General features: G+C 61.0%; 329 protein-coding genes, 5 tRNA genes, 7 pseudogenes and 1 riboswitch (1 of these 342 cut by a window edge). Of the genes and pseudogenes, 175 read left to right on the top strand and 166 right to left on the bottom strand.

What is annotated here, in order from left to right:
- Positions 1 to 47: 47 nt before the first annotated feature.
- Positions 48 to 1379 (bottom strand): IS110 family transposase, encoded by a 1332-nt coding sequence (locus ASE80_RS21505; RefSeq protein WP_056860707.1) that lies wholly within the window; start codon positions 1377 to 1379, stop codon positions 48 to 50.
- A gap of 368 nt (positions 1380 to 1747) precedes the next feature.
- Positions 1748 to 2410, bottom strand: coding sequence for a GMP/IMP nucleotidase (yrfG, locus tag ASE80_RS21500; protein ID WP_056860706.1), 663 nt, complete (start codon positions 2408 to 2410; stop codon positions 1748 to 1750).
- 87 nt (positions 2411 to 2497) lie between these two features.
- Here yrfG and nudE point away from each other — a divergent pair, with 87 nt between their 5' ends.
- Together nudE and cysQ are read left to right on the top strand one after the other, a co-directional pair.
- Entirely contained in the window at positions 2498 to 3064 is a 567-nt protein-coding gene (gene nudE / locus ASE80_RS21495; protein WP_017135384.1) for an ADP compounds hydrolase NudE, read from the top strand.
- The gene (cysQ, locus tag ASE80_RS21490; RefSeq protein ID WP_056860705.1) at positions 3061 to 3897 is read left to right on the top strand and encodes a 3'(2'),5'-bisphosphate nucleotidase CysQ; all 837 of its coding nucleotides are present in this window, start codon (positions 3061 to 3063) and stop codon (positions 3895 to 3897) included. Before nudE ends, cysQ begins: the two co-directional genes overlap by 4 nt.
- 131 nt (positions 3898 to 4028) lie before the next feature.
- On the opposite strand, the gene ASE80_RS21485 is transcribed toward cysQ, so the two are convergent.
- From ASE80_RS21485 to rfbB, 5 genes are all read right to left on the bottom strand, one after another.
- Positions 4029 to 4484, bottom strand: coding sequence for a thioesterase domain-containing protein (locus tag ASE80_RS21485; RefSeq protein ID WP_056860704.1), 456 nt, complete (start codon positions 4482 to 4484; stop codon positions 4029 to 4031).
- Between the two features lie 17 nt (positions 4485 to 4501).
- A complete protein-coding gene (locus ASE80_RS21480; RefSeq protein WP_056860703.1) occupies positions 4502 to 5887 on the bottom strand; it encodes a sigma-54-dependent transcriptional regulator in 1386 nt (461 codons plus the stop codon).
- Positions 5884 to 7692, bottom strand: coding sequence for a sensor histidine kinase (locus ASE80_RS21475; RefSeq protein WP_056860702.1), 1809 nt, complete (start codon positions 7690 to 7692; stop codon positions 5884 to 5886). The genes ASE80_RS21480 and ASE80_RS21475 overlap by 4 nt, the downstream gene beginning before the upstream one ends.
- Positions 7693 to 7757: 65 nt before the next feature.
- Positions 7758 to 8303, bottom strand: a complete 546-nt coding sequence (gene rfbC / locus ASE80_RS21470) for a dTDP-4-dehydrorhamnose 3,5-epimerase (protein ID WP_056860701.1) — start codon at positions 8301 to 8303, stop codon at positions 7758 to 7760.
- A gap of 41 nt (positions 8304 to 8344) precedes the next feature.
- On the bottom strand, positions 8345 to 9427 hold the full coding sequence (gene rfbB / locus ASE80_RS21465) for a dTDP-glucose 4,6-dehydratase (RefSeq protein WP_056860700.1): 1083 nt from the start codon (positions 9425 to 9427) through the stop codon (positions 8345 to 8347).
- Positions 9428 to 9782: 355 nt separating this feature from the next.
- Here rfbB and aguA point away from each other — a divergent pair, with 355 nt between their 5' ends.
- From aguA to ASE80_RS21440, 5 genes are all read left to right on the top strand, one after another.
- Entirely contained in the window at positions 9783 to 10889 is a 1107-nt protein-coding gene (gene aguA / locus ASE80_RS21460; RefSeq protein WP_056860699.1) for an agmatine deiminase, read from the top strand.
- A gap of 234 nt (positions 10890 to 11123) precedes the next feature.
- Positions 11124 to 11342, top strand: a complete 219-nt coding sequence (locus tag ASE80_RS21455; RefSeq protein WP_056860698.1) for a hypothetical protein — start codon at positions 11124 to 11126, stop codon at positions 11340 to 11342.
- Between the two features lie 634 nt (positions 11343 to 11976).
- Positions 11977 to 13263: an OprD family porin gene (locus ASE80_RS21450; protein ID WP_056860697.1), complete on the top strand. Its 1287-nt coding sequence runs from the start codon at positions 11977 to 11979 to the stop codon at positions 13261 to 13263.
- Between the two features lie 338 nt (positions 13264 to 13601).
- The gene (locus ASE80_RS21445) at positions 13602 to 13823 is read left to right on the top strand and encodes a tautomerase family protein (protein WP_056860696.1); all 222 of its coding nucleotides are present in this window, start codon (positions 13602 to 13604) and stop codon (positions 13821 to 13823) included.
- Positions 13820 to 14521, top strand: a complete 702-nt coding sequence (locus ASE80_RS21440; protein ID WP_056860695.1) for an SDR family NAD(P)-dependent oxidoreductase — start codon at positions 13820 to 13822, stop codon at positions 14519 to 14521. The genes ASE80_RS21445 and ASE80_RS21440 overlap by 4 nt, the downstream gene beginning before the upstream one ends.
- An 18-nt stretch (positions 14522 to 14539) precedes the next feature.
- Here the strand turns inward: ASE80_RS21440 and ASE80_RS21435 are convergent, their stop codons facing one another.
- Entirely contained in the window at positions 14540 to 15424 is an 885-nt protein-coding gene (locus ASE80_RS21435; protein ID WP_236708860.1) for an AraC family transcriptional regulator, read from the bottom strand.
- A gap of 124 nt (positions 15425 to 15548) precedes the next feature.
- Between ASE80_RS21435 and ASE80_RS21430 the strand changes: the two genes are divergently transcribed.
- The gene (locus ASE80_RS21430; protein WP_056860693.1) at positions 15549 to 16034 is read left to right on the top strand and encodes a hypothetical protein; all 486 of its coding nucleotides are present in this window, start codon (positions 15549 to 15551) and stop codon (positions 16032 to 16034) included.
- 210 nt (positions 16035 to 16244) lie between these two features.
- Here ASE80_RS21430 and ASE80_RS21425 read toward each other — a convergent pair whose 3' ends face one another.
- Entirely contained in the window at positions 16245 to 16529 is a 285-nt protein-coding gene (locus ASE80_RS21425; RefSeq protein ID WP_056860692.1) for a DUF3077 domain-containing protein, read from the bottom strand.
- Positions 16530 to 17394: 865 nt separating this feature from the next.
- Here ASE80_RS21425 and ASE80_RS21420 point away from each other — a divergent pair.
- The gene (locus ASE80_RS21420) at positions 17395 to 20628 is read left to right on the top strand and encodes an RNA-directed DNA polymerase (RefSeq protein ID WP_056860691.1); all 3234 of its coding nucleotides are present in this window, start codon (positions 17395 to 17397) and stop codon (positions 20626 to 20628) included.
- A 232-nt stretch (positions 20629 to 20860) separates the two neighbouring features.
- Here ASE80_RS21420 and ASE80_RS21415 read toward each other — a convergent pair whose 3' ends face one another.
- From ASE80_RS21415 to ASE80_RS21395, 5 genes and pseudogenes are all read right to left on the bottom strand, one after another.
- Complete coding sequence (locus ASE80_RS21415) at positions 20861 to 22147, bottom strand: hypothetical protein (RefSeq protein ID WP_056860690.1); 1287 nt, start codon at positions 22145 to 22147, stop codon at positions 20861 to 20863.
- A gap of 90 nt (positions 22148 to 22237) precedes the next feature.
- Positions 22238 to 22555: pseudogene (locus tag ASE80_RS31960) on the bottom strand (integrase domain-containing protein); the annotation flags it as partial.
- Positions 22556 to 23460: 905 nt separating this feature from the next.
- Positions 23461 to 24783 carry a tyrosine-type recombinase/integrase gene (locus ASE80_RS21405; protein WP_056860688.1) on the bottom strand — a complete coding sequence of 441 codons (1323 nt, stop codon included), beginning with the start codon at positions 24781 to 24783 and terminating at the stop codon, positions 23461 to 23463.
- A 172-nt stretch (positions 24784 to 24955) separates the two neighbouring features.
- Positions 24956 to 25031 (bottom strand) — tRNA-Thr (locus ASE80_RS21400).
- Between the two features lie 127 nt (positions 25032 to 25158).
- Complete coding sequence (locus ASE80_RS21395) at positions 25159 to 25392, bottom strand: DUF2790 domain-containing protein (RefSeq protein ID WP_056860718.1); 234 nt, start codon at positions 25390 to 25392, stop codon at positions 25159 to 25161.
- 341 nt (positions 25393 to 25733) lie between these two features.
- On the opposite strand from ASE80_RS21395, the gene bcsQ (ASE80_RS21390) reads away from it, so the two are divergent.
- Positions 25734 to 26681, top strand: a complete 948-nt coding sequence (gene bcsQ / locus ASE80_RS21390) for a cellulose biosynthesis protein BcsQ (RefSeq protein WP_236708859.1) — start codon at positions 25734 to 25736, stop codon at positions 26679 to 26681.
- Positions 26682 to 26848: 167 nt separating this feature from the next.
- A complete protein-coding gene (gene bcsQ, locus ASE80_RS21385; protein WP_056860687.1) occupies positions 26849 to 27748 on the top strand; it encodes a cellulose biosynthesis protein BcsQ in 900 nt (299 codons plus the stop codon).
- Between the two features lie 241 nt (positions 27749 to 27989).
- Here the strand turns inward: bcsQ (ASE80_RS21385) and ASE80_RS21380 are convergent, their stop codons facing one another.
- From ASE80_RS21380 to ASE80_RS21360, 5 genes are all read right to left on the bottom strand, one after another.
- Positions 27990 to 29177 (bottom strand): methyltransferase, encoded by a 1188-nt coding sequence (locus ASE80_RS21380; protein WP_056860686.1) that lies wholly within the window; start codon positions 29175 to 29177, stop codon positions 27990 to 27992.
- Positions 29158 to 29847: an ABC transporter permease gene (locus ASE80_RS21375; protein WP_026013808.1), complete on the bottom strand. Its 690-nt coding sequence runs from the start codon at positions 29845 to 29847 to the stop codon at positions 29158 to 29160. The genes ASE80_RS21380 and ASE80_RS21375 overlap by 20 nt, the downstream gene beginning before the upstream one ends.
- Positions 29848 to 29885: 38 nt before the next feature.
- Positions 29886 to 30581, bottom strand: a complete 696-nt coding sequence (locus tag ASE80_RS21370) for an ABC transporter permease (protein WP_056860685.1) — start codon at positions 30579 to 30581, stop codon at positions 29886 to 29888.
- Positions 30582 to 30662: 81 nt separating this feature from the next.
- Positions 30663 to 31415, bottom strand: coding sequence for an ABC transporter substrate-binding protein (locus ASE80_RS21365; RefSeq protein WP_056860684.1), 753 nt, complete (start codon positions 31413 to 31415; stop codon positions 30663 to 30665).
- A 13-nt stretch (positions 31416 to 31428) separates the two neighbouring features.
- Positions 31429 to 32202 carry an ABC transporter ATP-binding protein gene (locus tag ASE80_RS21360; RefSeq protein ID WP_017138656.1) on the bottom strand — a complete coding sequence of 258 codons (774 nt, stop codon included), beginning with the start codon at positions 32200 to 32202 and terminating at the stop codon, positions 31429 to 31431.
- 554 nt (positions 32203 to 32756) lie between these two features.
- Between ASE80_RS21360 and gabP the strand changes: the two genes are divergently transcribed.
- The gene (gene gabP, locus ASE80_RS21355; protein ID WP_056860683.1) at positions 32757 to 34148 is read left to right on the top strand and encodes a GABA permease; all 1392 of its coding nucleotides are present in this window, start codon (positions 32757 to 32759) and stop codon (positions 34146 to 34148) included.
- 552 nt (positions 34149 to 34700) lie between these two features.
- Here gabP and ASE80_RS21350 read toward each other — a convergent pair.
- The 3 genes from ASE80_RS21350 to ASE80_RS21340 all read right to left on the bottom strand — a co-directional run bounded on the left by ASE80_RS21350 (position 34701) and on the right by ASE80_RS21340 (position 37290).
- The gene (locus tag ASE80_RS21350; protein WP_056860682.1) at positions 34701 to 35114 is read right to left on the bottom strand and encodes a hypothetical protein; all 414 of its coding nucleotides are present in this window, start codon (positions 35112 to 35114) and stop codon (positions 34701 to 34703) included.
- A gap of 21 nt (positions 35115 to 35135) precedes the next feature.
- On the bottom strand, positions 35136 to 36233 hold the full coding sequence (locus ASE80_RS21345; protein ID WP_081321559.1) for a PDDEXK nuclease domain-containing protein: 1098 nt from the start codon (positions 36231 to 36233) through the stop codon (positions 35136 to 35138).
- A 109-nt stretch (positions 36234 to 36342) separates the two neighbouring features.
- Positions 36343 to 37290 (bottom strand): alpha/beta hydrolase family protein, encoded by a 948-nt coding sequence (locus ASE80_RS21340; protein ID WP_056860681.1) that lies wholly within the window; start codon positions 37288 to 37290, stop codon positions 36343 to 36345.
- A gap of 181 nt (positions 37291 to 37471) precedes the next feature.
- Between ASE80_RS21340 and relB the strand changes: the two genes are divergently transcribed.
- The 4 genes from relB to ASE80_RS21320 all read left to right on the top strand — a co-directional run bounded on the left by relB (position 37472) and on the right by ASE80_RS21320 (position 40664).
- Complete coding sequence (relB, locus tag ASE80_RS21335; protein WP_056860716.1) at positions 37472 to 37663, top strand: type II toxin-antitoxin system RelB family antitoxin; 192 nt, start codon at positions 37472 to 37474, stop codon at positions 37661 to 37663.
- Positions 37653 to 37922, top strand: a complete 270-nt coding sequence (locus ASE80_RS21330; protein ID WP_056860680.1) for a type II toxin-antitoxin system RelE/ParE family toxin — start codon at positions 37653 to 37655, stop codon at positions 37920 to 37922. The genes relB and ASE80_RS21330 overlap by 11 nt, the downstream gene beginning before the upstream one ends.
- Positions 37923 to 38002: 80 nt before the next feature.
- Positions 38003 to 38968, top strand: a complete 966-nt coding sequence (locus tag ASE80_RS21325; RefSeq protein WP_056860679.1) for an arsenic resistance protein — start codon at positions 38003 to 38005, stop codon at positions 38966 to 38968.
- An 88-nt stretch (positions 38969 to 39056) separates the two neighbouring features.
- Positions 39057 to 40664: an ArnT family glycosyltransferase gene (locus tag ASE80_RS21320; RefSeq protein ID WP_056860678.1), complete on the top strand. Its 1608-nt coding sequence runs from the start codon at positions 39057 to 39059 to the stop codon at positions 40662 to 40664.
- An 8-nt stretch (positions 40665 to 40672) separates the two neighbouring features.
- Here ASE80_RS21320 and ASE80_RS21315 read toward each other — a convergent pair whose 3' ends face one another.
- From ASE80_RS21315 to ASE80_RS21295, 5 genes are all read right to left on the bottom strand, one after another.
- Entirely contained in the window at positions 40673 to 41347 is a 675-nt protein-coding gene (locus ASE80_RS21315) for a hypothetical protein (RefSeq protein WP_056860677.1), read from the bottom strand.
- Between the two features lie 166 nt (positions 41348 to 41513).
- Positions 41514 to 41589 (bottom strand) — tRNA-Phe (locus tag ASE80_RS21310).
- A gap of 103 nt (positions 41590 to 41692) precedes the next feature.
- Positions 41693 to 41965 carry an oxidative damage protection protein gene (locus ASE80_RS21305; protein ID WP_056860676.1) on the bottom strand — a complete coding sequence of 91 codons (273 nt, stop codon included), beginning with the start codon at positions 41963 to 41965 and terminating at the stop codon, positions 41693 to 41695.
- Entirely contained in the window at positions 41962 to 43029 is a 1068-nt protein-coding gene (gene mutY, locus ASE80_RS21300; protein ID WP_056860675.1) for an A/G-specific adenine glycosylase, read from the bottom strand. The genes ASE80_RS21305 and mutY overlap by 4 nt, the downstream gene beginning before the upstream one ends.
- Positions 43026 to 45242 carry an AsmA family protein gene (locus tag ASE80_RS21295; RefSeq protein WP_056860674.1) on the bottom strand — a complete coding sequence of 739 codons (2217 nt, stop codon included), beginning with the start codon at positions 45240 to 45242 and terminating at the stop codon, positions 43026 to 43028. Before ASE80_RS21295 ends, mutY begins: the two co-directional genes overlap by 4 nt.
- A 326-nt stretch (positions 45243 to 45568) precedes the next feature.
- Here ASE80_RS21295 and ASE80_RS21290 point away from each other — a divergent pair, with 326 nt between their 5' ends.
- From ASE80_RS21290 to ASE80_RS21260, 7 genes are all read left to right on the top strand, one after another.
- Positions 45569 to 47230 carry an OFA family MFS transporter gene (locus tag ASE80_RS21290; RefSeq protein ID WP_056860673.1) on the top strand — a complete coding sequence of 554 codons (1662 nt, stop codon included), beginning with the start codon at positions 45569 to 45571 and terminating at the stop codon, positions 47228 to 47230.
- A gap of 308 nt (positions 47231 to 47538) precedes the next feature.
- On the top strand, positions 47539 to 48132 hold the full coding sequence (hisB, locus tag ASE80_RS21285; protein WP_017138645.1) for an imidazoleglycerol-phosphate dehydratase HisB: 594 nt from the start codon (positions 47539 to 47541) through the stop codon (positions 48130 to 48132).
- Entirely contained in the window at positions 48132 to 48770 is a 639-nt protein-coding gene (gene hisH / locus ASE80_RS21280; protein WP_056860672.1) for an imidazole glycerol phosphate synthase subunit HisH, read from the top strand. Before hisB ends, hisH begins: the two co-directional genes overlap by 1 nt.
- A complete protein-coding gene (locus ASE80_RS21275; RefSeq protein ID WP_056860671.1) occupies positions 48770 to 49027 on the top strand; it encodes a DUF2164 domain-containing protein in 258 nt (85 codons plus the stop codon). The genes hisH and ASE80_RS21275 overlap by 1 nt, the downstream gene beginning before the upstream one ends.
- A gap of 39 nt (positions 49028 to 49066) precedes the next feature.
- Entirely contained in the window at positions 49067 to 49804 is a 738-nt protein-coding gene (gene hisA / locus ASE80_RS21270) for a 1-(5-phosphoribosyl)-5-[(5-phosphoribosylamino)methylideneamino]imidazole-4-carboxamide isomerase (protein WP_008435688.1), read from the top strand.
- A 9-nt stretch (positions 49805 to 49813) separates the two neighbouring features.
- Positions 49814 to 50584: an imidazole glycerol phosphate synthase subunit HisF gene (gene hisF / locus ASE80_RS21265; RefSeq protein ID WP_017138643.1), complete on the top strand. Its 771-nt coding sequence runs from the start codon at positions 49814 to 49816 to the stop codon at positions 50582 to 50584.
- 66 nt (positions 50585 to 50650) lie between these two features.
- Positions 50651 to 51406 carry a substrate-binding periplasmic protein gene (locus ASE80_RS21260; protein WP_056860670.1) on the top strand — a complete coding sequence of 252 codons (756 nt, stop codon included), beginning with the start codon at positions 50651 to 50653 and terminating at the stop codon, positions 51404 to 51406.
- Here the strand turns inward: ASE80_RS21260 and ASE80_RS21255 are convergent.
- From ASE80_RS21255 to ASE80_RS21240, 4 genes are all read right to left on the bottom strand, one after another.
- Positions 51359 to 52648: a Vps62-related protein gene (locus tag ASE80_RS21255; protein ID WP_056860669.1), complete on the bottom strand. Its 1290-nt coding sequence runs from the start codon at positions 52646 to 52648 to the stop codon at positions 51359 to 51361. The two genes, ASE80_RS21260 and ASE80_RS21255, sit on opposite strands and share 48 nt — an antisense overlap.
- Positions 52649 to 52711: 63 nt before the next feature.
- Positions 52712 to 53497 carry a divergent polysaccharide deacetylase family protein gene (locus tag ASE80_RS21250; protein ID WP_056860668.1) on the bottom strand — a complete coding sequence of 262 codons (786 nt, stop codon included), beginning with the start codon at positions 53495 to 53497 and terminating at the stop codon, positions 52712 to 52714.
- A gap of 1 nt (position 53498) precedes the next feature.
- Positions 53499 to 54806 (bottom strand): S41 family peptidase, encoded by a 1308-nt coding sequence (locus tag ASE80_RS21245; protein ID WP_056860667.1) that lies wholly within the window; start codon positions 54804 to 54806, stop codon positions 53499 to 53501.
- Positions 54807 to 54836: 30 nt separating this feature from the next.
- The gene (locus tag ASE80_RS21240) at positions 54837 to 56132 is read right to left on the bottom strand and encodes a murein hydrolase activator EnvC family protein (protein WP_056860666.1); all 1296 of its coding nucleotides are present in this window, start codon (positions 56130 to 56132) and stop codon (positions 54837 to 54839) included.
- Positions 56133 to 56375: 243 nt separating this feature from the next.
- Here ASE80_RS21240 and ASE80_RS21235 point away from each other — a divergent pair, with 243 nt between their 5' ends.
- Positions 56376 to 56888 carry a PBECR2 nuclease fold domain-containing protein gene (locus ASE80_RS21235; RefSeq protein ID WP_056860665.1) on the top strand — a complete coding sequence of 171 codons (513 nt, stop codon included), beginning with the start codon at positions 56376 to 56378 and terminating at the stop codon, positions 56886 to 56888.
- A gap of 216 nt (positions 56889 to 57104) precedes the next feature.
- Here ASE80_RS21235 and gpmI read toward each other — a convergent pair whose 3' ends face one another.
- Positions 57105 to 58631: a 2,3-bisphosphoglycerate-independent phosphoglycerate mutase gene (gene gpmI / locus ASE80_RS21230; protein ID WP_056860664.1), complete on the bottom strand. Its 1527-nt coding sequence runs from the start codon at positions 58629 to 58631 to the stop codon at positions 57105 to 57107.
- Positions 58632 to 58782: 151 nt separating this feature from the next.
- On the opposite strand from gpmI, the gene ASE80_RS21225 reads away from it, so the two are divergent.
- Genes ASE80_RS21225 through secB form a run of 3 tightly spaced genes read left to right on the top strand, consistent with a single transcriptional unit; the run spans position 58783 to position 59974 of the window.
- Positions 58783 to 59196: a rhodanese-like domain-containing protein gene (locus ASE80_RS21225; RefSeq protein ID WP_017138635.1), complete on the top strand. Its 414-nt coding sequence runs from the start codon at positions 58783 to 58785 to the stop codon at positions 59194 to 59196.
- A gap of 1 nt (position 59197) precedes the next feature.
- A complete protein-coding gene (grxC, locus tag ASE80_RS21220) occupies positions 59198 to 59452 on the top strand; it encodes a glutaredoxin 3 (RefSeq protein ID WP_056860663.1) in 255 nt (84 codons plus the stop codon).
- Between the two features lie 42 nt (positions 59453 to 59494).
- Positions 59495 to 59974: a protein-export chaperone SecB gene (gene secB, locus ASE80_RS21215; RefSeq protein ID WP_012721755.1), complete on the top strand. Its 480-nt coding sequence runs from the start codon at positions 59495 to 59497 to the stop codon at positions 59972 to 59974.
- 149 nt (positions 59975 to 60123) lie between these two features.
- On the opposite strand, the gene ASE80_RS21210 is transcribed toward secB, so the two are convergent.
- Complete coding sequence (locus ASE80_RS21210) at positions 60124 to 60579, bottom strand: tRNA (cytidine(34)-2'-O)-methyltransferase (RefSeq protein WP_003171120.1); 456 nt, start codon at positions 60577 to 60579, stop codon at positions 60124 to 60126.
- Between ASE80_RS21210 and ASE80_RS21205 the strand changes: the two genes are divergently transcribed.
- Positions 60578 to 61018 carry a hypothetical protein gene (locus ASE80_RS21205; RefSeq protein WP_056860662.1) on the top strand — a complete coding sequence of 147 codons (441 nt, stop codon included), beginning with the start codon at positions 60578 to 60580 and terminating at the stop codon, positions 61016 to 61018. The genes ASE80_RS21210 and ASE80_RS21205 overlap by 2 nt on opposite strands.
- 539 nt (positions 61019 to 61557) lie before the next feature.
- On the opposite strand, the gene ntrC is transcribed toward ASE80_RS21205, so the two are convergent.
- The 3 genes from ntrC to ASE80_RS21190 all read right to left on the bottom strand — a co-directional run bounded on the left by ntrC (position 61558) and on the right by ASE80_RS21190 (position 65085).
- Positions 61558 to 62994 carry a nitrogen regulation protein NR(I) gene (gene ntrC, locus ASE80_RS21200; RefSeq protein WP_017138632.1) on the bottom strand — a complete coding sequence of 479 codons (1437 nt, stop codon included), beginning with the start codon at positions 62992 to 62994 and terminating at the stop codon, positions 61558 to 61560.
- On the bottom strand, positions 62991 to 64076 hold the full coding sequence (glnL, locus tag ASE80_RS21195) for a nitrogen regulation protein NR(II) (protein WP_056860661.1): 1086 nt from the start codon (positions 64074 to 64076) through the stop codon (positions 62991 to 62993). Before glnL ends, ntrC begins: the two co-directional genes overlap by 4 nt.
- Before the next feature lie 373 nt (positions 64077 to 64449).
- The gene (locus tag ASE80_RS21190) at positions 64450 to 65085 is read right to left on the bottom strand and encodes a chorismate mutase (RefSeq protein WP_371920496.1); all 636 of its coding nucleotides are present in this window, start codon (positions 65083 to 65085) and stop codon (positions 64450 to 64452) included.
- A 326-nt stretch (positions 65086 to 65411) separates the two neighbouring features.
- On the opposite strand from ASE80_RS21190, the gene ASE80_RS21185 reads away from it, so the two are divergent.
- Entirely contained in the window at positions 65412 to 65657 is a 246-nt protein-coding gene (locus ASE80_RS21185; RefSeq protein WP_056860659.1) for a DUF6124 family protein, read from the top strand.
- A gap of 69 nt (positions 65658 to 65726) precedes the next feature.
- Here ASE80_RS21185 and glnA read toward each other — a convergent pair whose 3' ends face one another.
- Positions 65727 to 67133, bottom strand: a complete 1407-nt coding sequence (glnA, locus tag ASE80_RS21180) for a glutamate--ammonia ligase (protein WP_056860658.1) — start codon at positions 67131 to 67133, stop codon at positions 65727 to 65729.
- A gap of 334 nt (positions 67134 to 67467) precedes the next feature.
- Between glnA and thiI the strand changes: the two genes are divergently transcribed.
- Positions 67468 to 68922, top strand: a complete 1455-nt coding sequence (gene thiI / locus ASE80_RS21175) for a tRNA uracil 4-sulfurtransferase ThiI (RefSeq protein ID WP_056860657.1) — start codon at positions 67468 to 67470, stop codon at positions 68920 to 68922.
- 139 nt (positions 68923 to 69061) lie between these two features.
- Positions 69062 to 70882: a translational GTPase TypA gene (typA, locus tag ASE80_RS21170; RefSeq protein WP_003217997.1), complete on the top strand. Its 1821-nt coding sequence runs from the start codon at positions 69062 to 69064 to the stop codon at positions 70880 to 70882.
- A 339-nt stretch (positions 70883 to 71221) separates the two neighbouring features.
- On the opposite strand, the gene ASE80_RS21165 is transcribed toward typA, so the two are convergent.
- A complete protein-coding gene (locus tag ASE80_RS21165; RefSeq protein WP_017138625.1) occupies positions 71222 to 71656 on the bottom strand; it encodes a YkgJ family cysteine cluster protein in 435 nt (144 codons plus the stop codon).
- 236 nt (positions 71657 to 71892) lie between these two features.
- On the opposite strand from ASE80_RS21165, the gene ASE80_RS21160 reads away from it, so the two are divergent.
- From ASE80_RS21160 to ASE80_RS21135, 6 genes are all read left to right on the top strand, one after another.
- The gene (locus tag ASE80_RS21160) at positions 71893 to 74343 is read left to right on the top strand and encodes a glycogen/starch/alpha-glucan phosphorylase (RefSeq protein ID WP_017138624.1); all 2451 of its coding nucleotides are present in this window, start codon (positions 71893 to 71895) and stop codon (positions 74341 to 74343) included.
- A 170-nt stretch (positions 74344 to 74513) separates the two neighbouring features.
- The gene (locus tag ASE80_RS21155) at positions 74514 to 78038 is read left to right on the top strand and encodes a DUF2339 domain-containing protein (RefSeq protein ID WP_056860656.1); all 3525 of its coding nucleotides are present in this window, start codon (positions 74514 to 74516) and stop codon (positions 78036 to 78038) included.
- Positions 78038 to 79381, top strand: coding sequence for a DUF3999 domain-containing protein (locus ASE80_RS21150; protein WP_056860715.1), 1344 nt, complete (start codon positions 78038 to 78040; stop codon positions 79379 to 79381). Before ASE80_RS21155 ends, ASE80_RS21150 begins: the two co-directional genes overlap by 1 nt.
- A gap of 96 nt (positions 79382 to 79477) precedes the next feature.
- Positions 79478 to 80488, top strand: a complete 1011-nt coding sequence (locus ASE80_RS21145) for a class 1 fructose-bisphosphatase (protein ID WP_003237460.1) — start codon at positions 79478 to 79480, stop codon at positions 80486 to 80488.
- 176 nt (positions 80489 to 80664) lie between these two features.
- Positions 80665 to 80919, top strand: a complete 255-nt coding sequence (locus ASE80_RS21140; RefSeq protein ID WP_017849914.1) for a hypothetical protein — start codon at positions 80665 to 80667, stop codon at positions 80917 to 80919.
- A 30-nt stretch (positions 80920 to 80949) separates the two neighbouring features.
- Positions 80950 to 81519, top strand: coding sequence for a lipocalin family protein (locus tag ASE80_RS21135; protein WP_017138620.1), 570 nt, complete (start codon positions 80950 to 80952; stop codon positions 81517 to 81519).
- 160 nt (positions 81520 to 81679) lie between these two features.
- Here the strand turns inward: ASE80_RS21135 and ASE80_RS21130 are convergent, their stop codons facing one another.
- Positions 81680 to 83044 (bottom strand): formimidoylglutamate deiminase, encoded by a 1365-nt coding sequence (locus tag ASE80_RS21130; protein WP_056860655.1) that lies wholly within the window; start codon positions 83042 to 83044, stop codon positions 81680 to 81682.
- Positions 83045 to 83191: 147 nt separating this feature from the next.
- Between ASE80_RS21130 and hutC the strand changes: the two genes are divergently transcribed.
- The 22 genes and pseudogenes from hutC (at position 83192) to ASE80_RS21020 (ending at position 109896) form a co-directional block, all read left to right on the top strand.
- The gene (hutC, locus tag ASE80_RS21125; protein WP_017738808.1) at positions 83192 to 83902 is read left to right on the top strand and encodes a histidine utilization repressor; all 711 of its coding nucleotides are present in this window, start codon (positions 83192 to 83194) and stop codon (positions 83900 to 83902) included.
- Positions 83899 to 84459 carry a HutD/Ves family protein gene (locus ASE80_RS21120; RefSeq protein ID WP_056860654.1) on the top strand — a complete coding sequence of 187 codons (561 nt, stop codon included), beginning with the start codon at positions 83899 to 83901 and terminating at the stop codon, positions 84457 to 84459. The genes hutC and ASE80_RS21120 overlap by 4 nt, the downstream gene beginning before the upstream one ends.
- A gap of 402 nt (positions 84460 to 84861) precedes the next feature.
- The gene (gene hutU / locus ASE80_RS21115) at positions 84862 to 86547 is read left to right on the top strand and encodes a urocanate hydratase (RefSeq protein WP_236708858.1); all 1686 of its coding nucleotides are present in this window, start codon (positions 84862 to 84864) and stop codon (positions 86545 to 86547) included.
- Positions 86548 to 86738: 191 nt separating this feature from the next.
- The gene (locus ASE80_RS21110; RefSeq protein WP_056860652.1) at positions 86739 to 88184 is read left to right on the top strand and encodes a purine-cytosine permease family protein; all 1446 of its coding nucleotides are present in this window, start codon (positions 86739 to 86741) and stop codon (positions 88182 to 88184) included.
- Between the two features lie 69 nt (positions 88185 to 88253).
- A complete protein-coding gene (locus ASE80_RS21105; protein WP_056860651.1) occupies positions 88254 to 89219 on the top strand; it encodes an ABC transporter substrate-binding protein in 966 nt (321 codons plus the stop codon).
- A gap of 72 nt (positions 89220 to 89291) precedes the next feature.
- Positions 89292 to 90143: an ABC transporter permease gene (locus ASE80_RS21100; RefSeq protein ID WP_017138613.1), complete on the top strand. Its 852-nt coding sequence runs from the start codon at positions 89292 to 89294 to the stop codon at positions 90141 to 90143.
- Positions 90140 to 90964, top strand: a complete 825-nt coding sequence (locus ASE80_RS21095; RefSeq protein WP_056860650.1) for a quaternary amine ABC transporter ATP-binding protein — start codon at positions 90140 to 90142, stop codon at positions 90962 to 90964. The genes ASE80_RS21100 and ASE80_RS21095 overlap by 4 nt, the downstream gene beginning before the upstream one ends.
- A 131-nt stretch (positions 90965 to 91095) precedes the next feature.
- Positions 91096 to 92619, top strand: a complete 1524-nt coding sequence (locus ASE80_RS21090; RefSeq protein ID WP_056860649.1) for an HAL/PAL/TAL family ammonia-lyase — start codon at positions 91096 to 91098, stop codon at positions 92617 to 92619.
- A gap of 18 nt (positions 92620 to 92637) precedes the next feature.
- Positions 92638 to 94176, top strand: coding sequence for a histidine ammonia-lyase (gene hutH / locus ASE80_RS21085; RefSeq protein WP_111452784.1), 1539 nt, complete (start codon positions 92638 to 92640; stop codon positions 94174 to 94176).
- A 220-nt stretch (positions 94177 to 94396) separates the two neighbouring features.
- A complete protein-coding gene (locus ASE80_RS21080) occupies positions 94397 to 95806 on the top strand; it encodes an amino acid permease (protein ID WP_056860648.1) in 1410 nt (469 codons plus the stop codon).
- Between the two features lie 15 nt (positions 95807 to 95821).
- A complete protein-coding gene (gene hutI, locus ASE80_RS21075; protein WP_056860647.1) occupies positions 95822 to 97027 on the top strand; it encodes an imidazolonepropionase in 1206 nt (401 codons plus the stop codon).
- An 11-nt stretch (positions 97028 to 97038) separates the two neighbouring features.
- A complete protein-coding gene (hutG, locus tag ASE80_RS21070) occupies positions 97039 to 97839 on the top strand; it encodes an N-formylglutamate deformylase (RefSeq protein WP_056860646.1) in 801 nt (266 codons plus the stop codon).
- Positions 97840 to 98055: 216 nt separating this feature from the next.
- Positions 98056 to 98991: a choline ABC transporter substrate-binding protein gene (locus ASE80_RS21065; RefSeq protein ID WP_056860645.1), complete on the top strand. Its 936-nt coding sequence runs from the start codon at positions 98056 to 98058 to the stop codon at positions 98989 to 98991.
- A 76-nt stretch (positions 98992 to 99067) separates the two neighbouring features.
- On the top strand, positions 99068 to 99997 hold the full coding sequence (locus tag ASE80_RS21060) for an alpha/beta hydrolase (protein WP_056860644.1): 930 nt from the start codon (positions 99068 to 99070) through the stop codon (positions 99995 to 99997).
- A gap of 104 nt (positions 99998 to 100101) precedes the next feature.
- On the top strand, positions 100102 to 101073 hold the full coding sequence (pip, locus tag ASE80_RS21055; protein WP_056860643.1) for a prolyl aminopeptidase: 972 nt from the start codon (positions 100102 to 100104) through the stop codon (positions 101071 to 101073).
- Positions 101070 to 101507 carry a D-aminoacyl-tRNA deacylase gene (gene dtd, locus ASE80_RS21050; RefSeq protein WP_056860642.1) on the top strand — a complete coding sequence of 146 codons (438 nt, stop codon included), beginning with the start codon at positions 101070 to 101072 and terminating at the stop codon, positions 101505 to 101507. Before pip ends, dtd begins: the two co-directional genes overlap by 4 nt.
- A 323-nt stretch (positions 101508 to 101830) precedes the next feature.
- Positions 101831 to 103519, top strand: a complete 1689-nt coding sequence (locus ASE80_RS21045) for a glucan biosynthesis protein G (protein WP_177336533.1) — start codon at positions 101831 to 101833, stop codon at positions 103517 to 103519.
- Positions 103512 to 106156 (top strand): annotated as a pseudogene (gene mdoH, locus ASE80_RS21040) (glucans biosynthesis glucosyltransferase MdoH). Before ASE80_RS21045 ends, mdoH begins: the two are co-directional and overlap by 8 nt.
- Positions 106157 to 106267: 111 nt before the next feature.
- Positions 106268 to 107068 (top strand): transporter substrate-binding domain-containing protein, encoded by an 801-nt coding sequence (locus ASE80_RS21035; RefSeq protein ID WP_056860640.1) that lies wholly within the window; start codon positions 106268 to 106270, stop codon positions 107066 to 107068.
- Between the two features lie 220 nt (positions 107069 to 107288).
- Positions 107289 to 108086: a transporter substrate-binding domain-containing protein gene (locus ASE80_RS21030; protein WP_056860639.1), complete on the top strand. Its 798-nt coding sequence runs from the start codon at positions 107289 to 107291 to the stop codon at positions 108084 to 108086.
- 123 nt (positions 108087 to 108209) lie between these two features.
- The gene (locus ASE80_RS21025; RefSeq protein ID WP_017138598.1) at positions 108210 to 109169 is read left to right on the top strand and encodes an amino acid ABC transporter permease; all 960 of its coding nucleotides are present in this window, start codon (positions 108210 to 108212) and stop codon (positions 109167 to 109169) included.
- Positions 109162 to 109896: an amino acid ABC transporter ATP-binding protein gene (locus ASE80_RS21020; protein WP_017138597.1), complete on the top strand. Its 735-nt coding sequence runs from the start codon at positions 109162 to 109164 to the stop codon at positions 109894 to 109896. Before ASE80_RS21025 ends, ASE80_RS21020 begins: the two co-directional genes overlap by 8 nt.
- A 67-nt stretch (positions 109897 to 109963) precedes the next feature.
- Here the strand turns inward: ASE80_RS21020 and ASE80_RS21015 are convergent, their stop codons facing one another.
- The 12 genes and pseudogenes from ASE80_RS21015 to ubiE form a co-directional block, all read right to left on the bottom strand.
- The gene (locus tag ASE80_RS21015; RefSeq protein WP_056860638.1) at positions 109964 to 111871 is read right to left on the bottom strand and encodes a methyl-accepting chemotaxis protein; all 1908 of its coding nucleotides are present in this window, start codon (positions 111869 to 111871) and stop codon (positions 109964 to 109966) included.
- Positions 111872 to 112008: 137 nt separating this feature from the next.
- Positions 112009 to 112722, bottom strand: coding sequence for a methyl-accepting chemotaxis protein (locus tag ASE80_RS31955; protein WP_375233569.1), 714 nt, complete (start codon positions 112720 to 112722; stop codon positions 112009 to 112011).
- A 144-nt stretch (positions 112723 to 112866) separates the two neighbouring features.
- A pseudogene (locus tag ASE80_RS31950) lies at positions 112867 to 113925 on the bottom strand (methyl-accepting chemotaxis protein); the annotation flags it as partial.
- Positions 113926 to 114117: 192 nt separating this feature from the next.
- Positions 114118 to 114825 (bottom strand): 16S rRNA (uracil(1498)-N(3))-methyltransferase, encoded by a 708-nt coding sequence (locus ASE80_RS21005; protein WP_056860636.1) that lies wholly within the window; start codon positions 114823 to 114825, stop codon positions 114118 to 114120.
- Positions 114822 to 115613 (bottom strand): twin-arginine translocase subunit TatC, encoded by a 792-nt coding sequence (tatC, locus tag ASE80_RS21000; protein ID WP_056860635.1) that lies wholly within the window; start codon positions 115611 to 115613, stop codon positions 114822 to 114824. Before tatC ends, ASE80_RS21005 begins: the two co-directional genes overlap by 4 nt.
- Entirely contained in the window at positions 115610 to 116011 is a 402-nt protein-coding gene (tatB, locus tag ASE80_RS20995) for a Sec-independent protein translocase protein TatB (protein ID WP_056860634.1), read from the bottom strand. The genes tatC and tatB overlap by 4 nt, the downstream gene beginning before the upstream one ends.
- A 10-nt stretch (positions 116012 to 116021) precedes the next feature.
- The gene (locus ASE80_RS20990; RefSeq protein ID WP_056860633.1) at positions 116022 to 116300 is read right to left on the bottom strand and encodes a twin-arginine translocase TatA/TatE family subunit; all 279 of its coding nucleotides are present in this window, start codon (positions 116298 to 116300) and stop codon (positions 116022 to 116024) included.
- Between the two features lie 25 nt (positions 116301 to 116325).
- On the bottom strand, positions 116326 to 116658 hold the full coding sequence (locus tag ASE80_RS20985; RefSeq protein ID WP_017138590.1) for a phosphoribosyl-ATP diphosphatase: 333 nt from the start codon (positions 116656 to 116658) through the stop codon (positions 116326 to 116328).
- A 2-nt stretch (positions 116659 to 116660) separates the two neighbouring features.
- A complete protein-coding gene (gene hisI, locus ASE80_RS20980) occupies positions 116661 to 117053 on the bottom strand; it encodes a phosphoribosyl-AMP cyclohydrolase (RefSeq protein ID WP_056860632.1) in 393 nt (130 codons plus the stop codon).
- A gap of 41 nt (positions 117054 to 117094) precedes the next feature.
- Complete coding sequence (gene ubiB / locus ASE80_RS20975) at positions 117095 to 118699, bottom strand: ubiquinone biosynthesis regulatory protein kinase UbiB (protein WP_056860631.1); 1605 nt, start codon at positions 118697 to 118699, stop codon at positions 117095 to 117097.
- Positions 118696 to 119319: a ubiquinone biosynthesis accessory factor UbiJ gene (locus ASE80_RS20970; RefSeq protein ID WP_017138587.1), complete on the bottom strand. Its 624-nt coding sequence runs from the start codon at positions 119317 to 119319 to the stop codon at positions 118696 to 118698. The genes ubiB and ASE80_RS20970 overlap by 4 nt, the downstream gene beginning before the upstream one ends.
- Positions 119319 to 120089 (bottom strand): bifunctional demethylmenaquinone methyltransferase/2-methoxy-6-polyprenyl-1,4-benzoquinol methylase UbiE, encoded by a 771-nt coding sequence (gene ubiE, locus ASE80_RS20965; RefSeq protein WP_056860630.1) that lies wholly within the window; start codon positions 120087 to 120089, stop codon positions 119319 to 119321. The genes ASE80_RS20970 and ubiE overlap by 1 nt, the downstream gene beginning before the upstream one ends.
- A 145-nt stretch (positions 120090 to 120234) precedes the next feature.
- Between ubiE and ASE80_RS20960 the strand changes: the two genes are divergently transcribed.
- From ASE80_RS20960 to ASE80_RS20950, 3 genes are all read left to right on the top strand, one after another.
- The gene (locus ASE80_RS20960; RefSeq protein WP_017138585.1) at positions 120235 to 120510 is read left to right on the top strand and encodes a polyhydroxyalkanoic acid system family protein; all 276 of its coding nucleotides are present in this window, start codon (positions 120235 to 120237) and stop codon (positions 120508 to 120510) included.
- A 105-nt stretch (positions 120511 to 120615) separates the two neighbouring features.
- On the top strand, positions 120616 to 121038 hold the full coding sequence (locus ASE80_RS20955) for a phasin family protein (RefSeq protein ID WP_056860629.1): 423 nt from the start codon (positions 120616 to 120618) through the stop codon (positions 121036 to 121038).
- Positions 121039 to 121050: 12 nt separating this feature from the next.
- A complete protein-coding gene (locus ASE80_RS20950; protein ID WP_056860628.1) occupies positions 121051 to 122022 on the top strand; it encodes a phasin family protein in 972 nt (323 codons plus the stop codon).
- Positions 122023 to 122195: 173 nt separating this feature from the next.
- On the opposite strand, the gene ASE80_RS20945 is transcribed toward ASE80_RS20950, so the two are convergent.
- From ASE80_RS20945 to ASE80_RS20900, 10 genes are all read right to left on the bottom strand, one after another.
- Complete coding sequence (locus ASE80_RS20945; protein WP_056860627.1) at positions 122196 to 122816, bottom strand: TetR/AcrR family transcriptional regulator; 621 nt, start codon at positions 122814 to 122816, stop codon at positions 122196 to 122198.
- Positions 122817 to 122843: 27 nt separating this feature from the next.
- Positions 122844 to 124526: a class II poly(R)-hydroxyalkanoic acid synthase gene (gene phaC, locus ASE80_RS20940; protein ID WP_056860626.1), complete on the bottom strand. Its 1683-nt coding sequence runs from the start codon at positions 124524 to 124526 to the stop codon at positions 122844 to 122846.
- A gap of 88 nt (positions 124527 to 124614) precedes the next feature.
- Positions 124615 to 125460: a poly(3-hydroxyalkanoate) depolymerase gene (phaZ, locus tag ASE80_RS20935; RefSeq protein WP_056860625.1), complete on the bottom strand. Its 846-nt coding sequence runs from the start codon at positions 125458 to 125460 to the stop codon at positions 124615 to 124617.
- 175 nt (positions 125461 to 125635) lie between these two features.
- On the bottom strand, positions 125636 to 127315 hold the full coding sequence (phaC, locus tag ASE80_RS20930; protein ID WP_056860624.1) for a class II poly(R)-hydroxyalkanoic acid synthase: 1680 nt from the start codon (positions 127313 to 127315) through the stop codon (positions 125636 to 125638).
- A 249-nt stretch (positions 127316 to 127564) separates the two neighbouring features.
- Complete coding sequence (locus tag ASE80_RS20925) at positions 127565 to 127942, bottom strand: gamma-butyrobetaine hydroxylase-like domain-containing protein (protein ID WP_056860623.1); 378 nt, start codon at positions 127940 to 127942, stop codon at positions 127565 to 127567.
- Between the two features lie 148 nt (positions 127943 to 128090).
- Positions 128091 to 129428, bottom strand: a complete 1338-nt coding sequence (gene hslU, locus ASE80_RS20920) for an ATP-dependent protease ATPase subunit HslU (protein ID WP_017138578.1) — start codon at positions 129426 to 129428, stop codon at positions 128091 to 128093.
- Between the two features lie 36 nt (positions 129429 to 129464).
- A complete protein-coding gene (hslV, locus tag ASE80_RS20915) occupies positions 129465 to 129995 on the bottom strand; it encodes an ATP-dependent protease subunit HslV (RefSeq protein ID WP_010563201.1) in 531 nt (176 codons plus the stop codon).
- 258 nt (positions 129996 to 130253) lie between these two features.
- Entirely contained in the window at positions 130254 to 130955 is a 702-nt protein-coding gene (locus tag ASE80_RS20910) for an SPOR domain-containing protein (RefSeq protein ID WP_056860622.1), read from the bottom strand.
- Position 130956: 1 nt separating this feature from the next.
- Positions 130957 to 132693, bottom strand: coding sequence for an arginine--tRNA ligase (gene argS, locus ASE80_RS20905; protein ID WP_056860621.1), 1737 nt, complete (start codon positions 132691 to 132693; stop codon positions 130957 to 130959).
- A 204-nt stretch (positions 132694 to 132897) separates the two neighbouring features.
- A complete protein-coding gene (locus ASE80_RS20900) occupies positions 132898 to 135117 on the bottom strand; it encodes a primosomal protein N' (RefSeq protein ID WP_056860620.1) in 2220 nt (739 codons plus the stop codon).
- Positions 135118 to 135345: 228 nt separating this feature from the next.
- Between ASE80_RS20900 and rpmE the strand changes: the two genes are divergently transcribed.
- On the top strand, positions 135346 to 135573 hold the full coding sequence (gene rpmE, locus ASE80_RS20895; RefSeq protein WP_017138574.1) for a 50S ribosomal protein L31: 228 nt from the start codon (positions 135346 to 135348) through the stop codon (positions 135571 to 135573).
- A gap of 287 nt (positions 135574 to 135860) precedes the next feature.
- Positions 135861 to 137129: a malic enzyme-like NAD(P)-binding protein gene (locus ASE80_RS20890; RefSeq protein WP_056860619.1), complete on the top strand. Its 1269-nt coding sequence runs from the start codon at positions 135861 to 135863 to the stop codon at positions 137127 to 137129.
- 212 nt (positions 137130 to 137341) lie between these two features.
- Here the strand turns inward: ASE80_RS20890 and ASE80_RS20885 are convergent, their stop codons facing one another.
- The gene (locus ASE80_RS20885; RefSeq protein ID WP_371920498.1) at positions 137342 to 139804 is read right to left on the bottom strand and encodes a penicillin-binding protein 1A; all 2463 of its coding nucleotides are present in this window, start codon (positions 139802 to 139804) and stop codon (positions 137342 to 137344) included.
- Between the two features lie 219 nt (positions 139805 to 140023).
- Here ASE80_RS20885 and pilM point away from each other — a divergent pair, with 219 nt between their 5' ends.
- The 10 genes from pilM (at position 140024) to hemE (ending at position 154492) form a co-directional block, all read left to right on the top strand.
- On the top strand, positions 140024 to 140680 hold the full coding sequence (pilM, locus tag ASE80_RS20880; protein ID WP_056860617.1) for a type IV pilus biogenesis protein PilM: 657 nt from the start codon (positions 140024 to 140026) through the stop codon (positions 140678 to 140680).
- On the top strand, positions 140677 to 141228 hold the full coding sequence (locus ASE80_RS20875) for a PilN domain-containing protein (protein ID WP_056860616.1): 552 nt from the start codon (positions 140677 to 140679) through the stop codon (positions 141226 to 141228). Before pilM ends, ASE80_RS20875 begins: the two co-directional genes overlap by 4 nt.
- Entirely contained in the window at positions 141225 to 142226 is a 1002-nt protein-coding gene (locus tag ASE80_RS20870; RefSeq protein WP_056860615.1) for a pilus assembly protein PilP, read from the top strand. The genes ASE80_RS20875 and ASE80_RS20870 overlap by 4 nt, the downstream gene beginning before the upstream one ends.
- Before the next feature lie 69 nt (positions 142227 to 142295).
- A complete protein-coding gene (locus ASE80_RS20865) occupies positions 142296 to 143624 on the top strand; it encodes a type IV pilus secretin PilQ (RefSeq protein ID WP_056860614.1) in 1329 nt (442 codons plus the stop codon).
- A 4-nt stretch (positions 143625 to 143628) separates the two neighbouring features.
- Positions 143629 to 144147 (top strand): shikimate kinase AroK, encoded by a 519-nt coding sequence (aroK, locus tag ASE80_RS20860; protein ID WP_017138567.1) that lies wholly within the window; start codon positions 143629 to 143631, stop codon positions 144145 to 144147.
- Between the two features lie 123 nt (positions 144148 to 144270).
- Positions 144271 to 145371: a 3-dehydroquinate synthase gene (gene aroB / locus ASE80_RS20855; RefSeq protein WP_056860613.1), complete on the top strand. Its 1101-nt coding sequence runs from the start codon at positions 144271 to 144273 to the stop codon at positions 145369 to 145371.
- 10 nt (positions 145372 to 145381) lie between these two features.
- Complete coding sequence (locus ASE80_RS20850) at positions 145382 to 146950, top strand: SPOR domain-containing protein (protein WP_056860612.1); 1569 nt, start codon at positions 145382 to 145384, stop codon at positions 146948 to 146950.
- Positions 146951 to 147299: 349 nt separating this feature from the next.
- Entirely contained in the window at positions 147300 to 151745 is a 4446-nt protein-coding gene (gltB, locus tag ASE80_RS20840) for a glutamate synthase large subunit (protein WP_056860611.1), read from the top strand.
- Between the two features lie 32 nt (positions 151746 to 151777).
- Positions 151778 to 153196 carry an FAD-dependent oxidoreductase gene (locus tag ASE80_RS20835; RefSeq protein ID WP_003187920.1) on the top strand — a complete coding sequence of 473 codons (1419 nt, stop codon included), beginning with the start codon at positions 151778 to 151780 and terminating at the stop codon, positions 153194 to 153196.
- A 228-nt stretch (positions 153197 to 153424) separates the two neighbouring features.
- A complete protein-coding gene (gene hemE / locus ASE80_RS20830) occupies positions 153425 to 154492 on the top strand; it encodes a uroporphyrinogen decarboxylase (RefSeq protein WP_034117349.1) in 1068 nt (355 codons plus the stop codon).
- 102 nt (positions 154493 to 154594) lie between these two features.
- Here hemE and ASE80_RS20825 read toward each other — a convergent pair whose 3' ends face one another.
- Entirely contained in the window at positions 154595 to 155821 is a 1227-nt protein-coding gene (locus ASE80_RS20825) for an MFS transporter (protein ID WP_371920499.1), read from the bottom strand.
- 172 nt (positions 155822 to 155993) lie between these two features.
- Here ASE80_RS20825 and ASE80_RS20820 point away from each other — a divergent pair, with 172 nt between their 5' ends.
- Positions 155994 to 156887 (top strand): LysR family transcriptional regulator, encoded by an 894-nt coding sequence (locus ASE80_RS20820; protein WP_056860609.1) that lies wholly within the window; start codon positions 155994 to 155996, stop codon positions 156885 to 156887.
- An 87-nt stretch (positions 156888 to 156974) separates the two neighbouring features.
- Positions 156975 to 157370: a type II toxin-antitoxin system PemK/MazF family toxin gene (locus ASE80_RS20815; RefSeq protein ID WP_056860608.1), complete on the top strand. Its 396-nt coding sequence runs from the start codon at positions 156975 to 156977 to the stop codon at positions 157368 to 157370.
- Positions 157371 to 157574: 204 nt separating this feature from the next.
- Here ASE80_RS20815 and ASE80_RS20810 read toward each other — a convergent pair whose 3' ends face one another.
- The 20 genes from ASE80_RS20810 to ASE80_RS20715 all read right to left on the bottom strand — a co-directional run bounded on the left by ASE80_RS20810 (position 157575) and on the right by ASE80_RS20715 (position 175116).
- A complete protein-coding gene (locus ASE80_RS20810) occupies positions 157575 to 157994 on the bottom strand; it encodes a hypothetical protein (RefSeq protein ID WP_056860607.1) in 420 nt (139 codons plus the stop codon).
- Between the two features lie 27 nt (positions 157995 to 158021).
- Positions 158022 to 159248, bottom strand: a complete 1227-nt coding sequence (locus ASE80_RS20805) for a beta-ketoacyl-ACP synthase (RefSeq protein ID WP_017138557.1) — start codon at positions 159246 to 159248, stop codon at positions 158022 to 158024.
- Positions 159248 to 159976, bottom strand: a complete 729-nt coding sequence (gene fabG, locus ASE80_RS20800; protein ID WP_056860606.1) for a 3-oxoacyl-ACP reductase FabG — start codon at positions 159974 to 159976, stop codon at positions 159248 to 159250. The genes ASE80_RS20805 and fabG overlap by 1 nt, the downstream gene beginning before the upstream one ends.
- Complete coding sequence (locus tag ASE80_RS20795) at positions 159973 to 160434, bottom strand: ApeP family dehydratase (RefSeq protein WP_056860605.1); 462 nt, start codon at positions 160432 to 160434, stop codon at positions 159973 to 159975. Before ASE80_RS20795 ends, fabG begins: the two co-directional genes overlap by 4 nt.
- Positions 160431 to 161597 carry a beta-ketoacyl-[acyl-carrier-protein] synthase family protein gene (locus tag ASE80_RS20790; protein ID WP_056860604.1) on the bottom strand — a complete coding sequence of 389 codons (1167 nt, stop codon included), beginning with the start codon at positions 161595 to 161597 and terminating at the stop codon, positions 160431 to 160433. The genes ASE80_RS20795 and ASE80_RS20790 overlap by 4 nt, the downstream gene beginning before the upstream one ends.
- On the bottom strand, positions 161594 to 162076 hold the full coding sequence (locus tag ASE80_RS20785; protein ID WP_056860603.1) for a hypothetical protein: 483 nt from the start codon (positions 162074 to 162076) through the stop codon (positions 161594 to 161596). The genes ASE80_RS20790 and ASE80_RS20785 overlap by 4 nt, the downstream gene beginning before the upstream one ends.
- Positions 162073 to 162807: a class I SAM-dependent methyltransferase gene (locus ASE80_RS20780; protein ID WP_056860602.1), complete on the bottom strand. Its 735-nt coding sequence runs from the start codon at positions 162805 to 162807 to the stop codon at positions 162073 to 162075. Before ASE80_RS20780 ends, ASE80_RS20785 begins: the two co-directional genes overlap by 4 nt.
- Positions 162804 to 164051, bottom strand: coding sequence for an NAD(P)/FAD-dependent oxidoreductase (locus tag ASE80_RS20775; RefSeq protein ID WP_082463661.1), 1248 nt, complete (start codon positions 164049 to 164051; stop codon positions 162804 to 162806). The genes ASE80_RS20780 and ASE80_RS20775 overlap by 4 nt, the downstream gene beginning before the upstream one ends.
- A gap of 33 nt (positions 164052 to 164084) precedes the next feature.
- Entirely contained in the window at positions 164085 to 166397 is a 2313-nt protein-coding gene (locus ASE80_RS20770; RefSeq protein WP_056860600.1) for an MMPL family transporter, read from the bottom strand.
- Complete coding sequence (locus ASE80_RS20765) at positions 166387 to 167085, bottom strand: outer membrane lipoprotein carrier protein LolA (RefSeq protein WP_236708857.1); 699 nt, start codon at positions 167083 to 167085, stop codon at positions 166387 to 166389. The genes ASE80_RS20770 and ASE80_RS20765 overlap by 11 nt, the downstream gene beginning before the upstream one ends.
- Positions 167082 to 167507, bottom strand: a complete 426-nt coding sequence (locus ASE80_RS20760; protein ID WP_056860598.1) for an acyl-CoA thioesterase — start codon at positions 167505 to 167507, stop codon at positions 167082 to 167084. Before ASE80_RS20760 ends, ASE80_RS20765 begins: the two co-directional genes overlap by 4 nt.
- Positions 167500 to 169041, bottom strand: a complete 1542-nt coding sequence (locus ASE80_RS20755) for an HAL/PAL/TAL family ammonia-lyase (RefSeq protein WP_056860597.1) — start codon at positions 169039 to 169041, stop codon at positions 167500 to 167502. The genes ASE80_RS20760 and ASE80_RS20755 overlap by 8 nt, the downstream gene beginning before the upstream one ends.
- Positions 169025 to 169960 carry an LpxL/LpxP family acyltransferase gene (locus ASE80_RS20750; RefSeq protein ID WP_056860596.1) on the bottom strand — a complete coding sequence of 312 codons (936 nt, stop codon included), beginning with the start codon at positions 169958 to 169960 and terminating at the stop codon, positions 169025 to 169027. Before ASE80_RS20750 ends, ASE80_RS20755 begins: the two co-directional genes overlap by 17 nt.
- Positions 169957 to 170691: a glycosyltransferase family 2 protein gene (locus ASE80_RS20745; protein ID WP_056860595.1), complete on the bottom strand. Its 735-nt coding sequence runs from the start codon at positions 170689 to 170691 to the stop codon at positions 169957 to 169959. The genes ASE80_RS20750 and ASE80_RS20745 overlap by 4 nt, the downstream gene beginning before the upstream one ends.
- Positions 170692 to 170888: 197 nt before the next feature.
- A complete protein-coding gene (locus ASE80_RS20740) occupies positions 170889 to 172559 on the bottom strand; it encodes an acyl-CoA synthetase family protein (RefSeq protein WP_056860594.1) in 1671 nt (556 codons plus the stop codon).
- Positions 172556 to 173101, bottom strand: a complete 546-nt coding sequence (locus ASE80_RS20735; RefSeq protein ID WP_056860593.1) for a hypothetical protein — start codon at positions 173099 to 173101, stop codon at positions 172556 to 172558. The genes ASE80_RS20740 and ASE80_RS20735 overlap by 4 nt, the downstream gene beginning before the upstream one ends.
- Entirely contained in the window at positions 173098 to 173352 is a 255-nt protein-coding gene (locus ASE80_RS20730) for an acyl carrier protein (RefSeq protein WP_003187949.1), read from the bottom strand. Before ASE80_RS20730 ends, ASE80_RS20735 begins: the two co-directional genes overlap by 4 nt.
- A 9-nt stretch (positions 173353 to 173361) precedes the next feature.
- Positions 173362 to 173631, bottom strand: coding sequence for a phosphopantetheine-binding protein (locus ASE80_RS20725; RefSeq protein ID WP_056860592.1), 270 nt, complete (start codon positions 173629 to 173631; stop codon positions 173362 to 173364).
- On the bottom strand, positions 173609 to 174421 hold the full coding sequence (locus tag ASE80_RS20720) for a lysophospholipid acyltransferase family protein (RefSeq protein ID WP_056860591.1): 813 nt from the start codon (positions 174419 to 174421) through the stop codon (positions 173609 to 173611). The genes ASE80_RS20725 and ASE80_RS20720 overlap by 23 nt, the downstream gene beginning before the upstream one ends.
- A complete protein-coding gene (locus ASE80_RS20715) occupies positions 174397 to 175116 on the bottom strand; it encodes a beta-ketoacyl synthase chain length factor (protein ID WP_056860590.1) in 720 nt (239 codons plus the stop codon). The genes ASE80_RS20720 and ASE80_RS20715 overlap by 25 nt, the downstream gene beginning before the upstream one ends.
- A gap of 317 nt (positions 175117 to 175433) precedes the next feature.
- Between ASE80_RS20715 and ASE80_RS20710 the strand changes: the two genes are divergently transcribed.
- A complete protein-coding gene (locus ASE80_RS20710; protein WP_056860589.1) occupies positions 175434 to 176204 on the top strand; it encodes a ParA family protein in 771 nt (256 codons plus the stop codon).
- A gap of 492 nt (positions 176205 to 176696) precedes the next feature.
- Positions 176697 to 176921: a DUF6124 family protein gene (locus ASE80_RS20705; RefSeq protein WP_056860588.1), complete on the top strand. Its 225-nt coding sequence runs from the start codon at positions 176697 to 176699 to the stop codon at positions 176919 to 176921.
- 125 nt (positions 176922 to 177046) lie between these two features.
- Here ASE80_RS20705 and trxC read toward each other — a convergent pair whose 3' ends face one another.
- Complete coding sequence (gene trxC, locus ASE80_RS20700) at positions 177047 to 177481, bottom strand: thioredoxin TrxC (protein WP_056860587.1); 435 nt, start codon at positions 177479 to 177481, stop codon at positions 177047 to 177049.
- An 82-nt stretch (positions 177482 to 177563) separates the two neighbouring features.
- Between trxC and ASE80_RS20695 the strand changes: the two genes are divergently transcribed.
- Positions 177564 to 177965, top strand: coding sequence for a helix-turn-helix domain-containing protein (locus ASE80_RS20695; RefSeq protein WP_056860586.1), 402 nt, complete (start codon positions 177564 to 177566; stop codon positions 177963 to 177965).
- A 140-nt stretch (positions 177966 to 178105) separates the two neighbouring features.
- Here ASE80_RS20695 and selO read toward each other — a convergent pair whose 3' ends face one another.
- The 5 genes and pseudogenes from selO to ASE80_RS31940 form a co-directional block, all read right to left on the bottom strand.
- Positions 178106 to 179569 (bottom strand): protein adenylyltransferase SelO, encoded by a 1464-nt coding sequence (gene selO / locus ASE80_RS20690; RefSeq protein ID WP_056860585.1) that lies wholly within the window; start codon positions 179567 to 179569, stop codon positions 178106 to 178108.
- 48 nt (positions 179570 to 179617) lie between these two features.
- A complete protein-coding gene (gene mscK / locus ASE80_RS20685; RefSeq protein WP_056860584.1) occupies positions 179618 to 182956 on the bottom strand; it encodes a mechanosensitive channel MscK in 3339 nt (1112 codons plus the stop codon).
- Between the two features lie 56 nt (positions 182957 to 183012).
- Positions 183013 to 184755 carry a potassium/proton antiporter gene (locus ASE80_RS20680; protein WP_056860583.1) on the bottom strand — a complete coding sequence of 581 codons (1743 nt, stop codon included), beginning with the start codon at positions 184753 to 184755 and terminating at the stop codon, positions 183013 to 183015.
- Positions 184756 to 185016: 261 nt separating this feature from the next.
- Positions 185017 to 185616 (bottom strand): annotated as a pseudogene (locus tag ASE80_RS31945) (methyl-accepting chemotaxis protein); the annotation flags it as partial.
- Positions 185617 to 185919: 303 nt separating this feature from the next.
- Positions 185920 to 186576 (bottom strand): annotated as a pseudogene (locus ASE80_RS31940) (MCP four helix bundle domain-containing protein); the annotation flags it as partial.
- A gap of 343 nt (positions 186577 to 186919) precedes the next feature.
- Between ASE80_RS31940 and ASE80_RS20670 the strand changes: the two are divergent.
- The gene (locus tag ASE80_RS20670) at positions 186920 to 187150 is read left to right on the top strand and encodes a hypothetical protein (RefSeq protein ID WP_017138532.1); all 231 of its coding nucleotides are present in this window, start codon (positions 186920 to 186922) and stop codon (positions 187148 to 187150) included.
- Positions 187147 to 187440 carry a cell division protein ZapA gene (locus ASE80_RS20665; RefSeq protein ID WP_017138531.1) on the top strand — a complete coding sequence of 98 codons (294 nt, stop codon included), beginning with the start codon at positions 187147 to 187149 and terminating at the stop codon, positions 187438 to 187440. The genes ASE80_RS20670 and ASE80_RS20665 overlap by 4 nt, the downstream gene beginning before the upstream one ends.
- Here the strand turns inward: ASE80_RS20665 and ASE80_RS20660 are convergent.
- Together ASE80_RS20660 and putA are read right to left on the bottom strand one after the other, a co-directional pair.
- Positions 187437 to 189239: an acyl-CoA dehydrogenase gene (locus ASE80_RS20660; RefSeq protein ID WP_056860581.1), complete on the bottom strand. Its 1803-nt coding sequence runs from the start codon at positions 189237 to 189239 to the stop codon at positions 187437 to 187439. The two genes, ASE80_RS20665 and ASE80_RS20660, sit on opposite strands and share 4 nt — an antisense overlap.
- A gap of 210 nt (positions 189240 to 189449) precedes the next feature.
- A complete protein-coding gene (gene putA, locus ASE80_RS20655; RefSeq protein ID WP_056860580.1) occupies positions 189450 to 193403 on the bottom strand; it encodes a trifunctional transcriptional regulator/proline dehydrogenase/L-glutamate gamma-semialdehyde dehydrogenase in 3954 nt (1317 codons plus the stop codon).
- A 460-nt stretch (positions 193404 to 193863) separates the two neighbouring features.
- Here putA and putP point away from each other — a divergent pair, with 460 nt between their 5' ends.
- Positions 193864 to 195348 carry a sodium/proline symporter PutP gene (gene putP, locus ASE80_RS20650; protein WP_056860579.1) on the top strand — a complete coding sequence of 495 codons (1485 nt, stop codon included), beginning with the start codon at positions 193864 to 193866 and terminating at the stop codon, positions 195346 to 195348.
- 139 nt (positions 195349 to 195487) lie between these two features.
- Here putP and ASE80_RS20645 read toward each other — a convergent pair whose 3' ends face one another.
- Positions 195488 to 195976 carry a DUF2165 family protein gene (locus ASE80_RS20645; RefSeq protein ID WP_056860578.1) on the bottom strand — a complete coding sequence of 163 codons (489 nt, stop codon included), beginning with the start codon at positions 195974 to 195976 and terminating at the stop codon, positions 195488 to 195490.
- A 185-nt stretch (positions 195977 to 196161) separates the two neighbouring features.
- On the opposite strand from ASE80_RS20645, the gene ASE80_RS20640 reads away from it, so the two are divergent.
- Positions 196162 to 198174 carry a type VI secretion system Vgr family protein gene (locus tag ASE80_RS20640; protein ID WP_056860577.1) on the top strand — a complete coding sequence of 671 codons (2013 nt, stop codon included), beginning with the start codon at positions 196162 to 196164 and terminating at the stop codon, positions 198172 to 198174.
- Between the two features lie 15 nt (positions 198175 to 198189).
- Complete coding sequence (locus ASE80_RS20635) at positions 198190 to 198915, top strand: DUF4123 domain-containing protein (protein WP_056860576.1); 726 nt, start codon at positions 198190 to 198192, stop codon at positions 198913 to 198915.
- On the opposite strand, the gene ASE80_RS20630 is transcribed toward ASE80_RS20635, so the two are convergent.
- Positions 198901 to 200178: an O-acetylhomoserine aminocarboxypropyltransferase/cysteine synthase family protein gene (locus ASE80_RS20630; RefSeq protein WP_056860575.1), complete on the bottom strand. Its 1278-nt coding sequence runs from the start codon at positions 200176 to 200178 to the stop codon at positions 198901 to 198903. The two genes, ASE80_RS20635 and ASE80_RS20630, sit on opposite strands and share 15 nt — an antisense overlap.
- Positions 200179 to 200430: 252 nt before the next feature.
- On the opposite strand from ASE80_RS20630, the gene ASE80_RS20625 reads away from it, so the two are divergent.
- Positions 200431 to 201267: a 23S rRNA (adenine(2030)-N(6))-methyltransferase RlmJ gene (locus ASE80_RS20625; protein WP_024073023.1), complete on the top strand. Its 837-nt coding sequence runs from the start codon at positions 200431 to 200433 to the stop codon at positions 201265 to 201267.
- Positions 201268 to 201405: 138 nt separating this feature from the next.
- Here the strand turns inward: ASE80_RS20625 and msrA are convergent, their stop codons facing one another.
- From msrA to aceE, 4 genes are all read right to left on the bottom strand, one after another.
- A complete protein-coding gene (msrA, locus tag ASE80_RS20620) occupies positions 201406 to 202053 on the bottom strand; it encodes a peptide-methionine (S)-S-oxide reductase MsrA (protein ID WP_056860574.1) in 648 nt (215 codons plus the stop codon).
- Positions 202054 to 202125: 72 nt separating this feature from the next.
- Positions 202126 to 204819: a putative bifunctional diguanylate cyclase/phosphodiesterase gene (locus ASE80_RS20615; RefSeq protein WP_056860573.1), complete on the bottom strand. Its 2694-nt coding sequence runs from the start codon at positions 204817 to 204819 to the stop codon at positions 202126 to 202128.
- Positions 204820 to 205125: 306 nt separating this feature from the next.
- The gene (gene aceF, locus ASE80_RS20610) at positions 205126 to 206778 is read right to left on the bottom strand and encodes a dihydrolipoyllysine-residue acetyltransferase (RefSeq protein WP_056860572.1); all 1653 of its coding nucleotides are present in this window, start codon (positions 206776 to 206778) and stop codon (positions 205126 to 205128) included.
- Between the two features lie 11 nt (positions 206779 to 206789).
- A complete protein-coding gene (gene aceE, locus ASE80_RS20605; RefSeq protein WP_056860571.1) occupies positions 206790 to 209435 on the bottom strand; it encodes a pyruvate dehydrogenase (acetyl-transferring), homodimeric type in 2646 nt (881 codons plus the stop codon).
- Positions 209436 to 209818: 383 nt separating this feature from the next.
- Here aceE and glnE point away from each other — a divergent pair, with 383 nt between their 5' ends.
- From glnE to ASE80_RS20565, 8 genes are all read left to right on the top strand, one after another.
- Positions 209819 to 212758, top strand: a complete 2940-nt coding sequence (gene glnE / locus ASE80_RS20600) for a bifunctional [glutamate--ammonia ligase]-adenylyl-L-tyrosine phosphorylase/[glutamate--ammonia-ligase] adenylyltransferase (RefSeq protein WP_056860570.1) — start codon at positions 209819 to 209821, stop codon at positions 212756 to 212758.
- A 198-nt stretch (positions 212759 to 212956) separates the two neighbouring features.
- On the top strand, positions 212957 to 213991 hold the full coding sequence (gene waaF, locus ASE80_RS20595) for a lipopolysaccharide heptosyltransferase II (protein WP_056860569.1): 1035 nt from the start codon (positions 212957 to 212959) through the stop codon (positions 213989 to 213991).
- Between the two features lies 1 nt (position 213992).
- Positions 213993 to 215054, top strand: coding sequence for a lipopolysaccharide heptosyltransferase I (gene waaC / locus ASE80_RS20590; RefSeq protein ID WP_056860568.1), 1062 nt, complete (start codon positions 213993 to 213995; stop codon positions 215052 to 215054).
- Positions 215054 to 216178: a glycosyltransferase family 4 protein gene (locus tag ASE80_RS20585; protein ID WP_056860567.1), complete on the top strand. Its 1125-nt coding sequence runs from the start codon at positions 215054 to 215056 to the stop codon at positions 216176 to 216178. Before waaC ends, ASE80_RS20585 begins: the two co-directional genes overlap by 1 nt.
- Positions 216175 to 216981, top strand: a complete 807-nt coding sequence (gene rfaP, locus ASE80_RS20580) for a lipopolysaccharide core heptose(I) kinase RfaP (RefSeq protein WP_017138513.1) — start codon at positions 216175 to 216177, stop codon at positions 216979 to 216981. The genes ASE80_RS20585 and rfaP overlap by 4 nt, the downstream gene beginning before the upstream one ends.
- Positions 216981 to 217715: a lipopolysaccharide kinase InaA family protein gene (locus ASE80_RS20575; protein ID WP_056860566.1), complete on the top strand. Its 735-nt coding sequence runs from the start codon at positions 216981 to 216983 to the stop codon at positions 217713 to 217715. Before rfaP ends, ASE80_RS20575 begins: the two co-directional genes overlap by 1 nt.
- On the top strand, positions 217712 to 218464 hold the full coding sequence (locus ASE80_RS20570) for a lipopolysaccharide kinase InaA family protein (protein WP_056860565.1): 753 nt from the start codon (positions 217712 to 217714) through the stop codon (positions 218462 to 218464). Before ASE80_RS20575 ends, ASE80_RS20570 begins: the two co-directional genes overlap by 4 nt.
- Positions 218464 to 219903, top strand: a complete 1440-nt coding sequence (locus ASE80_RS20565) for a lipopolysaccharide kinase InaA family protein (protein ID WP_056860564.1) — start codon at positions 218464 to 218466, stop codon at positions 219901 to 219903. Before ASE80_RS20570 ends, ASE80_RS20565 begins: the two co-directional genes overlap by 1 nt.
- 198 nt (positions 219904 to 220101) lie before the next feature.
- On the opposite strand, the gene ASE80_RS20560 is transcribed toward ASE80_RS20565, so the two are convergent.
- Positions 220102 to 222201, bottom strand: coding sequence for a TonB-dependent receptor family protein (locus ASE80_RS20560; protein ID WP_056860563.1), 2100 nt, complete (start codon positions 222199 to 222201; stop codon positions 220102 to 220104).
- Between the two features lie 176 nt (positions 222202 to 222377).
- On the opposite strand from ASE80_RS20560, the gene ASE80_RS20555 reads away from it, so the two are divergent.
- The 8 genes from ASE80_RS20555 to ASE80_RS20520 all read left to right on the top strand — a co-directional run bounded on the left by ASE80_RS20555 (position 222378) and on the right by ASE80_RS20520 (position 231065).
- Positions 222378 to 222713, top strand: a complete 336-nt coding sequence (locus ASE80_RS20555; RefSeq protein ID WP_056860562.1) for a YceK/YidQ family lipoprotein — start codon at positions 222378 to 222380, stop codon at positions 222711 to 222713.
- A gap of 197 nt (positions 222714 to 222910) precedes the next feature.
- Positions 222911 to 224668, top strand: coding sequence for a carbamoyltransferase family protein (locus tag ASE80_RS20550; protein ID WP_017138507.1), 1758 nt, complete (start codon positions 222911 to 222913; stop codon positions 224666 to 224668).
- Positions 224652 to 225782 (top strand): glycosyltransferase, encoded by a 1131-nt coding sequence (locus ASE80_RS20545; RefSeq protein WP_056860561.1) that lies wholly within the window; start codon positions 224652 to 224654, stop codon positions 225780 to 225782. The genes ASE80_RS20550 and ASE80_RS20545 overlap by 17 nt, the downstream gene beginning before the upstream one ends.
- Entirely contained in the window at positions 225782 to 226678 is an 897-nt protein-coding gene (locus ASE80_RS20540; protein WP_056860560.1) for an antimicrobial resistance protein Mig-14, read from the top strand. The genes ASE80_RS20545 and ASE80_RS20540 overlap by 1 nt, the downstream gene beginning before the upstream one ends.
- Complete coding sequence (locus ASE80_RS20535; RefSeq protein WP_056860559.1) at positions 226675 to 228090, top strand: PIG-L deacetylase family protein; 1416 nt, start codon at positions 226675 to 226677, stop codon at positions 228088 to 228090. Before ASE80_RS20540 ends, ASE80_RS20535 begins: the two co-directional genes overlap by 4 nt.
- Positions 228091 to 228148: 58 nt before the next feature.
- Complete coding sequence (locus tag ASE80_RS20530) at positions 228149 to 229033, top strand: DUF6625 family protein (protein ID WP_056860558.1); 885 nt, start codon at positions 228149 to 228151, stop codon at positions 229031 to 229033.
- A complete protein-coding gene (locus tag ASE80_RS20525; protein WP_056860557.1) occupies positions 229030 to 230184 on the top strand; it encodes a glycosyltransferase family 4 protein in 1155 nt (384 codons plus the stop codon). Before ASE80_RS20530 ends, ASE80_RS20525 begins: the two co-directional genes overlap by 4 nt.
- Positions 230181 to 231065 carry a glycosyltransferase gene (locus tag ASE80_RS20520; protein ID WP_056860556.1) on the top strand — a complete coding sequence of 295 codons (885 nt, stop codon included), beginning with the start codon at positions 230181 to 230183 and terminating at the stop codon, positions 231063 to 231065. The genes ASE80_RS20525 and ASE80_RS20520 overlap by 4 nt, the downstream gene beginning before the upstream one ends.
- Positions 231066 to 231239: 174 nt before the next feature.
- Here ASE80_RS20520 and ASE80_RS20515 read toward each other — a convergent pair whose 3' ends face one another.
- Positions 231240 to 233102, bottom strand: coding sequence for an O-antigen ligase family protein (locus ASE80_RS20515; RefSeq protein WP_056860555.1), 1863 nt, complete (start codon positions 233100 to 233102; stop codon positions 231240 to 231242).
- A gap of 159 nt (positions 233103 to 233261) precedes the next feature.
- On the opposite strand from ASE80_RS20515, the gene msbA reads away from it, so the two are divergent.
- The 3 genes from msbA (at position 233262) to ASE80_RS20500 (ending at position 237637) form a co-directional block, all read left to right on the top strand.
- On the top strand, positions 233262 to 235067 hold the full coding sequence (gene msbA, locus ASE80_RS20510; protein ID WP_056860554.1) for a lipid A export permease/ATP-binding protein MsbA: 1806 nt from the start codon (positions 233262 to 233264) through the stop codon (positions 235065 to 235067).
- Positions 235068 to 235284: 217 nt separating this feature from the next.
- Positions 235285 to 236709, top strand: coding sequence for a bifunctional D-glycero-beta-D-manno-heptose-7-phosphate kinase/D-glycero-beta-D-manno-heptose 1-phosphate adenylyltransferase HldE (hldE, locus tag ASE80_RS20505; RefSeq protein ID WP_017138498.1), 1425 nt, complete (start codon positions 235285 to 235287; stop codon positions 236707 to 236709).
- Positions 236702 to 237637 carry an NAD-dependent epimerase/dehydratase family protein gene (locus tag ASE80_RS20500; RefSeq protein WP_056860553.1) on the top strand — a complete coding sequence of 312 codons (936 nt, stop codon included), beginning with the start codon at positions 236702 to 236704 and terminating at the stop codon, positions 237635 to 237637. The genes hldE and ASE80_RS20500 overlap by 8 nt, the downstream gene beginning before the upstream one ends.
- A gap of 141 nt (positions 237638 to 237778) precedes the next feature.
- Here the strand turns inward: ASE80_RS20500 and ASE80_RS20495 are convergent, their stop codons facing one another.
- The 4 genes from ASE80_RS20495 to ASE80_RS20480 are packed head-to-tail and all read right to left on the bottom strand — an operon-like array spanning position 237779 to position 241155.
- Positions 237779 to 238738: a hypothetical protein gene (locus ASE80_RS20495; protein WP_056860552.1), complete on the bottom strand. Its 960-nt coding sequence runs from the start codon at positions 238736 to 238738 to the stop codon at positions 237779 to 237781.
- Positions 238739 to 238779: 41 nt separating this feature from the next.
- Positions 238780 to 239592: an aldo/keto reductase gene (locus ASE80_RS20490; RefSeq protein WP_056860551.1), complete on the bottom strand. Its 813-nt coding sequence runs from the start codon at positions 239590 to 239592 to the stop codon at positions 238780 to 238782.
- Positions 239589 to 240764, bottom strand: coding sequence for an NAD(P)/FAD-dependent oxidoreductase (locus ASE80_RS20485; protein WP_056860550.1), 1176 nt, complete (start codon positions 240762 to 240764; stop codon positions 239589 to 239591). Before ASE80_RS20485 ends, ASE80_RS20490 begins: the two co-directional genes overlap by 4 nt.
- Before the next feature lie 55 nt (positions 240765 to 240819).
- Positions 240820 to 241155, bottom strand: a complete 336-nt coding sequence (locus ASE80_RS20480; protein WP_017138493.1) for a DMT family transporter — start codon at positions 241153 to 241155, stop codon at positions 240820 to 240822.
- Between the two features lie 104 nt (positions 241156 to 241259).
- Between ASE80_RS20480 and ASE80_RS20475 the strand changes: the two genes are divergently transcribed.
- Positions 241260 to 242150, top strand: a complete 891-nt coding sequence (locus ASE80_RS20475; protein ID WP_056860549.1) for a LysR family transcriptional regulator — start codon at positions 241260 to 241262, stop codon at positions 242148 to 242150.
- 23 nt (positions 242151 to 242173) lie between these two features.
- Positions 242174 to 243451, top strand: coding sequence for a lipid IV(A) 3-deoxy-D-manno-octulosonic acid transferase (gene waaA, locus ASE80_RS20470; protein WP_056860548.1), 1278 nt, complete (start codon positions 242174 to 242176; stop codon positions 243449 to 243451).
- Positions 243452 to 243571: 120 nt separating this feature from the next.
- On the opposite strand, the gene ASE80_RS20465 is transcribed toward waaA, so the two are convergent.
- Positions 243572 to 245011, bottom strand: coding sequence for a TolC family outer membrane protein (locus tag ASE80_RS20465; protein WP_056860547.1), 1440 nt, complete (start codon positions 245009 to 245011; stop codon positions 243572 to 243574).
- 196 nt (positions 245012 to 245207) lie between these two features.
- A riboswitch (TPP riboswitch) is annotated at positions 245208 to 245313 on the top strand.
- Between the two features lie 147 nt (positions 245314 to 245460).
- Between ASE80_RS20465 and thiC the strand changes: the two genes are divergently transcribed.
- Both thiC and cytX read left to right on the top strand, forming a co-directional pair.
- Positions 245461 to 247353: a phosphomethylpyrimidine synthase ThiC gene (gene thiC, locus ASE80_RS20460; RefSeq protein WP_056860546.1), complete on the top strand. Its 1893-nt coding sequence runs from the start codon at positions 245461 to 245463 to the stop codon at positions 247351 to 247353.
- A 136-nt stretch (positions 247354 to 247489) separates the two neighbouring features.
- Positions 247490 to 248779, top strand: a complete 1290-nt coding sequence (cytX, locus tag ASE80_RS20455) for a putative hydroxymethylpyrimidine transporter CytX (RefSeq protein ID WP_056860545.1) — start codon at positions 247490 to 247492, stop codon at positions 248777 to 248779.
- On the opposite strand, the gene ASE80_RS20450 is transcribed toward cytX, so the two are convergent.
- A complete protein-coding gene (locus ASE80_RS20450; protein ID WP_056860544.1) occupies positions 248748 to 249494 on the bottom strand; it encodes an RsiV family protein in 747 nt (248 codons plus the stop codon). The two genes, cytX and ASE80_RS20450, sit on opposite strands and share 32 nt — an antisense overlap.
- A 194-nt stretch (positions 249495 to 249688) precedes the next feature.
- Between ASE80_RS20450 and ASE80_RS20445 the strand changes: the two genes are divergently transcribed.
- From ASE80_RS20445 to ASE80_RS20405, 9 genes are all read left to right on the top strand, one after another.
- Positions 249689 to 250306 (top strand): NUDIX domain-containing protein, encoded by a 618-nt coding sequence (locus ASE80_RS20445; RefSeq protein ID WP_017138486.1) that lies wholly within the window; start codon positions 249689 to 249691, stop codon positions 250304 to 250306.
- Positions 250297 to 250746, top strand: coding sequence for a DUF1249 domain-containing protein (locus ASE80_RS20440; protein ID WP_017138485.1), 450 nt, complete (start codon positions 250297 to 250299; stop codon positions 250744 to 250746). Before ASE80_RS20445 ends, ASE80_RS20440 begins: the two co-directional genes overlap by 10 nt.
- Positions 250747 to 250832: 86 nt before the next feature.
- Positions 250833 to 251648, top strand: a complete 816-nt coding sequence (gene cpdA / locus ASE80_RS20435) for a 3',5'-cyclic-AMP phosphodiesterase (protein ID WP_056860543.1) — start codon at positions 250833 to 250835, stop codon at positions 251646 to 251648.
- A 178-nt stretch (positions 251649 to 251826) separates the two neighbouring features.
- Positions 251827 to 252435: a YqiA/YcfP family alpha/beta fold hydrolase gene (locus ASE80_RS20430; protein WP_056860542.1), complete on the top strand. Its 609-nt coding sequence runs from the start codon at positions 251827 to 251829 to the stop codon at positions 252433 to 252435.
- A 44-nt stretch (positions 252436 to 252479) separates the two neighbouring features.
- A complete protein-coding gene (parE, locus tag ASE80_RS20425) occupies positions 252480 to 254384 on the top strand; it encodes a DNA topoisomerase IV subunit B (RefSeq protein ID WP_056860541.1) in 1905 nt (634 codons plus the stop codon).
- Positions 254384 to 255379 (top strand): esterase-like activity of phytase family protein, encoded by a 996-nt coding sequence (locus ASE80_RS20420; protein WP_056860540.1) that lies wholly within the window; start codon positions 254384 to 254386, stop codon positions 255377 to 255379. Before parE ends, ASE80_RS20420 begins: the two co-directional genes overlap by 1 nt.
- Entirely contained in the window at positions 255376 to 255897 is a 522-nt protein-coding gene (locus ASE80_RS20415; RefSeq protein ID WP_056860539.1) for a retropepsin-like aspartic protease family protein, read from the top strand. The genes ASE80_RS20420 and ASE80_RS20415 overlap by 4 nt, the downstream gene beginning before the upstream one ends.
- A 10-nt stretch (positions 255898 to 255907) precedes the next feature.
- Positions 255908 to 258172 (top strand): DNA topoisomerase IV subunit A, encoded by a 2265-nt coding sequence (gene parC / locus ASE80_RS20410; RefSeq protein ID WP_056860538.1) that lies wholly within the window; start codon positions 255908 to 255910, stop codon positions 258170 to 258172.
- Positions 258173 to 258348: 176 nt separating this feature from the next.
- On the top strand, positions 258349 to 259056 hold the full coding sequence (locus ASE80_RS20405; protein WP_026013799.1) for a PqiC family protein: 708 nt from the start codon (positions 258349 to 258351) through the stop codon (positions 259054 to 259056).
- A 172-nt stretch (positions 259057 to 259228) separates the two neighbouring features.
- Here the strand turns inward: ASE80_RS20405 and ASE80_RS20400 are convergent, their stop codons facing one another.
- Positions 259229 to 260761 carry an AhpA/YtjB family protein gene (locus ASE80_RS20400; RefSeq protein ID WP_056860537.1) on the bottom strand — a complete coding sequence of 511 codons (1533 nt, stop codon included), beginning with the start codon at positions 260759 to 260761 and terminating at the stop codon, positions 259229 to 259231.
- A 133-nt stretch (positions 260762 to 260894) separates the two neighbouring features.
- Here ASE80_RS20400 and serB point away from each other — a divergent pair, with 133 nt between their 5' ends.
- Positions 260895 to 262109: a phosphoserine phosphatase SerB gene (gene serB, locus ASE80_RS20395; RefSeq protein WP_017138476.1), complete on the top strand. Its 1215-nt coding sequence runs from the start codon at positions 260895 to 260897 to the stop codon at positions 262107 to 262109.
- A 136-nt stretch (positions 262110 to 262245) separates the two neighbouring features.
- Here the strand turns inward: serB and asd are convergent, their stop codons facing one another.
- Genes asd through ASE80_RS20380 form a run of 3 tightly spaced genes read right to left on the bottom strand, consistent with a single transcriptional unit; the run spans position 262246 to position 265530 of the window.
- Positions 262246 to 263106, bottom strand: coding sequence for an archaetidylserine decarboxylase (gene asd / locus ASE80_RS20390; RefSeq protein WP_056860536.1), 861 nt, complete (start codon positions 263104 to 263106; stop codon positions 262246 to 262248).
- A 15-nt stretch (positions 263107 to 263121) separates the two neighbouring features.
- A complete protein-coding gene (gene rhdA, locus ASE80_RS20385; protein WP_056860535.1) occupies positions 263122 to 263937 on the bottom strand; it encodes a thiosulfate sulfurtransferase in 816 nt (271 codons plus the stop codon).
- 57 nt (positions 263938 to 263994) lie between these two features.
- Positions 263995 to 265530, bottom strand: coding sequence for an HDOD domain-containing protein (locus tag ASE80_RS20380; protein ID WP_056860534.1), 1536 nt, complete (start codon positions 265528 to 265530; stop codon positions 263995 to 263997).
- A gap of 166 nt (positions 265531 to 265696) precedes the next feature.
- On the opposite strand from ASE80_RS20380, the gene motA reads away from it, so the two are divergent.
- The gene (motA, locus tag ASE80_RS20375; protein ID WP_017138472.1) at positions 265697 to 266548 is read left to right on the top strand and encodes a flagellar motor stator protein MotA; all 852 of its coding nucleotides are present in this window, start codon (positions 265697 to 265699) and stop codon (positions 266546 to 266548) included.
- A gap of 3 nt (positions 266549 to 266551) precedes the next feature.
- Positions 266552 to 267577 (top strand): flagellar motor protein MotB, encoded by a 1026-nt coding sequence (gene motB, locus ASE80_RS20370; RefSeq protein ID WP_017138471.1) that lies wholly within the window; start codon positions 266552 to 266554, stop codon positions 267575 to 267577.
- 49 nt (positions 267578 to 267626) lie between these two features.
- Here motB and rsgA read toward each other — a convergent pair whose 3' ends face one another.
- Entirely contained in the window at positions 267627 to 268658 is a 1032-nt protein-coding gene (gene rsgA, locus ASE80_RS20365; RefSeq protein WP_003171340.1) for a small ribosomal subunit biogenesis GTPase RsgA, read from the bottom strand.
- Between the two features lie 107 nt (positions 268659 to 268765).
- Between rsgA and orn the strand changes: the two genes are divergently transcribed.
- Together orn and ASE80_RS20355 are read left to right on the top strand one after the other, a co-directional pair.
- The gene (orn, locus tag ASE80_RS20360) at positions 268766 to 269308 is read left to right on the top strand and encodes an oligoribonuclease (RefSeq protein WP_056860533.1); all 543 of its coding nucleotides are present in this window, start codon (positions 268766 to 268768) and stop codon (positions 269306 to 269308) included.
- Positions 269309 to 269723: 415 nt separating this feature from the next.
- On the top strand, positions 269724 to 270341 hold the full coding sequence (locus ASE80_RS20355) for a trimeric intracellular cation channel family protein (protein ID WP_170039141.1): 618 nt from the start codon (positions 269724 to 269726) through the stop codon (positions 270339 to 270341).
- On the opposite strand, the gene queG is transcribed toward ASE80_RS20355, so the two are convergent.
- Complete coding sequence (gene queG, locus ASE80_RS20350) at positions 270338 to 271402, bottom strand: tRNA epoxyqueuosine(34) reductase QueG (RefSeq protein ID WP_056860531.1); 1065 nt, start codon at positions 271400 to 271402, stop codon at positions 270338 to 270340. The genes ASE80_RS20355 and queG overlap by 4 nt on opposite strands.
- Positions 271403 to 271465: 63 nt before the next feature.
- Between queG and ASE80_RS20345 the strand changes: the two genes are divergently transcribed.
- From ASE80_RS20345 to ASE80_RS20290, 12 genes are all read left to right on the top strand, one after another.
- Positions 271466 to 272326, top strand: coding sequence for an NAD(P)H-hydrate dehydratase (locus ASE80_RS20345; RefSeq protein WP_056860530.1), 861 nt, complete (start codon positions 271466 to 271468; stop codon positions 272324 to 272326).
- Positions 272314 to 272784 (top strand): tRNA (adenosine(37)-N6)-threonylcarbamoyltransferase complex ATPase subunit type 1 TsaE, encoded by a 471-nt coding sequence (tsaE, locus tag ASE80_RS20340; protein WP_017138466.1) that lies wholly within the window; start codon positions 272314 to 272316, stop codon positions 272782 to 272784. The genes ASE80_RS20345 and tsaE overlap by 13 nt, the downstream gene beginning before the upstream one ends.
- Positions 272785 to 272801: 17 nt before the next feature.
- Positions 272802 to 274223 (top strand): N-acetylmuramoyl-L-alanine amidase, encoded by a 1422-nt coding sequence (locus ASE80_RS20335; RefSeq protein WP_056860529.1) that lies wholly within the window; start codon positions 272802 to 272804, stop codon positions 274221 to 274223.
- Positions 274223 to 276136, top strand: coding sequence for a DNA mismatch repair endonuclease MutL (gene mutL, locus ASE80_RS20330; RefSeq protein WP_056860528.1), 1914 nt, complete (start codon positions 274223 to 274225; stop codon positions 276134 to 276136). The genes ASE80_RS20335 and mutL overlap by 1 nt, the downstream gene beginning before the upstream one ends.
- On the top strand, positions 276136 to 277107 hold the full coding sequence (gene miaA, locus ASE80_RS20325; RefSeq protein ID WP_056860527.1) for a tRNA (adenosine(37)-N6)-dimethylallyltransferase MiaA: 972 nt from the start codon (positions 276136 to 276138) through the stop codon (positions 277105 to 277107). Before mutL ends, miaA begins: the two co-directional genes overlap by 1 nt.
- A 93-nt stretch (positions 277108 to 277200) precedes the next feature.
- Complete coding sequence (gene hfq, locus ASE80_RS20320; RefSeq protein WP_003188059.1) at positions 277201 to 277461, top strand: RNA chaperone Hfq; 261 nt, start codon at positions 277201 to 277203, stop codon at positions 277459 to 277461.
- Between the two features lie 12 nt (positions 277462 to 277473).
- A complete protein-coding gene (gene hflX, locus ASE80_RS20315; protein WP_017138462.1) occupies positions 277474 to 278775 on the top strand; it encodes a ribosome rescue GTPase HflX in 1302 nt (433 codons plus the stop codon).
- 96 nt (positions 278776 to 278871) lie between these two features.
- Positions 278872 to 280050, top strand: a complete 1179-nt coding sequence (gene hflK / locus ASE80_RS20310) for an FtsH protease activity modulator HflK (RefSeq protein ID WP_017138461.1) — start codon at positions 278872 to 278874, stop codon at positions 280048 to 280050.
- Positions 280050 to 280916, top strand: a complete 867-nt coding sequence (gene hflC, locus ASE80_RS20305) for a protease modulator HflC (protein WP_017138460.1) — start codon at positions 280050 to 280052, stop codon at positions 280914 to 280916. The genes hflK and hflC overlap by 1 nt, the downstream gene beginning before the upstream one ends.
- Positions 280917 to 281208: 292 nt before the next feature.
- The gene (locus ASE80_RS20300; protein ID WP_017138459.1) at positions 281209 to 282396 is read left to right on the top strand and encodes an ATP phosphoribosyltransferase regulatory subunit; all 1188 of its coding nucleotides are present in this window, start codon (positions 281209 to 281211) and stop codon (positions 282394 to 282396) included.
- Positions 282397 to 282450: 54 nt separating this feature from the next.
- Positions 282451 to 283740 (top strand): adenylosuccinate synthase, encoded by a 1290-nt coding sequence (locus ASE80_RS20295; protein WP_056860526.1) that lies wholly within the window; start codon positions 282451 to 282453, stop codon positions 283738 to 283740.
- 139 nt (positions 283741 to 283879) lie between these two features.
- Positions 283880 to 285814 (top strand): methyl-accepting chemotaxis protein, encoded by a 1935-nt coding sequence (locus ASE80_RS20290; RefSeq protein WP_056860525.1) that lies wholly within the window; start codon positions 283880 to 283882, stop codon positions 285812 to 285814.
- Positions 285815 to 285922: 108 nt separating this feature from the next.
- Here ASE80_RS20290 and ASE80_RS20285 read toward each other — a convergent pair whose 3' ends face one another.
- From ASE80_RS20285 to ASE80_RS20265, 5 genes are all read right to left on the bottom strand, one after another.
- Positions 285923 to 287476 carry an ABC transporter permease gene (locus tag ASE80_RS20285; RefSeq protein ID WP_056860524.1) on the bottom strand — a complete coding sequence of 518 codons (1554 nt, stop codon included), beginning with the start codon at positions 287474 to 287476 and terminating at the stop codon, positions 285923 to 285925.
- Positions 287476 to 288501 (bottom strand): iron ABC transporter substrate-binding protein, encoded by a 1026-nt coding sequence (locus ASE80_RS20280; protein WP_056860523.1) that lies wholly within the window; start codon positions 288499 to 288501, stop codon positions 287476 to 287478. The genes ASE80_RS20285 and ASE80_RS20280 overlap by 1 nt, the downstream gene beginning before the upstream one ends.
- Before the next feature lie 144 nt (positions 288502 to 288645).
- Positions 288646 to 288732: transfer RNA gene (locus ASE80_RS20275), tRNA-Leu, on the bottom strand.
- An 83-nt stretch (positions 288733 to 288815) separates the two neighbouring features.
- Positions 288816 to 288902 (bottom strand) — tRNA-Leu (locus ASE80_RS20270).
- Positions 288903 to 289126: 224 nt separating this feature from the next.
- A tRNA-Leu gene (locus ASE80_RS20265) sits at positions 289127 to 289213 on the bottom strand.
- Between the two features lie 224 nt (positions 289214 to 289437).
- Here ASE80_RS20265 and rnr point away from each other — a divergent pair.
- The 13 genes from rnr to ASE80_RS20200 all read left to right on the top strand — a co-directional run bounded on the left by rnr (position 289438) and on the right by ASE80_RS20200 (position 307831).
- The gene (gene rnr, locus ASE80_RS20260) at positions 289438 to 292074 is read left to right on the top strand and encodes a ribonuclease R (protein WP_056860522.1); all 2637 of its coding nucleotides are present in this window, start codon (positions 289438 to 289440) and stop codon (positions 292072 to 292074) included.
- Positions 292071 to 292826 (top strand): 23S rRNA (guanosine(2251)-2'-O)-methyltransferase RlmB, encoded by a 756-nt coding sequence (rlmB, locus tag ASE80_RS20255; protein WP_056860521.1) that lies wholly within the window; start codon positions 292071 to 292073, stop codon positions 292824 to 292826. The genes rnr and rlmB overlap by 4 nt, the downstream gene beginning before the upstream one ends.
- A gap of 313 nt (positions 292827 to 293139) precedes the next feature.
- Positions 293140 to 293562, top strand: a complete 423-nt coding sequence (gene rpsF, locus ASE80_RS20250) for a 30S ribosomal protein S6 (protein ID WP_003217491.1) — start codon at positions 293140 to 293142, stop codon at positions 293560 to 293562.
- 28 nt (positions 293563 to 293590) lie between these two features.
- Positions 293591 to 293821, top strand: a complete 231-nt coding sequence (gene rpsR, locus ASE80_RS20245; protein WP_002551829.1) for a 30S ribosomal protein S18 — start codon at positions 293591 to 293593, stop codon at positions 293819 to 293821.
- Between the two features lie 36 nt (positions 293822 to 293857).
- Complete coding sequence (locus ASE80_RS20240; protein ID WP_056860520.1) at positions 293858 to 294751, top strand: hypothetical protein; 894 nt, start codon at positions 293858 to 293860, stop codon at positions 294749 to 294751.
- A gap of 18 nt (positions 294752 to 294769) precedes the next feature.
- Positions 294770 to 295216: a 50S ribosomal protein L9 gene (gene rplI / locus ASE80_RS20235; RefSeq protein ID WP_003171376.1), complete on the top strand. Its 447-nt coding sequence runs from the start codon at positions 294770 to 294772 to the stop codon at positions 295214 to 295216.
- A 110-nt stretch (positions 295217 to 295326) separates the two neighbouring features.
- Positions 295327 to 296724, top strand: a complete 1398-nt coding sequence (dnaB, locus tag ASE80_RS20230) for a replicative DNA helicase (RefSeq protein WP_017138451.1) — start codon at positions 295327 to 295329, stop codon at positions 296722 to 296724.
- Positions 296725 to 296914: 190 nt separating this feature from the next.
- Complete coding sequence (locus ASE80_RS20225) at positions 296915 to 299218, top strand: YgiQ family radical SAM protein (RefSeq protein WP_017138450.1); 2304 nt, start codon at positions 296915 to 296917, stop codon at positions 299216 to 299218.
- Positions 299219 to 299438: 220 nt separating this feature from the next.
- Entirely contained in the window at positions 299439 to 300371 is a 933-nt protein-coding gene (locus ASE80_RS20220; RefSeq protein ID WP_056860519.1) for a hypothetical protein, read from the top strand.
- Entirely contained in the window at positions 300368 to 300817 is a 450-nt protein-coding gene (locus ASE80_RS20215) for a hypothetical protein (RefSeq protein ID WP_056860518.1), read from the top strand. Before ASE80_RS20220 ends, ASE80_RS20215 begins: the two co-directional genes overlap by 4 nt.
- Before the next feature lie 187 nt (positions 300818 to 301004).
- A complete protein-coding gene (locus ASE80_RS20210; RefSeq protein WP_056860517.1) occupies positions 301005 to 304295 on the top strand; it encodes a transglutaminase family protein in 3291 nt (1096 codons plus the stop codon).
- Positions 304296 to 304454: 159 nt separating this feature from the next.
- Entirely contained in the window at positions 304455 to 306941 is a 2487-nt protein-coding gene (locus tag ASE80_RS20205) for a circularly permuted type 2 ATP-grasp protein (RefSeq protein ID WP_056860516.1), read from the top strand.
- Positions 306941 to 307831: a transglutaminase family protein gene (locus ASE80_RS20200; RefSeq protein ID WP_056860515.1), complete on the top strand. Its 891-nt coding sequence runs from the start codon at positions 306941 to 306943 to the stop codon at positions 307829 to 307831. Before ASE80_RS20205 ends, ASE80_RS20200 begins: the two co-directional genes overlap by 1 nt.
- 46 nt (positions 307832 to 307877) lie before the next feature.
- On the opposite strand, the gene ASE80_RS20195 is transcribed toward ASE80_RS20200, so the two are convergent.
- Positions 307878 to 308060: a hypothetical protein gene (locus ASE80_RS20195; protein ID WP_056860514.1), complete on the bottom strand. Its 183-nt coding sequence runs from the start codon at positions 308058 to 308060 to the stop codon at positions 307878 to 307880.
- A gap of 333 nt (positions 308061 to 308393) precedes the next feature.
- On the opposite strand from ASE80_RS20195, the gene azu reads away from it, so the two are divergent.
- Complete coding sequence (gene azu, locus ASE80_RS20190; RefSeq protein ID WP_056860513.1) at positions 308394 to 308840, top strand: azurin; 447 nt, start codon at positions 308394 to 308396, stop codon at positions 308838 to 308840.
- 135 nt (positions 308841 to 308975) lie between these two features.
- Here the strand turns inward: azu and nadE are convergent, their stop codons facing one another.
- The 3 genes from nadE to ASE80_RS20175 form a co-directional block, all read right to left on the bottom strand.
- Entirely contained in the window at positions 308976 to 309803 is an 828-nt protein-coding gene (gene nadE / locus ASE80_RS20185) for an ammonia-dependent NAD(+) synthetase (protein ID WP_017138442.1), read from the bottom strand.
- Between the two features lie 3 nt (positions 309804 to 309806).
- On the bottom strand, positions 309807 to 311021 hold the full coding sequence (gene pncB, locus ASE80_RS20180) for a nicotinate phosphoribosyltransferase (protein ID WP_017138441.1): 1215 nt from the start codon (positions 311019 to 311021) through the stop codon (positions 309807 to 309809).
- Between the two features lie 214 nt (positions 311022 to 311235).
- Complete coding sequence (locus ASE80_RS20175; protein ID WP_056860512.1) at positions 311236 to 312123, bottom strand: LysR family transcriptional regulator; 888 nt, start codon at positions 312121 to 312123, stop codon at positions 311236 to 311238.
- Positions 312124 to 312276: 153 nt separating this feature from the next.
- On the opposite strand from ASE80_RS20175, the gene amaB reads away from it, so the two are divergent.
- From amaB to ASE80_RS20130, 9 genes are all read left to right on the top strand, one after another.
- Complete coding sequence (gene amaB / locus ASE80_RS20170; protein ID WP_056860511.1) at positions 312277 to 313767, top strand: L-piperidine-6-carboxylate dehydrogenase; 1491 nt, start codon at positions 312277 to 312279, stop codon at positions 313765 to 313767.
- Positions 313768 to 313922: 155 nt separating this feature from the next.
- Positions 313923 to 315206: an L-pipecolate oxidase gene (gene amaA, locus ASE80_RS20165; protein WP_056860510.1), complete on the top strand. Its 1284-nt coding sequence runs from the start codon at positions 313923 to 313925 to the stop codon at positions 315204 to 315206.
- Positions 315207 to 315580: 374 nt separating this feature from the next.
- Complete coding sequence (locus tag ASE80_RS20160) at positions 315581 to 316717, top strand: branched-chain amino acid ABC transporter substrate-binding protein (protein ID WP_056860509.1); 1137 nt, start codon at positions 315581 to 315583, stop codon at positions 316715 to 316717.
- A gap of 201 nt (positions 316718 to 316918) precedes the next feature.
- Positions 316919 to 317833 (top strand): ABC transporter permease subunit, encoded by a 915-nt coding sequence (locus ASE80_RS20155; RefSeq protein WP_017136076.1) that lies wholly within the window; start codon positions 316919 to 316921, stop codon positions 317831 to 317833.
- A gap of 2 nt (positions 317834 to 317835) precedes the next feature.
- On the top strand, positions 317836 to 319113 hold the full coding sequence (livM, locus tag ASE80_RS20150; protein ID WP_056860508.1) for a high-affinity branched-chain amino acid ABC transporter permease LivM: 1278 nt from the start codon (positions 317836 to 317838) through the stop codon (positions 319111 to 319113).
- Complete coding sequence (locus ASE80_RS20145) at positions 319110 to 319985, top strand: ABC transporter ATP-binding protein (RefSeq protein WP_017136078.1); 876 nt, start codon at positions 319110 to 319112, stop codon at positions 319983 to 319985. The genes livM and ASE80_RS20145 overlap by 4 nt, the downstream gene beginning before the upstream one ends.
- Complete coding sequence (locus tag ASE80_RS20140; protein WP_017136079.1) at positions 319982 to 320698, top strand: ABC transporter ATP-binding protein; 717 nt, start codon at positions 319982 to 319984, stop codon at positions 320696 to 320698. Before ASE80_RS20145 ends, ASE80_RS20140 begins: the two co-directional genes overlap by 4 nt.
- 801 nt (positions 320699 to 321499) lie before the next feature.
- A complete protein-coding gene (locus ASE80_RS20135; RefSeq protein ID WP_056860507.1) occupies positions 321500 to 322264 on the top strand; it encodes an SDR family oxidoreductase in 765 nt (254 codons plus the stop codon).
- 197 nt (positions 322265 to 322461) lie between these two features.
- Positions 322462 to 323367 carry a cation diffusion facilitator family transporter gene (locus tag ASE80_RS20130; protein WP_056860506.1) on the top strand — a complete coding sequence of 302 codons (906 nt, stop codon included), beginning with the start codon at positions 322462 to 322464 and terminating at the stop codon, positions 323365 to 323367.
- A 344-nt stretch (positions 323368 to 323711) separates the two neighbouring features.
- On the opposite strand, the gene ASE80_RS20125 is transcribed toward ASE80_RS20130, so the two are convergent.
- The 5 genes from ASE80_RS20125 to ureE form a co-directional block, all read right to left on the bottom strand.
- Positions 323712 to 324821, bottom strand: coding sequence for an AGE family epimerase/isomerase (locus ASE80_RS20125; RefSeq protein WP_056860505.1), 1110 nt, complete (start codon positions 324819 to 324821; stop codon positions 323712 to 323714).
- Positions 324822 to 324991: 170 nt separating this feature from the next.
- Complete coding sequence (locus tag ASE80_RS20120) at positions 324992 to 325564, bottom strand: HupE/UreJ family protein (RefSeq protein ID WP_056860504.1); 573 nt, start codon at positions 325562 to 325564, stop codon at positions 324992 to 324994.
- 24 nt (positions 325565 to 325588) lie between these two features.
- Entirely contained in the window at positions 325589 to 326203 is a 615-nt protein-coding gene (gene ureG, locus ASE80_RS20115) for an urease accessory protein UreG (RefSeq protein ID WP_017737493.1), read from the bottom strand.
- A gap of 9 nt (positions 326204 to 326212) precedes the next feature.
- Positions 326213 to 326887, bottom strand: coding sequence for an urease accessory protein UreF (locus ASE80_RS20110; RefSeq protein WP_056860503.1), 675 nt, complete (start codon positions 326885 to 326887; stop codon positions 326213 to 326215).
- Positions 326884 to 327384 carry an urease accessory protein UreE gene (gene ureE, locus ASE80_RS20105; RefSeq protein ID WP_017136794.1) on the bottom strand — a complete coding sequence of 167 codons (501 nt, stop codon included), beginning with the start codon at positions 327382 to 327384 and terminating at the stop codon, positions 326884 to 326886. Before ureE ends, ASE80_RS20110 begins: the two co-directional genes overlap by 4 nt.
- A gap of 339 nt (positions 327385 to 327723) precedes the next feature.
- Between ureE and ASE80_RS20100 the strand changes: the two genes are divergently transcribed.
- Complete coding sequence (locus ASE80_RS20100; RefSeq protein WP_056860502.1) at positions 327724 to 328212, top strand: C40 family peptidase; 489 nt, start codon at positions 327724 to 327726, stop codon at positions 328210 to 328212.
- Positions 328213 to 328218: 6 nt separating this feature from the next.
- On the opposite strand, the gene ASE80_RS20095 is transcribed toward ASE80_RS20100, so the two are convergent.
- Both ASE80_RS20095 and ASE80_RS20090 read right to left on the bottom strand, forming a co-directional pair.
- Positions 328219 to 328851, bottom strand: a complete 633-nt coding sequence (locus tag ASE80_RS20095; RefSeq protein WP_056860501.1) for a TetR family transcriptional regulator — start codon at positions 328849 to 328851, stop codon at positions 328219 to 328221.
- Between the two features lie 154 nt (positions 328852 to 329005).
- On the bottom strand, positions 329006 to 329416 hold the full coding sequence (locus ASE80_RS20090) for a hypothetical protein (protein ID WP_056860500.1): 411 nt from the start codon (positions 329414 to 329416) through the stop codon (positions 329006 to 329008).
- 346 nt (positions 329417 to 329762) lie between these two features.
- On the opposite strand from ASE80_RS20090, the gene ASE80_RS20085 reads away from it, so the two are divergent.
- Together ASE80_RS20085 and ASE80_RS30850 are read left to right on the top strand one after the other, a co-directional pair.
- Positions 329763 to 331829 carry an AsmA family protein gene (locus ASE80_RS20085; protein ID WP_056860499.1) on the top strand — a complete coding sequence of 689 codons (2067 nt, stop codon included), beginning with the start codon at positions 329763 to 329765 and terminating at the stop codon, positions 331827 to 331829.
- Positions 331830 to 332028: 199 nt separating this feature from the next.
- Positions 332029 to 332217, top strand: a pseudogene (locus ASE80_RS30850) (hypothetical protein); the annotation flags it as partial.
- A 336-nt stretch (positions 332218 to 332553) separates the two neighbouring features.
- Here the strand turns inward: ASE80_RS30850 and ASE80_RS20080 are convergent.
- On the bottom strand, positions 332554 to 333084 hold the full coding sequence (locus ASE80_RS20080; protein WP_056860498.1) for a ferritin-like domain-containing protein: 531 nt from the start codon (positions 333082 to 333084) through the stop codon (positions 332554 to 332556).
- Between the two features lie 200 nt (positions 333085 to 333284).
- On the opposite strand from ASE80_RS20080, the gene ASE80_RS20075 reads away from it, so the two are divergent.
- Complete coding sequence (locus ASE80_RS20075; RefSeq protein WP_056860497.1) at positions 333285 to 334175, top strand: esterase/lipase family protein; 891 nt, start codon at positions 333285 to 333287, stop codon at positions 334173 to 334175.
- Between the two features lie 113 nt (positions 334176 to 334288).
- On the opposite strand, the gene ASE80_RS20070 is transcribed toward ASE80_RS20075, so the two are convergent.
- Positions 334289 to 335176, bottom strand: a complete 888-nt coding sequence (locus ASE80_RS20070) for a DMT family transporter (protein WP_056860496.1) — start codon at positions 335174 to 335176, stop codon at positions 334289 to 334291.
- Positions 335177 to 335273: 97 nt separating this feature from the next.
- On the opposite strand from ASE80_RS20070, the gene ASE80_RS20065 reads away from it, so the two are divergent.
- The 4 genes from ASE80_RS20065 to ASE80_RS20050 all read left to right on the top strand — a co-directional run bounded on the left by ASE80_RS20065 (position 335274) and on the right by ASE80_RS20050 (position 338264).
- Positions 335274 to 336062 (top strand): AraC family transcriptional regulator, encoded by a 789-nt coding sequence (locus ASE80_RS20065; RefSeq protein ID WP_056860495.1) that lies wholly within the window; start codon positions 335274 to 335276, stop codon positions 336060 to 336062.
- Between the two features lie 72 nt (positions 336063 to 336134).
- On the top strand, positions 336135 to 336437 hold the full coding sequence (locus ASE80_RS20060) for a PsiF family protein (RefSeq protein WP_056860494.1): 303 nt from the start codon (positions 336135 to 336137) through the stop codon (positions 336435 to 336437).
- Positions 336438 to 336628: 191 nt separating this feature from the next.
- Positions 336629 to 337642: an AI-2E family transporter gene (locus ASE80_RS20055; protein ID WP_056860493.1), complete on the top strand. Its 1014-nt coding sequence runs from the start codon at positions 336629 to 336631 to the stop codon at positions 337640 to 337642.
- Positions 337643 to 337685: 43 nt separating this feature from the next.
- Entirely contained in the window at positions 337686 to 338264 is a 579-nt protein-coding gene (locus ASE80_RS20050; RefSeq protein ID WP_056860492.1) for a hypothetical protein, read from the top strand.
- A 266-nt stretch (positions 338265 to 338530) separates the two neighbouring features.
- On the opposite strand, the gene ASE80_RS20045 is transcribed toward ASE80_RS20050, so the two are convergent.
- Positions 338531 to 339799 carry an Hsp70 family protein gene (locus tag ASE80_RS20045; RefSeq protein ID WP_056860491.1) on the bottom strand — a complete coding sequence of 423 codons (1269 nt, stop codon included), beginning with the start codon at positions 339797 to 339799 and terminating at the stop codon, positions 338531 to 338533.
- 177 nt (positions 339800 to 339976) lie between these two features.
- Here ASE80_RS20045 and ASE80_RS20040 point away from each other — a divergent pair, with 177 nt between their 5' ends.
- Entirely contained in the window at positions 339977 to 346957 is a 6981-nt protein-coding gene (locus ASE80_RS20040; RefSeq protein WP_056860490.1) for an NEL-type E3 ubiquitin ligase domain-containing protein, read from the top strand.
- Positions 346958 to 347117: 160 nt separating this feature from the next.
- Positions 347118 to 348056: a DnaJ C-terminal domain-containing protein gene (locus tag ASE80_RS20035; protein ID WP_056860489.1), complete on the top strand. Its 939-nt coding sequence runs from the start codon at positions 347118 to 347120 to the stop codon at positions 348054 to 348056.
- An 82-nt stretch (positions 348057 to 348138) separates the two neighbouring features.
- Here the strand turns inward: ASE80_RS20035 and ureC are convergent, their stop codons facing one another.
- The 11 genes from ureC to urtA form a co-directional block, all read right to left on the bottom strand.
- Positions 348139 to 349839 carry an urease subunit alpha gene (ureC, locus tag ASE80_RS20030; protein ID WP_056860488.1) on the bottom strand — a complete coding sequence of 567 codons (1701 nt, stop codon included), beginning with the start codon at positions 349837 to 349839 and terminating at the stop codon, positions 348139 to 348141.
- A gap of 124 nt (positions 349840 to 349963) precedes the next feature.
- Positions 349964 to 350272 carry an urease subunit beta gene (locus tag ASE80_RS20025; RefSeq protein WP_056860487.1) on the bottom strand — a complete coding sequence of 103 codons (309 nt, stop codon included), beginning with the start codon at positions 350270 to 350272 and terminating at the stop codon, positions 349964 to 349966.
- Complete coding sequence (locus tag ASE80_RS20020; RefSeq protein ID WP_056860486.1) at positions 350269 to 350802, bottom strand: GNAT family N-acetyltransferase; 534 nt, start codon at positions 350800 to 350802, stop codon at positions 350269 to 350271. The genes ASE80_RS20025 and ASE80_RS20020 overlap by 4 nt, the downstream gene beginning before the upstream one ends.
- A 5-nt stretch (positions 350803 to 350807) precedes the next feature.
- Positions 350808 to 351320, bottom strand: a complete 513-nt coding sequence (locus ASE80_RS20015; protein ID WP_056860485.1) for a GNAT family N-acetyltransferase — start codon at positions 351318 to 351320, stop codon at positions 350808 to 350810.
- Positions 351321 to 351329: 9 nt separating this feature from the next.
- Entirely contained in the window at positions 351330 to 351632 is a 303-nt protein-coding gene (gene ureA, locus ASE80_RS20010) for an urease subunit gamma (protein WP_032878149.1), read from the bottom strand.
- A gap of 159 nt (positions 351633 to 351791) precedes the next feature.
- Positions 351792 to 352631, bottom strand: coding sequence for an urease accessory protein UreD (locus tag ASE80_RS20005; RefSeq protein WP_056860484.1), 840 nt, complete (start codon positions 352629 to 352631; stop codon positions 351792 to 351794).
- 31 nt (positions 352632 to 352662) lie between these two features.
- Entirely contained in the window at positions 352663 to 353361 is a 699-nt protein-coding gene (gene urtE, locus ASE80_RS20000) for an urea ABC transporter ATP-binding subunit UrtE (protein WP_056860483.1), read from the bottom strand.
- 139 nt (positions 353362 to 353500) lie between these two features.
- Entirely contained in the window at positions 353501 to 354334 is an 834-nt protein-coding gene (urtD, locus tag ASE80_RS19995) for an urea ABC transporter ATP-binding protein UrtD (RefSeq protein ID WP_162238858.1), read from the bottom strand.
- Positions 354331 to 355398: an urea ABC transporter permease subunit UrtC gene (urtC, locus tag ASE80_RS19990; protein ID WP_056860481.1), complete on the bottom strand. Its 1068-nt coding sequence runs from the start codon at positions 355396 to 355398 to the stop codon at positions 354331 to 354333. Before urtC ends, urtD begins: the two co-directional genes overlap by 4 nt.
- Positions 355398 to 356900 carry an urea ABC transporter permease subunit UrtB gene (gene urtB / locus ASE80_RS19985; RefSeq protein WP_056860480.1) on the bottom strand — a complete coding sequence of 501 codons (1503 nt, stop codon included), beginning with the start codon at positions 356898 to 356900 and terminating at the stop codon, positions 355398 to 355400. The genes urtC and urtB overlap by 1 nt, the downstream gene beginning before the upstream one ends.
- Before the next feature lie 126 nt (positions 356901 to 357026).
- Positions 357027 to 358292, bottom strand: coding sequence for an urea ABC transporter substrate-binding protein (urtA, locus tag ASE80_RS19980; protein ID WP_056860479.1), 1266 nt, complete (start codon positions 358290 to 358292; stop codon positions 357027 to 357029).
- A 382-nt stretch (positions 358293 to 358674) separates the two neighbouring features.
- Here urtA and ASE80_RS19975 point away from each other — a divergent pair, with 382 nt between their 5' ends.
- A complete protein-coding gene (locus ASE80_RS19975) occupies positions 358675 to 364539 on the top strand; it encodes a DUF4329 domain-containing protein (protein WP_056860478.1) in 5865 nt (1954 codons plus the stop codon).
- 2 nt (positions 364540 to 364541) lie between these two features.
- Here the strand turns inward: ASE80_RS19975 and ASE80_RS19970 are convergent, their stop codons facing one another.
- From ASE80_RS19970 to ASE80_RS31555, 10 genes are all read right to left on the bottom strand, one after another.
- On the bottom strand, positions 364542 to 365552 hold the full coding sequence (locus ASE80_RS19970) for a FecCD family ABC transporter permease (RefSeq protein WP_056860477.1): 1011 nt from the start codon (positions 365550 to 365552) through the stop codon (positions 364542 to 364544).
- Complete coding sequence (locus ASE80_RS19965; protein ID WP_056860476.1) at positions 365549 to 366496, bottom strand: ABC transporter substrate-binding protein; 948 nt, start codon at positions 366494 to 366496, stop codon at positions 365549 to 365551. Before ASE80_RS19965 ends, ASE80_RS19970 begins: the two co-directional genes overlap by 4 nt.
- Positions 366493 to 367281, bottom strand: coding sequence for an ABC transporter ATP-binding protein (locus tag ASE80_RS19960; protein ID WP_056860475.1), 789 nt, complete (start codon positions 367279 to 367281; stop codon positions 366493 to 366495). Before ASE80_RS19960 ends, ASE80_RS19965 begins: the two co-directional genes overlap by 4 nt.
- A 121-nt stretch (positions 367282 to 367402) precedes the next feature.
- The gene (locus ASE80_RS19955; RefSeq protein WP_056860474.1) at positions 367403 to 369511 is read right to left on the bottom strand and encodes a TonB-dependent receptor; all 2109 of its coding nucleotides are present in this window, start codon (positions 369509 to 369511) and stop codon (positions 367403 to 367405) included.
- A 153-nt stretch (positions 369512 to 369664) separates the two neighbouring features.
- Positions 369665 to 371047 (bottom strand): PepSY-associated TM helix domain-containing protein, encoded by a 1383-nt coding sequence (locus ASE80_RS19950; protein WP_056860712.1) that lies wholly within the window; start codon positions 371045 to 371047, stop codon positions 369665 to 369667.
- Positions 371048 to 371168: 121 nt separating this feature from the next.
- The gene (locus ASE80_RS19945; RefSeq protein WP_056860473.1) at positions 371169 to 373229 is read right to left on the bottom strand and encodes a TonB-dependent copper receptor; all 2061 of its coding nucleotides are present in this window, start codon (positions 373227 to 373229) and stop codon (positions 371169 to 371171) included.
- A gap of 93 nt (positions 373230 to 373322) precedes the next feature.
- Complete coding sequence (locus ASE80_RS19940) at positions 373323 to 373733, bottom strand: DUF2946 domain-containing protein (protein WP_056860472.1); 411 nt, start codon at positions 373731 to 373733, stop codon at positions 373323 to 373325.
- A 10-nt stretch (positions 373734 to 373743) separates the two neighbouring features.
- Positions 373744 to 374226: a copper chaperone PCu(A)C gene (locus tag ASE80_RS19935; RefSeq protein ID WP_056860471.1), complete on the bottom strand. Its 483-nt coding sequence runs from the start codon at positions 374224 to 374226 to the stop codon at positions 373744 to 373746.
- Between the two features lie 46 nt (positions 374227 to 374272).
- Positions 374273 to 374668 carry a DUF2946 domain-containing protein gene (locus ASE80_RS19930; protein ID WP_056860470.1) on the bottom strand — a complete coding sequence of 132 codons (396 nt, stop codon included), beginning with the start codon at positions 374666 to 374668 and terminating at the stop codon, positions 374273 to 374275.
- A gap of 275 nt (positions 374669 to 374943) precedes the next feature.
- Positions 374944 to 375300, bottom strand: coding sequence for a hypothetical protein (locus tag ASE80_RS31555; protein ID WP_236708856.1), 357 nt, complete (start codon positions 375298 to 375300; stop codon positions 374944 to 374946).
- Positions 375301 to 375753: 453 nt separating this feature from the next.
- Between ASE80_RS31555 and ASE80_RS19920 the strand changes: the two genes are divergently transcribed.
- Positions 375754 to 376002 carry a DUF6124 family protein gene (locus tag ASE80_RS19920; protein ID WP_056860468.1) on the top strand — a complete coding sequence of 83 codons (249 nt, stop codon included), beginning with the start codon at positions 375754 to 375756 and terminating at the stop codon, positions 376000 to 376002.
- Positions 376003 to 376121: 119 nt separating this feature from the next.
- Here ASE80_RS19920 and ASE80_RS19915 read toward each other — a convergent pair whose 3' ends face one another.
- Both ASE80_RS19915 and ASE80_RS19910 read right to left on the bottom strand, forming a co-directional pair.
- Complete coding sequence (locus ASE80_RS19915; protein ID WP_056860467.1) at positions 376122 to 376841, bottom strand: cobalt-precorrin-6A reductase; 720 nt, start codon at positions 376839 to 376841, stop codon at positions 376122 to 376124.
- Entirely contained in the window at positions 376838 to 378043 is a 1206-nt protein-coding gene (locus tag ASE80_RS19910; protein ID WP_056860466.1) for a bifunctional cobalt-precorrin-7 (C(5))-methyltransferase/cobalt-precorrin-6B (C(15))-methyltransferase, read from the bottom strand. The genes ASE80_RS19915 and ASE80_RS19910 overlap by 4 nt, the downstream gene beginning before the upstream one ends.
- 38 nt (positions 378044 to 378081) lie before the next feature.
- Between ASE80_RS19910 and cobG the strand changes: the two genes are divergently transcribed.
- From cobG to ASE80_RS19885, 5 genes are all read left to right on the top strand, one after another.
- Positions 378082 to 379428: a precorrin-3B synthase gene (gene cobG, locus ASE80_RS19905; RefSeq protein WP_056860465.1), complete on the top strand. Its 1347-nt coding sequence runs from the start codon at positions 378082 to 378084 to the stop codon at positions 379426 to 379428.
- The gene (locus tag ASE80_RS19900) at positions 379421 to 380047 is read left to right on the top strand and encodes a precorrin-8X methylmutase (RefSeq protein WP_017136756.1); all 627 of its coding nucleotides are present in this window, start codon (positions 379421 to 379423) and stop codon (positions 380045 to 380047) included. The genes cobG and ASE80_RS19900 overlap by 8 nt, the downstream gene beginning before the upstream one ends.
- On the top strand, positions 380047 to 380778 hold the full coding sequence (locus tag ASE80_RS19895; protein WP_056860464.1) for a precorrin-2 C(20)-methyltransferase: 732 nt from the start codon (positions 380047 to 380049) through the stop codon (positions 380776 to 380778). The genes ASE80_RS19900 and ASE80_RS19895 overlap by 1 nt, the downstream gene beginning before the upstream one ends.
- On the top strand, positions 380778 to 382415 hold the full coding sequence (gene cobJ / locus ASE80_RS19890; protein WP_056860463.1) for a precorrin-3B C(17)-methyltransferase: 1638 nt from the start codon (positions 380778 to 380780) through the stop codon (positions 382413 to 382415). Before ASE80_RS19895 ends, cobJ begins: the two co-directional genes overlap by 1 nt.
- A 238-nt stretch (positions 382416 to 382653) precedes the next feature.
- Positions 382654 to 383430: a hypothetical protein gene (locus ASE80_RS19885; protein WP_056860462.1), complete on the top strand. Its 777-nt coding sequence runs from the start codon at positions 382654 to 382656 to the stop codon at positions 383428 to 383430.
- Here ASE80_RS19885 and ASE80_RS19880 read toward each other — a convergent pair.
- From ASE80_RS19880 to ASE80_RS19820, 13 genes and pseudogenes are all read right to left on the bottom strand, one after another.
- The gene (locus tag ASE80_RS19880; RefSeq protein ID WP_017136752.1) at positions 383427 to 384023 is read right to left on the bottom strand and encodes a MarC family protein; all 597 of its coding nucleotides are present in this window, start codon (positions 384021 to 384023) and stop codon (positions 383427 to 383429) included. The genes ASE80_RS19885 and ASE80_RS19880 overlap by 4 nt on opposite strands.
- 163 nt (positions 384024 to 384186) lie before the next feature.
- Positions 384187 to 386958 (bottom strand): hybrid sensor histidine kinase/response regulator, encoded by a 2772-nt coding sequence (locus tag ASE80_RS19875; protein ID WP_056860461.1) that lies wholly within the window; start codon positions 386956 to 386958, stop codon positions 384187 to 384189.
- A 115-nt stretch (positions 386959 to 387073) separates the two neighbouring features.
- A complete protein-coding gene (gene purD, locus ASE80_RS19870) occupies positions 387074 to 388366 on the bottom strand; it encodes a phosphoribosylamine--glycine ligase (RefSeq protein ID WP_017136750.1) in 1293 nt (430 codons plus the stop codon).
- A gap of 125 nt (positions 388367 to 388491) precedes the next feature.
- Entirely contained in the window at positions 388492 to 390099 is a 1608-nt protein-coding gene (purH, locus tag ASE80_RS19865; RefSeq protein WP_056860460.1) for a bifunctional phosphoribosylaminoimidazolecarboxamide formyltransferase/IMP cyclohydrolase, read from the bottom strand.
- Positions 390100 to 390180: 81 nt separating this feature from the next.
- A complete protein-coding gene (gene fis / locus ASE80_RS19860) occupies positions 390181 to 390501 on the bottom strand; it encodes a DNA-binding transcriptional regulator Fis (RefSeq protein WP_003221275.1) in 321 nt (106 codons plus the stop codon).
- A complete protein-coding gene (dusB, locus tag ASE80_RS19855) occupies positions 390498 to 391511 on the bottom strand; it encodes a tRNA dihydrouridine synthase DusB (RefSeq protein WP_056860459.1) in 1014 nt (337 codons plus the stop codon). The genes fis and dusB overlap by 4 nt, the downstream gene beginning before the upstream one ends.
- 185 nt (positions 391512 to 391696) lie before the next feature.
- Positions 391697 to 392893 carry a DUF3426 domain-containing protein gene (locus ASE80_RS19850; protein ID WP_056860458.1) on the bottom strand — a complete coding sequence of 399 codons (1197 nt, stop codon included), beginning with the start codon at positions 392891 to 392893 and terminating at the stop codon, positions 391697 to 391699.
- 30 nt (positions 392894 to 392923) lie between these two features.
- Positions 392924 to 393802, bottom strand: coding sequence for a 50S ribosomal protein L11 methyltransferase (gene prmA, locus ASE80_RS19845; RefSeq protein WP_056860457.1), 879 nt, complete (start codon positions 393800 to 393802; stop codon positions 392924 to 392926).
- Between the two features lie 320 nt (positions 393803 to 394122).
- Entirely contained in the window at positions 394123 to 395484 is a 1362-nt protein-coding gene (gene accC, locus ASE80_RS19840; protein ID WP_053254132.1) for an acetyl-CoA carboxylase biotin carboxylase subunit, read from the bottom strand.
- Positions 395485 to 395501: 17 nt separating this feature from the next.
- Complete coding sequence (accB, locus tag ASE80_RS19835) at positions 395502 to 395963, bottom strand: acetyl-CoA carboxylase biotin carboxyl carrier protein (protein ID WP_017136744.1); 462 nt, start codon at positions 395961 to 395963, stop codon at positions 395502 to 395504.
- Between the two features lie 24 nt (positions 395964 to 395987).
- The gene (aroQ, locus tag ASE80_RS19830; protein ID WP_056860456.1) at positions 395988 to 396443 is read right to left on the bottom strand and encodes a type II 3-dehydroquinate dehydratase; all 456 of its coding nucleotides are present in this window, start codon (positions 396441 to 396443) and stop codon (positions 395988 to 395990) included.
- 272 nt (positions 396444 to 396715) lie between these two features.
- Positions 396716 to 397231, bottom strand: a pseudogene (locus tag ASE80_RS31935) (methyl-accepting chemotaxis protein); the annotation flags it as partial.
- Positions 397232 to 398730: 1499 nt separating this feature from the next.
- Positions 398731 to 400401 (bottom strand): response regulator, encoded by a 1671-nt coding sequence (locus tag ASE80_RS19820; protein ID WP_056860454.1) that lies wholly within the window; start codon positions 400399 to 400401, stop codon positions 398731 to 398733.
- 389 nt (positions 400402 to 400790) lie between these two features.
- On the opposite strand from ASE80_RS19820, the gene ASE80_RS19815 reads away from it, so the two are divergent.
- A protein-coding gene (locus ASE80_RS19815; RefSeq protein ID WP_371850841.1) for a DUF2333 family protein crosses the window boundary here: on the top strand, positions 400791 to 401590 show its 5' portion. It continues 178 nt past the right edge of the window; 800 of the gene's 978 nt are visible here — the first part of the coding sequence; it begins with the start codon at positions 400791 to 400793; the stop codon falls past the right edge of the window.

Below are 401590 nucleotides of genomic sequence, written 5' to 3'. Positions count from 1 at the left end.
CAGCTCTTATCAAACAAAAAATAACTCATTGTTTTTGCTATTAAAAATCAAGCCGCTTCAATCAGCTGCAACCCCAACTTTCGCGCCTTGCGTTCCAGGGCGCGCAGTTGTCGGTCTCGGCTACGTTCCTCAAATTCCTCCATTCCTTTCTCAACATAAGGCTGACCTTTGGTCAGCATCGCGTAGATCAGCCGTGCCAGTTGATGAGCTGTCGCCTTGATGGCACAACAGGTGTCCATCCGGGTCAGGCGCGCTCGGTGACTGGCACCGATAAAACTTTTATCGTTGCGTGCAATAGAGGCAGCTTGCTTCAGCGCTTGCGCAGCTCGATTAATCACTTTCACCGTCTTTCCAGGAAGGGGTTTTCCTCCCGAAATTCTCGTCGGCGGTGCAAGGCCTAACCACGAACAGAAGTGCTGCGAAGTCGGAAAGCGTGATAAATCCGCCCCCAATTCACTGGCCAAAACCAAAGCCGTGTCGATTCCGATGGTCGGGATTGCGGTTAAATCCACCCCCATGACCTTGTTCAGCGCGCGATGCAAAATCAGTTGCTGCTCATTCGAGCGATGCGGGTTGCGCAGTGTTTTGCTGGGCGGGACAACATCCGCCTGAAGAACTGGAAGTCGTTCCAGTGCGTGTGCAATGGCTTGATCGCACTCGCCAATCTGTTTTTCCAGAAAATCATAAGCTGCCAACTCCTGACCCAGAGCATGCAAATGCTCGGCTCGCCAATTACCTCGTAAGCTGCGGGCGACAGTAGCCTGGTCGGCTTTGACACGCTTGTCTCTGAGCATGGCGAGTACTTCGGGGTCCCGTTCGCCTTTAACGATTGCTCGCAAAATGCTCATGCCCGTCACCCCGGCAATGTTGCTGATGACCTGACCCAGCTGGATGTTCATTTGGACCAGCGCCTTTTGCATCCGATTAAGCGCTTTGGCTTGGTCACGAACCTTATTGCCACGCTGACGGACCAGTGAGCGCAGTGAGCACACTTCGTCCGAGGGCCGAAAAGCGCCTCTCAACAGGCCGTGCGTCATGAGCTGAAGAATCCACTGGCAATCCAGTACATCGGACTTTCGCCCGGTGATTTGCCGAGTCGCGCGGGAGTTAACGAGATAGACCTCAAAGCCTCGTCTATCCAATATTTCGAAAAGCGGGATCCAATAAACGCCGGTCGCCTCCATCGCCACCATCTTGACGCCCATGGACTCAAACCAATCGGCCATGGCGTGCAAATCGTCGGTGAAGGTTGAAAACCTTTTAACCGGGTCATCGCATTTCGTTGGATCAACAGCGGCCAAATGCTCACCGCCGCCAACATCAACGGCGCCACAGTCAGGGTGGATAACTTCAAAACGTTTTTGGTTCTTGCGCGTCATGACAATTCCTCGCAGGATTGAATGACGCGGGCGGGGTACACGGTGGCGAGCGGATTCACTCTCTTATACGTGGTCACAGCTAGCTGTGCCGACAATGACTCCACGCCGATACCGTGCAGGCCACTCTCCCACTCGGGTGCTGTCACACCAGTGCTGGTTACGGCCTTTGCCCCGCCCGCGTTCTTCAACCTTACGATGAACCAGTTTGATGCGCGACAGCGCTACATCGAAGAGGTGGCGGGGCCTCCCACATTTCACCAGTGCTGGTTACGGCCTTTGCCCCGCCCGCGTTCTTCAACCTTACGATGAACCAGTTTGATGCGCGACAGCGCTACATCGAAGAGGTGGCGGGGCCTCCCACATTTACATCAGAGCCCTGCAATGAGATCTCTGTAATCATCGACTGCCGCAAACTCCCCTGTGTCCTTTGGCCCCTTCTTGCTGTCCGGCTCTTTGACCGCCAGCAAATGCCCCACGCCAAACTCGCGTGCACTGCGCAGGATCGGCAAGGTGTCATCGATAAACAGGCTGCGGGCCGGGTCGAACTGGATGTCGGCTTGCAAGGCATCCCAGAATTGCGGGTTTTCCTTGGCGAAACCGTAGTCGTGGGAACTGATCAATCGTTCGAAATACGGCGCCAGTTCAATGCGTTCCAACTTCAATGACAGCGAATCACGATGGGCGTTGGTGATCAAAATCACACGCTTGCCGGCCTGTTTGATCGCCGCCAGAAAGGTGTCCGCGTCCGGGCGCAGGGCGATCAGGTGCGCGGTTTCCAGTTTGAGTTCGCGCACCGGAATGTTCAGCTCGGCACTCCAGAAATCCAGGCAATACCATTGCAACTGTCCGGCGTTACGCTCGAACAGCGGTTGCAACTCCATGTCGGCCATGGCCCGGCTCACGCCGTGCAATTCTGCATAGCGCTGGGGCAGGTGCTCCATCCAGAAGTGGTTGTCGAAGTGCAGGTCGAGCAAGGTGCCGTCCATGTCCAGCAGGACGGTGTCGATGGCGTGCCAGGGCAAAGAGGGCATGGGGCGTTCTCATGTAAGTAAAGATATCCGACACAGACAATCGGAAAAGCCACGGTATAGTAACCCGATCACGCCAAGGAGCCGCTTATGCGCCAGAAACCCACCGTCCTCGCCCGCGAAATAGTCGCCAGTAGCCGTTTGTTCCGCGTGGAGGAAGTGCAATTGCGCTTTTCCAATGGCGTTGAACGGACCTACGAGCGCCTGGTAGGCCGCGGTGCCGGTTACGGCGCGGTGATGATCGTGGCGATGATCGATGCCGACCACGCGTTGCTGGTGGAAGAGTACTGCGGCGGCACCGACGAATATGAATTGTCGTTGCCCAAGGGTTTGATCGAACCTGGCGAGGACGTACTGGCGGCGGCCAACCGCGAGCTCAAGGAGGAGGCCGGTTATGGCGCGCGCCAGTTGGAGCACATTACCGAGCTGTCCTTGTCGCCTGGTTATATGAGCCAGAAGATTCAGGTGGTACTGGCCACCGAGCTGTATGAAGAACGCCTGGAAGGCGATGAACCTGAACCGATGCGCGTGGAGCGCGTCAACCTGCGCGAGCTGTCGATGCTGGCGCAAAACGAGCAGTTCAGTGAAGGCCGTGCATTGGCGGCCCTGTATTTGGTACGAGACCTGTTGACCCAGCGTGGAGCTTTTGTCGCATGAGCGAACTGTTTTTAGGCCATCCGTTTATTGCCCCTGTGATCGAGCTGGCGCGCCAGGCGGGGGAAGTCATCCTGCCGTATTGGCGTGCGGACGTGGCGGTCACCTCCAAGGCGGATGATTCGCCGGTGACGGCGGCCGACCTGGCGGCTCACCACCTGATCCTGGCGGGCCTTACCGCCCTGGACCCGAGCATCCCGGTGCTGTCCGAGGAAGACGCCGATATCGACCAGAACGTGCGCGCCGGCTGGCAGCGCTGGTGGTTGGTGGACCCGCTGGACGGCACCAAGGAATTTATTTCCGGCAGCGAAGAATTTACCGTCAACATTGCGTTGATCGAGCAAGGCCGCGTGGTGTTTGGCGTGGTGTCGATGCCCACCAGTGGCCGTTGCTACTTCGGTGGCGCGGGCCTCGGCGCGTGGCGCTCGGATGTGAGTGAGGCGCCCAAGCAGATCCAGGTACGCCAGACCCCGGCTGCAGGCGAGGCGTTTACCGTGGTCGCCAGCCGCCGCCATAGCAGCCCGGAGCAGGAACGCCTGCTCAGTGGCTTGAGCGAAGGCTTGGGTGAGCTGAAGCTGGCGAATATCGGCAGCTCGCTGAAATTCTGCCTGCTGGCCGAAGGCAGTGCCGATTGCTACCCGCGCCTGGCGCCGACGTCGCAGTGGGACACTGCCGCAGCCCAGGGTGTGCTGGAAGGAGCGGGTGGTGAAGTGTTGGAGTTGAGTGGCGCGCCGTTCAGCTATCCGGCGCGGGCTTCGTTGTTAAACCCGTTCTTTTTGGCGTTGCCGGCCAAGGCAGCGTGGCGCGAAAGGTTACTGACTTTGGCCAGATCTTAAAACCACAGCAAATCAAAATGTGGGAGCGGGCTTGCTCGCGAATACGGTGTATCAGACACATATACAGTGACTGGCACTCCGCTTTCGCGAGCAAGCCCGCTCCCACATTTGGTTTTGTGTTGTGCAGGCAGTTAGCGGTGCAGGACGTACTGGCCAGTGAAGGCTACCGCTCGTTCCTCACTGCCCTCATTCACAATCCACGTCTCCAGCGCCAACCGCGCTCGGCCATGGCGCTGGTACGTCGCCACAAAGCGCTTCCACACCTTGTCTTCCGGCGCCGCGCAAATGGCGATCGCATCCTGAGTCACCGGCAGCGGATAACTGATCTGCCCTTCCTGAATCACGATATGCCCGTCTTCAACACCTTCTTCACGCAGTTTCAGGTGCAGCCAACCCCAACCCGCCAATACGGCGCCGCAATAGAGGCTGCCGCCGAACATGGTGCTCTTGTGGTTGATATTGGCCTGCAAGGGCAGGTGCAACTGCAGTTGGCTGTGTTGCCAGTCGAGCACCTTGAGGCCCATTTCCCGGGTGAGGGGAATGTCGTGGTGAAGGATCGATTCCAGGTAGCGGCTGTCGCGGTTCATGGCGGTCTCTTGGCGGGTCATTCGTCGTCGGCGCTGTGGCTGGCGCTGTCGGCGAAGTTCAGGCCGTGCTTGCGCAGTTTGTCGTGCAGGGTTTTGCGCGGGATGCCCAGGGCTTCGGCGAGGCTGCGCACCGAGCTGTGGGGGCGGGTCAGCTCGGCGGCGATCAGGCTTTTTTCGAACTGCTCGACCTGATCGCTCAAACCGCCAGAGGTTGACGTCAGCACGCCCGTGGCGGGGTTGTCTGCCGTGGCATCGAGTGCCAGCTCCAGCCCCAGGGCAAAGCGCTCGGCTGCATTTTGCAGTTCACGCACATTGCCCGGCCAGCTGTGGCGTAACAGCAGGGCACGTTGGCCCGGTTGCAGTTCGTGCAACGGCAGGCCGTGGCGGCTGCTGGCTTCGTCGGCAAAATGCTGGAACAACATCAGTGCATCTTCACCGCGCTCGCGCAGCGGCGGAATGCGCAGCGGCGCCACGTTGAGACGGTAATACAAGTCGGCCCTGAAGCGTCCCTGGTCGGCGGCCTGGCGCAGGTCTTCCTTGGTGGCGGCGATGATGCGGATATCCAGCGGGATCAGCTGATTGCCACCCAAACGCTCGACCACACGCTCCTGCAACAAACGCAGCAGTTTGACCTGCACGTCCAGGCTCATGCTTTCGATTTCATCGAGGAACAACGTGCCGCCATTGGCGAACTCGAACTTGCCGATGCGGCGTTTCTGCGCGCCGGTAAAGGCGCCGGGCTCGTGGCCGAACAGCTCACTCTCCACCACCGATTCCGCCAGGGCGCCGGCGTTGATCGCCACAAACGGCCCGCTGCGGCGGCTCGACAGGTCGTGCAGGGCGCGGGCCACCACCTCTTTGCCGGCGCCGGTTTCACCGAGGATCAACACGTCGGCGCGGGTCGCCGCCAGGGCGCCGATCTGTTCACGCAGGCGCAGCATCTGCGGCGAATGCCCGACCAGGCGCGTGCTCAGTTGCTGGCGATCACTGAGGGCCAGGCGCAGGCTGCGGTTGTCCAGCACCAGGCGGCGCAGGGCCAGTGCGCGGCGCACGCTGTCGAGCAGGGCATCGCTGGCGAAGGGTTTTTCGAGGAAGTCATAGGCCCCGGCGCGCATGGCTTGCACCGCCAGCGGCACATCGCCGTGGCCGGTTATCAGCAGCACCGGCAGGTCCGGGTCCTGGCCGTGCAGTTCGGCCAGCAGCTCCAGGCCGTCCATGCCGGGCATGCGGATATCGCTGACCACCACGCCCGGCCAATCGCGAGACAGGCGCGCCGTGAGGCCGGTGGCTTCGCCCAGGGTCAGGACTTTCAGCCCGGCCAGGTCCAGGGTCTGGCACAGGGCCTGACGCAAGTGTGGATCGTCGTCGATCAACACCACCTGGATCTGGTTATCGATACTCATACACTGCGGTCCTCGGACGGTTGCAGACTCACGCCCGGCGAGCCGGCACGCAATTTCAGGGTTAACAGTGCGCCGCCTTCCTTGTGGTTGGCGAACAGCAATTCGCCGCCAAAGGCACGCATCAACGTCTCACAGATCGCCAGGCCCAGCCCCAAGCCCTGGGTGCGGGTCTTGGTGGTGTAGAACGGCTCGCTGGCGCGGCCCAGGGCTTCCATGCAAAAACCTGGGCCGTTGTCGCGAATGTACAGGTTGACGCCCTGTTCGGTGGTTTGGGCACTCAGCCACAATTTGCGCGGCGGGCCTTTTTCGGTGAGGGCGTCGAGGGCGTTGGCCAGCAGGTTGCCGAGCACCTGGCGCAGGCGGGTTTCGCCGGCTTGCACCCACAAGGTCGCCTCGGGTAAATCGCGGATCAATTCGACTTCCATCGAGCGCCGCCGTTTGGCCAGTAACGCCAGGGCATCGTCGAGCGCCGGTTGCAGGGCCACGCTTTCCGGGGCGTGGCGGTCGCGGCGGGCGAAGGCGCGCAGGTGTGCGATGATCGAGGCCATGCGCCCGGTCAGTTCGCTGATCAGCTTGAGGTTGCCACGGGCGTCGTTGGTGCGTTCGTGGTCGAGCAGGATCTCGGCGTTTTCCGCGTAGCTGCGGATCGCCGCCAGCGGCTGGTTGAGTTCGTGGCTGATACTCGCCGACATGGTGCCCAGCGCCGACAGCTTACCGGCCTGCACCAGGTCATCCTGGGCGCGCACCAGTTCCTGCTGGGCGTGTTCACGCTCCAGCACTTCCTGTTTGAGGCGGCGGTTAAGGCCTTCGAGGTCGCTGGTGCGTTCGATCACACGCGCTTCCAACTCGCGGCGGGCCTTGGCTTCGAAGGCGATGCGCTCCAGGTAATGGCGACGGCGCTGCATCATCAGACCCAGCAGCAACATCAGCACCAGCAGCGTCGCGCCGCCCACGGCCACCACGGTGCGCACCGGGCGATTGATCAGCGAGCGCGGTGCAAGGATTTCCACGGTCCAGCCGGTTTCGGCGATGGCCGTGGATTGGCGCAGCCACGCCGTGGTGCTCAGCGCCAGCGGCTGCGGGTCGCGGGTTGGGTAGGGCTGGATGGCGATGATTGCCTGGTGCTCTTCTTCCGTGAGCGGCCGGGTCGCCCGGAAGCGCCATTGCGGGCGCGAGGTGAGGATGACCACGCCGTTGTGGTCGGTCACCAGCAGTTGCTCAGGGGTTTTGCCCCACAGGCTTTCGGTGTGGTCCAGGTCGACCTTGACCACCAGCACGCCGATTATTTTGGCGCCGTCGCGCACGGCGGCGGCGAAGAAGTAGCCGCGTTTGGCCGAGGTGGTGCCCAGGCCGAAAAACCGCCCCAGACGCCCGGCCATGGCTTCGCTGAAATAGGGCCGGAACGAGAAATTGCGGTCGACAAAACTGTCCTGCTTGTCCCAGTTGGAGGCGGCGAGGGTCTTGCCGGTGGTGTCCATCAGGTACATCACTTCCACCCCGGCCTGGGCGGCGACGTCCTCGAGCAGCAGGTTGGCGTTGGTCAGGTTGGCGCTGACCTGGGGCGCATCCAGCGCGGTGCGCAGGGCCGGCAAGTCACCGAGGATCTGCGGCAGCACTTCATAGCGGTGCAGGGTGCCGAGCAGGTTGGCGACATACAGGTCGAGGGTTTGGCGGTTCTGCCCGGCCAGTTCGCTGCGGTAATAGCGCTCGGCCAGATGCTCCAGCGGCCACAGCAGCGGTGCCAGGCACAACGCCAGTAAGGCGAGGCTGCGCCAGCGAGGTCTACGCGGGAGGGGTGGAGTCATGGGAGTCATGCGCCTGTGGGGACAGGCGCATTATGCCTAGGGCCGGCGTGCAAGGCACTCGCCGGTCATGCAAACAGATCGGCGTCTGCCAGGGCCTTGCCGATCTGATCCTTGGCGGACAAGGTTGGTGTGCCCTCAAACTGCCAGTCAATCTTGAGTGCCGGGTCGTCCCAGCGAATACAACGCTCAGCCGAAGGCGTGTAGTAGTCAGTGGTCTTGTAGAGGAACTCGGCGTAGTCGCTGAGCACTACAAACCCATGGGCAAACCCCTCTGGAACCCACAGTTGGCGGTTGTTTTCAGCGGACAGGCGCACGCTGGTCCACTGGCCGAAAGTGGGCGAACTGCGGCGAATATCCACCGCCACGTCCAAAACCTCACCGGCGGTCACCCGTACGAGTTTGCCCTGGGTGTTTTCTATCTGGTAGTGCAAGCCGCGCAGCACGCCCTTTTGCGAGCGAGAGTGGTTGTCCTGCACAAACTCCAGCTGCAGGCCAGTGGCTTGGGCAAACGCCTTGGCGTTGAAACTCTCATAAAAAAAGCCACGCTCATCGCCAAATACCTTCGGCTCAAGGATCAATACGTCGGGCAGCTTGGTCGCGATTACATTCATTGGTTTCCCTCGCCGGGTGAACGGGTCGTGTGATCAAAACCTTATGCGATCAGGTCTTTTGGGTCGGTATTGCCCAGGCGCTCGCCTTGATAGCTGCCATCCTGGACCCTGCGGCACCAGTCCAGGTTATCGAGGTACCACTGCACGGTTTTGCGCAGGCCGGTTTCAAAGGTTTCTTCCGGGACCCAGCCCAGCTCGTGTTCGATCTTGCTCGCGTCGATCGCGTAGCGCTGGTCGTGGCCCGGGCGGTCTTTGACGAAGGTGATCAGGTCGGTGAATTTCTCCACACCGGCCGGGCGCTGTGGCGCCAGTTCTTCGAGCAGGCCGCAGATGCCGCGTACCACGTCGATGTTCTTTTGCTCGTTGTGACCGCCGATGTTGTAGGTCTCGCCGACCACGCCTTCGGTGACCACTTTCAACAAGGCGCGGGCATGGTCTTCGACGAACAGCCAGTCGCGCACTTGCAACCCGTCGCCGTAGACCGGCAGTGGCTTGCCGGCGAGGGCGTTGAGGATCACCAGCGGAATCAACTTCTCGGGGAAGTGGAACGGCCCGTAGTTGTTCGAGCAGTTGGTCAGCAGCACCGGCAGGCCATAGGTGCGCTGCCAGGCGCGCACCAGGTGGTCGGAGGCAGCTTTACTGGCCGAATACGGCGAGCTGGGTGCGTAAGGCGTGGTTTCGGTGAACAAGTCGTCCACGCCGTGGAGGTCGCCGTACACTTCGTCGGTGGAAATATGGTGGAAACGGAACGCGCTCTTGGCCGGTTCCTCCAGGGTCTGCCAATAGGCGCGGGTGGCTTCCAGCAGGCTGTAGGTGCCGACGATGTTGGTCTGGATAAAGTCCGAGGGGCCATCAATGGAGCGGTCGACGTGCGACTCGGCGGCCAGGTGCATGATGGCCTGCGGCTCAAAGCGCGCCAGCACGGCGCTGACGGCGGCCTGGTCGATGATATCGGCCTGCACGAACTCATAGCGGCTGTTGGCGGCGATGCTGGTGAGTGACTCCAGGTTGCCGGCGTAGGTGAGTTTGTCCAGGTTGAGCACTTCGTGCTCGGTATTTTGAATCAGGTGTCGAACCAGGGCAGAACCGATGAAGCCGGCGCCGCCGGTGATGAGAATGCGCATTCAGAGAGCCTTTTTTCCAGGACAGACATATAAGCCAGAGCATAGCTTGAGTTGCGCAACGGGGCGGCGCAAGCATACTCGGTTGAAGAAGGGTTGCCTTGATCGCCTGCGCGAGTTGGGTTTCCATGCTGCCGACCGGTGACTACCTCAACATTCTCAGAATCAAGCCGCCGGTGGTGACGTCTAAACGCAGCGTGGATTTCTTTTTCGAAGGTGCTCAATGAGCAACTGTAGGTTGTCGATTGTTATCGACTAGCGGCTGTCATATTTGTCATTCATGATCTTTTATCACTTTTAAAGCCGATTTTTATCCGTTATAAAGTCGGCCTTCACCCCATTCGGAGTCTTGAACGCCATGACCACCCTGCACAGCACACCTCGCGCCGATGGCTTCTACATGCCTGCCGAATGGGCGCCGCAAACCCAAACCTGGATGATCTGGCCCGAGCGCCCGGACAACTGGCGCCTGGGCGGCAAGCCGGCGCAGGCCGCTCACGTGGCGGTGGCCAAGGCCATTGCACGCTTTGAGCCGGTGACCGTCGCGGTGTCTGCCGGCCAGTACGAGAACGCCCGTGCGCGCCTGGATGTGCCCAATATCCGCGTGGTCGAAATGTCCAACGACGACGCCTGGGTGCGCGACACCGGCCCGACCTTTGTGATTAATAACAGTGGCGAAGTGCGCGGCGTGAACTGGGATTTCAACGCCTGGGGCGGCTTTGACGGCGGCCTGTATGCGCCGTGGAACCGCGATTCGCAGGTGGGCGGCAAGATCCTCGAGCTCGAGCGCGTGCCGCGCTACCGCACCGAAGGCTTCGTGCTGGAAGGCGGTTCGATTCATGTCGACGGCGAAGGCACCGTGATCACCACCGAAGAGTGCCTGTTGAACCGCAATCGCAACCCGCATCTGGACCGCGCCGCCATCGAAGCGGTGCTGCGTGACCATTTGGCGGTGGATAAAGTCATCTGGTTGCCCGATGGATTGTTCAACGACGAAACCGACGGCCATGTGGATAACTTCTGCTGCTACGTGCGCCCCGGCGAAGTGTTGCTGGCCTGGACCGATGACCCGCAAGACCCTAACTTTGCGCGCTGCCACGCCGCCATGGCCGTGCTGCAAAGCAGCACAGACGCTAAAGGCCGCCCGTTCACAGTGCATAAAATGCCGATCCCAGGCCCGTTGTACGCGACCGAAGAGGAATGCGCCGGTGTCGACCCGGTCGACGGCTCCCAGGAACGTAATCCGACTGTGCGTTTGGCCGGTTCCTACGTGAACTTCCTGATCGTCAACGGCGGCATCATCGCGCCGAGCTTCGACGACCCGCTGGACAGCCAGGCCAAAGAGATCCTGCAGAACCTGTTCCCGCAGCACGAAGTGGTGATGGTGCCGGGCCGTGAACTGTTACTGGGCGGCGGCAATATCCATTGCCTGACCCAACAACAGCCGGCACCGCACAAAAATTGAGTGCGGTTGTAACAGCGTTTGAGTGAACGACGAGCGCTACCCGTTTAAAGCGCTTACAGCAAGCCCGCAGCCTGGCTAGGTTGCGGGCTTTTTTGTGCCCGAATGCCTATAAACACGGGACATTGGCATAGCTCTTGTATCGGTGTTGCCACAGTGGCCCAAGGTGATGACTGCACAGTTCTGTCACAAACCTTGAGTAAGTTAGCCGCTCACGCAGTAGGAGAGAGCGCTGGAATGAATGCCGATATCAACCTGATCTACACGCGCCCGTTCCACCCGACGCGGGTTAGCGGTGATGCGATCCATGCGCTGGCGCTTTGGTTGAAGGCAAACGGCTCGCGTCAGGTGAGGCAGCAACAGCCTGACGTGCGCAGCGTGATGAGTGAACGCTACCCGGCGGGGTTGTTCAGTGAGGATGAGTTGCAGGCGCTGTGTGAACTGCTGAAAAACTGAAGCCCACCAGCTCCCACAGGTGATGATCGTTCCCACGCTCTGCGTGGGAACGCAGGCCCAGGACGCTCTGCGTCCCGCCTCTGAGGTCGTGACGCAGAGCGTCACAGGAGGCATTCCCACGCAAAGCGTGGGAACGATCTGAAAAACTGAAGCCCACTGAGATCCATTGTGGGGGCTGGCTTGCCTGCGATGGCATTCTGTCAGCCAGCGACTCTCCAGCAGGTATACCGCTTTCGCAGGCAAGCCAGCTCCCACATTGACCGCCTGAAACTTATAAGTTGTAGGTGTCTGTAGCCCGCAGGCTCCCAAACATACCCTCGGCTAAAATGTTACATAATGTGTTTTCTTGACGAATCAGACGATTTTTCAGGCTAGAGCGAAGGCCTTGGAATGCACCGCTTAGAATTATTTCGCCTAAATACAGACGATTCACGAAATTGACACATAGTTCAACCCGCGCATAGGATTGCGCCCAACGCCTGTGGCTCACCGCCATGACTCATCCAATAAAAAAAGGCCCGCGGCAGTTCAGTCGTCCGCGGGCCTTCTTTTTTCTGGATAACGTCGACACCAGAAAGCGACACGGAGCCTGGTGTCACAGCGCGTACTCAACCAGTAATAAGGAATATAAGAAATGTTGAAGCAACGGATGAGTCTGATCGCTCTGGGGATTTTGAGCGCATCGACAGCAATGGCTAACGACCAGGAGCAATCCAAGGGTTTCGTGGACGACAGCCACCTGAACATCGCAGCACGTAACGCCTATATCAGCCGTGACTACAAAAACGGCAAGCAAGACAAAGCCGAATGGGGCCAGGGCTTCATCGGCAAGTTCGAATCCGGCTTCACCCAAGGCACCGTCGGTGTGGGTGTGGACGTGATCGGCCAATACGCCATTCGCCTGGACGGCGGTAAGGGTCGCAGCGGCGCTGGCGGTATCGACTTCTTCAAGCAAGGCGACAGCGGCGAAGCAGCCAACGACCTGGCCAAGGGCGGCGCTGCCGTCAAGTTCCGTGTCTCTAACACTGTACTCAAGTACGGTGACCAGATGCCGGCTGTGCCTGTGTTGCAGTACGACAACTCCCGTCTGTTGTCGGAAACCTACACCGGTACGTCGATCGTTTCCAAAGAGATCGCCGGCCTGCAACTGGACGCTGGTCACTTCACCAAGGAAGCTCGCAAGAGCGCCGAAGGTTCCGACAGTGGCGCGCTGAAAAGCATCGACTACATCGGTGGTAGCTACAAATTCACCGAGAGCCTGTCGGCCGCGTTGTACGCCTCCAACATGCAGGACGTGCTGAAGAAGCAATACGTCAACGTCAACTACGTGCTGGCCCTGCCAGAGAAGCAATCGTTGACCTTTGACTTCAACGGCTACAAAACCAAGCTGGACCGCAGCTTCGCCCTGGAAAACCAAGGTGATGCGGACGCCCGCGACAACAAAATCTGGAGCCTGGGCGCTACCTGGGCTGTTGGCCCGCACAGCTTCACCCTCGCTCACCAGCGCAGCACCGGCGACACCGGCTACCTGTACGGCGGCTACCGCAACGCTGGCGGTATCGGCGACGGCGGCAATACCATCCTGCTGGCCAACTCCTACTGGTCCGACTTCAACGGCAAGGACGAGCGCTCCTGGCAAGCAGGCTACGGCCTGGACTTCAGCGCCTTCGGCGTGCCTGGCCTGACCTACAACATCGCATACGTGCGCGGCACCAACATTGACGACGGTTCCAACCGTGGCAGTGGCACCGAGCGTGAAATCTTCAACCAGTTCAAATATGTCGTTCAAAGCGGCCCAGCCAAAGACCTGAGCCTGCGCGCTCGTGCGTCGTGGTTGCGCGTCTCCAGCAACGCCAGCAACTACAACGTAGGCGGTAACGAAATCCGTCTGTTCGCCGACTACCCGATCAACGTTTTCTAATTGATCGCACGTCGCGCCTGATGCCAGGCGATAAAAAACCCCGACTGGTTCGGGGTTTTTTTATGCCTTTGGATCAGCGCCGGTGATCGTTCCCACGCTCTGCGTGGGAACGCCTCTGGGGACGCTCCGCGTCCCGCCGTCAACGATCAAGGGTGGTTTTTTATCAGTTTTGCGGACGGCAGCGAGTGGCGTCCAATCGCGTAGATGTACCGTGAGAACTTGTTACACCACATCACTAATGTAGTACTCAAACCCCCATTTATCTCGCCTCAGCGCACGCCTAAATTGACCCCACTGCCCGCCCATCACCCCGATGGCCGACCACTAGAGTCACCACCATGCCCTTCGTCAGCCTGCGCATCACCCGTGACGGCGTGACCCCTGAGCAAAAAGCCCAGGTCATCGCCGAGTTCACCGAAACCCTCGAACGCGTGCTCAACAAGCGCCCGGACCTGACCCACATCGTCATCGAAGAAATCGACACCGATAACTGGGGCTACGCCGGCATCACCACCACCGAATACCGCACATCCCAAGCCCTTACCGGAGAAACAAAATGAGCAAAGTCGTGATCATCACCGGCGCCTCCCAGGGCATCGGCGCCGCCGTGGTCCAAGCCTACCGCGCCCTCGATTACCGCGTGGTTGCCACCTCGCGTTCGATCCAGCCGTCCACCGACCCGAACATCCTCACCGTGCCCGGCGACATCGCCGACCCGGCCACCGCCCAGCGCGTCATCCGCGAAACCCTGGCCACCTTCGGACGCGTCGACAGCCTGATCAACAACGCCGGCATCTTCATCGCCAAACCTTTCACCGCCTACACCCAGGACGATTACGCCAACGTGCTGGCGGTGAACCTCAACGGCTTTTTCTACATCACCCAACTGGCCATCGCCGAGATGGAAAAACACGGCGCCGGCCACGTCGTCAATGTCACCACCAGCCTGGTCGACCACGCCATCGACGGCGTGCCTTCGGTACTTGCCAGCCTCACCAAAGGCGGGCTGAATGCCGCGACCAAATCCCTGGCGATTGAATACGCCAAACGCGGCATTCGGGTAAACGCGGTAAGCCCGGGCATCATCAAGACGCCGATGCATGGCGAAGATTCCCACGCAGCATTGGGGCAACTGCACCCGGTGGGGCGCATGGGCGAAGTGAGTGATATCGCCCAGGCGATCACCTACCTGGAGAGCGCAGGGTTTGTTACCGGCGAGATCCTGCATGTGGACGGCGGGCAAAGCGCCGGGCACTGATGCACCACAACGCCCGGCCTAACCTGGCCGGGCGTTATCGTCCCGTGGCGAGCGCCCGAAAAAAGCTTTATACGCACGGCTGAACGCGGCCTCGGACTCATAGCCAATCGCAAAACCCACCTCGCCGATACGACCTTCCTGCTTGGCGAGCATGCTTTTGGCCAAAGTCAGCCGCCATTCATTCTGATACCGCAACGGTGAGCGCCCCACCAACGCGCTGAACCGCTCGCAGAAATTGGAACGCGACATGCCGGCCACCTCCGCCAGCGCATCAATGCGCCACTGCTGCCCCGGCGCTGCATGAATAGCCCTTAGCGCCCGCGCGATACGCGCATCCGACAACCCGCCCAACCATCCCGACGCAGCCCCTTGCTGCACCCAAGTGCGCAGGATGCGGATCACCACCAAATCAATCAGGCGTGAAATCATCAACGCCCCGCCCGGCTGAGTGTCATGGGCCTCAAGCAACATGAAATGCAGGATGCCTTCGGCCCAGGCGGCAGCTTCGGTTTGCCGAATATGAATAAGCCGGGGCAGGGCAAACAGCATCGCCTGGAAACTGCTCGCGTCGAACCAGAACCGACACACCACCACACTGGCCGGCCCATTGCACGCCGTCAGCGTGATGCCCGTGGGGTCGTGAGGCAGCAACAGCACATCGCCCTGTTGCAGCGTCATCGGCGCGTGGCCGCCGCCCTCCAGTTGTAACCGGCCTTGCTGGAGCACACAGATATGCGCGCTGTTTTCATCCAGCTCGAGCGGCTGCTGGTCGGCCAGCGCAGAGGAATACACCCGATCCCCCGTCAGACGAATCTGAGCCAGCACCTGCGACAACAGATCGCCTTTGGCCAGCCCCTCCAACTGCATTTCCGGATGAATGATCAAATTATCGAGGGGATTCATCATGTCTGCCCGGCCACGCCTTCACTAAGCTGATCCCCAGATCATAGCGCGCCGCCGCCATCGCGATGAACGTTTCCAGCGCGGCCCGTTTATGCACATCATCCACCCACACGGGACACACACCATGTTCGGAATCTCCCCCCTCGGCTGGCTCCACACCCTCGGCAGCCTGCCCGCCATCCCACTGGCCGCCTACATGTTCATCCGCCACGGCCGCATCGTGCCCCGCTCAACACCCGGCAAGTTCTACCTGGCATCAATGCTGATCGGCGCCTTCAGCGTATTCCTGGTCGCCAAACAGCCCGTGAGCAACATCATCGGCATCATCACCCTTGCCCTGCTCGCGGCCGGATATGCAGTAGGGCACCTAGCGTGGCTGGGCCGCGCACGCGCATACCTGGAAACCATCTTCCTGAGCCTGACCGCATTTTTCCTGATGGTACCCACCGTATCCGAAACACTGCGCCGCGTGCCGGACGGGCACCCGTTCGTGACAGACCTGCAATCCCCCATACTGCTCGGCGCACAAGGCAGCCTCGCGCTGGCGCTGGTTATTGGCGTGACTGCGCAGATGATCTACCTGCGTAAAAAAGGCGGCCAATTCGCCTAAAAGCGCTTCCTACCAAGCCAATTACAACCAACAACACAAACCCTGTGGCGAGCGGGCTTGCCCCGCGTTGGACTGCGCAGCAGTCCCATTCCCGGCGGCTGCTTCACACCCAACTTATGCGAAGCCCGCCCACTACAGCTGAAAGGGCCAGCTCTAATGTGGAAGCCGGGCTTGCCCGCGATAGCGCCCGCCCGGCCACCCCATTACTTCTTATTGCTCAGCATTACAGGGCGACGCCAACACCTTCACCACATCATCAATCACCGCCTTGCTCATCTCCTGCAAATAATGCGACGCCCAGGCATAACGGTCCGTCTCCTTCGTCATCGCCGCATCCTCTGCGAGCAACTTGGCGACGTGGAGCAAGTCGGAAACGTGGTGCAAGGCGTCATGCAGGGAAACGCCGCTGTTGACGCGGAACAGAGGTTGGTCGGAGTGAAAGGAGAAAGGGGTGACGCCGAGGGTGGTGAGTGCGGGTGGATTTGTTGCGGTCATTGGTGGAACTCCCATATTGAGTGAGAGCAACACGTTCGTTGTGAAAACGAATGCGTGGCGCTGTTGGCGCCTGCATCAAATCGGGTTCTCAGGCCCGGTCGCTGGGTGGTGGCGACGGGGGGGAGGTTAGCGTGGTGAGGGGTGGGGAGCAATCGGGAAAATTGATTGGTTGTTTTTTTGGTCGGTTGAGGCGGCTCGAATAGGTGGTTGGGGGAATTATTGGTTTTATGAGGGCGGCATAATTATTGGCTAGCCATAATTATGAATAAAACCTGGGAGGCGGGGTGAGGGTGGCTTTTGGTGGTCCGGTGGGTTTGGAGAATACGTCTCCCGGGACTGACGTTGAGCTGAGCAAGGCGTCATAGAAATCGAGATTTGGACTGAGGCAAGCAGCCCGAGATTTTAAGTGTGGACGCTTTTTTGGGCATTTCGGCCAAAACGGTGATCTGACTTTTTGGGGTTTCCCAAACCGCAGAAACCACAAAGCCCCGCATTGCGGGGCTTTGAGATATGGTGCGGCACCAGGAGTCGAAATAATAAGCAAGTATCTGATTATTCGAAATATTTTCTCTATGCACCTTAAATGCTACCGCTAATAATACCCTTATGACCTCTAAACTTGGCAATGTACTCAGCGCTACACCCATGCTTTTTGGCTGAGATTTATTAAGCGCTGGGGTTCCGCTTCGTTTATCTATGTAAGCTGGGCGAAGAAAGAATTTTACCCACTCTGTATAGCTTTCGATATTTTGATGAAGTTTAAGGGTTTTCGGGTTTTATCTGCACAAATTTGTGAACTTGTTTAGGGTGGTGGCTCTGCATTACACTTAGTGCATCAAAATTACCGTTTTGCAAGGAAGAACGTATGGGGTATACGGCGGTTTTTAAAGGTTGGGGTAGTCTGACAATTGATGATTTAATTGTTGCCTATAGAAAAGCAAAAGCTGATTGTTTTTTCGAGAATACATTTCCAGCTGCGATTAAATTTGCTGAGTACGAGCAAGATTTATTGGGCAATCTGAATGCCTTGTTGGAAAGGTTAAGTGGCAAAGTTGGTTTTGTTAATGACCATAAAATGCTAGGTGAATATCGTCTTCTTCCTAAAAAGCTAACCATTGAACCTAAAAAGAATGGGTCTAAGGGACATATTCATTTTTCTTGTCCCATAAGAGCATTTGATCATATCAAAAGTAATAATCATCTGGTCCCGGAATTTCGAATTGTGGGCGATTTTCCAGTGGATGCGCATGTGGTCTCTGCTCTTTGGATAAACATGATTGGCCACAAGTTCGATGCTTGCCTAGGTCCAGATTGCTATGGGGCGCGTTTAAAGCGTGTGAGGAATGATGAAAGTCTAGATAAAAATGCGCATAAACCTTTTCATTTGCGTGCGATTGGTTCATTTTCTCCATACTTTCAGCCCTACCAAAAGTGGCGTAATGATGGGTTAAGAGCAATCCGCTACGAGCTTGAAAAAGATCGGGACGTGATTGCTGTGTCTCTCGATCTGAAAAGCTACTATCATTTTGTAGACCCACTCGCAGTCGCTGCTCCCGCGCTACAAAAAAAATTAGGCGTAGACCTTTCAAAGGATGAGCAGCAGTTTACAAAGGAGCTTGCGCGGTTTTTATCGAGCTGGTCAAAGGGGGCGCAAAAATTTAGCGAAAGGTTGGTGCAAGAAGCTGTGGAGATACCAGGTGGTCTGGTGATTGGTTTGACAGCAACTCGCATAATATCCAATGTTTTGTTGAGTCATTGGGATAGATTGATTCGAGAGGCCGTCGCTCCTATCCATTATGGTAGATACGTCGACGATATGTTTATCGTATTGCATGATACAGGGAACATCACCAGCGCCAAAGAGTTTATGTTGTTTCTGCAGAACCGATTAGGTGACGACTGCATTTTTCAAGAGTCGGATGGCGCAGAAGAAACAAGGAGTAAAGATGATAGACTGTGGGAGATTCAGCAAGGGGAGGAATTGCAGAAGAAAACTAAGATCAAGCTGCAGGCAGAAAAGCAGAAGTTATTTGTCTTGCATGGTCGAGCTGGCTTAGATTTGTTGGATAGCATAGAAAAAGAAATTTACGAGCTATCCAGCGAACATCGATTAATGCCCTCACCAGATCAACTAGAGGACTCTACAGCGGCTCGAGTGCTTTCAGCTGCAGGTAGTTTAGGTGACCAGGCAGACACTCTACGTAAAGCGGATGGATTAACAATCCGGCGACTTAGTTGGTCTTTGCAATTGCGCCATGTAGAGACCTTGGCGAGAGACTTGCCCCAGAATGAGTGGGTGAGACAGCGTGAGGAATTTTATCAGTTCGCACACAATCATATCGTACGACCTGAGAGTATATTCGCGCACTTTACCTACTTGCCTAGGCTTCTTGGTTTTGCTATCAGTCTGAATGAGTGGGAACACGCCGAACAGATTGTAGTGCGTGCATTTTCCGCTATTGACCAGTTGGCGGTGCATGTTACGCCGGGTAAAGAAATTGGCTTGAATGGCGCCAAAGCAAAAGCAGGGAAAGAGCTTTGGCGATACGTAAAGGGTACGCTTGCTTGGATGTTCGTCGACGCGGCTGCTCGTTATTATGATCCTAAAAAGCTGTTGAATCAGAATCGTCCTAAGAAAGAAGCACGCTTAGCTGAATTGTTTTTGCAAGTAATCATTGAAGCTTTGACTGATTTTGAAGATATATTGGATTTTCGAATTGGTTCAGAAGATTTCTATAAGAAAGCGCCTTTAATTGCTATGGCGGATCTCGCTAAAGAACCTTATAAAAGGATTCTAAGTATTCGCTCAGTCCAAGACTTGTTTGTGGAACACCCAGAGAATGATGAGAAGCGAATTTGTAGTTGCTTGGAAAGCTCGGAGTTGCTTGATGTTGATGCGCTAAAGTTGTTTCTAAGGTCAACCCGACGGTCTCGGCTCCATAAGGTAAGCGCAGTAGCGCGTAAAAATGAGAGTTTAATGCCTTATCTCTTCCCAACAAGGCCACTCACCCCAGCTGAGATCGCGGAGCTTGCTCCAGAGTGTGTAGGATTACCGGGAAATACTCGTAAGGTATTTACAGAAAGTCCGGCGGCTATTTGGGCGCAATATGTACAGGCTCTTAGAGGTGTTTGGATAAAGCCTACTTTGCTAGCCTTAGAGCAAGAGCACGGACGGAACGAAGCAAAGGGTGTAGGGAGTTATTTGTATATAGGTACTAAGCGTAAGTCAAAAATTATAGTAGCATTAACAAATATTAAAACAGATGAGACTGCTTGGGCGGCAACGGCTTGTGATAAGCCAAATCTCTCGTTGGAACGATACAGTCGAATAGCTGAGCTTGTTAATCAAGCGATTCAGCTCACCCCTAAGCCTGACTATGTTCTTTTCCCAGAGCTTTCTGTACCGTTGAGGTGGGTTGACAGTATAGCTGGTAGGCTTAGCGCTGTTGGAATTAGTCTGGTGGCCGGTACTGAGTACCGACATTTTTCAAAAAACAAAGTAATTAGTGAAGCATGTTTGGTTCTGGCAGATGACCGACTCGGTTTCCCTGCTTCCGTTATAATCAGACAACCCAAACTTCAGCCTGCAGTAGGTGAGGATCAGTCGCTTACTGCAATTTATGGCAAGTACTGGGCGTACGGGAAGTTGACAAAAACTTCAAATAAGCCGATATACATCCATAATGGAGCCTGTTTTGGTGTTATGGTGTGTTCGGAGTTGCAGAATAGTAAGGCGAGAGTGGACTTTCAAGGTGAAATTGACGCCCTTATGGTTCTGAGTTGGAATAAGGATCTAGAGACTTTTTCGGCGCTTATCGAGTCAGCAGCTCTCGATATACATGCTTATACGATTTTAGCGAATAATAGGAAGTATGGAGATAGCCGTGTGAGAGCGCCTGCCAAAGAATCATATATGCGGGAGTTGGCTCGTGTACGGGGTGGCGATAATGACTTTATTATTGCGGCAACTTTGGATATAGACGCGCTTCGAGCGTTTCAAAGTCGGGCGAAGCGATGGCCTCAGGACGATGATTTATTCAAGCCGCTTCCAGAGGGGTTCGAACTTAGCCATCGGCGAAGGAAGTTGCCCCCAAAGTGAGAAGATTTATGGGGGGAGCTAGCGTCAATTGCTTTTAGCGGCATTAGCCGCTAGCTGCCTGCTGGGCTTGCCAGCGTGTGAACCGGACAATTTTAAACCGGAGACATCGTTCACAGGGTATTAACCGTGGTCAGGAGGTCCTGATCATATCCACCTTGGAGTGCTTTTTTACCGCGCCTTCCTCTATTGGCGGCTCTGGTCACCGCTATTCCGTAACGCATTGGATTGGACGCTATTTGCCCGTCAGCGTGTTCTCCAGCACAGAAGCCACTTGTTCCGTCTGGGCATGCACCGCAAGCCGCATTTGATTCCAGGTGCTTTTAGCTGTCGCAAAATCAGATATCTTCAGCAGGCACTGACTCGCTATCGAAATCTCCTCTTCGCAGGTGAAGATCCCGGACGCCAGCCTTCCAGGTAGGTCCATGGTGGAATCCTCTTCTGAGTTTTCCCGCCACCCCATTACGCGATCCATCATTGAGATCATTTCAAGCAATCTGGTATTGGGCGCCACCAAGTTGTGATGCGCCTCAACTGGGGTATTTTCTGCAATTCCCTGAGCCAGTAGGGTGATCCAATCCTCAAGAAACCGTCTCATTAGCGCCATCTGGTCGAATGCCGCTTGAGCGATCTCGCCCAGGTTCTCGCATGAGCGAATAAAACAGTGCCGTGCTTGAGCTGCTTGTGGCCCCGACTCATGCAGGAACGCCGCGGGTTGTTGGGGGACGGCGAACTGCTGCGTCCATGCTGCTGCCCAGTCGTTTGGCGAAATGACGTAATTTGTAAAGTCGAGGCTTGCGGGCAGATCCTCGATGGTGAGCAAGCCGCTCTCTACGGACGCAATCATCGATTCCATAGCCGCCTCCATTACGTGGCGCGCCCGGCTCACCAAAAAGCTCGTTTTGAGTGTCTTGGCGGAATAGCCGTCCAATTCGAAATGCAGATCAGCATAAACACTCGAGATGCCTGGATCCGCCGCAACAGCTGGATCAAACAAGTAATCGCCAAGGCCGCTGCGCAGCCATTCTGAGCTGCCTTCCGTGTGCTTATGGATATCAGCAGGTAAGCATTTTCGAACGCGGCCCCATGTGCAGGTAACCCCGACGTCATGCAAAACCCGTGCGACAAATTGCGAGCAAACAATGCCTTTCTGATGGCTGAACGTCTCCGGCTTCTCACCCAACGCCAATACCGAATAACGCAGGCCAAAATAGTAGTTCGCTTGGGCAAGCAGCTTCGCGCGCAAGTCTTCATCGAGTTCCCGAAGCCTTGCTACCGATGACCTTTCAAGATCATAGGTCTCACGTATTTCGCGCCAAGCACGGATTTCAACGCCCTCGTTGGGAACCGCATGGATAACGCGATAGGGGCTAATTACCAGGGCGACGTGCGTGTACAGAGCTGGGCTGACCCGGGCTATCGATTGATAGCCGAGGTTGAAAGGGCGGGTTTTAGATTTGCCCGATAGCAGCAGGATATCGCCTGGGGCGGCTGTCCAGGGTTGCGGCGTAGGTTGGTTCATAGGGTTGCAGGTCCTCCGTGACTGGTTCTGGTGACGCTAATCCAGGTGGTGGCATTTTGTCTATAAATCGGCAAGGAGTTGGGGCTGCGGCAACACTGCTATGGTCCTGTTAACACTGGATAGCCGGTTTTGCGCAGTGCTGATAGCAAGACCGCCACGCTCGACCAAACAACGAAGGTGCGCCACGTAATTCGTCAAGACCTGCCGTTCAATCTTCCGTGTATCGTTGACGCCGGGGCCTTCCTCGGAGCGGCACCATTTCACGAATACCAACCATCGATCACAGTGCGCTCTTACTGTTCCATAGTGGCCGCCGCCGAACATATCTTTTAGCGCCTGTGGCCCTGCGTAGCTCAATTGCCTGCCGTAGTCGAAATTACGGCCATCGCGCCTACCCACTAATGCCATGTCGGTTACCTCATCTACTTGTCTCGTTCCTCGCCCCACGTCATCCCGCCAAGAATGTTGAGTGTTATCAGGGATCAAGGCCCCTGCGGCTTGTGGGGGTGTCCACTAACGCGGGACTGGCGGCTCCTTACGACCGGGAGCTTGGGCATCTCATGATCTGGCCTCCTGAACACTTCCGAGGAAGTGGGCGGGTGGAGGCTGCACTGGCTGACGAGACCGGCGCCGCAAGACCCTGAGTCGGGTGAAGGCAGTGATGCGATGACAGGGGCATGCCTGACTGTCAGTCAGGTGCAGTCCATTCCTTGGGCTGCGGCACCATCATCTGCATCGCTGTTGCTGGTGACTTCGGTGTTTGTCACGCCGATTGTCACGAGGGGGAATGCCGCAAAGCCTTGTACGAGTTGGGCTGCAGCAGCGGTAGGAGTGCCCGTCTCTTTCCGGAAGAAAGAGACGGGCGCAGGTTGGCGCAGTGAAATGGCCAAGCGGATAGGTTGCTGCAGGGCCGCTATGCAAGGGGATGAGTTGCCGCAGTGGGCACACTGGTAAAAGTAGGCATCCATCACATCGCTGTGACCGTGCGAGCCGCCGGACGCTAATCGCACTTTGGGGGAACCACCACCGTGTGGCGTAGCCTTAAAGGTTCTGGCTACCTGGGTTGCTGTCGACGACAGCGCTTTGCCCGATCTTTTCTACGCCTGTGGATAATTCGGGTCAAGACTCCAATTTTCGGGAGTTCTGCGGCTGTGGATGAAATTATCCACCGGTGGAAATCAGTGGTTTTCCACAGACAGTTGTGTGGGCTTTAGATTTTTTAAGTGAGGACCATCCAAGCAGGGCGGCTTTGCAGCCCTGTTTGGATGGACCCGCGTGGACAAGCGGATCGCTGAGATATGAAGACCAAGCGCTTACTCAGTTGCGCCACGTTTTGCTTTAAGGCGAGTGACGTTCGCTCCTGTCTGGCTCGCGAATTCGTGTGGAGTGACATGCTCCTGCCCATTGGCCTCCAGGTACCGGCTCCACCAGTTCATGATCAGCCTGCGCTCGTCAATAAACTCGGCCTTGTGGATGTAAGCGGCACGGACGTTGTTGCGCTCCTTGTGGCTCATCTGCCGTTCAATGGCTGTCTCCGACCACAATCCTGACTCGATCAGTGCACTGCAGGCCATCGAACGAAACCCATGCCCGCAGATATCGGTTTTGGTGTCGTATCCCATCGTCCGAAGCGCGTTGTTCACGGTATTTTCGGACATGGGCTTCCAGGGTTTGGCATCCCCTGCGAAGACCAATGCGAATTTGCCTGTGAGTGCATGGATTTTTTCGAGTAGCGCCACTGCTTGCGGCGATAAGGGTACTAAATGGATATCCCCTGCCATCTTCGTACCCCTTGTGGAAAAGGGTACTCCCTCCAACGCTGGTCGAGTGTCCGGTATCTCCCAGGTGCCGCGCTTGAGGTCGAACTCGCTCCAGCGTGCGAAACGCAGCTCGCTGGATCGTACAAACACATGCAGCGACAGCATCACCGTCAGACGGGTAAGTGCCCGGCCTTTATAGGTGTCGATCCGTTCCTGCAGTTCCGGCAGTCGCGATAAGGGTAGAGCGGGGCGATGCACCACCCGCGGGGCTTTGATCGAGCCTTCGAGATCGTAAGCAGGGTTTATGGTGATAAGCCGGAGGCGCTTTGCCTCGCGCATGATGCTCTGCAGGTAGTTTTGTACCCTTAAAGCAACGTCGATCGTTCCGCGCTTCTTGATCGCTTCCAAGGGCTGCATGAGGTCATGGGTGTCGAGGTCGACAATGGCGCGGCCGCCGATCAGCGGGAACACGTGGGTTTTGAGGCGGCTCATCACAGTCTTGGAATGGCCTGGTGCCCACTTGGCCGACATTTCCGTATGCCAGTCGAGCGCAACGCTTTCAAAGGTTCTGCCTTTGATCACGGCTTCCGCCTTGGCTTGGTGCTTGGTCTCTATGGGATCAATACCATCCGCCAGCATTCGCTTGACGTCCAAGCGCTTGCGGCGAGCATCGGCAAGGCCAATGACGGGGTAGTTGCCGAACGAGGTCAGTCCTTCCCGTCCGTCAGGTTTGACGTAACGGAGCCGCCAGCCTTTGCGGCCATTGGGTTGGACTAGGAGATAGAGGCCATCGCCGTCGAAAAGCTTGTAGGCGCGGTCTGTAGGTTTTGCCAAGCGGCAAGCTGCGTCGGAGAGCGGAGCTGTGGTGCGCGACATAAGGGTACTCCCTTTTATCGAAGTGACCTGTATCCCAAACTCTACCCCTAAAACGGTTGGAATCCACCAGTTTCTGACGGAAACCGATGGAACGCCAAAACGAAAAAACCCGCCAGAAGGCGGGTTTTTCGGGGGTTCCAGAGATTTTGAAAGCATTCTTTGGAACCTTGTATGGTGCCGGCACCAGGAGTCGAACCCGGGACCTACTGATTACAAGTCAGTTGCTCTACCAACTGAGCTATACCGGCGTGTTAGGGCGACGATTATAGCGATTGCCAAGCTTCTGTAAACCCCTGAATTCTGACTATTTTTGCAGATACCAAGGTTTTTTTACGCTTGCTGCTTTTTCCTACCCTCGACAGCCTCAAATCCGACTCAATTGCCGTCGCCACACTGGTCCGTAAATTTCATGTACGCCAACACCTGCGTCTCGCCTTTGGCGTCCAGGTAGGTCATGCGCGCGTTGACCACGCCGCATCCCGAGCGGGTGTCTTCGGTGGTCGACAGTACGCGCTGAATATCCGGCTTATGGCTTGCCTCGGCATGCGCGGTGAAGGTCAAGCCAAACAGGCTGGCGGCGATTAGGGTTTTCCAGTGGTTGGTGTTCATGGTGATGGCCTCGCAGGTGCAATGGTGGGGTGAGGCCATTGAATGCCGGGGAGGTATCCGGGCTGTGTCGCGCAGTGCGGGTTTTGTTTCGTTGTGTATGGCGTGAGGATCTATGTACTTGTTGATACGAACGGCGAGCTGCATTGGTTGAAAAACACACAGTGATCGCCTAGTGCGTTGTTTTATAGATGTATATCTTCTGGCGAAAGCAGAGCCATAAAAATGGCGCCATGCCGCTCATCTGAAAGGTTTTGGATACAAACACCAGAATACTGACACCATCACTGTGATATCACACAATGCGGCCCAATTATCATTGGCCCGACAGGGAGGAGCAGCCGGTGGGGCGTGCAGATCACATCACCAAGCTATACGCCGCGCTGGCTGAGCCTTGTTTGCGTGAGTCGCAGGTGGCGGTGCCTTTTCAGCAGTTGTTGGATCAGCTGAATCAGGGCGCCGCGCCCTATCGTCATGAGGCGGTAGAGGGGCCGCATGGCGTGGTGTATACGGATGCGGTGGCACCCAAGGTCGTGGTGGTGGTTTCCGCCACTGGCGGTGTGGGGCGCAGCACGTTGGCGGCTGCGCTTGCCAGTGGTTTGCAGCGCCAGGGCCACCCGGCGCTGGCGTTGGAGCTGGACCCGCAAAACGCGCTGCGCCATCACTTGTGCCCAGGCTTTGATGTGCCCGGCCTGGGCGCTACCAGCCTGCTTAATCAAACCTGGCAGGCGTTGCCCAAGCGCGGGTTTGCCGGCTGCCAGCTGGTGACTTTTGGCGAGACCGATGCTGTGCAGCAGCAAAGCCTTAATCGCTGGCTCGGCCAGGACCAGGCATTTCTCGCCAAGCGCCTGGCCGGGCTGGGGCTCAATGCGAGTGACACGGTGGTGATCGATGTGCCGGCGGGTAATACGGTGTACTTGAGCCAGTCGCTGTCGGTGGCCGATGTGGTGCTGGTGGTGGTGCAGCCGGATGCCGCGTCGTTTCGCCGTTTGGCCAAGATGGATGAGGTGCTCGCGCCGTACCTTGCGGGGGAGGCGCCACCTCAGCGGTTTTACGTAATCAACCAGGTCGACGCTGGCCAGTCTTTTAGCCAGGACATGGCCGGAGTGTTCAAGCTGCGCTTGGGCGATGCCGTACTCGGCACCGTCCAGCGTGACGTTTCGTTCAGCGAGGCGCAGGCCTATGGGCGCGACCCGTTTGACCCTGCGTTGAACAGCGGCGGCTCCCAGGATGTGAGTGCGTTATGCCGGGCGTTGAGCGTTCGCATGCATTTATCGAGCAGTGGTCATTAAATTGACCATTTACCGCTTGTCTAAAAAATGATCAGCTAAAACAGCAAAATAATGACACTTTCCCGCGTCTGTCACAGAATGCTTCACTAAGACGCCCATAATAAGACCTGCGGTAAGTGCCTGCTTGCCGACCTTCACGTCTTTAGCTGCGTCGTGAGGAGCTGCCCATGAGCCTTAGCGAAGAGCTGTTGACGTTGTTCGGCAAGAACGTCAGCCATGATGCCAACGGTATTAATGCACGCATGCACTTTTTTGGCAGTGTGCCCGCAAACGAAAACACCCTTCCCCAATCGACTCATCTCGCAGCGCTGCGCCCCAAAGTGGTGGCGTTGGTGTCGATCAATGGCGGCGTCGGCCGCAGCACCCTGGCCACGGCGTTGAGCAGCGGTTTGCAGCGCCATGGCGAGTCAGTGGTGGCGCTGGACCTGGACCCGCAGAATGCCCTGCACCATCACTTTGGCGTCAGTGGCACCTTGCCGGGTATCGGCCGTACCAGCCTGGCGCATGGGCAGTGGAGCCCGCTGCAGCAGCTTGGCTTTGCCGGTTGCCAAGTGATTACCTTTGGCGATATCGACATCGAGCAACAGGAAAACCTCGAGCGCTGGCTCAAGCACGAACCCAGCTGGTTGGCGCAACGCCTGGCGGCGCTGGGCTTGAGCGAGCGGCAGACGGTGATCATCGATACGCCCGCCGGTAACAACGTGTACTTCCATCAAGCACTTAACGTGGCCGATGTGGTGCTGGTTATTGCCCAGGCGGATGCCGCGTGCCTGGGCACCCTTGATCATCTGGATGGATTGCTCGCGCCGCACCTGGAGGGTGAACGCCCGCCGGTGGTGCATGTGGTGGTCAATCAAGTGGATGAGAGCAACGCCTTTAGCCTGGATATGCTGGAGGCGTTCAAACAGCGCCTGGGCAAAGCGCCGTTGGAGGTGCATCGCGATATGGCGATCAACGAAGCGCTGGCGTTCGCGGCCGATCCGTTGGACAGCGCCACAAAGCGGCTGGCCGGCGACGATATCAACGAGATTTGCCGCGTGCTGAAAGCACCGAAAAGAACCGCATAAATCGCGCTTTATGCACTTAGCGCCAAATGCTTATGCACAATCGGTTGGTTTCGCCTGTCACGAAACAGCCACTTTGTGGAGCCGTTCTCAACACGCTGCAACTGCCTGTTTTGTGTGCGTTTTATTTTATGAACAAAAAATGACCAGGGTGGGTTTTGGTCTGTAGCGCTGATAGCTACAGGCTCTGTAAAGAATTCATCAACAGAGTTATCCACAGGGCGCGTGTAGGAAGTTTCGCCCCTTAATCGCGCTCCGCCAGCACCATCAAGTTGCGCGGCGTTAGCGTGGGTTCGCAGAAGGTGCCTATCTCAACCTTGTAGCCCTGTTCTTTCAGGAACAGCGCCCGATCCAGGACCAGCCACAGTTCCAGCGGCCGCCGAAACAATCCCCTGACCAACTCGAGGTTGCGCACCTCGGCCAGGCGCCGCCAGCCGTGTGCTTCCAGCGCCGCCCAATCCTGTTCACCTGTGGATAAATTCTTGAGGCGCGCCAGTTCCTGGCAGTAATCAGCGAAGGGCTTATCCAGCCAGCTGGCGGGCAGAGATGGCGTGGGCAGGTATTCATCGCGGCCACGCAGTTGGCGTTGCAACTGGTCGAAACCCAGGCGCCGGGCCATGGACGTGTCCCGTTGCTGGCGCACGCGATTGCCGGCGGTGACGGTTTCGCTCAGGGGTAACCCCAGGTCATCGACCGAAAGCTGTAGTTGCGAGGCACGCCCGGCGGTCGACAAGGCTTGATAGCGCTCGGCGCCGATGCGGTTATAGCAGCAAGGTGCCAGCGCCAGGCGTTTGCAGCCCGCCGCACTGGCTACGTGCAACAGCCGCACATGCAGATCGCCGCAGGCATGCAAGGCGACGGGCGTGTGCTCGGCGTTGAGCGCCACATCGGCCATCACGTCTTGCAGGCGATGGGTCACGGCCAGGCCGTGATGGTCGCTCAAAGCCTGGCCCGAGGCGATCAGCGCCGGGTCGTATTCAAGGCAGGTCAGTTGTTGGCCGGGTTGCAGCAAGCGGCGGCCGAGGTGGCCTTTGCCGGCGCACCAGTCCAGCCAATGCTTGGGTGTTGCAGCAAAATTCAGCGCGGTGCCGAACGCCTCGATTTGCTGCCATTTGCGCCCGGGCACATCCACGTTCAGGCGATGGCGGGCAGGCTCCAGGGTGTGTGCGGGTAACTTATCCACAGCGCTGAGCTGCGCGGCCTGAAATGCCAGCTGTGGAAAAGGCGCGGGCGCCGGCAGTTCATACGGGTGGTTGTGACAGGCTTCGGCATCGGCCAGCGAGCGCTGGCGCAGCCATTGGGCCAGCTCGGGGTGCTGGTGTTCCCAGGGTAAGTGCAGGTGCGTAAAGGGCCGTGGTCGCCACAGCCCTTGGTGCTCGATTAGAAACGCATCCAGCGCCGCGAAGCGTGCTTCAACGTCCCTGGCAAGCATCGACGCGCAGCCAGCGTTCGAGCAGTTTGAAGCCGCGCACCAGGATGTAGGCCATCAGCAGGTAGAACAGCCCGGCCGCGAAGAAGATCTCCACAGGTAAATAGGTGCGGGCGATGATGGTGCGCGCCATGCCGGTCAGTTCCAGCAGGGTGACGGTGCTGGCCAGGGCGCTGGCCTTGAGCATCAGGATTACTTCGTTGCTGTACGCTGGCAGGCCGATGCGCGAGGCACGCGGCAGGATGATGTAAAACAGCGTCTTGGGTTTGGACATGCCCAGGGCGCGCGCCGCTTCGATCTCACCCGGCGGGATGGCCTGGATAGCGCCGCGCAGGATCTCGGCGATATACGCGGCGGTGTGCAAGGTCATCGTGGCCGTGGCACACCAGAACGGATCGCGCAGGTAGGGCCACATGAAGCTCTCACGCACCGCGTCGAACTGCGCCAGGCCGTAATAGACCAGGAACAACTGCACCAGCAGCGGTGTGCCACGGAAGAAGAAAATGTAGGCGTAGGGCAGGGCGCTCACGTACCAGCGGCGCGAAGAGCGCGCGATACCCAGCGGAATCGCCAGCAGCAAACCGGCGATCACGGCGATAGCCACCAGTTCCAGGGTCAGGGTTGCACCCTGGGCCAGTTTGGGCAGCCACTTGATGATCACGGCCCAGTTCAGGCCCAGGTCGAAGTGCGACAGCCAGCTGTAGTCACCGCTCATTGGGTGCTCCTTGCAAAGCCGCGGGCGGCGCGTTTTTCCAGGAAGTGCATGCCGGTCATGGCCAGCACGGTGAGGCCCAGGTACATAAAGGCTGCCACCATAAAGAAGGTGAACGGCTGCTTGGTCACGGTCACGCCGATCTGTGCGTGACGCATGATTTCTTCAAGGCCGATCACCGACACCAGCGCGGTGTCTTTCATCAGGATCATGAACAGATTGCCCAGGCCCGGCAGGGCGATGCGCCACATCTGCGGCATGATCAAGCGGGTGAAAATTCGAAACTTCGACAGGCCCAGCGCCACACCGGCTTCGCGGTGGCCCTTGGGAATGGCGAGAATCGCACCGCGGAACACTTCCGTGGCGTACGCGCCAAAGCACAGGCCCAGGGCGATAACCCCGGCGGCAAAGGCGCTGAGGGAAAGGTCGGGGTTACCCAAAAACTCGCCCAGGGCACGCATCAGGTTGACGGTGCCGAAGTAAATCAGCAGCACCCACAACAGCTCGGGAATGCCCCGGACGATGGTCGAGTAAGCGCCGCCCAGCCATTGCAACGGCTTATACGGTGAAGTCTTGGCCAAGGCGCCGGCAAGGCCGAGCACCAGCCCCAGGCACAGGGCCGTGAGCGCCAGTTTGACGGTCATCAGCGCGCCAGCGGCAAGCGCCGGGCCGAATCCGTAGAGATCGAAATTCATGGTGTTTTCATATCGCGGCAGGCATTGCTGAAAGCCGGCGCGCTACTAACCAATAGAAGCGCGCCGGTCAGGCCGTTCAGATCATTCGATGCTGAACGGGAAGTACTTGTCGTTGATCTTCTTGTAGGTGCCGTCTGCCTTGATCTCTGCCAGGGCTTTGTTCAGGCGCTCGCGCAGCGGGTCGCCCTTGCGTACGGCGATACCGATCTTGTCGCTTTCTACCACAGGGTCGCCTTTGAATTCATAAGGCTTGCCGGCATCGCTCTTGAGCCATTCGTACTGCACGTACTTGTCGGCCAGGATGCCGTCGAGGCGGCCGGAAGTCAGGTCGAGGTAGGCGTTTTCCTGGGTGTCGTAAAGGCTGGTCTTGGTGTCCGGCAGCTTGTCTTCCAGGTAAGTGCCGGCCAGTGTCGCGCGCTGCGCACCGATGGTCTTGCCCTTCAGGTAATCCGCGTCGGGCTTGAAGTCGGTTGTGGCTTTGGGTGCGATGAATTGCAGCTTGTTGGAGTAGTACGGGTCGGTGAAGTCGACGGCTTGCTTGCGCTCATCGGTGATCGACAGCGAAGAAATCAGGAAGTCGAACTTCTTGGCGTTCAGGGCCGGGATGATGCCGTCCCAGTCGGACACATACACGTCGCACTTCTCGACTTTCATCTTGGCGCACAGGGCATCACCGATGTCTTTGTCGAAGCCCACAACGTTGCCGCTGGCGTCTTTATTGTTGAAGGGCGGGTAGGCCGCTTCGATCCCCATGGTCAAGGTCTCTGCCATGGCCGTGGCGCTGAACGCCATCGAAACGGCCGCGGCCAGAAGGAATTTTTTATAGTTCTGCATGCATGTTGCTCCGTTAGCGGTTGCTGGACATGAATTGTTTGCAGCGCGCCGAAAGCGGGTTTTCAAACACCTGCTGTGGCGATCCTTGCTCTTCTACCAGGCCCTGGTGCAGGAACACCACTTCACTGGAAACCTGACGGGCAAAGCCCATTTCATGGGTGACCAGTAGCATGGTGCGGCCTTCTTCGGCCAGCGCGCGGATCACATTAAGTACTTCCTGGACCATTTCCGGGTCAAGCGCCGATGTCGGCTCGTCGAACAGGATGACCTTGGGCTGCATCGCCAGGGTGCGTGCAATCGCTGCCCGTTGTTGCTGGCCGCCGGACAGTTGCGCCGGGTACGCGTGGCGCTTGTCACTGATGCCGACCTTGGCCAGCAGGGCTTCGGCCACTTCTATCGCTTCGGCTTTGCTCTGGCCGAGCACACGGCGGGGTGCCTCGATGATGTTGTCGAGGATGCTCATGTGCGGCCACAGGTTAAAGTTTTGAAACACAAAACCGATTTCGCTGCGCAGGCGGTTGATCTGTTTGCCGTCGGCGGCCATCAGCTCGCCGTTTTTCGCGGCCTTGAGCTTGAGCTCTTCACCGGCCACCAGGATCTGGCCCTGATGCGGGTTTTCCAGCAGGTTGATGCAACGCAAAAAGGTGGACTTGCCGGAACCGGAGGAACCCAGGATCGAGATCACGTCGCCGTCGCGGGCGGTCAGCGAGATACCTTTAAGTACCTCCAGCTCACCATAGCGTTTATGCAAGTTGCGGATTTCAAGCGCGGGCGCGGCCTCAGCCATGTGCGGTCCTCATTGTGTTCAGTGCATTCTTGCTGTTGGGCCGCCTTCCTGGCGAGGCGCCAAGCTAGCATAGCGTTCGGATGGCAGCCAACAGCGCTGCGGACGGTTAACGGGTGGTCTGCGGCAGGGTGTCGCATCGGCACAGCAGCGTGTCGCGCTATCAACAACCTACAGACGTTTGAACCCGATAAATCCACAGGCTTCACGTAAAAAAGGGCGCGATGGTGCCAGCTTTGGCCGGGTGTTGGAAGGGTTAACCGGGCAAACGGTCCTTATCAGCCCTTTTATGGAGCGTCACGTACTTTTTGTGTGTGTTTTTGGTGCGTATTTTCGTGTCGCAGTTGGGTCGCACGGTAACGCTATAGCGCAATGCCATAGTTCTCAACGACTTGCGTGAGCTAATGAATTGTCCTACAGCCCGCGTCAATCGTGGCTCTGTAATATTTTGGCGCAAATCTTGCGTAAAAAATAAAGAACGCCCCGTTGGTTTCTTTTCACGAGAAGGATCGCAGGCCGGGCGGACCGTTTTCGCAATTCCTCGCAAAGGTGTGTCAATGAGTAGTACGCAAAGCTCCAATGACCTCGAACAGGGGCTCAAACCGCGTCACGTCACCATGCTGTCGATTGCCGGCGTTATTGGTGCCGGTTTGTTTGTCGGCTCCGGCCACGCGATTGCAGCCGCCGGCCCGGCCGTACTGCTGGCGTACGCCGCTGCGGGCACGCTGGTGGTGTTGGTGATGCGCATGCTCGCCGAAATGGCCGTGGCCTCGCCGGACACCGGTTCGTTCTCCACCTATGCCGACCGCGCAATCGGTCACTGGGCCGGTTTCACCATCGGCTGGCTGTACTGGTGGTTCTGGGTGTTGGTGATTCCACTGGAAGCCAACGCCGCTGCGACCATCCTGAATGCCTGGTTCCCCGATGTGGCGATCTGGGCGTTTACCCTGATCATCACCTTGCTGCTCACGGCTACCAACCTGTTCAGCGTGAAGAACTACGGCGAGTTCGAGTTCTGGTTTGCGCTGATCAAAGTCGTGGCGATTGTGGCGTTTGTGATCCTTGGCCTTGCGGCAATTTTCGGCTTCCTGCCGACCAGCCAGGTCAGCGGTGTTTCGCACCTGTTTGACACCCAAGGCTTCATGCCTAACGGCATGGGTGCGGTATTGGCAGCGATCCTGACCACCATGTTCTCGTTCATGGGCACCGAGATCGTCACCATCGCAGCGGCCGAATCGAAGAACCCTGGCCAGCAAATCACCAAGGCCACCAACTCGGTGATCTGGCGGATTGGTTTGTTCTACCTGCTGTCGATCTTCATCGTCGTGTCCCTGGTGCCATGGAATGATCCGACCCTGGCGGCGGTAGGTTCCTACCAGACCGTGCTTGAGCGCATGGGCATCCCGAATGCCAAGCTTATCGTTGACCTGGTGGTATTGGTTGCCGTGACCAGCTGCCTCAACTCGGCGCTGTATACTGCCTCGCGCATGCTGTTCTCCCTGGGCCGTCGCGGTGATGCACCGGCCGTGGCCAAGCGCACCAACAAAAGCGGTACGCCTTACTGGGCAGTGTTGCTGTCGACCGGCGCTGCGTTCCTGGCGGTATTCGCCAACTACGTGGCCCCGGCTGCAGTGTTCGAATTCCTGCTGGCCAGTTCCGGCGCCATTGCGCTGCTGGTGTACCTGGTGATCGCCGTGTCGCAACTGCGCATGCGCCAGAAACGCACGGCAGCGGGTGAGAAGATTGTGTTCAAGATGTGGCTGTTCCCCGGCCTGACCTACGCGGTGATGGTGTTCATCGTCGGTACGCTGACCATCATGCTGTTCCAGGAAGCCCACCGCGTCGAGATCATCGCGACCGGCATTCTGAGCTTGCTGGTGGTGTTGGCGGGGCTGTTTGTGGCGAGCCGTCGCAAGGCGCAGAAGGTAGGCGCAGCGGTGCTCAATTGATGTGATGAACTGCGGTGCCAGAAGCGCCGCAGTTAAAAAAAGTGTGGGAGCGGGCTTGCTCGCGAAAGCGGTGTTTCAGTCGCCAGATGTGCTGGCTGATCCACCGCCTTCGCGGGCAAGCCCGCTCCCACATTTGTTTTGTGTCAGCCAGCTGAATCAGCCATAAACACTGAACTCTGTGGGAGCCGGGCTTGCCCGCGATGACGGGCTGGCAGTCAATAAATTCCTCGCCTGACACACCGCATTCGCGAGCAAGCCCGCTCCCACAGTTGTTTTGTGTCAGTCAGCTGAGTTGGCCAGAAACACTGAACCCTGTGGGAGCCGGGCTTGCCCGCGATGACGGGCTGGCAGTCAATAAATTCCTCGCCTGACACACCGCCATCGCGGGCAAGCCCGCTCCCACAGTTGTTTTGTGTCGGTCAGCTGAATTGGCCATAAACACTGAACTCTGTGGGAGCCGGGCTTGCCCGCGATGACGTGCTGGCAGTCAATAAATTCCTCGCCTGACACACCGCCATCGCGGGCAAGCCCGCTCCCACATTTTGTTGTGTATCAGTCCTGGGAGTTGGTCAGCGCCTGGGATGCCGCCACGTAATCGGCCTGGAACTGCGGGGATTCAATCCACGCCAGCGCCGCGGCTTCATCCTCGGTATCCGTTGCCCACTGGCGATATTCGATCAGCGCCGCCAGGATAAAATCTGTCGCGTCTTCTTCGCCTTCCTGCTCCAGCACCACGGCCAGCAGTGGGTGCGCCAGGAATGCCGCACACAGCGCCTGCTGGCTGGTCTCGCCAGCGACGCGCATCTCCACAAACAGCTCGGTCAAATCCACCGACTCAAGGTCAATGCGGCTGTCGTCGCCAGCGAACGCATCCGGCTTGGTCGCGACGGCGCGCTGGGTGCGGTTTTGCTTGGCCTTGGCCTTGGCCCGGTGGGCACGTTTTTGCTGCTTGTTCGGCGAGGCCATGGGCTCAACGTCCTTGGGTACTTAATCGGTGTGGGGTATTGAAGCGCAGGTTGGGGGAAATCCCAAGAGCTTCTGTGATGCTTCGCCTGTGAGCGTGCGTTCTGTCAGTAACTCCAGTTCGGCACGTAGCTCCTCCTCGCTAGGTAGCACTAGTTTGTACTTACTGGCGAATAACTGTTCGTGGCCTTCGAGTACGGAGTAACGCACAACAGAGGCATCTTTGTGTGAGCAAAGAATAATTCCCACTGTGGGGCCGTCTTCGGGGCTGCGTTTCAAGTCGTCGTACATGCGCACATACATGTCCATCTGTCCGATGTCCTGATGAGTCAGCTCTCCGCGTTTTATATCGAAAATTACAAAGCACTTGAGCAGGTAGTTGTAGAACACTAAGTCAAGGTAGTAGTCCTTGCTTTCGGTGCTGATTCTTTGCTGGCGGGCGACAAAGGCGAATCCTTTACCTAGCTCAAGCAGAAAGCTTTGCAGCTGTTTAATCAGCGCATGCTCGATATCGCTTTCCAAGAGCAGCCCAGGGTTGGGCAGCCCTAGGAACTCCAGAAGTACGGGGTCGCGAACAAACTCTCTTGGGCTTTGTTTCAGGCAGTTAATTTTGGCAGCTGCTTCTTCTTTGACTGCGCTGCGATCTTGACTGGCGAGTAAGCGTTCATAGTAAAGCGTGCCGATTTGGCGCTCCAGGGCTCGAGTGGTCCAGTTTTGGGTGGCGGACTCGTTCATGTACCACTCTCTTGCATTCGCGTTTTCGACTCGCAGTAGAGTGCGGTAGTGAGTCCAGCTTAATTCGCGACGCAGTGCGTCGTATTTTGGGAATACAAGAAAAAAGCCCCGCATGTGTCGAAGGTTTGTTGCATCAAACCCTTTTCCATAGCGGCCGGTCAGCTCGCTGGCCAGAGTTCGCAGCAGTTTTTTGCCATATTTGGCGCGAGTACTTCCTTGCTGTTCAAATTCGACAATGTGGCGCCCGATTTGCCAGCAGGTCAGCACCTGAATGGCATCCACGGAACGTAGAGCTTGTTGGCGCGCCGCATGGATGAGTTTGATCAGGTTGGCGAGCAAAGGACTCAGCTGCGGATCATCGGCGCAAGGTGCTGGCGGTATTTTCATGAGTTCTTCGCAGTCGTTGGGCGAAGAAGAATCTCAGGTAAAGCCGCCAGAAACACTTCGATGGAAAGGTGCGATGGCGTAGGAAATACGGAGCTTTTGAGTAGGTTGTTTAACCCGTCACCTGCCGACCTGGAGTATTGGCGGTCAGCTCGCCTTTCTGCAGCCATTCCAGCGCAATCGGCCACAACCGGTCCTGATATTCACTGCGAAAAAAAGCGAAATGCCCGACGGCTTTTTCACCGATGTCATCGGGCGCGATTCGCAGGTGAGTGCGCGCGCTGTTTTCAAAATAGCCCAGCAGTCGCTCAATAGCCGCCACAGTCCCAAAAGGGTCGTCGGTGATGCTAATGGCCAGCAACTGCGCATTCACACGGGCAAATGGCAGTTCACCCAGGCCGCGCCCGCTGGGGCGCGTTTCATAGCGCGGTGTCGGCATGCTCCAGTCGCGCACCACGCCTGCCGGTGTGTCTTCCAGCCAGCCCATGCGCTTGCCGGGAAAATAGCCGTACAGGGCCGTCACCAGCGGCATCACCACATGCCATTTGGCAAACATGCGCCAGCGCCCGCTCGCCGCGTAATCGCGCCAGTACGCAAACTGTGCGCCGACCGTCACGATGCGCCGAATCACCGCGCCGCAAGCACCGAGCCCTGCCGCGCACCCACCGAAACTGTGGCCGACCACATCAATCGGCTGCCCCGGAAACTCCCGCTGTGCGCGCTGCAGCATCGCCTCGAAATCCAGTACGCCCCAGTCCGACCACGACGCCTTGAAGCCTCGCAACGCGCCGCTGCGGGATTCGCCGATGCCACGGTAGTCGTAGGTGATCACGTCGAAACCGTTGGCAAACAGGTAGTCGGCGAAGCGTGAATAGTGGCGGCAGCGGACCGAGGTGGCGGCGTTGATGATGACGACCGGGCGTTCGAAGTCGGTGCGCGGGTGGCGCCAGGTGAAGCCCCCAATCAGGTAACCGTCGGCAGCGAGCTCCTTGAAGGGATCGCTGTGGCCTGGTTTGGAGTTGATCGCAGCCATTCGCAAAGAGGCGTCATTCAAGTTCATCGTTTATCGGCCCGTGCCTGTTTTTATTTTTTTAGTAACAGTTGTTCAGTTTGCCAGCACTTGTGCCCTCTCTGACAGGGCTACTAATGTTCGGCACTTACTGATAACGCCACACATCCGAGAGGAACGACAGCAAACCATGGACCGTTTAGACTGGCAGGTACCCATTACGGAGGTCTCTATGAGCATTCCCCTTTCTCCCATCGTTTCGGAATTTGAAACCGAGGAGCAGGCTGCCAGTTATGACCTTTGGTTCCGCGCCAAAGTGCAGGCTTCGATTGATGACCCACGCCCAAGTATTCCGCATGACGAGGTCATGGCTGAAATGCGAGCTTTGATTGAGTTGAAGCGAAAAGAGCGTGATGCGAGTTGAGTGGCGGCCTGAGGCGCGGGCTGAACTCAGAGCAATTTTGAATTATATCGTTGAGCACAATGTTGCGGCGGCCAGTCTTCTGAACGAAGCCATTGAGGCTGCGACAACTGCGCTTCTTCAGCATCCTTACCTGTACCGCTTGGGGAGGGTCTCGGGCACACGAGAAATTGTTGTGCATCCCAATTATCTGGTGATTTATCGCATTACAGATTGGATTGAGATACTGACGGTGCTCCATGCTCGCCAGGAATACCCCTGATACGCGCCCAACTTTTACCACTCGACCTCCTGCCAGTAGATGCCTAGGCTTGCACCTTTGCAATCGACTCGAGTGTCCTAATGACCCGCGACACCCTCGAACACAACCAAATCCCGATCTACTTCGCCGCCGTGCTCCTGGCGGCCGCATTTGGCGTGTTCGCCCCCTTGTCAGCCCAAGGCCTCGGTGTGTTGGTCACGCCTGCCATTGCAGTGCTGATGTATGCCATGTTCCTGCAAATTCCGTTTCTGGACTTGCGCCAGGGCTTGGGCAACAAACGCTTCATCGGCGCATTGCTGCTGGCCAATTTCATTCTGGTGCCCTTGCTGGTGTGGGCATTGACCCGAGGCCTGGTGGAGCGCCCGGCGTTGCTGGTGGGCGCGTTGCTGGTGTTGCTCACGCCGTGTATCGATTACGTGGTGGTGTTCACCCATATCGGCAAGGGTGACTCGCGGCTGATGCTGGCGGCGACGCCGGTGCTGTTGTTGCTGCAACTGGTGCTGCTGCCGGTGTACCTGGGTTTTATGCTGGGCGCGCAGTCCGCCGTGGTGGTGGCGGTGGGGCCGTTTGTCGAGGCGTTCCTGTTGCTGATTGTGCTGCCGATGGTCCTGGCGGTGTTGACCACCTCCCTGGCGCGGCGCTCAAGCACTATCAATCTTTGGAACAACGCCTGGGCCTGGATGCCAGTGCCGGCAATGGCGCTGGTGTTGTTTGTGGTCATCGGTTCGCAGATTACTTCGGTGGTGCGCGATATCGCGTTGTTGCTGCCGGTGATTCCGGTGTACCTCGGCTTCCTGTTGCTGGCGCCGCTGATGGGCGCGCTGGCTGCGCGGCTGTTTGCGTTGCCTGCGGTTACCGCGCGGGCGGTGACGTTCAGTGCTTCGACACGCAACTCGTTGGTGGTGCTGCCACTGGCGTTGGCGCTGCCTGAAGATGTGCGCGGTCTGGCCGCAACGGCGGTGATTGTGCAAACCCTGCTTGAACTGGTGGGCGAGTTGCTCTACATCCGGCTGATTCCCGCGCTGGTGTGGCGCGTCGGTCGATAAGTCCATAAATACTCGGATTTGTTCAGGCGTTATTCAGGGGCGGAGTCGGCACCATGGAGTCGGCGTTCCCCACCTGAAAGGACATTCGATGGACCACCGCAGCCGTTATCGCCTGGAGTCGCTGGGCCTGTTTCTGATTGCTTTATTACTGTTCACCTTGGGCATCTGGGACGAGCAACCCCAAGGCTTTGACGGGCGCTGGGCGTTGTTCATGCAGGAAATGTTTCGCCATGGCGCGAGTCTTTTCCCTACCACCTACGGTCAGCCGTATCCGGACTATCCCGGCACTGCGACCTTCTTCAGCTTTGTATTTGCCCGCTTGTTCGGTGCGCCGAACCACCTGGCCAACGTGCTGCCGACGGCCCTCGCTGCGGCGGGCATGATCGCCCTGGTCTATCGCCTGCTGGCGCCGTTCAGTCGGCCTTGGGCATTGCTGACGGTGCTGCTCACGCTGCTCACCACCCAACTGCTCGACAAGTCGCGCTCGGTCTGCCTGGACTTGATGGTCGCGCTGTTATGCGTAGGCAGCTTCTACCTGCTGCACACGGGGGAGCGTCTCGGGTCACGGCTTCGACAGTTGGCGGTGTTCCCGTTGTTTGTGCTGGCCTTCGCGATTCGTGGGCCTTTGGGCCTTATCGAAGTCTGCGGCGTGGTGTGCGTTTACTGGGCGCTGGGCCGGCCGGGTGAGCGGGTCAAGCAGGTGCTGATTCATGGTTTTGTCGGGCTGGCGTTGCTCGGGGCCTGCTGGTGGGCGTTGATGAAGCTGGCGCGGGTCAGCGGTGGCGATGCCTTTGCCGACGAGGTGTTCAGGATGCAAGTCAGTGGGCGCCTCGACGAGTCCGGCGAGCCGTTCTACTTCTACTTCAAGCTGAGTTTGTACCGCTATTTCCCGGTGGTGCCATTGGCGTTGGCGGCGATGATCGCGCTGCGGCATCGCTGGTCTGAGCGCTGGGCCAACGAAGACGTGCAAATGGTGGTGCGGCTGGCGGCCTGTGGCCTGATGATCTTGCTCGGGCTGTCGGTGCCGCACTTCAAGCGCGCCTACTACATTCTGCCGATGGTGCCGATGTTTGCCGCTGTCGCGGCCTATGGGCTGCTCCAGGCGCAAAACTGGTTCGTCGGCGTGCGCCGCTGCTACGAATGGCTTGTCGTGGCGCTACCGGCGTTGTGCGTGGTGGTGTTGTTTATCTGCCGGCACACCTGGCAGAAGCACGGTTACTGGCCCGACGTGTCGCTGCCGCCGTTGATCGGTGTGTGGGTCGTGCTGCAAGTGGCGGCGCTGATTGCCTGGCGTCGCCCGTTGCGCCTGGTGTGGCTGAGTGTGATCGCATTGGCGGCGCAATGGGTGCTGCTGGTGGTGGTGATCGATCCGGCCAAGGACCTGCAATACGACACCCGCAAGTTTGTCAGCCAGGTCGAGGCACTGCGCGCGTCGCAGCCGGGGCCATTGGTGTTTGTCGACCTTGGCCGCGACACCTGGGCTATCCGCTACATGATGAACCTGACGCACGATGAGCAACCGCTGTTCGTCGCCGGTAACGAGCCCGAAAAGCTCGCCACCCTGCCGCGTCCATCCTGGGTGCTGGTGCCGCGCAAAGAAGCAGCGCTGCTCAAGGGCACGCCGATGGAGCAGCAGGCGCCGAACTTCGAAGGGCGGCTTAACGATAACCCGCTGATGGTGTTTCTACTGAAGTAGGCAGGCGCCTACTTGCACTGGTAGCCCTCGGGCATCGTCACGGTGTAGTTGCGCTGCACGCGGTCCTGGAAGTTCAGGTTCTGCAGGCCCTGTTCGACCAGGAAGGCTTCGATCTTGGCGGCCTGGCAGTCTTCGTTGTAGGACATCACCCGCAACACGTACACCGCGCGCCGGCTTGCTTCGTCACGCGCGGTGGCGGTGAAGGTGGTGAGCGTGGTGTAGCCGGTGCGCTCCGAAGTGCCCACCGGGCCGTAGGTGGTGTTCGGCTTGCTGGTGCAGGTCAACTGGTCGGCTTTCTTTTTGTTCTTCTTGCACTCGGTGGTGGTGCTGGTGGGCACCTGGCCGTAGTCGGTGGCGGTGTAGCGGTAAGTGACCTGCTTGCTGTCGACATCCAGGACGATGGTCATTTTGATCGGCCCATGGTTCTTGGGCAGGCTGGCATCGGTATACACCTCGCGAAAGCCCTGGTCCTTCATGGCGCTGACCATGTCCCGCAGGTAGTAGCGGGCATTGAGCGTGTTTTGCGCACTGCCGCCCACGGACGTGGTCACCAGCACCAGCGCCTGTCGATCAAAGTGATAGTCCGGATCCGGTGTTGCGTTGATCGAGACATCCATTTGTGTGGCGCAGCCACTGAGCAACGCTGTCAGCAGCAACAGCGCGCAGAACAAGTACCGGTTCATCAAATAACTACCTTGCAACAGAAAATTCAGTAACAGCTAAACGATCGAGCAGCGGGATAAATAACCCTCGGGTGTGGATCGGGCGGGGCATTGGCCCGCGGCCACTAAATCGCAGGCAATAAAAAACCCCAAGGAATCATCTTCGCTTGGGGTTTTTCGGTATTATTGGTGCCCAGAGACGGAATCGAACCGCCGACACGGGGATTTTCAATCCCCTGCTCTACCGACTGAGCTATCTGGGCAACGGGGCGCATTAAACGGGTTTTTCAGGGGGTCGTCAAGCAAGTTTTCAAAAAATATTTAATTATTACCGTCGCTTACGTGCCGACCCCGGTTTTTGATCAATTATTGAGCAGGCGGCACGTAGCCGTCGGCCTTGGCGTAATCCTCGCCGGAAAAGAACTTGTCCATTTCGCCCGCCAGGTATTTACGGTCTTCGGCGTTCATCATGTTCAGGCGTTTTTCGTTGATCAGCAGGGTCTGGTGTTTCAGCCAGTCGCCCCAGGCCTGGGCAGAGATATGTTCGAAAATATCCTGGCCCTTGGCGCCTGGGTACGGAGGACGTTCCAGGCCTGGCAGTTCTTCTTTGTACTTGCGGCACATTACGGTGCGGGTCATGACGAAACTCCTGCGTTCAATACGTCGGCCGCGCGCTTCAGCAGTTTTTTCACCGGGGCGGCAAGGCCCAGGCGCGGCGGGGTGGCGAGGTTATACCAGAGCCAGTCGGCCTCGGCCACGTGATGGGCGGATTCCTCGACCTGCACCAGCCAGGGTTCGATGGCCAGCTGGAAGTGGCTGAAGGTGTGGATCAGCCCCGGCAGCGCCTGTTGTTCGCCCAGTGCCAGCGCGTGCTGGTTGGCGAGGTGTTCCAGGTCTTCCAGGTCGTCAAGTTCCGGCAAGCTCCACAAACCGCCCCACAGGCCCGTGGACGGGCGACGGTAAAGCAGAATCGCGCCCTCGGCGTTGGCCAGCAGTGGCATCAGCGTGCGCTTTTGCGGGATGGTCTTGCGCGGCTTGGGGATCGGGTAACGCGTCTCCAGGCCGAGCATGTGGGCTTCGCAGCCTTTTTCCAGCGGGCACAGCAGGCAGCTGGGCTTGCTGCGCGTGCAGAGCGTGGCGCCCATGTCCATCATGGCCTGGGTGTAGGCGTTGACGCGATCGTGGGGTGTAAAGCGCTCAGCGGTGGCCCAGAGCTGTTTCGCGACCTTGGGTTCGCCGGGGTAGCCTTCTTGCGCGGTAAAGCGCGCCAGCACGCGTTTGACATTGCCGTCGAGGATCGGCGCGCGCAGGCCCATGCTCAAGCTGGCGATGGCGCCGGCAGTGGACAGGCCAATGCCGGGCAGCTCAGTGAGTTTTTCCACATCCTTGGGAAATTCGCCGCCGTATTCCGCGACCACGATTTTGGCAGTCTTTTGCAGGTTACGTGCACGGGTGTAATAACCCAGGCCCGTCCACAGGTGCAGCACTTCATCTTCCGGCGCGGCGGCCAGGGCTTCGACCGTCGGCAAGGAAGCCATGAAGCGGTCGAAGTAGTTGAGCACCGTGCTCACCTGGGTTTGTTGCAACATGATCTCCGAGACCCACACCCGGTAAGGCGTGATGCCCTGTTGCCAGGGCAGGTCATGGCGACCGTGGCGGTCGTACCAGTCCAGCACCGCCTGTGAAAACTGCTCGTTTCTCATCGTTTGAACAGGCCTTTAAGGGCGTCTTTAAGCTGCGGATTAACCTTGTCGAGCTTCTCTTCGATCTTATCGCTGAGCTTGTTGCCGGCGGCTTTGATGGCGACCTGGGTCAAGCCGTCCTTGTCCAGGCGGCAGGCCTTGGCGCCCAGTTCCAGCGGGCCACGGCAGCGCAGCGGCACTTCGATGTTCTGGAAGTTGGCGCCCACCTGGCAGGCCGGGTCCGGCACGTCGCGCTGGTCGCCTTCGACGATGATGCCGACGCGATAGTCCATGCCCAGCACGCGCAGGTCGACGTCACCGTTACCGTTGACCGCCAGGCCCGGGATGCGCACTTTGAGGTCGGGGTTACTCGCCACGCCGTTACGCAAGTTAAGCGTGCCGCGCAGTTCCTGGAACGGCGTGTCCTTGCCTTGTGGCGTGGCGCTGAGGGTCTTGCGGTTGAGCAAGGCAATGCCGGTGCACAGTTGCTGTTCAATGTTGGCATTGAGCAGCGCGCCGTTAGTGATCACAAAGCTGGCGGTACCGTTGAGGCTGTCGATCAGCGCCTTTTGGCTGTTGCCACGGCCGCTGAGGTTGCTGTCGAGTGTGACCTGGCCTTTGACCGGCGGGTTTTGCCCCTGAGCTTGCAGGATACGTTCAACCGGTACTTGCTTGATGTGGGTTTGCAGCGCCAGCACCGGGATGTCCTGGCGCACATCGAGTGTGCCGTTGGCCTGGAAGGTGCCGTTGTAGAGGCCGCCGCTCAAGGTGTCGAGCTTGAGCTGGCCATCGGCGCCGGAGGCTTTGAGCGCTGCATTCTGGATCGGCAGCTTGCTTAAGGTCAGTTGCCCAAAGGCCAGGTCGGCGTTGACGTCCAGGGCGCGCAGGCGGGTCAGTGGCAGCAGCTTGTCGGTGCTCCACGCGCCTTTGGTCGGGGCTTCCGGCAAGGGTGTGGTGCCGCCGGCAGCCATGGCGCCGGCTTCGCTGTTCTGCACTTCGGCCTGGCGGGCGGCGGTTGCGCCTTTGGCCGATTCGGACTTGGCCGGCAGGTAGTTGTCGGCGTTGAAGGTGTCGCCCTGGAGCTGCACGCGCAGGGCTTGCCTGGCGAAGTCATCCACGGCGATACGACCGGTGAAGGTGCTGCCGTCGAGTTTCAGGTTCAGGTCTTCCAGCGCCACGCTGGTCGGGGTGCCCTTGAGGCGGCTGACCAGCTCGACTTTGCTCAGGCTGCCGTCAGCCATGGGCGGCAGCGGGTGGCCGACGCTGTCGAGGAACTTGACCAGGTCAAACTGGGCAATCGACAGTGCGCCGCTGACTTGCGGGGTTTTGTTCAGGTCATTGACCTTCAGTTCGCCCAAGGCCCGCAGTTGGTTGGCGGAGAGCTTGAGGTTGGTCCATTCGGCGATGTTGGCCGCCAGGTCCACCAGCAATTGGCCCTGGGTGGAGAAGGTCACGGTCTTGCCTTGCAGCGGCTCGCCGGTGGCTTCGCCGCTGAGTTTCATGTCTTCGAACTGGTAGCGCTGCAGGGCACGCTGGATGCGCAGGTTGCCGTTCAGTTCGGTTTTGACCCGCATCAGTGGCTGGTTGCTGCCCAGGAAGGCGGTGAGCTTGAGTGGAATGCTCGCGCCTTCGTGCACGGCGCCGGCGCTCAGTTGGATACTTTCGGCGCTGAACTGTTTGCCGGTCTGCTCATCGTTGTATTCAACGCGGGCGTTGTTGATGGTCAGGCTGTCGATGTCCAGGCGGATCGGCTTGGGCGGCTTTTCCGGTTCGGGCTCGGCCGGGGCTTGCGTTGGGGCAGGGGCGCTGGCGGTTTCGGTCGCATCCGGCACGTTCTTGCCGATGTCTTCCCAGTTGCCGTGGCCTTGCTTGTCGCGGTTAAGGCGCAGGTTGAGGCCTTCGACACGCACATCGCTCATCTGCACTTCGCGGCGCAGCAGCGGCAGCACGCGCACCGACAGGCCGAGCATCTGCAAGTCGGCGAACGGTTGGGTCGGGTTGGTCATGGTCGCCACGCTGGCTTCATGCAACTCAAGGCCCAGCCAGGGGAACAGGCTCCAGCCGATATCGCCATTGAGCGTCAGCTCGATGTGGGCCTTGTCGCGGGCAATCTGGCGAATCTCGTCTTTGTAGTCGTTGGGATCGAAGAGGTGGGTCAGGGCAAAGCCCAGGGCCACAATGATCAGCAACAGCCCGAGGAGTACCAGACCCAGGATTTTGCCGAACGCTTTCATGGGCGAGTCCTTGTATGTCGATTTCAAAATTTAGCCGCAGAGTATAACGCCCGAAGGCCTGCGTCAGTTCACGCATCGTTACATTGTATCTAGCACCGGCAAAATCGGATTTTGCTGTCAAACAAATCAGTTTGAGTAAAAAAGGTGATGTCAGTTTGGTTTTTCTGTCATCCACTGGTGCTAATCTTCGCGGGTTCGTCTGTCGTCTGCGACACAAGGTCGCGCTTAAAAGGAGCTTTACTCAACAACAACGGCCAACGCTCTGCGTGCAAGGTCGAGGGAGAGAGTGCCTGACGGACACATACTAATAACTGGGGGAAACACCAATGAGCACTAGCACTGCGGCCGGTAGTACTGCCGCAAAGCCCGCGTTCCTGTCCAAGGAACGCATTATCGCCAAGCCCGGCTTCAACCGCTGGCTGGTTCCACCGGCCGCCCTGGCCATCCACCTCTGCATCGGCATGGCCTACGGGTTCTCGGTGTTCTGGCTGCCGCTGTCCAAGGCACTAGGTATCACCGCACCGGTCGCCTGCGCGCCGGACATGAGCTTTATCGCGCAAGTCTTCTCGTCCCAGTGCGACTGGCCCATCTCCATGCTGGGCTGGATCTACACCCTGTTCTTCATCTTCCTGGGCTGCTCGGCGGCCATCTGGGGTGGCTGGCTGGAACATGCCGGGCCACGTAAAGCCGGTGTTGTCTCGGCCTTGTGCTGGTGCGGCGGCCTGTTGATCTCGGCGCTGGGGATTTATACCCACCAGATCTGGCTGATGTGGATCGGCTCCGGTGTGATTGGTGGTATCGGCCTGGGCCTGGGCTACATCTCGCCGGTGTCGACCCTGATCAAGTGGTTCCCGGACAAGCGCGGCATGGCTACCGGCATGGCGATCATGGGCTTCGGCGGTGGCGCGATGGTGGGTGCACCGTTGGCCGCAGCGCTGATGGGCCATTTCGCTTCGCCAACCAGCGTGGGCGTGTGGCAGAGCTTTGTGGTCATGGCCGTCATCTACTTCGTGTTCATGATTGGTGGCGCACTCTCATACCGCGTGCCGCCGACCGGCTGGAAGCCTGAGGGCTGGACCGCTCCGGCGAAAAAAGCCAGCAACGCGATGATCACCCACCGCCACGTGCACGTGAACGTAGCGTGGAAAACCCCGCAATTCCGCCTGGTATGGCTGGTGCTGTGCCTGAACGTGTCCGCCGGTATCGGCATCCTCGGCATGGCGTCGCCGCTGTTGCAGGAAGTGTTCGGTGGCAAGTTGCTGGGTGTGGATGTGCCGTTTGGCCAGCTGGACGCAGGTCAACTGGCTTCCATTGCGGCCATCGCTGCTGGTTTCACCGGTCTGTTGAGCCTGTTCAACATCGGTGGCCGGTTCTTCTGGGCGTCGTTCTCCGACTACCTGGGTCGTAAAAACACCTACTTCGTGTTCTTCGCCCTGGGCTTTGCCCTGTACGCGCTGATCCCGAACCTGGGGCACCTGGGCAACGTGGCGCTGTTTGTGGCGGCGTTCTGCATCATCCTGTCGATGTACGGCGGCGGTTTTGCGACTGTGCCTGCGTACCTGGCCGACCTGTTCGGCACCCAAATGGTCGGCGCGATCCACGGTCGCCTGTTGACCGCATGGGCGGCGGCGGGCGTGCTTGGCCCGGTGCTGGTGAACTACTTGCGTGAGTATCAGCTGAGCATCGGCGTTCCGCGCGCTGCGGCCTACGACATCACCTTGTACATCCTTGCAGGCCTGTTGGTGCTGGGTTTCCTCTGCAACCTGCTGGTGCGGCCGGTGGCCGACAAGTACTTCATGACCGACGCCGAGCTGGCTGCCGAACAGGCGCTGGGCCATGACAAAGGCGCCGATGCCAGCACTTCGCTGGAGTGGAAAGCGGCCCCTGGTACTGTGCCGATGGCGATTGCTGCCTGGCTGGTGGTAGGTATTCCGTTGGCGTGGGGTGTGTGGGTGACCCTGCAGAAGACGGCGGTGTTGTTCCACTAATACCGCAATCCCCTGTAGGAACAGGACTTGTGTGGGAGCTGGCTTGCCTGCGATAGCATCACCACGGTGTAACTGAAATACCGAGGTGTCTGCATCGCAGGCAAGCCAGCTCCCACACAAGCCAGTTCCCACACTGGATCTCTACTTGTTTCAAGACAGCGGCGGGGCGCACCATCCTGGAGCGCCTGCTTGTATGCACATGTCTATCCCCGACACTCCATCAGTCTTATCCCCTTCGATGTTTCTGTTTAGCGCCCGCACCCCTATAATGGCTGCCTTTTTCGCCCAATGATTTTGCGGAGCTGGTGATGGCCGAACGTAAGGTATCCGTCGAGCGCGACACTCTGGAAACCCAGATCAAAGCCTCGATCAACCTGGATGGCACCGGAAAGGCCCGATTTGATATCGGTGTACCTTTTCTTGAGCACATGCTGGACCAGATCGCCCGCCACGGGCTGATCGACCTGGATATCGTCAGCAAGGGCGACCTGCATATCGACGACCACCACACGGTCGAAGACGTAGGCATCACCCTCGGCCAGGCATTTGCCAAGGCCATCGGCGACAAAAAAGGCATCCGTCGCTACGGCCATGCCTATGTCCCGCTGGACGAAGCGCTGTCGCGTGTGGTCATCGACTTCTCCGGCCGCCCAGGCCTGCAGATGCATGTGCCGTACACCCGCGCCACCGTGGGTGGCTTCGATGTCGACCTGTTCCAGGAATTTTTCCAGGGCTTCGTCAACCACGCACTCGTCAGCCTGCACATCGACAACCTGCGCGGCACCAACACCCACCACCAGATCGAAACCGTGTTCAAGGCTTTCGGCCGCGCACTGCGCATGGCCGTAGAGCTGGATGACCGCATGGCCGGGCAAATGCCGTCGACCAAGGGCGTTCTGTAATGCAGACGGTCGCGGTTATCGATTACGGCATGGGTAACCTGCACTCGGTGGCCAAGGCGCTCGAGCACGTAGGCGCCGGCAAGGTGCTGATCACCAGCGATGCCAACGTGATTCGCGAAGCCGACCGCGTGGTGTTCCCCGGTGTCGGCGCGATTCGCGATTGCATGGCCGAGATCCGCCGCCTGGGCTTTGACAGCCTGGTGCGCGAAGTCAGCCAGGACCGCCCGTTCCTCGGCATCTGCGTGGGCATGCAAGCCTTGCTCGACAGCAGTGAAGAGAACGGCGGCGTCGACTGCATCGGCCTGTTCCCTGGCCAGGTGAAGTTCTTCGGTAAAGACCTGCACGAAGACGGCGAGCACTTGAAGGTGCCGCATATGGGTTGGAACGAAGTCAGCCAGACCGTCGAGCACCCGCTGTGGCACGACATTCCGGACCTGGCGCGTTTCTACTTTGTGCACAGCTACTACATCAATGCCGGTAACCCGCGCCACGTGGTGGGTGGCGGGCATTACGGCGTCGATCTTGCCGCAGCGTTGGCCGACGGTTCGCGCTTTGCCGTGCAGTTCCACCCGGAGAAGAGCCATACCCATGGCCTGCAATTGCTGCAGAACTTCGCCGCGTGGGATGGTCGCTGGTAATGGCCAAGAAGCCCAAGCCGCCGATCTTGAACCTCACGCCCGAACAGGAGCTTGAGGCGACCGACAAGATCAAGCGTTTCATGGAGGACCGTTTCGAGCTCAAGTTGGGCTCGTTCGAGGTCGCCGAGATTCTTGAGCTGTTCACCACCGAAGTGGCGCCGCACTATTACAACAGGGCGATTTTCGACACGCAGACGCTCCTTAAAGAAAGGTTCGAAAGCATCGAAAGCGACCTGTGGTCGCTTGAGAAACCCTGATTTCCCAAGCATTGCTGAATATCGAATAAGGTTTGCCAGATGCTGATTATCCCCGCTATCGATCTCAAGGACGGCGCTTGTGTACGCCTGCGCCAAGGCCGCATGGAAGACTCCACCGTGTTCTCCGATGACCCGGTGAGCATGGCTGCCAAATGGGTAGAAGGTGGCTGCCGTCGTCTGCATCTGGTGGACTTGAACGGCGCCTTCGAAGGCCAGCCAGTCAATGGCGAAGTGGTGACCGCCATCGCCAAGCGCTACCCGAACTTGCCGATCCAGATCGGCGGCGGCATTCGCTCCCTGGAAACCATCGAGCACTACGTCAAGGCTGGCGTGAGCTACGTGATCATCGGCACCAAAGCGGTGAAAGACCCGGCGTTTGTGGCAGAAGCCTGCCGTGCGTTTCCGGGCAAGGTCATCGTGGGGCTGGATGCCAAAGACGGCTTCGTCGCCACCGATGGCTGGGCTGAAATCAGCACCGTGCAGGTCATCGACTTGGCCAAGCAGTTCGAAGCCGACGGCGTGTCCGCCATCGTTTATACCGACATCGCCAAAGACGGCATGATGCAGGGCTGCAACGTGCCGTTCACCGCTGCGCTGGCCGCCGCGACCAGGATCCCGGTGATCGCCTCCGGTGGCATTCACAACCTGGGTGACATCAAGTCGCTGCTGGACGCCAAGGCGCCCGGCATCATCGGCGCCATCACCGGCCGCGCGATCTACGAAGGTACTTTGGACGTCGCCGAAGCCCAGGCTTACTGCGACGCCTACAACGGCTGAGGACTGACCATGGCGCTGGCCAAACGCATCATCCCTTGCCTGGACGTCGACAACGGTCGCGTGGTCAAGGGCGTCAAGTTCGAGAACATCCGCGACGCCGGCGACCCGGTGGAAATCGCCCGTCGCTATGATGAGCAAGGTGCCGACGAGATTACCTTTCTCGACATCACCGCCAGCGTCGACGGCCGCGACACCACGTTGCATACCGTCGAGCGCATGGCCAGCCAGGTGTTTATCCCGCTGACCGTGGGCGGTGGCGTGCGCACCGTGCAAGACATCCGCAACCTGCTCAATGCCGGTGCGGACAAGGTCTCGATCAACACCGCTGCCGTGTTCAACCCGGAGTTCGTCGGCGAAGCCGCGCAGCACTTCGGCTCGCAATGCATCGTGGTCGCTATCGACGCCAAGAAGGTCTCCGGCCCGGGCGAAACCCCGCGCTGGGAGATCTTCACCCACGGCGGTCGCAAGCCCACCGGCCTGGACGCGGTGGAATGGGCGATGAAGATGGAAGCCCTGGGCGCCGGTGAAATCCTGCTGACCAGCATGGACCAGGACGGCATGAAAAACGGTTTTGACCTGGGCGTGACCCGCGCCATCAGCGATGCGCTGGGCATCCCGGTGATCGCCTCCGGCGGTGTTGGCAACCTGCAGCACCTGGCCGACGGCGTGATCGAAGGTCACGCCAGCGCGGTGCTGGCGGCGAGCATTTTCCACTTTGGCGAATACACCGTGCCCGAGGCCAAAGCCTATATGGCCGCGCGCGGTATCGTCGTTCGCTAAACGCTGCTGGACACCCTGGCAGGCGCGGGGCACTCTCTGCGCTTGCCATGGATTCCGGTAGCCTTCATGTTCAAGACCCTTCTGCTTGCTCTCGCCAGTACGTCCATTCTGTTGACGGGCTTGGCTCACGCCGAAGAACCGTCCGACGCCTCCCTGGTGTTGCTGACGGAAAACTTCCCGCCTTACAACATGGCGAAAAACGGCAAGAACTTTGCCAAGGAAGAAAACATCGAGGGCATCGCCGTCGATATCGTGCGCGAGACGTTCAAGCGTGCGGGCATTTCCTACAACCTGACTCTGCGTTTTCCTTGGGAGCGCATCTACAAGCTCGCCCTGGAAAAGCCCGGTTATGGCGTCTTTGTGACGGCGCGTTTGCCGGACCGCGAAGCCCTGTTCAAATGGGTCGGCCCCATCGGCCCGGATGATTGGGTAATGCTGGCCAGGGCCGACAGCAAGATTGAGCTGACAGACCTTGAACAGGCCCATCGATACAAGGTCGGCGCCTACAAAGGTGACGCCATAGCCGAGACCCTGGAAAAGCAGGGCCTTAAGCCCATCGTTGCGCTGCGTGACCAGGACAACGCGCAAAAACTGGTGGATGGCCAGATCGACCTGTGGGCCACCGGCGATCCGGCGGGCCGTTATCTGGCTCGCCAGGTGGGGGTGACCCAACTGAAAACCGTGCTGCGCTTCAACAGTGCCCAGTTGTACCTGGCGCTGAATAAAGACGTGCCGGATGAGGTGGTGGCCAAGCTTCAGGCAGCGCTCGACCAGTTACGGGATGAGGGTGGGGTCGATCAGATCATGGCCCGTTACCTCTAGCTCAGGCTGCGTTTGGGGCGTTTGCGCCGCTGGCGGTGGTTCGTCAGGCAGCGGCTCGGCGTTTGGATAATCGCTCAGGTAGATGTTGTCACCATTGGTATAGCTGGCGGTGCTTGAAACCTGGCTGCCGTCCTGTCGCAGCAGGCGGTATTCGCTTTGTAGAAGGTAAGCTGCAACGGCTTTCTTTGGCGGAACGTAGGTGATGATCTCCAGCGACGAAGCCTGGTCCCAGCCTTTGGCCGAACGTTGCGTGTGGGTGAAGTCGCGATCCAGGTGCGCCGAAAAATTCAACTCGAAAACCTGTTCGCCGACTGGCCACTCTTTGCCCAGGTCGATGCTGGTGTTGGCCGCCAGAGCCTTGGCAGTCCCACCTGTTTCACCTTTTGCAGCCGTCCACATGAACGGCTGACGGGTCGCTTCGATGTTGTGCCCAAAACCTACACAAAGGTGGCGGTCGGCGCGCTCCAGGCGATAGGTCGGCGACGACTGAAACTGTTCAACCACGGTCAATTCCGGGTCTTTGACACAGAACCAGGGCAGCTCGCACGCCTGGGGCGTGTGGGCGGTTTCATCAGGCTCCGGGCGTTCGTACCCGCTGAGGGTCGGCGGTGGCAGGTCGTGCAGCTGCGCTGTCAATGTCAGGCGCAGCGAATAGGCCTCAAGGCTTGGCCTGGCATAGTTGCCAGTGCCGATGAAAGTGCCGGGGGCCAGGTATATTTCGCCGGCGGGTGCATCGGGAGGTGTCACCGACCAGAGGCTCAAATCGCTGGCGGCGCCGCTGCCTTTATCGTCCCAGATCAATTCGCCCGCTTGAGCGGCCATCACCAGGTCTGCTCGCACGCACCGCACGGCATGGCGTGAGGGTTTGTCGTAGTCCACGCCGTATACCAGCCCCATCGCCACATAGCCTTCTGGTGGCAGTGGGCGCCAGATAGATGCATTGCTCAGCGCTCCGGTGCCTTCATCTTGCCACACCAATTGATAATCGACGGGCGCACGCAGGGCCGTGCCGTCGACCTTGTTCGCGTCGCTGACCACGGCGACAACGTTGGCGTGGTTGATATTGCGATAGTGGTTCACCGCGATATCACCCAAGGTAAAAAACGGGCTCAGGGCATCGGAGGCGGTGCTCGGCCGCCAGAGGCCGACGGCTTTGTGCGCGCCCGACCCTTTGTCGTTCCACAGCGGCAGAAACTCGCTGGTAAAGCTGATGAGCAGGTCATTGAATTGCAGAGGCTTCATGGAGGGCTCTCCAGTTGATGAGAGCATCAACTATCGAGCAGGGCACTCGGTGCCGAGCGGTAACTATCTACGCGCCGGAAGATAGGTCCCGTTTTTGCCGTGTGCCGCCATGGCTTGGTTGCTGCGCACGCTGATCATCAACTTGATATCAATCCAGTCGATGCCCTGGGCCTTGAGCTTGGGCAACTCACGCTCCAGTACCGCCAGCGTTTGCGGGTAAGGGTGGCCGATCATCACCACCGAGCCCTGTTTGTGCGCCAGCTTGATCGCGGTTTGCAATTGCGTGGCAATCGCCGCCTCGGTGCGCTCGTCATCCAGGAACACATCCCGTGACACATGCGCCAGCCCGATCTTCTGCGCCTCGGCGGCCGCGACGGTCTGTGCGCTGGTGCGGCTGTCGACAAAGAACTTGTTGCGCCGTTGCAGCTCGGCCATCAACCACGCCATCGCCGCTGGCTGGGCGGTCATGCGGCTGCCCATATGGTTGTTGATGCCGGCGGTGTAGGGCACGGCCTTGAAAGCGGCGTCCAGGCGCTTGCCGAGTTCCTCGATGGGCAGCTCGGGGTGCCAGGCGAACGGGCCGGTGGCCGGGTCCATGGGCATGTGCAGAATCACGATCTTGCCGGCCTTGTGCGCTTCACGGGCGAATTCGGCGGCGTGGGGCGTGTCGGGCATGATCGCCGTGGTCACCGGCCCAGGCAGGGCCAGCACGCGACGGTCCCGGGGCAGGTTTTGCCCCAGGTCGTCGATGATAAGGGTCAGGTAGGCTTTTTGCGGCTCGCCGGCAGGGGTCGCGTGGGCGACGCCTGCCAGGCTGCACAGCAGAGCGATGATCAGGGCAAAACGCATATCAACGGCTGCGCGTAATGCTCAGGCCTTTAAGCAGGCTGAGCGCCTGGGCCAGTTGGTAGTCGTCGTCCTGCGGCATCGGCTTGGCTTTGGTGCCACTGCCGGTCGGCTGGTCGGCGCCGCCGTTGCCATTGCCCAAGTGACCTTGCAGGTCGGCTTCTTTGTAGTACTCGCTGTCGACCTCGTTGGTGATCTTGGCCCGGCGCACCTCGATGTCCGGCACGATGCCCTGGGCCTGGATCGAGCGACCGTTCGGCGTGTAGTACAGCGCCGTGGTGATCTTCAGGGCGCGGTCGTTGTTCAGCGGCAATACGGTTTGCACCGAGCCTTTGCCGAAGCTGGTGGTGCCCATCAGCACGCCGCGCTTCTGGTCTTGCAGGGCACCGGCGACGATTTCCGACGCCGAGGCGCTGCCGCCGTTGATCAGCACGGCCAGTGGCACGCCTTCGCTCAGGTCGTTGCCGGTGGCCGAGAAGCGCAACTCGGAGTTGGCGATACGGCCCTTGGTGTACACGATCAGGCCTTTGCTGATGAAGTGGTCGACCACTTCAACCGCCGACTGCAGTACGCCGCCTGGGTTGTTACGCAGGTCGAGCACGATGCCGTTGAGTTTCTTGCCGTTGTCTTTGCGCAGCTTGGCCAGGGCCTTGGCCACTTCGTCGCCGGTCTTGACCTGGAACTGGGTGATACGGATGTAACCGTAGCCTGACTCCAGCAACTGGCTCTTCACGCTCTTGACCGTGATGGTCGCGCGGGCCAGGGTCACGTCAAACGGGTTGCCGCCGTCGCGTACGAGGGTCAGGGTGATTTTCTGGCCGAGCTTGCCGCGCATCTTGTCGACGGCTTCGGTCATGGACTGGCCACGGGTCGGCTGGCCGTTGATCTTCACGATCAAGTCGCCGGCCTGAATGCCCGCCTTGGACGCAGGGGTGTCATCGATCGGCGAGACCACTTTGATCTGGCCATCTTCGGAACCGACTTCGATGCCCAGGCCGCCGAACTCACCGCTGGTGCTTTCCTGCAGCTCGGCAAAGTCTTCCGGCCCCAGGTAAGCGGAGTGCGGGTCGAGGTTGCTGAGCATGCCCTTGATGGCATTTTCCAGCAGGGTCTTGTCGTCTACGGGTTCGACATAGGCTGCCTTGATCCGGTCCATGACCTCGGCAAAGGTACGCAGCTCGTCCAGCGGCAGCGGCGCCTTGGTGGTCGCAGCGGTGGCGGCGGGTGCAGCCTGGTCGGCAAAAGCCAGAGGCGCGCCGATCACCAGGGCGATCGTCAGGGCCAGCGAAGTGAGGCGGGACAAATGCAGCATGTCGAACGAACTCCTAATGTAGGTGCAGCCCTATCCTTGGGAACGGCACCATTGTGCAGGGTCGCTCGGGCGGCCCTGCTGACGAATAGCGAAGTACAGCGCCGGGGTGTCCTGGCCGCCACTGTTACCGACAGTGGAGATGGATTCACCGGCTTTTACAACATCACCTGCCGACTTGAGTAATGTCTGATTGTGGCCGTAAAGGCTCAAATAGCCATTGCCGTGGTCAAGAATCACCAACAAACCGGCGCCGCGCAGCCAATCGGCGAACACCACACGCCCACCGTGAACGGCGTGGACCTGGCTGCCGGCGGCGGCGCTGATCATCACCCCATCCCACTTGGCGCGGGTGTCGTCGCCACGGGTTTCACCAAAGCGCGCCAGTAGTCGACCATCAACTGGCCATGGAAGTTTTCCGCGGGCTGAAGCAAAAGGGCCGCCGAAGTTCTCGCCGGAGCTGGAAACCAGCGGCCCGGGCGCGGCGTGCGCCGGTTTACGCGGCGCCGGCGCGTCAGTGGTGGCGGCCAGCTCGGCTTCACGCTGGCGCTTTTTTTCCGCTTCCTGCTGGGCGATCAGCGCTTTTTGCCGCGCTTCTTCAGCCTCACGTGCCTGGCGAGCCAGGGTTTCTTCGATGGTTTTGAGCACTTTGCCCAGGTCAGCCTGGTCTTGCTCGCGCGCCTGGAGCTTGGCGTCGCGGGCTTTCACGTCATCATTGAGCTTGGCCAGGGCTTGCTGGCGTTCCTTACGGACTTTGTCCAACTGGTCGCGCTGAGTGTCGAGGGCGGTTTTCTGGTCAAGCAATTGCGACTGCTGGTCGGCGATTTCCTGCTCGACATTGGCCAGCTGGCGCAGGGTTTCATTAAAACCCTTCAATTGCGCCAGGCGGGCCTTGCTCAGGTAGTCGTAATAGGTGAGGGTGCGCGCGAATTTCTCGGGGTTCTGCTGGTTGAGCAGCAGCTTGAGGTATTCCTGGCGGCCGCTCTGGTAGGCGGCGCGGGCCTGGATCGCGATCAGGCGTTGCTGTTCAACGCGTGCGCTCTGGAGTTTTTTTTTCTCAGCGTCGAGTCGCTCCAGTTCCGACTCGCTCTTCTTTAATTCTTTTTGTAGCTCCTGGACCTGCTTCTCGAGCTTGCCCATCTCGGTTTCCGTGCCGCGCAGGTCTTTCTGCACCCCGGATTTTTCTTCCTGGAGCTTGCCGAGCAGTTTTTTCAGCTCGGTAATGTCCTGACGCGTAGCGTCCAACTGTTGTTGGGTTTGTGCGCGCTCATCGGCAAACGCCGGTTGGAGCAGGCAGACTAGAGCGAGGGTAATCAAGGCGCGAAGCATAGAGGCGGGCGACACCAGGGAAAGGGACGGCCTAGTATGCCCGCCAAGCGCCGCAAAAAAAACGTCTCAACGCCAACTGCTTTGAGGCGTTCGTCATAAAAACCCGTTCAGGGCGATTTAATTGGGCGGTTTGCAGGTTAAACCCTGATTGAAGAAACGCTTTGAAACGCTCCACCTGCACTGGTTTTTGCTGCTGAGAATAGACTCACGAGCCCTCTAATCAGGCAGTTGGCGCGATCGGCAATGTCCGGTATTCATGAGTCAAAAGGCCAGCAAACCTGGCTCGATTACGGATTGCCCGACCTGCGTAGCCTCGATCGGGCTCTACGTTCTTGCGCACTGGAGGAGGTGTTGGCGGGCAAAGACATTACCGATGCTGTCGATATCCTGGCTTCAAACCTGGGGATTGCCGACTCGGCATGCCCTCAGGTTTGTATAACTTCGCCTCTGGGCAGGGTATTGATCCAGCGCACGACGCTGCGGCACATCGTTGAAAAACGACAGGACGCCAGAGAGCGATATGTAAAATTCGCGCTGGATACGCTGACAGGGCCTCTGGAGATCTGGCGGGTGGCTTATAGCGACGGTTCGGCACGCCTGGCGTTCATCGGTGCGTATGAAACCAAGCGACAAATGCTGGTGGTGGTGAATATCCAGGCAGGCAATGTGTTGTGGAATTTCATGCAGACCGATGCCAAGGCGCTGAATAAGCATCGCCATGGGGAGCTGCTATACAAACGCTACCAACTTTTATAACAGGCAAAGAAAAGGGCAGTTCTCTCGAACTGCCCTAAATTAGAGCGCTTGATATTCATATACGCACCCTCAAGCAGGGGTGTGGAGGTCTCACCCTACGCTGATGTCCAGCCATCAACGGGGTTCCTACGCCAGTTATCGCCGCTGGAGGCAACTGGTTTCGCGCTCATGTTCATTATTGACGGGCTACTCGCTTTGAGCAACCCCCGAACTGTTTCAGACCAGAATCGAAGTACCGGTCATCTCTTTCGGTTTCTCCAGCCCCATCAGTTTCAGCATGGTCGGCGCCACGTCCGCCAGTACGCCGCCTTCACGCACTTTAAGGTCACGCTTGCCGACATAGATGAACGGCACCGGCTCGGTGGTGTGGGCGGTGTGGGCTTGGCCGGTGGATTCGTCGGACATTTGCTCGCAGTTGCCGTGGTCGGCGGTGATCAGCGCTTCGCCGCCGACTTTCTCCAGGGCGTCGACGATACGGCCGACGCACAGGTCCAGGCATTCCACGGCTTTAACGGCCGCTTCCAGGTTGCCGCTGTGGCCGACCATGTCACCGTTGGCGTAGTTGACCACGATCACGTCGTAACGCTGGTGTTCGATGGCATCGACGATCTTGTCGGTGACTTCCGGCGCGCTCATCTCCGGCTGCAGGTCGTAGGTAGCGACTTTTGGCGATGGGATCAGGATGCGTTCTTCGCCCGGGAACGGCTCTTCGCGGCCACCGGAGAAGAAGAAGGTCACGTGGGCGTATTTTTCGGTTTCGGCAATGCGCAGCTGAGTCTTGCCGTTTTTCGCCAAATAGTCGCCCAACACGTTTTCCAGGCTGCCCGGCGCGAATGCCGAAGGGGCCGGGATGTTGGCGGCGTATTGGGTGAGCATGACGAACTCGGCTTTCGGCTGGCGTGCGCGTTCGAAGTCCTTGAAACCGGCGTCAACGAATACGTGGCTCAGTTCACGGGCGCGGTCGGCACGGAAGTTCATGAACACCAGGGCGTCGCCGTCTTCGACTTTGACCGGCTCGCCGATGGTGGTGGCTTTGACGAACTCGTCGCTCTCGCCACGCGCATAGGCGGCTTCCAGGCCTTCCTGGGCGGTGGCGGCGTGAAATTCGCCCTGGCCTTCAGCGATCAGGTTGTAAGCCTGGGCGACACGGTCCCACCGGTTGTCACGGTCCATCGCAAAGTAACGGCCAACCAGGCTGGCGATGCGGCCCTTGCCGAGGGCGGCGAAGGTGGCGTCGAGCAGTTCGATGGACGATTGCGCGCTTTTCGGCGGCGTATCGCGGCCGTCGAGGAAGGCGTGCAGGTAGATTTTTTCGGCGCCGCGCTTGAAGGCCAGTTCGGCCATGGCAACCAGGTGGTCCTGGTGGCTGTGTACACCGCCGTCGGACAACAGGCCCATGAAGTGCACGGCTTTGCCGGCGGCTACGGCTTTATCCACCGCCGCGCAGATGGTCGGGTTCTCGAAGAACTCGCCATCACGGATCGCTTTGGTCACACGGGTGAAGTCCTGGTATACCACTCGTCCGGCGCCGAGGTTCATGTGGCCGACTTCCGAGTTGCCCATTTGGCCGTCCGGCAAGCCCACGTCCATACCGGAACCGGAGATCAGGCCGTTGGGTACGGTGGCGGTCAGGCGGTCGAGTACCGGCTTGCTGGCCGAGTACACGGCGTTGTCATGGTGGCTTTCACTGTGTCCAAAGCCATCGAGAATTATCAGGACCAAAGGTTTAGGCGTAGTAGTCATAGATCCTCTCGCGGCGTTAATAAAGGAAGACAATTGAAAAGGGAGTAGCAGTCTAAAGCGAAGTTCCGACCACGTCACCGCTTTACGGGGGTTGGCCGCCCCTGACGGCTGTGTATACTTACCGCCATTTTAACGCCCTGGAACCTCCTTGATGGTTGATCACCTGATTGCATTTGCCACTGCCCACTACCTGCTCGCGGGTGCCTTCGTCATCCTGCTGGCGCTGCTGATCGCTCATGAAATGAGCCGCGGTGGCCGCAGCCTGAGCACGTCGGAGCTGACCGCGCTGGTCAACAAGGATGAGGCCGTTGTCGTGGATATTCGCCCGGCCAAGGATTTCGCCGCCGGCCATATCGTCGGCGCCCTGAACATTCCACAGGACAAGCTGATCGCGCGCTTGCCCGAGCTGGAAAAACACAAGGCCAAGACCATTATTCTGGTCGACGCCCAAGGCCAGCACGCCGGCACCCATGCCCGCGAGATGCTCAAAGCCGGTTTCACCGCCGCCAAACTGTCCGGCGGTATCGGCAGCTGGAAGGCCGATAACCTGCCGCTGGTGAAGTGATATGAGCCAGGTTGTCGTTTACTCCAGCGATTGGTGCCCTTACTGCATGCGAGCCAAGGCCCTGCTTGAGAAGAAGGGTGTTGCTTTCGAAGAGATCAAGGTCGACGGCAAACCCCAAGTGCGCGCCGAAATGACCAAGAAAGCGGGACGCACGTCCGTGCCGCAGATCTGGATCGGCGACAAGCATGTCGGTGGGTGCGATGACCTGTTTGCTCTGGAGCGCGCCGGTAAACTCGATGCGCTGCTGCTCGTCTGACTCCTAAACCCTAAAAGACCCCAAGATCAAGAAGGATCTGCGATGACTGACCAACAGAACACCGAAGCAGCAGAAGCTCAAGGCCCACAGTTTTCGCTGCAGCGGATCTACGTGCGTGACCTGTCGTTCGAAGCGCCGAAAAGCCCGGCCATCTTCCGTCAGGAATGGACCCCAAGCGTTGCGCTGGACCTGAACACCCGTCAAAAGGCTCTGGAAGGCGACTTCCACGAAGTCGTGCTGACCTTGTCCGTGACTGTTAAGAACGGCGAAGAAGTAGCCTTCATCGCTGAAGTGCAACAGGCTGGTATCTTCCTGATCCAGGGCCTGGACGAAGCGTCCATGAGCCACACCCTGGGCGCGTTCTGCCCGAACATCCTGTTCCCGTATGCCCGTGAGACCCTGGACAGCCTGGTCACCCGTGGCTCGTTCCCTGCGCTGATGCTGGCGCCGGTGAACTTCGATGCCTTGTACGCGCAAGAGCTGCAGCGCATGCAACAGGAAGGTTCGTCGACTGTTCAGTAAGTTGACGCGATAAAAAATGTGGGAGCGGGCTTGTGTGGGAGCTGGCTTGCCTGCGATAGAATCACCTCAGTATCACTGATACACCGAGGTGAATGCATCGCAGGCAAGCCAGCTCCCACACAGGTCTGCTCCCACATTTTGTTTATGCGTTACTTGAAGCCGAGCTGGCGCCAGCCTTCATAGACCGCGACGGCCACGGTGTTGGACAGGTTCAAGCTGCGGCAACCCTCGCGCATCGGCAGGCGCAGACGATGGCCGTCGGGCAGGGCATCAAGCACCTCCGCCGGCAGGCCACGGCTTTCCGGGCCGAACAGGAAGGCGTCGCCTTCGGCAAAGCTGGCATCATGAAACGGCCGCGAGCCCTTGGTGGTGAACGCGAACAGCCGCGGGTGGCCCAAACTCTCCAGGCAGCTGGCGAGGTCGGCGTGGCGCTTGAGCGTGGCGTACTCGTGGTAATCCAGCCCGGCGCGGCGCAGGCGTTTGTCGTCCATGTCAAAGCCCAGCGGCTCGATCAAATGCAGGTGGCAGCCACTGTTGGCGCACAGCCTGATAACGTTGCCGGTATTCGGCGGAATTTCTGGTTGAAAAAGGATGACGTGAAACATGCACGGCTCCGAAGGCAAAGATGCGCTGCATTCTACCCCTGAAGACGACCCAAGGCCGAAGCTATTGCCACGGGTGATGGGCTCATTGGCAATTGTTGGTTTGATGATCGGGCTGATGATCGGCCGCCTGACCACGCCGGATCCGGTCGAACTGCAGCAGGTAGAAACAGCGGCAGACGGCGTGGTGGTGTGGTTCAACAGCGAACCCAAGCTGCACGGCGAACACGTCGACGGCACCGTTGCAGTGCTGTTCGACGCGCAAGGCAAGGCTGCCAGCGGGCAACTCAAGGTCAACGACAAGGACGTGAACTGGCGGGTTCGCAAAACCGACGGCGGCTTGCTGCTGAACCTGGTGGCGGCTCGGCCGTTGCGCGGGGAGTGGAAAGGCGAGAAGGCCGATGGCCGCTGGCGGCTGCAGATCCATCTGCGCGAAGAATAAAAGAGGGAGTTCCCGGCCTGCCTGTACCAGGGCTCCCAAAACGGGGTGAAGCCTTGCAAGGCTTCGGTGTTAAAGAGGGAATCCCCGGCCTGCCTGTACCGAGGTTCCCGAAACGGGTGTGGGGCGCGACGCGATCCGCATCAAGCACCCCGGGTGTAAAGAGGGGATTCTCGGCCTGCCTGTACCAAGGTCCCCGAAACTGGGTGATGTAAGGGTTATTGCAGGGCGCGTGCCAGAAGTTGCAATGTGTGCCAAAAAATTACGCCAGAAAGCGCAAAGCCCCGGAATACGGGGCTTTGGTGTTTTTGCGATTTGATTTTTTCTTGATTAGGCGGGTGTTTCAGGCTGGCTGGATGTGCGCGATGCTAGTTCATGGTGCATTGAAGCGGTGCACTCCACCTGATCGTTCCCACGCTCCGCGTGGGAATGCATCGTGTGACGCTCCGCGTCACCAGTGCACAGATCTGAACTTGCGGTGAGGCTCGGACGCGGAGCGTCCGGGGAGGCGTTCCCACGCCGAGCGTGGGAACGATCAGCAGTTAGGCTTCATCACCCTCATCATCATCCCCACCATCAACCTTCATCCCCAGCTCCTTGATCTTGCGCGTCAAGGTGTTGCGGCCCCAGCCGAGCAACACAGCGGCATCGCGGCGGCGGCCGGCGGTGTGCTTCAGGGCGGTTTCGATCATGATGCGCTCAAAGGCCGGTACGGCGCTGTCCAGCAGGTTCGATTGCCCGCGTGCCAGGGCCTGGTCGGCCCACTGGCGCAGCGCTTGCTCCCAGTTGGTCACCGGTGCCGAATCCTGCGGCAGGCTCAACAGCTCCGGCGGCAGGTCGCTGATATGCACCTCACGCCCGGATGCCATCACTGTGATCCAGCGGCAAGTGTTCTCCAACTGACGCACGTTGCCCGGCCACGGCAGGTTCTTGAGGTATTCCTCGGTCTCGCTTTTGAGCAGCTTCGGCTCCACCGCCAATTCTTGTGCGGCGCGGCTGAGGAAGTGACGGGCCAGGGTCGGGATGTCTTCGCGGCGGTCCGACATCCGAGGGATGTGGATACGAATTACGTTGAGGCGGTGAAACAAGTCCTCACGGAATTTGCCCGCGTGTACCAGTGTTTCCAGATTCTGGTGCGTCGCCGCAATGATCCGCACATCGACCTTGACCGGCGTGTGCCCGCCAACGCGGTAGAACTCACCATCTGCCAATACACGCAGCAAGCGCGTCTGGGTATCCGCCGGCATATCACCGATTTCATCCAGAAACAGCGTGCCGCCGTCGGCCTGTTCAAAGCGCCCGCGACGCAGGTTGGCCGCGCCGGTGAACGCGCCTTTTTCATGGCCGAACAGCTCGGACTCCATCAAGTCCTTCGGAATCGCCGCCATGTTCAGCGCGATAAACGGCGAAGCCGCCCGTGGGCTGTGACGGTGCAGCGCATGGGCCACCAACTCTTTACCGGTGCCCGACTCGCCGTTGATCAACACGGTGATGTTGGAGTGGCTCAAACGCCCGATGGCGCGAAACACTTCCTGCATCGCCGGTGCTTCACCGATGATTTCCGGGGTGCGGGTCAGGGCTGGCGGGGCTTCCTGGCTTTGTTGTTCCTGGGCGTGCTGGTTGGCGCGCTTGACCAGCGCCACCGCCTCGTCCACATCGAACGGCTTGGGCAGGTATTCAAAGGCACCGCCCTGATAAGACGCGACAGCGCTGTCCAGGTCCGAGTGCGCGGTCATGATGATCACCGGCAAACGCGGGTGCTGCTCGCGGATGCGTGCCAGCAAGTCCAGGCCACTGGCGCCGGGCATGCGGATGTCGGAGATGATCACGTCCGGCTGCTGACGAGCCAGGCGGCTCATCACCCCGTCGGCGCTGTCGAAGCTCTGGGTGGTCATGCCTTCCTGTTGCAAGGCTTTCTCGAGGACCCAGCGGATAGAACGGTCGTCATCGACGATCCAGACAGTTTCACTACGGCTCATGTCGATGGGGCTCCTTGTTCCAGAGGCAGAAAGATCGAGAACGTGGTGTGGCCGGGATGGCTTTCACATTCGATCAGACCCTGGTGCTGGCTGATGATGTTCTGGGTAATGGCCAGGCCCAGCCCGGTACCGTCCGGGCGGCCGCTGACCATGGGAAAGAAGATGGTTTCCTGCAGTTCGGCTGGGATGCCCGGGCCGTTGTCGATGATCTCGACCTTGGTGACCAGGCGGTGGCGCACATGGCCGATGGTGAACTGGCGCAGGGCGCGGGTGCGCAGGCTGATGCGGCCCAGGCGCAGCTCGTTCTGGCTGCTGATGGCCTGCATGGCGTTGCGCACAATATTGAGCACCGCCTGAATCATCTGCTCGCGGTCGATCAATACGTCGGGAATGCTGGGGTCGTAATCGCGCACCAGGGTGATGCAGCCCTGGCTTTCGGCCTCGACCAGCTGGCACACGCGCTCCAGCACTTCGTGCACGTTGGTCATCGCCAGGGACGGCAACTTGTTGGAGCCGAGCATGCGGTCCACCAGGTTACGCAGGCGGTCGGCCTCCTCGATGATGACGTTGGTGTAGTCCTTGAGGTGTTCCTCCGGCAACTCACGGGCCAGCAGCTGCGCCGCGCCGCGAATGCCGCCGAGGGGGTTTTTGATCTCGTGGGCCAGGCCGCGCACCAGCATCTTGCTGGTTTCCTGTTTGGACAGCTGCGCTTCTTCTTTAGTAATGCGCAGCAGACGGTCGCGCGGGTGCACTTCGAGCAACAGCAGGGTCGCGCCATTGCTCAAAATCGGGGTCACGGCGTAGTCGACGGTCAGGGTCTGGCCGGTGAGGGCGGTGAGCATCGCTTCGCGCTTGGTGAACGGGTGCGCCTGCTCCACGGCCTGGCGCAACGAACTCAAGGCCTCGGCCGACTCGGTGAACAATTCGCTGATGAACTGCCCATGGCTGCGCTGACCACTGATGGCCAGGAGCATCTCCGCCGCCGGGTTCATGTACTCAAGACGCAAGTCGTCATTGAGCAGGATGGTCGCGGTGGTCAGGTTGTCGAGTAACAAACGGTGCAGTGCATCGCTGATGGTCATCGGGACCTCTTTTGGAGCAAGGCGCGGGCTTGAGGCACACGCTGATACAAGGAAAATGCAAAAACCAAACCAAGGCTCCGAAAAGAAGCGTTAAACCCCTGAAATAAGGGTTTTAGGCGCGAAACTGTGGCGTTCTGCCAGCGTGATCGAGAAGAATCGAACCAAAATGGGCTGGGCGGGTGGGAAGTGTGCAGGCTGTCGCACCAATATAGTGCGGTTTTGTGAAGGTTGTTCAGGAAGTGGTGGCTGGCGAAAAATTGTCTGGAGGAGCGGAGTCAATGTGGGAGCTGGCTTGCGTGCGATAGCGGTGGCACATTCAACACCGCTATCGCAGGCAAGCCAGCTCCCACAGTTTTGATTGGGTTTGCAGGCTTTAACCTTTGTAGATACACAGCTCGGCGGTGGCGCGGATCATCGCCAGTTGGCGCAGCGGATCATTCAGCGGCTCATGCACGGCGGTGGCCAGCCACTGCGGGCACTGTGGATCGGTGCGCTGCGGGGTGAAGTCGGCCAGTTGCTGCAGCAGGGTTTTTTGCAGTTGGTCCAGTCGTGGGCGAATCTGCTTGATCAAATCCGGGCGCGGGTCGTCCGGGGCCTTGCCCTGGAACTGCCAGTCGGACAGGTGGGTGTACTGCACCAGTTTATTGGCCTCGATCTGCGCCGAGAAAAACTGCTCGGCGGCAGAAGGGTCGAGTTTGTAGTTGGGCGCTTGGGCGGCGACGCTGGCGATCACCTCTTGTTCGCGCTTTTTGTCCTCTACGGGCTTGTGGCTGTCCCATTTGCTCAGGGCTACCTGGTCGGCAATCTCCAGGCGCTCGGCGATGCTGTTGAGCAAGGGCTCCAGAGTGGGCGGCGCTGCGCTGGCACTGACGCTGACAAATAACAGAGCGAACACAAGTCGATGTTTCAAAGCGGATCTCCTGTGGGAGCTGGCTTGCCTGCGATGCGGGCAACTCGGGGCATCAGGTATACCCAGCGGATGCCATCGCAGGCAAGCCAGCTCCCACATTTTTAATCGGGTTGCAGGCCTGCAGCGGCGTCAGCCAGAGGCTACCTTAACTTGCGTGCTTGCCTACAGGTGCGCCAGAATCCGCCGGCTTGTACGGCTGGCTTGTCGTCTCTAAGGTTGCTCGGTCGCTGCTCATCAACGATCAGGTTTAGTAGCCTGAGGGTTAAGTTAAGTCGTACCACTCCGACCTTTATGGCGGCTGTGCGTAGGGCACCTTCGGGTGCGCCGGCTTTTGCTTAACTTCCCCGGTCTACTAACCTGCGCATAGCTGCCACCCTATCGTTTAGTAGCGAGTCGATGGCGGCCTCATTCGAGGAAGTTAAGACATGTTCAAGGCAACCCCAAATCCACCTCCACCTCCATCGGTTATCGCCATCGATCCTGACAGCGACGACGAATCCCTGCTGGTCAACAGCTTCGAAGCCTTCTCCTCAGTCAGCACCTTGTTGCTTGATTTGTCCGAGGCGCTGGAAGGCAAGCACCGCGATACCGTCCTGGCGATTCACCAGCTCAGTGCCCTCGGCACCTTGATGGTGGGCAACATGCTCGACCGCCACGCCCCGGCTCGCTAAACGCCAGGCAAAAAAAGACCTCCCGAAGGAGGTCTTTTTCGTTACGCCACGTTAAGCGGCGCTACCGGATCAGCAGCTGTAGTACAGCTCGTATTCCAGTGGGTGTACGAAGGTGCGTACTTTGATTTCTTCTTCGCTTTTCAGCTCGATGTAAGCGTTGATGAAGTCGTCGCTGAATACGCCGCCTTTGGTCAGGAACGCACGGCCCTTGTCCAGCTCTTCCAGGGCTTCTTTCAGGCTGCCGCACACTTGTGGGATCTCTTTGGCCTCTTCAGGCGGCAGGTCGTACAAGTTTTTGTCGGCGGCGTCGCCAGGGTGGATCTTGTTCTGGATACCGTCCAGGCCAGCCATTACCAGCGCAGCGAAGGCCAGGTATGGGTTGGCTGCCGGGTCCGGGAAGCGAGCTTCGATACGGCGAGCGCGCGGGCTGGACACGTAAGGAATACGGATCGAAGCGGAACGGTTACGCGCCGAGTAGGCCAGCATTACCGGTGCTTCGAAACCTGGCACCAGACGCTTGTAGGAGTTGGTCGACGGGTTGGTGAAGCCGTTCAGGGCCTTACCGTGCTTGATGATACCGCCGATGAAGTACAGGGCAGTGTCGGACAGGCCGGCATAACCTTCGCCAGCGAAGGTGTTCTTGCCATCTTTGGCGATGGACAGGTGAACGTGCATACCCGAACCGTTATCGCCGTACAGAGGCTTAGGCATGAAGGTAGCGGTACGGCCGTAGGCATCCGCCACGTTGTGTACGCAGTACTTCAGGGTCTGAACTTCGTCAGCCTTGGCCACCAGGGTGTTGAACTTCACACCGATTTCGTTCTGGCCGGCAGTCGCCACTTCGTGGTGGTGAACTTCGATGACCAGGCCCATTTCTTCCATGGCGTTGCACATGGAGGTACGGATTTCGTGGTCGTGGTCGAACGGCGGAACCGGGAAGTAGCCACCTTTGATACCTGGACGGTGGCCTTTGTTGCCGCCTTCGATGTCCTGGTCAGACATCCACGAACCTTGTTCGGAGAAGATCTTGAACATGGAGCCGGAGATGTCGGACTTGAACTTGACCGAATCAAAGATGAAGAATTCTGGCTCCGGGCCTACGAATACGGTGTCGCCGATACCGGTCGACTTCAGGTATTCCTCGGCACGCTTGGCGATCGCACGTGGGTCGCGGTCGTAGCCTTGCATGGTCGAAGGCTCGATCACGTCGCAGACGATGATCAGGGTTGGGTCTTCGGTGAACGGGTCGAGTACGGCAGTGCTGTCGTCCGGCATCAGGATCATGTCGGAAGCTTCGATGCCTTTCCAGCCGGCAATGGAGGAACCGTCGAACATTTTGCCTTCTTCGAAGAAAGCATCATCCAGCGCGTCGCGAGCCGGCATGGTCACGTGGTGCTGAGTACCTTTAGTGTCCGTGAAGCGCAGATCAATCCATTTAACGTCATGATCTTTGATGAGTTGAACCGACTTCGACATGGTGTCCTCCGGGTGGCTTCGGGCTGGGGTAGTGGAGTTAGCCCTTAGAATGTGGGTGATGCCGGCGCGAATACTCGACCAAGGCAACCTGCCTCACAAGAGAGCAAATTGCATGCCAGTGCGCCAACATGGCCTTTTTGCCTCAAAATGGCCCCTATAACGGTGCAATCCGCTGAAGCGGAATAAATAACGCACTGCAATGTAGCGTTAATTTGCGCAAATGACCCGTTTTGGTGCGTTGCATCTGAGATGCATATTAACTGGTTAAACCTTGAGCGATTTCCGCTATAATCCGCGCCCCCCTTTTTCAGCAGGCCCGGCGCGCGCTGTTTCCATGAAATTAATCGTAAAAGTCTTCCCCGAGATCACCATCAAAAGCCGACCGGTACGGACGCGTTTCATCCGTCAGTTGGCCAAGAACATCCGTGCCGTGCTCCGCGATCTGGACCCGGCTGTGGTGGTGAACGGCGTGTGGGACAACCTCGAGCTGGAAACCCGCATTACCGACGCCAAAGCCTTGAAGGACATGACCGAGCGCCTGAGCTGCATGCCGGGCATCGCGCATTTCCTGCAGGTGGATGAGTACCCGTTGGGCGACTTCGACGACATCACCGAAAAGTGCAAACAGCACTACGGCAGTGCGCTTGAAGGCAAGATCTTTTCGGTGCGCTGCAAGCGCGCCGGCAAGCACACCTTCAGCTCCATGGATGTCGAGAAATACGTCGGCAGCAAGCTGCGTCGCGAGTGCGGCGCCGCCGGAATTTCCCTCAAAGCGCCGCAAATTGAAGTGCGCATGGAAATTCGCGACCAACGGTTGTTTGTGATCCACAGCCAGCACAACAGCATCGGCGGCTACCCGCTGGGCGCCCTGGAACAGACCCTGGTACTCATGTCCGGCGGTTTCGATTCCACGGTGGCGGCCTACCAGATCATGCGCCGCGGCCTGATGAGCCACTTCTGCTTCTTTAACCTGGGCGGGCGTGCACACGAATTGGGCGTGATGGAAGTCGCGCACTTTATCTGGAAGAAGTACGGCAGCTCCCAACGCGTGCTATTTGTAAGCGTGCCGTTCGAGGAAGTGCTGGGCGAAATTCTCGGCAAAGTCGATAACAGTCATATGGGCGTGGTATTGAAGCGTATGATGTTGCGCGCTGCGTCCCGAATCGCCGATCAATTGCAGATCGACGCGCTGGTGACCGGTGAAGCGATCTCCCAGGTGTCCAGCCAGACGCTGCCGAACCTGTCGCTCATTGATTGCGTCACCGAGAAGCTGGTCTTGCGCCCGCTGATCGCCAGCCACAAGCAGGACATCATCGACCTGGCAGAAGAAATCGGCACGGCCGACTTTGCCAAGCACATGCCTGAATATTGCGGGGTCATTTCGGTGAACCCCAAGACCCACGCCAAGCGCAACCGCGTGGAGTATGAAGAACAACAGTTTGATATGGCGATTCTGGAGCGTGCGCTCGAGAACGCCAAACTGGTCCCGATCGATCGTGTCATCGATGAATTGGGCCAGGATGTGCAAATCGAAGAAGTCAGCGAAGCCCTGGCCGGCCAGATCGTCGTCGACATCCGTCACCCGGATGCCGCCGAGGATGAGCCGCTGGAAATCGCTGGCATCGACGTGCAAGCGCTGCCGTTTTACGCATTGAACGCGCGCTTCAAGGAACTGGATAACAGCCGTCAGTACCTGCTGTATTGCGACAAAGGCGTGATGAGTCGCCTGCATGCCCACCATTTGCTCAGTGAGGGGTATGCCAATGTGCGCGTTTATCGACCGAGCTAAGAGCCCGGGGCTGTTTGCCTGTGGCCTGCGTCACCGGCCCCCCGACTCTGCCGTCAAGCTGTAACGGCAAGGCCTGACTCTACTGTTAATCGCTGCCACGACCTGTCAGCACACCGAATCCTCTGATCGAGATACACAAGTGATCGAAAATCTACGTAACATCGCCATCATTGCTCACGTTGACCATGGTAAAACCACCCTGGTAGACAAACTCCTGCGTCAATCCGGCACCCTGGAGCGCAACGAGCTCAACGACGAGCGCGTGATGGACTCCAACGACCAGGAAAAAGAGCGCGGTATTACCATCCTGGCTAAAAACACCGCTATCAACTGGAACGGCTACCACATCAACATCGTGGATACCCCGGGCCACGCCGACTTCGGCGGCGAAGTAGAACGCGTAATGTCGATGGTTGACTCCGTTCTGCTGCTGGTTGATGCTCAAGACGGCCCTATGCCGCAAACCCGTTTCGTGACCAAGAAGGCGTTCGAAGCCGGCCTGCGTCCGATCGTGTGCATCAACAAGGTTGACCGTCCAGGCGCGCGTCCGGACTGGGTTCTGGACCAGATCTTCGACCTGTTTGACAACCTGGGTGCTACCGAAGAACAGCTGGACTTCAAAGTGGTCTACGCCTCGGCCCTGAACGGCATTGCCGGTCTGGAACACACCGACATGGCTGAAGACATGACCCCGCTGTACCAGTCGATCGTCGACAACGTACCGGCACCAAAAGTTGACCGTGAAGGCCCGTTCCAGATGCAAATCTCGGCACTGGACTACAACAGCTTCCTGGGTGTTATCGGTGTTGGCCGTATCGCGCGTGGTAGCGTCAAGCCGAACACTCCAGTTGTCGCCATCGGCGCCGACGGCAAAAAGCGTAACGGTCGTATCCTGAAGCTGATGGGTCACCACGGCCTGCACCGCATCGACGTTGAAGAAGCTTTCGCCGGCGACATCGTGTGCGTGAGCGGTATGGACTCGCTGTTCATCTCCGACACCCTGTGCCAGCCAGACAACGTTGAGGCGATGAAGCCTCTGACCGTTGACGAGCCAACCGTCTCCATGACCTTCCAGGTAAACGACTCGCCTTTCTGCGGTAAAGAAGGCAAGTTCGTGACTTCCCGTAACATCAAGGAACGTCTGGACAAAGAGCTGCTGTACAACGTTGCACTGCGCGTTGAAGAAGGCGACTCGGCTGACAAGTTCAAGGTTTCCGGCCGTGGTGAGCTGCACCTCTCGGTACTGATCGAAACCATGCGTCGCGAAGGCTTCGAAATGGGCGTTGGTCGTCCAGAAGTGATCATCCGTCAGGTTGACGGCGTGAAGCAGGAACCGTTCGAAAACGTGACCATCGACACCCCGGAAGAATCCCAGGGCAAGGTCATGGAAGAGATGGGCCTGCGTAAGGGCGACCTGACCAACATGGTGCCGGATGGCAAAGGCCGTGTGCGTCTGGAATACAACATCCCTGCGCGTGGTCTGATCGGTTTCCGTAACCAGTTCCTGACCCTGACCAACGGTGCTGGCATCCTGACCTCGATCTTCGATCGCTACGACACCATGAAGTCCGGCGACATGTCCGGCCGTCAGAACGGTGTTCTGGTATCGGTAGAAACCGGCAAGGCGCTGACCTACTCCCTGGAAACTCTGCAGGCACGTGGCAAGCTGTTCGTTGAACACGGTCAAGAGATCTACAACGGTCAGATCGTTGGTCTGAACAGCCGTGACAACGACATGGGCGTTAACCCAACCAAAGGCAAGAAGCTCGACAACATGCGTGCTTCGGGTAAAGACGAAACCATCGCTCTGGTCCCACCTGTTCGCTTCACTCTGGAACAGGCCCTGGAATTCATCCAGGACGACGAGCTGTGCGAAGTTACGCCTAAGTCGATCCGCCTGCGTAAGAAGATCCTGGACGAAGGCGAGCGTACCCGCGCTGCCAAGAAAGCCAAGAACTGAGTTAACTCAGGCTGAATGAAAAACGCCCCCGGTCGAAAGGCCGGGGGCGTTTTTTTATGCCTGATCGTTCCCACGCTCTGCGTGGGAATGCCGCTTGGGACGCTCCGCGTCCCGCCTTTAAGAGCGGACGCAGAGCGTCCAGGGCTGCATTCCCACGCGGAGCGTGGGAACGATCATCAGAGAATTGAGTTAACTCGGGCTGAATGAAAAACGCCCCCGGTGCCTGATCGTTCCCACGCTCTGCGTGGGAATGCCGCTTGGGACGCTCCGCGTCCCGCTTTTAAGGGCGGACGCAGAGCGTCCAGGGCTGCGTTACCACGCGGAGCGTGGGAACGATCATCAGAACTTGTCGAGGGTCCGCAAATTGGTCTCGCGCACCACTTCTTTGGGCTTGTACGCGCAATATCCCGGCCGCGGCCCGATTTTCGGGTGGTTGCGGCACGTATCCGGGCGCTTGTCATAAATAGTGCAGAAGCGCGTCTTACGATCCAGGTACAGGCAATCGTTGTTGCTCATGCGCTGGAGGGTAAAGATCTCGGATTTGTTGTTGTAGCGCTCGACGATACCTTCCTTCTGCAAACGCTTGGCGATGTTCTTCGGCGGGTCGCCGCGCTCGAACTCATCGACGATGCCAATGCGGATCAGGTCCTTGATCTTCACCTCGACCGGCAGCGTGCAGCAGCTGGACACGCAGCCACCGCACATGTGGGCGGAATATTTCTGCCAGGTCTCTAGACGGTCGAGTTCCGCGGCGGCGATCAGTTGAGGCTTCATCAAGGTTCCAAGGTGGGGCTGTATCCGGGCGCGCGATCATACCGGGATTGGTGGTTTTTTGAACAATATTTTGCAGATTTCATCTCCAACGGAGCAGGGGCGAAAAGCAGGCACGGCCCCTGCATCAATTTCCAGCAATGGTGAATGAGTTAAAAAACTGCCGAACCAGCACGTCTACCGTCTGTCAGACCGACTAGGCTCTAGCAACTCCTTCAATCTCGCCCGAGGTCGCACCGATGTCTCAGGAACCGCTTGCACGAGAAGCAGAGGTAGCCGCATTCCGCGATGCTGTCTTGACCAAACTCACTTACGCGGTGGGCAAGGACCCGGATCACGCCTTCGACCACGACTGGTTCGAAGCCATTGCCCTGGCCGCCCGCGACCAGATGGTCGACCACTGGATGAACCACACGCGGCGCATCTACCGCAAAGGCCAGAAGCGGGTGTATTACCTCTCGCTGGAATTCCTGATCGGCCGTTTGCTCTACGACAGCCTGAGCAACCTGGGTGTGTTGGAGATTGCCCGCGAAGCCCTTTCCGAACTGGGCGTGGACCTGGAGCGCATCCGCCTGCTGGAGCCCGACGCGGCGCTCGGCAACGGTGGCCTGGGCCGCCTGGCGGCGTGCTTTATGGAAAGCATGTCGACCCTGGGCATTGCCGGCCACGGCTATGGCATCCGCTATGAACACGGCCTGTTCCGCCAGGCAATCGTTGACGGCTGGCAGCAAGAGCAGACCGAACGCTGGCTGGATTTCGGCAACCCGTGGGAGTTCGAGCGCGCCGAAGTGATCTACCCGATCGGCTTTGGCGGCAGCGTCGAAACCCTGGCGGACGCCTCCGGCAAGATGATCCAGGTATGGACGCCCAACGAAACCGTGCGCGCAGTGGCGTACGACACGCCGGTGGTCGGCTGGCGCGGTGCCAGTGTGAACACCCTGCGCCTGTGGCGTGCCCGTGCGGTAGAAGACCTGCACCTTGAGCGCTTCAACGCCGGTGACCATTTGGGCGCCGTAGCGGAAGTGGCCCGCGCCGAAAGCATCTCCCGAGTGCTTTACCCGGCCGACAGCACCGAAGCGGGGCAGGAATTACGTCTGCGCCAGGAATACTTCTTCGTCTCCGCCTCGCTGCAAGACCTGCTGCGCCGCCACAAGAACATGCACGGCTCGGTCCTCAGCCTGGGCGAACACGCCGCGATTCAGCTCAACGACACGCACCCGTCCATCGCCGTGGCTGAGTTGATGCGCCAACTGGTCGACCTGCATGACATCCCGTGGGAAGCCGCGTGGGACGTGACGGTTGAAACCCTTTCCTACACCAACCACACCTTGTTGCCCGAGGCGTTGGAAACCTGGCCTGTCGGTTTGATGGAACGCATGCTGCCTCGGCATATGCAGATCATCTATCTGATCAACGCCCAGCACATCGACTCGCTGCGCGCCAAGGGCATCCACGACTTTGACGTATTGCGTGCGGTGTCGTTGATCGAAGAAGACAACGGCCGCCGCGTGCGCATGGGTAACCTGGCTTTCCTTGGCTCCCATAGCGTTAACGGTGTGTCCGGTTTGCACACCCAACTGATGCGCAGCACGGTGTTCTCCGAACTGCACAAGCTGTACCCGGAGCGCATCAACAACAAAACCAACGGCATCACCTTCCGCCGCTGGCTGTACCAGGCCAACCCCAAGCTCACCGAGATGCTGGTGGAGGCTCTGGGGCCGGACATCCTCGACACCATGGAAACCCGCCTGACGGAGCTGGAAACCTTCGCCGAGAAGCAGGTTTTCCGCAAAGCCTTCGCCGAACAGCGCCTGCACAGCAAGCGTGCACTGGCCGAGATCATCCACGAGCGCCTGGGCATTTCGGTGAACCCGGCGGCGATGTTCGACGTGCAGGTCAAGCGGATTCACGAATACAAACGCCAGTTGCTGAACCTGCTGCACACCGTGGCCTTGTACCAGGCAATCCGCGCCGAGCCAGGCACCGATTGGGTGCCGCGCGTGAAAATCTTCGCGGGCAAGGCGGCGGCCAGCTATCACCAGGCCAAGTTGATCATCAAGCTGACCAACGACATCGCTCGCACCGTGAACAACGACCCGACAGTGCGCGGTTTGCTCAAGGTGGTGTTCCTGCCCAACTACAACGTGAGCCTGGCGGAAAGCATCATTCCGGCGGCGGATTTGTCGGAGCAGATTTCCACTGCCGGTTTTGAGGCGTCGGGCACCAGCAACATGAAGTTCGGCCTTAACGGCGCGCTGACCATCGGCACCATGGACGGCGCCAACGTGGAGATGCACGAGCGCGTGGGCGCCGAGCATATGTTTATCTTCGGCCTCAGCGCCGAACAAGTGGAAGCCCGCAAGCACGCCGGTGAATTCCACGCCGGGCCGGATGTGGCAGCCTCCCATCGTCTCAACGATGTGTTGCAAGCGATCCGTGGCGGGGTGTTCTCGCCGGATGATCCGGGCCGCTATGTGGGCTTGATCGACGGGTTGATCGACTACGACCGTTTCCTGGTGTGCGCCGACTTTGACGCTTACTGGGACGCCCAGGCGCGGGTCGAGGCGCATTGGCATGATTCCAAGGCCTGGTGGCGCTCGGCGGTGCTCAATACGGCGCGCATGGGCTGGTTCAGCTCGGACCGCACCATCCGCGAATACGCCACCGAGATCTGGAAAGCCCTCGACTAAACACCGCAAGAACCCATGTGGGAGCGGGCTTGCCCGCGATGGCGCAGTGTCAGTTGGCAAATATGTCGACTGATACACCGCAATCGCGGGCAAGCCCGCTCCCACATTAGCTTTGCGTCGATATACTAGGCCCCGGTTTGCCCGCCTCGGGCTGCTTAGGGATATCGACCATGCAATGGATTTTCATGCTGATTGGCCTGGTGCTCGGCTGGGCGTTGGATGAGTCGTTTTCGGACGCCGGCATCGGTGCATTGCTGGGCTTGGGCATTGGCCAGGCGATTCGCCTGTCCAGGCTGTCGGCCCAGGCGGACCAACAAGCGCGTCAATTGGAAACCACGCAGAAGGCGCTGATTGCCCTGGGCGAACGCTTGCGTGAGCTGGAGGTGCCGACGCCGACCCGCAGCGAAATCGTCGAACCCCCCATTCCTGAGCCGGTACCTGCCGTTGAAAGGCCCGAACTTGTCTGGGAGTTGCCCGCCGAACTGGCGCCTGTCGCCATGGCGGCCGAGGCCAGCCAGCCGTTGCCGGATGACGTCTGGGCCCAGGCGCCGACGCCAGCACCGACCCCCGCGCCCAAAGAACCCGCCATCCCCCGTGGCCCCAACCTGATCGAGCGCGCCATCGGCGGCGCACGCAATTGGCTGTTCGGCGGCAACACCGTGCTGCGCGTTGGCGTGGTGCTGCTGTTCCTTGGCCTGGCCTTTTTGCTGCGTTATGCCACCGAAGGCGTGGTGGTGCCGATTGAACTGCGTTATGCCGGGGTTGCCGCTGCCGCCATCGGCCTGCTGGGCCTGGGTTGGTGGCTGCGGCTGCGAAACAGCAATTACGGCTTGATGCTGCAAGGTACCGGGATTGCCGTGTTGTACCTGACGGTGTTTGCCGCGATGCGCTTGCACCCCTTGATCGACCCGAGCGCCGCATTGGGCCTGCTGGTGGCGGTCACGGTGTTCTCGGCCATCCTGGCGATCACCCAGGATGCCCTCGGCCTGGCGTGCGCCGCAGCGCTGGGTGGGTTTGCCGCGCCGATTCTGACCTCAACCGGCGCCGGTAATCATGTGGCGCTGTTCAGTTACTTTGCATTGCTCAACGCCGGCATTCTGGCCATCGCGTGGTTCAAGGCCTGGCGTCTGCTCAACCTGATCGGATTTGTCGGTACCTTCGGCATAGGGTTCGCCTGGGGCATGCGTTCCTACACGCCGGAACTGCTGTGGAGCACCGAGCCGTTCCTGATCCTGTTCTTCCTGATGTACCTGGCCATCGGCCTGTTGTTCGCCCGCCGCAAGCTGCAAGAGGTGGGCGATGCGCCCGAAGGCCGTGAGGCGCTGCTGCGCTGGTCGGCGGCCAAGGGTGATTATGATGATGGCAGCATGCTGTTCGGCCCGCCGTTGGTAGGCTTTGGCTTGCAGTTCGCCGTGGTGCAGCACCTGGAGTTTGCCGCTGCATTCAGTGCACTGGGTTTAGGCCTTATCTACATGGGCTTGGCGCGGCTGCTGAGTGGCGGGCGCGCCTTGCTGCTGGCCGAAACTTGCCTGGCGCTGGGCGTGATCTTTGCCAGCCTGGCAATTCCGCTGGGCCTCGACGCGCGCTGGACGGCGGCGGCCTGGGCGGTGGAGGGCGCCGGGATCTTCTGGCTCGGCTTGCGCCAGCAGCGGCCGTTGGCTCGTGCGTTTGGCCTGTTGTTACAGTTGGGGTCGGCGCTGGCGTTCCTCAGTGAACTGCGCGTTGGCGAGTTGACCTTGCTCGACGGTGCCCCACTGGGCGCGCTGTTGCTGGGCGCAGCGCTGTTGTTCAGCTTCGATCAGTTGCGCAAGGCCTCGACCGAACAAGCGGCGCAATGGGAGCGCAACAGCCTGCCCGTGTTGGCGAGCCTGGGCCTGACCTTTTTGTACTTGCTTGCGCCGTTGTTATTGCTGACCCAAGGCACCGCCATCAGTTGGGCAATCGCCGGGCTGCTGACGCTGTTTGTCGGCCTGCGCATCGGCTCGCGCACCTTCCTGTTCGCTGCCTTCGGTGTGCAATTGCTCGGCGGGGGGTTGTTCCTCCTGCGCTTGCAGGGTGGTGATGGGGCCGCGGTATTCAGTGCCGGCTGGACCGGCTTGTTGACCGCCTCGTTGATCGGCCTGGCGTTGGTCGGCGGCATGCTGTTGGCCGCGCGCGATGAGATGGTGCGCAGTGATGTGCGGCTGCTGCGCGGGTTGTCGGTGGTGCTGCTGGCCGGCTTGGTGTTGATCAACCTCGCGGTGCTGTTTGTACTGCCATGGGAAAGCGCCAGCGGCGTGTGGGCCGCCAGTGGCTTGCTGATCATCTGGCTGAGCCTGTACCTGCAACAACGCGTGAGTTTCGTGTTTGGTTTGCTGCTGCAAGTCGTGGGTGGCGCCTCGTTCCTGTTGGCGGTGCCGCAGTTGCTCGGGCCGTTGAGCAGCGAGGGCTTGCGCCCCTTGGCGCACAGCGGTTTCTGGACGCCGATGGTGCTGGGCCTGGCGGCAATGGTGGGCGCCTGGCGCTTGCAGCGTGAGCCGCAGGCGCCGGTGTTTGCCGTGTTGAAATTGCAACGCCTGTCCGACCTGCTGCTGGTGTGGGGCGCGGCCTGGTGGGCATTGGCGTTGATCGGCGAAGTGCTGACGTTTATCCCGCAGGAGCTGCAAGGCGCATTTTTGCTCGGCATCGCGGCGGTGAGCGTGGCGATCTGGGCGCTGTTGGCCGCACGTTTGCGCTGGGCATCTCTGGGCATGCTGTGTGCCTTGCTGATGCCGGCGGCGGGCGTGGTGTTGCTGGTGTCTGCCCATGATTACTACCACCCGGCGGCGCATTACGGCTGGCTGGCGTGGTTGGCGGTGTTTGTGGTGCATTTCATCGCGCTGCGCCGTTTGGCGGCGGTGGTGCCGGGCACGGTAGTGAGCATCGCTCATGTGCTCGGCTGCTGGATGTTGATTGGTGTGTTGGCGCTGGAGCTGCGTTACGGCCTGTTGCTGCTGTCGAGCGAGTACAACGCCTGGCGCTGGCTGGGCTGGGCGATTCTGCCAAGCCTGTACCTGGTGCTGGCGGCGGCACCGCGCAGCTGGCCGTGGCCGGTGTCGGCCTACCCGCGTGAATACCGTGTGCTGGCCGCGTTGCCGCTGGCGGTATTGATGCTCGGCTGGTTCTGGTTGGCGAACATCTTCAGCGACGGCACGGCGAAACCGCTGCCGTACGTGCCATTGCTCAACCCGTTGGACGTGGGCCTGCTGTTCGCGTTGCTGGGTATTTACCTGTGGTCGCGCAGCGTGGCGCCGCAGCGCGGGCCGCGTGCAGAGCTGATCGCCCAAGGTGTCGCGGGGGCTTCGCTGTTTGCCTTCTTCACGGCCTTGGTGATGCGCACCGCCCACCATTGGGTGGGCGTGCCGTTCCAGCTGGATGCCTTGCTGGCGTCCATGTGGGTGCAGGCCGGCCTGTCGCTGGTCTGGACCCTGATCGCCCTGGGCCTGATGATCGGCGGCCACCTGCGCCATCGTCGCGAAGTGTGGCTGATCGGCGCGGCGTTGATTGCGGTGGTGGTCGCCAAGCTGTTCTTTGTCGAGCTGAGTAACCGTGGCGGGCTGGCGCGGATCGTGTCGTTTATTGGTGTGGGCGGGCTGTTGCTGGTGGTGGGTTACTTCGCACCGCTGCCGCCCAAACGCGTCGAGCCGGTGTTGGAAACTGAAGGAGCATCCTCTTGATCGGTAAGTTGAGCGTGATCGCGTTGGGCATGTGTTCGACGTTGTCGGTGTGGGCGCAGGAAACGCCCGCCGACTTCACCACACAGGTGCCGTTGGCGGTCAGTGGCAACGGGCCTTGGTATCGCCTGGCGTTGCCGCTGTCGGTGCAATTGAGCGCGCGCCAGGCGGATCTTAGTGATGTGCGCGTATTCAACGCCGCCGGTGAGCCCCAGGCTTACGCGCTGTCGCGCCAGTCCGCGCAACGCACCGAAAGCCGCGACGTGACGGATGTGAAGTGGTTCCCGCTGTACGCCGCCGACACCCGTGAAAGCGTGCCGGATGTGGTGATGAAGTCCACTGCCGAAGGCACCTTGCTGCAAGTGCTCCCGCCCAAGACCGGCGCGCAAGTGTTGCGTGGCTGGGTGCTGGACGCCAGTTCGATCAAGGCGCCGTTGCAGCAGTTGAGCCTGGACTGGAGCCGCGAGCAGGACGGTTTCCAGCGTTTCAGCATTGAAGCCAGTGATGACTTGCAGCACTGGCAGGCGTGGGGCGACGGGCAAGTGGCGCGCTTGTCGTTTGCCGACGAGCGTGTCGAGCAGCATGACGTGAGCTTGCCGGGGCAATCGGCGCGTTATCTGCGCCTGGTGTGGCAAGGGCAGGCGGCACCGCAGTTGACGTCGGCCAAACTGGTCAGCGCGACCAGCAGCAGCCTGCCGCTGCCGTTGGTGTGGTCGCAGCCGCTGTCGGGCACGCGGCTCAAGGCCGGTGAATACAGCTGGCAGCTGCCGACAGGGCTGCATGTGGAGCGCTTGCGCGTCGAGCTCAAACAGCCCAACACGCTGGCGCCCGTGACGTTGGCGGGGCGGCGCGAAGCCAACCAAGCCTGGCAGCCGTTGAGCAATGGCTTGTTGTATCGCCTGACCCAGAATGGCCAGGACGTGGTGCAGGATGAATTGCAATTGCCCGGCGTGGCCGTGGGCGAACTCAAGTTGCAGGTGGACGAGCGCGGCGGCGGCCTGGGCGTGGAAGCGCCGGCATTGCGTTTTGCTGTGCGCGCCACGCAGTTGGTGTTCCTGGCGCGGGGCGAGCCGCCGTTTACCCTGGCGTTGGGCAACCCGTCGGTAAAGGCCGCGAACTTGCCGCTGTCGACGCTGATTCCCGACTACAGCGCCGAGCGTATCAAGACCTTGGGGCAGGCTACGGTCACAGGCGACGTGACGGTCAAATCGCCTGCGATTGCCGTTTCGCCTGAAGCGGGCACCGACTGGAAGAAACTCGGCCTGTGGGCCGTGCTCCTGCTGGGTGTGGCGGCGCTAGGGGCGATGGCCTACAGTTTGTTGCGTGCACCGGCGGCCAAGCCGTGAACTCTATTGGGGTTAAATCCTCTGATTAGAGGAAATAACCCTCGACTCGCGTTAAACTGCGCGGGTTTTTAAGCCCCCCATTTTCCGGAGCCTTCCATGTCCCGCGTTACCCTGAGTCGCTATTTGATCGAGCAGACCCGCAGCAACAACACGCCTGCCGATCTGCGCTTCCTTATCGAAGTGGTGGCGCGTGCTTGCAAGGAAATCAGCCACGCCGTGTCCAAAGGCGCACTCGGTGGTGTTCTGGGCAGCATGGGCACAGAAAACGTCCAAGGCGAAGTGCAGAAGAAGCTCGACGTGATTTCCAACGAAATCCTGCTCGAAGCCAACGAATGGGGTGGCCACCTGGCTGGCATGGCGTCCGAAGAAATGGACAACGCCTACCAGATCCCGGGCAAATACCCGAAAGGCGCGTACTTGCTGGTGTTCGACCCACTGGACGGCTCGTCCAACATCGACATCAACGCACCGGTCGGCACTATCTTCTCGGTACTGCGCTGCCCGAACGAATACCTGAGCCAGAACGAAGCCTTGAACGAAAAGGCCTTCCTGCAGCCAGGCACCGAACAGGTCGCTGCCGGCTACGCCATCTACGGCCCGCAGACCATGCTGGTGCTGACCCTGGGCGACGGCGTCAAAGGCTTCACCCTGGACCGCGAAATGGGCAGCTTCGTGCTGACCCACGAAGACATCACCATTCCGGCTTCCACCCAGGAATTTGCGATCAACATGTCCAACCAGCGTCACTGGGAAGAGCCCGTGACCCGCTACGTGGGCGAGTTGATGGCCGGCGAAGAAGGCCCGTTGAAGAAGAACTTCAACATGCGCTGGGTGGCCGCGATGGTCGCCGACGTGCACCGCATCCTGACCCGTGGTGGCCTGTTCATGTACCCACGTGACAGCCGCGAGCCTTCCAAGCCGGGCAAGCTGCGCTTGATGTACGAAGCCAACCCGATGTCGTTCCTGGTTGAACAGGCAGGCGGTGCGTCCACCGACGGCCACCAGCGCATTCTCGACATCCAGCCGGAAGGCCTGCACCAGCGCGTGGCGGTGTTCCTGGGCTCGAAGGAAGAAGTTGAGCGTGTGACGGCTTATCACAAGAAGTAAGCTGCTGCGATAGGTGATTCGCAGTGTTGTGCGGCGGATCACCCTTGAAGAAGCCCCGAAACGTTTCAGCGTTTTCGGGGCTTTTTTGTTTTTGCTCGTCGGGAACCAGACACCCCTTTTCCCTTCTAAGCTTCTGGCAGATACCCCAGCTGCTTTGTCTCTCCAGGAGCTTTTCCATGTCTTTACGCCGTCTCGCTTTGCTGGCTTTTTGCGTGCTTTTAGCCGCGTGCAGCAAGGTCAATCAAGAAAATTACGCAAAGCTGTCGGCTGGCATGGCCAAGGCCGAGGTGGAGTCGTTGCTGGGTAAGCCAACCGATTGTTCCGGTGCGCTGGGCATGTCCAGTTGCACGTGGGGCGATAAAAACAGCTTTATCAGCGTGCAGTACGCCGGTGACAAAGTTCTGATGTTTTCCGGGCAAGGCCTGAAGTAAACCGGGGCGCGAGCCTGCGGGAGAAGAAGAATGATGCGTTTTGTTTTGTTTCTTTGCGCCAGTCTGTTTTTGGCGGGCTGCGCCAGCCATTCTGGCGATGATCTGCAACCCAAGACCGCGAGCAACGTCAACCTCAAGCGTTACCAGGGCACCTGGTATGAGTTGGCCCGATTGCCGATGTACTTCCAGCGCAACTGCGCGCAGTCCGAAGCTCGCTACACCCTGTTGCCGGATGGCGACATGTCGGTGTTCAACCGCTGCCTGACCACTGAATGGAAGTGGGAAGAAGCCAAGGGCACGGCCACGCCGCAAGTGCCGGGCAAGACCGACAAGCTCTGGGTGGAATTCAATAACTGGTTCACGGCGCTGCTGCCGGGCGTCGCCAAGGGCGATTACTGGGTGTTGTACGTGAGTGATGACTACAAGACCGCCATCGTCGGCAGCCCGAGCCGGCGCTACATGTGGATCTTGTCGCGCACGCCGACGGTGAGTGCCGACACCCGCGAAGACCTGCTGAGCAGGGCGCGCCAGCAAGGGTATGACACGACGCGATTGATCTTCCGCACCTCAGACAAGCAGATGGCGAAGACTTCGCAGTAACCTGAGGTCACCCTCAATCTAATGTGGGAGCTGGCTTGAATTGGGAGCTGGCTTGTGTGGGAGCTGGCTTGCCTGCGATGCAGACACCTCGGTGTATCCGTTACACCCAGGTGATGCTATCGCAGGCAAGCCAGCTCCCACATTTGTTTTGCATTGTTTTTTAGCCGAGTAGACTCCTCAGCACTTGGGTGAACGCCCGGCTGCTTTCTTCTTCGCCGGCATGATGCCCGTCGCGCACCACCCACTTGCCGTTGACCAGCACATCGCGCACTTGGCGATCACCACCGGCGAACAGCCAGCGATTGAGAATCCCATCCTCGGTCGCCGTCGCCAGGTACGGGTCATTGCCATCCAGCACAATCCAATCTGCCCGCTTGCCCACTTCCAACCGACCAATCGGCTGCCCCAACGCTTGGGCGCCGCCGTCGAGCGCAGCATCGAACAATGTGCGGCCAACCATCGGCTGATCACTGCGATACAGACGGTTGCGCCGCTGGTCGCGCAGGCGCTGGCCATATTCGAGCCAACGCAATTCCTCCACCACGCTCAGTGACACATGGCTGTCGGAACCGATACCCATGCGCCCGCCTTGAGCGAGGAAATCCACCGCCGGGAAAATCCCGTCGCCCAGGTTGGCTTCGGTGGTCAGGCACAAACCGGCGATTGCCCGGCTCTTGGCCATTTGCGTGACTTCATCGGCGTCAGCATGGGTGGCGTGCACCAGGCACCAACGCTCATCCACTTCCACATTGTCATACAGCCATTGCAGCGGGCGTTTGCCGCTCCAGGCCAGGCAGTCATCGACTTCCTTTTGCTGCTCGGCGATGTGGATGTGTACCGGGCAAGTCTTGTCGCTGGCGGCCAGCACCTCATGAATCTGTTCGGGTGTGACGGCACGCAATGAGTGGAAACACAGGCCCAGTTGCTGCGCTGGCTGCGCCGCCAGAATGGGCTTCAGGCGTGCTTGCAGGTCCAGGTAATCTTCGGTGCTATTGATAAAGCGCCGCTGGCCTTCATTCGGCGCCTGGCCACCAAAGCCGGAATGGGTGTAGAGCACTGGCAGCAATGTCAGGCCGATGCCACTGCTGGCCGCCGCCTGGCTGATCTGCCGCGACAGCTCGGTGCGATCGGCATAGGCCTGGCCGCTGACGTCGTGGTGCACATAATGAAACTCGGCCACCGAGGTGTAGCCGGCCTTGAGCATTTCGATGTACAGCTGGCGGGCGATGACCTGCAGTTGTTCCGGGTTGATCTTGCCGACCATGCGGTACATCAAGTCGCGCCAGGTCCAGAAGCTGTCGTTCGGGTTGCCGGCCACTTCGGCCAAACCGGCCATGGCGCGCTGGAACGCATGGGAGTGCAGGTTGGGCATGCCCGCCAAAACAGGGCCTCTGAGCCGTTCGGCGTGGTCTGCGCTGGCATTGGGCTCAACCTGGGTCAGCACGCCATCGGCGCTGACTTCAAAGCGTACATCGTTGGCCCATCCATTAGGCAGCAGCGCGCGTTCGGCAAAGAAAGCGGACATGATCAAGGCACCCCGGTCGTGTGTTTATTTGTATATACATATACAGACGTTTGCCTGCTCGGTAAACTCCGGCAATCTATGCATCTTTTCCCCCTGCAAGGATTCCCTGTGCCGACTCCGCCTGCCAAGTCTTCGCTGGCTGCCCACATGGACGAAAGTCCGGCGCCCTTGTATGCCCGCGTCAAACAGATGATCAGCCAGCAAATCCTCAACGGCAACTGGCCGCCCCATTACCGCGTGCCGTCGGAGAGCGAACTGGTCAGCCAGTTGGGCTTCAGCCGCATGACCATCAACCGCGCCCTGCGCGAACTCACCGCCGAAGGTCTGCTGGTGCGCATGCAAGGCGTCGGCACCTTCGTCGCCGAGCCCAAGAGCCAGTCGGCGCTGTTTGAAGTGCACAACATTGCCGATGAGATCGCCTCGCGCGGTCATCGACATACCTGCCAGGTTATTCACCTGGGCGAAGAGGCCGCCGGTTCCGAGCGCGCCGTGGCCCTGGAAATGCGTGAGGGTGGGCGGGTGTTCCACTCGCTGATCGTGCATTTTGAAAACGATATTCCCGTGCAAATCGAAGACCGCTTCGTCAACGCCCTGGTGGCGCCGGAATACCTGCAGCAGGATTTCACCCAACAAACGCCGTACGCCTACCTCAACCAGGTCGCACCCCTGACCGAGGGCGAGCATGTGGTTGAAGCCATCCTCGCCGACGCCGCCGAGTGCAAGCTGTTGCAGATCGAACCGAGCGAGCCCTGCCTGTTGATTCGCCGCCGCACCTGGTCCGGCCGCCAGCCGGTCACCGCCGCGCGTTTGATCCACCCCGGTTCCCGTCATAGCCTGGAAGGACGTTTCAGTAAATGAGTGCAGTGAAAGTCTGGCGCGCCACCGATTACATCCGCATGCCGTGGAAAAACGGCGGCGGCAGCACCGAAGAAATCACCCGTGACGCAGGTACTGGCCTGGATGGCTTTGGCTGGCGCCTGTCGATTGCCGATATTGCCGAGTCGGGCGGTTTTTCTACCTTTGCCGGCTACCAGCGCGTGATTACCGTGATCAAAGGCGCGGGTATGGTCCTGACCGTAGACGGCGAGGAACAGCGCGGGTTGTTACCGTTGCAGCCGTTTGCGTTCAAGGGTGAAAGTGAAGTGTCGTGCCGCCTGATCACCGGGCCGATCCGCGATTTCAACCTGATTTATTCGCTTGAGCGTTACCACGCACGGTTGCAATGGATTGACGGCGTGCAGCGGTTTTTCAGCACGGCGCACACGGTGTTGGTGTTCAGTGTGGCGGATGAAGTGAAGGTGCTGGGTGAAAAGCTCGGCCATCACGATTGCTTGCAAATCGACGGTAACGACGACCTGCTCGACCTCCCGATAACCGGCCGTTGCTGCCTGATCGAACTGACCGCACGCGGTTAAAAAACTGTGGGAGCTGGCTTGCCTGCGATAGCGGTGTGTCAGTCAGCACATCTGATGCTGACACACCGCTATCGCAGGCAAGCCAGCTCCCACATTTGCTTTTCATTGTTCATAAGAGCTGTTTCCAGCCGCGCACCAATTTGTTACCGAATGCCCCAGCTTGGCGCAATGCCAGGCTGTCCTGAACAATGTTCCCGTCCGCAAACTCCCTCTGTAAGAAAATTCACCAAGCCTCAAAGCCTTAATTTCCGAGGCTTTCAAGCACCTCCCAAAAAAATCTCACCCGCTCTCTCACCAAGTTGGCCGCTTGATTGCATATGCTTGTACATACAAGTAAAGATGTGTGCGTAAGACTCTCCTTCGCACCATCAATGTTCGCGCACCATGCCGAGGAGTCCAGCTGTGACCGATTTTTCGAAAGCCAAGCCTACTAAATACCGTGACGTCGAAATCCGTGCCGCTCGCGGTAACAAGCTCACCGCCAAAAGCTGGCTGACTGAAGCACCGTTGCGCATGCTGATGAACAACCTCGACCCGCAAGTGGCCGAGAACCCGAAAGAATTGGTGGTGTACGGCGGTATCGGCCGTGCGGCGCGTAACTGGGAGTGCTACGACCAGATCGTCGAGAGCCTCACTAACCTGAATGACGACGAGACCCTGCTGGTGCAATCCGGCAAGCCGGTCGGCGTGTTCAAGACCCACAGCAACGCCCCGCGCGTGCTGATCGCCAACTCCAACCTGGTGCCGCACTGGGCCAGTTGGGAGCACTTTAACGAACTGGATGCCAAGGGCCTGGCCATGTATGGCCAGATGACCGCCGGCAGCTGGATCTACATCGGCAGCCAGGGCATCGTGCAGGGCACCTACGAAACCTTCGTCGAAGCCGGCCGCCAGCATTACAACAGCGACCTCACCGGTCGCTGGGTCCTCACCGCCGGCCTCGGCGGCATGGGCGGCGCTCAGCCGTTGGCTGCGACCCTGGCTGGCGCCTGCTCGCTGAACATCGAGTGCCAGCAGGTCAGCATCGATTTTCGTCTGGCCAGCCGTTATGTCGACGAGCAAGCCACCGACCTCGACGACGCCCTGGCGCGCATCGCCAAATACACCCAGGAAGGCAAGGCCATCTCCATCGCCTTGCTGGGCAACGCGGCCGAAATCCTGCCGGAACTGATCAAGCGCGGCGTGCGCCCGGACATGGTCACCGACCAGACCAGCGCCCACGACCCACTCAACGGCTACCTGCCGGCCGGCTGGACCTGGGACGAATACCGCGCCCGCGCCAAGACCGAGCCGGCTGCCGTGATCAAGGCTGCCAAGCAGTCGATGGCCGTGCACGTCAAAGCCATGCTGGAATTCCAGAAGCAAGGCATTCCGACCTTCGACTACGGCAACAACATCCGCCAGATGGCCCAGGAAGAAGGCGTGGAAAACGCCTTCGACTTCCCAGGCTTCGTACCGGCCTACATCCGCCCACTGTTCTGCCGTGGCATCGGCCCGTTCCGCTGGGTTGCACTGTCGGGCGACCCGCAAGACATCTACAAGACCGATGCCAAAGTCAAAGAGCTGATCCCGGACGACGCACACCTGCATAACTGGCTGGACATGGCCCGCGAGCGCATCAGCTTCCAGGGCCTGCCGGCACGTATCTGCTGGGTTGGCCTGGGCCAGCGCGCCAAGCTTGGCCTGGCGTTCAACGAAATGGTACGCAGCGGCGAGCTGTCGGCGCCGGTGGTGATCGGCCGTGATCACCTCGACTCCGGCTCGGTCGCAAGCCCGAACCGCGAAACCGAAGCCATGCAGGACGGCTCCGACGCCGTGTCCGACTGGCCACTGCTCAACGCCCTGCTCAACACCGCAAGCGGCGCGACCTGGGTTTCGCTGCACCACGGCGGTGGCGTGGGCATGGGCTTCTCCCAGCACTCGGGCATGGTGATCGTCTGCGACGGCACCGACGAAGCGGCTGAGCGCATTGCCCGCGTACTGCACAACGACCCGGCCACGGGGGTGATGCGTCACGCCGATGCCGGTTACCAGATCGCCATCGACTGCGCCAAGGAACAGGGCCTCAACCTGCCGATGATCAAGTAACGGCTGGCCTGGTTCCTGTGGGAGCTGGCTTGTGTGGGAGCTGGCTTGCCTGCGATGCAGGCGACTCGGTCTCTCGGCAGAACCGAGGGGATGCCATCGCAGGCAAGCCAGCTCCCACATTTGCCCTGCTGTGTACACAAGACATGTTTCACCCGCACCACCGAAAAACAATCCATCAGAGGTTGAACAACATGGCTGCAAATGACACCACACCGTTGATCGAAAGGCGTTCGATCGACTACATCCCGGAAGCGGAAAGACACGGTCGTCTATTGAGCCAGTTCACCCTGTGGATGGGTGCCAACCTGCAAATCACCGCGATTGTCACCGGGGCCTTGGCCGTGGTGCTCGGCGGTGATGTGTTCTGGTCGTTGATCGGTCTGTTGATCGGCCAACTCATCGGCGGCGGCGTCATGGCGTTGCATGCGGCGCAAGGGCCAAAGCTTGGCCTGCCACAGATGATCTCCAGCCGGGTGCAGTTCGGCGTTTATGGTGCAGCCATTCCGATTGTGCTGGTTTGTTTGATGTACCTCGGTTTTACCGCGACCGGGACCGTGCTGTCGGGGCAGGCGCTGGGCCAGTTGTTCGGGGTCAGCGACAGCGTCGGTATCCTGATTTTTGCCAGCGTGATCGTACTGGTTACCGTACTGGGTTACCGGGTGATCCACTTTATCGGGCGTGTCGCCAGCGTCATTGGCGTGATTGCCTTCGTCTATCTGTTCAGTCGTTTGATGAGCCAGACCGACGTTGGTGCGCTTTTGCAGATTCGCCACTTCAGCTGGAGCAGTTTCCTGCTGGCGGTATCGCTCGCGGCCTCCTGGCAGATCGCCTTCGGCCCTTACGTGGCGGACTATTCACGTTACCTGCCAAGCAAAACATCTTCGCTGAAAACCTTTTTCGCTGCCGGCGCGGGTTCAGTCATTGGTGCTCAGGTGGCGATGGTCCTTGGCGTGTTTGCCGCGGCCATGTCCAACGGGCAATTTGCCGGTCACGAAGTCGCCTACATCGTCGGGTTAAGTGGTACGGGCGCCACCGCTGCGCTGCTGTACTTCAGCATCGCGTTCGGCAAGGTCACCATCTCTACCCTGAACTCCTACGGCAGCTTCATGTGCATTGCCACCATCATCAGCGGCTTCCGTGGTCGCCTGGAGGTTACGCGCCTGCAACGTCTGGTGTTCGTGCTGGTGATTGTCGGCACTGCAACCCTGATCGCGTTGCTCGGCCAGCACTCGTTCCTCGGTGCGTTCAAGTCTTTCATCCTGTTTCTGCTGGCGTTCTTCACGCCGTGGAGTGCGATCAACCTGGTGGATTACTACTGCATCACCCGCGAGCGCTATGACGTACCGGCCTTGGCCGACCCGAAGGGCCGCTACGGTCGCTGGAACCTGCTCGGTATCAGCGTCTATGTGTTCGGCGTGCTGGTGCAGTTGCCGTTCATCTCTACCAAGTTCTACACCGGCCCCTTGGTTGCCGCGCTGGGTGATGTGGATATCTCCTGGATCATCGGCCTGGTACTGCCTGCGGCCCTGTATTACGTGTGTGCGAAAAAATGGCACGGCACAGTGCCCGATCACCTGATCCTGCCAATAGAGCAGGGCGCTGCACCAACGACAAACGGGCTGGCTGCACAAGCCTGATGGGACGTGGACAGGGCAGGATGCCTACTGACTGCCGTAATCCATTTCAAGATTGGGAGCGTCACAACAATGAAGATGAATAAAACCCTGCTGGCCACCGTGTTATCTGCAGGCTTGCTGGCCTCTGCCGGCGCCCAGGCGGCGGGTTGGTGCGAGTCCGGCAAACCGGTGAAATTCGCCGGGCTGAACTGGGAAAGCGGCATGTTGCTCACCGACATCCTGCAAACCGTGCTGGAGAAAGGCTACGGCTGCAAAACCGACAGCCTGCCGGGCAACTCCATCACCATGGAAAACGCCCTGAGCAGCAACGACATCCAGGTGTTCGCCGAAGAGTGGGTAGGCCGCAGCGAAGTCTGGAACAAGGCCGAGAAGGCCGGCAAAGTCGTTGGCGTTGGCGCGCCCGTTGTCGGTGCCGTCGAAGGCTGGTACGTGCCGCGTTACGTGATCGAAGGCGACGCCAAGCGCAAGCTGGAACCCAAGGCGCCGGACCTGAAAAACATTGCCGACCTGGCTAAATACGCCTCGGTGTTCAAGGACCAGGAAGAGCCGTCCAAAGGCCGCTTCTATAACTGCCCGGCCGGCTGGACCTGTGAGCTGGACAACAGCGAGATGCTCAAAAGCTATGGCCTGGAAAGCACCTACACCAACTTCCGCCCTGGCACCGGCCCGGCGCTGGATGCCGCTGTACTGTCGAGCTACAAGCGTGGCGAGCCGATCCTGTTCTACTACTGGTCGCCCACCCCGCTGATGGGCCAGGTTGATCTGGTCAAGCTCGAAGAGAAGCCCGGTGTGGATAAAAGCGTGAGCATCAAGGTCGGCCTGTCCAAAACCTTCCACGAGCAAGCGCCGGAACTGGTAGCGGTGCTGGAAAAGGTCAACCTGCCTATCGACCTGCTTAACCAGAACCTCGGTCGCATGGCCAAAGAGCGGATTGAGTCGCCAAAACTGGCGAAAATTTTCCTCAAGGAACATCCTGAAGTCTGGCACGCATGGGTGAGCGACGACGCAGCCAAGAAAATCGACGCGGCCTTGTAGGTCAAGGGTGTCCGGCTACCCTGAGGGGTTAGCCGGGCACACGGCCACAACCCACTGGATCGAGAGCACGCTATGTTTCCTGAGAGTTTTACGTTTTCCATCGCCGACTGGGTCAACGGTTGGGTGGACTCACTGGTCACCAACTACGGTGATGTGTTTCGGCACATCTCCGACACGCTGTTATGGGCCATCGTCAACCTGGAAGGCTTGCTGCGCGCCGCGCCCTGGTGGCTGATGCTGGCCATTGTCGGCGGCATCGCCTGGCACGCCACCCGCAAGGTGGTGACCACGGCGGTGATCGTCGGTCTGCTGTTCCTGGTGGGCGCGGTTGGCCTGTGGGACAAGCTGATGCAAACCCTGGCGCTGATGATGGTCGCCACGGTGATCTCGGTGCTGATCGGCATTCCGCTGGGCATCCTGTCGGCACGCAGCAATCGCCTGCGTTCAGTATTGATGCCGCTGCTCGACATCATGCAAACCATGCCCAGCTTCGTGTACTTGATCCCTGTGCTGATGCTGTTTGGCCTGGGCAAGGTGCCGGCGATTTTCGCCACGGTGATCTACGCCGCGCCGCCGCTGATTCGCCTCACCGACTTGGGCATTCGCCAGGTCGACGGCGAAGTCATGGAAGCCATCAACGCCTTTGGTGCCAACCGCTGGCAGCAACTGTTTGGCGTGCAACTGCCGCTGGCGCTGCCGAGCATCATGGCCGGTATCAACCAGACCACCATGATGGCGTTGTCGATGGTGGTGATCGCCTCGATGATCGGCGCCCGTGGCCTGGGTGAAGACGTGCTTGTCGGCATCCAGACGCTTAACGTCGGCCGTGGCCTCGAAGCCGGGCTGGCGATTGTGATTCTTGCAGTGGTCATCGACCGCATTACCCAGGCCTATGGTCGTCCACGGCATGAGGCGAGCAAATGACTACTGTCAGCAAAATTGAAGTTAAAAACGTCTTCAAGATTTTCGGCAACCGCTCCAAGGAAGCCCTGGCGATGGTTGGTCAGGGCAAGACCAAGGACCAGGTGCTGGCCGAGACCGGTTGCGTGGTTGGCGTGAATGACCTGTCGCTGAGTATTGGCACTGGCGAGATCTTTGTGATCATGGGCCTGTCGGGTTCGGGCAAGTCCACGTTGGTACGCCACTTCAACCGCCTGATCGACCCGACCAGCGGCGCGATCCTGGTGGACGGCGAAGACATCCTGCAACTGGACATGGAAGCCCTGCGTCAATTCCGTCGCCACAAGATCAGCATGGTGTTCCAGAGCTTCGGCCTGTTGCCCCACAAGAGCGTGCTCGACAACGTCGCCTACGGCCTCAAGGTGCGCGGCGAAACCCAGCAGGTGTGCGCCGAACGTGCGCTGCACTGGATCGAAACCGTGGGCCTGAAGGGCTACGAAAACAAATACCCGCACCAGCTTTCCGGTGGCATGCGTCAACGTGTGGGCCTGGCCCGCGCCTTGGCGGCGGATACCGACATCATCCTGATGGACGAAGCCTTCAGCGCCCTCGACCCGTTGATTCGCGCCGAGATGCAGGACCAGTTGCTGGAGCTGCAAAAGACCCTGCACAAGACCATCGTGTTCATTACTCACGACCTCGACGAGGCGGTGCGCATCGGCAACCGCATTGCGATTCTCAAGGACGGCAAGCTGATCCAGGTCGGCACGCCGCGCGAGATTCTGCATTCGCCGGCGGATGAGTATGTGGACCGGTTTGTTCAGCGCCGGGCGGCGGTGGTTTAGCTGATCGTTCCCACGCTCTGCGTGGGAATGCATCCCGTGACGCTCCGCGTCACACCTGACAGCGGGACGCGGAGCGTCCCAGGCGGCGTTCCCACGCAGAGCGTGGGAACGATCAATTCAAGAGGCTCAAGATGTCCCAGGCAACAACAATCATCATCGCCGACGCCCCGATGCGTTGGCAGGACGTGGTCGCCGTCGCCCGCCACGGCGCCGTGCTCGAACTCTCGGGCCACGCCTGGGCGCGCATCGACAATGCCCAGGCCATCGTGCAGCGCATCGTCACCAGCGGCGAACGCGCCTATGGCGTGAACACCGGCCTGGGCGCGCTGTGCAATGTGTCGCTCAAAGGCGAACAACTCAGCCAGCTGTCGCGCAACACCCTGCTGAGCCACGCCTGCGGCGTCGGCCCGGTGCTGAGCGACGAACAGACCCGCGCGATCATCTGCGCGGCCGTCATCAACTACAGCCACGGCAAATCCGGCCTGCACCCGCAGGTGGTGCATTCGCTGCTGGCGTTGCTCAACCATGGCATCACCCCGCAAGTGCCGTCCCAGGGCTCGGTGGGCTACCTGACCCACATGGCCCACATTGGCGTGGCCTTGCTCGGCGTTGGTGAGGTGAGCTATCGCGGCCAGATCGTGACGGCGCAAGCGGCATTAAAAGCCGAAGGTTTACAGCCTGTGGTGCTCGGCGCCAAAGACGGCCTGTGCCTGGTCAACGGCACGCCGTGCATGACCGGCCTGAGCTGTCTGGCCCTGGCCGATGCGCATCACCTGCTGCAATGGGCTGACGTGATCGGCGCCATGAGTTTTGAGGCCCAGCGTGGTCAGATCGATGCCTTTGACGAAGCCATCATCGCCCTCAAGCCACACCCAGGCATGCAGCAAGTCGGTATCAACCTGCGGGCCTTGCTCGACGGCAGTGAAGTGATCGCCAGCAGCAAAGGTATCCGCACCCAGGACGCGCTGAGCATCCGCTCGATCCCGCAGATTCACGGTGCGGCGCGTGATCAGGTGGAACACGCCACGCGCCAGATCGAGACCGAACTCAACAGCGCCACCGACAACCCGCTGGTGCTCGGCACGCCGGACAACTACCGCGTGGTGTCCCAGGCCAACCCGCACGGGCAGTCTGTGGCGCTGGCGGCCGATATGCTCGCCATCGCCATGGCCGAAATCGGCTCGGTGGCGGAGCGTCGCCTCGACCGCCTGATCAACCCGCATGTCAGTGGCTTGCCGGCGTTCCTGGTCAGCAACCCTGGGGTCAACTCCGGGATGATGATCGTGCAGTACGTCGCCGCCTCGCTGTGCGGGCAGAACCGTCAGCTGGCGCAACCGGCGGTGCTCGACAATTTCGTCACCTCGGGGCTGCAGGAAGACCATCTGAGCATGGGCACGAATGCCGCGCTCAAGCTGCATCAGCTGTTGGCCAACGTCACCCAGATTCTCGCCATCGAGTACCTGTTGGCGGCCCAGGCGTTCGAGTTTTTGCAGGACCAGCGTTTCGGTGCGGGCACTGACAGTGCCTGGCGTCTGTTGCGTGAAAAAGTCCCACCTTACGAGCAAGACCGCTGGCTGGCGCCGGACATCGCGAGCGCCGCCGCGCTGCTCAAGGACACCGCTTTGCTGCACCACGTATTACCTAATTTGCACTAAGAATAATTCACAAGGAGCATGAATGTGACTGCGCTAAATTTGATTCCAGGCCAACTGAGCCTTGCCCAACTGCGAGCCATCTACCAGCAGCCGGTAACCCTCAGTCTGGATGACAGCGCCACGGCGCAGATCGAAGCCAGTGTGGCCTGCGTGGAGCAGATTCTCGCCGAGAACCGCACCGCCTACGGCATCAACACCGGTTTCGGCCTGCTGGCCTCGACCCGCATCGCCAGCGAAGACCTGGAAAACCTCCAGCGTTCCCTGGTGCTGTCCCACGCCGCCGGCGTCGGTGAGCCGATCAGCGACGCGCTGGTGCGGCTGGTCATGGTGCTCAAGGTCAACAGCCTGAGCCGTGGGTTCTCCGGTATTCGTCGCCAGGTGATCGACGCGCTGATCGCACTGATCAACGCCGAGGTGTACCCGCACATTCCGCTTAAAGGTTCGGTCGGCGCTTCCGGCGACTTGGCACCATTGGCGCATATGTCGCTGGTGCTGCTGGGCGAAGGCAAGGCGCGCTACAAGGGCGAATGGCTGGAAGCCACCGAAGCGCTAAAGGTTGCCGGCCTGACGCCGCTGACGCTGGCGGCCAAGGAAGGCCTGGCGCTGCTGAACGGCACGCAGGTGTCCACCGCGTACGCGCTACGCGGCCTGTTCGAAGGCGAAGACTTGTTCGCCGGTGCGCTGGCTTGCGGCGCGCTCACAGTGGAAGCGGTGCTCGGCTCGCGCTCGCCGTTCGACGCGCGTATCCATGCCGCCCGTGGCCAGCGTGGGCAGATCGATGCGGCTGCGGCCTATCGCGACCTGCTCGGCGAGAGCAGCCAGGTGTCCCAGTCGCACCAGAACTGCGACAAAGTACAAGACCCGTATTCCCTGCGTTGCCAGCCGCAAGTCATGGGCGCCTGCCTGACCCAGTTCCGCCAGTCCGCCGACGTGCTGGTGGTAGAGGCCAACGCCGTGTCGGATAACCCGCTGGTGTTTGCTGCCGAAGGCGACGTGATCTCCGGCGGCAACTTCCACGCCGAGCCGGTGGCCATGGCTGCCGACAACATGGCGCTGGCGATCGCAGAGATCGGTTCGCTGAGCGAGCGTCGTATCTCGTTGATGATGGACAAGCACATGTCGCAACTGCCGCCGTTTTTGGTCGGCAACGGCGGGGTGAACTCCGGCTTCATGATCGCCCAGGTCACCGCTGCGGCGCTCGCCAGTGAGAACAAGGCGCTGGCGCATCCCCATAGCGTGGACAGCATCCCGACGTCGGCCAACCAGGAAGACCACGTGTCGATGGCCCCGGCTGCGGGCAAGCGCTTGTGGGAAATGGCTGAGAACACCCGTGGCGTACTCGCAGTCGAGTGGCTGGCGGCGTGCCAGGGCCTGGACCTGCGCGACGGTTTGAAAACCTCGACCAAGCTGGAAAAAGCCCGCGCGATTCTGCGCGACAAAGTGGCGTTCTATGAAAAGGACCGCTTCTTTGCTCCGGACATCAATGCCGCCAGCGAACTGCTCGCCAGCCGCTGCCTGAATGAGCTGGTGCCGGCCAAGCTCCTGCCGAGCTTGTAACCGCAACGCAACCCAGTGTGGGAGCTGGCTTGCCTGCGATAGCTATCTGTCAGTTGAAACATGTGTGACTGACATACGATCGTTCCCACGCTCTGCGTGGGAATGCTGCCCTGGACGCTCCGCGTCCGCTTTCAGAGTCGTGACGCGGAGCGTCACAGGATGTGTTCCCACGCGGAGCGTGGGAACGATCTTCTCCTCATAAAAATAATAGGGACGAGAAATGCACCAGCAAGAAAAGGGTTTGAAACGCGGGCTTAGCGCCCGACATATTCGCTTCATGGCACTCGGTTCCGCGATCGGCACCGGGCTGTTCTATGGTTCCGCCTCCGCCATCCAAATGGCCGGCCCTGCCGTACTGCTGGCCTACCTGATCGGCGGCGCTGCGGTGTTCATGGTGATGCGCGCCCTCGGTGAAATGGCCGTGCACAACCCGGTGTCCGGCTCCTTCGGCCAGTACGCCAGCACGTACCTGGGGCCTATGGCCGGGTTTGTGCTCGGCTGGACCTACGCGTTTGAAATGATCATCGTCTGCCTCGCCGACGTCACCGCCTTTGGCATCTACATGGGCTTCTGGTTTCCCGAGGTCGCGCGCTGGGTCTGGGTGCTGGGCATCGTGTTTTTGATCGGCGGCCTGAACCTGTGCAACGTCAAAGTGTTTGGCGAGATGGAGTTCTGGCTGTCACTGCTCAAGGTCGGCGCCATCGTGGCGATGATCCTCGGCGGCTTTGGCATCATGCTGTTCGGCATTCATTCGGCGGGTGAAACCCAGGCCAGCGGCCTCAGTAACCTGTGGGCGCATGGGGGCTTCATGCCTAACGGCATCGGCGGCCTGATCGCTTCGTTCGCAGTGGTGATGTTTGCGTTTGGCGGCATCGAAATCATCGGCATCACCGCCGGTGAAGCCAAAGACCCGCAACGCGTGATTCCCAAGGCGATCAATGCGGTGCCGCTGCGCATCCTGTTGTTTTACGTGCTGACCCTGTTTGTGTTGATGGCCATCTACCCGTGGCCGCAGATCGGCAGCCAGGGCAGCCCGTTCGTGCAGATCTTCAGCAACCTGGGCATCGGCTCGGCGGCGACTATCCTCAATATCGTGGTGATCTCGGCCGCCGTCTCGGCGATCAACAGCGACATCTTCGGCGCCGGCCGCATGATGTATGGCCTGGCCCAGCAAGGGCAGGCGCCCAAGGGTTTTGCGCAGCTGTCCAAACACGGCGTGCCGTGGATGACCGTGCTGGTGATGGGCGCGGCGTTGCTCGGCGGCGTGGTGCTCAATTACCTGATCCCGGAAAACGTGTTCCTGCTGATCGCCTCGATTGCCACCTTCGCCACCGTGTGGGTTTGGCTGATGATCCTGTTTACCCAGGTCGCCATGCGCCGCTCCATGACCAGGGAACAAGTGGCCGAACTGAAATTCCCGGTGCCGTTCTGGCCCTATGCGCCAGCGGCGGCCATTGTGTTCATGCTGTTCGTGTTTGGTGTGCTGGGTTACTTCCCGGATACCCAGGCGGCTTTGCTGGTCGGCGCCGTGTGGATCGTGCTGCTGGTGCTGGCTTACCTGCTGTGGGTCAAACCCGCCGCCGGGCAAGCGGCCAAGGTCCATTACGACCCGGCTTTGTCTCATCGATAACTTAGGGAGGCATTGATGAAAACGCTTTGGCAACACTGCCACGTCGCAACCATGGCCCACGGCAAATACTCGATCATCGAGGATGCCGCGATGGTCACTGCCAATTCACTGATTGAGTGGATCGGCCCGCGCAGCGAAGTTCCGACGGCGGACTACGCCCAGGTGCATGACCTGCAAGGCGCGTGGGTCACCCCCGGGCTGATCGACTGCCACACCCACACGGTGTTCGGCGGCAATCGCAGCGGTGAATTCGAGCAGCGCCTTGAAGGCGTGAGCTACGCCGAAATCGCCGCCAAAGGTGGCGGTATTGCCAGCACCGTGCGCGCCACCCGCGCCGCCACCGAAGATGAGCTGTTTGCCAGCGCTGAAAAGCGCCTGCGCAGCTTGCTGCGTGACGGCGTGACCACGGTGGAGATCAAGTCCGGCTACGGCCTGGACCTGGTCAACGAGCGCAAGATGCTGCGGGTTGCGCGGCGCCTTGGCCAAGTGCTGCCGGTGAGCGTGCGCGCCACGTGCCTGGCAGCCCATGCGCTGCCGCCGGAGTACAAGGACCGCGCTGACGATTACATCGAGCACATCTGCGCCGAGATGCTGCCGGCGCTCGCGGCCGAAGGGCTGGTGGATGCCGTGGACGCCTTCTGTGAATACCTGGCGTTTTCCACCGAGCAGGTAGAGCGTGTGTTCAAGGTCGCCCAGCAGTTGGGCTTGCCGGTGAAGCTGCACGCCGAGCAGCTTTCCTCATTGCACGGCTCCAGCCTGGCGGCGCGTTATCACGCGCTGTCGGCCGACCACCTGGAGTTCATGACCGAAGAAGACGCCATCGCCATGGCCGCTTCCGGCACCGTCGCGGTGTTGCTGCCGGGCGCGTTCTACTTCCTGCGTGAAACCCAGTTGCCGCCGATGGAGGCGCTGCGCAAGCACGGCGTGAAAATCGCCATCGCCAGTGACCTCAACCCCGGCACCTCGCCGGCGCTGTCGGTCCGCCTGATGCTGAACATGGCCTGCACCCTGTTCCGCATGACCCCGGAAGAAGCCCTGGCCGGCGCCACGCAACATGCGGCCACCGCGCTGGGCATGGGCGACACCCATGGTTCGCTGGAAGTGGGCAAGGTTGCGGACTTTGTCGCCTGGCAGATTGATCGCCCTGCCGACCTGGCTTACTGGCTGGGCGGCGAACTGGATAAACGCGTCGTGCGCCATGGCGTCGACGTCACCGTCTGAGGAGTGTTGTTGTGGATAAGGTTCTGAATTTCAAACAAGGCCGCGTGCCGCTGTTGATCAGCATGCCCCACGCGGGTTTGCGCCTGACGCCTGCGGTCGAAGCCGGGCTGATCCCCGAGGCGCAAAGCCTGCCGGACACCGACTGGCATATCCCGACGTTGTATGACTTTGCCGAAGCACTGGGCGCCAGCACCTTGTCGGCCGAGTACTCGCGGTTTGTGATCGACCTGAACCGGCCGTCCGACGACAAGCCGCTCTACGCCGGCGCCACCACCGGGCTGTACCCGGCGACCCTGTTCGATGGCGCGCCGTTGTTCCGTGAAGGGCAGGTGCCGTCCGAAGAAGAGCGGGTAACCTACCTGCAAAAGATCTGGGGCCCGTACCACCGCACGCTGCAAGAAGAGCTGGCGCGGCTCAAGGCCGAGTTCGGCTACGCCTTGCTGTTTGATGCGCACTCGATCCGCTCGGTAATCCCGCACCTGTTCGACGGCAAGCTGCCGGACTTCAACCTCGGCACCTTCAACGGCGCGGCGTGTGACCCGGAACTGGCCAGCCAGTTGGAAGGCATCTGCGCTCAGCATCCACAGTTCACCCATGTTCTTAATGGGCGCTTCAAGGGCGGGCATATCACTCGCCACTACGGCGACCCGGCGCAGGATATTCATGCGGTGCAGTTGGAGCTGTGCCAGAGCACGTATATGGAAGAGGTTGAGCCGTTCCGGTATCGCGCGGATCTGGCTGAGCCGACGCGGGTGGTATTGAAGCAGTTGCTGGAAGGGTTGTTAGCCTGGGGGCAGAAGCGCTACAGCTGATATCGCTATCGCAGGCAAGCCAGCTCCCACATTTGAATGTATTCACAGATCAAAATGTGGGAGCTGGCTTGCCTGCGATGGGGCCTTCCGGGTCGCCCCAGTGCAACTGCCGGTCGCCACAGTTCGTGTCAGCACAGGTTCCGCTGGGTAAGGTTGTGGGTACGGTGCACCAGACGCCACTCCCCACAATAAAAACTGCCCAGTGAGACCTCATCCATGAAAAGACTGTTGTTGACCCTCACCTGTGCCGCCTTGATCAGCGCCAACGCCATGGCCGCCGAACCCGCCTCGTGCAAAGCCATCCGCATGGGCGTGGTCAGTTGGACCGACGTGATCGCCACCTCCGGCATGGCCGACGTGCTGCTCAACGGCCTGGGCTACGACAGCAAGCAGACCAGCGCGGTGCAGCAGATCATCTTTGCCGGCATCCGTGACAAACGCCTGGATATCTTCCTCGGCTACTGGAAACCGGCGATGGACAACAACATCGCGCCATTCCTGGCCGCCAAACAGGTCAAGGTTTTCGACACGCCGAGCCTGGCCGACGCCCAAGCCACCCTGGCCGTGCCGCAATACGTGGCCGATGCCGGGCTGAAGACGTTTGCCGACATCGCCCGCTTCAAGGACAAACTCGGCGGCAAGATCTACGGCATCGAGCCGGGCAGCGGTGCCAATACCGATATCCAGAAGATGATCGACACCAACCACTTCGGCCTCGGTGGCTTCAAGCTGGTAGCTTCCGGTGAAGCCGGCATGCTCGCGGCGGTGCAGCGAGCGGTGAACCGCAAGGAGTTCGTGGTGTTCGTCGGCTGGACCCCGCACCCGATGAACATCAATATGAAAATGGCCTACCTCACGGGCAGTGAAGATGTGTTCGGCCCGGACGAAGGTCGGGCCACGGTTTCCACTGTCACCGCACCGGACTTCGGCGAGCGCTGCCCCAACGCTAACCGTCTGTTGCAGAATCTGACCTTTACCGCCGCCCAGGAAAGCCAATTGATGGTGCCGATCATGGAGCGCCAGTCGCCGCAGGATGTGGCCAGGCAATGGTTGCGTGACCACCCTGAGGATCTGCAGCGCTGGTTGGCCGGGGTTACCGCGTTGGATGGCAGCGACGGCGTGGCGGCGGTGCAGGCCAGCCTCAAACTCTGAAGACACCGCCGGGCAAAATGTGGGAGCTGGCAAGCCAGCTCCCACCTTTATATCTCCATTCTCAGGGATATTGAGCATGTATCCGACTTCTCCGCAGCTTGCCGCCTTCATCGCCAAAACCGAATCCTTCACCAGTGACGACTCGTCGCTGGCAGGCTTGCGCCACAACTACGACCGTATGTGCCAGGCCTTCACGCCACAGCAGCCTGAGGGGCTGCAACTGTCGGACTTTTCCCTGGGTGGCGTAGGCGTGCGCAGTTACCTGCCCAGGGCTCCAGCGCCGACTCAAGGCTGGCCCTGTCTTCTATATATGCACGGCGGCGGCTGGGTGGTGGGCGGGCTGAACTCCCACGACTTCATCTGCTACGAACTGGCCAACACGCTGCAAGTGCTGGTGATCGCCATCGACTATCGCCTGGCACCTGAGCATCCGTTCCCGGCGGCCTACCAAGACTGTCGCGCCGTATGGCAGGCACTCCAGGCCGGGCAGGCGCCGCACGCCATCAACCTGCAACGCCTGGTGGTGATGGGCGACAGCGCGGGCGGCAATCTGGCGGTGGCGCTGTGCCTGGGGCTGCGCGACGACGGCCAGCCACTGCCCATGGCCCAGGTGCTGATTTACCCCGGCCTGGGCGGCCCGGCCGATTTGCCCTCGCGCCGTGACTGCAGGGACGCGCCCCTGCTCAGCACTGCCGACACCGACTGCTACCTGGCAATGTACCTGCACGCTGCGGGCACGCCATCGGCCTATGCCATGCCTTTGTTGGCCGAGCATTTCGGCGGCTTACCCAAGGCGTTGATCGCCGTGGCCCAGTTCGACCCGTTGCGCGATGACGGCATGCTCTATGCCGAACGGTTGCAACAGGCGGGTGTGCCCGCCGTGCTGTATCCCGGCAAAGGGCTGGTCCACGGTTGCTTGCGCGCACGCGGCCAAGCCCCGGAGGTGGATCAGCTTTATAACTATCTGCTGCATTACCTCAGGAGCGAAGGGCTGACACAGGTCTAAGTATTCAAGGACATGCTCATTGCACAATTCGGGTTTATGATGCCAGACGGCAAGAATAATAGACGTCCCCTCAGGGATGAACCCGACACCCTATGGAGCGCGCAATGCAGACTTGGTACCCGCAGATCAAACCTTACGCCCGGCACGATCTGGCCGTCGATGACACCCACACGCTGTACGTCGATGAGAGTGGCTCCCCCGAAGGCTTGCCTGTCGTCTTCATCCACGGTGGCCCAGGCTCCGGTTGCGATGCCCAGAGCCGCTGCTATTTTGACCCGAACCTGTACCGCATTGTTACCTTCGACCAGCGTGGCTGCGGGCGTTCCACACCCCGCGCGAGTTTGGAGAACAACACCACCTGGGACCTGGTCGCCGACCTTGAGCGCATCCGCGAGCACCTGGGCATCGACAAATGGGTGCTGTTTGGCGGCTCCTGGGGCTCGACCCTGTCGCTGTCCTACGCACAAACCCACCCCGAGCGCGTGCATGGCCTGATCCTGCGCGGTATTTTCCTGGCCCGCCCGCAGGATATTCACTGGTTCTACCAGGAGGGCGCCAGCCGCATGTTTCCGGATTACTGGCAGGACTACCTTGCCCCGATCCCGGCGGACGAGCGCCACGACATGGTTGCCGCCTACCACAAGCGCCTCACCGGCAACGACCAGATCGCCCAGATGCACGCCGCCAAAGCCTGGTCCGGCTGGGAAGGGCGCATGCTCGGCCTGTGCCCTAGCCCGCAGCATGTCGAGCGTTTTTCCGAGCCGCAGCGCGCCCTGTCGATTGCGCGTATCGAGTGTCACTACTTTACTAACAACTCCTTCCTGGAGCCCAACCAGCTGATTCGCGATATGCACAAGATCGCCCATCTGCCTGGCGTCATCATCCATGGCCGCTACGATATGATCTGCCCGCTGGACAACGCCTGGGAGCTGCATCAGGCCTGGCCCAACAGCGAGCTGCAGGTGATTCGCGAGGCCGGCCATGCCGCCTCCGAGCCCGGCATCACCGATGCGTTGGTGCGTGCGACCGGCGAGATGGCACGGCGCCTGCTTGATCTGCCGCCAGAAGAAGCATGAAGGGCCTGTTGCAACGGGTGCGTGGCGCCCGGGTCGAGGTGGCGGGTGAAGTCGTAGGCTCGATTGACCAGGGTTTGCTGGTGCTGGTCGCCGTGGAACCTTCAGATACGCCCGAGAGTGCCGACAAACTATTGCACAAGCTGCTTAACTATCGGGTGTTCAGCGACGATGAAGGCAAGATGAACCTGTCCTTGAAAGACATTGGCGGCGGTTTGCTGCTGGTCTCGCAGTTCACCCTGGCGGCGGACACCAAAAGCGGGTTGCGGCCCAGCTTCTCCACAGCGGCCCAACCGGCCCTGGGAGCCGCGCTTTTTGAGCACTTGTTGTTACAAGCGCAACAATTGCATGGCAAGGTGGCATCGGGGCGTTTTGGCGCCGATATGCAGGTGCATTTGGTCAATGATGGCCCTGTGACCTTCCTCTTACAGACATGAATGTATTAAAAACGACTTTAATGCCTAAAAACGCAGGGTTTCGCTACAAATACTTCGTTGTCCCTGATGCGTTGTTTCGCGGGCTACTAGATAATCGCGCGCTATGGGGATCAGCGTAAATTGGTCCATTTTTGACTTAGGTAGAGACTTGTCCGACGACCTTTGGGGAATCATTTTGACCCAGCGGAGTCGGAACAATGCTCGCCAACCTGGCATATAGATAGCTGGCCGTTGGTTTATTGATCTGTTTTCGGCGAGGGTTGCTCGTGATTGTTAGTCCCTGTAATGCACCAAAATTGTCTGCCAAACGGTTACGAAACGCACTGGTAACGGGCTCTGCCCTGTTTTGCCTGTTCGGCGCGGGTCAACTGTGGGCATTCAGTCTGGATGATGTGTCGGCCAAGGCAAAAGAGCTGGCTGGGCAGAAATACGAAGCTCCGCGCAGCAATCTGCCTAACGAATTTCGCGAAATGAAATTCGCCGACTACCAGAAGATTCGTTTCCGCAACGAAAAAGCTGAGTGGGCCGATCAGAACACGCCGTTCAAGCTGTCCTTCTATCACCAGGGCATGCACTTCGACACGCCGGTGAAAATCAACGAAGTGACCGCCGACAGCGTCCAGGAAATCAAGTACGACCCAAATCGCTTCGATTTCGGCGACGTGAAATTTGATCCTAAAGCCACCGAACAGCTGGGTTATGCCGGTTTCCGTGTGCTGTACCCGATCAACAAGGCCGACAAGCAAGACGAAATCATGACCATGCTCGGCGCCAGCTACTTCCGCGTCGTCGGCAAGGGCCAGTCCTATGGCCTGTCGGCCCGTGGCATGGCGATTGACACGGCATTGCCGTCCGGTGAAGAGTTCCCGCGTTTCACCGAGTTCTGGATCGAGCGCCCAAAACCGGGCGAGAAACAGCTGGTGATCTTCGCCCTGCTGGACTCGCCACGCGCCACCGGCGCCTATCGCCTGACCCTGCGCCCTGGCACCGACACCATTGTCGACGTCAAATCCCAGATGTTCCTGCGTGACAAGGTCAGCAAGCTGGGCATCGCCCCGCTGACCAGCATGTACCTGTTCGGCGCGAACCAGCCTTCCAAGGTGCTCAACTACCGCCGTGAGCTGCACGACTCCAGCGGCCTGTCGATCCATGCCGGCAATGGCGAGTGGATCTGGCGCCCACTGAACAACCCTAAACACCTGTCGGTCAGCAACTTCGCCGTCGAGAACCCGCGTGGTTTCGGCCTGTTGCAACGTGGCCGCGACTTCAGCCACTACGAAGACCTGGACGACAACTACGACAAGCGCCCAAGCGCCTGGATCGAGCCTGAAGGCGATTGGGGCAAGGGTTCTGTCGACCTGGTAGAGATTCCGACCGCCGACGAAACCAACGACAACATCGTTGCGTTCTGGAGCCCGGCCGAGCTGCCGAAAGTCGGCGAGCCGCTGGATGTCAGCTACCGCCTGCACTGGACCATGGACGAGAAAGACCTGCACCCGGCCGACAGTGCCTGGGTCAAGCAGACCTTGCGTTCCACCGGTGACGTGAAGCAATCCAACCTGATTCGCCAGCCTGACGGCAGCGTGGCCTACCTGGTGGACTTCGAGGGCCCGTCCCTGAAGAACCTGCAACCGGACGCGCCAGTGCGCAGCCAGGTGAGCGTGGGTGACAACGCCGAAATCGTTGAAAACAGCGTGCGCTACAACGAGCACACCAAAGGCTGGCGCCTGACCCTGCGCATGAAGATCAAGGACGCAGGCAAGCCCACCGAAATGCGTGCCGCGCTGGTCGAAGACATCGTGAAAGCTGAGCCTGAGAAGGTCTCGACCCAGGTGCTCAAGGCCGACAAACTGCTGGCCAAGCAACACGAAAAACAGGCCAGGAAAGAGGCCAAGGAAGCGAAAGACAAGGACGCCAAGCAGCCAGAGGCTGCCCCCGCCAATCCGGAGCCGGAAAAGACCGAACACGTCCTGACCGAAACCTGGAGCTATCAGTTGCCTGCCGATGAGTAATTCTCAAGCCACGCCAGAGACCCTGTCCGAGTACCTGGCGCACCTCCCGATGACCGCAGAGCAGCGCGCCGAACTGGCGGGCTGCACCTCCTTCAGCGAGCTGCACGAACGCCTGTCGTCAAAGACGTTCGACGCCCCCACCGAGGCTGCCCAAGCCTCGGTCGGCCGCCGGTTGACGCTCAATACCGCCGAAGAGCTGCAAGACGCCGAGATGCTGGCGCTCGACGCCAACGGCCAGGTTTGCCTGAAGGCCACGCCGCCGATCCGTCGGACTAAAGTGGTGCCGGAGCCATGGCGCACCAATATCCTGGTGCGTGGTTGGCGCCGGATGACCGGTCGCACCAACCCTCCGGCCCCGCCGAAGGATGAGCGCGTATTGCCGGCAGCACGCTGGCGTACCGTGGGTTCGATCCGTCGCTATATCCTGCTGGTGCTGATGCTCGGCCAGACCATTGTGGCCGGCTGGTACATGAAAGGCATCATGCCGTACCAAGGCTGGTCGCTGGTCGACTTCGACGAAATCCGCAACCAGACCCTGCTGCAAACGGCCACCCAGGTACTGCCGTACGCCTTGCAAACCAGCATCCTGATCATGTTCGGGATTCTGTTCTGCTGGGTTTCGGCCGGCTTCTGGACCGCGCTGATGGGCTTCCTGGAGTTGCTGACGGGCCACGATAAATACCGGATCTCCGGTAAAAGTGCCGGTGACGAGCCGATTCCGAAAGACGCCCGCACCGCGCTGGTGATGCCTATCTGTAACGAAGACGTGCCCCGGGTATTTGCCGGTCTGCGCGCTACGTTCGAATCGGTGGCCGCCACGGGCGACCTGGACCGTTTCGATTTCTTCGTGCTCAGCGACAGTAACGAAGCCGATATCTGTATCGCCGAACAGCAAGCCTGGCTTGATGTGTGCCGCGAAGCCGGTGGTTTCGGCAAGATCTTCTATCGCCGCCGTCGCCGTCGCGTAAAGCGCAAGAGCGGCAACCTCGACGACTTCTGCCGTCGTTGGGGCGGTGAATACAAGTACATGGTGGTGCTCGACGCCGACAGCGTGATGAGCGGCGAATGCCTGACCAGCCTGGTGCGCTTGATGGAAGCCACGCCGGATGCCGGGATTATCCAGACCGCGCCGCGTGCGTCGGGCATGGACACCCTGTATGCGCGCATGCAGCAGTTCGCCACCCGCGTCTACGGCCCGCTGTTTACCGCTGGCCTGCACTTCTGGCAGCTGGGTGAATCCCACTACTGGGGTCACAACGCCATCATTCGTATGAAGCCGTTTATCGAGCACTGCGCCCTGGCGCCGTTGCCGGGTAAAGGCGCGTTCGCCGGTGCGATCCTCTCCCACGACTTCGTTGAAGCGGCGCTGATGCGCCGTGCCGGCTGGGGCGTGTGGATTGCCTACGACCTGCCGGGCAGCTACGAAGAACTGCCGCCGAACCTGCTGGATGAACTCAAGCGTGACCGTCGCTGGTGCCACGGTAACCTGATGAACTTCCGCCTGTTCCTGGTCAAAGGCATGCACCCGGTGCACCGTGCGGTGTTCCTGACCGGCGTGATGTCCTACCTGTCGGCGCCGTTGTGGTTCTTCTTCCTGGTGCTGTCGACGGCGTTGCTGGCGGTGAACACCTTGATGGAGCCCCAGTACTTCATGGCACCCCGCCAGTTGTACCCACTGTGGCCCCAATGGCACCCGGACAAGGCGGTGGCGCTGTTCTCCACCACCATCGTGCTGCTGTTCCTGCCTAAATTGCTCAGCATCATCCTGATCTGGGCCAAGGGCGCGAAAGAGTTTGGTGGCAAGTTCAAGGTGACCTTGTCGATGCTGCTGGAGATGCTGTTCTCCATGCTGCTGGCGCCGGTGCGCATGATCTTCCACACCCGTTTCGTGCTCGCCGCGTTCCTGGGCTGGGCTGCGACCTGGAACTCGCCGCAGCGTGACGACGACTCCACGCCATGGAGCGAGGCGGTCAAGCGTCACGGTCCGCAAACCCTGCTGGGCTTCCTGTGGGCGTTGTTGGTGGTGTGGTTGAACCCAAGCTTCCTGTGGTGGCTGATTCCGATCGTCGGCTCGCTGATGCTGTCGATTCCGGTGTCGGTGATCTCCAGCCGGGTCAAGCTGGGCCTCAAGTCTCGCGACGAGAGCCTGTTCCTGATCCCTGAGGAATACAACCCGCCGCAAGCCTTGCTGTCGACCGAGCAATACACCCACGAAAACCGTTGGCACGCCCTCAATGACGGGTTTGTGCGTTCGGTGGTCGACCCGCAGCAAAACGCCCTGGCCTGCGCTTTGGCGACCTCGCGTCACCGTGAGGCGGAGCCGATCGAGCACTTGCGTCAGGAACGTGTGCGCCACGCGATGAAAGTCGGCCCCGCCGGCCTCAACAACGGCGAACGCCTGGCATTGCTCAGCGACCCGGTAGCCTTGGCTCGCCTGCATCAGCAGGTGTGGAGTGAAGGTCATGCCGAGTGGCTCGGTGCCTGGCGTGCATCGGTCAAGGCTGATCCGCACGCGCCATTGCTGCCGCTGCAACCGCTGTCGTCCCAGGCCCAACCGGCCTGATTCCGACGCCCCCGAGGGCTCACCTCGGGGGCGTTAGATGCGCTGTTCCTACAGCGTTCAGAACATCCTCCTAATACCGCTAACCCCTTGTTATTTCGAAACAAAAGACCTTTGTTCGAAGCGTATTGCCGTGCCTGTCGCTGGGGTAGCATCGCCCCCAAATTGACTAGGTCGCAGGGGGATTCATGATCAAAAGGTATTGTTCGGCGGTGCTGACCGGCGTCATCGCATTGATTTACGCAGGCTGGTTGAGTGCTGGTGCCCTCGATGAGGCGGTTCGACGCGGTGTGCTTAAAGTCGGCACCACGCCCACCTATGTGCCCTTTGAAATGAAGGACAAGCAGGGCCGTATCGTCGGTTTTGAGGTCGACTTGCTGCGGGCGATGAGCCGCGCCTTGGGCGTCGAGCTTGAACTGGTCGCCGTGCCTTATACCGAGTTGGTAACGGGGCTGATGGCGAAGAAGTTCGACCTGATCGGCAGCGGCATGACGGTGACGCAGGAGCGCAACCTCAAGCTCAACTTCAGCGACTCCTTTATCGTGGTTGGCCAGACCGTACTGCTGAACCCAAGCCTTGCCGGCAAGATTTCCAGCATCGAAGACTTGGACGAGGCGGGTTACCGCATCGCTGCAACTGAAGGCACCACCGGCGAAGCGGCTGCGCAGCGGTTTTTGGGCGCCGCGCACCTGAGCAGTTTCGCCACGCCCGAAGAGGGCGTGCGCCAAGTGGTGGAAGGCAAGGCCGACGCCTTTGTCCATGACGCGCCTTACAACCTGATCGCAATGGCCAGGCCGGAAAACCATCGGCTCTTCGCCCTTGAGCAGCCATTTACCTTTGAGCCCCTGGCGTTTGGCCTGAAAAAAGGCGACTACGACAGCCTCAACTGGATCAACCATTTCCTCAATCAAATTGCCCAGGATGGCACCTACGATCGGCTGCACGACAAGTGGTTCAAGGACACCGACTGGATGGCGGAAATCGACTGAGCGTCATAACTGCTTACACATCAATCAATTGCCGCGCTGTTGCGCTGATGTGTCTAGTGCCTGCGCTGTGCTGCACCGTTGTGGGGCTTTTCCGACATACGCCGATAACATTTACCCGTGAAACCTTTGTGACGGGCAACGAGTGGGTTAGGATCGCACCCCGAATTGGTGCAGCCCTTTTGCGCGCCGGCGTTATAAGAATCTTTCAGGGGACTTGATGATGAAAAAGTATCTTTCGATGCTGATGCTCGGCGTCACCGCGCTGGTCGCGGCCACTGCGGCGCATGCGGGCGCCATCGACGATGCGGTCAAGCGCGGCACGCTGAAAGTCGGCATGGACCCGACCTACATGCCGTTCGAAATGACCGACAAGCGCGGTGAAATCATCGGCTTTGAAGTCGACATCCTCAAGGCCATGGCCAAGTCCATGGGCGTTAAGCTGGAACTGGTATCCACCGGCTACGACGGCATCATCCCGGCCTTCCTGACCGGCAAGTTCGACATGATCGGCAGCGGCATGACCCTGACCCAGGAGCGCAACCTGCGCCTGAACTTCAGCGAACCCTTCATCGTGGTCGGCCAGACCCTGCTGATTCGTAAAGACCTGGAAGGCACGATCAAGTCCTACAAAGATTTGAACGACGAGAAATACCGCCTGACCTCCAAGCTCGGCACTACCGGCGAGATGGTTGCCAGGAAACTGATCTCCAAAGCCAAGTACCACGGCTATGACAACGAACAGGAAGGCGTGCTGGACGTGGTCAACGGCAAGGCCGATGCCTTTGTGTATGACGCGCCATACAACGTGGTTGCCGAGAAAAAAGTCGGTAATGGCAAGCTGGTGTTCCTGGAAGAACCCTTCACCTTCGAGCCCCTGGCGTTCGGCCTGAAAAAAGGCGATTACGACAGCCTCAACTACATCAACAACTTCCTGCACCAGATCCGCAACGACGGCACCTACGATCGCATCCATGACAAGTGGTTCAAGAGCTCCGAGTGGCTCAAGGACATGGAATAAGCGCTGACACCGAGTCGACTTCATCGCAGGCAAGCCAGCTCCCACAGTTGAAATGCGTTCCCTTGTGGGAGCGGGCTTGCCCGCGATGACGGCATGCCAGGCGATACATCTTCGGAAAGTGAAATGAAACAGAAAAAAGCCCAATGGCCCTGGCACCTGCTGACTGTGGTCGTGCTGGTCGGCCTGGCCGGCGCGTTGTATTACGCCACCTCGTTGATGTCCTACGAGTGGCGCTGGAACCGCGTGCCGCAGTACTTCGCCTATCAGGCCGAAACGTCCCAGCGCGCCGCCGACATCTCCACCGTCATTGAGCTGGTGCGCAAAGGCGACGTCGCCGAAGTCACCTTGCGCAACGACGCAGGCGCCGAGCAAAAGCTGACCGTGGCCGACAACAGCCTGCAAGTGTCACGTGGGGACGATGTGGCCGAAGGCGATGTTATCGGCGTAACCCGGCATTGGGCGCTGGGCCCGTTGATGTGGGGCTTGTGGACCACCTTGTGGTTGTCGGTGGTCTCCGGAATCCTCGGTTTGGCGATTGGTCTGGCAACCGGCTTATGCCGTCTGTCGAGCAACCCGACCTTGCGCGATCTGTCGACGATCTACGTCGAACTGGTACGCGGTACGCCGCTTTTGGTGCAGATCTTCATTTTCTACTTCTTCATCGGCACGGTGCTCAACTTGTCCCGCGAATTTGCCGGGATTGCCGCACTGTCGCTGTTCACCGGCGCTTACGTGGCGGAAATCGTGCGCGCCGGCGTGCAGTCCATCACCCGCGGCCAGAACGAAGCCGCACGCTCCCTGGGGTTGAGCGCCAGCCAGTCGATGCGCCACGTGGTGTTGCCGCAAGCGTTCAAGCGCGTGCTGCCGCCATTGGCCGGGCAATTTATCAGCCTGGTGAAAGACACCTCGCTGGTCTCGGTGATCGCGATTACCGAACTGCTTAAAAGTGGTCGTGAAGTGATCACCACCTCGTTCTCGCCCTTTGAAATCCTGTTCTGTGTGGCAGGCCTGTACCTGCTGATCAACCTGCCGCTGTCGAAAATGGCCAGCCGGCTTGAGCGGAGGCTCGCGCAAAGTGATTGAAGTCCGCGATCTGGTAAAAGTCTTCGACACCCGTGGCCAGGTAGTGCGCGCGGTAGACCACGTGACCACCCAAGTCGCCAAGGGCGAAGTGCTGGTGGTGATTGGCCCGTCAGGTTCGGGCAAGTCCACGTTCCTGCGCTGCCTTAACGGCCTGGAAGAGTTCGACTCGGGCTCGGTGAGCATCGACGGCCTGCAACTGGCCGACCCGAAAACCGACGTGAATGCCTACCGCCGTGAAGTCGGCATGGTGTTCCAGCACTTCAATTTGTTCCCGCACATGACTGTGCTGGAAAACCTGTGCCTGGCGCAAAAAGTCGTGCGCAAGCGCGGCAAGCAAGAGCGCGAAGCCAAGGCCTTGGCGCTATTGGAAAAGGTCGGTATCGCGCAGAAGGCCAACGAGTTCCCCTCGCGCCTGTCCGGTGGCCAGCAACAGCGCGTAGCCATTGCCCGCGCGTTGGCCATGGAGCCCAAGGTGATGCTGTTTGATGAGCCCACCTCGGCGCTGGACCCGGAAATGGTCGGCGAAGTGTTGGACGTGATGAAGACCCTGGCCCTGGAAGGCATGACCATGGTCTGCGTCACCCACGAGATGGGCTTTGCCCGTGAAGTGGCAGACCGCGTGCTGTTCTTCGACCACGGCAAATTGCTCGAAGATGCGGCCCCGGCCGAGTTCTTCGATGCGCCGAAAGACCCGCGCGCCCAAGCCTTCCTGCGCCAGGTCCTGTGATGATCGTTCCCGCGCTCCGCGTGGGAAAGCCTCCTGGGACGCTCGGCGTCCCGACGTTAGTGACGCCTCAGAGCCTGAATTTACCCACCAGCGCCTGTAAATCCAGGCTCAACCGGGTCAACTGAACACTCGCGGCGGCTGTTTCCTCGCTGGCCGCAGCGGTTTGTTCGGTGACATCCCGCACCTTCAACACACTGCGATTGATCTCTTCCGCCACTGCGCTTTGCTGCTCGGCAGCAGCGGCAATCTGCGGGTTCATCTCCTGGATGATCGACACGGTGCGCGCAATCGCGGCCAGGGCATCGCCCGCATCGCGGGTCAGGCCGACGCTGTTGTCGGTCAGGCTACGACTGCTGTCCATGATGTCTGCGACCTGCTGGGTGCCGGTATTCAGGCCGAGGATCAAACCCTCGATTTCTTCGGCAGATTCCTGGGTGCGCTGGGCCAGGCTGCGCACTTCGTCGGCCACTACCGCAAAACCCTGGCCGGCACTGCCCGCGCGCGCCGCTTCGATGGCGGCGTTCAGGGCCAGCAGGTTGGTTTGCTGGGACACTGACTTGATCACGTCGAGCACGCTGCCGATTTTCTGGCTTTCGTGTTGCAGCGCAATCATCGCCTGGCTCGAGCGCGCCATCTCATGGGCCAGGTGGCCGATTTGCTCGACGGCCTGGGTCACCACTTTTTCGCCGGCGCCAGCCTCCTGATCCGCTTCATTGGCCGCCACAGATGCCTGTTCGGCATGCCGGGCGACCTCCTGGGCGGTGGCGAGCATTTCATTCATCGCCGTGGCCACCTGATCGGTTTCCTCCTTCTGGTCGTTGACCCCGGCGCGGGTCTGCTCGGTGACGGCCGATAACTGCGTTGCGGCACTGGCGATCTGCCGGGCACTGTCGCCGATACCGCTGATCAGGTTGCGCAGGTTGCGGGTCATTTGCCCGATGCTCTGCTGCAACTGGCCCAGTTCATCGCGGCGGTCCTCTTGAGTGTCCCGGCTCAGGTCGCCGTCAGCAATGCGGTGGGCAGCCGTTAGGATGGCGCGCAAAGGCACGACTATTTGCCGCGCGATCCACCAAGCGGCCAGTACACCGAGGAGCAGGGCCACTACGGTGACGCTCAACAGTCGTGTGCGGGTCTGCTCGGCTTCGCTGTCACGCTTGGCGTTCTGGCCCTCGCTCAAACGATGGCTTTGTTCGCGCAACTCATTGAGCTGTTGCTCAAAGCGGCTTTGCAGGGTTTCGGTGTTGAGCTGGGCGTCCTTGAGCCTGGTCAGTTGTTCGCGATAGCTGCTCAGGTCGGCTTTGAGCAGCGCCGCGTCCACGGGCAGTGCGGTCACCGCCGCTTGTGCCACATTCAGGGCTTCGAGCGCCTGGGTGAGTGCGTCGGTGTAGGCCTGCAGCGACTCGGCTGCCCAAGCGGGGCTCTGGGCGCGATCTTCGGCTTGCTCCATGGCCTGGCGCAGGTTTTCGATGGCGTCCAGGGCCTTTTCGTCTTCCTGGTTCGGTAAGTCGCTGGCGAATTGGGCAAGAGTATCGCTGGCTTGCAGCGCGGTTTTTTTGAGGGTCGGGCGGATGCTTTCACGTTGCTCGATCAACGCCGGCAAGGCTGCCAGCGCCGTCTTGAAACTCGCCACCAGGCGTGTCGCTTCCTGCACCCGCTGCAAATCGGCCGGGTCTTTGAGGCGGCTTGAAAGGTCGGTCAGATGCTGGTCGATCTTTTCGGCCTGCCTGTGCATTTGGGCCAGGCTGCTGGCGTCCGTCAGTGTGCGGTACACGATCCTGTCGGCGCGCATGGCCTCGGCGTCAAGGGCCAGTTGCCCAAGGGTCGCCAGGCTGTTTGAGCGATAAAGCACGTCGCTCAAGGCCTGCCAGCCGGTCGCGGCGATCAGGATGCTTAAGATCAGCACTTGGCCGAAACCCAGTGCGAGTTTGAGACGGATGCTGGCGTTGACCAGCAAATGGGTCAGCCGAGGGAACATGGTGAACCTCCAAATCTGGGGAAGCATTTCGCAACAGCTGAAACGCTAAATCGATTCGAGGTCGTGGCGGGCTGATAACTACGTAGGAAATTTCATAAGTTGCGGCGGCCTTGATCCGGCCGCCGCGTAGGTGCGGGTCAGATGCGGAAGCGCCCGACCAGAGACTGCAAATAGATTCCCAGGCGTGCCAGTTCGGCACTCGAGGCGGCGGTTTCCTCGCTGGCCGAGGAGGTCTGTTCAGACACGTCGCGCACATTCAGCACGCTGCGGTTGATCTCCTCGGCCACAGCGCTCTGTTGCTCGGCAGCGGTGGCGATCTGCGAGTTCATCGCCTGGATAGTCGAGACCGTGCGCGTGATATTGCTCAGCGCGTTGCCGGCGCGGCGGGTCAGTTCGACGCTGCTGTCGGTGAGGCCACGGCTGTTGTCCATGATGGTCGCCACCTGCTGGGTGCCGTTTTGCAGACCGACGATCAGCTCTTCGATCTCCTCGGTGGACTTTTGCGTGCGCTGGGCCAGGCTGCGCACCTCATCGGCCACCACCGCGAAGCCGCGACCGGCCTCACCGGCCCGCGCTGCTTCAATCGCCGCGTTCAACGCCAGCAGGTTGGTTTGTTGTGCCACCGACTTGATCACATCGAGCACGCTGCCAATCTTGTCGCTTTCGCGCTTCAGGTCGCCCATGGCCACCGTGGAATGACCCACCTCAGTGGCCAGGCGCTCAATCTGCGCGATGGCTTCACCCACCACCTTGTCGCCTTCACGGGCCTGTTGGTCCGCCGCCACGGCAGCTTCGGAGGCTTCTTCCGCGTTGCGCGCCACTTCCTGCACGGTGGCGGCCATTTCGTTCATGGCAGTGGCCACTTGGTCGGTCTCGACCTTTTGGCTGTTAACCCCGGCGCTGGTCTGTTCGGTCACGGCCGACAGTTGTTCGGCAGCGCTGGCGATCTGGGTGACGCCGTCGCTGATACCGCCGATCAACTCGCGCAGGCCGACGGTCATGCTCTGCATGGCGCGTTGCAACTGGCCCAACTCGTCCTGGCGGGCGGAGTTGAGGTTATGGCTCAGATCGCCCGAGGCCACGCGCTCGGCGACTTGGAGGGTCTGGTTGAGCGGGATCACGATCTGGCGGGTGATGGCCCAGGCGGCGAGAACACCGAAGATCAGCGCCAGCACGGTGGCCAGCAGCAACAGCTGTTTAGCGTGGGCTGCATCGGCATCGCGCACGGCGGTCTGGGAGGTGGTGAGTTTTTCGCTGTGCCCCAGCAGGATATCGCCCTGAGCGGTCATGATTTTCAGCGCGGCGGCGCTGGCCACTTGTGAGTCGCGGTACTGGCTGACGGCTGCGCGGTAGGCTTGCAGGGACACGCCAGCCTCTTGCAGGTTGGCCTGGTACTGCTCAGGCAGCTTGCCTTGCAACTCGGTGATTTTCTTCAGGGCATTGTCGATGGCATCCAGGGCTGGTTGCTCGGCCTCGGTCTTGCCGCTGTAGGTGTAGCCGCGTACCTGGAAGCGCGATTGCTGGATCAACTTGCTCAGGTCGACCACGCTGTTGAACTGCGTGACGCTGTCGCCTTGCAGCAGAGTCGCTTCGATTTCGTTGATCTTGGCCACGGCGTTGTCGGCGGTGTCACCGAGCTTGCTGCGTGCGCCCTCACGCTTGAGGCCGGCCAGGACCATAGTGCCAAAGGCTTTTTTGTATTGGCCCAAGGCTTCCAGCTGTTGCTCGACCAGGGCTTTGTCGTCGGGTTGCTCGATCAGCGTTGCGGCGGTGTTGAGGCCATCGTTCAGTTGCTTCAGCAGGCTGTTGACGGCGTCGGTGCCTTGTTCGCCCCGGCGCATTTCAAAGTCCAGGCGCGCCAGGCGCAGGTCTTTGGTCAGGCCGTTGAGGCTGGAGATAAAGCCCAGCTTGTCGCCGCGACTTGTCACGTCGCCCAAGCCGGTCCAGCCGGTGAAGGTGATCAACAGCGTCAGGATCAACACCAAGCCAAAGCCTATGCTCAGCTTGCGATTGACGCTCACATTCCCCAGTTTTTCGGCTAACCAACGATACATGCTGCGATCTCCTTTGGAACAAGGCTTGGACTTATTCAGAGGCTATCGGCAGCGCAGGAAGTTTCTGTAGGTTCTCGGAACCAATGTGGGAGCTGGCTTGCCTGCGATGCAGGCACCTCGGTACATCAGGCATACCCAGGTGATGCAATCGCAGGCAAGCCCGCTCCCACCTTTTTCGGGGCGGGTCGGTGTTCAGAACAACCGAGCGAGCAGGGCGGTCACGGCGGTTTCTACGCGCAGGATGCGTGCACCCAGTTGCACCGGTTGCAAGCCGGCCTTGGCCAACAGCTCCACTTCGTAGGGGATCCAGCCGCCTTCGGGGCCGATGGCCAGGGTCACCGGCTCATCCAGCCCACGCGGGCACGCCGGGTAATCGCCAGGGTGGCCGATCAGGCCCAGAGTCCCTGCGGTCATGGCCGGCAGGCGGTCTTCGACGAACGGCTTGAAGCGCTTTTCGATGATGATCTCGGGCAGCACGGTGTCGCGCGCCTGTTCCAGGCCGAGGATCAACTGCTCGCGAACCGCCTCCGGCTCCAGGAACGGGGTTTGCCAGAAGCTCTTTTCGACCCGGTAACTGTTGACCAGCACCACCTTCGGCACGCCCATCGCCGCCACGGTTTGCAGCACCCGGCGCAGCATCTTCGGACGTGGCAGGGCCAACAGCAGGGTCAGCGGAAGTTTGGGCGGTGGCGGTTGGTCGAAGCTCACTTGCAGCTCGGCTTCACCGGCTTCCAGGCGCAGCAATTGCGCATTGCCCATCAGCCCGCCAATACGGCCGACCCGCAGGTTGTCACCTACCACCGCACGGTGGACTTCCTGCATATGCACCAGGCGCCGATCACGCAGGATCACGCGGTCGGCCGCAATAAAGTCGGCCTCCTCAAGCAACAGCAGGTTCACGGTTGCGTCGCTGGCGGCTGGTCGTCGTCGGCGGGTTGGTCATCCGGGTGATCGCCACGCTTGCTGATCAGGCTGCCAAACAGGATGCCGATCTCGAACAGCATCCACATCGGCACGGCCAGCAAGGTCTGCGAGAAAATGTCCGGCGGCGTAAGGATCATGCCGACCACGAAGCAGCCGATGATCACGTACGGGCGCACTTTCTTCAGGTATTTGACGTCGACCACGCCGATCCACACCAGCAGCACCACGGCCACCGGGATTTCGAAGGCCACGCCAAAGGCGAAGAACAGCGTCATCACGAAGTCGAGGTAGCTGGTAATGTCGGTCATCATTTCCACGCCGGCCGGGGTGGCGGCGGCGAAGAATTTGAAGATCAGCGGAAACACCAGGAAATACGCGAAGGCCATGCCGGTGTAGAACAGCAGGATGCTCGACACCAGCAACGGCACCGCAATGCGCTTTTCATGCTTGTACAGGCCCGGCGCAATAAAGCCCCAGATCTGATGCAGGATCACCGGGATTGCCAGGAACAGCGAGACCATCATGGTCAGCTTCAACGGCGTTAAAAACGGCGACGACACGTCGGTGGCGATCATCGTCGCGCCGGCCGGCAGGTACTGGCGCAACGGCGTGGAGACGAAGGTGTAGATCTGCTGGGTAAAGGCGAACAGCCCGGCAAAGATGATGAAGATGGCCGCTACGCAACGCAGCAGGCGGGTCCGCAGCTCGGTGAGGTGCGAGACCAGCGGCATGTGCTGGTCGTTTTCCGGTTTATCAGCGCTCATGGGGCTCGCGGCGGCAATGTAGGGTCATGGGGAGCGGGCGACGCCACAGGCGTCGGCGCTGGCTCAGTCGGGGCGGGCGCGGCTGGCGGTACTGCGGCCGCCGGAGCGATGCTGTTTTCGGGCACAGGTTCCACCGGTTTGGCGGGCTCCTGAACCGGCGACAGAATCTTGCGCGCCTCCTGCTCCAACGACAGGATATGTTCGTTGTGCAGCTGGCGGCGGATCTCGTCGGCGCCGATTTCCCGTTCAACTTCCTGTTTGATGGCGTTGAAACTGCGTTTCAGGCGCCCGATCCACAGGCCGGCCGTGCGTGCGGCACCGGGCAGGCGTTCCGGCCCGAGTACCAGCAAGGCCACGAGGCCGACGAGCAGCAGTTCAGAGAAGCTGATACCAAACATTAGTCAGTGCTCACGAGTCTTTGCGGGTCGGCTCTTGGACTTTCTCAGCCTGCACGTCGAAGGTGCGACGCTCGGTGATCGGCTGGGTGGCCTGCGGGTGAACGGGCTGCGCCGGCGGCACTGGGTTGGCCATCGGGTCGGCCGGTTTTTCATCGTCGTTCATGGCTTTACGAAAGCCCTTGATCGACTCGCCCACGTCAGTGCCCAGGTTCTTGAGTTTCTTGGTGCCGAACACCAGTACCACGACCACCAGAATGACGATCCAGTGTTTCCAGTCAAAAATGCCCATGCTGCAATTCCTCTGTAAAAGTTATTCAGGCGGACGGGCGCGAGGCCTTTTCGGCGTGCCCGGACAGGCCGAAGCGACGGTCCAGTTCATCCAACACGGCCTGTGGGTGCTGCCCCAGTTGGGCGAGCATGACCAGGCTATGGAACCACAAGTCTGCGGTCTCGTAGATTACATCGCTGTAATCACCGCTGATTTGCGCATCTTTGGCGGCAATAATCGTCTCGATCGACTCTTCGCCAAGTTTTTCCAGAATCTTGTTCAAGCCCTTGTGGTACAGGCTGGCAACATAGGAGCTGTCGGCGTCCGCGCCTTTGCGGTCTTCCAGCACCTGGGCCACACGGTTCAGGGTATCGCTCATGTTCAGTGTCCTGCGCAATAAATGGCGTGCGGGTCTTTGAGCACTGGCTCCACAACCTTCCACTCGCCGTTTTCGAACACGCGATAGAAGCAGCTGTGACGGCCGGTATGGCAGGCGATATCGCCGATCTGCTCGACCTTCAGGATCACCACGTCGGCGTCGCAGTCGATGCGCATCTCGTGCAGGGTCTGCACGTGTCCGGACTCTTCGCCCTTGCGCCACAGTTTGCCACGCGAACGTGACCAGTAAATGGCGCGCTGCTCAGTGGCGGTGAGGCTCAAGGCCTCGCGGTTCATCCAGGCCATCATCAGTACGCGCCCGGTCTTGTAGTCCTGGGCAATGGCCGGCACCAGGCCGTCACTGTCCCACTTGATCTCGTCCAGCCAGTCTTTCATGTTCGGCTCCGGCAATTTGCGACAGTGTATAACCGGATCGGCTATCGGCGCACGATCAGATAAACACCCACGGCGACCATGATGCCCGCCGGCCAATGGCCCAATTGGTTCAGCGGCCCGCCAATCGCCAGCATCGCGCCGCCGACCAGGTGGGCGGCGCCCAGCAGGCGCAGGAACCAGTCGTCCTTGCGCCTGTGCCACGGCGGCGCAGGATCTTTGGCGTGGGGCTGGGACATGCGCTCCAGCAGGTCGCGGGTCATGTTGGCCAGGTGCGGCAGTTGTTCCATCTGGCTGTGCAGGTTGCCCAGCAGGGTTTTCGGGCTGACGCGCTCGCGCATCCAGCGTTCCAGGAACGGCTGCGCGGTGTTCCACAAGTCCAGGTCCGGGTACAGCTGGCGGCCCAGGCCTTCGATGTTGAGCAAGGTTTTTTGCAGCAGCACCAGCTGTGGCTGCACTTCCATGTTGAAGCGCCGCGCGGTCTGGAACAGACGCATCAGCACCTGGCCGAAGGAAATATCTTTTAACGGTTTTTCAAAGATCGGCTCGCACACGGTGCGGATTGCCGCTTCGAATTCGTTGAGCTTGGTTTCGGCCGGCACCCAACCCGAATCGATGTGCAATTGCGCCACGCGGCGGTAATCGCGCTTGAAAAAGGCGAACAGGTTGCGTGCCAGGTAATCCTGGTCTTCCGGGGTCAGGCTGCCGACGATGCCGCAGTCGATCGCAATGTATTGCGGGCTCCACGGGTTGACGGTACTGACGAAAATGTTGCCCGGGTGCATGTCTGCGTGGAAGAAACTGTCGCGGAACACCTGGGTGAAGAAGATCTCCACACCGCGCTCGGCAAGCATCTTCATGTCGGTGCGCTGGTCGGCAAGAGTGGCGAGGTCGGTGACCTGCACGCCGTAGATGCGCTCCATCACCAGCACTTTGGGGCGGCACCAGTCCCAATACACCTGGGGCACATACAGCAGCGATGAACCTTCGAAGTTGCGCTTGAGCTGGCTGGCGTTGGCCGCTTCACGCAGCAGGTCGAGTTCGTCGTAGATGGTTTTTTCGTAGTCGGCGACCACATCCACCGGGTGCAGCAGGCGCGCATCGGCGGAGAAGCGTTCGGCGGCGCGGGCAAGGATAAACAGCCACGCCAGGTCCTGGCCGATGATCGGCTTGAGTCCGGGGCGGATGACCTTCACCACCACTTCTTCGCCGGTCTTCAATTGTGCAGCATGAACCTGCGCCACCGAGGCCGAGGCCAGTGGCTCGACGTCGAAACGGCTGAACACCTCGCTGATCTTGTTGCCCAGCTGTTCTTCGATCAGCTTCATCGACTGCTGGGAATCAAACGGCGGCACGCGATCCTGCAACAGCATCAGTTCGTCGGCGATGTCTTCGGGCAGCAAATCGCGACGGGTCGAGAGGATCTGCCCGAACTTGATAAAGATCGGCCCCAGGTCCTGCAACGCCAGACGCAGGCGCGCGCCACGGCTCAGCTCCAGCGGTTTGCGCGGGAACCAGCGCCAGGGCAGCACATAACGCACCGCCAGCAGGAACCACGGCAACGGCAGGGCGAACAGCAGGTCATCGAGGCGGTAGCGGATTACGACGCGCTGGATACGAAACAAACGGCGGACGGCGAGCAGCTTCATGCGTTATCGCTTGGATCAAGGGAACGGCTCAGGCGCTCGAAGCGCGCCTCAAGGCGTTCCAGGTCGATTTTGGCCTTGTCGAGTTCACGAAAGCGCGCTTGCGCTTCCCGTTCTCCGACCAGGGTGCGCGATTCTTCGCTCAAGTATTCGGCAAGGTTCTGGTTGAGGCTGGCGAACCCTTGCTGGTACCAGCGCGAGCGGCTGCGCAGGTGCCCGCTGATCAACTGGGTGGCCACCGGGCCGATCCAGCGTGACAGCTCGTATTCCCAATCCAGTTCCAGGTCTTGCAGCACGGCGGCCAGGTCCATCAGCACGGCGCTGTCGCCTTCGAGCTCCACGTCGGGGCTGTGCAGGATCGCGGTCTTGTTGCGGCTCAGCGCCAGGTGCAACAGGCTCGAGGCGGGTGCGCGCAGGGTGCAGTCGGCCTCTGCGGCCCAATCGCCGGCGAGCAGCAGGCCTTCATCGCTGGGCAGGATAAACAGCTGCAGGGCGGGGCTGGTGCAATCGACGGCAATGACTTTGCCGTTCAAGTGCGCAAGCCGCGCCAGGGCGGTGCTGTCCAGGCGCAGGACACGGTTGATGCCGTGTTCGACGCTGGCGAGGAGGCCTGCGAACAGCATCAGGGCTTGATGCCGCGGTGCAGGGCGACGATGCCTGAGGTCATGTTGTGGTAGGTCACGCGGTCGAAACCGGCCTCTACCATCATCGACTTCAGGGTTTCCTGGTCGGGGTGCATGCGGATCGATTCGGCCAGGTAGCGGTAGCTCTCGGCGTCATTGGTGATCAGCTTGCCCATCAACGGCATGAAGGCGAACGAGTAGGTGTCGTAGACCTTGGACATCAGCGCGTTGGTCGGTTTGGAGAACTCCAGCACCAACAGGCGGCCGCCCGGCTTGAGTACGCGCAGCATCGAGCGGATCGCGTCCTCTTTATGGGTCACGTTGCGCAGGCCGAAGGCGATGGTCACGCAGTCGAAATGGTTGTCCGGGAACGGCAGCTTTTCAGCGTCGGCCTGCACGAACTCGATATTGCCGGCCACGCCTTTATCCAGCAGGCGATCACGCCCGACCTTGAGCATCGAACCGTTGATGTCCGCCAGCACAACCTGGCCGGTCGGGCCCACCAGCCTGGAGAACTTGGCCGCCAGGTCGCCGGTGCCGCCGGCGATGTCGAGCACGCGGTTGCCGGTGCGTACACCCGACAACTCGATGGTGAAGCGTTTCCACAGGCGGTGCATGCCGCCCGAGAGCACGTCGTTCATCAGGTCGTACTTGGCCGCAACGGAATGGAACACCTCAGCGACTTTTTCCGCTTTCTGGCTTTCCGGAACGTTCTTGAAGCCGAAGTGAGTGGTGGGTTCGGCATCGCTGCCTTTGCGCTGATCAGTCATATCGCTGTCACCAAAAGAGAATGCGGGACATGATAATCCCCACCGCCTGCTTTGTCTTGGCAAGGCTGAAGGTAAGATAGGTGTTCATCGAGACCTTTTGCCGCATGGCAGGTGTTCTGAGTCGATATAAAGAGGAGTCATTGCAATGGCCCGTATTACCGTTGAGCGAGCACATTCCCTGGGTAAAGAAGGCGCACGCGCGAAGGCCGAGAAGTTGGCGCACAAACTCAAGGAGCAATATGGCCTTGAGTCATCGTGGTCGGGCGACAGCCTGAACCTCAAGCGTTCGGGGGTTAAAGGCACGGTGTTAGTCGCTGATGAATCGCTGCGCATTGATGTTGAATTGGGCCTGTTGATGTCGGCCATGAGCGGCACCATCAAGTCTGAAATCGAGAAAGCCCTGGATAAGGCGCTGGCCTGATCGATGTGTTCTTAGGGTGCCGATTCTAATTTTCCAGCCTACTTTGTGCCCAAGCCCTCAACTCCTGTGGGCCGTTCCTCGACCCTGATCTGCGTGAGGTGCACCATGGCCAAAGTTATTTTGAAGAAAAAAATCGACCTTCAGTCCACTGCCCTGAGTGACGTTAAAAGCTACGCCCGCAAGATCTGGCTGGCAGGACTTGGCGCCTATGCCAAGGTCGGCAGCGAAGGCAGCGAGTACTTCAAAGAGCTGGTTAAGACCGGTCAACATGTTGAAAGTAAAGGCAAAAAAGTTTTGGTTGAACAACTTGACGCCGCCAACAGTCAGATTGACCAAGTAAAGAGTAATGTCTCCAGCGTCAAAGGTGTGGTTGAAGTTCAACTGGATAAAGTTGAAAAAGCTTTTGACACGCGTGTTGCAAGTGCCTTGAATCGAATCGGCATTGCGTCTAAACATGACGTGGAGACACTCTCTGCTAAGCTCGAAGAGCTGACGACATTGCTAGAACGTGTCGCGCGTAAACACTAAGGAGACATCGGGATGGCTGTTAAAAAGACTACTCAGAAAGAAGGCAGCTCGTGGATCGGGGAGGTTGAAAAATATTCCCGTAAGATCTGGCTTGCTGGTTTAGGCGTGTACTCGAAGGTTAGCAGTGACGGCGGCAAATACTTCGAGACATTGGTCAAGGACGGCGAAAAGGCCGAGAAGTTGACCAAGACCACAGTTGGTAAAAAAGTTGAAGCGGCCAAGGCCTCTGCCGGCTCAGCCAAGTCGAGCATTTCTGACACCTGGGGCAAGTTGGAAGAAACGTTCGACAAGCGTCTCAACAGTGCCATTTCGCGACTCGGCGTGCCCAGCAAAGCGGAACTGAAGACGCTGCACAGCAAGGTCGATACCCTGACCAAGCAAATCGAAAAACTCACCGGCGCTAAAGTGGCTCCAGCCAAGACCGCCGCCGCTAAACCGGCTGCCAAGCCTGCGGCTAAAACCGCGGCTGCTAAACCGGCTGCCAAAACCGCTGCCAAGCCTCTGGTAAAAGCGGCGGCCAAGCCCGCTGCGAAACCTGCGGCCAAGGCTCCGGCTAAAGCTGCGGCAAAACCCGCTGCCAAAACCGCAGCTGCCAAACCGGCCGCCAAGCCTGCAGCAAAACCCGTGGCCGCTAAAGCCGCTGCCAAGCCGGCGGCTAAGCCGGCTGCCAAAGCAGCAGCAAAACCAGCGGCCAAGCCTGCGGCTAAAACCGCAGCAGCCAAACCTGCTGCCAAGCCGGCCGCTGCGAAACCTGCAGCCAAGCCAGCCGCCGCTAAAGCTGCTGCCAAGCCTGCGGCAAAACCTGCCGCCGCGAAGAAGCCAGCAGCTGCCAAGAAGCCTGCAGCGCCCAAGCCTGCTGTTGCGGCCAAGCCTGCAACCCCAGCGCCAACCGCTTCGACAGCCAATTCGGTGTCCGCACCGACCCATGCTGCTACCGCCCCGCCTGCAACGCCGGTAACCCCGACGCCATCCAGTCAGTCCTGATTTTTTCAGGGCACAAAAAACGCCCGGCCTGTGAAGGTCGGGCGTTTTTTTATGGAAGTCTCATATACACCGGATTTCCAGTGTGGGAGCGGGCTTGCCCGCGATGGCGGAGTGTCAGCCACCCAGGTATTGGCTGATAAATTGCTATCGCGGGCAAGCCCGCTCCCACATTTTTAATCCGCGTCATCCAGGTATTTGAGCGCAAACCGCTCAGTTGCTTGTCGCGCCGGCAATAGCAGATGCGGCGCCACCAGCATCATCACCTGGTACACCACCACCCGCACCTCGCCTTCGCGGTCGAGAATCCGCTGGTAGTCCAGGGAAAACAGCAGGGTCATGGTGATCTGTTCCACCAATTGCCCCAATGCCTGGGTGTCACTGACCAACTGCCCCGCTGCCTTCAAGCGCGCAAGCAGTGAAGCCAGGGTGCGCTTGAGCGCCGTGAGCAAGTTGCGAATGCCCTTGGCCAGCTTGGGCAGGCGCCCGGCCAGGTTCGACAGGTCCTGGAACAGGAACCGGTAATGGGCCATGCGCTCGATGATCAGGTGCAGGAACAGCCAGTAATCTTCGGGTTTGAGTTGCGCATCCGCCGGCGGGTCGAGCAGAGGCGCCAGTTCATTCTGAAAACGCTCGAACAACCCGAGCACCAACGGCTCCTTGCCATGGAAGTGGTAGTAGAGGTTGCCGGGGCTGATCCCCATTTCATTCGCCACCTCCATGGTCGACACGTTCGGTTCGCCCTTGTGGTTGAACAACTGCAGGGCACATTCAAGGATACGGTCGCGGGTCTTCATCCAGTCTTCTTAATCTGATCGTTGAGCTCAGCGCACCCGCACGTACGTGCCTGGCGCCGCTTCCATCGGTGGGTAATTCTGGTTGCCCAGGGCGGTGAGGGTCTCGCGCTGCACGCCCGACCGTTGTTGGATCCATGCAAGCCACTGCGGCCACCAGCTGCCTTCGACGTGACTGGCGTCGTAGTACCAGGCGCGCGGGTCGCTGCTCAGCTTGGAGTTCTCGACGTAGTTGGCCTTGGGGTTGCCCGGCGGGTTGAGGATGCTCTGGATATGCCCGCTGTTGGACAGCACAAAGCGCCGCTCGCCGCCCAGCAGTTGGGTGGAGCGATACACCGCATCCCACGGCGTGATGTGGTCGTTGATGCCGGCCACGCTGAAGCTGTCCACGGTGACTTTTTGCAGGTCGATAGGCGTGCCGCACACCTCCAGGCCGCCAGGGTGGCTGAGCGGGTTGTGCTTGAAAAAATCCAGCAGGTCGCCATGCAACGCGGCGGGCAGGCGCGTGTTGTCGTTGTTCCAGTAGAGGATGTCGAACGCCGGCGGCTCTTTGCCCAGCAGGTAATTATTGATCCAGTAGTTCCAGATCAGGTCGTTGGGGCGCATCCAGGCGAAGACTTTGGCCATGTCGCGGCCGTCGAGCACGCCTTGCTGGTAGGAGCGGCGCTTGGCGGCCTCCAGGGTCTGTTCGTCAGCGAACAAGGTGGCGGGGCTGTCGATCTGGCTGTCCAGCAGGCTCACCAGGTAGCTGGCGCTGGAGATGCGCCGCAACTGGCGCTTGGCTTGCAGGTGGCCTTGCAGCGCGGCGATGGTCAGGCCACCGGCGCAGGCGCCCATCAGGTTGACCTCACGGGCACCGGTGATTGCCCGACACACATTCAGCGCCTCCTCCAGCGCCGCCACATAGGTGGACAGGCCCCACTCGCGGTGACGCACATCCGGGTTGCGCCAGCTGACCATAAAGGTCTGCAGGCCGTTTTTCAGGGCGTACTGCACAAAGCTGTTGGCGGGGCTGAGGTCGAAGATGTAGTACTTGTTGATTTGCGGCGGCACGATCAGCAACGGCTTGGCGTACTGCTTTTCGCTCATGGGTTTGTACTGGATCAGTTCCAGCAGCTCGTTGCGAAACACCACGGAGCCCGCGGTCGTTGCCACCGTTTTGCCCACTTCAAAAGCGTGTTTGCTGACCTGGCTGGGCAGGCCGTTGTTGTGCAACAAATCGTTAAACAAATTACTCACGCCGCGCACCACGCTGTTGCCGCCGGAGTTAAGCAGCTCCTTGATGGCCAGCGGGTTGAGCAAGGTGTTGGAGGGCGAGACGGCATCGTTGATCAGTGAGAAGGCGAAGTGCGCGCGGGCGCGGTCGTCGGCGCTCATCGAGCTGTCATTGATCCAGTCACGCGTTTGTTTCTGCCAGCTCAAATAGGCTTGCAGGCTGCGCCGGTACAGCGGGTTAAGCGCCCAGGTGGGGTCGGCGAAGCGGCTGTCGGCTGGGTTGGGGGCATGCACGGTTTCACCCAGCAGCACGCGACCGAGTTGGCCACCCAGGGCCAGGGCGTGCCGAGCGGTGTACAGCGGGTTGCGCCAGCCATGGTGGGCGACACTGCGCAGGGTCGCCAGCAAATCCCGGCCCCGCAGGCCACTGATCGCATTTTGCGCGTTGATGAACGCGGCAGGGGTGGGCGCCGGGTTCGTCACGGGTCTTTCTCGCATGAGCCAACACTCCTTCGTCAAGCCATCAACAGGCACGCCAATTCAGAACCATAGTCGGTTCCTGGCAAGTTGCGCGGCGGCGTAGTCCTTACACCGCTGGTCGGGGGTGAATCACCGCACGCAGGCGCTCCTCTTCAAGAAACTTCATGATGATCGGCGCCACGGCTTCGGCGCGGGTAATCAGGAACAAGTGGCCATCATCGATGATGTGCAACTGTGCGTTGGGAATGCGCCAGGCGAGCATGCGCATATTGATCAGCGGAATCAGCGGGTCGTCGTCGCCGGCCAGCACCAGGGTCGGTTGGCGGATCTTGTGCAACCAGTGAATGCTGGTCCAGCCAAGGCCGGCAAACAGCTGCCAGTAGTAACCGAGCTTGCCCGCCGAGCGCACTTTGCTCGCATGTTCGGCGGCCAGTTTGGAATCGCGGCGGAACGAGCCGCCATAAATCATCGGTGCAATGCGCACCACGTGGGACGGTTGGATATAGCGCCTGGGGCTTGCCATCAGCCACAGCACCTTGGGTTTGCCCGGCACCATAAAAGCCCCGGCTGCCGTCGCCGCGAGGATCAGTTTTTTGCAGCGCTCGGGGTAGTCATAGGCAAACTGCTGCGCCAACGCGCCGCCCCAGGACACACCCACCGCATTCACCTGGCCATAGTCCAGGTAATCGAGCATGCGTGCAGTGAGCTTGGCCAGACCGGGAAAGCGATAGGGCACGCTGGGTGTTGATGAACCCCCCACACCTGGCACATCGAAGGCGATCACTTCCAGGTCCGGGTCCAGCGCCTGGGCGAATGGAAACACCAGCTCAAGGTTGGCGCCGATGCCGTTGAAGATCAGCAGCGGCGTCAAGTGAGGCTTGCCCGGGCGTACCGCCGTACGGATGGTCTGGCCATCCAGGTCGATGGTACGGAAGATGAACGGTTGCGGCATGGGCTTACCCTGCGAAATGGCGCGATATTTCCCTGTCGGAACCCGATCAATGTGGGAGCGGGCTTGCTCGCGAAAGCAGTGTGTCAGTTGATGCATTCGGTGGCTGACACACCGCCTTCGCGAGCAAGCCCGCTCCCACAGTTGACCGCATTCCAGCTACAAAACAGTGTTTCGTTTATCGTTCATGCACATAAGTACCCGGTGCCGCCTCAGCTGCGGCATAGGCTTTGTTACCCAGGCTTGTAGGTGCTTTCTTCAATTTGCCCGCCCGCTCGGCCTGCCACACCTGCCAGTGCAGCCACCACGAGTCAGTGTGCTTGGTGGCATTCTCCTGCCACTCCAGCGGCTTGCCCGCCAAACCATCGCTGGTCTGGTAACGCGCCTTGGGGTTGCCTGGCGGGTTGAGAATGCTCTGGATATGCCCACTGCTGGACAACACAAACTCCACTTTGCCACCAAACAGCTGCGCCGACTTGTAGCACGACTGCCACGGTGTGATGTGGTCGTTGGTGCCGGCCAGTGAGTAGATATCGGCGGTCACCTGCTTGAGGTCGATCGGCGTGCCGCACACTTCCAGGGCATTGGCGCGCACCAGCGGGTTGTTCTTGAACAGCTCAATCAAATCGCCATGGAAGGCGGCCGGCAAGCGTGTGGTGTCGTTGTTCCAGAACAGGATGTCGAACACCGGCGGCTCGTTGCCGAGCAAGTAGTTATTGACCCAGTAGTTCCAGATCAGGTCGTTGGGGCGCATCCAGGCAAACACCTTGGCCATGTCGCGGCCCTCCAGCACGCCGGCCTGGTAGGAATGGCGCTTGGCCGCCTCCAGGGTCTGTTCGTCGACGAACAGCGCCACCTGGGTGTCCAGCGTGGTGTCCAGCACACTCACCAGCAGGGTCAGGGCGTTGACCTTCTTCTCCCCCAGCGCCGCGTAGTGGCCCAGCAGGGCGGTGCAGGTGATGCCGCCGGAGCAGGCGCCGAGCATGTTCACGTCTTTGCTGCCGGTAATCGCGGTGACCACATCGACCGCTTCCTTGAGCGCCTCGATATAAGTCGACAGGCCCCACTCCCGCTGCGCCTTGGTCGGGTTGCGCCAGCTGACGATAAACGTCTGCTGACCATTGCGCAGGCAGAAGCGCGCCAGGCTCTTTTCCGGGCTCAGGTCGAATACATAGAATTTGTTGATCTGCGGCGGCACCACCAGCAGTGGGCGCTCGTGTACCTGTTCGGTGATGGGCTTGTACTGGATCAGTTCCAGCACATCGTTACGGAATACGACCGCGCCTTCGGTGGTGCCCAGGGTCTTGCCGACTTCAAAGGCGCCCATGTTGACCTGGCTCGGCATACCGCCGTTGTGCACCATGTCTTTGGCCAAGTGGGACAGGCCATCAAGCAGGCTTTTACCGCCGGTTTCAAAGAAGCGTTTGACCGCCGCCGGGTTGGCCGCGCTGTTGGTGGGGGCCATGGCTTCAGTCATCAGGTTGATCACAAAGTGGCCGCGGCTGATGTCCTGCTCCGACAGGCTGCTGTCGCCGATCCAGTCGTGCAGTTCCTTGCGCCACGCCAGGTAGGTTTGCAGGTAGCGCTTGTAGAGCGGGTTCTGGCTCCACGCCGGGTCGTTGAAGCGACGGTCATCGCCTTCGGGGGCCAGTGCGGACTTGCCGAACATCACGTTCTTCAATTCCACGCCAAAATGCGCGACGTGTTTGACGCTGTGCAACGGTTGCTTGATGGCTTGGGTCAGCACCATCTTCGCTGAGGCCAATAAATCCTTTTTGCGTAACGCGATGATCGGGTTCAGCCCCAGGGTGTTTTCCGAGGCCTGGCGTTTCAAGTCATCGTTATTCTTGTTACTCATCTACGACGCTCCATTGTCCGAAAGACGAGTACCGGCGATTGCTGCGCACCCAATTTCGATACACGACACCAGCCTGGTACTGCGACTCGGGTGACCGTTGATACCGCATCGTCAAATGCAGGGAACTTGCCAGTTCCATTGGTTACCCGAGTTTAATTTTTTTCGCAAGCGGGCCAATCGTTGACCACGCGACAGGGCATTCAAGCAGATGAAATTAGAAAATGCCCTCTAAAGCGCAAGACGCTTGAGTTAGAGCATCAGCCGCACGACCGACTCACTCGGGTCGCGGGTTTTGCCGGCGGCTTTGAGTTCGGCGAGGTAGTCGGCCCACAGGTCTTCCTGGCGCACGGCCAATTGGTAGAGGTAGTCCCAGGTGAACAGTCCGCTGTCATGGCCGTCGTCGAAGGTCAATTTCAGTGCGTACTGGCCAGCGGGTTCTATCTTGGTCAGCCGCACGTTGAGCTTGCCGAATTGCAGGATGGGTTTGCCGTGGCCCTGGACCTCGGCGGAAGGCGAGTGGGTGCGTAGCAGCTCGGCGGGGAGCTGGTAGACCTCGTCCGGCCCGTAGGTGAGGCCGAGGGTGTTGGAGGTTTTGTGCAAATTTACAGCAGTAGGGAATGTCGACATTGGCGATGATCCTGAAGGAACCGGCTTCAAAATGTGGGAGCGGGCTTGCTCGCGAATGCGGTGTGTCAGTCAGCACATCTGATACTGATACACCGCATTCGCGAGCAAGCCCGCTCCCACAGTAAAGCAAAGCGGTCCTGAGTGAGGCTTACAGGATATAACGAGACAGGTCTTCGTTCTGCGCCAATTCGCCCAGGTGGCTATTAACGTACTCAGCATCAATCTTGATCGCTTCGCCATTCTGCGAACCGGCCATGTCGCCGGCACTGAAGGACACTTCCTCCAGCAAACGCTCAAGCAGCGTATGCAGGCGACGGGCACCGATGTTTTCGGTCTTCTCGTTGACCTGCCAGGCAATCTCCGCCAGGCGCTTGATGCCGTCCGGCTGGAATTCGATGCCCAAACCTTCGGTTTTCAGCAATTCGCGGTATTGCTCGGTGAGCGAAGCATGCGGCTCGCTGAGGATGCGCTCGAAGTCGCCGGGGGTCAGCGCCTTGAGTTCCACGCGAATCGGCAGACGGCCTTGCAGCTCCGGCACCAGATCGCTTGGCTTGCTCAGATGAAACGCGCCGGAGGCGATAAACAGGATGTGGTCGGTTTTGACCATGCCCAGCTTGGTGTTCACCGTGCAGCCTTCGATCAGCGGCAGCAGGTCGCGCTGTACGCCTTCGCGGGACACATCGACGCCGCCGGAGTTACCACGCTTGGCCACCTTGTCGATCTCGTCGATAAACACGATGCCGTGCTGCTCGACCGCTTCCAGGGCCTTGGCCTTGAGTTCTTCCTCATTCACCAGGCGCCCGGCTTCTTCGTCGCGCACCAGTTTCAGCGCGTCCTTTACCTTGAGCTTGCGGCTTTTCTTCTTGCCCTTGCCCATGTTGGCGAACAGGTTCTGCAACTGGCTGGTCATTTCTTCCATGCCAGGCGGTGCGGAGATGTCGACGCCGGACACTTCGGCCACTTCGATCTCGATTTCCTTGTCATCCAGCTGGCCTTCACGCAGGCGCTTGCGGAACAGCTGGCGGGTGTTGGAATCCGAGCTTGGCGCGGCGTCTTCGTTGAAACCCATGCGTGCCGGTGGCAGCAGGGCATCGAGAATGCGTTCTTCGGCGGCGTCTTCAGCGCGGTGGCTGACCTTGGTGACTTCCTGTTCGCGCAGCATTTTCAGGGCGGCATCGGCCAGGTCACGGATGATCGACTCAACGTCACGGCCTACGTAGCCCACTTCGGTGAACTTGGTGGCTTCGACCTTGATGAACGGAGCATTGGCCAGCTTGGCCAGGCGCCGGGCGATTTCGGTTTTACCCACGCCTGTCGGCCCGATCATCAGGATGTTCTTGGGTGTTACTTCAACGCGCAGTTCTTCGGGCAGTTGCATCCGGCGCCAGCGGTTACGCAGCGCAATGGCAACGGCGCGCTTGGCATCGTCCTGGCCGATGATATGGCGATTAAGTTCATGGACGATTTCGCGGGGAGTCATGGACATAGTGTTTGGCGGCCTCAAGCGGAATAAGCCTACGGCTTACTCGGCGAGGTCCTGCTCCTCAATGGTGAAGTTGTGGTTGGTGAACACGCAGATATCGCCGGCGATACCCAGGGCGGTCTCGACGATTTCGCGGGCCGACAGGTCGGTTTTCTTCAACAGGGCGCTGGCTGCCGCCTGGGCGTAGCCGCCGCCGGAACCCATGGCGATCAGGCCGTGCTCGGGTTCAACCACATCGCCGTTACCGGTGATGATCAAGGACGCGTCTTTGTTGGCGACCGCCAACATGGCTTCCAGACGGCTGAGGGAGCGGTCGGTGCGCCATTCTTTGGCGAGTTCGACAGCGGCGCGAACGAGGTGGCCCTGGTGTTTTTCCAGCTGGCCTTCGAAGCGTTCGAAGAGGGTGAAGGCGTCGGCAGTGGCGCCGGCGAAACCGGCGAGAACCTGGCCGTGGTACAGGCGACGCACTTTCTTGGCGTTGCCTTTCATCACGGTGTTGCCCAGGGAAACCTGGCCGTCGCCGCCCATGACGACTTTGCCGTGGCGACGTACTGAAACGATGGTGGTCAAGGGGAGAGTCTCCACGCAGCGGGGCGAAAATGCCCTGATGGATTCTCATATGGGGGTGGCGGGGGGGATTTCAACCGTAGGACGTGTGTGCGGACGAGTGGTGTTTGCTGGTCTGACACCTTCCAGAAAGCACCGTAAAACCAAGTGTGGGAGCTGGCTTGCCGGCGATAGCGGTGTGTCAGCCACTGAAAATATGGACTGTTACATCGCTATCGCAGGCAAGCCAGCTCCCACATTTTGATCAGCGTTGAGCCGGAATCAACGGCTCTGGCGTTGTTGTAACAACAGATTGCTAAAGCCAGCACCCGCCAGTTGCTTCTGCGCCACAGTCAGCTGTTCACGGTTACTGAACGGCCCCACCAACACGCGATACCAGGTCGCATCCTTCACCGTGCCGGACTCTACCGTCACCGACTGGCCCAACAGAATGATCTGCGCACGCACACGATCCGCATCCGCCTGTTTCGGGAACGAGCCCGCTTGCAGGAAGAACTTGGTCACCGGCGCCGCTTTGGTGGTTGCCACCGGTGGCGGTGGCGGCGGAGTGATCCCGGCCAACGCCGCTTGAGCGCGTGCGGTGTCGATTTTCGCGGCTTCTGCGGGTGTAACCGGTGTGGTCGGCACTTGCGGTGTCGGCAGGGTTTTCTCGGGCACGGCGTCAGGCGGCACGATCACTTCCGATTCCGGCAACAGCGTGTAGAAGTCGTATTTCGGCTTCACGGGTGCGGTCGGGCTTGGCGCTGTTTTATTGGCTTCGGCCATTTTCGTGGCCTTCTGCTGTTCTTGCTTGACCCGTTTGACGTCATCGCCCTTGCCGGGCTCCAGTTTCATCAGGATCACCACAAACGCGCCGACCGCCAGGCCGATAGCCATCCACAGCCAGCCCGGAATTGGCTTTTTCGCCGGGGCCTGATAGCGGCTGGCGCCGCGCTTGGGTGCAGGTTTTTTCTTGGCAGCCAACTTACATACGCTCCAGGGTTTCCAGGCCTAACAGTTCCAGGCCTTGCTTGAGGGTCCGTCCAGCCAGTGCGGCGAGGCGCAGGCGACTTTGCTTTTGGGCTTCGTCGTCGGCCGTGAGGATCGGGCAGTTCTCGTAGAAGCTGGAGAACAGACCGGCAACTTCGTACAAATACGTGCAGAGGATATGCGGCGTGCCTTTTTCACCGACGCTGTTGAGCACTTCGCCGAACTGCGCCAGCTTGGCCGCCAGGTCCTGTTCATGCGGGGCATCCAGCACGATCCGGCCTTCAACCTCGCTGAAATCCTTGCCCAGTTTGCGGAACACACCGGCCACGCGGGTGTAGGCGTACAGCAGGTACGGCGCGGTGTTGCCTTCGAAGTTGAGCATCAGTTCGAAGTTGAAGCTGTAGTCGCTGGTGCGGTGCTTGGACAGGTCGGCGTACTTCACTGCGCCAATGCCCACTACGCGGGCGATGTTGCGCAGGTCGGCCTCGGCCAGCTCCGGGTTCTTTTCCTTCACCAGGTTGTAGGCACGCTCCTGGGCTTCGTTGAGCAGGTCGATCAGCTTCACGGTGCCGCCGTCGCGGGTCTTGAACGGGCGGCCATCGGCGCCGTTCATGGTGCCAAAACCCATGTGTTCCATGTGCATCGGGTGGGTGACGAAGCCTGCGCGGCGCGCCACTTCGAACACCTGCTGGAAGTGCAGGGCCTGGCGCTGGTCGACAAAGTACAGCGCGCGGTCGGCTTTGAGCACGCCGCTGCGGTAGCGCACGGCTGCCAGGTCAGTGGTGGCGTACAGGTAGCCGCCGTCGGCCTTGACGATGATCACCGGCAGCGGCTCGCCATCGGCGGTCTTGAATTCTTCGAGGAACACGCACTGCGCGCCGTTGCTCTCAACCAACAGGCCGGCAGCCTTGAGGTCGTTGACCACGTTGATCAGGTCGTCGTTGTAGGCGCTTTCGCCCATCACGTCGGCCATGGTCAGCTTCACGTTGAGCAGCTTGTAGATTTCCTGGCAGTGCGACAGCGAAATCTCACGGAAACGGCCCCACAGCGCCAGGCAATCTTCATCGCCGGCTTGCAGCTTGACCACCAGGCCACGGGCGCGGTCGGCGAACTCTTCGGATTCGTCGAAGCGCTTTTTGGCGGCGCGGTAGAAGTTTTCCAGGTCGGCCAGTTCGTTGCTGGTGATCGGGTTTTCCTGAAGGTAGGCCATCAGCATGCCGAACTGGGTGCCCCAGTCGCCCACGTGGTTCTGCCGGATCACGTCGTCACCCAGGAACTCGAGCACGCGCGCCACGCCGTCGCCAATGATGGTGGAGCGCAAGTGGCCCACGTGCATCTCTTTGGCCAGGTTGGGGGCCGACAGGTCAATCACCACGCGTTCCAGGGGGCCGGCCTTGCGCACGCCAATGTTGGCGTCCGCCAGTGCCGCGTCCAGGCGCGAAGCCAGGGCCTGGGTGTTCTGGAAGAAGTTGATAAAACCCGGGCCGGCGATTTCGGCCTTGGTCACACTCTCGTCGGTCGGCAGCGCGGCGATGATTTTCTCCGCCAGGTCACGCGGTTTCATGCCGGCAGGCTTGGACAGCATCATCGCAATGTTGCTGGCAAAATCCCCATGGGTCTTGTCGCGAGTGTTTTCCACCTGGATCGCCGGCGACAGGCCTTCAGGCAACACACCTTCGTTGACGAGTTGGGTGAGGGCTTGTTGGATCAGCTGGCGAATGGTGTCTTTCATGGTGTTCTCTTTCGACCGCAAGCGGCGGTGCGCGATGCGCAGGTGGAAAAACTCGGCATTATCCGTGGCGAGGGCGGGCTTGCCAACCGTTCAGACAGGTTGATGGACCTGCGGACCTCATCGCGGGCAAGCCCGCTCCCACATTTAAGGGGGTTCATATTTCAAAATGTGGGAGCTGGCTTGCCTGCGATTGCGATTTTGCAGTCAATACAGGTCTACCGGGTCCACATCCAGCGACCATCGCACTTGGCGGCCGCTGGGCATTTGCTCCAGGGCAAGCATCCAGCTACTTAATAGCCGATGCAGCGGTGCGCGTGACGTTGCCTGCAAGAGTAGCTGAGCGCGATACCGCCCGGCGCGACGCTCCATCGGTGCGGGCACCGGGCCGAGCAATTCGATGCCGGTCAGACCCAGTTCGCCGAGTAAGCGTTCGGCAGCGCTGCAGGCCTCGTCGAGAAAACTTTCGGCCTGCCCTGGCTTGTGCGCTTCGGCGCGCAATAGCGCCAGGTGTGCGAACGGCGGCAGGCCGGCGGAGCGGCGTTCGCTCAGGGCCTGTTCGGCGAAAGCGAAGTAGCCTTGTTCTGTCAGCTGAATCAGCAAAGGGTGGTCGGCCAGGTGCGTCTGGATAATCACCTTGCCCGGCTCTTCGGCTCGCCCGGCACGGCCTGCCACCTGCACGATCAACTGCGCCATGCGCTCGCTGGCGCGGAAGTCACCGGAAAACAAACCCCCGTCAGCGTCCAGGATCGACACCAGCGTGACCCGTGGGAAGTGGTGCCCTTTGGCGAGCATCTGCGTGCCGATCAGGATGCACGGCTGGCCTTTCTGAATGGTCGCGAACAGCTGGTTCATCGCGTCTTTGCGCGAAGTGCTGTCGCGGTCGACGCGCAGCACCGGGTAATCCGGAAACAGAATGCCCAGGCGCTCCTCGGCGCGCTCGGTGCCCGCACCCACGGGGCGCAAATCCACTTTGCCGCATTGTGGGCAGTGGCGCGGCACGCGCTCCACATGGCCGCAGTGGTGGCAGCGCAGCTCGCCGTGGCGCTGGTGTACGGTCATGCGCGCATCGCAGCGTTCGCACTCGGACATCCAGCCGCAGTCATGGCACAACAGCGTTGGCGCAAAGCCCCTACGGTTGAGAAACACCAGGACTTGCTGGCCGGCGGCGAGGGTTTGGCCGATGGCCTGTTGCATCGGCCCGGAAATGCCGCTGTCCAGCGGGCGACTTTTTACATCCAGGCGCAGGAAGCGTGGTTGCTTGGCGCCGCCTGCGCGCTCGTTGAGGCGCAGCAGGCCATAACGGCCGGTGTAGGCGTTGTGCAGGCTTTCCAGGGACGGTGTGGCCGAGCCCAGCACAATCGGGATGTCTTCCTGGCGCGCGCGTACCAGCGCCAGGTCGCGGGCGTGGTAACGCAGGCCTTCCTGCTGTTTATAGGAGCCGTCGTGCTCCTCGTCGATGATGATCAGGCCGGGGTTTTTCATCGGCGTGAACAATGCCGAGCGGGTGCCGATAATAATGTTGGCCTCGCCATCCCGCGCCGACAGCCAGGCCTCCAGGCGCTCGCGGTCGTTGACCGCCGAATGCACCAGCGCGATGCGGGCGTTGAAGCGCTGTTCGAAGCGCGCCAGGGTTTGCGGGCCGAGGTTGATCTCCGGGATCAACACCAGTGCCTGCTTGCCGGCTTGCAGGGTCTCGCGGATCAGCTGCAAATACACCTCGGTCTTGCCGCTGCCGGTGACGCCGGCCAGCAGGAAGGCGTGGAAACTGTCGAAACCGGCGCGAATGGCTTCATAGGCGGCGCGTTGCTCGGGGTTCAGCGGCAGTTCCGGCTGAGCCAGCCAATGGTCGTGGCGTGGGCCCGGCGCGTGCTTGCGGATTTCCACCTGCACCAAGCCCTTTGCCAGCAGCAGGTCGAGGCTGTCTTTGCTCAGCATCAGCTTGCTTAACAGTTGGTGGGCCACGCCGTGGGGGTGTTGGGCCAGGGTCGCGAGGGCTTCACGCTGGCGCGGGGCGCGGGCGATGCGCGGGTCATCCAGGCGTGCGCCGGGCACCATCGACCAGAAACGCTCCTGGCGTGCTTCAGCAAGTTCGCCCTGGCGCAGCAGCACCGGCAGCGCCCAGCTCAGGGTATCGCCGAGGCTGTGCTGGTAATACTGGGCGGTCCACAGGCATAGCTTGAACAGCGCGGGCGGCAGCGGTGGCGTGGCATCGAGGATGGCCAGGGCCGGCTTGAGCTTTTCGGCAGGGACTTCGCTGTGGTCGGCCACTTCGATCAGAATGCCGATCATCTCGCGACGGCCAAACGGCACGCGCACGCGCATGCCCGGCTGCAACTGCGCCCGCAACACGCCGGCCGGGGCACGGTAGTCGAACAGGCGGCGCAGGGGCGAGGGCAGGGCTAGGCGCAAAATGGCGTCGGGCACGCGGGGAGTCTCATATAAAGGCAGGCGGTGGCGCAGGGGCGGGAGCCTAGCAGACAGGGGCAGCCTTGGGTATGCCGAGGTTTTTCTGATGAAAGGGGCTTTTATGTGGGTAAACCACGGGAGGCGCCGCTTGCGCGTTTAAAAAGGTCTGGTAGAATCCGCGGCCTAATTACGTGCGGTATTCGACAATAGTGTCGAGTGGCGGCACGCTAGCCCGAGGAAGTCACCATGAAAGCCGATATCCATCCAGCGTACGAAACTATCGAAGTAACCTGCAGCTGCGGCAACAAGTTCGAAACACGTTCGAACCTGTGCAAGCCACTGGGTACTGACGTATGCAACGAGTGCCACCCGTTCTACACCGGTAAGCAGAAAACTCTGGACACCGGCGGCCGTGTACAGCGCTTCGCAGATCGCTTTGGTGCTTTCGGCAAGAAGCCTGCTGCTGCAGAGTAAGGCTCAAAAGCCCTCAGGGTTTTTGCAAGCTGTTGAAAAAGGCGCCCCTTGTGGGCGCCTTTTTTGTACCTGCGATTTGATTGTGCTGCACTCAAAGCAATTTTAATAAAAAATTGTAGACATTTTTTATCTCGATTGTGAACAGTTAAACCCTTGTATCCCGTGGCTCTTGGCCGAAAGTCTTAGTCCGCGGCCCTTGACGGGAGTGACTGACCAGTCTTGTGGGGACTTTCTCACACGCGTATCCTCGGCGGTCCGTCGACCAACAGTAAAAGCGGAATGCCGATATGTCTGATTTGAAAACTGCCGCTCTCGAATATCATGCCCATCCTCGTCCAGGAAAGCTGAGTGTAGAGCTCACCAAAGCCACTGCCACTGCCCGCGACCTGTCGCTGGCCTACAGCCCTGGCGTTGCCGAGCCCGTACGTGAAATCGCCCGCGACCCTGAACTGGCGTACAAGTACACCGGCAAAGGCAACCTGGTTGCAGTGATTTCCGATGGCACCGCGATTCTCGGCCTGGGCAACCTCGGCCCATTGGCGTCCAAGCCAGTCATGGAAGGTAAGGGCGTGCTGTTCAAGCGCTTTGCCGGCATTGACGTTTTCGACATCGAAGTCGACTCCGAAAGCCCACAAGCTTTCATCGACACCGTAAAGCGCATTTCCATCACCTTCGGTGGCATCAACCTGGAAGACATCAAGGCACCTGAGTGCTTCGAGATCGAAAAGGCCCTGATCGAACAGTGCGACATCCCGGTATTCCACGATGACCAGCACGGCACCGCAATCGTTACTGCGGCCGGCATGATCAACGCCCTGGAAATCGCCGGCAAAACCCTGGCTGACGCACAGATCGTCTGCCTGGGTGCTGGTGCTGCCGCCATCTCCTGCATGAAGTTGCTGGTGAGCATGGGCGCCAAGCTTGAAAACATCTTCATGGTCGACAGCAAGGGCGTTGTGCAGTCCGAGCGTACCGACCTGAACCAGTACAAGGCGATGTTTGCCCACGCTACCGACAAGCGTACCCTGGCTGACGCCCTCGACGGTGCCGACGTGTTCGTTGGCCTGTCCGGCCCGAACCTGCTGAGCGCCGAAGGCCTGAAGTCCATGGCGGCCAACCCGATCGTGTTCGCCTGCTCCAACCCGGACCCGGAGATCTCGCCTGAGCTGGCCCACGCCACTCGCAACGACGTGATCATGGCCACCGGCCGTTCGGACTACCCGAACCAGGTCAACAACGTGTTGGGCTTCCCGTTCATCTTCCGTGGTGCCCTGGACGTTCGCGCCAAGCGCATCAACGAAGAGATGAAAGTGGCTGCCGCCAACGCCCTGCGCGAACTGGCCAAGCTGCCAGTACCTCAGGACGTGTGCGATGCCTACGGTGGTGCCCCACTGGCATTCGGTCGTGAGTACATCATCCCGAAACCAATGGATAAGCGCCTGATCACCCTGATCTCGGATGCCGTGGCCAAAGCCGCCATCGAGACCGGTGTGGCCACCCTGCCGTATCCGAAGCACTACCCGCTGCAAAGCGTGGATGATGTGTTCAACGGCTAAGCCGTTGTAGCACACCAACAAAAAGCCCCGGCTCTTGCGAGTCGGGGCTTTTTTGTAGCTGGCTAAATGCGATCTTCCGGCGCCAGTTAAGCCCTGTGGGAGCCGGGCTTGCCCGCGATGGCGGTGTGTCAGGGGGTGAATCAGTGGCTGATCCACCGCCATCGCAGGCAAGCCAGCTCCCACAGTGGAGCTGGGTCAGGCCATTGATCTCATTAGAACAAATCGATCGGCGCCGCTTCATCCGCCGGCAGCGGGCTGCCCGGTGCAACGCCGTTGCCCAGCTCGTTGACCGATGGCGGCGTGTCTTCGCTCTTGAACAGCTCGAAGTACGCATTCGGCGTGCTTGGCGATGCTGCACGGCCGCTCACCGGGTCGATCCGCAGGCTGAGGATGCCTTCCGGCTCGGCCTGGGTATGCAGCGGCTTGTCCTTCAAGGCCGCGCCCATGTAGCTCATCCAGATCGGCAGTGCGACGGTGCCACCAAACTCACGGCGGCCCAGGCTTTCCGGTTGGTCGTAACCGGTCCACACGGTGGTCACGTAATCGGCGTTGTAGCCGGAGAACCAGGCGTCCTTGGATTCGTTGGTGGTACCGGTCTTGCCGGCGATATCTGCGCGGCCCAAGGCCAGGGCGCGGCGGCCGGTGCCTTTCTTGATCACGTCTTCCAGGATGCTGTTGAGGATGTAGGTGGTACGGCCATCCACCACGCGCTCGGCCACTGCGGGTGCCTGTGGTTCGGTGGGCACGGCAGCGTTGGCGGCCGGTGCTGCGCCCGGCGTCGGCTCAATGGTGATGCCGCCGTTGCTCGGTGCTGCAATGCCATCAGGTGCAGCCACGCCGTTGACCACGTCGCCCGGCACGCGTGGCGGGTTGGCGGTGAACAGCGTGTCGCCATTGCGGCTTTCGATCTTGTCGATCAGGTACGGCGTGATCTTGTAGCCGCCGTTGGCAAAGGTGCTCCAGCCGGTAGCGATTTCCATCGGCGTGAGGGTCGCGGTGCCCAGCGCCAGGGACAGGTTCGGTGGCAGATCCGACTTGGCGAAACCGAAGCGCGTCATGTAGTCGATGGTCTTGCCCACGCCCATCGCCTGCAGCAGGCGGATCGATACCAGGTTGCGCGACTTGTACAGCGCCTCGCGAATACGGATCGGGCCGAGGAAGGTGTTGGTGTCGTTCTTCGGGCGCCAGACCTTGTCCAGGTACTCGTCGACAAACACGATCGGTGCGTCGTTGACCAGGCTGGCGGCGGTGTAGCCGTTATCCAGTGCGGCGCTGTAGACGAACGGCTTGAAGCTCGAGCCCGGCTGGCGCTTGGCCTGGGTGGCGCGGTTGTAATTGCTCTGCTCGAAGGCAAAGCCGCCGACCAGCGCACGGATCGCACCGTTCTGCGGGTCCAGGGACACCAGTGCGCCTTGGGCCACAGGCACTTGGCTGAATTTAAGGCTGTCGTCTTTCTGGCGTTGCACGCGGATCAAGTCACCGACCTGCGCCACGTCCGACGGCTGCTTGGGCATCGGGCCCATGCTGTTGGTGTTCAGGAACGGGCGTGCCCACTTCATGCTGTCCCACGACACATGGCCTTCGCCGCTGCGGGTGAGCACTTGCACGCCATCCTTCTTCACCTGGGTGACGATGGCAGGCTCCAGGCCGCTGATCGGGCGCTGTTTGCCCAGCTCGGTGGTCCAGGCGCTCAGGGTCTTGCCCGGCAGGCGCGATTCGGGGCCACGGTAGCCATGGCGCTGGTCGTAGGTCACCAAACCGTCGCGTACTGAATTATTGGCGATTTCCTGCAGGTTGCTCGGAATGGTCGTGGTCACGCGAAAGCCTTCGGTGTAGGCCTCGCTGCCATAACGGCCGACCATCTCGGCTCGCGCCATTTCAGCGATATACGGCGCATTCACTTCCGGTGTCGGCACGTGGTAGCTGGCGTTCAGCGGCTCGGCCACGGCGCTCTCGTAGGCGGCCTGGTCGATTTTGCCCAGCTTGTACATACGCCCCAGGATCCAGTCGCGACGCTCCTTGCTGCGCGCCGGGTTGGCCAGCGGGTTGAAGCGCGACGGCGCCTTGGGCAGGCCGGCGATCATTGCCATCTGCGCCAGGCTGGCGTCACGAATCGACTTGCCGTAGTACACCTGCGAAGCCGCCTCGATCCCGTAGGCGCGGTTGCCCAGGTAGATCTTGTTGACGTACAGCTCAAGGATTTCGTCCTTGGTCAGCTGACGTTCGATCTGCAGTGCCAACAGAATTTCGGTGGCCTTGCGCGAAAAACTGCGCTCGCTGGTGAGGAAGAAGTTCTTCGCCACCTGCATGGTGATGGTGCTGCCGCCGGATTGAATGTGTCCGCTTTTTACCAACTGGGTCGCTGCGCGCACCAGGCTGCTTGGGTCGACGCCGTAGTGGTTGGCGAAATTATCGTCTTCAGCCGAGAGCAGGGCGTTGATGAAATTGGGTGGAATGTCGGCGAAACGGATCGGTGTGCGGCGCATTTCGCCGAACTCCGCGATCAGTTTTTCATCGCTGCTGTAGACCCGCAAAGGAATCTGCAACTGGATACTTCTGAGTGCCTCTACGGAAGGCAAACCCGGACTAAGGTAGAGGTAGGCCCCGCTGAGTACGAGCAGCAGCCCGCAGACGATCGCGACAATGGAGTACCCGAAAAACTTCAGCAGACGAATCAAGGCTTTTGGATTTCCAGAGAAAAGAATGAGTTACGCGTCGGGGCATGCATGGCAAACGATGGATCGACCCGAGCAGCAGGAAAAAGCGGGAAAAAACGCTGGGCATTAAAGCATTTTCGGCCTGGGGCGTCATTCGTGGCGGCCAAACAAGTCGACCGAATGCACGATTCCCAGCGGCAATCAGGCGGTATGACAGGCAAAGTTTTAGGGAGTTTTATGCGAAAGGGATTTTTCAGGCGCAAAGCCGACACCCTGCTGGGCGTCGACATCAATGACACCGGTATCAAGCTGATTGAACTGGACCACACCGCCGGCGCCTACAGCGTCAAGGCTTACGTCAAGCAGGGGCTGCCCTCCAATGCGGTCGTCGACGGCACGCTGTTGGACCTTGAAGCGGTGGCGCAGGCGCTGCAACAGGCATTGTCCCGGTTGCACACGTCCGCCCGGCTGGCGGCGGTGGCGGTATCGGGCCCGTCGGTCATCACGCGGGTGATCGACATGGAGGCGGGGCTCAGTGACGAGGAGATGGCGTGGATGATCCAGATGGAAGCCGACCAGTACATTCCTTACCCACTGGATGACGTCGCCATCGACTTTCAGGTGCGTGGCCCTTCGCCCCAGGACTCGGCGCGGGTCGAGGTGGTGCTGGCTGCGTGCCTGAAGGAGCAGGTCGAGGCCCGCGCAGCGGTTTTGGCCCTGGCCGGGCTGGTTGCGCGGGTGGTGGACGTCGAAGGGTTTGCATTGGAGCGCGCTTGCCGTCAGGATTTCGCCAGCTTCATGCCGGGCCATCGAGTCGATGGCGCACAATGGGCCGTGGATGCCCACGGGATGGGAATTGCTTGCGGGCTGGCCCTGAGGAGTTTCGCTGGATGACACGAATCAATCTTTTGCCTTGGCGCCAGGCGCAGGCAGAACGGCGGCGCAAGTACTTCCTGATATTTCTGCTGGGGTTCGCCGGTGTGGCACTCGCGGCGGTGTGGCTGGCGGACCAGGTCATCGATCAGGCGATCGACCGGCAAGTGACGCGCAATAGCCAGTTGAACAAAAACGTCGCCATCCAGGACTCGCGCCTCAAGACCTTCGATGACTTGCAGGAGCAGAGCCAGCAATTGGCCGCGCGAATGAAGGTCGTGCAGGACCTGCACGAATCCCGCTCGGCCGGCGCCCAGCTATTGGACCAACTCGCCCGTGCCGTGCCCGATGGGGTGCACCTGCATGAGGTGGTTGCCAAGGGCAATACGGTGAGTGTCAGTGGCAGTGCCGAGTCCAGCCAGGATATCGCTCAGCTGATGCGCCGCCTCGAAGCCTCTGAAGGTGCCCACGCAACCCGGCTGCAGCATGTGCGTGCCCAGGGCCAAGGTGGCGGCAACGAATTCCAGTTGATGGTGCGCCAAGGGGAATCCACCGAGGCTCAGCCTTGAGCCTGCCCAGGCTCGACTTTTCCACGCTTTCTCACAACGCTGCCAAATGGCCCCTACCGGCCAGGCTTCTGCTCGGCTGCGCGTTGGGGGGATTGGTGTGGGGAGTGGGCGATGGTTGGCTGCTGGCCCCGGCACGTGAACAGTTGCACGGGCTGCAAGCGCAGACGCTGACGTTGCAACAGCAACTGACGCAAAAGACCGGCCTGGCCGCCGATCTTGAGGCGCGCGCCCATCAGGCCCAAAGAGTCCAGGCGCAGGTTGCCGAGCTGTTACGGCAGCTGCCCGGCGAATCCGACATGCCGGGCTTGCTCGAAGACATGGCGCGGCTGGCGGCGGCCAACGGTTTGGTGGTCGAAGGTGTCACGGTGCTGGGTGAACAGGCGCAGCCGTTCTACATCGAGGAACCGGTACAAGTCGGTGTGTTTGGCGCCTACCACGACCTGGCGAGCTTCGTGAGTGCCTTGGGTGGTTTACCGCGGATTGTCACTGTGCATGATGTGGTGCTTCGGTCTGAAGGGGCGTTATTGCGCCTTGATTTGCTGGCCAAGACTTATCGTGGCATGGGCGCGCCCGGCCAGCCTGAACCGGTTGCCAAGCAGGGCTCGCGTTTTGTCTACGACGGTGCAACCCTGCGTGACCCGTTCCAGCCGCCTGCGGCGCAGGTCGACCACATGCCGGGCCAACCCGCTCTTGCGCCGGACCTGGCGCGCAAGCGCGGCACGCTGGAAGGCCTGGCCGTCGACCAGTTCGAAATGGTCGGCACGCTTTCAATCAATGCGGTGTCGGTCGAAGCACTGCCCCATGGCCTGCAGACCTTCGCCCTGCTGCGCACACCTTCTGGTGTGCACCGGCTGGCGGTCGGCGACTACCTGGGGCCTAACCATGGCCGGGTCACGGCCATACATTCCGGCCACATCGAACTGGTCGAACTGTTCCCGGACGAACAGGGCGCATGGCTTGCGCGTTCGCGAACCCTGGTTTTAAACGTCAACTCATAACGGAATCAAACAATGAAAAGGACTTTCTCGTCCTTCGGTGTGGCGCTATGGATAGCGTTCACGGCACCGATGGCATTTGCTGTGCCCAATCGCGTCGATCTGATCCAGCTGCCGCCTCCCGGCAGCGTGGTTCCCAGTGGCGCCTACAACGGCGACACGCTGACCCTCAACTTCCAGAACATCGATTTGCGCGCCGTGTTGCAGCAAATTGCGGATGTGGCTGGGCTTAATCTGGTGGCCAGTGATGAAGTGCAAGGCTCGATCACTTTGCGGCTCAAGGACGTGCCCTGGGACCAGGCACTGGATCTGGTGCTGCAAACCAAAGGCTTGGATAAGCGCGTGAAGGCCGGCGTTTTGCTGGTGGCGCCCGCCGAAGAGTTGGCGGCCCGCGAGCTGCTGGCGCTGGAGTCGCGCAAGCAGATGGAAGAGCTGGCACCCTTGCGGCGCGAGCTGTTGCAGGTCAATTACGCCAAGGCAGCGGACCTGGCCAAGCTGTTTCAGTCAGTGACCGGGGTCGACGGCTTTACCGATGAGCGCGGCTCGGTGGCAGTGGATGATCGCACCAACAACATCATCGCCTACCAGACCCGCGAGCGAATTGACGAGCTGCGGCGCATCGTGGCGCAGCTGGATGTGCCGGTACGCCAGGTCATGATCGAGGCGCGGATCGTCGAAGCCAATGTCGATTACGACAAAAGCCTGGGCGTGCGCTGGGGCGGGCGGCTCAATCGCGGCAACTGGGGCGCGGGCGGTATCAGCAAGCCGTTGGCCGAGGGTGCGGAGCCACCGGAGAATCCGCCCAGTTCGCCGTTTGTCGATATGGGCTCGCTTACCGGTACGGCTGGCCTGGGCATCGCTTTTATTACCGACAACCTGTTGCTGGACCTGGAGCTGACGGCCATGGAAAAAACCGGCAACGGCGAGATCGTCTCACAGCCCAAGGTGGTCACTTCCGACAAGGAAACCGCGCGCATCCTCAAGGGCACCGAGATCCCTTACCAGGAATCCAGCTCGCGTGGTGCCACCTCTGTGTCGTTCAAGGAGGCCTCGCTGTCGCTGGAGGTGACCCCGCAAATCACCCCGGATGGCTGGGTGATCATGGAGGTCAAGGTCACCAAGGATGAGCCTGACTACCTGAACAAGCTCAACGACGTACCGCCGATCAAGAAAAACGAGGTCAACGCCAAGGTGCGGGTCAAGGATGGCGAGACCATCGTCATTGGCGGGGTTTTCTCCAATACCCAAAGCAAAGTGGTAGATAAAGTGCCATTTTTGGGCGATGTGCCGTATCTTGGCCGCCTTTTCCGGCGCGATGTGCTGGCGGAGAAAAAATCCGAGCTGCTGGTATTCCTGACTCCGCGTATTATGAATAACCAGGCGATTGCTGTGAGTCGTTGATTCTGTGCGAAATTTGATTCTTGTAGGACCGATGGGGGCTGGAAAAAGCACCATCGGCCGTTTGCTGGCCAAAGAGCTGCGCCTGCCGTTCAAAGATTCCGACAAGGAAATTGAATTGCGCACGGGTGCCAATATCCCATGGATCTTCGATAAGGAAGGCGAGCTGGGCTTTCGCGACCGCGAGCAGGCGATGATTGCCGAGCTGTGCGGCTGCGATGGCGTGGTATTGGCCACCGGCGGCGGTGCAGTGATGCGCGATGAAAACCGCCGGGCGCTGCATGCCGGTGGTCGCGTGGTTTATTTGCATGCATCGGTCGAGCAGCAGGTGGGGCGTACCGCCCGCGATCGCAATCGCCCATTGCTGCGCACCGCAGACCCGGCAAAAACCTTGCGGGACTTGCTCACGCTGCGCGATCCGCTGTATCGGGAAATCGCCGATCTGGTGGTCGAAACCGATGAGCGGCCGCCTCGAATGGTGGTTCTCGACATTCTTGAGCGTTTGCAGCAGTTGCCACCCCGTTAAAGCCAGGCCCGAAATGCGCTATTCTCGGCGGCGCGCCATCATCCTCCGGGGTATGGCGCAGAGCCATCAGGCGACGAAATTCCGAGCGTTGCCGATCGTACATATTTCTTCACGCGGGGACACATGCAGACACTTAAGGTCGATCTAGGCGAGCGCAGCTACCCAATCCATATTGGCGAAGGTCTGTTGGACCTGCCCGAGTTGCTCGCACCGCACATTGCCGGTCGGCAAGTGGCGATCATCTCCAATGAAACGGTCGCGCCGCTGTATCTTGAGCGTCTGAGCCGCAGCCTTGCGGCCTACTCGGTGATTTCGGTGATCCTGCCTGACGGCGAGGCTCACAAGAACTGGGAAACCCTGCAACTGATCTTTGACGGCCTGCTGACTGCACGGCATGACCGGCGTACCACGGTGGTCGCCCTGGGCGGCGGCGTGATCGGCGACATGGCCGGCTTTGCCGCAGCGTGCTACCAGCGCGGCGTGGACTTTATCCAGGTGCCGACCACCTTGTTGTCCCAGGTCGATTCGTCGGTGGGCGGCAAGACCGGCATCAACCACCCGCTGGGCAAGAACATGGTGGGTGCGTTCTACCAACCACAAGCCGTGCTGATCGACACCGTGACCCTCAACACCTTGCCGCCGCGCGAGCTGTCGGCCGGTTTGGCGGAGGTCATCAAATACGGGCTGATTTGTGACGAGCCGTTCCTGACCTGGCTCGAAGAACACATGGACGCCCTGCGTGCCCTGGACCAGGTGGCACTGACCGAAGCGATTTCCCGCTCATGCGCCGCCAAGGCGCTGGTGGTGAATGCCGACGAACGGGAGTCCGGTGTGCGCGCCACCCTGAACCTGGGCCACACCTTCGGCCATGCGATCGAAACGCACATGGGCTATGGTGTGTGGTTGCACGGGGAAGCCGTGGCGGCTGGCACAGTAATGGCACTGGAAATGTCGCAGCGCCTGGGCTGGATCAGCGCCCAGGAGCGTGATCGCGGCATCCATCTGTTCCAGCGCGCCGGTTTGCCGGTTATTCCGCCGGAAGAGATGACCGAGGCGGATTTCCTCGAACATATGGCAATCGACAAGAAAGTGATCGACGGTCGCCTGCGACTGGTGCTGCTGCGCCACATGGGCGAAGCGGTAGTGACCGACGATTATCCGAAAGAGATTTTACAGGCCACGCTGGGAGCGGATTACCGCGCCCTGGCCCAGCTTAAAGGTTAATAAGATCCCGATGACTAGTTTGCATGCCGACGAGGCGTTCCTCGGCCACTACCAGTTAAGCCACGACCCTTTTGCTCCACGGGTGCCGGGCTTCAAATTCTTCCCTGCCCAGCGCAAGCCGGTGCTCGGTCAGTTGCACCACCTGGCGCGCTACAGCCAACTGTTGCTGGTAGTGACCGGCCCGCTGGGCAGCGGCAAGACCCTGCTGCGCCAGGCGCTGGTTGCCAGCACCAACAAGCAATCGGTACAGAGCGTGGTGGTGTCGGCCCGTGGTGCCGGTGATGCGGCCGGCGTACTGCGCCAAGTGGCCCAGGCGCTGAACGTTGCCAATGCCGAGCCGAACGCGATCCTCAAGCAGGTTGTGCAGTTGGGTCTCACCGGCCAGGAAGTCTACTTGCTGGTGGACGATGCCGAGCAGCTCGACGAATCAGCCCTGGAAGCGCTGCTGGCGCTGGCTGCCGGGACGCCGGAAGGTCGCCCGCATGTGTTCCTGTTTGGCGAGTCGTCGCTGATCGCTGATCTGGAGCAGATCAGTGGCGAGCAGGAGCTGTTCCACGTCATCGAACTGCAGCCTTACGAAGAGGAAGAAACCCGCGAATACCTGGCTCAACGCCTCGAAGGCGCCGGTGCCGGTATCGAACTTTTCACGGCAAATCAGATCTCTGATATTCACGAAAGCTCCGACGGCTGGCCTGGCACCATCAACCAGGTTGCCCGCGATGCCTTGATCGAAGCCATGATTGCCAGCCGCTCTGCGGTTAAGCGTCCAAAGATGGGGTTTACTATGCCTAAGAAGCACGTATTGGCGATTTCTGCCGTTGTCGTGGTCGCTGTCGCTGCTGCCTGGTTGATCCCGGGTCGCAGCAAGGCACCCGCCACTGCCGGCGCGCCAACCGAACAGGCGCAGTTGCCACTGGGCAAGCCCACGCCAAATGTCGAATTCGCCAACTCCGGCCAACCGACCAACCTGCCGATGGTCGGCCAGCCGGTCATGCGCGGCCCGCTCGCTGAAGCCGCCGGTGGTATCTCCGAAGGTGACGACGGTGTGCCGGTGGAAGGCTCCAGCGCCACTCCACCCACCGTGACCACCACCGCACCGCCTGCCGGCGTTCCGGCTGGCCCGGCAGCCGCTCCAGTTGCCAAGCCGACGCCTGCGCCGACCGTTGCTACCGCCAAGCCAACCCCGGTTGCCAAGCCTGTTGCGCCTGCGCCAGTAGCCAAGCCGGCACCGGCCGCCAAGCCTGCTGAAAAACCTGCCACTGTTGCCAAGGCCGCTGCGCCTGCCGCCGCCGGCAGCAGCTGGTACACCAGCCAGCCAACGGGTAATTTCGTCGTGCAGATCCTGGGCACCAGCTCCGAAGCCAACGCCCAGGCGTTCGTGAAAGAGCAGGGCGGCCAGTACCGTTATTTCAAGAAAGTGCTCAACGGTAAGCCTCTCTACGTGATCACCTACGGCAGCTTCCCAAGCCGTGCCGCAGCTGATTCTGCGATCAAGGCCTTGCCAGCGAAGGTCCAGGCTGGTAAACCTTGGCCTCGCACTGTCGGCAGCGTTCAACAAGAACTCGCAACAGCTCGCTGAAGACCCGGCGGCCTTACCCAGGCCGCTCTCTCAGCACCTCAAAAAAAACAACACAGCGTGCAGCCCTGAAGGCCGCGCGCTTTGTGGTGTCTGCGTCACGTAGCTTTTGAGTCGTAGCAGTCAGAATTAAAAAAGTTTTGACTAGCACAGCATATCGCTTTAAACCTTTCATAAATGCGACATAGATTTGCGACATTTCGTCGCTAAATTTGTGAGCGTTAGTGTCGGTGTGTACAATGACCTCCCTTTTGCCCCCGCTAAGCCGGCGTACGTTCGGCGTGGAAGGTAACCGGTTGAATTGAAAAGAAATTTGCCTCGGTATAAGAGGCAGCCTGGTGAGAAAGTGTCTATGAAAGCAGGTCTGTACCAACCCGATGAATTCAAGGATAACTGCGGTTTTGGCCTGATAGCCCACATGCAGGGCGAGCCCAGTCATACCCTTTTGCAAACGGCCATCGAGGCCCTGACCTGCATGACCCACCGCGGTGGGATCAACGCCGACGGCAAGACCGGTGACGGTTGCGGCTTGCTGATTCAAAAGCCTGACCAGTTCCTGCGCGCTGTCGCAAAAGAGCAATTTGCGGTCGACCTGCCCAAGCAGTACGCCGTGGGCATGGTGTTTTTCAACCAGGACCCGGTAAAAGCCGAAGCCGCTCGCGAGAACATGAACCGCGAGATCCTGGCCGCCGGCCTGCAACTGGTTGGCTGGCGCAAAGTGCCGATCGACACCAGCGTGCTCGGCCGCCTGGCCCTGGAGCGCCTGCCGCAGATCGAACAAGTGTTCATCGCAGGCGATGGCCTCAGCGATCAGGACATGGCGATCAAACTGTTCACGTCGCGTCGTCGTTCGTCGGTGTCCAACGCCGCCGACACCGACCACTACATCTGCAGCTTTTCGCACAAGACCATCATTTATAAAGGCCTGATGATGCCGGCGGATCTGACCGCCTTCTATCCGGACCTGAGCGACGAGCGCCTGCAAACCGCAATCTGCGTGTTCCACCAGCGTTTCTCCACCAACACCCTGCCGAAATGGCCGCTGGCTCAGCCATTCCGCTTCCTCGCCCACAACGGCGAGATCAACACCATCACCGGCAACCGCAACTGGGCCGTGGCCCGTCGCACCAAGTTCGCCAACGATTTGATGGACCTCGAAGAGCTCGGCCCGCTGGTTAACCGCGTGGGTTCCGACTCCTCCAGCATGGACAACATGCTTGAACTGATGGTCACGGGCGGCATCGACCTGTTCCGTGGCGTGCGCATGATCATTCCGCCAGCGTGGCAGAACGTCGAGACCATGGACCCGGACCTGCGTGCATTCTACGAGTACAACTCGATGCACATGGAACCGTGGGACGGCCCGGCCGGCGTGGTGATGACCGACGGCCGCTACGCGGTGTGCCTGCTCGACCGTAACGGCCTGCGCCCGGCGCGTTGGGTCACCACCACCAACGGTTTTATCACTCTGGCGTCGGAAATCGGCGTGTGGGACTACAAGCCTGAAGACGTGATCGCCAAAGGCCGTGTAGGCCCAGGCCAGATCCTGGCCGTGGACACTGAAACCGGGCAGATCCTCGACACCGACGCCATCGACAACCGCTTGAAGTCGCGTCACCCGTACAAGCAATGGCTGCGCAAGAACGCCCTGCGCATCCAGGCGACCATGGAAGACAACGACCACGGTTCGGCTTTCTACGACGTCGACCAGCTCAAGCAGTACATGAAGATGTACCAGGTCACGTTCGAAGAGCGCGACCAAGTGCTGCGTCCGCTTGGCGAGCAAGGCTATGAGGCGGTCGGCTCCATGGGCGATGACACGCCAATGGCCGTGCTGTCCCAGCGCGTGCGCACGCCGTACGACTATTTCCGTCAGCAGTTTGCGCAGGTCACCAACCCGCCGATCGACCCGCTGCGCGAAGCCATCGTGATGTCCTTGGAAGTGTGCCTCGGTGCCGAGCGCAACATCTTCCAGGAATCGCCTGAGCACGCCTCCCGTGTGATCCTCAGCTCGCCGGTCGTTTCTCCGGCTAAATGGCGCTCGCTGATGACCCTGGATCGCCCAGGCTTCGACCGCCAGATCATCGACCTGAACTACGACGAGAGCCTCGGCCTTGAAGCCGCTGTGCGCAACGTCGCCGATCAGGCTGAAGAAGCTGTGCGCGCCGGTCGTACCCAGATCGTGCTGACTGACCGCCATATCGCGCCGGGCAAGCTGCCGATCCACGCCTCCTTGGCCACCGGCGCGGTGCACCACCGCCTGACCGAAAAAGGCCTGCGTTGCGACTCCAACATCCTCGTGGAAACGGCTACTGCCCGCGACCCGCATCACTTCGCAGTGTTGATCGGTTTCGGCGCCTCGGCGGTTTACCCGTTCCTGGCCTACGAAGTGCTGGGTGATTTGATCCGTACCGGTGAAGTGCTGGGCGACCTCTATGAGGTGTTCAAGAACTACCGTAAGGGCATCACCAAGGGCTTGCTGAAGATCCTGTCGAAGATGGGCATCTCCACCGTCACGTCTTACCGTGGCGCACAGCTGTTCGAAGCCATCGGCCTGTCCGAAGAGGTTTGCGAGCTGAGCTTCCGTGGTGTGCCAAGCCGTATCAAGGGCGCGCGTTTCGTCGACATCGAAGCCGAACAGAAAGCCCTGGCAGCCGAAGCCTGGAGCGCGCGCAAGCCGATCCAGCAAGGCGGCCTGCTGAAGTTCGTGCACGGTGGCGAATACCACGCCTACAACCCGGACGTGGTCAGCACCCTGCAAGCCGCTGTGCAGCAGGGCAACTACGCCAAGTTCAAGGAATACACCGCGCTGGTGGATAACCGCCCGGTGTCGATGATCCGCGATTTGTTCAAGGTGAAGACCCTGGACACGCCGCTGGCCATCAGCGAAATCGAGCCACTGGAATCGATCCTCAAGCGCTTCGACTCCGCCGGTATTTCCCTCGGCGCCTTGTCGCCTGAGGCTCACGAAGCCCTGGCCGAAGCCATGAACCGCCTGGGCGCGCGTTCCAACTCCGGCGAAGGCGGCGAAGACCCGGCGCGCTACGGCACCATCAAGAGCTCGAAAATCAAGCAAGTTGCCACTGGCCGTTTCGGTGTAACCCCGGAATACCTGGTCAACGCCGAAGTGCTGCAGATCAAGGTTGCCCAGGGCGCCAAGCCCGGCGAAGGCGGCCAGCTGCCTGGTGGCAAGGTCAACGGTCTGATCGCCAAGCTGCGTTACGCAGTGCCGGGCGTCACCCTGATTTCGCCGCCTCCGCACCACGACATCTATTCGATTGAAGACTTGTCGCAGCTGATTTTCGACTTGAAACAAGTCAACCCGCAGGCGCTGGTTTCGGTGAAACTGGTAGCAGAAGCCGGCGTCGGCACTATCGCCGCCGGTGTGGCCAAGGCCTATGCCGATCTCATCACCATCTCCGGCTACGACGGCGGCACCGGCGCTTCGCCGCTGACGTCCATCAAGTACGCCGGCGCACCCTGGGAACTCGGCCTGGCCGAAACCCACCAGACCCTGCGCGGCAACGACCTGCGCGGCAAGGTACGGGTACAGACCGACGGCGGCCTGAAAACCGGCCTCGACGTGATCAAGGCCGCGATCCTCGGCGCCGAAAGCTTCGGCTTCGGCACCGCGCCAATGATCGCCCTGGGCTGCAAATACCTGCGCATCTGCCACTTGAACAACTGCGCCACCGGCGTTGCGACTCAGAACGAGAAGCTGCGCAAGGATCACTACATCGGTACCGTCGACATGGTGGTGAATTTCTTCACCTACGTCGCCGAAGAAACCCGTGAGTGGCTGGCCAAGCTGGGCGTGCGTTCGCTGGAAGAGCTGATCGGCCGAACCGACCTGCTCGACATCCTCGAAGGCCAGACCGCCAAGCAACAGCACCTGGACCTGACGCCGCTGTTGGGCAGCGATCACATCCCGGCAGACAAGCCCCAATTCTGCCAGGTGGACCGCAACCCGCCGTTCGACAAAGGCCTGTTGGCAGAGAAGATGGTCGAGCTGGCCAGTTCCTCGATCAATGACGCCAGCGGTGGCGACTTTGCCCTGGATATCTGCAACTGCGACCGTTCGATCGGCGCACGCATCTCCGGCGAAATCGCGCGCAAGCACGGCAACCAAGGCATGGCGAAAGCGCCGATCACCTTCCGCTTCAACGGCACAGCCGGCCAGAGCTTTGGCGTGTGGAACGCCGGCGGCCTGCACATGTACCTCGAAGGCGACGCCAACGACTACGTGGGCAAGGGCATGACGGGCGGCAAGCTGGTGATCGTTCCGCCTAAAGGCAGCATCTACAAGACCCAGGACAGTGCCATCATCGGCAACACCTGCTTGTACGGTGCCACCGGTGGCAAGCTGTTTGCCGCAGGGACCGCCGGTGAGCGTTTCGCCGTGCGTAACTCCGGTGCCCACACCGTGGTGGAAGGCACTGGCGATCACTGCTGCGAGTACATGACCGGTGGCTTTGTCGCGGTACTGGGCAAGACCGGTTACAACTTCGGTTCGGGCATGACCGGCGGTTTCGCCTACGTGCTCGACCAGGACAACACCTTCGTCGACAAGGTCAACCACGAGTTGGTCGAGATCCAGCGGATCAGCGGCGAAGCCATGGAATCCTACCGGAACCACTTGCAGCACGTGCTGGACGAGTACGTCGAGGAGACCGGCAGCGAATGGGGCCGTAACCTCGCCGAAAACCTCGATGATTACCTGCGTCGTTTCTGGCTGGTCAAGCCCAAGGCTGCCAACCTGAAATCGTTGCTTTCCAGCATCCGTGCCAACCCGCAGTGATATGCGCCTGAAGAGTTTGATGAGGTTTTAACATGGCTGAACGTCTGAATAATGACTTCCAGTTCATCGATGTCGGGCGCAAAGATCCGAAGAAGAAACTGTTGCGTCAACGCAAGAAAGAGTTCGTGGAAATCTACGAGCCCTTCAAACCCCAGCACTCGGCCGACCAGGCCCACCGCTGCCTGGGTTGCGGTAACCCGTATTGCGAATGGAAGTGCCCGGTGCACAACTTCATTCCCAACTGGCTCAAGCTGGTGGCCGAGGGCAACATCCTCGCCGCCGCCGAGCTGTCGCACCAGACCAACACCCTGCCGGAAGTGTGCGGTCGGGTGTGCCCGCAGGACCGTCTGTGCGAGGGTGCCTGCACCCTTAACGACGGTTTTGGCGCGGTGACCATCGGTTCGGTGGAGAAGTACATCACCGACACCGCGTTCGCCATGGGCTGGCGCCCGGACATGTCCAAGGTCAAGCCGACCGGCAAGCGCGTTGCGATCATCGGCGCAGGCCCGGCGGGCCTGGGCTGTGCCGACGTGCTGGTGCGTGGCGGCGTGACCCCGGTGGTGTTCGACAAGAACCCGGAAATCGGCGGCCTGCTGACCTTCGGCATCCCCGAGTTCAAGCTGGAAAAAACCGTGCTGAGCCACCGTCGTGAAGTCTTCACCGGCATGGGTATCGAGTTCCGTCTCAATACCGAAATCGGCAAAGACATCACCATGGAGCAACTGCTCGCCGAATACGACGCCGTGTTCATGGGCATGGGCACCTACACCTACATGAAGGGCGGCTTTGCCGGTGAGGACCTGCCCGGCGTGTATGACGCGCTCGACTTCCTGATCGCCAACGTCAACCGCAACCTGGGCTTTGAAAAGTCGCCGGAAGATTTCGTCGACATGAAAGGCAAGAAGGTCGTGGTACTGGGCGGTGGTGACACCGCGATGGACTGCAACCGCACCTCGATCCGCCAGGGCGCCAAGTCGGTGACCTGTGCTTATCGCCGTGACGAAGCCAACATGCCCGGCTCGCGTAAAGAGGTGAAGAACGCCAAGGAAGAAGGCGTGAAATTCCTCTACAACCGCCAGCCGATCGCCATCGTCGGCGAAGACCGTGTCGAAGGCGTGAAGGTGGTCGAGACTCGTCTTGGCGAGCCGGACGCCCGTGGCCGTCGCAGCCCCGAGCCGATCCCGGGTTCCGAAGAGATCATCCCGGCTGACGCCGTGGTTATCGCCTTCGGTTTCCGCCCAAGCCCGGCGCCGTGGTTCGAGCAGTTCGAAATCCAGACCGACAGCCAGGGCCGCGTGGTAGCCCCGGAACAAGGCCAGTACAAGCACCAGACCAGCAACCCGAAAATCTTCGCTGGTGGCGATATGGTGCGCGGCTCTGACCTGGTGGTAACCGCGATCTTCGAAGGCCGCAACGCCGCCGAAGGCATCCTGGATTACCTGCAGGTCTGACCTGATGATCGTTCCCACGCTCCGCGTGGGAATGCAGCCAGGGACGCTCCGCGTCCCGAACGGCATGACGCGGAGCGTCACAGGAGGCGTTACCACGCGGAGCGTGGGAACGATCTTGCGACGGCATTACCGCGACAAATTGACCCGATAGACAAAAGGCACGGCTCACTCCGTGCCTTTTGCGTCGCGCTCTGAGAAAATGCCCGCACTTTTTTTGCGGATGCCGACATGACTGCCCTCAAGAACGACCGTTTCCTTCGTGCCCTGCTCAAGCAACCCGTAGACGTCACGCCCGTGTGGATGATGCGTCAGGCCGGTCGCTACCTGCCGGAATACCGCGCCAGTCGCGCCAATGCCGGTGACTTCATGAGCCTGTGCATGAACCCGGAGTTCGCCTGCGAAGTCACGATGCAGCCGCTGGACCGCTACCCACAACTGGATGCGGCCATCCTCTTCTCCGACATCCTCACCATCCCTGATGCCATGGGCCAAGGCCTGTATTTTGAAACCGGTGAAGGCCCGCGTTTCAAAAAAGTCGTCAGCACCCTGGCTGATATCGAAGCCCTGCCGATCCCGGACCCGCACAAAGACCTCGGTTACGTGATGGACGCTGTGAGCACCATCCGCCGCGAGCTTAACGGCCGCGTGCCGTTGATCGGCTTCTCCGGCAGCCCGTGGACCCTGGCTACCTACATGGTCGAAGGCGGCTCGTCGAAAGACTTCCGCAAAACCAAGGCCATGCTCTACGACAACCCGCAAGCCATGCACCTGTTGCTGGACAAACTGGCGCAGTCGGTTACCAGCTACCTCAACGGCCAAATCATGGCTGGCGCGCAAGCGGTGCAAATCTTCGACACCTGGGGCGGCAACCTGTCGTCGGCGGCGTACCAGGAGTTCTCCCTGGCCTACATGCGCAAAATCGTCAGCGGCCTGATCCGCGAACACGAAGGTCGCAAAGTGCCGGTGATCATGTTCACCAAAGGCGGCGGCCTGTGGCTGGAAAGCATCGCTGATGCGGGCGCCGATGCACTGGGCCTGGACTGGACCTGCGACCTCGGCGAAGCCCGCCGTCGCGTCGGCAACCAGGTCGCGCTGCAAGGCAACATGGACCCGACCGTGCTCTACGCCAAACCGGAAGCGATCCGCACCGAAGTCGGCCGCATCCTGGCCAGCTATGGCAAGGGCAGCGGGCACGTGTTCAACCTCGGCCATGGCATCACCCCGGAAGTGAACCCGGAGCATGCGGGTGCGTTCCTGCGTGCGGTGCATGAGCTCTCGGCGCAATACCACGAATAAAACGCCAACCAAATGTGGGAGCTGGCTTGCCTGCGATGGCGGTGGTGAATTCACTATTGCTATCGCAGGCAAGCCAGCTCCCACATTAAAAGCAGGACTGCGTCAGGCTTTCACGTGCCCCAACGGCGGCAACTTCGCCAGCTTCAGCGCCACCAGCAGCGCTCCCATCAGCAACGCCACGATAAACCCGCCAATCCCGTTCCACCCGGCAAAGTGCCAGAAGAACCCGCCCGCCGTCCCCGCGACACTCGACCCTACGTAGTAGCAGAACAGGTACAGCGACGACGCCTGCCCTTTGGCCTTCACCGCCCGCCGCCCAATCCAGCTGCTGGCCACCGAATGCGCGCCGAAGAAGCCGAAGGTGAAGATCAGCATGCCCGGCACCACCAGCCACAGCGGCGTGAACAAGGTCAGCACCATGCCCGCAAGCATCAGCACAATCGTGCCCCACAGCACGCGACGGCGGCCGAGACGGTCGGCCAGGGAGCCGATTTTCGCCGAGCTGTAGATGCCCGACAGGTACACCAGCGACAGCAGGCCGACCACCGCCTGGCTCAGCTCATAAGGCGAGGCCAGCAGGCGATAGCCTATGTAGTTGAACATCGTTACGAACGCGCCCATCAACAGGAAGGCTTCGAGGAACAACCACGGCAGGCCTGCGTCCTTGAAGTGCATGACAAAACCCTCCACCAGGTTGCGCGGCTTGAGGCTGCTGGCGCGGAAGTTGCGCGATTCGGGGAGGATTTTCCAGAACACCGTGGCCGCGATCAGCGCCAGCGCGCCGATGATCAGCATTGCGGTGTGCCAGCTGACAAAGTCGATTAATACGCCGATGATCAGGCGCCCGCTCATGCCGCCAATCGCGTTGCCGCCGATGTACAGGCCCATGGCCAAGCCAATGTGCTGAGGGTGGATCTCTTCACTCAGGTACGTCATCGCCACGGCGGCCAAGCCGCTTAACGACAGGCCAACCAGTGCACGCATCAGCAGAATACCTTCCCAGGTCGGCATCAAGCCGCTGGCGATGGTGGCCAGCGCGGCACAGAACAACGCAGCGACCATCACCGGTTTACGCCCCAGCCTGTCGGAAATCGGCCCAGTGATCAGCAGCCCCAGCGCCAGCATCGCCGTAGCAACAGAAAGGATCAGGCTGCTTTGTGCCGCATTGATGGAAAACTCGTGGGACAGCGCCGGCATCATCGGCTGCACGCAGTACAGCAGGGCAAAGGTGGCAAACCCGCCGGAGAACAGCGCCAGTACCGTGCGCATGAACATCGGCGTGCCTTTTTCGATGTACTCGTCATTGAGCTGAGCGACCACTTCATCCAAAGCGGTGGGTGGGACTTCTTGAGCGAATGGCGCGACAGCAGATTTCACGGGGACCTCGGGGAGGAAAAGCCTGCCAGGACTGGCAATACGAAAAAGAATATAGCTGCCTAATGATTCTTTCCAATATATTGTTCGACCTGTTTAAGAGCTTTTACGACCTAATGAGGTTTGCATGGAATTGCGTCACTTGCGGTACTTCATTGCCGTCGCCGAAGAGCTGCATTTTGGCCGAGCCGCACAGGTGCTGGGCATCTCGCAGCCGCCGTTGAGCCAGCAGATTCAAGCGCTGGAACAGGAAGTGGGCGCACGTTTGTTTGAGCGCACCAACCGTCGGGTGGAGTTAAGCGAAGCGGGCCGATTATTCCTGCACGAGGCGCGTTTGGTGTTGGCGCAAGTGGATAAAGCCGCTGATGTGGCGCGCCGCGCGCAACTGGGGGAGTTAGGCGAACTGAAGATCGGCTTCACCTCGTCGGCGCCGTTTAACTCCAGCATTCCACAGGCGATCTTTGCGTTTCGTAAAGCCTTCCCGGCGGTGCACCTGAATTTGCAGGAAATGAGCAGCACCGAGGTGGCCGAGTCGCTGGTGGATGAGTCGATTCAGGTAGGCCTGATGCGCCCGCTCCCGTTGCCGGATTCTCTGAGCGTGATCGAGTTGATGCGCGAGCCGTTGGTTGCGGTATTGAACGCTGGCCATCCGTTGGTGGAAGGCAGCGAGCGCGGCCTGCACCTGGCGCAACTGGCCGAGGAGCCATTTGTATTTTTCCCGCGCACCTACGGCAGCGGCCTCTACGCTCAGCTGCTCAACCTGGCCCGCGATGCCGGCTTCAGCCCGCACTTCGCCCAGGAAGCCGGGGAGGCGATGACCATCATCGGCCTGGTGGCAGCGGGGTTGGGGGTATCGGTGCTACCGGCGTCTTACCAGCGCATCCGCATTGATGGCGTGGTCTATCGCACCTTGATCGATCAGGAGGCCGTGACGGCGGTGTGGCTGGTGCAGCGCAAGGGCGCGCAAACGCCGATGGCCAAGGCCTTTGTGGAGTTGCTGACGCGCCAGGCAGTGGCGTAGGCAGCGTCACATATCAGGTAACGCAACCGGCTTAGTTATTCGCGAGAAAGTTGCGCAGAATCGCTCTTTTCAAAGCGAGTGAAATGGATGGCACTTCTTTACCAGCCCAAGGAGGGCAGCGTGTTGATTTGTGATTTCCGAGGCTATGAGGTTCCGGAAATCATTAAGATTCGACCCGTCATTGTGATACGCAAGCACCGCACCAATAAATTGCTGGTTACCGTAGTGCCCCTGAGCACGACCGCACCTCAAACCCTGCTGGAGCATCACCTGCAGCTCGACAGCCATCTTCAAGGTGCACATCCCGTCTGCTGGGCGAAGTGCGACATAGTGGCGACCGTAAGCCCGGGACGACTGGATCGAATCAAAAGCAAGGACCGTCATGGCAAACGAACTTACAAAATCGCGGAGCTCACCAGTGACCAGTTTTTAGCGATAAAAGCGGCGGTGCGCAGTGCGCTGGGGTTGCGATGGAGAGAATGAAGAATAGGCGGCGCTTTGCCACCGATTGCAGGTGACCTGTTTTCAGGCATACTGGCCAGGTTCCCGAAAGGGGCTTGTGAGACTCTGAGGATCCTGGGTAACCAGCCATCGCAGAGCCGGACAGGAAGTGGCGATGACAAGCCGACCTGTTTGTGAAGAGGGCGCCGAAAGGCGCCCTTTGTCGTTTCTGCAGAACGCAAAGCCTCAGTTCTGCTTCAACGCCTCCACGCCATTCATGCCCGCACTCTGCAAGCCCGCCATGATGTCGCGATCCAGCATGCTCACCCAGCGGTTGTAGTTGCGATGGATCTTGCCGTCCTTGTAGCCCAGGTCGCGGCTGTCGCGGTAGGTGATGGCGTAGCTGGTGCGGGTGTAGCGGATATCGATTTCGGCGTGGAATTGGTTGCGCACGGTGATTTCGGCCTGCACCAGTTGCGGGCTCAGGCGTTGCACTGTCCACTCGCGTTTTTGCAGGGCCGCGACGATCACCTGTTTGATTTTCTCTTCGCTGAGCTGGGCCGTTGCGGGCAAATCGTGCTGGGTGTTGAGCACGGGTTTGCTGGTGCAACCGGCGGTGGTCAGCAGGGCCAGAGTGATCAGGGTGGCGCGTAGCAAGGAAGACATTCCGTTTTCTCCAATCAATTAAAAAAATCAGGACCAGCGGCGAAAGATCAGCGAAGTGTTGACGCCGCCAAAGGCAAAGTTGTTGTTCATCACATAGTCGTTGTGCATCTCGCGAAACCCACCTTGCAGGTAGTCCAGTTCGCCGCATTGCGGGTCGACGGCATCCAGGTTGAAGGTGTGCACATACTGGTCGCGGTTCATCATTTCGATGCTGAACCACGACTCCAGCGCGCCGCACGCGCCCAAGGTGTGGCCCAGAAAGCTCTTCTGCGAACTGATCGGCATGCGGCTGCCGAACAGGCTGCTGGTGGCCAGCGTCTCGGCGATGTCGCCCTGGTCGGTGGCGGTGCCGTGGCCGTTGACGTAGCCGATGGCGGATGGCTCAAGCCCGGCATCCTCCAGCGCCAGCTCCATGGCCCGGCGCATGGTTTTCTGCTCCGGGCGCGTGGTGTGCTGCCCGTCGGCGTTGCTGCCGAAACCCACCAGTTCGGCGTGGATATGCGCACCGCGCGCCAGGGCGTGCTCCAGTTCTTCGAGCACCAGCATGCCGCCGCCTTCGCCGATCACCAGGCCGTCGCGGCCGCTGTCGTAAGGGCGTGGGCTGGTCTGTGGCGCGTCGTTTTTCAGGCTGGTGGCGTAGAGAGCGTCGAACACCATGGCTTCGGTGGGGCACAGCTCCTCGGCGCCGCCGGCAAGCATCAACGGCAAGCGGCCGAACTTGATCGCCTCGTAGGCGTAACCAATGCCCTGGCTGCCGCTGGTGCAGGCGCTGGAGGTGGGGATCAGCCGCCCGGTGAGGCCAAAGAAGATGCTGATATTTGCCGCCGTGGTGTGCGGCATCATGCGCACATAGGAGTTGGCATTCAGCCCCTCGGCCACCGAGTTCAGCAGCATATTGCCGAACGCCTTGATCTCATCGGTGCTGCCGGTGGATGAGCCACAGGCCACGCCCATGCGCCCATCCTTGATCGATTCATCGCCGAGCAACCCGGCATCCTGCAACGCCTGTTCCGCCGCCCACACCGCCAGGCGAGAGACGCGGCCCATGCTGCGCAGTTGCTTGCGCGTCCAGTGCGCAGGCACGACGAAATCGTCGATCGGCCCGGCCAGGCGCGTGTTCAATTCGGTAAAGCGGTCCCACTCATCCATGCGCCGGATGCCGCTGCGGTTGGCGCGAAAGTTGGCGGCGATGGTATCCCAATCGCTGCCCAGGGAGGTCATGCCGGCCATGCCGGTGACGACGACGCGCTTCATCAGCACAGGCCCCCATTCACGGCCAGCACTTGGCGCGTGATATAGCCGGCCTCGGCCGACATCAAGAAATTCACTGCCCCGGCGACTTCTTCCGGGGTGCCCATGCGTTGCGCCGGGATCATCTTCATCAGTTCTTCGACCGGCACGTTTTCATCCAGCATCGCCGTGTCGATCAAGCCTGGGGCGACGCAATTGACGGTGATCTTGCGCTTGCCCAGCTCAATCGCCAGCGCCTTGGCCGCGCCGATCAAACCGGCTTTGGAGGCGCTGTAGTTGACCTGGCCTCGGTTGCCGATCAAACCGGAAACCGAGGTGATGCACACAATGCGCCCGGCCGCGCGACGACGAATCATCGGCATCATCACCGGGTGCAGCACGTTGTAGAAACCATCCAGGTTGGTGCGCATCACTACATCCCAATCGTCTTCCGAGAGGGCCGGGAACGCACCGTCGCGGGTCAGGCCGGCGTTGAGCACCACGCCGTAATAGGCGCCATATTGCTCCACGTCGGCCTCAAGGATCTCCTTGCAGCTGGCGCGATCCGCCACATCAAATTGCAGCACCCGAGCCTTGCGGCCCAATGCCTCGACCTCGACTTTTACCGCGTCCGCTTCAGCGCGGCCACTGCGGCAATGCAGCACGATGTCATGCCCGGCCTGGGCCAGGCGCAGGGCGATGGCGCGGCCGATGCCACGGCTGGAGCCGGTGACCAGTACGGATTCAGTCATGGCGTTGCGTCCTTCGGTTCTTCTAAATAATTGGCCGCCTGGGGCGGTCGAAATACGTTCAAGCGTGCGCTGGCCTGGATACCGTCGCCGGTCAGGTGGCATTCGAACACACCCATGCCGTTGTCGTCTTCCAGCGAGCGCAGGCCGTGGATGCGCAGCTCGGCACCGGCCGGGAAATGCTCCACGTTGCATTCAAATTTGCGCGTGCCGAGCAGGAAACCCAGTTCCACGGCCTCGCCGTTCTGGCGCGCGCGGCAGCCGGCATAGGCCGCGACGCTCTGCGCCATCAGCTCTATGCCGACCCAGGCCGGCAGGCTGCCGTCCGGCCGGTTGAACAGGCCGCCGGGCTTGACGGTGGCGCGGGTGTGAACCTGCTCTTCATCGAACGACAGCACCTGGTCGATCAGGATCATGTCGCCCGCATGGGGCAGCAGTTCGGCGAGTGGCCAATCGATCATGGGGCCTCCGCGATTATCAGGCTGACGTTATTGCCGCCGAAGGCAAACGAGTTGCTCATCAGGCAGCGTTTTTTCAAGGTGTCGCCGGTCTGTGACCACTGCAGCGCGGGCAGCGCCGGATCGGCTTGGCCGTCCCACACATGCGGCGGTACACGGTCATGCACCAGGCTCAACCAACAGAACGCCGCTTCCAGCGCGCCTGCGGCACCGAGGGTGTGGCCGCTCATGGGCTTGGTCGACGAACAGGCTACGCCTTGAGGAAACAGGCTGGCGACGGCCAGGCTTTCCATGGCGTCGTTGTGTTGGGTGGCAGTGCCGTGCAGGTTCAGGTAACCGATGTGTTCCGGTCCAAGTTTGGCACTGGCCAAGGCCTTGCGCATCGACTGCAACGCACCTTTGCCGCTGGGCTCTGGCGCGGAGATATGGTGCGCATCGCAACTGGCGCCACTGCCGAGCAAGGCAATCGGCGCAGGTGTTTTGGTCATCAGAAACAGCACTGCCGCTTCGCCGATATTGATGCCGTTGCGGTTCACCGAAAACGGATTGCAACGCTCGCTGGAGACCGCTTCCAGCGCGGTAAAGCCGTTCAGCGTCAGCTTGCACAGGCTGTCGACGCCACCGCAGATCACCGCATCACACACACCCAGGTCGAGCAGGCGCTGGGCACTCATCAACGCACGGGCGCTGGAAGTGCAGGCAGTAGAAATCACATAGGCCGGGCCGCTGACCTGCAACCAGTCGGCGAGAAAATTCGCCGGTGCGCTGAGTTCCTGTTGCTGGTAGTCATAGTCACCCGGGAACTGCTGCCCACGCAGGTAATGCGCGATGCCGCGACTGGCTTCATCGATGCCCGAGGTGCTGGTGCCCAGCACAATGCCGACCCGCGAAGCGCCGTAGGTGTGGATCGCCTGGCGCAGCTCGCTTTCAATCTGCACGGCCGCTTCCAGCAGCAATTGGTTATTGCGGCTGCTCTGCGGGCGTAGGTCAGCCGGGATTGCCACCAGCTCGCTGCGCACGCCGCCCACCGGCAGCACGCGCTCTGGCACCCAACCGCTTTCGGCGCGCATGCCGGAACAATCGCCGGCAAACAGGCTGCGGCTGACTTCCGCCTGGCCGCGGCCCAGGGCGCAGATCACGCCCAGGGCATTCAGGTAGGCCGTCATCGCGCCGCTCCCAGTGGGGTGATGCGGTAGCTCAACGGCTGGCCCGCCATGTTCACGCTGAACACCTCGGAGGACTGATAGACGATCTGCCAATGCCCCGGCAGCGTGCGCGTCAGGTCCATCGCCTGGGCACGCGGGTACAGCGTGGGCACGTCATCGGCCGAGGTCAGCGCAAACAACAGCGCCGCAAACAGCTCACGGGCCTGGGGGTTGGGCGGCAGCAAGCCGTCGGCCTGCCACTGGCCATTGATCAGTTTTTGCCGGGCCTGGGGAATGCCCAGCGGGTCCATCATCGACCAGCGAATGGCTGTGCCTTCGCGCTGGATCACCAGCAGCCAATCCTGGGTTTGGCCGTCGGCGCGGCGCTGCACGTGCAATTGCATGGGCAAGGCCAGGGCCGGGGTTTTTTCGGGCAGCGGCGGCTGGCTGACGCAGGCGCTCAGCAGCAACAGGCAACCCATCAACAGCATACGAATCATGTTTCGGCGCTCGCTAAAGGTTTACGCGCCACGCAGTTGACCAGGGTTTCTTCGCGTTGGCCAACCGGCGGCGGGTTGCGCAGGCCCCAGCGCTCCAGCAGGCCGAAATCGCTGGAGCGGCTCCACCACAAATACGGGTACGAAACGTTCTGCGGGCCGAACTCAAAACCCTGCTCGCGCAGCATCTCCAGGTATTCTTCAGCGCTCTTCTGCACATGCATCGGGTGGCGGAACAGCCAGCGAATCACCCAGGTGTCGATATAGGCTTCGGTGGATTCGGCAAACAGCAGATAGCCGCCTGGCTTGAGCACGCGGTAAAACTCTTTCAAGGCGCGATGCTGTTCCACCAGATGGTGAAAGGTCTGGTGGCAGAACAGGATGTCGACGCTTGCGTCCGGCACCTGGAGCGTGGCGCAGTCGCTGCCGATCAGCTCGATGGCCAAGCCTTGGCGCTTGGCTTCTGCCTGGCTCAGCTCCAGGCTGTGCGGGTCGGCATCCAGGCCGATCAGACGTTCTGGTGCGAACACCTGCTGCAAATACTGGAACGACTTGCCCTGGCCGCAACCGGCATCCAGCAACACCGGCGCCACGGGCAGCGGGTCGGTGAACATGCCCCGCAGGTCGTTGATCGCCACGCGCAACACGTGGTGCTGCCAGGTGTGGCTGCGCAGGAACCAGAAGCCGAACCTGGTTTCTTCGACGTAGTTTTTACTCAGGTATTGGCTACTCATACCGGCTCCCCCGCGCAAATTTCCGACAGCATCCGCAGCCGCCGCTTGGGCTCGCTGACAAACGGGTTGCGCTCATCCCAGGCGTAACCGGCGAGGATCGAACTGATCATCCGGCGAATCTCCGGTGAGCTGCCTGGGTGAAAAATCACGTCCTGGAAGGTGCCGGCATACCAGCCTTCGACATAGCAACGGAAGGTGTCGACCCCGCGTTTGAGCGGCTCGGCGAACTCGGTTTGCCAGTCGACGGTTTCGCCCTTGAGTTGGCGGCTGAGCACACCTGCGGCCATGCTCGCCGAACGCATGGCGATGGTCACGCCGGAAGAGAACACCGGGTCGAGAAACTCCGCCGCATTGCCCAGCAGCGCAAAGCCTGGGCCGTGCAGGGTTTTGACGTTGGCCGAATAGCCGCCGAGGGTGCGTGCGGGCGTATCCCACACGGCGTTTTGCAGCACGCCGGCAAGGCTTGGCGTCTCAGCGATGAAACCGCGCAGGCAGGCGTCGAGGTCGCTGTCGCGTCCGTCGAAATGCTCCTTGGCTGCAACCACGCCCACCGAGCAGCGGCCATTGCTGAACGGGATGGTCCAGAACCAGATATCGCGCTGGGTCGGGTGAGTGGTGACAAGGATTTTGCTGCGATCAAAACCTGGGTGGGTGATGTGATCTTCAACGTGGGTAAACACCGCCTGGCGCACCGGGAAATTCGACGGCGCTTCCAGGTCCAGCAGGCGCGACAGCACGCGGCCGTAGCCGCTGGCATCGAGCACGAATTTGGCCTTGAGGTGATACGCGCTGCCGTTCTCGCGGCGCACATGCAGGTAGCGGCTTTCACCGGCGAAATCCACGCCGACGATGCTTTCGCCGTAGCGAATCTCCACGCCCTGCAAGGCCGCCTGATCGGCCAGCAACTTGTCGAACTCGCCGCGCTGCACCTGGAAGGTGGTCGGCTTGCCGTTGCTGAAGGTGTCACTGAAATCAAACGCACTGTAGCGCTCGCCCCAGGCGAACGCCGCACCGGTTTTTACCTGGAAACCCGCTGCCTGTACGGCGTCGAGCATGCCGGCCTCTTCGATAAAGTCGATGCAGTGCGACAGCAGGCTTTCGCCAATCGAGAAGCGCGGGAAATGCTCGCGCTCGATAATCAATACATCATGCCCGTTGCGCTTTAACAGCGCGGCGGCGATGGCGCCGGATGGCCCGGCACCGATCACCACCACCTGGCGACGTTCCATTTCAACTGTGGGCACGAGGGCTCCTTGCCGCTTTGGCGATTAACACATTCATAAGGCGTGCTTCTGATGCCCGGCCCAAGGCGCCAGCATAAAGCTGAACGCCAGGCCAAGGCTGACCGACAGGCCGAAATTACTCACGGCGGGTGTACTCGACACCGCCAACAGCCCAAACGACAACCAGGTCGTCAGCGCCGCCAGCAGCGTACCTAAAAGACTCACGGCCGCGCCGCCGATCTGCTCGCGCATCAAGATCGCATAGTCGACGCTGATGGCGGTGACCAACAGCAGGCCGAACAGGCTGAACAAGGTCAGCGGCTGGCCCAGCCAACCGAGGCTGGCGAGGCTGCACAGCGCCGCGAGCAGTGGCAGGGCGACGATGCGCAAGGCCCCGCCAACACCGAACGGCATTATCAATAAGAGCACGATCAGCACACACGACATCAGCTTCAATTCAGCCGCGCTGATCTGCGTGTCGGCAAACACCCGGTTCAAATCACCCAGCCGGTCGACCAGTTGCACACCGGGTAAATCCAGCGCCTGCACGCGCAACAGCGCCGGGTTGTTCAGGCCTTGCAGGCTGACCATCGCCGCCACGCCGCCGTCCACCGGCCCCAGCCACAAGGTGCGCCAAGGCTCAGCCAATGGGCCGATCAGTGCAGCATCGATGTCTTCGGTGGGCAGCGCTTGCAGTTGCGTGACTTCGGCTTGCAGCGCGCTGGCCGGCACGCCCAGGTCCAGCAGCGGCTGCCAGTGCTGTGCGAGGGTGTTCAGCGCATCCCGAAGGTGTTGCTGCTCAGCGGGCAGGCTCACCAGTTGGTTGAGCGCGAGGTAGCCTTGCAGCTTACCCATGTTCACCAACTGATCCAGGCGTTCGCCCAGGGCGGCCTGGCGTTCCAGCAACTGCTGCTGGTTGTCGGCGCGCACCAGGAAAAACTGGCTGGTGGGCTGGAACCCAGTGATACGCGCCACGGCCTGCGCCTCTTGCAGCAATTGCGGCGGGGCGCCGATCCATTGGCGGATATCGTTTTTACTGTTCAAGTGCCACAGGCCGCCTGCGCAAAACAACAGCAGCAGCGCCAGCAATACCGGGCTTGGCACGCGCTTGAGCAACGCGGCGCGCAATAGCCACAGGCATTCGGCGATGCGCAGCGGCCATTGCGCCGGGCGCAGTTCCACGCCTTTGAGCAGCGCGGGCAGCAGGCACACGGCCGACAAGTAGGCACCGACTAAACCGGCGGCGGAGAACACCGCGATTTGCGTCAGCGCCGGGAACGGCGTCCAGGCCAGCGCCAGGTAGCCGATGCAACTGGTCGCCAGGCTCAGGCTCAGCCCCGGCAAGGTCAGGCGCAATGCCGGCCAGCTGCGCCAGGGTTGCAGGCTCCAGCTTTTGGACAGGTAATGCAGCGGGTAATCCACCGCCACGCCGATCAGGCTGGAGCCCAGCACCAGGGTCATCACATGCATATGGCCGAACAGCGCCACACAGGCCACCGCGCCGAACAGCATGCCCACCAGCACCGGCACAAACGCCAGCAGCACGCGCCAGCGCCGAAACGCCAGCAACAGCAACAACAGGATGCCCAGCGTGGCGCCGCCACCCACCCAGGTGATTTCCCGCGTGGCCTGTTGCTGCCCGTTGGCTGCGTAAAGCAGGCCGCTGGCAGCGAGCAATTGTGCGCCTTGCTCGCTGGCCTGTTCGCGACTGGCCTGGAGCAGGTCCGCCACTTGCAGCGGCAGTTTCATATCAAAGGCATTGCCGGTGGTGCGTGCACGCAGCAGCACCCAGCTTTTGCCGTCGGCATCGGCAATCAAGGCGCCGCTGCCGATATCCAGCTGCACTGAGCCGTGCTGCGGCTGGCTGTTCTGGATGCGCCCGGTAAGGCCCAGCCAGTCGTCCTGGCTCGGCACCAGGCTGAACCCGGTAAACGGGTCGAACAAGGCCTGCACGCGCTGCTGAATGAACGCGTCGGGCTGTTCGATCAGCTGCTCGCGGTCCTTGGCCGAGAGCATTGCCAGCCGCCCGCGCAGCAGTTGTTCACGCAGGGCGGGCAAGTCGGCTTGCAGGTTCCACTGCACTTTTTCAAACAGCCCGCTGGCCTGCCAGCGTTCGCCCATTTGCTGCGCCACTGCTACGGCTTTTTGCCGGTCGGCATGCCCTACCAACACCAGCATTTCGCGGTTCAGCGGTTCCTGCATGCGCTGTTCGGCCTTGAGTTCCAGCGCGTCCGGCGTACTGCCCGGCACCAGTTCCATCAGGTTGGCCGACAATGGCGCGCCATGGCGCCACTGCCAGCCGGCCAGCGCCAATACCGCCACCAGCAGACTCAGGAACAGCCGTGGCAGCGAGCGCTCACTGGGCAAAGTCGTGTTGCTCCGATTCGCTCAACGGTTGGCCGGCAGTGCAGTCCTGCATGCGCAGCACGGTGCTGTCGCCCTGGGTTTCCAGCAGTTCGATTGTTTGCACCAGCTCGCCGCCGTCGATATTGATCTGGGTGAACACCTGCTTGAGCAGCAGCGAACGTGGAACCAGCGTCAGCTTCCACTGTTGGGCTTCGCCTTGCAGTTGCAGCTCGAAATCACGCTGCAAGCCACTGCTGTCGCCCTGAAGCACGGCCAGAAACAGACGATTCTGCTCGGCACCGGCGCTCTTGTTCGGCAGCAATTGCCAGCCATTGGCGTCACGCCGGGCAATGCCTTGGGCGCTGATGCGGTAGTCCTGTTGCAGCGGGGTTTTCAACAGCCACAGCAGGCCGTGGTCTTTGGCGAGTACGAAGGTGCCTTTGCTGACCAGAGGCTGGGGCAGGGCGCGCAGGTGTTTTTCCTGGGTGAAGCTGCCGTGGATTACGGCGGGTTTGGCCAGTTGGTCGCTTAGCTGTTGCAGGTCGAAGGCGTGGGCACTGAAACTTAGTAGCAACCCGATCAATGTGGGAGCGGCGGTGCGACGATTCGACTTGCCCGCGATGAACCTGAGGGCGCTGCGCAGTATCAGGCGAAGCGCGTTATCGTTGACGACCATCGCGGGCAAGCCCGCTCCCACAGGGAATCTCATTTCAGGGCTCTCTCTACGGCGTCGGTGAATACTTTTGGGGATGCCAGCTGCATCTCGCGGCTGGCGATTTCTACCGCCACTTGCACAGTGCTGGCGCGGGTCAGGCGTTCACCGCTGGCGAGGTCGGTGATCAGGTAATTCACCTTCAAACGGTTCTCCCATTCCACCAAACTGGCGCGCACGTTGATGGTCTGGCCGAACACCGCGCCGCGCACATAGCGCAGCTGCATGTCGATCACCGGCCAGGCGTAGCCGGATTCGAGCATCGCCGTGTAGTTGTGGCCGAGCTTGTCCAGCAACGCGCAGCGCGCCACTTCCAGGTACTTCACGTAATGCCCGTGCCACACCACGTTCATGGTGTCGACATCAAAAAACGGCACGAGGATTTGCGTGTCGCAATGCAACACGCCCTGGCTACGCATGCAGCCTCCAGTGTTGCTCGGCGATACGTTTGAGGCACAGGCGCAGTTCGCCTTCCAGGGCGCGGTCTTCGATCACCGGCGGGAAGTCTTTGCTCAGCTCGATGTGCATGGCCGCCAAGGCCGGTGGCAGTGGGCGTGCGTCTTCAGCCTGGGCGCGCAGCCACACGCCCTGGTTGGCGGCGAGCAAGGTGGCGGCAGCGACCTGTTCGGTCAGCTCCAGCACGCGGATTGCGTCGCGGGCGGCGATGGTGCCCATGCTTACCTTGTCCTGGTTGTGGCACTCGGTGGAGCGCGAGAACACGCTGGCCGGCATGGTGTTTTTCAGCGCTTCGGCGGTCCAGGCGCTGGTGCCGATCTGCACGGCCTTGAAGCCGTGGTTGATCATGGCGCGGTCAGCTGGCGCGCCGGACAGGTTGCTCGGCAGTCCATGGTTGTAACGCACATCCACCAGCAGCGCGAGCTGGCGATCGAGCAGGTCGGCGACGTTGGCCACCAGGGTCTTGAGGCTGTCCATGGCAAAAGCGATATGCCCGCCGTAGAAGTGCCCGCCGTGCAGCACGCGTTCTGCTTCGGCGTCGATGATCGGGTTGTCGTTGGCGCTGTTCAGCTCGATTTCGATGAACGAGCGCAGCCAGTTCAAGCTGTCGGCCAGCACCCCCAACACATGCGGTGCGCAGCGCAGCGAATAGCGATCCTGCAAGCGGTGCAGCGGCGCAGTCGGCGCATCAATCGCCAAATCCTTGCGCAGCCACGCGGCCACTTGCATCTGCCCCGGGTGCGGCTTGGCGGCGAACAGGCGCTCGTCGAAGTGTTCCGGGTTGCCTTGCAGCGCCACCACGTTCAACGCAGTGATGCGCGTGGCCAGTTGCAGCAGGTAGTCGGCACGGGCGAAGGCCAGGCAGGCAAGGCCGGTCATCACGGCGGTGCCGTTCATCAAGGCCAGGGCTTCCTTGGGGCGCAGCACCAGCGGTTCCCAGCCGAGTTCACGGTGCACGTCGGCAGCCTGGCGACGTTCGCCACGGAACAGCACTTCGCGCTCTCCGGACAGGGTCGCCGCCACGTAGGACAGTGGTGTGAGATCGCCGCTGGCGCCCACTGAACCTTCTTCCGGGATCAGCGGCAGCACGTCGTGTTCGAGGAAGGCATGCAGGCGCTCCAGCAACTCCACACGCACACCGGACACACCATGGCACAGCGACTGCAAGCGTGCGGCGAGCACGGCGCGGGTGGCTTGGGCGTCGAGCAACTTGCCCAGGCCGCAACCGTGGAAGGTGTAGAGGTGACGCGGCAACGCCTCGACGTGCTGCAACGGCACCGCCACCACGCAGGAGTCGCCGTAGCCGGTGGTCACGCCATAGATCACGCCTTCCTTGTCCAGCAGCGAGTCGAGGAACTGCGCGCCCTTGGCGATGCGCTGGCGATAGGCTGCGTCATCCTGCAGTTGCGTGGGCGCCTGGCGGTTGGCCAGGGCCAGCACGTCTTCGATAGGCAGGTGGCGTTCGCCAAAAATTACCGGTTCAAGATGCGGGGTCATCGGTCTTCCAGAAAGGGTAAAAGTTGAACCATTGTTGGGGCGCCTCCAGGCAAAACTCGCCCAGGCGTGCGGCGTAGCGGGCGGTCCACTGGGCGATGACGTGCTCGCGGGTGCTGCGCTTCCATTCAATCAATGCAGCGAACGGCTCGATGGTCAGGCGATAGCGGCCATTGTGCTTGAGGCACATCAGCAGGTTGACCGGGCATTTAAGCAGGCCGGCCAGCAGCCACGGGCCTTGAGGGAAGGCGGCGGCATGCCCGAGAAAGTCCACGCGCACCTTGCGCCCGCCGTGCAGGGGCACGCGGTCACCGGCAATCGCCAGCCACTCGCCCTCGTCCAGGCGCTGGCTGAGCAACAGCATGGTCGCCGGGTCCAGCTCGCTGACCTGAATCAGGCGCAAATGCGTGGCCCCGGCTTCGCCCAGCAGGCGGTTGAATTGTTCGGCGTGCTTGGTGTGCACCAGCACGTTCATGGTGACTTGCTCGCCAATCTCTGCGAGTGCGCGGCACACCTCAAGGTTGCCCAAGTGCGCGCCCACCAGCATTTGGCCGCGCTCGCCGCGCAGTTGCCCGCGCAATTGCGCCGGGTCGTTGATTTCGATTTGTTCGATACGCAGCTTGCCGTTCCACACGTCGAGCTTGTCGAGCAGGGAGTCGGCGAAGGCCATGAACTGGCCGAACACGCTTTTATGGCTGGGCCGCAACGCATCGCGCCCGCTCCAGTCGGCCAGGCGCTGCTGGTATTCCCAGGCGCTTTGGCGCGCTGTGCGGCCGAACAGGAAAAAGTACAACACAATGCCGTACAACACCGGGCTCAACAGGCGGCGGCCCAGCACTTTGGCCGCGAACGCGGTGAGTTTCATCAGCCAGAAGCTGCCGCGCTCTTCGCGGTCGGCCCAGTGTTTGGTGCTGTCGCTCATGCCTGCCACCGTCGCCACAGAATCATCGGCGCGCGTACCAGCATGCCGAAGAACAGCCGGGTGTGCATGGCACTGATGCGTACGTTGTCGCGGAACAGGCGAAAGTGTGACACGCCGTCGGTGGGGTAATGCACCTGGGTCGGCAGCCAGCGCATCGGCTGATTGCGCCAGGCCAGGCGCACCAGAATGTCGGAGTCAAAGTCCATGCGCGTGCCGATGTACGCCGAATCCATCAACGCCAGGGTGGGCGCCAATGGGTACACGCGAAAACCGCACATAGAGTCGCGAATCTGCAGCGACAGGGTGTTGATCCACACCCACACGTGGGTCAGGTAGCGCGCGTACAAGCGGCCCTTGGGCACGCTGTCGTCGTATTCGGGGTAGCCGCAGATCACCGCGTTTGGGTGCGTGCGCGAGGCGTCGAGGAAGCTGTCGACTTCACGCAGGTCGTGCTGGCCGTCGGCGTCTACCTGCAGCGCGTGGGTAAAGCCCAGGCGCGCGGCTTCGCGAAAACCGGCCATCACGGCGCCGCCTTTGCCTTGGTTGTTTGGCAGGGTCAGCAAGGTGACGTGATCGAGCGTTGCCAGTTGCGCCAATACCGCCGCGCACGCCGGGCTGCTGCCGTCATCGACCAGCAGGCACGGCAGGCCGCTGTTCAACAGGCTGTGCACCACGGCGGGTACGGCGGCTTCGTGGTTGTAGACCGGGATGAGGGCGCAGGGGTTATGCATGGCGTACCCAGCCAGCGATTGAACAACCTGTGGCGAGCAGGCTTGTCGAATCGTCGCACCGCCTGCGTTGGGCTGCGCAGCGGCCCCAGTAAGGTAACCTCCGTGAATCAGGCAGAACTCCATTACAGGTTTTGGGGCCGCTTCGCAGCCCAACGCAGGCGGTGCGACGATTCGACAAGCCTGCTCGCCACAAGAGCTTATGCATGCGCAGCCACCAATTGAATCCGGCCACTGGAGCACGCCGCATCGCCGTTGCGGTACGCGAAGTACAGCTTACCGCGCTCCGGGTCGAAGCGCAGGTGCAGTTCAACCTGATCACCAGGGCGCACCAGTTGCTGGAACTTGAGCACTTCCATTCCGGCAAAGGTCTCGGGTAAATCCAGCAGTTGCTGGCCAAGGTTGAAGGCCCATTCCACCTGCACAACGCCCGGCAGTACCGGCGTGACCGGAAAGTGGCCGCTGAAGTAGGCCAGGTCCGGCGGGATGCTCAGTTGCACAGTCCACTCGCCGTTGGCTTCGACCTGTTCCCGTACTTCGGGTGCTTTGGGGCGTGGTGCCAGCAGCAATGCTTCTACGTCAGCCTGGGGCAGTTTGCCCTGGCTGTTCAGCGGCAACTGGCGCAGCAAGCGCCAGCGCCGTGGCAGGGCCAGGGCTTCGCAATGCTGGCTTAAATGTTCGCGCAGGGTTTGGGTGACGGTGCGGCGGCCTTGGTTGCGCAGCGCATGCAGGCCCTCGGCGCTCAACACCACCAGTGCGCCGAGTGAAGCGCGGTTTTCCTGCACCACGCCCAGGCGGGTTTCAGCGACCCAGGCATGGGTCAGCAATGCCTGTTCGAGCATGGGCAGGGAGATGCGTTTTTCTTCCAGCTTGACGATGCGGTCCAGGCGCCCGAGCAGCTCGAAGCGGCCATCGGAATGAATACGCGCCGCGTCGGCGGTTTGTTCGATATGCCCGGCCGGCAGGTACGGCGAGGCAATGCGCAGGGCACCGTCGGCATCCTGGCTCAGTTCTACATCGGCAAATGGCTGCCATGGCTGTGCGCCCTGGCGCCAGGCGATGCCGCCGGTTTCCGAGCTGCCGAGGATTTCCGTCGGCCATTGCTGCAAGCGGTCGTACAGGCTGCCGGCGGCTTCCACCGGCAGCGCGCCGCCGGAGGAGAACACTCGCGACACTTGGCTCAGCGCGGGCCAGTCGAGGTTGTCGCCCATGCGCTTGAGCAATGCGGGGCTGGCGACCCAGGCAAATTGCGCATGCTCGCGGCTGGCGCGCTGCATGTCTTCAGGGAAGGCCAGTTGCTTGCGCACAAAGGTGCGACCGGCGCACAGCGGCCACAACACGCGAAACAGCAAACCATAGATATGCTGGGTGGCCACGCTGCCGATGATGCAGGCGTCTTTGAGGTCCGCACCCCACAGTGCTTCCAGCGCCGCCACTTCGTTGGCCAGTTGGCGCAGGGTCTTGTCGATGCGCTTGGGTTCGCCGCTGGAGCCGGAGGTGCACAGGCTCAATTGGCAGGCGTCGAGGTCGAGCGCGGCAGGGCTCAACGGCGCTTGATACAACGCGTCCAGATCGGCGGCCTCAACCAGCCAGGCGTCTACGCTGTCGTCCCAGCGTTGGCGGGTCTGCGGTTGCAGGTCGGCAGGCAACAGCACGCTGACCCCGGCCCGCCAGGCGCCCAGCAAGGCAATGGCCAGCACGCCTGCGTCTTCCAGGTGCACCGCCAAGCGCTGGATGCCGCGCGCCTGCAGGCCCGCCGCCAGGCTCAGGGCCTGCTCGCAGAGTTGCACGTGATTCATCGCAGGTTCGGTGGTGACCGAACGTTGTTCCAGCGCCTCAAGCAGCACATGCTCAAGTTTCAACCCATTCATACGCGGCCTCGAACCCTTTGTCGTACCAGCCATTCCACGGCAAACAGCAGCCCCATCAGCCCGTAGGCGATCAGGCCGTTGTACAACGTCCACCAGCTCAGCGGCGCCCACAGCGTGAGGGCGGCGGCGAGCAAGCCATTACACAGAAAAAACACGCTCCACACCACGGTGACCTGGCGCGTGTACACAATTGCGTTGGGCGGCAGCTGCGGGTCGGTCATGCGCGCCAGGCGCTCGACCATCGGCGGCCCGTATTTGAGGCTCATGCCGAACAGCCCCAGCATGAACGCGCTGACCAGGCTCGGGTACCAGCGCAGCCACTGCGGGTTGTCGAACCAGGCCAACAGCAGGCAGAACACGATCACCGCCACTGCCATCCAGCGGCTGCCGGGGCGCCGTGCGCCGGTCAGTGCGCGCAGCAACCAGAGGCTGCCCAGCAGCAGGCCAAATTGCCACGGCGCAAAGTGCTCGGTGCCGTAATACACCGCGAAAGGGTACAGCAGCCCCGCCAGCAACAGGCCAAGGCCGATCAGCCGGCTCATGCGGCAGGCTGGACCAGACGGTACACCGCCTCAACCACGTCGTTGACGGTGCGCACCGCCTTGAACTCTTCGGCGGCGATCTTCTTGCCGGTCTGGCGCTTGATATGGTCGATCAGGTCGACGGCATCGATGCTGTCGATCTCCAGGTCCTGGTACAGGTTGGCGTCAAGGGTGACGCGCTCAGGCGGCAGTTCAAACAGTTCCACCAAGGCATCGCGCAGGGTGTTGAAAATATCGTCACGAGTTTGCATGGTCCGGTCTCAAGCTGCCTGTCTGGCCGTGACGAATGCCGCAAGGCTGGCCACGTTGGTGAAATGATTGCGCGTGTCTTTGGCGTCGGCATCGATCTTGATGCCGTATTTTTTCTGGATCGCCAGGCCCAACTCCAGGGCGTCCACCGAATCCAGGCCCAGGCCTTCGCCGAACAGGGTCTGGTCGCTGTCGATGTCGTCGGAGCTGATGTCTTCCAGGCCCAGGGCCTCGATGATCAGCACCTTTATGTCATGCTCAAGGCTGTATTGGTTGCTCATCTTCGGCGAGCTCCTTAATGAAATAGTGATGCAGGTAATCGTTGAGCTTGCGTGAAGCCTGGGGCGCGGGCCCCAATGTGGCAAACGCCTGTGGGTCTATATCGGCACCCACGCGCAAACTGAAGTGAAAACGGCGCTTGGGGATGCGATACCAGGGTTCGGCCTTGGTCAGGGTGGTGGGGCTGACCTTGATCACCACCGGGGTGATGATTGTCGCACCGCGCAGTGCAATGGCGGCGCCACCGCGATGAAAGGCCGGTGGTGCGCCGGGTGTGGTGCGCGTGCCCTCGGGAAAGATGATCAGCGTCTGGCCTTCGCGCAGCGCATCGGCCGCAGCATCGAGCATATCGGCACTGCCGTCATTGCTGATGTAACCGGCGTCGCGCACCGGCCCACGGGTGAACGGGTTCTGGAACAGGCTCTGCTTGACCACGCAGTTGGTCTGGCGCATCAGGCCGATCAAAAACACCACGTCGATCAGCGACGGGTGGTTGGCGACGATCATCTGGCCTGGGCGGCCGAGGTTTTCTGCGCCTTCAACGCTGTAGGTCAACACACCGGCGCGTTGCATCAGGCGAATAAACAGCCAGAACAGCTTGCTGATGGTGTGGCGGGCGCGGCGCTGGTGTTTGGCCGCGCTGCCTGGCAGGCAACTGAGCAGCGGGAACACCAGCAAACGCAGGCACAGCCCGCCGACGCCGAAGCAGAAGAAGCTTGCGGCGGTGGCGAACAGGCGCCAGTAGTAGGCGTCCCGTGGCTTGTCGGTCAGGGCTTGCGTTGCCAGTTCCATACACGGTTCTTCCAGGCATGTTGGCAGGTGGCCTGCTCGGTAAGCAGGGTGCGCAGCAGGTTCAGGGCGTGGGGCCACTGGGTTTGACTGAGTTGGACAGCGCCGCTGTTTAGTTCCAGTTGCCACTCGTCGCCCTGGGTCAGTAGCAGGCCGAGGGCGTAGGGGAAGGGCACATCATGGATCCAGTCGGCGTAAGCCGCAGGCGGTTGTTCTTCGGTGATCACCAGCAACACCGCCGGGGCGCCTTCGTTGAGCAGCGCGGCGGCTTCGAGCATGCCGTGTTCCAGGCCGTCGCCGGCGGCGGCGAGGGCGGTCATTTCGCAGGTTTCATTGCGCAGGATCGACCACAGGCCAATCACCGCGTTATGCACCGACAGGCTGAACTGGGTGGGCGACAGCGGCTCGTCGTTGGCCAGGTCGCTGAGGATGTCGAGGGTGCGCGGGGTTTCGCCGTGCCGGGAAGCAAACACCAGCGGCAGGTCTTGCCGGCCCTCGGCCAACGGCCAGCCCACGCTGAACGCCATGCGCGCCAGCCGGCTCAGGCGGCGGCGCTGCATGGCGGGCAGGAAGGACACATCGGGCGACGCATCGCTGGCCGGCACTACCACCGGAGCCTGGCACCAGGCACGCCAGTCGTGCGCAGTCTCCAGGCCCGGAGCCCAGGCGCGCCATTGGTCGATATTGAAAGTGATCACTGAGAAGTTATCCCGCCCCTGCGGGCTTCCATGTGCAGCCGTTGGCCCCGAATACCGGGACAGGGAACAATGGCCGAATGGCGCGCATTATCCCGGTGCCGTGGGGTTCTAGCAAACTTTGGTAAAGATTTGTTCACGGATGAATACAATTTGCCGGAAAAGATTTACAGATTGTCCTTTACCCGTGCGGTGTGTGGATTGTAGGACTCCTCCTTTTGTTCGACAGGTGATGCGCCAGTGCATGGATGAACGAGGTAGCTAACAGGCGCTTTTGCCCTCTACACTCGGACATTCATTGATACACGGAGGTTTTTTCCATGCGGCGTGTGGTGTTCAATCAAAAAGGCGGCGTTGGCAAGTCCAGCATTGCCTGCAACCTGGCGGCGGTGAGCGCCAGTGAAGGCTATCGGACCCTGTTGGTGGACCTCGATGCACAGGCCAACTCAACCCAGTACCTCACAGGGCTGACCGGCGACGATATCCCGATGGGCATTGCCGATTTCTTCAAGCAAACCCTGTCTTCCGGGCCGTTTTCGAAGAAAAACCAGGTGGATATCTACGAAACGCCGTTCGATAACCTGCACGTGATCACCGCGACCGCCGAGCTTGCAGACCTGCAGCCCAAGCTTGAGGCCAAGCACAAGATCAACAAGCTGCGAAAGCTGCTGGATGAGTTGAGCGAAGATTACGACCGGATTTACCTGGATACGCCACCGGCACTGAATTTTTATGCGGTTTCGGCGTTGATTGCCGCTGATCGCGTGCTGATCCCGTTTGATTGCGACAGCTTCTCGCGCCAGGCGCTGTATGGCCTGTTGCGTGAAATCGAAGAGTTGAAGGAAGACCACAACGAAGGCCTTGAAGTGGAAGGCATCGTGGTCAACCAGTTCCAGGCCCGTGCGAGCCTGCCGCAGCAGATGCTCGCTGAGTTGATTGCCGAAGGTTTGCCGGTACTGCCGGTGTACCTGGCCAGCTCGGTGCGCATGCGCGAGTCGCACCAGGAGAGCAAGCCGCTGATCCACCTGGACCCACGGCACAAGCTGACGTTGCAGTTTGTGGAGCTGCATAACTTGCTGGAAAACGCCTGATTTTACAGGCGATGCAAGTCCCCTGTGATCCCCTGTGGGAGCTGGCTTGCCTGCGATGCAGACAACTCGGTCTATCAGTTAGACCGAGGTGATGCCATCGCAGGCAAGCCAGCTCCCACATTTGTATTGTGTTTCAGCAGGGTGATTTGGATTGTTCCTACGGAGGCTGTAGGAAGGGTCTGGCAAATGGGGTTGTGGGTTGTATCGTTGCCTACAGCTAAGCCAGAATCGCCCGGCTTGTGCGTCTGGATGGGCGTCTCTAAGGTTCTCGGGTCACTGAATGTTCAGTGATCGGGTTTAGTAGCCCAATCGACCAAAGCATTTGCACCGCTCCAGAAGTATGGCGTTTTATCGCCTATCTGATGGTGGCTGTACGCAGGGCACCTTCGGGTGCGCCGGTCTTTGCTTTGTTCCCCGGTCTACTAACCTGCGTATAGCTGCCACCCTTCGTTTAGTAGCGAGAAGGTGGTGGCCCTATCAGGGAACAAATGCATGTCTATCAATCTTTTCAATGTGGCACCCAGCCTCTCCACCGAAACCCTCGTACTCAACAGCTACGAAACCTTCTCTTCCGTCCGTACGCTGTTACTCAAGCTCTCCAACGACCTCACCGGCGAACACCGCGACGTGGCCCTGGCCATCCATCAATTAAGCGAACTCGGCGTAATGCTGGTCGGCCAGATGATGGACCACGAAACCCCCGTAGCCCGAGCTTAAAACGCGGTCAATGTGGGAGCTGGCTTGCCTGCGATGCAGGCAACTCTGTCTATCAGTCAGACCGAGGTGAGGCCATCGCAGGCAAGCCAGCTCCCACAGTTGACCCCGTTGATTGAGGGGCTGGTTTACACCCCTTGGCTACGCAACCAACTCATCAGCTGCTGCAACGGAAACGCGCCACTCTGGCGCGCCACTTCGCGGCCGTTCTTGAACAGAATCAAACTCGGAATCGAACGAATCCCCAACTGCGCCGACAGCTGCTGATTAGCCTCGCTATCAAGCTTGGCCAATCGGCACTTGCCCTCCAACTGCCCAGCCGCCTGCTCAAACACCGGCGCAAACGACTTGCACGGCCCACACCATTCAGCCCACACATCCACCAGCAACGGCAGGTCGCCCTTGATCTGGCTGGCGTAGTCGCCTTGTTTCAATTCAAAAGGTTTGTTCAGCAACACAGGCTGCTTGCAGCGCCCGCATTTAGGCGCATCACCCAAGCGTTCGCCGGGGATGCGGTTGAGGCCGTTGCAATGCGGGCAGGGGATTACAAGAGGTTCGGACATGGTGGGCTCCTAGGACGTGGCCAATGGGTTCAATCTGGAGCCGACAACGAGGTTTATCAAGACCAGGCGAAAAGGATGAAACATGAACGACAACTTGAAACTGGCTGTTGAACACTGGGATTTTATTTCTCCGCTGCTAACCAAGCCCCAGTCCGAAGCGGACTACGACGCTTTGGCTAGGGCGCTCGATGAGTTATTGGATATCGTTGGAGAAGATCAAACTCACCCATTTATGGGGTTGGTGGACATCATCGGTGATTGGATTGAAGCCTACGACCATGAACACCGTCCAATGCCGGTCGCCAGTGGTGTCGACGTGCTGCGATACATGATGCGCGAACACGGTCTCACCCAGAGTGACCTACCCGGAGTAGGCGCACAATCGGTCGTCTCTGAGGTATTGAGCGGCAAGCGCCAGCTCAACCTGCGGCAAATTCGTTGGTTGGCCGAACGTTTTGGCGTAACGGTCGAAACCTTCATTTAGTGCCGCTCTGATCGTTCCCACGCTCCGCGTGGTAATGCATCCCGTGACGCTCCGCGTCACCCGTGCGCAGATGCACTGCAAAAGGCGGGACGCGGAGCGTCCCAGGCGGCATTCCCACGCAGAGCGTGGGAACGATCATCTTACGACGAGCAACTAATCTCCAAATGCTTGCCCCAATCCGGCGGCCGCTGGGCGTATTGCTCCATCCCGGGCTGTTCTTCAAAGGGTTTGGAAAGCGCTTCATGCAGCCGGCGCACTTCGCTGTAGTCGCCTGACTCGGCAGCCGCGATGGCGTTTTGCGCCAGATAGTTGCGCAGGATGTACAGCGGGTTAACTGCGTGCATGCGTTCGCGGCGTTGTTCTTGGCTGTCATCGCCATCCCGTGCGACGCGCGCCTTGTACTGCTCGGCCCAGGCATCAAAGCCGGCCAGGTCGACAAAGTCATCGCGCAAGCGCGCCACGGCCAGCGCCGCGGACTCATCACCCAGGCGCCGGAAGAACAGCGTGTAGTCCACGCCGCTGTTCTGCATGAGTTTCAGCAAGCGTTCCACCAATGGCTGGTCATCGTCTTCGGCGGTGGTGAGCCCTAATCGGCGACGCATCAGGTCCAGGTAGTGCGCCTGATACAGCGGCAGGTACAGGCCGAGCGCTTCTTTCAACGCGTCGACGCTGATAAACGGCGTGAGCGCCTGGGCCAGTGCGCTGAGGTTCCACTGGCCGATCGGCACCTGATTGCTGAAGGAATAGCGCCCTTCATGGTCCGAATGGTTGCAGATGAAGTGCGCGTCAAAGTCATCCAGAAACGCAAACGGCCCGAAGTCGAAGGTGATGCCGAGGATCGACATATTGTCGGTGTTCATCACGCCGTGGCAGAAGCCATAGGCCTGCCATTTGGCGATCATTTCGGCATTGCGCTCGACGATTTCGCGGAACATTGCCAGGTACGGTTCAGGCTGCTCGCGGCATTCGGGGTAATGCAGGTTAAGCACGTGTTCGGCCAGCTCGGCCTGTTGCTCGGGCTTTTTGGTGTAGTAGAAATACTCGAAATGCCCAAAGCGGATATGGCTGTGAGCCAGGCGCAATACCATGGCGCCGCGCTCTTGTTTCTCGCGCCACACCGGTGTGTCGGAACCGATCACGCACAGCGCACGGCTGCTCGGGATGCCCAGCGCATGCAGGGCTTCGGAAGCGAGAAACTCACGAATCGAAGAGCGCAGCACCGCACGCCCATCGCCCATACGTGAATACGGCGTCATCCCGGCGCCCTTGAGGTGCAGGTCCCAATGCTCGCCGGCCTGGTTGTACACCTCACCCAGCAACAACCCTCGGCCATCGCCCAGTTGTGGGGTATAGCCGCCGAACTGGTGCCCGGAATAGACCATCGCCCGCGGCTCTGCTTCGGCCCACAGTTTGTGCCCGCCAAACAGCTCGGCAAATACCGGCGTTTCGGCCACGGCCGGGTCGAGGTCAAGCAGGGCCATGGCGGCATTGCTCGCCACTACAAGGCGCGGCGCGTCGAGAGGCTCCGGCAGAACATGGGTTGAGAACGCGTCGCCCAGGCGTGCGAAGCGGTTGTCGAAGGTCAGTTCGTCGAGGGCTTTCACCGGCCATCTCCAGCAGAATGTCCGAGCATTCTGCTGGGGATAGGGCGTTTAGTCGAGTTTGCTCGGCGGCGGCTCTTGCACGCCGCCGTCGTTGGCGGGTTTGGCCGGCGTGTCGACTTCCACCAGTTTGTATTCCTGGCCGTGAAGGTTCTTGAGGTAGACCTCCATCTGGCGGAACGAGATGTTGATGTGGTGGTTCTTGAACTCACGGTTGATAAAGCGGTTCACCTCGTCGATCACCGGGTTACGGTCACCCAGGTCGCGCACGTGCATGCGCAGTTCGTGGTCGAGGGTGCTTTCGCCGAAGTTGAGGAAGTACACATGGGGTTCCGGCTCTTTCAGCACACGCGGGTTTTCACGGGCGGCCTTGAGCAGCAATTCCTTCACCAGATCCAGATCAGAGCCGTAGTCCACGCCCAGCTTCAGCGTCACGCGGGTGATGGTGTCGGTCAGCGACCAGTTGATCAATTGCCCGGTGATAAACGTCTTGTTCGGGACAATGATGTCCTTGCGGTCAAAGTCGGTGATCGTGGTGGCGCGGATACGGATCTTGCTCACCGTGCCCGACAGGTTGCCGATGGTGATGGTGTCGCCGATGCGCACCGGGCGTTCGAACAGGATCATGATGCCGGAGATAAAGTTGGCGAAGATCTCCTGCATCCCGAAACCCAACCCCACCGACAGCGCCGCCACCAGCCATTGCAACTTGTCCCAGCTCACGCCGAGGGTGGACAAGGTGGAGACGAAACCGACGCCGGCGATCACATAGGACAGCAAGGTGGTGGTGGCATAGGCGCTGCCCTGGGCCAGGTCCAGCTTGGACAGCACCAGTACTTCGAGCAAACCGGGCAGGTTGCGCGCCAGGGCGAAGGTGATGCCGACAATGATCGAGGCGCCGAGCAAGTCGCCGATGCTGATCGGCACCATGCTGATATTGGCGCCGGTGCCGCTGGTGTATTCGTAGAGGGTCACGTTGTCCAGGTAGGAGAACACGGTGATCAGGTCTTTCCACACCCAGTACAGCGCCGCGATAAAGCCGCCGAGCAAGGCCAGGCGGATCAGGCGCATGGACTGTTCGTTGACCTGTTCGATGTCCAGGGTCGGTTCTTCGATCACCGCTTCGCCGTCGCCGGCTTCCTTGGCGGCCTGGCGTTTGGCCAGGGCGCGGGCATAGGCCAGGCGCCGCGCCGCAACGCCGAGGCCGCGTACAAAGGTGGCCTCGATGACCAGCCAGAACATCAGCAGGTACAGGGTGTTGATCAGCCGGTCGCTGAGTTTGAGCGCGGTGTAGTAGTAGCCAAAGCACACGGCGATAAACAGCGCGACGGGCAGGGCGGTAAACACCAGGCCCACGGCCTTGCGGAACAATGAGGCTTTTTCGTGGGTCGGGCTGTGCAGCAGCAGGCGGCTCAGCAGCCAGGCCATCAGCGCGTAGCAGGTCAGCACCACGGCGATACCCAGCACGTCGTCGGCCAGCGCGGCCGGCTGGTGTTCGGCGATGGCCACTACGGCGACCAGCGCCAGCACCACCAGCCCGAGCTTGCGGATCCAGCCCTGGAGGAATTCGACCTGGGGCTTTTCCCAGCGGAAATGCAGTTCGGCCACGCCACCCGGCGCGAGAATCCGGTAGGCGGTGTAGAACACCAGCCACGCTTGGGCGATCAGCAGCAAGGCCGCGCCCAAGTTGGCGTTTTGCCCACGGGCGTCGATTTGCAGCGCGTAGCCGCACAATGCCAGCGCCAGGGCCACCGGCAGCGCCAGCAGAATATTCACCAGGATGGCCACCGGCGTGTGCCATTGGCTGTCGCGCTTGAAGTGGCCGATATCGAGGTGGATCTTTTTCAGGCGCGCGTACAAGGCTTTACGCCGCCACAGCAGTGCGCCAATCAACAGCAGCAACGGCAAGAACAGCAGCGGGCGCTGGGTCAGGCCGTCATACAGTTCGCTGACGCTGGAAGCCCACGGCAGGGTGGTGACTTGCTTGGTCAGGTGGTCCGGCACGGTTTCCAGCCACTCGGTGTCCAGCGGCTTGTTGCTGGGGATCCAGAACATTTGCTCGTCGAGGGTGGCGCGCAGGTTGGTGGCGGTGCTGAGCAGTTGTTTCTGGTTCAGTTGCAACGTGATGGATTCATTCAGCAACGCGCTCAGCTCACGGCTCAGGCGTTCGAGCAGGTCGCTGCGAGTGATCGCCAGTTCCAGCAGGGTGCGACGCAATTGTGGCGTCACGTCATCCGGCGACTGGTTGGCCAGCAGGTTATCCACGTAGGTGCTGGGCGTGCTGATCAGTTCGCGTTGCTGGTTGACCTCGAACTGGTACAGGCGAATGTTGGCGATGTCGTCCGCCAGGTTGCGGTCGACGGTCAGGCGCGGCAGTGCCTGTTTTTGTTTGTAGAGGATCTTGGAGAGCAGCAGGCTGCCCTTGAGCACGTTGATCTGTTCGTCCAGGGCCGAGTCGCTTTGGGTGACGGTGTCCAGTTGCTGCTTGGTCTGCAGGTTTTTCTGGGTCAGGTCATTGAGGCGGTCAGTGCTTTTGAGCAGGTAGTCGGAGAGCTTGAGGTTGGCCGCGCTTTCGGTCGCGAGCAGGCTGCTGCCGCCGGCCTTTTGCGCTTCGATGGACTGCTGGGTCACGGTCTGCTGGGATTGGGCCAGGCGTTTCTGGTTGATCAGGGTTTGCAGGTCCTGGATCTCTTGCTCCAGGCGCGCGGTCTTTTCCACCACCAGGTCATGCTGGCTGTTGCCCAAGTCTTGCAGTTGGCTGTTGCCGGCCAGTTCCTGGCGGCGCAGCGGGATCAGGGCATTAAGGGCCGCAAGTTCGGCATTCAGTTGGTTGCGCTGGTCGCCGCTGAGGGTTTTGCCGTTGTCTTTGCCGGCCTTGAGGATCGAATTGATCTGCTGGATGCGCGTCTGGCTGCTGCTGATTTCGGTCTGGGCGCGCTCGGGACGGGTTTGCGCGGCGATGGTCAAGCTGTTGGCTTCGGCCAACTCTTTTTGCAGGTCGCCTTGCTGGGTGCTGCGTTGCACCAGCAATTGCTCAAGTTGCGGCACGGGCAGTGAGGCATAGCGTTGGGCCACGGGGACGATTTTAGTCGCCTTGAGCCGCACCAGTTCACGCTGGTTGTCGGTGGTCTGGCGCGGAGCCTCTGCCAACTGGCGCTTGAGGTCGACCAGGCGCTGCTCGTAATCCTGCTTGTTGCCCAGGTACGTCAACGTCTGTTGCAGGATGCTCTGCAACGCCTTCATGTCGGCGTCGGGCAGCTTGCGGTCGGGCAGCTTGTCCAGGCTTTGCTGGATGGCATCGGTGCTGGGCGGGTCAGCGGCGTAAACGTTGCCTACACAGAGGGTCAGGCCCAGCAGGGCAGAGGCTAAAAAGGTGCGCAGTAGGGTCATGGATACCGGTCGAGCAAGCTAAAGAGGCTGGTGGCGTGGCGCCGTAGCCCCGCAGTTTAGAGGAAGAGTCCAGGGCCTGGACGACTTCCTTCGGGGAATTTGACGCCGACTTTTCCGATCTTGTTCCCGTCCATGACTGCGACGGTCCAGATTGTGTTGTTCCACTCCACCTGGTCGCCGACGATGGGCGCGCCGCCGACCTTCTGGGTGATGAAGCTGCTGAGCGGCATGTCCGGGTCGATGCAGTCGAGCTTGAGCCCGTACAGGGCGGAGACCGCGCCCAGTTGGGCGTCGCCTTCGAGCACGAAGTCGCCGAAGAAGCGCAGGTCGAGGCCACGCTGCGGCGCCTGGCTGAACAGCTTGCCGAGGGCCGGCAGGTTGTGTTCGTGGCCGATCACGCAAAGTAAATCGTCGACTTCCAGCACCGTACTACCCGACGGATGGAGCAGTTGCTGGCCACGAAACAGTGCGGCGATGCGCGTGCCTTCGGGCATTTTCAGCTCGCGCAGGGCAGCGCCAATGCACCATTTTTCCGCGCCCAGGCGGTAGACGAACAGCTCCCACTCGCTGGTGACGTGCACTTCCAGGGCTGCGCGGGAGATGGGCGCCGGTTCCGGCGGTACGGTGACCTTCAGCAACTTGGCCACCCACGGCAGGCTGGTGCCCTGCACCAGCAGCGACACCAGCACGATGAAGAACGCCAGGTTGAAGTACAGCTGCGCGTGCGGCAGGCCGGCCATCAGCGGGAACACTGCCAGAATGATCGGCACCGCGCCGCGCAAACCGACCCAGGCGATAAAGGCTTTTTCGCGACCGTGGAAAGCCTTGAACGGCAGCAGACCGACCATCACCGACAGCGGCCGCGCAAACAGGATCATCCACAGCGCCAGGCCCAGCGCCGGCAGGGCGATGGGCAGCAGGTCGTGGGGTGTGACCAGCAGGCCCAGCACCAGGAACATGCCGATCTGTGCCAGCCACGCCATGCCGTCGAGCATATGCAAAATGCCATGACGGCTGCGCACCGGGCGATTGCCGATTACCAGGCCGCACAGGTACACGGCGAGGAAGCCGCTGCCGTGCAGGGCGTTGGTCAGGGCGAACACTACCAGGCCGCCGGCGATCACCAGGATCGGGTACAGGCCGGTGGCCAGGTTGATGCGGTTGACCATTTGCAGCATCAGCCAGCCGCCGCCCAGGCCGACGATGCCGCCGATGCCGAATTCGCGGATCAGGTGCGTCAGCAGGCTCCAGTGCAGGCCGGTCTGGCCGCTGGCAAGCATGTCGATCAGGGTGACGGTGAGGAACACCGCCATCGGGTCGTTGCTGCCGGATTCGATTTCCAGGCTGGCGGTCACCCGTTCGTTCAGGCCCTTGCCGCCCAGCAGCGAGAACACGGCTGCGGCGTCTGTGGAGCCGACAATCGCGCCGATCAGCAAGCCTTGGATAATATTGAGGTCGAACAGCCAGGCCGCCGCCATGCCGGTGAGGCCGGTGGTAATCAACACCCCCACCGTGGCCAGCGACAACGCCGGCCAGAGTGCCACGCGAAAACTCGCCACCCGTGTGCGCAAACCGCCGTCGAGGAGGATCACGGCCAATGCGAGGTTGCCCACCAGGTACGCGGTTGGGTAGTTATCGAAGATGATGCCGCCGCCATCGACGCCGGCGACCATGCCCACGGCCAGGATGATCACCAGAATCGGGATCCCCAGGCGCGAGGAAAGAGAACTCACCAGAATGCTCGCACCCACCAGCAACGCGCCGATCAAGAACAGGCTGTTGATGGTCGTCGCATTCAAAGGCAGTACTCCAAAACAGGGAAGACAGGGCGCAAACTGACCATGCAGTCTGCGTGCCAGCGATTCTAACCTGTTGAATTGCTGTGCTGTCAAAAGATCGTTCCCACGCTCTGCGTGGGAATGCCTCGTTGGACGCTCTGCGTCCGCTGTCAATGTGGGAGCTGGCTTGCCTGCGATGGCGGTGTAACAGTCACCCGGGATATTGACTGTTAGATGGCTATCGCAGGCAAGCCAGCTCCCACACGGGATCGCCGGTGTCTGTTAAAGCCTGAAGCGCCCCACCATCCCATTCAGGTCCACTGCCAGGCGCGACAACTCACTGCTCGCCGCGCTGGTCTGGCTGGCACCCGTGGCCGATTGCACCGACAAATCACGAATATTCACCAGATTACGGTCCACTTCCCGCGCCACCTGCGCCTGCTCTTCGGCCGCGCTGGCGATCACCAGGTTGCGTTCGTTGATCTCCACAATCGCAGTGTTGATGGTGTCCAGCGACATGCCCGCGCCTTTGGCGATGTTCAACGTCGACTCCGCACGTTCGGTGCTGTTGCGCATCGAATCCACCGCGTGCTCGGTGCCGGCCTGAATGCTGCCGATCATCCGCTCGATCTCGCTGGTCGATTGCTGGGTGCGATGGGCCAGCGCGCGCACTTCGTCGGCCACCACGGCAAACCCACGACCGGCCTCACCGGCACGCGCCGCTTCAATTGCGGCGTTCAGGGCCAGCAGGTTGGTCTGGTCGGCCAGGCCGCGAATCACGTCGAGTACTTTGCCGATATCGCGGGACTCATTGGCCAGGTCGCCAATCAAGGTGGCGGTGGCTTGCACGTCGCCGCTCATGCGCTCGATGGCGCTGACGGTTTCCTGCACCAGGTCACGGCCGTCACCGGCAGACGTGGTGGCGTTGCGCGAGGCTTCGGAGGTGCTCACCGCGTTGCGTGCTACCTCTTCAACAGCGCTGGTCATCTCATTGACGGCGGTGGCGGCTTGCTCGATTTCGTTGTTCTGCTGGGTCAGGCCACGGGCACTTTCGTCGGTGACGGCGTTCAGCTCTTCGGCGGCCGAGGCGAGTTGGGTGGCGGAGCCGGCGATGCGCTGCAGGGTGTCGCGCAGCTTGTCCTGCATCTTGGCCATGGCGGCCAGCAGGCGGCCGGCTTCGTCGTTGCCGTCAACCTGGATCGGGCGCGTCAGGTTGCCTTCGGCGACTTCTTCGGCGGCTTCCAGCGCCTGGGCGATGGGCAGCGTGATGCTGCGGGTCAGCAGCCAGGCGAACAGCAGGGTCAGCGCCGTGGCAATGATCAGCAGGCCCACTACCAGGTTAAAGGCCATGTCGTATTGGTCTTTGGCTTCTTGGTTGGTGGCGTTGGCCATCTGGTTGTTGATGTCCAGCAGGCGCGTAAGCACCGCATTGACTTGCTCGGAATTGCTCAGCAATTCGGTGTTGAGCAAGGTGCGCAGTTCATCGATCTGGTTGGCGCGCGACAGGCTCTTCATGCGCTCCTCGATCTGATGGTACTGGCCGAGCAAACGCACGTATTCATCGTAGGCGCTGCGCTCTTCGCGGCTGTCGATGAGTTTTTCGTAAACGCCTTGGGCAGCACGAATCTGCTGGTTACGCAGTTCGAAAGCTTCCAGGGTCTTTTGCTGCACGTCCGGCTCGCGGTTGGTCAGCAAGCGGTACGACAGCACCCGCAGGCGCAGGGTCAGTTGGGTGAATTCGTCGAGGGCGCGGATGCTCGGGACGCTGGCCTGGGTGATGTCTTCGGTGGCTGCGCGAATTTTGCTCATCTGGTTCAAGGCGAACACACCGAGAAACAACATCAGCGCGCCAATAAACGCAAAGCCAAGGAAGGCCCTCGGAGCGATATTCATATTACGAAGAGACATGCGGGAATCCTGGGGAGAAGCGCGATCCGTGCGGCCATGAGACGAGGTGTGCATTGCGTATCGGCCATGCGACTAAAGTCTTAAGGGGGCGCGCGCTTTTGTCGCATCTGACGAGGGGTTGGGCGGATTCAGGAACCAGATCGGGTAAATGCAGTCACTAAGGCTCGAAAGTGCGGCCCGGCCCTTAAAAATCGGGCTGCGCGCCGGGGATAACCCTGGCATCCGAGGTGAATTTTCTTTATCGTCACCGCCCTTTGAAAAAGCCCGAGAAATCAAAATGTTAGAAGCATCTCTCAGCCAGCTTGAACAGCTGGTCACTGACCTCGTACAACAGAACCAAGACCTGCTCGGCAGCAATGAAGCCCTGAAAGCGGAACTGGCCCGCGCCAAGGACGAAAACGACAGCCTGCAACTGAACCTGATGGAACAGGAAGAAAAGCACGGCGCCACCGCCGCGCGTATCCAGGCGCTGGTTGAGCGTGTGAGCGCAGGGCCTGTCGGCGCATGAATGAAGGGATAAAGGTCGTTTCGATTCTCGGAGAGGATTACTCGATCAAGGCGCCGCAAGGGGAGGATCAAACCCTGATGCACGCCGTGACCATGCTCAAGGCCTCCCTGGCCACCACCAAGAAAAAGTACCCGACCCTGATCGGTGACAAATTATTGGTACTGGCCGCGCTGAACCTGTGCGCCGAGCAGATCGACATGCAAAAGCATCACCAGCAGGAACTCGACCGTTACCAAGAGCAAGTCAGCGCCACGGTCGAAGTGATTTCCAAGGCGATCGGAACGCCTTAGAACCACGCGTCCTGCATGCCCAGGCACGTGTCATCGCGTGCCTCCAGAATCGCCAGTTCATGATGGCAGCTCGGTACTTCCCAGGTCAGGAAGTACCGGGCGGCCTGGAGCTTGCCTTTGTAAAAGGCCACATCGGCCGCATGACCCTTGGCCAAACCGTCCTCGGCGCGAATCGCCTGCTCCAGCCAGCGCCAGCCAATCACCGTGTGCCCGAACACTTTCAAGTACAGCGCCGAGTTCGCCAGGCTGCTGTTGACCTTGCCGTGGGCGAGATCCGTCAGCAGGCCAATCGTCACGCTTTGCAGGCGGTTGACCAGTTGCTCCAGCGGTTCGCGCAGTGGCGTCAGTGACGGGTATTGCTGAGCCCGAGCGCCGGTTTCGGCGATCAGGCGGATCAGTTGCTTCAAGCCCGCACCGCCGTTTTGCGCGAGCTTGCGCCCGAGCAAGTCCAGGGACTGAATGCCGTGGGTGCCTTCGTGGATCGGGTTCAGGCGGTTGTCGCGGTAGTACTGCTCCACCGGGTATTCGCGGGTGTAGCCGTGGCCGCCGAGGATCTGGATCGCCAGTTCGTTGGCCTTGAGGCAGAACTCCGATGGCCAGGACTTGACGATGGGCGTAAGCAGGTCGAGCAGTTCGTGGGCGTGCTTGCGCTCGGCTTCGGTTTCCAGCGTGGTGGTGTCGTCAAACAACCGAGCCGCGTACAGCCCCAGGTCGAAGGCGCCTTCCACATAGGCTTTCTGGGTCAGCAGCATGCGCTTGATATCGGCGTGCTGGATGATCGAAACCGGTGCGGTGCTCGGGTCTTTGCTGTCGGGCAGGCGACCTTGCGGGCGTTCGCGGGCATATTCCAGGGAATAGAGGTAGCCGGCGTAACCCAGCATCACCGCGCCCATGCCCACGCCGATGCGCGCTTCGTTCATCATCTGGAACATGCAACTCAAGCCCTGATGCGGTTTGCCCACCAGATAGCCGACGCAGTTGCCGTTATCGCCGAAGTTCAGCGCCGTGGACGTCGTGCCGCGCCAGCCCATCTTGTGGAACAGCCCGGCCAGCAGCACGTCATTGCGTGCGCCCAGGCTGCCATCCTCGTTGACCAGGAATTTGGGCACGATAAACAGCGAAATGCCCTTCACCCCAGGCGGCGCGTCCGGCAGCTTGGCCAGCACCATGTGCACGATGTTTTCCGACAGCGGGTGGTCGCCGCCGGAGATGAAGATCTTGTTGCCCTTGAGCCGATACGTGCCGTCAGCCGCGGGCTCGGCGCGGGTGCGAATATCCGACAGCGACGAGCCGGCATGTGGTTCGGTGAGGGCCATGGTGCCGAAAAAGCGGCCTTCGATCATCGGCTGCAGGAAACGCTGTTTTTGTTCCTCGGTGCCGAAGCTTTCGATGAGGTTGGCGGCGCCCATGGTCAGGAACGGGTAGGACGTTGAAGCGGCGTTGGCCGACTGAAAGTGCGCGAAACAGGCTTGGGACAGCAGAGTCGGCAACTGCATGCCACCGGCTTCGAAACTGCGGGCAGCGTTCAGAAAGCCCGCTTCCAGAAAAGCGTCCACGGCGGGTTTGACTTCCGGGATCAGGATCGCCTGTCCATCTTCGTAGCGCGGTTCGTTTTCGTCGTTTTTGCGGTTGTGTGGCGCGAAGTACTTCTCGGCAATGCTGCGCGCCGTGCTGATGGCGGCGTCAAAGGTTTCGCGATTGTGTTCGGCAAACCGCTCGCGCTGGGTCAGGCCCTCGGCATCGAGGACTTCATACAGCTCGAAAGCCAGATTGCGGGAACTGAGCAGCGTCTCGGACATGGCGGCTTACCTTTGAAGGGAATCACCTGAGTCTAAGTGCGCGAATAGAGGCTGGATAGCAAGATTGATTTGCGTGATGGAGGGGCAGAACGCGGGCGAAAGGTTGGATGCGGTCAATGTGGGAGCTGGCTTGCCTGCGATGAGGCCGTGCCAGCTGCCATCCAAGTCACTGGCCCACCGCTATCGCAGGCAAGCCAGCTCCCACATGAGTTAACCGATAGTCATCAAGCTCGCATTACCACCTGCCGCAGCCGTGTTAACGCTCAATGCCCGCTCGATCACCAGGCGTTCCAGCGCAATCGCCGTCTCACCTTGCGACAAGCCATGCACCCCAACAATCGCGCCACCGCGCTGCGCCACTTGCTGGCACACCGCGCGCAGTTGGTCGGAATCGCCGTGGTGCACGACCGCGTCGAACACCACCTCATCCTTGGTCCAGTCAGCCACACGCTTGATCTTCGCCTGAATTTCCCGCGGCAAGCGTGGGAACAAGGTTTTGGTCAAGTCAGTTTCCGGCCATACCGCCGAACCGCCCACCGCCAGCACTGCCGCCAGTTGCGTCAGCAGGTCACCTTCCACTTCCGCCAGGCACAACACGTGCTCGCGGGGCAGGATGGCGTAGCTGTTGCGCTCGCCGGTCGGGCCGGCCAGTTGGCGGGTGATACCGCTTTGCGATTGCGCGGCGAACTGGCTGCACAGGGCGCTCAGGTCGCTGAACGTGTTGCTGTCGGCCCAGGTTTTCAGGGCGGTCAGCGGTTGGCTCATGGCGTCGCGCAGGCGCACGTCCGGTGCGGCCAGCTTGTCGCCGCGCACGAAGGATTGCTCGATGGCATCCGTAGGGCGCGTCGACAGCAGGCGGTACAGGTACAGCGGGCCGCCAGCTTTCGGGCCAGTGCCCGACAGGCCTTCGCCGCCAAACGGCTGCACACCGACCACGGCACCGACGATGTTGCGGTTCACATAGACGTTACCGGCATGCACGTTGTCGATCACCTTGGCGATGGTCTCGTCGATGCGGGTGTGCACGCCCAGGGTCAGGCCGTAGCCGGAGGCATTGATCTGGCCGATAAGCTGGTCGATCTCTTTGCGCTTGTAGCGCACCACGTGCAGTACCGGGCCGAAGATCTCGCGTTGCAGTTCGTCGAAGCTTTCCAGCTCGATCAGGGTTGGCATCACGAAGGTGCCGCGCTTGATCTCTTCGCCGTCGGCGATCGCCACCTGGTACACGTTGCGGCCTTTGTCGCGCATGGCCTGGATGTGTTTCTCGATGCCAGCCTTGGCTTCGGCGTCGATCACCGGGCCGATATCCACCGGCAAGCGCTCCGGGTTACCCAGGCGGCATTCAGCCATGGCACCCTTGAGCATTTCGATCACGCGGTCGGCCGAATCTTCCTGCAGGCACAGTACACGCAGGGCCGAGCAACGCTGGCCGGCGCTGTCGAAGGCCGAGGAAACGACGTCGATCACGACTTGTTCGGTGAGTGCCGAAGAGTCAACGATCATCGCGTTCTGGCCGCCGGTTTCAGCGATCAGCGGGATCGGGCGGCCCTGGGCATCCAGGCGCCCGGCGACATTGCGTTGCAGCAGGCGCGCCACCTCGGTGGAACCGGTAAACATCACGCCTTTGACGCGATCATCACCGACCAGGCGGGCACCGACGGTTTCGCCCTGGCCCGGCAGCAGTTGCAGCACGCCTTCCGGGATACCGGCTTCGAGCAGGATACGCACGGCCTGTGCGGCCACCAGTGGGGTTTGTTCGGCCGGCTTGGCCAGCACCGGGTTACCGGCGGCCAGTGCGGCGGCCACTTGGCCGCTGAAGATTGCCAGCGGGAAGTTCCACGGGCTGATGCAGACCACTGGGCCCAATGGGCGGTGGGCATCGTTGGTGAAATCGTTGCGCGCCTGCACTGCGTAGTAACGCAGGAAGTCCACGGCTTCACGCACTTCGGCGATGGCGTTGGCGAAGGTCTTGCCGGCTTCGCGGGCCAGCAGGCCCATCAGCGGCTGGATCTCGCCTTCCATCAAGTCGGCGGCGCGCTCCAGGATCGCGGCACGTTCGGCAGGCGGGGTGGCCTGCCAGATCGGGCCGGCGTTGATGGCGCACTGGATCGCGTTGTCGACGTCTTCGACGGTGGCTTCCTGTACATGGCCCACCACATCACGTAGATCGGACGGGTTCAGCACCGGTGCAGCAGCTTCAGTGCTGGAAGCGCAGCCCAGCATCGGCGCGGCTTTCCAATCGTTATGCGCGGTGGCCAGCAGCGCGCAAGACAGCGACGCCAAGCGATGTTCGTTGGCCAGGTCGATACCGGCCGAGTTGGCGCGGTCGCTGCCATACAGGTCACGCGGCAGCGGGATACGCGGGTGCGGCAGGCCGAAGCCGCCTTCCTGCGTGGCCATCTGCTCGATGTTGGCCACTGGGTCGGCCACCAGCTCCTGAATCGAGATGGTGTGGTCGGCAATGCGGTTGACGAATGAAGTGTTGGCGCCGTTTTCCAGCAAGCGACGTACCAGGTACGCCAGCAGTGTTTCGTGGGTGCCGACCGGTGCATACACGCGGCACGGGCGGTTCAGCTTGCCCTCGGAAACCTTGCCTACAACCTGCTCGTACAGCGGTTCGCCCATGCCGTGCAGGCACTGGAACTCGTACTGGCCGGGGTAATAGTTCTGACCGGCGATATGGTAGATGGCCGACAGCGTGTGGGCGTTGTGCGTGGCGAACTGCGGGTAGATGGCTTCCGGTACCGACAGCAGTTTGCGTGCGCAGGCAATGTAGGAAACGTCGGTGTACACCTTGCGTGTGTACACCGGGTAGCCTTCCAGGCCTTCGACCTGGGCGCGCTTTATTTCGCTGTCCCAGTACGCGCCTTTTACCAGGCGGATCATCAGGCGATGGCGGCTGCGGCGCGCCAGGTCAATCACGTAGTCGATCACATACGGGCAACGCTTCTGGTACGCCTGGATCACGAAGCCGATGCCGTTCCAGCCGGTCAGTTGCGGCTCGAAGCACAGGCGCTCGAGCAGATCCAGCGACAGCTCGAGGCGGTCGGCTTCTTCGGCGTCGATGTTCAGGCCGATGTCGTAGTGCTTGGCCAGCAAGGTCAGCGACAGCAGGCGCGGGTACAACTCGTCCATCACGCGCTCGTACTGCGCACGGCTGTAACGCGGGTGCAGTGCCGAGAGCTTGATGGAGATGCCCGGGCCTTCATAAATCCCACGGCCGTGGGAGGCTTTGCCGATGGAGTGAATGGCTTGTTCGTACGAGGCCAGGTACTTCTGGGCGTCGTGTTCGGTCAGCGCGGCTTCACCGAGCATGTCGTAGGAATAGCGGAAACCCTTGGCTTCGAACTTGCTCGCGTTGGCCAGGGCTTCGGCGATGGTTTCGCCGGTGACGAACTGCTCGCCCATCAGGCGCATGGCCATGTCGACGCCCTTGCGGATCATCGGCTCGCCGCTCTTGCCGATGATGCGGCTGAGGGACGAGGTCAGGCCCGCTTCGTTATGGGTGGCGACCAGTTTGCCGGTCAGCAGCAAGCCCCAGGTAGCCGCGTTGACGAACAGCGACGGGCTGTTGCCCAGGTGCGGATGCCAATTGCCGGTGCTGATCTTGTCGCGGATCAGCGCGTCGCGGGTGCCTTTGTCCGGGATGCGCAGCAGCGCTTCGGCCAGGCACATCAGCGCCACGCCTTCCTGGGACGACAGGGAGAATTCTTGCAGCAGGCCTTGAACGATACCGGCACGGCCGCCGGCGCTCTTCTGGTTGCGCAGCTTTTCGGCAATCGAGGCGGCCAGCTTGTTGGTGGCCTCGGCCATCGGCTGCGGCAGGCGCGCCTGCTCGATCAGCATCGGCACCACTTCCGGCTCCGGGCGGCGGTAAGCGGAGGTGATCGAGGCGCGCAGTACCGATTGCGGCAGGATGCTTTCGGCAAACTCCAGGAAGCACTGGTGGGCGTGGTCCGCTTGCACTTCGCCGGCGTCTTCAGCGTCCTTGCTGCCCGAGCCATTGAGCTCGGTCAGGGTTGCACCACCCTCGAGTTTCTCCAGGTAATTGAAAATCGCCTGCTTGATCAGCCAGTGCGGCGTGCGATCAATGGAGGTCGCGGCCGCCTTCAGGCGTTCGCGGGTCGGGTCGTCGAGTTTGACCCCAAGGGTGGTCGTTGCCATCTTTTTATCCTCATGGGTGCCACTACCGAGTGGCATCTGCTGGCGGCAAGATTAGCTTTGCGCATGCAGAGGTGCAACCGGGTGCAACCCAAATTGTTCAGGAATTTTTTGATCGTGATCGGGAAAAATTCCGGCCCTCGACGGAATCCGCTGCGTCTTGGTGCATTTGCTTCTGAGATCGGCTGTTCTTGCTCCGAAAAGGAGCAAAAAACCGGTATTTCCGCGAAAACACATCAAGGTGCAACTTATTCTCGAGAAACTGGTTGCACCTTATTTACTTTGTTGAATAGCATTCGCGCCCAAGGTGCAACCACTCGTAAGGGTCGGTTCATCGGCTGGCGGCTTTCCTGGGGAAACGTCAGTCATAAATGCGCGGCTCGCCGTTTCGTCTACCCGTTACCAATGGGTGGCCGTCTGCCAGACCGCTGCTACATAAAAACAAAGCCAGGGCGTCACTCCTATGAGCGTTAGCAATCCAACCCTGATCACGTTCGTGATCTACATCGCAGCAATGGTGCTGATCGGCTTCATGGCCTATCGCTCCACCAATAACCTTTCTGATTACATCCTCGGCGGTCGCAGCCTCGGTAGCGTGGTCACGGCCTTGTCGGCCGGTGCCTCGGACATGAGCGGCTGGTTGCTGATGGGCTTGCCGGGCGCGATCTACATGTCCGGCCTGTCGGAAAGCTGGATTGCCATCGGCCTGATCGTCGGTGCCTACCTCAACTGGCTGTTCGTGGCCGGTCGCCTGCGGGTGCAGACCGAGCACAACGGAGACGCCCTGACGCTGCCGGATTACTTCTCCAGCCGTTTCGAAGATAAAAGCGGCCTGCTGCGGATTATCTCGGCGGTGGTGATCCTGGTGTTCTTCACCATCTACTGCGCGTCCGGCATCGTGGCGGGCGCCCGTCTGTTTGAAAGCACCTTCGGCATGTCCTACGAGACGGCGCTGTGGGCCGGTGCTGCGGCGACCATTGCCTACACCTTTGTTGGCGGCTTCCTGGCGGTCAGCTGGACCGACACCGTACAAGCCACGCTGATGATCTTTGCACTGATCCTCACGCCAATCATCGTGCTGCTGGCCACTGGTGGCGTCGACACCACGTTCCTGGCGATCGAAGCCAAGAACCCCGACAACTTCAACATGCTCAAAAATACCAGTTTCATCGGCATCATCTCGCTGATGGGCTGGGGCCTGGGTTACTTCGGCCAGCCGCACATCCTCGCGCGTTTCATGGCGGCGGATTCGGTAAAGTCGATCGCCAAGGCGCGTCGCATCTCCATGACCTGGATGATCCTGTGCCTGGCCGGCACCGTGGCGGTGGGCTTCTTCGGTATTGCTTACTTCTCGGCGCACCCGGAAGTGGCCGGCCCGGTTAACGAGAACCACGAGCGTGTGTTCATCGAACTGGCCAAGCTGCTGTTCAACCCATGGATCGCGGGCGTGCTGCTGTCGGCCATCCTGGCGGCGGTGATGAGCACCCTGAGCTGCCAACTGCTGGTGTGCTCCAGCGCGCTGACCGAAGACTTCTACAAAACCTTCCTGCGCAAAAACGCCTCCCAGGTTGAACTGGTGTGGGTGGGTCGCGCGATGGTGCTGTTGGTGGCCCTGATCGCCATCGCCATGGCCGCCAACCCGGACAACCGCGTACTGGGCCTGGTGAGCTACGCCTGGGCAGGCTTCGGCGCTGCGTTCGGCCCTGTGGTGCTGATCTCGGTGATCTGGAAAGGCATGACGCGTAACGGCGCACTGGCCGGTATCCTGGTCGGCGCGATCACCGTGATCGTGTGGAAGCACTTCAACCTGCTGGGCCTGTACGAAATCATCCCGGGCTTTATCTTCGCCAGCCTGGCGATCTATTTCGTGAGCAAGATGGGCGCACCGACGGCCGGTATGGTCGAGCGCTTTGATGCAGCGGAAAAAGACTACAACCTCAACAAGTAACTCGATGGGCGTTAAGCGCCAATTGCGTTAGAAAAAAGGCCCGCATCCTAAGGATGGCGGGCCTTTTTTTGATCGTTTTGATCGTTTCCATGCTCCGCGTGGGAATGCCACCCCGGACGCTCCGCGTCCCGCTGTCAGTTCAGTCAGCCTCCGGCTGATTGAGAAAAATCAGCACGCCCAGAATCGCCATGTAGAACTTGAATGCTGCCTCCTGGCCATTCCACTGGTGGGACTGCCACATCAGAAACCACTCACCGCCCACCACCATAAAACCAAAGAACCACACCACAAAGCCGAGGGTCAGGCCGGCGGTTGCGTCTGCCTTGGCGCGGTTGAAATCGGCGCCGACTGCATGCCGCGCGCGCCACAGCGACAGCGCGCCACGCGCCAGCAGCACTGCGGTGAGCGCTTCGCCGAGGATGATCAGCGCGTAGGCCGCGTGCCACATCCACGGCGTCGTGATCGCCCGGTACATGGCGGCGTTGTTCGGGAAGGTGGTGTCCATGCTCAACACGTGTTGGACGAAGGCGAAGTTGGAGCCGTAATCCGTGATGTTGTTGAACGCAACCAAGGTGGCAAAGGCGGTGAGGGCCAGGGTCAGGATGATTTTTGCGTAGCGGGTGACCATGCTTTTTCCAGTGATCCGGTGGGTAAGCACTTTACGCTAGCACGGCTTTGGTATGCCTTCGACGCCGGCTACATGAAGAATCCGGCACCCAGGTTGTAGGAGCTTACTGATTTGCCTGTGGTGCGCTCTGGTGGGTGAAAAGCTGGTGCAGAATCGCTCACCCACCCTTTGCGGAGAGACACCGGATGTTTGCTCTTGCCAATCAAAGTGCCTTTAACCTGACCCTTGATGGGCAGCCCAGTGAACTCAAGGTTCAGGGGTTTTCGGGTGATGAATTCATCAGCCTGCCTTTTCGTTTTGACCTTGAGTTGGTGAGCGAACAACCCGACCTGGACCTTGATAGCCTCCTGCACCGTCAGGCGTTCCTGGGGTTTGATGCGCAAGGGCACGGCGTTCATGGCCAGGTGTACCGGGTGGCGCAAGGCGATTCGGGCAAGCGCCTGACCCGTTACCAGATCAGCCTGGTGCCGCAGTTGGCTTACCTGGAACACAGCACGCACCAGCGAATCTTTCAGAAAAAAACCGTGCCGCAGATCATTGCGCTTGTACTGGAAGCACAGGTGATCCAGGGTGATGCCTTTGCGTTTCAGCTGAGTGGGCAATACCCCGAGCGTGAGTACTGTGTTCAGTTCGGCGAAAACGATCTGGAGTTCATTCAGCGCTTGTGCGTGGAGTCAGGCATTCACTATCACTTCCAGCACAGCCCCGAGCGCCATCTATTGGTGTTTGGCGATGACCAAAGCGTATTCACCCAGCCAGACCAAGCCACTGCGTACTCGGCCGGTTCCGCTCTGGTGGCCGGTACGCCTGCGATCAAGCTTTTTATTCTGCGACTGGAGACCCGCACCACGGGCGTGAACCTGCGGGACTACGATTTCAAAAAGCCCCGCCTGGCCCTGGAAAGTCAGATATCCAGTGGGCAGCAGCCCGTCCTTGAAGAGCAGCGTTACCCTGGGTATTTCACCGATCGAGCCCATGGCAAGCACCTGGCTCAGCGCGTGCTGGAACGTCATCGCAGCAACTTTCGCCAAGCCAGCGGTATTAGCGACCAACCGGCGTTGGCCGCCGGGCGGTTCCTGAAAATGTCCGGGCACCCTCGCCAGGCCTGGAATGATTTGTGGCTGGTCACCCACATGAGCCATTCAGGGCAACAGCCTCAAGTCCTTGAAGAGTCTGCGCCCGACACCCAGGGCGATGACTTGCCTCTCGGCTACACCAACAGTTTTGTAGTGACGCCTTGGGACGTGCCGTATCGAACGCCGCTGATCATGTCCCGCCCGCAAATATCGGGCTACCAGAACGCAGTGGTCACCGGGCCTGCCGACTCGGAGATCCACTGCGACGAATTCGGTCGCGTCAAAGTGCAGATGGCCTGGGACCGTGACGGCGAACACAACGAGCACTCCAGTTGCTGGCTGCGGGTAGCCAGCGGCTGGGCCCACGACCGTTATGGCGCGGTGCTGATCCCGCGGGTCGGCATGGAGGTGCTGGTGGGCTTCGTCAATGGTGACGTGGATATGCCACTGGTGATGGGCTGCCTGCCCAACGCGGCGAACCTGTTGCCCCTTGATCTGCCGGCGGAAAAGACCCGCAGCCTGTTTCGAAGCCAAAGCACTCCGGGCGGCGGTGGTTACAACGAGCTGCGCATTGAGGATCGCAAAGGCGCCGAGGAGATTTACCTGCGTGCCCAGCGGGACTGGACCGAACATGTGTTGCATGACCAGCAGGTACAGGTCGATAACCAGCGGCAGGTGAGGGTGGGCGGCGAATCCCACCATGAGCTGCTGGGTGAAGAACAGCGCATCACCCATGGCAATCGCCTCGCGGAGCTTAAACAGGATGATCATCTGGTCATCGGTGGTTCGCAGCAGGTGCGGGCCGGGCGGACCATCCAGATCGGCGCCGGGCAAAGCGTGGTCATCGATGCGGGCGCCAGCGTGACAATCCAGGCCGGGGGGCAATCGATCACCCTGTCGGCCGCCGGGATATTCAGCAGTGTGCCGATTCAGGTTGGCGGTGCGCCCGCTGCCGTGCCGATGCCATTGATGCCGGGTGTCACCGAAAAGTTGTCAGCGGCAGTTGCTGCACCTCTCAGTGGCGTACAGGTTGCCAGCCTCAAGCGCAGTGCGCCGTTTTGCGAAGAGTGTGAGCGCTGCAAGAACGGCCAGTGTGATATCCCCGGACACTCTCACCCTTAAATGGAATTTATCCCGATGTCTCAGCCCATGGTTCCCGGCGCCTGGCTTGCACAGTGGCCGCTACAACCCGAAGAGCAGCTCTACGCGGTGTTGGGCAGCGCCAGCGAAGCCAGGCCGCTTATTGCATGGCAAACCCTGGCGCCGGGGAACTTGCCGCATTCGATATGGGCCGGTACGGCTTACGCCGATTGGGTCGACGTCATGCCTTATGTAGGCATTGTTGAGCCGGGCAGTGCGTTCCTGGATTGGGTCGCCAGCACCGAGGCAACGGACTGGGGTTGGCTCGCGGTCTCGTCCAGCCCGCCGGAGACGGTGGTTGCGCACCTGCAAGGTTTGACCAAGGTGTTGTTGCCGGATGAGCAGGCGGTGTTTTTGCGTTTTTGGGATGGCGCTCACTGGCTGCCCATTTTGCAGAAGCTGGGCGACGAGGCCGCACGCGTGTTGCCGGTGTTTCAGCGCTACCTGATCAATGGCCAGCCGCTGGCCGTCAGCACCGGCCCGGCCACGGCAGCCAGGGCCAGCCCATGGTGGCAAGTGCCGGCGTCGCTGCTTGAGCACTTGGCCGAGCACTCGCCGCAGGTGCTGATCGGCAACCTGCTGCAATGGCTCGAAGAACAACGCCCGGACCTCTACACCGCGTTTACGCCTGCGACCTTGCGGCACAAGGTCGCCTACTTTTCGCGCGGGCCCGACCTCAGCCCTCAAGCGCTGGCGAGTTATTTGGCTTCAGAGTTGAGTTGAGGCCAGGGCCTGCCGCAGGTCCTCGATCAGGTCTTCAATCGCCTCAATGCCGACCGATAGGCGAATCATCTCCGGCTTCACGCCGGCCTTGGCCTGTTCCTGCTCGTTCATTTGCCGGTGAGTGGTGGACGCAGGGTGGCAGGCCAGGGATTTGGCATCGCCAATATTCACCAACCGCTTGAAGATTTGCAGCGCATCGTAGAAACGCACGCCCGCGTCATAGCCGCCCTTCAAGCCGAATGACAGGATCGCCGAGGGTTTGCCCTGCATGTATTTCTGCGCCAGGGCGTGGTGCGGGTGGTCCGGCAAGCCGGCGTAGCTGACCCATTCCACCTCGGCGTGGCCTTGCAGGAACTGCGCAACCCTCAGCGCGTTTTCGGTATGGCGCTCCATGCGCAAGGCCAGGGTTTCCAGGCCTTGCAGCAACAGAAATGCATTCATCGGCGCCAGCGCCGCGCCGGTGTTGCGCAACGGCACGGTGCGGGCGCGGGCAATGAAGGCGGCGGGGCCGAACTTTTCCGTGTAGACCACCCCGTGGTAGGCCGGCTCCGGTTGGTTGAGGCCGGGGAATTTTTCCGGGTATCGGGTCCAGGGGAAGGTGCCGCTGTCGACGATCACGCCGCCCAGGGAGTTGCCATGGCCGCCCACGTATTTGGTGACCGAGTGCACCACGATGTCGGCGCCGAACTGAATCGGCTTGCACAGGATCGGCGTGGCCACGGTGTTATCCACCATCAGTGGTACGCCGCGCCCATGGGCGACATCAGCCAGGGCTTCAATGTCGATGATATTGCCCGCGGGGTTGCCGATGCTTTCGCAGTAGACCAGCTTGGTGTTGTCGTCGATCAGTTCGGCGATGGCTTGGGCGGAGTCGTCGCGGGCGAAGCGCACGTCGACGCCAAAGCTTGGCAGCAGGTGGGCGAACAAGGTGTAGGTGCCGCCGTAAAGCTGGGGCGTGGTGACGATATTGTCACCGGCACGGGTGAGGGTCTGGATTGCATAGTGGATCGCCGCGCTACCGGCCGATACGGCCAGGGCGGCGATACCGCCTTCAAGGGCGGCAATGCGCTGCTCCAGCACGTCGTTGGTGGGGTTCATGATGCGTGTGTAGATGTTGCCGGGCACGTCCAGGTTGAACAGGTCGGCGCCATGCTGGGCGTTATCGAACTCGAAGGCGACGTTCTGGTAGATAGGCACGGCGACAGCCTTGGTGGTCGGGTCCGACTTGAAGCCGTGGTGCAATGCAATGGTGGCGTCTTTCATGATGCGGGTTGACCTCCTTGGATTCCAGAGTTGCCCCCAAGGCGATGTGGGAGCTGGCTTGCCTGCGATGCCAGCACCGCTGGTGTACGGGTAATACCGCGGTGATGCCATCGCAGGCAAGCCAGCTCCCACAGCAGCCATAGATTGTTTTCGGCAGTGCGCCTGCCTTTGCGACATAAGCGCCGCCCGACACGCAGCCCTGCACCTTTGCTTGCGTAGAAGGTAAACTTCGCCCCCTGCGCAGGAGCAACCATGAATTATCGTCACGCCTTTCACGCCGGCAACCACGCCGATGTCTTTAAACACCTGACCTTGACCCGCCTCATCGCCCTGATGTCGCGCAAGGAGCAGCCGTTCGCCTACCTCGACACCCACGCCGGGATTGGGCTGTACGACTTGCAGGGCGACCAGGCCAACCGCACCGGCGAATACCTGGAAGGCATTGCACGCCTGTGGGGCGAGAGCGACCTGCCGCCACTCACCGCCGACTACATGCGTGTGCTGCACGAGATGAACCCGGACGGCCAGTTGCGCTACTACCCAGGCTCCCCGGAGCTGGCGCGCCGCCTCACGCGGCCCCAGGACCGCGTGTTGCTCAATGAGAAGCACCCGGAAGACGGCGTGCTGCTCAAGGACAACATGAAGGGCGATCGCCGGGTCAAAGTGCACTTGGGCGAAGGCTGGCACGTGCCGCGTGCCTTGCTGCCGGTGCCGGAAAAACGCGCGTTGATGCTGATTGATCCGCCGTTTGAGCAGCTCGATGAAATGCAGCGCTGCGCGGCATCCCTCAAGGAAGCGGTCGGCCGCATGCGCCAGACCGTCGCGGCGATCTGGTACCCGGTGAAAGACCAGCGCATGCTGCGGCGCTTCTACCAGGACCTGGCCGGCACCGGCGCGCCGAAGTTGCTGCGTGTGGAATTGCTGGTGCATCCGCTGGACACGCCCAACACCCTGACCGGCTCGGGCCTGGCGATTGCCAACCCGCCGTGGGGGCTGGAGGAGGAGTTGCGTGAGCTGCTGCCGTGGCTGTCCAAAAAACTTGGCCAGACCCAGGGTGGGTGGCAGATGGATTGGCTCATCGCTGAGTAATCAGAAGGCTGATCGTTCCCACGCTCTGCGTGGGAATGCATCTTGTGACGCTCCGCGTCACGCCTCAAGAGCGGACGCAGAGCGTCCCTGTCGGCATTCCCACGCGGAGCGTGGGAACGATCATCATCGGTGTTGCCCTTAGATAGGGCAGGTCACGCCGGTACCGCCGATGCCGCAATAGCCTTGCGGATTCTTCGCCAGGTACTGCTGGTGGTACGCCTCGGCGAAATACACCGTCGGGGCTTCTTCGATTTCCGTGGTGATCACACCCAGGCCCGCCTTGGACAATTGAGCCTGATAGGCATCGGCGCTGGCCTTGGCTGCCTCCAAATGCTCGGGTTTCACCGCGTAGATCACCGAGCGATATTGGGTGCCGATGTCGTTGCCCTGGCGCATGCCCTGGGTGGGGTTGTGCAATTCCCAGAACATTTTCAGCAGTTCTTCATAGCTGATCTTGTCCTGGTCAAATACAACCAGTACCACTTCGCTGTGGCCGGTCAGGCCCGAGCAGACTTCTTCGTACGTCGGGTTCGGCGTGTAACCGCCGGCGTAACCGACCACGGTGCTGACCACGCCGTCGCGCTGCCAGAACCGTCGTTCGGCACCCCAGAAGCAACCGAGGCCGAAGATCGCGAACTCTACGTTGTCGACAAAGGGGCCCAGCAGCGGGTTGCCGTTGACGAAGTGAGTTTCCGGCAGGTTCATCGGCGTTTCACGGCCAGGCAAAGCTTGTTCTTGAGTCGGCAGCACGTTTTTGTTCACCAGAATTTCCGAGCGCAAGACCATGATCAGTCCTCTCAGTCAGATTGAGTTATGTATTAAGACAGACAGCCAGTGTGCCCGAGTGTTACAGCGCTGTCAGGCGATTGGCCCGCGCGGGTAGCGTTTAAGCTTTTCCAACAGCTCTGCGCCGGGGATTGGCCGGTCGAACAGGTAGCCCTGGCCGACATCGCAGCGGTGGCGGCGCAGGAACGCCAGCTGTTCGGCCGTCTCGATGCCCTCGGCCACTACCTTGAGCTTGAGGTTGTGGGCCATGGCGATAACCGCCGAGGTGATTTCCATGTCGTCCTGGTTGTCCGGGATTTCATGGATAAAGCTGCGATCGATTTTGATGATGTCGATGGGGAATTTTTTCAGGTAGCTCAGCGACGAGTAGCCGGTGCCGAAGTCGTCCATGGCCAGGGTCAGGCCGAAGCTCTTGAGCTGGTCCAGTTGCAGGCGCGTGTCTTCGGTGGCTTCCAGCAGCAAGCCCTCGGTCAGCTCCAGCTCCAGCAGGTTGGCCGGCAGTTGTTCTTCCTTGAGGATGGTGGCGATCGACGCCACCAGGTCCGGGTCGGAGAACTGCTTGGGCGACAGGTTGATCGCCACCTGCAGATTACCCATGCCGCCTGCGCTCAATTGTTTGCTCATGCGGCAGGCCTGGCGCGCGATCCATTTGCCGATGGGGATGATCAAACCGGTTTCTTCGGCCACGCTGATGAACTGGTCGGGGCGGATCATGCCCTTTTCCGGGTGGTTCCAGCGCAACAGCGCTTCCATGCCCAGCAAGCGGCCGCTGCGCAGGCACAGCTTGGGCTGGTAGAACACGTCCAGCTCGTTTTGGGTCAGGGCGCGGCGCAGGTTGTTTTCCACGAACAGCTTGTAGCTGGCTTCGGCGTTCAGCGCCTCAGTGAAGACTTGCACCTGATGCTTGCCGTTGGCCTTGGCCTTGTGCAGCGCCAAACCGGCGTTACGCATCAGGGTTTGCGGGTCGCGGCCGTGCAGCGGCGCGCAGGCCAGGCCCACGGAGCCGGTGACGCTGATCAACTGATTGTCGACAAACATCGGCTTGTCGAGGGTGGTCAGCAATTGGCTGGCCACCTGTTGGCCGGTTTCAAGGTCAGTGTCGTCCAGCAATACCGCAAACTCGTTACTGGCAAAACGCGCCAGGCTGCCGCCGGCACTCAGGCTGTTGCGCAGGCGCCGGGCCAGGCTGATCAGCAGCTTGTCGCCGGTCTGGTGGCCGAGGCTGTCGTTGATGCGCTTGAAGTTGTCGATGTCCACCAGCAGCAGGCTGATAGGGGTGTCGCTGTCGCGGGCGAAGCGTTCATCAAGGTTGCGGATAAACGCCGGGCGGTTGCCCAGGTTGGTCAGGTTGTCGGTGTAGGCCAGGCGCTCGATACGCTGCTGCGCGAGCTTGGTCTGGGTGATGTCTTCGTAGATGCCGATGTAGTGGGTCAACTCACGGTTGTCGCCATACACCTTGGAGATCGACAGCTGGCCCCAATAGGGTTCCAGGTTTTTGCGCCGGCTCTTGAATTCGCCTTGCCAGCTGTTGCTCTTGGCCAGGCTCGAGGGTGCGTCGAACAGCAGTTCGCTGAGGTTTTCCAGGGCCGGCAACTGCGCCAGGCGGTGGCCGTGGACTTCTTCGGCGCTGTACTGGGTGATCGCGGTAAAGCTTGGGTTGACGTACTCCACCACGCCGTCGCAATTGACCAGCAGAAAGGCGTTGGCGCTTTGCTCAACTGCGCGTTGGAACAGGTGCAAGGCGCTGGTGGCGGTGCGGCGGTTGTGGTTGTTGATCACTTGCGCGAACTGGTCCGCCAACTCGCCGGCAAAGGCGATCTCGTCCGACTGCCAGGCACGCGAGCTGCCACATTGCTCCAGGCACAACACGCCAACGACCTGGCCATCCACGCGGATGCTGGCGTCGAGCATGGCGTGGACGTCCTTGGCGCGCAGGCTCTTGGCCATCTCCCGGGTGCGCGGGTCGCGCATCGCGTGGGTGGCGTCGATGGCGCGGCTCGAATGCAGGGCTTCCAGGTAGTCCGGGAAGCCGCTGGCGTCGATCGCTTCGGGCAAGTGGTACTGCTGGTCGTCGCGGTGGTAGGCCGAGATCGGCACCAGGCGCTGGCCTTCGAGGTTCCAGATGCTGGCGCAGTCGATCTGGTAGATATCGCAGGCACTGCGGGTAATCAGCTCGGCGGCTTCTTGCAGCGAATTCGGTGTGGTGTAGCGCTGGCGCGCCAGCAGCAGGATCAGCTCCTGTTGGGCGCGTACCCGTTCAAGGTGTTGCAGTTGTTCCTGCTGGGCACGCTGGTTGAGTTCCAGGGCGATCTGCAGGCGGCTGTTCTGGTTTTCCAGGTCGGCGGTCGGGGCTGTCATCGGGATTTCGCTGAACAGGCCGTCGACCACCATCAGGTAGCCGCGCAACAGGTGGCGATTGTGCTGCTTATACGCCTCACCCATCTCCAGCAGGCTCAAGGGCCCATCGTTGGTGTGCAGGGTGTAGCGCACCAGGTAATGCGGGCTATGGGCCAGTTGCTGCTGGATGGTGTCGTGCAATTGATAGCGCGCCTGGGGTTCCATCAGGCTGGCGTAAGGGGTGCCGATCAAGGCGCACAGTTCCACCGCCGGCAGGCCGAATTGGCGCTCGCAATTAGGGTCCAGGTACAACAGCGCCCAGCTTGCCTCATTAAGCCGCTCGAAACGCAGCATACCGAGGCGCGAAGGCACCGGTAATTGCGTCACTACCTCGGCCGCCATACGGGCGACATCGGGTTGGCTTTTCATGGGGGAAACTCGCTTGGGAAGATGCGCACGGCGCCGGGCTCACGCCCTCTTTACTGTCATTTGCGGCAAGGTTGCATCATGCAGCACGCACTGACAAGAGAGGATGAAGGCTAAGTGCTATAACCCTGTTATCGGCCGCGCAGGGGATTTCTGCAATCGGGGTGATGGAAGGTGTACAAACCTGTCTTGCGTGTCCAACAGGCACCCAAAAAAAGCCCCGCCAAGTGGCGGGGTTGAGGTACGAGCGTGGCGCTCGGAAATCGGTAGTGCCAGGCCTCCCCGGTGACGGGGAGGCCCGTTGAAGGCTTACAGCAGGATGGTGCGGATGTCGTTGAGCAGTTGGCTCAAGCGCTGCGTGAAGCGGGCAGCAGCCGCGCCGTTGATCACACGGTGATCGTAGGACAACGACAGCGGCAGCATCAGCTTCGGCTGGAACGCTTTACCGTCCCACACAGGCTGGATAGTGGCCTTGGACACACCCAGGATCGCCACTTCCGGCGCGTTGACGATTGGCGTGAAGCCAGTGCCGCCAATGTGACCGAGGCTGGAGATGGTGAAGCACGCGCCTTGCATGTCGTCGGCGGTGAGCTTCTTGTCGCGGGCCTTGGCAGCCAGCGCAGCAGCTTCAGCGGCGAGTTGCAGCAAGCTCTTCTGATCAACGTTCTTGATCACAGGAACCAGCAGGCCGTCCGGGGTATCCACCGCGAAACCTACGTTCACGTACTTCTTGCGGATGATCGCCTTGCCGCTTGGTGCCAGCGAACTGTTGAAGTCCGGCAGCTCCTTGAGCAGGTGCGCGCAGGCCTTGAGCAGCAGTGGCAGCACGGTCAGTTTCACGCCGGCTTTTTCCGCCACGGCTTTCTGCGCAACGCGGAAAGCTTCCAGGTCGGTGATATCGGCCTGGTCGAACTGAGTCACGTGCGGGATGTTCAGCCAGCTGCGGTGCAGGCTCGACGCGCCGATTTGCATCAGGCGGGTCATCGGCACTTCTTCGGTTTCGCCGAAGCGGCTGAAGTCCACGACCGGGATCGGTGGAATGCCCGAGCCGCCCGTAGCAGCGCCGGCAGCCGGAGCTTCCTTGGCTTTCTGCATCATGGCTTTGACGTAAACCTGCACGTCTTCCTTCAGCACGCGACCGTGCGGGCCAGTGGCCGATACAGCGTTGAGCTCTACGCCGAACTCACGGGCCAGTTGACGCACGGCAGGGCCGGCGTGAACCTTGGCACCGCTTGGCGCAGGTGCGGCAGCAGCCGGAGCCGGTGCGGCCTCGGCTTTTGCAGCAGGTGCGGCAGGTGCAGCAGCGGCCGGAGCAGCTTCAGCCTTGGCAGCCGGAGCAGCAGCCGGTGCTGGCGCAGCAGCAGGTGCAGCGCCTTGTACTTTGAGCTTGAGGATGAAATCGCCAGTGCCGACTTCGTCTTCCAGCTTGACCGCGATGCTTTCCACCACGCCGGCGGCCGGCGATGGGATTTCCATGGAGGCCTTGTCGGACTCCAGGGTGATCAGCGACTGGTCGGCTTCGACGGTGTCGCCGACTTTTACCAGCAGCTCAATGATCTTGGCCTTGCCCGACGAACCGATGTCCGGAACATGAATGTCCTGAACGGTGGCGGCAGCCGGGGCAGCAGCCGGAGCCGCAGGGGCCTCGGCAGCGGCAGCAGGTTTTTCAGCAGCAGGTGCGGGTGCAGCAGCGGCAGCCGGGGCTGGCGCAGGGGCCGCATCAGCGGCGCCTTCGATTTCCAGTTCCAGCAGTTCGTCGCCTTCTTTCAGACGGTCGCCCAGCTTCACTTTCAGGCTCTTGACCACGCCGGCCTTGGGAGCAGGGATTTCCATGCTCGCCTTGTCCGACTCCAGGGTCAGGATGCTCTGGTCGGCTTCGACGGTGTCGCCGACCTTCACAAACAGCTCGATTACTTCACCTTCACCGCTGCCGATGTCAGGTACGCGAATGAGTTCGCTCACAAAAAATCTCCTCAGCAGTCCAGTGGGTTGCGTTTTTCCGGGTTGATCCCGAACTTGACGATAGCGTCAGCCACCACCTTGGGTTCGATCTCACCACGGTCAGCCAAGGCTTCCAGGGCTGCCAACACCACGAAGTGACGGTCAACTTCGAAGAAGTGACGCAGCTTCTTGCGGCTGTCACTGCGGCCGAAACCGTCGGTGCCCAGGACTTTGAATTCCTTGGACGGGACCCACTGGCGAATCTGTTCAGCAAACAGCTTCATGTAGTCGGTAGAGGCAATGACTGGACCTTTACGGCCGGCCAGGCACTCTTCGACGTAGCTCAGCGCAGGCTTCTGACCTGGGTGCAGGCGGTTGTTGCGCTCCACCGCCAGGCCGTCGCGACGCAGTTCGTTGAAGCTGGTAACGCTCCACACGTCGGCGCCAACGTTGAACTCTTCACGCAGGATCTTCGCCGCTTCACGCACTTCACGCAGGATGGTGCCGGAGCCCATCAGTTGCACGTGGTGCGCCGCTTCCTTGGTGTCTTCTTCGAGCAGGTACATGCCCTTGATGATGCCTTCCTCAACACCGGCCGGCATGGCAGGTTGCTGGTAGGACTCGTTCATCACGGTGATGTAGTAGAAAACGTCCTGCTGCTGTTCGGTCATCTTCTTCATGCCGTCCTGGATGATCACCGCCAGCTCATAGCCGTAGGTTGGATCAAAGGTGCGGCAGTTCGGGATGGTGGCAGCCAGGATGTGGCTGTGACCGTCTTCGTGTTGCAGGCCTTCGCCGTTCAGCGTGGTGCGGCCGGCGGTGCCGCCGATCAGGAAGCCACGGGTACGGCTGTCGCCTGCTGCCCACGCCAGGTCGCCGATACGCTGGAAGCCGAACATCGAGTAGAAGATGTAGAACGGCAGCATCGGCTGATTGTGGCTGGAATACGAAGTACCGGCAGCGATGAAGGAGCTCATGGCGCCCGCTTCGTTGATGCCTTCTTCGAGGATCTGGCCCTTCTTGTCTTCCTTGTAGAACATCACCTGGTCTTTATCGACTGGCTCGTAGAGCTGGCCGACGGAGGAGTAGATGCCCAACTGACGGAACATGCCTTCCATACCGAAGGTACGGGCTTCGTCCGGGATGATCGGGACGATACGCGAACCGATTTCCTTGTCCTTGACCAACTGCGCCAGGATGCGCACGAACGCCATGGTGGTGGAGATTTCACGGTCGCCCGAGCCGTCCAGGATAGCCTTGAGGGTATCGAGTGGCGGTGTAGGAATGTCGAAGGACTTGGCGCGGCGCTGTGGCACGAAACCGCCCAGTGCAGTGCGACGCTCGCTGAGGTAGCGGGCTTCGGCGCTGTTTGGCTCCGGCTTGAAGAACGGCAGGTTCTCCAGCTCTTCGTCCTTGACCGGGATGTCGAAACGATCGCGGAACAGCTTCAGGCTTTCAACATCAACTTTCTTGGTGTTGTGCGCGGTGTTCTTCGCTTCGCCGGCACCGGTGCCATAACCCTTGATGGTCTTGGCCAGGATGACGGTCGGTTGTTCTTTGTGGTTGACCGCTTCGTGGTACGCCGCGTAGACCTTGTACGGGTCGTGGCCGCCACGGTTGAGCTTCCAGATCTCGTCGTCGGACAGGTCTGCAACCATTGCCTTGAGTTCAGGCGTGTTGAAGAAGTGTTCACGCACGAACGCGCCGTCTTTGGCTTTGTAGTTCTGGTACTCGCCGTCGATGACTTCGTCCATGCGACGTTGCAGGATACCGTCGACGTCTTTGGCCAGCAGTGGGTCCCAGAAACGGCCCCAGATGACTTTGGTCACGTTCCACTGAGCACCGCGGAACACGCCTTCGAGTTCCTGGATGATCTTGCCGTTGCCGCGAACCGGGCCGTCGAGGCGCTGCAGGTTGCAGTTGATGACGAAGATCAGGTTGTCGAGCTTCTCGCGGCCGGCCAGGGAGATGGCGCCCAGGGATTCCGGCTCGTCACACTCGCCGTCGCCCAGGAAGCACCAGACTTTTTGCTTGCCTTCAGGGATGAAACCACGGGCTTCCAGGTACTTCATGAAACGTGCCTGGTAGATCGCCTGGATCGGGCCAAGGCCCATGGATACCGTCGGGAACTGCCAGAAATCAGGCATCAGCCAAGGGTGCGGGTACGACGACAGGCCGTTACCGTCCACTTCCTGGCGGAAGTTGTTCATGTGTTCTTCGGTGATGCGGCCTTCCATGAACGCACGGGCGTAGACGCCTGGCGAGGTGTGGCCCTGGAAGTAGATCAGGTCGCCGCCGTGTTCGTCGGTCGGGGCCTGGAAGAAGTAGTTGAAGCCGATGTCATACAGGGTTGCGCTGGAAGCGAAGCTGGAGATGTGACCGCCCAGGTCAGAATCTTTCAAGTTCGTGCGCATTACCATCGCCATGGCGTTCCAACGTACCAGCGAGCGAATGCGGCGTTCCATGAACAGGTCGCCAGGCATGCGTGCTTCGTGGGTAACGGGGATGGTGTTGCGGTATGGCGTGGTGATGGCGTAAGGCAATTGCGAGCCGCTGCGGGTCGCGAGTTCGCCCATACGGGTCATCAAATAATGAGCACGGTCTTCGCCTTCTTTGTCGAGAACCGATTCCAGGGCGTCCAGCCATTCCTGGGTTTCGACGGGATCGAGGTCTTGCATGGCTTGCTCCAGGGCGGAAAGGCTACCAGAATCGGTTGCCTGAAGTTTGCGACTGGCCTTGTGGGCAGACGACATAAATTCTTGGATGGCCGAAGGTTGCTTCGGCGTCCTGTAGTTTTACTACAAATCGTCGGCCATTTCAGCCTTTCGAATGTATATACGAGTAGTAAAACTACACAAGACTGAGCGTATGGCTCGGTCTGGCTGGTGAGCATAATCGTTATTGTTGATCATTTGCGAACAAGAAAAGGTGAAAGTTTGATGTTGGCTGCCAAGATGAAATTAATTTCAGCTATTTCTAACCTTTGTTCGACAGTCCTTCACCAAGCGTGGTTCTTGCCTTCACAACCACACGCCTTTTGCGCGCCGATCAAGGATAGACCATGAGCCTTCCAACGCTGGCCGAACTACCGGCCATTCTCTTGCCTTTTGCCCAGCGGGCCGAACAGTCATTTCGTGACGCAGTGGCCGCGCTGGACGCCGATCATGGACTTTCTGCGTGGACGCCGCAACGGTGGGCCGACTTTGCCCGGGTGTGCGCCGCCAGTGATTTCGTCATTGAACAGAGCCTTCGTGACCCTTTGATGTTGCTTGAACTGGTGGCCTGGGGCGAGCTGGACCGCGGCTTTGCGCCCGGTGAGCTGTGCAGCCAGATCGCCGGTGCCGTGCAACAGGCCGAAACAGAAGATGAGTTGGGCCGCGTGCTGCGCCGCCAGCGCACGCGCCAGCAAGTGCGCATTATCTGGCGCGACCTGACCCGACAGGCGGACCTGGTGCAAACCTGTCGCGACCTCTCCGACATGGCCGACGCCAGCATCGACCAGGCGTATCAGTGGCTGTACCAGCGCCACTGCGTGCAGTTCGGCACACCCACCGGCCGGCGCAGCGGCGAAGCCCAGCACATGGTCATCCTCGGCATGGGCAAGCTCGGCGCGGTGGAGTTGAACCTGTCGTCGGACATCGACCTGATCTTCGCCTACCCCGAAGGCGGCGAAACGGTCGGCGTGAAGCGCGCCTTGGACAACCAGGAGTTTTTCATTCGCCTTGGTCAAAAATTGATCAAGGCGCTCGATCCGATGACGGTCGATGGGTTTGTGTTCCGTGTCGACATGCGCCTGCGCCCCTACGGTTCGGCTGGTGCGCTGGTGCTCAGCTTCAATGCGCTGGAGCAGTACTACCAGGATCAAGGCCGCGACTGGGAACGCTACGCCATGATCAAGGCGCGCGTGGTGGCCGGCGATCAAGTGGCCGGTGCGCAATTGCTGGATATGCTGCGCCCGTTCGTTTACCGCCGTTACCTGGATTTTTCCGCGATTGAAGCGCTGCGCACCATGAAGCAGTTGATCCAGCAGGAAGTGCGGCGCAAGGGCATGGCCGAGAATATCAAGCTGGGCTCGGGCGGCATTCGCGAGGTGGAATTTATCGCCCAGGCGTTCCAGTTGATCCACGGTGGCCGCGACCTGAGCCTGCAGCAGCGGCCGCTGCTGATGGTGCTCGGCACGCTTGAAGGCCAGGGCTACTTGCCGCCTGCAGTGATCGCCGAACTGCGCAATGGCTATGAATTCCTGCGTTATACCGAACACGCGATCCAGGCGATTGCCGACCGTCAGACGCAAATGCTGCCGGACAGCCCGGAAGATCAGGCGCGCATCGCCTTTATGCTGGGCTTTGCCGATTGGGCCGCGTTCCATGAGCGACTGATGTATTGGCGTGGCCGTGTGGACTGGCACTTCCGTCAGGTGATCGCTGATCCGGACGAAGAGGAAGGCGCAGAAAGCGAGCTGGTGGTGGGTGGGGAGTGGTTGCCGTTGTGGGAAGAGTCCCAGGACGAAGACGCCGCGTGTCGCCAACTGGCCGAAGGCGGTTTTACCGACGCGCCCAAAGCCCTCAAAGCCCTGGCGGGCCTGCGTGGCAGCCCGCAGTTGCGCGCCATGCAGCGCCTTGGTCGCGAGCGGCTCGACGCCTTTATCCCGCGCCTGCTGGCCCAGGCGGTCGAACACGCCAACCCGGATCTGGTGCTCGAACGCGTGCTGCCGCTGGTGGAGGCCGTGGCGCGACGCTCTGCCTATCTGGTACTGCTGACCGAAAACCCCGACGCCCTGCGCCGCTTGTTGACGCTGTGCGCCGCCAGCCCCTGGATTGCCGAGCAAATCACGCGCTTCCCGCTGCTGCTCGACGAATTGCTCAACGAAGGCCGCCTGTTCAAACCACCGTTGGCGCCGGAACTCGCCGCTGAGCTGCGTGAGCGCCTCACACGCATCCCCGAAGATGACCTTGAGCAACAGATGGAGGCCTTGCGTCACTTCAAACTGGCCCACCGCCTGCGTGTCGCCGCCTCGGAAATTGCCGGCAGCCTGCCGTTGATGAAGGTCAGCGACTATTTGACCTGGCTCGCCGAAGCCATCCTCGAGCAAGTGCTGGCCCTGGCCTGGCGCCAGACGGTTGCCCGCCATGGTTCTCCGCAGCGGGTGGACGGCAGCCTGTGCGACCCCGGGTTCATTATTGTGGGTTATGGCAAGGTCGGCGGTATCGAGTTGGGGCATGGCTCGGACCTGGATCTGGTGTTCGTCCACGACGGCGACCCGCAGGCCGAAACCGACGGCGCCAAGCCCATCGACGGCGCGCAGTTCTTTACGCGCCTGGGCCAGCGCATCATTCACCTGCTCACCACCCAGACCAACTCCGGGCAGCTGTATGAAGTGGACATGCGCCTGCGACCTTCCGGCGCCTCCGGTTTGCTGGTCAGCTCGCTTGGGGCGTTTGAGCGCTACCAGGAGAATGAAGCCTGGACCTGGGAACATCAGGCCCTGATCCGCGCGCGGGTGCTGGTGGGCAGCCAGGATGTGGGCCACGCGTTTGAGCAGGTACGCGCTAAAGTGCTGGGGCGTGAACGTGACTTGGCGAAGCTGCGCCAGGAGGTCAGCGAGATGCGCGCCAAGATGCGCGACAACCTGGGCACCAAGGCGACGGCTGCCGGGACGGGGGCGAATGCCTTCGAGCCGACGACCGTGTTCGACCTCAAGCAAGACGCCGGAGGTATCGTCGATATTGAATTTATGGTGCAATACGCGGCTTTGGCGTGGTCTGCGCAACATCCATCGTTGCTGCGCTATACCGACAATATCCGCATTCTGGAAGGCTTGGAGCAGGTCGGGCTGATGCCCGCCGCCGATGCCCATCTGTTGCGTGAGGTGTATAAGGCCTACCGTTCCGCCGCGCACCGCCAGGCCTTGCAAAACGAGGCCGGCACGGTAGCCGGGGATCAGTTCGCCGACGAACGGCGCCAGGTGATGCGAATCTGGAATGAACTGGGGTTAAGCTGATTAATTAAGTGGCTCCAATTTAATCTGGAAATCGGCTTTATGTGGGAGCCGGGCTTGCCCGCGATGCAGGCGCCTCGGTACTTCAGCCATACCGAAGCGATGCCATCGCAGGCAAGCCAGCTCCCACAAAAAGCGCGATCTACAATCATTGTCGATGCGGGGAGGCATAAGCCTCCCCGCATCGTTTGTGGAAACTACATGAATATTCTGATCGTTGGGCCTAGTTGGGTCGGTGACATGGTGATGGCGCAGACACTGTTTCAGTGCCTCAAGCAACGTCATCCCGACTGCCAAATCGACGTGCTCGCCCCTGAGTGGAGCCGGCCGATCCTCGAGCGCATGCCCGAAGTGCGCACGGCCTTGAGCTTCCCGCTCGGCCATGGCGCCCTCGAATTGGCGACGCGCCGGCGCATCGGCAAATCCATGGTCGGCCAGTACGACCAGGCGATTTTGCTGCCCAACTCGCTCAAATCGGCGTTGGTGCCGTACTTTGCCGGCATCCCTGAACGTACCGGCTGGCGTGGCGAGTTTCGCTACGTGTTGCTCAATGACGTGCGCACCCTCGACAAGGCGCGCTACCCGCTGATGATCGAACGTTTCATGGCGCTGGCCTACGAGCCCGGCGCCGAGTTGCCCACGCCGTACCCGCGCCCGAGCCTGCAGATCGATCCGGTGAGCCGTGACGCGGCGCTGGCCAAGTTCGGCCTGGCGCTTGACCGTCCCGTGCTGGCGCTGTGCCCCGGCGCCGAGTTTGGCGAGTCCAAGCGCTGGCCGTCGGAGCATTACGCCAAAGTCGCCGAGATGAAGATTCGCGAAGGCTGGCAGGTGTGGCTGTTTGGTTCGAAGAAGGATCACCCGGTCGGCGAAGACATTCGCCAGCGCCTGATCCCCGGTCTGCGTGAAGAAGCGGTGAACCTCAGCGGTGACACGTCGCTGGCCGAGGCTATCGATTTACTCTCCTGCGCCGATTCGGTGGTGTCCAACGACTCCGGCCTGATGCACGTAGCCGCCGCGCTGAATCGCCCCTTGGTGGCGGTATATGGCTCGACGTCGCCCGGTTTTACCCCGCCTTTGGCCGACAAGGTTGAAGTGGTGCGCCTGGGCCTGGAGTGCAGCCCGTGCTTTGAGCGTACCTGCCGGTTTGGCCATTACAACTGCATGCGTCAGTTGCTGCCGCAGCCGGTGAATGAAGCCTTGCAGCGGTTGCAGGGCTCTGCGGTCGAGGTTCGCTAGTTTGCGCGTATTGGTAGTCAAGACCTCATCCCTGGGCGATGTGATCCACGCCTTGCCGGCACTGACCGACGCGGCGCGGGCGATCCCTGGCATCCGCTTTGACTGGGTGGTGGAAGAAGGCTTTGCCGAGATTCCCACCTGGCACCCGGCCGTGGACAAAGTGATTCCGGTGGCGATTCGCCGCTGGCGCAAGAACATCTGGCGAACCCTCAAGAGCGGTGAATGGCGGCGCTTCAAACAGAGCGTGCAGTCGACCAAATACGATTTGGTGATCGATGCCCAAGGGCTGCTCAAAAGCGCCTGGCTGACGCGCTATGTGCGCGCGCCGGTGGCCGGTTTTGATAAAAACTCTGCCCGTGAGCCGATGGCTGCACGTTTCTACTCGCGCCGGCTGGCCGTGGCCCGTGGGCAGCACGCGGTAGAACGCTTGCGCCAGCTGTTCGCCGTGGCGCTGGGTTATGACTTGCCCAAAGGCCTGGGCGATTACGGCCTGAGTGTCGACAAGCTGCTCGGCCTGCCGCCGAAAAAACCCTTTGTGTTGCTGCTGCACGGCACCACCTGGGACACCAAGCACTGGCCCGAAGCCTACTGGCGTGAGCTGGCCGAACGCATGGGCCGCCTGGGCGTGGACGTGAAATTGCCATGGGGCAATGCCGCCGAAAAAGCTCGCGCCGAGCGTTTGGCCCAGGGCCTGCAAAACGCCGAAGTGCTGCCCAAACTCAACCTGGCCGGCGTTGCCCGTGTGCTCGCCGGTGCCCGCGCCTGTGTGGCGGTGGACACGGGCCTGGGTCATTTGGCTGCAGCGTTGGATGTGCCGACCATCTCCCTGTTCGGCCCCACCAACCCGGGCCTGACCGGCGCCTACGGCAAGGGCCAGATTCACCTGGCCAGCGACTTCCCGTGCGCGCCGTGCCTGCAAAAAACCTGTACCTATCAACCGACGGCCGACGACCTGCGTCGGTTCGACATCAAGCGCGAGTCGCCCCTGTGCTTCACGCGCTTGAACCCTGAGCGTGTGGCAAGCCGACTGAGCACGTTGTTATTGGCTGAGGAGCTGCACTGATGCAACTGGCTTTTGTTTTGTACAAATATTTCCCCTTCGGTGGCCTGCAGCGCGACTTCATGCGCATCGCCCTGGAGTGCCAGCAGCGCGGCCATAAAATTCGGGTCTACACGCTGATCTGGGAGGGCGACATTCCCCCCGGTTTCGAAGTGCTGGTGGCGCCGGTCAAGGCGTTCTTCAACCACCGGCGCAACGAGAAACTGTTGGCCTGGATGGAAGCCGACCTGGCCAAGCGCCCGGTGGACCGTTTGATCGGCTTCAACAAAATGCCCGGCCTGGACGTGTACTACGCCGCCGATGGCTGCTTTGAAGACAAGGCGCAAAACCTGCGTCACTCGCTGTACAAGAGCTTTGGCCGTTACAAGCACTTTGCCGAGTACGAACGTGCGGTGTTCGCCAAGGACGCCAAGACCGAAGTGTTGATGATCTCCGAAGTGCAGCAACCGCTGTTCATCAAGCATTACGACACGCCGCTGGAGCGCTTCCACCTGCTGCCGCCGGGCATTGCCCAGGACCGCCGCGCGCCGCCGAATGCGGCCGAAATCCGCGAAGGTTTCCGCAAGGAATTCAACCTGCGCGACGACGAGTTGCTGCTGGTGCAAATCGGTTCCGGCTTCAAGACCAAAGGCGTCGACCGCAGCCTCAAGGCCGTGGCCGCTTTGCCTGCCGAACTTAAAAAACGCACGCGCCTGTTTGTAATCGGCCAGGACGACCCCAAAGTATTCCAGTTGCAGAGCGCCACGTTGGGGCTGGGCGATAACGTGCAGTTCCTCAAGGGCCGCAGCGATATCCCGCGTTTCCTGCTGGGCGCCGACCTGTTGATTCACCCGGCGTACAACGAAAATACCGGTACCGTGTTGCTCGAAGCCCTGGTGGCCGGGTTGCCGGTGCTGGTCTCGGCGGTGTGTGGTTATGCCCACTACATTGCCGAAGCCGACAGCGGGCTGGTGCTGGATGAGCCGTTTGAACAAGCGCAGCTCAACCAGTACCTCACGCACATGCTTACCGACACTGCACAGCGCGCGGCCTGGGGCCGCAATGGGTTGGCCTTCGCCGAGACGGCCGACCTCTACAGCATGCCGCAGCACGCGGCAGATGTGATTCTGGCGGAGCCGAAACGATGAAGTTGATTCTTGCCGAACCGTTCAAGACGTTATGGGCCGGGCGTGATGCCTTCGCCGAAGTCGAGAAACTGCAAGGCCAGGTATTTCGTGAACTGGCGGCGCGTCGCACCTTGCGTACCGAGGTGGAGGGCCGCCCGTATTTTGTGAAAATCCACCGTGGCATCGGTTGGGGCGAGATCTTCAAGAACCTGATCACCGCCAAGTTGCCGGTGCTGGGTGCCGGCCTGGAATGGTCGGCCATCCACCGCCTGCAGGAACTCGGCGTGCCGACCATGACCGGCGTGGCCTTCGGTGAAAAAGGCAGCAACCCGGCGGACCAGCACTCGTTCATCATCACCGAAGAACTGGCCCCGACCATCAGCCTGGAAGACCTGACCGTCAACTGGGTGGCCGAGCCGCCGGCACCGGCATTGCGCCATGCGCTCACCGCTGAACTGGCGCGCATGGTCGGCGACATGCACCGTGGCGGCGTCAATCACCGCGACTGCTACCTGTGCCACTTCCTGCTGGATACGTCGCGGCCGATCGATGCGCGCACCATCAAGCTGTCGGTGATCGACCTGCACCGTGCCCAATTGCGCGCCCATCTGCCGCTGCGCTGGCGCGACAAGGACTTGTCCGCGCTGTACTACTCGGCGCTGGACATCGGCCTGACTCAGCGCGACAAGTTGCGCTTCCTCAAAGGCTACTTCCGCCAGCCGCTGCGCCAGATCCTGGCCGAGCAGTCGGCGTCCCTGAGCCTGTTGCAGCGCAAGGCCGACAAGCTGTATGCGCGCAAGCAACGCCTGGGGGATGCGATCTGATGGCGGGTTGGAACCTGGAACCTGCTTACGCCGCCCTGGCGGATGACTTTGGTAGCCTGGAGGCGGTGTTTGCCTTGCAGGGTGAGCGACTGACGCGCGACCCCTTGTCGGAAGTGATTCGGGTGGAGCGTGGCGGGGTCAATTACTACGTCAAACGCTACGTCGGCGCCGGCAAGGGCCTGCGCCGTTACCTGGGCAAACCTCGGGTGAAGTCCGAATGGCAGAACCTCAAGCGCTTCGCCAAGTGGGGGATTCCCACCGCCGATGTGGTGGCCTGGGGCCTGGAGCGCAAGGGTTTGGCCTATGCGCGCGGGGCGATGATTACCCGCGAGTTGCCCAAGACCGAAGACCTGTCGGTGCTGGCCGATCGTAACGATCCGTGCTTGAAAGACCCCACGTGGGTCAACGTGATCAGTCGTCAGTTGGCCGAATATACGCGCACGATGCACGAGCACCGTTTTACCCATAACGACTTGAAGTGGCGCAACCTGCTGGTTGACGATAACCGCACGCTGTACCTGATCGATTGCCCCAACGGCGATTTCTGGCGCGGTTTCTGGCTCAAGTACCGTATTACCAAGGACCTGGCCTGCCTGGATAAAGTCGCCAAGTATCACTTGTCGGCCACCCAGCGCCTGCGCTTCTACCTGCAATACCGCCAACGCACGCACCTGACGGCTTCGGACAAACAGCGAATCCGGCACGTGGTGAAGTTTTTCGAGGGGCGCGAATGACTGATTTTCTGGCGGCCGATGATCGCGCATTGCTTGCGCGCCACGGCCTGGCTGACTTCGATGCGCTGTGGGCCAGGCAACTGGACGCGGTGGATGAACCCAATACCAGCGACGGCGGCTGGAGCAGCGTGTTTCGCCTGGAGCTTGAAGGCCAGGGTTACTACCTCAAGCGCCAGAGCAACTACCTGACGCGCACGCTCAGCAAGCCGTTCGGCGAGCCGACCTTTGCCCGCGAGTTTCGCAATATTAGCCGCTACCGGCAGCTGGGTATTCCGGCGTTGCAGGCAGCGTTTTTCGGTGAGCGCAAGGTGGAAGGCGAGCGCCGCGCGATGTTGCTGACCCGCGCCCTGGACGGCTGGAATGACCTGGACTCATTGCTTGAGCAATGGCCGCAACTGAGCGACGCCCAGCACCGTGCGATCCTGCTGGCCTGTGGGCAGCTGGCGCGCCACCTGCACAGTGTGGGTCAGGTGCATGGCTGTTTTTACCCCAAGCATATTTTCCTGCAACCGCTCGGAGACGGTTATGCCGCGCAGTTGATCGACCTGGAGAAAACCCGCCCGCTGCTGTTCGGTCGGCGTGATCGGGTCAAGGACCTGGAGCCGTTGCTGCGCCGTGCGCCGCAGTGGTCGGATGCGCAAGTGCGGCAACTGCTGGCGGCGTATCTGGACCAGCCTGAAGACAGTGCGCTGGTGGGCGCCTGGTTCGAGCGCCTGACGGCCCGGCGCAGCCACAAGGAGAAGCGCTGATGCGCTTGTCCGAACTGAAAAAAGCCGGCCGCACGCCCGAGCTGCCGCTGACCCTCGAGCTGGCCGACGCCGCAGGCCCTGGCCAACTGCAACTGCTTAACCTGTTGCGCGTGTTGCCGGGCGAACGCTACGTGGGCGCCGCCGTCTGGCGCGGCCGTCCGGTGTTGGCCAAGTTGCTGGTAGGCAGCAAGGCCGCGCGGCATTTTCAGCGTGAACTCAGCGGCGTGCGCCTGCTGGCCGAGCAAGGCCTGACCACGCCACAGTTGCTGGCCGATGGCTTGCAGGAAGGCGAGGGCGGCTGGCTGCTGTTTGAATTTATCGAAGGTGCCCAAAGCCTCGCCGATGCCTGGCAGGCGGTCGAAGGGTTGCCGCCACTGGCGGACGAGCAAACCGCCGTACTCGCCGAGGCGTTGGGCGCGATTGCGCAGATGCACGCCAAAGGCCTGTGGCAGGAAGACCTGCACCTGGACAACCTGCTGCGCCAGGACGGCAAGCTGTACCTGATTGACGGCGCCGGAATTCGTGTTGAGGAGGCGGGCAAGCCGCTGTCGCGCAACCGGGTGCTGGAAAACCTTGGCGTGTTCTTCGCCCAGTTGCCGAAAAACCTCGAGCCGTTCACCGAAGAATTGCTGGTGTACTACCTGCTGAGCAACGGCGAACACGCCTTGCCGCTGCAAGCGCTGGAAAAACAGGTGCGCAAGGTCAGCGCCTGGCGCTTGAAAGACTTTTTGAACAAGGTCGGCCGTGAATGCACGCTGTTCAGCGTGGTGCGTGGCGCCTTTGCCTTGCGTGCGATTCGTCGCGAGGAAGAGGCGGCGATGCTGCCGGTGCTGGAACAGGCCGACGCGTTGCTCGACCAAGGCCATGTGTACAAAACCGGTGGCGCGGCCACGGTTGCCAAGGTCGAAGCGGGCGGGCGGCCGCTGGTGATCAAGCGCTATAACATCAAGGGTTTTGCCCATTGGCTCAAGCGCTTCTGGCGCCCCAGCCGGGCCTGGCATTCGTGGCGCGAGGGCAACCGCCTGGCGTTCCTGGGCATCGCCACGCCCAAGCCGCTGGCGGTGTTGGAAAAACGCTTTTTGTGGCTGCGCAGCCGGGCTTACCTGGTGACGGAATACTTGCCGGGGCCGGACATTATCGAGCGCTTTGCGCCGTATGTTGAGCAGGGCGATGCGCCCGAGAATGAACTGCTGGCCCTGGACCATTTGTTCGCCGAGCTGATCCGCGAGCGCATCAGCCATGGTGATTTCAAGGGCCATAACCTGTTCTGGGCCGAGGATCGCTGGGCGCTGATCGACCTGGACGCCATGTGTCAGCACAGCTCGGTCGCCAGCTTCGCGCCGGCGTTCGCCAAGGACCGCGCGCGGTTTATGCGGAACTGGCCCGAGAGCAGTGCGCTGTACCAACTGATCGATGCGCGTTTGCCCAAACAGATTTAACCCAAAGTCTGTGGCCGGTTGGCTGTTGTGGCGAGCAGGCTTGCCCTGCGTTGGGCTGCGCAGCGGCCCCAGTAAAGGCACTGCGATTTCTCCTGAAAACACTCAGTGCCTGGTTTTAGGGCTGCTGCGCAGCCCAACGCAGGGCAAGCCTGCTCGCCACAGGGGATATGAGCACCTTCAAAAGTAGAGTGGCGATACTCAGAACTGATATTCAGCCCCAGCCCCCGCATACCACGACCTTCCCGGCGCCGCTTCGTAGTAGCGGAAGTTGCCGTCCCCCACAATCACCGATCCCACATACTGGCGATCCAGCAAGTTATCCAGGCGCACCGTCTGGTGAAAGGTCCAGTGCTCCACCTTCTGCTCAAAGCGCGCCCGCCAGTTGAACACGCTGTAGCCCGGCGCGGCGCGTTGCTGGTTGGTGTCTTCGACGTAGACCTTGCTGCGGTACAGGCCTTCGAGGGCGGTGCTGACCCAGTCGCGGGGTTTCCAGTTCAGCTCGGCGAAGAGGGTGGTTTGCGGCACGCCGGGCAGGTAGTTGCCCTTGTCGATAGCCTTGCCGCTGTTGGTAAAGTCGCTGTCGTAGGTCGCTTGCAGGCGGGTGTAAGCGAGGGTGGTGCTCCACTGTTCGCTGAGTTGGCTTTCCAGGCCCAGCTCGAAGCCTCGGCGCAGGGTTTTACCGGCATTTTGGTAGGTGGTGCGACCGCCGCTGGATTGCTGCACGACCAACTCGTCGTCAGTCGTGATCTGGAATAGCGCAGCGTTGAGGCGCGTGTCCTGGCCAAGCTTTGCTTTCAGGCCGACTTCATACTGCTTGCTGACCGACGGCTTGAGCGCAAAGTTAAAGCCGTTGGCGCTACTCGAATACGCCGACTCCGCCTGGGTCGGGGTTTCGAAGCCTTTGCCGGCGCTCACATAGCCATGCAGGTCCGGCGTAAAGGCGTACATCACGCTGACCGAAGGCGTGTTTTTCTGGTAGGTCTTGCTGCCGCTGTCATTGCCGTCGCTGGTGAAGTGGTCGTCCACGTCCATCTTCATGCTGCTGTGGCGCAGGCCGGCTTGCAGGGTCCAGTCGCCCAGCAGCCAGTTGGCCTGCACGAACGGGTCGAGGCTGGTGGCGGTGTCGAGCTCGTCGCGGCCCAGGGCGCCCTTGACGCCGTGCACGCCATCCAGGGTGTTGGAGTAGCCTTGGCGGTCGTCCTGGCTGCGGTCGTAATCGAGGCCGGTGATCAGGGTCAACTCGCCGGGGGCGCTGGTGATGGGTTGCAGCCAATGGACCGAACCGCCGTAGAACTTGCGGTCGAACGCGACCACGCCGCCGCGAGCGTTTGCCAGGTTGGGCGCGCCACTGGCGAACGTGTCCGGAATCGACAGGTACTGAATCACACTCCTGCGCCCGGTATACGCGTTTACCTGCAACGTCGCATCACCGATATAGCGTTCGTAATTCATGCCCAATTGCTGATGATCGATGCTTTTTCGCGTGTTGTACTGCAATGCAGCCGGCGCTACCGAGCGCGGGTCGGCATTGTAGGCTTCCCAGGCTTGCCCCAGCGGATCCTGCGTGCCGTTCTGTTCCAGGCTGCTATAGATCAGCGCCAACTTGCTGTCGTCATCCGGCTGCACGTTTAGCTTGGCAAAGGTCTGGTCGCGCCGTGCGCTGCTGTGGTCGCGATAGCCATCGGTGTCCATGCGCGAAGCGTCGAGCACAAAACCTGCGCCGTTCGCCGCGCCTTCAGCGGTAAGGTGGTTTTTGCTCAGGCCGTCGCTGCCCACCAGGGTTTCGGCGCCGATGCGCGGCGGGCCTTCGCCATCGCGGGAAAACATCTGGATCACGCCGCCGGCGTTGCTGCCATACAAGGTGGCGGCCGGGCCGCGCAGCACTTCAATGCGCTCGGCGGTGTCGAGGTTGAAGGTGGCCGCCTGGCCCTGGCCGTCCGGGGTGCTGGCCGGGATGCCGTCGGCGATCAACTTGATGCCGCGCACACCAAACGCCGAGCGCGCGCCGAAGCCGCGCGAGGAAATCTGCAGGTCCTGGGCATAGTTCTGGCGGTTTTGCACCACCAGGCCCGGCACGCGGGACAAGGCCTCGGAGGCGTTGATGCCGAGCTGGCCGTCGCTGATTTGCTCATGGCTGATGCTGTCGACCGAGTACGGCAGGCCGAACGTCGGGCTGGCGCTGCGTGAGCCGGTGACCACGCTGGGGTCGAGGACCAGGGCGGTGTCTTCAGCCAGGGCGGTTTCGCACACGGCGAACAGGCCGGGCAGCAGAAGGGTAAAGCGGGCGAGGGTTTTCATCAGTCAGCCGGAATCTGTGGCGCTTAACGCTGTAAACGCGCAAAAGAGGCGAGAGTTTAACCAGTTGGTTAGTGCTGTTGCTCGGGAAATTTCCCACGAAATATTGGGACGTCGTGATCTGGGAGCTCACCGCATCCCGATGCTAGCGTGGCTGACGACTATTCGAGGGGTTGGCCATGGGCACAAAACTGGCGGCTGCACTGGGGGCGTTTTCATTGGCATTAAGTGGGTGCGGAACCGTTAACACGGTTTTTCGCGATGACCTGTCGGCGACCCGCGAGTTGCGCCAACAGAAAACCTACTGCGAGTCCATTCCCCGTGCCTATAGCGGCCTGGCGTTCAACTTTTGCCTGCTCAACGCGCCCCCGGACATCACGGGCGTACTGGTGACGGTGATACTGACGGATATGGCCGCCTCGGGTATTGTTGATACCGTGGTGCTGCCCTACACGATCTACCAGCAGGGCACGCTGGGCAATATGGGCATTTACTGGCGCCCCGGTCGCTCATAGCCACGGGGATCATCGTGCGCCAAAGCAAGGATGGCAGCATCGAGATCTACCCGTAACCCGCTTGCCGCTTGCCGCTAACAGCTTCCTGCTGCTTTTAAGTTATAATCCCGCCCTTTAGCTGTTTCTCGCTCAGGCGGGAGGCACACTTTTTTCAGGCGCAACCCGCCTGCATGCAGACTAAAAGAGGCTAGACCCCAGTGGCATTGACGATTCTTGGCCTGTCCGGCGCCCTTAGCCATGATCCTTCCGCAGCCCTGTATATCGACGGCAAGCTGATCGCGGCCGCCGAAGAAGAGCGCTTCGTACGCGACAAACATGCAAAGAACCGCATGCCCTACGAATCGGCGAAGTTCTGCCTGGAACAAGCCGGCATCAAGCCTTCCGACGTTGACGTGGTGGCGATTCCGTTCGCCCCGATCAGCCTGTTCGGCGAGGCGCGCTGGCACTACGCCAAGCGTTACTGGTACGCCCCGGACCGCGCCCTTGACGCGATCCTGATGGGCAACCGTCGCTACAAGCGCTACCGCAACAAGATCGTCTGGTGCCTGGAGCAGTTGGGCTTCGATCCGAAGAAAATCAAGATCGAACCGGTTGAACACCACCTGGCTCACGCCTCAAGCGCCTACCACTGCTCGGGTTTCCAGGAAAAAACCGCGATCCTGGGCATCGACGGCAAAGGTGAGTACGCCACCACGTTCTTCGGCTACGGCGAAAACGGCAAGATCCACAAGATCAAGGAGTTCTACGACCCGGACTCCCTAGGCGGCCTGTACGGCGCGATCACCGAGTTCCTCGGTTTCGAGATGCTCGACGGCGAGTTCAAGGTCATGGGCATGGCGCCCTATGGCGACGCCAGCAAATACGATTTCTCGCGCCTGGCCTCGTTTGAAAACGGCGAGTTGGTGATCAACACCGACTACGCCAACGTCATCGGCCTGCGCCGTTACAAAGAGAAGGGCAAGGGTTTCTACTTCTCGCCGAAACTGATCGAGTGGCTGGGGCCCAAGCGCGAAGGCGACATCGCCGACGAGCCGTACATCCACTACGCGGCCAGCATGCAGGCGCTGTTCGAAAAACTGGCCTTGCAGATGATCGACCACTACCTGGGCGACATCCTCAAGGACACCGGCAAGCTGGCGTTCGCCGGTGGTTGCGCGCTGAACGTCAAGCTGAACCAGAAGATCATTGCCCGCGATGACGTGAAAGAGCTGTTCGTGCAGCCGGCGTCCGGCGATGCCGGCACCGCAGTCGGCGCGGCCGCTTATGTGTCCCACGCCCGTGGTGTGCCGGTGGAGAAGATGGAACACGTCTACCTCGGCCCGTCCTACAGCAACGAAGACGTGATTGCCGCGTGCGCCAAGCACGAAAGCAAGCCGGTATGGCGCAAGATCGAAAACATGCCCAAGCGCATCGCCAAGATCATGGTCGACGGCAACCCCGTGGCCTGGTTCCAGGGCCGCATGGAGTTCGGCCCGCGTGCGTTGGGCGGTCGTTCGATCATCGGTTGCCCGAGCGCTACCGGCGTGGCTGACCGTATCAACCACCAGATCAAGTTCCGCGAGCGCTGGAGGCCTTTCTGCCCGTCGATGCTCGACACCGTGGCGCCACAGATGATCAAGGTCGATCACCCGGCGCCGTTCATGACCTTCACCTTTGAAGTGTCCGAAGAGTGGAAAACCCGCGTACCGGAAGTGGTCCATGAAGATGGCACCTCCCGCGCCCAGGTGCTCAAGCGCGAATACAACCCGCGTTACTACGACATGATGAAAGAGCTGGAAGTATTGACCGGCAACGGCGTGTCGTTGAACACCTCGCTCAACCGCCGTGGCGAAGCGATGATCTGCTCGCCGACCGACGCGCTGAACATGTTCTTCGGCTCTGACCTGCAGTACCTGATCATGGAAGACATCCTGGTCGTCAAAGACGGCGTGGACCCTTATGACTCGGTCGGCTGAGCGCCACGTCCTGCAGTTCTGCCACGGCTATGACGGGCCGTTCCTGGACTGCGCGCGGCAGTACGCCAGCCTGTTCGCAGGCACAGGCTATAAGGTGACCACGGTGTTTCTCACCGGGGTCGCCGACCCCGATGTGGCCGCCGGTTGCGCCTCTGATGAAGTGCTGTTCATGGAGTTCAGCTCCAAGGCCATTCGTGGCCTCAAGCTGGGCGCCATCCGTGAATTGCGCAAGATCGCCGCGTCGCGCAACTTCAGTTTCTGTATTGCCCACCGCTTCAAGCCGATCTACATCGCCTTGCTCGGTACGCGCCTGCCAGTGATCGGCGTACATCACGCTTTTGGTGATTATCAGCGCCGCAGCCGCAAGCTGTTTGCCTCGATTTTCAGCAAGCGCCTGAGCCTGCTCGGTGTATCTGACGCGGTGCGTGATGATATGCGCCGCTGCCTGCCGGCCTGGCCGGCGGCACGTATCCAGACCTTGTATAACCGCATCGATGTCCAGGCCATGCAAGCGTTGCAGGTGTCGGCCGATGAGGCGCGCGATGCCTTGGGGCTGTCGCCGGATGAGTGGGTGGTCGGCAACGTCGGCCGCCTGCACCCGGACAAGGACCAAGCCACCTTGCTCAAAGGCTTTGCCTTGGCCTTGCCGCATTTGCCGGCGCAGAGCCGGTTGGCGATCCTCGGCACCGGCCGCCTGGAGCAAGACCTTAAGTCTCTGGCGCGCGAACTGGGCATTGCCGAGCAGGTGCTGTTCCTCGGCCAGGTGCCGGATGCGCGCCGGTATTTCCGTGCATTCGACGTCTTTGCCCTGAGCTCCGACCATGAGCCGTTCGGCATGGTGCTGCTGGAGGCCATGGCCGCTGGCGTGCCGCTGCTCGCCACGTCTTGCGGCGGCGCCAAGGAAGTGGTTGAAGGCGTGGGCATCCTGTTTCCGTTTGGCGATGCCGAGCACTTGGGGCAGGGCCTTCGGCACTTGGCCGCGATGGATCGTCAGCAGCACCAGCAGTGCGCCGAGATGATGCTTGAGCGCCTGCACCAACGGTTTTCGGATCAGGCCGTGCGCGATACCTTCTGGCAGTTGCCTGCTGTCACCGAACTGACCGCGAGGGCTTGATGCTCAATCGATTCCAAGGCTTTCGCGAGCGCGGTTGGTCGGTCGTTGACGCGCCGACCTACAGCGACGCCTGGCAGCGTTTTGGTGGCAGTGTCGCCACCCATCCGCAGGTGGTCGAGCGTCTGGCCGGGCTGGCCGAAATTCCGGTGCGCTATTTGGCCTGGGAGCAAAGCGGTGAGCTTAAAGCGTGTATTGCGACCTGGGGGCGCGACCTGGCGTTGTCCAAAGACGTGCTCAAGCGCAATGGTAAAAAAGGCTTGTTCGACCTCGGCAACGCCGAGTTGATCCTGCCCGCCGCTGCCGATGCCCAGGCGCCGCTGCGCCATCGCGCGCGTTACCTGTCGGCCCTGAATGAAGGCCGCTTTGCCGGCATCAAACTCCAGGCCGAACAGTTGGCCATGGCGCGCACGCCTGAAGAACTGTCGAAAAAGTTTCGCTATAACCAGCGCCGTGAATTGCGCCTGCTGGAAGAGACGGGCGGTGTGGTGCGGCCGGTGCAGGACTTCTCCAGCGCCGAGCTGGCGGCGATCTACTGCGACCTGTTCCAGCGCCGCTGGGGCTTCGCGGCCACCGGTGCCGCGCACATGGCGCAGGTGATCGAGCTGTTGCGTGAGTGGCTGATCGGTTCGGTGATTTTCCTCAACGATGCGCCGATTGCTGTGCAATTGGTGTATCGCGTTGAAGCGCCGCAGTGGGTCAGCGTCGAATACATCAATGGCGGCGTAGACCCCGAAACCCGCGCGTTCAGCCCCGGCAGCGTGCTGAGCTTCCTCAATACGCAAAGTGCCTGGGAACAGGCGCGGGAAGTCGGCAAGCCGTTGCGCTTTTCGTTCGGCCGCGCGGACCGTGAATACAAGGACCGCTGGTGCAACCCCGTGCCGGTGTTCACCGTATGAGTGCCTCGACAAGCCGCAAGCAGGCGCTGCTCAAGCGCCATCGCCGCAATAAGCGCATCGGTCTGCTGGTCAGTCTGCTGGTGTTGATTGCGGTGGGTGTGCTGGTGGCCTGGTGGTTGCCGCTGCTGTTGGCGGTGCTGGCCTGGGTGGCCCATGAAGCCTGGTTTGCCGACCATCTGTTTTATTCGCCCAAAGACGACTATCAGTATCAATTTGCCGCCGATACCGAACAACCCCAGGTGACGCTGGACAAGGACCGGTTGGTGCTCGGCCAGGCGCTGCAGCTGGCGGGTGATGAGACCTTGATCCTCGCACTGCGGCTCAAGAGCAACCTGCTGGGGCGTTTTATCGACCCGTATGTCGCATTGCCGGGCGGCGACCGCCAGGTATTCGAACGCGGCGTCAACGGCCTGCGCTACCTCAACCTCACCGGCCAGGCACAAGCCTTGTTGGCTGGGCAGTTGCTGTTGCGTGGCCGGTTTTGCCGGGTACAGGGTGAGCCTGTGCTGTCGGTATTCCGCCAGCCGGATTTGCGTCAGCAGCGGGTGATGGTGATTGCACCGCATGCCGACGATGCCGAACTGGCTGCCTTTGGCCTGTACAGCCAGGCAGCGCAGCCCTGGATCGTGACGCTGACCGCCGGTGAGATCGAAGCCGAGCATTATCAGCACATGGGCCTGGGCAAGCCTGAAGCGGCGCGCCTCAAGGGCCGGCTGCGCGCCTGGGACAGTATTGCCGTGCCGCGCTGGGCTGGCGTGCCGCAGGAACACTGCGTTCAGCTCGGGTACTTTTGCCTGCAGTTGGCGGCGATGAAAGCCGAGCCTGCGCGCGCCATTGCGTCGCGGGAAGCCGAGTTGAGCGATATTCGCCTGTTTCGCCAATTCAATCCGTTCCCGCTGCCCGCCGATGCCGACGGCCAACCGACCTGGAACAACCTGCTGGCGGACCTGCGCGCCGTGCTGTTGAGGGCGCGACCTGAGGTCATCGTGTTGCCGCATCCGGTGATCGATCCGCACCCCGACCATATCTGCGCGCAGCAAGCCGTCCTGGAAGCCTTGCAGGGCCTGGAATGGCAGCCGACTACCTTGCTCGGCTACGCCAACCATCTGCATGACAACGACCGCTGGCCGATGGGGGATTCGGGCAATAGTGTCGCTTTGCCGCCATGCTTCGATTCCTCTTACATTTTGCAACCATATTGCCTGCCAGTATCGGAGGAGCGGCAGTGTGAAAAGGCCATGTCGCTGGGCATGATGCATGACTTGCAACCGCAGATGCCGTTCAAACGGCGGGTGCGGCGAGTCATACAGCGTCTGCTGGCTGGAAGGGCCGTCTCGCCGTGGGGTGAGAACGAGTTTTTCCGCAAGGCCATTCGGCGTCATGAACTCTTTTGGTTCATCAAGCACAAGTAACGTTAAGCAACGTGGTGGCGCGCAGCGCGCCCCAGTACCAAATGACAGTGAGTCCCCCTTGAGCAATCCGAGCCCCCGCATCCTTTTCATTATTCCTTACTTTGGCCGCTGGCCATTCTGGATGCCGTTTTTTCTCGAAAGCTGCCGCCACAACGCGGACATTGACTGGTTGCTGTTCAGCGACTGCCCGATGCCGGCCAATGTGCCTGACAATGTCCGCATCGAAAGCATCACCTTTGCCGATTACTGCGCGCTGGTTTCCCAGCGGCTGTACATCAATTTTGCGCCCCAGGCGCCGTACAAGCTGTGCGACATCAAGCCGGCGCTGGGGCATATCCACGCTGACCGCCTCAACGGTTACGATTTCTGGGCGTTTGGCGATCTGGACCTGATCTACGGCAACCTGCGCGAGTATTTCACCGCCGAGCGCCTGGCCAGTTATGACTTGTTTTCAACCCATGAGCGGCGGGTCGCCGGGCATTTGTGCCTGATGCGCAACACGGCCAGGAAGCGGCATGCGTTCATGCACATCAAGGATTGGGAGGCGCGTTTTACCGATCAGGCGCATCATGCGCTGGATGAAGGCGCCTTCAGTCGAATTTTCCTGTGGCGCAAGAATTTCCCCAAGCCGCTGTTCGAGTTGGTCGGCAAGTTAAACCCATGGCGTCGGCGCAGTGAGTTCACCGAGGCGTTCAGCACGCCCGGTGGTGTGATCAAATGGCACGACGGCAGTGATCGCTTCCCGCATCAGTGGTTCTGGAACAAGGGCCGCCTGACCAACGACAGGGATGGTGAACGGGAATTTCCGTATTTCCATTTTGTCTGCTGGAAGCGTAATCAGTGGCCGTTGCTACCGGAGCCTGACGCCGAGTACGTCCAGACGCTGGCGGCTGAAACAGCGTGGGTGGTTGATGCCACAGGTTTCCATCGAGGAGAGTTATGAGTCGGCGTTTCAAGGTCCTGCAACTGCAGCCTGACTACAATGTTAAATCCCATGACTTTGCCGACCTGGCCGAGCAGATCGTCAAGGCATTGCCTGCCGACCGCTACGAGGTCACCGCCGCGTTCCTGCGTGGCAAGCCGGCGCCTGGCGAACCGGTCAGCCGGGCGGCCAAGTCGGTCTACTTCGAGTTTTCCGACAAGTCGCTCAAGGGCTTGCGGCTGCGCGCCATGTGGCAACTGTATAAGTTCTGCCGCCGCGAACAGTTCGACGTGGTGGTGTGCAACCGCTTCAAGCCGGTCAACATGATGTTGCAGCTCAACCGTTGGTTGAAGATCCCGCTGTGCATCGGCATCTCCCATGGTTTTGGCGAGTATGACCGCCTGTACCGGCGCAAGCAGGCGCAGCGCTGGATCGACGCGCACTGGCGCTTTGTCGGGGTGTCGCCGGCGGTCAAGCAATACCTGCTGGATTGCCAGTGCGGGTTTACCGACCAGAATACCTACGCGATTACCAACGCCATCGACATCGAGCAGGCCGAAGGCTTGCAGCATTCACGCACGCGTGCGCGCGAGTTGCTGGGCATCGACCCTTCGGTGCGCTTGATCGGCGCCTTGGGCCGGCTGGTGCCGGTCAAAGGCCACACCTATTTGTTGCAGGCGTTTGCGGCGCTGAAAGATAAATACCCAACCGCGCAGTTGGCCATCATTGGCGCCGGGCGCGAAGAGGCCAATCTGGCTGCGCAAATCCGGAACCTTGGCCTGGATGGGCGCGTGCACCTGTTGGGCTTCAAGGAAAACGCGCTGCAATACGTGCGTGCCTTTGACATTTGGGCAATGCCTTCGCTCGCAGAAGGCCTGGGCCTGGCGCTGCTGGAAGGCATGAGCGGCCGCCTGCCGGTGATTGCCTCCAGCGTGCCGGCCATGTTGCCGTTGATCGAAGGTGCCGGTGGCCTGGCGGTGGAGCCGGCCAATGTGCCCCAGCTGACCGAGGCGCTGGACACTTACCTGGCGCTGCCTGACGAGGCACTCGCACAAAAAGGCGAGCAGGCCTACCAGTACCTCCAGGCGCAACACGACATTGAGGTATTCCGCCAGGAGTACCTGGAGCTGATCGATTCAGGGTTGGCTCAAGCACGCGGGAAGAATGTATGAACCAGAGTCAGCCCTTGGTCACGGTGATCATTGCGTCGTATAACCATGCGCCCTACATTGAGGAAAGTATCCTCAGTGTGTTGAACCAGACCTATCCCAACATCGAACTGCTGGTGGTCGACGATGGCTCGACAGACGACAGCGTCGAGCGCATCCGTCGCCTGCAGGAACATCATACCTTCGACTTTCGTGTGCAGCAGAACCAGGGGCTGACCAACACCCTCAATGGCGCGATTGGCCGGTCCCAGGGGCCGCTGATCGTGCCGTTCGGTTCGGACGACATCATGATGCCCGAGCGCATCGCGACCCAGGTGGCCTATATGGAGGGCAAGCCTGAGGTGGGAATCTGCGCGGGCAATATCGAGCTGATCGACTCCCACGGCGAGCTGTTCCCGGAGAAGCGCCAGCGCCGTGACGTGCCGTTTCGGCGCCTGGATTTCGACGACATGTTCCTAGAGCGCAAACCTTACCCGCCGGCGCCTACGCTGATGATCCGGCGCGAGGCGCTGGAAAAGGTCGGTGGGTTTGACCCGCAGATTCGCCTGGAAGACTTGCTGATCGAACTGAAAATTACCCACGCCGGGTACTTCATCGATGGTTTGAACGTGGTGATGGCGCGCTACCGCAAGCACGCCACCAATTCGTACAAGAATCATCGATTCATGATCGATAACATCCTGCGCACCTACGCGTTGTTCAGTGATCACCCGCTGTATGACGAGGTGCGTTACAAATTCCTCAGCTCCATGTTCCTCAAGACCTCCAACCGTAACCGTGCATTGGCGCGAGAGCTGTTGGCGCAGATCCCGTTTCGGGCCTGGAACAAGAAGACGTGGCGCGGCTTGGGTCGCCTGTATTTTTCCCCGCTGGAAAAAGACTGATACCAAGAGCAGGGCAGCACACCTCTGCTGGGTGTACTGCGATCTAAATGTGGGAGCGGGCTTGCTCGCGAATGCGGTGGATCAGTCGACATCTTCGGTGACTGACACGCCGCATTCGCGAGCAAGCCCGCTCCCACATTTGGCCCAATACAGCCTCAGGGATCAGGTCGGCTGTCAGGCCGCCGGGCGCGCGAGTGTCAGCACCTGTTCGCGGATTTTCTGCGTGGCGTGCGGCGAAGCCACCGAGGCATAGCCCTTGGCCAATTGCTCAAAGTGCGCTTCGAACAACCAATTGCGATCCTGCGCATAGCGTTGCATATGCTTGAGGTTGCGCTGGCGCAGGGTGTTGCGCAGCGCTGACGGATAGACGCGCATATCCGCCACGTCGATCAGGCCGAACTCTCCGTCTTCCAGCAGCAATACATTGCCCAGGTGCAGGGAGCGGAAGTAGACACCGCGCTCATGCAGCTGGGCCATAAACCGGCCAAACCGTTCGATCAGCGATTCGCGCAGGCTGCTGTCCAGGCTTTGCAAGGCCTGGCGCAACGTCAGGCCCGGCAGCGGCTGGTAACGCACGGCGGTGCTGCCGTCGCGCAGGCTGTACAGGTCAAGAATCGGCGGTGACACAATGCCTAGTGCCTGCAGCTGTTCGCTGTTGCAGGCAAACCGTTCCGAGTACGGATTGAATGTGCCGGAGGTGTACCAGCGTCGAGCCCTGAACAGCTTGAGGAAGCTGCCATCGCCCAGGCGCAGGACTTTAGGCCCCAGGCCATCTTCCTCGACGATATGAGCGCCTTCGCACAGGGCTTTGAATGCCTGTGGCTTGGGCGTGCTCACCACAATGCGCAGCAGGCTATGGCGCCGCTTGGCGATGCTCAGGCCGGCGATCAGAGCGAGGGGGATCCACAGCAGGAACCAGTGCTCCTTGGGCCGCGACAGGATGCCACCGCCTTCGGTGAGCCCCGCGCCAATGCCGTAGGCCAGCAGCGAGGAGGTGAGGATAAACAGCGGCTGCGCGCGTTCCTTAAGCCCTGCGTACAGCCCGCGGCCCAGCATGAAGATCCACGGGATAAAGCCGATGATGCCGACGTAATAAAGCACGCCCAAGGCAAAGCTGTGGGGTTCGCGCAGCGGTTCAAAATCGTAGTTGGCAGGTTTCACATAGAGTTCGGAGTCGTAGCTGTGGCCGAGCCATGGATGGTCTGAGATGCGTTCGAGGATGATTTGCCAGATTTCGAAGCGGAATGAGCTGCCGCGCTCGGTGATATGTTGCGGGTAAAACAGCAGCAGGCCGGCGGCCGCCAGCACCAGGGCGGCAATCATCAGCGCCGAGCGCCGGTTGCGGCTGAGCAGGCCCATCCAGAGGACGGCCATCACCAGTGCAACCAATGGCGTCCTGGAGCCGGTGGCCAGAATTGCCAGGGCCATGACCGCCAGGGCCGGTGCGCTGAGCCACAGTACGCGCAAGCGTTTGGTGGTGACGCAGAGGTACAGCCAATACACGCAGAAAAAGCCGAACAGGTGGGAACTGAGCAGCGGGTTGTCCAGGGCGCCCAGGCCGCCAATCATGCGCATGCTCGGCGCAAAGCCTTTGACGAACGCCACCAGGTTCAACAGCGTCACCACCAGCGCAATCACGGCGGCGCTGAAGAAGATCGGCTTGAACAGGTCGTTGCGGTAATGCAGCAGCAGCCCGCAGCCGGCAAACAGCATGAACGTCTGCAGCGGGATCTTGAACAGGTTCGAGTCGCCAGTGGGCTCCGGGCTCCAGAGCACTGTGATCATGGCCCATGCGCAAAACGCCGTGAAGGCAAGCACCAGCGGCTCGCGCAGTAGCTCTTTGAGTTCCCGTGGGCGCAGGCACAGCAGGAGCAAGGCCGGCAGGGCGAAGAAAATGTAGAAGCCGCGGTGCATGACATTGCGATTGTTGACGAAGAACAGCGAACTCAAAAGCAACAACAAGCCAATGGGCAAAATCCAGAGGACCAGGAAGTCGAAAACGCGATTTGTGCCATAGGTAAGGCGCTTGGAGTGCATACAGTAAAGCCGTTCCAGAATAGAGAAAGCCGACCATGTTAAGACAGTGGCTATATAATGTCGCCCTTTGGATCCAGCCGGGCCGCGGGTTACGTCGGGTGCAAGTACAACAGAGAAGCTGTGCTAAAGTCAGCCTCCTTTTTCAAAACGCCGCGTGATATGACCGACTCCAGTCCGAGCGCAAGCCCTTCGAGCTTGAAAATATACTTCCGCCTGCTCATGTACGTTAAGCCCTACGCCGGCTTGTTCGCGTTGAGTATTGTCGGATTTCTGATTTTCGCGTCGACCCAGCCTATGCTGGGGTACATCCTCAAGTACTTTGTCGACGGCCTATCCAACCCTGACGCCGTGCTGTTCCCCAGCGTACCGTTCCTGCGTGACATGAAATTGTTGCAAGCCGTGCCGTTGCTGATCATTTTGATCGCTGCCTGGCAGGGCTTGGGTTCGTTCCTGGGCAACTACTTGCTGGCCAAGGTATCCCTGGGCCTGGTCCATGACCTGCGCGTGCAGTTGTTCAACAACCTGCTGACGCTGCCCAACCGCTACTTTGACAACCACAACTCCGGGCACCTGATTTCGCGCATCACCTTCAACGTGACCATGGTGACGGGCGCGGCCACCGATGCCATCAAGGTGGTGATCCGTGAAGGCATGACGGTGATCTTCCTGTTTGCCTCGCTGCTGTTCATGAACTGGCGCCTGACGCTGGTGATGATCGCCATCCTGCCGTTGATTGCGGTGATGGTCAGCACGGCCAGCAAGAAATTCCGCAAGCAGAGCAAGAAAATCCAGGTGGCCATGGGTGATGTGACCCACGTGGCTTCGGAAACCATCCAGGGCTATCGCGTGGTGCGCAGCTTCGGCGGTGAAGTCTACGAAGAGAAACGCTTCTTCAAGGCCAGCCAGGGCAACACCGACAAGCAACTGCGCATGACCCGCACCGGAGCCATTTACACCCCGTTGCTGCAACTGGTGATCTACACCGCCATGGCGGTGCTGATGTTCCTGGTGCTCTACCTTCGTGGTGACGCATCGGCCGGTGACATGGTGGCTTACATCACCTTGGCCGGGCTGTTGCCCAAGCCGATCCGTCAACTGTCGGAAGTCAGCTCGACCATCCAGAAAGGCGTGGCCGGTGCTGAAAGCATTTTCGAACAGCTGGACGAAGAGCAGGAAGTGGATCGCGGCAGCGTCGAGCGCGACAAGGTCAGCGGCCGTCTGGAAGTGCGTAACCTGAACTTCACTTACCCAGGCACCGAGCGCCATGTGCTCAAGGACATCACCTTTACCGCCGAGCCCGGGCAGATGATCGCCCTGGTGGGCCGTTCCGGCAGCGGCAAGTCCACACTGGCCAGCCTGATCCCGCGTTTCTACCACCACGAAAGCGGCGAAATCCTGCTCGACGGCGTAGAGATCGAAGACTACAAGCTGCTCAACCTGCGCAAGCACATTGCCCAGGTGACCCAGCATGTCACGCTGTTCAGCGACACCGTGACCAACAACATCGCCTACGGCGACCTGGCCGGCGCGCCACGGGCGGACGTTGAAGCGGCGGCGGCGGATGCCTACGCCAAGGACTTCATCGACCAGTTGCCCAAAGGCTTCGATACCCAGGTGGGTGAGAACGGCGTGCTGCTGTCCGGCGGCCAACGTCAGCGCCTGGCAATCGCCCGGGCCTTGCTGAAGAACGCGCCACTGCTGATTCTGGACGAGGCCACCTCGGCCCTCGACACCGAATCCGAGCGGCACATTCAGGCGGCCCTGGACAAGGTCATGCAAGGCCGCACGACCCTGGTGATTGCCCACCGCCTGTCCACCATCGAGAAGGCCGACCTGATCCTGGTGATGGACGACGGCCGGATTGTCGAGCGCGGCAGCCACGCCGAGCTGCTGGCCCAGAACGGCTACTACGCCCGCCTGCATGCCATGGGCCTGGATGCCCCGGTGCCGGCCGACATCACCTAAAACCTTGTGGGAGCGGGCTTGCCCGCGATAGCGCAGTGTCAGTCACCGAATGTTTCGACTGATTCACCGCCATCGCGGGCAAGCCCGCTCCCACATGTGTTCCTCGGTGGATTCAATGGCAGGCCCGTCGCACTATCTTCTGTGCACACCCTCCACAAGCCTCCCATAACCCTGTGCTAATATCGCGCCCCTGTTCATTTTGTATGTGGGTTGCTCCATGAAGTTGTCCATGCCGCGATTCGATCAAGCCCCTGTCTTGGTGGTCGGCGATGTCATGCTCGACCGTTACTGGCATGGCGGTACCTCACGGATTTCCCCTGAGGCACCGGTACCGGTAGTCAAGGTCGAGCAAATCGAAGACCGTCCAGGTGGCGCTGCCAACGTTGCCCTCAATATTGCCGCCCTCGGCGCCCCGGCCTCCCTGGTGGGTGTGACCGGCGACGACGAAGCCGCCGACAGCCTGGCCAACAGCCTGCGCGGTGCCGGCGTGCGTGCGCTGTTCCAGCGCATTGCCCATCAGCCGACCATCGTCAAGCTGCGGGTCATGAGCCGTCACCAGCAATTGCTGCGTATCGATTTCGAAGAACCCTTCGCCACCGACGCCCTGGCCCTCAGTGGTCAAGTCGACGCGTTGCTCGAAGGTATCAAGGTGCTGGTGTTGTCCGACTACGGCAAAGGTGCCTTGAAAAACCACCAGATGCTGATCCAGGCCGCCAAGGCCCGTGGCATTCCGGTTCTGGCCGATCCCAAGGGCAAGGACTTCTCGATTTATCGGGGTGCCAGCCTGATCACGCCAAACCTCAGCGAGTTCGAAGCCATTGTCGGCGGTTGCGCCGATGAACATGAGCTTGTGACCAAAGGCGCGGCGCTGATGGCCGACCTCGACCTGGGCGCCTTGCTGGTCACCCGTGGCGAGCACGGCATGACCCTGCTGCGCCCGGACCACCCGGCGATGCATTTGCCCGCGCGTGCCCGTGAAGTGTTCGACGTCACCGGTGCCGGTGACACGGTCATCTCCACCCTGGCCGCCTCGATTGCGGCCGGTGAAGAACTGCCCCACGCGGTGGCCCTGGCCAATCTGGCGGCGGGCATTGTGGTCGGCAAACTGGGTACCGCGGCTATCAGCGCGCCTGAGCTGCGCCGTGCGATCCAGCGCTCCGAAGGTTCGGAGCGCGGCGTGCTGGGGATCGAGCAATTGCTGCTGGCCATTGACGACGCCCGTGCCCACAAAGAAAGCATCGTGTTCACCAACGGCTGCTTCGACATCCTGCATGCAGGCCATGTGACTTACCTGGAACAGGCGCGCGCCCAAGGCGACCGCCTGATCGTGGCAGTCAACGATGACGCTTCGGTGAGCCGCTTGAAAGGCCCGGGCCGTCCGATCAACAGTGTCGATCGCCGCATGGCGGTATTGGCCGGTTTGGGCGCGGTGGACTGGGTGATCAGCTTCTCTGAAGGCACCCCGGAAAACCTGCTGGCCCAGGTCAAGCCGGACGTGTTGGTCAAGGGTGGCGACTATTCTGTCGACCAGGTTGTGGGGGCCGACATCGTCAGCGCCTACGGCGGTACGGTCAAAGTGCTGGGGTTGGTTGAAAACAGCTCGACCACGGCCATTGTCGAGAAGATCCGCAACAATGAGTAATGCTCAAAAGTGGGTGTTGATCACTGGAGGTGCTGGCTTTATCGGCTCGCACCTGGTCGATGCGCTGCTCGCCAAGGGCTATGCCGTGCGGGTGCTGGATGACTTGTCCACCGGCAAACGCAGCAATCTGCCGCTGGATAACCCGCGCGTAGAACTGATTGAAGGCAATGTCGCCAATGCCGAGCTGGTGGCGCAAGCTGCCATCGGCGCCACCGCCGTGGTGCACCTAGCCGCAGTGGCCTCAGTGCAGGCCTCGGTGGATGATCCGGTGAGCACGCACCAGAGCAATTTCGTCGGCACCCTGAATGTCTGCGAAGCCATGCGCAAGGCCGGCGTGAAGCGTGTGGTATTTGCCTCCAGCGCGGCGGTATATGGCAACAACGGTGAGGGCGCTTCGATTGACGAAGAGACCACCAAGGCGCCGCTGACGCCTTACGCGTCGGACAAGCTGGCCGGTGAGCACTACTTCGATTTCTATCGCCGCCAGCATGGCCTGGAGCCGGTGATTTTCCGTTTCTTCAACATCTTCGGGCCACGCCAGGATCCGTCATCGCCGTATTCGGGCGTGATCAGTATCTTCAGCGAGCGTGTACAGCAGGGTGTGCCGATCAGCGTGTTTGGCGACGGCGAGCAAACCCGGGATTTCATGTACGTGGAAGACCTGGTGGATGTGCTGGTCCAGGCCATCGAGGCGCCCGAAGCGCCACTGGGCGCGATCAACGTGGGATGGAACCGCACGACCACGCTCAAGCAGGTGTTGCAGGCGCTGGAAGAAGTGGTGGGGCGGTTGCCGGTGATTACTTACGGGCCGGCGCGCTCGGGGGATATCCGCCATTCGCGGGCGAATAACCAGCGCTTGTTGGCGAGCTTTACGCTGCCTGAGCCGACGCCGCTGAAGGTCGGCCTGGAGCGCTTGCTTAACGGCTGACCTCGGTCACCTGTGGGAGCTGGCTTGTGTGGGAGCTGGCTTGCCTGCGATGCAGGCAACTCGGTACATCAGGCAAACCCAGTTGATGCCATCGCAGGCAAGCCAGCTCCCACACAAGCCAGCGCCCACATTGGATTTGCGTCAGCCTTTGGCCTTCTTCTTCGGCACGATCTTGCGCAGCACACGCTGCGCCAATCGCTTCAACTTCGACTCTTTCTCAGGCTCCGCCAGGCCTTGCTGACGCAGCCAATCCTTCCAGCGAATGCGCTCATCGCGCACCAGCCAGCCTTCCTGCTGGGCGAAGCTTTCCGCCAGGTACAAGCCGCGTGTGCTGGCCGGGTATAGCTGGTCTTTCTTTACGGTGTACAACTCTGCCAGCGGCTGGCCGTCCTTCAACGGCATCAGGTACAGGTCGGGCCGCTGACGGTCCAGGCGCGCCACGAGTTGGTCGCCTTCGAGGCGTTCATCCACATGGAACAGGCTCAAGGACTTGGCTTCCTTGGGGACTTCCAGGCGCAAGTCATAAATCAATTGCAGCGACGCGGTCGGCAAATGCACGTAAGCCCGTGGGCGCTCGATCAATTGCATGGTGGCGCAGCGCACCGGGCGGGCGGCGCCGGACAGCGGGCTCAAGCGAAACGGCAGGGCTTCACGGTAATGCAGGGCGGCGGAGTAGGGTGCGGGCAGCCAGGTGTCATTGAAGCGCCCGCCCAGCCAGCCTTCGGGTGTCTCCAGCAGGCATTCTTCGGCAATTTCCTGGATGGCGGTGTGCAGCGGCAGGTTCAGTTCGTGGGCGGGTACGTAGCCGGAGATCAGCTTGAGCACCACGTCGCCACGATCCTGGCGGCGCTGGCGCACCAGTACCCAGTAATCCTTGTTCTGCCAATGCAGGGTCAGGCGTACCGACACGCCGAGGTTGGCCAATTCCAGGGCGAAACGTTCAGAGTCTGCCACCTCCACCGGTTTGCGCCGTTGCAGGGTCTGGGCGAAGTTGAGCGGCATGCCCACGCTCTGGTAACTCAGGCCTTCGGGGGTGGCTTCGACGTGCAGCGGCAGTGTCTTGAAGTTGCTGGGGTTTTTTCTAATCAGCGTTCGCGGCATGTCGGCTCCTTCTTGCGACGGGGTCGGCCGCGTGGGCGGCGTCAGAGTTGACGAATGACTTGGGCAGCGGTCGCCACGTTGTGGGCCAGGTGCAGCGGGTTAATGGTCCCGACAATAGCACTGGCGACACCCGTTTGCGCAAACAACAGCATGAAACTGGCACGAATTGGATCCATTCCTGGCTCAAGACACACGTGGCCGCTGGCCAGGGCCTTTTTCACCAGGATGCCTTTGCCGTGGGCGGCGGCGTAATCGATCACGGCTTTCTCGGCCTGTTCATTCAGATTGTAGGTGACCATCGCGCAATCACCTTGTTCCAGAGCCTTCACGCCACCTTCGACGGTTTTGCCGGAGAAGCCGAAACCACGGATCTTGCCCTCTTTTTTCAGCTGCGCCAGGGTCTCATACACCTCGCAATCGTTGAGGATATGCAGGTCATTGCCGTCGGAGTGCACCAGCACCAGATCGATGAAATCCGTTTCAAGTCGTTTCAAGCTGCGCTCGATGGACATCCGCGTATGTGCGGCACTGAAATCGTGATGGGACACGCCGTCGGCAAACTCTTCGCCGACCTTGCTGACAATCACCCAATCGTTGCGCTGGCCGCGCAACAGCGGTCCTAGGCGTTCCTCACTGCGGCCGTAAGCCGGCGCGGTGTCGATCAGGTTGATGCCCAACTGCTGGGCCTGGCGCAGCAACATCCGGGCTTCGTCGTCATTGGGGATCTGAAAACCGTTGGGGTATTTCACCCCTTGATCACGACCCAGCTTGACGGTGCCCAGGCCCAGTGGCGAAACCAGCAGGCCGGTGCTGCCCAGCGGGCGATGCAGGTCGTGCAGGGTTGGCAGGCTCATGGCAACAGTTGCTCCCAGGCAGGTTGGCCGAGGGCCGGTTTTGGAAATTCAGGCAGTGCGACGCTGGCGCTTGGGCGGATGCCGTCGCGTTCGAGGGCGTTGATTACGCGATCGGCGAAGTCCGGTGCCAGCGCCAGTTTGGTCGGCCATCCCACCAGCAGGCGGCCTTGCTCGGCGAGGAAGGCATTGTCGGGGCGGCTCAGGCCCGATTGCAGCGGCTCGGCCCGGTCGACGCGCAGGGTGGCCCATTGGGTCTGGCTCATGTCGATCCACGGCAGTAACTGCCCCAGCTCTTTTTGCGCAGTGGCGATCTGTTCTTGTGGTGTACGGGCCACGCCATCCGCCTCGGCGATATCGCCGCCCATGTACCACACCCAGTTGCCGTCGGCAGCCGGGTGAGTGGTGATGGTGAGGCGCGGCTTGGTGCCGCCGCCCAGGCAGTGCGCATACAGCGGCTTGAGGCCCGGGCCTTTGGCGATGATCATATGCAGTGGGCGGGTTTGCATGGCCGGCTGGCTCAGGCCCAGCGCGCTGAGCAGGTCAGCCGTGCCGCCACCGGCACTCAGCACGATGCGCTGGGCGCGGATCTCGCGGCCATCGACCTTCAGGCCCACCAGCGTGTCGCCTTCCAGCAGCGGTTCGATGTGTTGCCCGGCGAGCAAACCGTCGCCGGCCAGCTGCGCCAGGCGTTCGATCAGGCTGGGCACATCGATGACCAGTTCGGCCAGGCGATAGACCTTGCCCTTGAAACGCCGGTCTTGCAGGGCAGGCGGCAATCCGTCGCCCTTGACCTGATCAACGCGGCCACGCACGGCTTTACTGGCGAAGAAGCTGGTGAGGTTGCCGGCGATCGTGCCGGGCGACCACAGGTAGTGGGCTTCGGAGAGCAAGCGCACGCCGGTCAGGTCCAGCTCGCCGTTACCCGCCAGGGCTTCGCGCCAGCGGCGCGGCATGTCGGCAATGGCTTCGGACGCACCGGTGAGGGCGCCGTGCAGGGCGTATTTCGCGCCGCCGTGGATGATCCCCTGGGACTTCACGCTTTGCCCGCCGCCCAAGGTAGCGCTTTCCACCACCACCGTGGAAAACCGCTGGCGGCGCAGGCGTGCGTTAAGCCAGAGGCCGGCAACCCCGGCGCCGACAATCAGAACGTCGGTGGAAATAACGGATGGCATCGGCGACCTCAGTGTTCAAGACAAGAGGCGCAGTATACAGGCTGTAGCGTGGCGGTCAGTGCCCGGCGGTTTTCGAGAACAGCTGAATCACCACCACGCCCAGCACAATCAGGCCCATGCCCAGCATTGCCGGTACATCCAGCTTCTGCCCGTAGATAAACAGCGCGGCGATACTGACCATCACAATGCCCAGCCCGGCCCAGACCGCGTAGGCGATGCCCACTGGCACCGTGCGCACCACCAGCGTGAGCATCCAGAAGGCCACGCCATACCCCACAATCATCAGCAACAGCGGAATCGGCGTGCTCAAGCCCTTGACGGCTTTCATGGAAACGGTGGCGATCACTTCCGAGCAGATGGCAATGGCCAGGTAAACGTAGGCAACATTCATGGGGGGAATCCTCGGTGTGATACGTGCTTGATTAGGTCCGCATTTTAACCCTTCGCGAGATGAGATAAAGTCATTACCTATCCGATTTAAAGATGGGTTGAGTCATGAGTGTGCAATGGAACCTGGAACAGATGCGCCTGTTTGTCAGCGTCGCCGAGCAGCGCTCGTTTTCGGCGGTGGCGCGTGGGCAGCGCAAGGCGCAATCGGCCGTGAGCAATGGGATCGCCCTGCTGGAAGCGGACTTGGGTTTGAGCCTGTTCGAACGCAGCAGCGGCCGTCAGCCCCGCCTGACTGAAGCCGGCAGTGTGTTGCTGGAAGAAGCGCGCGAGGTGCTGCGCCAATGTGAACGGCTCAATGGAAGGGCGTTGTCACTGACCCGTGGCGAGGAAGCCTGCCTGCGCCTGGCCCAGGACGAAGCCATGCTGTTCCAGCCGGTGCTCGACAGCCTCGAGGCGCTGGCCCGGCAATACCCGCTGCTGGAAGTGCAACTGTCCAGCGCCGCCCAAGGCGATGTGGCGCGCAAGCTGGTGGAGCGCAAGGCTGACCTGGGCCTGTTGTTCTATCACGACCAGATCCCCGAAGCGCTTGAGCGGCGGGTGGTGGGCAGTGTGGAAATGGTCACGGTGTGCGGTGTGAACCATCCGCTGGCCCAGGACAACTACGTGACCTGCCAACGCCTGGCGCAGTTTCGCCAATTGCTGATGTCGACCCAGACCAGCGTCTACCCCGGCAGCGAAGCCGCGAGCCCCTTGGTGTGGCGTGCCGACAGCTTCTACGTATTGGCCGAATGGCTGATGAGTGGCCTGGGCTGGGCGTGGCTGCCTCGGCACATCGTGCAGTACCCAGCCTATCAACAGCAGATGGTCGAGCTGGACAGCGAATGGACGCCGCCGGCGCTGGTGGTGGAGCTGGTCTGGCGTCGCGATGAGCATCTGGGCCCGGCCGCGCGCTTCCTGACCGAGCGATTTGCCGAGTGCTTGCAGGCGATCGACTGAAAAAGCCGATAAACTCCGCCGCCATGAATAGAACTCTCTACAGCTGTCTGTTTTACCTGGCGCTGCCGTTGGTGGCTTTACGTCTGTGGCTGCGTGCGCGCAAGGCGCCGGCGTATGCAAAACGGATAGGCGAGCGGTTTTCCTATGGCCTGCCGGTGATGCAGCCGGGCGGGATCTGGGTGCATGCGGTGTCGGTGGGCGAAAGCATTGCCGCCGCGCCGATGATTCGCGGGCTGATGGAGCGCCACCCGACGCTGCCGATCACCGTTACCTGCATGACGCCCACCGGCTCGGAGCGTATCCAGGCGCTGTTCGCCAATGAACCGCGCATTCAGCACTGCTACTTGCCCTATGACTTGCCTTGCGCCGCCAAGCGTTTTCTTGATCGTGTACAGCCCAGGCTCGCCGTGATCATGGAAACCGAGCTGTGGCCCAACCACATCCATGCCTGCGCTCAACGCGGTATTCCGGTAGCGCTGGCCAATGCGCGGCTGTCGGCACGTTCGGCCAAAGGTTATGCGCGCTTCGCCAAACTGACCGCGCCGATGCTGGCCGAGATGAGCCTGTTCGCGGTGCAGACAAAAACCGAAGCCCAGCGTTTTTTGAGCCTGGGCGCACGACCACAAACCGTTGAAATCACCGGCTCGATCAAGTTCGACCTGACCATCGACCCGCAACTGCCGGTACGCGCCGCCGCCTTGCGCGAGCAATGGGGCGCCACCGAGCGCCCGGTATGGATCGCTGCCAGTACCCACGAAGGCGAGGATGAAGTGGTGCTCGCCGCCCATCGCCAACTGCTCGAAAGCTACCCCAATGCGCTGCTGATTCTGGTGCCGCGTCATCAGGAGCGCTTCGGCCCGATGTTCGAGTTGTGCGGGCAACAAGGCTTTGCCACGGTACGCCGCTCCAGCGCTGAACCGGTAACGGCGCAGACCTCCGTGCTGCTCGGCGACACCATGGGCGAGCTGCTGTTTCTTTATGCGCTGGCCGACAGCGCCTTCGTAGGCGGCAGCCTGGTGCCCACCGGCGGTCACAATCCACTGGAACCGGCGGCGCTGGCCAAGCCTGTGATCATGGGGCCGCACCTGTTCAACTTCCTCGAAATCAGCGCGATGATGCGTGAAGCCGGGGCGTTGCGTGAGGTGGATGATGCGCAAGGATTGGCCGAAGCCGTGCGGCAGTTGTTCGAACTGCCGCAGGATGCGCGCAAGATGGCAGAGGCGGGATTGAAGGTGATGCAGGCCAACCAGGGCGCGCTCAAGCGCTTGCTGGACGGTTTGGACAAACTGCTCAATCACTGAACCAACACGGACCAAAATGTGGGAGCTGGCTTGCCTGCGATAGCATCACCTCGGTGCATCAGAGGTACCGAGGTGTCTGCATCGCAGGCAAGCCAGCTCCCACATTGATTTTCGGTGTGTTTAGTAGCCCGGGCGAGCCTTGAGCTGCTCAGCGGCGGCCTTGGCCAGATCCGGCGGCAGGAAATCCTTGTCCGGGTTGTAATCAGCCTTGAGGTAGCGCGTCAGGTCCTGCAAGTCCCCTGGGCTCAGCGTGCCGGCAGCCTGCTTCAAGCGCAGGTTGTCGAGAATGTAGTCGTAGCGGCTGTTGTTGTAGTTGCGCACCGACGAGTACAGCTGGCGTTGCGAGTCCAGCACATCGACGATATTGCGCGTACCCACCTGATAACCGATTTCCGTGGCTTCTACCGCGCTCTGGTTGGAGATGATTGACTGGCGGCGCGCCTGCACCTGCTCCACATCGGTGTTCACCGCACGGTGCAGGTTGCGGGTGTTTTCCACCACCTGGCGGCGCAGGCCTTCGCGTTGCTGTTCGGTCTGGTCGAGGCGTGAATAGGATTCGCGCACTTGCGAGCTGGTCAAACCGCCGCTGTAGATCGGGATATTCAGGCGCAGGCCGATGGTGCGTTGGGACACATCACCGCCGTACGGCACGGGCAACTGGTTCGGGTTGCTGAAACCCAGCGCGTCGTTGTCGCCTTTCTCGTATTGCGCCACGGCGTCGAGGGTCGGCAAGTGGCCGGCCTTGCGCTGGCGCAGGGTTTCTTCGGCTGCGGTCACGGCGTAGTTGCTGGCCAGCAAGTTCAGGTTCTGGCGGCCGGCAGTTTCAACCCAGGACTTGGCGTCGTTCGGCGCCGGCGGCAGCACCGGCAGCGTGTGCACGATGCCCTGGATCGCATTGTACTGGCGGTTGGTCAGGGTGATCAGCGCTTCAAAGGCGTCGTCCACCTGGCGTTGGGCGACGATGCGGTTCGCGCGGGCGGTGTCGTAGCTGGCCTGGGATTGCAGCACGTCGGTCTTGTCCGACAGGCCCACATCAAAGCGTTCGTTGGACTGGTCGAGCTGGCGCTTGAAGGCGTTTTCTTCGGCCTTGGTCGAGGCCAGGTTGTCCTGGGCGCGCAGCACGGCAAAGTAGCTTTCGGCGCTTTGCAGGATCAGGTTCTGTTCAGTCGCCGAGAGTTGCAGCGCAGCTTGTTCGTTGACGGCTTCGGCGGCTTGCAGCTGGAACCAGCGATCAGCGCGGAACAGCGGCTGGCTCAAGGTCGCACGCCAGGAGTGCGCGTCACGGTTGGCGGTGGCTGCCGGTTGGTGGATCTGCGTGCGCACGTTATTGCTGTCGGCGCCGGCCGACAGGTTCGGCAGCAAGCCGGCGCGGGCCTGGGGCACCACTTCTTTTTGCGCGCCGTATTGCGCACGGGCGGCGGCCAGGTCGGCGTTGTTGTTCACCGCTTCCTGGTAGACGCTGACCAAGTCGGTTTTGGCGGACAAGGGCGCTTCAGCTGCCCAGACCATTCCATTGGTCGCACAAGACACGGCAAGAGCCAGTGAGAGTTTGCGCAGCATGAGGCGATCCCTAGTGTGAATATTACGGCTGTAATTAAGCGCCCAAGGCTAAGGCTGGCCATTCCTGGCGTCAAGCATTGTGACGACGCCCGAGTGTAGTGGCGCTGACCCTGCGCAACAATCCCGCAATCACGCCATTCATCACGCTGAATACACAGCCATTGGCAATTTGCCCACGCCATGGTCTAGACTGGCCGCGTTCTTGTCGGGGTGCCTTGTTGGAAGGCTGAGATCGGTAAATACCGGATCCCGTTGAACCTGATCAGGTTAACGCCTGCGTAGGGAACAAGATTTCTCGTCACCCGGCGAGTCCTCTTGTGCTTCGTCCGGGATGTTGTTCGACAATCGAACAGCCCTCGTGCCTTGCACAGCACTGGTTTCAGTGCGTCCATCCGTCACAGGTTCGCTCCGACAAAAATCCACCGCCTGGATAAGTTGGAGAGCCCGTGATGAGTACAAGACCAAAAAACAACACCGTGCATTTGAGTGAGTCGGCCAAGGTCGACACAGGCTCCGTGCAGCCGTTTACCCGCTCGCAGAAAATTTATGTGCAGGGCTCGCGTCCCGATATCCGCGTGCCCATGCGCGAAATCAGCCTGGACGTGACACCCACCGAGTTCGGCGGTGAAATCAACGCTCCTGTGGTGGTCTACGACACCTCCGGCCCTTATACCGACCCGAATGTCATCATCGACGTGCGCAAAGGCCTGGCCGATGTGCGCTCGCCGTGGATCGAAGAGCGTGGTGACACTGAGCGCCTTACCTGCCTGAGCTCAAGCTACGGCCAGGAGCGCCTGGATAACCCGGACCTGGCCTACCTGCGCTTTGCCCACCTGCAAAACCCGCGCAAAGCCAAGGTCGGCGCCAACGTGAGCCAGATGCACTACGCGCGCAAAGGCATCATCACGCCGGAGATGGAGTACGTCGCCATCCGCGAAAACATGAAGCTCGAAGAAGCCCGTGCCAGCGGCCTGCTCAAGCAGCAGCACCCGGGCCACAGCTTTGGCGCAAGTATCCCGAAAATCATCACGCCTGAATTTGTCCGCGAAGAAATCGCCCGCGGTCGCGCGATCATTCCGGCCAACATCAACCACACCGAGCTGGAACCGATGATTATCGGCCGTAACTTCCTGGTGAAGATCAACGGCAACATCGGCAACAGCGCCCTGGGTTCGTCCATCGAAGAAGAAGTGGCGAAGATGACCTGGGGCATTCGCTGGGGCTCGGACAACATCATGGATTTGTCCACCGGCAAACACATCCACGAAACCCGCGAGTGGATTATCCGCAACTCGCCAGTGCCGATCGGCACCGTGCCGATCTACCAGGCCCTGGAAAAAGTCGACGGCATGGCTGAGGAGCTGACCTGGGAGCTGTTCCGCGACACGTTGATCGAACAGGCCGAGCAGGGCGTGGACTACTTCACGATTCACGCCGGTGTCTTGCTGCGTTATGTGCCGCTGACCGCCAACCGCGTGACCGGCATCGTCAGCCGTGGCGGCGCGATCATGGCCAAATGGTGCCTGGCTCATCACAAGGAAAACTTCGCCTACACGCATTTCGAAGAGATCTGCGAAATCATGAAGGCCTATGACGTCAGCTTCTCCCTCGGCGACGGCCTGCGCCCAGGCTCGGTGGCCGATGCCAACGACGCGGCGCAATTCGGCGAGCTGGAAACCCTGGGCGAACTGACCAAGATCGCCTGGAAGCACGACGTGCAAACCATGATCGAAGGCCCCGGCCACGTGCCGATGCAGTTGATCAAGGAGAACATGGACAAGCAGCTCGAATGCTGCGACGAGGCGCCGTTCTACACCCTCGGCCCGTTGACCACCGACATTGCGCCGGGCTACGACCACATCACCTCGGGTATTGGTGCGGCGATGATCGGCTGGTTCGGTTGCGCCATGCTCTGCTACGTCACGCCCAAGGAACACTTGGGTTTGCCGAACAAGGATGACGTGAAGACCGGGATCATCACCTACAAGATCGCCGCGCATGCCGCCGACCTCGCCAAAGGCCACCCCGGCGCGCAGATTCGCGACAACGCCCTGAGCAAGGCGCGCTTCGAATTCCGTTGGGAAGACCAGTTCAACCTCGGCCTGGACCCGGACACCGCGCGGGCTTTCCACGATGAAACCTTGCCGAAGGAGTCGGCCAAGGTCGCGCACTTCTGCTCGATGTGCGGGCCGAAGTTCTGCTCGATGAAAGTCACTCACGAAGTACGCGAGTACGCCGCCAACCAGCGCATTGAAGCGGTGGATGTGGACGTGGCCAAGGGCTTGGCCGAGCAGGCGGAGCGGTTCAAGCAGGAAGGCAGTCAGCTGTACAAGAAGGTCTGACACCCACGATCGTTCCCACGCTCTGCGTGGGAATGCATCCCGTGACGCTCTGCGTCACAAAGGCGGACGCAGAGCGTCCTTAGCGGCATTCCCACGCAGAGCGTGGGAACGATCATGTCCCTCAGAGATAACACCCTTGAGCATTCAACCGAGTACTTACTCCCCTGAAATCGCGGTGCCGGCTGACAAACGCGTGTTCGGCGCCCGCGACCTGTTCTCCCTGTGGTTCTCCCTCGGCATCGGCCTGATGGTCCTGCAAACCGGTGCCTTGCTCGCGCCGGGCCTGGGCTTGTCCGGCTCGTTGCTGGCGATTTTTCTCGGCACGCTGGTCGGTGTGTTGCTGCTGGCCGCCGTCGGTGTGATCGGCAGCGACACCGGCCTGTCCGCCATGGCCGCGCTCAAACTCAGCCTCGGCAGCAAGGGCGCGAGCCTGCCGGCACTGCTGAACCTGCTGCAATTGATTGGCTGGGGCTCGTTCGAGATCATCGTGATGCGCGACGCCGCCAGTTTGCTCGGCACGCGCGCGTTCAGCGAGGGCAGCCTGCTCGCCAGCCCATTGCTGTGGACTCTGTTTTTCGGTGGCTTGGCGACCTTGCTGGCAGTCAGCGGTCCTTTGACGTTTGTGCGGCAAATCCTGCGTAAATGGGGCATCTGGCTGCTGCTCGCCGCCTGCCTGTGGCTGACCTGGAACCTGTTCGCCAAGGCCGACCTCGCGGCGTTGTGGGCCAAGTCCGGGGATGGCTCGATGCCGTTTGCGGTGGGGTTTGATATCGCCATCGCCATGCCGCTGTCGTGGTTGCCACTGATCGCCGATTACTCACGCTTCGGCCAGCGCGCCAAAAGCGTGTTCGGCGGGACGGCGTTGGGCTTCTTTATCGGGAATTTCTGGCTGATGAGCCTGGGCGTGGCCTACACCCTGGCGTTTGCGCCCAGTGGTGAGGTCAATGCGCTGTTGCTGGCGCTGGCCGGTGCTGGCTTGGGCATTCCGCTGCTGCTGATTCTGTTGGACGAGTCGGAAAACGCCTTTGCCGATATTCACTCGGCGGCGGTGTCCAGCGGTATGTTGCTGCGCTTGAAGGTCGAGCACCTGGCCCTGGCCATCGGTGTGATCTGCACCTTGATCGCCTGCCTGGCGCCGTTGGCGCAGTATCAGAACTTCCTGCTGCTGATCGGCTCGGTGTTTGCGCCGCTGTTCGGCGTGGTGCTGGTGGATCACTTTATCCTGCGCCGGCGTGGCCAGGGCACCGTTGCCAACCTGCATTGGCCGGCGCTGGTGGCCTGGCTGGGTGGCATCGCCACCTATCACGTGCTGGCCAACCTGTATCCGGATATCGGCGCAACCCTGCCGGCACTGGTACTGGCAGGGTTGTTACAGCTGGTGTTAGGGCGTGCGGTCAGTGGCGCGCAGGCATCAGCTCAGGCTTGAGCACGCCGGTGAGGCGCGCATAGGGGATGGTCATTTCGATCAGCCCCAATGCGTAAGGGGCGATGGTGCTCACGTTGTACTTGAGCACCACGCCGGCGCTGGTCAGGGCCACGTTCGGGGTTTTCTGGAACGGCCAGCTCTTCACGAACTCCGGGTCGCGGTCCATCTGCGAATTGATCAGCCAGCTGTTGTGGGCGACTTTCGCGGTGTTCCAGAACGCCTGTTCCTGGCCCGGCAGGAGCATGTCGGCCAGGCTCAGCTCTTTGTGCAGCAGGCGTGAATAGTTGATGAAACCGCGGCCGGGCGCGCCGTGGGCGGTGCCGGTATCCAGATAACTGGACACTTCAACGATCACCAGTCCGTCATGCTGCTCACGTACCTTGGCTTGCAAGTACATGCTGTTGCGGTTCGGCGACTCGCGCAGGAACTTGTCGCGGTAGGCATTCAGGGTCGGCGGCACGCTGGCGCCGGGCGCGGTGCGGGTCATTTGCAGCAGGCGTTGCTCAACAATGCTGTCCAGCTGCGGCTCGCTGGGGAAGTGCACGGTGTCGATGTTCACCAGCGGGCATTCCGGGCTGTTGCAGCCGGGTTTGATCTGTTCGGAAGTGTCCGGCTTGGTGTCCAGGGGCTTGAGGTAGCTGGGCTGGAACAGGCTCTGGCAAGCGCCCAGAGTCAGGGCAATACAGGCCACGGAGGCGATTTTTAAAAGCGACATGTGCGTCCTTCGGAAATCGATGGAAAGCGAAAAAGAGTAGCGCTTCGACTGCGAACAAAGCCGTCAGTTCGCCACTAAGCTGATTAGAGTGAGTTTGACGCTCGCCGTCTATCCCGGCAACCGGAAAGGGGCTGCATCAAGGGCCATGGGCGCGTTAGGATGGCGCGAATTGCACCTGCGTAACGAGGAAGGATATGACGGACATTGCCAAATCGACGCCGAACACCATCGAGATCGTTCAGCGTGACAATGCCTACAAGGGCTTCTACCAGCTTGACCGCGTGCAACTGCGCCACGAGAAGTTCGATGGCGGCATGAGCCGGGTGATCAATCGTGAAGTCTTCGTTCGCCATGACGCGGTGTGCGTGTTGCCCTACGACCCGCAGCGCGATGAAGTGGTGTTGATCGAGCAGTTCCGTATCGGCGCCATGGGCCGTACCGGCAACCCATGGCTGGTGGAAATGGTCGCGGGGCTGATTGATAAGGACGAACAACCGGAGGAGGTTGCACACCGCGAGGCCGAGGAGGAAGCTGGCCTTACGTTCTCTGCGCTGTGGCCGATCACCAAATATTTCCCGTCGCCCGGTGGCAGTACCGAATTCGTGCACTTGTATCTGGGCCGTTGCGACAGCTCAGGTGCAGGTGGCGTCCATGGACTGGAAGAAGAAGCAGAAGATATCCGCGTCACCCCTTGGGCGTTCGAAGATGCCCTGCAAGCGGTGCGTGACGGCAAAATTTCCAACGCAGCCAGCATTATCGCCCTGCAATGGCTTGCGCTTAATCGCGCGGAAGTGAGGGGGTTATGGCAGTAAAGGCACGGGAACGATACCGAGTTGACCTGATCGGGCTGCAAGCGGCCTGCGAGGCCAACTACGCGCGGCTGATGCGCCTGCTCCCCGACATGCGTCACGCGCCTGAGGCGCGGCGTATTGCCGTGACCCATGGCGACCAGATGCTGGGCGTGCTGACCCTTGAGGTCATCGTCAACTGCCCGTACACCACCACCTTGCGGGTGCGCCAGGAGCACAGCCTGCCCTGGCTGCCGGTGCCGCAGCTGGAGGTTCAGGTGTATCACGATGCCCGCATGGCCGAAGTGATCAGCGCCGAACATGCGCGACGCTTTCGCAGCATCTATCCTTATCCGAATGTGTTCATGCACCAGCCCGATGAGAAAGCACAGCTCAATGTGTTCCTCGGCGAGTGGTTGAGTCACTGCCTGGCCCTGGGCCATGAATTCGAAGTCGTGCGCTAGATGTGAACTGCGTCTTTCCTCTTTGTGTCCTGCCCCAGCATAATCGCGCCAGTTATCCATTCCTGTGATTGCCCTGGGAGAGCGCCTTGCCGAGCGTATCCGCTGTGAACCCTGATGCGTCGGTGCTGTTGGTGCAGTTGTCCGACAGCCACCTGTTTGCCGAGGCCGACGGTTCGCTGCTGGGCATGAACACCCGCGACAGCCTGCAGCGGGTGATTGGTTTGGTGCGCGAGCAACAGTCGCAGATCGATCTGGTGCTGGCCACGGGGGACTTGTCCCAGGACGGCTCGCTGGAGTCTTACCAGCAGTTTCGCGACCTGACCGGGCAGATCGACGCGCCGGCACGCTGGATTCCCGGCAACCACGACGAACCGCAGGTCATGGCCCATGCCGCCGTGCACAGTGATTTGCTGGAGCCGGTGGTCGACATTGGCCATTGGCGCGTCACCTTGCTGGATTCGGCGGTACCGGGCTCGGTGCCCGGTTACTTGCAGGACCAGCAACTGCAATTGCTCGCCCAGGCCCTGAGCGAAGCGCCAAGCCGTCATCATCTGGTGTGTTTTCACCATCATCCGGTCTCCATCGGTTGTGCGTGGATGGAGCCGATCGGCCTGCGCAACCCTGAAGCCCTGTTCGCCGTACTCGACCGCTTCCCGCAGGTAAAGGCGGTGCTGTGGGGCCATGTGCACCAGGAAATCGACCGTGAACGCAACGGCGTGCGCCTGTTGGCGTCGCCGTCTACCTGTATCCAGTTCGCGCCGGGCAGCGAGGACTTCAAGGTCAGCGAGCAGGCGCCCGGGTATCGCTGGCTGCGATTACATGCCGACGGACGGTTGGAGACGGGTGTGGAGCGGGTAAAGGATTTTGCTTTCACCGTCGACTACGGCAGCAACGGCTATTAAACGCTGCAAACGCTGCTCAAAATGTGGGAGCTGGCTTGCCTGCGATAGCGGTGTGCCAGTTAATCAATAGCTAACTGATCCGCCGCCATCGCAGGCAAGCCAGCTCCCACATTCGATCCGCATCTGTCTGTATTCCCTGTAAACTGCGCCTCTTTGGCTGATGCACGGAGAGCCCCGCATGTCCGCTTCGATTCTATATATCCACGGTTTCAACAGCGCGCCTGCGTCCAACAAGGCCACCCAGTTGACCACCGTGATGGACAGCCTCGGTTTGAGCGACCAACTGCGTGTGCCGGCCCTGCATCACCACCCGCGTCAGGCGATTCCTCAATTGGAAGAGGCCATTGCAGAACTGGGGCGGCCGCTGCTGGTGGGAAGCTCACTCGGCGGCTACTATGCAACCCATCTTGCCGAACGCCATGGCCTCAAGGCGCTGCTGGTGAACCCGGCGGTCAGTCCGCATCGGATGTTTGACGGTTACCTGGGCACCCAGAAGAACCTCTACACCGATGAAACCTGGGAGCTGACCCACGACCACGTCACGGCCCTGGCCGAACTGGAAGTGCCGGCGCCCCAGGACGCCGCGCGTTATCAGGTGTGGTTGCAGACCGGGGACGAAACCCTGGATTATCGCCTCGCCCAGCAGTATTACCGGGCCTGTGCCTTGCGCATCCAGGCCGGTGGCGACCATGGTTACCAGGGGTTCGCCCAGCAATTGCCGGCCATGTTGAGTTTTGCCGGCATTGGCGCAGATCAGTATCAATCCTTCGACTTTGCAGCACTGTAAAGTCCAAGGTTACTTTTTAATCGAACGACTCACGACGAGACCCCATGGCCACTCCCAGCGCTAGCTCTTATAACGCCGACGCCATCGAAGTCCTCTCGGGCCTCGACCCGGTGCGCAAACGCCCCGGCATGTACACCGACACCAGTCGGCCGAACCACCTTGCCCAGGAAGTCATCGACAACAGCGTCGACGAAGCCTTGGCCGGGCACGCCAAGTCGGTACAGGTCATCCTCCACGCCGACCATTCCCTGGAAGTGTCCGACGATGGTCGCGGCATGCCGGTGGACATTCACCCGGAAGAGGGTGTGTCGGGCGTCGAGTTGATCCTTACCAAGCTCCACGCCGGTGGCAAGTTCTCCAACAAGAACTACCAGTTCTCCGGTGGCTTGCACGGTGTGGGTATTTCCGTGGTCAACGCCCTGTCCACACTGGTGCGGGTCAAGGTCAAGCGCGACGGCAACGAGTACCAGATGACCTTCGCCGATGGCTACAAGGCCACCGACCTGGAAGTCATCGGCAGCGTCGGCAAGCGCAACACCGGCACCAGCGTGTACTTCGCGCCGGACCCGAAATACTTCGATTCGCCAAAGTTCTCCATCAGCCGCCTCAAGCACGTACTCAAGGCCAAGGCGGTGTTGTGCCCCGGCCTGCTGGTCAGCTTTGAAGACAAGGGCACCGGCGAAAAGGTCGAGTGGCACTACGAAGATGGCCTGCGCTCCTACCTGGAAGACTCGGTCAGCGACTTCGAACGCCTGCCCAACGAGCCGTTCTGCGGCAGCCTGGCGGGGAATAAAGAAGCCGTCGACTGGGCGCTGCTGTGGTTGCCCGAAGGTGGCGACAGCGTGCAGGAAAGCTACGTCAACCTGATCCCCACCGCCCAGGGCGGCACCCACGTCAACGGTTTGCGCCAGGGTTTGCTGGACGCCATGCGTGAGTTCTGCGAATACCGCAGCCTGTTGCCACGCGGCGTGAAGCTGGCGCCGGAAGACGTGTGGGAGCGCATCGCGTTCGTGCTCTCGATGAAAATGCAGGAGCCGCAGTTCTCCGGCCAGACCAAAGAGCGTTTGTCGTCCCGTGAGGCGGCGGCGTTTGTCTCCGGTGTGGTCAAGGACGCGTTCAGCCTGTGGCTCAACGAACACCCGGAACTGGGCCTGGCCCTGGCGGAGCTGGCGATCAATAACGCCGGCCGTCGTTTGAAGGCCAGCAAGAAAGTCGAGCGCAAGCGCATCACCCAGGGCCCGGCACTCCCAGGCAAATTGGCCGATTGCGCCGGGCAAGACCCGATGCGCTCCGAGCTGTTCCTGGTCGAAGGTGACTCCGCCGGCGGTTCCGCCAAGCAAGCGCGGGACAAGGAGTTCCAGGCGATCCTGCCGTTGCGCGGCAAGATCCTCAACACCTGGGAAGTCGACGGCAGCGAAGTCCTGGCCAGCCAGGAAGTGCACAACATTGCCGTGGCCATTGGTGTAGACCCGGGCGCGGCGGACATGAGCCAGCTGCGCTACGGCAAGATCTGCATCCTCGCCGACGCCGACTCCGACGGCCTGCACATCGCCACGTTGCTCTGCGCGCTGTTTGTGCAGCACTTCCGCCCATTGGTGGATGCCGGCCACGTCTACGTCGCCATGCCGCCCTTGTACCGAATCGACCTGGGCAAAGAGATTTTCTACGCCCTCGACGAAGCCGAGCGCGATGGCATCCTCGACCGCCTGGTGGCCGAGAAGAAACGCGGCAAGCCGCAGGTCACGCGATTTAAAGGCCTGGGTGAGATGAACCCGCCGCAGCTGCGCGAAACCACCATGGACCCGAATACTCGGCGCCTGGTGCAGTTGACCCTGGAAGACTTCGCCGGTACGTCGGAAATGATGGACATGCTGCTGGCGAAAAAGCGTGCGCCGGACCGCAAAGCCTGGCTGGAGTCCAAGGGTAACCTGGCCGAGGTACTGGGCTGATGCGCACAGGCTTCGCCCTGGCGATCCTGATGTTGAGCGGGTTGGTGGCCACCCAAGCGGTGGCCGCGCCCGTGGCTGAGCTTAAATTAGTCTCCGAACACCCGGTGGACGGCATGCGCGGTGGCAACCTGTCGGGCCTGGCGCTGTGTGGCCAGGACCTGTGGACGGTTTCCGACCGCGATGACGACCAGATTTACCGCCTCGATATCAGCGCGCCGACCTGGAAGGCCGAAACCGTGAAGATCGAGGTGCCACCGGTGCCCGAGTCCGGCCTGCCTTGGGGGCTGCGCTCGCGCACCAAGGCTGCATCGTTCATTCGTGGCGGCGACCTGGATTTTGAAGGCATCACCTGTGACGCCGCCGGCAACCGCTACATTGTCAGTGAAGCCCATGCGGCGGTGCTGCAAGTGCCGGTGAACGGTGCGCCGCAATGGTTGAAGATTGCTCCGGGCATGGTCCGCGAAGCGCGGGCCAGTGGGATGTTGCTGCACTTCAATGCCTTGTTCGAAGGTTTGGCGATCAACCCCGAAGGCAATCAGATCTGGCTGGCCGCCGAGCGAGAGCGACGAGGGTTGATCTCGATCAAGCGTGGCCAGAGCGTGTGGGATTGCGATGGGCCCTGTGTGTTGCTGAGCGAGGCCGGCCAGGAAGTGCAACCGGCACAGTTCACCAACGCCAAGGCGGTGTCCAAGGACTTTGCCGACCTGGCGCTGTTCAACGGCAAGCTGTTTACCCTGGAGCGCAATGCGTTCCAGATTTGCCGGCGCGATGCGGTCACGGCCAAAGTTGAGCTGTGCTGGTCGTTTGCCGACGAAACCCTGGCACCGAACCGGCGTTATGCCCAGCCCTATGGCTTGGCCGAGGCCCTGGTGATGGATGCCGAAGGGGCGTGGTTGGGCATCGACAATAATTTTGGCCCGCGTGCCGACGGTGAGAAACGCCCGGTGGTCTATCGTTTTGCCGCGCCGGCCGGTGGCTGGGGCGCGCAACCATGACGGCAGCGCCGCCCGGCAAGCGTGCCGGACGTGTACTGATGTTCGTGGCATGGGGCGCCGGGCTGTTTTTGGCCACGCGTTTTTTTGGGCAGTGGGAAGCGCGCCAGGAAAACCCCAACGCCGTAGTGACCTCGGAGCAGCACGAGGGTTACATCGAAGTGAAATTGCTGGGCAACGGCCAAGGGCATTTTGTCGCCAGCGGCGAGATCAACGGATCGCCGGTGGAGTTTATGCTCGACACCGGCGCGACCGATGTGGCGGTGCCGGCCGAATTGGCCGACCGCCTCGGGCTCCAACGTGGCCCGCCCGTGACCTTGAGCACCGCCAATGGGCGTAGCCAGGGCTACCGCACCCGCCTTGATCGCCTGAAGCTGGGCGATATCGTCCTGCAGGACGTCCGCGCGCTGGTAGCGCCGGGCCTGGGTGGCGAGCAGGTGCTGTTGGGCATGAGTGCATTGAAACAACTTGAATTTACCCAGCGCAGCGGCACCATGCTGCTGCGCCAGACCAAACAATGATGAGGCCCGCATGAGTGACATCCTCGCAGACAGCTTAGATGGCGTAGAACGCCGATCGCTGGCTGACTTCACCGAAAATGCCTACCTCAACTACTCCATGTACGTGATCATGGACCGCGCCTTGCCGCATATCGGCGACGGCCTGAAGCCCGTGCAGCGGCGCATTATCTACGCCATGAGTGAGTTGGGCCTGGACGCAGATTCCAAGCACAAGAAATCGGCGCGTACCGTCGGTGACGTGCTCGGTAAGTTCCACCCCCACGGCGACTCGGCCTGCTACGAAGCCATGGTGCTGATGGCCCAGCCGTTCAGCTACCGCTACACCTTGGTGGACGGCCAGGGTAACTGGGGTGCGCCGGATGATCCCAAGTCCTTCGCCGCCATGCGGTACACCGAGGCGCGTCTGTCGCGTTACTCGGAAGTGCTGCTCAGCGAGTTGGGCCAGGGCACCGCGAACTGGGGGCCGAACTTCGACGGCACCTTGGACGAACCGCTGGTGTTGCCGGCGCGTTTGCCGAATATCCTGCTCAATGGCACCACCGGTATCGCGGTCGGCATGGCCACTGACGTGCCGCCGCACAACTTGCGCGAAGTCGCGACTGCCTGTGTGCGTTTGCTTGATGAGCCAAAAGCTACGGTCGAGCAGCTTTGCGAGCATATTCAAGGCCCGGATTACCCGACCGAAGCGGAAATCATCACGCCGCGTGCCGACCTGCTGAAGATGTACGAGACCGGCAAGGGCTCGGTGCGCATGCGCGCGGTTTACCACATTGAAGACGGCGACATTATTGTCACTGCACTGCCGCACCAGGTGTCCGGTGCCAAGGTGCTGGAGCAGATCGCCGCGCTGATGCAGGCCAAGCCGTCGAAATTGCCGCAAGTGGCTGACTTGCGTGATGAGTCCGACCACGAAAACCCCTGCCGCATCGTGATCATCCCGACCAACAGCCGGGTCGACCACGAAGTGCTGATGCAGCATCTGTTCGCCAGCACCGACCTTGAGTCCAGCTATCGCGTCAACGTCAACATCATCGGCCTGGATGGCAAGCCGCAGCTGAAAAACCTGCGCAACCTGCTGGTGGAATGGCTGGAGTTCCGCGTACAGACCGTGCGCCGCCGCCTGCAATTTCGTCTCGACAAGGTTGAGCGCCGCCTGCACCTGTTGGACGGTTTGCTGATCGCCTACCTCAACCTGGATGAAGTGATCCACATCATCCGCACCGCTGAGCACCCGAAAGCCGAGCTGATCGCGCGTTTCGAGCTGAGCGAGATCCAGGCCGACTACATCCTCGACACCCGCTTGCGTCAGTTGGCGCGGCTTGAAGAGATGAAGTTGCGTGACGAGCAAGACGCGCTGCTCAAGGAGCAAGCCAAGCTTCAAGCCCTGTTGGGCAGCGAATCCAAGCTCAAGAAGCTGGTGCGCAGCGAACTGATCAAAGACGCCGAAACCTATGGCGATGACCGTCGTTCGCCGATTGTCGAGCGCGCAGAAGCGAAAGCTCTGACAGAAACCGAGTTGCTGCCTAACGAGAAAATTACCGTCGTTCTGTCGGAAAAGGGTTGGGTTCGTTCCGCCAAAGGGCATGATATTGACGCCACCGGCCTCTCGTACAAGGCCGGCGATGGTTTCAAGACCGCTGCCGCCGGGCGTTCCAACCAATTTGCGGTGTTTATCGACTCCACCGGGCGCAGCTACTCGGTGCCGGCGCACACCTTGCCATCGGCACGCGGGCAGGGCGAGCCGCTGACCGGGCGCCTTACGCCGCCACCGGGGGCGAATTTCGAGTGTGTGCTGCTGCCGGACGACGATTCGCTGTATGTGATCGCCTCCGACGCGGGTTACGGTTTTGTGGTCAAGGGTGAAGACCTGCAGGCCAAGAACAAGGCGGGCAAAGCGTTGTTGAGCTTGCCGAACAACGCCAAGGTGATCCTGCCGCGTACCGTGGAAGACCGCGAGAGCAATTGGTTGGCATCGGTGACCACTGAAGGGCGTTTGCTGGTGTTCAAGATCAGCGATTTGCCGCAGTTGGGTAAAGGCAAGGGCAACAAGATTATCGGGATTCCCGGGGAGCGCGTGGCCAGTCGCGAAGAGTACGTGACCGACATCGCGGTGATCCCGGAAGGTTCTACCCTGGTGCTCCAGGCCGGCAAGCGCACGTTGTCTCTGCGCCCTGACGACCTTGAACACTACAAGGGTGAGCGTGGCCGACGGGGTAATAAACTGCCGCGTGGCTTCCAGCGCGTGGATGCTTTGCTGGTGGAAACGCCTGTTTAAGGCAGTTTAGAGGGCTCGATCTACGATTTAACGCGTAGATCGACGCTTTCGCGCTGGAGTCAGGGCGCATATTCACGGATGATATGGCCTTTCCAGCGCCGGCGTGGCCGAGCGTGTTTAGGTTATTTTTAGTATTACATTGTGGTTCGCCTTGTGGCAGCCACCTGGATGGGATGATGACTGCTCCACGCCTTCCTTTATTTTTGATGCTCGCTGGCCTTTTGGGGCTGGCGGGTTGCAGCACACACCAGCCGGTGTCGCTGTACCAGCTGGACAGCGGAAGTCCGGCTCAGCCTGCGCAAACCGCAGGCATGGCCGTTTTGCTTGGCCCGGTCGTCGTTGCTGATTACCTGCAACGCGAAACCTTGCTTCAACGTCAGAACGACGGCAGCCTGCAAGGTTCCACCGATGGTCGTTGGGCGGGTAGTTTGTCGTCCGATATCAACCAGCTGATGTTGCGTCAGGTGGCTGGCCATCTCGACAGCCAGCGTGTGGTGCTTGCACCTGGGCCAGCCGGTTTTACCCCGGATGTGCAGGTATTGCTGACCATTACGCGGCTCGATTCGGGTACTTCGCAACCGGCGATTCTTGACGCCCAATGGCGCTTGATCGACCGCCGTGGCCAGGTGCGCGATAACCGCATCGTGCACCTGCAGGAAGAACATACCGGCACCACCGCGTCCCAGGTCCAGGCCCAGGGCGTGTTGTTGCAGCATCTGGCGCAACAGTTGTCGGTCGCGCTCAAGCCATTGGCCAACCAGCCGCCAGTGGCCGAGGCGCCGCGCAAGCAAGCGCCGTCCCAGGCCAAACCGTCAGCTCCGCAGAAGCCTAAGATGCCGATGGCCACGCCGATTCGCACGGATATGGAAGTGTTCAGGTTCTGATCTGAATCGCGCCCAAACAAAAGGCCCGCTGACTCAGCGGGCCTTTTTGTTGTTGATCGTTCCCACGCTCCGCGTGGTAATGCCTCTTGGGACGCTCCGCGTCCCGTTGCGCAGCAGTGACGCAGAGCGTCACGGAATGCATTCCCACGCGGAGCGTGGGAACGATCAGCCATCAGGGCTTGTTACGGGTCTCATGCATCCGCGCCAACTGCCGCTCGAGCATCGACGGGTACGGCTCCATCAGCCGCTCCACACAGCTCGCGCCTTCAGGGCTGGCAATCGGGCGGATACGTGCGCGCTGGCGGATCAACGCATCTTCACTGATCTTGCGCTCCACCAGCAGCAGGTTGCGGCTGTGTTGGGACAAGGCCAGCGCGTCCTGGGCGATCTCGGTAAGCAGCAGGTCGATCTGGCTCATGCCGAACAGATCGTCACCGACGGTCAGGCCAAGTTGCAGCTGCAAGGTAATGCCGCTGTCGGCCACTTCAATCTGCAAGGCATGGCCGAGGGCGCGCAGCAGCTCGCCGCAGCAAATCGCGTTGGTCAGGTAGTCTTCGCCGCTGTCTTCACTGTGGAACAGCATCAACGTGCTGCCATCGTTCAGGGTGTGCAGCTCGCTCTGGTAGAGCGACGCGGCCTGGTCGAGGCAGTCGCGGTAGCGCTCCAGCAATTCGGTGAGGCGGGCGCGGGGCAGGCGACGCAGTTGGTCCTGCGAGCCCAGTTGCACCGCCAGTACGGCGCTGTGCTGCGGCTCGGTATTTTTCACCGGCGCAGGTTGCGGGGCGACAACGGGTGCGGCGGCCGAGGTGTCGCGCAGGTCGGCGAACGGGTCTTCATCGTCCAGTTCGTCTTCTTCGGCCTTGATCACCTGGCGTGGCGCAGGCTTGGGGGCGGCCACCGGCGCGCTTTCGTCAAAGCCTGGGTCACGCAGGTTGCGCACTTCAAACTCGGGCTCGTCGTCGTAGTCGGTGTCGTCGTACTCAGGCTCGGGTTCAACCTCAGGCACCACCGGCTCGGGAGCGAAGCTGGCATGAAGCTGGCGGGCGAGGTCGCCGATTTCATCCTGGCGGTCGGTGGCCGGGGTGTGTTCGTCGATATCGCGCAGCCAGATGCGCAGTTGCATCAGCGGCGTGGAGATATGCCGACCCAGGCGCAAGCTCAGGGCCAGGGCCAGGGCCAGCAGGATCGCGCTGAGGATGCCCATGCTTTGCAGGCTGATGGTCATCGGCTGCTGGAATTGCTGCATGTCGAGGCTGATGCGCAGTTGCCCGGCCTTCACATCCTGAAACGTAATATTGCTCGAATACAGGCCTTCGGCTTCACCCAACAGGCCGTTTTTCGGGCGCTGCCCGGCTTCGGCCATGATCCGGTTGTCCACGCTGTAGATGGCGGCGTGGGCCACCAGCGGGTTCTTGGTCAGGTTATTGAGCAGCACGTTGAGGCTGAGGATGTCGTTGGACACCAGCAACTCAGTCGCCGAGGTGGCGGTCTGGGTCGTCAGGCTCTCGCCCAGGGCGTCGGCTTGCTCGTGCATGGCCTGCTTGAACTGCAAACCCATCACGCAGGCGTAGATCACCAAGGCCAGAGCGACCAGGATCACGTTATGGCTGGCGATGCGTAATGCGATCGGTACACGGCGGTGGCGCAGTGCCCGGAAGATCAGCAGGAAGAAGTTATCGGTTTTTACTGGCGTGGGCCGGTTCACTTGCGCTCGGCTCTTGGTCCGTGAAGTTGACGCGCAGTATAGCGACAGGCCTAGAACCGGCAAAGCGCTCGCTGTGCCCGATGGTCACTGAAAGTGGGTAGAATGCGGTTTTTTTCCAGCCTGGGGGTGCGCTTTGCGCGAAATTGTCCTGATAAACATCACCGGCGAAGACCGCCCGGGTCTCACCGCAGCCATTACCGGTGTTCTGGCCCAGGGTGGTGTGAACATTCTCGACATCGGCCAAGCGGTGATCCACGACACGTTGTCGTTCGGCATCCTGGTGGAAATCCCCAGCACCGAGCAGGCCTCGTCGGTGCTCAAAGACATCCTGTTTACGGCCTATAAGCTTGATCAGCAGGTGCGTTTCACCCCGGTTTCCGAAGCCGATTACCAGCATTGGGTCGAAGGCCAGGGCAAAAAGCGCCATATCGTGACGCTGCTGACCCGCAAAGTAACCGCCGAACAATTGCAGCGGGTCAGCTCGATCACCGCTCAATATGGTTTGAATATCGACCACATCGACCGTCTGTCGGGTCGTATGCCATTGGACACGCCGGCGGACAAAGGCAAGGGCTGCATCGAGTTCTCCGTGCGCGGCGAACCGGCCGACCCGCAAGCCCTGCGCGCCGAGTTCCTCAGCGTGGCCCAGGAACTGAATGTCGACATCGCCTTCCAGGAAGATTCGCTGTTCCGCCGTAACCGCCGCCTGGCGGTGTTCGACATGGACTCCACACTGATCGAAGCTGAAGTCATCGACGAGTTGGCCAAGGCCGCGGGCGTGGGCGAGCAGGTGTCCGAAATCACCGAGCGCGCCATGGCCGGTGAACTGGATTTTCGCGCCAGCTTCAAAGAGCGCCTGGCGCTGCTCAAGGGCTTGGACGTGAGCGTGCTGGATTCGATCGGTGCTTCGCTGCGCCTGACCGAAGGCGCCGAAACCTTGTTTGCCGAACTCAAGCGCCTGGGCTACAAAACCGCAATCCTGTCCGGTGGCTTCACCTACTTCGCCAAGCAATTGCAGGCCAAGCTGGGCATCGACTACGTGTTTGCCAACGAGCTGGAAGTGGTGGATGGCAAGGTGACCGGCGTGGCGGTCGAGCCGATTGTCGACGCACAGCGCAAGGCGGACCTGCTGAAGGAATTGGCCCACAAGGAAGGTTTGCGTCTGGAGCAGACCATTGCCGTCGGCGATGGCGCCAATGACTTGCCGATGCTGGCGATTGCCGGGTTGGGCGTGGCGTTCCGTGCCAAGCCACTGGTCAAGCAATCGGCCAAGCAGGCGATTTCGACGCTGGGGCTGGATGGTGTGCTGTATCTGCTGGGCTTTCGCGATCGCGATGGTCAGCTGTAACCCGATCTAACTGCAAGATTGATCGTTCCCACGCTCCGCGTGGGAATGCCGCCCCTGACGCTCCGCGTCAGCTTCAAGGGCGTGACGCAGAGCGTCACAGGAGGGCGCTCCCACGCAGAGCGTGGGAGCGATCAGGTCAGGCTTTAGGCGCGGCGATACCCTGGCCCATCTGCACCGGCGTACCTGCCACCAGCTCTTCTGCCCACTTCACCTGATCCGGCCCGAACAGCACGATGGCGGTCGAACCCAGTTTGAAACGGCCCAGCTCAGCGCCTTTCTCCAGATGAATCGGCGCACGTGCAGCTTCGTCGTAACGGAAGGTTTTCAACTCACGCTTCGGCGGCGTCACCAGCCCGGCCCATACGGTTTCAATCGACGCCACAATCATCGCGCCCACCAACACCACAGCCATCGGGCCGCGTTCGGTGTCGAACAGGCAGACAACACGCTCGTTGCGCGCAAACAGTTCCGGCACATTTTCGGCCGTGGTCTGGTTGACCGAGAAAATCCGGCCTGGCACGTAGACCATCTCGCGCAGCGTGCCGGCCAGCGGCATGTGCACGCGGTGGTAGTCTTTCGGCGACAGGTAGATGGTGGCGAAATCACCGCCCATGAACGGTGCAGCCAGCGCCGCATCGCCCCCCACCAACTCCAGCACGCTGTAGCTGTGGCCCTTGGCCTGGAACACCCGGCCATGTTCGATCGGGCCAAGCTGGCTGACCGCGCCGTCGGCTGGGCTCAGCACCGCGCCTGGGGTTTCATCCAGCGGGCGGGCGCCGTCTTTCAGGGCACGGGTGAAGAAGGCGTTGAAGTGCTCGTAGGCGGTGAGGTCTTCGACCAGTGCCTGAGACATGTCCACTTGGTAGCGCTTGGCGAACCACGCGGTGAAGGCATTCTTGAACCAGCGCACGCGGCACTCGGCAATGCAGCCGGCCAGGCGCGACAGCAAGTGGTGCGGCAGCAAGTACTGGCTGAGGATAAACAACTGCTTTTTCATAACTGTCCTTAAACCTTAAATCTCGACGGGGGTGTCGGGGTGGTTGCCCCATTCGCCCCAGGAACCGGCATAACCTTTGACTCGCGGATAACCGAGCGCCTTGGCCACCAGGTAGGTGAAGCCAGAGCGGTGGTGAGTCTGGCAGTGGGTGATGATTTCTTTGTCGCGGGTCAGCCCGAGGTCTTCGAGGATCTGCGGCATGTCGCGGCGGATGCGCAAGTTGCGCGCCTGGTCCATGCCGGCAGTCCATTCGAAGTTGACGGCGCCGGGGATGTGCCCGCCCTTGGCGGCGAGCACTTTCTCGCCGGAATATTCCAGCGGGCCGCGCGCGTCCCAGATGCCCAGGTCGGCTGCACCAAGGCGGCTTTGCAGGTATTCGCGGGTGGCGGTGGGGCCGTCGTGCAGCGTGAGGCTGACCGGGCCGCCAACCGGTGCGGGCACTTCGGTGGATACCGGGTGCTTTTCGTCCAGCCAGGCCAGCAGGCCGCCATCCAGGTAGTGGCACTTCTGGTGGCCGATCACGTCGAGCAACCAGATAAACCGCCCAGCCCAGCCGCCGCCTTCGTCGTCATAGACGACGTAAGTGGCGTCCGGGGTGTGGCCCAGTTCGCCGAACAGCTTTTCCAGGTCGGCCTTGTGCGGCAGCAAGCCGGGTGCAGGCGGCTGGCCCAGTTGGGTGCGCTTGGGGTCAACGAAATGCGCGCCGGGGATATGCCCTTCGGCGTAGCGGGCGGCACTGGTGAGGTCCACCAGAATCAAGTGGTCGGCATCCAGGCGACCAAGCAGGTCGCTGGACTCGATCACCAGCGGCAAGCCAGAGAAGTCAGGCATGTGAGGTCTCCTGGGCACAAATGTTGGCGATAAAAGAGCGCGATTGTAGCGCAAGCATCAGGCGCTGCGGTTGGTAAAGCTGTGCAGCGCTTTCTCGATGCATTGAGCGGTTTTGCCGAAAGCCTGCACGGTGGTTTCCGAGAACGGCCCGCCGCCCTGGTCGGCGACCATCAGCATCACCACGCGGCCATTGCAGCTCAGAGAGCGTAGCAACAGGTGTTCACCGGTAAACCAGCGGCGCAGGATCGGCGGCAGCAACGCGGAAAATTGCGCGTGATTGTCTGGCGTCAGGCGCACCTGGGCGGACTTTTCCAGCAGGCGCTGCAGCAGCGTGCTGTTGACGACGTCCAGGCTCAGGTTGGCAGCGTCCTTGGGCAAGCCATCGGCCTGATGCACACGCAAGGTACTCAGGGCGCGGTCGGCCATAAACAGTAAGACCCGCTGCATGCCACTGGCGACCAAGGCTTCCCTGGCGCAGGTGGTCAAGTGCATGGCGTTGGCAAAGCGGCTCGGCTCGACCAGCAATTCGGTGCAGCGCTTGCGCCACACGGCCAAGGATTCGGCAGTAGGCGGCGGTGCGGGCAGCAGGCCGCGATGGACCTTCTGCACATGCCACGGCCAGATCAGTGACAGTGCCGGGTGCCACAGGTCCGCCATCAAGGTGGTGCGCGCGCTGGTCACCGCTTGTTGGTGAGCCTGCTGCTGCACGTCACACAGCGGTGCTTGCAGGTACAGCGCGGTGAGGTATTGCCAGCGCTCGGTGTGCGGGCAGGTCCAGGATTCCTGAGCCGACATTGCCAGGCCGTTGGCCAGCAGCACGGTGTTGGCGGGTTGGTTCAACCAGCGCCGCAGGTTGGGTTCGGCATCGAGCAATTGCTGTTGGCGCAGTGCGTCGTCTTCGCGGGCGATGTGCAGCGTCTTGACCAGCAGGCGCTGCTCGGTCAGCAGCAGGTTGTAGCCCTGGGACACCCAGATCGGCAGGTGCCAGGCTTCGGTCAAGCCCAGGCACAGGTCGAGCAAGCGTACACCGAACAGTTCCTGCTCGACCTTGCGCGCCGACTGGCCTTTGTGGATGACCCGCAGCTCCCATTCTTCCAGAAGCTTGGGGTAGGCCACGGCCAGCGGCCACAGTGGCGACAGAAACAGCAGGCTGCCCCAGTGGATGTCTTGCCACAGCCGCGCCAGGCGGCTGGCGAATAAACCGTTGGCTTGCTGTGAGGCGTGCTGGCTCACCAGCAGCAGTTGGCGCAGGGCCACCGGAATGTCTTTTTCCGGCACCGAGGGCAGACGCGCGAGCAATTCTTCGGCGCGTTTGAGGCCCAGGCGGTTCAGCGCCACTTCGAGGTTTTCTGCTGGCCCCGACAGGCTGCCGTGCGCCTGGCTGTTGGCCTCGCGCATCACACTGAGCACCAGCGCCGGGCTGTTTTGCATCAGCTCGGCAATATCTCGCAATGAACTACGGCTGTCGCGGATGGCCTTGCACACGCGTTCGTGACTAGCCTGAGGAACAGGCAGCAGCACATCGTCCAGGCGCTTGATCCAAGCGGCGAGGGTGGTGGGTTTTGTATGTGGAACTGTCGTTTCGTTTGCCATGATTGGGGCGCGATCATCACTTGCGTTCAACACACCCGGAACGGGCCGAATTGGTTTTTCGCCTTAACGGGCTATAGTCTGGCGCAGTTTTGCCGATAAGTAGAACAAGAGTTTTCTGCAGCACCCACTATGTCCATGAACCCGACGGCGCAAGTACCAATCTCCTATGGCTAAAATTATCGGCATCATCGTCGTCATCGCAAGTGTGCTCGGTGGGTACGTCCTGTCCCACGGTAAAATTGCCGCGCTGATCCAGCCCTTCGAAGTGCTGATCATCGGCGGCGCTGCGTTTGGTGCTTTCCTGCAGGCCAACCCCGGCTACATGACCATGCACGTGATCAAAAAGTCGCTGGGCATGTTCAGCTCGCGCTTCTCCCACACTTTTTATCTCGAGGTGCTGGGGCTGATCTACGAGATCCTCAACAAGAGCCGCCGCGAAGGCATGATGGCCATCGAAGGGGATATCGAAGACGCTGCCGCCAGCCCGATTTTCGCCAAGTACCCGGCCGTGCTCAAAGATGAGCGCATGACCGCCTACATCTGTGATTACCTGCGCATCATGTCCTCCGGCAACATGGCCCCGCATGAGCTGGAAGGGCTGTTCGACATGGAGCTGTTCAGCCTCAAGGAAGAGCTGGAGCATCCTTCGCACGCCGTGACCGGCGTCGCCGACGGCATGCCCGGTTTTGGTATCGTCGCGGCGGTACTCGGCATTGTGGTGACCATGGCATCCCTGGGTGAAGGCGACCAGAAGGCCATTGGCATGCACGTGGGCGCGGCCCTCGTCGGGACCTTCTTCGGTATCCTCGCGGCCTACGGTTTCTTCGGCCCACTGGCCACGTCCCTGGCCCACGATGCCAAGGAAGAAGTGAACTTGTACGAAGCGATCAAGGCCTGCCTGGTGGCTTCGGCGTCCGGCATGCCGCCATCGCTGGCGGTGGAGTTCGGGCGCAAGGTGCTGTACCCGAAACATCGCCCAAGTTTTGCCGAGTTGGAACAAGCGGTTCGCGGTCGCTAAGTCATGGAAAACAACCAGCCGATAATCATCAAGCGCGTCAAGCGCTTCGCTGCGGGGCACCATGGCGGCGCCTGGAAAATCGCCTTCGCCGACTTTGCCACGGCGATGATGGCGTTCTTCCTGGTGCTGTGGCTGATGTCGACCGCCACGCCGGAACAGAAGATTGCCATCGCCGGTTACTTCAAGGACCCGATTGGCTTTTCGGAAAGCGGCACGCCGTTCGTGATCGACCTGGGCGGCTCGCCGCAACTGGCGCCTGAGCGCACCATCAACCCCGAGGTCAAAACCGAGTCGCCGCAGGAAAACATCCCGATCGAGCGCGACACCGTCGAGAGCATGGCCGAACAGGTCGAGAAAGAGCGCCTCGAATTGTTGCTGCAAGAGCTGCAGACCAAGGTCGAAGAAAACCCGCAGCTGCTGAAATTCAAGGATCAGATTTCCTTCGAGATCACCCCCGAAGGCTTGCGTATCCAGATCACCGATGCGGCCAATCGGCCGATGTTCGATTCCGGCAGTGCGCGCTTGAAACCGTACTTTGAAGACATCCTGCTGGCCATGGCCGACACCATCAAGGCGGTGCCGAACAAGATCAGCATCAGCGGTCACACCGACGCCAAACCCTATGCGGGCCAGGGCGACTTCGGCAACTGGGAGCTTTCGGCCAACCGCGCCAACGCCGCCCGCCGTGCGCTGGTGGCGGGCAGCTATCCCGACCCGCAAGTGGCACGCGTGGTAGGTTTTGCCTCCTCGCAGTTGTTTGACCCTAAAGACCCGTTCAACCCGATCAACCGTCGCATCGATATCGTGGTGCTGACTAAAAAAGCCCAGCGTGCGATTGAAGGTGATCAGCCGCCACCTGCGGCGCCGACCCAGGGCGAAGGCGCACCGGGTGAAGTGCCGGCCGATCCGAATGCCATTCCGCCAGGTCAGGAGCCGCTACCAGCCCATGAACTGCGGCAGAAGCTGAACCTGTTTGATGACGGCGGGGTGAAAGACCCGACGGCGCCTGCGCCAACGCCGGGTTCGTAGTCCAGATACAACAAGGCCGCGATAATCGCGGCCTTGTTGTATCTGCGGTTTAGTAGCTGCTCTCCGGCAAGCTCGCAATAATCGACCGATAGCTGTTCATTCGCTGCTGCTGCACACGCCCATCTTCCAGAGCCTTGAGCAACGCACAGCCCGGCTCGCGGTCGTGTTTGCAGTCGCGGAAGCGGCAGGTGCCGATCAGGTCGTTGAACTCGATAAAGCCCGCTTCCACATCGCTGCGGCTGACGTGGCCGAGGCCGAATTCACGGATGCCTGGGGAGTCGATCAACTCACCGCCGCCGGGGAAGTGGAACAACCGCGCGGTGGTGGTGGTGTGGGTACCCTGGCCTGACAGTTCCGACAGCGGGCCGACACGGGTGTCGACTTCCGGCAGCAGGCTGTTGACCAGCGATGACTTGCCCACGCCCGACTGGCCGACGAACACGCTGATGCGGCCGTCCAATTGCTGTTGCAGCTGTTCCATGCCATTGCCGTGATGCGCAGACACTTCCAGTACCGGGTAACCCAGGGTGCGGTAGACCGCCAGCAACGCATTGAGCGCCGGGGCGTTCTGTTCGTCGATCAGGTCGAATTTGTTCAGCAGCAGCAGCGGGCGAATGCCGGCGTGCTCGGCTGCGACCAGGTAGCGGTCGATCAAATTGGCATGCGGCTCGGGCAGCGGTGCGAACACGATCACGATCATGTCGACGTTGGCCGCCACCGGCTTGAGCTGGCCACGGCTGTCGGGGCGGCGCAGTTCGGTGGTGCGCGGCAACTGGGCGACGATCACGCCGATGCCCTGGTTGCCGGCACGCCACACGACCTTGTCGCCGGTGACCAGCGCAGGCAGGTTGGCGCGCAAGTGGCAGCGCGACACCGAACCTGCGAGTTCGCCTTCGAGCGCCTCGACTTCGACCTGCACGCCGAAGTGCGCGATCACCAGGCCCGTTTGTTCAGGGCCCAGGTCGCCGCCCTCGAGCGCTTCCACGGCGGAGGATTCACGTTTGGCGGCGCGAGCGGCGCGTTCGCCTTGAATCTTTTCGATGCGCCAGTTTTGGCGGCGATTGAGCTGGCGTTTGGCCATTGGTGTTCCGTGTCGATAATGCAAAGGTTGGGTAAAACGGTCGCGAGTCTAGCACGCCCCCGCCTGCTAAACTGCGCAGCTAAGCCAAGGGCCAAGAGAATCAAGCCATGCAAAACCCACAGAACCTGATTTGGATCGATCTGGAAATGACCGGTCTGAACCCCGACACCGACGTCATCATCGAGATGGCGACCATTGTCACCGACAGCAACCTCAACACCTTGGCCGAAGGTCCGGTGATCGCCATCCACCACAGCGACGCCGTACTGGCCACCATGGACGAGTGGAACACCCGCACCCACGGCAACTCCGGCCTGACCCAGCGCGTGCGCGACAGCCGCATCAGCATGCGCGACGCCGAAGCTGAAACCATCGCTTTCCTGGAAAAGTGGGTGCCCAAGGGCAAGTCGCCGATCTGCGGCAACAGCATCTGCCAGGATCGTCGCTTCCTTTATACGCACATGAAGGGGCTGGAAAGCTACTTCCACTATCGCAACCTGGACGTGTCCACGCTCAAAGAGCTGGCGGCGCGCTGGGCGCCGGAGGTCAAGGACAGCTTCCATAAGGGCAGCACGCATTTGGCGCTGGATGACATTCGCGAGTCGATCGCCGAGCTGCAGCATTACCGCAAGCATTTCATCAAGGCTTGAATCTGTGGCGCCTGCTCTGGCCCCATTGCAGCATTGGTGTCTACGCAGCCGGTTGAAACAAAGTCTGGGGTAAGTGGGCTGTTGTGGCGAGCAGGCTTGCCCTGCGTTGGGCTGCGAAGCAGCCCCAAATCCAGACGCTGAGTTCTTTCAGGAAAATTGCAGTGTCTTTACTGGGGCCGCTTCGCAGCCCAACGCAGGGCAAGCCTGCTCGCCACAGGGAAATCTGGATGCCTTCAAGTTGTGTAGATACCAGGCCCTATCGCAGGCAAGCCAGCTCCCACACTTTGACTTGTGAACACATTCAAATGTGGGAGCTGGCTTGCCTGCGATGCTGTCGACACGGTCTTTCGCCATGCGCCCCCTTTTGGTGCCATCACCCAATGATTAGAATGCGCGCCTATTCGCAAGGATCGCCATCATGCTGTTGATGCTCTACCTCGTCGCCATCACCGCCGAAGCCATGACCGGCGCGCTGTCCGCCGGGCGCCGTGGCATGGACTGGTTTGGCGTGGTGCTGATCGCCTGCGTCACCGCGCTGGGCGGTGGTTCGGTGCGCGATGTGCTGCTGGGGCATTACCCGCTGACCTGGGTCAAACACCCGGAATACCTGGTGCTGACCTCAATCGCAGCACTGGTGACGATCTTTATCGCGCCGCTGATGCGCCGCCTGCGTTCGTTGTTCCTGGCGCTGGACGCCTTGGGCTTGGTGGCGTTTACCCTGATCGGCTGCATGACTGCGTTGGAGATGGGCCACGGTATGCTGGTGGCTTCGGTCAGCGGCGTGATCACGGGCGTATTTGGCGGCATCCTGCGCGATATCTTCTGCAACGACATCCCGCTGATCTTCCGCCGCGAGCTGTACGCCAGCGTGTCGTTTCTCGCCGCCTGGTTCTACATGCTGTGCCTGTATCTGCAACTGCCCAGCGAGCAGGCGATTCTGCTGACGCTATTCAGCGGTTTTCTGCTACGCCTGCTGGCGATCCGTTTTCACTGGGAAATGCCCAAGTTCGTCTACAACGACGACGTGCACTAGCGCGTAGCGTGCTGGTTCAGTGCCCATTCCACATGTTCACGCACCAGTTCGGACGGATAATCGCGACGTGCTTTCAAGGCTTCGAGCACCGGAATGCTTGATGGCGCATTGCCCAGGCCCACTGCCAGGTTGCGCAGCCAGCGCTCATACCCGGCGCGACGCAGGGGCGAGCCTTCGGTGCTGCTGAGGAATTTATCCTCGTCCCACATAAACAATTCGGCCAGTTCTGCGTTATCCAGATTGTGCCGTGGCTTGAAATCGCTCTCGGCCGTGGATCGGGCGAAACGATTCCACGGGCAAACGATCTGACAGTCATCGCAGCCGAACACCCGATTGCCGATCAATGGGCGCAGGTCCTCGGGGATCGCACTCTTGAGTTCGATGGTCAGGTAGGAAATGCAGCGCCGCGCGTCGAGCACATAAGGGCCGACGAAGGCATTGGTGGGGCAGATATCCAGGCACGCGGTGCAGCGGCCGCAATGCTCGGTGGCGTGGGGCGCGTCCACCGGCAAGGGCAAATCGACAAACAGTTCGCTCAAAAAGAAATAGCTGCCGGCCTTGCGATTGAGCACCAGGGTGTTTTTGCCGATCCAGCCCAGGCCGGCTTGTTCGGCAATGGCTTTTTCCAACACGGGCGCGCTGTCGACAAAGGCGCGAAAGCCAAACGGGCCGATCTGTGCCTGGATACGGTCGGCCAGTTGCTGGACGCGCTTGCGGATCAGCTTGTGGTAATCGCGGCCCAGGGCGTAACGGGAGATGTAGGCTTTGTCTGGCTTGGCCAGTAACTGCGCCATTTGCGTGTCGCCTGGCAGATAATCCATGCGCAGCGACACCACGCGCAGCGTGCCCGGCACCAGTTCTTCGGGGTGCGAGCGTTTGCTGCCATGGGCGCCCATGTAGTCCATCTCGCCGTGGTAGCCCGCGTCGAGCCAGCGTTGCAGGTGCAGCTCATGCTCGGCCAGGTCCAGGCCGCTGATGCCGACTTGTTGAAAGCCCAGCTCGCGGCCCCAGTCTTTGATCGATTGGGCGAGGGCGGGCAGATCGGAGGTAATTGCGGGCATGAGACACGGGAAACCACAGGTTAGATGCGTATAATTCTGCCAGACATCGGAGCTTGAAGACGCATGCCGCAGACAAAACACACAATTACCGACGTACAGCCGCTGTTGCACGGCCATTTGCCGCAACTGGCTGCACGTTCCCCGGACGCCCATAAAGGCCAGTTCGGCCACCTGCTGGTCATCGGCGGCGACCATGGCTTTGGCGGTGCTGCGCTGTTGAGTGCTGAAAGCGCTCTGCGCAGTGGCGCCGGCATGGTCTCGCTGGCGACTCGCCCTGAGCACGTGCCAGCCGCACTGGCGCGCCTGCCGGAAGTCATGACCGTCGGCGTGAGTTCGGCCAACCAGTTGATGGGGTTGCTGGAAAAAATCTCGGTGATCGTTATCGGTCCCGGCCTGGGCGCAGCGTCCTGGGGCAAAAGCCTGCTGTCGGTTGCCGCCAACGCCCAGCAGCCGCAAGTCTGGGATGCCGATGCCTTGAACCAGTTGGCCGCAGGCGGTGTAAGCCTGCCGGCCAACAGCGTAATCACGCCGCATCCCGGTGAGGCGGCGCGGTTGATGGGCATCACGACAGCCGAGGTTCAGGCCGACCGCCTTAACGTGGCGCGCGCTTTAAGCCAGACATTCAATGCAGTGGCTATCCTCAAGGGTGCTGGCAGTTTGATTGCCAGCCCGGAAGGCCGTGTTTCGCGCTGTGACCAAGGCCATCCAGCAATGGCGACGGCCGGTTTGGGGGATGTGCTGAGCGGCTTGGTGGGCGCCTTGCTGGCCCAAGGCATGCCTGCCTATGAGGCAAGCTGCCTGGCCGTGTGGTTACACGCTACGGCAGGGGATCGCCAAGGCACTTATGGTCGCGGCCTGGCCGCCAGCGACCTGATACCTGCCATTCGTCAATTGCTGGAGGAGCAGTCGCCGTGCCTGAAGTAAGCCTTTTTCTGGCTGATGAAGACGCCATGGTCGCGTTGGGTCAGCGTATTGCACAGGTTACGGCCGGCGCGGGACTGATTTTCCTTGAAGGCGACCTGGGCGCGGGCAAAACCACGCTGTCGCGGGGGATTATTCGTGGGCTGGGCCACACGGGCGCGGTAAAAAGCCCGACGTTCACCTTGGTCGAACCCTACGAGATCGGTGCAGTTCGCGCCTTTCACTTTGACCTGTATCGGCTGGTCGATCCCGAAGAACTGGAGTACATGGGCATCCGTGATTACTTCGATGAAGATGCACTGTGCCTGATCGAGTGGCCAGATAAAGGCACAGGCTTTTTGCCAAAGCCGGACCTGACCATTACCATTACGCCGCATGAGCATGGACGTCAGCTGAAGTTGTTGCCCCAGAGTGCGCGAGGCCAGTCTTGGTGCGCGGCCCTGGCATTGGAATTCAAATAAAATTGGTGGGGTTAGGTATGCGCTTTCGCGCGATGGTTGCTGTCGTAGGGGTGTTGCTTGCGGCAATGACTTTCAATGCTCTGGCTGCTTCACAGGTGAAAAGTGTTCGCCTGTGGCGAGCGCCGGATAACACGCGACTGGTGTTCGACCTGTCTGGCCCGGTCCAGCACAGTGTCTTTACCCTGACGGCGCCCGATCGCCTGGTGATCGACATCAACGGCGCCACCCTGGGCGCGCCTCTGAAAGTATCTACCGCTAATACCCCGATCACCTCGATGCGCTCGGCCCAGCGCACGCCGACGGACCTGCGCGTGGTCATCGACCTGAAGAAGGCCGTGACCCCGAAAAGCTTTGTACTGGCACCTAATGCCCAATACGGCAATCGGTTGGTGGTCGACCTGTTCGACAACGCCGCCGATGCCAACCCGCCGCCAGCGCCGCCGCCAAGTGTCGCGACCGTGCCGGCCGTGCCGGTCAACCCGTCGCAGCCGCAGGTCAAATTGCCGCCGCCGCCACCTGCGCCTGCGGGCAAGCGCGACATTATCGTGGTGATCGACGCCGGTCACGGCGGTGAAGACCCGGGCGCCTCCGGCTCGCGCGGCCAGCATGAAAAAGACGTGGTACTGGCTATCGCCCGTGAACTGCAGCGCCAGGTCAATGGCATGAAAGGCTACCGCGCCGAGCTGACCCGTACCGGTGACTACTTCATCCCGCTGCGTGGCCGTACCGAAATCGCCCGCAAGAAGGGCGCTGACCTGTTTGTGTCGATCCACGCCGACGCCGCACCGTCGGCAGCGGCCTTCGGTGCCTCGGTGTTTGCCTTGTCCGATCGTGGCGCTACGTCCGAAACCGCACGCTGGCTGGCGGACAGTGAAAACCGTTCCGACTTGATCGGCGGGGCCGGCAACGTGTCCCTAGACGACAAGGATAAAATGCTCGCCGGTGTACTGCTCGACCTGTCGATGACCGCTTCGTTGACGTCCAGCTTGAACGTCGGCCAAAAAGTCCTCAGCAATATTGGCCGCGTGACGTCCCTGCACAAGCAACGCGTGGAGCAGGCCGGGTTTATGGTGTTGAAGTCGCCGGATATCCCGTCGATCCTGGTGGAAACCGGGTTTATTTCCAACTCCAACGAGGCCTCGAAACTGGCCAGCGCCAGCCACCAGCAGGCATTGGCGCGTTCGATCAGCGCCGGTATTCGCCAGTTCTTCCAACAGAACCCGCCGCCGGGTACCTACATTGCCTGGCTGCGTGATTCCGGCAAAATCGCCCAGGGCCCGCGTGACCATCGCGTGCAGCCCGGGGACACCCTGGCCATGCTGGCCGTGCGTTTCCAGGTTTCGGCCGCGACCTTGCGCAGCGCCAATAACCTGAAGACCGATGAGTTGAAAGTTGGCCAGGTGTTGACCATCCCTGGCACTGAATTGGCGGCGCAGTAATGAGCGAATCAGTTTTGAACAGCGGCTCGCGTATCGAGCTGCTCAGCCCGCGCCTCGCCAACCAGATTGCGGCAGGTGAGGTGGTTGAGCGCCCGGCGTCGGTGATCAAGGAGTTGCTGGAAAACAGCATCGACTCCGGCGCCAAGCGCATTGATGTCGACGTGGAGCAGGGCGGCGTCAAGCTGCTGCGGGTGCGTGACGACGGCAGCGGGATCTCCTCGGATGACCTGCCGCTGGCGCTGGCCCGTCACGCCACCAGCAAGATTCGCGACCTCGAAGACCTTGAGCGGGTAATGAGCCTGGGTTTTCGCGGTGAGGCATTGGCCTCCATCAGCTCCGTAGCGCGCCTGACCCTGACTTCACGCACCCGCAGCGCCGAGCAGGCCTGGCAGGTAGAAACCGAAGGCCGTGACATGGCGCCTCGTGTGCAGCCGGCGGCGCACCCGGTGGGCACGTCGGTTGAAGTTCGCGACCTGTTTTTCAACACGCCGGCGCGACGCAAATTCCTCAAGGCCGAAAAAACCGAATTCGATCACCTGCAAGAAGTCATCAAGCGCCTGGCCCTGGCGCGCTTTGATGTGGCGTTCCATTTGCGCCACAACGGCAAAACCATCCTCAGCCTGCACGAAGCCCACGACGACGCCGCGCGCGCTCGGCGTGTATCGGCTATTTGCGGAGCGGGCTTCCTGGAACAGGCGCTGCCGATTGAAATCGAGCGCAATGGCTTGCGCCTGTGGGGCTGGGTGGGTTTGCCGACCTTCTCCCGCAGCCAGGCGGACTTGCAGTACTTCTTCGTGAATGGCCGCGCGGTGCGCGACAAACTGGTGGCCCACGCGGTGCGCCAGGCGTATCGCGATGTGCTGTTCAACGGGCGGCACCCGACGTTTGTGCTGTTCTTTGAAGTCGACCCGTCGGTGGTCGACGTCAACGTGCACCCGACCAAGCACGAAGTGCGCTTCCGCGACGGGCGCATGGTGCATGACTTCCTCTATGGCACGCTGCACCGCGCCTTGGGCGATGTGCGCCCGGATGATCAACTGTCTGCGCCGATCGTGACGGCAGTGGTAAGGCCGAGCGGTCCGGAGGCCGGCGAGTTCGGCCCTCAGGGCGAAATGAGCCTGGCGGCCAACCTGCTGCAATCGCCGCAGCCGCAGCCTTCCTATACGGCGCCGGGTTCCGGTTCGGGCGCGGGTTACCAGTACCAATACACGCCACGCCCGCAGTCGACTGTGCCGGTGGCTGAGGCTCAGGCCGCCTATCGCGAGTTTTTTGCGCCGCTGCCGGGTGCCGAACCGGGCGCTGTGGCGTTGCCGGAGGGCGGCGGTGATATTCCGCCCTTGGGTTATGCGCTGGCTCAGCTCAAGGGCATTTACATCCTGTCCGAAAACGCCCACGGCCTGGTGCTGGTAGACATGCACGCCGCTCACGAGCGGATCATGTACGAGCGCTTGAAGATCGCCATGGCCAGTGAAGGCCTGAGCGGCCAGCCGTTGTTGGTGCCGGAGTCCCTGGCGGTGAGCCAGCGTGAAGCCGATTGCGCCGAAGAACACCACAGCGTATTCCAGAAGCTCGGCTTCGAACTGCAACGCCTGGGCCCGGAAACCCTGGCTATTCGCCAGATTCCCGCGCTGCTCAAGCAAGCCGAAGCCAACCGCCTGGTCGCCGACGTACTGGCCGACCTGATGGAATACGGCACCAGCGACCGCATTCAGGCACATATCAACGAACTGCTCGGGACCATGGCCTGCCACGGTGCAATCCGCGCCAACCGCCGCCTGGCGCTGCCGGAAATGAACGGTTTGCTGCGCGACATGGAGAACACCGAGCGCAGCGGGCAATGCAACCATGGCCGACCGACCTGGACCCAAATGGGCCTGGACGACTTGGACAAACTGTTCTTGCGCGGCCGTTGATGAGCGCCTTGCCCCCCGCCATCTTTCTGATGGGCCCTACGGCCGCCGGCAAGACCGACCTGGCCATCGAGCTGACCAAAGTGCTGCCCTGCGAGCTGATCAGCGTCGACTCTGCCCTGGTTTACCGGGACATGGACATCGGCACGGCCAAGCCTTCAAAAGAACTCTTGGCACAGTATCCGCACCGATTGATTGATATCATCGACCCGGCCGAGAGCTATTCCGCCGCCGATTTCCGTACCGATGCCCTGGCCGCCATGGCCGAAATCACCGCGCGGGGCAATATTCCGCTGCTGGTGGGCGGTACGATGCTCTATTACAAGGCTTTGCAGGAAGGCCTGGCGGATATGCCAGCGGCCGACGCCCAGGTGCGCGGCGAAATTGAAGAAGAGGCTGCACGCCTTGGCTGGCAAGCCCTGCACGACCAGCTGGCGGCAGTCGACCCGGTTTCCGCTGCGCGCATTCACCCCAATGACCCCCAGCGCCTCAGTCGCGCCCTGGAAGTTTGGCGGGTGAGCGGCCAGACCATGACTGAACACAGGCTGAAACAAACTGCGCAAAGTGCTGATGCAGGCGCATCTGGACAGTCACAATTGCCCTATACTGTGGCGAATCTGGCCATTGCTCCGGCAAATCGCCAGGTGTTGCATGAACGAATTGCACAAAGATTCACAATTATGTTGGAACAGGGGTTTGTGGACGAGGTCGTAGCACTGCGTTCCAGAGGTGACCTGCATGCCGGGTTGCCTTCGATACGTGCTGTAGGCTACCGCCAAGTCTGGGAACACCTGGATGGCAAGCTGACGTCAGCCGAAATGCAGGAACGCGGCATCATTGCCACGCGCCAATTGGCGAAGCGCCAGTTCACCTGGTTGCGCAGCTGGAGCGATTTGCACTGGTTGGACAGCCTGGACAGCGACAATCTGTCACGCGCCTTGAAATACTTAGGATCGGTCTCCATATTGAGCTGAGTCCTTGCAATTGCCGTCTATCCTTGGGGGTGTGACGGCCATGAGCTATCTATTTTCCGAATTTTATTATTGATCCTTAAAGGAGTGCGGCACATGTCAAAAGGGCATTCGCTACAAGACCCTTACTTGAATACTTTACGTAAAGAGAAAGTTGGGGTTTCCATCTACCTGGTCAACGGTATCAAGCTGCAAGGCACGATCGAGTCGTTCGACCAGTTCGTGATCCTGCTGAAAAACACCGTCAGCCAGATGGTTTACAAGCACGCTATCTCGACAGTCGTTCCAGTTCGTCCAATCCGTCTGCCTAGCGCAGCAGGTGATGAACAGGGTGACGCTGAGCCAGGTAACGCCTGATAGGAGTCTCCTTTGTTCTTTGAGCGCCACGGTGGTGGTGAGCGAGTAATCCTCGTTCACTTGGATGGACAGGACCCTGAGGCGCGCGAAGATCCGCAGGAGTTTCAGGAGTTGGCAAATTCGGCCGGCGCCGAGACCGTTGCGTTTTTTAACGTACCGCGTCATCGGCCAACCGCCAAATACCTGATTGGCAGCGGCAAGGTCGAGGAACTGCGCGACCTGGTTCACGCCGAAGAAGCCGATCTGGTGATCTTCAATCACACCCTCACGCCCAGTCAGGAACGTAACCTCGAACGTGTTTTCGAGTGTCGCGTGATCGACCGCACCGGTCTGATTCTCGATATTTTCGCCCAGCGCGCCCGTACCCATGAAGGCAAGCTCCAGGTAGAACTGGCCCAGCTTGACCACATGAGCACCCGGCTGGTGCGTGGCTGGACTCACCTTGAACGTCAGGGTGGTGGCATCGGCATGCGCGGCCCGGGTGAAACCCAGCTGGAAACCGACCGTCGTCTGCTGCGGGTGCGCCTGCGCCAGATCAAGGGCCGCCTGGAAAAAGTACGCAGCCAGCGCGAACAATCACGCCGTGGTCGCTCGCGTGCGGATATCCCTACCGTGTCTCTGGTGGGCTATACCAACGCCGGCAAATCCACGCTGTTCAACAACGTGACGAAATCGGACGTGTACGCGGCCGACCAACTGTTCGCCACCCTCGACCCGACCTTGCGCCGTCTGGATATCGACGACCTGGGGCCGATTGTCCTGGCCGATACCGTAGGTTTCATTCGTCATCTGCCCCACAAGCTGGTCGAAGCATTTCGGTCTACGCTCGAAGAGTCGAGCAATTCCGACCTGCTGTTGCACGTGATCGATGCGGCCGAACCGGATCGCATGCTGCAGATCGAGCAGGTGATGGTGGTGCTGGGCGAGATTGGTGCACAAGACTTGCCGATCCTCGAGGTCTATAACAAACTCGATTTGCTTGAGGGTGTCGAGCCGCAAATCCAGCGCGATGAAGACGGCAAGCCCCAGCGGGTTTGGCTGTCGGCACGCGATGGCAGTGGCCTGGAGTTGCTTGAACAGGCGATTGCCGAGCTATTGGGCAGCGATTTGTTTGTCGGCACCTTGCGCTTGCCGCAACGTTTTGCTCGACTGCGTGCACAGTTTTTCGAACTGGGCGCCGTACAGAAAGAAGAATACGACGAAGAAGGTGTCAGCTTGCTGGCCGTTCGATTGCCGCGCTCGGAGCTGAATCGGCTGGTCAGCCGTGAAGGTGTGGTACCGACAGAGTTCATCGAACAACACACTTTGCAATAAAAGCCTCCGAAAGCGGTTGTGCCGCAGTAGCAGGCATTCTGTAGCATTGGTCGGCGCGCCGTGGGTGCGTCTTTGCTTTATCAGATGGAGAGCGCTATGGCTTGGAATGAGCCGGGTGGCAACTCGAATAATCAGGATCCTTGGGGTGGTAAACGCCGCAATAATGGCGACCGCAAGGGGCCACCAGATCTCGACGAGGCCTTCCGAAAGCTGCAGGAAAGCCTGAATGGGTTGTTCGGTGGTGGAAAAAAACGTGGTGGCGGTGACGACGGCGGTCGCACAAGCAAGGGCGGCGGCTATGGCCTGCTGGGCCTCGGGCTTGTCGTGCTCGCAGCCGTGTGGCTGTACAGCGCCGTGTACGTAGTCGACGAGCAGGAGCAAGCCGTGGTGCTGCGCTTCGGCAAGTACTACGAGACTGTCGGGCCAGGCCTGAACATCTATTTCCCGCCGATCGACAAGAAGTACATGGAGAACGTCACGCGTGAGCGTGCCTATACCAAGCAGGGCCAGATGCTGACCGAAGACGAGAACATCGTCGAAGTGCCGCTGACCGTGCAGTACAAGATCAGCAACCTGCAGGACTTCGTGCTGAACGTTGATCAGCCGGAAATCAGCCTGCAACATGCTACCGAAAGCGCCCTGCGCCACGTGGTGGGTTCCACCGCCATGGACCAGGTGCTGACCGAAGGTCGTGAATTGATGGCCAGCGAAATCAAGGAGCGCCTGCAACGGTTCCTCGATACCTATCGCACCGGCATCACGGTGACTCAGGTGAACGTACAGAGCGCAGCAGCACCGCGCGAAGTGCAGGAAGCCTTTGATGACGTGATCCGCGCCCGTGAAGACGAGCAGCGTTCGCGCAACCAGGCTGAAACCTACGCCAACGGCGTCGTGCCGGAAGCCCGTGGTCAGGCCCAGCGCATCCTTGAAGATGCCAACGGTTACCGCGACGAAGTGGTCTCCCGCGCCAAGGGTGAGGCGGATCGCTTTACCAAACTGGTTGCCGAGTACCGCAAGGCTCCGGAAGTCACGCGTGAGCGTCTGTACCTGGACACCATGCAGGAAGTCTTCAGCAACACCAGCAAGGTTCTCGTGACCGGCAGCAAGGGTGGGCAGAACAACCTGCTGTACCTGCCGCTGGACAAGATGATCGAAGGTGGTCGTAGTGGCACCAGCGCACCGTCCAGCAGCTCGAATGCCGCTGCCAACGAAGCGAGCGCCCGTGCGGCCGCTGACTTGCTGCAACAGCAAACACGTACCAGGGAGAGTCGTTGATGAGCAATAAATCGCTGACCGCCCTGATTGTGGGCGTCGTCGTGGTCATCGCTGCCTGGAACTGCTTCTACATCGTGTCTCAGACCGAGCGCGCGGTGTTGCTGCAATTCGGTCGTGTGGTGCAGGCGGATGTCCAGCCGGGCCTGCATGTGAAAGTCCCCTACGTGAACCAGGTGCGCAAGTTCGACGGCCGCCTGATGACCCTGGATGCACCGACACAACGCTTCCTGACCCTGGAAAAGAAAGCCGTGATGGTTGACGCCTACGCCAAGTGGCGCGTCAAGGATGCCGAGCGCTTCTACACCGCGACCTCCGGCCTCAAGCAGATTGCCGACGAGCGTTTGTCGCGCCGTCTGGAATCGGGCCTGCGTGACCAGTTTGGTAAACGCACCCTGCACGAGGTGGTATCCGGTGAACGTGATGCGCTGATGGCTGACATCACCCGTTCGCTGAACACGATGGCAGAAAAAGAGCTGGGCATCGAAGTCGTCGATGTTCGGGTCAAGGCCATCGACCTGCCGAAGGAAGTGAACCGCAGCGTGTTCGAGCGTATGAGCACCGAGCGTGAGCGTGAAGCCCGTGAGCATCGCGCCAAAGGTAACGAGCTGGCTGAAGGTATCCGTGCGGATGCCGACCGTCAGCGCCGTGTACTGCTGGCAGAGGCTTATCGCGAGTCTGAAGAGGCCCGTGGTGACGGCGACGCCCAAGCTGCGGCGATCTACGCCAAGGCTTACGGCCAGGACCAGGAGTTCTACGCGTTCTACCGTAGCCTGCGTGCCTACCGTGAAAGCTTCGCGAACAAAACCGACGTCATGGTGCTGGACCCAAGCAGCGACTTCTTCCGCTACCTGGAAAAGTCCAAGTAACCAAGCCTGTGACCTTAGGGCGCACTCCGTCGGGCGGCTAAAATGCCTGGCGGGGTGATCCTTTCAGAAAACGGGTGTATGATGCGGCAGCCGGGAAATTCCCGGCTTTTTTGCGTCTGCATGTTTGATTCGGCAGGCGCCACAGGTTTTTCGAGGAAAGTGCCCGACGAGGCCGCTGGCAGGCCGTTCGTCACGTCGCTCTTGCGCGTGGATTATGCAAAGCGTGGGTATTTTCTGCTTCACTCAAGGCTCGGCCGAGGGCTGGCCGCCCGGATCATAGGGGAATGGCGTAATGGCAACGGTAGACCGCTGGCTGCTGCCAGATGGCATCGAAGAAGTACTGCCACCAGAGGCTGCGCGCATTGAAGTAGCGCGTCGCCAGGTGTTGGATCTGTTCCAGAGCTGGGGTTACGAGTTTGTCGTGACCCCCCATATCGAGTACCTGGAATCCCTGCTGACCGGCGCGGGCCAGGACCTGGATCTGCGCACCTTCAAGGTCATCGACCCGCAATCGGGCCGGCAAATGGGTTTCCGTGCCGACATCACGCCGCAAGTGGCGCGCATTGATGCGCACACCCTGCGCCGCGAAGGCCCGAGCCGCCTGTGCTACGCCGGCAGCGTGCTGCATGCTCAGCCGCGTGCGTTGTCGTCGTCGCGCAGCCCGATCCAGTTGGGCGCCGAGTTGTATGGCGATGCCAGCCCGAGCAGCGACGTTGAAGTGATCAGCCTGATGCTGGCCATGCTGCAACTGGCCGATGTGCCGGATGTACACATGGACCTGGGTCACGTCGGTATCTACCGTGGCCTGGCCCGTGCGGCCGGTTTGTCCGGTGAAGTGGAGCAACAGTTGTTCGATGCCTTGCAGCGCAAGGCGATCGATGAAGTGATCGCCCTGACCGCAGGCGTGCCTGCGGACCTGGCCGACATGCTGCGTGCACTGGTGAACCTGTGCGGCGGTCGTGAAGTGCTGGTGGCTGCCCGTGAGCGCCTGGCCAATGCGCCGGCGCCGGTCCTGGCTGCGCTGGATGATGTGTTCGCGATTGCCGAGCAATTGTCGGCGCGCTTCCCCGAGTTGCCGCTGTATTTCGACCTGGGTGAGTTGCGCGGTTACCACTACCACACCGGTGTGGTGTTCGCCGTCTTTGTACCGGGTGTTGGCCAGGCCATCGCCCAGGGCGGTCGTTATGACGATATCGGCGCCGACTTCGGTCGCGCCCGTCCGGCGACTGGCTTTTCTACCGATTTGAAAACCCTGGTGACCCTGGGGCGTGCTGAGGTCGAGCTGCCGTCTGGTGGCATCTGGATGCCCGACAGTACGGACGCAGCACTCTGGCAGCAGGTTTGCCAGTTGCGCAGTGAGGGTCAGCGTGTTGTCCAGGCTTTGCCTGGGCAGCCATTGGCCGCCGCCCGTGAAGCGGACTGCGACCGGCAATTGATTCTGCAGAACGGGCTTTGGCAAGTATCGCCACTGGCTTCTTGAGTTTTCCTGCCGGCCATCGCCGGCACCAAGTTTGCGCGAATGAGGACAAGTGTTATGGGTAAGAATGTCGTAGTCCTGGGCACCCAATGGGGTGATGAGGGCAAAGGCAAGATCGTTGATCTGCTGACCGAACATGCTGCCGCCGTAGTGCGCTACCAAGGTGGCCACAACGCTGGCCACACCCTGGTCATCGATGGCGAAAAAACCGTCTTGCACCTGATCCCGTCGGGCGTGCTGCGCGAAGGCGTGCAGTGCCTGATCGGCAACGGTGTTGTGGTTGCACCTGACGCACTGTTGCGTGAGATAACCAAGCTGGAAGAGAAAGGCGTACCGGTGCGCGAGCGCCTGCGTATCAGCCCGTCCTGCCCGCTGATCCTGTCCTTCCACGTTGCGCTGGACCAGGCCCGTGAAAAGGCGCGTGGCGAGCTGAAGATCGGCACCACCGGTCGCGGCATCGGCCCGGCCTACGAAGACAAGGTTGCACGTCGTGGCCTGCGTGTGGGCGACCTGCTCAACATGCCGCGCTTTGAAGACAAGCTGCGTGAACTGGTGGATTACCACAACTTCATGCTGGTGGGTTACTACAAAGAGCCGGCCATCGAGTTCGAAAAGACTCTGGCCGAGTGCAAGGAATACGCTGAGCTGCTCAAGCCGCTGATGCTGGACGTGACGGCCGAGCTGCACGACCTGCGTCGCGCCGGCAAAGACATCATGTTCGAAGGCGCCCAGGGTTCGTTGCTCGACATCGACCACGGCACCTACCCGTACGTGACCAGCTCCAACACCACCGCTGGCGGCGTTGCGACCGGTTCGGGCGTTGGCCCGATGTTCCTGGACTACATCCTGGGCATCACCAAGGCTTACACCACGCGCGTGGGTTCGGGCCCGTTCCCGACTGAGCTGTTCGACGCAGTCGGCGCTCACCTGGCCAAGCAAGGTCACGAGTTCGGTGCCACCACCGGCCGTGCCCGTCGTTGCGGCTGGTTCGACGCCGTTATCCTGCGCCGCGCTATCGATGTGAACAGCATCTCGGGCATCTGCCTGACCAAGCTGGACGTTCTCGACGGCCTGGAAGCCATCAACATCTGCATCGGCTACAAAGATGCAGACGGCAAGGACGTTGCACCGACCGACGCTGACAGCTACGTCGGCCTGCAGCCTGTGTACGAAGAAGTGCCGGGCTGGACCGAATCGACCGTGGGCGCCAAGACCCTGGAAGAGCTGCCGGCCAACGCCCGTGCCTACATCAAGCGTGTTGAAGAGCTGATCGGCGCGCCGATCGACATTATTTCGACAGGCCCGGACCGCAACGAGACCATCGTTCTGCGTCACCCGTTCGCTTAATAAGCTGTTGATGTAAAAAGCAAAGGGCTCCTTCGGGAGCCCTTTTTTGTGGCTGGCTGGCAATCGGCACGACCCTTGCTACGGTTCTTTCTTTCGCGGTGCTATCAAATTAATGGCACCCGTGGTGGAGGGATTTACCGTGTCTGCCGTTCTCTCATTGTTACAAAGCCGGCTGTTGCGGCCGGTGTTCGTTACCCTAGGTATCGCTCTTTTGGTGCAAGTGCTGGTGGCCGTTGCCCTGACGCGAAGCACCGTGACGGCGTTGGAAGCGGATTTAAGCAACCGCCTGGGTGCCGACAGCCAGAAACTGTCAGGCGAATTGGCGCAAGCCGGCAAGGAAGTCACCTCGAGCCTGGACAGCTTGTCTTCGAGCACGCGCCAGCGTCTGACCGCAGGGCTTTCCACGCGCCTGCAAGAGGAGCAGAAGCAACTGCGTGCGACCCTGGAAAAAGACCTGCAGGACTCGGCCAATGACATGGCCCAACTGCTGGCGTCGGTGGCGCCCCGCGCCATGTGGGACAGCGACGTGCCGACACTGTCGGAGTTCGCCCGGCGCGCCCAGCGCAATCCCAACGTGTTGTTCGTGGTGTATGACGACGCGGCTGGCGAGCACCTGACCCGTTACCTCAACCGCGAAAACCCGATCAACCAGGCACTGTTGGACAAGGGCAAGGGCGACCGAGCCTTGGACAAGGTCCTGGATGCGGCTAAAAACGATCCTTCGGTGTTCTACGTCGAAGCCTCGATCAGCCCCAACGGCACCGAGATCGGCAAAGTCCGCATGGGCGTCTCGACCAAAGCGGTAGAGGCCGACCTGGCAGCGCTGGACAAGCGCTTTGCTGCCTTGATCGCCAGCAGTGATCAGTTGGTCGGTGACAGCCTCAAGGGCGCCGCCGCCGACAGCGCAGCGGCCATGGGTGCGCGCCTGCAATCGGCGCAAGCCACCGCCACCCAGATGACCGCCAATACCAGCAGCGCCGTACAGGACGCTGCGGGAGCGCTGCGCTGGCGCATCGGTATGGGGCTCGCCATTGTCGGGTTTGGCGTATTGCTGCTGATCGCCATCGTGCTGGGGCGCCGTGTGGTCAATCGGCTGAAGTTGTTGATTGCCGCCATGGACGACCTGGCGGCGGGCGAGGGCGACCTCACCAAGCGTGTGCAGATCAACAGCAAGGACGAAATCGGCGACATGGCCTCGGCGGTCAATCGCTTTGTGGATAAGTTGCAGCCGATCGTGCGTGAGGCCGGCGATGTAGCGCAGCGCACCGGCGTCGAAATCGGCGCCATGACCTTGCGCAATGCCGGGGCTGACAAGGCGGCCGGTTTGCAGCGCGACGAAGTTGCCGAAAGCCTGCGCGCGCTTTCGCAAATGGCCGACGAGGCCCAGGCCGAAAGCCATGCGATGCAGGCGGCGTTGCAGCAGGTGGTGGATATTCGCCAGGCCACTGATGAAAACTCACGGACCTCGGCGGAGGTCGGCAGCCTGATCGAGGCGCTCGCGGGGCAAGTGCAGGCCGGTTCCCAGGTGATCGAGCGGTTGGCGCAGCAAAGCGAGCAGATCGAAGTGGTGTTGACGGTAATCCACGGGATTGCCGAGCAGACCAACTTGCTGGCCCTGAATGCGGCGATTGAAGCGGCGCGTGCCGGTGAGACCGGGCGAGGTTTTGCGGTGGTGGCAGAAGAAGTGAGGGCGCTGGCGAGTAAAACCCAAAGCTCCACTGGGGATATCCAGGCGCATATCGTGGCGTTGCAGCAGGGCGCACGGGAAGCGGTGGAAACCATCGGCAAGGCCGGGCGTCAGGCGAATGAAGGGTTGTTGGTGCTGCGCGACAGTGTGCGCTTGCAACAGTCGGTGCAGGCTTCGGTGGAGCAAGTGCATGCGGCGATTGGCCTGGCGACGCGTGCGGCCGAGCACCAGGCCCAGGGCGCGCATGCGGTGCGTGGGCGGGTCGAGGTGATCCATGCCCAGGCCGAGCGGGCCGCGCAGGCGGTGGTGGAAACCACGGCCAGTGGCAAGGTGCTGGATGGGTTGGCGGCGCAGTTGAAGGCGAGTTTGGGGCAGTTTCGGGCTTAGCGTCGTCTGCACCGGCCTCATCGCAGGCAAGCCAGCTCCCACATTCGATTGCATTCCAAAGTTGAAACTCGGTCAAATGTGGGAGCTGGCTTGCCTGCGATAGCGGTCTCAGCGGCTCAAATACATCCGCGTCGTCAGCAGATACACCGGCAACCCCGACACCAGAATCAACAACGCCGCATACGGCGCCGCCGCCGCAAACTCCACATTCGAGGTATGCGCCCACACGGCAGTCGCCAGGGTATTCAACCCCGTTGGGCTGAGCAGCAAGGTCGCCGTCAATTCCTTCATTGCATCCAGAAACACCAACGCAAACGCCGCCCCCAATGCCGGGAAAATAATCGGCAAGGTCACCCGGCAAAACGCGCTGAATGACGACGCGCCCAGCGTGCGTGCAGCTTCTTCCAGTTGCGGCGCAGCTTTGTTCAGTGCGGTTCGAATCGGCGCTTGAGCAAGCGGCAGAAACAACAGCGCATAAGCAATCAGTAGCAGCGCCGAGGTCTGATACAGCGCGGGCACATAGTGCAGCGCGAAGTACACCAGCGTCAGCGCAATCACCAGCCCCGGCAGGGCATGCAGCAGATAAGGCAGGCGCTCAGCCCAGATCGCCAACTGGCCTTTGTAGCGCACCACCAGCAGGCCGACCGGCACGGCCAATACCAGACAAAGCGCAGCGCCGCCCAAGGACAATGCCAGCGAAGACATCAATGCCTCGCCAATTTCGGCCGCCGGGAATGCCGCCGATGAACCCACCGCCAGCCAATAAGCGAGCATGCCCAACGGAATGCCGCTACCGATGACCGCCAGCGCCAGGCAATACAGCTGACCCACGGTCGACCATTTGCCCAGCTTGACCTGTTCAGCGTGCCGCGCCGCGCCCTGGCCGATGCGCACATGCCGGCCCTTGCCGCGCACCCGCAACTCCAGCCACAGCAGCGTCAGGCACATCACCAGCAGCACCGCCGAGAGCATCGCGGCATTGGCGTTGCTGAATTCCAGTTCGAACTGTTGGTAGATCGCGGTGGTAAAGGTTTGCAGGCCGATGATCGACAGTGCGCCGAATTCCACCAGCATATGCAGCGCGATCAGCAGCGCTCCGGCCAGCAGCGAAGGCCAGAGCAACGGCAGTGTAATTCGAAAAAATACGCCCCAGCGATTCAGCCCCAGCGTGCGGGCCGACTCTTCAAGGGATGGATCAAGATTGCGCAATGTCGCCGCCACCGGCAGAAACACCAGCGGATACTTGGACAGGGTCATCACCAGGATTGCCCCGCCCAGGCCCTCGAAGTTGGCGCTCAGCGAGACCCAGGTGAAGCTGCTGACAAACGCAGGCACTGCGAACGGCAGGCACAGGACCACGCCCCAGATGCGTCGCCCCGGCAGGTTGCTGCGCTCCAGTAGCCACGCCAGTGACAGGCCGATTACGCCGCACGCCACCGTCACCCCAACCATCAACGCCAGGGTGTTGCGCAGCAGTCCGAATACATACGGCCGCCACAGCAGGTGCACCGCCTCCGCCCAGCCCGCCTGCCAGGCCTTGGTGCCGACATATACCAGCGGCAGCAGGCTCAAGCCCACCAGAAACAGCACGGGCAACAGCAGCCAGATCGACGGGCGTTTGCGCCGGGGTATGAACCCGGCGGCGGAAAGCGATGGGTTCATCAGTTCAAGCCAACGTCACGTTCCAGGTCCAGGGCTTCTTCGGCATTGCCAAGGTCGGCCGGGGTGACTTTCGGCGGCTGCAGCTCGCTGAATGGCTTGAGGCCACGATTGGATTGCATGCCCTTGCGCAGCGGGTATTCGGCCGAGGTGTTGGTGATCACACGCTGGCCTTCTTCGCTGGCCATGAAGGCGAGCAACTGCTGAGCTTCTTTGGGATGTTTGCTGGATTTCAGCGCGGCAGCGGAAGACACGGTGATCAGGCCACCGGCGTCGCCATCGGTGAAGTAGTGCAATTGCGAATCCAGGTTGGTTTTTTCTTTTTTCAGGGCGAACCAGTAGTAGTTGTTCACCAGCACGGTGGCGACTTCGCCGTTTTCCACGGCCTTGAGGGCGACCATGTTGTTGCTGTACACCTTGCCGAAGGCGCGCAGGCCGGTCAGCCATTCTTCAGCCGCTTCGCGCCCGTGCAGCTTGATGATTGCTACCGCTTGCTCCTGGAAGGCGCCGCTGGTGGGCACAAAGCCGACTTTGCCTTGCCACTCGGGGCCGGCGAAATCGAGCACCGATTTGGGCAGGTCTTTTTCGGCGATCAGTTTGGGGTTGAAGGCCACGACGCGGGTGCGAGCGGTTACGCCCATCCAGTCACCGTTGCTGCCGACGTAATCCTTGGGTAACACGTCCAGCGTGCTCGCATCAATTTTGGCCAGCAGGCCTTGCTCGCCGAGTTTGTTCAGCGGCGGCGACTCTTCGGTGTAGATCACATCGGCAGGGGAGCGCTCGCCTTCTTCCACGACCTGGCTGGCGAGCTGGTTGCTGCTGCCTTTGCGCACATTGACGTGAATGCCGGTCTTGGCTTCGAAGGCCTTGGCGAGTTCATCGCCGACTTCTTTGTGCTGGCCGTTGTACAGGGTCAGGGAAACCTTGTCGGCGGAGTAGGCGGTGGGCGAGAGTAGGGTCAAGCCGAGCAGGGTGAGGGTCAGGCCACGCAGAAGGGATGTCTTGAGACGGTTATCGCGGATCATCATCCGAAGTGTTCCTCGCTTGTATGCAACAAATCATTGCAAGGATAAACGATAAAACTTCTCAAGTGCGCACGAGGGGAGAATCCTTGGGGAAGTTTTCAAACCCCGGAAACGAAAAAACCCGCTTTCGCGGGTTTGATCTGAATTTGGTGCCCAGGAGAAGACTCGAACTTCCACGACCTTGCGATCACCAGCACCTGAAGCTGGCGTGTCTACCAATTTCACCACCTGGGCATTATCAACAACGCTTGCGCCGTTGATGGAGCGAACTATACGGAGCGCTTTTAAAGACCCGTTTGGGCGGCGNGATCTGAATTTGGTGCCCAGGAGAAGACTCGAACTTCCACGACCTTGCGATCACCAGCACCTGAAGCTGGCGTGTCTACCAATTTCACCACCTGGGCATTATCAACAACGCTTGCGCCGTTGATGGAGCGAACTATACGGAGCGCTTTTAAATCTGTAAACCCCTGATATCAAAAATATAAATCAATATTCTTGTTAAAAATCAAAGGCCTGAAACGAAAAAACCCGCTTTCGCGGGTTTGATCTGAATTTGGTGCCCAGGAGAAGACTCGAACTTCCACGACCTTGCGATCACCAGCACCTGAAGCTGGCGATCTGAATTTGGTGCCCAGGAGAAGACTCGAACTTCCACGACCTTGCGATCACCAGCACCTGAAGCTGGCGTGTCTACCAATTTCACCACCTGGGCAACATCAACAACGTTGCCGTCGTCGATGGCGCGCACTATACGGAGACGCTTTTGAGCTGTAAAGCCCTGCCATGAAAAAAGCCTGGAAAATTTCGCCAATGGTCATGCAAGGTGCTTTCCGAGGGCGGCAAAGGCCTTTTAAACACTTGTCGACACCTGAAATTTCCCGTTTCAATACGCGTATGCCAAACTAACCCGCATATAGACAAGGTGAAAACTCTCTAATGGCCGATTGGCAGTCCCTCGATCCCGAGGCCGCTCGTGAAGCGGAAAAATATGAAAACCCTATTCCTAGCCGCGAACTGATCCTGGCGCATCTCGCCGATCGTGGTTCGCCTGCTAGCCGCGAGCAGCTGGTTGAAGAGTTCGGTCTGACCACCGAAGACCAGCTCGAAGCCCTGCGCCGCCGTTTGCGTGCCATGGAGCGCGATGCTCAATTGATCTACACCCGTCGTGGCACCTATGCGCCTGTGGATAAGCTCGACTTGATCCTGGGCCGCATCGCCGGCCATCGGGATGGCTTCGGCTTCCTGATCCCGGATGACGGCAGCGACGACCTGTTCATGAGCCCGGCGCAAATGCGCCTGGTATTCGACGGCGACCGTGCCCTGGCGCGCGTTTCCGGTCTGGACCGTCGTGGTCGCCGTGAAGGCGTGATCGTCGAAGTGGTGTCCCGTGCCCACGAGTCCATTGTTGGTCGTTACTTCGAAGAAGGCGGCATCGGCTTTGTGGTGCCGGATAACCCGAAGGTCCAGCAGGAAGTGCTGATCACCCCGGGCCGCAATGGCGCCGCCAAGGTTGGCCAGTTCGTCGAGGTGAAAATCACCCACTGGCCAACGGCGCGCTTCCAGCCACAGGGCGATATTGTTGAAGTGGTCGGCAACTACATGGCGCCGGGCATGGAAATCGACGTTGCGCTGCGCACCTACGATATCCCTCACGTCTGGCCCGAGGCTGTGCTCAAGGAAGCCGCCAAGCTCAAGCCGGAAGTGGAAGAGAAAGACAAGGAAAAACGCATCGACCTGCGCCATCTGCCGTTCGTCACTATCGACGGCGAAGATGCCCGCGACTTCGACGATGCGGTCTATTGCGAAGCCAAACCTGGCAAGCTGCGCCTGTTCTCCGGCGGCTGGAAGTTGTTCGTCGCGATTGCCGACGTGTCCAGCTACGTGAAGATCGGTTCGGCCCTGGACAACGAAGCCCAGGTGCGCGGCAACTCCGTGTACTTCCCTGAGCGCGTGATCCCGATGCTGCCTGAGCAGCTGTCCAACGGCCTGTGCTCCCTGAACCCGAAAGTCGACCGTTTGGCCATGGTGTGCGAGATGACCATCTCCAAAACCGGCGAAATGACCGACTACCAGTTCTACGAAGCGGTGATCCACTCCCAGGCGCGCCTGACCTACAACAAGGCCAGCACCATTCTGGAAGCACCTAAGACCAGCGAAGCCAAGGCTTTGCGTGGCGAATATGCCGACGTCGTGCCACACCTCAAGCAGCTTTACGCGCTGTACAAGGTGTTGCTGGGCGCACGTCATGTACGTGGCGCAATTGACTTTGAAACCCAGGAAACCCGGATTGTGTTCGGCTCCGAGCGCAAGATCGCGGCGATTACGCCGACGACGCGTAACGATGCGCACAAGCTGATCGAGGAATGCATGCTGGCGGCCAACGTGGCCACCGCAGAATTCCTCAAAAAGCACGAAATTCCTGCCCTGTACCGCGTGCACGACGGCCCGCCGCCGGAGCGCCTGGAAAAACTGCGCGCCTTCCTCGGCGAGCTCGGCCTGTCCCTGCACAAAGGCAAGGACGGCCCGACGCCGAAGGATTACCAGGCGTTGCTGGCCAGCATCAAGGACCGTCCGGATTACCACGTGATCCAGACGGTAATGCTGCGCTCCCTGAGCCAGGCGGTGTACAGCGCTGATAACCAGGGCCACTTCGGCCTGAATTACGAGGCGTACACCCACTTCACTTCGCCGATTCGTCGTTACCCGGACCTGCTCACGCACCGGGCGATTCGCAGTGTGATCCACTCCAAGCAGAACACCCCGCACGTCAAGCGCGCCGGTGCCATGACCATTCCGAAGGCACGGATCTATCCGTACGACGAAGCGGCCCTGGAACAGCTGGGCGAGCAGTGCTCGATGAGCGAGCGCCGCGCCGACGAAGCCACCCGTGACGTAGTGAACTGGCTCAAGTGCGAGTTCATGAAAGACCGCGTGGGCGAGTCGTTCCCAGGTGTGATCACTGCCGTGACCGGTTTTGGCCTGTTCGTCGAGCTGACCGACATCTACGTCGAAGGCCTGGTGCACGTCACCGCGCTGCCGGGTGACTACTACCACTTTGATCCTGTGCATCACCGCCTGGCGGGCGAGCGCACCGGTCGCAGCTTCCGCTTGGGCGACACCGTGGAAGTACAGGTCATGCGCGTCGACCTCGACGAGCGCAAGATCGACTTCGGCATGCCCGACAAGCCGACTGAAACACCGAATGGCCGTAAAAAACGTGGCAGCGAACCGACTGCGCCCGCGAGCAAAGGCAAGGGCGCACCTGCGAAAGCAGCTGCCGCCGAGCCTGCGCCAGCCAAGGCCGGTCGTCGTTCGTCCACCAAGGAAAAGGCCCCCGAGGCCTACCGCCCGAGCGATGCTGCGGCGAAAAACGCCGAAGTGCGCAAGAGCCGTGAGTTGAAGCAGCAGTTGCTCAGCGAAGCCAAAAGCGGTGGTAAAGCGGCGTCTGGGGGAAAGTCCCACGGGGCGGAAAAGCCGTCGAGCAAACCGAGTAAACACCGTAAAGGCCCGCCTAAAGCGGGCTCGGCCCCCGCGAAGAGTGGCGGGTCGCGCAAACCTAAGGCCAAGTCATGAGTCTGGAAAAAATCTACGGCGTGCACGCCGTAGAAGCACTGCTGCGTCATCACCCTAAACGCGTCAAGCAGGTGTGGTTGGCCGAAGGCCGCAGCGAGCCGCGTGTACAAGCGCTGGTCGAGCTGGCCACGCAAAACAAGGTTGCTATCGGCCAGGCCGAGCGCCGTGAGATGGACGTGTGGGTAGAAGGCGTTCACCAGGGCGTGGTTGCGGACGTAAGCCCGAGCCAGGTGTGGGGCGAAGCGATGCTCGACGAGCTGCTCGACCGTACCGAAGGCGCACCGCTGTTGCTGGTGCTGGACGGCGTGACCGACCCGCACAACCTCGGCGCTTGCCTGCGTTCGGCCGATGCTGCCGGTGCGCTGGCGGTGATCGTGCCTAAAGACAAGTCGGCAACCCTGACGCCGGTCGTGCGTAAAGTCGCGTGCGGCGCGGCGGAAGTGATTCCGCTGGTGGCCGTGACCAACCTGGCGCGCACGCTGGAGAAACTCCAGCAGCGCGGCCTGTGGGTGGTGGGCACGGCGGGCGAGGCCGAGGTCAGTATTTATGACCAGGACCTCACCGGCCCGACCATCCTGATCATGGGTGCCGAAGGCAAAGGCATGCGTCGCCTGACCCGCGAGCACTGCGATTACCTGGTGAAACTGCCGATGGCCGGTAGCGTCAGCAGCCTCAACGTGTCGGTTGCCACCGGCGTGTGCCTGTTCGAAGCCCAGCGCCAGCGTGGCGTCAAGGCCAAAGCCAAGAAATAAGGCTTAAGAGCGACGCAAGACCCTGTGGGAGCCGGGCTTGCCCGCGATGGCGGTGTGTCAGTCAGCAGAGATGTTGCCTGTGCCATTGTCATCGCAGGCAAGCCAGCTCCCACATTTGTTTGTGTTTGCCTTGATTCTGCGTTGTTCAAATAATCACCAATCACCTTGCGCCATTTCTCCCCCTTCTCTACAATTGCGCCCCTTGCCTTCCTGGCAGGCACCTATGTGCCTCCCTGCGGCAAGATCCATAAGTGTCATTCACTCCTTGTCTGACCGTTTTTGAGCGGCAGGCTACAACCCGTAAGGAGCATTCATGCGTCATTACGAAATCATCTTTTTGGTCCACCCGGATCAAAGCGAGCAAGTCGGCGGCATGGTTGAGCGTTACACCAAGCTGATCGAAGAAGACGGCGGCAAAATCCACCGTCTGGAAGATTGGGGCCGTCGTCAACTGGCCTACGCAATCAACAATGTTCACAAGGCTCACTACGTGATGCTGAACGTTGAGTGCACTGGCAAGGCCCTGGCCGAGCTGGAAGACAACTTCCGCTACAACGATGCAGTGATCCGTAACCTGGTCATCCGTCGCGAAGAAGCCGTTACCGGCCAATCCGAGATGCTCAAGGCTGAAGAAAACCGCAGTGAGCGCCGTGAGCGTCGCGACCGTCCTGAGCACGAAGGCGCTGAAAGCGCTGATAGTGATGACAGCGACAACAGCGATAACGCTGACGAGTAATCCACGGACCTTTTAAGGAGCCTATCAAATGGCACGTTTCTTCCGTCGTCGTAAATTCTGCCGCTTCACCGCTGAAGACGTGAAAGAGATCGATTACAAAGATCTCAACACTCTGAAAGCCTACGTATCCGAGACCGGCAAAATCGTTCCAAGCCGTATCACCGGTACCAAAGCACGTTATCAGCGTCAGCTGGCCACCGCTATCAAGCGCGCCCGCTTCCTGGCCCTGCTGGCCTACACCGACAGCCACGGCCGCTGAGACCGGGCAGTCGACAAGTAGTAAGGGATTGAATGCATGCGCGCCTTAGCTGAGTTCATCATGCGCGGTCGCGTGCAGGCCACTCTGGTAGTGGCCGGATGTGCGGCATTGCCGCTGCTTTATTGGTTGGGTGCTGCTGCAGGTTGCCTTGTGCTCCTGCGGCGCGGTTTGAAGGACGCCCTTGGCGTTCTTGCCCTGGGATTGTTGCCGGCCTTGATCTGGTGGCTTCAATTCGGTGATCCACGGGTACTTCTGGTACTGCTGGGGTCATCGAGCCTTGCGTTGGTTTTACGCGCAAGTGAGTCCTGGGTCCGCACGCTGCTGGTCAGCGTGGCATTGGGGTTGGTGTACTCAGTGATGCTTGGCGCGGCTTTCCGCCCGCAAATCGAAGCGCTGTCGCAAGAGATCGTCAAGATCCTGCCGATGGCCCTCGGGGATCTCTACCAGCAATTGTCGGTAGATGAGCGAGCGCGGTTTGCGTCACTGATTGCCCCGGTCCTGACCGGCCTGATTGCGGCATTGTTGCAGGTCGTCAGCGTGCTGAGCCTGATTGTTGGGCGTTATTGGCAAGCGTTGTTGTACAACCCGGGTGGTTTTGGTCGCGAATTTCGCAGTATCAGAATCCCAGCGGGGCCGGCGATGTTGCTGCTGGCGTGCATGGTTGTCGGGCCGAACTTCGGCCCACAGATGGCCTTGCTGGCGCCGATTTGCAGCGTACCGCTGGTGTTTGCCGGGCTGGCCCTGATGCATGGGCTGGTAGCGCGAAAGCGCCTGGCCAAGTTCTGGCTGGTGGGGTTGTACGTCACGATGTTGCTGTTTATGCAGCTGATCTATCCGTTACTCGTGGTTTTTGCCATTGTCGACGGCCTGATTGATTTTCGCGGTCGTCTGGCGTCGAAAGACGCCGATAACGCGAACGGTGAAGGTTAAAAGTTAGAGGATTTTCACATGCAACTGATCCTTCTGGAAAAAGTCGCCAACCTGGGCAACCTGGGCGACAAAGTGAACGTTAAGGCCGGTTACGGTCGTAACTACCTGCTGCCATACGGCAAAGCCACCGCTGCAACCGCTGCCAACCTGGCTGCGTTTGAAGAGCGTCGTGCTGAGCTGGAAAAAGCCGCAGCAGACAAAAAAGCTTCGGCCGAAACTCGCGCTGCCCAACTGGCTGAGCTGGAAGTGACTATCACTGCCACCGCCGGTGACGAAGGCAAGCTGTTCGGTTCGATCGGCACCCACGACATCGCTGATGCACTGACCGCCTCCGGCGTTGAAGTGCAGAAGAGCGAAGTTCGTCTGCCGAACGGCACCATCCGCAACGTAGGCGAATTCGACGTAGCCGTGCACCTGCACGCCGAAGTTGAAGCCACCGTACGCGTTGTAGTGGTAGCAGCTTAAGCAACACCTAACTGACTGGCACCTCGCGTGCCAGGCGGTTAACATCGGGCACGATCCTGTTTACAGGTCGTGCCTTTTGTTTTTCTACACACCCCTAATTCCAAGTGGCCATGAACGATATTTCAGCTCCTGAGCAATACGATCTGCAAACCGCTGCCCTGAAGGTGCCGCCGCATTCCATCGAGGCCGAACAGGCCGTGCTCGGTGGCTTGATGCTGGACAACAACGCCTGGGAACGTGTGCTGGATCAAGTCTCGGACGGTGATTTCTATCGCCATGACCACCGCCTGATTTTCCGCGCCATCGCCAAGCTGGCCGACCAGAACTCGCCGATCGACGTGGTGACCCTGGCCGAGCAGTTGGACAAGGAAGGCCAGACCTCCCAGGTCGGCGGTCTGGGCTACCTGGGTGAGCTGGCGAAAAACACGCCATCCGTCGCCAACATCAAGGCCTATGCGCAGATCGTTCGCGAGCGCGCCACCCTGCGCCAATTGATCGGTATCAGCACCGAAATCGCCGACAGCGCCTTCAACCCTGAAGGCCGTACTGCCGCCGAGATTCTCGACGAGGCTGAACGCCAGATCTTCCAGATCGCCGAGGCCCGCCCGAAGACCGGCGGCCCGGTCAGCGTCAACGACCTGTTGACCAAGGCCATCGACCGTATCGACACCTTGTTCAACACCGACAACGCCATCACCGGTATTTCCACCGGCTATACCGACCTCGACGAGAAAACCAGCGGCCTGCAGCCGTCCGACTTGATCATCGTGGCCGGCCGTCCGTCCATGGGTAAAACCACCTTTGCGATGAACCTGGTGGAAAACGCCGTGTTGCGCAGCGACAAAGCCGTACTGGTTTACTCGCTGGAGATGCCAGGCGAATCGCTGATCATGCGTATGCTGTCGTCGCTCGGCCGTATCGACCAGACCAAGGTACGCGCCGGCCGCCTGGAAGACGACGATTGGCCGCGTCTGACGTCGGCGGTCAACCTGCTCAATGACCGTAAGCTGTTTATCGATGACACCGCCGGTATCAGCCCGTCGGAGATGCGCGCACGTACCCGCCGGCTGGTGCGTGAGCACGGCGACATCGCCCTGATCATGATCGACTACCTGCAGCTGATGCAGATCCCAGGCTCCAGCGGCGACAACCGTACCAACGAGATTTCCGAAATCTCCCGGTCGCTCAAAGCCCTGGCCAAGGAATTTAACTGCCCGGTGGTGGCGCTGTCCCAGCTCAACCGTTCCCTGGAGCAACGGCCGAACAAACGCCCGGTGAACTCCGACTTGCGGGAATCCGGAGCGATCGAGCAGGATGCCGACGTGATCATGTTCGTGTACCGCGACGAGGTGTATCACCCCGAGACGGAACACAAAGGCATTGCCGAAATCATCATCGGCAAGCAGCGGAACGGGCCGATCGGCTTTATCCGCCTGGCGTTTATCGGTAAGTACACGCGCTTCGAAAACCTGGCGCCGGGTAGCTATAACTTCGACGATGACGAGTAGGTTTCAGCGCCTGTAAGGGCCTTATCGCAGGCAAGCCAGCTCCCACATTTGAAGATATTCACAGTTCAAATGTGTGAGCTGGCTTGCCTGCGATTGCATCACCACAATTCCGACCATTACCGTCGGAATTGGTCAAAATTTGTGCTATATTCCGCGCCCGCGATTTTTCATCTCAACACCGGTCACCGTCATGCAAACAGCCAAGCCGTTATTTGACTATCCCAAGTACTGGGCCGAATGTTTCGGTCCTGCGCCATTCCTGCCGATGAGCAGGGAGGAGATGGATCAGCTTGGCTGGGATTCCTGCGACATCATCATCGTCACCGGTGATGCGTATGTGGATCACCCATCGTTCGGCATGGCGATCATTGGCCGGCTGCTGGAGTCCCAGGGCTTTCGCGTCGGGATCATTGCGCAGCCGAACTGGCAGTCCAAAGACGACTTCATGAAGCTCGGCGAGCCGAACCTGTTCTTCGGCGTCGCGGCCGGCAACATGGACTCGATGATCAACCGCTACACCGCCGACAAGAAAATCCGTTCCGACGACGCCTACACCCCAGGCGGCATGGCCGGCAAACGCCCGGACCGCGCCAGCCTGGTGTACAGCCAGCGTTGCAAGGAAGCCTACAAGAATGTGCCGATCGTGCTCGGTGGCATCGAAGCCTCCCTGCGCCGCATCGCCCACTACGACTACTGGCAGGACCGTGTGCGCAACTCGATCCTGATCGATGCCTGCGCCGACATTCTGCTGTACGGCAACGCCGAGCGGGCCATCGTCGAAGTTGCCCAACGCCTGTCGTGGGGCCACAAGATCGAAGACATCACCGACGTGCGCGGCACCGCGTTCATTCGCCGTGACACGCCTGAAGGCTGGTACGAGGTGGACTCCACGCGTATCGACCGTCCGGGCAAGATCGACAAGATCATCAACCCGTATGTGAATACCCAGGACACCCAGGCCTGCGCCATCGAGCAGGAAAAAGGCCCGGTTGAAGACCCGGAAGAAGCCAAGGTCGTACAAATTCTTGCCAGCCCGCGCATGACCCGTGACAAGACGGTCATTCGTCTGCCGTCCATGGAAAAAGTCCGTGGCGACTCGGTCCTGTACGCCCACGCCAACCGCGTGCTGCACCTGGAAACCAACCCCGGCAACGCCCGCGCCCTGGTGCAGAAGCACGGTGAAGTGGACGTGTGGTTCAACCCGCCGCCCATTCCGATGACCACCGAAGAAATGGACTACGTGTTCGGCATGCCGTACGCCCGCGTCCCGCATCCGGTGTATGGCAAGGAAAAGATCCCGGCCTACGACATGATCCGTTTCTCGGTGAACATCATGCGTGGCTGCTTCGGTGGCTGTACTTTCTGCTCGATCACCGAGCACGAAGGCCGCATCATCCAGAACCGTTCCGAAGAGTCGATCATTCGCGAAATCGAAGAGATCCGCGACAAAGTGCCAGGCTTTACCGGCGTGATCTCCGACCTCGGCGGCCCGACCGCGAACATGTACCGCATTGCCTGCAAGAGCCCGGAAATCGAATCCGCGTGCCGCAAGCCGTCATGCGTGTTCCCGGGCATCTGCCCGAACCTGAACACTGATCACTCGTCGTTGATTCAGCTGTATCGCAGCGCCCGTGCGTTGCCGGGTGTGAAGAAGATTTTGATCGCCTCCGGCCTGCGCTACGACCTTGCGGTCGAGTCGCCGGAATACGTCAAGGAGCTGGTGACCCACCACGTCGGCGGTTACCTCAAGATCGCCCCGGAACACACCGAGGAAGGTCCGCTCAACCAGATGATGAAACCGGGCATTGGCAGCTATGACAAGTTCAAGCGCATGTTCGAGAAGTACACCAAGGAAGCGGGCAAGGAGCAGTACCTGATCCCGTACTTCATCGCCGCCCACCCCGGCACTACCGATGAAGACATGATGAACCTGGCCCTGTGGCTCAAGGGCAATGGCTTTCGCGCCGACCAGGTACAGGCGTTCTACCCGTCGCCGATGGCCACCGCCACCGCCATGTACCACTCGGGCAAGAACCCGCTGCGCAAGGTCACCTACAAGAGCGATGCGGTGACCATCGTCAAGAGCGAGGAGCAGCGCCGTCTGCACAAGGCGTTCCTGCGCTACCACGACCCGAAAGGCTGGCCGATGCTGCGTGAAGCACTGACGCGCATGGGCCGCGCCGACCTGATCGGGCCGGGTAAAGACCAGTTGATTCCGCTGCACCAGCCGTCCACCGACAGCTACCAGAGCGCCCGTCGCAAGAACTCGACGCCGGCCGGCAGCCACAAGGTTGCTAAGGAAACCACCACCAGGATCCTCACCCAGCACACCGGCCTGCCACCGCGCGGCAGTGATGGCAGCAACCCGTGGGACAAGCGTGAGCAAGCCAAGGCGGCAGCCCAGGCGCGTAACAAGCAGGCGGCTAAAGAGCGCAGTGATGCGGCGAAGGGCAAGGGCGGCAAGCCTGCGCGCAAGCCGGTCGTACCGCGTTGATCGCAACCTGAATATGCAAGACGCCAGCCTCGTGCTGGCGTTTTGCTTTCTGTTCGGTGGCGAGTCTGTTTGTTAAGGTGGCGCCCATTGAATCGCCTTCGCGAGCAAGCCCGCTCCCACATTTGTCCGATTTCCAACATGAGAATGCGGTCGAATGTGGGAGCGGGCTTGCTCGCGAAGGCGTCAGTTCAGGCACCATTTATTTCAAGGAAGAACACCCATGAGCAACCCCCTGCTCTCCATCGGCATGGACTCCAACCGCTCCCAATTCATGGCGCGCCAGCGCATCGAAAGCCAGATCAACCTGCCACGGTTGTTCGCCGCCATCGATGCCGACCCCGGCATTGTCGGCGCTGGTGTGGTGTACATCGACGCCGACTTCAATGTGATCACCCTGCGCGAATTCAAGCCCCTGTGCAGCATCAGGCCCAAGCGCATCATTTTGCGCGAGGCGCAGAAGTACATTTCCCCCGCGCAATTTGTGGAACAGGTGAAGACGGATCCCCGTGAAGGCCGCCTCAGGAAAGAGGCGTTTGATATGGGCTTGTCGTGCACCGCCGCGATTATCGGTTGGCTTGTGGTGTTCAGCGGCAGCGTCGCCGTGCCATTTACGGCGGGCGCAAGCGCATTCGTGGTGGGCATTGGCGTGACGGCGGCGCTGGCCAGCAGTGCGCAATGCGGGTTCGGCGTGGCACGTACCTACAATGAAGCCCTGGACCCCGACGCCAACGACCGGATGGATGACGCCGAATGGTACGGCGCTGTTTCAACCATCCTCGATACGGCCTCCCTGGTGGGGATCGGCACCGGCGCGCTGACCACGGTGAAACTGCTCAAGGCCAATAAGGCCGCGGCCCTGGGCAAAAGTTGGTATGAATTGCTCAAGGGCCTGAACCGCCAGGAACGCAAGAAGCTGACCAAAGAGCTGCTAAGCCTGCGCGACCCCAGCCTGACGCCCAAGCTGCTCAAGTTGCAGCAGCGTGCAGGCAAGCTGACCAAAAGCTTCAGCTCCACGGAAATCCGGCATGCCACCCTGACCCAAATGAAAGACGCGTTGGGCGGCATTCTCGGCATCGTGGGCAGCTACCGCACCGGCAGTGTGGGCACCGCCACCACCCTTGCAATCGGCTTGTATGAGGACCTCACCGAATGAAAGGCTTCCCCGACATGGGCAGTTTCCTCGCGCGCTATTTCCCGGTGTTCATGGGCACCATCTTCATGGCGATCTTTTCCGGCGCGTCTGCCGTGTCCCTCGCAGGCGTGACGTATTTGCGTGGTGTCGATCCGTCGCTTAAATCCGACTACTCCGGCCTGGCAATTTTGCTGCTGGTGGCGGTGCTGGTCTTTGGCAACGTAATGGTTGCGCGCGGACGCCCGTGGGCCACTGGCCTGGTGGCGGGCTACTTGGGCTGCTGTCTGCTGTTCGTGCTGCCGATGATTCAGTACCCCATTCCCAAACTGGTCTACGGTTCGGCAGTACTCTTTCCGCTGTTGGGGCTGTTGTTGCTCAACAGCCAGCGTCACCGCGAAATGCGCCAAAAGCTGCTCGAAGTCCGCCTCCTGCGCGAAGCCATGATCGCCCGCCACAAAACGCGCTGACTGGGTAGATTCGCCACCCGGCCTCACACGCACGCCACAAATATGTGCGAGCCTTGCACCACGGCACCCCCGTTGGCGCCGTTTTGGTGCTGTACTGCACCGGGTCTTACGATAAAGCGCAATGACGGCCGCTCTGGCATAAGTCTTGCGCGCTTTGTGCTCATGCCCTGGCTCGCAGGAGGCCGCCGTGTCGATTCATGTCGCGTTGCACCACGTTACGCATTACCGCTACGACCGCGCTGTCGAACTCGGCCCACAGATCGTGCGCTTGCGCCCGGCTGCCCATAGCCGTACGCGGATCTTGTCCTATGCACTCAAAGTGCTGCCCGAGCAGCACTTCATCAATTGGCAGCAAGACCCGCAGGGCAATTACCTGGCGCGCCTGGTATTCCCGGAAAAGACCGACGAACTGCGCATTGAGGTCGACCTCGTCGCCGAGATGGCGGTATTCAACCCGTTCGACTTTTTCCTCGAGCCCTACGCCGAAAAAATCCCCTTCAGCTACGCCGCCGATGAGCAGCGCGAGTTGGCGCCGTACCTGGAAACCTTGCCGCTGACGCCAAAGTTTGCCGCCTATCTGGCCGGCATCGACCGCACGCCGCTGCCGGCGGTGGATTTTCTGGTCGGGCTCAATCAGCGCCTGGCGGCGGACATCGGTTACCTGATCCGTATGGAACCGGGCGTACAAACGCCGGAATTCACCTTGGGCGCCGCATCCGGCTCCTGCCGTGATTCCGCCTGGCTGCTGGTGCAATTGCTGCGCAACCTGGGGCTGGCGGCGCGGTTTGTGTCGGGCTACTTGATCCAGCTCACCGCCGACGTCAAAGCCCTTGATGGCCCGTCCGGCACCGAAGTCGACTTCACCGACCTGCACGCCTGGTGCGAGGTGTATTTGCCCGGCGCAGGCTGGATCGGCCTGGACGCCACCTCCGGGCTGTTCGCCGGTGAAGGGCATATCCCATTGGCCTGTAGCCCTGATCCTTCGTCCGCTGCGCCTATCAGCGGGCTGGTGGAACCCTGCGAGTGCGAATTTACCCACGAAATGTCGGTGGAGCGCATTTGGGAAGCGCCGCGCGTCACCAAGCCCTACACCGAAGAGCAATGGCTGGCGATCCAGGCGTTGGGCCGGCAGATCGACGCCGACCTGCTCAAGGATGACGTTCGCCTGACCATGGGCGGCGAACCGACCTTCGTGTCCATCGACGATCCCGACGGTGCCGAGTGGAACACGGCGGCCCTTGGGCCGGACAAGCGCCGCCTGTCCGCCGAGCTGTTCCAGCGCATGCGCGCGCACTACGCGCCCAAAGGCCTGGTGCATTTCGGTCAGGGCAAGTGGTACCCCGGCGAGCAACTGCCGCGCTGGTCGCTCAATTGCTACTGGCGCCGCGATGGCGTGCCGATCTGGCATAACAGTGCGTTGATCGCCGATGAGCAACAGGACTACGGCGCCGATGGCGCGATGGCCGGGCGTTTCCTCGCCAGTGTCGCCGAACGCCTTAAACTGCCGGCACGCTTTGTGTTCCCGGCCTTCGAAGACAACTTCTACTACCTGTGGCGCGAAGGTGCGCTGCCGCAAAACGTCACCGCCCAGGACCCGCGCCTGAGTGATGACCTGGAGCGCGAGCGCCTGCGCAAAGTGTTCAGCCAGGGCCTGGATAAAGTCATCGGCCAAGTGCTGCCGCTGGCGCGCACGCCAGCCAATGACCGCTGGCAGAGCGGGCGCTGGTACCTGCGTGACAACCACTGCCGTCTGGTGCCGGGCGACTCGCCGCTGGGTTACCGCCTGCCATTGGCCTCGCAGCCATGGGTGACGGCGGCGGAGTATCCGTTTGTGCATCCCACCGACCCGAATCAGGATCAGCCGGAGCTGCCGACCACCGCGCAACTGCACAGCCATGGCACGCCTGCGCCGAGCGACGAGCGCGTGCCCAAGGTCGACGAATCCGCCGACTGGCTGACCCGCACCGCTTTGTGTGCCGAAGCGCGGGAAGGGCGTTTGTACCTGTTTATGCCGCCGCTGGAACGCGTCGAAGATTACCTGGAGTTGGTGGCCGCCATCGAAGCCACCGCCGAAGAGCTGCATTGCCCGGTATTGCTGGAAGGCTACGAACCGCCGTTCGATACACGCTTGAGCAACTTCCGGGTCACGCCCGACCCCGGTGTGATCGAGGTCAATGTGCAGCCGTCCGCCACCTGGGATGAGCTGGTGGAGCGCACCGAGTTCCTCTATGAAGAGGCGCGGCAAACCCGCCTGACCACCGAGAAGTTCATGATCGACGGGCGCCACACCGGCACCGGCGGTGGTAACCACTTTGTGCTGGGCGGCGCGACGCCGAAAGACTCGCCGTTCCTGCGCCGCCCGGATTTGCTGCGCAGCCTGATCAGCTACTGGCATAACCATCCGTCCTTGTCGTACCTGTTTTCCGGGCTGTTTATTGGCCCGACCTCCCAGGCGCCACGGGTGGATGAAGCGCGTAACGATGCGCTGTACGAGCTGGAAATCGCCTTCGCGCAAATGCCCGAGCCTGGCGAGGAATGCCCGCCGTGGCTGGTCGACCGGCTGTTGCGCAACCTGCTGATCGACGTGACCGGCAACACCCACCGCGCCGAATTCTGTATCGACAAACTCTACTCGCCCGATGGCGCCACCGGCCGCCTGGGCCTGTTGGAACTGCGTGCGTTTGAAATGCCGCCCCATGCGCGCATGAGCCTCACCCAGCAATTGTTGTTGCGCGCTTTGGTCGCGCGCTTCTGGCGTGAGCCGTATGCACCAGCAAAACTGGCGCGCTGGGGCACTGAGCTGCACGATCGCTTTTTGCTGCCGCACTTTATCGAGCAGGATTTTGCCGATGTGATCGTCGAGTTCAACGCCGCCGGTTACCCGCTGCGGGCCGAATGGTTTGCCGCGCACCTGGAGTTCCGTTTCCCCAAGGTCGGCGACTACGCCGTCAGCGGCATCGAACTGGAACTGCGTCAGGCCCTGGAGCCTTGGCACGTGCTGGGCGAAGAGGGCGCCGTGGGTGGCACGGTGCGTTACGTGGATTCATCCCTGGAACGCTTGCAGGTGAAGTTGAGCGGCCTGGCGCCGCAACGTTATCTGCTGACCTGCAACGGCATCCCGGTGCCGTTGCAGCCGACCGGGCGTATTGGCGAGTTTGTCGCCGGTGTGCGTTATCGCGCCTGGCAACCGGCCAACTGTTTGCAACCGACCATCGCGGTGCATGCGCCGTTGGTGTTCGATGTGCTCGACACCTGGATGCAACGCTCGCTGGGCGGCTGCCAATACCATGTCGCGCATCCGGGTGGGCGCAATTACGACAGCTTGCCGGTGAATGCCAATGAGGCCGAGAGCCGGCGCATGGCGCGGTTTTTCCGCTTGGGACATAGCCCTGGCAAGCTGCCGGTGCCGCCTTTGGTGATTAACGATGAACTGCCGATGACCCTGGATTTGCGGCGTTTCCCCAATAAAAAAGACTAAATGAGATCTAAAATGTGGGAGCTGGCTTGCCTGCGATAGCGGTGTACCAGCCAGCCAATCAGGTGGCAGGAAAACCGCTATCGCAGGCAAGCCAGCTCCCACACAAGATCGCGTTGAATTTGAGTTAATCTGAGCCCCCTTGCCTCTGCCGAGCGTTCCATGTCCGACTTGCTCGACCGTTACCCGCTCACCGCGGGCACCTATCACGAACTGCTCGACGACAGTGGCGCGGTGCGCGCCCATTGGCAGCGCCTGCTCGATCACCTGCAACGCAGTACGCCTGTGCAACTGGCCCAGCGCCAGGCGTTGCTGACGCGGCAGATCCAGGAAAACGGCGTGACTTACAACGTCTACGCCGACCCCAAGGGCGCCGATCGCCCGTGGGAGCTGGATTTACTGCCCCACGTGCTGGCCGCCGATGAGTGGCAGCACCTGTCGGCCGGTATCGCCCAGCGTGCGCGCTTGCTCAATGCCGTGCTGGCCGACCTGTACGGCCCGCAGCGCCTGATCAAAGAGGGCCTGTTGCCGGCCGAACTGGTGTTTGGGCACAACAACTTCCTGTGGCCGTGCCAGGGCATTCAACCGCCGGACGGCGCGTTTCTGCACCTGTACGCCGTGGACCTGGCGCGCACGCCGGATGGCCGCTGGTGGGTCACCGCCGACCGTACCCAGGCGCCATCGGGCGCAGGTTACGCGCTGGAAAACCGCACCATCGTGTCCCGTGCATTCCCGGACCTGTACCGTGATTTGCAGGTGCAGCACCTCACCGGTTTTTTCCGCACGCTCCAGGAAACCCTGGCCCGTCAGGCGCCCGGTGATGACCAGCCGCCGCTGATCGTGCTGCTCACACCGGGGCGTTTCAACGAAAGCTATTTCGAACACCTCTACCTCGCACGCCAGCTTGGCTACCCGCTGGTTGAGGGCGGCGACCTCACGGTGCGCGACAGTACGGTGTTCCTCAAAACCCTCAGCGGCCTGCGCCGGGTGCACGCGATCATGCGGCGTCTGGACGACGATTTCTGCGACCCGCTGGAGCTGCGCACCGACTCGGCCCTGGGCGTGCCCGGCCTGCTGGATGCGGTGCGTCAGGGCAATGTGCTGGTGGCCAATGCCTTGGGCAGCGGCGTGCTGGAGTCGCCCGGTTTGCTCGGCTTTCTGCCGAAGATCAACGAGTTTCTGTTTGGTGAGGAACTGATCCTGCCGTCCATCGCCACCTGGTGGTGCGGCGAGGCGCCGGTGCTGGCCGAAGCCTTGGACAAGCTGCCGGAATTGCTGATCAAGCCGGCTTTTCCGTCGCAAAGTTTCGCACCGGTATTCGGCCGCGATTTGAACGAAGAACAACGCCTGGCCCTGGCCGAGCGCATGCGTGCGCGGCCTTACGCCTATGTGGCCCAGGAGCTGGCGCAACTGTCCCAGGCGCCGGTGTGGCACACCGTAGACGACCATCTGCAACACCGCGCCATCGGCATGCGTGTGTACGCGGTGGCCAGCGCTGACGGCTACCGTGTACTGCCCGGCGGCCTGACTCGCGTGGCGGCCGAGGCGGATGCCGAAGTGGTGTCGATGCAGCGCGGTGGCGCGAGCAAAGACACTTGGGTACTGGGTGACCGCGCTGTCGGCGGCGAGCTTTGGCGTGCGCAACGGGCGATTGGCGTACATGACCTGGTACGGCGCGACCCTTACCTGCCGTCGCGCGTGGTGGAAAACCTGTTCTGGTTTGGCCGTTACTGCGAACGCTGTGATGACAGTGCGCGCTGGCTGCGCATTGTGCTGGCGCGCTATGTCGATGGCGACGACCCGCAAGCCTTGCAGGCCGCTGTCGAGCTGGGCGAGACCTTGCGCTTGTTGCCGGAGGAGGGCGAGTTGCCCGAGCGCCTGCTTGCCGCTTTGCTTGGCGATGACTGGCCGTCGAGCCTGCGCGCCAACCTGCAACGCTTGCAGTGGGCGGCGTCCCAGGTGCGCGGCAAGTTGTCCCGCGAGAACTGGCAAGCGCTGGTGGAGTTGCAGCGTGAAGCCCTGGAGCTGGAAAGCGAGACCCCGGATTTTGGCGAGTTGCTGGACTTTCTCAACCGGCTGGTGATGTCCCTGGCGGCCTTGTCCGGCTTCGCCCTGGACGACATGACCCGCGACGAAGGCTGGCGCTTTTTGATGATGGGCCGGCGTATCGAGCGCCTGCAATTTCTGAGCAGCAGCCTCGCCGCGTTCCTGCGGGGCGTGGCGGTGTTTGATCAGGCCGGGCTGGAATGGCTGCTGGAGCTGGGCAACAGCAGCATCACCTATCGCTCGCGTTACCTGGCAGTGCCGCAACTGATCCCGGTGCTCGACTTGTTGCTGCTCGATGAACAGAACCCGCACGCGGTGCTGTTCCAGTTGAAGCTGGTCAGCCGCACCCTGCGGCGTCTCAATGATGACTTTGGGGTGCCACGGGAAACCGGCCTGGCGCCGTTGGTGGAACGCCTGTCGCGTTTCGACCTGGGCTGCCTGGAGAACCCGCTGTTCGGAGAATCCAGCGTGCGCGCCGCGTTGGACGGCCTGGCGGACCTGCTGCAAGCGGTCGCCGATGAGAGCGGGCAAGTGTCGGATCGCCTGGCGTTGCGTCACTTTGCCCATGTGGATGATGTCAGCCAGCAAACGGTGTCGGTGTGATGAGTGCGCGCTACCAGATTTTTCACGATACCCATTACCACTACGACAGCCCGGTGTCCCTGGCCCAGCAGTTGGCGCACCTGTGGCCGCGGCCGTGCGCGTGGCAGCGCTGCAGTTCCCAGCAATTGGATATCAGCCCGCAGCCGTCGTCGCGCCGTGATGAGCTGGACGTATTCGGCAACCCGATCACCCGGCTGGCGTTCGAACGGCCCCATGATGAATTGCTGGTCAATGCCGGGTTGACCGTGGAAGTACTGGCTCGGCCAACGCTGGATTTTCAGCAGTCGCCGGCCTGGGACCAGACCCGCGACAGCCTGACCTACAGCAGCCAGGTGCTGTCGTCTGAGATGCTTGAAGCCTGCCGTTATCGCTTCGAGTCGCCCTACGTGCATTTGAAAAATACCTTCGTCGAGTTCTCCGAAAGCTGCTTCCCGCCAGGCGTGCCCTTGCTGCTGGGCGTGCAGGCCCTGATGCAGAAAATCTTCAGCGAATTCACCTTCGATGCCGAAGCCACTCAGGTCGCCACGCCCTTGGTGGAAGTGCTGGAGCGCCGACGCGGCGTGTGCCAGGACTTTGCTCACCTGATGCTCGCGTGCCTGCGCTCGCGGGGCCTGGCCGCGCGTTACATCAGCGGCTACCTGCTGACCCAGCCACCGCCCGGCCAGCCACGGCTGATCGGCGCCGATGCATCCCATGCGTGGGTCTCGGTGTTTTGCCCGGTGGCGGGCTGGGTGGATTTTGATCCGACGAATAACGTGCAGCCGGCACTCGAGCACATCACCCTGGCCTGGGGCCGTGATTTCTCTGATGTGTCGCCGTTGCGTGGGGTGATTCTGGGAGGAGGGAGCCATGACCCGGAGGTGCGGGTGACGGTGATGCCGCTGGAGTAACAGTGGGTTGTGGTGAGCAGGGAGGGCCTGCTCACCCCAACAAAATTTATTCAGCCGGGTCTTTCGGTGTCTCGGTGTCATCAGCAGCCACTTCACCTTCAGCATCCGGGTTCAGTGCGCCTGCTTCTTCATCTGCAGCGACTTTCTTGCGTTGCAGCTTTTCCTCTTTCTTCTGCTCCTTGGCCAAGTCTCTCTGACGTTTGGCGAAGGAATAATTAGGTTTGGCCATGGGCGATCCTCTAGGGTCGAAGGTGAGGGTGGGCGGCGCGCAGCTGCCTTGGGTCGCTATGGTAGCAGCTTAGCAGCGCGATTGGCCTTCACTTACCGCAGGCATACGCGGCCAACAGGCCGTTTAAGAATTGATTGAAGTGCATGGCAGACGCTCCGGTGGGTGATGGAGCGATCATAGGCGGGTGGCTGTTGTTTGGCTGGTAGATTGTGTTGATCAGTCTGATAGCCTAAAGTTGTATACAATCTGTTGATTCAGATCATAAGAATTTCAGCCTGCTTGGGGCACCCTAGTCGCAATTCGCGTTTTTTAAACCCTGCCTTGGAGATTCACATGTTTGCCAAAATCGTTGCTGTTTCCCTGCTGACACTGGCGAGCGGCCAGTTGCTTGCTGCAGAGTGCGCGGTCACTGTTGATTCCACCGACCAGATGTCCTTCAACACCAAAGAAATCACCATCGACAAGAGCTGCAAGACGTTCACCGTGAACCTTGAGCACTCCGGCAGCTTGCCGAAAAACGTCATGGGCCATAACTGGGTACTGAGTTCCGCCGCCGACATGCCTGGCGTTGCCAGCGACGGCATGGCTGCCAGTATCGACAAGAACTACCTCAAAGACGGCGACACTCGCATTATTGCCCACACCAAGATCATCGGTGCTGGCGAGAAAGATTCGGTGACCTTCGATGTGTCGAAACTGGCGGCGGGTACGGATTACGCGTTCTTCTGCTCGTTCCCGGGCCACATCTCGATGATGAAAGGCACTGTGGTCGTTAAGTAACACCGCGTTAGCGTTCATCGCAGGCAAGCCAGCTCCCACATTCGACCGCATTCCCTTGTTGGAAAACGGTCAAGTGTGGGAGCTGGCTTGCCTGCGATTGCAATCTAACAAACACCGCTGGACTAACAGGCTACCTCACGGCGCGAAGGGCATGACCCGCTTGTGCTCAGTCTTGCGATAGGTGTCGCAGATAATCTTGAACGCTTCCTCACGCACCGGCTCGCCGTGCAGGAACGCATCAATCTCGGCGTAGGTCACGCCGTGTGACGCTTCGTCCGGTTTGCCCGGCGACAGGTCTTCAAGGTCGGCAGTCGGGATCTTCTCGACCAGCGACTCCGGCGCACCAAAGTGCCGCGCAATCGCACGCACCTGGTTCTTCACCAATCCGCTCAGCGGCGCCAGGTCGCAGGCACCGTCACCGAACTTGGTGAAAAAGCCCATCACCGCTTCCGCTGCATGGTCGGTACCGATCACCAGGCCACCGGCCGCGCCGGCGATGGTGTACTGCGCCACCATGCGCATGCGCGCCTTGGTGTTGCCCAGCACGAAATCACGAGAAACCGCCGCCTTGCCTTCAAACGCCGCCACTTCATTGGCCAGGGATTTCACCGCGGGGCCGATGTTCACGGTGTGGCGTTCGTCCGGGTCGATAAAGTCCACCGACGCCTGGGCGTCGTGTTCGTCGAACTGGGTTTCGTAAGGCAGGCGCACCGCGATAAAACGGTAGGCTTCATCACCTGTGCTGGCGCGCAGTTCTTTCATTGCACGCTGGGCCAGCAGGCCGGCGGTCAGGGAGTCGACACCGCCGCTGATGCCCAGCACCAAGCTCTTGAGCCCGGAATTGCGCAGGCAGCCCTGGATAAACCCTACGCGGCGCGCCACTTCGGCCTCAAGGGCGGCCTGGTCGTTGAACGGTGCTTGGACCTTGAGCTGCTGCGCAATCTCACGCTGTACGGCTTGCATGATTCACTCCTTGCTGGAAAGGGCAGGTACTTTGAAAACGTGGCGCAAATAGGCGACAAAATTCGGATCGGTGCAGTGGGTCTTGCCCGCTTCATCGGAAATTTTCGCAACGGGCTGGCCATTACAGGCAGTCATTTTAAGCACGATGCTCATCGGTTCAACACCCGGAATGTCACAGGTCAGGTTGGTGCCGATACCGAAGCTGACATTAATGCGACCGCGCAATGCGCGGAAAATCTCCAGGGCCTTGGGCAGCGTCAGGCTGTCGGAGAACACCAGGGTCTTGCTCATCGGCTCGATACCGAGCTTGTGGTAGTGGGCGATGGCTTTTTCGGCCCATTGAATCGGGTCACCGGAGTCGTGGCGCAGGCCGTCGAAGAGCTTGGCGAAGTACAGGTCGAAATCGCCCAGGAACGCGTCGGTGGTGATGCAGTCGGTCAGCGCGATGCCCAGCAGGCCACGGTATTCGCGTACCCAGCAATCGAGGGCGGCGATCTGGCTGTCGATCAGGCGCGGGCCGAGTTGCTGGTGGGCCATGATCCATTCGTGGGCCATGGTGCCCAGGGGTTTCATGTCGAACTCCCGGGCCAGGTGCACGTTGCTGGTGCCGACAAAACGCCCGGGGAAATCGTGCTTGAGCACGCTGACCACTTCTTCCTGCACGCGGTACGAGAAGCGCCGGCGGGTGCCGAAATCGGCGACTTGCAGCTCCGAGAGCTCTTCGCTGCTGGCATTGGCGGACAGCCAGTCGAACTTGCGGTACAGCTGTTCGCGGGCCTGTTCGAGGATGACTGTCTGGTAGCGATAGCGGTTACGCACTTCGCTGACGATGGCCAGCATCGGCACTTCAAACAGGATCACATGCAGCCACGGCCCGCGCAGGCGGATAAACAGCTCGCCGTTTTCGATGCCGGTTTGCACGTAGCGCAGGTTGAAGCGAAACAGCCCCAGAAAGCGCAGGAAGTCCGGCTTCATAAAGCTGATGCGTTCCAGGAAACCCAGCTGGTCCGGGCTCAGGCTCAGCTCCGCGAGGCGTTCGATCTGGTAGCGGATTTCCGCCAGGTACGGGCGCAGGTCTTCACTGTTGCGGCAACGAAACTCCCATTCAACTTCCACGTTCGGGTAGTTGTGCAGCACCGCCTGCATCATGGTCAGCTTGTAGAAGTCGGTGTCGAGCAAGTTCTGCACGATGCGATCGGCAAACACACTCTCGCTCATAACGGGAATCTCCAGACGGGTCGGCGATGGGCGCCGGCCTTTACGCACAATTAAGGAAGGGTGCTAGTGGCGCATAGACCTGTGGGGATTTGCCAGTGATTTTTTCAGTGCGGCCACTGGCCTCATTGCAGGCAAGCCAGCTGCCACACTTGAAATGCATTCCAAAGGTGGGAGCTGGCTTGCCTGCGATAGCGGTGGTGCAGCCCAAAAAGACCTAAACCTGCTCCATCATCCACTTCACAAACTCACGCACCTTGGGCACCTCCGCCGAATGCTCCGGATACGCCATGTAATACGCATCCTGGCTGGGCATCGCATGCTGCCAGGGAATTACCAGCTTGCCCTCGGCCAGCTCCTCTTCCACCAAAAAGCGCGGCAACAAAGCCACGCCACAGCCAACCTGCGCCGCCCGTATGCACATATAAAAGGTATCAAACCGCGGCCCGTGGTAACTGTGCTCGGTCTGGTAGCCCTGGCTGGCGAACCAATCATGCCAGCCCTGGGGCCGCGAGGCGTTTTGCAGCAGCACCAGGTTGCTCAATTGCGTGGGGTCGGTAAACGGCTGCGCAGGCAGGCTTTCCGGTGCACACACCGGTACAAGCTCTTCGCTGAACAGTTTCAGGCTCTCGGTGCCCGGCCGTGAACCCTGACCGAAGTAGAAGGCCATGTCGGCCTTGCCTTGCAGCAACTCGTCCGGCGCCTGCTCGTTGCACAGGTCCAGGTGGATCTGCGGGTGGCGCAGGCGCCAACCTTTCAGGCGCGGCACCAGCCAGCGCGCGCCGAACGTGTAGGGCGTGGACACGCGCAGCACTTCGGTTTCGCCGCCGTAGGAGCGCAGGTAGTGGGTGGACATCTCCACCTGCGTGAGTATCTTGCGCACTTCCACCAGGTACAGATCCCCCGCCGGGGTCATCTGCAAGCGGCGGCGTACCCGGCGAAACAACAGGTGTTGCAGCAATTCTTCCAGCTGCGCCACCTGCTTGCTCACCGCGCTTTGCGTGAGGTTCAGTTCCTCGGCAGCGCGGGTGAAGCTCAGGTGACGGGTGGCGGCTTCGAAACACTGCAGGGCGGTGATCGAGGGCAAATGTCTTTTGTTCAGCACGGCACGCCTCTTTTTATTCTTTGCATGAGTAAACGGAATGATATCTCGCCTAATCGTCGTTTGTTGGCAAGTCTTGGTCCAGCTACAAATAAGGTCTGGATCGCCGTGTCTGTGGCGGCGCGAATTTTCTGTTTGAGTTTGAAGGAGTGACCCATGGTTGCCGCATTGCTTGATCGTCTCGGGGTGAACCCGGCGCTGTACCAGTCGGGTAAACAGCCCGTGCATTCGCCGATTGATGGCAGCCGTATCGGCACTGTGCACTGGGAAGGTGCCGCTGAAGTGGAGCAGCAGGTCAGTCGCGCCGAGCATGCATTCGAGGCCTGGCGCAAGGTGCCGGCGCCGCGTCGCGGCGAGCTGGTGCGCCAGTTCGGCGATGTATTGCGCGAATATAAAGCCGACCTGGGCGAGCTGGTGTCGTGGGAGGCTGGCAAGATCACCCAGGAAGGCCTGGGCGAAGTGCAGGAGATGATCGACATCTGCGACTTCGCCGTGGGCCTGTCCCGTCAGTTGTACGGTTTGACCATCGCCTCCGAACGCCCAGGCCACCACATGCGTGAAACCTGGCACCCGCTGGGCGTGGTCGGCGTGATCAGTGCCTTCAACTTTCCGGTCGCCGTGTGGGCGTGGAACACCACGCTGGCGCTGGTGTGCGGCAACGCGGTGATCTGGAAACCCTCGGAAAAGACCCCGCTGACCGCCCTGGCCTGCCAGGCATTGTTCGAGCGCGTACTGAAGAAGTTCGACGGCGCCCCCGACTACCTCAGCCAAGTGATCATCGGCGGCCGTGACGCCGGTGCCGCCTTGGTGGATGACCCGCGCGTTGCGCTGATCAGCGCCACCGGCAGCACCCGCATGGGCCGCGAAGTGGCGCCGAAAGTCGCCGCCCGTTTCGCCCGCAGCATCCTTGAACTGGGCGGCAACAACGCGATGATCCTCGGCCCAAGCGCCGACCTGGACATGGCCGTGCGCGCCATCCTGTTCAGCGCGGTCGGCACTGCCGGCCAGCGTTGCACCACCTTGCGCCGTTTGATCGCCCATGAATCGGTCAAGGAAGAAATCGTCACCCGCCTCAAAGCCGCGTATTCCAAAGTGCGCATCGGCCACCCGCTGGAAGGCAACCTGATCGGCCCGCTGATCGACAAGCACGGCTTCGAGAACATGCAGGACGCCCTGGAGCAAGCCTTGAGCGAGGGCGGCAAGGTGTTTGGCGGCAACCGCCAGTTGGAAGACAAGTTCCCGAATGCCTACTACGTGTCGCCGGCGATCGTGGAAATGCCCGAGCAAAGCGACGTGGTATGCACCGAAACCTTTGCGCCGATTCTGTATGTGGTCGGCTACACCGACTTCACCGAAGCGCTGCGCCTGAACAACGCCGTGCCGCAAGGCCTGTCGTCGTGCATCTTCACCACCGACGTGCGTGAAGCCGAGCAGTTCATGTCGGCGGTGGGCAGTGACTGCGGCATCGCCAACGTCAATATCGGCCCGAGCGGCGCGGAGATTGGTGGCGCGTTTGGTGGCGAGAAAGAGACCGGCGGCGGCCGTGAGTCGGGTTCGGATGCGTGGCGCGGGTATATGCGTCGCCAGACCAATACCGTGAACTACTCGTTGGAGCTGCCCTTGGCGCAGGGCATCACCTTCGACTAATCCTCAAGTCGGAGTGCGGTCAGTGTGGGAGCTGGCTTGCCTGCGATAGCGGTGGTGACTGATACACCGCTATCGCAGGCAAGCCAGCTCCCACATTTGGTCTCATTTGCAATTCAGAACACTGGTTGTTTGTTGGGTCTCATCGGAGTCTGGCAATGGCACTACGCGAAACATGTTTATGGGAACAACTCACCCCAGGCCGGCCGGACCGCGCCGCGCTCAAGGGCGAGGTCAAGGTTGATGTGTGCGTGATCGGTGCCGGTATCACCGGCTTGTCCGCCGCGATTCATTTGCTGGAACAAGGCAAAAGCGTCGCCGTGCTGGAGGCTCATCGCACCGGCCATGGCGGTTCGGGGCGTAACGTCGGGCTGGTCAACGCCGGTATGTGGATCCCGCCGGACGAGATCGAAGCCGGTTTTGGCGAGGCGGTGGGCAGTCAGCTCAACCGCATGCTGGGCGCGGCACCGTCGCTGGTGTTCAGCCTGATCGACAAATACAAGATTGATTGCCAACTGCGCCGTGAGGGCACCTTGCACATGGCGCATAACGCCCGTGGCGAGGCGGATTTGCGCAGTCGCGAAGAGCAATGGAAGCGCCGTGGCGCCCCCGTCGAGCTGCTCACGGGCCAGGCGTGTGAACAGGCCACCGGCACCAAAAAGATCGCCGCCGCCCTGCTGGACCGGCGTGCCGGCACCTTGAACCCAATGGCCTACACCAGTGGTCTGGCGAATGCCGCCGTGGGGCTTGGCGGGCAACTGTTCGATCATTCGCCAGTCACTCAGCTTGAACGCCAAGGTGCAGTCTGGTCGGTGCAGACCACCCAGGGTTCAGTGCAGGCGGCGCAAGTGGTGATCGCCTCCAACGCCTATACCGAAGGTGAATGGACCGAGCTGCGGCGCAACTTTTTCCCCGGCTATTACTACCAGGTCGCCTCGGCACCGCTGACGGACGACGCCGCCAAACAGATCCTCCCCGGCGGGCAGGGCTCGTGGGACACACGCCAGGTGTTAAGCAGCATCCGCCGCGACGCTGATGGCCGCTTGTTACTCGGCAGCCTGGGCAATGGCAACCAGAAACCGACGTGGTTCCTCAAGGCGTGGGCCGATCGGGTGCAGCAACATTACTTCCCGTACCTCAAATCGGTGCAGTGGGAGTGCACCTGGACCGGCTGCATCGCCTTTACCCCGGACCACCTGATGCGCCTGTTCGAGCCGGCACCCGGTCTGGTCGCGGTCACCGGTTATAACGGGCGCGGCGTGACCACTGGCAGTGTGGTGGGCAAGGCCTTTGCCGACTACTTGTGTCACCAGAACCCACAGGCGCTGCCGATTCCGTTTGCGCCGATGCAACCGCTGGCCGGGGTGGGCCTGCGCAGTTGCCTGTATGAAGCCGGATTTTCGCTGTATCACGCCGGGCAATGCCTGCGGATTGTGGTCTGATCAGCGAAATACCTGTCAGAAGCCTGCATTTTCTTAGCAGGCTACTAATCTGTATTGGTGCAAGTCGTAGCAATCACGCACTGTAAATGTGCAGTTCCGTTACGCACATTGTTACAGCTGTAGGAACTGTCGTTTAGGCATCCGGTTGCAGGTGCGACCTGCCAGGGTTGTACTTTTTGGATCCATTGGTTGCACCTTTCGATGCCAGACGGTTGCACGTACTGGCAAAGGGAGTCGAAACGCCTGCAATAACAATGACACCGTGTCTTTTTGAAGAATAAAAAAGTAATGGCACGCGCCTTGCTCTGGGCTTTCCTGTGAAAGTTTGACGCGAATTCGTAGTGCCAATAAACAAAAACCTCGGAGCACCACTCATGTCCCAGACGTTTTACAAGAAAGGTTTTCTGGCCCTCGCCGTTGCAGCGGCGTTGGGTGTTTCTGCGTTTGTTCAAGCTGATGTGAAGATTGGCGTGGCAGGCCCGATGACGGGCGCCAACGCAGCTTTCGGTGAGCAGTACATGAAGGGTGCCCAGGCGGCAGCCGATGTGATCAACAAGGCCGGTGGCATCAACGGCGAGCAGATCAAACTGGTGGCAGGTGACGATGCCTGTGAGCCCAAGCAAGCCGTGGCCGTGGCCAACCGCCTGGCCGACCAGGACAAAGTGATCGGCGTGGTCGGGCACTTCTGCTCCTCCAACACCATCCCGGCGTCTGAGGTGTACGACGAAGCGGGCATCATCATGATCACGCCGGGTTCCACCAACCCACAGGTGACCGAGCGTGGCCTGGGCGCCGTGTTCCGCATGTGCGGGCGTGACGATCAGCAAGGCATCGTGGCCGGCGACTACATTGTCGACGTGCTCAAGGGCAAGAAAGTCGCGGTGATCAACGACAAGGACACCTACGGCAAAGGCCTGGCTGACGCCACCGCTGCCCAGTTGACCAAACGCGGCGTCAAGCCGGTGCTGGAAGAAGGCCTGACCCGTGGCGAGAAAGACTTCAGCGCCCTGGTCACCAAGATCCGCTCCACCGGGGCTGATGTCGTGTACTTCGGCGGCCTGCACCCGGAAGCCGGTCCACTGGTTCGCCAAATCCGTGAAGCCGGCCTCAAGGACGTCAAGTTCATGTCCGATGATGGTGTCGTGACCGACGAACTGGTTGCCACCGCTGGCGGCAAGCAATACGTGGACGGTGTGTACATGACTTTCGGCGCCGACCCGCGCCTGCTGCCAGACAGCAAAACCGTGGTGGAAGAGTTCCGTAAAAACGGCACCGAGCCGGAAGGCTACACCCTGTACGCCTACGCCTCGATCCAGGCCCTGGCCGCCGGCTTCAATGGCGCCAAGTCCAACAAGGGCGAAGACGCCGCCAAGTGGCTCAAGGCTCACCCGGTAAAAACCGTCATGGGTGAAAAGGCCTGGGATACCAAGGGCGACCTGAAAATCTCCGACTACGTGGTTTACCAGTGGGATAAAGACGGCAAATACCACCAGCTGGAAAAACAGAAGTAAGAACAAGCACCACGGAACCAATGTGGGAGCGGGCTTGCTCGCGAAGGCGGAGTGTCAGTCGTTGAATGTGTTTCTGACACACCGCATTCGCGAGCAAGCCCGCTCCCACAGGGGGACTGTGTCGTGATCGATATCTGTCTTTTCCTCCAGAAGCACCGCGCACCCTCCCGTGTGCAGGTGCTCACCGCGTGAGATTGCGTTATGGATGGTATTTTCCTGCAGCAACTGGTCAACGGCCTGACCCTCGGGTCGGTCTACGGCCTGATCGCCATCGGCTACACAATGGTCTATGGCATCATTGGCATGATCAACTTCGCCCACGGCGAGGTTTATATGATTTCCGCTTACCTCGCGGCGATCAGTCTGGCACTGCTGGCTTACTTCGGCATCGAATCCTTCCCGCTGCTCATTCTCGGCACCTTGATCTTCACCGTGGTCGTCACCGGCGTGTACGGTTGGGTCATTGAGCGTGTCGCCTACAAACCGCTACGCAACTCCACCCGACTGGCACCGCTGATCAGCGCCATCGGTATTTCCCTGATCCTGCAAAACTATGCGCAGATCGCTCAGGGCGCGAAACAACAAGGTATTCCAACCCTGCTGGCCGGCGCCTGGCGCGTCGATATCGGCACGGGCTTCGTGCAGTTGACCTACACCAAGGTGTTTATCCTGGTGGCCGCGTTTCTTGGCATGGGCCTGCTGACCTACATCATCAAATACACCAAGCTCGGCCGCATGTGCCGCGCCACCCAGCAAGACCGCAAGATGGCCTCGATCCTGGGCATCAACACCGACCGTGTGATCTCCTACGTGTTCGTCATCGGTGCCGCCATGGCCGCCCTGGCCGGCGTGCTGATCACCCTCAACTACGGCACCTTCGACTTCTATGCCGGCTTCATCATCGGCATCAAGGCATTTACCGCAGCGGTACTCGGCGGCATCGGCTCCCTGCCTGGGGCGATGTTGGGCGGGATCATCCTGGGTATCTCCGAGTCGTTGTTCTCGGGGTTGATCAACTCTGACTACAAAGACGTGTTCAGCTTCTCCCTGCTGGTGGTGATTCTGATCTTCCGTCCTCAGGGCCTGCTTGGTCGCCCACTCGTGGCTAAGGTGTAAACATGTCTGCTGCCAAATCTATCGATATCAAGAAAAGTGTGGTCGATACGGTCCTTGCCGGGCTGATTTCGTTGATCGTGTTCGGCCCGATTGTTGGCGTGGTGCTCGACGGCTACAGCTTCAACCTGGAACCTGCGCGGGTGGCCACGTTGGTCGCCATTGTGATGGTCGGGCGCTTCGCCTTGAGCCTGTTCCTGCAAACCCCCAAGGGCATCAAGATCCTGCAGGGCTTCGAGAGCAGTGGCTCCGGCGTGCACGTGTTGCCGCCGGACTACAAATCGCGGCTGCGCTGGATCATTCCGGCCCTGATCGTGATCGCCATCGTGTTCCCGATCTTCGCCAACAAGTACCTGCTGACCGTGGTGATCCTCGGGCTGATCTACGTGTTGCTCGGCCTTGGCCTGAACATCGTGGTGGGCCTGGCCGGCTTGCTCGACCTGGGTTACGTGGCGTTCTACGCCATCGGCGCCTACGGCCTGGCGCTCGGTTATCAATACCTGGGCCTGGGCTTCTGGAGTGTGTTGCCTCTGGCGGCCATCGCTGCCGCGCTGGCGGGCTGCATACTCGGGTTCCCGGTGCTGCGAATGCACGGCGATTATCTCGCCATCGTGACCCTGGGCTTCGGTGAAATCATCCGCCTGGTGCTCAACAACTGGCTGTCGTTCACCGGCGGCCCCAACGGTATGCCAGTGCCTTCACCGACCTTCCTCGGCCTGGAATTCGGGCGCAAGGCCAAGGACGGCGGGATTCCGTTCCACGAGTTCTTCGGCATCGATTACAACCCCAACATCAAGTTCATGTTCATCTACATCGTGCTGTTCCTGGTGGTGCTGGCCGTGCTGTACATCAAGCACCGCCTGACCCGCATGCCGGTCGGCCGCGCCTGGGAAGCCTTGCGCGAAGATGAAATCGCCTGCCGTTCAATGGGCCTGAACCATGTGCTGGTCAAGCTCTCGGCGTTCACTATCGGAGCCTCGACTGCGGGCCTGGCCGGGGTGTTCTTCGCCAGCTACCAGGGCTTCGTCAACCCGTCGTCGTTTACCTTCTTCGAATCGGCGCTGATTCTGGCCATCGTGGTATTGGGCGGCATGGGCTCGACAGTCGGCGTGGTGATCGCGGCGTTCGTATTGACGGTTGCGCCGGAGTTGCTGCGCAGCTTCTCCGAGTACCGTGTGCTGCTGTTTGGCGTGTTGATGGTGGTGATGATGATCTGGCGACCGCGCGGCTTGATCCGCATCAGCCGTACCGGTGTGACACCACGCAAGGGGGTAGCGCCATGAGCAAGGAAGTCGTGCTCTCCGTGGAACACCTGATGATGCACTTCGGTGGCATCAAGGCCTTGAGCGACGTGAGCCTCAAGGTCAAACGCAACTCGATCTTCGCCCTGATCGGCCCCAACGGCGCCGGCAAGACCACGGTCTTCAACTGCCTTACCGGCTTCTACAAAGCCAGCGGCGGCAAGATCGAACTGAACATTCGCGGCAAGCAGACCAATGTGATCCAGTTGCTCGGCGAACGCTTCAAGGCCGTCGACTTTGTGTCGCCTAAAAGCTTCTTCAGCCGTGTGTACTACAAGATGTTCGGCGGCACCCACCTGGTCAACCGCGCCGGGTTGGCGCGGACCTTCCAGAACATTCGCCTGTTCAAGGAAATGTCGGTGCTGGAAAACCTGCTGGTGGCCCAGCACATGTGGGTCAACCGCAACATGCTGGCGGGCATCCTCAACACCAAGGGCTACCGCAAGGCCGAAAGCGATGCCCTCGACCACGCCTTCTATTGGCTGGAAGTGGTGGACCTGGTGGATTGCGCCAACCGCCTGGCCGGTGAGCTTTCCTATGGGCAGCAACGCCGCCTGGAAATCGCCCGCGCCATGTGCACGCGGCCGCAAATCATCTGCCTGGACGAACCGGCAGCCGGCCTCAACCCGCAGGAAACCGAAGCCCTCAGCGCGATGATTCGCCTGCTGCGCGACGAACACGACCTGACAGTGGTGCTGATCGAACACGACATGGGCATGGTGATGAGTATTTCCGACCACATCGTGGTGCTCGACCACGGCAACGTGATCGCCGAAGGCGGCCCGGATGCAATCCGCAACGACCCGAAAGTGATCGCCGCCTACCTGGGCGCAGACGAAGAGGAGCTGGTATGAGTGCGCCTATCCTCGAAATGAAGGACCTGGACGTGTTTTACGGCCCGATCCAGGCCCTCAAAAAAGTCTCGCTGCACATCAACGAAGGCGAAACCGTAAGCCTGATCGGTTCCAACGGCGCGGGTAAATCCACGCTGCTGATGTCGATTTTCGGCCAGCCGCGCGCCGAGTCCGGGCAGATTCTGTACAACGGCGTCGACATTACCCACAAGTCGTCCCACTACATCGCCTCCAACGGCATTGCGCAGTCGCCGGAAGGGCGGCGGGTGTTCCCCGACATGACCGTCGAGGAAAACCTGCTGATGGGCACCATCCCGATTGGTGACAAGTATGCGCAGGAAGACATGCAGCGCATGTTCGAGCTGTTCCCGCGCCTTAAGGAGCGGCGTACTCAGCGTGCTATGACCATGTCCGGTGGTGAGCAGCAAATGCTCGCCATCGCCCGCGCGCTGATGAGCCGGCCCAAACTGCTGTTGCTGGACGAACCGAGCCTGGGCCTGGCGCCCATTGTGGTGAAGCAGATCTTTTCCACACTGCGCGAGCTGGCGGCCACCGGCATGACTATCTTCCTGGTGGAACAGAACGCCAACCACGCGCTGCGCCTGTCGGACCGGGCCTATGTGATGGTCAACGGCGAGATTCGCCTGACAGGCACCGGCAAGGAATTGCTGGTGAATGAGGAAGTGCGCAACGCCTACCTCGGCGGGCATTGATCCCTGCCCCTGATCGTTCCCACGCTCTGCGTGGGAATGCCTCTTGTGACGCTCCGCGTCACGCTTGGGGACGCGGAGCGTCCTTTGCTGCATTCCCACGCGGAGCGTGGGAACGATCATCCACAGGTGTTTTTGGGGTGTTTTCAGTGCTCCCGCCAAATTGTGGAAAACAAATCCAGCCCACCTCCAAAGCGCGACATATAGCCGCCGCAAATCCCTGTTTTGTCACAGTTTTGACTTGTCCCCATCCGCTGTGGAACCGGCTGTGGGTAACGTGGGAGTAGCTGGCTGCAAGCCTTTAAAACCGTGGCTTGCAGCGTGGTGGTTGTTTATTGATCAGCCGGTTTTTGCTGGCCTGCCGAGGGCTTTGTCAACCTGTTTAAAGACACAGGTATATGACTGATTTATGTCGGATCAGCCTGTGGATAACTCTGTGACTAAACTCTGGAAAGACCGCCGCAGAGGCCGGAATGACTGGCCTGGAGCCATCGTTCGGATTTTCCCTCTTGCCATTGGGCTACATACGCCCCGGCCAAGGTCAAGCAAAAAACTTTCTGAAACCGTCTGTAAGCCTTGTATAGAGCGGCCTGGGGCTTTTTACACTTGCCCCCAAAGACTGTGGGCGCAGTTGTGGATAACCTGCGTGCATATGGCTGCACGCCACGTTCTATAAGGCTTTGCGTCATGTGATCAAAAAACACCCAGCCGTGCATGAAGTTATGCGCTTAGCGGTTGCCGCAATCGCGGCGTAAGGGCATTCTGCTGGCTGTTTTTTTTCCCGATGCCCGCAAGGAGAACACCATGTCCGACACGCTGTTTATTACTGGCGCCACCTCAGGTTTCGGCGAAGCTTGCGCCCGTCGTTTTGCCGACGCCGGCTGGAAACTGGTGCTTACCGGCCGTCGTGCTGAGCGTTTGAATGCCTTGGTCGAAGAGCTTTCCAAGCAGACCGAAGTGCATGGCCTGGTGGTGGACGTGCGTGACCGCAAGGGTATGGAAGAGGCCATCGCCAACCTGCCGCCGTCGTTCGCCAAGCTGCGCGGGCTGATCAACAACGCCGGCCTGGCCGTGGGCACCGACCCTGCGCCCAAGTGCAGCCTCGACGATTGGGAAACCATGGTCGACACCAACATCAAAGGCCTGCTGACCACCACCAACCTGCTGTTGCCGCGCCTGATCGCCCATGGCCGCGGCGCCGGCATCATCAACCTGGGTTCCATCGCCGGTAACTACCCGTACCCGGGCAGCCACGTGTATGGCGGCTCCAAGGCGTTCGTGAAGCAGTTCTCGCTGAACCTGCGTTGCGACCTGCAAGGCACCGGCGTGCGTGTGACCAACATCGAACCGGGCCTGTGTGAGAGCGAGTTCTCGCTGGTGCGCTTCGGCGGTGACCAGGCGCGTTATGACGCGACCTATGCCGGTGCCGAGCCGATCCAGCCGCAGGACATTGCCGACACGATCTTCTGGGTGATGAATACCCCGGCGCACGTGAACATCAACCGGTTGGAGCTGATGCCAGTGAGCCAGACCTGGGCTGGGTTTGCGATTGAGCGTGGGGCCAAGTAAGACTTAAGAACGCGTTGCGTCCTTCGCAGGCAAGCCAGCTCCCACACTTGACCGAGTTCCTGCATGAGAATGCGGCCGAATGTGGGAGCTGGCTTGCCTGCGATGGCGGCAAATCGGCCAAAACAGGACATAAGGTACACTCCACGCCTGAAAACCCCTCCGCACTGTGCGGTTTAAAGGTTTTGACGGGAGGAAATGTGAGTAACCGAGGTGAGCAGGCACTGCTCAAACAATCGACGATTCTGATGTTCGCGGTCGCGATCGCCGGGATTGTCACGGGTGTGATATCAGGCGCCCAATCCATTCTGTTCGACGGCTTTTTCTCGCTGATCGCCACCGCCATCAAGGTGTTGATGCTGATCACGGCCAAGCTGATCGCCAAGAAAAGCAACGAGCGCTTCCAGTTCGGCTACTGGCACCTGGAGCCGATGGTGCTGCTGATCGAAGGCAGCTTCCTGTTGCTGATCGCGATCTACGCGTTTCTCAACGGCGTGTTCGGCATTATCAATGGCGGACGTGAAATCGAATTGGGGCTGGTGATCGTCTACGCGGCGGTGTTTACCGTGGTCGAGTTCGCCTACTTCTTTTACGTGCGCTATCGCAATCGCACGCTGAAATCTTCACTGATCCAGTTCGACAACATCAGTTGGCTGGTGGACGCGATGCTGTCGGTGGGCTTGCTGATCAGCTTTCTTGCCGCGCTGTTGCTCAAGTCCCAGGGCTATGGCGAGTGGGCGGTGTATGTCGACCCATTGATCCTGATTCTGCTGGCCCTGAGCATGCTGGCGCCGGCGTTCAAGATCCTGCGCCCGGCGTTGCGCGAGGTGCTGGGCATTGCCCCGGACCACCTGGACGACAAGGTGCGTGAAGTGATGGACGCGGCCCAGGCCAGGCATGGTTTCGATGACTACGTCTCGTACGTGCAAAAGCACGGGCGGGCGCGGTTTATCGAGATTCATGTGGTGTTGCCGGCCAATTACCCGGTGGCTAACGTGGCGACGCTTGATGAGCTGCGCGAGGAGATATCCACAGGGTTGGGTACGCCGGATGCGGCGCGCTGGTTGACGATCAGTTTTACCGGGGATCGCAAGTGGATTGCGTGACAGTCAGTTAGACCGAGGTGAGGCTATCGCAGGCAAGCCAGCTCCCACATTTTGATGTGTGAATACAGTCAAGTGTGGGAGCTGGCTTGCCTGCGATGAGCATAGGTATCTACACAACTTCTGAAGGCAGCCAATTTCTCCTGTGGCGAGCAGGCTTGTCCTGCGTTGGGCCGCGAAGCGGCCCCAGTAAAGGCACTGCAATTATCCTGAAAGAACTCAGTGTCTGCGTTGGGCTGCTTCGCAGCCCAACGCAGGACAAGCCTGCTCGCCACAACAGCCCACTGGCCACAGACTTCGTGTTAACCGGTTGTGTAGATACCTATGCTGCGATGAGGCACTGAAGGTCAACCCAGATGCTGGATCAGGCCCTGATAGCAGGTCGCCAAGTGATACGGCGTAGTCGACGGCATATCCCGCCTGCTTAACGCGCCCTTGACATCCAGGCATTCATGCCAGCCGTTCTCATGCAAAAAGTGCTGTTGCAGCGCCAGCAATTGTCGCTGCAACACCGCCTCACTGCCCGGCCGCAGGGTCAGCGCCCGCAGGTATTCAGCCTGGGCCCAAATCCTTTGCGTGCCGTCGCGCACGCTGCCGTCCAGGGCGAGCATGCCGCTGACTGCGCCACTTGATGTATCCACACCCTTAAGCTCTGCATAGGCAAACGCCCGCGTCAGCGAGGCATGCAAGGGGGTGCCGCGCAGCACGTCTGACGATTCGAGCAAAAAGAACCATTCGAATTGATGCCCCGGCTCAAACCAGTTATCCACAGCACCCAGCGGTTTTTCCATCATCACGCCGTGCTGGCGGTCGATGAAGCGCTTCTGCAGGGCGGTGGCGAGGTCCAGCAACGCATCCTGGGTGATCGCGTCTTCACGCACGGCCAGGGTGGCGAGGAAACCTTCGGCCAGGTGCATCAGTGGGTTTTGCAGTGGGCCGGACTTGAGGGATGACCAGTTGCGCTCCAATACGGCTTCGTACAGGCCGTCGCCAGTGGCGAAACGTTCGGCGACTACGGCCAGGGCCGCATCGAGCACCGACTCCACCAACGGCTCGCGTACCTTGGCCCAATAGTGGGCGCAGGCGAAGATGATGAAGGCGTGGGTGTAGAGGTCTTTGCGCTTGTCCAGCGGTTTGCCGTGGGCGTCGATGCTGTAGAACCAGCCACCGTGCTCGGCATCATGGAAGTGCCGTTGCAGTGAGCGAAACAGCGCCGCTGCACGCTCTTCGGCAAACGCTGCATCGGGCTCGCCGATCAGGCTGGCGAACAGGTACAACTGCCGGGCGCAGGCCATGGCGCGGTAGCGTTGCGCGGGCAATGGCTGGTGATCGGCGCCCAGCGCCTCGTAGGGCAGCGCCAAGTCGGCGTTCCAGCCCGGGCCTTGCCACAGCGGCACTATCAGGGTGTGGAAGTGCGTGAGCACGGCATTCAAGGAAGGATGGGAAGCGATGGGCATCGGCTGGCGTCGTCACGGCAGAGGTGTAGGCGCGCATGGTAGCAGGCTTGAGTTCTGTGGTGTTTGTGCCACCGCCATCGCAGGCAAGCCAGCTCCCACCTTTGGATCTGTGAACACAGTCAAAGGTGGGAGCTGGCTTGCCTGCGATGGGCCCTCGGCAGCGACGCAAATCAGCCCGCCAGCAACCAAACCCCAGTCGCCGCCGAAGCTGCCCCGGCAACCCGTACCAACGGTGCCGCAGCGGCCGGCAGAAAACGCACCACGGCATACCCAGCCGCATGCAGAGCCGCCGTCGCGCCGACAAACCCGGCGGCATACGCCCACGGGCTGGACATGTCCGGCAGCTCCAGGCCGTGCGCCACACCGTGGAACAACGCAAACAACGCCGTCGCCGCCACCGCCACAAACAGCGGCGGCCGCACTGCCAGCGCCACCGCCAAGCCCAGCGCCAGTACCGAGGCGGCAATCCCGCTTTCCAGCGCCGGCAGTTCCAGGCCCTCAAAGCCAAGCACGCCACCGATCAGCATGGTGCCGACAAACGCGCAAGGCAGTGCCCAGCGCGCCTTGCCTTGTTGCTGCGCGGCCCACAGGCCGACGGCGATCATGGCCAGTAAATGATCAATACCGCCCAATGGGTGGCTGATACCGGCCACCAGCCCATTATCGCCATGCCCGGGGTGAGCGAAGGCAAGGGCCGGTGCCAGCAGCAGGGCAGCGGTAGCGAAAAGTTTGTTGAGACCCATACAGGCTCCTTTTTGGGGGTGGGATCAGGCCGCAGTCAGCAAGCCCTGACGTTCGATAAAGGCGACGATTTCTTCCAGGCCGACGCCGGTTTTCTGGTTGCTGAACACAAAGGGCTTACCGTTGCGCATGCGTGTGGTGTCGCTGTTCATCAGTTCCAGCGAGGCGCCGACCAAAGGCGCCAGGTCGATCTTGTTGATCACCAGCAAGTCGGATTTGCAAATACCGGGCCCGCCCTTGCGCGGCAGCTTGTCACCGGCAGACACATCGATCACGTAGATGGTCAGGTCCGAGAGTTCCGGGCTGAACGTGGCCGACAAATTGTCGCCACCGGACTCCACCAGGATCAGGTCCAGGCCGGGGAAGCGGCGGTTGAGTTGGTCCACCGCTTCGAGGTTGATCGAGGCGTCTTCACGGATGGCCGTGTGCGGACAGCCGCCGGTTTCCACGCCGATGATGCGCTCGGGCGCCAGGGCCTGGTTGCGCACCAGGAAATCCGCGTCTTCGCGGGTGTAGATATCGTTGGTGACCACCGCCAGGTTGTAGCGGTCGCGCAGCGCCAGGCACAGTGCCAGGGTCAGTGCGGTCTTGCCGGAGCCCACTGGGCCGCCGATGCCGACACGCAAAGGTTGTGTGTTCATATAGGTCTCCTAGGAACGGAACAGGCGGCTGTATTGGCGCTCATGGGCCATACACGCCAGGGACAGGCCGAACGCGGCGCTGCCGAAATGGATAGGGTCGATGTGTGCGGCGTCCTGCTGGGCTTGTTGCAGCAGGGGCAGCAATTGGCTGGTCAGGCGTTGGGCGGCTTGCTGGCCCAGCGGCAGGGTTTTCATCAGCACCGCCAATTGGTTTTCCAGCCAGCTCCACAGCCACGCGGCCAGGGCGTCGTCGGGGCTGATGTGCCAGGCGCGGGCGGCCAAGGCCCAGCCCAGGGCCAGGTGCGGCTCATCACGTTGGGCCAGAAAGTGGCGTGCGGCGTCGTCCAGCTCCGGTAAACCGTTGAGCAGCTGTTGCAGGGAATAGCCCATTTGCCGGCTCTCCTGATACAACTCGCGGGTCTCGCGGCTGGCGCGGTGCTCTTCGCACAGCTGCGCCAAACGCGGCCAATCCTGTTCGGCGGCGGCGCGGCAATGGGCGAGCAACAGCGGCGCTTCGAAACGGGCGAGATTGAGCAGCAACTGGTCGCTGATCCAGCGCCGGGCACTGGCGGCATCATGGACGCGGCCGTTATCCACCGCCATCTCCAGGCCTTGGGAATAGCTGTAGCCACCAATCGGCAATTGCGGACTGGCCAGACGCAACAGCGCCCAGGCTGGGTTCATAGACGCACGCCGAACTGGTGCAGTTTGGGCGGGTAGTTGAAGTCTTCGTCGCCATGGCGCGAATGGTGATGGCCGCCGCCATAGGCGCCGTGTTCCGGCTGGAACGGAGCCTCGAGGGTTTGCGTGGTGGCGCCGAGCTGTTCGAGCATGGCCTTGAGCACGTAGTCATCGAGCAGGCGCAGCCAGCCGTCGCCGACTTGCAAGGCCACATGGCGGTTGCCGAGGTGATAGGCCGCGCGGGTCAGTTCGAAGGCGTTGCTGCAGGTGACGTGCAGCAGCTGTTCAGGGCGGGCGACCACGCGTACCACGCGCCCGTCTTCCGCTTGCAGGCATTCGCCATCATGCAGCGGCGGCTGGCCACGCTCCAGAAACAGGCCGACGTCTTCGCCGTCGGCACTGAAACAGCGCAGGCGACTTTTGCTGCGCGCTTCGAAGTTCAGCAGCAGTTCGGCGGCCCAGAGGGCTTGGGGGGCGATTCGGCGGTGGATCACCAGCATCAGGAGGCTTCCAGCTATGAGCGATAAAGGAGCTAGAGCAAGGGGCTTGCCAACCGTGTGTAAGGGCCGGAAATCCCTGTAGGCAAGCACGGACATGCCACCGAATAGGGCGTCGGCGAATGCTTGTCGCGCTTCAATTTGGTGCGTTATCGGATTTATAGCACTGGATGTGGGCGTTTTGCGTTTAGATCTGTTGCCGGGCGCATGAAACTTCTTTCATCTATTTCGCACTGGGTTCTTCTCGGAATTTTCCTACGCGATTGCAGGATTTGCCGTTCAAAAAGTTACGCGCTGTTTCATTACGATGTGCGCCGTGTTTAATCCACTGCGACGCCGATCATGTTCAAGGTATTTTTAGTTTCACTCATTGTCAGCTTGTCCTGCGCGGTCATACCGGCCTCGGCCAATTTAAAAGCGCCTGTGTCCTTCGAACCCTCCGCCACCATCGACAACGTGATCGATCGTGCCCACGAGCTGCTCGGCACGCCCTATAAAAGTGGCGGTACCAAGGTTGACCAGGGGTTTGATTGCAGCAGCTTCCTGGTCTACCTGTTCAAGACCGAAGCCAATATCCGCCTGCCGCGCACCACCACAGAAATGCATCGATCCAGCGCTGCGACCGTTAAGCGCGAGGCGCTCAAGCCCGGCGACGCGGTATTTTTCAAAGGCAATGGGCGCGGCCAGGTCAGCCATGTGGGCCTTTATATTGGCCAGGGCAAATTTATCCACTCGCCCAGCAGCGGCAAACACGTGCGTATCGATTCATTGAGCAACAGCTACTGGAAAAAGCACTACACCACCGCCAAGCGCTTCCACACCGCGGGCTGACCGGGTTTATTCGGTACTGCCCAGCCCTTGCCAATGCTTGAGGCCGATAAAGATAAAGCGCAATTGCTGGGTGATTTTCGCCTGGGGCGTAAGGTGGGCAGGCAGGGCCTGGGCCGGAGGGTCGATGATGTCGGGCAGGGTGGCGAACACGCTCTTGACGATCAGGTCGGCCATGACGTGCAGGCCGTCGGCATCCAGGTGCTGGAGCTTGGGCATCAATGTGAGGTCGGCGGCCAGGTCGCGGGTGATGTCTTCGCGCAGGGCGCCGATGGCTTGGCGCACGGCCAGGCAGCCACCGTATTGCTCGCGGGCCAGGAACAGGAATTGCGAGCGGTTGGCCGAAACCACATCGAGAAAGATCCGCACAGAGGCATCGATGATGCCGCCCATCACGAACTCGTTGTGACGGACCAGGCGAATGGTGGCGCGAAAGGTCTGGCCGACTTCACTCACCAGCACGAGCCCCAGCTGGTCCATATCCTCAAAATGACGATAGAACCCGGTCGGCACGATCCCGGCGGTCTTGGCCACTTCGCGCAGGCTCAGGCTGCCGAACCCACGGCCACACTCCATCAGATGGCGGGCTGCGTCCATCAAGGCGAGGCGGGTCTGTTGCTTTTGTTCGGCGCGGGGCAGCATCGGCGGGCGGGCTTTGTCGGCAAGTACAGCGTTGCACTCTAGCAAAACAGCTTCATCTACGTCGAACTTGGCGGGGTGTTCAGGGTGTGATGCAGTCTAGATAAAAGCAAAAGCCCGATCTTCTGATCGGGCTTTTTTCTCGGCCACCACGGGGTTAGCTCTGTGCTTGATGCAGTTCTTGCAGACGGTCAGCACCGCCTTCAGCAACGCCTTCGGTGTAAGCGCGTTTGTTGGCTTGTTCAGCACCGCCTTCTACCAGACCTTTCTGTTCCAGGCGATCACGGCCACCTTCAGCAACACCTTCGGTGTAAGCGCGTTTGTTGGCTTGTTCAGCGCCGCCTTCTACCAGACCTTTCTCTTCCAGGCGGTTGCGACCGTTTTCAGCAACAGCGCCTTTGGCGTAGTCACGGTTTTCATCTTCTTGCGAACCGCTGCGGGCCAGGGTCTGGCTCGACTGAACGGCTTGAGCTTTGTTCTGTGGGGTAGCTTGTTCAGCGGCTGGCAGGGCAAATGCGCTGGAAGCCAGGACCGACAGCAGAACAGTAGCGAGTATTTGGCGTTTCATGATGGGTTGCTCCTTGGGAGGGCGATAAAGTGGGTACAGGGCTAATGTTACTCTCGAGAAGTCGATATAAAAGTTCATAAACACAATGGTAATAATCAACAGAATTGATTGTTCCCCGCAGAGGCTCTAGAACGCGCCTCTCAAGCCCGCGCTTTTGCACCGAAGTGGGTATTTTCGACACGAACGTGGGTAACAATGGTGCGCCGTTGATGATGAAAACTGTCTGATCGATCAGGAAATTGGCTTATTGCGACTAAATCGCTGTTCGGGTTAAACCCCTGGGCGGTTTGCCAGTCGTAGCCTTATAAGCTGTAGTTTTGCTATCTGTGTTGAGGAGTCCTGTGCAATGACGCGCACTCGTAAAATCGTGGTTTGGAGCTGCGCCAGCTTCGCGGTGTTAATCGCCATCCTGGTCTTGGTGCTGGTGTTTTTTGATTGGAACCGCATCAAGCCGCCGCTCAATGCCAAGGTCTCCGAAGAGTTGCATCGCCCGTTTGCCATTAATGGCAACCTCGCCGTGGTGTGGGCGCGCGAGCCCGATGAAGGCGGTTGGCGGGCGTGGGTGCCGTGGCCGCACGTGATTGCCGAAGACCTGGTCCTGGGCAATCCCGACTGGTCAAAAAAACCGCAGATGGTCACGCTCAAGCGCGTGGAATTGCGTATTTCGCCCCTGGCTTTGCTGGCCCAACGCGTGGTGATCCCGCGTATCGACCTCACCGAACCGAGTGCCGACTTGCAGCGCCTGGCCGACGGCCGCGCCAACTGGACCTTCAAGTTCGACCCCAAAGACCCCAACGCCGAGCCTTCCAGCTGGGTGGTGGACATCGGTTCCATCGGCTTCGACAAGGGCCATGTCACCCTCGACGATCAAACCCTCAAAACCCAACTGGACGTGATCATCGACCTGCTCGGCAAGCCGATTCCCTTCGGTGAAATTGTCGGCGACGCGGACGCCAAGAAGGCCCTGGAAAAAGGCTCGGCGCCGCAGGACTATGCATTCGGTCTCAAGGTCAAAGGCCAGTACCATGGCCAGAAACTCGACGGCACCGGCAAGATCGGCGGGCTGTTGGCCTTGCAGGACGCGGCCAAGCCGTTCCCGCTGCAAGCGCAAGTGAAAATCGCCGACACCAGCATCGCACTGGCCGGTACCCTGACCGACCCGCTGAACCTGGGCGCCCTGGACCTGCGGCTGAAACTGTCCGGCAGCAGCCTGGGCAATCTTTACCCGCTGACCGGCGTAACGCTGCCCGATTCTCCGGCCTATTCCACCGACGGCCATCTGATCGCCAAACTGCATGAGGCCAGCGGCGCGTCATTCACCTATGAAAACTTCAACGGCAAGATCGGCAACAGTGATATCCACGGCAACCTCAGCTACGTCGCCAGCCAGCCACGCCCCAAGCTCAGCGGTACGCTGGTGTCCAACCAACTGCTGATGACTGACCTTGCGCCGTTGATCGGCGCCGACTCCAACGCCAAGCAAAAGGCCCGTGGTGGCGAGAGCAAGCAACCGGCAACCAAGGTGCTGCCGGTGGAAGAGTTCCGCACCGAGCGCTGGCGCGACATGGACGCCGATGTGGAATTTACCGGCAAACGCATCGTGCACAGCGCCGACTTGCCGTTCACCGATCTCTACACCCACTTGGTCCTCAACGATGGCGAGCTGAGCCTGCAACCCCTGCGCTTTGGTGTGGCGGGTGGCAAGCTGGATGCGCAGATTCGCTTGAACGGGCGTATCACGCCGATGGAAGGTCGCGCCAAACTGACCGCGCGTAACTTCAAGCTCAAGCAGCTCTTCCCGACGTTCGAGCCGATGAAAACCAGCTTTGGTGAGCTCAACGGCGATGCCGATATTTCCGGGCGCGGCAACTCCGTGGCGGCCCTGCTGGGCAGCTCCAACGGTGACCTGAAAATGTTGATCAACGACGGCGCCATCAGCCGCGGCCTGATGGAAATTGCCGGGCTCAACGTCGGCAACTACGTGGTCGGCCGTCTGTTCGGCGACAAGGAAGTGAAGATCAACTGCGCGGCGGCGGACTTTGGCATCAAGACGGGTCTGGCGACGACGCGGCTGTTTGTATTCGATACCGAGAACGCGATCATTTATATCGATGGCACGGCGAACATGGCTACCGAGCAGTTGGACTTGACCATCACGCCCGAATCAAAAGGCTTCCGCCTCTTTTCCCTGCGCTCGCCACTGTACGTCAACGGCCCATTTATCAAGCCCAATGCTGGTGTGAAAGCGGTGCCGTTGATGTTGCGCGGTGCCGGCATGGTCGCGCTCGGTGTGATCGCCGGCCCGGCGGCTGGTCTGTTGGCCCTGGTCGCGCCGAGCGGCGATGAGCCCAACCAGTGCGCCCCGTTGCTGCAACAGATGAAGGAAGGCAAGGCGCCGAAAACCGTTAAGTAAGGCTTTCAAACGATCGTTCCCACGCTCTGCGTGGGAATGCCGCCCAGGACGCTCTGCGTCCGCTCCTGAAGGGGATGTGACGCAGAGCGTCACTGGATGTGGGAATGCCGCCCAGGACGCTCTGCGTCCGCTCCTGAAGGGGATGTGACGCAGAGCGTCACTGGATGCATTCCCACGCGGAGCGTGGGAACGATCAGGAAAGCCCAATGCTGGTGTGAAAGCGGTGCCGTTGATGTTGCGCGGTGCGGGCATGGTCGCGCTCGGTGTGATCGCCGGCCCGGCGGCTGGTCTGTTGGCCCTGGTCGCACCGAGCGGCGATGAGCCCAACCAGTGCGCACCGTTGCTGCAACAGATGAAGGAAGGCAAGGCGCCGAAAACCGTTAAATAAGGCTTTCAAACGATCGTTCCCACGCTCTGCGTGGGAATGCCGCCCAGGACGCTCTGCGTCCGCTCCTGAAGGGGATGTGACGCAGAGCGTCACTGGATGTGGGAATGCCGCCCAGGACGCTCTGCGTCCGCTCCTGAAGGGGATGTGACGCAGAGCGTCACTGGATGCATTCCCACGCGGAGCGTGGGAACGATCAGGATGCATCCAGTGACCGGCGCAAAAAATGTGGGAGCTGGCTTGCCTGCGATAGCGGTGTAACAGTCGATACAGACACTGACTGTTGGATTGCTATCGCGGGCAAGTCCGCTCCCACATGGGGTTCAGCGGTATAGCGGGTTACAGGTCCTGCAGAATATCCGCCATGTCATCGGCGTGTTCTTCTTCCTGGGCCAGGATGTCTTCGAAGATTCGACGGGTAGTCGGGTCTTTATCACCGATGTACTGGATGATTTCGCGATAGCTGTCCACCGCGATCCGTTCGGCCACCAGGTCTTCGTAGACCATTTCCTTCAGGCTATTGCCGGCCACGTATTGAGCGTGGGAGTTCTTCGACAGCAGGTCGGGGTTGAACTCCGGCTCACCGCCCAGTTGCACGATGCGCTCGGCCAGTTTGTCGGCGTGTTCGGCTTCCTGAGTGGCGTGCTCCAGGAACTCATCGGCGGCGACACTGGCTTTCAGGCCGCTGGCCATGAAGTAGTGACGTTTGTAGCGCAACACGCAGACCAGTTCAGTGGCCAGCGACTCGTTGAGCAGACGGATAATTTCCTCACGGTCGGCATCGTAACCTTCGGTCACGGCGCCGTTTTCGACATGCTGGCGGGCGCGGCTGCGCAGGGTTGCAACGTCGGTCAAGTTTGCTTGGGTCATCTCAATCTCCTGGTGCTAATCCGGTTTTGCGCCACGCTCTGTCGGCGTGATCACTCCAAGTTGTGAGTCCTGGCTGAGGCAAAAAGTTTTATCGGATTTCACACCGTCTGACCGGGCACTTCCAAACGGCTTAGTCATGGGGCAGTCATGTCGGTTGGTCTAGGATGGCATTATCGCTTTTCCGACCTGGATGCTGCCCCATGCCCGATTCCCTCGCCACGCGTTACCCCTTGGTGCTGGTGCCCGGCATGCTGGGCTTTGTGCGCGTAGGTTTTTTCCCTTACTGGTACGGTATTGTCCCGGCGCTGCGGGCGGGTGGGGCGCAGGTATTTGCCATTCAGGTGGCGCCGCTGGATTCCAGCGAGGTGCGCGGCGAGCAGTTGCTGGCGCGCATCGAACAGATCCGCCGCGAGACCGGCGCCGACAAGGTCAACCTGATCGGCCACAGCCAGGGCGCGCTCACCGCGCGTTATGCCGCCGCCCTGCGCCCGCAGTGGGTAGCGTCCGTGACGTCGGTGGCCGGGCCCAACCATGGCTCGGAACTGGCGGACCATATCCACGCCCATTACCCGCCGGCGAGCGTGAAAGGCAGGCTGATGAGCGCAATGTTTCATCTGGTTGCCTGGGTAATGGGCCTGCTGGAAACCGGCTATCGCGGCCCGCGCTTCAAGGCCGACTTGCACGCCTCGCACCAATCCCTGACCCGTGAGGGTGTGGCCATGTTTAACCGCCAGTATCCCCAAGGGCTGCCCGAAACCTGGGGCGGGCAGGGCGCCGAGGTGGTCAACGGCGTGCGTTATTACTCGTGGTCCGGCACCTTGCAGCCACGCAAGACCGACCGTGGGCGCAACCTGCTGGATGGCACCCATCGCAGTTGCCGGCTGTTTGCGCGCAGCTTTGTGCGTGAGCAGGGCCAATGTGACGGCATGGTCGGGCGCTACAGCTCGCACCTGGGCACGGTCATCGGCGATGACTACGCCCTGGACCACTTCGATATCGTCAACCAATCCATGGGGTTGGTGGGCAAAGGTGCGGAGCCGATCCGGTTGTTTGTCGAGCATGCTCGGCGGCTGAAGGCGGCGGGGGTTTAACCGGGAGACCGGGTTATCGTTCATCGCAGGCAAGCCAGCTCCCACAGTTGGCCCCATTCCAAAGTCGGAACCCGGTCGAATTTGGGAGCTGGCTTGCCTGCGATGGCGAGCTGTCAGGCAACCCCAACCTCACGGCGCACCGGCGTAATCCAACGCTCCGACAAAATCACCCCGCCCAAGGTCAGCAAGCCACCGACCAAGTGATACAGCGCCAACTCTTCCTTCAACACCACCGCCGCAATCAATGCGGTAATCAACGGCAGCAAGTTGAAAAACAGTGTGGTGCGGCTTGGCCCCAGGTGTTTCACCGAGTGCATCCACGCCAGTGGCGCCAGCATCGACGCCAGCAGGCACGCGTACAGCACCAGTGGGATATTCGCCCAGCCCAAGCCGGCCTTGGCCGAGAACAGGAACAGCGGAAACAGCACCATCACCGCCACCAGTATCTGCAAATACAGCAACACCAGCGGCGGCAAGCGCAGCTGCCATTTTTTCAGCAGGGTGCTGTAGACCGCGTAGGCCAGGGTGGCGAACAGCATCATCGCGTCACCCAGGTTGAGCCCGTGTTGCAGCAACGCGCCGAGGTTGCCGGCCGACACCACCACGACCACGCCTGCGAACGACAGCACCGCGCCGGTCAGCGCGCCGAAGGTGAGGCGTTGGCCGAGGCTGATGATGGCGGCCGTCAGCGACATCAACGGCATCAGCGACAGGATGATGCCCATATTGGTGGCGCTGGTCAGCGTCGCGGCGTAGTAGGCCAGGCTTTGATACACCGCCATGCCCAGTACGCCGAGGATGAAGATCTTGCCCAGGTTCGGGCGGATCAGCGCCCAGTTGGCCAGCACCGGTTTGAGCATGAACGGAGTAAACAGCAACGCCGCCAGCAACCAGCGGTAAAAGCCGATTTCTGCGGGGAAGATCGAGCCCACCGCCAGTTTGTTGACCACGGTGTTGCCGGCCCAGATAAAGATGGCCAGCAGGGGATACACGTATTGCATCGAAAGAAACCAGGTGTGTTGATGAGCCGGGATTATCCCCTGTCTGGATAGAAGCCTATACTGCGATCCAGACAACCGACCTTTGTATCCAGACAATATGGCCAGACACACCGTACGCCTCGCGGATTTTCGCAGCCTGCCGAGCCCCGTCTACTTCCGCTACTCCGAATTCGCCCCCGACACCGAATGCACGCCGCATCGGCACGGCTGGGGCTCGCTGGACTATTCGGCCAATGGCGTGATGCGCATGGAAGTGGCCGGCAACCGCTTTATGTCGCCGCCGCAGTACGCGGTATGGATCCCACCCAATACCGAGCACAGTTCCTACAATGCCCAGGCGATTGTGTATCGCTCAGTGGGCCTGGCCCCGGAACTCTGCGCGCAACTGCCGCAGGCGCCGTGCACCTTGGCGATCAGTGACATTCTCAAGGCCATCCTCAGCGACTTTGCCCAGCGTGACGTCAATATCGCGCAGACCGAGGCCGATATACGCCTGGCCCAGGTGCTGGTAGACCAGCTCAAACAAGCGCCTATGCATGATTGCTTCCTGCCTTACGCGCGCCACCCTGGCTTGCTCGGCGTACTTGAAGGCATGCAGGCCGAGCCTGGCGACAATCGCCCGCTGGCGCAGTGGGCCGAACAAGTGCATGTGAGCGAGCGGACGTTGGCGCGCCAATTTGTGCGCGAGCTGGGCATGAGCTTCGGTGAATGGCGCCAGCGCCTGCGTTACCTCGCCGCCATCGAAGCCCTGGACAGCGACCGCAGTGTGCAACACGTAGCCTTTGACTTGGGCTACAGCACCGCCTCGGCGTTTATCGCCATGTTCCAGCGTCACGCCGGCTGCACCCCGGAGCAGTACCGCCGGTCGAATATTCGCGGGCGCTGAAGATGTAACAGGTTTTGACTACACTGCTGCGTAGGCCGTGCCCCTTTGGTACGGCAACAGGGAGAAAACTCCATGAAGATGCTGCGTATTCCGTTGTTGATGATGGGCCTGCTGCTGTGTTCCCAAGGCTTCGCTGCCACTGCCCAGCAAAATAAAATGACCACTTGCAATGCCGAAGCCTCCACCAAGACGCTCAAAGGTGATGACCGCAAGGCCTTTATGAAGACCTGCCTGTCGGCGCCGGCCGCCAACGATGCCAAGACCCTGACCCCGCAGCAGCAGAAAATGAAAGACTGCAATGCCACGGCGAAAACCAAGGCGTTGGCAGGCGATGCGCGTAAAACCTTTATGAGCACCTGCCTCAAAGGCAGCTAACAACATAGATCCCATGTGGGAGTCGGGCTTGCCCGCGATGCAGACGCCGCGATACATCAGCCAGACTGAGGTGATGCCATCGCAGGCAAGCCAGCTCCCACACTGACAGTGTTCACAATTCAGACCTCTCGCTTGATTCCCTCAAGGCTGGCAGACTGCCCATCCTTTAACGCCGTTCGTTTTGAGGCTGTATGCCAACGTTTTCTCAGCGTCACGTGTTGTTGCTGGTCAGTTGCATCATCATTTTCGGCGGGCTCCTGCTGGTGCTGCCACTCAAGCTGCTGCCCAGCCTGCTGGCCGGCCTGTTGGTTTATGAACTGGTCAACATGCTCACCCCGCAGTTGCAGCGGTTGATCGAAGGCCGGCGTGCGCGTTGGCTGGCGGTGGCCTTGCTGGGCACCTTGATCGTCAGCGTGCTGACCCTGATCTTTGCCGGCGCCATCAGTTTCCTGCTCCACGAAGCGGAAAACCCCGGGGCTTCCCTGGACAAATTCATGGGCGTGGTCGACCGCGCGCGCGGGCAACTGCCGCCGTTCGTCGACGCCTACCTGCCCGCCAGTGCCGCCGAGTTCCGCGTGGCCATCGGCGATTGGCTGAGCAAACACCTGAGCGAGCTGCAACTGGTCGGCAAAGACGCCGCCCACATGTTCGTCACCCTGCTGATCGGCATGGTGCTCGGCGCCATCATTGCCCTGCAACGCGTGCCCGACCTGACCAAACGCAAACCCCTGGCCGCCGCGCTGTTCGACCGCCTGCACCTGCTGGTCCAGGCGTTTCGCAATATCGTCTTCGCCCAGATCAAGATCGCCGCGCTCAATACGGCCTTCACTGCGATTTTTCTCGCCGTCGTGTTGCCGCTGTGCGGTATCCACCTGCCGCTGACCAAAACCCTGATCGTGCTGACCTTCCTGGTCGGCTTGCTGCCGGTGATCGGCAACCTGATCTCCAACACCCTGATCACCATCGTCGCGCTGTCGCTGTCGATCTGGGTGGCGGTGGCGGCGTTGGGGTATTTGATCGTGATCCACAAGGTCGAGTACTTCCTCAACGCGCGCATTGTCGGCGGGCAGATCAGTGCCAAATCCTGGGAATTGCTCCTGGCGATGCTGGTGTTTGAAGCCGCGTTCGGCCTGCCGGGCGTGGTGGCGGGGCCGATTTATTATGCGTATTTAAAGAGTGAGCTGAAGCTCGCCGGCATGGTTTGACGCAGTAAGCTGCACTTTAAAGGGACTTAGAGGGGAACAAGCGGTGAACGACAACATCTACGCTGCGCCAACGGCGGAGCTGACCGAGACGGTAAAGACGTCTGCAGAGTTTTACGTCATTTCCAAAACCAAGCTGCTGGTGCTCAGCTTCCTCAGTTTTGGGCTTTATACCTATATCTGGTCGTATAAAAACTGGAGCTTGTACAAAAAAGCCCATCAGCTGGATATCTGGCCTCTGGCCCGCGCCATTTTCTTTATTTTTTTTATGCACCAACTGTATCGCCGCGCCGCCGATCGCGTTGCTCGCAGCGGCCGAAAATTCGACTTTGACTTCGAACAGTGGGCGACCGTGTTTGTGGTGGTGACGGTCGGCGCCAGGGTTTTCGAGGTGGCGGCTAAACGGATCGACAGTTGGTCTGTGTATCAACCTCTGGCGATCCTGGCGATCCCGCTGTGTGCCTACATCCTCCAGCAAGCCCAGGGCCTGATCAATTTTGCGGCAGACGATCCCGAGGGCAAGAGCAACGCGCGTTTTAACCTCTGGAACTACCTGGTAATCGTGCTGGGCGCAGTCATGTGGGGCCTGACGCTGATGGGGTTGTGGACGATCTATCACCGCTAGAGGATCTTCCGGCAGGGCGACTGAAAAGCCGCCCTGTTCGTGCTTGATAGGGTCCTGGACTTGCTTGCGCCCGATCACATCCGTCCCGCAAGGGGATGGCCAGTAATGGTGGCACCGCCTTTGTGACGAGCGGGCTTTCAAGTGTACGCAGGTCAAAAGGTGGGAGCGGGCTTGCCCGCGATGGCGTTGGGTCAGTGGATAAATACATCGCCTGACACTCTGCTATCGCGGGCAAGCCCGCTCCCACACTTGAATGGCTGGACAGGTCAGCTGCCGTAACGCTTGCTCGCCTCAATCGCCAGGCCACTGCCGATGCTGCCGAAGATATTGCCTTCCACATGCCGTGCATTCGGCAGCATCGCCGAGATGCTGTGGCGCAGTGCCGGAATGCCGCTGGAGCCGCCGGTGAAGAACACCGTGTCCACCTGGGCCACGCTCACCGAGGCATCGTTAAGCAGTTGCGTGACGCTGTTGCGCACACGCTCCAGCAACGCGTCGATGGACGACTCGAACAATGCTCGGCTGAGGTCGACGCTCAGGCCTTTTTCGATGCGGTCCAGGGCCACGTGGCGGTTGTCTTCGTGGGTCAGCTGGATCTTGGTTTCTTCCACTTCCATGGCCAGCCAGTGCCCGGCACGCTGCTCGATCAGCTTGAACAGGCGGTCGATGCCGCCGGTGTCTTCGATGTCGTAGCGCATGCTGCCCAGGGCCAGCTGGGATTTTTGCGAGTACACCGAGTTGATGGTGTGCCAGGTGGCCAGGTTCATGTGGTGGCTGGTGGGCATGTAGGCGCCGCTTTTCATGCGGCTGCCGTAGCCGAACAGCGGCATCATGCCTTGCAGGCTGAGTTGTTTGTCGAAGTCGGTGCCGCCGATGTGTACGCCGCCGGTGGCGAGAATGTCGCTCTGGCGGTTGTCGTTGTGACGACGGTCCGGCGACAGGCGCACCAGCGAGAAGTCAGACGTACCACCGCCGATGTCGACGATCAGCACCAGCTCTTCTTTCTCGATGGTGGACTCGTAGTCAAACGCGGCCGCGATCGGCTCGTACTGGAACGAGATGTCCTTGAAACCGATCTTGCGTGCCACATCCACCAGGGTGTTTTCGGCTTCCTGGTCGGCCATCGGGTCGTCATCGACGAAGAACACCGGGCGGCCCAGCACCACTTCTTCGAACTCGCGACCGGCGTTGGCTTCGGCGCGGCTCTTGAGCTGGCCGATAAACAGCGCCAGCAGGTCGGTGAACGGCATGGCCGTGCCGAGCACGCTGGTGTCGTGCTTGATCAGCTTGGAACCCAGCAGGCTCTTGAGCGAGCGCATCAGCCGGCCTTCGTAGTTTTCCAGGTATTCGTGCAGCGCCAGGCGACCGTACACCGGGCGGCGCTCCTCGAAGTTGAAGAACACCACCGACGGCAACGTGATCTTGTCGTCCTCCAGCGCGATAAGCGTCTCCTCGCCGGGCCGGATCCAGCCGACGGTGGAGTTGGACGTGCCGAAGTCGATGCCGCAGGCACGGGCTGGGGATGTGTTGTTCATGTCTTCCAGGTTCCGGTTAAAAAACGGCCGCGCAGTGTATGCCACTCGCGCCCAGATGCGTAGGCCGGTTATCTGTAAACCTCGGCGGCGTTCAGTTTCAAGGCCATACATAGCTACCCTTTAAAACCCATGGGGGTGGTTAGGCTGCGGTTTTACATCACTCATGGATGAACCGTCATGCCTACAGATTCCCCCTCGACCTCCGAGGCCACCTTCAATGTCGACCTTCGCGGCGTTCATTACGACTTCCTTAAGGAACGTGTACCACGTTGGTTCATGGAAGGCTCCACGCAACGCCAGGAAGAACTCGGCAAGCTGGAAATGGAAATGCCCGCCTGGTACCTGGCCGCCGCACCGCAGGCCAAGGCCGACATGGCCGCGCGCCACGACCGCTTTCGCGAAACACTGAACACGATCGAGAACCGCCTCGGCAACATCGAGGATGTTTTGACCTTCGCCGAACAGCCGCTCAAAGACGCGATCAAGGCTCGGTTCAACCTCGAACTGGATGTGCGCAATGTGTTCTTTGCGCGCAAATACGCCCCTGCCGGCGGCCGCAGTGATTTCTACGGAGCGCTCGTCCTTGATACCACCAGCGACCTGACGGCGAGCCACCGCTACCGCGGGATTTCCCTGCTCGAAGCGGCGCTGGCCAATTTCGAGGCCGATGAAGAGCAGCCATCCGCCTGCGACACCTGCGAAATCATCACCACCTGGAACACCGATAACCCCGACATCCTGCCGACATTTTCAGCCGTCAAGGCCCAGGCCGTGGCGGTTACGCCCTCTGGGTTCGCCAAACTCTGCCGCAGCCTCGACCTGGGCAAGTTGTACCAGGCGCATATCCAATCGGTGGTGGCGCCGGAGGGGGATGACGAACGCGTGGCGCTGGAGCAGCAATTACAGGCGTTTCACCAGCAACAATTTGCACTGAGTGTCGAAGTCGCCTGGCTGCAGGCGCAGGGCCGTATCAGTGCGCAGGTGTACTCGTTGCTCAAACAGTTGGCGCTGGGCCAGGGCGAGAACCTGACCCTGGATGGCAAGCCGGTGACCTGCGCGGCGCTGAATATCTTTGGCAGTTTGTTGGTCGGGCCATTGTTGATCGGCCCTGATCGGCAAAGCTCGGAGCGCATTGAACGCGTGGTGGTGTACATCCCCAACGATCCGCAACAGCCGATCAAGGAATATGCCTCCAGCGCCGACTTTATGGTGGACATCCGGCAGCGCTTGCACAGCGCGTCCTATCGCCGGTTTTTCAGTCGTTTTGTGCCGCAGCGTGAACAAGGCCGTTTTTTCAGCCAGTTCAATCAGCTGTTTCGCCCCGTCAACGGCGCGGCCAAGGGTGGCGACTATCCTCTGCAGCCTGGGCTGGCGCGGCTGCCGATCAGCGACGTGGCCATTGTCGGCAACCTGTGGGAACGCCTGGTTCAGGCGCACACCCGCAAGATCCTCAGCGATGCCCGCGCCGTGGCGGTGCCCACCGAGGACGAAGACCGCAAAACCCGGATGGCGCGGCTGGAGAGCTTCTTTGATGCGGCAGTGAGCGTGTTCAATCTGGCCGCGTTCGTGGTGCCGGGGCTGGGGCCGATCATGCTGGCGGTAGGCGCCTCACAGATGTGCTACGAGGTTTACGAGGGGATTGAGGCTTACGAGCGCGGCGAGCTTAAACAAATGTGGGGGCACTTCGCCTCGGTGGCCCTGAACGTCGCGTTTGTCGCCACCGGCGCCAAGGTCTTGCCGGCTATCAAATGGCAGAGCGCGGTGGATCATTTGAAACCAGTGACCCTGGAGTCGGGCAAGCAGGTGCTGTGGAAACCTGATCTTGGTGCCTATGAGTCGCCAGTCAAACCGGCACCGGCTGCAACGCCTGACGCGTCAGGCCTGTACGCCGAGGATGGCCAGCAGTGGGTGGAGATCGAGGGCAAGCATTACCGCGTCAAACAGGATGACGACACGGGCCAGTATCGCATCCAGCATCCGAGCCGGCCCGATGCCTATGCGCCCGAACTCGAACACAACCACAAGGGTGTCTGGACCCACGAGCTTGAAGAGCCGCTGACCTGGGATGAAGCCACATTGCATAAGCGCCTGGGCCTTACCGAGCAAGCCGATCCGGTGCGTATCAGCGGGGTCGGGGCTGACACGCTGCGCCGCGTGGTGGTTGATCACGAGCCTCTGCCGCTGTTGCTGGATGACACGATTACGCGTTTCAAGCTGCATCAACAACTCAGTACGTTTGTTGAGCAATTGCGTAGCAGCGACCCATTGGTGCATATGAAGGCCGACCCGGCGCTGCAACTCGACACGTTGCAGCGGCGCGGCCTGTTGCCCGCGAACGCGCCCTTGAAAGTCATTGGGCCGCAGGGCGCGGCGCTCTGGGAAACGCCGAATGAGCCGCTCGCGTTGCGGCGGCGAGTGGTGGTCCTGACGGAGAGGGCCATGGCTGGCGGTCATTTTCTTCGCGAAGTGCTGTACACCCTGCAAGGCGTGGACCCACAGCTCAAGGAGTTCCCCGGCAGCGCCGAAGAGTCACTGGAGGTCAGGGCCGGCAAGTTGCGCCAGTACATCGCCGAGGCGGTTGATGGTCTTAAAGGCCCCTTGCTGGAGGAGCGCTACCGAGCGCAGGCCCTGACGCCCACGGCGGATGTGCAACGGGTGCTGGACGCTTACCCGGCGTTGCCGACACCGGCTGCGGTGGCGTTGCTGCAAGGTGCCACTGTTGATGAGTTGCAAGTATTTCGCAGCAGTGGCCGCCTGCCTGAACGTTTGGCCGCGCAGGCCAAGTGGTGTGAGCAGGAAACCCGTGTGGCGCGGGCTTATGAGGCGCTGCACCTCGACACCCAGGGGCACCTGGACAGCCAGCGCCTGGCCCTGCGTACCCTGGAAACCTTGCCCGGCTGGCACCGTGGCGCGCGGGTGGAGCTGCGCCAGTACTCGGTTCAAGGCGAGCTGCTGGATGCCATCGGCGCGCCGGACGCCACGTCCAAACGCAGCCTGGTGGTGATGGAAGGCGGCCAGTTCCAGGGTTCCCGGCCCGGGGATTTCTACACGGCGATCTGGGAGCAACTGGCGCTGGACGAGCGCCAACGCATGGGCGTGAACAGCGCCGCGCAACTGCAACAGGCGATTCAACGCGCGCCGTTGCCCCGTGACGCATTGCGCACGGTGCTGGCGGACAACCCCGTGCGTAAGCCCGCGTATGACCCGATGGTGCGCCTGATGGGCGGTGCCCCAGGGGTTGCGCAAATGCTGAAGAGCGCACGCAACAGGTTGCGCTCGCCCGAGGAGCGGGTGCACAAGTTGTTTGCGTCGTTTGACGAGGGGCAGATCAAGGCGTTTATCCAAACCCTGGGCGAGGATGTTCAGCGCGGGCTGGCGGGTTGGGAGCGACAGCGCACGCAAGTGAAGAAAGCTTTGAGGCGGTGGCAGCGCAGCAAAGGACCGGTTGGCATGGCGCTGGATGGCCCCTATGTACGCATCGCCAACGAGATCATGCGGTGCTGGAGCCGCGAAACCGGTGCAGCGTTAACGTTGTCGTCCAACGACAACGTGCATTTGGTAGACCTGCCGCCAATACAGGCAGATTTCAGCCATGTGGCCACGCTGGAGTTGTCCGGCATCACTTGGTCGGATGATGCCGGTGCGGCGTTCCTCGAAAACTTCACGCATGTAAATAGTTTGAGTTTGATCAAAGTCGGGCTGGCTGAGCTGCCCCCGGTGATCGGCGAGATGAGCAAGCTCACCTCGCTGAACCTGCGCGCCAATACGCTGCGGTTGACCGCACACAGCGCGGCAAAACTGAGCGAACTCAGCGCGCTTGAGGTGCTTGACCTGTCGGATAACCCGCTGGGTGAGGTGCCGGATTTCAGCGGCATGGCGCAGCTCAGGGAGCTGAGGCTGAATCGGACGCGGATCGAGCGCTGGCCCTCGGGGCTCAGGACGCAGACAGGCCTAAAGCGGGTCGACTTGCGTTACAACCGGCTGCGCCAGGTACCGGCAGAAAACCTTGGCCCGCCGGCTGATCAGTTTGAAACCGTTGCACGGATCAATAACGTCACCTTGCTTGAACACAATCTGTTTCCCGAGGGTTATTGGTCAACGTTCGATCGTTACTGGCAAGACTTGACCCTCGCTCACCCCGACCTGTTGCAGCACGCCCTCCCCGAAGCCTTTGACAGTGGTAACCCGCGGGTGGCCGCCGTACGAAGAATGTACCCGCGTTACACCGCGCAAAAAGCCAGGGAGTTTGTGTGGGCGCTGGGCGAAGGCGCCGAGGCGGAGCTGACCCGGCGCGAACAGGCGTTTAACAGGCTGCAACGTCAGTTGGACGGGTGGGTATTCTCAGGCGGCGGTGAGCGCCAGCCCTACGTGCTTACGACACAACGCGCCGCGCGCGCCGGATGGCGTGACCGTTTTATCGCCCAGCAACGTATTTTGAGCTGTTGGCGGCGCGAAACCCCGCAAATGCTGGCCGACGATGGCACCGCCATTGGCCTGGAGATGGACCTCAGCGATCTGAACCTGCCGAGCCTGCCCGACCTGGATGCCGACTTCAGCCATGTCGGCTCACTCAAGTTGCGCAATATGAACCTGGGCACTTCGCCAGAGGGTTTTCTGGTCCGCCATCAAGGCGTGCGCTGGCTGGACTTGTCTCACAACCAATTGCGCGAGTTGCCGCCGGCACTAAAGCAAATGCACGGGTTGACGCGGTTGTTCCTGAACAACAACCGCATCCGCCTGACCGCCGAGTCGGCCGATAGCTTGTCTTCGCGAACGACCCTCAGAGGGCTGGTGCTCAATAACAACCCCCTGGGCGTGACGCCGGACTTCAGCCAAATGACCGATTTACGCTCCCTGGGCCTGGAGTCCACCGGCATCGAGACGTGGCCCACCGGGCTGGGCGAACAACCGCAACTGGATGCGGTTTTCCTGCGAGGTAACCGGATTTCGACACTCCCCGATGCGCTTATCGCGCCGTCGGATGAGCAACTGGCGCACACCCTGCGGGTCACCCGTGTGACCAACCTGGCCGGTAACCCACTGAGCGCCGAGACGCAACAACGCGTCAGGGCTTACGGCGCCCGGTTGCGCGAAGCGCGGCTAGCCAGCGCGGAGCATCCCAACCTATTGGTTTCCAGTGCCTTGGGCGAGGTCATCACGCCGGCGGCACGTGAGCTTCAAGCCGCGTTCCAGCGCTGGGCCTCGGGGCTTTCAGCCGAGCAGGCGGCGCTCAGGTCAAGCCAGTGGACTTCGCTGCGTGCGGCGCCGGATTCGGACGGTTTTTTTGAGATGCTCAGGGACCTGGACCATGCCGGTGCGGGCCATCAAGACCTGCAGCGCCGCGTCTGGGAGGTGATCGATGGCATCACGGCAAACAGCACCGAGTCGGAGCAGTTGCGCAAGGAGATGTTCGAGTGGGCTGGCCGTGCGGCCTGTTGCGATCGGGCGGCCTTGACCTTCAATCACCTGGAAGTGCGCTTGCTGGTGTACAAGGCCAAGTCACTGGCGCTGGACGCCACTCAGGGCCAGGCCTTGGTAAAACTGTCCAGGGCGCTGTTCCGGCTGGACGAGGTGGAGAAGATCGCGCTGACGGATATTGAGCAGCGCCGCACGGCCATCAATGCCCGGCAAGAGCTGACGGCCGAGCAGAAAGACGCCGCCCTTGAGGCGCTGGAAGAGGTCGAGATACGCCTGGCGTACCGCGAAGGCCTCAAGGACCGGCTGGATTTACCGGGACAGGTTCAAGCGGCCAAATTCACCTTTCTGGGGCATGTCACCCAGGCGATGCTGGATGATGCGTATCGGCGTGTGACCCTTCTGGACAACTCTGCACAAGAGCTTGAATCGCTGCTGGCCAGGGATTTCTGGAAAGACTTCGTGGCGAACAAATACCGCTCGCGGTTCGAAGCCCAGAACCTGCCCCATCAGGAACGCATGGCGCAGATGCAGCGTGACTTCGAGTCGGGGGCGTTATCGCAAACGGCCTACGACGCTCAGGTTGCCGATCTGCAAGCGCAGTTCGCGATTGAAGAAGCGCAGTTGATCCAGACCCTGACCCGCGAAGAAGTCGCCGAGGCGCTGATGCCTCGCAGCAGCCATGAGGCCCTGGTTTACCCGCATGAGAGCCCGGCCGGGTTGCAACTGTCCCAGGCCAAGGAGGTGACGTTCAGCGGCAAACGCTACTTTGTCGCCAGCATGCCCGATGCGGGGGACGGCGAGCATTACCTGTTGTGGGTGCAGGCTCCGGATAATCCGCTGGTACTGGTGCGCAGCGGGATCGTCGCCAAACCCGATATTGCCGGAGTGTGGAAACGCAGAGGCCTGGCCGGCGGGATGAGAACCGAAATCTCTGACGATGAGTTTGAAGACGCCCAGGAGTCCATGCCGGTGGCGCCCTACACGGCTGCCGAACTCAGTTTCATGCGCCGCGACGCGCATTTCGTGACGCTCAGAAATGTCCCCGGCAGTTATAACCGCGCGAACAATGGCAAGTACCCACTGCGCGATTACCAGGGCCGGCCGATGCTGATTCGCCAGATGGACGAGCGCGTCACGCTGGAGTCCGGCGCCCAATACACCTCGGAGCAGGTCAAGCCATACGTGGAGTTTGAAGGGTATGAGCGAGTGGCTGCGCGTTATGAGCAGAAGCTGCAGTTGCGCAAGTTTACTGTCGATGATGTGAGGGTGCCTGGGGAGCAGGCGCTGGTCGGGCAGTCGATGGTGGTCGCCAATCGGCGTATCGCCAGCGGCGAAATAGTCGGCGTCTACGGGGGGACGGTACTGCCCGAAGGCTTCTCCGCGCCCGGTGGGCAAACCTACGCCATGGTCGTGGGCAAGCGGCCTTACTTTGAAGACGGCAAGCTCAAGGAGGAGGCGGTCCAGATGTCGGGAGACAACATTATCTCCAGGATCAACACCCACTTTGACTATGACGCGAATGGCAAGCCGATACGCCAGGCCGCAGCGGGGTACAACGTTGAAGCCGTGGCATTCAATGTCGAAGCGGATATGTGGCTGGGTGTGGGAGAGGGGGCAACCACCAAGCGCAAGCCGTTCATTTTGACCGCGGTGTTTGCGACCGAGGCCATTGCGGCGGGCGTCGAGCTGCGGTTGGACTACCAGTACACCGAAAGCATGATCAAAAAGCAGTTCCCATAAGCCTTGTGGCGTCGCCGAGGCGCCTGTCATCGTAAATCCGGGCGCCCATCTTGAAAGGCCTGACGTATGCCCCAATCTTCCAGGCATACGTCAGGTGGGCGCACGCGAATCAAGGTTGTCGTGTGCGCCGCCGATCTCGATAAAGGATGGTGAAGCCCCGATGGATTTCAAAGACTATTACAAGATTCTTGGTGTCGAGCCCTCGGCCGACGACAAGGAGATCAAAGCCGCTTATCGCAAGCTGGCGCGTAAATATCACCCGGACGTGAGCAAGGAAAAGGACGCCGAAGCCAAGTTCAAGGATGCGTCCGAAGCCTATGAAGCGCTCAAAAGCGCCGACAAGCGCGCCGAGTACGACGAGCTGCGCAAATACGGCCAGCATGGCCAACCGTTCCAGGGCCCGCCGGGCTGGCAGAGCCGTGGCGGTTTTGGCGGTGGCCAGGACGCGGGCGATTTCTCGGACTTCTTCAGCTCGATCTTCGGCGCGCGCGGCGATGCTTTTGGTGGCGGCCAGCGCCGTCCGACCGGGCGCAAGGGCCAGGACGTGGAGATGCAGCTGTCGGTGTCGCTTGAAGAAACGCTGTCCACCGAATCCAAGCAGATCAGCTTCCAGGTGCCGCAGTACGACGCCTCCGGCCGGCATGTCAGCAACACCGTCAAAAGCCTGAATGTGAAGATTCCGGCCGGTGTGGCCGATGGCGAGCGCATCCGCCTCAAGGGCCAGGGCGCACCGGGCGTTGGCGGCGGTGCCAATGGCGACCTGTACCTGATCATCAAGTTTGCGCCGCACGCCAAGTTCGAAGTCGATGGCGAAAACCTGATCATCAACCTGCCGCTGGCCCCGTGGGAGCTGGCGCTGGGCACGGAAGTCGCAGTGCCGACCCTTACCGGCAAGATCAACCTCAAGGTGCCGGCCGGCAGCCAGAACGGCCAACGCATGCGCGCCAAGGGCCATGGTTTGTTGAACAAGGCCGGTGAACGCGGCTTTCTGTTCATCCAGCTCAAAGCCGTGATGCCCAAGGCGGCAGACGATGAGGTCAAGGCGTTGTGGCAAGCCCTGGCGGAAAAAGCCGCCTTCGACCCCCGCGAACACTTCTGAGCGGGCAGCCTGCGTAAGACAGGTAATGCAACGCACGCCCCGGAACGCGAGATAACCCGGGGCGTCGGCACGCGTGCCTGGGTTAAAACAAAAAGTAGCGCTGGGCCATGGGCAATACATCCGCCGGTTCGCACCACAACAACTGGCCGTCGGCCTTGACCTGATAAGTCTGTGGGTCAACCTCGATATCCGGCAGGTAATCGTTGTGGATCAGGTCGGTTTTCTGCACATCGCGACAGCCCTTGACCACCGCAATCTGCTTCTTCAACCCCAGCGCCTCGGGCACGCCTGCGTCCTGGGCGGCCTGGCTGATAAAGGTCAGGCTGGTGGCGTGCAGCGAGCTGCCGAAGCTGGCGAACATGGGGCGGTAGTGCACCGGTTGCGGCGTGGGGATCGAGGCGTTGGCGTCACCCATCAGGCTGGAAGCAATGGCGCCGCCCTTGAGGATCAAGGTCGGTTTGATGCCGAAGAACGCCGGACGCCACAGCACCAGATCAGCCCACTTGCCCACTTCAATCGAGCCGACGATATGGCTGACGCCGTGAGTGATCGCCGGGTTGATGGTGTACTTGGCGATATAGCGCTTGGCGCGGAAGTTATCGTTGCCGGGGCCGTCGCCGGGCAGGGCGCCGCGCTGCTTTTTCATCTTGTCGGCGGTCTGCCAGGTGCGCGTGATCACTTCGCCGACACGGCCCATGGCCTGGCTGTCGGAGCTGATCATCGAAAAGGCGCCGAGGTCGTGCAGGATGTCTTCGGCGGCGATGGTCTCTCGGCGGATGCGGCTTTCGGCGAAGGCAACATCTTCGGCGATGCTCGGGTCCAGGTGATGGCAGACCATCAACATGTCCAGGTGCTCGTCGATGGTGTTGCGCGTGAACGGCCGCGTCGGGTTGGTGGAGCTGGGCAGCACGTTGGCGAAGCCGCAGGCCTTGATGATGTCCGGCGCGTGGCCGCCACCGGCACCTTCGGTGTGGTAGGTGTGGATGGTGCGACCCTTGAGCGCGGCCAGGGTGGTTTCGACGAAGCCGGATTCGTTAAGGGTGTCGCTGTGAATCGCGACCTGCACGTCGTACTCGTCCGCAACGCTCAGGCAGTTGTCGATGCTGGCGGGTGTGGTGCCCCAGTCTTCGTGCAGCTTCAAACCGATGGCCCCGGCCTTGACCTGCTCGATCAAGGGTTCCGGCAAGCTGGCATTGCCTTTGCCGGTAAAACCGATGTTCATCGGGAACGAGTCGCTGGCTTGCAGCATGCGCGCCAAATGCCACGGGCCGGAGGTGCAGGTGGTGGCATTGGTACCGGTGGCCGGGCCGGTGCCACCACCGATCATGGTGGTGACGCCGCTGGTCAGCGCCTCTTCGATCTGCTGCGGGCAAATGAAGTGCACGTGGCTGTCGATGCCGCCGGCGGTGAGGATCATGCCTTCACCGGCAATCACCTCGGTGCTGGCGCCGATGGCCATGGTCACGCCGGGCTGGATATCCGGGTTGCCGGCCTTGCCGATCGCATGAATGCGGCCGTTTTTGAGGCCGACGTCGGCTTTGACGATGCCCCAGTGGTCGATGATCAGCGCGTTAGTGATCAAGGTGTCGACCACCTCATGGGCGAGCAGTTGGCTTTGGCCCTGGCCGTCGCGGATGACTTTGCCGCCGCCGAACTTGACCTCTTCGCCGTAGACGGTGAAGTCCTGTTCGACTTCGACGAACAGGTCGGTGTCGGCCAGGCGGACCTTGTCACCGACGGTGGGGCCGTACATGTCGGCGTAGGCTTGTCTGGAAATCTTCATGTGCGTATTCCTTGATCGTTCCCACGCTCTGCGTGGGACTGCATCCGGTGACGCTCTGCGTCACGACTTAAGGGCGGGACGCGGAGCGTCCCAGGCGGCGTTACCACGCGGAGCGTGGGAACGATCAGTCGAGGTCGCCCATGATCCGCCCGGCAAACCCGAACACCCGGCGCCCACCGCTCAAATCCACCAACTCGATTTCGCGACTTTGCCCCGGCTCGAACCGCACCGCCGTCCCAGCCGGAATATTCAAGCGCATGCCACGGCTGGCGGCGCGATCAAAGGTCAGCGCGTCGTTGGTCTCGAAAAAATGGTAATGCGAGCCCACCTGGATCGGCCGGTCGCCGCTGTTGGCCACGCTAAGGGTGAGGGTGCGCCGGCCGACGTTGAGTTCGATGTCGCCAGGCTGGATCTGATATTCACCAGGAATCATGCAGGTTGCCCCAGGGTCTTGAAGTAGATGGCGGTCGGGGTGTAGCGCCCGTCCGGGCTTTGGCAGTAGTCGGGCAGCTCACCGATCTTGGTGTAGCGCAGCGACTGGTAAAAGGCTTCGGCGCCGGAGCCGGCCTCGGTGTCCAGGTACAGCAGGCCGCGCTTGTGCTGGCGTGCGGCGAGTTCCAGGGTGTTCATCAACTGTTGGCCCAGGCCATGGCGGCGGGCGCTGCTGTGTACCAGCAGCTTTTGCACTTCGGCGCGGTTCAGGCCATTGGCTTTCAGGCACAGCGCCAGTTGCACGCTGGCGATCACTTGCTCGTCGCGCACCACCACCCACAGCAGCAGGCTGCCGTCTTCGATACTTGCCTGCACGCCACTCAAATAGGTGCGGGCCTGGGCTTCATCGAAGTCAGCCATAAAACCGACAGAAGCGCCGTGCTTCACCGCGTCCAGCAACAGCTCAATCAAACCCAGGCGGTAGTGGGCAAAACTCTCAGCATTGACTCGACGCAGGTGCGTAGCGCTCATCGATCTCACTCCTTGGGCGGTTCGGCGCCCGGATTCAATGTCAGTTGCATAAAGGTCAGGTCCAGCCAGCGGCCGAACTTGATGCCCACTTGCGGCATATGCCCGGTGCTGATGAAACCCAGGCGCTCGTGCAGGCGGATAGACGCCTGGTTGCCGCTTTCAATGGCCGCGACCATCACGTGCTTGCCGCAGGTTGCGGCGCGTTCGATCAGGGCCTGCATCAGGCGCGGGCCGAGGCCTTTGCCGCGTTGGTCATTGCGCACGTACACCGAGTGCTCAACGCTGTAGCGAAAGCCCTCGAAAGGGCGCCAGTCGCCGAATGAGGCGTAGCCGGTGACTTCATCGTTTTCCACCGCCACCAGAATCGGGTACTGCTGTGCCTGGCGTGCCGCGAACCAGGCCTGGCGGTTGGCCGGGTCCACCGGTTGCTCGTTCCAGATCGCCGTGGTGTTCAGCACCGCGTCGTTGTAGATGTCGCGGATCGCCGGCAGGTCTTGCTCGGTAGCATCACGAATCATGGCCGGGCCTCACGCGATCGGCTGGTGGACGGTCACCAGCTTGGTGCCATCGGGGAAGGTGGCTTCCACCTGGATATCCGGGATCATTTCCGGGATGCCTTCCATCACTTGCTCGCGGCTGAGCAAGGTGGTGCCGAAGTGCATCAGCTCGGCCACGGTGCGGCCATCGCGGGCGCCTTCCATCAGCGCGGCCGAGATATAGGCGATGGTTTCCGGGTAGTTGAGCTTCACACCGCGCGCCAAGCGGCGCTCGGCCACCAGGCCGGCGGTGAAGATCAGCAGTTTGTCTTTTTCCCGTGGGGTCAAATCCATGGTTCAAGGTCCTTCAAACAGCATTCATAAAAACACCGCAGATCCCCTGTGGAAACAGGCTGGTGTGGGAGCTGGCTTGCCTGCGATAGCGGTGTATCAGGCACACCGCCATCGCAGGCAAGCCAGCTCCCACATAAATTCAGTTCCACAGGTTGATCTTCATGTGCTCCAGATTCTGGGTGGAACCGCTTCTCGCCCAAGCACACTCGGACGTAACAATTTCCATAAATCAATCAGCCAACCCCGCGCCAGCAGCGCTTCACTGGCCAGGCAGCGGGCGACCAGCAAGCCGGGCAGTTGGGTCAGATCGCCGCGCACGGCATGGGGCAGGGCGCGGCAGGTTTCCAATAATTGCGGGTCTATATCGCCGGTCAGCAGCAACGTCGCAAACACCGGCTGCCCGTCCAGCCCGATGGGCGAGTCGAGTAAACCGTCGGCGCCTACAATGCGCTGGCGCTCATGCCAGAGCAACTGGCCGTCGCGGCGAATATCCAGCTGCGATTGAAAGTGGCCCAGGTCAAAACGTTCGCCACTGGCCGGGCGGCCGAGAGCCACCACGTCCCAGTAAAACAGCCGGGCATCGCCGTGTAGATCAATGCGCGTGGTGAGTTCGGCCTGGGCGGCGCTGAACACGATGGTTTCCTGGGGCAGCCATTCCAGGGTCGCGCCGGCCTCTACGGTCAATTCGAGCTGTTGAAACGCAGGGCCGCTGGCGCGATACCACTTGGCTGCGCCGGGGCTGGTCAGTTGCGCCCAGGCGCCATTGGCCACATGGGCGCTGATGTCCAGGCGGTCGCCACCGGCTATCCCGCCGGGCGGGTGCACGATGATGTGCTGGCACACCTCGGGGCCTTCGGCGTACAGGTGCTTTTGCACCCGCAGCGGGCCAAGGTGGCGGCGCATCACCGGACGCGTGGTGTCGCCGAAACGCGCATAGCCGAGTTCCAGCTCGGCATGCCAGCTGGGGGTGAACAAGGCAGGAGTAACGGGCAGGTTCATATTTTCGGGCTTATCGTCAGGACGCTACAGATTAAATCGTAACCAGCCCGCGTACACCCTCGCTTTCCATATTTTCACCGCGGCCCTGCTGCACGATTTCACCGCGTGACATCACCAGGTAGTGGTCGGCCAGTTCGGCGGCGAAGTCGTAGAACTGCTCCACCAAAAGGATCGCCATATCACCGCGTGCCGCGAGCTTTTTGATCACCGCACCGATCTCCTTGATGACTGACGGCTGGATGCCCTCGGTAGGCTCGTCGAGAATCAACAGGCGTGGACGGCTGGCCAGTGCGCGGCCAATTGCCAACTGCTGCTGTTGACCGCCGGACAGGTCGCCACCGCGCCGATGTTTCATCTGCAGCAGTACCGGGAACAGTTCGTAGATAAACGCCGGGACTTCCCTGGCTTCGGAGCCTGGGAAACGCGACAGGCCCATCAACAGGTTTTCTTCCACCGTCAGCCGCCCGAAAATCTCGCGGCCCTGGGGCACGTAGGCGATACCCGCGTGCACGCGCTGGTGCGGTTTGAACCCGGTGATGGCCTTGCCTTCCCAATTCACCGCGCCGTCTTTGGCCGGCAGCAAACCCATCAGGCATTTGAGCAAGGTGGTCTTGCCCACGCCGTTACGGCCGAGCAGGCAGGTGACTTCGCCGATCTTCACGTCGAATGAGAGTCCGCGCAGGATGTGGCTACCGCCGTAGTACTGGTGCAGCTTGTCGACTTGCAGCATGTTCAAAACCTCCTCAATTGATCGTTCCCACGCTCTGCGTGGGAATGCTGCACTGGACGCTCTGCGTCCGCTGTGTGACGCGGAGCGTCACGGAATGCATTCCCACGCGGAGCGTGGGAACGATCAGTTCGCGCCAGCGTTAGCGACCGAGGTAAACCTCGATGACGCGCTCGTTTTCCTGCACCTGTGCAAGCGACCCTTCGGCCAGCACGCTGCCCTGGTGCAACACGGTCACGTGGTCGGCAATCGAACCGACGAAGCCCATGTCGTGCTCCACTACCATCAGCGAATGCTTGCCCGCCAGGCGCTTGAACAGCTCGGCGGTGAACTCGGTTTCGGCGTCGGTCATGCCCGCCACCGGTTCGTCCAGCAGCAACAATTGCGGGTCTTGCATCAGCAACATGCCGATTTCCAGGAACTGCTTCTGCCCGTGGGACAACAACCCCGCCGCGCGTTGTGCCGAGGTGGTCAGGCGGATGGTATCGAGCACTTCTTCGATGCGGTCTTTCTGCTCACCGCTCAGACGCGCGCGCAGGCTGGCCCACACGGACTTGTCGGTTTTCTGCGCCAGCTCGAGGTTTTCAAACACGCTCAGGGCTTCGAATACCGTGGGCTTCTGGAACTTGCGGCCGATGCCGGCCTGGGCGATCTGCACTTCGCTCATGCTGGTCAGGTCCAGGGTTTCACCAAACCAGGCCTTGCCATGGCTGGGGCGGGTTTTGCCGGTGATCACGTCCATCAGTGTGGTCTTGCCCGCGCCGTTGGGGCCGATGATGCAGCGCAATTCGCCGACGCCGATGTACAGGTTCAAGTCATTGAGCGCCTTGAAACCATCGAAGCTGACGCTGATGTCTTCCAGGGTCAGGATGGTGCCGTGGCGTGTGTTCAGGCCCTTGCCGGCGGCCTGGCCAATGCCGATGGCATCGCGGCCGCTGCCTGCGTCGAAAATAGGTTCAAGCATGACGTTCCTCATTTCTTCAGCAGGCCGATGATGCCCTTGGGCAGGTACAGGGTGACGATGATGAACAGCGCCCCAAGGAAGAACAGCCAGTATTCCGGGAAGGCCACGGTGAACCAGCTCTTCATGCCATTGACCACACCGGCGCCGAGCAATGGGCCGATCAGCGTACCGCGCCCGCCCAGGGCCACCCACACGGCGGCTTCGATGGAGTTGGTCGGCGACATTTCGCTGGGGTTGATGATGCCCACTTGCGGCACATACAACGCGCCGGCCAACCCACACAGCACTGCACTCAACACCCACACAAACAGCTTGAAACCGCGCGGGTCGTAGCCGCAGAACATCAGGCGGTTTTCGGCGTCACGCAATGCCGTGAGCACGCGGCCGAACTTGCTCTGCGCCAGGCGCCAGCCTGTGTACAAGCTGGCGACCAGCAACAATACGGTGGCCACAAACAGCACCGCCCGCGTGCCCGGCTCGGTGATGCCAAAGCCCAGGATGCTGCGAAAGTTTGTGAAGCCGTTATTGCCGCCAAACCCGGTTTCATTGCGAAAAAACAGCAGCATCCCGGCAAAGGTCAGCGCCTGGGTCATGATCGAAAAATACACGCCCTTGATCCGCGAACGAAAGGCGAAGAACCCGAACACCAAGGCCAGCAAACCGGGCGCCAACACCACAAGGCACATGGCCCACAGGAAGTGCTCGGTGCCGACCCAGTACCACGGCAATTCGGTCCACGACAGAAAGGTCATGAACGCCGGCAACTCATCGCCGGACGCCTGGCGCATCAGGTACATGCCCATCGCATAACCGCCGAGGGCAAAGAACAAACCGTGGCCCAAGGACAACATCCCCGCGTAGCCCCACACCAGGTCCAGCGCGAGGGCGACGATGGCGTAGCAGAGGATCTTGCCCACCAGCGTCAGGGTGTAGGCCGAGACGTGAAACGGATTTTCCGGCGCCAGCAGCGAGCACAACGGCAGCGCCAGCAGCAGGATCAAAATGACCGCGCCCACCGCTATCGTGACCTTGGGGCCGGCCTTTTGCGCGGCGGTAAGCATCAATGGCTGGTTCATCAGTCGATCACCCGTCCTTTCAGTGCAAAGAGTCCTTGCGGGCGTTTCTGGATAAACAGAATGATCAGCGCGAGGATCAGGATCTTGCCGAGCACGGCGCCGATCTGCGGTTCAAGAATCTTGTTGGCGATGCCCAGCCCGAAGGCGGCCATCACGCTACCGGCCAACTGGCCGACGCCGCCGAGTACCACCACCAGGAACGAGTCGATGATGTAGCTCTGGCCCAGGTCCGGGCCGACGTTGCCGATCTGGCTCAGCGCTACGCCGCCCAACCCGGCGATGCCGGAGCCAAGGCCAAAGGCGAGCATGTCCACACGCCCGGTGGGCACGCCGCAGCACGCGGCCATGTTGCGGTTCTGGGTGACGGCGCGCACGTTGAGGCCCAGGCGCGTCTTGTTCAGCAACAGCCAGGTCAGCACCACCACGCACAGCGCGAAGGCGATGATCACGATGCGGTTGTACGGCAGCACCAGGTTGGGCAGCACTTGAATGCCGCCGGACAGCCATTGCGGGTTGGCGACTTCGACGTTCTGCGCACCGAACACCAGGCGCACCAGCTGGATCAGCATCAGGCTGATGCCCCAGGTGGCCAGCAGGGTTTCCAGTGGTCGCCCGTAGAGGTGGCGAATCACCGTGCGCTCCAGCGCCATGCCGATGGCCGCCGTGACAAAAAACGCCACCGGCAGTGCAATCAACGGGTAGAACTCGATGGCCGCCGGCACATAGCGCTGCATCATCAGTTGCACGACGTAGGTGGAATAAGCGCCGAGCATCAGCATTTCGCCGTGGGCCATGTTGATCACGCCCAGCAGGCCGAAGGTGATCGCCAGGCCCAGGGCCGCGAGCAGCAGGATCGAACCCAAAGACATGCCGCTGAAGGCCTGGCCGAGGATCTCGCCGAACATCAATTTGCGCTTGACCTGAGCCAGGCTGGTCTCGGCGGCCGTGTGCACGGCGGCGTCGGTTTCGACACCGGGCGCCAGCAGCGCCTCAAGGCGCGTGCGTGCCAGCGGGTCGCCGGTGCCGCCCAGCAGGCGCACGGCGGCGAGGCGAATGACCGGGTCGGGGTCGACCAGTTGCAGGTTGGCCAGCGCCAGGCTCAACGCGGTGTGCACGGCCTCGTTGGTCTCGGCGGCGACTTGCTGGTCGAGGAATTTGAGCTGCGCAGGTTGTGCGCTTTTTTGCAGGGTTTGCGCAGCAGCGAGGCGCACCTTCGGGTCGGCGGCGAGCAGTTGCTGGCTGGCTTGCACGTTGTCGATCAAACCGCGCAGGCGGTTGTTCAGGCGTACGGTTTTGGTTTCACCGTTGACGTTCAGTTGGCCTTGTTGCAGCGCGTCCACCAGCTCGATGCGCGCCGGGTCGGGCTGGGCGGCCCAGTCCTGGAGCAGCTTGGCTTGTTGCATCGGGTTGGCGTTGATGAAGTCTTCGGCGTCGCTGGCGTGTGCGGCGAAGGGCAGCAACAGCAGGGCGGCGAGGATGAAGCGGTAAAGGGCAGTGGGCATAAAGGTTTCCTTTAGATCGTTCCCACGCTCTGCGTGGGAATGCCGCCTTGGACGCTCTGCGTCCGCGTTGTGACGCAGAGCGTCACGGGATGCATTCCCACGCGGAGCGTGGGAACGATCAGCGGATCAGTTGCTCTTCACGGCATAGTCCGGCTTCTTGTCGTTACCCGGAATGAACGGGCTCCACGGCTGGGCGCGGATCGGCTTCTCGGTCTGCCACACCACCGAGAACTGCCCGTCGGCCTGGATCTCGCCGATCATCACCGGCTTGTGCAGGTGGTGGTTGGTCTTGTCCATGGTCAGGGTGAAGCCCGACGGCGCGGCGAAGGTCTGGCCGGCCATGGCTTCACGGACTTTGTCGACATCGGTGGATTTGGCTTTCTCAACCGCCTGTGCCCACATATGGATGCCTACGTAAGTGGCTTCCATCGGGTCGTTGGTCACGGCTTTGTCCGCGCCTGGCAGGTTGTGCGCCTTGGCGTAGGCCTTCCAGTCGGCGACGAATTTCTTGTTCACCGGGTTCTCCACGGACTGGAAGTAGTTCCAGGCCGCGAGGTTGCCCACCAGCGGCTTGGTGTCGATGCCACGCAGTTCTTCTTCACCCACGGAGAACGCCACCACCGGCACGTCGGTGGCCTTCAGGCCCTGGTTGGCCAGCTCTTTGTAGAACGGCACGTTGGAGTCGCCGTTGACGGTGGAGATCACAGCGGTTTTGCCACCGGCCGAGAACTTCTTGATGTTGGCGACGATGGTCTGGTAGTCGCTGTGGCCGAACGGGGTGTAGACCTCTTCGATATCCTTATCGGCTACGCCTTTGGAGTGCAGGAACGAGCGCAGAATCTTGTTGGTGGTGCGCGGGTACACATAGTCGGTGCCGAGCAGGAAGAAGCGCTTGGCGCCGCCACCTTCTTCGCTCATCAGGTATTCCACGGCCGGGATCGCCTGCTGGTTCGGCGCCGCACCGGTATAGAACACGTTCGGCGACATCTCTTCACCTTCGTACTGCACCGGGTAGAACAGCAGGCCGTTGAGTTCTTCGAACACCGGCAATACCGATTTGCGCGACACCGAGGTCCAGCAGCCGAACACCACGGCAACCTTGTCCTGGGTCAGCAACTGCCGGCCTTTTTCAGCGAACAGCGGCCAGTTCGACGCGGGGTCCACCACCACCGGTTCCAGCATCTTGCCGTTCACACCGCCCTTGGCGTTGATCTCGTCGATGGTCATCAGCGCCATGTCTTTAAGCGAGGTTTCGGAGATCGCCATGGTCCCGGACAGCGAGTGCAGGATGCCGACCTTGATGGTCTCGGCGGCCTGGACGGTCCAGGTCAAACCCATGGCGGCAATGGATGCCGACAAAGTGAAAGCCTTGATCAAGCTACGACGCTTCATGGTGCGATCTCCGTAAACCGATAGTGTTGTGGGGCAGATACACAGGGCTTTGCAAAGGCTGTGCCTGCGGCGGCAAACACCGGTGTCTGTGAGTGGTTGTTACGGACATTGGCACGGGGGTGCACCAGCTTGGCGCTGCAATTGCCGTCAGGTGCAGGTGTGGCGCTAAAACAGGGCGCAGAGATAGATAGGCAGCGCAAACGCTGTGCAGGGATGTTCCGGGATGAACGCTCAACCAATGTGTGTTGCGTGAGTTACGCTCAGGTCCATGGCTAACTATTCACCACTTGGGGGGTGGGTGACCTGTTGAGAATGACCTCAGAACCCGGTGCCCAAGAGTCCTTGGGCACCGAGGTGGTTCTCACTATTCAGGGACGTTGCCATGACGATCGATTTGTCGCGCGAGGAGCGCGCAGCCAGTTCAAACCGAGGAGCTGCGAGTTTACCCGCCGTCAGCCCAGGGTTCATTAACGAAGCCGATGCCGCGTATTGGGCGCACAAGAAAATAGGTACACGCAGAGACAAGGAGTACGGCGGGGTTATTTTGCGCAAGTATACGGGCAGGTATCACGCAACCGAGCCCGTGCCCGGCAAGGGGATGCAGTTTGATTTACGCGAGGTACTGGCGGTCGGCGCCGACGGTCTATTTGAGCAACCCAAGGGTTACACCTGCGTGGCCTCCTACCATTCGCATCCTGCGGACCATGAGCTGACTCAGAAGGCAAACCCGGACTTTGATCGTAAAACGGTCAAAGCTTTTTTGAGTTTTTTTTCCGATAGCGACTTTTGGCATGGGGTGAATAACCGGGACTTTTTCCCGGCCGCTTATTTGTCCGGCCCCGACGGCTCGCTGATCCGATACGCTTCGAGTGGCTCCAATGAAGAACGCAGCTTTGCTCTGTGGATAAAAGCAGGAAGGCCCCGCAATAACAAAGTTGCCCTGTTTGGGCCGTTCAGCACATTCGTCAAAAAACTCTCGACGCTAGGGACCTTGAGCCTGATTGTGCCCACGGCACTGTGGGGCGGCTCGGCAGGCGACGTGCCTGCCGATTGGGTAGTGTTCCAACCCTTCAGCAGCGGTGCGCCAACTCCTCAGCCTTTGTTTACCGGTGTATTCACCGAAGTTCAGGCTGCGATTAACGTTTGTGAGCCCGTTGCTGCGCCCGCACGCCAAATCGGCATCGTGATCAAGGCGCAAGGCGAAGGCCGGGCTGAGTATGCGGTTTCTCAGCCGGAGCCTGCGCAGATGCGGGGGTGGCTGGCCGGGGATACGTTGCCGCCACTGCCGCCCGGATGGGCGCTGCACGGCATGTACGTTGACTCAAGTCCTGTACCCGAGCCTTACCCGCTTATCCAAGCCTGGCTGTACCAGCGATTTATGAACCCGTTGGATTTGGCCACGCACATTGTCGCCTACCGCCGGTTTGCCAAGGCGCTACCTGTTGCCTCTGCCGGTTCGCTGTACATCCGCACAAGTGACGCAGCCGTTTTACGCTATGGGTTTTCCGGCTCTGACGCCGAGTCTCAACTTTTCGCTCAGGCAGCAGACGGTAGCGTGACGGATAACGGCACGCAGGCGCTGCTGCAGGCGGGAACGCTGCTACCCCAGGCGTTCGTAAAACAGGTGGCCGAGGCGGGCCAATTGAGTGTGGAGCGCACCAGCGATATGTGGGACAAGAAAGGTGCAGTGGACAAAATGTGGCGGCCTTTTTCCAAGATTCCCGAGCCGCAATTAAGCCCGGCCTTTATCACTGCCGATGACGCTGCCTGTTGGGCACATGAGGTGATCGGCGAACGACGCGACGTCGAATATGGCGGTGTGATTCTCAAGCGGGGTCATCGCTACTATGCCACTCATCCCATACCGGACCGCCGAGCGGTGTTCGAACATGGTCTCCTCTTGGCCAGGGACAGTGATGGCAAATTCATCGCCCCTGATGATTACAGCGCCGAGGCGTTTTATCACTCCCACCCCACGACTAATATCGCGCAAGCCAAAATCAACTACCCCGACAACAGCGATGATCAGTTGCTGCTACGTGCCAACTTCTATTCAAGGCCGGACCTGCGCTTCAGCTTCCGTAACCGAGCTTTCGCCAAGGCTCACTATCTTTCAGGGCCGGATGATGTGCTGCTCAAATATGTCAGCAATGGCTCGGCGCTTGAAAGAGCGTATGACCAGGAGCTGCGTGGCGTGGAGGACAAGACCTCCAGTGATTTTGAGTCCAAGGTCATCTGGAAACTGGCCGAGGCCGGCGAGCTTTCGGTCGTGGTGCCACACCCGGTTTGGGGCGGTGTTCGCGGACGTATCTTCAAAGGCTGGCGCATCAGGACTCCCGCGACGGCGCAGCCGCAGCAACCCTTTTTCACCGGGGCCTACTCAAAACCCGAGCATGCCGTGATGCGTGCGCTTTCACTCGCTGGCCCCGGCGATACGGGCGCAAAATTTGGATTTGTACTCAAGCATACGCGTGAAGATATCTACGCAGCGACGCTGGCGGTACCCAAGAGTGAACCGCTGTTTTCGCCTGTTGATCTATTCCCCAAACGCCGTGATGGCGGGTTGCGACTGCCTTCCCAATTCCGGTTGGAGGCTATCTACTTCAGCAGTTGGTATGAGACCCACGAAATTGCGGCCCGGGAAACCTGGCTGGCCAGCGCCTTCTTTACTCCGTCGCAGGTGGTGGCCGCTACCCGCCAGGCCCGGGCGACCCTGGCGATCCAGAACCCGTCCCGTGGCTTGACCCTGTACATGCAGGCCTCGGATTCAGCGTTGCTGGCATTCAAAGTGCCAGAGGCCACGGCCACCTCCGAGCTGGTGCAGGAATCCAGTGCCGGCGAGCTGCACGATAACGGTGCGCAAGCCGGCCTGCTCGATGGCACGTTAAGCCCACGCGCGTATGTACGTCGGGTCATTACCGCGACCGATCTGTCGGTGGTTCAGGCGGGCGGCTTGTGGCGGCAGGTGGGCACAGTGGATAACCACCTGTTGGTGTCGTACTACACGGCAACGTTGAGCCGTTCGTTTCTCTCGGCGCGCGATGCCGCGGTGTATGCCCATGAGCAAATCGGCAACTGGCGTAGCGGCCATTACGGCGGTTATATACTCAAGGGCGAAGACGGCCGTTTTGTTATCACTGAACCCGTGTCAAGTGCGGCCAACCCCTTTGCCTTCACGCTGTTTTTTCCACGCGACGGTAAAGGGCCGTTGATCCCGCCGGAACCTTATGTGTTGCATGCCCGCTACGGTTCCCACACGGCTCTGTCGATGGTCAGCCCGGCCTGGGTGGCGCGGCGCGGCTGGACGCATGACGAGGCGCAGATCAACCTGCAGGTGTTCTCCGATGATGAAATGTACTCGATCATTCCGGCCGGTCGCGTGGCGTACCTGTCGGGGGCCAGTGATTGCCTGCTGGAATACACCCCCAATCATTCGCCGCAGGAGCAGGTGCTGCTGGCCAATATCGGCCCGCAGGCCGGCGACAACAGCCTCGGCAAACGCCTCGACAACGGGCAGATCCGGCCTGCCGATTGGGTCCGGCGGCTGGCCGAGGCGGGGGACCTCAAGATCATCCAGGGCAACCCGTTATGGGGCCAGCGTTCGGTGGTCTACAACGACTGGACGCCCAACTATACCTACGCGCCAAGATCGGGCCCACCCGACTACACCACCTACGGTGCCGTATTTGCCAGTGCCGATGAGGCGGCCGGTAACCTGCACGGACGTGTGCATGCGCGTAACTTCGCGCAGGCGGCCTGTTTTGCTTTCATCCTCAAACACAAGGACAAGGAGCAATACATTGCCAGCGAGGTAGTGGGCGTTGTCAGTGAGAACAAACTGTTCAATCTCAACAGCCTGTTTGAACTCAAGCCCGAGGGCGGTTACCAGCTGCCCGATGGGTTCATATTGCACGGGCTGTTTCGCTCGCAGCAATGGTCACGTACCGGACAAAATACGTCGAACGCCTGGTTGACGCTGTTTTTTGTCACGCCAATAGTATTGTTCTCTGCCCTGTATGCCGCTACTCGAAGTGGCCAGAGCAACCTGCCGGTTTACTTTTCAACCCTCGATGGCGCGCTGTTGCGGTATGAGCCGCCGCTGCTCGATGTCAAAAGTGGCGGCCCGGCAGATACATTGTTGACGCTGGCGCAGCAGGCATTGGACTCCGGCGAGCAGACACCCCAGAGCTTCCTGGGTGCGTGGGCGTTGAAGGGAATGCTTCATGTGGTACGTACCAGCCAGTTCTGGGACAAAAAAGGCCCGGTCACCCCTGCCTGGACCAGTTACGCAACCCTGATGCCGCGGCGTTTGAGCCCCTACTTCGCGAATGTCGACGATGCCGCCCGCTACGCAGCCTCCAGGGTGAACAACGGATACCATCGGCGTTTTGCCGGGGTGATACTCAGGCTGGGAAATGGTCTGTTTGTCTCGACGGAACCACTGCCGCTACCACCCCAGGGGTTGGCATTACACTGGATATACCCGGATCGGGCTGCTGATTTAGCGCTTTACCCTGAGAACAGTACGATTGTTGCGCGCTATCGGTCTTTGATGGATCAAGAGGCGCCGTTGTTGCTGTCCGTCACTCAAAAAGCGATCTACCAAACCATGATACCGACGGCGGTATTGTCAAACCTGTTGCATCGTGAGGCCCACCTTAACCGTGAGTATGTGTTTGGCCCCAGTGGCTCGATCCTCAGTTACCACTTGTCGGGCTCTGCCGAGGAGGAGCGACTCAAGACGCGTCTGGCGCCACTGAACAAGGTCAAGGGTGATTACGCTGACAACAGTATTGAACAGCAACTGCGCAGTGGCACGCTCACGCCGCAGGACTTCATCACCGAGGTGGTGAAAGCCGGCCACCTGAGTGTGATAAAAGGCGATCGGGTATGGGGCCCGCCCAGAAAGCTGGCGGGGGATTTTCTGGTGAATATATCGCCAACCCATCCTGGGGATATTCGCGCAGTGTTCATGGACGCACCCTGCAGCCCGATTTTCACCCGGGCGGCCGATGCCGTTCGTTACGCTCAACGGCTATGGACGCCTCAAACCGAGGTGGCCTTCGGTTACGTGCTCAAGTCGACTAACAAACCGTTCTACAAGGCAACCCTGGCGCTTGTCAGAGACGATTTTGCTGATTTCAAACAGGTCTTTATCGACGGCCAATTGCCGCAGGGCTATGTGTTTGATGGTTTGTATCTCTGTGCTTCGACCGAGGCCATCGCCGGTAGCAATGATGAAATGGCGCGCAGTTTTTTCCCGCCCCAATACATCGCCAAGGCACTCAACGTTGTCACCTATGCCCGTAACGGCAGTGTTCCGACGTTGTATCTGTTGTGCAGCGACGGTGCGATGCTCACGTATGCGTTTCCCAAGGCGGCGCCGTTGTACCCATGGACGAGCAAGGCACATATCGAACGCACACAATTGCTCGATGGCTCCCTTACGGTACGTGATTATGTGCGCCGCCTTGCGGGCGCGGGGACGTTGTACATCCGGGTGACCAGTGAGGTCTGGGGTAAGAAAGAGAGGGTCACTGAGCATTGGCAGCCGAATAAAGCGCCGTATGCATTTGCCGACGATCCGCATTTTCATTCGTTCTGCGGCCCGCTGTTTGCTTACTCCGATGATGCGGCCCGCTATGCCCAGGGCCTGGTTGCGCCGTTCAAGGGCAAGCAGTACCTGGGCGCTGTGCTGGTGCCGGGGCAAACGCCGGGGTACGTCGCGCTCGACCCGGTGGAAGATCAGGGTACGGGAAGTACCAGTACCCTGGAATTGTTGTTCTGGGCTGATCATGCCGGGTTTGATGTGCCGCCTGAAAATACACTGAGCACCTACAAAATCGCCGCTGTGCAGGCGTTCTATAAAGCCATTGCGTCGACGTCCAGCTTTGAACCGATAGATAAAGAACTCTTGGGTAACTTCGTTTCCAAGGACGATCTTTACGGCTACGTGTCGGTCGTCAAGGTGAATGCCCCTGACGCCCAGTGTTGTTATCTGTCCTGCCGCGGTGGTGCGCTGCTCAAGTACGTGCCGGCATTTACGGCATCTGAAGAGCGGTTGCTTGCTCCGGGTATGGCACCGGTGCCCCGTGTGTTCGTCGCGCGATTGCGAACCCTGGGCAAATTGTCAGTGCTGGTCACCGATGCCTTCTGGAGAGTGGCAGGGCCATTGGGTGAGGAGTGGAGCGAGGCGGAACCGGAACCCGAAGCGTTCTGGTATGAACGGCAACGGGATGAACTCTGAGTTCAGCGCTTGCGCATCAACCCGATAAAAAACAGCCCGCCAATCGCCGCCGTGGCCACGCCAATGGGCAGGTCTTCGGGGGCGATCAGGGTGCGCGCCGCGACGTCGACCCATACCAGGAACAGGCTGCCCAGCAGCGCGCACACCGGCAATAAACGCCGGTGTTCGGCGCCCACAAGGCGCCGCGCAATATGCGGCACCATCAGCCCGACAAAGCCGATGGAGCCGCTGATGGACACCAGCACGCCGGTCATCAACGACGCCACCAGGAACACCTTCAAACGCACAGAACGTGCGTTCATGCCCAGGGTCACGGCGGTCTGCTCGCCGGCCATCAATGCGTTCAGCGGCCGCGCCATGCCCACCAGTATCAACAGCCCCAGCAGCACGGTCGCAGTGGGAATTGCCAGCAGTTCCCAGCGCGCCAGGCCCAGGCCGCCGAGCATCCAGAACATCACCGCCGAGGCGGCGCGATGGTCGCCCATGAACAGCAGCAGGTTGGCCACCGCCATCATCACGAATGACACGGCCACGCCGCACAGCAGCAGGCGATCACTCTCCAGGCGGCCGTTACGGCTGGCCACGGCCAGCACCACCAGCATGCTCAGCAGCGCACCGATAAAGGCCGCGATCGGCAGGGTCAGCAAGCCGACGACTTCCCCCACGTGCAACACCACGATCACCGCGCCCAGGGTGGCGCCGGAGGTTACGCCGAGCAGGTGCGGGTCGGCCAGCGGGTTGCGCGTCACCGCCTGCAACACGGCGCCGATCAATGCCAACCCGGCGCCGACCAGCGCACCGAGCAACATGCGCGGCACGCGGATCAGCCACACGATATGTTCCTGGCCAGTGCTCCAGTTGACCTCGCCGAGGCCGAAGGCCTTGTTGAGCAAAATCCGCCATACCACGTCTGCCGGCACCCGCGCCGAGCCAAACCCCAGCGAGATCACGCAAGAGACCAGCAACAACGCGCCGAGCGCACTCAACAGCAGGGCATAGCGGCGGCTGATCATTCGCCGTGGAACCCTTTGGCCAGGGTTTCCACCGCCAGCACGTTGTCGATGCCTGGCGTTGCCTGCACATACGGGATCACGATAAAGCGCTGATTCTTGATGGCGTCCACCGACTGCAACGCCGGGTTATCCAACAGGAATTGTTCTTTCTGCGCGGCGGTGATTTCGCTGTAATCGACGATCACGATCACCTGCGGGTTGCGCTCCACCACCGTTTCCCAATTGACACGGGTCCAGCTGGCGTCGATGTCATCGAGGATATTGCGCCCGCCGGCAGCGGTGATCAGTGCTTGCGGCATGCCCAGGCGGCCGGAGGTCATGGCGCGGTCTTCGCCGCTGTCGTAGAGGAACACCCGAGGCTTGTCGGCGGGCAGGTGCTGTTGCACCTCGGCCACTTGCGCCTGCATCTGCTCGATCAAGGCCGTGGCACGGTCCTGCACATCGAAGATCTTGCCCAGGTTGCGCAGGTCGTTATAGGTGTCATCCAGGGTCGCCGCCGGGCGCTTCATTACAAAGGCGCAGGACTCGGTCAACTCGTAGACGTTGATGCCCAGCGGCTGCAAGGTTTGCGGCGTGAGATCGCCACCCACGCGCATGCCGTAATCCCAGCCGGCGAAGAAGAAATCCACATTGGCGTTGAGCAGGGTTTCCACCGACGGGTACTTGCTCGCCAGTTCCGGCAGGCCGTCGAGCATCTCGGCCATTTGCGGCGTCACCGACTTCCAGCCGGTGACGCCGCTGTAGCCGGCCATGTGATCCTTGAGGCCCAGGGCGAGCATCATCTGGGTCATGTTGATGTCATGGCTGACCGCGTGTTTCGGCGCTTCCTGAAAGGTCACGTCGCGGTTGCAGCTTTTGACGGTCACCGGGTAATGGGTGGCTTCGGCAAACGCTTGGGCCGTGCCGAACAACAACACGAGAGACAACAGGGAGCGCAGGATCATGGTTGGGTTATCCAGGTGATTCGGGGGTAGCTGGCCAAAGGGTGGGTGTCGATCAAGGCTTCGACGCCGAAGACATCACGCAGCAACTCGGCGGTCAGCACTTGATGGGGTGTGCCGCTGGCGACAATGCGCCCGTGGTGGATCACGTACAAACGATCACAGTAAGCCGCGGCCAGGTTCAGGTCGTGAATGCTGGCCAGGGTGCCGATGTTCAAGCGTTTGACCAGCCTGAGTAACTCCAGCTGATAGCGCGGGTCGAGGTGGTTGGTCGGCTCATCGAGGATCAACAATTGCGGCTGCTGCGCCAGGGCGCGGGCGAGGATCACACGCTGTTTTTCACCGCCCGAGAGCGTGGCGAACGCGTGGTCTTCGAAGCCGTGCATGCCGACCGATTCCAGCGCCTGCCGGATGAGATGCTGGTCGTGCAGTGTGTCGCCGTCGAACAACCCCTTGTGGGGCGTGCGGCCCATGGCGACCACTTCGTCCACGCGCAGACCGAAGGTGTCGGGGAACTCTTGCAGCACCACGGCGATGCGTTGCGCGCACCATTTGGCGCTTTGCTTCCAGACATTCTGGTGTTCGAGCAGCACGTCACCGCGTTCGGGTTTGCTGAAGCGATAAGCGCAGCGCAACAGGCTGGTCTTGCCGCTGCCGTTGGGGCCGATCAGCCCGACAAACTCGCCCGCGCCGACCTGCAGCCCGGCATCCCGCAACTGGAAGCGGTGGTTGCAGTGGTCGTGACCCGGTGGGGTCCAGCCAAGGTCGGTGAGGGTGAGTGAGGCCATCAATATTCTCAAGTTCAACACGGTTAATGGTGGGAGCTGGCTTGCCTGCGATAGCGGTGGATCAGGCAGACCGCTATAGCAGGCAAGCCAGCTCCCACAGGGGAGCGGTGTTGTGTTTCGGTTAGAAGGTGTAGTCCGCCGTGACGAAGAACGAACGCGGCTCACCCAGTATCCACTGTTGGCCATTGTTGTACTGGCTGACGGCGTAGGTGCGGTTAAACAGGTTGTTCAGCTCAAGGCCCAGGGTGGTATTGCGCATCGCCTTCCACGATACGCTGGCGTCGGCCACGGTGTAGCTCGGCACTTCGCTGCTGTTGGCGGTGTCGGCATAACGGGTGCTGACGTAACGCACACCGGCACCGGCGCGAATGTCATCGCTCACCGCCTTGCTCAACCACAGGTTGGCGGTGCGGTTGGGCACGTCAACCGGGCGATTGCCGTCACGGGAAACCGCCTGGCCGTTGACCACTTCGGAAAAGTCATCGTACTGCGCCCGCACAATGGCCGCGTTGGCTTGCAGCTGCCAGGCGTGGGGTAGTTGCAGGTCGAGGCTGGCTTCCAGGCCGTTGGAGGATTGCTGGCCGACTTGTTCCTTGAGCGTGGTGCCGGGAATGCTCACCAGCAGTTTCTTTTTGACGATGTGATAGGCCGCCAGGGTCCATTCGCCACGCGCGTCCCAGAACGCCTGCTTGAAGCCGATTTCGGCCTGTTTGGCGGTGGACAACCCAAACTGCTGCTGGCTCGGGCTCAGGCTGATCAGGCTGCCGACACCGTCGGTGCTGGTGGCGTACTGGCCGTAAACCGAGGTTCTTGGGGTGATTGCGTAGACCAGACCGGCTTTCCAGTTGTTGCCGGTCAGGGTCCTGTCGGCGTCCTGGTTCGCGGTTGTCAGGTCATGGCTGTCGATGTGCAGGTAGTCGCGGCGCGCGCCAGTGATCAGCGAGAGTTTGTCGGTCAATTGCAGGCGGTTTTCGGCGAAGGCAGCGAGCTGTTTGGTGGTGCTGACCGACTGCGCAACAAACGGGCTGTCGCTCACAAACGGCTGCGGCACCGGGTGCTGAATATCCACGGGTTGGCCGCCGCCCGGCACGTCGTTAAACGGCGCGTTGCTGGCCAGGCGGAAGCGAATGCGGTTGTATTCGACGCCCGTCACCGTCTGGCTGTCGAGGCCCAACAGCGTGTGTTTGAAGGTGAAGGTCTGGCGGTCACCGACCTGTTCCTGGTCGTGCTTGATGCCCAGGTAGTCCTGACGTACCAGGCCGCCATTCACAAAGTTATAGCTCTCGGCGTTATGCCAGCGGCGCTGGTTTTTCAGGTACGACAGCTCGTTGGTGGCGGTGACGTTATCGTTGATCTGCCACTCGCTGGCCAGGCGCGTCCACTGGTCGTTGTAGTGCTGTTTGTCGTCGCTGACGTTGTAGTTCTTGTCGCGCAGGCCTTTGTGCAACTGGCCGTTGATCAACGGCGTGCCGTAGTAGTTCTGCGGGCTCTGGTCGCCGTAGTCGTGGGCCAGGGTGAAGCTCAGGTTATCGGCCGGCTGCCAGCGCAGCGCGGCGCTGACGAAATCGCTGGCAGAGTCGCCGCGTGCGATAAAACCGTTGCTGCGCAGGCGGTTGACGTTCAGGCGGTAGCTCAGGGTGTCGGTCAGCGAGCCGCCACTGTCCAGGGCTTGCTGCTGGCGGTCATCGGAGCCGTAGCCCAGGCGGATATGATTTTCGATTTCGCCGCTGAACGGCTTTTTCGCAATCGTATTGATCACCGCGCCGGTCGCGCCCTGGCCGTACATCACCGAGGCCGGGCCGCGCAGCACATCCACGCGCTCAACCGACCAGGTGTCCACCGGGAAGGTGGACGTGCCTGCGCCGTCGAACATGCGCTGCCCGTCGTACAACTGCAGCACCGAACTCTGCCCGGTAAAACCACGGGCCTGCAACGACGTGCCGCCGTCGCCCGGCGAGCCGGTGCGGCTGATGCCGGTGGCGCGGGAGATGGCGTCCTGCACACTGGCGTCGCCGCGTTCGCGGATCTTCTCGCCGGTCTGGCTCTCAACGCTGCCTGGCGTTTGCAAGGCCGTGAGGTTCAGGCGCGAACCGGCAGTGGTCGGCGTGTTCAGGTCGACACGTTCGTCATCCACGGCGGGCGCGGTCACGGGGCTGGCGGGCAGGGTCAGCGCCTGGGCATTGTTGTGCAGGGCGAGCAGGCATACGCCGCACGCAAGGTACTTGTTCATCGGTCGATCAATCGCTTCTTGAAAGGGTGTGCCCGCCGCAGGGCGCGGCGAGCAACGATAACGCAGAAAGTGTTATAAGTTAACACTTATTAGCTGCGCGACTAAAGTCGCGCAAGGCTACAGAAGGCCTCTGGCGTGGGCATCTCACCTGCTTCATGCAGAACCTGAGGCCGATTCACGTTGGCCGAAAAAACGCGCCAGCACCAGGCGATCCAAGGCCCACACCACGATCAACGAAGCGCCCACCAGCGGAAAAATAATCGCCAGCGCAAGCATGATCACCATCGCGGTTTTCCACTTGGGCAGGTCATGGCGCAACGGCGGCACCCCCAGCGCTCCTTGTGGGCGACGCTTCCACCAGATCACCACGCCACTCACCGCACTGAGCAGAATCATCAAGCAGATCACCAGCACGATCAGCTGATTGACCCAGCCGAACATCTTGCCCTCATGCAGCATCACGCCGGTTTCGGTGGCGCGTGCGACGAGGTTGTAGTGTTCCCAACGTACATCGGCCAGCACTTTGCCGGTGTACTGGTCCACATGCAGGGTCGCGTCATTGCGTGGGTCGTTGGCGAACACCGCGACGGTGAACACGCCTTCGGCGGTGGTGGGGAACGTGATGCTGTAGCCGGGTTCGACCTTGCGTGCGTTGGCCAGGTCGACCACTTGTTGCAGGCGCACAGTCGGCGCGGCAGGCCCTGAATGCATGGCGCCGTGATTCATATGTTCGGCGTGGTCGCCGGACATCGGCATTGGCGTGTTTTCCATGGCCCACGGCACGGTCTGCTGGCTGGCCGTATTGAGGCTGCGTGCTTGCTGGTCGGACTGCGGCACGGTGTTCCACATTGCCGCCGGAAACTTGTTCCACAGCTCGGCGTATTGCTTGCCCCAGAAGCCGGTCCAGGTCATGCCGCTAAGCAGCATCACCAGCAAAAAAGCCGCGCCCCAGAAACCGGCGACCGCATGCATATCGCGCCAGAACACTCGGCCACGGCTGTTGAGCCGTGGCCACAACACACCGGCCGAAGACTTGCCGCGTGGCCACCACAGGTACACGCCGGACACCACCAGCATCACCCCCCAACCGGCGGCGAGTTCCACCAGGCGATCACCCACGGTGCCGATCATCAGCTCGCCATGCAGTGCGCGGGCGATGGCTTGCAGGTTGTATTGGGCATCCTGTTCACCGAGGACGGTGCCGCGATACGGGTCGACGAATACCGTCACTTCGCGGCCATCGTTGTGCATCACGAATTGCGCGCTGCTGGTGGCGTCGGCGGGTGGCAGGTATTTGCTGATTTTGCCTTGGGGAAAGGCTGCCTGGGCGCGTTGCAGTTGTTCGTCGGCGCTCAGGGCGTGCTCGGCGCTTTGCACGTTGAGCAGGTTGCCGTACATCAGCGGGTCGAGCTGGGGTTTGAACAGATAGATGATGCCGGTGAGGGCCAACAACACCATGAAAGGGGCGACGAAGAGGCCGGCGTAGAAGTGCCAGCGCCAGGCCAGGTTGTAGAAGGAAATTTTTGGGGTGGTCATCATTAGGCTCCGCAAGGCTTTCAATTTTTTGTGTTGGTTACACCGCTATCGCAGGCAAGCCAGCTCCCACAGGGGAGTGCATGCATTCCAAGTGTGGGAGCTGGCTTGCCTGCGATGCTTTTTAGAAGCTCATGTCGACTTTGGTCCAGAGCGTACGCCCCGGCTCCTTGATGGCTTGCGGGTCGTTGGCCGGGTAGCCGAAGCCTGCGTTACCGGCCAGGTTCAAATGCTCGGCATAGGCTTTGCCGAACAGGTTGTCGACGCCGGTGCTGACCTTGAAGTTTTTATTGATGCGGTACGCCGCGTTCAGCGAGAACACGCCAAAACCGCTGCTTTTGTCGAAGTCCTTGCCGACCACGTTGCCCTTGTTCTGGTCGATGCGATTTTGCGCCGCGACCACACGCCACAAGGCGCCCGCGCTCCAGTCGTCCTGGCTGTAGGTGAGGCCCAAACGCGCGTCCAGCGGCGGCATTTGCGGCAGCGCCTTGCCGTCGCTGCTGTTCTTGCCCCAGGCGTAGGCGAGGCTGGCATCGGCCTTCCATTGCTGGGTCAGCTTGTACGCCGCGCCCAATTCACCGCCCATGATGCGCGCGTCAACGTTGCGCGCCTGGGAGGTGGTACCCATCATGCCGGGCGTGTAGTCGAACAGGATAAAGTCCTGCACCCGGCCGATATAACCCGAGGCCCAGGCTTCCAGGTCGGCGGTTTTGTACTGCGCGCCGAAGTCGAGTTGGGTGGTTTTCTCCGGTTTCACGCCGTCAAAGGCATTCACCGAACCCACCGCGCCGGTGTTGGGCGAAAACAGCTCCCAGTAATCCGGGAAACGCTCCGAATGGCCGAGCCCTGCGTAGACGGTGGTGGGTGTATCGGCCAGGTCATGCTCATAACGTACAAAGCCCGAGGGCAACGTGTCGGTGCGGGTGTCGTTGGCGGTCGGGTTGGGGCGCGACATCATTCCTGAGCCCGTGCGCTGGCGGAAATCCTTGGCCGAGGCGCGGTCCAGGCGGGCGCCGGTGATCAGCCGATCACGCTCGGCGGCGTACCAGGTCAGTTCGCTGAACACCCCGTAGTTGTGGAAGTTGGCGTCCTTGACCCGTGGCAGATCCTTGTAGGTGTCGATGCCCATGCTGCTGCGCTGGCGATGTTCGTTGGTTTGCGCGTCCACGCCGCTGATCAGTTGCACATCGGCCCAGCGCCAGGTCGCCTTGATGCGTGCACCGAGGGTGCGGCGGTCGACGTTGGAAGCCATCGGCCCGGCCATCATGCCGGTGCCCGACGGCGTACGCAGGCTGTAGTTGTCCATCACATGGTCGGCGTAGTTGTAGTACACCTGCGCTTCGACCTTATCCAGTACCTCACCGATATTGGATTTTTCAAAGCGCAGCCCCAGGCTTTCGCGCAGAAACTGCGAGCCGTCCATGCCGCGCCCGGCGTAGCGCGCTTCGCCATCGCCACGGCCGGCGGTGAGTTCCAGCAGGGTGTCGGCGTCGGGGGTGAAACCGACGGCGACATCGCCATTCCACTTGTCGTAGCGCGAAGCGACGGTGTCGTTGTTGCCGTCCTTGTAGTCATCGGCGTGGGCCTGATTGCCGATCACCCGCACATAGCCCAAAGGCCCTCCGGCGGCGGCATCGACCACCTTGTCGAAGCGCCCGTTGGAGCCGGCCAGCACACTGGCGTTGACCCGCGTGCCCAGCTCGCCGAAGTGCTCGGGCTCGCGCTCGAACAGGATGGTGCCGGCGGACGCGCCCGGCCCCCAGAGCACGGTTTGCGGGCCTTTGATCACGGTGAGCTTGTCGTAGGTTTCCGGTGAGATATACGAGGTGGGCGCATCCATCCGCCCTGGGCAGGCGCCGAGCATCATGCCGCCATTGGTGAGGATATTCAGGCGCGAACCGAACATGCCGCGCAGCACCGGGTCGCCATTGGTGCCGCCGTTGCGCACCAGCGCGAAGCCGGGGATGGTCTTGAGGTAGTCGCCGCCGTCGCTGGCGGGCACCGGTTGGCGTGGGTCTTTGGGGTTGGTGACAACGGTCAGCGGCGAGCTGGGGGCGATCGCGGTGATCACCGTGGGGCTCAACTCGTGATCCTCAGCCTGGGCGTGTGGTGCCAACAGCGCGCCACACAGAACGGCGAGAACGGGGGTACATCCCAAACGGGAGTCAGCAGAAAACCTGGACATGACAAATTCCATCAATCAATCGTAAACAACACGGCCAGCAGCCTGCGGCTGTCTGTCTGAAGTCGGCCGGTGTGAAGTGATGCTGTGAAGTGCTTACGAAGCGATGGGCGGGGCGCGGCTGCGGGCGCCGGGGAAGATGCTTTGCCGGGCATGGCCCAGGCGGGTGGCGGGCGTCAGGGCATTCGCCGGTGGCGGGGTGCCGAGGCTGACATGGGAGACGCTGCCGGGCAGGGCCGGGCAACTGAACAGCAGGTCGCAATACCCGCACTTTGCCCAAAGGGCGTGGTGTTCGCTGGGGGCTTGCTGGTGTTCGCCATGGCTGCTCGACGGCATGTCCATGGACATTTCCATCGGCATACCGGCGTGATGATCCATCGGCATCGCTTGGGAAATCAGCGGACCGATAAAGATCATCAGCATGGCGAACAGGCTGATCCAACTGCCGCGCGCCAGGCTCATGGGCCTGCGGCGGTGTGGCGACAACCTGGCGCGAGGGGCGCCCATTTACGTTGGCCTATTGGGCGTGCTTGTGCTCGTGTGTCGCCATGGGCGGTGCTTTTTGTACCGAGACTTCAACCTGCACCGGGCCGGCTTTTTCGAAGTTCAGGGTGAGTGGGAAGTGCTGGCCGTCGCGCAGTTGGCTGCGGTCTTTCAGGCCCAGCAGCATCACGTGGTAGGCCATCGGTGCGAAGGTCAGATCACCCTTGGCCGGTACGGCGACGCTGGGCACTTGTTGCATCTTCATCAGGTCGCCCTGCATCACATGCTCATGCAGCTCGGCTTTGGCCGCCACAGGCGTGTCGACGCTAAGCAAGCGATCCGCGCTGTCACCCTGGTTATGAATCACAAAATAGGCAGCGACAGTCGGCGCATTCGGCGGCAATTCCTGGGACCAGGGATCGCTGACCAGCAGGTCGCCGGCCTTGTAGTCATCGGCATTGGCAGCACTGAACACCGGCAGCAACAAGGCGGCCAGCAGCAGGGAAGATTTAAGCATGGCAGTTCTCCAGAACGGTTCTAAACGCAGTTCACTTGCGAAGAAATCAGACCGTTGGAGAGGCGCGGGGGTTGAGGCTCGGCCATTGCTGGCGCGGGGTCGGGGCTTGCCGTGCGGGCGGTGAAAGGCCCGGCACCGCATCAAAACGCGTGACATACAGCTGCGGCACATGCCCCGGCAACGCCACCAACGGCGGCGAGCCCGAGCAGCACCAGCAATGCTGCATGGCGGAATGATCTTCCTGGGGCGGCGTTGGGATTTCCAACGTGCCCAAGGCAATAGTCTTGAGACTGGCGCCATTGGAAGAACAGAAACTGCCCCACAGCAATTGCTGCACGGGGTCCTGCGACTGTTGCATCGCGCTGGCCATCGGCATGGCAAAGGCGTTGAACAGCACTGCAAAGCAGGCGATCCACACAATTGCAAAGCGTTGACGGGCCATGGCGGACAATCCGTAGGGTTAAGCGATCAGGTGGGTATTTAGCCTGATCGGGGGGCATAAGTAAAAAGTGGCGGTGTGGTTTGGTGTCGCAGTGGTTGCCTTCATCATAGCCGGGAACCACGGATTGCCAATTTTACCGACGGGTCGCGATCTCCAGCGTGATGCGGAACCCGGTGGGAGCTGGCTTGCCTGCGATGCGGACAACTCGGTTTTCCAGCCGTACCGAGGTGATGCTATCGCAGGCAAGCCAGCTCCCACAGTTAGGTGTGTGTGGGCTATGGCTTGGTGTTGAGCTTGCGGGTTGCATGAGCAATGTCCTGCTGCGCTCTGCGTATCAAAGAACCATCGCCAGGGTCTTCTTCAATACAGGCTTGCAGATAAACTTCCATATCCTCTTGTGTATGAAGATGGTCGACGATGTTGAAAGGGCTGAGCGTCGCCGTATGGTCGCAGGGGGGCTGGGCTTTTTTCAGCGTTTGGTTGAGCAGGTCAGCCACTTCAGGCGCGACTGAGTCCATGGCGTTGGCTTCCAGGCCTAGTGCGTGCGCCAACTCGGGGTTGGCGCTGATGCGCTCGACAATCGTGAGTTCAACAGGTCGAGTCGAGCGTCGGGCGCGGGAGTTTTTAGCCATGTGATCAGCCTCATGCTTAACGTCGTTGGACGAAATGTTGAGGATCATCGCCAGGGGAGTACGTTTCCCGGTAGTCAGCTGCTTCCGGTGCTTATGTAGGCCGCTTCTTGTTGAGCCTCTGCACAACCTAAATGTGGAGGCCGTTCACGGAAACGTCCGACAGGGATTTAAGGTTGTCCCTAGGAAGGTAGATCTCTAGTCTGCGTACACCGCTGCAAACTCAGCGGTCGGGCGTCGCGGCCCGGATTTCTCCAGACGCAAAAGCGTCATCGTCTCCTTTCAGTTGGCGCTTTTTTATCGTCTACTGTGCGGCGCTATGGCGGCTGTGCGCGGGATACCTTCGGGTATGCCGGTTGTTCTGGAGAATCGGTCCGCGAACCTGCGTACAGCTGCCACCCCCATCGCGTCGCGGCGATCAGTGGCAGCTCCCTTTTACTTCTCCGGAGCTTCACAATGATTAAACCCACCCCCAATCCCCCCATTTGCCTATTCACCGTAGCCGATGGAATCAGCACCGAAGACCTGCTGGTCAACCTCAGCGAAACACTCGCCTCGGCCAATGCGCTGAGTTGCGACCTGGCGTTTGACCTGGATGGCCCGAAGCGAGAGGAATTGCTGGGCGTTGCGCAGTTGATTGAGCTGGCGCAGTTGCTGGCTGAACGCGTGCATAAGGGCATCGGGCAGTCGACGGCACCAGCCTGATAATACGTTCCAAGTGTGGGAGCGGGCTTGCTCGCGAAAGCGCAGTGTCAGTCAATTCATCCGGCGACTGACACACCGCCTTCGCGAGCAAGCCCGCTCCCACATTGGATAGGTGGTGTTTAGAGAGTGCTGACTGCCTGTAGCACCGCAGCCACGTCGGTGAACTCTCTATCCACCCCCGCCAACACCGGCCGCTTCAACACCAACACCGGCACGCCGCGCTCGCGTGCCACTTCCAGCTTCGGCTCGGTTGCCGCACTGCCGCTGTTCTTGCTGATCAACACATCAATCCCACGCCGTTCAAACAACGCGCGCTCGTCCTCAATCAGAAACGGCCCACGCGCGGCGATGACTTCACAGCGCTCATTGCCCGGATACACATCCAGTGCGCGCAGCGTCCAGAACTGATCGGCGGGGATCTCATCCAGATGCTGCAAGGGCTCGCGCCCCAAAGTGAACAACGGACGTTTGAAGGGCTTCAAGGCTTCGATCAGCTCAGCCCAATCCCCCACCTCGCGCCAGTCATCACCCGCCTGCGGCTGCCATGCCGGGCGCCGCAACGCCCAGCAGGGAATGCCGCACACTGTTGCCGCCGTGGCCGCGTTCTGGCTGATCTGCGCCGCGTACGGGTGGGTCGCATCGAGGATCAGACTGATCTGCTCATCGCGAACAAAGTGCGCCAAGCCTGCATGCCCGCCGTAGCCGCCGACGCGCACTTGGCAGGTGAGGTCAGTCGGCACGCGCCCAACCCCAGCCAGGCTATAGATATGCTCCGGCCCCAGCGTGCGGGCGATGGCCAGCGCTTCGGTGACGCCGCCCAACAGCAGGATGCGTTTCATAGCGGCTTGACCACGTCCAGCAAGGTGATCGGCAGCGCCTGACGCCAGGTGTCGAACTCACCCAGCGGTTGGGCCTGGGCCACATGAATGCGGGTCAGTTCGCCGCCGTGTTCAGCGCGCCACGCCATCAAGGTCATTTCACTTTGCAGGGTCACGGCATTGGCGACCAGACGACCACCGGGACGCAGGTGTTGCCAGCAGGTGTCGAGCACGCCGTCGCGGGTGACGCCGCCGCCGATAAAGATCGCGTCCGGTGCTTCCAGGCCGAGCAACGCGTCCGGCGCCTTGCCCCGAACCAGTTGCAGGCCGGGCACACCGAGGGCATCGCGGTTATGTTCGATCAGGCTTTGGCGCCCCGTATCGGCTTCAATCGCCAGTGCGCGACAACTCGGGTGCGCGCGCATCCACTCGATGCCGATGGAGCCGCTGCCCGCGCCCACGTCCCAGAGCAATTCGCCCGGCATTGGCGCGAGGCGGGCGAGGGTCATGGCGCGTACATCGCGCTTGGTCAGTTGGCCGTCATGTTTGAAGGCCGAATCCGGCAGCCCGGCGAGGCGTGACAGGCGCGGGGTGTGGGCGTCGGCCACGCAGTCGATGGCGACGAGATTCAAATCCGCAACCGAGGCGTGTTGCCAATGAGCAGCCAACCCGTCGATGCGCTGTTCGGTTGCGCCGCCCAAGTGTTCAAACACGCTCAACCGGCTGCGCCCGAATCCGGACTCGGCTAACAGCGCGGCAATCGCCGCAGGGCTGCGCCCATCATTACTCAGCACCAGCAACCGCACGCCACTGGCCAGGTGCGCATTAATCGCCGCCAATGGCCGCGCCACCACGGATAACGTCACCACCTCCTGCAATGGCCAGCCCAAACGCGCCGCCGCCAATGATACGGAGGACGGCGCCGGTAAAATCAGCAGTTCTTCAGCCGCCACCTGCCGCGCCAGACTGGCACCTACGCCATAGAACATCGGGTCGCCGCTGGCCAGTACGCACACCGGCTCGCCGCGACTGGCCAGCACCAGCTCCAGGGAAAAAGGGCTTGGCCATAGCTGGCGGTCGCCACCAATACACACGGGCAGCAGGTCCAACTGGCGCTGGCCGCCTATAATCCGGGTGGCGCGCAACAGGGCGTGCCGGGCGTTTCTGCCCAGGCCCTTGAAGCCGTCTTCACCGATGCCTACAACCGTCAGCCAGGGCGACATAAGAATTCCTTGAACGACATCCGACGGGCAGGCTTTTCATGCCGCCGGACAAAGCAGGCATAATACCGCGCCTTTACCCGTCAACCGGTAGCCCCGTGAACCCAACGCCTGCTCTGAATACCTTGCGCCCCTCGGCTTGTCCGGGGTTGCTGCGTATCGTCCAGGCCCTGGATGGCGGAATTTGCCGGATCAAACTGGCCGGCGGTTCCATCACCGCCACCCAGGCGTTTGCCGTGGCAGACGCGGCGCAGACCTATGCGGGCGGGGTGATCGAAGCCACCAACCGCGCCAACCTGCAGATTCGCGGGATTGGCGCCGAGCAGGATGCATTGATCGCCCTGCTGCTGGCCGCCGGGCTTGGCCCCAGCAACGCCGCCGGTGACGACGTGCGCAACCTGATGCTCAGCCCCAGCGCCGGCATCGACCCGCAGATGCTGTTCGACACCCGGCCGCTGGCGGATCAGCTCCTCGCCACCCTGCAAAATCATCCACGTTTCCATGAATTGTCGGCCAAATTCGCCGTGCAACTCGATGGCGGTGAAGCCCTGGCGATGCTCGAGCATCATCATGATCTGTGGCTGTCGGCGTTTGAGCAGGCGGGCGAGACACTTTTGGCCTTCGGCCTTGCCGGTTGCCCAGGCTTGGATGCACCCTTGGCCGCTGTGCCGCTGGAGCAAGGCCATGCCCTGGTCGTGGCCGTGCTGGAAGCGTTTCTCGACCTGGCAACCCCGACGCAAACCCGCATGCGTCATCTGGCTGTGGATAACTTACTGGCTCATCTGAGCCTGCCGTTACTGCCGGTGGATGGGTTCAAGCGTCCGGCCAGCGGGGCTTTGTCGCACCTGGGCACTTATCCACAACGGCAAAAAAACCTGTTCTACGTCGCCGCCGTTGCGCCGCTGGGGCGTCTGGATTCGAGCATGCTCAAAGGCGCCGCGCAGTTGGCCAGTGAGTATGGCGACGGCACGTTGCGTTTCACGCCGTGGCAGGGCGTACTGCTGCCCAACCTTGAAAACCACTGCGCCGTGACTGAAGTCCTGGAGCAATTGGGCTTTCTCTGTTCAGTCGACCAGCCGCTGGCACGCATGATCGCCTGCACCGGCTCACGCGGCTGTGGCAAAGGCCTGGCCGACACCAAGGCCGATGCCCTGCAACTGGCTGCGCTGCACCCCGGCCACGACGTACACCTGTCCGGCTGCCCACGCTCCTGCGCCGCCGCACACATTGCGCCGGTCACCTTGCTGGCGGTAAGCCCCGGCCACTACGACGTCTATTTTCGCGAGGCAGCCCACCCCGGTTTCGGCCGGCTGCACGCACGCACTCTTTCCATTGAAGCGGCGGGCGCCCTGTTACGCGGCCGCACACGGAGCAACACCGATGATTGATTACATCCGCGACGGTCAGGAGATCTATCGCAACTCCTTCGCCATTATTCGCGCGGAAGCCAAGTTAGAGCGCATTCCTGCCGACCTGGAAAAACTCGCGGTGCGGGTGATTCATGCCTGCGGCATGGTCGATGCCATTGACGGCCTGCAGTTCTCCGAAGGCGCAGGCAAGGCCGGGCGCGATGCGCTGGCGGCCGGCGCGCCGATTTTGTGTGATGCGCGCATGGTCTCCGAAGGCGTGACCCGTGCGCGCCTGCCGGCCAATAACCAGGTGATCTGCACCTTGCGCGACGACAGCGTGCCGGAGCTGGCGCGGGAGCTGGGCAACACCCGTTCAGCTGCCGCGCTGGAACTGTGGCGTCCGCACCTGGAAGGCAGCGTGGTGGTGATCGGCAACGCCCCGACGGCGCTGTTTTACCTGCTGGAAATGCTCGACGCCGGCGCGCCGAAACCGGCGTTGATCCTCGGCTTCCCGGTGGGTTTTGTCGGCGCTGCAGAATCCAAGGCAATGCTGGCGGCCGACAGCCGTGGCGTACCGTTTGTGATCATGCAAGGCCGCCTGGGCGGCAGTGCGATGGCCGCCGCAGCGGTCAACGCCTTGGCCACGGAGGTCGAATAATGCCGGCACGCGGACGTTTGATTGGCCTGGGCGTTGGCCCCGGCGACCCCGAGTTGATCACCCTCAAGGCGCTGCGCCTGCTGCGCGAGTCGCCGGTGGTCGCGTATTTCGTGGCCAAAGGCAAAAAGGGCAACGCTTTTGGCATCATCGAAGACCACTTGGTCGCGCAGCAAACGCTGATGCCGCTGGTGTACCCGGTGACCACCGAAGTGCTGCCGGCGCCGATGTCTTACGAGCAGATCATCAGCGACTTCTACGACAACGCCAGCCTCGATGTGGCCGCGCACCTGGACGCTGGCCGCGATGTGGCGGTGATCTGCGAAGGCGATCCGTTCTTCTACGGCTCCTATATGTACCTGCACGACCGTTTGGCCGAGCGTTATGAAGCCGAGGTTATCCCCGGCGTCTGCTCAATGCTCGGCGGCGCTTCGGTGCTTGGCGCGCCGTTGGTGTATCGCAACCAGAGCCTGTCGGTGCTCTCCGGCGTGTTGCCCCATGAAGACCTCAAGCGCCGGCTGGCGGACGCCGATGCCGCCGTGATCATGAAGCTGGGCCGCAACTTCCCCAAGGTGCGCCAGGTGCTGCAAGAACTCGGTCTGGCCGAGCGTGCGCTGTATGTAGAGCGCGCGACCATGGCCAACCAGAAAATCGTGCCGCTGGATCAGGTCGACCCGGCGTCTTCGCCGTACTTTTCGCTGATCATCGTGCCGGGTGAAAGGTGGCAAGGTTGATGCGCCCGGCGATTGTGATTCTCGGCCAGGGCAGCCTGGCGACGGCGCGCAGGATCGCGCAGGTGTATCCCGGCGCGCTGATCCACGGCCTGGCCGGGCGAGTTGAAGGGGCGGACCAGACTTACAGTGAGTTCGGCGCGACCCTGCGTCAGCTTTACCAACAAGGCACGCCCCTGATTGCCCTGTGTGCTGCCGGTATCTTGATTCGCACGCTGGCGCCGCTGCTGCTGGAAAAAGGCGAAGAGCCGGCTGTGCTGGCCGTGGCTGAAGATGGCAGCGCCGTGGTGCCGTTGCTCGGCGGCCTGGGCGGCGTGAATGTGATGGCGCGAGAGATTGGCGCGGCACTCGGCGTCGCTGCGGCGATCACCACCAGCGGCGAGCTGCGTTTTGGCACTTGCCTGCTCAACCCGCCTGCGGGTTATGCGTTGGCGGACCTGGAACTGGGCAAGCGGTTTGTCTCGGACCTGCTGGCCGGCGAAAGCGTGCGCATCAAAGGTGTGGCGCCGTGGCTGGACCAGGCGAATTTGCCGCAGGATCAGCAAGCACGTCTGGCGATTCACGTGGGCAGTGCCGAGCGCGTGCCGGCAGCCAATGAATTGCTGATTTATCCGCAGACGGTGTGTGTCACCTGTAAGCCAGGGGTGGATTTGGCTGAGCGGGTGCGAGCCGCTTTACATCGCGCGGGCATCGCCGTGCAATCCCTGGCCTGCCTGCTGGCCAACGATACACAGATGGCCGACGCCTCGTTGCAGCAAGCCGCATTGGCGCTGGGCGTGCCGTTGCGTTTTGCACAGGTGGCGCAAGACGCGGACATCGTGATCACCGTGGCCGAGCAACCGCTGGACCTGTCGCACGTCGGCCGTGCCCGTGGCCGCCTTGCCGTGATCGGCCTGGGCCCTGGCGCGGCCGAGTTGATGGTGCCGGCGGTGAAGGCCGAGCTGGCGCGGTGCACCGATGTGCTGGGTTACGAAACCTATGTGCGCATGGCCGGGCCGTTCCGCGACGATCAGGTGCAACACTGCACCGACAACCGCGAAGAAATGCAACGCGCTCGCCATGCCTTCGAATTGGCCGCTCAAGGCCGTTCGGTGGTGGTGGTGTCGTCCGGCGACCCTGGCGTATTTGCCATGGCGGCGGCGGTGCTGGAGGCGTTGCACGAATCCGGCGACCCGGCCTGGCATCAGGTCGAACTGGAGATCCTGCCGGGCGTCTCAGCCTCGCTGGCCACGGCCGCGCAAGCGGGTGCGCCATTGGGGCATGACTTCTGTGTGATGTCGCTGTCGGACAACCTCAAGCCCTGGTCGATCATCGAAAAACGCCTGGACCTCGCGTCCCAGGCCGACCTGGCGCTGGCGTTCTACAACCCGATCTCGCGTTCGCGGCCGTGGCAATTGGGGCGCGCCCTGGAAATCGTCGCGTTGCACCGCACGCCCGAAACACCGGTGGTGCTGGGTCGCGACATCGGCCGCCCAGGCCAGACCCTGCGTGTCACTACGTTGGGACAGTTGACGCCTGAACAAGTGGATATGCGCACCATGGTGCTGATCGGCTCGTCCACCACCTGCGTATTCCCCCGCGCCGGTGGCGGCGAATGGGTGTACACGCCGCGCTGGTATGGCGAGAAACCCGCGTCCTGAAAACAGCGCGCGACAGGTAAGAAAGCTCCGAGTAACGCTGGGTGAAAACCTGCTGTTGTTCGGGGCTTTTTCTTTTTTTGTCGATGAAAAAAGGAAGGTCTACCGGTATGCCGCGTTATTGCTGGGTGACGTTTTTTCGACGCGTGCGACAAGCGATGTTTGTGGTCTGGCAAGCGCGCCAGCGGCTGGACTAGTGTGAAGACAAGCCCCATGTGGGGTGCTTGTGGAGAACTGAAAAATGGAGCGACATCACAAAAGGATCATCAGTGCTAAAAGGCGCAAGTTGATTGCCGCCTACAAGCTGCCAGGGGCGCCGGGAGCCAAGCGCCCGGCGCCGCTGGACGCGGAAGATGACAGCAATGCCGCCGTGGTGAACAACGGCGTGATCTCGTTTATCGAGGGCATGTCGGCGCTGAACCGTGAATACATCCGTAAAAGCTACCTGCTGGCCAGCAGTTATGTGAGTGATGTGTTGAAGGTTCAACGAGGCAGCGAGGCGTGGTATGACGAATTTATCAAGGTGATGGTCAGCCTGGGCTGGTTGCCGGTGCGCAGCGCTTTTGAGCGGGTCTCAAGCTCCGGAAAAGGCCTGACGGTGCAAGTGGCGGCGCTGAATATTATCGCCGCGCTGGCGGCGGCCTCACTGGCAGGGCCATTGCTGGCGGCGCTGCCGAAACTGGCGGCGGATGCGTTGCAGGCCTTGAAGCAACAACCTGCGTCGTTTGAGCTGTTCAAGCGCAACAGCACGGTGCACCAGGGCGGCGATTTCGGCCTGGCGTCCTGTGCTGAAACGGGGGGAGAGGTGATGATGGTGCTGGCGACTTACAGCACCCACGGTGTGAGCAAGCAGCTGGGCCTGCCGTTTCTGGAGTGGGACAGCTCTTCGGTCGAGGCTTTCAGCGGCCAGACTTGCCTGGTGCTCAATACCTCAGTAGTCAACGAAAAAACCATCCAGCTGATGCGCGAGAGTGCCGGCGACAAGGTACAGCTGGCGATCGCGAAGTACCGGATTTAAGGCACCAGGTAACCGCGCACACCGGTAAAGATGATCTGCGCGGCCAACGCACACACGAACAACCCCATCAACCGACTGACAATCTGCAAGCCCTGGTCACCCAGTATGCGTTCGATACGGTTGGACAAATACAGCACCACACCGACCGTGAAGCTGGCCAGGGCAATGCTGACGATCGCCATGAACTTGTCATCCCAGTGGGGCTGGCTCACGCCCATCACCAACAGCGCACCGATGGTGCCGGGGCCGACTGTGAGCGGGATGGTCAGCGGTACGATGGTCACGTCCTGCTGCACATTGTCGGTCTGCACCGCCGACTTGCCCTGGGCCATGCCCAGCGCCGAGATAAACAGCACGCTGCCGGCGCCGATGCGAAAGGCATCCACGGTGATGCCGAACACACTGAAAATCACCCGGCCGAACAGGTAGAGCAACACGCTCGACACCAGCGTGGCCAACGCAACCTTCCAGGCCAGGCGCCGCCGCTCTTTGCTGGAGTAGCCACGGGTCAGGCTGATAAAGCAGGACAGCACAAAGAACGGGCTGTAGAGCACCAGCATTTTCAGGTAGACGCTGAATAACACGTGGAGCATGGGCGCGGCTCGCGAGAGGAGAGGTTTGCGGAGTCTATCAGGCGCAACCGGGCAAATGTGGGAGCTGGCTTGCCTGCGATAGCGGTGGGTCAGACAAAGGGTGGGTGACTGACACGCCGCCATCGCAGGCAAGCCAGCTCCCACAGGAGGCTGCATTTCAGGTTCAAGACGGGGCGTGTTCCGGCCGCTGCTGACGCTGCGCCACCCAAAACTCCACCAGCTCACGCAACTGCGACAATTCCACCGGCTTGGCCATATGCCCATCCATGCCGGCCTGGCGTGCGCGTTCTTTATGTTCCGTCAGGATGTGCGCCGTGAGCGCCACCACGGGCGTGCGAATGCGCTGGTGGCTGACTTCCCACGCGCGCAATTGCTGGGTGGCAGAGAAGCCATCGAGGATCGGCATTTCGCAGTCCATCAACACCAGGTCATAACGCTGGGCCTTCATTGCCTCCAGCGCTTCTTCGCCGTTGCTGGCGGTATCGGGGTTGAGGTTGAGCTTGCCGAGCATGCCGCGAATCACTTTGGTGGAGATGCTGTTGTCTTCAGCCACCAGGATCTTGAAATCACTCGGCACGGTCACCGCTGCCGGCGCGCTGAGCATAGGGCGCGGGGCAATGGCGCCTTTGCTGCGCTGGGTCAGCTCGTCGGCCAGGGTGGTCTTGAGTGTGTAGCCGGCCACCGGCTTGGCGAGGATGCGTTTGATCCCGCTGTTGCGCGCGATGATCTTGCTCGGCGCATTGCTGATGCCGGTGAGCATGATCAGCAGGATGTCGTGGTTCAGGCTCGGGTCTTCCTTGATCTTCGCCGCCAGTTGCATGCCGGTCATGCCGGGCATGTTCTGGTCCAGCAGCACCACGTCGAAGTAATCGCGCAGGTGCGCTTTGGTGCGCAGCAGCGCCAGGGCTTCTTTGCCGGACGGCACGGCGCTGACGTTCAAGCCCCAGGCGGTGCATTGCTGCACCAGCACTTTGCGGCACGTGTCATTGTCATCGACCACCAACACCCGCGCGCCTTTGAGCGGCCCGTCGAGGTCGGAGGTCGGGTGTTCCAGGCGTTCCGGGTCCAGTGGCAGGGTCAGCCACAGGGTGCTGCCCTGGTGGCTGCCGCTCTTGATGCCGAACTCGCCGTTCATCAACAGAATCAACTGGCGGGCGATGACCAGGCCCAGGTGGCCGCTCAGGCGCGTGGCCGAGAGGAAGTTCTTGCTGTGCAGTTCGCTGTGCAGCAGCGCGTCGCGTTCGGCGGCGTCCATCGGCAGGCCGCTGTCTTGTACGGCGATGCGCAGGCGTGGCTTGGTGCTGCGCTCGTCGAGGGCGACCACGATCAGCACTTCGCCCTCATCGGTTTTTTGCAGGGCGTTTTCCAGCAGGCTCAACAGCGCCTGGCGCAGGCGTGTGGGGTCGCCGCTGATCACGCGGGGCACCTGCGGCTGGATAAAGCTGATCAGTTCGACGTTCTGCTGCTCGGCCTTGGCGCGGAAGATACTCAAGCAGTCATCGATCAGCGCGTTGAGGTCAAATTGCACATCGTCCAGTTCGATCTGCCCGGACTCGAGCTTGGAGATGTCGAGGATCTCGTTGATCAGCGTCAGCAGTTCATTGCCGGCGCTGTGGATGGTCTGCACATAGTCGCGCTGCTTCACCGACAGCGGCGTGCCCAGCAGCAACTCGGTCATGCCCAGCACGCCGTTCATGGGGGTGCGGATTTCGTGGCTGATCTTGGCCAGGAATTCGGCCTTGGCGGCGATCTCGGCGTTGCTGGCTGCCAGATCGCGGCTGAGGCTGAAGCGTGCTTCGACAATGGCGCGCTGGCGTTCGCCCAGGGCCAGGCTCATCAGCAGGCCGCTCAGGCAGATAAAGCTCAGCAGGGTCACGATCAGGCCTTGCGGCGCCACCAGCGTCAGGCCCAGCAGGGCGGGCAGAATGATCAGGGTGCCGAGGTTGAACACTACCATCGCCACCACAAACAAGCGCGCCGGCCGGTAGCCTTTCTGCCAGTGGTAGGCGGAGACAAACAACATGCTCAAGCCCGCCAGGGCGACCAGCGCGTAGGTGATGATGTTCAGCGGCAAGGTGTTGACGAACAACAGCAGCAGGCCACACAGCACGATCAGCAGGATGTCGGCCATCAACAGCTTGTTCAGCGGGTGCGGGCCCAACGGCATGAAGAAGCGGTAGGCAAACATCAGCCCGCACGGTGCAGTCAGCAGCAGCGCGAGGTAGGCGCCCGGGGTTTGTACCGCGTGCCAGTTCGGCAGCCACGGCCCCACCAGATTGAGCAACAGCGCCAGGCTCAGCACCAACAGCACTTCGCAGGCCGCCAGCCACAGGCTGCTGCGCGAACGGTGATAGGCGAAGCGTGTAAGGTTGTGCAGGATCAGCATCAACAGGCAGCCGAACAGCAGGCCGTAGATCAACGTCTGGGTCTGGTCGGCGGCGGCGAGCACGGCCGGTTCCAGGGTGATGTAGGGGCGCAGTTCGTGTTCCGAGACCAGGCGCAGGTACACCTCAAGGGGCTTCTGGCTCTGGGGCATCGGCAGCATGAAATCGCTGCTGGGCAGCGGGCGTTCTGCCTGGGGCTGGCGCGTACCGGTGCTTTGCTGCTCCACCAGCATGTCGCCGTCGAGCACATACAGGTTCAGGTGCGAGAGGTCCGGGGCGAATACGCGCAGCACTTGTTCGTGCTTGCCGGGTTGCAGCTTGAAGCGTACCCACAACGCACCGTCCGGCTCCGCGGCGGTAATCCGGTCGAGTTCGATGGGGCTGAATTGATTGGTGTAGCGGGCGGAGCGGATGTCGCTCAGCTGCAGGTCGGCCTGTTCATCAAGCAATACTGCCCAGCCACTGCCTTGTGCGGCGGCCTGGGCCGGGAACAAGCAGAGCAGGGTCAGCAAGCTGACGGTAAAACCTATGGCGATCCTGAGCCAGCGCACGGCGAAATCCCTTCGTAGGTTGATGCACGGGTTAACTATGCGCGGGGCGACATGGGTACGGCAAGGGCCAGAGGCCCTTACCTAGCCGAACGGATAGCTACGCAAGCGTAGCTGTTCAGTTGTTCTCACCGCGTTCACGGGCAATGGCGCGATAGCCGATGTCCGTGCGGTAGAAGCAACCTTTCCAGTCGATTTTTGCCGCCAGTTTGTACGCCTGCTGTTGCGCGGCGTCGACACTGGCACCCATTGCGGTGGCACACAATACACGGCCACCTGCGGTTACAACTTTGCCGTCCTTGAGCGCGGTGCCCGCATGGAACACCTTGCCTTCCAGCGTAGCAGCCGCGTCCAGGCCTTCAATCACATCGCCCTTGGCGTAGTCGGCAGGGTAACCACCGGCCGCCAGTACGATGCCGACGCTCGGGCGCGGATCCCACTGTGCTTCAACCTTGTCCAGTGCCTGTGCCAGGGCGGCTTCCACCAGCAGCACCAGGCTCGATTGCAGACGCAGCATCACCGGTTGGGTTTCCGGATCGCCGAAGCGGCAGTTGAACTCGATCACTTTCGGGTTGCCGGCTTTGTCGATCATCAGGCCAGCGTAGAGGAAACCGGTGTACACATTGCCTTCGTCGGCCATGCCGCGCACGGTTGGCCAGATCACCAGGTCCATCACGCGCTTGTGCACGTCGGCGGTGACGACCGGGGCAGGGGAGTAGGCACCCATGCCGCCGGTGTTCGGGCCGCTGTCGCCATCGCCCACCCGTTTGTGGTCCTGGCTGGTGGCCATCGGCAATACGTTCTTGCCATCGACCATCACGATGAAGCTGGCTTCTTCGCCGTCGAGGAACTCCTCGATCACCACACGCGAGCCTGCATCGCCAAACGCGTTACCGGCGAGCATGTCGCGTACGGCGTCTTCGGCTTCCTGCAAGGTCATGGCGACGATCACGCCTTTACCGGCGGCCAGGCCATCGGCCTTGATCACGATCGGTGCGCCTTTTTCACGCAGGTAAGCCAGGGCCGGCTCGATCTCGGTGAAGTTCTGGTAGTCGGCCGTCGGGATCTTGTGGCGCGCCAGGAAGTCCTTGGTAAAGGCTTTCGAACCTTCCAGCTGGGCGGCACCGGCGGTAGGGCCGAAGCAGTCCAGGCCACGGCTGCGGAACAGGTCCACAACGCCGGCAACCAGTGGTACTTCCGGGCCGACGATGGTCAGGGAAACATTCTTTTCAGCAAAATCGGCCAGCTGCTCAAGCGCCAGCACGTCGATAGCGACGTTTTCGCACTTGGCTTCAATGGCGGTGCCGGCGTTGCCGGGGGCGACGAAAACCTTCTGGACGCGTGGGTCCTGGGCAACTTTCCAGGCCAGGGCGTGTTCACGGCCACCGCTGCCAATGATCAAAACATTCATTTCAAAAACCTCGTTAGGATGATCGTTCCCACGCTCTGCGTGGGAATGCCTCTACGGACGCTCTGCGTCCGAGGGACGCGGAGCGTCCCTGGCTGCGTTCCCACGCGGAGCGTGGGAACGATCAATCAGTGGCGGAAGTGGCGCATGCCGGTGAAGACCATCGCGATGCCCGCTTCATCAGCGGCCGCGATCACTTCAGCGTCACGCATCGAGCCACCCGGTTGGATCACGGCGGTCACACCGGCTTTCGCGGCGTTGTCCAGGCCATCACGGAACGGGAAGAACGCGTCGGAAGCCATCACCGAACCCGCAACCTGCAAGCCTGCGTGCTCGGCCTTGATCGCGGCGATACGCGCCGAGTTCACGCGGCTCATCTGGCCGGCGCCGACACCGATGGTCTGGCGGTTCGTGGCGTAGACAATGGCGTTGGACTTAACGTACTTGGCCACTTTCCAGGCGAAGATCAGGTCGTTGATCTCTTGCTCGGTCGGGGCGCGTTTGGTCACGACCTTCAGGTCTTCGCTGCCGATCATGCCGATGTCGCGGCTCTGTACCAGCAAGCCGCCATTGACGCGCTTGTAGTCCCAGGCCGCGGCGCGGTCCGCCGACCACTCGCCACAGGCCAGCAGGCGCACGTTGGCTTTGGCGGCGACGATGGCGCGGGCCTCTTCACTGACGGAAGGGGCGATGATCACTTCGACGAACTGGCGCTCGACGATCGCCTTGGCGGTCTCGGCGTCCAGCTCACGGTTGAAGGCAATGATGCCGCCAAACGCGGATTCAGTGTCGGTGGCGTAGGCCAGTTCGTAGGCCTGGCGAATCCCGCCTTCAGCGTCCGGGCTCACAGCCACGCCGCACGGGTTGGCGTGCTTGACGATCACGCAGGCCGGCTTGACGAAGCTCTTCACACACTCCAGCGCAGCGTCGGTGTCGGCCACGTTGTTGTAGGACAGTTCTTTACCTTGCAGCTGGGTCGCCGTGGCGATGCCGACTTCGGCAGGCTTGGCCTCAACGTAGAACGCCGCGCTTTGGTGCGGGTTCTCGCCGTAGCGCATTTCCTGGGCCTTGATGAACTGGCTGTTGAAGGTGCGCGGGAACTGGCTGCGGCCTTCTGTGCTGAGGGTCTCGGCGGCCTGGTTCACGGTGCCCATGTAGTTGGCGATCATGCCGTCGTAGGCAGCAGTGTGTTCGAACGCCTTGAGCATCAGGTCGAAACGCTGGGCGTAGGTCAGGCCGCCGGCTTTCAGGCTTTCCAGTACGTTGGCGTAGTCGCTGGCGTTAACCACGATGGCCACGTCTTTGTGGTTCTTGGCAGCCGAGCGAACCATGGTCGGGCCGCCGATATCGATGTTCTCGATGGCGGTCGGCAGGTCGCAGCCTGGCTTGTTGATGGTGGCTTCGAACGGGTAAAGGTTAACGGCCACCAGGTCGATCGGCTTGATGCCGTGTTCGCTCATGATGGCGTCGTCGATACCGCGACGACCGAGGATCCCGCCGTGAATTTTCGGGTGCAGGGTCTTGACCCGACCGTCCATCATTTCCGCGAAACCGGTGTAGTCCGCGACTTCTACTGCGGCCACGCCGTTGTCCTGCAGCAGTTTGAAGGTCCCGCCTGTGGAGAGGATTTCCACGCCAAGGGCTTCCAGCTCCCGGGCAAATTCGAGGATCCCGGTCTTGTCGGAGACACTGATCAAGGCGCGGCGGATCGGCAGGCGGGTGGTCTGGTCGGTCATTTCAATTTCCATCAAAAGCAAAGGAGTCAGCAAAAAAGGCGACCGTTTTTACGCGGGCGCCTTTCTGGTTTGATTGAATGCTTACAGCAAATCGTACTGCTTGAGCTTTTTGCGCAAGGTGCCACGGTTGAGGCCCAGCAGCTCACTGGCTTTGGTCTGGTTGCCCTTGACGTAGTTCATCACGCTTTCGAGCAACGGCGCCTCGACTTCGGAGAGCACCAGGTTGTACACATCCGTGACGGAAGCGCCCTCAAGGTGGGCGAAATAATTGTGCAGCGCCTTCTCGACACTCCCACGAAGGGTCTGACCTTCTTCGCTCGGCGTGTTGAGGTGCTGTTTCAAATTGACGTTGTCGCTCACGGGTGCTGTTCCACTCACTAAAGTCTCGGTCATCATCGTCATGCGGCCACCCCCTCTCCATCCCCTGTTCCCAGGCTCTTGTCACGTTCGGCGAAGAACTCACGAACGGTGGCGACCTGTGCCTGCGTTTCATCCAAACGATTGAACTGAGCGCGGAATTCCTTGGCGCCCGGCAAGGTGGCGAGATACCAGCCGACATGCTTGCGAGCAATGCGTACTCCCATCACGTCTCCATAGAAGGCGTGCAGGGCGGCCAGATGCTCTAGCAGAATACGTTCCACCTCGATCAACTCCGGTGCCGGCAAGACGTCGCCGGTACGCAGAAAATGTTCGATCTCACGAAAAATCCATGGCCGCCCCTGGGCGGCCCGGCCAATCAACAAGCCATCGGCACCGGTGGCGTGCAGCACGCGCCGGGCTTTTTCGGCTGAGTCGATATCGCCATTGGCAAAGACCGGCATCGACACCGCCTGCTTGATCGCGGCAATGGTGTCGTACTCGGCTTCACCTGTGTAAAGGTCGGCGCGGGTGCGGCCATGCACCGCCAGCGCTGTAATCCCGGCCTGTTCAGCGATCTTCGCCACGGTCAGGCCATTTTTGTTGTCCCGGTCCCAGCCGGTACGAATCTTCAGGGTGACCGGCACATCCACTGCGGCGACAACGGCCTGCAGGATCTCGGCTACCAACTGCTCATCTTTCAACAATGCGGAACCGGCGGCCTTGTTGCAGACCTTCTTGGCCGGGCAGCCCATGTTGATGTCGATGATCTGCGCGCCCAACTCCACGTTGGCTCGGGCCGCATCCGCCAGCATTTGCGCATCACCACCGGCGATCTGCACCGAGCGGGGCTCGGGATCACCTTCGTGGATCATGCGCATCCGCGATTTGCGGGTGTTCCACAAGCTCATGTCGCTGGTGACCATTTCAGAGACTACTAGACCCGCGCCCAAACGCTTGCACAGCTGACGAAAGGGCTGGTCGGTGACGCCCGCCATCGGGGCGAGGATCAAGCCGTTTGGCAATGTGTATGGGCCGATGCGTACCGCCGACATAGGACTTCCCTGTTGTGGGGCCGGATCATTAGAGTTCGAAAAAGGGTTGGCATGATACCCGCTCTCGATGACTGGATAAAGGCTGAATTGGATAAAATCTGAACAGTTATTTCTTTATCGCCGCCGGTTTGGTTGCGCGGCGCAAAGTCAATAATTTGCCGTCAAACCTCGGAACCTGCGCCGACTCACTCGGGCGAGTGAAAACTCAGGCTGTAATTCACGGCTTTATTGCCTGGGTCAAGGATATCCAGGGAGATGTGGATCGGCGTCTGCGATGGCATTTCGCTCACGCCGGCCAATTCACCGCTCAGGTATTCGCCGGGCTTGAAGCGGCGACTGGCGATCAGACCGCCGTTCATGTCGGCAAAACGCAGTTCCAGCAACGGGAAGGGCTGGGAGAACGTCGCCCGGTTATAGATGATCGCATCCACCACCAGCGCCCCGGCAAACTCCGGGTTGCTGCGCACCACCAGGTTGCTGCTCTTGATATGGGCAATATCGACCCGCGATGGCACCGTGCAACCCAGTGACGGGCACAGCTGCTGGAACCACGGGCGGTAGGCATCCTGGCGGGCCAGGTCGTCGAATTGGTACGCGATGTACTGGCCTGCCAGGCCGGCGGCGGCGATCAGCACCAGCAGGATCCAGATCAGGCGACGGCCCCAGCCGGACGGGCGCTTCTGGGCGTAAAGGTGCAGCGGGTCGTCTTCCAGGTCCTGGAGCACGTCATCGTGAACACTCACCTCGGGGCGCGCGCGCTTGCGACGCGGTTGCGGGCGATCGTCGGGTTCCGGTTCGTCCAGGGCCCGGGTCAGCGGCGTGAACGGCGGGTCGATGTCGTCATCTTCATCGTGCGGCGCCGAGCGCAGTGGCGGTTCATCGTCGATGTCGTCAAGGCGAAACGACATGGAGGGTTCGGTGCGCTGACGTGTCGCAGTGGCCGGTTCCGGCTCGTCCTCGGGCGCTGGGGTGCGTTCCTCGGGCGGTTCACTGAACAGGCTGGCGGCCCACTGTTCTTCTTCGGCCTTGGCGGTGCCGCGGGTGGCGCTCAGGGTATCTTCCGGCTGGCGACGGTCGGCACTGGCCTGACGACGTTCCAGCTTGGCCAGTTCTTCATCCAGGTCCAGGTTGTCCAGGTCCAGTTCTTCGGCATTCCACTGCTTCTGGCTGATGGCCCGTGGGGCCTCGGCGGCTTTCTCGGCGGCGGTCGGCTGCTCAGGCGCGGGCACCTGGCCGCGCTGCTCCAGCAACTGGCGAGCGGCGTTGAACACTTGCAGGCACGAGCCACAGCGCACTACGCCACGGGCCACACTCAGCTGTGCGTGGCTGACGCGAAAACGGGCTTGGCAGTGTGGGCACTGGGTGACGAAACTGTCGGTCATGCGGCCATCCGATTCAGGCAAGCGCTCATTCTAGCGCCGACGACCACTGATGCGTACCCAGCCATCACGGTTGGCGATCGGGTCCAGCTCGAAATCCTTGGCGTAGGCAGCGGCCACGTCTTCGCCTTGCTCGGCGAGGATGCCCGACAGCGCCAGGCGGCCGCCCGGCTTGACCAGGCTCGACAGCTGCGGCGCCAACGACACCAGCGGGCCGGCGAGGATATTGGCCACCAGCACGTCGGCCTGCACCTGGGGCAAATCTTGTGGCAGGTAGAGTGGGAATTTGCCTTCAGCAATGTGGTTGCGCCCGGCGTTATCGCGAGAGGCTTCCAGCGCTTGCACGTCGATATCGGTGCCGACGGCTTCCTTGGCGCCCAGCAGCAGCGCGGCAATTGCCAGAATCCCCGAGCCGCAGCCAAAGTCCAGCACGTTGCAGTCGGTCAGGTCCTGGCCGTCCAGCCATTCCAGGCACAGTGCGGTAGTAGGGTGAGTACCGGTGCCGAACGCCAGGCCCGGGTCCAGCAGCAGGTTGACGGCATTCGGCTCAGGCGCGGCGTGCCAGCTTGGCACGATCCACAGGCGCTGGCCGAAACGCATCGGCTGGAAGTTGTCCATCCAGCTGCGTTCCCAGTCCTGGTCTTCGATCACTTCGCTGTGATGCTCGGGCAGCGGGCTGCCAGTGAGCAATTGCATATGGGCCAGCACGGCGGCGGCATCGGTGCCGTCTTCGAACAGGGCCAGCAGGTGGGTGTGGGACCACAGCGGCGTGGTATTGAGTTCCGGTTCGAAGATCGGTTGGTCTTCGGCATCCATGAAGGTCACCGACACGGCGCCGACTTCGAGGAAAGCGTCTTCGTAGGTTTCGGCTTGTTCTGGGCTGATGGCGAGACGGACTTGCAGCCAAGGCATGGCGGGCACCTTTGAAAAAATGAGTGTGCGACGGCTGGGTCGCGAAAGCGCGCAAGTTTACGCGAGCGGCGAGTGTGTGGCGAGCGGGCTTATGAGGGAGCTGGCTTGTGTGGGAGCTGGCTTGCCTGCGATGCAGGCGCCGCGGTCTGTCTGTGACGATCGTTCCCACGCTCCGCGTGGGAATGCCGCCCAGGACGCTCTGCGTCCGTGACGCGGAGCGTCACAAGATGCATTCCCACGCGGAGCGTGGGAACGAGCATAACAACAGGTGTTTCACAAACAACAAAGCCGCCCTGAGGCGGCTTTGTTGGGTGAAGCACTTACTGGTTGGCCAGCTTGTGTTCCAGGTAGTGAATGTTCACACCACCTTCGCAGAAGCCTTCATCGCGGACCAGATCCCGATGCAGCGGGATGTTGGTCTTGATGCCGTCAACCACGATTTCGTCCAGGGCATTGCGCATACGGGCCATGGCCTCGTCGCGGGTGGCGCCCCAGGTGATCAGCTTGCCGATCAGCGAGTCGTAGTTGGACGGAACCTTGTAGCCGCTGTACAGGTGCGAATCCACACGCACGCCGTTGCCGCCCGGCGCGTGGAAATGCTTGACCAGGCCAGGGCTTGGGATAAAGGTTTTCGGGTCTTCGGCGTTGATCCGGCACTCCAGGGAGTGGCCGTGGAGCTTCACGTCGTCCTGGGTGAAGGACAGCACGTTGCCGGCGGCGATGCTCAGCATCTCCTTGACGATGTCGATACCGGTGACCATCTCCGAAACCGGATGCTCTACCTGCACACGAGTGTTCATCTCGATGAAGTAGAAGCGGCCGTTCTCGTAGAGGAACTCAAAGGTACCGGCGCCACGGTAGTTGATGTCGATGCACGCCTTGACGCAGCGAGCCAGTACTTCCTGGCGCGCGGTTTCGTCCAGGCCCGGTGCCGGAGCTTCTTCCAACACTTTCTGGTGACGACGTTGCAGCGAGCAATCGCGGTCGCCCAGGTGGATGGCGTGGCCCTGGCCGTCGGACAGAACCTGCACTTCCACGTGACGTGGGTTGGTCAGGTACTTCTCCAGGTAGACCATCGGGTTGCCGAACCAGGCAGCCGCTTCGGAGCGGGTCTGCTTGGCGGCCTCGATCAGGTCTTCTTCCTTGTGCACCACACGCATGCCGCGACCACCACCGCCACCGGCGGCCTTGATGATCACCGGGTAACCGACTTCGCGACCAATGCGCAGGGCGGTTGCCTCGTCTTCCGGCAGTGGGCCGTCGGAACCTGGAACGGTTGGCACGCCGGCTGCGATCATGGCGTCCTTGGCCGACACCTTGTCGCCCATCAGGCGAATGGTTTCGGCTTTAGGGCCAATGAAGGCAAACCCGGATTTTTCCACCTGTTCGGCGAAATCGGCGTTTTCCGCGAGGAAGCCGTAGCCTGGGTGGATGCCATCAGCGCCGGTCACTTCAGCGGCCGCGATGATGTTCGAGACTTTCAGGTACGAGTTCGTGGCCAATGGCGGACCGATGCAAATGCTTTCGTCCGCCAGTTTCACGTGCATCAATTCGGTATCGGCCGTCGAGTAAACAGCGACGGTCTTGATGCCCTCTTCCTTACAGGCGCGCAGGATACGCAGCGCGATCTCGCCGCGGTTGGCGATCAGGACTTTTTGCAGTTTCTTCGCAGGTTTCAACATCGAAGGCGCTCCGCGGTTCAAACGATGGTGAACAGCGGCTGGTCGTACTCAACCGGCTGACCGTTTTCTACCAGGATGGATTCGATGACGCCGGCTTTTTCAGCCGTGATGTGGTTCATCATTTTCATCGCTTCAACGATGCAGATGGTGTCGCCCACTTTCACGGTTGCGCCGACTTCAACGAAGGCTGGCGAGGTCGGTGCCGGGGTGCGGTAGAAGGTACCGACCATTGGCGACTTGACCACGAAGCCGTTCAGCGCAGGCGCAGCTGGGGCGGCCGGTGCAGCGGCAGCAGCCGGGGCGGCGGCAGGTGCGGCAGCCGGAGCAGGTGCTTGCATCTGTGGCGCGTAGAACTGTTGAGCCGGGGTCTTGCTGTGGCGGCTGATCCGTACGGATTCTTCGCCTTCCTTGATTTCCAGCTCGTCGATACCGGATTCTTCCAGCAGTTCGATCAGTTTCTTAACTTTACGGATATCCATGAATCATCAACTCCCAAGGGTCGGTCAGGGGCGCTTGGCCGGTTGTTCAAGTTGTTCCAGGGCGGCCTCCAGGGCCAGTCGGTAACCGCTGGCGCCAAGGCCGCAGATCACACCTACCGCTACGTCGGAGAAGTAGGAGTGATGGCGGAAAGCTTCGCGTTTGTGCACGTTCGACAAATGCACTTCGATAAATGGGATGCTCACCGCCAGCAGCGCGTCACGTAATGCAACACTTGTATGCGTAAAAGCGGCGGGATTGATCAGGATAAAGTCCACGCCTTCGCCACGCGCGGCATGGATGCGATCAATCAATTCGTACTCGGCATTGCTTTGCAGGTACAGCAAATGGTGGCCGGCTTCACGCGCCCGGCGTTCCAGATCAAGGTTGATCTGTTCCAGGGTCACCGCCCCGTAGACGCCCGGTTCGCGGGTGCCAAGCAGGTTCAGGTTTGGTCCGTGAAGAACCAGAAAGGTCGCCATCGGCTGTTCCTTGTTATTGATGTGGGTGCGTCAGAACCCGGCGACTATGCCGCAAAGCCTTTGTGACTGTCCAGTTCTATGCAGTAGGCGGCACGATTAGCGATGATTGCGCAAAATTTGTGACTGTGAGGCTGGATTTGGTCAGTGATTGATCGTTCCCACGCTCCGCGTGGGAATGCCGCCCCGGACGCTCCGCGTCCCGCTCTGAAGTCGTGACGCGGAGCGTCACAGGATGCATGACCACGCAGAGCGTGGGCACGATCTCGATCGCATTAGACGCGAAACGCCTGCACGGCAGTGTTCAGTTGCCCACCCAGTTCCAGCAAATGCTCACCCTGGCTACGTCCTTGGCCAATGCGCAGCAGATTATCCTCGCCCAGCTGGTGAATCCGCTCGCTGTTGTCACGAATCTCACTGACGGCGCCACTCTGCTGCGCGGTCACATCGGCGATGCGCACGGCAGTGTCGGAGATGGTCTGGATCGCCCCGACGATTTCATCCAGCGCGCCGTCGGCCGCCTGGGCCTGCTGGGCGGTGGCCTCGGCGTGTTCGACCTGGGCGCGCATACCCTGCACCGACTGATGGGCGGCGCTTTGCAGGCCGGTGATCAAACCCTGGATTTCAGCAGTGGCGCCCGCCGTGCGTTGGGCCAGGGTGCGCACTTCGTCAGCCACCACAGCAAACCCACGCCCGGCTTCCCCGGCGCGCGCAGCCTCAATGGCGGCGTTGAGGGCCAGCAGGTTGGTCTGGTCGGCAATCGAGCGAATCACGGTGAGCACGCCGCCGATGGTGGCGGATTCTTCCGCGAGTTTTTCGATTATCTGCGCGTTTTGCTGCACTTCACCCACCAGCGCATGCAAGCCGGTGAGGCTCAGGCCGATCACCCGTTGGCCCTGTTCCACGGCCAGGCCTGCACTGCGGCTGGCACCCGCAGCCTGGCTGGCGTCGCCGGCCACTTGCTGGATGGTGGCTTCCAGCTCGCCCAAAGAGTCGCGGATCTGTGCGGTATCACCCGCTTGGCGCTGCGCGCCATCATGCAAGCCACTGCTCAGCTCGGCCAGGGCGCGACTGCTACCGGCGACTTCTTCGGCATTCCCGCGAATGGTGCCCACCAGGTCCACCAGATACGCGCGCAGGCGGTTCAGCGAGGCTTCAATATCGTGCAGTTCGCGGTTGGTCTTGCCCAACGCAATCGGCTGGCTGAAATCACCTTCGGCCCAGGTCGACAGGGCTGGCGCCAGGTTGGTCAGCACCCGCGCCAGGCGCCGTTGCAGGGTGTCGATCAGCAGGGCAATCAGCAGGATCAGGCCGATCATCACGCCTTGCAGCAGGCGAACTTCACCCTGGATTCTGGCGTGTTGGGCACGCACTACCGGCTCCAGGCCGGAGATGGCCTGCTGCACGGCGGCGATTTTCAAATGGGTAGCGGCGGCCAGTGCGGTGCGCTGCTGGATTTGCCCGCGGGTACGCTGGAGTTCGGCGGGGTAGCGGGTCAACAGGCTGTTGAGCTCGCGCTTGAGGTCGACGCCAGTGTCCTGGGTTTCGGTTTTCGTGGTGTTTTCCAGGCCCATCATGGCGGAAAAATCATCGGCGCCGGATTCGCTGCTGGCCTTGACGCCCAGCAATGGCAACGCCGCCAACAGGTCGGCCTGGGTACGGATACTGGCGACTTCGCGTTCCACGTCATCGGCCAACTCCGCGCGCCCGCTGCTGACCAGCTTGTCGCGGGCCAGGGACAGTTTGCCCAGGTGCTGGGACGCAGCCAGCAAGGGCGGCAGGTAGCGAGCGGCGTCCGGTGCGTTGACGCCCGTGGCGTATTGGCTCAGTTGCTCCAGGTTCGCGCCCAGCTCACGTTCGGCTTGCAGCAACAGGGCTTGCGGGTCGCCCGCCAGTTTGCCGGCGGCGAGCAGCTCGGTTTTGCTGAAGGTATCCAGATCCACCAGGCTGGGGCGCAGGTTCTGCGCAAGTTCTTGCGGCAACTCGTCCAGATGCTGCAACAGGCTTTCCAGGCTTTGACTGGCGCTGCTCAAACGCAGGGCATCGCCGCTGCCCAGATAGTCGTCAATGTTGCGCGCGGCCTGGTTCTGAAAGGTCTGCGACAGGCCCAGGTAGCGTTCCATCAGCAGATACGGCCGTTCCAGTGCGCGTTGCGACCACCAAAGCGTGGCCCCAAGGGCCAGGCACACGGCCACCAGCAGAAGGGTATTGAGATTGGTCAGCAGCTTCAGGCGCATGCGTGGTTTCAACCGACAGCAAAAGATAAGTGCCTGAAGTTATTGCGTTTCCATTACAAAGTTATGACGGATTCGGTGGATTCCGGTGAAAAGATGGCACTTTGCTTTGATGCGCGAGCGGCTTGCACGCGGTTGCGTCCTGCGTTCTTGGCGCGGTATAGCGCCTCATCGGCCTGGGCGGCCATCATCAGGCTGTCGGAATCGTCGCACAGCTCCACCAGCCCGGCGCTGAAGGTGCACCACAAATCCTGCGGCTGGGCCGGGTAGTGAATTTCGGCAAAGCGCCCACGGATTTCGTCCAGCACCTTGCAGGCCGATTCCAGGTCGGTGTCGGGCATCACGATGGCGAACTCTTCGCCGCCGTAGCGGCCGATGTAGTCGGTCTTGCGCAGGCGCTGCTTGAGAAACAGCGCCAGGCTCTTGATCACGCGGTCGCCCATGGGGTGGCCGTGGCTGTCATTCACGCGTTTGAAGTGGTCGATGTCGAGCATCGCAAAGCTCAGCGGCTTGTTCTCGCGGCGGGCGCGGAAGCTGCAGTCTTCGAGCAATTGCAGGATGTGAGTGTGGTTGTACAACCCGGTCAGGCTGTCGCGCACCATCCGCGCCTTGAGGTTGCGCGCTCGCGCCGCACGATTGCGCACGGTGGTGATCAGGTGGCGCGGTTTGATCGGCTTGGTGAGGAAGTCGTCGCCGCCTTCGCTCATGGCGTCCAGCTGTTTATCCAGGTCGTCTTCGGCCGACAGGTAGATGATCGGCACACTGACGTACCTGTCGTTGTGGCGGATCACCTTGGCCAGTTCGGTACCGGTGCAGGCGGGCATATACATGTCGAGAATGATCAGGTCCGGCTGGAAATCCGCCAGTTCGGCCATGGCCTGGATCGGTTCGATCAGGGTGCGCGTGACGATGCCCGCGCTGTTGAGCAGGCGCTCGGTGTGCAGCGCCTGGGCCCGCGAATCATCGATGATCAGCACTTTATAGGGTTCGTACTGCGCGACGCAGGTCAGCACTTCGATCTTTTCCAAGAGGCTCGACGCTTCCAGGGTGCCGGTGAGGAACTCCTGGCCACCGGCGCGCACGGCGGCCAGGCGCGTTGGCGTGTCGGTTTCGTGCAGGCTGAAAAACAGCAGCGGCAGCTTTTGCTCGAGGCCTTCCTGGGCTTCGGCGGCCAGCTTGAGGCCCAGGCCCGCACCGCAGAAGTCCACATCCATCACAATCGCTGACGGCAGGCGCTCGGCCAGGGAGGCGCGAAACGCCGCCACACTGTCCAGGGACTGGGCGCTCATGCCAAAGAATTCCAGCTGCTTGGCCAGGCGTTCGGCGCGGTCGTGATCGGCAAGCATCACATAGATGGGCTTGCGCATCGGCGGCAGGAAGGTTTGTTCCAACTGGTCGCCCTGGCGCAGGCCGGTGCGGGACAGGCGTTGCATCAGGCGGTTGAGTTCGGTGATGACCTGACTGCTCAAGCGGCCACGATTTTCGTCCACCGCCTTGAGCGATTCGCCAATGTGTCGCGCCAGATGGCCGTGTTCCGGCTGTTCGAAACGCTCGGCAAAGCGCAGCAGGCGCAGGTTGGCTTCGCTGAGTTCGGACAAATCGGTGTTCGACCATTCGCTGCGTTGCAGGCGTTGCCAGATCTCAAGAATTTGACGTGCCTGGTGAATTACCCGCTGGGCAAAATGGTGCTTGAGACGCTCACGGCTGGGGTCTTCTGGCTCGGTCATATCCTGACTACTAGTGAGGGTGCATGCTGAGGGCGACTGATGGCTCTATGCTAGCACCTCTTTTCTGTTGCATGAGTGTCATACGTCAATTAAGTACAAGTCTCGGGCATTCATTTATCGACTCAATGGTCGCGCTGCGTAAAAAGCGTGCATCCTTTATAGTCGAACGCCTCCCACCTGCCACTTTCGGTTAAAAGCCCCGCGCCGGTGGGCACGATGGGGTAGGGTTGTGGTCGGAGTGTTTGACCGCACCCGGACAATTGACGTGCATGAACTCAAGTGATTGAAAGGATATCGCCATGCTGGACTGGAAAAACCGTGCAGGCAGTGCCAAAGGCCCCGCCCCTGAGCCAAAGTCGACCCAACGCGGCTACTTTCGCAACCTGCTGATGAGCAAAGCGCTGCTCAGCGTGCTGGCCTTGTACCTGTTGGTCACCGGCGGCCTGGGTTGGTACTGGAGCGAAGAGCCGGCGCTGTTCCCGGTCCAGCAAAACGCCCAGCTTGCCGCCGAGAAGGAAGGCAAGCAGATGGTGATTGGCTACACCACCGTCGAAACCCTCAAGACCGTGGTCGGCACCTTGCTGAACAAGCCCGGTGGCTACATTTCCAACGACCGTTTCCCGCCAGGCCTGTGGATGGACAACATGCCGAGCTGGGAATACGGCGTGCTGGTGCAGGTGCGCGACCTGACCCGCGCGCTGCGTAAAGACTTTGCCCGTTCGCAGTCGCAGTCGGCTGAAGACGCGGATTTGGCCAAGGCTGAACCGCGCTTTAACTTCGACAACAAGAGCTGGGTGCTGCCGTCCAGCGAGTCGGAATACCAGGAAGGCATCAACTCCCTGAGCCGCTACGAAGCGCGCCTGTCCGACCCGAACCAGAGGGGCGCGCTGTTCTATGCCCGCGCCGACAACCTGAACAACTGGCTGGGCGATGTCGCCACGCGCCTGGGTTCGTTGTCGCAACGCCTGTCGGCCAGCGTAGGCCGGGTAAAATTGAACACCGCACTGAAAACTGAAGCCCTGGCGCCGGGTGAAGTGCCGCAGGTCGATGAAGAAGTGGTGGAAACCCCATGGATGCAGATCGACAACGTGTTCTACGAAGCCCGTGGCCAGGCGTGGGCCTTGTCGCACTTGCTGCGCGCGATTGAAGTCGACTTCGCCGACGTGCTGGCCAAGAAAAACGCCACCGT

The organism is Pseudomonas sp. Leaf15 (assembly GCF_001421425.1).
Classification (GTDB): Bacteria; Pseudomonadota; Gammaproteobacteria; order Pseudomonadales; family Pseudomonadaceae; genus Aquipseudomonas; species Aquipseudomonas salomonii.
This window is presented reverse-complemented; position numbering and strand designations above follow the sequence as displayed.

Bases quoted from the DNA above. Each gene is read 5' to 3' on its own strand.
- ASE80_RS21505 (WP_056860707.1), bottom strand. From the start codon at position 1,379: ATGACGCGCAAGAACCAAAAACGTTTTGAAGTTATCCACCCTGACTGT.
- yrfG (WP_056860706.1), bottom strand. From the start codon at position 2,410: ATGCCCTCTTTGCCCTGGCACGCCATCGACACCGTCCTGCTGGACATG.
- nudE (WP_017135384.1), top strand. From the start codon at position 2,498: ATGCGCCAGAAACCCACCGTCCTCGCCCGCGAAATAGTCGCCAGTAGC.
- cysQ (WP_056860705.1), top strand. From the start codon at position 3,061: ATGAGCGAACTGTTTTTAGGCCATCCGTTTATTGCCCCTGTGATCGAG.
- ASE80_RS21485 (WP_056860704.1), bottom strand. From the start codon at position 4,484: ATGAACCGCGACAGCCGCTACCTGGAATCGATCCTTCACCACGACATT.
- ASE80_RS21480 (WP_056860703.1), bottom strand. From the start codon at position 5,887: ATGAGTATCGATAACCAGATCCAGGTGGTGTTGATCGACGACGATCCA.
- ASE80_RS21475 (WP_056860702.1), bottom strand. From the start codon at position 7,692: ATGACTCCACCCCTCCCGCGTAGACCTCGCTGGCGCAGCCTCGCCTTA.
- rfbC (WP_056860701.1), bottom strand. From the start codon at position 8,303: ATGAATGTAATCGCGACCAAGCTGCCCGACGTATTGATCCTTGAGCCG.
- rfbB (WP_056860700.1), bottom strand. From the start codon at position 9,427: ATGCGCATTCTCATCACCGGCGGCGCCGGCTTCATCGGTTCTGCCCTG.
- aguA (WP_056860699.1), top strand. From the start codon at position 9,783: ATGACCACCCTGCACAGCACACCTCGCGCCGATGGCTTCTACATGCCT.
- ASE80_RS21455 (WP_056860698.1), top strand. From the start codon at position 11,124: ATGAATGCCGATATCAACCTGATCTACACGCGCCCGTTCCACCCGACG.
- ASE80_RS21450 (WP_056860697.1), top strand. From the start codon at position 11,977: ATGTTGAAGCAACGGATGAGTCTGATCGCTCTGGGGATTTTGAGCGCA.
- ASE80_RS21445 (WP_056860696.1), top strand. From the start codon at position 13,602: ATGCCCTTCGTCAGCCTGCGCATCACCCGTGACGGCGTGACCCCTGAG.
- ASE80_RS21440 (WP_056860695.1), top strand. From the start codon at position 13,820: ATGAGCAAAGTCGTGATCATCACCGGCGCCTCCCAGGGCATCGGCGCC.
- ASE80_RS21435 (WP_236708860.1), bottom strand. From the start codon at position 15,424: ATGAATCCCCTCGATAATTTGATCATTCATCCGGAAATGCAGTTGGAG.
- ASE80_RS21430 (WP_056860693.1), top strand. From the start codon at position 15,549: ATGTTCGGAATCTCCCCCCTCGGCTGGCTCCACACCCTCGGCAGCCTG.
- ASE80_RS21425 (WP_056860692.1), bottom strand. From the start codon at position 16,529: ATGACCGCAACAAATCCACCCGCACTCACCACCCTCGGCGTCACCCCT.
- ASE80_RS21420 (WP_056860691.1), top strand. From the start codon at position 17,395: ATGGGGTATACGGCGGTTTTTAAAGGTTGGGGTAGTCTGACAATTGAT.
- ASE80_RS21415 (WP_056860690.1), bottom strand. From the start codon at position 22,147: ATGAACCAACCTACGCCGCAACCCTGGACAGCCGCCCCAGGCGATATC.
- ASE80_RS21405 (WP_056860688.1), bottom strand. From the start codon at position 24,783: ATGTCGCGCACCACAGCTCCGCTCTCCGACGCAGCTTGCCGCTTGGCA.
- ASE80_RS21395 (WP_056860718.1), bottom strand. From the start codon at position 25,392: ATGAACACCAACCACTGGAAAACCCTAATCGCCGCCAGCCTGTTTGGC.
- bcsQ (WP_056860687.1), top strand. From the start codon at position 26,849: ATGAGCCTTAGCGAAGAGCTGTTGACGTTGTTCGGCAAGAACGTCAGC.
- ASE80_RS21380 (WP_056860686.1), bottom strand. From the start codon at position 29,177: ATGCTTGCCAGGGACGTTGAAGCACGCTTCGCGGCGCTGGATGCGTTT.
- ASE80_RS21370 (WP_056860685.1), bottom strand. From the start codon at position 30,581: ATGAATTTCGATCTCTACGGATTCGGCCCGGCGCTTGCCGCTGGCGCG.
- ASE80_RS21365 (WP_056860684.1), bottom strand. From the start codon at position 31,415: ATGCAGAACTATAAAAAATTCCTTCTGGCCGCGGCCGTTTCGATGGCG.
- ASE80_RS21360 (WP_017138656.1), bottom strand. From the start codon at position 32,202: ATGGCTGAGGCCGCGCCCGCGCTTGAAATCCGCAACTTGCATAAACGC.
- gabP (WP_056860683.1), top strand. From the start codon at position 32,757: ATGAGTAGTACGCAAAGCTCCAATGACCTCGAACAGGGGCTCAAACCG.
- ASE80_RS21350 (WP_056860682.1), bottom strand. From the start codon at position 35,114: ATGGCCTCGCCGAACAAGCAGCAAAAACGTGCCCACCGGGCCAAGGCC.
- ASE80_RS21345 (WP_081321559.1), bottom strand. From the start codon at position 36,233: ATGAAAATACCGCCAGCACCTTGCGCCGATGATCCGCAGCTGAGTCCT.
- ASE80_RS21340 (WP_056860681.1), bottom strand. From the start codon at position 37,290: ATGAACTTGAATGACGCCTCTTTGCGAATGGCTGCGATCAACTCCAAA.
- relB (WP_056860716.1), top strand. From the start codon at position 37,472: ATGAGCATTCCCCTTTCTCCCATCGTTTCGGAATTTGAAACCGAGGAG.
- ASE80_RS21330 (WP_056860680.1), top strand. From the start codon at position 37,653: ATGCGAGTTGAGTGGCGGCCTGAGGCGCGGGCTGAACTCAGAGCAATT.
- ASE80_RS21325 (WP_056860679.1), top strand. From the start codon at position 38,003: ATGACCCGCGACACCCTCGAACACAACCAAATCCCGATCTACTTCGCC.
- ASE80_RS21320 (WP_056860678.1), top strand. From the start codon at position 39,057: ATGGACCACCGCAGCCGTTATCGCCTGGAGTCGCTGGGCCTGTTTCTG.
- ASE80_RS21315 (WP_056860677.1), bottom strand. From the start codon at position 41,347: ATGAACCGGTACTTGTTCTGCGCGCTGTTGCTGCTGACAGCGTTGCTC.
- ASE80_RS21305 (WP_056860676.1), bottom strand. From the start codon at position 41,965: ATGACCCGCACCGTAATGTGCCGCAAGTACAAAGAAGAACTGCCAGGC.
- mutY (WP_056860675.1), bottom strand. From the start codon at position 43,029: ATGAGAAACGAGCAGTTTTCACAGGCGGTGCTGGACTGGTACGACCGC.
- ASE80_RS21295 (WP_056860674.1), bottom strand. From the start codon at position 45,242: ATGAAAGCGTTCGGCAAAATCCTGGGTCTGGTACTCCTCGGGCTGTTG.
- ASE80_RS21290 (WP_056860673.1), top strand. From the start codon at position 45,569: ATGAGCACTAGCACTGCGGCCGGTAGTACTGCCGCAAAGCCCGCGTTC.
- hisB (WP_017138645.1), top strand. From the start codon at position 47,539: ATGGCCGAACGTAAGGTATCCGTCGAGCGCGACACTCTGGAAACCCAG.
- hisH (WP_056860672.1), top strand. From the start codon at position 48,132: ATGCAGACGGTCGCGGTTATCGATTACGGCATGGGTAACCTGCACTCG.
- ASE80_RS21275 (WP_056860671.1), top strand. From the start codon at position 48,770: ATGGCCAAGAAGCCCAAGCCGCCGATCTTGAACCTCACGCCCGAACAG.
- hisA (WP_008435688.1), top strand. From the start codon at position 49,067: ATGCTGATTATCCCCGCTATCGATCTCAAGGACGGCGCTTGTGTACGC.
- hisF (WP_017138643.1), top strand. From the start codon at position 49,814: ATGGCGCTGGCCAAACGCATCATCCCTTGCCTGGACGTCGACAACGGT.
- ASE80_RS21260 (WP_056860670.1), top strand. From the start codon at position 50,651: ATGTTCAAGACCCTTCTGCTTGCTCTCGCCAGTACGTCCATTCTGTTG.
- ASE80_RS21255 (WP_056860669.1), bottom strand. From the start codon at position 52,648: ATGAAGCCTCTGCAATTCAATGACCTGCTCATCAGCTTTACCAGCGAG.
- ASE80_RS21250 (WP_056860668.1), bottom strand. From the start codon at position 53,497: ATGCGTTTTGCCCTGATCATCGCTCTGCTGTGCAGCCTGGCAGGCGTC.
- ASE80_RS21245 (WP_056860667.1), bottom strand. From the start codon at position 54,806: ATGCTGCATTTGTCCCGCCTCACTTCGCTGGCCCTGACGATCGCCCTG.
- ASE80_RS21240 (WP_056860666.1), bottom strand. From the start codon at position 56,132: ATGCTTCGCGCCTTGATTACCCTCGCTCTAGTCTGCCTGCTCCAACCG.
- ASE80_RS21235 (WP_056860665.1), top strand. From the start codon at position 56,376: ATGTCCGGTATTCATGAGTCAAAAGGCCAGCAAACCTGGCTCGATTAC.
- gpmI (WP_056860664.1), bottom strand. From the start codon at position 58,631: ATGACTACTACGCCTAAACCTTTGGTCCTGATAATTCTCGATGGCTTT.
- ASE80_RS21225 (WP_017138635.1), top strand. From the start codon at position 58,783: ATGGTTGATCACCTGATTGCATTTGCCACTGCCCACTACCTGCTCGCG.
- grxC (WP_056860663.1), top strand. From the start codon at position 59,198: ATGAGCCAGGTTGTCGTTTACTCCAGCGATTGGTGCCCTTACTGCATG.
- secB (WP_012721755.1), top strand. From the start codon at position 59,495: ATGACTGACCAACAGAACACCGAAGCAGCAGAAGCTCAAGGCCCACAG.
- ASE80_RS21205 (WP_056860662.1), top strand. From the start codon at position 60,578: ATGCACGGCTCCGAAGGCAAAGATGCGCTGCATTCTACCCCTGAAGAC.
- ASE80_RS21210 (WP_003171120.1), bottom strand. From the start codon at position 60,579: ATGTTTCACGTCATCCTTTTTCAACCAGAAATTCCGCCGAATACCGGC.
- ntrC (WP_017138632.1), bottom strand. From the start codon at position 62,994: ATGAGCCGTAGTGAAACTGTCTGGATCGTCGATGACGACCGTTCTATC.
- glnL (WP_056860661.1), bottom strand. From the start codon at position 64,076: ATGACCATCAGCGATGCACTGCACCGTTTGTTACTCGACAACCTGACC.
- ASE80_RS21190 (WP_371920496.1), bottom strand. From the start codon at position 65,085: ATGTGGGAGCTGGCTTGCCTGCGATGGCATCCGCTGGGTATACCTGAT.
- ASE80_RS21185 (WP_056860659.1), top strand. From the start codon at position 65,412: ATGTTCAAGGCAACCCCAAATCCACCTCCACCTCCATCGGTTATCGCC.
- glnA (WP_056860658.1), bottom strand. From the start codon at position 67,133: ATGTCGAAGTCGGTTCAACTCATCAAAGATCATGACGTTAAATGGATT.
- thiI (WP_056860657.1), top strand. From the start codon at position 67,468: ATGAAATTAATCGTAAAAGTCTTCCCCGAGATCACCATCAAAAGCCGA.
- ASE80_RS21165 (WP_017138625.1), bottom strand. From the start codon at position 71,656: ATGAAGCCTCAACTGATCGCCGCCGCGGAACTCGACCGTCTAGAGACC.
- ASE80_RS21160 (WP_017138624.1), top strand. From the start codon at position 71,893: ATGTCTCAGGAACCGCTTGCACGAGAAGCAGAGGTAGCCGCATTCCGC.
- ASE80_RS21155 (WP_056860656.1), top strand. From the start codon at position 74,514: ATGCAATGGATTTTCATGCTGATTGGCCTGGTGCTCGGCTGGGCGTTG.
- ASE80_RS21145 (WP_003237460.1), top strand. From the start codon at position 79,478: ATGTCCCGCGTTACCCTGAGTCGCTATTTGATCGAGCAGACCCGCAGC.
- ASE80_RS21140 (WP_017849914.1), top strand. From the start codon at position 80,665: ATGTCTTTACGCCGTCTCGCTTTGCTGGCTTTTTGCGTGCTTTTAGCC.
- ASE80_RS21135 (WP_017138620.1), top strand. From the start codon at position 80,950: ATGATGCGTTTTGTTTTGTTTCTTTGCGCCAGTCTGTTTTTGGCGGGC.
- ASE80_RS21130 (WP_056860655.1), bottom strand. From the start codon at position 83,044: ATGTCCGCTTTCTTTGCCGAACGCGCGCTGCTGCCTAATGGATGGGCC.
- hutC (WP_017738808.1), top strand. From the start codon at position 83,192: ATGGACGAAAGTCCGGCGCCCTTGTATGCCCGCGTCAAACAGATGATC.
- ASE80_RS21120 (WP_056860654.1), top strand. From the start codon at position 83,899: ATGAGTGCAGTGAAAGTCTGGCGCGCCACCGATTACATCCGCATGCCG.
- ASE80_RS21110 (WP_056860652.1), top strand. From the start codon at position 86,739: ATGGCTGCAAATGACACCACACCGTTGATCGAAAGGCGTTCGATCGAC.
- ASE80_RS21105 (WP_056860651.1), top strand. From the start codon at position 88,254: ATGAAGATGAATAAAACCCTGCTGGCCACCGTGTTATCTGCAGGCTTG.
- ASE80_RS21100 (WP_017138613.1), top strand. From the start codon at position 89,292: ATGTTTCCTGAGAGTTTTACGTTTTCCATCGCCGACTGGGTCAACGGT.
- ASE80_RS21095 (WP_056860650.1), top strand. From the start codon at position 90,140: ATGACTACTGTCAGCAAAATTGAAGTTAAAAACGTCTTCAAGATTTTC.
- ASE80_RS21090 (WP_056860649.1), top strand. From the start codon at position 91,096: ATGTCCCAGGCAACAACAATCATCATCGCCGACGCCCCGATGCGTTGG.
- hutH (WP_111452784.1), top strand. From the start codon at position 92,638: ATGAATGTGACTGCGCTAAATTTGATTCCAGGCCAACTGAGCCTTGCC.
- ASE80_RS21080 (WP_056860648.1), top strand. From the start codon at position 94,397: ATGCACCAGCAAGAAAAGGGTTTGAAACGCGGGCTTAGCGCCCGACAT.
- hutI (WP_056860647.1), top strand. From the start codon at position 95,822: ATGAAAACGCTTTGGCAACACTGCCACGTCGCAACCATGGCCCACGGC.
- ASE80_RS21065 (WP_056860645.1), top strand. From the start codon at position 98,056: ATGAAAAGACTGTTGTTGACCCTCACCTGTGCCGCCTTGATCAGCGCC.
- ASE80_RS21060 (WP_056860644.1), top strand. From the start codon at position 99,068: ATGTATCCGACTTCTCCGCAGCTTGCCGCCTTCATCGCCAAAACCGAA.
- pip (WP_056860643.1), top strand. From the start codon at position 100,102: ATGCAGACTTGGTACCCGCAGATCAAACCTTACGCCCGGCACGATCTG.
- dtd (WP_056860642.1), top strand. From the start codon at position 101,070: ATGAAGGGCCTGTTGCAACGGGTGCGTGGCGCCCGGGTCGAGGTGGCG.
- ASE80_RS21035 (WP_056860640.1), top strand. From the start codon at position 106,268: ATGATCAAAAGGTATTGTTCGGCGGTGCTGACCGGCGTCATCGCATTG.
- ASE80_RS21030 (WP_056860639.1), top strand. From the start codon at position 107,289: ATGAAAAAGTATCTTTCGATGCTGATGCTCGGCGTCACCGCGCTGGTC.
- ASE80_RS21025 (WP_017138598.1), top strand. From the start codon at position 108,210: ATGAAACAGAAAAAAGCCCAATGGCCCTGGCACCTGCTGACTGTGGTC.
- ASE80_RS21015 (WP_056860638.1), bottom strand. From the start codon at position 111,871: ATGTTCCCTCGGCTGACCCATTTGCTGGTCAACGCCAGCATCCGTCTC.
- ASE80_RS31955 (WP_375233569.1), bottom strand. From the start codon at position 112,722: ATGAACGAAATGGCCGCCACCGTGCAGGAAGTGGCGCGCAACGCGGAA.
- tatC (WP_056860635.1), bottom strand. From the start codon at position 115,613: ATGAGCGCTGATAAACCGGAAAACGACCAGCACATGCCGCTGGTCTCG.
- tatB (WP_056860634.1), bottom strand. From the start codon at position 116,011: ATGTTTGGTATCAGCTTCTCTGAACTGCTGCTCGTCGGCCTCGTGGCC.
- ASE80_RS20990 (WP_056860633.1), bottom strand. From the start codon at position 116,300: ATGGGCATTTTTGACTGGAAACACTGGATCGTCATTCTGGTGGTCGTG.
- ASE80_RS20985 (WP_017138590.1), bottom strand. From the start codon at position 116,658: ATGAGCGATACCCTGAACCGTGTGGCCCAGGTGCTGGAAGACCGCAAA.
- hisI (WP_056860632.1), bottom strand. From the start codon at position 117,053: ATGAAAGACTGGCTGGACGAGATCAAGTGGGACAGTGACGGCCTGGTG.
- ubiB (WP_056860631.1), bottom strand. From the start codon at position 118,699: ATGAAGCTGCTCGCCGTCCGCCGTTTGTTTCGTATCCAGCGCGTCGTA.
- ASE80_RS20970 (WP_017138587.1), bottom strand. From the start codon at position 119,319: ATGCTGTTCGCAGGCCTCCTCGCCAGCGTCGAACACGGCATCAACCGT.
- ubiE (WP_056860630.1), bottom strand. From the start codon at position 120,089: ATGACTGATCAGCGCAAAGGCAGCGATGCCGAACCCACCACTCACTTC.
- ASE80_RS20960 (WP_017138585.1), top strand. From the start codon at position 120,235: ATGGCCCGTATTACCGTTGAGCGAGCACATTCCCTGGGTAAAGAAGGC.
- ASE80_RS20955 (WP_056860629.1), top strand. From the start codon at position 120,616: ATGGCCAAAGTTATTTTGAAGAAAAAAATCGACCTTCAGTCCACTGCC.
- ASE80_RS20950 (WP_056860628.1), top strand. From the start codon at position 121,051: ATGGCTGTTAAAAAGACTACTCAGAAAGAAGGCAGCTCGTGGATCGGG.
- ASE80_RS20945 (WP_056860627.1), bottom strand. From the start codon at position 122,816: ATGAAGACCCGCGACCGTATCCTTGAATGTGCCCTGCAGTTGTTCAAC.
- phaC (WP_056860626.1), bottom strand. From the start codon at position 124,526: ATGCGAGAAAGACCCGTGACGAACCCGGCGCCCACCCCTGCCGCGTTC.
- phaZ (WP_056860625.1), bottom strand. From the start codon at position 125,460: ATGCCGCAACCGTTCATCTTCCGTACCATCGACCTGGATGGCCAGACC.
- phaC (WP_056860624.1), bottom strand. From the start codon at position 127,315: ATGAGTAACAAGAATAACGATGACTTGAAACGCCAGGCCTCGGAAAAC.
- ASE80_RS20925 (WP_056860623.1), bottom strand. From the start codon at position 127,942: ATGTCGACATTCCCTACTGCTGTAAATTTGCACAAAACCTCCAACACC.
- hslU (WP_017138578.1), bottom strand. From the start codon at position 129,428: ATGTCCATGACTCCCCGCGAAATCGTCCATGAACTTAATCGCCATATC.
- argS (WP_056860621.1), bottom strand. From the start codon at position 132,693: ATGAAAGACACCATTCGCCAGCTGATCCAACAAGCCCTCACCCAACTC.
- rpmE (WP_017138574.1), top strand. From the start codon at position 135,346: ATGAAAGCCGATATCCATCCAGCGTACGAAACTATCGAAGTAACCTGC.
- ASE80_RS20890 (WP_056860619.1), top strand. From the start codon at position 135,861: ATGTCTGATTTGAAAACTGCCGCTCTCGAATATCATGCCCATCCTCGT.
- pilM (WP_056860617.1), top strand. From the start codon at position 140,024: ATGCGAAAGGGATTTTTCAGGCGCAAAGCCGACACCCTGCTGGGCGTC.
- ASE80_RS20875 (WP_056860616.1), top strand. From the start codon at position 140,677: ATGACACGAATCAATCTTTTGCCTTGGCGCCAGGCGCAGGCAGAACGG.
- ASE80_RS20865 (WP_056860614.1), top strand. From the start codon at position 142,296: ATGGCATTTGCTGTGCCCAATCGCGTCGATCTGATCCAGCTGCCGCCT.
- aroB (WP_056860613.1), top strand. From the start codon at position 144,271: ATGCAGACACTTAAGGTCGATCTAGGCGAGCGCAGCTACCCAATCCAT.
- ASE80_RS20850 (WP_056860612.1), top strand. From the start codon at position 145,382: ATGACTAGTTTGCATGCCGACGAGGCGTTCCTCGGCCACTACCAGTTA.
- gltB (WP_056860611.1), top strand. From the start codon at position 147,300: ATGAAAGCAGGTCTGTACCAACCCGATGAATTCAAGGATAACTGCGGT.
- ASE80_RS20835 (WP_003187920.1), top strand. From the start codon at position 151,778: ATGGCTGAACGTCTGAATAATGACTTCCAGTTCATCGATGTCGGGCGC.
- hemE (WP_034117349.1), top strand. From the start codon at position 153,425: ATGACTGCCCTCAAGAACGACCGTTTCCTTCGTGCCCTGCTCAAGCAA.
- ASE80_RS20820 (WP_056860609.1), top strand. From the start codon at position 155,994: ATGGAATTGCGTCACTTGCGGTACTTCATTGCCGTCGCCGAAGAGCTG.
- ASE80_RS20815 (WP_056860608.1), top strand. From the start codon at position 156,975: ATGGCACTTCTTTACCAGCCCAAGGAGGGCAGCGTGTTGATTTGTGAT.
- ASE80_RS20810 (WP_056860607.1), bottom strand. From the start codon at position 157,994: ATGTCTTCCTTGCTACGCGCCACCCTGATCACTCTGGCCCTGCTGACC.
- ASE80_RS20805 (WP_017138557.1), bottom strand. From the start codon at position 159,248: ATGAAGCGCGTCGTCGTCACCGGCATGGCCGGCATGACCTCCCTGGGC.
- fabG (WP_056860606.1), bottom strand. From the start codon at position 159,976: ATGACTGAATCCGTACTGGTCACCGGCTCCAGCCGTGGCATCGGCCGC.
- ASE80_RS20795 (WP_056860605.1), bottom strand. From the start codon at position 160,434: ATGATCGATTGGCCACTCGCCGAACTGCTGCCCCATGCGGGCGACATG.
- ASE80_RS20790 (WP_056860604.1), bottom strand. From the start codon at position 161,597: ATGACGGCCTACCTGAATGCCCTGGGCGTGATCTGCGCCCTGGGCCGC.
- ASE80_RS20785 (WP_056860603.1), bottom strand. From the start codon at position 162,076: ATGATTCGTATGCTGTTGATGGGTTGCCTGTTGCTGCTGAGCGCCTGC.
- ASE80_RS20780 (WP_056860602.1), bottom strand. From the start codon at position 162,807: ATGAGTAGCCAATACCTGAGTAAAAACTACGTCGAAGAAACCAGGTTC.
- ASE80_RS20765 (WP_236708857.1), bottom strand. From the start codon at position 167,085: ATGAGATTCCCTGTGGGAGCGGGCTTGCCCGCGATGGTCGTCAACGAT.
- ASE80_RS20760 (WP_056860598.1), bottom strand. From the start codon at position 167,507: ATGCGTAGCCAGGGCGTGTTGCATTGCGACACGCAAATCCTCGTGCCG.
- ASE80_RS20755 (WP_056860597.1), bottom strand. From the start codon at position 169,041: ATGACCCCGCATCTTGAACCGGTAATTTTTGGCGAACGCCACCTGCCT.
- ASE80_RS20750 (WP_056860596.1), bottom strand. From the start codon at position 169,960: ATGAGCGACAGCACCAAACACTGGGCCGACCGCGAAGAGCGCGGCAGC.
- ASE80_RS20745 (WP_056860595.1), bottom strand. From the start codon at position 170,691: ATGCATAACCCCTGCGCCCTCATCCCGGTCTACAACCACGAAGCCGCC.
- ASE80_RS20740 (WP_056860594.1), bottom strand. From the start codon at position 172,559: ATGAATGGGTTGAAACTTGAGCATGTGCTGCTTGAGGCGCTGGAACAA.
- ASE80_RS20735 (WP_056860593.1), bottom strand. From the start codon at position 173,101: ATGAGCCGGCTGATCGGCCTTGGCCTGTTGCTGGCGGGGCTGCTGTAC.
- ASE80_RS20730 (WP_003187949.1), bottom strand. From the start codon at position 173,352: ATGCAAACTCGTGACGATATTTTCAACACCCTGCGCGATGCCTTGGTG.
- ASE80_RS20725 (WP_056860592.1), bottom strand. From the start codon at position 173,631: ATGAGCAACCAATACAGCCTTGAGCATGACATAAAGGTGCTGATCATC.
- ASE80_RS20720 (WP_056860591.1), bottom strand. From the start codon at position 174,421: ATGGAACTGGCAACGCAAGCCCTGACCGACAAGCCACGGGACGCCTAC.
- ASE80_RS20710 (WP_056860589.1), top strand. From the start codon at position 175,434: ATGCGGCGTGTGGTGTTCAATCAAAAAGGCGGCGTTGGCAAGTCCAGC.
- ASE80_RS20705 (WP_056860588.1), top strand. From the start codon at position 176,697: ATGTCTATCAATCTTTTCAATGTGGCACCCAGCCTCTCCACCGAAACC.
- trxC (WP_056860587.1), bottom strand. From the start codon at position 177,481: ATGTCCGAACCTCTTGTAATCCCCTGCCCGCATTGCAACGGCCTCAAC.
- ASE80_RS20695 (WP_056860586.1), top strand. From the start codon at position 177,564: ATGAACGACAACTTGAAACTGGCTGTTGAACACTGGGATTTTATTTCT.
- mscK (WP_056860584.1), bottom strand. From the start codon at position 182,956: ATGACCCTACTGCGCACCTTTTTAGCCTCTGCCCTGCTGGGCCTGACC.
- ASE80_RS20670 (WP_017138532.1), top strand. From the start codon at position 186,920: ATGTTAGAAGCATCTCTCAGCCAGCTTGAACAGCTGGTCACTGACCTC.
- ASE80_RS20665 (WP_017138531.1), top strand. From the start codon at position 187,147: ATGAATGAAGGGATAAAGGTCGTTTCGATTCTCGGAGAGGATTACTCG.
- ASE80_RS20660 (WP_056860581.1), bottom strand. From the start codon at position 189,239: ATGTCCGAGACGCTGCTCAGTTCCCGCAATCTGGCTTTCGAGCTGTAT.
- putA (WP_056860580.1), bottom strand. From the start codon at position 193,403: ATGGCAACGACCACCCTTGGGGTCAAACTCGACGACCCGACCCGCGAA.
- putP (WP_056860579.1), top strand. From the start codon at position 193,864: ATGAGCGTTAGCAATCCAACCCTGATCACGTTCGTGATCTACATCGCA.
- ASE80_RS20645 (WP_056860578.1), bottom strand. From the start codon at position 195,976: ATGGTCACCCGCTACGCAAAAATCATCCTGACCCTGGCCCTCACCGCC.
- ASE80_RS20640 (WP_056860577.1), top strand. From the start codon at position 196,162: ATGTTTGCTCTTGCCAATCAAAGTGCCTTTAACCTGACCCTTGATGGG.
- ASE80_RS20635 (WP_056860576.1), top strand. From the start codon at position 198,190: ATGTCTCAGCCCATGGTTCCCGGCGCCTGGCTTGCACAGTGGCCGCTA.
- ASE80_RS20630 (WP_056860575.1), bottom strand. From the start codon at position 200,178: ATGAAAGACGCCACCATTGCATTGCACCACGGCTTCAAGTCGGACCCG.
- ASE80_RS20625 (WP_024073023.1), top strand. From the start codon at position 200,431: ATGAATTATCGTCACGCCTTTCACGCCGGCAACCACGCCGATGTCTTT.
- msrA (WP_056860574.1), bottom strand. From the start codon at position 202,053: ATGGTCTTGCGCTCGGAAATTCTGGTGAACAAAAACGTGCTGCCGACT.
- ASE80_RS20615 (WP_056860573.1), bottom strand. From the start codon at position 204,819: ATGAAAAGCCAACCCGATGTCGCCCGTATGGCGGCCGAGGTAGTGACG.
- aceE (WP_056860571.1), bottom strand. From the start codon at position 209,435: ATGCAAGACCTCGATCCCGTCGAAACCCAGGAATGGCTGGACGCCCTG.
- glnE (WP_056860570.1), top strand. From the start codon at position 209,819: ATGAGCCTTCCAACGCTGGCCGAACTACCGGCCATTCTCTTGCCTTTT.
- waaF (WP_056860569.1), top strand. From the start codon at position 212,957: ATGAATATTCTGATCGTTGGGCCTAGTTGGGTCGGTGACATGGTGATG.
- ASE80_RS20585 (WP_056860567.1), top strand. From the start codon at position 215,054: ATGCAACTGGCTTTTGTTTTGTACAAATATTTCCCCTTCGGTGGCCTG.
- rfaP (WP_017138513.1), top strand. From the start codon at position 216,175: ATGAAGTTGATTCTTGCCGAACCGTTCAAGACGTTATGGGCCGGGCGT.
- ASE80_RS20575 (WP_056860566.1), top strand. From the start codon at position 216,981: ATGGCGGGTTGGAACCTGGAACCTGCTTACGCCGCCCTGGCGGATGAC.
- ASE80_RS20570 (WP_056860565.1), top strand. From the start codon at position 217,712: ATGACTGATTTTCTGGCGGCCGATGATCGCGCATTGCTTGCGCGCCAC.
- ASE80_RS20565 (WP_056860564.1), top strand. From the start codon at position 218,464: ATGCGCTTGTCCGAACTGAAAAAAGCCGGCCGCACGCCCGAGCTGCCG.
- ASE80_RS20560 (WP_056860563.1), bottom strand. From the start codon at position 222,201: ATGAAAACCCTCGCCCGCTTTACCCTTCTGCTGCCCGGCCTGTTCGCC.
- ASE80_RS20555 (WP_056860562.1), top strand. From the start codon at position 222,378: ATGGGCACAAAACTGGCGGCTGCACTGGGGGCGTTTTCATTGGCATTA.
- ASE80_RS20545 (WP_056860561.1), top strand. From the start codon at position 224,652: ATGACTCGGTCGGCTGAGCGCCACGTCCTGCAGTTCTGCCACGGCTAT.
- ASE80_RS20540 (WP_056860560.1), top strand. From the start codon at position 225,782: ATGCTCAATCGATTCCAAGGCTTTCGCGAGCGCGGTTGGTCGGTCGTT.
- ASE80_RS20535 (WP_056860559.1), top strand. From the start codon at position 226,675: ATGAGTGCCTCGACAAGCCGCAAGCAGGCGCTGCTCAAGCGCCATCGC.
- ASE80_RS20525 (WP_056860557.1), top strand. From the start codon at position 229,030: ATGAGTCGGCGTTTCAAGGTCCTGCAACTGCAGCCTGACTACAATGTT.
- ASE80_RS20520 (WP_056860556.1), top strand. From the start codon at position 230,181: ATGAACCAGAGTCAGCCCTTGGTCACGGTGATCATTGCGTCGTATAAC.
- ASE80_RS20515 (WP_056860555.1), bottom strand. From the start codon at position 233,102: ATGCACTCCAAGCGCCTTACCTATGGCACAAATCGCGTTTTCGACTTC.
- msbA (WP_056860554.1), top strand. From the start codon at position 233,262: ATGACCGACTCCAGTCCGAGCGCAAGCCCTTCGAGCTTGAAAATATAC.
- hldE (WP_017138498.1), top strand. From the start codon at position 235,285: ATGAAGTTGTCCATGCCGCGATTCGATCAAGCCCCTGTCTTGGTGGTC.
- ASE80_RS20500 (WP_056860553.1), top strand. From the start codon at position 236,702: ATGAGTAATGCTCAAAAGTGGGTGTTGATCACTGGAGGTGCTGGCTTT.
- ASE80_RS20495 (WP_056860552.1), bottom strand. From the start codon at position 238,738: ATGCCGCGAACGCTGATTAGAAAAAACCCCAGCAACTTCAAGACACTG.
- ASE80_RS20490 (WP_056860551.1), bottom strand. From the start codon at position 239,592: ATGAGCCTGCCAACCCTGCACGACCTGCATCGCCCGCTGGGCAGCACC.
- ASE80_RS20485 (WP_056860550.1), bottom strand. From the start codon at position 240,764: ATGCCATCCGTTATTTCCACCGACGTTCTGATTGTCGGCGCCGGGGTT.
- ASE80_RS20480 (WP_017138493.1), bottom strand. From the start codon at position 241,155: ATGAATGTTGCCTACGTTTACCTGGCCATTGCCATCTGCTCGGAAGTG.
- ASE80_RS20475 (WP_056860549.1), top strand. From the start codon at position 241,260: ATGAGTGTGCAATGGAACCTGGAACAGATGCGCCTGTTTGTCAGCGTC.
- waaA (WP_056860548.1), top strand. From the start codon at position 242,174: ATGAATAGAACTCTCTACAGCTGTCTGTTTTACCTGGCGCTGCCGTTG.
- ASE80_RS20465 (WP_056860547.1), bottom strand. From the start codon at position 245,011: ATGCTGCGCAAACTCTCACTGGCTCTTGCCGTGTCTTGTGCGACCAAT.
- thiC (WP_056860546.1), top strand. From the start codon at position 245,461: ATGAGTACAAGACCAAAAAACAACACCGTGCATTTGAGTGAGTCGGCC.
- ASE80_RS20450 (WP_056860544.1), bottom strand. From the start codon at position 249,494: ATGTCGCTTTTAAAAATCGCCTCCGTGGCCTGTATTGCCCTGACTCTG.
- ASE80_RS20445 (WP_017138486.1), top strand. From the start codon at position 249,689: ATGACGGACATTGCCAAATCGACGCCGAACACCATCGAGATCGTTCAG.
- ASE80_RS20440 (WP_017138485.1), top strand. From the start codon at position 250,297: ATGGCAGTAAAGGCACGGGAACGATACCGAGTTGACCTGATCGGGCTG.
- ASE80_RS20430 (WP_056860542.1), top strand. From the start codon at position 251,827: ATGTCCGCTTCGATTCTATATATCCACGGTTTCAACAGCGCGCCTGCG.
- parE (WP_056860541.1), top strand. From the start codon at position 252,480: ATGGCCACTCCCAGCGCTAGCTCTTATAACGCCGACGCCATCGAAGTC.
- ASE80_RS20420 (WP_056860540.1), top strand. From the start codon at position 254,384: ATGCGCACAGGCTTCGCCCTGGCGATCCTGATGTTGAGCGGGTTGGTG.
- ASE80_RS20415 (WP_056860539.1), top strand. From the start codon at position 255,376: ATGACGGCAGCGCCGCCCGGCAAGCGTGCCGGACGTGTACTGATGTTC.
- parC (WP_056860538.1), top strand. From the start codon at position 255,908: ATGAGTGACATCCTCGCAGACAGCTTAGATGGCGTAGAACGCCGATCG.
- ASE80_RS20405 (WP_026013799.1), top strand. From the start codon at position 258,349: ATGACTGCTCCACGCCTTCCTTTATTTTTGATGCTCGCTGGCCTTTTG.
- asd (WP_056860536.1), bottom strand. From the start codon at position 263,106: ATGAAAAAGCAGTTGTTTATCCTCAGCCAGTACTTGCTGCCGCACCAC.
- rhdA (WP_056860535.1), bottom strand. From the start codon at position 263,937: ATGCCTGACTTCTCTGGCTTGCCGCTGGTGATCGAGTCCAGCGACCTG.
- ASE80_RS20380 (WP_056860534.1), bottom strand. From the start codon at position 265,530: ATGGCAAACGAAACGACAGTTCCACATACAAAACCCACCACCCTCGCC.
- motA (WP_017138472.1), top strand. From the start codon at position 265,697: ATGGCTAAAATTATCGGCATCATCGTCGTCATCGCAAGTGTGCTCGGT.
- motB (WP_017138471.1), top strand. From the start codon at position 266,552: ATGGAAAACAACCAGCCGATAATCATCAAGCGCGTCAAGCGCTTCGCT.
- rsgA (WP_003171340.1), bottom strand. From the start codon at position 268,658: ATGGCCAAACGCCAGCTCAATCGCCGCCAAAACTGGCGCATCGAAAAG.
- orn (WP_056860533.1), top strand. From the start codon at position 268,766: ATGCAAAACCCACAGAACCTGATTTGGATCGATCTGGAAATGACCGGT.
- queG (WP_056860531.1), bottom strand. From the start codon at position 271,402: ATGCCCGCAATTACCTCCGATCTGCCCGCCCTCGCCCAATCGATCAAA.
- ASE80_RS20345 (WP_056860530.1), top strand. From the start codon at position 271,466: ATGCCGCAGACAAAACACACAATTACCGACGTACAGCCGCTGTTGCAC.
- ASE80_RS20335 (WP_056860529.1), top strand. From the start codon at position 272,802: ATGCGCTTTCGCGCGATGGTTGCTGTCGTAGGGGTGTTGCTTGCGGCA.
- mutL (WP_056860528.1), top strand. From the start codon at position 274,223: ATGAGCGAATCAGTTTTGAACAGCGGCTCGCGTATCGAGCTGCTCAGC.
- miaA (WP_056860527.1), top strand. From the start codon at position 276,136: ATGAGCGCCTTGCCCCCCGCCATCTTTCTGATGGGCCCTACGGCCGCC.
- hfq (WP_003188059.1), top strand. From the start codon at position 277,201: ATGTCAAAAGGGCATTCGCTACAAGACCCTTACTTGAATACTTTACGT.
- hflK (WP_017138461.1), top strand. From the start codon at position 278,872: ATGGCTTGGAATGAGCCGGGTGGCAACTCGAATAATCAGGATCCTTGG.
- hflC (WP_017138460.1), top strand. From the start codon at position 280,050: ATGAGCAATAAATCGCTGACCGCCCTGATTGTGGGCGTCGTCGTGGTC.
- ASE80_RS20300 (WP_017138459.1), top strand. From the start codon at position 281,209: ATGGCAACGGTAGACCGCTGGCTGCTGCCAGATGGCATCGAAGAAGTA.
- ASE80_RS20295 (WP_056860526.1), top strand. From the start codon at position 282,451: ATGGGTAAGAATGTCGTAGTCCTGGGCACCCAATGGGGTGATGAGGGC.
- ASE80_RS20285 (WP_056860524.1), bottom strand. From the start codon at position 287,476: ATGAACCCATCGCTTTCCGCCGCCGGGTTCATACCCCGGCGCAAACGC.
- ASE80_RS20280 (WP_056860523.1), bottom strand. From the start codon at position 288,501: ATGATGATCCGCGATAACCGTCTCAAGACATCCCTTCTGCGTGGCCTG.
- rnr (WP_056860522.1), top strand. From the start codon at position 289,438: ATGGCCGATTGGCAGTCCCTCGATCCCGAGGCCGCTCGTGAAGCGGAA.
- rlmB (WP_056860521.1), top strand. From the start codon at position 292,071: ATGAGTCTGGAAAAAATCTACGGCGTGCACGCCGTAGAAGCACTGCTG.
- rpsF (WP_003217491.1), top strand. From the start codon at position 293,140: ATGCGTCATTACGAAATCATCTTTTTGGTCCACCCGGATCAAAGCGAG.
- rpsR (WP_002551829.1), top strand. From the start codon at position 293,591: ATGGCACGTTTCTTCCGTCGTCGTAAATTCTGCCGCTTCACCGCTGAA.
- ASE80_RS20240 (WP_056860520.1), top strand. From the start codon at position 293,858: ATGCGCGCCTTAGCTGAGTTCATCATGCGCGGTCGCGTGCAGGCCACT.
- rplI (WP_003171376.1), top strand. From the start codon at position 294,770: ATGCAACTGATCCTTCTGGAAAAAGTCGCCAACCTGGGCAACCTGGGC.
- dnaB (WP_017138451.1), top strand. From the start codon at position 295,327: ATGAACGATATTTCAGCTCCTGAGCAATACGATCTGCAAACCGCTGCC.
- ASE80_RS20225 (WP_017138450.1), top strand. From the start codon at position 296,915: ATGCAAACAGCCAAGCCGTTATTTGACTATCCCAAGTACTGGGCCGAA.
- ASE80_RS20220 (WP_056860519.1), top strand. From the start codon at position 299,439: ATGAGCAACCCCCTGCTCTCCATCGGCATGGACTCCAACCGCTCCCAA.
- ASE80_RS20215 (WP_056860518.1), top strand. From the start codon at position 300,368: ATGAAAGGCTTCCCCGACATGGGCAGTTTCCTCGCGCGCTATTTCCCG.
- ASE80_RS20205 (WP_056860516.1), top strand. From the start codon at position 304,455: ATGTCCGACTTGCTCGACCGTTACCCGCTCACCGCGGGCACCTATCAC.
- ASE80_RS20200 (WP_056860515.1), top strand. From the start codon at position 306,941: ATGAGTGCGCGCTACCAGATTTTTCACGATACCCATTACCACTACGAC.
- ASE80_RS20195 (WP_056860514.1), bottom strand. From the start codon at position 308,060: ATGGCCAAACCTAATTATTCCTTCGCCAAACGTCAGAGAGACTTGGCC.
- azu (WP_056860513.1), top strand. From the start codon at position 308,394: ATGTTTGCCAAAATCGTTGCTGTTTCCCTGCTGACACTGGCGAGCGGC.
- nadE (WP_017138442.1), bottom strand. From the start codon at position 309,803: ATGCAAGCCGTACAGCGTGAGATTGCGCAGCAGCTCAAGGTCCAAGCA.
- pncB (WP_017138441.1), bottom strand. From the start codon at position 311,021: ATGAGCGAGAGTGTGTTTGCCGATCGCATCGTGCAGAACTTGCTCGAC.
- amaB (WP_056860511.1), top strand. From the start codon at position 312,277: ATGGTTGCCGCATTGCTTGATCGTCTCGGGGTGAACCCGGCGCTGTAC.
- amaA (WP_056860510.1), top strand. From the start codon at position 313,923: ATGGCACTACGCGAAACATGTTTATGGGAACAACTCACCCCAGGCCGG.
- ASE80_RS20160 (WP_056860509.1), top strand. From the start codon at position 315,581: ATGTCCCAGACGTTTTACAAGAAAGGTTTTCTGGCCCTCGCCGTTGCA.
- ASE80_RS20155 (WP_017136076.1), top strand. From the start codon at position 316,919: ATGGATGGTATTTTCCTGCAGCAACTGGTCAACGGCCTGACCCTCGGG.
- livM (WP_056860508.1), top strand. From the start codon at position 317,836: ATGTCTGCTGCCAAATCTATCGATATCAAGAAAAGTGTGGTCGATACG.
- ASE80_RS20145 (WP_017136078.1), top strand. From the start codon at position 319,110: ATGAGCAAGGAAGTCGTGCTCTCCGTGGAACACCTGATGATGCACTTC.
- ASE80_RS20140 (WP_017136079.1), top strand. From the start codon at position 319,982: ATGAGTGCGCCTATCCTCGAAATGAAGGACCTGGACGTGTTTTACGGC.
- ASE80_RS20135 (WP_056860507.1), top strand. From the start codon at position 321,500: ATGTCCGACACGCTGTTTATTACTGGCGCCACCTCAGGTTTCGGCGAA.
- ASE80_RS20125 (WP_056860505.1), bottom strand. From the start codon at position 324,821: ATGCCCATCGCTTCCCATCCTTCCTTGAATGCCGTGCTCACGCACTTC.
- ASE80_RS20120 (WP_056860504.1), bottom strand. From the start codon at position 325,564: ATGGGTCTCAACAAACTTTTCGCTACCGCTGCCCTGCTGCTGGCACCG.
- ureG (WP_017737493.1), bottom strand. From the start codon at position 326,203: ATGAACACACAACCTTTGCGTGTCGGCATCGGCGGCCCAGTGGGCTCC.
- ASE80_RS20110 (WP_056860503.1), bottom strand. From the start codon at position 326,887: ATGAACCCAGCCTGGGCGCTGTTGCGTCTGGCCAGTCCGCAATTGCCG.
- ureE (WP_017136794.1), bottom strand. From the start codon at position 327,384: ATGCTGGTGATCCACCGCCGAATCGCCCCCCAAGCCCTCTGGGCCGCC.
- ASE80_RS20100 (WP_056860502.1), top strand. From the start codon at position 327,724: ATGTTCAAGGTATTTTTAGTTTCACTCATTGTCAGCTTGTCCTGCGCG.
- ASE80_RS20095 (WP_056860501.1), bottom strand. From the start codon at position 328,851: ATGCTGCCCCGCGCCGAACAAAAGCAACAGACCCGCCTCGCCTTGATG.
- ASE80_RS20090 (WP_056860500.1), bottom strand. From the start codon at position 329,416: ATGAAACGCCAAATACTCGCTACTGTTCTGCTGTCGGTCCTGGCTTCC.
- ASE80_RS20085 (WP_056860499.1), top strand. From the start codon at position 329,763: ATGACGCGCACTCGTAAAATCGTGGTTTGGAGCTGCGCCAGCTTCGCG.
- ASE80_RS20080 (WP_056860498.1), bottom strand. From the start codon at position 333,084: ATGACCCAAGCAAACTTGACCGACGTTGCAACCCTGCGCAGCCGCGCC.
- ASE80_RS20075 (WP_056860497.1), top strand. From the start codon at position 333,285: ATGCCCGATTCCCTCGCCACGCGTTACCCCTTGGTGCTGGTGCCCGGC.
- ASE80_RS20070 (WP_056860496.1), bottom strand. From the start codon at position 335,176: ATGCAATACGTGTATCCCCTGCTGGCCATCTTTATCTGGGCCGGCAAC.
- ASE80_RS20065 (WP_056860495.1), top strand. From the start codon at position 335,274: ATGGCCAGACACACCGTACGCCTCGCGGATTTTCGCAGCCTGCCGAGC.
- ASE80_RS20060 (WP_056860494.1), top strand. From the start codon at position 336,135: ATGAAGATGCTGCGTATTCCGTTGTTGATGATGGGCCTGCTGCTGTGT.
- ASE80_RS20055 (WP_056860493.1), top strand. From the start codon at position 336,629: ATGCCAACGTTTTCTCAGCGTCACGTGTTGTTGCTGGTCAGTTGCATC.
- ASE80_RS20045 (WP_056860491.1), bottom strand. From the start codon at position 339,799: ATGAACAACACATCCCCAGCCCGTGCCTGCGGCATCGACTTCGGCACG.
- ASE80_RS20040 (WP_056860490.1), top strand. From the start codon at position 339,977: ATGCCTACAGATTCCCCCTCGACCTCCGAGGCCACCTTCAATGTCGAC.
- ASE80_RS20035 (WP_056860489.1), top strand. From the start codon at position 347,118: ATGGATTTCAAAGACTATTACAAGATTCTTGGTGTCGAGCCCTCGGCC.
- ureC (WP_056860488.1), bottom strand. From the start codon at position 349,839: ATGAAGATTTCCAGACAAGCCTACGCCGACATGTACGGCCCCACCGTC.
- ASE80_RS20025 (WP_056860487.1), bottom strand. From the start codon at position 350,272: ATGATTCCTGGTGAATATCAGATCCAGCCTGGCGACATCGAACTCAAC.
- ASE80_RS20020 (WP_056860486.1), bottom strand. From the start codon at position 350,802: ATGAGCGCTACGCACCTGCGTCGAGTCAATGCTGAGAGTTTTGCCCAC.
- ASE80_RS20015 (WP_056860485.1), bottom strand. From the start codon at position 351,320: ATGATTCGTGATGCTACCGAGCAAGACCTGCCGGCGATCCGCGACATC.
- ureA (WP_032878149.1), bottom strand. From the start codon at position 351,632: ATGGATTTGACCCCACGGGAAAAAGACAAACTGCTGATCTTCACCGCC.
- ASE80_RS20005 (WP_056860484.1), bottom strand. From the start codon at position 352,631: ATGAACCTGCCCGTTACTCCTGCCTTGTTCACCCCCAGCTGGCATGCC.
- urtE (WP_056860483.1), bottom strand. From the start codon at position 353,361: ATGCTGCAAGTCGACAAGCTGCACCAGTACTACGGCGGTAGCCACATC.
- urtD (WP_162238858.1), bottom strand. From the start codon at position 354,334: ATGAGGAACGTCATGCTTGAACCTATTTTCGACGCAGGCAGCGGCCGC.
- urtC (WP_056860481.1), bottom strand. From the start codon at position 355,398: ATGAACCAGCCATTGATGCTTACCGCCGCGCAAAAGGCCGGCCCCAAG.
- urtB (WP_056860480.1), bottom strand. From the start codon at position 356,900: ATGCCCACTGCCCTTTACCGCTTCATCCTCGCCGCCCTGCTGTTGCTG.
- urtA (WP_056860479.1), bottom strand. From the start codon at position 358,292: ATGAAGCGTCGTAGCTTGATCAAGGCTTTCACTTTGTCGGCATCCATT.
- ASE80_RS19975 (WP_056860478.1), top strand. From the start codon at position 358,675: ATGACGATCGATTTGTCGCGCGAGGAGCGCGCAGCCAGTTCAAACCGA.
- ASE80_RS19970 (WP_056860477.1), bottom strand. From the start codon at position 365,552: ATGATCAGCCGCCGCTATGCCCTGCTGTTGAGTGCGCTCGGCGCGTTG.
- ASE80_RS19965 (WP_056860476.1), bottom strand. From the start codon at position 366,496: ATGATCCTGCGCTCCCTGTTGTCTCTCGTGTTGTTGTTCGGCACGGCC.
- ASE80_RS19960 (WP_056860475.1), bottom strand. From the start codon at position 367,281: ATGGCCTCACTCACCCTCACCGACCTTGGCTGGACCCCACCGGGTCAC.
- ASE80_RS19955 (WP_056860474.1), bottom strand. From the start codon at position 369,511: ATGAACAAGTACCTTGCGTGCGGCGTATGCCTGCTCGCCCTGCACAAC.
- ASE80_RS19950 (WP_056860712.1), bottom strand. From the start codon at position 371,047: ATGACCACCCCAAAAATTTCCTTCTACAACCTGGCCTGGCGCTGGCAC.
- ASE80_RS19945 (WP_056860473.1), bottom strand. From the start codon at position 373,229: ATGTCCAGGTTTTCTGCTGACTCCCGTTTGGGATGTACCCCCGTTCTC.
- ASE80_RS19940 (WP_056860472.1), bottom strand. From the start codon at position 373,733: ATGGGCGCCCCTCGCGCCAGGTTGTCGCCACACCGCCGCAGGCCCATG.
- ASE80_RS19935 (WP_056860471.1), bottom strand. From the start codon at position 374,226: ATGCTTAAATCTTCCCTGCTGCTGGCCGCCTTGTTGCTGCCGGTGTTC.
- ASE80_RS19930 (WP_056860470.1), bottom strand. From the start codon at position 374,668: ATGGCCCGTCAACGCTTTGCAATTGTGTGGATCGCCTGCTTTGCAGTG.
- ASE80_RS31555 (WP_236708856.1), bottom strand. From the start codon at position 375,300: ATGGCTAAAAACTCCCGCGCCCGACGCTCGACTCGACCTGTTGAACTC.
- ASE80_RS19920 (WP_056860468.1), top strand. From the start codon at position 375,754: ATGATTAAACCCACCCCCAATCCCCCCATTTGCCTATTCACCGTAGCC.
- ASE80_RS19915 (WP_056860467.1), bottom strand. From the start codon at position 376,841: ATGAAACGCATCCTGCTGTTGGGCGGCGTCACCGAAGCGCTGGCCATC.
- ASE80_RS19910 (WP_056860466.1), bottom strand. From the start codon at position 378,043: ATGTCGCCCTGGCTGACGGTTGTAGGCATCGGTGAAGACGGCTTCAAG.
- cobG (WP_056860465.1), top strand. From the start codon at position 378,082: ATGCCGCCGGACAAAGCAGGCATAATACCGCGCCTTTACCCGTCAACC.
- ASE80_RS19900 (WP_017136756.1), top strand. From the start codon at position 379,421: ATGATTGATTACATCCGCGACGGTCAGGAGATCTATCGCAACTCCTTC.
- ASE80_RS19895 (WP_056860464.1), top strand. From the start codon at position 380,047: ATGCCGGCACGCGGACGTTTGATTGGCCTGGGCGTTGGCCCCGGCGAC.
- cobJ (WP_056860463.1), top strand. From the start codon at position 380,778: ATGCGCCCGGCGATTGTGATTCTCGGCCAGGGCAGCCTGGCGACGGCG.
- ASE80_RS19885 (WP_056860462.1), top strand. From the start codon at position 382,654: ATGGAGCGACATCACAAAAGGATCATCAGTGCTAAAAGGCGCAAGTTG.
- ASE80_RS19880 (WP_017136752.1), bottom strand. From the start codon at position 384,023: ATGCTCCACGTGTTATTCAGCGTCTACCTGAAAATGCTGGTGCTCTAC.
- purD (WP_017136750.1), bottom strand. From the start codon at position 388,366: ATGAATGTTTTGATCATTGGCAGCGGTGGCCGTGAACACGCCCTGGCC.
- purH (WP_056860460.1), bottom strand. From the start codon at position 390,099: ATGACCGACCAGACCACCCGCCTGCCGATCCGCCGCGCCTTGATCAGT.
- fis (WP_003221275.1), bottom strand. From the start codon at position 390,501: ATGACGATGATGACCGAGACTTTAGTGAGTGGAACAGCACCCGTGAGC.
- dusB (WP_056860459.1), bottom strand. From the start codon at position 391,511: ATGTCGGCGGTACGCATCGGCCCATACACATTGCCAAACGGCTTGATC.
- ASE80_RS19850 (WP_056860458.1), bottom strand. From the start codon at position 392,893: ATGACCGACAGTTTCGTCACCCAGTGCCCACACTGCCAAGCCCGTTTT.
- prmA (WP_056860457.1), bottom strand. From the start codon at position 393,802: ATGCCTTGGCTGCAAGTCCGTCTCGCCATCAGCCCAGAACAAGCCGAA.
- accC (WP_053254132.1), bottom strand. From the start codon at position 395,484: ATGTTGAAACCTGCGAAGAAACTGCAAAAAGTCCTGATCGCCAACCGC.
- accB (WP_017136744.1), bottom strand. From the start codon at position 395,963: ATGGATATCCGTAAAGTTAAGAAACTGATCGAACTGCTGGAAGAATCC.
- aroQ (WP_056860456.1), bottom strand. From the start codon at position 396,443: ATGGCGACCTTTCTGGTTCTTCACGGACCAAACCTGAACCTGCTTGGC.
- ASE80_RS19820 (WP_056860454.1), bottom strand. From the start codon at position 400,401: ATGACCGAGCCAGAAGACCCCAGCCGTGAGCGTCTCAAGCACCATTTT.